At 71.9% G+C, this 445,984-nt stretch carries 415 protein-coding genes, 4 tRNA genes, 1 rRNA gene, 6 pseudogenes and 1 riboswitch (1 of these 427 only partly in view); of the genes and pseudogenes, 237 read left to right on the top strand and 189 right to left on the bottom strand.

Annotated elements, in window-relative coordinates; genetic code table 11:
- Positions 1-91, top strand: a 5S ribosomal RNA gene (gene rrf / locus ACIP4Y_RS20405); the annotation flags it as partial.
- An 80-nt stretch (positions 92-171) separates the two neighbouring features.
- The gene (locus ACIP4Y_RS20400; protein WP_401395173.1) at positions 172-738 is read left to right on the top strand and encodes a GNAT family N-acetyltransferase; all 567 of its coding nucleotides are present in this window, start codon (positions 172-174) and stop codon (positions 736-738) included.
- Here ACIP4Y_RS20400 and ACIP4Y_RS20395 read toward each other — a convergent pair.
- The 8 genes and pseudogenes from ACIP4Y_RS20395 to ACIP4Y_RS20360 form a co-directional block, all read right to left on the bottom strand.
- Positions 735-2,249 carry a type IV secretory system conjugative DNA transfer family protein gene (locus ACIP4Y_RS20395; RefSeq protein WP_401395170.1) on the bottom strand — a complete coding sequence of 505 codons (1,515 nt, stop codon included), beginning with the start codon at positions 2,247-2,249 and terminating at the stop codon, positions 735-737. The genes ACIP4Y_RS20400 and ACIP4Y_RS20395 overlap by 4 nt on opposite strands.
- A 47-nt stretch (positions 2,250-2,296) precedes the next feature.
- Positions 2,297-3,709, bottom strand: a complete 1,413-nt coding sequence (locus ACIP4Y_RS20390; RefSeq protein ID WP_358648173.1) for an ATP-binding protein — start codon at positions 3,707-3,709, stop codon at positions 2,297-2,299.
- Between the two features lie 12 nt (positions 3,710-3,721).
- Positions 3,722-5,278, bottom strand: coding sequence for an SCO6880 family protein (locus ACIP4Y_RS20385; protein ID WP_358648174.1), 1,557 nt, complete (start codon positions 5,276-5,278; stop codon positions 3,722-3,724).
- Positions 5,275-6,600: a hypothetical protein gene (locus ACIP4Y_RS20380; RefSeq protein ID WP_401395165.1), complete on the bottom strand. Its 1,326-nt coding sequence runs from the start codon at positions 6,598-6,600 to the stop codon at positions 5,275-5,277. Before ACIP4Y_RS20380 ends, ACIP4Y_RS20385 begins: the two co-directional genes overlap by 4 nt.
- On the bottom strand, positions 6,590-7,417 hold the full coding sequence (locus ACIP4Y_RS20375) for a hypothetical protein (protein WP_401395162.1): 828 nt from the start codon (positions 7,415-7,417) through the stop codon (positions 6,590-6,592). The genes ACIP4Y_RS20380 and ACIP4Y_RS20375 overlap by 11 nt, the downstream gene beginning before the upstream one ends.
- Before the next feature lie 142 nt (positions 7,418-7,559).
- Positions 7,560-7,868: a hypothetical protein gene (locus ACIP4Y_RS20370; RefSeq protein WP_014673544.1), complete on the bottom strand. Its 309-nt coding sequence runs from the start codon at positions 7,866-7,868 to the stop codon at positions 7,560-7,562.
- A gap of 346 nt (positions 7,869-8,214) precedes the next feature.
- A pseudogene (locus ACIP4Y_RS20365) lies at positions 8,215-9,532 on the bottom strand (peptidase S8).
- Positions 9,533-9,786: 254 nt separating this feature from the next.
- Positions 9,787-10,392, bottom strand: coding sequence for a TetR/AcrR family transcriptional regulator (locus ACIP4Y_RS20360; RefSeq protein ID WP_401395159.1), 606 nt, complete (start codon positions 10,390-10,392; stop codon positions 9,787-9,789).
- Positions 10,393-10,445: 53 nt separating this feature from the next.
- Here ACIP4Y_RS20360 and ACIP4Y_RS20355 point away from each other — a divergent pair, with 53 nt between their 5' ends.
- The 6 genes and pseudogenes from ACIP4Y_RS20355 to ACIP4Y_RS20330 all read left to right on the top strand — a co-directional run bounded on the left by ACIP4Y_RS20355 (position 10,446) and on the right by ACIP4Y_RS20330 (position 15,159).
- Entirely contained in the window at positions 10,446-11,372 is a 927-nt protein-coding gene (locus tag ACIP4Y_RS20355) for an oxidoreductase (RefSeq protein ID WP_401395156.1), read from the top strand.
- 336 nt (positions 11,373-11,708) lie between these two features.
- Positions 11,709-11,963, top strand: a pseudogene (locus ACIP4Y_RS20350) (SDR family NAD(P)-dependent oxidoreductase); the annotation flags it as partial.
- A gap of 118 nt (positions 11,964-12,081) precedes the next feature.
- Positions 12,082-12,234: an SDR family oxidoreductase gene (locus ACIP4Y_RS20345; RefSeq protein ID WP_401395153.1), complete on the top strand. Its 153-nt coding sequence runs from the start codon at positions 12,082-12,084 to the stop codon at positions 12,232-12,234.
- A 138-nt stretch (positions 12,235-12,372) separates the two neighbouring features.
- Positions 12,373-13,122: a trypsin-like serine peptidase gene (locus tag ACIP4Y_RS20340; protein WP_401395150.1), complete on the top strand. Its 750-nt coding sequence runs from the start codon at positions 12,373-12,375 to the stop codon at positions 13,120-13,122.
- A gap of 101 nt (positions 13,123-13,223) precedes the next feature.
- Positions 13,224-14,225 (top strand): bifunctional lytic transglycosylase/C40 family peptidase, encoded by a 1,002-nt coding sequence (locus ACIP4Y_RS20335; RefSeq protein ID WP_358640217.1) that lies wholly within the window; start codon positions 13,224-13,226, stop codon positions 14,223-14,225.
- 229 nt (positions 14,226-14,454) lie between these two features.
- Positions 14,455-15,159 (top strand): phosphatase PAP2 family protein, encoded by a 705-nt coding sequence (locus ACIP4Y_RS20330; protein WP_358640219.1) that lies wholly within the window; start codon positions 14,455-14,457, stop codon positions 15,157-15,159.
- A gap of 133 nt (positions 15,160-15,292) precedes the next feature.
- Here the strand turns inward: ACIP4Y_RS20330 and ACIP4Y_RS20325 are convergent, their stop codons facing one another.
- Entirely contained in the window at positions 15,293-16,858 is a 1,566-nt protein-coding gene (locus tag ACIP4Y_RS20325; RefSeq protein ID WP_401395146.1) for an FAD-binding oxidoreductase, read from the bottom strand.
- A 323-nt stretch (positions 16,859-17,181) separates the two neighbouring features.
- On the opposite strand from ACIP4Y_RS20325, the gene pstS reads away from it, so the two are divergent.
- From pstS to pstB, 4 genes are all read left to right on the top strand, one after another.
- A complete protein-coding gene (gene pstS, locus ACIP4Y_RS20320) occupies positions 17,182-18,306 on the top strand; it encodes a phosphate ABC transporter substrate-binding protein PstS (RefSeq protein ID WP_401395143.1) in 1,125 nt (374 codons plus the stop codon).
- Between the two features lie 115 nt (positions 18,307-18,421).
- Positions 18,422-19,426 (top strand): phosphate ABC transporter permease subunit PstC, encoded by a 1,005-nt coding sequence (gene pstC / locus ACIP4Y_RS20315; protein ID WP_358640225.1) that lies wholly within the window; start codon positions 18,422-18,424, stop codon positions 19,424-19,426.
- Complete coding sequence (gene pstA / locus ACIP4Y_RS20310; protein WP_401395139.1) at positions 19,423-20,484, top strand: phosphate ABC transporter permease PstA; 1,062 nt, start codon at positions 19,423-19,425, stop codon at positions 20,482-20,484. The genes pstC and pstA overlap by 4 nt, the downstream gene beginning before the upstream one ends.
- A 48-nt stretch (positions 20,485-20,532) precedes the next feature.
- Positions 20,533-21,309 carry a phosphate ABC transporter ATP-binding protein PstB gene (gene pstB, locus ACIP4Y_RS20305; RefSeq protein WP_401395136.1) on the top strand — a complete coding sequence of 259 codons (777 nt, stop codon included), beginning with the start codon at positions 20,533-20,535 and terminating at the stop codon, positions 21,307-21,309.
- 118 nt (positions 21,310-21,427) lie between these two features.
- Here pstB and ACIP4Y_RS20300 read toward each other — a convergent pair whose 3' ends face one another.
- Both ACIP4Y_RS20300 and ACIP4Y_RS20295 read right to left on the bottom strand, forming a co-directional pair.
- On the bottom strand, positions 21,428-22,426 hold the full coding sequence (locus ACIP4Y_RS20300; RefSeq protein WP_401395133.1) for an anion permease: 999 nt from the start codon (positions 22,424-22,426) through the stop codon (positions 21,428-21,430).
- A 7-nt stretch (positions 22,427-22,433) separates the two neighbouring features.
- Positions 22,434-23,054 (bottom strand): DUF47 family protein, encoded by a 621-nt coding sequence (locus tag ACIP4Y_RS20295; protein ID WP_358640232.1) that lies wholly within the window; start codon positions 23,052-23,054, stop codon positions 22,434-22,436.
- A 218-nt stretch (positions 23,055-23,272) separates the two neighbouring features.
- Between ACIP4Y_RS20295 and ACIP4Y_RS20290 the strand changes: the two genes are divergently transcribed.
- Positions 23,273-23,581 (top strand): metal-sensitive transcriptional regulator, encoded by a 309-nt coding sequence (locus ACIP4Y_RS20290; protein WP_401395129.1) that lies wholly within the window; start codon positions 23,273-23,275, stop codon positions 23,579-23,581.
- 15 nt (positions 23,582-23,596) lie between these two features.
- On the opposite strand, the gene ACIP4Y_RS20285 is transcribed toward ACIP4Y_RS20290, so the two are convergent.
- Complete coding sequence (locus tag ACIP4Y_RS20285; protein ID WP_199808307.1) at positions 23,597-23,758, bottom strand: hypothetical protein; 162 nt, start codon at positions 23,756-23,758, stop codon at positions 23,597-23,599.
- A 117-nt stretch (positions 23,759-23,875) separates the two neighbouring features.
- Complete coding sequence (locus ACIP4Y_RS20280) at positions 23,876-24,736, bottom strand: hypothetical protein (RefSeq protein WP_401395126.1); 861 nt, start codon at positions 24,734-24,736, stop codon at positions 23,876-23,878.
- A 142-nt stretch (positions 24,737-24,878) separates the two neighbouring features.
- Here ACIP4Y_RS20280 and ACIP4Y_RS20275 point away from each other — a divergent pair, with 142 nt between their 5' ends.
- Positions 24,879-25,064 carry a hypothetical protein gene (locus tag ACIP4Y_RS20275; RefSeq protein WP_401395123.1) on the top strand — a complete coding sequence of 62 codons (186 nt, stop codon included), beginning with the start codon at positions 24,879-24,881 and terminating at the stop codon, positions 25,062-25,064.
- Here ACIP4Y_RS20275 and ACIP4Y_RS20270 read toward each other — a convergent pair.
- From ACIP4Y_RS20270 to mshD, 8 genes are all read right to left on the bottom strand, one after another.
- Positions 25,061-25,510, bottom strand: a complete 450-nt coding sequence (locus ACIP4Y_RS20270; protein WP_401395120.1) for an NUDIX hydrolase — start codon at positions 25,508-25,510, stop codon at positions 25,061-25,063. The two genes, ACIP4Y_RS20275 and ACIP4Y_RS20270, sit on opposite strands and share 4 nt — an antisense overlap.
- 17 nt (positions 25,511-25,527) lie before the next feature.
- Positions 25,528-26,619: a CHAD domain-containing protein gene (locus tag ACIP4Y_RS20265; RefSeq protein ID WP_401395117.1), complete on the bottom strand. Its 1,092-nt coding sequence runs from the start codon at positions 26,617-26,619 to the stop codon at positions 25,528-25,530.
- Positions 26,600-28,984 carry an RNA degradosome polyphosphate kinase gene (locus tag ACIP4Y_RS20260; RefSeq protein ID WP_401395114.1) on the bottom strand — a complete coding sequence of 795 codons (2,385 nt, stop codon included), beginning with the start codon at positions 28,982-28,984 and terminating at the stop codon, positions 26,600-26,602. Before ACIP4Y_RS20260 ends, ACIP4Y_RS20265 begins: the two co-directional genes overlap by 20 nt.
- A gap of 454 nt (positions 28,985-29,438) precedes the next feature.
- A complete protein-coding gene (locus ACIP4Y_RS20255) occupies positions 29,439-30,191 on the bottom strand; it encodes a hypothetical protein (RefSeq protein WP_401395111.1) in 753 nt (250 codons plus the stop codon).
- On the bottom strand, positions 30,188-31,213 hold the full coding sequence (locus ACIP4Y_RS20250; protein ID WP_401395108.1) for an ABC transporter permease: 1,026 nt from the start codon (positions 31,211-31,213) through the stop codon (positions 30,188-30,190). The genes ACIP4Y_RS20255 and ACIP4Y_RS20250 overlap by 4 nt, the downstream gene beginning before the upstream one ends.
- Entirely contained in the window at positions 31,210-32,139 is a 930-nt protein-coding gene (locus ACIP4Y_RS20245) for an ABC transporter ATP-binding protein (RefSeq protein ID WP_401395105.1), read from the bottom strand. The genes ACIP4Y_RS20250 and ACIP4Y_RS20245 overlap by 4 nt, the downstream gene beginning before the upstream one ends.
- Entirely contained in the window at positions 32,136-32,522 is a 387-nt protein-coding gene (locus ACIP4Y_RS20240; protein WP_208032998.1) for a GntR family transcriptional regulator, read from the bottom strand. Before ACIP4Y_RS20240 ends, ACIP4Y_RS20245 begins: the two co-directional genes overlap by 4 nt.
- A 100-nt stretch (positions 32,523-32,622) precedes the next feature.
- Positions 32,623-33,549, bottom strand: coding sequence for a mycothiol synthase (gene mshD, locus ACIP4Y_RS20235; RefSeq protein ID WP_401395101.1), 927 nt, complete (start codon positions 33,547-33,549; stop codon positions 32,623-32,625).
- Between the two features lie 158 nt (positions 33,550-33,707).
- Here mshD and ACIP4Y_RS20230 point away from each other — a divergent pair, with 158 nt between their 5' ends.
- The gene (locus tag ACIP4Y_RS20230) at positions 33,708-35,492 is read left to right on the top strand and encodes a bifunctional metallophosphatase/5'-nucleotidase (protein WP_401395098.1); all 1,785 of its coding nucleotides are present in this window, start codon (positions 33,708-33,710) and stop codon (positions 35,490-35,492) included.
- 77 nt (positions 35,493-35,569) lie between these two features.
- Here the strand turns inward: ACIP4Y_RS20230 and ACIP4Y_RS20225 are convergent, their stop codons facing one another.
- Complete coding sequence (locus tag ACIP4Y_RS20225) at positions 35,570-37,636, bottom strand: pectinesterase family protein (RefSeq protein WP_401395095.1); 2,067 nt, start codon at positions 37,634-37,636, stop codon at positions 35,570-35,572.
- An 81-nt stretch (positions 37,637-37,717) separates the two neighbouring features.
- A complete protein-coding gene (locus ACIP4Y_RS20220; protein ID WP_401395092.1) occupies positions 37,718-38,584 on the bottom strand; it encodes an NmrA/HSCARG family protein in 867 nt (288 codons plus the stop codon).
- A gap of 108 nt (positions 38,585-38,692) precedes the next feature.
- On the opposite strand from ACIP4Y_RS20220, the gene ACIP4Y_RS20215 reads away from it, so the two are divergent.
- The gene (locus tag ACIP4Y_RS20215) at positions 38,693-39,172 is read left to right on the top strand and encodes a MarR family transcriptional regulator (RefSeq protein ID WP_358640257.1); all 480 of its coding nucleotides are present in this window, start codon (positions 38,693-38,695) and stop codon (positions 39,170-39,172) included.
- Between the two features lie 7 nt (positions 39,173-39,179).
- On the opposite strand, the gene ACIP4Y_RS20210 is transcribed toward ACIP4Y_RS20215, so the two are convergent.
- From ACIP4Y_RS20210 to ACIP4Y_RS20185, 6 genes are all read right to left on the bottom strand, one after another.
- Positions 39,180-40,700, bottom strand: a complete 1,521-nt coding sequence (locus tag ACIP4Y_RS20210; RefSeq protein ID WP_401395089.1) for a sensor histidine kinase — start codon at positions 40,698-40,700, stop codon at positions 39,180-39,182.
- A complete protein-coding gene (locus ACIP4Y_RS20205; protein ID WP_401395085.1) occupies positions 40,697-41,431 on the bottom strand; it encodes a response regulator transcription factor in 735 nt (244 codons plus the stop codon). The genes ACIP4Y_RS20210 and ACIP4Y_RS20205 overlap by 4 nt, the downstream gene beginning before the upstream one ends.
- 86 nt (positions 41,432-41,517) lie before the next feature.
- A complete protein-coding gene (locus ACIP4Y_RS20200) occupies positions 41,518-41,739 on the bottom strand; it encodes a hypothetical protein (RefSeq protein WP_358640263.1) in 222 nt (73 codons plus the stop codon).
- A 24-nt stretch (positions 41,740-41,763) separates the two neighbouring features.
- Positions 41,764-42,753 (bottom strand): S1C family serine protease, encoded by a 990-nt coding sequence (locus tag ACIP4Y_RS20195; RefSeq protein ID WP_401395082.1) that lies wholly within the window; start codon positions 42,751-42,753, stop codon positions 41,764-41,766.
- A 110-nt stretch (positions 42,754-42,863) separates the two neighbouring features.
- The gene (locus ACIP4Y_RS20190; RefSeq protein ID WP_358640267.1) at positions 42,864-43,886 is read right to left on the bottom strand and encodes a LacI family DNA-binding transcriptional regulator; all 1,023 of its coding nucleotides are present in this window, start codon (positions 43,884-43,886) and stop codon (positions 42,864-42,866) included.
- A 108-nt stretch (positions 43,887-43,994) separates the two neighbouring features.
- A complete protein-coding gene (locus ACIP4Y_RS20185) occupies positions 43,995-44,774 on the bottom strand; it encodes a winged-helix domain-containing protein (RefSeq protein WP_401395079.1) in 780 nt (259 codons plus the stop codon).
- A gap of 180 nt (positions 44,775-44,954) precedes the next feature.
- Here ACIP4Y_RS20185 and ACIP4Y_RS20180 point away from each other — a divergent pair, with 180 nt between their 5' ends.
- From ACIP4Y_RS20180 to ACIP4Y_RS20170, 3 genes are read left to right on the top strand one after another with little or no spacing between them, the layout of a single operon-like run.
- Positions 44,955-45,803: an alpha/beta hydrolase gene (locus tag ACIP4Y_RS20180; RefSeq protein ID WP_401395076.1), complete on the top strand. Its 849-nt coding sequence runs from the start codon at positions 44,955-44,957 to the stop codon at positions 45,801-45,803.
- 54 nt (positions 45,804-45,857) lie between these two features.
- Positions 45,858-46,112: a MoaD/ThiS family protein gene (locus ACIP4Y_RS20175; protein WP_358640272.1), complete on the top strand. Its 255-nt coding sequence runs from the start codon at positions 45,858-45,860 to the stop codon at positions 46,110-46,112.
- A 3-nt stretch (positions 46,113-46,115) separates the two neighbouring features.
- On the top strand, positions 46,116-47,249 hold the full coding sequence (locus ACIP4Y_RS20170) for a hypothetical protein (RefSeq protein WP_401395073.1): 1,134 nt from the start codon (positions 46,116-46,118) through the stop codon (positions 47,247-47,249).
- 117 nt (positions 47,250-47,366) lie between these two features.
- Here the strand turns inward: ACIP4Y_RS20170 and ACIP4Y_RS20165 are convergent, their stop codons facing one another.
- From ACIP4Y_RS20165 to ACIP4Y_RS20150, 4 genes are all read right to left on the bottom strand, one after another.
- Positions 47,367-47,654 (bottom strand): DUF1416 domain-containing protein, encoded by a 288-nt coding sequence (locus tag ACIP4Y_RS20165; RefSeq protein WP_358640276.1) that lies wholly within the window; start codon positions 47,652-47,654, stop codon positions 47,367-47,369.
- 32 nt (positions 47,655-47,686) lie between these two features.
- The gene (locus tag ACIP4Y_RS20160) at positions 47,687-48,532 is read right to left on the bottom strand and encodes a sulfurtransferase (protein ID WP_358640278.1); all 846 of its coding nucleotides are present in this window, start codon (positions 48,530-48,532) and stop codon (positions 47,687-47,689) included.
- 127 nt (positions 48,533-48,659) lie between these two features.
- Positions 48,660-48,740 carry an Ms5788A family Cys-rich leader peptide gene (locus ACIP4Y_RS20155; RefSeq protein ID WP_350751515.1) on the bottom strand — a complete coding sequence of 27 codons (81 nt, stop codon included), beginning with the start codon at positions 48,738-48,740 and terminating at the stop codon, positions 48,660-48,662.
- A gap of 197 nt (positions 48,741-48,937) precedes the next feature.
- Positions 48,938-49,675, bottom strand: a complete 738-nt coding sequence (locus tag ACIP4Y_RS20150; RefSeq protein ID WP_358640280.1) for a DUF2993 domain-containing protein — start codon at positions 49,673-49,675, stop codon at positions 48,938-48,940.
- 131 nt (positions 49,676-49,806) lie between these two features.
- Between ACIP4Y_RS20150 and ACIP4Y_RS20145 the strand changes: the two genes are divergently transcribed.
- On the top strand, positions 49,807-50,070 hold the full coding sequence (locus tag ACIP4Y_RS20145) for a DUF3099 domain-containing protein (RefSeq protein ID WP_401395069.1): 264 nt from the start codon (positions 49,807-49,809) through the stop codon (positions 50,068-50,070).
- Positions 50,071-50,118: 48 nt separating this feature from the next.
- Here ACIP4Y_RS20145 and ACIP4Y_RS20140 read toward each other — a convergent pair whose 3' ends face one another.
- Positions 50,119-50,481, bottom strand: a complete 363-nt coding sequence (locus ACIP4Y_RS20140; protein WP_401395066.1) for a DsrE family protein — start codon at positions 50,479-50,481, stop codon at positions 50,119-50,121.
- Positions 50,482-50,738: 257 nt separating this feature from the next.
- On the opposite strand from ACIP4Y_RS20140, the gene ACIP4Y_RS20135 reads away from it, so the two are divergent.
- From ACIP4Y_RS20135 to ACIP4Y_RS20125, 3 genes are read left to right on the top strand one after another with little or no spacing between them, the layout of a single operon-like run.
- Positions 50,739-51,314, top strand: a complete 576-nt coding sequence (locus ACIP4Y_RS20135) for an FABP family protein (protein WP_358640286.1) — start codon at positions 50,739-50,741, stop codon at positions 51,312-51,314.
- Positions 51,315-51,370: 56 nt separating this feature from the next.
- On the top strand, positions 51,371-51,808 hold the full coding sequence (locus ACIP4Y_RS20130) for a Fur family transcriptional regulator (RefSeq protein ID WP_053710135.1): 438 nt from the start codon (positions 51,371-51,373) through the stop codon (positions 51,806-51,808).
- Between the two features lie 9 nt (positions 51,809-51,817).
- Positions 51,818-52,783 carry a YgfZ/GcvT domain-containing protein gene (locus ACIP4Y_RS20125; protein ID WP_401395062.1) on the top strand — a complete coding sequence of 322 codons (966 nt, stop codon included), beginning with the start codon at positions 51,818-51,820 and terminating at the stop codon, positions 52,781-52,783.
- Positions 52,784-52,814: 31 nt separating this feature from the next.
- Here the strand turns inward: ACIP4Y_RS20125 and dtd are convergent, their stop codons facing one another.
- Complete coding sequence (dtd, locus tag ACIP4Y_RS20120) at positions 52,815-53,240, bottom strand: D-aminoacyl-tRNA deacylase (protein WP_401395059.1); 426 nt, start codon at positions 53,238-53,240, stop codon at positions 52,815-52,817.
- 159 nt (positions 53,241-53,399) lie between these two features.
- Between dtd and ACIP4Y_RS20115 the strand changes: the two genes are divergently transcribed.
- A complete protein-coding gene (locus ACIP4Y_RS20115) occupies positions 53,400-54,002 on the top strand; it encodes an aerial mycelium formation protein (protein ID WP_401395056.1) in 603 nt (200 codons plus the stop codon).
- A 346-nt stretch (positions 54,003-54,348) separates the two neighbouring features.
- Positions 54,349-55,257, top strand: coding sequence for a winged helix-turn-helix domain-containing protein (locus ACIP4Y_RS20110; RefSeq protein WP_401395053.1), 909 nt, complete (start codon positions 54,349-54,351; stop codon positions 55,255-55,257).
- Here the strand turns inward: ACIP4Y_RS20110 and ACIP4Y_RS20105 are convergent.
- The gene (locus ACIP4Y_RS20105; RefSeq protein ID WP_358640296.1) at positions 55,252-55,440 is read right to left on the bottom strand and encodes a hypothetical protein; all 189 of its coding nucleotides are present in this window, start codon (positions 55,438-55,440) and stop codon (positions 55,252-55,254) included. The genes ACIP4Y_RS20110 and ACIP4Y_RS20105 overlap by 6 nt on opposite strands.
- A gap of 130 nt (positions 55,441-55,570) precedes the next feature.
- Here ACIP4Y_RS20105 and ACIP4Y_RS20100 point away from each other — a divergent pair, with 130 nt between their 5' ends.
- From ACIP4Y_RS20100 to ACIP4Y_RS20080, 5 genes are all read left to right on the top strand, one after another.
- Positions 55,571-56,461 (top strand): winged helix-turn-helix domain-containing protein, encoded by an 891-nt coding sequence (locus ACIP4Y_RS20100; RefSeq protein ID WP_358640298.1) that lies wholly within the window; start codon positions 55,571-55,573, stop codon positions 56,459-56,461.
- Complete coding sequence (locus ACIP4Y_RS20095; protein ID WP_401395048.1) at positions 56,461-57,210, top strand: HAD family hydrolase; 750 nt, start codon at positions 56,461-56,463, stop codon at positions 57,208-57,210. Before ACIP4Y_RS20100 ends, ACIP4Y_RS20095 begins: the two co-directional genes overlap by 1 nt.
- A gap of 191 nt (positions 57,211-57,401) precedes the next feature.
- On the top strand, positions 57,402-59,591 hold the full coding sequence (locus ACIP4Y_RS20090; protein WP_401395045.1) for a phosphotransferase family protein: 2,190 nt from the start codon (positions 57,402-57,404) through the stop codon (positions 59,589-59,591).
- Between the two features lie 9 nt (positions 59,592-59,600).
- Positions 59,601-60,215, top strand: a complete 615-nt coding sequence (locus tag ACIP4Y_RS20085; protein ID WP_401395042.1) for a TetR family transcriptional regulator — start codon at positions 59,601-59,603, stop codon at positions 60,213-60,215.
- 50 nt (positions 60,216-60,265) lie between these two features.
- The gene (locus tag ACIP4Y_RS20080) at positions 60,266-62,296 is read left to right on the top strand and encodes a HelD family protein (RefSeq protein ID WP_401395039.1); all 2,031 of its coding nucleotides are present in this window, start codon (positions 60,266-60,268) and stop codon (positions 62,294-62,296) included.
- A 339-nt stretch (positions 62,297-62,635) separates the two neighbouring features.
- Here the strand turns inward: ACIP4Y_RS20080 and ACIP4Y_RS20075 are convergent, their stop codons facing one another.
- The gene (locus ACIP4Y_RS20075; protein ID WP_358640308.1) at positions 62,636-65,002 is read right to left on the bottom strand and encodes an excinuclease ABC subunit UvrA; all 2,367 of its coding nucleotides are present in this window, start codon (positions 65,000-65,002) and stop codon (positions 62,636-62,638) included.
- Between the two features lie 148 nt (positions 65,003-65,150).
- On the opposite strand from ACIP4Y_RS20075, the gene ACIP4Y_RS20070 reads away from it, so the two are divergent.
- The 3 genes from ACIP4Y_RS20070 (at position 65,151) to ACIP4Y_RS20060 (ending at position 66,751) form a co-directional block, all read left to right on the top strand.
- Positions 65,151-65,624, top strand: coding sequence for a helix-turn-helix domain-containing protein (locus ACIP4Y_RS20070; protein WP_401395035.1), 474 nt, complete (start codon positions 65,151-65,153; stop codon positions 65,622-65,624).
- An 80-nt stretch (positions 65,625-65,704) separates the two neighbouring features.
- Positions 65,705-66,298, top strand: coding sequence for a hypothetical protein (locus ACIP4Y_RS20065; RefSeq protein WP_401395032.1), 594 nt, complete (start codon positions 65,705-65,707; stop codon positions 66,296-66,298).
- Positions 66,299-66,406: 108 nt separating this feature from the next.
- Positions 66,407-66,751, top strand: a complete 345-nt coding sequence (locus ACIP4Y_RS20060) for a DUF2516 family protein (RefSeq protein ID WP_358640314.1) — start codon at positions 66,407-66,409, stop codon at positions 66,749-66,751.
- A 60-nt stretch (positions 66,752-66,811) separates the two neighbouring features.
- Here ACIP4Y_RS20060 and ACIP4Y_RS20055 read toward each other — a convergent pair whose 3' ends face one another.
- From ACIP4Y_RS20055 to ACIP4Y_RS20045, 3 genes are all read right to left on the bottom strand, one after another.
- Positions 66,812-68,113 carry a SpoIIE family protein phosphatase gene (locus ACIP4Y_RS20055; protein ID WP_358640316.1) on the bottom strand — a complete coding sequence of 434 codons (1,302 nt, stop codon included), beginning with the start codon at positions 68,111-68,113 and terminating at the stop codon, positions 66,812-66,814.
- Positions 68,114-68,447: 334 nt separating this feature from the next.
- Positions 68,448-69,551 (bottom strand): NlpC/P60 family protein, encoded by a 1,104-nt coding sequence (locus ACIP4Y_RS20050; RefSeq protein ID WP_401395029.1) that lies wholly within the window; start codon positions 69,549-69,551, stop codon positions 68,448-68,450.
- Between the two features lie 256 nt (positions 69,552-69,807).
- On the bottom strand, positions 69,808-70,590 hold the full coding sequence (locus tag ACIP4Y_RS20045) for a class I SAM-dependent methyltransferase (protein WP_401395026.1): 783 nt from the start codon (positions 70,588-70,590) through the stop codon (positions 69,808-69,810).
- A 253-nt stretch (positions 70,591-70,843) separates the two neighbouring features.
- On the opposite strand from ACIP4Y_RS20045, the gene mshA reads away from it, so the two are divergent.
- The gene (gene mshA / locus ACIP4Y_RS20040; RefSeq protein WP_401395023.1) at positions 70,844-72,181 is read left to right on the top strand and encodes a D-inositol-3-phosphate glycosyltransferase; all 1,338 of its coding nucleotides are present in this window, start codon (positions 70,844-70,846) and stop codon (positions 72,179-72,181) included.
- Entirely contained in the window at positions 72,174-72,689 is a 516-nt protein-coding gene (locus ACIP4Y_RS20035) for a YbjN domain-containing protein (RefSeq protein ID WP_401395020.1), read from the top strand. The genes mshA and ACIP4Y_RS20035 overlap by 8 nt, the downstream gene beginning before the upstream one ends.
- Here ACIP4Y_RS20035 and ACIP4Y_RS20030 read toward each other — a convergent pair.
- Positions 72,643-73,449 carry a helix-turn-helix domain-containing protein gene (locus ACIP4Y_RS20030; protein ID WP_401395017.1) on the bottom strand — a complete coding sequence of 269 codons (807 nt, stop codon included), beginning with the start codon at positions 73,447-73,449 and terminating at the stop codon, positions 72,643-72,645. The genes ACIP4Y_RS20035 and ACIP4Y_RS20030 overlap by 47 nt on opposite strands.
- Here ACIP4Y_RS20030 and ACIP4Y_RS20025 point away from each other — a divergent pair.
- Entirely contained in the window at positions 73,448-73,948 is a 501-nt protein-coding gene (locus ACIP4Y_RS20025; protein WP_401395014.1) for a DUF2000 family protein, read from the top strand. The genes ACIP4Y_RS20030 and ACIP4Y_RS20025 overlap by 2 nt on opposite strands.
- Before the next feature lie 17 nt (positions 73,949-73,965).
- Here ACIP4Y_RS20025 and ACIP4Y_RS20020 read toward each other — a convergent pair whose 3' ends face one another.
- Complete coding sequence (locus tag ACIP4Y_RS20020; RefSeq protein ID WP_401395012.1) at positions 73,966-74,439, bottom strand: carboxymuconolactone decarboxylase family protein; 474 nt, start codon at positions 74,437-74,439, stop codon at positions 73,966-73,968.
- 210 nt (positions 74,440-74,649) lie between these two features.
- On the opposite strand from ACIP4Y_RS20020, the gene ACIP4Y_RS20015 reads away from it, so the two are divergent.
- Complete coding sequence (locus tag ACIP4Y_RS20015; RefSeq protein ID WP_401395009.1) at positions 74,650-75,024, top strand: hypothetical protein; 375 nt, start codon at positions 74,650-74,652, stop codon at positions 75,022-75,024.
- A 14-nt stretch (positions 75,025-75,038) separates the two neighbouring features.
- On the opposite strand, the gene ACIP4Y_RS20010 is transcribed toward ACIP4Y_RS20015, so the two are convergent.
- Complete coding sequence (locus ACIP4Y_RS20010; RefSeq protein ID WP_401395007.1) at positions 75,039-75,503, bottom strand: hypothetical protein; 465 nt, start codon at positions 75,501-75,503, stop codon at positions 75,039-75,041.
- Between the two features lie 176 nt (positions 75,504-75,679).
- Here ACIP4Y_RS20010 and ACIP4Y_RS20005 point away from each other — a divergent pair.
- Together ACIP4Y_RS20005 and ACIP4Y_RS20000 are read left to right on the top strand one after the other, a co-directional pair.
- Positions 75,680-75,886, top strand: a pseudogene (locus ACIP4Y_RS20005) (maleylpyruvate isomerase N-terminal domain-containing protein); the annotation flags it as partial.
- Between the two features lie 23 nt (positions 75,887-75,909).
- Positions 75,910-76,227: a hypothetical protein gene (locus ACIP4Y_RS20000; RefSeq protein ID WP_401395004.1), complete on the top strand. Its 318-nt coding sequence runs from the start codon at positions 75,910-75,912 to the stop codon at positions 76,225-76,227.
- A gap of 103 nt (positions 76,228-76,330) precedes the next feature.
- Here ACIP4Y_RS20000 and ACIP4Y_RS19995 read toward each other — a convergent pair whose 3' ends face one another.
- Positions 76,331-76,504: a hypothetical protein gene (locus ACIP4Y_RS19995; RefSeq protein ID WP_401395001.1), complete on the bottom strand. Its 174-nt coding sequence runs from the start codon at positions 76,502-76,504 to the stop codon at positions 76,331-76,333.
- A 198-nt stretch (positions 76,505-76,702) separates the two neighbouring features.
- On the opposite strand from ACIP4Y_RS19995, the gene ACIP4Y_RS19990 reads away from it, so the two are divergent.
- The gene (locus tag ACIP4Y_RS19990) at positions 76,703-76,906 is read left to right on the top strand and encodes a hypothetical protein (RefSeq protein ID WP_401394998.1); all 204 of its coding nucleotides are present in this window, start codon (positions 76,703-76,705) and stop codon (positions 76,904-76,906) included.
- Positions 76,907-78,796: 1,890 nt separating this feature from the next.
- On the opposite strand, the gene ACIP4Y_RS19985 is transcribed toward ACIP4Y_RS19990, so the two are convergent.
- Positions 78,797-79,558: a phosphoglyceromutase gene (locus ACIP4Y_RS19985; RefSeq protein ID WP_401394995.1), complete on the bottom strand. Its 762-nt coding sequence runs from the start codon at positions 79,556-79,558 to the stop codon at positions 78,797-78,799.
- A gap of 217 nt (positions 79,559-79,775) precedes the next feature.
- Between ACIP4Y_RS19985 and ACIP4Y_RS19980 the strand changes: the two genes are divergently transcribed.
- The 3 genes from ACIP4Y_RS19980 to ACIP4Y_RS19970 all read left to right on the top strand — a co-directional run bounded on the left by ACIP4Y_RS19980 (position 79,776) and on the right by ACIP4Y_RS19970 (position 84,724).
- A complete protein-coding gene (locus tag ACIP4Y_RS19980; protein WP_401394992.1) occupies positions 79,776-81,443 on the top strand; it encodes a stealth family protein in 1,668 nt (555 codons plus the stop codon).
- A gap of 12 nt (positions 81,444-81,455) precedes the next feature.
- Complete coding sequence (locus ACIP4Y_RS19975; protein WP_401394989.1) at positions 81,456-83,387, top strand: stealth family protein; 1,932 nt, start codon at positions 81,456-81,458, stop codon at positions 83,385-83,387.
- Between the two features lie 77 nt (positions 83,388-83,464).
- Positions 83,465-84,724, top strand: coding sequence for an MDR family MFS transporter (locus ACIP4Y_RS19970; protein ID WP_401394987.1), 1,260 nt, complete (start codon positions 83,465-83,467; stop codon positions 84,722-84,724).
- A gap of 22 nt (positions 84,725-84,746) precedes the next feature.
- On the opposite strand, the gene ACIP4Y_RS19965 is transcribed toward ACIP4Y_RS19970, so the two are convergent.
- Entirely contained in the window at positions 84,747-84,956 is a 210-nt protein-coding gene (locus ACIP4Y_RS19965) for a hypothetical protein (protein ID WP_401394984.1), read from the bottom strand.
- Between the two features lie 142 nt (positions 84,957-85,098).
- Here ACIP4Y_RS19965 and ACIP4Y_RS19960 point away from each other — a divergent pair, with 142 nt between their 5' ends.
- Positions 85,099-85,914 (top strand): GAF and ANTAR domain-containing protein, encoded by an 816-nt coding sequence (locus ACIP4Y_RS19960; protein WP_401394981.1) that lies wholly within the window; start codon positions 85,099-85,101, stop codon positions 85,912-85,914.
- Positions 85,915-86,030: 116 nt separating this feature from the next.
- On the opposite strand, the gene ACIP4Y_RS19955 is transcribed toward ACIP4Y_RS19960, so the two are convergent.
- Both ACIP4Y_RS19955 and phoU read right to left on the bottom strand, forming a co-directional pair.
- Positions 86,031-86,279: an SCO4226 family nickel-binding protein gene (locus tag ACIP4Y_RS19955; protein ID WP_358640348.1), complete on the bottom strand. Its 249-nt coding sequence runs from the start codon at positions 86,277-86,279 to the stop codon at positions 86,031-86,033.
- 385 nt (positions 86,280-86,664) lie between these two features.
- Positions 86,665-87,354, bottom strand: coding sequence for a phosphate signaling complex protein PhoU (phoU, locus tag ACIP4Y_RS19950; RefSeq protein ID WP_358640350.1), 690 nt, complete (start codon positions 87,352-87,354; stop codon positions 86,665-86,667).
- Between the two features lie 180 nt (positions 87,355-87,534).
- Here phoU and ACIP4Y_RS19945 point away from each other — a divergent pair, with 180 nt between their 5' ends.
- A complete protein-coding gene (locus tag ACIP4Y_RS19945; RefSeq protein ID WP_401394977.1) occupies positions 87,535-88,782 on the top strand; it encodes a sensor histidine kinase in 1,248 nt (415 codons plus the stop codon).
- Complete coding sequence (locus tag ACIP4Y_RS19940) at positions 88,779-89,459, top strand: response regulator transcription factor (protein WP_030342036.1); 681 nt, start codon at positions 88,779-88,781, stop codon at positions 89,457-89,459. The genes ACIP4Y_RS19945 and ACIP4Y_RS19940 overlap by 4 nt, the downstream gene beginning before the upstream one ends.
- 78 nt (positions 89,460-89,537) lie before the next feature.
- Here ACIP4Y_RS19940 and ACIP4Y_RS19935 read toward each other — a convergent pair whose 3' ends face one another.
- On the bottom strand, positions 89,538-90,221 hold the full coding sequence (locus tag ACIP4Y_RS19935) for a DUF461 domain-containing protein (RefSeq protein WP_401394974.1): 684 nt from the start codon (positions 90,219-90,221) through the stop codon (positions 89,538-89,540).
- Positions 90,222-90,844: 623 nt separating this feature from the next.
- Between ACIP4Y_RS19935 and ACIP4Y_RS19930 the strand changes: the two genes are divergently transcribed.
- The 7 genes from ACIP4Y_RS19930 (at position 90,845) to ACIP4Y_RS19900 (ending at position 97,645) form a co-directional block, all read left to right on the top strand.
- Positions 90,845-91,327 (top strand): CarD family transcriptional regulator, encoded by a 483-nt coding sequence (locus tag ACIP4Y_RS19930; protein WP_003953493.1) that lies wholly within the window; start codon positions 90,845-90,847, stop codon positions 91,325-91,327.
- 278 nt (positions 91,328-91,605) lie between these two features.
- Entirely contained in the window at positions 91,606-92,358 is a 753-nt protein-coding gene (gene ispD / locus ACIP4Y_RS19925) for a 2-C-methyl-D-erythritol 4-phosphate cytidylyltransferase (protein WP_358640356.1), read from the top strand.
- On the top strand, positions 92,348-92,845 hold the full coding sequence (gene ispF / locus ACIP4Y_RS19920) for a 2-C-methyl-D-erythritol 2,4-cyclodiphosphate synthase (protein ID WP_358640358.1): 498 nt from the start codon (positions 92,348-92,350) through the stop codon (positions 92,843-92,845). Before ispD ends, ispF begins: the two co-directional genes overlap by 11 nt.
- A gap of 57 nt (positions 92,846-92,902) precedes the next feature.
- On the top strand, positions 92,903-93,307 hold the full coding sequence (locus ACIP4Y_RS19915) for a PPOX class F420-dependent oxidoreductase (protein ID WP_401394970.1): 405 nt from the start codon (positions 92,903-92,905) through the stop codon (positions 93,305-93,307).
- Positions 93,308-93,387: 80 nt separating this feature from the next.
- Positions 93,388-94,791 (top strand): cysteine--tRNA ligase, encoded by a 1,404-nt coding sequence (gene cysS / locus ACIP4Y_RS19910; RefSeq protein ID WP_401394967.1) that lies wholly within the window; start codon positions 93,388-93,390, stop codon positions 94,789-94,791.
- Positions 94,792-94,889: 98 nt separating this feature from the next.
- The gene (gene rlmB / locus ACIP4Y_RS19905) at positions 94,890-95,831 is read left to right on the top strand and encodes a 23S rRNA (guanosine(2251)-2'-O)-methyltransferase RlmB (protein WP_401394964.1); all 942 of its coding nucleotides are present in this window, start codon (positions 94,890-94,892) and stop codon (positions 95,829-95,831) included.
- 149 nt (positions 95,832-95,980) lie between these two features.
- Positions 95,981-97,645, top strand: a complete 1,665-nt coding sequence (locus tag ACIP4Y_RS19900; protein WP_401394961.1) for a DoxX family protein — start codon at positions 95,981-95,983, stop codon at positions 97,643-97,645.
- Positions 97,646-97,753: 108 nt separating this feature from the next.
- Here the strand turns inward: ACIP4Y_RS19900 and ACIP4Y_RS19895 are convergent, their stop codons facing one another.
- The 3 genes from ACIP4Y_RS19895 to ACIP4Y_RS19885 all read right to left on the bottom strand — a co-directional run bounded on the left by ACIP4Y_RS19895 (position 97,754) and on the right by ACIP4Y_RS19885 (position 100,370).
- The gene (locus tag ACIP4Y_RS19895) at positions 97,754-98,485 is read right to left on the bottom strand and encodes a nucleotidyltransferase family protein (RefSeq protein ID WP_358640368.1); all 732 of its coding nucleotides are present in this window, start codon (positions 98,483-98,485) and stop codon (positions 97,754-97,756) included.
- Between the two features lie 83 nt (positions 98,486-98,568).
- A complete protein-coding gene (locus ACIP4Y_RS19890) occupies positions 98,569-99,030 on the bottom strand; it encodes a hypothetical protein (protein WP_401394957.1) in 462 nt (153 codons plus the stop codon).
- Between the two features lie 203 nt (positions 99,031-99,233).
- Complete coding sequence (locus tag ACIP4Y_RS19885) at positions 99,234-100,370, bottom strand: ABC transporter ATP-binding protein (RefSeq protein ID WP_401394954.1); 1,137 nt, start codon at positions 100,368-100,370, stop codon at positions 99,234-99,236.
- Between the two features lie 207 nt (positions 100,371-100,577).
- Between ACIP4Y_RS19885 and ACIP4Y_RS19880 the strand changes: the two genes are divergently transcribed.
- A tRNA-Thr gene (locus ACIP4Y_RS19880) sits at positions 100,578-100,651 on the top strand.
- Between the two features lie 211 nt (positions 100,652-100,862).
- On the opposite strand, the gene ACIP4Y_RS19875 is transcribed toward ACIP4Y_RS19880, so the two are convergent.
- A complete protein-coding gene (locus tag ACIP4Y_RS19875; protein WP_401394951.1) occupies positions 100,863-101,174 on the bottom strand; it encodes a hypothetical protein in 312 nt (103 codons plus the stop codon).
- Between ACIP4Y_RS19875 and ACIP4Y_RS19870 the strand changes: the two genes are divergently transcribed.
- From ACIP4Y_RS19870 to ACIP4Y_RS19860, 3 genes are read left to right on the top strand one after another with little or no spacing between them, the layout of a single operon-like run.
- The gene (locus ACIP4Y_RS19870) at positions 101,173-101,826 is read left to right on the top strand and encodes a rhomboid-like protein (RefSeq protein WP_401394948.1); all 654 of its coding nucleotides are present in this window, start codon (positions 101,173-101,175) and stop codon (positions 101,824-101,826) included. The two genes, ACIP4Y_RS19875 and ACIP4Y_RS19870, sit on opposite strands and share 2 nt — an antisense overlap.
- A gap of 10 nt (positions 101,827-101,836) precedes the next feature.
- Positions 101,837-103,243: an NAD(P)/FAD-dependent oxidoreductase gene (locus ACIP4Y_RS19865; RefSeq protein ID WP_401394945.1), complete on the top strand. Its 1,407-nt coding sequence runs from the start codon at positions 101,837-101,839 to the stop codon at positions 103,241-103,243.
- Between the two features lie 32 nt (positions 103,244-103,275).
- The gene (locus tag ACIP4Y_RS19860) at positions 103,276-103,755 is read left to right on the top strand and encodes a GNAT family N-acetyltransferase (RefSeq protein WP_358640377.1); all 480 of its coding nucleotides are present in this window, start codon (positions 103,276-103,278) and stop codon (positions 103,753-103,755) included.
- A 420-nt stretch (positions 103,756-104,175) separates the two neighbouring features.
- On the opposite strand, the gene ACIP4Y_RS19855 is transcribed toward ACIP4Y_RS19860, so the two are convergent.
- Positions 104,176-105,147 (bottom strand): zinc-binding dehydrogenase, encoded by a 972-nt coding sequence (locus ACIP4Y_RS19855; protein WP_401394941.1) that lies wholly within the window; start codon positions 105,145-105,147, stop codon positions 104,176-104,178.
- A 43-nt stretch (positions 105,148-105,190) separates the two neighbouring features.
- The gene (locus ACIP4Y_RS19850) at positions 105,191-106,363 is read right to left on the bottom strand and encodes an FAD-dependent oxidoreductase (RefSeq protein WP_401394938.1); all 1,173 of its coding nucleotides are present in this window, start codon (positions 106,361-106,363) and stop codon (positions 105,191-105,193) included.
- A gap of 122 nt (positions 106,364-106,485) precedes the next feature.
- Here ACIP4Y_RS19850 and ACIP4Y_RS19845 point away from each other — a divergent pair, with 122 nt between their 5' ends.
- Together ACIP4Y_RS19845 and ACIP4Y_RS19840 are read left to right on the top strand one after the other, a co-directional pair.
- Positions 106,486-107,175, top strand: a complete 690-nt coding sequence (locus ACIP4Y_RS19845) for a pentapeptide repeat-containing protein (protein ID WP_401394935.1) — start codon at positions 106,486-106,488, stop codon at positions 107,173-107,175.
- Between the two features lie 360 nt (positions 107,176-107,535).
- Positions 107,536-109,092: a M4 family metallopeptidase gene (locus tag ACIP4Y_RS19840; protein ID WP_401395215.1), complete on the top strand. Its 1,557-nt coding sequence runs from the start codon at positions 107,536-107,538 to the stop codon at positions 109,090-109,092.
- Positions 109,093-109,132: 40 nt separating this feature from the next.
- On the opposite strand, the gene ACIP4Y_RS19835 is transcribed toward ACIP4Y_RS19840, so the two are convergent.
- Positions 109,133-110,530, bottom strand: a complete 1,398-nt coding sequence (locus tag ACIP4Y_RS19835) for a M1 family metallopeptidase (RefSeq protein WP_401394932.1) — start codon at positions 110,528-110,530, stop codon at positions 109,133-109,135.
- Positions 110,531-110,600: 70 nt separating this feature from the next.
- Here ACIP4Y_RS19835 and ACIP4Y_RS19830 point away from each other — a divergent pair, with 70 nt between their 5' ends.
- A complete protein-coding gene (locus tag ACIP4Y_RS19830; protein ID WP_358640387.1) occupies positions 110,601-111,101 on the top strand; it encodes a hypothetical protein in 501 nt (166 codons plus the stop codon).
- 64 nt (positions 111,102-111,165) lie between these two features.
- Here the strand turns inward: ACIP4Y_RS19830 and ACIP4Y_RS19825 are convergent, their stop codons facing one another.
- A complete protein-coding gene (locus ACIP4Y_RS19825; RefSeq protein ID WP_181805861.1) occupies positions 111,166-111,741 on the bottom strand; it encodes a TerD family protein in 576 nt (191 codons plus the stop codon).
- Between the two features lie 165 nt (positions 111,742-111,906).
- Here ACIP4Y_RS19825 and arfB point away from each other — a divergent pair, with 165 nt between their 5' ends.
- A complete protein-coding gene (gene arfB, locus ACIP4Y_RS19820; RefSeq protein WP_358640389.1) occupies positions 111,907-112,344 on the top strand; it encodes an alternative ribosome rescue aminoacyl-tRNA hydrolase ArfB in 438 nt (145 codons plus the stop codon).
- 82 nt (positions 112,345-112,426) lie between these two features.
- Positions 112,427-113,266 carry a sigma-70 family RNA polymerase sigma factor gene (locus ACIP4Y_RS19815; protein ID WP_401394926.1) on the top strand — a complete coding sequence of 280 codons (840 nt, stop codon included), beginning with the start codon at positions 112,427-112,429 and terminating at the stop codon, positions 113,264-113,266.
- 148 nt (positions 113,267-113,414) lie between these two features.
- Here the strand turns inward: ACIP4Y_RS19815 and ACIP4Y_RS19810 are convergent, their stop codons facing one another.
- The gene (locus ACIP4Y_RS19810; RefSeq protein WP_401394923.1) at positions 113,415-113,987 is read right to left on the bottom strand and encodes a flavin reductase family protein; all 573 of its coding nucleotides are present in this window, start codon (positions 113,985-113,987) and stop codon (positions 113,415-113,417) included.
- Between the two features lie 301 nt (positions 113,988-114,288).
- Here ACIP4Y_RS19810 and cdgB point away from each other — a divergent pair, with 301 nt between their 5' ends.
- Together cdgB and ACIP4Y_RS19800 are read left to right on the top strand one after the other, a co-directional pair.
- Positions 114,289-115,944 carry a diguanylate cyclase CdgB gene (gene cdgB / locus ACIP4Y_RS19805; RefSeq protein WP_358640395.1) on the top strand — a complete coding sequence of 552 codons (1,656 nt, stop codon included), beginning with the start codon at positions 114,289-114,291 and terminating at the stop codon, positions 115,942-115,944.
- 117 nt (positions 115,945-116,061) lie between these two features.
- The gene (locus tag ACIP4Y_RS19800) at positions 116,062-116,988 is read left to right on the top strand and encodes a CBM35 domain-containing protein (protein WP_401394919.1); all 927 of its coding nucleotides are present in this window, start codon (positions 116,062-116,064) and stop codon (positions 116,986-116,988) included.
- Between the two features lie 522 nt (positions 116,989-117,510).
- Here ACIP4Y_RS19800 and ACIP4Y_RS19795 read toward each other — a convergent pair.
- The 3 genes from ACIP4Y_RS19795 to ACIP4Y_RS19785 all read right to left on the bottom strand — a co-directional run bounded on the left by ACIP4Y_RS19795 (position 117,511) and on the right by ACIP4Y_RS19785 (position 120,661).
- Entirely contained in the window at positions 117,511-118,443 is a 933-nt protein-coding gene (locus ACIP4Y_RS19795) for a 1-phosphofructokinase family hexose kinase (protein WP_401394916.1), read from the bottom strand.
- A gap of 122 nt (positions 118,444-118,565) precedes the next feature.
- Positions 118,566-119,717 (bottom strand): N-acetylglucosamine-6-phosphate deacetylase, encoded by a 1,152-nt coding sequence (gene nagA / locus ACIP4Y_RS19790; protein WP_401394913.1) that lies wholly within the window; start codon positions 119,715-119,717, stop codon positions 118,566-118,568.
- Positions 119,717-120,661 (bottom strand): ROK family protein, encoded by a 945-nt coding sequence (locus ACIP4Y_RS19785; protein ID WP_358640450.1) that lies wholly within the window; start codon positions 120,659-120,661, stop codon positions 119,717-119,719. The genes nagA and ACIP4Y_RS19785 overlap by 1 nt, the downstream gene beginning before the upstream one ends.
- Before the next feature lie 142 nt (positions 120,662-120,803).
- Here ACIP4Y_RS19785 and ACIP4Y_RS19780 point away from each other — a divergent pair, with 142 nt between their 5' ends.
- The 3 genes from ACIP4Y_RS19780 to otsB are packed head-to-tail and all read left to right on the top strand — an operon-like array spanning position 120,804 to position 123,204.
- Positions 120,804-122,057: an extracellular solute-binding protein gene (locus ACIP4Y_RS19780; protein ID WP_401394910.1), complete on the top strand. Its 1,254-nt coding sequence runs from the start codon at positions 120,804-120,806 to the stop codon at positions 122,055-122,057.
- Positions 122,058-122,092: 35 nt separating this feature from the next.
- The gene (locus tag ACIP4Y_RS19775) at positions 122,093-122,317 is read left to right on the top strand and encodes a DUF3263 domain-containing protein (RefSeq protein WP_358640405.1); all 225 of its coding nucleotides are present in this window, start codon (positions 122,093-122,095) and stop codon (positions 122,315-122,317) included.
- A 53-nt stretch (positions 122,318-122,370) separates the two neighbouring features.
- Positions 122,371-123,204: a trehalose-phosphatase gene (otsB, locus tag ACIP4Y_RS19770; RefSeq protein ID WP_401394907.1), complete on the top strand. Its 834-nt coding sequence runs from the start codon at positions 122,371-122,373 to the stop codon at positions 123,202-123,204.
- On the opposite strand, the gene ACIP4Y_RS19765 is transcribed toward otsB, so the two are convergent.
- Together ACIP4Y_RS19765 and ACIP4Y_RS19760 are read right to left on the bottom strand one after the other, a co-directional pair.
- Positions 123,192-124,631, bottom strand: coding sequence for a trehalose-6-phosphate synthase (locus ACIP4Y_RS19765; protein WP_401394905.1), 1,440 nt, complete (start codon positions 124,629-124,631; stop codon positions 123,192-123,194). The genes otsB and ACIP4Y_RS19765 overlap by 13 nt on opposite strands.
- A gap of 85 nt (positions 124,632-124,716) precedes the next feature.
- On the bottom strand, positions 124,717-125,661 hold the full coding sequence (locus ACIP4Y_RS19760) for a glucosyl-3-phosphoglycerate synthase (RefSeq protein ID WP_401394902.1): 945 nt from the start codon (positions 125,659-125,661) through the stop codon (positions 124,717-124,719).
- Between the two features lie 155 nt (positions 125,662-125,816).
- Positions 125,817-125,958, top strand: a riboswitch (SAM riboswitch).
- Positions 125,959-125,975: 17 nt separating this feature from the next.
- Between ACIP4Y_RS19760 and thrC the strand changes: the two genes are divergently transcribed.
- From thrC to ACIP4Y_RS19735, 5 genes are all read left to right on the top strand, one after another.
- Positions 125,976-127,262, top strand: a complete 1,287-nt coding sequence (gene thrC, locus ACIP4Y_RS19755) for a threonine synthase (protein WP_401394899.1) — start codon at positions 125,976-125,978, stop codon at positions 127,260-127,262.
- Entirely contained in the window at positions 127,259-127,534 is a 276-nt protein-coding gene (locus tag ACIP4Y_RS19750; protein ID WP_208032903.1) for a ubiquitin-like small modifier protein 1, read from the top strand. The genes thrC and ACIP4Y_RS19750 overlap by 4 nt, the downstream gene beginning before the upstream one ends.
- Before the next feature lie 452 nt (positions 127,535-127,986).
- Positions 127,987-128,190 carry a cold-shock protein gene (locus ACIP4Y_RS19745; RefSeq protein WP_004986573.1) on the top strand — a complete coding sequence of 68 codons (204 nt, stop codon included), beginning with the start codon at positions 127,987-127,989 and terminating at the stop codon, positions 128,188-128,190.
- Positions 128,191-128,488: 298 nt separating this feature from the next.
- The gene (groL, locus tag ACIP4Y_RS19740; protein ID WP_358640420.1) at positions 128,489-130,111 is read left to right on the top strand and encodes a chaperonin GroEL; all 1,623 of its coding nucleotides are present in this window, start codon (positions 128,489-128,491) and stop codon (positions 130,109-130,111) included.
- Between the two features lie 234 nt (positions 130,112-130,345).
- Positions 130,346-131,473 (top strand): NADH:flavin oxidoreductase, encoded by a 1,128-nt coding sequence (locus tag ACIP4Y_RS19735; protein WP_401394895.1) that lies wholly within the window; start codon positions 130,346-130,348, stop codon positions 131,471-131,473.
- Positions 131,474-131,500: 27 nt separating this feature from the next.
- Here the strand turns inward: ACIP4Y_RS19735 and ACIP4Y_RS19730 are convergent, their stop codons facing one another.
- The 3 genes from ACIP4Y_RS19730 to ACIP4Y_RS19720 are packed head-to-tail and all read right to left on the bottom strand — an operon-like array spanning position 131,501 to position 133,994.
- Complete coding sequence (locus tag ACIP4Y_RS19730; protein WP_358640424.1) at positions 131,501-132,073, bottom strand: hypothetical protein; 573 nt, start codon at positions 132,071-132,073, stop codon at positions 131,501-131,503.
- A 46-nt stretch (positions 132,074-132,119) separates the two neighbouring features.
- Entirely contained in the window at positions 132,120-133,043 is a 924-nt protein-coding gene (murQ, locus tag ACIP4Y_RS19725; protein ID WP_401394891.1) for an N-acetylmuramic acid 6-phosphate etherase, read from the bottom strand.
- 45 nt (positions 133,044-133,088) lie between these two features.
- Positions 133,089-133,994, bottom strand: a complete 906-nt coding sequence (locus tag ACIP4Y_RS19720; RefSeq protein ID WP_358640428.1) for a MurR/RpiR family transcriptional regulator — start codon at positions 133,992-133,994, stop codon at positions 133,089-133,091.
- Positions 133,995-134,050: 56 nt separating this feature from the next.
- On the opposite strand from ACIP4Y_RS19720, the gene ACIP4Y_RS19715 reads away from it, so the two are divergent.
- On the top strand, positions 134,051-134,434 hold the full coding sequence (locus ACIP4Y_RS19715; protein WP_401394888.1) for a hypothetical protein: 384 nt from the start codon (positions 134,051-134,053) through the stop codon (positions 134,432-134,434).
- 7 nt (positions 134,435-134,441) lie between these two features.
- Complete coding sequence (locus ACIP4Y_RS19710) at positions 134,442-134,717, top strand: DUF4031 domain-containing protein (protein WP_358640432.1); 276 nt, start codon at positions 134,442-134,444, stop codon at positions 134,715-134,717.
- On the opposite strand, the gene ACIP4Y_RS19705 is transcribed toward ACIP4Y_RS19710, so the two are convergent.
- Positions 134,702-135,790 (bottom strand): GNAT family N-acetyltransferase, encoded by a 1,089-nt coding sequence (locus ACIP4Y_RS19705; protein ID WP_401395212.1) that lies wholly within the window; start codon positions 135,788-135,790, stop codon positions 134,702-134,704. The two genes, ACIP4Y_RS19710 and ACIP4Y_RS19705, sit on opposite strands and share 16 nt — an antisense overlap.
- A gap of 35 nt (positions 135,791-135,825) precedes the next feature.
- Positions 135,826-136,470: a hypothetical protein gene (locus ACIP4Y_RS19700; RefSeq protein ID WP_401394885.1), complete on the bottom strand. Its 645-nt coding sequence runs from the start codon at positions 136,468-136,470 to the stop codon at positions 135,826-135,828.
- A gap of 51 nt (positions 136,471-136,521) precedes the next feature.
- Here ACIP4Y_RS19700 and ACIP4Y_RS19695 point away from each other — a divergent pair, with 51 nt between their 5' ends.
- Positions 136,522-137,190 carry a maleylpyruvate isomerase family mycothiol-dependent enzyme gene (locus tag ACIP4Y_RS19695; protein WP_401394882.1) on the top strand — a complete coding sequence of 223 codons (669 nt, stop codon included), beginning with the start codon at positions 136,522-136,524 and terminating at the stop codon, positions 137,188-137,190.
- A 108-nt stretch (positions 137,191-137,298) separates the two neighbouring features.
- On the top strand, positions 137,299-137,997 hold the full coding sequence (locus tag ACIP4Y_RS19690) for a copper homeostasis protein CutC (RefSeq protein ID WP_401394879.1): 699 nt from the start codon (positions 137,299-137,301) through the stop codon (positions 137,995-137,997).
- On the opposite strand, the gene ACIP4Y_RS19685 is transcribed toward ACIP4Y_RS19690, so the two are convergent.
- Positions 137,994-138,704: a hypothetical protein gene (locus ACIP4Y_RS19685; protein ID WP_401394876.1), complete on the bottom strand. Its 711-nt coding sequence runs from the start codon at positions 138,702-138,704 to the stop codon at positions 137,994-137,996. The two genes, ACIP4Y_RS19690 and ACIP4Y_RS19685, sit on opposite strands and share 4 nt — an antisense overlap.
- Before the next feature lie 42 nt (positions 138,705-138,746).
- Entirely contained in the window at positions 138,747-140,801 is a 2,055-nt protein-coding gene (locus ACIP4Y_RS19680; RefSeq protein WP_401394874.1) for a HelD family protein, read from the bottom strand.
- A 165-nt stretch (positions 140,802-140,966) separates the two neighbouring features.
- Here ACIP4Y_RS19680 and ACIP4Y_RS19675 point away from each other — a divergent pair, with 165 nt between their 5' ends.
- The 3 genes from ACIP4Y_RS19675 to ACIP4Y_RS19665 are packed head-to-tail and all read left to right on the top strand — an operon-like array spanning position 140,967 to position 142,648.
- The gene (locus ACIP4Y_RS19675; protein WP_401394871.1) at positions 140,967-141,149 is read left to right on the top strand and encodes a hypothetical protein; all 183 of its coding nucleotides are present in this window, start codon (positions 140,967-140,969) and stop codon (positions 141,147-141,149) included.
- A 33-nt stretch (positions 141,150-141,182) separates the two neighbouring features.
- Positions 141,183-142,355, top strand: a complete 1,173-nt coding sequence (locus ACIP4Y_RS19670; RefSeq protein ID WP_401395209.1) for a glycosyltransferase 87 family protein — start codon at positions 141,183-141,185, stop codon at positions 142,353-142,355.
- Entirely contained in the window at positions 142,319-142,648 is a 330-nt protein-coding gene (locus ACIP4Y_RS19665) for a hypothetical protein (RefSeq protein WP_401394868.1), read from the top strand. Before ACIP4Y_RS19670 ends, ACIP4Y_RS19665 begins: the two co-directional genes overlap by 37 nt.
- Here ACIP4Y_RS19665 and ACIP4Y_RS19660 read toward each other — a convergent pair.
- Entirely contained in the window at positions 142,645-144,549 is a 1,905-nt protein-coding gene (locus ACIP4Y_RS19660; protein WP_401394865.1) for an NAD-binding lipoprotein, read from the bottom strand. The genes ACIP4Y_RS19665 and ACIP4Y_RS19660 overlap by 4 nt on opposite strands.
- Positions 144,550-144,780: 231 nt before the next feature.
- Here ACIP4Y_RS19660 and ACIP4Y_RS19655 point away from each other — a divergent pair, with 231 nt between their 5' ends.
- Positions 144,781-146,799, top strand: coding sequence for a flavin monoamine oxidase family protein (locus tag ACIP4Y_RS19655; protein ID WP_401394862.1), 2,019 nt, complete (start codon positions 144,781-144,783; stop codon positions 146,797-146,799).
- Positions 146,800-146,803: 4 nt separating this feature from the next.
- Here the strand turns inward: ACIP4Y_RS19655 and ACIP4Y_RS19650 are convergent, their stop codons facing one another.
- On the bottom strand, positions 146,804-148,447 hold the full coding sequence (locus ACIP4Y_RS19650; protein WP_401394859.1) for a DNA repair helicase XPB: 1,644 nt from the start codon (positions 148,445-148,447) through the stop codon (positions 146,804-146,806).
- Positions 148,448-148,621: 174 nt separating this feature from the next.
- On the opposite strand from ACIP4Y_RS19650, the gene ACIP4Y_RS19645 reads away from it, so the two are divergent.
- Complete coding sequence (locus ACIP4Y_RS19645) at positions 148,622-149,161, top strand: hypothetical protein (protein ID WP_401394857.1); 540 nt, start codon at positions 148,622-148,624, stop codon at positions 149,159-149,161.
- A 3-nt stretch (positions 149,162-149,164) separates the two neighbouring features.
- Here ACIP4Y_RS19645 and ACIP4Y_RS19640 read toward each other — a convergent pair whose 3' ends face one another.
- Positions 149,165-151,780 (bottom strand): helicase-associated domain-containing protein, encoded by a 2,616-nt coding sequence (locus ACIP4Y_RS19640; RefSeq protein ID WP_401394854.1) that lies wholly within the window; start codon positions 151,778-151,780, stop codon positions 149,165-149,167.
- Between the two features lie 96 nt (positions 151,781-151,876).
- Between ACIP4Y_RS19640 and ACIP4Y_RS19635 the strand changes: the two genes are divergently transcribed.
- Positions 151,877-152,860, top strand: a complete 984-nt coding sequence (locus ACIP4Y_RS19635; protein WP_401394852.1) for a hypothetical protein — start codon at positions 151,877-151,879, stop codon at positions 152,858-152,860.
- Here ACIP4Y_RS19635 and ACIP4Y_RS19630 read toward each other — a convergent pair.
- A complete protein-coding gene (locus ACIP4Y_RS19630) occupies positions 152,857-153,000 on the bottom strand; it encodes a hypothetical protein (RefSeq protein ID WP_401394849.1) in 144 nt (47 codons plus the stop codon). The two genes, ACIP4Y_RS19635 and ACIP4Y_RS19630, sit on opposite strands and share 4 nt — an antisense overlap.
- Here ACIP4Y_RS19630 and ACIP4Y_RS19625 point away from each other — a divergent pair.
- Positions 152,990-153,634, top strand: a complete 645-nt coding sequence (locus tag ACIP4Y_RS19625) for an HAD family hydrolase (protein WP_358647542.1) — start codon at positions 152,990-152,992, stop codon at positions 153,632-153,634. The genes ACIP4Y_RS19630 and ACIP4Y_RS19625 overlap by 11 nt on opposite strands.
- Here the strand turns inward: ACIP4Y_RS19625 and ACIP4Y_RS19620 are convergent.
- Positions 153,598-153,861, bottom strand: coding sequence for a hypothetical protein (locus tag ACIP4Y_RS19620; protein WP_401394845.1), 264 nt, complete (start codon positions 153,859-153,861; stop codon positions 153,598-153,600). The two genes, ACIP4Y_RS19625 and ACIP4Y_RS19620, sit on opposite strands and share 37 nt — an antisense overlap.
- A 175-nt stretch (positions 153,862-154,036) precedes the next feature.
- Between ACIP4Y_RS19620 and ACIP4Y_RS19615 the strand changes: the two genes are divergently transcribed.
- Positions 154,037-154,420: a cold-shock protein gene (locus tag ACIP4Y_RS19615; protein ID WP_358647546.1), complete on the top strand. Its 384-nt coding sequence runs from the start codon at positions 154,037-154,039 to the stop codon at positions 154,418-154,420.
- Positions 154,421-154,452: 32 nt separating this feature from the next.
- Here ACIP4Y_RS19615 and ACIP4Y_RS19610 read toward each other — a convergent pair whose 3' ends face one another.
- The 4 genes from ACIP4Y_RS19610 to ACIP4Y_RS19595 form a co-directional block, all read right to left on the bottom strand.
- A complete protein-coding gene (locus ACIP4Y_RS19610) occupies positions 154,453-155,310 on the bottom strand; it encodes a 1,4-dihydroxy-6-naphthoate synthase (RefSeq protein WP_401394841.1) in 858 nt (285 codons plus the stop codon).
- A complete protein-coding gene (locus ACIP4Y_RS19605; protein ID WP_401394838.1) occupies positions 155,300-156,046 on the bottom strand; it encodes a futalosine hydrolase in 747 nt (248 codons plus the stop codon). Before ACIP4Y_RS19605 ends, ACIP4Y_RS19610 begins: the two co-directional genes overlap by 11 nt.
- Positions 156,019-156,495 carry a DUF2771 domain-containing protein gene (locus ACIP4Y_RS19600; RefSeq protein ID WP_358647552.1) on the bottom strand — a complete coding sequence of 159 codons (477 nt, stop codon included), beginning with the start codon at positions 156,493-156,495 and terminating at the stop codon, positions 156,019-156,021. The genes ACIP4Y_RS19605 and ACIP4Y_RS19600 overlap by 28 nt, the downstream gene beginning before the upstream one ends.
- 62 nt (positions 156,496-156,557) lie before the next feature.
- On the bottom strand, positions 156,558-157,958 hold the full coding sequence (locus tag ACIP4Y_RS19595) for an MFS transporter (protein ID WP_401394835.1): 1,401 nt from the start codon (positions 157,956-157,958) through the stop codon (positions 156,558-156,560).
- A gap of 267 nt (positions 157,959-158,225) precedes the next feature.
- Between ACIP4Y_RS19595 and ACIP4Y_RS19590 the strand changes: the two genes are divergently transcribed.
- Positions 158,226-159,152, top strand: a complete 927-nt coding sequence (locus tag ACIP4Y_RS19590) for a DUF3027 domain-containing protein (protein WP_401394832.1) — start codon at positions 158,226-158,228, stop codon at positions 159,150-159,152.
- 122 nt (positions 159,153-159,274) lie between these two features.
- Here ACIP4Y_RS19590 and ACIP4Y_RS19585 read toward each other — a convergent pair.
- Positions 159,275-159,568: pseudogene (locus ACIP4Y_RS19585) on the bottom strand (ATP-binding protein); the annotation flags it as partial.
- Positions 159,569-159,681: 113 nt separating this feature from the next.
- Between ACIP4Y_RS19585 and ACIP4Y_RS19580 the strand changes: the two are divergent.
- Positions 159,682-160,527 carry a helix-turn-helix domain-containing protein gene (locus ACIP4Y_RS19580; RefSeq protein WP_401394829.1) on the top strand — a complete coding sequence of 282 codons (846 nt, stop codon included), beginning with the start codon at positions 159,682-159,684 and terminating at the stop codon, positions 160,525-160,527.
- The gene (locus ACIP4Y_RS19575) at positions 160,524-160,763 is read left to right on the top strand and encodes a DUF397 domain-containing protein (RefSeq protein WP_401394826.1); all 240 of its coding nucleotides are present in this window, start codon (positions 160,524-160,526) and stop codon (positions 160,761-160,763) included. The genes ACIP4Y_RS19580 and ACIP4Y_RS19575 overlap by 4 nt, the downstream gene beginning before the upstream one ends.
- A gap of 10 nt (positions 160,764-160,773) precedes the next feature.
- On the opposite strand, the gene ACIP4Y_RS19570 is transcribed toward ACIP4Y_RS19575, so the two are convergent.
- Complete coding sequence (locus tag ACIP4Y_RS19570) at positions 160,774-162,399, bottom strand: alkaline phosphatase D family protein (RefSeq protein ID WP_401394823.1); 1,626 nt, start codon at positions 162,397-162,399, stop codon at positions 160,774-160,776.
- 141 nt (positions 162,400-162,540) lie between these two features.
- On the opposite strand from ACIP4Y_RS19570, the gene ppk2 reads away from it, so the two are divergent.
- A complete protein-coding gene (ppk2, locus tag ACIP4Y_RS19565) occupies positions 162,541-163,560 on the top strand; it encodes a polyphosphate kinase 2 (protein ID WP_401394820.1) in 1,020 nt (339 codons plus the stop codon).
- Between the two features lie 15 nt (positions 163,561-163,575).
- Positions 163,576-164,538, top strand: a complete 963-nt coding sequence (locus ACIP4Y_RS19560) for a YihY/virulence factor BrkB family protein (protein ID WP_358647566.1) — start codon at positions 163,576-163,578, stop codon at positions 164,536-164,538.
- Between the two features lie 22 nt (positions 164,539-164,560).
- Here the strand turns inward: ACIP4Y_RS19560 and ACIP4Y_RS19555 are convergent, their stop codons facing one another.
- Positions 164,561-165,055 (bottom strand): hemerythrin domain-containing protein, encoded by a 495-nt coding sequence (locus tag ACIP4Y_RS19555; protein WP_401394816.1) that lies wholly within the window; start codon positions 165,053-165,055, stop codon positions 164,561-164,563.
- 134 nt (positions 165,056-165,189) lie between these two features.
- Between ACIP4Y_RS19555 and ACIP4Y_RS19550 the strand changes: the two genes are divergently transcribed.
- The 4 genes from ACIP4Y_RS19550 (at position 165,190) to ACIP4Y_RS19535 (ending at position 171,224) form a co-directional block, all read left to right on the top strand.
- Entirely contained in the window at positions 165,190-168,348 is a 3,159-nt protein-coding gene (locus ACIP4Y_RS19550; RefSeq protein ID WP_401394813.1) for a sacsin N-terminal ATP-binding-like domain-containing protein, read from the top strand.
- 111 nt (positions 168,349-168,459) lie between these two features.
- Complete coding sequence (locus tag ACIP4Y_RS19545; protein ID WP_401394810.1) at positions 168,460-169,242, top strand: calcium-binding protein; 783 nt, start codon at positions 168,460-168,462, stop codon at positions 169,240-169,242.
- Positions 169,243-169,283: 41 nt separating this feature from the next.
- Positions 169,284-170,177 (top strand): hypothetical protein, encoded by an 894-nt coding sequence (locus tag ACIP4Y_RS19540; protein ID WP_401394807.1) that lies wholly within the window; start codon positions 169,284-169,286, stop codon positions 170,175-170,177.
- A 213-nt stretch (positions 170,178-170,390) separates the two neighbouring features.
- On the top strand, positions 170,391-171,224 hold the full coding sequence (locus ACIP4Y_RS19535; protein WP_358639328.1) for a hypothetical protein: 834 nt from the start codon (positions 170,391-170,393) through the stop codon (positions 171,222-171,224).
- A 3-nt stretch (positions 171,225-171,227) separates the two neighbouring features.
- Here ACIP4Y_RS19535 and ACIP4Y_RS19530 read toward each other — a convergent pair whose 3' ends face one another.
- Positions 171,228-173,624, bottom strand: coding sequence for an HAD-IC family P-type ATPase (locus ACIP4Y_RS19530; RefSeq protein WP_401394803.1), 2,397 nt, complete (start codon positions 173,622-173,624; stop codon positions 171,228-171,230).
- Positions 173,625-173,705: 81 nt separating this feature from the next.
- Positions 173,706-173,972, bottom strand: a complete 267-nt coding sequence (locus ACIP4Y_RS19525) for a DUF2530 domain-containing protein (RefSeq protein WP_358639331.1) — start codon at positions 173,970-173,972, stop codon at positions 173,706-173,708.
- Between the two features lie 150 nt (positions 173,973-174,122).
- Between ACIP4Y_RS19525 and ACIP4Y_RS19520 the strand changes: the two genes are divergently transcribed.
- Positions 174,123-175,574, top strand: a complete 1,452-nt coding sequence (locus tag ACIP4Y_RS19520; protein WP_401394799.1) for an NCS2 family permease — start codon at positions 174,123-174,125, stop codon at positions 175,572-175,574.
- A 16-nt stretch (positions 175,575-175,590) separates the two neighbouring features.
- Here the strand turns inward: ACIP4Y_RS19520 and ACIP4Y_RS19515 are convergent, their stop codons facing one another.
- The gene (locus tag ACIP4Y_RS19515; RefSeq protein ID WP_189294974.1) at positions 175,591-175,773 is read right to left on the bottom strand and encodes a ribbon-helix-helix protein, CopG family; all 183 of its coding nucleotides are present in this window, start codon (positions 175,771-175,773) and stop codon (positions 175,591-175,593) included.
- Between the two features lie 155 nt (positions 175,774-175,928).
- Here ACIP4Y_RS19515 and ACIP4Y_RS19510 point away from each other — a divergent pair, with 155 nt between their 5' ends.
- Both ACIP4Y_RS19510 and ACIP4Y_RS19505 read left to right on the top strand, forming a co-directional pair.
- The gene (locus ACIP4Y_RS19510; protein WP_201833268.1) at positions 175,929-176,366 is read left to right on the top strand and encodes a MarR family winged helix-turn-helix transcriptional regulator; all 438 of its coding nucleotides are present in this window, start codon (positions 175,929-175,931) and stop codon (positions 176,364-176,366) included.
- A gap of 100 nt (positions 176,367-176,466) precedes the next feature.
- Complete coding sequence (locus ACIP4Y_RS19505) at positions 176,467-177,738, top strand: MFS transporter (RefSeq protein ID WP_401394794.1); 1,272 nt, start codon at positions 176,467-176,469, stop codon at positions 177,736-177,738.
- A 292-nt stretch (positions 177,739-178,030) separates the two neighbouring features.
- Here ACIP4Y_RS19505 and ACIP4Y_RS19500 read toward each other — a convergent pair whose 3' ends face one another.
- Positions 178,031-178,555: a GNAT family N-acetyltransferase gene (locus tag ACIP4Y_RS19500; RefSeq protein ID WP_401394791.1), complete on the bottom strand. Its 525-nt coding sequence runs from the start codon at positions 178,553-178,555 to the stop codon at positions 178,031-178,033.
- A gap of 39 nt (positions 178,556-178,594) precedes the next feature.
- On the opposite strand from ACIP4Y_RS19500, the gene thpR reads away from it, so the two are divergent.
- Positions 178,595-179,167 carry an RNA 2',3'-cyclic phosphodiesterase gene (gene thpR / locus ACIP4Y_RS19495; RefSeq protein WP_401394788.1) on the top strand — a complete coding sequence of 191 codons (573 nt, stop codon included), beginning with the start codon at positions 178,595-178,597 and terminating at the stop codon, positions 179,165-179,167.
- Positions 179,168-179,350: 183 nt separating this feature from the next.
- Here the strand turns inward: thpR and ACIP4Y_RS19490 are convergent, their stop codons facing one another.
- Both ACIP4Y_RS19490 and ACIP4Y_RS19485 read right to left on the bottom strand, forming a co-directional pair.
- A complete protein-coding gene (locus ACIP4Y_RS19490; RefSeq protein ID WP_401394785.1) occupies positions 179,351-180,346 on the bottom strand; it encodes an aldo/keto reductase in 996 nt (331 codons plus the stop codon).
- 82 nt (positions 180,347-180,428) lie between these two features.
- Positions 180,429-181,103 (bottom strand): GDSL-type esterase/lipase family protein, encoded by a 675-nt coding sequence (locus ACIP4Y_RS19485; RefSeq protein ID WP_401394783.1) that lies wholly within the window; start codon positions 181,101-181,103, stop codon positions 180,429-180,431.
- A 122-nt stretch (positions 181,104-181,225) separates the two neighbouring features.
- Here ACIP4Y_RS19485 and ACIP4Y_RS19480 point away from each other — a divergent pair, with 122 nt between their 5' ends.
- On the top strand, positions 181,226-182,203 hold the full coding sequence (locus tag ACIP4Y_RS19480; protein WP_401394780.1) for a WD40 repeat domain-containing protein: 978 nt from the start codon (positions 181,226-181,228) through the stop codon (positions 182,201-182,203).
- 165 nt (positions 182,204-182,368) lie between these two features.
- The gene (locus tag ACIP4Y_RS19475; protein ID WP_401394777.1) at positions 182,369-183,931 is read left to right on the top strand and encodes an alpha/beta fold hydrolase; all 1,563 of its coding nucleotides are present in this window, start codon (positions 182,369-182,371) and stop codon (positions 183,929-183,931) included.
- 25 nt (positions 183,932-183,956) lie between these two features.
- On the opposite strand, the gene ACIP4Y_RS19470 is transcribed toward ACIP4Y_RS19475, so the two are convergent.
- Positions 183,957-184,442: a hypothetical protein gene (locus ACIP4Y_RS19470; protein WP_401394774.1), complete on the bottom strand. Its 486-nt coding sequence runs from the start codon at positions 184,440-184,442 to the stop codon at positions 183,957-183,959.
- 79 nt (positions 184,443-184,521) lie between these two features.
- Entirely contained in the window at positions 184,522-184,755 is a 234-nt protein-coding gene (locus tag ACIP4Y_RS19465) for a DUF397 domain-containing protein (RefSeq protein WP_401394771.1), read from the bottom strand.
- Positions 184,756-184,950: 195 nt separating this feature from the next.
- On the opposite strand from ACIP4Y_RS19465, the pseudogene ACIP4Y_RS19460 reads away from it, so the two are divergent.
- The 3 genes and pseudogenes from ACIP4Y_RS19460 to ACIP4Y_RS19450 all read left to right on the top strand — a co-directional run bounded on the left by ACIP4Y_RS19460 (position 184,951) and on the right by ACIP4Y_RS19450 (position 187,103).
- Positions 184,951-185,717 (top strand): annotated as a pseudogene (locus ACIP4Y_RS19460) (DUF6879 family protein).
- 18 nt (positions 185,718-185,735) lie between these two features.
- On the top strand, positions 185,736-186,584 hold the full coding sequence (locus ACIP4Y_RS19455; protein ID WP_401394768.1) for a helix-turn-helix domain-containing protein: 849 nt from the start codon (positions 185,736-185,738) through the stop codon (positions 186,582-186,584).
- 162 nt (positions 186,585-186,746) lie between these two features.
- Complete coding sequence (locus ACIP4Y_RS19450) at positions 186,747-187,103, top strand: hypothetical protein (RefSeq protein ID WP_401394765.1); 357 nt, start codon at positions 186,747-186,749, stop codon at positions 187,101-187,103.
- A 78-nt stretch (positions 187,104-187,181) separates the two neighbouring features.
- Here ACIP4Y_RS19450 and serC read toward each other — a convergent pair whose 3' ends face one another.
- Positions 187,182-188,300, bottom strand: coding sequence for a phosphoserine transaminase (serC, locus tag ACIP4Y_RS19445; RefSeq protein WP_401394762.1), 1,119 nt, complete (start codon positions 188,298-188,300; stop codon positions 187,182-187,184).
- Positions 188,301-188,456: 156 nt separating this feature from the next.
- Here serC and ACIP4Y_RS19440 point away from each other — a divergent pair, with 156 nt between their 5' ends.
- The 14 genes from ACIP4Y_RS19440 (at position 188,457) to ACIP4Y_RS19375 (ending at position 208,023) form a co-directional block, all read left to right on the top strand.
- A complete protein-coding gene (locus ACIP4Y_RS19440; RefSeq protein WP_401394759.1) occupies positions 188,457-191,384 on the top strand; it encodes an FAD-binding and (Fe-S)-binding domain-containing protein in 2,928 nt (975 codons plus the stop codon).
- A 166-nt stretch (positions 191,385-191,550) separates the two neighbouring features.
- Positions 191,551-191,682 carry a hypothetical protein gene (locus ACIP4Y_RS19435; protein WP_401394757.1) on the top strand — a complete coding sequence of 44 codons (132 nt, stop codon included), beginning with the start codon at positions 191,551-191,553 and terminating at the stop codon, positions 191,680-191,682.
- Between the two features lie 86 nt (positions 191,683-191,768).
- Complete coding sequence (locus ACIP4Y_RS19430; protein ID WP_401394754.1) at positions 191,769-193,742, top strand: ABC transporter ATP-binding protein; 1,974 nt, start codon at positions 191,769-191,771, stop codon at positions 193,740-193,742.
- 113 nt (positions 193,743-193,855) lie between these two features.
- Positions 193,856-194,791, top strand: coding sequence for an EamA family transporter (locus ACIP4Y_RS19425; RefSeq protein WP_401394751.1), 936 nt, complete (start codon positions 193,856-193,858; stop codon positions 194,789-194,791).
- Positions 194,792-194,953: 162 nt separating this feature from the next.
- Positions 194,954-196,666, top strand: coding sequence for an NAD-dependent malic enzyme (locus tag ACIP4Y_RS19420; protein WP_401394748.1), 1,713 nt, complete (start codon positions 194,954-194,956; stop codon positions 196,664-196,666).
- 60 nt (positions 196,667-196,726) lie between these two features.
- Complete coding sequence (locus ACIP4Y_RS19415) at positions 196,727-197,521, top strand: TIGR03084 family metal-binding protein (protein ID WP_401394745.1); 795 nt, start codon at positions 196,727-196,729, stop codon at positions 197,519-197,521.
- Entirely contained in the window at positions 197,518-199,194 is a 1,677-nt protein-coding gene (locus ACIP4Y_RS19410) for an acyclic terpene utilization AtuA family protein (protein ID WP_401394742.1), read from the top strand. Before ACIP4Y_RS19415 ends, ACIP4Y_RS19410 begins: the two co-directional genes overlap by 4 nt.
- Positions 199,191-200,789: an acyl-CoA carboxylase subunit beta gene (locus ACIP4Y_RS19405; RefSeq protein ID WP_401394739.1), complete on the top strand. Its 1,599-nt coding sequence runs from the start codon at positions 199,191-199,193 to the stop codon at positions 200,787-200,789. The genes ACIP4Y_RS19410 and ACIP4Y_RS19405 overlap by 4 nt, the downstream gene beginning before the upstream one ends.
- Positions 200,790-200,797: 8 nt before the next feature.
- The gene (locus tag ACIP4Y_RS19400) at positions 200,798-202,639 is read left to right on the top strand and encodes a biotin carboxylase N-terminal domain-containing protein (RefSeq protein WP_401394736.1); all 1,842 of its coding nucleotides are present in this window, start codon (positions 200,798-200,800) and stop codon (positions 202,637-202,639) included.
- A gap of 54 nt (positions 202,640-202,693) precedes the next feature.
- Positions 202,694-203,854, top strand: a complete 1,161-nt coding sequence (locus ACIP4Y_RS19395) for an acyl-CoA dehydrogenase family protein (RefSeq protein WP_401394733.1) — start codon at positions 202,694-202,696, stop codon at positions 203,852-203,854.
- Between the two features lie 23 nt (positions 203,855-203,877).
- Positions 203,878-205,446, top strand: a complete 1,569-nt coding sequence (locus tag ACIP4Y_RS19390; protein ID WP_401394730.1) for a 4-coumarate--CoA ligase family protein — start codon at positions 203,878-203,880, stop codon at positions 205,444-205,446.
- Positions 205,443-206,189: an enoyl-CoA hydratase family protein gene (locus tag ACIP4Y_RS19385; protein WP_401394727.1), complete on the top strand. Its 747-nt coding sequence runs from the start codon at positions 205,443-205,445 to the stop codon at positions 206,187-206,189. The genes ACIP4Y_RS19390 and ACIP4Y_RS19385 overlap by 4 nt, the downstream gene beginning before the upstream one ends.
- The gene (locus tag ACIP4Y_RS19380) at positions 206,177-206,782 is read left to right on the top strand and encodes a TetR/AcrR family transcriptional regulator (RefSeq protein ID WP_358639388.1); all 606 of its coding nucleotides are present in this window, start codon (positions 206,177-206,179) and stop codon (positions 206,780-206,782) included. Before ACIP4Y_RS19385 ends, ACIP4Y_RS19380 begins: the two co-directional genes overlap by 13 nt.
- A 215-nt stretch (positions 206,783-206,997) precedes the next feature.
- A complete protein-coding gene (locus ACIP4Y_RS19375) occupies positions 206,998-208,023 on the top strand; it encodes an isopenicillin N synthase family dioxygenase (RefSeq protein WP_401394724.1) in 1,026 nt (341 codons plus the stop codon).
- A gap of 82 nt (positions 208,024-208,105) precedes the next feature.
- Here the strand turns inward: ACIP4Y_RS19375 and ACIP4Y_RS19370 are convergent, their stop codons facing one another.
- Positions 208,106-209,206, bottom strand: a complete 1,101-nt coding sequence (locus ACIP4Y_RS19370) for a citrate synthase 2 (protein ID WP_358639393.1) — start codon at positions 209,204-209,206, stop codon at positions 208,106-208,108.
- A 176-nt stretch (positions 209,207-209,382) separates the two neighbouring features.
- On the opposite strand from ACIP4Y_RS19370, the gene pdxH reads away from it, so the two are divergent.
- Positions 209,383-210,069, top strand: coding sequence for a pyridoxamine 5'-phosphate oxidase (gene pdxH / locus ACIP4Y_RS19365; RefSeq protein ID WP_401394721.1), 687 nt, complete (start codon positions 209,383-209,385; stop codon positions 210,067-210,069).
- A gap of 482 nt (positions 210,070-210,551) precedes the next feature.
- Positions 210,552-211,946: a PAS domain-containing protein gene (locus ACIP4Y_RS19360; RefSeq protein WP_401394718.1), complete on the top strand. Its 1,395-nt coding sequence runs from the start codon at positions 210,552-210,554 to the stop codon at positions 211,944-211,946.
- A gap of 20 nt (positions 211,947-211,966) precedes the next feature.
- On the opposite strand, the gene ACIP4Y_RS19355 is transcribed toward ACIP4Y_RS19360, so the two are convergent.
- The gene (locus tag ACIP4Y_RS19355; protein WP_401394716.1) at positions 211,967-212,722 is read right to left on the bottom strand and encodes an SIS domain-containing protein; all 756 of its coding nucleotides are present in this window, start codon (positions 212,720-212,722) and stop codon (positions 211,967-211,969) included.
- Between the two features lie 237 nt (positions 212,723-212,959).
- Between ACIP4Y_RS19355 and ACIP4Y_RS19350 the strand changes: the two genes are divergently transcribed.
- Positions 212,960-213,652, top strand: coding sequence for a metal-dependent transcriptional regulator (locus ACIP4Y_RS19350; protein ID WP_030341848.1), 693 nt, complete (start codon positions 212,960-212,962; stop codon positions 213,650-213,652).
- A gap of 277 nt (positions 213,653-213,929) precedes the next feature.
- Positions 213,930-214,814 (top strand): alpha/beta hydrolase, encoded by an 885-nt coding sequence (locus ACIP4Y_RS19345; RefSeq protein ID WP_358639402.1) that lies wholly within the window; start codon positions 213,930-213,932, stop codon positions 214,812-214,814.
- A gap of 118 nt (positions 214,815-214,932) precedes the next feature.
- Here ACIP4Y_RS19345 and ACIP4Y_RS19340 read toward each other — a convergent pair whose 3' ends face one another.
- Entirely contained in the window at positions 214,933-215,598 is a 666-nt protein-coding gene (locus ACIP4Y_RS19340) for a bifunctional DNA primase/polymerase (RefSeq protein ID WP_401394712.1), read from the bottom strand.
- Positions 215,599-215,893: 295 nt separating this feature from the next.
- Between ACIP4Y_RS19340 and ACIP4Y_RS19335 the strand changes: the two genes are divergently transcribed.
- On the top strand, positions 215,894-217,279 hold the full coding sequence (locus ACIP4Y_RS19335) for a transcriptional regulator (protein ID WP_401394709.1): 1,386 nt from the start codon (positions 215,894-215,896) through the stop codon (positions 217,277-217,279).
- Positions 217,280-217,478: 199 nt separating this feature from the next.
- Entirely contained in the window at positions 217,479-219,158 is a 1,680-nt protein-coding gene (locus ACIP4Y_RS19330; protein WP_401394706.1) for a hypothetical protein, read from the top strand.
- A 39-nt stretch (positions 219,159-219,197) separates the two neighbouring features.
- On the opposite strand, the gene ACIP4Y_RS19325 is transcribed toward ACIP4Y_RS19330, so the two are convergent.
- On the bottom strand, positions 219,198-220,517 hold the full coding sequence (locus ACIP4Y_RS19325) for an ABC transporter substrate-binding protein (protein WP_401394703.1): 1,320 nt from the start codon (positions 220,515-220,517) through the stop codon (positions 219,198-219,200).
- A 117-nt stretch (positions 220,518-220,634) separates the two neighbouring features.
- Here ACIP4Y_RS19325 and ACIP4Y_RS19320 point away from each other — a divergent pair, with 117 nt between their 5' ends.
- The gene (locus ACIP4Y_RS19320) at positions 220,635-221,135 is read left to right on the top strand and encodes a hypothetical protein (RefSeq protein ID WP_358639415.1); all 501 of its coding nucleotides are present in this window, start codon (positions 220,635-220,637) and stop codon (positions 221,133-221,135) included.
- A gap of 46 nt (positions 221,136-221,181) precedes the next feature.
- Positions 221,182-222,066, top strand: a complete 885-nt coding sequence (purU, locus tag ACIP4Y_RS19315; RefSeq protein WP_401394700.1) for a formyltetrahydrofolate deformylase — start codon at positions 221,182-221,184, stop codon at positions 222,064-222,066.
- Positions 222,067-222,150: 84 nt separating this feature from the next.
- Here the strand turns inward: purU and ACIP4Y_RS19310 are convergent, their stop codons facing one another.
- Positions 222,151-223,506: a zf-HC2 domain-containing protein gene (locus ACIP4Y_RS19310; protein WP_401394697.1), complete on the bottom strand. Its 1,356-nt coding sequence runs from the start codon at positions 223,504-223,506 to the stop codon at positions 222,151-222,153.
- Entirely contained in the window at positions 223,503-224,060 is a 558-nt protein-coding gene (locus tag ACIP4Y_RS19305) for a sigma-70 family RNA polymerase sigma factor (protein WP_358639422.1), read from the bottom strand. Before ACIP4Y_RS19305 ends, ACIP4Y_RS19310 begins: the two co-directional genes overlap by 4 nt.
- 335 nt (positions 224,061-224,395) lie before the next feature.
- Between ACIP4Y_RS19305 and ACIP4Y_RS19300 the strand changes: the two genes are divergently transcribed.
- Both ACIP4Y_RS19300 and ACIP4Y_RS19295 read left to right on the top strand, forming a co-directional pair.
- Positions 224,396-224,776, top strand: a complete 381-nt coding sequence (locus ACIP4Y_RS19300) for an STAS domain-containing protein (protein WP_358639425.1) — start codon at positions 224,396-224,398, stop codon at positions 224,774-224,776.
- Between the two features lie 148 nt (positions 224,777-224,924).
- Positions 224,925-225,437, top strand: coding sequence for an EF-hand domain-containing protein (locus tag ACIP4Y_RS19295; RefSeq protein ID WP_401394693.1), 513 nt, complete (start codon positions 224,925-224,927; stop codon positions 225,435-225,437).
- Here the strand turns inward: ACIP4Y_RS19295 and ACIP4Y_RS19290 are convergent.
- Positions 225,421-226,932, bottom strand: coding sequence for a class I adenylate-forming enzyme family protein (locus ACIP4Y_RS19290; RefSeq protein ID WP_401394690.1), 1,512 nt, complete (start codon positions 226,930-226,932; stop codon positions 225,421-225,423). The genes ACIP4Y_RS19295 and ACIP4Y_RS19290 overlap by 17 nt on opposite strands.
- A gap of 85 nt (positions 226,933-227,017) precedes the next feature.
- On the opposite strand from ACIP4Y_RS19290, the gene ACIP4Y_RS19285 reads away from it, so the two are divergent.
- The 4 genes from ACIP4Y_RS19285 to ACIP4Y_RS19270 all read left to right on the top strand — a co-directional run bounded on the left by ACIP4Y_RS19285 (position 227,018) and on the right by ACIP4Y_RS19270 (position 231,242).
- Positions 227,018-228,214, top strand: coding sequence for an amidohydrolase family protein (locus ACIP4Y_RS19285; protein ID WP_401394687.1), 1,197 nt, complete (start codon positions 227,018-227,020; stop codon positions 228,212-228,214).
- Positions 228,214-229,347: an acyl-CoA dehydrogenase family protein gene (locus tag ACIP4Y_RS19280; RefSeq protein ID WP_401394684.1), complete on the top strand. Its 1,134-nt coding sequence runs from the start codon at positions 228,214-228,216 to the stop codon at positions 229,345-229,347. Before ACIP4Y_RS19285 ends, ACIP4Y_RS19280 begins: the two co-directional genes overlap by 1 nt.
- 2 nt (positions 229,348-229,349) lie before the next feature.
- Positions 229,350-230,216, top strand: coding sequence for an acyl-CoA dehydrogenase family protein (locus ACIP4Y_RS19275; RefSeq protein WP_401394681.1), 867 nt, complete (start codon positions 229,350-229,352; stop codon positions 230,214-230,216).
- Positions 230,217-230,768: 552 nt separating this feature from the next.
- Entirely contained in the window at positions 230,769-231,242 is a 474-nt protein-coding gene (locus ACIP4Y_RS19270) for an ATP-binding protein (protein ID WP_401395206.1), read from the top strand.
- A 273-nt stretch (positions 231,243-231,515) separates the two neighbouring features.
- Here ACIP4Y_RS19270 and ACIP4Y_RS19265 read toward each other — a convergent pair whose 3' ends face one another.
- The gene (locus ACIP4Y_RS19265) at positions 231,516-232,442 is read right to left on the bottom strand and encodes a cyclase family protein (RefSeq protein ID WP_401394678.1); all 927 of its coding nucleotides are present in this window, start codon (positions 232,440-232,442) and stop codon (positions 231,516-231,518) included.
- A 102-nt stretch (positions 232,443-232,544) separates the two neighbouring features.
- Here ACIP4Y_RS19265 and ACIP4Y_RS19260 point away from each other — a divergent pair, with 102 nt between their 5' ends.
- The 4 genes from ACIP4Y_RS19260 to ACIP4Y_RS19245 all read left to right on the top strand — a co-directional run bounded on the left by ACIP4Y_RS19260 (position 232,545) and on the right by ACIP4Y_RS19245 (position 237,153).
- Positions 232,545-233,459, top strand: a complete 915-nt coding sequence (locus ACIP4Y_RS19260; RefSeq protein WP_401394675.1) for an SDR family NAD(P)-dependent oxidoreductase — start codon at positions 232,545-232,547, stop codon at positions 233,457-233,459.
- Positions 233,460-233,569: 110 nt separating this feature from the next.
- Positions 233,570-234,718: an acyl-CoA dehydrogenase family protein gene (locus ACIP4Y_RS19255; RefSeq protein ID WP_401394672.1), complete on the top strand. Its 1,149-nt coding sequence runs from the start codon at positions 233,570-233,572 to the stop codon at positions 234,716-234,718.
- The gene (locus tag ACIP4Y_RS19250; protein WP_401394669.1) at positions 234,718-235,767 is read left to right on the top strand and encodes an alcohol dehydrogenase catalytic domain-containing protein; all 1,050 of its coding nucleotides are present in this window, start codon (positions 234,718-234,720) and stop codon (positions 235,765-235,767) included. Before ACIP4Y_RS19255 ends, ACIP4Y_RS19250 begins: the two co-directional genes overlap by 1 nt.
- Positions 235,768-235,890: 123 nt before the next feature.
- A complete protein-coding gene (locus ACIP4Y_RS19245) occupies positions 235,891-237,153 on the top strand; it encodes an MFS transporter (protein WP_401394666.1) in 1,263 nt (420 codons plus the stop codon).
- On the opposite strand, the gene ACIP4Y_RS19240 is transcribed toward ACIP4Y_RS19245, so the two are convergent.
- Positions 237,058-238,080, bottom strand: a complete 1,023-nt coding sequence (locus ACIP4Y_RS19240) for a GlxA family transcriptional regulator (RefSeq protein ID WP_401394663.1) — start codon at positions 238,078-238,080, stop codon at positions 237,058-237,060. The two genes, ACIP4Y_RS19245 and ACIP4Y_RS19240, sit on opposite strands and share 96 nt — an antisense overlap.
- Positions 238,081-238,151: 71 nt before the next feature.
- Between ACIP4Y_RS19240 and ACIP4Y_RS19235 the strand changes: the two genes are divergently transcribed.
- Positions 238,152-239,459: an MFS transporter gene (locus ACIP4Y_RS19235; RefSeq protein ID WP_401394660.1), complete on the top strand. Its 1,308-nt coding sequence runs from the start codon at positions 238,152-238,154 to the stop codon at positions 239,457-239,459.
- Positions 239,460-239,561: 102 nt separating this feature from the next.
- Here ACIP4Y_RS19235 and ACIP4Y_RS19230 read toward each other — a convergent pair whose 3' ends face one another.
- From ACIP4Y_RS19230 to ACIP4Y_RS19215, 4 genes are all read right to left on the bottom strand, one after another.
- Positions 239,562-240,158, bottom strand: coding sequence for a flavin reductase family protein (locus ACIP4Y_RS19230; protein WP_401394657.1), 597 nt, complete (start codon positions 240,156-240,158; stop codon positions 239,562-239,564).
- A 50-nt stretch (positions 240,159-240,208) separates the two neighbouring features.
- A complete protein-coding gene (locus tag ACIP4Y_RS19225; protein ID WP_401394654.1) occupies positions 240,209-240,997 on the bottom strand; it encodes an enoyl-CoA hydratase/isomerase family protein in 789 nt (262 codons plus the stop codon).
- Positions 240,994-243,213: an acetate--CoA ligase family protein gene (locus ACIP4Y_RS19220; protein WP_401394651.1), complete on the bottom strand. Its 2,220-nt coding sequence runs from the start codon at positions 243,211-243,213 to the stop codon at positions 240,994-240,996. Before ACIP4Y_RS19220 ends, ACIP4Y_RS19225 begins: the two co-directional genes overlap by 4 nt.
- A 105-nt stretch (positions 243,214-243,318) precedes the next feature.
- Positions 243,319-244,506 (bottom strand): flavin-containing monooxygenase, encoded by a 1,188-nt coding sequence (locus tag ACIP4Y_RS19215; RefSeq protein ID WP_401394648.1) that lies wholly within the window; start codon positions 244,504-244,506, stop codon positions 243,319-243,321.
- A 154-nt stretch (positions 244,507-244,660) separates the two neighbouring features.
- Here ACIP4Y_RS19215 and ACIP4Y_RS19210 point away from each other — a divergent pair, with 154 nt between their 5' ends.
- Both ACIP4Y_RS19210 and ACIP4Y_RS19205 read left to right on the top strand, forming a co-directional pair.
- Positions 244,661-245,110: a DoxX family protein gene (locus ACIP4Y_RS19210; protein WP_401394645.1), complete on the top strand. Its 450-nt coding sequence runs from the start codon at positions 244,661-244,663 to the stop codon at positions 245,108-245,110.
- Positions 245,110-245,529 (top strand): Zn-ribbon domain-containing OB-fold protein, encoded by a 420-nt coding sequence (locus tag ACIP4Y_RS19205; protein WP_358639468.1) that lies wholly within the window; start codon positions 245,110-245,112, stop codon positions 245,527-245,529. Before ACIP4Y_RS19210 ends, ACIP4Y_RS19205 begins: the two co-directional genes overlap by 1 nt.
- Here ACIP4Y_RS19205 and ACIP4Y_RS19200 read toward each other — a convergent pair.
- The 3 genes from ACIP4Y_RS19200 to ACIP4Y_RS19190 form a co-directional block, all read right to left on the bottom strand.
- Positions 245,510-246,016 carry a carboxymuconolactone decarboxylase family protein gene (locus ACIP4Y_RS19200; RefSeq protein WP_401394642.1) on the bottom strand — a complete coding sequence of 169 codons (507 nt, stop codon included), beginning with the start codon at positions 246,014-246,016 and terminating at the stop codon, positions 245,510-245,512. The genes ACIP4Y_RS19205 and ACIP4Y_RS19200 overlap by 20 nt on opposite strands.
- A gap of 100 nt (positions 246,017-246,116) precedes the next feature.
- Entirely contained in the window at positions 246,117-246,785 is a 669-nt protein-coding gene (locus tag ACIP4Y_RS19195; RefSeq protein WP_401394639.1) for a pyridoxal 5'-phosphate synthase, read from the bottom strand.
- Positions 246,786-246,813: 28 nt separating this feature from the next.
- On the bottom strand, positions 246,814-247,986 hold the full coding sequence (locus ACIP4Y_RS19190) for a thiolase C-terminal domain-containing protein (protein WP_401394636.1): 1,173 nt from the start codon (positions 247,984-247,986) through the stop codon (positions 246,814-246,816).
- Positions 247,987-248,060: 74 nt separating this feature from the next.
- Between ACIP4Y_RS19190 and ACIP4Y_RS19185 the strand changes: the two genes are divergently transcribed.
- Positions 248,061-249,245, top strand: a complete 1,185-nt coding sequence (locus ACIP4Y_RS19185; RefSeq protein ID WP_401394633.1) for an acyl-CoA dehydrogenase family protein — start codon at positions 248,061-248,063, stop codon at positions 249,243-249,245.
- Positions 249,245-249,754: a nitroreductase/quinone reductase family protein gene (locus tag ACIP4Y_RS19180; RefSeq protein WP_401394631.1), complete on the top strand. Its 510-nt coding sequence runs from the start codon at positions 249,245-249,247 to the stop codon at positions 249,752-249,754. Before ACIP4Y_RS19185 ends, ACIP4Y_RS19180 begins: the two co-directional genes overlap by 1 nt.
- A 9-nt stretch (positions 249,755-249,763) precedes the next feature.
- Here ACIP4Y_RS19180 and ACIP4Y_RS19175 read toward each other — a convergent pair whose 3' ends face one another.
- Positions 249,764-250,147, bottom strand: coding sequence for a VOC family protein (locus ACIP4Y_RS19175; RefSeq protein ID WP_358639479.1), 384 nt, complete (start codon positions 250,145-250,147; stop codon positions 249,764-249,766).
- 86 nt (positions 250,148-250,233) lie between these two features.
- Positions 250,234-250,851, bottom strand: a complete 618-nt coding sequence (locus ACIP4Y_RS19170) for a LysE family translocator (RefSeq protein ID WP_401394626.1) — start codon at positions 250,849-250,851, stop codon at positions 250,234-250,236.
- An 82-nt stretch (positions 250,852-250,933) separates the two neighbouring features.
- On the opposite strand from ACIP4Y_RS19170, the gene ACIP4Y_RS19165 reads away from it, so the two are divergent.
- On the top strand, positions 250,934-251,386 hold the full coding sequence (locus tag ACIP4Y_RS19165; protein ID WP_401394623.1) for an Lrp/AsnC family transcriptional regulator: 453 nt from the start codon (positions 250,934-250,936) through the stop codon (positions 251,384-251,386).
- 76 nt (positions 251,387-251,462) lie between these two features.
- Here ACIP4Y_RS19165 and ACIP4Y_RS19160 read toward each other — a convergent pair whose 3' ends face one another.
- The gene (locus ACIP4Y_RS19160; protein ID WP_358639567.1) at positions 251,463-252,098 is read right to left on the bottom strand and encodes a TetR family transcriptional regulator; all 636 of its coding nucleotides are present in this window, start codon (positions 252,096-252,098) and stop codon (positions 251,463-251,465) included.
- A 134-nt stretch (positions 252,099-252,232) separates the two neighbouring features.
- Here ACIP4Y_RS19160 and ACIP4Y_RS19155 point away from each other — a divergent pair, with 134 nt between their 5' ends.
- The 3 genes from ACIP4Y_RS19155 to ACIP4Y_RS19145 all read left to right on the top strand — a co-directional run bounded on the left by ACIP4Y_RS19155 (position 252,233) and on the right by ACIP4Y_RS19145 (position 256,219).
- Positions 252,233-252,967, top strand: a complete 735-nt coding sequence (locus ACIP4Y_RS19155) for a VOC family protein (RefSeq protein ID WP_401394620.1) — start codon at positions 252,233-252,235, stop codon at positions 252,965-252,967.
- Positions 252,968-253,146: 179 nt separating this feature from the next.
- On the top strand, positions 253,147-255,507 hold the full coding sequence (locus ACIP4Y_RS19150) for a PQQ-binding-like beta-propeller repeat protein (RefSeq protein ID WP_401394617.1): 2,361 nt from the start codon (positions 253,147-253,149) through the stop codon (positions 255,505-255,507).
- Positions 255,508-255,631: 124 nt separating this feature from the next.
- Positions 255,632-256,219, top strand: coding sequence for a hypothetical protein (locus ACIP4Y_RS19145; RefSeq protein ID WP_401394614.1), 588 nt, complete (start codon positions 255,632-255,634; stop codon positions 256,217-256,219).
- 3 nt (positions 256,220-256,222) lie between these two features.
- Here the strand turns inward: ACIP4Y_RS19145 and ACIP4Y_RS19140 are convergent, their stop codons facing one another.
- Genes ACIP4Y_RS19140 through ACIP4Y_RS19130 form a run of 3 tightly spaced genes read right to left on the bottom strand, consistent with a single transcriptional unit; the run spans position 256,223 to position 258,557 of the window.
- Complete coding sequence (locus ACIP4Y_RS19140) at positions 256,223-256,996, bottom strand: enoyl-CoA hydratase/isomerase family protein (protein WP_401394611.1); 774 nt, start codon at positions 256,994-256,996, stop codon at positions 256,223-256,225.
- Positions 256,993-257,400 (bottom strand): Zn-ribbon domain-containing OB-fold protein, encoded by a 408-nt coding sequence (locus tag ACIP4Y_RS19135; protein ID WP_401394608.1) that lies wholly within the window; start codon positions 257,398-257,400, stop codon positions 256,993-256,995. The genes ACIP4Y_RS19140 and ACIP4Y_RS19135 overlap by 4 nt, the downstream gene beginning before the upstream one ends.
- Positions 257,401-257,402: 2 nt before the next feature.
- The gene (locus ACIP4Y_RS19130; RefSeq protein ID WP_358639494.1) at positions 257,403-258,557 is read right to left on the bottom strand and encodes a lipid-transfer protein; all 1,155 of its coding nucleotides are present in this window, start codon (positions 258,555-258,557) and stop codon (positions 257,403-257,405) included.
- Between the two features lie 83 nt (positions 258,558-258,640).
- On the opposite strand from ACIP4Y_RS19130, the gene ACIP4Y_RS19125 reads away from it, so the two are divergent.
- Positions 258,641-260,224 carry a FadD3 family acyl-CoA ligase gene (locus ACIP4Y_RS19125; RefSeq protein ID WP_401394605.1) on the top strand — a complete coding sequence of 528 codons (1,584 nt, stop codon included), beginning with the start codon at positions 258,641-258,643 and terminating at the stop codon, positions 260,222-260,224.
- 17 nt (positions 260,225-260,241) lie between these two features.
- On the opposite strand, the gene ACIP4Y_RS19120 is transcribed toward ACIP4Y_RS19125, so the two are convergent.
- Positions 260,242-260,481 (bottom strand): hypothetical protein, encoded by a 240-nt coding sequence (locus ACIP4Y_RS19120; protein WP_401394602.1) that lies wholly within the window; start codon positions 260,479-260,481, stop codon positions 260,242-260,244.
- 129 nt (positions 260,482-260,610) lie between these two features.
- Between ACIP4Y_RS19120 and ACIP4Y_RS19115 the strand changes: the two genes are divergently transcribed.
- Positions 260,611-260,736, top strand: a complete 126-nt coding sequence (locus tag ACIP4Y_RS19115; RefSeq protein WP_401394599.1) for a hypothetical protein — start codon at positions 260,611-260,613, stop codon at positions 260,734-260,736.
- Positions 260,737-260,860: 124 nt separating this feature from the next.
- Here ACIP4Y_RS19115 and ACIP4Y_RS19110 read toward each other — a convergent pair whose 3' ends face one another.
- Together ACIP4Y_RS19110 and ACIP4Y_RS19105 are read right to left on the bottom strand one after the other, a co-directional pair.
- Complete coding sequence (locus tag ACIP4Y_RS19110) at positions 260,861-261,049, bottom strand: sigma-like protein (RefSeq protein WP_401394596.1); 189 nt, start codon at positions 261,047-261,049, stop codon at positions 260,861-260,863.
- Positions 261,050-261,254: 205 nt separating this feature from the next.
- A complete protein-coding gene (locus ACIP4Y_RS19105) occupies positions 261,255-264,218 on the bottom strand; it encodes an AfsR/SARP family transcriptional regulator (protein ID WP_401394593.1) in 2,964 nt (987 codons plus the stop codon).
- Positions 264,219-264,408: 190 nt separating this feature from the next.
- Here ACIP4Y_RS19105 and ACIP4Y_RS19100 point away from each other — a divergent pair, with 190 nt between their 5' ends.
- From ACIP4Y_RS19100 to ACIP4Y_RS19075, 6 genes are all read left to right on the top strand, one after another.
- Positions 264,409-265,635, top strand: a complete 1,227-nt coding sequence (locus ACIP4Y_RS19100) for an amidohydrolase family protein (protein ID WP_401394590.1) — start codon at positions 264,409-264,411, stop codon at positions 265,633-265,635.
- A 5-nt stretch (positions 265,636-265,640) separates the two neighbouring features.
- Entirely contained in the window at positions 265,641-266,558 is a 918-nt protein-coding gene (locus ACIP4Y_RS19095) for a TIGR03619 family F420-dependent LLM class oxidoreductase (RefSeq protein ID WP_401395203.1), read from the top strand.
- Between the two features lie 9 nt (positions 266,559-266,567).
- Positions 266,568-267,338, top strand: coding sequence for an SDR family NAD(P)-dependent oxidoreductase (locus ACIP4Y_RS19090; protein WP_401394587.1), 771 nt, complete (start codon positions 266,568-266,570; stop codon positions 267,336-267,338).
- A 99-nt stretch (positions 267,339-267,437) separates the two neighbouring features.
- A complete protein-coding gene (locus ACIP4Y_RS19085) occupies positions 267,438-268,556 on the top strand; it encodes an LLM class flavin-dependent oxidoreductase (RefSeq protein WP_401394584.1) in 1,119 nt (372 codons plus the stop codon).
- A 13-nt stretch (positions 268,557-268,569) separates the two neighbouring features.
- Positions 268,570-270,300, top strand: a complete 1,731-nt coding sequence (locus ACIP4Y_RS19080; protein WP_401394581.1) for an amidohydrolase family protein — start codon at positions 268,570-268,572, stop codon at positions 270,298-270,300.
- A complete protein-coding gene (locus ACIP4Y_RS19075) occupies positions 270,297-271,748 on the top strand; it encodes an aldehyde dehydrogenase family protein (protein ID WP_401394578.1) in 1,452 nt (483 codons plus the stop codon). Before ACIP4Y_RS19080 ends, ACIP4Y_RS19075 begins: the two co-directional genes overlap by 4 nt.
- A gap of 12 nt (positions 271,749-271,760) precedes the next feature.
- Here ACIP4Y_RS19075 and ACIP4Y_RS19070 read toward each other — a convergent pair whose 3' ends face one another.
- Entirely contained in the window at positions 271,761-272,156 is a 396-nt protein-coding gene (locus tag ACIP4Y_RS19070; protein ID WP_401394575.1) for a nitroreductase/quinone reductase family protein, read from the bottom strand.
- A gap of 74 nt (positions 272,157-272,230) precedes the next feature.
- On the opposite strand from ACIP4Y_RS19070, the gene ACIP4Y_RS19065 reads away from it, so the two are divergent.
- Positions 272,231-272,416, top strand: a complete 186-nt coding sequence (locus ACIP4Y_RS19065; protein ID WP_401394572.1) for a hypothetical protein — start codon at positions 272,231-272,233, stop codon at positions 272,414-272,416.
- Here ACIP4Y_RS19065 and ACIP4Y_RS19060 read toward each other — a convergent pair.
- Positions 272,385-273,776 carry a CehA/McbA family metallohydrolase gene (locus ACIP4Y_RS19060; protein ID WP_401394569.1) on the bottom strand — a complete coding sequence of 464 codons (1,392 nt, stop codon included), beginning with the start codon at positions 273,774-273,776 and terminating at the stop codon, positions 272,385-272,387. The genes ACIP4Y_RS19065 and ACIP4Y_RS19060 overlap by 32 nt on opposite strands.
- 106 nt (positions 273,777-273,882) lie before the next feature.
- Between ACIP4Y_RS19060 and ACIP4Y_RS19055 the strand changes: the two genes are divergently transcribed.
- From ACIP4Y_RS19055 to ACIP4Y_RS19045, 3 genes are all read left to right on the top strand, one after another.
- On the top strand, positions 273,883-274,749 hold the full coding sequence (locus ACIP4Y_RS19055; RefSeq protein WP_401394566.1) for an LLM class F420-dependent oxidoreductase: 867 nt from the start codon (positions 273,883-273,885) through the stop codon (positions 274,747-274,749).
- A gap of 24 nt (positions 274,750-274,773) precedes the next feature.
- Positions 274,774-277,359 (top strand): bifunctional FO biosynthesis protein CofGH, encoded by a 2,586-nt coding sequence (locus ACIP4Y_RS19050; RefSeq protein WP_401394563.1) that lies wholly within the window; start codon positions 274,774-274,776, stop codon positions 277,357-277,359.
- Between the two features lie 95 nt (positions 277,360-277,454).
- Positions 277,455-278,018 carry a hypothetical protein gene (locus ACIP4Y_RS19045; protein WP_401394560.1) on the top strand — a complete coding sequence of 188 codons (564 nt, stop codon included), beginning with the start codon at positions 277,455-277,457 and terminating at the stop codon, positions 278,016-278,018.
- A 265-nt stretch (positions 278,019-278,283) separates the two neighbouring features.
- On the opposite strand, the gene ACIP4Y_RS19040 is transcribed toward ACIP4Y_RS19045, so the two are convergent.
- Positions 278,284-278,799, bottom strand: coding sequence for a DUF2165 domain-containing protein (locus ACIP4Y_RS19040; RefSeq protein WP_401394557.1), 516 nt, complete (start codon positions 278,797-278,799; stop codon positions 278,284-278,286).
- Positions 278,800-278,938: 139 nt separating this feature from the next.
- Here ACIP4Y_RS19040 and ACIP4Y_RS19035 point away from each other — a divergent pair, with 139 nt between their 5' ends.
- Together ACIP4Y_RS19035 and ACIP4Y_RS19030 are read left to right on the top strand one after the other, a co-directional pair.
- Positions 278,939-280,054, top strand: a complete 1,116-nt coding sequence (locus ACIP4Y_RS19035; protein ID WP_358639526.1) for an ADP-ribosylglycohydrolase family protein — start codon at positions 278,939-278,941, stop codon at positions 280,052-280,054.
- Between the two features lie 48 nt (positions 280,055-280,102).
- Positions 280,103-280,335: pseudogene (locus ACIP4Y_RS19030) on the top strand (ADP-ribosylglycohydrolase family protein); the annotation flags it as partial.
- A 6-nt stretch (positions 280,336-280,341) separates the two neighbouring features.
- Here ACIP4Y_RS19030 and ACIP4Y_RS19025 read toward each other — a convergent pair.
- Together ACIP4Y_RS19025 and ACIP4Y_RS19020 are read right to left on the bottom strand one after the other, a co-directional pair.
- On the bottom strand, positions 280,342-281,907 hold the full coding sequence (locus ACIP4Y_RS19025) for a sodium:solute symporter family protein (protein WP_401394553.1): 1,566 nt from the start codon (positions 281,905-281,907) through the stop codon (positions 280,342-280,344).
- A 127-nt stretch (positions 281,908-282,034) separates the two neighbouring features.
- Positions 282,035-282,823 carry an SDR family oxidoreductase gene (locus ACIP4Y_RS19020; protein WP_401394550.1) on the bottom strand — a complete coding sequence of 263 codons (789 nt, stop codon included), beginning with the start codon at positions 282,821-282,823 and terminating at the stop codon, positions 282,035-282,037.
- A 73-nt stretch (positions 282,824-282,896) separates the two neighbouring features.
- Here ACIP4Y_RS19020 and ACIP4Y_RS19015 point away from each other — a divergent pair, with 73 nt between their 5' ends.
- Positions 282,897-283,736, top strand: a complete 840-nt coding sequence (locus tag ACIP4Y_RS19015; RefSeq protein WP_401394547.1) for a hypothetical protein — start codon at positions 282,897-282,899, stop codon at positions 283,734-283,736.
- Between the two features lie 10 nt (positions 283,737-283,746).
- On the opposite strand, the gene ACIP4Y_RS19010 is transcribed toward ACIP4Y_RS19015, so the two are convergent.
- A complete protein-coding gene (locus ACIP4Y_RS19010) occupies positions 283,747-285,582 on the bottom strand; it encodes an MFS transporter (protein ID WP_401394544.1) in 1,836 nt (611 codons plus the stop codon).
- A 197-nt stretch (positions 285,583-285,779) separates the two neighbouring features.
- Positions 285,780-288,578, bottom strand: a complete 2,799-nt coding sequence (locus ACIP4Y_RS19005; RefSeq protein ID WP_401394541.1) for a D-alanyl-D-alanine carboxypeptidase — start codon at positions 288,576-288,578, stop codon at positions 285,780-285,782.
- Positions 288,579-288,878: 300 nt separating this feature from the next.
- On the opposite strand from ACIP4Y_RS19005, the gene ACIP4Y_RS19000 reads away from it, so the two are divergent.
- The 3 genes from ACIP4Y_RS19000 to ACIP4Y_RS18990 all read left to right on the top strand — a co-directional run bounded on the left by ACIP4Y_RS19000 (position 288,879) and on the right by ACIP4Y_RS18990 (position 291,095).
- Positions 288,879-289,634, top strand: a complete 756-nt coding sequence (locus tag ACIP4Y_RS19000) for a GPP34 family phosphoprotein (protein ID WP_358639538.1) — start codon at positions 288,879-288,881, stop codon at positions 289,632-289,634.
- 222 nt (positions 289,635-289,856) lie between these two features.
- Complete coding sequence (locus ACIP4Y_RS18995; protein WP_358639540.1) at positions 289,857-290,714, top strand: helix-turn-helix transcriptional regulator; 858 nt, start codon at positions 289,857-289,859, stop codon at positions 290,712-290,714.
- 189 nt (positions 290,715-290,903) lie between these two features.
- Complete coding sequence (locus ACIP4Y_RS18990; RefSeq protein WP_401394536.1) at positions 290,904-291,095, top strand: DUF397 domain-containing protein; 192 nt, start codon at positions 290,904-290,906, stop codon at positions 291,093-291,095.
- A 132-nt stretch (positions 291,096-291,227) separates the two neighbouring features.
- Here ACIP4Y_RS18990 and ACIP4Y_RS18985 read toward each other — a convergent pair whose 3' ends face one another.
- Both ACIP4Y_RS18985 and ACIP4Y_RS18980 read right to left on the bottom strand, forming a co-directional pair.
- A complete protein-coding gene (locus ACIP4Y_RS18985; protein ID WP_358639543.1) occupies positions 291,228-291,728 on the bottom strand; it encodes a glutathione peroxidase in 501 nt (166 codons plus the stop codon).
- Between the two features lie 9 nt (positions 291,729-291,737).
- Positions 291,738-292,724, bottom strand: a complete 987-nt coding sequence (locus ACIP4Y_RS18980) for an ArsR family transcriptional regulator (protein WP_401394532.1) — start codon at positions 292,722-292,724, stop codon at positions 291,738-291,740.
- Positions 292,725-292,830: 106 nt separating this feature from the next.
- Between ACIP4Y_RS18980 and ACIP4Y_RS18975 the strand changes: the two genes are divergently transcribed.
- On the top strand, positions 292,831-294,033 hold the full coding sequence (locus tag ACIP4Y_RS18975) for an MFS transporter (RefSeq protein WP_401394529.1): 1,203 nt from the start codon (positions 292,831-292,833) through the stop codon (positions 294,031-294,033).
- On the opposite strand, the gene ACIP4Y_RS18970 is transcribed toward ACIP4Y_RS18975, so the two are convergent.
- On the bottom strand, positions 293,966-294,805 hold the full coding sequence (locus ACIP4Y_RS18970; RefSeq protein WP_401394526.1) for a slipin family protein: 840 nt from the start codon (positions 294,803-294,805) through the stop codon (positions 293,966-293,968). The two genes, ACIP4Y_RS18975 and ACIP4Y_RS18970, sit on opposite strands and share 68 nt — an antisense overlap.
- 458 nt (positions 294,806-295,263) lie before the next feature.
- Between ACIP4Y_RS18970 and ACIP4Y_RS18965 the strand changes: the two genes are divergently transcribed.
- From ACIP4Y_RS18965 to ACIP4Y_RS18935, 7 genes are all read left to right on the top strand, one after another.
- Positions 295,264-295,878, top strand: a complete 615-nt coding sequence (locus tag ACIP4Y_RS18965; RefSeq protein WP_401394523.1) for a DUF1326 domain-containing protein — start codon at positions 295,264-295,266, stop codon at positions 295,876-295,878.
- On the top strand, positions 295,875-296,633 hold the full coding sequence (locus tag ACIP4Y_RS18960) for a DUF2182 domain-containing protein (protein ID WP_401394520.1): 759 nt from the start codon (positions 295,875-295,877) through the stop codon (positions 296,631-296,633). Before ACIP4Y_RS18965 ends, ACIP4Y_RS18960 begins: the two co-directional genes overlap by 4 nt.
- Positions 296,634-296,751: 118 nt before the next feature.
- The gene (locus ACIP4Y_RS18955; protein ID WP_401394517.1) at positions 296,752-297,300 is read left to right on the top strand and encodes a SigE family RNA polymerase sigma factor; all 549 of its coding nucleotides are present in this window, start codon (positions 296,752-296,754) and stop codon (positions 297,298-297,300) included.
- Positions 297,297-298,007 carry a SecDF P1 head subdomain-containing protein gene (locus ACIP4Y_RS18950; RefSeq protein WP_401394514.1) on the top strand — a complete coding sequence of 237 codons (711 nt, stop codon included), beginning with the start codon at positions 297,297-297,299 and terminating at the stop codon, positions 298,005-298,007. The genes ACIP4Y_RS18955 and ACIP4Y_RS18950 overlap by 4 nt, the downstream gene beginning before the upstream one ends.
- Positions 298,008-298,232: 225 nt before the next feature.
- Positions 298,233-298,655 (top strand): ATP-binding protein, encoded by a 423-nt coding sequence (locus ACIP4Y_RS18945; protein WP_401394511.1) that lies wholly within the window; start codon positions 298,233-298,235, stop codon positions 298,653-298,655.
- A 70-nt stretch (positions 298,656-298,725) separates the two neighbouring features.
- On the top strand, positions 298,726-298,899 hold the full coding sequence (locus ACIP4Y_RS18940) for a CsbD family protein (protein ID WP_401394508.1): 174 nt from the start codon (positions 298,726-298,728) through the stop codon (positions 298,897-298,899).
- A gap of 186 nt (positions 298,900-299,085) precedes the next feature.
- Entirely contained in the window at positions 299,086-299,382 is a 297-nt protein-coding gene (locus ACIP4Y_RS18935) for a GYD domain-containing protein (RefSeq protein WP_358639558.1), read from the top strand.
- A 340-nt stretch (positions 299,383-299,722) separates the two neighbouring features.
- Here the strand turns inward: ACIP4Y_RS18935 and ACIP4Y_RS18930 are convergent, their stop codons facing one another.
- On the bottom strand, positions 299,723-300,145 hold the full coding sequence (locus ACIP4Y_RS18930) for a hypothetical protein (RefSeq protein WP_401394504.1): 423 nt from the start codon (positions 300,143-300,145) through the stop codon (positions 299,723-299,725).
- Between the two features lie 204 nt (positions 300,146-300,349).
- Here ACIP4Y_RS18930 and ACIP4Y_RS18925 point away from each other — a divergent pair, with 204 nt between their 5' ends.
- Genes ACIP4Y_RS18925 through fmdA form a run of 3 tightly spaced genes read left to right on the top strand, consistent with a single transcriptional unit; the run spans position 300,350 to position 302,567 of the window.
- A complete protein-coding gene (locus ACIP4Y_RS18925) occupies positions 300,350-300,628 on the top strand; it encodes an FmdB family zinc ribbon protein (RefSeq protein WP_401394501.1) in 279 nt (92 codons plus the stop codon).
- A gap of 21 nt (positions 300,629-300,649) precedes the next feature.
- Complete coding sequence (locus ACIP4Y_RS18920; protein ID WP_401394498.1) at positions 300,650-301,288, top strand: AmiS/UreI family transporter; 639 nt, start codon at positions 300,650-300,652, stop codon at positions 301,286-301,288.
- A gap of 28 nt (positions 301,289-301,316) precedes the next feature.
- A complete protein-coding gene (gene fmdA, locus ACIP4Y_RS18915) occupies positions 301,317-302,567 on the top strand; it encodes a formamidase (RefSeq protein WP_401394495.1) in 1,251 nt (416 codons plus the stop codon).
- 149 nt (positions 302,568-302,716) lie between these two features.
- On the opposite strand, the gene ACIP4Y_RS18910 is transcribed toward fmdA, so the two are convergent.
- Positions 302,717-303,238 (bottom strand): hypothetical protein, encoded by a 522-nt coding sequence (locus tag ACIP4Y_RS18910; protein WP_401394492.1) that lies wholly within the window; start codon positions 303,236-303,238, stop codon positions 302,717-302,719.
- A 592-nt stretch (positions 303,239-303,830) separates the two neighbouring features.
- Between ACIP4Y_RS18910 and ACIP4Y_RS18905 the strand changes: the two genes are divergently transcribed.
- Entirely contained in the window at positions 303,831-305,504 is a 1,674-nt protein-coding gene (locus ACIP4Y_RS18905) for a DUF262 domain-containing protein (protein WP_401394489.1), read from the top strand.
- Positions 305,505-305,554: 50 nt separating this feature from the next.
- On the opposite strand, the gene ACIP4Y_RS18900 is transcribed toward ACIP4Y_RS18905, so the two are convergent.
- The 4 genes from ACIP4Y_RS18900 to ACIP4Y_RS18885 all read right to left on the bottom strand — a co-directional run bounded on the left by ACIP4Y_RS18900 (position 305,555) and on the right by ACIP4Y_RS18885 (position 309,389).
- A complete protein-coding gene (locus ACIP4Y_RS18900) occupies positions 305,555-306,958 on the bottom strand; it encodes a hypothetical protein (RefSeq protein WP_401394486.1) in 1,404 nt (467 codons plus the stop codon).
- Positions 306,959-307,100: 142 nt separating this feature from the next.
- On the bottom strand, positions 307,101-308,687 hold the full coding sequence (locus tag ACIP4Y_RS18895) for a protein kinase (protein ID WP_401394483.1): 1,587 nt from the start codon (positions 308,685-308,687) through the stop codon (positions 307,101-307,103).
- Between the two features lie 247 nt (positions 308,688-308,934).
- Positions 308,935-309,198: a hypothetical protein gene (locus ACIP4Y_RS18890; RefSeq protein ID WP_333763755.1), complete on the bottom strand. Its 264-nt coding sequence runs from the start codon at positions 309,196-309,198 to the stop codon at positions 308,935-308,937.
- Entirely contained in the window at positions 309,195-309,389 is a 195-nt protein-coding gene (locus ACIP4Y_RS18885) for a hypothetical protein (RefSeq protein WP_401394479.1), read from the bottom strand. Before ACIP4Y_RS18885 ends, ACIP4Y_RS18890 begins: the two co-directional genes overlap by 4 nt.
- A gap of 269 nt (positions 309,390-309,658) precedes the next feature.
- On the opposite strand from ACIP4Y_RS18885, the gene ACIP4Y_RS18880 reads away from it, so the two are divergent.
- Positions 309,659-309,922 (top strand): GntR family transcriptional regulator, encoded by a 264-nt coding sequence (locus ACIP4Y_RS18880; RefSeq protein WP_401394476.1) that lies wholly within the window; start codon positions 309,659-309,661, stop codon positions 309,920-309,922.
- A gap of 101 nt (positions 309,923-310,023) precedes the next feature.
- On the opposite strand, the gene ACIP4Y_RS18875 is transcribed toward ACIP4Y_RS18880, so the two are convergent.
- The 5 genes from ACIP4Y_RS18875 to ACIP4Y_RS18855 all read right to left on the bottom strand — a co-directional run bounded on the left by ACIP4Y_RS18875 (position 310,024) and on the right by ACIP4Y_RS18855 (position 319,675).
- Complete coding sequence (locus tag ACIP4Y_RS18875) at positions 310,024-310,692, bottom strand: hypothetical protein (RefSeq protein WP_401394473.1); 669 nt, start codon at positions 310,690-310,692, stop codon at positions 310,024-310,026.
- A gap of 111 nt (positions 310,693-310,803) precedes the next feature.
- Positions 310,804-314,001, bottom strand: coding sequence for a type I restriction endonuclease subunit R (locus ACIP4Y_RS18870; protein ID WP_401394470.1), 3,198 nt, complete (start codon positions 313,999-314,001; stop codon positions 310,804-310,806).
- A gap of 2 nt (positions 314,002-314,003) precedes the next feature.
- Positions 314,004-315,341 carry a restriction endonuclease subunit S gene (locus tag ACIP4Y_RS18865; RefSeq protein ID WP_401394467.1) on the bottom strand — a complete coding sequence of 446 codons (1,338 nt, stop codon included), beginning with the start codon at positions 315,339-315,341 and terminating at the stop codon, positions 314,004-314,006.
- A complete protein-coding gene (locus ACIP4Y_RS18860; protein WP_401394464.1) occupies positions 315,338-317,347 on the bottom strand; it encodes an N-6 DNA methylase in 2,010 nt (669 codons plus the stop codon). Before ACIP4Y_RS18860 ends, ACIP4Y_RS18865 begins: the two co-directional genes overlap by 4 nt.
- 90 nt (positions 317,348-317,437) lie before the next feature.
- Entirely contained in the window at positions 317,438-319,675 is a 2,238-nt protein-coding gene (locus tag ACIP4Y_RS18855) for an N-6 DNA methylase (protein ID WP_401394461.1), read from the bottom strand.
- Positions 319,676-320,016: 341 nt separating this feature from the next.
- Here ACIP4Y_RS18855 and ACIP4Y_RS18850 point away from each other — a divergent pair, with 341 nt between their 5' ends.
- From ACIP4Y_RS18850 to ACIP4Y_RS18840, 3 genes are all read left to right on the top strand, one after another.
- Positions 320,017-322,482: an AAA family ATPase gene (locus ACIP4Y_RS18850; protein WP_401394458.1), complete on the top strand. Its 2,466-nt coding sequence runs from the start codon at positions 320,017-320,019 to the stop codon at positions 322,480-322,482.
- Positions 322,482-322,850 carry a hypothetical protein gene (locus ACIP4Y_RS18845; protein ID WP_269653452.1) on the top strand — a complete coding sequence of 123 codons (369 nt, stop codon included), beginning with the start codon at positions 322,482-322,484 and terminating at the stop codon, positions 322,848-322,850. The genes ACIP4Y_RS18850 and ACIP4Y_RS18845 overlap by 1 nt, the downstream gene beginning before the upstream one ends.
- 100 nt (positions 322,851-322,950) lie before the next feature.
- On the top strand, positions 322,951-326,349 hold the full coding sequence (locus tag ACIP4Y_RS18840) for a HelD family protein (RefSeq protein WP_401394454.1): 3,399 nt from the start codon (positions 322,951-322,953) through the stop codon (positions 326,347-326,349).
- Positions 326,350-326,596: 247 nt separating this feature from the next.
- On the opposite strand, the gene ACIP4Y_RS18835 is transcribed toward ACIP4Y_RS18840, so the two are convergent.
- Positions 326,597-326,669 (bottom strand) — tRNA-Arg (locus ACIP4Y_RS18835).
- Positions 326,670-326,841: 172 nt separating this feature from the next.
- Positions 326,842-328,125: a M6 family metalloprotease domain-containing protein gene (locus ACIP4Y_RS18830; RefSeq protein WP_401394451.1), complete on the bottom strand. Its 1,284-nt coding sequence runs from the start codon at positions 328,123-328,125 to the stop codon at positions 326,842-326,844.
- A 348-nt stretch (positions 328,126-328,473) separates the two neighbouring features.
- Between ACIP4Y_RS18830 and ACIP4Y_RS18825 the strand changes: the two genes are divergently transcribed.
- Positions 328,474-329,112 carry a TetR/AcrR family transcriptional regulator gene (locus ACIP4Y_RS18825; RefSeq protein WP_401395200.1) on the top strand — a complete coding sequence of 213 codons (639 nt, stop codon included), beginning with the start codon at positions 328,474-328,476 and terminating at the stop codon, positions 329,110-329,112.
- A 139-nt stretch (positions 329,113-329,251) separates the two neighbouring features.
- Positions 329,252-330,790, top strand: coding sequence for an MFS transporter (locus ACIP4Y_RS18820; RefSeq protein WP_401394448.1), 1,539 nt, complete (start codon positions 329,252-329,254; stop codon positions 330,788-330,790).
- A gap of 31 nt (positions 330,791-330,821) precedes the next feature.
- On the opposite strand, the gene ACIP4Y_RS18815 is transcribed toward ACIP4Y_RS18820, so the two are convergent.
- Positions 330,822-331,334 (bottom strand): MarR family winged helix-turn-helix transcriptional regulator, encoded by a 513-nt coding sequence (locus tag ACIP4Y_RS18815; protein ID WP_401394445.1) that lies wholly within the window; start codon positions 331,332-331,334, stop codon positions 330,822-330,824.
- A gap of 129 nt (positions 331,335-331,463) precedes the next feature.
- On the opposite strand from ACIP4Y_RS18815, the gene ACIP4Y_RS18810 reads away from it, so the two are divergent.
- Entirely contained in the window at positions 331,464-332,255 is a 792-nt protein-coding gene (locus tag ACIP4Y_RS18810) for a dioxygenase (protein WP_401394442.1), read from the top strand.
- Between the two features lie 65 nt (positions 332,256-332,320).
- Here the strand turns inward: ACIP4Y_RS18810 and ACIP4Y_RS18805 are convergent, their stop codons facing one another.
- Positions 332,321-332,839: a GNAT family N-acetyltransferase gene (locus tag ACIP4Y_RS18805; RefSeq protein WP_401394439.1), complete on the bottom strand. Its 519-nt coding sequence runs from the start codon at positions 332,837-332,839 to the stop codon at positions 332,321-332,323.
- A 213-nt stretch (positions 332,840-333,052) separates the two neighbouring features.
- On the opposite strand from ACIP4Y_RS18805, the gene ACIP4Y_RS18800 reads away from it, so the two are divergent.
- Both ACIP4Y_RS18800 and ACIP4Y_RS18795 read left to right on the top strand, forming a co-directional pair.
- Positions 333,053-334,051, top strand: coding sequence for a sigma-70 family RNA polymerase sigma factor (locus ACIP4Y_RS18800; protein ID WP_358641655.1), 999 nt, complete (start codon positions 333,053-333,055; stop codon positions 334,049-334,051).
- A 567-nt stretch (positions 334,052-334,618) separates the two neighbouring features.
- Positions 334,619-335,209 carry a TetR/AcrR family transcriptional regulator gene (locus tag ACIP4Y_RS18795; RefSeq protein ID WP_401395197.1) on the top strand — a complete coding sequence of 197 codons (591 nt, stop codon included), beginning with the start codon at positions 334,619-334,621 and terminating at the stop codon, positions 335,207-335,209.
- Here ACIP4Y_RS18795 and ACIP4Y_RS18790 read toward each other — a convergent pair.
- Positions 335,168-336,166: a helix-turn-helix transcriptional regulator gene (locus ACIP4Y_RS18790; protein ID WP_401394435.1), complete on the bottom strand. Its 999-nt coding sequence runs from the start codon at positions 336,164-336,166 to the stop codon at positions 335,168-335,170. The two genes, ACIP4Y_RS18795 and ACIP4Y_RS18790, sit on opposite strands and share 42 nt — an antisense overlap.
- Before the next feature lie 41 nt (positions 336,167-336,207).
- Here ACIP4Y_RS18790 and ACIP4Y_RS18785 point away from each other — a divergent pair, with 41 nt between their 5' ends.
- The 5 genes from ACIP4Y_RS18785 to ACIP4Y_RS18765 all read left to right on the top strand — a co-directional run bounded on the left by ACIP4Y_RS18785 (position 336,208) and on the right by ACIP4Y_RS18765 (position 342,094).
- Entirely contained in the window at positions 336,208-337,737 is a 1,530-nt protein-coding gene (locus ACIP4Y_RS18785; protein WP_401394432.1) for an MFS transporter, read from the top strand.
- 209 nt (positions 337,738-337,946) lie between these two features.
- Positions 337,947-338,708, top strand: coding sequence for a DeoR/GlpR family DNA-binding transcription regulator (locus ACIP4Y_RS18780; protein WP_401394429.1), 762 nt, complete (start codon positions 337,947-337,949; stop codon positions 338,706-338,708).
- Positions 338,705-339,652, top strand: a complete 948-nt coding sequence (pfkB, locus tag ACIP4Y_RS18775) for a 1-phosphofructokinase (RefSeq protein WP_401394426.1) — start codon at positions 338,705-338,707, stop codon at positions 339,650-339,652. Before ACIP4Y_RS18780 ends, pfkB begins: the two co-directional genes overlap by 4 nt.
- Positions 339,649-339,792, top strand: a complete 144-nt coding sequence (locus ACIP4Y_RS18770; RefSeq protein WP_358641665.1) for a hypothetical protein — start codon at positions 339,649-339,651, stop codon at positions 339,790-339,792. Before pfkB ends, ACIP4Y_RS18770 begins: the two co-directional genes overlap by 4 nt.
- Positions 339,793-339,934: 142 nt before the next feature.
- On the top strand, positions 339,935-342,094 hold the full coding sequence (locus ACIP4Y_RS18765; protein WP_401394422.1) for a fructose-specific PTS transporter subunit EIIC: 2,160 nt from the start codon (positions 339,935-339,937) through the stop codon (positions 342,092-342,094).
- An 870-nt stretch (positions 342,095-342,964) separates the two neighbouring features.
- On the opposite strand, the gene ACIP4Y_RS18760 is transcribed toward ACIP4Y_RS18765, so the two are convergent.
- The 4 genes from ACIP4Y_RS18760 to ACIP4Y_RS18745 all read right to left on the bottom strand — a co-directional run bounded on the left by ACIP4Y_RS18760 (position 342,965) and on the right by ACIP4Y_RS18745 (position 347,531).
- The gene (locus ACIP4Y_RS18760) at positions 342,965-343,711 is read right to left on the bottom strand and encodes a DUF6227 family protein (RefSeq protein ID WP_358641669.1); all 747 of its coding nucleotides are present in this window, start codon (positions 343,709-343,711) and stop codon (positions 342,965-342,967) included.
- Positions 343,712-343,868: 157 nt separating this feature from the next.
- The gene (locus ACIP4Y_RS18755; protein WP_358641671.1) at positions 343,869-345,086 is read right to left on the bottom strand and encodes an Ig-like domain-containing protein; all 1,218 of its coding nucleotides are present in this window, start codon (positions 345,084-345,086) and stop codon (positions 343,869-343,871) included.
- A 142-nt stretch (positions 345,087-345,228) separates the two neighbouring features.
- On the bottom strand, positions 345,229-346,251 hold the full coding sequence (locus tag ACIP4Y_RS18750) for a P1 family peptidase (RefSeq protein WP_401394418.1): 1,023 nt from the start codon (positions 346,249-346,251) through the stop codon (positions 345,229-345,231).
- Between the two features lie 41 nt (positions 346,252-346,292).
- On the bottom strand, positions 346,293-347,531 hold the full coding sequence (locus ACIP4Y_RS18745) for a low temperature requirement protein A (RefSeq protein WP_401394415.1): 1,239 nt from the start codon (positions 347,529-347,531) through the stop codon (positions 346,293-346,295).
- A 122-nt stretch (positions 347,532-347,653) separates the two neighbouring features.
- On the opposite strand from ACIP4Y_RS18745, the gene ACIP4Y_RS18740 reads away from it, so the two are divergent.
- The gene (locus ACIP4Y_RS18740; RefSeq protein ID WP_189983513.1) at positions 347,654-347,830 is read left to right on the top strand and encodes a hypothetical protein; all 177 of its coding nucleotides are present in this window, start codon (positions 347,654-347,656) and stop codon (positions 347,828-347,830) included.
- A 19-nt stretch (positions 347,831-347,849) separates the two neighbouring features.
- On the opposite strand, the gene mscL is transcribed toward ACIP4Y_RS18740, so the two are convergent.
- From mscL to ACIP4Y_RS18710, 6 genes are all read right to left on the bottom strand, one after another.
- On the bottom strand, positions 347,850-348,326 hold the full coding sequence (gene mscL, locus ACIP4Y_RS18735) for a large conductance mechanosensitive channel protein MscL (RefSeq protein WP_401394411.1): 477 nt from the start codon (positions 348,324-348,326) through the stop codon (positions 347,850-347,852).
- 138 nt (positions 348,327-348,464) lie between these two features.
- Positions 348,465-349,040, bottom strand: a complete 576-nt coding sequence (locus ACIP4Y_RS18730; protein ID WP_401394408.1) for a hypothetical protein — start codon at positions 349,038-349,040, stop codon at positions 348,465-348,467.
- A gap of 142 nt (positions 349,041-349,182) precedes the next feature.
- Positions 349,183-350,016: an S-methyl-5'-thioadenosine phosphorylase gene (locus tag ACIP4Y_RS18725; RefSeq protein WP_401394405.1), complete on the bottom strand. Its 834-nt coding sequence runs from the start codon at positions 350,014-350,016 to the stop codon at positions 349,183-349,185.
- A 100-nt stretch (positions 350,017-350,116) separates the two neighbouring features.
- Positions 350,117-350,419, bottom strand: coding sequence for an FmdB family zinc ribbon protein (locus ACIP4Y_RS18720; protein ID WP_401394402.1), 303 nt, complete (start codon positions 350,417-350,419; stop codon positions 350,117-350,119).
- A 67-nt stretch (positions 350,420-350,486) separates the two neighbouring features.
- Entirely contained in the window at positions 350,487-351,785 is a 1,299-nt protein-coding gene (locus ACIP4Y_RS18715; RefSeq protein WP_358641685.1) for an MFS transporter, read from the bottom strand.
- Between the two features lie 277 nt (positions 351,786-352,062).
- On the bottom strand, positions 352,063-353,601 hold the full coding sequence (locus ACIP4Y_RS18710; RefSeq protein WP_401395194.1) for a potassium/proton antiporter: 1,539 nt from the start codon (positions 353,599-353,601) through the stop codon (positions 352,063-352,065).
- Between the two features lie 191 nt (positions 353,602-353,792).
- On the opposite strand from ACIP4Y_RS18710, the gene ACIP4Y_RS18705 reads away from it, so the two are divergent.
- Positions 353,793-356,669: a penicillin acylase family protein gene (locus tag ACIP4Y_RS18705; protein ID WP_401394398.1), complete on the top strand. Its 2,877-nt coding sequence runs from the start codon at positions 353,793-353,795 to the stop codon at positions 356,667-356,669.
- Between the two features lie 83 nt (positions 356,670-356,752).
- Here ACIP4Y_RS18705 and ACIP4Y_RS18700 read toward each other — a convergent pair whose 3' ends face one another.
- Positions 356,753-357,334 carry a 5-formyltetrahydrofolate cyclo-ligase gene (locus ACIP4Y_RS18700; protein WP_358641689.1) on the bottom strand — a complete coding sequence of 194 codons (582 nt, stop codon included), beginning with the start codon at positions 357,332-357,334 and terminating at the stop codon, positions 356,753-356,755.
- A 136-nt stretch (positions 357,335-357,470) separates the two neighbouring features.
- Here ACIP4Y_RS18700 and galU point away from each other — a divergent pair, with 136 nt between their 5' ends.
- From galU to ACIP4Y_RS18665, 7 genes are all read left to right on the top strand, one after another.
- Complete coding sequence (gene galU / locus ACIP4Y_RS18695; RefSeq protein WP_401394394.1) at positions 357,471-358,382, top strand: UTP--glucose-1-phosphate uridylyltransferase GalU; 912 nt, start codon at positions 357,471-357,473, stop codon at positions 358,380-358,382.
- Entirely contained in the window at positions 358,379-359,701 is a 1,323-nt protein-coding gene (gene glp, locus ACIP4Y_RS18690) for a gephyrin-like molybdotransferase Glp (RefSeq protein ID WP_401394391.1), read from the top strand. The genes galU and glp overlap by 4 nt, the downstream gene beginning before the upstream one ends.
- Positions 359,702-359,785: 84 nt before the next feature.
- Positions 359,786-360,298, top strand: coding sequence for a cyclic pyranopterin monophosphate synthase MoaC (moaC, locus tag ACIP4Y_RS18685; protein WP_358641695.1), 513 nt, complete (start codon positions 359,786-359,788; stop codon positions 360,296-360,298).
- Entirely contained in the window at positions 360,295-360,834 is a 540-nt protein-coding gene (locus tag ACIP4Y_RS18680) for a molybdenum cofactor biosynthesis protein B (protein WP_401394387.1), read from the top strand. Before moaC ends, ACIP4Y_RS18680 begins: the two co-directional genes overlap by 4 nt.
- A 20-nt stretch (positions 360,835-360,854) precedes the next feature.
- Positions 360,855-361,469 carry a GNAT family protein gene (locus ACIP4Y_RS18675; protein ID WP_358641699.1) on the top strand — a complete coding sequence of 205 codons (615 nt, stop codon included), beginning with the start codon at positions 360,855-360,857 and terminating at the stop codon, positions 361,467-361,469.
- 177 nt (positions 361,470-361,646) lie between these two features.
- Entirely contained in the window at positions 361,647-362,828 is a 1,182-nt protein-coding gene (gene glpR, locus ACIP4Y_RS18670) for a gephyrin-like molybdotransferase receptor GlpR (protein ID WP_401394383.1), read from the top strand.
- A 73-nt stretch (positions 362,829-362,901) separates the two neighbouring features.
- Positions 362,902-362,975: transfer RNA gene (locus ACIP4Y_RS18665), tRNA-Ala, on the top strand.
- 125 nt (positions 362,976-363,100) lie between these two features.
- Here the strand turns inward: ACIP4Y_RS18665 and ACIP4Y_RS18660 are convergent.
- Positions 363,101-363,577: a GNAT family N-acetyltransferase gene (locus tag ACIP4Y_RS18660; protein WP_401394380.1), complete on the bottom strand. Its 477-nt coding sequence runs from the start codon at positions 363,575-363,577 to the stop codon at positions 363,101-363,103.
- Between the two features lie 80 nt (positions 363,578-363,657).
- On the opposite strand from ACIP4Y_RS18660, the gene ACIP4Y_RS18655 reads away from it, so the two are divergent.
- Complete coding sequence (locus ACIP4Y_RS18655; RefSeq protein ID WP_401394377.1) at positions 363,658-364,461, top strand: exodeoxyribonuclease III; 804 nt, start codon at positions 363,658-363,660, stop codon at positions 364,459-364,461.
- A 46-nt stretch (positions 364,462-364,507) separates the two neighbouring features.
- Here ACIP4Y_RS18655 and ACIP4Y_RS18650 read toward each other — a convergent pair whose 3' ends face one another.
- Positions 364,508-365,173 (bottom strand): MerR family transcriptional regulator, encoded by a 666-nt coding sequence (locus ACIP4Y_RS18650; protein WP_401394374.1) that lies wholly within the window; start codon positions 365,171-365,173, stop codon positions 364,508-364,510.
- Between the two features lie 133 nt (positions 365,174-365,306).
- Between ACIP4Y_RS18650 and ACIP4Y_RS18645 the strand changes: the two genes are divergently transcribed.
- From ACIP4Y_RS18645 to ACIP4Y_RS18630, 4 genes are all read left to right on the top strand, one after another.
- Positions 365,307-366,815, top strand: coding sequence for a flavin-containing monooxygenase (locus ACIP4Y_RS18645; protein ID WP_401394371.1), 1,509 nt, complete (start codon positions 365,307-365,309; stop codon positions 366,813-366,815).
- The gene (locus ACIP4Y_RS18640) at positions 366,812-367,828 is read left to right on the top strand and encodes an alpha/beta fold hydrolase (RefSeq protein WP_401394368.1); all 1,017 of its coding nucleotides are present in this window, start codon (positions 366,812-366,814) and stop codon (positions 367,826-367,828) included. The genes ACIP4Y_RS18645 and ACIP4Y_RS18640 overlap by 4 nt, the downstream gene beginning before the upstream one ends.
- Positions 367,825-368,709, top strand: a complete 885-nt coding sequence (locus ACIP4Y_RS18635) for an SDR family oxidoreductase (protein WP_401394365.1) — start codon at positions 367,825-367,827, stop codon at positions 368,707-368,709. The genes ACIP4Y_RS18640 and ACIP4Y_RS18635 overlap by 4 nt, the downstream gene beginning before the upstream one ends.
- Before the next feature lie 88 nt (positions 368,710-368,797).
- A complete protein-coding gene (locus ACIP4Y_RS18630) occupies positions 368,798-369,052 on the top strand; it encodes a hypothetical protein (protein ID WP_401394362.1) in 255 nt (84 codons plus the stop codon).
- Between the two features lie 98 nt (positions 369,053-369,150).
- On the opposite strand, the gene ACIP4Y_RS18625 is transcribed toward ACIP4Y_RS18630, so the two are convergent.
- The gene (locus tag ACIP4Y_RS18625) at positions 369,151-372,435 is read right to left on the bottom strand and encodes a S41 family peptidase (RefSeq protein WP_401394359.1); all 3,285 of its coding nucleotides are present in this window, start codon (positions 372,433-372,435) and stop codon (positions 369,151-369,153) included.
- Positions 372,436-372,612: 177 nt separating this feature from the next.
- Here ACIP4Y_RS18625 and ACIP4Y_RS18620 point away from each other — a divergent pair, with 177 nt between their 5' ends.
- On the top strand, positions 372,613-373,215 hold the full coding sequence (locus tag ACIP4Y_RS18620) for a TetR/AcrR family transcriptional regulator (RefSeq protein WP_358641719.1): 603 nt from the start codon (positions 372,613-372,615) through the stop codon (positions 373,213-373,215).
- A gap of 107 nt (positions 373,216-373,322) precedes the next feature.
- Positions 373,323-375,527, top strand: coding sequence for an MMPL family transporter (locus ACIP4Y_RS18615; protein WP_401394354.1), 2,205 nt, complete (start codon positions 373,323-373,325; stop codon positions 375,525-375,527).
- Positions 375,528-375,609: 82 nt separating this feature from the next.
- Here ACIP4Y_RS18615 and ACIP4Y_RS18610 read toward each other — a convergent pair whose 3' ends face one another.
- The 3 genes from ACIP4Y_RS18610 to ACIP4Y_RS18600 are packed head-to-tail and all read right to left on the bottom strand — an operon-like array spanning position 375,610 to position 377,802.
- A complete protein-coding gene (locus ACIP4Y_RS18610; RefSeq protein WP_401394351.1) occupies positions 375,610-376,110 on the bottom strand; it encodes a hypothetical protein in 501 nt (166 codons plus the stop codon).
- Between the two features lie 4 nt (positions 376,111-376,114).
- On the bottom strand, positions 376,115-377,254 hold the full coding sequence (locus tag ACIP4Y_RS18605) for a hypothetical protein (protein ID WP_401394348.1): 1,140 nt from the start codon (positions 377,252-377,254) through the stop codon (positions 376,115-376,117).
- Positions 377,254-377,802 (bottom strand): hypothetical protein, encoded by a 549-nt coding sequence (locus tag ACIP4Y_RS18600; RefSeq protein ID WP_401394345.1) that lies wholly within the window; start codon positions 377,800-377,802, stop codon positions 377,254-377,256. The genes ACIP4Y_RS18605 and ACIP4Y_RS18600 overlap by 1 nt, the downstream gene beginning before the upstream one ends.
- A gap of 141 nt (positions 377,803-377,943) precedes the next feature.
- On the opposite strand from ACIP4Y_RS18600, the gene ACIP4Y_RS18595 reads away from it, so the two are divergent.
- The 3 genes from ACIP4Y_RS18595 (at position 377,944) to ACIP4Y_RS18585 (ending at position 379,648) form a co-directional block, all read left to right on the top strand.
- On the top strand, positions 377,944-378,459 hold the full coding sequence (locus tag ACIP4Y_RS18595; protein WP_401394342.1) for a YbaK/EbsC family protein: 516 nt from the start codon (positions 377,944-377,946) through the stop codon (positions 378,457-378,459).
- Positions 378,456-379,301, top strand: a complete 846-nt coding sequence (locus ACIP4Y_RS18590; RefSeq protein WP_401394339.1) for an EamA family transporter — start codon at positions 378,456-378,458, stop codon at positions 379,299-379,301. Before ACIP4Y_RS18595 ends, ACIP4Y_RS18590 begins: the two co-directional genes overlap by 4 nt.
- 71 nt (positions 379,302-379,372) lie before the next feature.
- The gene (locus ACIP4Y_RS18585) at positions 379,373-379,648 is read left to right on the top strand and encodes a DUF1876 domain-containing protein (protein ID WP_358641733.1); all 276 of its coding nucleotides are present in this window, start codon (positions 379,373-379,375) and stop codon (positions 379,646-379,648) included.
- A 34-nt stretch (positions 379,649-379,682) separates the two neighbouring features.
- On the opposite strand, the gene ACIP4Y_RS18580 is transcribed toward ACIP4Y_RS18585, so the two are convergent.
- The 6 genes from ACIP4Y_RS18580 to ACIP4Y_RS18555 all read right to left on the bottom strand — a co-directional run bounded on the left by ACIP4Y_RS18580 (position 379,683) and on the right by ACIP4Y_RS18555 (position 384,483).
- Positions 379,683-380,843 carry a serine hydrolase domain-containing protein gene (locus ACIP4Y_RS18580; RefSeq protein ID WP_401394336.1) on the bottom strand — a complete coding sequence of 387 codons (1,161 nt, stop codon included), beginning with the start codon at positions 380,841-380,843 and terminating at the stop codon, positions 379,683-379,685.
- Between the two features lie 73 nt (positions 380,844-380,916).
- On the bottom strand, positions 380,917-381,363 hold the full coding sequence (locus ACIP4Y_RS18575; protein WP_401394333.1) for an organic hydroperoxide resistance protein: 447 nt from the start codon (positions 381,361-381,363) through the stop codon (positions 380,917-380,919).
- A gap of 106 nt (positions 381,364-381,469) precedes the next feature.
- Positions 381,470-381,934, bottom strand: a complete 465-nt coding sequence (locus ACIP4Y_RS18570) for a MarR family transcriptional regulator (RefSeq protein ID WP_358641739.1) — start codon at positions 381,932-381,934, stop codon at positions 381,470-381,472.
- On the bottom strand, positions 381,931-382,689 hold the full coding sequence (locus ACIP4Y_RS18565) for an ABC transporter ATP-binding protein (RefSeq protein ID WP_358641741.1): 759 nt from the start codon (positions 382,687-382,689) through the stop codon (positions 381,931-381,933). The genes ACIP4Y_RS18570 and ACIP4Y_RS18565 overlap by 4 nt, the downstream gene beginning before the upstream one ends.
- Positions 382,677-383,438 (bottom strand): cobalt ECF transporter T component CbiQ, encoded by a 762-nt coding sequence (gene cbiQ, locus ACIP4Y_RS18560; protein ID WP_401394328.1) that lies wholly within the window; start codon positions 383,436-383,438, stop codon positions 382,677-382,679. Before cbiQ ends, ACIP4Y_RS18565 begins: the two co-directional genes overlap by 13 nt.
- 1 nt (position 383,439) lies before the next feature.
- Positions 383,440-384,483, bottom strand: a complete 1,044-nt coding sequence (locus tag ACIP4Y_RS18555) for an energy-coupling factor ABC transporter permease (RefSeq protein ID WP_401394325.1) — start codon at positions 384,481-384,483, stop codon at positions 383,440-383,442.
- Positions 384,484-384,632: 149 nt separating this feature from the next.
- Between ACIP4Y_RS18555 and ACIP4Y_RS18550 the strand changes: the two genes are divergently transcribed.
- Entirely contained in the window at positions 384,633-384,971 is a 339-nt protein-coding gene (locus tag ACIP4Y_RS18550; protein ID WP_358641744.1) for an SsgA family sporulation/cell division regulator, read from the top strand.
- Here ACIP4Y_RS18550 and ACIP4Y_RS18545 read toward each other — a convergent pair whose 3' ends face one another.
- On the bottom strand, positions 384,972-386,636 hold the full coding sequence (locus ACIP4Y_RS18545; RefSeq protein WP_401394322.1) for a penicillin-binding transpeptidase domain-containing protein: 1,665 nt from the start codon (positions 386,634-386,636) through the stop codon (positions 384,972-384,974).
- Between the two features lie 98 nt (positions 386,637-386,734).
- Positions 386,735-388,369 (bottom strand): penicillin-binding transpeptidase domain-containing protein, encoded by a 1,635-nt coding sequence (locus ACIP4Y_RS18540; RefSeq protein ID WP_401394319.1) that lies wholly within the window; start codon positions 388,367-388,369, stop codon positions 386,735-386,737.
- Between the two features lie 334 nt (positions 388,370-388,703).
- On the opposite strand from ACIP4Y_RS18540, the gene ACIP4Y_RS18535 reads away from it, so the two are divergent.
- Positions 388,704-389,636: an endopeptidase gene (locus tag ACIP4Y_RS18535; RefSeq protein WP_401394316.1), complete on the top strand. Its 933-nt coding sequence runs from the start codon at positions 388,704-388,706 to the stop codon at positions 389,634-389,636.
- A 1-nt stretch (position 389,637) separates the two neighbouring features.
- The gene (locus ACIP4Y_RS18530) at positions 389,638-389,913 is read left to right on the top strand and encodes a carboxypeptidase regulatory-like domain-containing protein (RefSeq protein WP_401394313.1); all 276 of its coding nucleotides are present in this window, start codon (positions 389,638-389,640) and stop codon (positions 389,911-389,913) included.
- 6 nt (positions 389,914-389,919) lie between these two features.
- On the opposite strand, the gene ACIP4Y_RS18525 is transcribed toward ACIP4Y_RS18530, so the two are convergent.
- On the bottom strand, positions 389,920-391,677 hold the full coding sequence (locus ACIP4Y_RS18525) for a dolichyl-phosphate-mannose--protein mannosyltransferase (protein ID WP_401394310.1): 1,758 nt from the start codon (positions 391,675-391,677) through the stop codon (positions 389,920-389,922).
- 127 nt (positions 391,678-391,804) lie between these two features.
- Between ACIP4Y_RS18525 and rsmI the strand changes: the two genes are divergently transcribed.
- From rsmI to ACIP4Y_RS18495, 6 genes are all read left to right on the top strand, one after another.
- Positions 391,805-392,656 carry a 16S rRNA (cytidine(1402)-2'-O)-methyltransferase gene (gene rsmI / locus ACIP4Y_RS18520; RefSeq protein WP_358641754.1) on the top strand — a complete coding sequence of 284 codons (852 nt, stop codon included), beginning with the start codon at positions 391,805-391,807 and terminating at the stop codon, positions 392,654-392,656.
- Positions 392,657-392,893: 237 nt separating this feature from the next.
- Positions 392,894-393,298, top strand: a complete 405-nt coding sequence (locus ACIP4Y_RS18515; protein WP_401394305.1) for a hypothetical protein — start codon at positions 392,894-392,896, stop codon at positions 393,296-393,298.
- Between the two features lie 47 nt (positions 393,299-393,345).
- A complete protein-coding gene (locus tag ACIP4Y_RS18510; RefSeq protein WP_401394303.1) occupies positions 393,346-394,245 on the top strand; it encodes a TatD family hydrolase in 900 nt (299 codons plus the stop codon).
- A gap of 114 nt (positions 394,246-394,359) precedes the next feature.
- A complete protein-coding gene (locus ACIP4Y_RS18505) occupies positions 394,360-395,724 on the top strand; it encodes a ubiquitin-like domain-containing protein (protein ID WP_401394300.1) in 1,365 nt (454 codons plus the stop codon).
- 114 nt (positions 395,725-395,838) lie between these two features.
- Positions 395,839-396,729 carry a 16S rRNA (adenine(1518)-N(6)/adenine(1519)-N(6))-dimethyltransferase RsmA gene (gene rsmA / locus ACIP4Y_RS18500; RefSeq protein WP_401394297.1) on the top strand — a complete coding sequence of 297 codons (891 nt, stop codon included), beginning with the start codon at positions 395,839-395,841 and terminating at the stop codon, positions 396,727-396,729.
- Positions 396,726-397,619, top strand: coding sequence for a 4-(cytidine 5'-diphospho)-2-C-methyl-D-erythritol kinase (locus ACIP4Y_RS18495; RefSeq protein ID WP_401394295.1), 894 nt, complete (start codon positions 396,726-396,728; stop codon positions 397,617-397,619). Before rsmA ends, ACIP4Y_RS18495 begins: the two co-directional genes overlap by 4 nt.
- A gap of 6 nt (positions 397,620-397,625) precedes the next feature.
- Here ACIP4Y_RS18495 and ACIP4Y_RS18490 read toward each other — a convergent pair whose 3' ends face one another.
- Positions 397,626-398,219: a Uma2 family endonuclease gene (locus ACIP4Y_RS18490; RefSeq protein WP_401395191.1), complete on the bottom strand. Its 594-nt coding sequence runs from the start codon at positions 398,217-398,219 to the stop codon at positions 397,626-397,628.
- 182 nt (positions 398,220-398,401) lie between these two features.
- Between ACIP4Y_RS18490 and ACIP4Y_RS18485 the strand changes: the two genes are divergently transcribed.
- The 4 genes from ACIP4Y_RS18485 (at position 398,402) to ACIP4Y_RS18470 (ending at position 404,961) form a co-directional block, all read left to right on the top strand.
- Entirely contained in the window at positions 398,402-400,210 is a 1,809-nt protein-coding gene (locus tag ACIP4Y_RS18485) for an ABC-F family ATP-binding cassette domain-containing protein (protein ID WP_401394292.1), read from the top strand.
- A 244-nt stretch (positions 400,211-400,454) separates the two neighbouring features.
- Positions 400,455-402,257 carry a PQQ-binding-like beta-propeller repeat protein gene (locus ACIP4Y_RS18480; RefSeq protein ID WP_401394290.1) on the top strand — a complete coding sequence of 601 codons (1,803 nt, stop codon included), beginning with the start codon at positions 400,455-400,457 and terminating at the stop codon, positions 402,255-402,257.
- Positions 402,258-402,330: 73 nt separating this feature from the next.
- A complete protein-coding gene (locus ACIP4Y_RS18475; RefSeq protein ID WP_401394287.1) occupies positions 402,331-404,118 on the top strand; it encodes a PQQ-binding-like beta-propeller repeat protein in 1,788 nt (595 codons plus the stop codon).
- Positions 404,119-404,277: 159 nt separating this feature from the next.
- Positions 404,278-404,961, top strand: coding sequence for a LuxR C-terminal-related transcriptional regulator (locus ACIP4Y_RS18470; protein WP_401394284.1), 684 nt, complete (start codon positions 404,278-404,280; stop codon positions 404,959-404,961).
- Positions 404,962-405,057: 96 nt separating this feature from the next.
- Here the strand turns inward: ACIP4Y_RS18470 and ACIP4Y_RS18465 are convergent, their stop codons facing one another.
- Together ACIP4Y_RS18465 and ACIP4Y_RS18460 are read right to left on the bottom strand one after the other, a co-directional pair.
- Positions 405,058-405,399 (bottom strand): hypothetical protein, encoded by a 342-nt coding sequence (locus ACIP4Y_RS18465; protein ID WP_358641775.1) that lies wholly within the window; start codon positions 405,397-405,399, stop codon positions 405,058-405,060.
- A gap of 21 nt (positions 405,400-405,420) precedes the next feature.
- Complete coding sequence (locus ACIP4Y_RS18460) at positions 405,421-407,112, bottom strand: sodium:solute symporter family protein (protein ID WP_401394281.1); 1,692 nt, start codon at positions 407,110-407,112, stop codon at positions 405,421-405,423.
- A 193-nt stretch (positions 407,113-407,305) separates the two neighbouring features.
- Here ACIP4Y_RS18460 and galT point away from each other — a divergent pair, with 193 nt between their 5' ends.
- The 6 genes from galT (at position 407,306) to ACIP4Y_RS18430 (ending at position 413,949) form a co-directional block, all read left to right on the top strand.
- A complete protein-coding gene (gene galT, locus ACIP4Y_RS18455; RefSeq protein WP_401394279.1) occupies positions 407,306-408,376 on the top strand; it encodes a galactose-1-phosphate uridylyltransferase in 1,071 nt (356 codons plus the stop codon).
- Positions 408,373-409,335 carry a UDP-glucose 4-epimerase GalE gene (gene galE / locus ACIP4Y_RS18450; protein ID WP_401394276.1) on the top strand — a complete coding sequence of 321 codons (963 nt, stop codon included), beginning with the start codon at positions 408,373-408,375 and terminating at the stop codon, positions 409,333-409,335. The genes galT and galE overlap by 4 nt, the downstream gene beginning before the upstream one ends.
- Entirely contained in the window at positions 409,335-410,498 is a 1,164-nt protein-coding gene (galK, locus tag ACIP4Y_RS18445) for a galactokinase (RefSeq protein ID WP_401394273.1), read from the top strand. Before galE ends, galK begins: the two co-directional genes overlap by 1 nt.
- A gap of 175 nt (positions 410,499-410,673) precedes the next feature.
- Entirely contained in the window at positions 410,674-411,120 is a 447-nt protein-coding gene (locus ACIP4Y_RS18440) for a hypothetical protein (RefSeq protein WP_401394270.1), read from the top strand.
- Between the two features lie 5 nt (positions 411,121-411,125).
- Positions 411,126-413,297: a hypothetical protein gene (locus ACIP4Y_RS18435; RefSeq protein WP_401394267.1), complete on the top strand. Its 2,172-nt coding sequence runs from the start codon at positions 411,126-411,128 to the stop codon at positions 413,295-413,297.
- 58 nt (positions 413,298-413,355) lie between these two features.
- Positions 413,356-413,949 (top strand): hypothetical protein, encoded by a 594-nt coding sequence (locus ACIP4Y_RS18430; protein WP_401394264.1) that lies wholly within the window; start codon positions 413,356-413,358, stop codon positions 413,947-413,949.
- Here the strand turns inward: ACIP4Y_RS18430 and ACIP4Y_RS18425 are convergent.
- Positions 413,934-414,209 carry a hypothetical protein gene (locus tag ACIP4Y_RS18425; protein ID WP_401394261.1) on the bottom strand — a complete coding sequence of 92 codons (276 nt, stop codon included), beginning with the start codon at positions 414,207-414,209 and terminating at the stop codon, positions 413,934-413,936. The two genes, ACIP4Y_RS18430 and ACIP4Y_RS18425, sit on opposite strands and share 16 nt — an antisense overlap.
- Before the next feature lie 158 nt (positions 414,210-414,367).
- Entirely contained in the window at positions 414,368-414,808 is a 441-nt protein-coding gene (locus tag ACIP4Y_RS18420; RefSeq protein ID WP_401394258.1) for a GNAT family N-acetyltransferase, read from the bottom strand.
- Positions 414,809-415,132: 324 nt separating this feature from the next.
- Between ACIP4Y_RS18420 and ACIP4Y_RS18415 the strand changes: the two genes are divergently transcribed.
- The gene (locus ACIP4Y_RS18415; RefSeq protein WP_358641786.1) at positions 415,133-415,900 is read left to right on the top strand and encodes a response regulator transcription factor; all 768 of its coding nucleotides are present in this window, start codon (positions 415,133-415,135) and stop codon (positions 415,898-415,900) included.
- Here ACIP4Y_RS18415 and tamR read toward each other — a convergent pair.
- On the bottom strand, positions 415,859-416,356 hold the full coding sequence (gene tamR / locus ACIP4Y_RS18410) for a MarR family transcriptional regulator TamR (protein WP_030341533.1): 498 nt from the start codon (positions 416,354-416,356) through the stop codon (positions 415,859-415,861). The genes ACIP4Y_RS18415 and tamR overlap by 42 nt on opposite strands.
- 87 nt (positions 416,357-416,443) lie before the next feature.
- On the opposite strand from tamR, the gene ACIP4Y_RS18405 reads away from it, so the two are divergent.
- The gene (locus ACIP4Y_RS18405; RefSeq protein WP_401394253.1) at positions 416,444-417,256 is read left to right on the top strand and encodes a trans-aconitate 2-methyltransferase; all 813 of its coding nucleotides are present in this window, start codon (positions 416,444-416,446) and stop codon (positions 417,254-417,256) included.
- 231 nt (positions 417,257-417,487) lie between these two features.
- On the opposite strand, the gene ACIP4Y_RS18400 is transcribed toward ACIP4Y_RS18405, so the two are convergent.
- Together ACIP4Y_RS18400 and ACIP4Y_RS18395 are read right to left on the bottom strand one after the other, a co-directional pair.
- Complete coding sequence (locus ACIP4Y_RS18400; RefSeq protein ID WP_401394250.1) at positions 417,488-418,165, bottom strand: TetR family transcriptional regulator; 678 nt, start codon at positions 418,163-418,165, stop codon at positions 417,488-417,490.
- The gene (locus ACIP4Y_RS18395) at positions 418,162-419,169 is read right to left on the bottom strand and encodes an acyl-CoA desaturase (RefSeq protein WP_401394247.1); all 1,008 of its coding nucleotides are present in this window, start codon (positions 419,167-419,169) and stop codon (positions 418,162-418,164) included. The genes ACIP4Y_RS18400 and ACIP4Y_RS18395 overlap by 4 nt, the downstream gene beginning before the upstream one ends.
- A 303-nt stretch (positions 419,170-419,472) precedes the next feature.
- Here ACIP4Y_RS18395 and ppc point away from each other — a divergent pair, with 303 nt between their 5' ends.
- The gene (ppc, locus tag ACIP4Y_RS18390; protein ID WP_401394244.1) at positions 419,473-422,205 is read left to right on the top strand and encodes a phosphoenolpyruvate carboxylase; all 2,733 of its coding nucleotides are present in this window, start codon (positions 419,473-419,475) and stop codon (positions 422,203-422,205) included.
- Positions 422,206-422,267: 62 nt separating this feature from the next.
- On the opposite strand, the gene ACIP4Y_RS18385 is transcribed toward ppc, so the two are convergent.
- The 7 genes from ACIP4Y_RS18385 to ACIP4Y_RS18355 form a co-directional block, all read right to left on the bottom strand.
- Positions 422,268-422,774 carry a hypothetical protein gene (locus tag ACIP4Y_RS18385; protein WP_401394241.1) on the bottom strand — a complete coding sequence of 169 codons (507 nt, stop codon included), beginning with the start codon at positions 422,772-422,774 and terminating at the stop codon, positions 422,268-422,270.
- 79 nt (positions 422,775-422,853) lie between these two features.
- Complete coding sequence (gene pth, locus ACIP4Y_RS18380) at positions 422,854-423,456, bottom strand: aminoacyl-tRNA hydrolase (protein WP_401394238.1); 603 nt, start codon at positions 423,454-423,456, stop codon at positions 422,854-422,856.
- Between the two features lie 75 nt (positions 423,457-423,531).
- Positions 423,532-424,122 (bottom strand): 50S ribosomal protein L25/general stress protein Ctc, encoded by a 591-nt coding sequence (locus ACIP4Y_RS18375; protein WP_358641801.1) that lies wholly within the window; start codon positions 424,120-424,122, stop codon positions 423,532-423,534.
- Between the two features lie 196 nt (positions 424,123-424,318).
- Entirely contained in the window at positions 424,319-425,299 is a 981-nt protein-coding gene (locus tag ACIP4Y_RS18370) for a ribose-phosphate diphosphokinase (RefSeq protein ID WP_358641803.1), read from the bottom strand.
- Between the two features lie 153 nt (positions 425,300-425,452).
- A complete protein-coding gene (gene glmU / locus ACIP4Y_RS18365) occupies positions 425,453-426,901 on the bottom strand; it encodes a bifunctional UDP-N-acetylglucosamine diphosphorylase/glucosamine-1-phosphate N-acetyltransferase GlmU (RefSeq protein ID WP_401394233.1) in 1,449 nt (482 codons plus the stop codon).
- 114 nt (positions 426,902-427,015) lie between these two features.
- A tRNA-Gln gene (locus ACIP4Y_RS18360) sits at positions 427,016-427,088 on the bottom strand.
- A gap of 8 nt (positions 427,089-427,096) precedes the next feature.
- Positions 427,097-427,978 (bottom strand): hypothetical protein, encoded by an 882-nt coding sequence (locus ACIP4Y_RS18355; RefSeq protein WP_401394230.1) that lies wholly within the window; start codon positions 427,976-427,978, stop codon positions 427,097-427,099.
- Between the two features lie 166 nt (positions 427,979-428,144).
- Here ACIP4Y_RS18355 and ACIP4Y_RS18350 point away from each other — a divergent pair, with 166 nt between their 5' ends.
- The gene (locus tag ACIP4Y_RS18350; RefSeq protein WP_358641809.1) at positions 428,145-429,458 is read left to right on the top strand and encodes a histidine kinase; all 1,314 of its coding nucleotides are present in this window, start codon (positions 428,145-428,147) and stop codon (positions 429,456-429,458) included.
- A gap of 25 nt (positions 429,459-429,483) precedes the next feature.
- Positions 429,484-430,368, top strand: coding sequence for a TIGR04222 domain-containing membrane protein (locus ACIP4Y_RS18345; protein WP_401394226.1), 885 nt, complete (start codon positions 429,484-429,486; stop codon positions 430,366-430,368).
- Between the two features lie 9 nt (positions 430,369-430,377).
- On the opposite strand, the gene ACIP4Y_RS18340 is transcribed toward ACIP4Y_RS18345, so the two are convergent.
- Both ACIP4Y_RS18340 and ACIP4Y_RS18335 read right to left on the bottom strand, forming a co-directional pair.
- On the bottom strand, positions 430,378-430,869 hold the full coding sequence (locus ACIP4Y_RS18340) for an SUKH-3 domain-containing protein (RefSeq protein WP_358641813.1): 492 nt from the start codon (positions 430,867-430,869) through the stop codon (positions 430,378-430,380).
- A gap of 47 nt (positions 430,870-430,916) precedes the next feature.
- The gene (locus ACIP4Y_RS18335) at positions 430,917-431,432 is read right to left on the bottom strand and encodes a YwqJ-related putative deaminase (RefSeq protein WP_401394223.1); all 516 of its coding nucleotides are present in this window, start codon (positions 431,430-431,432) and stop codon (positions 430,917-430,919) included.
- 264 nt (positions 431,433-431,696) lie between these two features.
- On the opposite strand from ACIP4Y_RS18335, the gene ACIP4Y_RS18330 reads away from it, so the two are divergent.
- The 3 genes from ACIP4Y_RS18330 (at position 431,697) to ACIP4Y_RS18320 (ending at position 436,626) form a co-directional block, all read left to right on the top strand.
- A complete protein-coding gene (locus tag ACIP4Y_RS18330) occupies positions 431,697-432,707 on the top strand; it encodes an SMI1/KNR4 family protein (RefSeq protein WP_401394220.1) in 1,011 nt (336 codons plus the stop codon).
- A 10-nt stretch (positions 432,708-432,717) separates the two neighbouring features.
- On the top strand, positions 432,718-435,546 hold the full coding sequence (locus ACIP4Y_RS18325) for an SUKH-4 family immunity protein (protein WP_401394217.1): 2,829 nt from the start codon (positions 432,718-432,720) through the stop codon (positions 435,544-435,546).
- A gap of 192 nt (positions 435,547-435,738) precedes the next feature.
- Positions 435,739-436,626: a cellulose-binding protein gene (locus tag ACIP4Y_RS18320; protein ID WP_358640642.1), complete on the top strand. Its 888-nt coding sequence runs from the start codon at positions 435,739-435,741 to the stop codon at positions 436,624-436,626.
- A 27-nt stretch (positions 436,627-436,653) separates the two neighbouring features.
- Here the strand turns inward: ACIP4Y_RS18320 and ACIP4Y_RS18315 are convergent, their stop codons facing one another.
- The 3 genes from ACIP4Y_RS18315 to ACIP4Y_RS18305 all read right to left on the bottom strand — a co-directional run bounded on the left by ACIP4Y_RS18315 (position 436,654) and on the right by ACIP4Y_RS18305 (position 440,389).
- Positions 436,654-438,288 carry a cation acetate symporter gene (locus ACIP4Y_RS18315; protein ID WP_401394214.1) on the bottom strand — a complete coding sequence of 545 codons (1,635 nt, stop codon included), beginning with the start codon at positions 438,286-438,288 and terminating at the stop codon, positions 436,654-436,656.
- A complete protein-coding gene (locus tag ACIP4Y_RS18310) occupies positions 438,285-438,701 on the bottom strand; it encodes a DUF485 domain-containing protein (protein WP_401394211.1) in 417 nt (138 codons plus the stop codon). Before ACIP4Y_RS18310 ends, ACIP4Y_RS18315 begins: the two co-directional genes overlap by 4 nt.
- Before the next feature lie 191 nt (positions 438,702-438,892).
- Positions 438,893-440,389, bottom strand: coding sequence for an MFS transporter (locus ACIP4Y_RS18305; protein WP_401394208.1), 1,497 nt, complete (start codon positions 440,387-440,389; stop codon positions 438,893-438,895).
- Positions 440,390-440,835: 446 nt separating this feature from the next.
- On the opposite strand from ACIP4Y_RS18305, the gene ACIP4Y_RS18300 reads away from it, so the two are divergent.
- Together ACIP4Y_RS18300 and ACIP4Y_RS18295 are read left to right on the top strand one after the other, a co-directional pair.
- Positions 440,836-441,624 carry an ABC transporter ATP-binding protein gene (locus ACIP4Y_RS18300; RefSeq protein ID WP_401394205.1) on the top strand — a complete coding sequence of 263 codons (789 nt, stop codon included), beginning with the start codon at positions 440,836-440,838 and terminating at the stop codon, positions 441,622-441,624.
- Complete coding sequence (locus tag ACIP4Y_RS18295; protein ID WP_401394202.1) at positions 441,621-444,206, top strand: ABC transporter permease; 2,586 nt, start codon at positions 441,621-441,623, stop codon at positions 444,204-444,206. Before ACIP4Y_RS18300 ends, ACIP4Y_RS18295 begins: the two co-directional genes overlap by 4 nt.
- A 104-nt stretch (positions 444,207-444,310) precedes the next feature.
- On the opposite strand, the gene ACIP4Y_RS18290 is transcribed toward ACIP4Y_RS18295, so the two are convergent.
- Entirely contained in the window at positions 444,311-444,868 is a 558-nt protein-coding gene (locus ACIP4Y_RS18290; protein WP_401394199.1) for a phospholipase A2, read from the bottom strand.
- Positions 444,869-445,264: 396 nt separating this feature from the next.
- Between ACIP4Y_RS18290 and ACIP4Y_RS18285 the strand changes: the two genes are divergently transcribed.
- Positions 445,265-445,501 carry a helix-turn-helix transcriptional regulator gene (locus ACIP4Y_RS18285; RefSeq protein WP_358640656.1) on the top strand — a complete coding sequence of 79 codons (237 nt, stop codon included), beginning with the start codon at positions 445,265-445,267 and terminating at the stop codon, positions 445,499-445,501.
- Between the two features lie 161 nt (positions 445,502-445,662).
- Positions 445,663-445,984, top strand: the start of a protein-coding gene (mfd, locus tag ACIP4Y_RS18280) for a transcription-repair coupling factor (protein ID WP_401394196.1). The gene runs 3,209 nt beyond the window's last position; only the first 322 of its 3,531 coding nucleotides appear in the window; its start codon is at positions 445,663-445,665; its stop codon lies beyond the right edge, outside the window.

Genomic DNA, 445,984 nt, shown 5'->3' with positions numbered 1-445,984 from the left:
GCCCGGTTACATTCCGAACCCGGAAGCTAAGCCTCACAGCGCCGATGGTACTGCAGGGGGGACCCTGTGGGAGAGTAGGACGCCGCCGAACAATTTTTGAGAAAACCCCCGCACTTCGGTGCGGGGGTTTTTCTGTTTTCACCGGTACAACGGCTGGTCTACGGTGGCCGCATGACCGTACCGACCAGGAACGACTACGTCGTTCGCGCCATACGTCCCGACGACTGGGAAAAGGTGAAGCAGCTGCGGCTCGACGCGCTGCGGGACCCGATCGCGCACCTCGCCTTCCTGGAGACCTACGAGGACGCGGCGGCCCGGCCGGACTCCTTCTGGCAGGACCGGGCCGTCGGCTCCGGCGAGGGGTCCACCACGTCCCTGCAGTTCATCGCCGAGGCGCCCGACGGGACCTGGGCCGGCTCGGTCACCGTACTCGTGGAGGAGGCCGGGACGAAGGACTGGGCCGGATACCCGGTCGACCGGCGGCAGGGGCACATGGTCGGGGTGTTCGTCCGGCCCGAGCACCGCGGGAACGGGCTCGTCGAGGCGCTGTTCGAGGCCGGCGTGGCCTGGGCCTGGGAGCAGCAGGCCGAGCGGGTACGGCTGTTCGTCCACGAGGAGAACGCGCGGGCGCAGGCGGCGTACCGGAAGCTCGGCTTCGGGCCGAGCGGGCGGATCGTGTCGTTCACGAAGGACGAGGCCGAGAACGAGCTGGAGTTCGTCCTGGAGCCGCCTGCCTAGACGGGGAGTTCCTGGTGCGGCCAGCGCGAGCGGGCCTGTTCGCGGGAGCGGAGCAGGGCGAGCGTCGGCAGGCCCCGGTCCGCTCCGGTGGCGAGCAGGGCCGGCAGCTCGGGGAACGGGGCCACGGCCGCGATGTCGTCCAGGACCAGGGTGAGTGGTGGGTCGAGCCGACCGGAGGATGACCGTTCGGCCATGCGCCGGCCGCGCTCGACCACGCTGGAGACGAGGGCCGTCAGGAGCGGCATGGCGCCCGGCTTGCTCCTCGGGTCCTCGATGGATTCACCGACCACATAGAGCGTGCCCCCTTCGTGCAGAAAGGAATCCAGGGCCAGCGCATCAGTTCGGTTCGGGGTACAGGCCTCGCGGATGTTGACCGTGGACAGGGCCGCCAGGGCCCTGCTGGTCAGCTCCTGGGCGATGTCACGGCGTTCGGGGTGCGCGGTGAGCGCCGCCTCCAGTTCGCCCGCCGCGCCGGGGGCCGCCTTCGGGTGGGTGCGGAGGGTGCGGACGGCGTCCTGCACCTGGGTGCCCTGGGACCAGCGGTGCACGTGGCGGATGGTGCGGTTCTCCAGGGCCGCGGCGTGCAGGTAGCTGCGGAGCAGGGTGGTCGCCGTGTCCGCCACCGCCTGGTCGATCTTGGCGGTGGGCTGTACGGGGGCGAGCAGAGCTGTCGCCCGGTGCAGGGCCGTCTGTTTGTCCTCGCAGCCGGCGGTGGGCGACCAGTGCAGGCGGGCCGGGGTGTCGCAGAGGTGTGCGGGGTCGTAGAGCAGGACGGGGCCGAGTTTGGCGCGGGTGTCCTTCGTCTCCGTCCACACGGTGGGGTTGGAGGTGACGAGGAGGACGGGGCCTTCCGCGTCGCGTACCGCCTGGGTGGCCGTCGCCTGGCGGCTTTCCCTCGGGGCGATGAGGAGCTTCTCCCAACCGCCCGGCCGTTCCTCGTCGGCCGGCCGGGGGGCCGGTGGCGGCGGCTCGGGCTCGCTGCGCGGCGCCGGGACCTCGTGCTGAGGCGCGGGAGCCACGGGCGTGGGCGGAGGACTCGGGACCGTGTGCGCGGAACCCGCCGCCTGCGCGGGCGCGGCACTCACCGCCTCCGGGGGCACGGCACCCGCCGTCCCCGCCTCCTTGGCCGCGGAGGCACTCCGCCGTGCCTTGCCCGCGCGCCATCGGGCCACCGTTCCCAGCACGAACATGACGAGGACGAACAGGATCATCAGCTGGCCGATGAAGAGGCCCCAGAACAGGCCCCAGCCGGACAGCTGGGCCGGTGGGGTGTCCGGCCAGGCGCCGGTCATGTCGTGCGGCCGGCCGATGAGGTGGCGCATGGCCAGGGGGGTGCGGGTGAAGGTGACGCCGGTGGGCCAGGCGCCCTGGGCGAACCAGGCGGCCAGCCCCGTGGCCGTCCACACCAGCACGGTCATGCCGAGGAGGAACGCGAGTATGCCGATCAGCAGGCCGTCGGGGATGCCGCCCTGGCCCTCCCGGCGACTGTCACGGCGGTCGTCCGGTCTCACCCTGTACTCCCCTACGTCCCCTACTGCCCCGACTGCCCCTGCTTCCCTTACGCCACCGTCGACTCGGAGTCGCCCACGTGCTGTTCCACGAAGGCCGCGGCCCGCTGTTCCGCCTCCAGTTCGGCGGCGCGCAGGGCGTCGTCGGCCGTGACGTCGCTGGACGACTCGGTCATCGCGCGGTCGGTGAAGACCAGTGGCCGTTCCGTCTCCGTGACCAGGTGTTTGACCACCTGGACGTTGCCGTTGACGTCCCAGACCGCGATGCCGGGGGTGAGGGTCGGGATGATCTCGACCGCCCAGCGCGGGAGGCCCAGGACCCGGCCGGTCGCCCTGGCCTCGTCGGCCTTCTGGGCGTAGATCGTCCTGGTCGACGCCATCTTCAGGATGGCCGCCGCCTCCTTCGCGGCGGCGCCGTCGACCACGTCGGACAGGTGGTGGACGACCGCGACGAAGGACAGGCCGAGCCGGCGCCCGAACTTCAGCAGCCGCTGGAACAGCTGGGCCACGAACGGGCTGTTGATGATGTGCCAGGCCTCCTCGACCAGGAAGATGCGCTTCTTCCGGTCGGGGCGGATCCAGGTGTGCTCCAGCCACACGCCGACGATCGCCATGAGGATCGGCATGGCGATGGAGTTGCGGTCGATGTGGGACAGGTCGAACACGATGAGCGGCGCGTCCAGGTCGATGCCGACGGTCGTCGGGCCGTCGAACATGCCCCTGAGGTCACCGTCGACCAGGCGGTCCAGGACCAGTGCCACATCGAGGCCCCAGGCGCGTACGTCGTCTATGGCGACGTTCATCGCCTCGGCCGACTCCGGCTCGGGGTGCCGTAGCTGCTCGACGATGTCGGTGAGGACCGGCTGGCGGTCGACGATCGTCTCGTTGACGTAGGAGTGCGCGACCTTCAGGGCGAAGCCGGAGCGCTCGTCCAGGCCGTGGCCCATCGCCACCTCGATGATCGTGCGCAGGAGCGCCAGCTGGCCCGTGGTGGTGATCGCCGGGTCCAGGGGGTTGAGCCGGATCCCGTGGTTCAGGGCGGCCGTCGGGTCGAGCCGGATGGGGGTTATCCCCAGCTCCTGCGCGATGAGGTTCCATTCGCCGACCCCGTCCTCGCCCTGGGCGTCCAGGACGACGACCTGGCGGTCCCTGAAGCGGAGCTGGCGCAGGACGTACGTCTTCTCCAGCGCCGACTTGCCGTTGCCGGACTCGCCGAGGACGAGCCAGTGCGGGGCCGGCAGCTGCTGGCCGTACAGCTGGAACGGGTCGTAGATGTAGCCCTTCCCGGAGTACACCTCGCGGCCGATGATGACGCCGGAGTCGCCGAGGCCGGGCGCGGCCGTGGGCAGGTAGACGGCCTGGGCCTGGCCCGTGGAGGTGCGCACCGGCAGCCGGGTCGTCTCCACCTTCCCGAAGAGGAAGGAGGTGAAGGCCTCGGTGAGGACGGACAGCGGATCCCGCATCGGCGACAGCCCCTACCTTCGGATGCCGGTGGCGAAGGGAAGTGTGTTCACGAAGGCGCGGTGGTGCTCTCGGTCGCACCACTCCAGCTTGAGGTACGACTTGCCGGCCGAGGCCCTTATCGTCCGCTTGTCGCGGGCGAGGGCCTCCGGGGAACGGGAGGAGACGGTGATGTAGCCGACCAGGTTGACGCCGGCGGCGCCGCTGGCGAGGTCCTCGCCGCGCTGGTCGAGGCGGTTGTGGGCGGCGATGTCCCGGGGGTCGACGGTCCGGTTCATCTTGGCGGCGCGGGACGCCTCGGCCTCGTCGTTGGTCTTCTCGGTCAGCATGCGTTCGATGGCGATCTCGGTGGGCTCGAGGTCCATGGTCACGGCGACCGTGCGGATGACGTCCGGGGTGTGGACGAGGAGCGGGGCGAGGAAGTTGACGCCGACGGGTGTCATCGGCCACTCCTTCACCCATGCGGTGGCGTGGCACCAGGGCGCGCGGGTGGAGGACTCCCGGGTCTTGGCCTGGAGGTAGGTGGGCTCCATGGCGTCCAGCTCGGCCGGCCAGGCGTTGCGCTGGGTCATCGCCTGGATGTGGTCGATGGGGTGGTCGGGGTCGTACATGGAGTGGATGAGGGAGGCCAGCCGTCCCTGGCCGAGCGGCTGCCGCACCCGGATGTCGGCCTCCTGGAGCCGCGAGCAGATGTCGGTCAGCTCGCGGGCCATGACGACGGCGAGGCCGGCGTCGCGGTCGACCTTGCCGCCGTGGGCGCGGGCTGCGCGGGCCATGGCGTGCGCCTCGGCGGCCAGTTCGCGGGTGTAGTGCATGCAGGCGACGAGGTAGGCGCGGTGCTGCTCGCTGCTGGTGGACACCATGGACTGCAGCTGGTCGTAGGACTGCTGGAGCCAGCCGGGGGCGCGGGTGTCGCCGCGCTGGGCGACGTCCTTGGCGTGCGCGTCCGGGTCGGCGGGCAGGGTCCGGGCGAGCATCTGCAGCCGGGTGACGAAGCCGTCTCCGTTGGCGACGTGCTTGAGTAGGGTGCCGAAGCGGTCGACCAGGGCTTCCTGGTCCTCGGAGTCGCGCAGGCCGACGCCGGGGCCCTCGATCTCGATGGCGGCGGTGACGGTCTTGCGGTCGGCGTGCAGGAGTACGGCGATCTCGTCGGGCCCGAAGGGTGCGGCGAGCCAGGTGATGCGGCCGATGCCGGGCGGCGGGCCGACCTCGATCTCCCGGCCGTCGAGCCGGGTCCCGGCCTCCATGGCGGTGGAGCGGTAGGCGGCGCCGCGCTTGACGGTGCGCTTGAAGGAGCGGTTGATCTCGAACCACTTGTAGAAGGTGCGGCGCTTGTACGGCACGTAGACGGCGGCGAGCGCGAGCAGCGGGAAGCCGGTCAGCAGCACGATGCGCAGGGCCAGGACCGGGACGAGGAGGCCGCACATCATGCCGAGGAACGCGCCGACGACGATCAGGGCGATCTCGCCGGACTCGCGGTTCCGGCCGATGATCGCGTTCGGCCGGGCGCGGCCGATGAGATACGTACGGCGGGGCGTGACCGGATGGGACAGGTGGGACTCGGTCGTCAACGCCCTTCACCTCCTGAGCGGTTGTTGCGGGTGTTGCTGGCGTGCGGGGTGTTGACCGGGCTGGACGCGCGGGGCGCGGGCGTGGCGGAGGGGACGGCTCCGCCGGTGCCCCCGGTCGGGGTACGGCTGCTGTGGGCGGCGACGCCGCCGGTGGCCGGGTGGGCCGGGCGGGGGGCGCTGCTGCTCGCTCCGCCGTTGTTGTCGGCGCGGGTGCTGTGGGTCTTGATGCCCTGGGCGACGAGGGTGGCGGGGGAGCTGATGACGGCGGCGGCCTTGCTCTCGGCGCCCTGCATGATGCGGTTGTTGCGGGAGCCGGCGATCTCGTCGCCGAAGCCGGGGACGAAGCGGTAGATCATCGCACTGGCGAAGATGGCGAGCAGGATGATGGCGAGGCCGGAGACGACGGCGGAGAAGGCGTCGGGGCCGTTGTCGCCGGAGAGGGCGCCGGCGAGGCCGAGCACGATCACGATGACCGGCTTCACGAGGATGACGGCGATCATGATGCCGGCCCAGCGGCGGACGTGGCCCCACAGGTTCTTGTCGACCAGGCCGGCGTAGACGACGGTGCCGAGGAGGGCGCCTACGTAGAGCAGGGCGGCGCGGATGACCAGCTCCAGCCAGAGGACGCCGGCGGCGAGGATGCTGACCAGGGACACGACGATCAGCATGATCGGGCCGCCGCCGATGTCGTTGCCCTTCTTCAGGGCGCCGGAGAAGGTGCCGAAGAAGGTGTCGGCCTGGTCGCCGGTGGCCTTCGCGAGGACGTCCGTGACGCCGTCCGTCGCCGAGACGACGGTGTACAGGATCAGGGGGGTGAAGGCGGAGGCCAGCACGGTGAGCCAGAGGAAGCCGACGGCTTCCGAGATGGCGGTGGTGAGGGGGACGCCGCGTACGGCTCGCTTGGCCACGGCCAGCAGCCACAGCAGCAGCGTGAGGATCGTGGAGGCGGCGAAGACGACGGCGTACTGCTTGAGAAACGCCTGATTGGTGAAGTCGACGCTGGCGGTCTCCTTCACGGCGTCACTGAGCTTCCCGATGGTCCACGACGCGGCGTCCGCACATCCCTTGGCGAGGGAGGAGAGGGGGTCGAGGGTCTCGGTGAGGGGGTTGGCGGGGGTTCCGCCGGAGGATCCACGGGAGGAGCCGCCCGACTCGCAGAACTTCCGGGCTGGAGGCGCGAGCAGGGAGCAGTCGGCGCTCTTGCTGGGCGACGGCGTGGGTGAGGGTGCCGCGATGGCTCGCGTGGCCAGGAGCATGGTGGCGGCCTGTACGGCGCCCACCAGGCCGGCAAGCTTGAGCACGCGCTGCGGGCTACCGGGCATACGTGAACCCTCCGAACTCCTTGACCGCCTTGCCGATCTCATCGGCGCCGGAGACGGGGTTGTCTCCGGTGATCGGGGTGGGGCCTGTCCTCTGGCTCGTCTCCAGCACCTTCCAGTCCCTGCCGTTCCACTTCAGTGTGAAGGTCACGGTGGACCAGCCGCTGGTCACAGGGTTGTTCGAGCTTTCACCTGCCAGGCCGAAGAGCGTGTTGCACCACACTTCCACGGTCGCGGTGTCATCGCTGTAGGACGTCGTCTTCGTGCCGGCCGGAAGTGTGCGGTCGACGAAGGTGGCGTCCTTGGGAACACTGCCATCGGGGTTGAGACCGATGTTCTTGAGGAAGTCCGCCGAGTAGTTGGCGTCAAACACCGACTGCAGCCGGCTTACGGCGCTCGGGTCGGCCACTGCCTCGATGAGGCTGTGCCTGTTGGCTGTGTCGACCATGCCGTCCGACCAGAGGACCACCGCGTAGTTCGCCGCTGCGCTCTGGGCTCCTTGGGCTGTGTGGGCGAAGCCCGAGGGGATGGTGCCGGTGGTGGTTTGTACCGGGCGGGTGCCTGAGGGAGCTGTGCTGGAGGCCTGAGGTCGGGAGTCCTTGGTGGTGGGGTTGTCCGCAGGCGCGTCGTCCCCCCTGTTAGCGAACGCGATGGCGGCGATGAGGAGGACTACTACGCCTACCACCGTGACCAGGCTGCGGGAGGAGGTGCGGTGGGGGCGGCGGGGGGCGCCGCCGTAGGGGTCGGGGTCGGGGAGGCGGGTTCGGGTGTGGCCCGTCTCGGGGTAGTCGGTGTAGGCCTGTTCGTCTCCGGGACTCATGCCGTCTGCGCTCCCTCACCCTCGTGGACATACGACGGTAGCCGTGCTGGTTCCCGCGGGGGCGCGGTGTGGTGACTCGACATCAGGGAGACGCAACCTCAGCCGGTGGGCACGACGGGTGGGTGGGGTGGAGGGGACGGGGCTATACCGCCATGCCGTACACGATGGTGAACAGCGTGCCGAGGGATCCGATGATGAACACCCCGGTGAGGCCGGCGATGATGAGGCCCTTGCCCTGTTCCGCGCTGAAGGTGTCCCGGAGGGCCGTGGCGCCGATGCGCTGCTTCGCCGCGCCCCACACCGCGATGCCGAGGCAGAGGAGGATGGCCACGGCCATGACCACCTCGATCATCACCTTGGCCTCGTTGCCCAGGCTGCCGAAGGGGCCCCAGTCCGGAGCGATCCCGCCGATGATGGTGTTGATGTCTCCCTTGTCGGCCGCAAAGAGCATGTAAGTCACCGCCCCTGGTGGGTAGTTCCGCGAGTGCCCCTGCGGTGTGCAGAGGTCAGGCCTCATTGTCGCCGACAACGCCGCCAACGTATGTCGACTTGACGTCATTGACTGGCGGGTTTCGTACGAATAGCCCGTACGGTCACTCTGTGTATCACGGCAGGTCACGCCGGGCAACGAGGTGCGACCGGAACCTGTGGTGTGGTTCGGTCGTTGACCTTCTTTACGACCCCGCGCGGTTTCTGACGGCTGGTCGGGTGAGACGTCGCGTCGATGTTCTCACGCAACGACGGGAAGACGGGCCGCGGCCGGGTGCCGTGGTCCGTCTTCCCGGGAGCGTGCGTGCTCAGCCGGTGAAGGCGTCCGTGCCTTCGGGGGTGCCCCAGCCGGTCGGGCCGTCGTAGCCGGACCTGGCCGTGCAGAGGTAGCCGGTGGAGCAGCTGCCGTTGCTGCCGCTGGTGACGTCGTTCAGGGCGGAGGTGCCGGCGGCCGCGTAGGGGAACGCGGCCGGGTGGCTGCCGCTGGACGGGGTGCCGGCCAGGGCGTAGACGCCGGCGATGATCGGGGCGGAGGCGCTGGTGCCGCCGAAGGTGTACCAGCCGGCGGTGACGCCGTAGGAGTCGTAGACGGAGACGCCGGTCGCCGGGTCGGCCACGGCGGAGACGTCCGAGATGGTGCGCTTGGCGCAGCCGGTGTCGGTCTGCCAGGCCGGCTTGGCGTCGTAGGCGGAGCAGCCGGAGCCGGTGCCCTCGGTGCTGGAGGTGTTCCAGACGGTCTCGGTCCAGCCGCGGCTGGTGGAGGAGGTCTTCAGGGCCGTGCCGCCGACCGCGGTGACGTACTTGGAGGCGGCCGGGTACTCGGCGCCGTAGCCCTCGTCGCCGGCGGAGACGGTGACGGCGACGCCGGGGTGGTTGAAGTACGAGGAGTCGTACGTGGTGTCGGAGGCGGACTCGGAGCCGCCGTAGCTGTTGGAGACGAAGCGGGCGCCGAGCTTGACGGCCTCGTTCACCGCGGTGCCCAGGTTGGTCATGCTCGCGGACTTGGCCTCGACCAGCAGGATGTTGCAGTGGGGGCAGACGGCGGAAGGCCATGTCCAGGTCGAGGGACTCCTCCTCGGCCCAGCCGCTGTCGGCGGTGGGGAGGGAGGTGGCGGAGCCGGTCTGGCCGACCTTCTTGAAGCAGCCGTTCGCGGTGGTGCAGGAGGGCAGGCCGTAGTACGAGCGGTACTTGGCCAGGTCGGCCGCGGCGTTGGGGTCGTCGTAGGCGTCGACGATGGCGATGGTTTCGCCGGAGCCGTTCGCGTCGGCGGCGGAGGCTAGGCCGTAGGCGTCCTGGAGGTCGGCGGGGCCGTAGCCGGTGGGACTGGCGGCGGCGGCCTTGGGGGTGACCCGGGCGGCCTTGCCGGTGCGCTGCGCCTGGGCCTTCTCGAAGGCGGTGACGCCGCCGGTGACGCGGAAGGAGTGGCAGGCCGGTTCACCCTTGTGCTGGGGGACGGCGCAGGGGGTGGCGGCCCAGGTCACCTTGGTGGGGGTGGATGTGGCGGCGTCCGCGTGGGCCGCGGTGCCCAGGCCGGGGAACAGGAGTGCGGCGGTGGCCGCGGCTGCCGAGCCGATCCGGCGCCATCTGCCGGACAGGGGGGAGGACGGTGAGTCCGTCGTACGCAAGGTGGAGCCTCCTGGAAGTGGTGGGGCAGAGGCCTGCGGGTGTGGGGCTCCACCGGCGGGGGCGGCGGCCCGCGACGACGATGACTTGTTGAGTACGCGACAACAAGGTGCTTTCGGGATTCTGACTTCCGCGTTACCGGAGCCGGTTGTGGCCATACCGGGCGATGGCAGGGGGATGGCTCTGTGCTGGGCGTTGCCTGACCCGGCGCACAGGGTGCGCACAGCAGCGCGCGGGGCCAGTGGGGGCGTACGGGTCAGCGCGGGCGCAGGCCGTGCAGCAGCAGGTGGACGTGTTCCTCCAGGCCGGCCAGGGCCTCGGCCGCGTCGAGCGCGCAGCCGGCGATCAGGGCGGCCAGGCCGTGCAGGCTCGCGGCGGCGACGGTGGTGATGCGCTCGGGGTCGCCCTGGACGATCTCGCCCCGCTCCTGGGCCTCCGCGACCAGCCGGGTGAAGGTGCCGAGGGAGCGGTCGACGGCCGCCGCGAGCTGGGCGGTCCGGTCGGGGTCGTGCTTGCGCGCGAACATCAGCTCGAGCAGTTCGGGGTTCTCGACCGCGAAGCCCAGGTAGGCGCGGGCGAGGGCCGTCATCCGCCGTTCCAGGGAGGGTTCCGCGCCGTCGGTGGCGGTGGCCAGGGCCTGGTTGAGGCGCTCGTACCCGTCCAGGGCCAGGGCGTCGAGCAGGGCCTGCTTGTCCTTGAAGTGCCGGCCCGGGGCGGCGTGGCTGACGCCGAGGTCCCGGGCGAGTTCGCGCAGCGAGAGCGCGCCGGTCCCCTTCTCGCGCAGAGTGCGCTCGGCGCTCCTGAGCAGGGCGGCGCGCAGGTCTCCGTGGTGGTAGGGGCGGCTCGTGGACATGCGCATCATCGTATCGCGATGTTGTCATTGACAGCATTGTTGGCGCTGCCTACATTGAGGTCATGACGGATACGACCGACACGCGCGGCAAGCGCGGCAAGTGGAACGCGGCCCGCCTCCCCGACCTGGCCGGCCGTACGGCCGTGATCACCGGCGCCAACAGCGGCATCGGCCTCGCCGCCGCCCGGGCGCTGGCCGGGGCCGGGGCGCACGTGGTGTTCGCGGTACGGGACCTCGCCCGGGGCGGCGCCGCCGCGGCGCGGGTGAACGGCAGCACCCAGGTGCGCCGGCTGGACCTGGCGGACCTCGACTCGGTGCGCGAGTTCGCCGCCGGCTGGGACCGCCCGCTGGACCTGCTGATCAACAACGCGGGCGTCATGATGCTGCCGGAGCAGCGCACCAAGCAGGGCTTCGAGATGCAGTTCGGCACCAACCACCTGGGGCACTTCGCGCTGACCAACCTGCTGCTGCCCCAGGTGACCGGCCGGGTGGTGACCGTGTCCTCCGGCGCGCACCGCTGGGCCGACAACGTGATCCACTTCGAGGACGTGAACCTGCGCGGGAACTACCGCCCCACCCGCGCCTACGCCCAGTCCAAGCTGGCGAACCTGCTGTTCACGCTGGAACTCCAGCGGCGCCTGACCGAGGCCGGCTCCGCCGTGCGGGCCCTGGCGGCCCACCCCGGCTGGACGGCCACCAACCTCCAGAGCCACACCGCGAACCCCCTGGTCAGGACATTCATGGCGGTCGGCAACAGGCTCCTCGCCCAGGACGAGGCGGCCGGCGCCCTGCCCACCCTCTACGCCGCCACCCAGGACCTGCCCGGCGCGGCCTACGTCGGCCCCGACGGCCCCGCCGAGATGCGCGGCGCCCCGACCCTGGTCGGCCGCAGCACCGCGGCGAGCGATCCGGCGGCGGCCCGGCGGCTGTGGACGCTGTCGGAGGAGCTGACGGGCGTGCGGTGGCCGCTGACGGCGACGGTACGGTGACGGAAGGGCCGCTTGCGGCGGCCCCGCGGAGGAGACGGCGGGCTCGGACGGCCCACCGATCCACCGACCGCACCGACCCGCGGAAGGCGAAGGGACGACCGGCACCGTTCCCGTGGGCTTCCGGCCGGCCGGCCGTACCGCTCTGGTGACCGGCTCGGTGCGGGGGCACGGTCTGGAGATGGCGCGCGGGCCGGGCGCGGCCGGGGCGCGCGTCGTACTGAACGGCCGTGATCCGGTCACGCTCGGGCAGACCGCGGCGCGGCTGCGGGGCGAGGGCGGCTACGACTCACGGCCGCCGCCTTCGACGTCACCGGCCGGGACGCGGCCGAGCAGGCGCTGGCGGGGCTGGACGGCGTCGACATCCTCGTCGACAGCGTCGCCCACCGCGACCGGCGGGGCCTGGCCGCGCTGACGCCGGAGGAGCCGGCCGCGCTGCTCGACACCCGTCTGACCTCGGCGTACGCCCTGAGTCAGCTGGTGGCGCGGGGGCCGGCCGCGCGCGGGGTCGCGGGCCGGATCGTCAACGTCTCCTCGCTGTTCGGCCGGCTGGGCCGTACCGGGGACGTCGGCTACGCCACCGCCAAGGCGGGCCTCGACGGGCTGACCCGGGCGCCGGCCGCGGACCTCGGCCCGAGCGGTACGACCGTCACTCGGTCGCGCCGGGCACCTTCGCCACCGAGGTGGCCGCGGAACGCTCCGCCGACCCGGAGTGGACGCGCTGGCTGCGCACCCGTACGGCCCGGGGCCGCTGGGCCGGCCCGAGGAGATCGCCGGCATCGTCGTCTTCCCGGCGAGCGACGCGGCCTCCTTCGTCACCGGGCAGACGATCGCGGTGGACGGCGGGATGACGACGACGTTTTGAGGGCCGCGGACCGGGCGCGGCCGGACCGGCTCCCGCACGTGTTTTCGACACTCCGGTGGCGGTGCGCCGGAGGTTCACAGGAAATTCTCAGCGAAGTCGGGGCAGGTTTCTCACCTTCCTGGGCAAGAGTGTGACCTGATGAAGCGCATCACACGCATCTCGGTCACCTCTGTGGTGGTGCTCGCGCTGACCTCGGCCTCCGTGGCTGCCGCGGACGACGGGCCGGGCCCGCTCGGGGTCACCGCGGACACCGTCGCGAGCCGGCAGAACGCGCGGGTGGGCGCGCTGTTCGGCGCGGACCGGGCCGGCCGGCTGTCCGGCGGCCACTTCTGCACCGCGTCGGTGGCGCACAGCCCGCGCGGCGATCTGATCGTCACCGCGGCGCACTGTGTGGACGGCGCCGACGGCGACCTGGTGTTCGTGCCGGGCTACCGGGACGGGCAGGCGCCGTACGGGGTGTGGAAGGTGACGCGGCGGTTCCTGCCGGACGGGTGGGCCAAGGGACAGGACGAGGACAGCGATGTCGCCTTCGCCACCGTCGCCGACCTCGGCGGCAGGCGGCTGGAGGACGTGGTCGGGGCCAACCGGTTCGCGACCGGGGTGGCCACCGGCGCCACCGCGGTCACCGTCACCGGCTATCCCGGCTCCCGGGAGACCCCCATCAGCTGCACCAACAAGCCGACGGCGCACAGCCGTACCCAACAGCGCATCGACTGCCCCGACTTCACCGGCGGCACCAGCGGCAGCCCCTGGGTCAACGGCGACGCGCAGATCGTCGGCGTCCTCGGCGGCCACGAGCAGGGCGGTGCCACGGCCGACACCTCGTACAGCGTGGTGCTGGGGCGCGAGGCGGCGGAGCTGTACCAGGACGCGATAGCCGGCCGCTGAGCGGGCTGAGGGAGCGTCACTCCGGTCTGTTCAACTGTGAAATGGCGCCACTTCGCGTCCAAATGGCCATGAACGGCGCCCGCGTGGGGGAAAGTTGAACCGTGCGGAAGGTATGGGTGATCGGTGGCGCGGCCGTCGCGCTCGGCATGGGCTTCGTCATGCTGCTCGTGGTCGGTGTCTACCTCGTGGCCGGGAACCTGCTCAACGGGGTGACGTCGGGGAGCCGCGGGCTGGCCAAGGGGGCAGTGCCGGCCGCCTACACGTCGCTGGTGCAGAAGTGGGGGAACCTGTGCCCGGCGCTCAGTCCCGCACTGCTCGCCGCCCAGCTCTACCAGGAGAGCGGGTGGAACCCGACCGTCGTCAGCCCGGCCGACGCGCGGGGCATCGCCCAGTTCATCCCGAGCACGTGGGCGACGCACGGCATCGACGGCAACGGCGACGGCAAGCGTGACATCTGGGATCCGAACGACGCGATCCCGTCGGCGGCTTCGTACGACTGCGAACTCGCGAAGTACGTGAAGGACGTGCCGGGCAACGTCTCGGACAACATGCTCGCCGCCTACAACGCGGGCGCCTACCGCGTGATCCGGGCCGGCGGGGTGCCGGCGATCAGCGAGACGCAGAACTACGTCCAGCGGATCCGCAGCCTGGAGAAGAGCTTCGCCGCGCCGGTCACCCGGATCGACCCCACCCGGCAGGCCGCCGGTGCCATCGCCTTCGCGCAGAGCCGGCTCGGCACGCCCTACCTGTGGGGCGGCGAGGGCACCGCCGAGCAGGGCGGGCGGTTCGACTGCTCGGGCCTGACCAAGGCGGCGTACGAGAAGGTCGGGATCGGCCTGCCGCGGGTGGCCAACGACCAGTACAACGCGGGGCCGCACCCCTCGCGGGACCAGCTGCTCCCCGGTGACCTGGTGTTCTTCTCCGACGATCTGACCGACTCCCGGGCCATCCGGCACGTCGGGATCTACGTCGGCGGCGGGTACATGATCGACGCCCCGCGCACGGGCGCCGTGATCCGGTTCGACCCGATCGACACCCCCGACTACTTCGGCGCAACCCGGGTAACCGAGGATGGCGCAAAAGCGCTCCCCACAAATGTGTGACAGTGTGTTAATCCACCCCCTGAGCTGCGGTAATGAGTCTCTCTTCGATAACGTCTGCGTGATCATTCAGTGGAGAGTGGAACGTATGGAAGGTGGTTGTGCGTTCCTGTTGACGTAGCCGAGCGGACGTCAGTGCGGCAGTGCAGCGGAAGCGGATCTACGAACCACGGGGGGCAGGCGCGACGCACACGAGGTGCGTCCGGGAAGACGACGAAGGGGCCGCAGCACCATGGCTGTACTCGCCGAATCCGGATCGAACCCCGACGTCGACCTGCTCTACGACATCAATGGCCTGGCCAAGGACGCACCGCACTGGTTCGACCGGGTCATGGAGTTCGTCGGTGAGTACGGACTGCTGCTCGCCATGGTCCTGCTGATCCTGTGGTGCTGGTGGTCGGTGCGGCGCCGGGGCGGGGAGGACGCGGCGCCCTCGGTGGCCGCGCTGGTGTGGGCGCCGCTCGCGGCCGGCCTCGCCGTCCTCGTGAACGTGCCGATACGCGGTTTCGTGGAGCGCCCCCGCCCCTTCGTGGACCACCAGGGCCTGGACGTCCTCGTCAGCGGCAAGACCGACTTCTCCTTCGTCAGCGACCACGCGACGATCACGATGGCGCTCGGCGTGGGGCTCTTCGTCGCCCACCGCCGCTTCGGCCTGGCCGGCATCGGCCTGGCCCTGCTGGAGGGCTTCTGCCGGGTCTACATGGGCGTGCACTACCCGACGGACGTCATCGGCGGCTTCGCGCTGGGCACGGCGGTCGTCCTGCTGCTGTCCCCGTTGGCCACGGCCCTGCTCACCCCGCTGATGCGGGCCGTGGAGCGCTCGCCGCGCGCCGGGTGGCTGGTGCGGCGCCGGCCGGCGGCGGACGCCGGCCGGGACGCCCTGCTGCCCGGCGCCCGGACGTCCCTGGAGACCGAGGAGCGCGACCTGGCGGCCTAGGGCCCGTCTTTCGCAGCCCGCACCGCCCTCGCGAAGTACGCCCTGCTCACGCTCGACGGCGCGCTGGCGGGACGCCGGCAGCGAGGGCTGCCCGGAGTGGGGCCGACGAGCAGCCGGCGGCGGCGCCTTCCTGCTACAGCCCCTGCGCGTAGGAGAAGAACCGCTGCGGGTCGTACTGCTGCTTCACCTTGCCCAGCCGGGCCGCCGCGTCCCCGTAGTACGCCTTCTTCCAGTCCTTCAGCGTCGGATCGGTGTAGTTCTGGTAGGCGGCGCCCGAGGCGTACGGCTTCATCGCGTTGTGGGCGGAGGTCAGCCAGGCCTGGGCCGTGCTGCCGGAGGACCCCGCGCCCCAGGAGGCGATGTACTGGGCCAGCATCCGCGAGCGGCGGTGGACGAAGGCCGTGGCGGTCGGCGAGACCCGGTTGACCGCGCCGCCGAGCGCGGTGAACGCGATGCTGCCCCCGCCGCCGCGCACCGAGCCGATCTGCTTCAGCACGGTCTGGATGCCGGCCGCGGACAGCGAGCGGTCGAAGAAGTCGGAGCGCGCCGCGTACGTCTCGCGGCCGAGCTTGCCCTGCGGGGAGCGGCCCGGGGTGGAGCCGGGCAGGTGGCACTGGGCGTCGGTGGAGAAGGAGGAGCAGCCGGCGTAGATCTCCATGGCCTGCTCGTAGCCCCGGCGGCGCAGGGTGACGGAGGCGGCGTCGGCACCGGCCCGGTGGGCCAGGCGGTCCACGGCGTTCTGCAGTTCGCCGTAGGTGCCCAGGGAGAAGCAGGCCACGGAGATGGTCGGGGTGCGGCCCGGGGAGCACGCCAGGTGCAGGGAGGACCAGATCTCGTCGGGCTGGCTCGGGCCCCACTCCTGCCAGGCCTTGAGCACCTTGGCGGCCTTGGACCAGGGCCAGGTCATGTAGGCGGTGACGGCCTGCGGTGCGGCGTGGGTCTTGAAGTGCAGCTCGGTGACGACACCGAAGTTGCCGTTCCCGGCGCCGCGCAGCGCCCAGAACAGGTCGGAGTGGTGGGTGGCGTCGGCGGTGACCTGGGTGCCGTTCGCGGTGATCAGGGTGGCCTGGGTGAGGCTGTCGCAGGTCAGGCCGTAGGCGCGGGAGGCGACGCCGTGGCCGCCGCCGAGCACCAGGCCGGAGACGCCGACGGTGGGGCAGGAGCCCGCCGGTATGGTCACGCCCTTCGCGGCCAGCGCGCGGTAGACGTCGATCAGCTTGGCGCCGGCGCCGACGACGGCCTGGCCGCCGCCGGCCCGGACCCGGTTGAGCTTGGACACGTCGACGATCAGCCGGTTGTCGCCGGAGGAGTAGCCGGCGTAGGAGTGGCCGCCGTTGCGGATCGACACCTTGAGGTGGTGGGCGTGGGCGTACGCCAGGGTCGTACGGATGTCGGCGGCGTGCGCCACATAGGCCACCGCGGCCGGTTTCAGTCCGTCGAAGCGCGTGTTGTACAGCTGGTGGGCGGTCTTCCAGGACGCGTCGCCGGGCCGCACCAGGGTGCCGTCGAGGTCACGGGCGAGGGCCGCCCAGTTCGCGGCGGCGCTCGCGCCGGTGGTCCGCAGGGCCGTGAGCGAGGAGGCGCGCGGCGTACCGGGGTGCGCTGCCGCGGGGGCGGACGAGCCGCCCGCACCGCACGCGGTCAGTGCGGTCGTCGCCAGGGCGGCCGCGCCGCCCGAGATGAACGTACGCCGTTCCATGTCCGTCGCCTTTCCTCGGCTGTCGTGGAACGAGACGACGCACCGCGGCGCGGGGTTCCCCCGGCCGGGTGATGAACGTCGAATACACGTGCGTGCAACCGGGTCGTCGGAACCTCCACGTGCTCTCCCCGTGAGCATTCCGTGACCTCACCGGGCTGACGGCAGGGGTTCACCCCCCGTTCACTTCCGGCCATCGGCGGCTTCACCTGTTCTGCCTAATTTCGGCCGTACCGGGTGCTGAGTGCGGCCTTGAAGGCGCTCAGGGCACCTCTACGACCTCGCGCGCCGCCGACAGCGGCGGCTCCTGGAAGGAACTCCCGAAAGTGAAGCTTCAGCGCAAGAACCGGCTGCGCGCCCTCTCTCTCGGTGCTGTCGCCGTCTCCGGCGCCCTGGCCCTGACGGCGTGCGGCTCCGACGACGACGGCAGCGGCTCGGGCAACCCGTCGACCGCCGCCAAGGCCGGCTCGATCAAGTGCGACGACGCCAAGGGTCAGCTGCTCGCAGACGGCTCCTCCGCGCAGAAGAACGCGATCGACGCCTGGGTGAAGAACTTCTCCCAGGCCTGCGGTGTGCAGATCAACTACAAGGGCGGCGGCTCCGGTGCCGGTGTCACCGCGTTCACGCAGGGCCAGGTCGCCTTCGCCGGTTCCGACTCCGCGCTGAAGCCCGAAGAGGTCACCGCCTCCAAGAGCGTCTGCAAGGGCGGTCAGGGCATCGACCTGCCGATGGTCGGCGGCCCGATCGCCCTCGGCTACAACGTCCCGGGCGTCGACAACCTGGTCCTGGACGCCCCGACCATCGCCAGGATCTTCGACAGCAAGATCACCAAGTGGAACGACCCGGCGATCGCCGCCCTGAACAAGGGCGTGAAGCTGCCCGACCTGAAGATCCAGGCGTTCCACCGCTCGGACGAGTCCGGCACCACGGACAACTTCACCAAGTACCTGATCGCCACCACCCCGGACAACTGGAAGTACTCCGGCGGCAAGGCCTGGCAGGCCAAGGGCGGCCAGTCCGCCCCGCAGTCCGCGGGTGTGGCCCAGCAGGTGAAGCAGACCTCCGGCGCCATCGGCTACTTCGAGCTGTCCTACGTCAAGGACGGCATCAAGTCCGTGTCCATCAACACGGGTGCCAGCAAGCCGGTCGCCCCCAGCTCCGAGAGCGCCACCGCCGACATCGCCGCCGCGCAGGTCGTCGGTACCGGCAAGGACCTCTCGCTGAAGCTCGACTACAAGACCAAGGCCGAGGGCGCCTACCCGATCACCCTGGTCACCTACGAGATCGTCTGCGACAAGGGCAACAAGGCCGACACCCTGCCCGCCACCAAGGCCTTCCTGCGCTACATCGCCGGCGAGGACGGCCAGAAGATCCTCCCGAGCATCGGCTACGCGCCGGTGCCCGACGAGATCATCGCCAAGGTCCGCACCACCGTCGAGGGCCTGAGCTGACCTGATCCGAGAGTGCGGCCCGGTGCCCGACCAGGGCCGGGCCGCACCGTCCGGTGCACCGCCGCCACGAGCCGGCGCCCCTTCGGAGGCACGGCTCCGCAGACCGGAGAACCCGATGGACATATCGACGACAACCGACGTACCTCCGCCCGCAGCCCAGCGCCCGGTCGCCGAGCAGAAGCGCGCGGCCCGTGGCGCCACCCGCCCCGGTGACCGCATCTTCCTCGGCCTGTCCCGCGGCTCCGGCATCCTGCTGCTGGTGATCATGGCCGCGATCGCGGTCTTCCTCACCTACCGTGCCTCCCTCGCGATCAGCAAGGACCACGGCAACTTCCTGACCACCTTCGAGTGGAACACCAACCTCCAGCCGGCGACCTTCGGCATCGCGGTGCTGGCCTTCGGCACGATCGTCTCCTCGGTCATCGCCATGGCGATCGCGGTCCCGGTCGCGGTCGCCATCGCGCTGTTCATCACGCACTACGCCCCGCGCCGCATGTCCGGCCCGGTCGCCTACGTGATCGACCTGCTCGCCGCCGTACCGTCCATCGTGTACGGCCTGTGGGGCGCCCTCGTGCTCGTCCCGCACATGAACGGCCTGTACGGCTGGCTCGACGACTTCTTCGGCTGGACCGGGATCTTCTCCTGGGAGCAGGGCGCGCCGCGTTCGATGCTCACCGTCGGCATCCTGCTCGCGATCATGATCCTGCCCATCATCACCAACGTGAGCCGCGAGGTCTTCCGCCAGGTCCCGCGGACGCACGAGGAGGCCGCCCTGGCCCTCGGCGCCACCCGCTGGGAGGTCGTCCGCATGGCCGTACTGCCCTTCGGCCGCTCCGGTGTGATCTCCGCCTCCATGCTCGGCCTCGGCCGCGCGCTCGGCGAGACGATGGCCGTGGCCACCGTGCTCTCCCCGTCCTTCGACATCCAGGCCAGCCTGCTCGACCCGGGCGGCGGCACCTTCGCCCAGAACATCGCCAGCAAGTTCAGCGAGGCGGACGAGTTCGGCCGGGACGCGCTCATCGCCTCCGGCCTCGTCCTGTTCGTCATCACCCTGCTGGTCAACGGCGCGGCCCGGCTGATCATCGCCCGCCGCGCGGAGTACTCGGGGGCCAACGCATGAGCACCGCAGCCGTCACCGACAAGCGGCCCAGCACGCTGCGCGCCGCCAGCCTGCCCAGGTGGACGCCCTGGGCCATCGCCGCGGGCTCCCTCGCCCTGGGCATCGGCATCAGCCTGGCCGCCGGCCTGGACAGCCGGATCCAGTGGGGTCTGATCGCCGCCGTCCTCTTCGTCCTCGGCACCTACGGCGTCGCCGCGCGCGTCGAGGGCCGCCGCCAGGCCAAGGACCGCGTCGCCACCAGCCTCGTCTGGGTCGCCTTCCTGATCGCCGTGGTGCCGCTGGTCTCCCTGATCTGGGTGACCGTCGCGCGCGGTGCCAAGGTGCTCGACGTCTACTTCCTGACCCACTCGATGGGCGTCGTCGCCGACACCGAGCCCGGCGGCGGCATCTACCACGCCATCATCGGGAGCCTGGAGCAGGTCGGCCTCGCCACCCTCATCGGCGCCCCGATCGGTGTGCTCACCGCGATCTACCTGGTCGAGTACGGCCGTGGCCGGCTAGCCAAGGCCGTCACGTTCTTCGTCGACGTCATGACGGGCATCCCGTCGATCGTCGCGGGCCTGTTCATCCTCAGCCTGATGCTCATCTTCGAGATGCAGCCGTTCGGCTTCGCCGGTTCGCTGGCCCTGGCCATCCTGATGATGCCGGTCGTCGTCCGCTCCACCGAGGAGATGCTCAAGCTCGTCCCGAACGAGCTGCGCGAGGCGTCCCTGGCGCTGGGCGTGCCGAAGTGGCGGACCATCCTCAAGGTGGTCCTGCCGACCTCCATCGGCGGCATCACCACCGGCGTCATGCTGGCGGTCGCCCGGATCGCCGGCGAGACCGCGCCGGTGCTGCTGCTGGTGTTCGGCAACCCGTTCATCAACAACAACCCCTTCGAGGGCGCGCAGGCCTCGCTGCCGCTGTACATCTACCAGCAGTTCGCCAACAGCGCGGGCTCCGGTGCGGCGTACGACCGCGCGTGGGCGGCGTCCCTGACGCTGATCGCCTTCGTGATGATCCTCAACCTGGTGGCCCGCGGGATCGCCCGCTGGAAGGCCCCGCAGACCGGTCGCTGAGCGCGGCCATCCAGCGACCGAGCTTGAAACCCTGGAAGTGAAGCAGACATGGCCAAGCGCATCGACGTAAGCGGGCTCACCGCCTACTACGGCTCCCACAAGGCGATCGAGGACATCTCGATGACCGTCGAACCGCGGTCGGTGACGGCGTTCATCGGCCCCTCCGGCTGCGGCAAGTCGACGTTCCTGCGCACCCTGAACCGTATGCACGAGGTCACGCCCGGTGGCCGCGTCGAGGGCAAGGTGCTGCTGGACGACGAGGACCTGTACGGCACCGGGGTCGACCCGGTGTCCGTCCGCCGCGAGGTGGGCATGGTCTTCCAGCGGCCGAACCCGTTCCCCACGATGTCGATCTTCGAGAACGTGGCGGCGGGGCTGCGCCTGAACGGCAGCTACCGCAAGAGCGAGCTCGAGGACATCGTCGAGAAGTCGCTCAAGGGCGCGAACCTCTGGAACGAGGTGAAGGACCGCCTGAACAAGCCGGGCTCCGGCCTGTCCGGCGGCCAGCAGCAGCGGCTGTGCATCGCCCGGGCGATCGCCGTCGAGCCGAACGTGCTGCTGATGGACGAGCCCTGCTCCGCCCTCGACCCGATCTCGACCCTCGCCATCGAGGACCTGATCGGTGAGCTGAAGGAGCGCTTCACGATCGTCATCGTGACGCACAACATGCAGCAGGCGGCGCGTGTCTCGGACCGTACGGCGTTCTTCAACCTGGCGGCGGTGGGACAGCCCGGCCGGCTGATCGAGATCGACGACACCGAGCGGATCTTCTCCAACCCGTCCGTCCAGGCCACGGAGGACTACATCTCCGGCCGCTTCGGCTGATCCCACGATCCCCTCGCGGTGCTGCATGGCGGTGCCACCGCGAGGACGCAAAGGGCCCGCCCCCGGCTCCCGGGGGCGGGCCCACTGCGTTCGCCCGAGGACGGCCGCGAGGTGGTGGCTACAGGGCCACCAGTTTGACCAGGCCGAAGGCCAGGGCGGCTACCAGGGCCGCTGCCGGCATGGTGATGAACCAGCCCAGGACGATGTTCTTGGCCACGCCCCAGCGGACGGCGTTGACGCGCTTGGTGGCGCCGACGCCCATGATGGCCGAGGTGATGACGTGGGTCGTGGAGATGGGGGCCTTGAAGAGGAACGCCGTGGTGAACATGATCGACGCGCCGGTGGTCTCGGCGGCGAAACCCTGCGGCGGATCCAGCTCGATGATCTTGCGGCCCAGGGTGCGCATGATGCGCCAGCCGCCGGCGTAGGTGCCGAGGGACAGCATCACCGCGCAGACGATCTTCACCCAGACCGGGATCGGGTCGCCGTACGTCTCATGGCCGGAAATCACCAGGGCCATGACGACGACACCCATCGTCTTCTGGGCGTCCTGGAGACCGTGGCCCAGCGCCATGCCGGCCGCCGAGACGGTCTGGGCGATGCGGAAACCGCGCTTGGCCTTGTGCGGGTTGGCCCGCCGGAAGAGCCACAGGATCGCCGTCATGACCAGGTAGCCGACGATCAGGCCCACCACCGGCGACACGAACATCGGGATGACGACCTTCTCGACGACCCCGTGCCAGATCACGGTCGTACCGCCCGCCAGCGCCGCGCCCACCATGCCGCCGAACAGGGCGTGCGAGGAGGACGACGGCAGGCCGAAGTACCAGGTGACCAGGTTCCAGACGATCGCGCCCACCAGGGCCGCGAAGAGGATCCCCATGCCGGTCGAGCCGCGGGGCGTCTCGATGAGGCCCTCGCTGACCGTCTTGGCGACCCCGGAGCCCAGGAAGGCACCGGCCAGGTTCATCACGGCGGCCATGGCGAGAGCCGCCCGCGGGGTCAGCGCCCGCGTCGACACCGACGTCGCGATCGCGTTCGCCGAGTCGTGGAAACCGTTCGTGTACGTGAAGAAGAGCGCGACCGCGACGGTCGCGATCAGGGCGAAGGTGTCCATCGACGCCTCAGGACTCCTTGACGGCGATGGTCTCCACCGTGTTCGCCACGTGCTCGAAAGCGTCCGCCGCCTCTTCCAGGACGTCCACGATCTGCTTGAGCTTCAGCACCTCGATCGCGTCGTACTTGCCGTTGAAGAGGTGGGCGAGCAGCTTGCGGTGGATCTGGTCGGCCTGGTTCTCCAGCCGGTTGACCTCGATCCAGTACTCGGTCAGGTTGGACATGGTGCGGAGGTTCGGCATGGCCTCCGCCGTCAGCTCGGCCGCCCGGGCCAGGACCTCGATCTGCTGCTCGACGCCCTTCGGCAGCTCCTCGACGTTGTAGAGGACGACGAGGTCGACGGCCTCCTCCATGAAGTCCATGATGTCGTCCAGGGAACCGGCGAGGGTGTAGATGTCCTCGCGGTCGAACGGCGTGATGAACGAGGAGTTCAGCTGGTGGAAGATCGCGTGCGTGGCGTCGTCACCTGCGTGTTCCGCGGCCCGCATACGCTCTGCGATCTCGGCTCGGGCGGAGGAGTCCGCCCCGAGCAGTTCCATCAGGAGTTTCGAGCCGGTGACGATGTTGTCCGCGGACGCGGCGAACATGTCGTAGAAGCTCGTCTCCCTGGGGGTCAGACGAAAGCGCACGTGGGGTCCTCGGGGTGCTTCGGTTTCGGTCAGGCTGATGCTAGGCGCATCATCCGGCCACGGCTATCGGGCCGCATCCCAGTGTCGCCCATCGGGCAGAGTGGTCGGCACGGGGGCGGCCGAAGGGCCCTCTACCCCGGAAAGTTCGTTACGATATACCCAGTAGGGGTATGTATCCCATTCTGTGTCCGGAGCTCGTCCCGAGACGGAGGCCCGCGATGACGACGACGACCGAGGCCGGCGCCACGCACGGCTACCACAAGCAGAAGGACGAGCACCTCAAGCGGCTGCGCCGGATCGAGGGGCAGATCCGCGGGCTGCAGCGGATGGTGGAGGAGGACACGTACTGCATCGACATACTCACGCAGGTCTCCGCGTCCACCAAGGCCCTGCAGTCCTTCGCGCTGCAACTGCTGGAGGAGCACCTGCGGCACTGCGTCGCGGAGGCGGCCCTCAAGGGCGGTGACGAGATCGACGCGAAGGTGGAGGAGGCCACGAAGGCGATCGGCCGCCTGCTGCGCAGCTGAGCCGTCCGATCCCGATCAGTCCGGATTTCGCTCCTCGGCCACGCGCAGCACCGCGTCGATGCTCTCCAGGCTGAGCCGGTCCTCGGCGGCCGAGGCCGCGATGATCAGCTCTCCGCACAGCTCGATCTCGGCGAGGGCCACGTGGTCCTGAACCGCCGTGCCGCCGACCGGAGCCACCCGCCTCACCTCTTCTCTGCCGTCACCGCTCCCTAGAGTAGGCAGCGGTCTACACACCGCGCATGGCACGGACGGGCTACTTACGGGGTGGCGTCCCGGACTAGTGACTGGCCGGTTTCAGGCCCCGCCGCCGGTGCCCTCCTCGGCGATCCGCCCCGCGTAGATCTCCGAGGAGGGCGGCAGCCGTACGTCGGCGGGGGCGCCGAAGTCGTACAGCAGCAGCGTCGAGGCGACCGCCACGGAGGTCTTCTCGCGGCCGTTGACGAAGCTGAAGCGCTGCCGCAGCTTGCGGATGCGGCCCTGGTCGTCCAGGTAGGCGTCGAACGGCACCTCGGCCGTGGCGAACCCTTTCGCCGCCGCGGCCAGGGCCGCACCGTCACCGGCGGCTGCGTACCGGGACGCGCGGCGCAGATCGGCCGTGCCCCGGTAGTGCCGTACCGCCGTGCCGGCGACCTCGGTGCGGCCCACGAAGGTGGCCTCCCGCGTCCCGCGCAGCACCTCGGCCGCCGCGTACGGGTCGGTCGCGCCGCCGGTGACCAGATTGCCGTCGGACAGCGTCGCGGTCTCCACCCGCACCCACTTGTCGGCGGGCACGCCCGCGCCCCGGTTCTTCATGAACAGGGCGCCCGGGGCGAGCAGTTCGGTGATGGGCCGGTGTTCGGCGGCGCCCGTGGGGTCCTCGGGGAGCATCACGGTCAGCCGGCCGAGGCGGCGCCGGTAGTCGTAGACGCCCTTGCCGCGGATGGTGACCCGGGTGCCCCCGGTGGCCATCTCCATCGAGGTGGCGGCCTTGGAACTGCCCGCGTCGCGCAGCGCGTCGGCGGCCCGGTGCAGGGCGCCGACGGGGTCGCCCGCGCCCTTGACGTCCTCGGCTGCGGCCCCGCTGCCGGAACAGCCCGTGGCGGTCGCCCCGAGGCCGAGGAGGATGCCCATCGCGACGGCCGTCCTGCCCGTGCGCCTGTGCTGCCGCCGATCCATCGCCTGCCTACCCCCAGCCGGTGTGCTCCGTCACGGCCCCCCTGTTGTCCGGTTAACGACGGGTAGGGGGTGCCGTCACGCGCCGCCGGGGCCCGCGGATCCGGGCGAATCCATTCCTCGCAGGCTGGGTACCGTGGTCGGCGTGGCAGTCACCGCAGTACCGGAGGACGGGCCGGAACGTGCCCGGTCGGGGCAGGAACACCTCACGACGACGAGTGAACAGGGCCGTTTCTGTGTGGCCCGGTGCAGTTGCGGCTGGCGCGGCCCCGCCCGCCGGGCCCGCAGCCAGGCCCGCACGGACGCGGAGGGGCACCGGGAGGGCCCCTAGGGCCTGTCGCCGTCCCGTGCCCCCGGCGGCCGCTGCAGGTGCTCAAGGGTCCGCAGGAGCGCGTCCACCAGGTCGCCGTCGCGGGGCTGGGTGAGCCGGGACCGGGCCGCGGCCGGGGAGAGCCACAGGATGCGGTCGACTTCGGAGTTCGGCGTGAAGTGGCCGGAAACCGCCTCCGCCGCCCAGTACCGCACCCGCTTGGGACGGCCGCCCGTCGAGTAGTGCACGGCCGGCAGCTCGCCGCCGGGCTCGGCGGTGTACCCGGTCTCCTCCGCGACCTCGCGCAGGGCACCGGCGAGCGGGTCCTCACCCCGCCCGAGCTTGCCCTTGGGGTGGGACCAGTCGTCGTACTTCGGCCGGTGGATCAGGCAGATCTCCAGGCCACCGGAGACCGGCGAGCGGCGCCACAGCACGCAGCCGGCCGCTTGGACCACGGTGTCGTCCACACCGCCTCCTCGTGGGTTCAGGGCGCGTTGACGGTCCGCTTCTGCCACGCCTGCTGGAACGCGAACCGGGCCGCCTCCACCTCGTGCCGCTGGTCGGCGTGGAGCACGCCGAGCGCGTAGGCCGTCGCCGGGGTGATCCGGGGGGTGCGGGCCGCCTGTGCCGCCGCCGCGGCCGCCTCCGAGGCGTCCCGGTGCCGGTTCAGCGCCTGGCCCGCCGTCAGCAGCCGTACGTCCGTGGCGGAGTGGGCGCCGAGCAGCACCTCGCGGGCGTACCGGTGCAGGCGCAGCAGCAGCCGTACCTGGTGCCACGGGCCGTCCTGGGGGTGCGGGGACGGGTCCGGGGACAGGCCGTGGACCAGGGCCTCGGCGTTGTAGGGGTGGCCGGCGGTGACCAGCGGGAGCGCGGCGACGGCGTCCGTGAGGCGCTCCTCGGCCGCGGCGGCCAGGGGGTGCAGGTCGGTGGCGGGGGCGGTGGGGGTGAGCGGGACCTCGCTGGCCAGTACGGCGACCTTGTCGGCCACGGCGTGGAAGCGGGAGGAGCCGAGGGCCTGGAGCGCCGTGGAGTGGGCCCTTGTCCGGGCCAGGGTGAGCTGGCGCTCCAGCAGGGCGCCTGCCTTCGCCGCGCCCACGGTGAGGTTGCCGCGCTCTGTCGTCGCCGTCGCGCCGGCCGGGCCACTGGTGGAGCCCGCTGCCGCCTTCCTCGGGACGGGTGCCGCCCCGGCGGCACGACCGCCCGCGGCCACGACGGCCTGCTCCGGGAAGGCGGCCGCACCCGACAGCCGGTGCAGCGCCAGCAACAGCCGTTCCAGACGCGCCTCGTACGCGTGCTCCAAGCCCAACGTGCCGGACAGCCAGGCCAGTTCCGGGCGGATCTCCTCGGACCAGTCGGGGTCGAGGAGGGGGCGGAAGGTGTGCAGGCTGCCGCTGATGCGGCGGGCCGAGCGGCGCAGCGCGCGGGCGGCGTCAGTGGATCCCTCCGCGCCGCCCTCCCGGTGCAGGCGCAGGGCGCGGAGGAACTCCGTGGCCCGGGTGCGCAGGTAGCCCGCGAGGGCGTCGCCGGTCACCGCCTCGGCCGTGGGGCCCTTCGGGTCAAGGTGTTGCTGTGCCACGCCGGCGCCTCCGGGCGTCTATGAGCATCTCCTGGACGTTGCGCAGGGGCTGGCCGTCCGTGTCGGTCGCGTGCCGTGTCCACTCGCCGTCCGGGCCGAGGTGCCAGGAGGCGGTGCTGTCGGACATGCCGGTGTCCAGCAGCCGGTTGAGGGCTGCGCGGTGGCCGGGGTCGACGACCCGGACCAGGGCCTCTATCCGGCGGTCGAGGTTGCGGTGCATCATGTCGGCGCTGCCGATCCACACCTCGGGTTCGCCGCCGTTGCCGAAGGCGAAGACCCGGGAGTGCTCCAGGAAGCGGCCGAGGATGGAGCGGACCCGGATGTTCTCCGACAGGCCCGTGACGCCCGGGCGGACGGCGCAGATGCCCCGCACCCAGATGTCGACCGGCACGCCCGCCTGGGAGGCCCGGTAGAGCGCGTCGACGACCGCCTCGTCCACCATCGAGTTGACCTTGATGCGGACGAAGGCCGGACGGCCCGCACGGTGGTGCTGGACCTCCTTGTCGATCCGCGCGACCAGGCCGTCGCGCAGGGACTTGGGGGCCACCAGCAGGCGGCGGTAGGTCTCGCGGCGCGAGTAGCCGGACAGCCGGTTGAACAGGTCGGACAGGTCCGCGCCGACCTGCGGGTCGGCGGTGAGCAGGCCGAGGTCCTCGTAGAGGCGGGCCGTCTTCGGGTGGTAGTTGCCGGTGCCGACGTGGCTGTAGCGGCGCAGGGTCTCGCCCTCCTGGCGGACCACCAGGGACAGCTTGCAGTGCGTCTTCAGGCCGACCAGGCCGTAGACGACGTGACAGCCGGCCTCCTCCAGTTTGCGCGCCCACTTGATGTTGGCGTGCTCGTCGAAGCGGGCCTTGATCTCGACCAGGACGAGGACCTGCTTGCCGGACTCGGCGGCGTCGATGAGTGCGTCGACTATGGGGGAGTCGCCGGAGGTGCGGTACAGGGTCTGCTTGATGGCGAGGACGTCGGGGTCGGCCGCCGCCTGCTCCAGGAAGGCCTGCACGGAGGTGGAGAAGCTGTCGTACGGGTGGTGCAGGAGCACGTCCCGGGCGCGCAGGGCCGCAAAGATGTCGGGCGGGGAGGCCGACTCGACCTCGGCGAGGTCGCGGTGGGTGCCGGCGACGAACTTCGGGTACTTCAGCTCCGGCCGGTCGAGGCTGTGGATGCGGAAGAGGCCGGTGAGGTCGAGCGGGCCGGGCAGCGGGTAGACCTCCGCCTCGGAGATCTTCAGCTCGCGGACCAGCAGGTCCAGCACCTCGCGGTCGATGGACTCCTCGACCTCCAGGCGCACGGGCGGTCCGAAGCGGCGCCGCATGAGTTCCTTCTCCAGGGCCTGCAGGAGGTTCTCGGCGTCGTCCTCCTCGACCTCCAGGTCCTCGTTGCGGGTGATCCGGAAGGCGTGGTGCTCCAGGATCTCCATGCCCGGGAACAGCTCTTCCAGGTGGTTGGGGGCGGCGATGACGTCCTCGATGGGGACGTAGCGGCCCGGGGAGGCCTCCAGGAAGCGGGTCAGCAGCGGCGGCACCTTCACCCGCGCGAAGTGCTTGTGGCCGCTGACCGGGTTCCGTACCACCACGGCCAGGTTCAGGGACAGGCCGGAGATGTACGGGAAGGGGTGCGCGGGGTCGACGGCCAGCGGGGTGAGGACCGGGAAGATCTGGTGCCGGAACAGCGTGAAGAGGCGGGCCTGCTCCTTCTCGGTCAGCTCCGACCAGCGGACCAGGTGGATGCCCTCGTCGGCGAGTGCGGGGGCGACGTCCTCGTGGTAGCAGGCCGCGTGCCGGGCCATCAGCTCGCGGGAGCGGGCCCAGATCATCTCCAGCACCTCGCGCGGCTGGAGGCCGGAGGCGGAGCGGGTGGCGACGCCGGTGGCGATGCGGCGCTTCAGGCCGGCCACCCGGACCATGAAGAACTCGTCCAGGTTGCTGGCGAAGATCGCGAGGAAGTTCGCGCGTTCCAGCAGCGGGGTGTTCGGGTCCTCGGCCAGCTCCAGGACGCGCTCGTTGAAGGCGAGCCAGCTGCGCTCCCGGTCGAGGAAGCGGCCCTGGGGCAGGGGGGCGCCTTCGGCCTGGGCCTCCTCGTACGCGTCGAGATCCGCGTCGATGTCGGGTTCCAGGTCGGACACGGCGGCGGCCACGGCGCGCTGGCGGTGCGCGGCGATGGAGCCGACGGAAGGCTGGGGGTGCTGGACGTCTGCCTGGACGTCTGCCTGGACGTCTTCCTGGGTGTCTTGCTGCCTCATGAACCCATTCTTCCGCGCGACGGGCGACACAGGCGCGTCGGATCGTGCGGGCGGGAGCGTCACGGCCCCGTTCCCCGCGGGCCCCTCGGGGGGCGGCGAAGGCTCTGGCACGGCGGGCTTCATTCGCCGAGCGTCGCAAGCCAGGCTGAATCAATGGTTACGGCGACATGACGTGCGGGATAGCGGGGGGCGGCCCGAAGGGGTCCCCGGCTGCGAAAACGCCGGTCCGGGCGGCCCGGCGGCCCGGCGGCGGGGTACGGCGTATGCCGCGGTGGCGGGGGCCAGGCCGGTGGTGGCCGGGGGCCGGTCGGTGGGGCGCGCAGGTGGAGCGTTGGCGCCGGGGTGGGGGCGTGAGGGGGTTTACCGGACCGGAGCTGGGTCCGGGCGGCCCGGCGGCGGGGTACGGCGTATGCCGCGGTGGCGGGGGCCAGGCCGGTGGTGGCCGGGGGCCGGTCGGTGGGGTGCGCCGTGGCGCCGGGGTGGCGGCGTGAAGGGGTTTACCGCTGCGGGAGACGCCGGTGCGGTACGTCCCTCCCCCCGTGGAGGGACGTACCGGACCGGAGCTGGGTCCGGGCGGTCAGGCGGCCCGGCGGTGGAGTACGGCGTACGTCGCGGCGGTGGCGGCCGCGGTGACGGCGAGGACGATGCCGGTGGCGGCCAGGTGCAGCGGCCAGAAGCCGGTCAGCGGGCCGCGCAGCGGCCGCCACAGCTCGCGCAGGTACAGCCGCAGGGCCAGGGTCGTGGCGCAGGCGGTGGCCAGCGCGGGGAGCGTACGGCGCAGGGCCAGGCCGGCAAGGGCGCCGAGGGCCAGCGCGCACAGCGCGAGCGCGGGCAGCAGCGGGCCGCGCGGGACGAAGACGCGGTCCCAGGTCCAGTCGGTGACCAGGACGTCCCGGTCGGCGGACCAGACGGTGCCGTAGGCCAGGGCGAGCACGGTGGTGCCGGCGAGCAGGGGCAGCGCGGCCGTGGTCAGCTTGGCGGTCAGCCAGCGGACCGGGGTGACGGCCTGGGTCCAGGCGAGGTGCGCGGTGCCGGACTCCAGTTCGCGGCCGATCAGCGCGGCACCGGCCCAGGCGGCCACCGCGCAGGGGGCGTAGGACAGGGCCTCGCCGAGGAAGTTCATGACGTTGTCGGTGTCGGTGAACGCGGTGTAGGTGCACCAGCCGCCCGGTCGCCGGCAGACGCGGTCCCGGGGAGCGGCGGAACGGTGGACCCAGAGCAGTGCGCCGGCCGCGAGGAGGACGAACGCGGTCCACAGGAGCAGGGCGGGGCGGTGCAGCCGCAGCAGGGTGCGGAGGGTGGCCGGGCGGGCGGGGGCGAGCGCGGTCATCCGGCGGCTCCCGCGGTCTTGCGGCGGGCCGGGGCGCCGGTGGTGCGCCGCCGTACCAGCAGGCAGGCCAGCACGGCCAACACGGCGGCGAGGGCGACGAGGACGCCGGTCGTGACCAGCTGGAGGGGCCAGCGGTGGGAGTAGGGGTGGTAGTCGATGTAGAAGCCGACGGTGCCCCGCTGGTCGTTGAGGGCCCGGCAGCCCGGGCTGAGGTCGGCGGTGCAGGAGGAGACGGGCTGGTGGGCGCCGGACGAGGTGACGATGCCCTCCTCGACCTTGATGCCCGAGTACGAGGGGAAGCCCCGGCGCCCGCTGACGCTGGTGGCGACCGGCCACAGGTGCGGCAGGGTCATGTGGACGGCGATCCACAGCACGGCCGTGGAGAGCGCGGAGACGCACAGCGCGACCAGCGAGCGGCCGGTGAGCAGCCCGACGAGGGCGCCGATGAGCAGGCCGGCCAGCGCGAGACCGGCGATCAGCGGGCCGCCCGCGTAGAAGGTGAGCACGTCCTCCCAGGGCTTGGCGGTGTCGATCCGGCCGTGCCCCGCCGACCAGGCCCTCTGGTGCAGCATCCCCAGCAGGCCGGTGCCGGCGGTGACCAGGACGGCCGGGACGGTGAGCCGGGCGGCGAGCCAGCGGAGCGGGGTGACGCCCTGGGTCCAGGCGAGCCGTGCCGTGCCCGTCTCCACCTCGCGGCCGGTCAGGGCGGCGCCCGCCCAGGCGGCGGCCAGGAACGGGATCGCGAGGAGGGCGTTGGTCGTGTACCGGTACACGTCCTTGTAGCGCAGGATCGCGTCCTGGTCGTACTGGCACGGGCGGCCGCGCGCGCAGGTGGCGTTGTAGTCCTGCCAGGCCGCCGCGGCGGCGTCGGTGAGCGGGCCCCACAGCCACAGCAGCGCGCCGGCCAGGCCGGCGACGAGGACGGCCCAGGCGTACAGGGCGGGGCGGTGCAGGCGCAGCACCCACCGGACCTGGCGCGGGGCGGGCGTCACCGGGGCGGGGGCGCTCAGGGCGGCGGTCACGCGACGTGCTCCTCGTTCTCGGCGGTCTCGGCGTTCGCGGCGGTCTCGGCGTTCTCGCCCGGGGTCAGCGCGGGCGCCCCGGGGTTGCGCAGGTGGGCGAGGACCAGTTCCTCCAGGGAGGGCGCGGCGGTGCGCCAGTCGTCGGTGAGCGGTCCGGCCGGGCGGATCAGCGCGGTGAGCTGGCGGCCGGTGACCCGGGCCTCGACCACGGTGTGCGCGTCCAGCCGGGCCGGTTCGCCGGCGCCGGTGACCCGCAGGTGGGCGGCGAGCAGGTCGTCGATCTCGCCGGCCAGCCGGATCCGGCCGTCGCCGACGAGCAGCAGGTGGTCGCAGGAGTCCTCCAGCTCGGCGACGACGTGCGAGGACATCACGATGGTGGTGCCGTACCGGGCGGCCTGCGCCATCAGCGTGCCCATCAGCTCGTGCCGGGCCAGCGGGTCGAGGTCGGCCATCGGCTCGTCCAGGAGCAGCAGGTCGGGCCGCTTGCCGAGGGCGAGGGCGAGCGCGACCCGGGTGCGCTGGCCGCCGGAGAGGGAGCGGACGCGGGCCTTGGGATCGAGGTCGCCGCCCGCGACGACCCGCTCGGCACCGGCCGCGTCCCAGTGCCCGGGGTTGAGGTCGGCGCCCATGCGCAGCGTCTCGGCGATGGTGAGCTGCGGGTACAGCGGCTTGTCCTGGGCGATGTAGCCGACCCGGGGGCGGGCGGCGGCCGGGGTGGTGCCGAGGACGGTCACGCTGCCCTCGGTGGGGGCGGTGAGCCCGGCGGCCAGGGCCAGCAGGGTGGACTTGCCGGCGCCGTTGGGGCCGACGACCGCGCACACGCGCCCGGTGGGCAGCCGGAACGAGCAGTCCCGCAGGGCCCAGCCGCCACGGAAGCCGAACCGTTTCCCCAGAGCCTCGGCCCTCAACGCCGTGTCGCTGCTCATGTCGGGTCTCCCTGGAAGTGCTTGTCGAGTACGGCAGTGAAGAGTGCGGCCACGTCCTCGCGCTCCAGGCCGGCGGCGCGGGCGCGGTCCGCCCAGGCCTCCAGCTCCGTGCGCAGCGGGGAGTCGGCGGGGGCGGTGCCCAGGGACCGCCGGACGAAGGTGCCGAGGCCGCGGCGGGCCTCCACCAGGCCCTCGCGTTCCAGTTCGCGGTACGCCTTCAGGACGGTGTTGGGGTTGATGGCGGTGGCCTCCACGACCTCGCGCGCGGTGGGCAGCCGGTCGCCCGGCCGCAGCAGGCCCATGCGCAGGGCCTGTTTCGTCTGCTGGACGATCTGCACGTAGGTGGCCACGCCGCTGTGCCGGTCGATGCGGTACTCGACCATCGGGTCCACCCTTTCACTAATTGAGTAGTGAAAGGGTGGTGCAAAAGAGGGGCGGCCGTCAAGGCGGCCGCCCCTCGCGCCCACTCGCCTGGGGGAGATGTCAGGTTTCGGTGCGGTACATCAGGTCCGTCTCGTGGACCGTGAAGCCCAGGCGCTCGTAGACGGACACCGCCGCCTTGTTGTCGGCGTCGACGTAGAGCATCGCGGTCGGCAGCTGCTGGGCGGCCAGGTGGCGCAGGCCGACGGTGGTGAGCGCCTTGCCGAGACCGCCGCCCTGCTCGCCGGGGCGCACCCCGAGGACGTACACCTCGCCGAGCCCCTCCTCGGCGTGCACCTTGGTCCAGTGGAAGCCGATCAGCTCCCCGCGCCGCTCGGCGAGGAAGAACCCGGCCGGGTCGAACCACGGCTGGGCCTTGCGGTCGTCCAGGTCGCGCTGGGTCAGCGAGCCCTGCTCGGGGTGGTGGGCGAAGGCGGCGGCGTTCACCGCGAGCCAGGCCGCGTCGTCCTTGCCGGGCACGAAGGCGCGTACCGTCACGCCCTCCGGCAGCGTCGGCTCGGGCAGCTCCAGGTCTGCCAACGGCCGCCGCATCTGGCGCAGTTCGCGGAACAGGGTCAGACCGAGCACCTGGGCGAGGTGCCGGGCGGCCGGGTGCCCGCCGTGCGCCCACACCCGCAGCCGCTTCCCGGAGGCGGCGAGCAGGGCCGCGCCGAGCGCCCGCCCGTGCCCGTGCCCGCGGTGCCCGGGGTGCACGACCAGCTCGGCGGCCGGCGCCTCCACCGGGTCGGTGTCCTCCAGCTGGGCGTAGCCGACGAGTTCGCCGTCGACAAACAGCAGCAGATGCGAGACGCCCTCGCGGGCTCCGCCGCGCAGCTGCAGCCGGCCCTGCTCGGACACCGGCTGCTGCCCGTCGACCCGGGCGGCCTCGCCGATCAGGCTCAGGACGGCCTCGGCCCGGTCCGGGGTGAGCGCCGAAGTGGTCTCGATGGAGCGGGCGGGGAAGCCCCGTACGGTGTCGTCGCTGCTCATGCGTACGAGAGTACGGGGCGGCCGGGGCGAAGTCCCGGCACACGGGCCGCAAGGAACCGGCAAAGGGAAACCAGGATGTAACCATGAACCCCCTGTCGTGCTACGCGCGTTGACTCTAGGCTGCGCGAGCCACCACAGCCGACCCACAGGGGGGTCCCATGCCAGCCGCGCCCCGGCGCACCAGACGTCGCACCCACGCCCTCCTCGCGAGCGCAGCCGGTCTCGCCACGGCGGCCGCGCTGACCGCCGCCCTCCCGGCGGACGCGCACGAGGCCCGGCACCGGCCGGGCCGCTACCAGGACGTCCAGCTGCTCTCCTTCAACGACCTGCACGGCAACCTGGAGCCCCCGTCCGGCTCCTCCGGCCGGGTCACCGAACTCCAGCCGGACGGCACGACGAAGACGATCGACGCGGGCGGTGTCGAGTACCTCGCGACCCACCTGCGCCAGGCCCGCCAGGGCCACCGGTACTCGATCACCGCGGCCGGCGGCGACCTGGTCGGCGCCTCCCCGCTGCTGTCGGGCCTGTTCCACGACGAGCCCACCGTCGAGGCGCTGAACAAGCTGGACCTGGACGTCACCTCGGTCGGCAACCACGAGTTCGACGAGGGCGCGAAGGAGCTGGCCCGCCTGCAGAACGGCGGCTGCCACCCGAAGGACGGCTGCTACACGGACCAGGAGTTCGAGGGCGCCGACTTCCCGTACCTGGCCGCGAACGTCCTGGACGACAAGACCGGCAAGCCGATCCTGAAGCCGTACTGGGTCTGGAAGAAGAAGGACGTCAAAATCGGCTTCATCGGGGTCACGCTGGAGGGCACCCCGGGCATCGTCTCCGCCGACGGCGTCAAGGGCCTGAGCTTCAAGGACGAGGCCGAGACCATCAACAAGTACGCCAAGGTGCTCCAGCGCCAGGGCGTGCAGTCCATCGTGGCCCTGATCCACGAGGGCGGCTACCCGGCCTCCGGCTCCTACAACTACGACTGCGACTCCCCGGGCGCCGGCAGCGGCATCTCCGGGCCGATCGTGGACATCGCCAAGAACGTGACCCCGGCGGTGGACGCCCTGGTCACCGGCCACACCCACCAGGCGTACGTCTGCACGATCCCCGACCCCTCGGGCCGCCCCCGCATGGTCACCTCGGCGTCCTCCTTCGGCCGCCTCTACACCGACACCACGCTGACGTACGACCGCCGCACCGGCGACATCGCGCGTACGGCGGTGCAGTCCGCGAACCACGTGGTCACCCGGGACGTCCCCAAGGCGCCGGACATGACCGACCTGATCTCGCGCTGGAACACCCTGGCCGCCCCGATCGGCAACCGCGCCATCGGCTACATCTCCGCCGACATCGGCAACACCGGCACCGAGTCCCCGATGGGTGACCTCATCGCCGACGCGCAGCTCGCCCACGGCCGCGAACTGGACCCGAGGACGAGCCTGGCCCTGATGAACCCCGGCGGGGTCCGCGCGGGCCTCACCTACGCGGCCAAGGGCGCCGAGGGCGACGGCGTGGTCACCTACGCCGAGGGCTTCACGGTGCAGCCGTTCGCCAACACCGTGAACCTCCAGGACTTCACCGGCGCCCAGCTGGTCCAGGTGCTCAAGGAGCAGGTGAGCGGCGCCAACGCGGCGGCCCCGAAGATCCTCCAGCCGTCCGCCGGGCTCACCTACACCCTGGACCTCACCAAGTCCGGCGCGGACCGCGTGGTCACCGACTCCATCCGCCTGAACGGCGCCCCGATCGACCCCGCGGCCACCTACCGCGTCGCCACCAACAGCTTCCTCGCGGGCGGCGGCGACGGCTTCCCGACCCTCGGTCAGGGCACGGGTGACCTGGTCGGCGCGGACGACCTGAGCGCCCTGGAGAAGTACCTGACGGCGAACTCGTCGGCCGCGTCGCCGATCGCACCGCCGAAGACCGACCGGATCACGGTCGTGCAGTAGCAAAGGCAGTAGCAAAGACGGGGGTGCGGGTACGAGGTGCTCGTAGCCGCACCCCCGTCCTGCGGAACCGGCTCTCCTCAGGACGCGGTGGGCTTCCAGTCGCCCAGCCAGTCGGCGATCTCCTGGTTCGCGGCCTGGGCGTCGGTCAGTTGGGGGCGGTCGGTGCTCGCCGCGCCGGCGCCCGCGCCGGTGTTCTTGTACTCGGCGAAGCGGTCGTCCTTCCAGGAGAAGCCGCTCATGTCGGTCCAGGGGGCCGACTTGATCGCGGCGCTCAGGGCGGTGTTGCGGACCGTGGTCTGCGGGTCGAGGGTGGCGTCGCCGCCGGCGTGCCAGGGCCGGCCCAGGTAGAAGCTGCGGTCGGAGACGCTGCCGGTCACGGACGAGTTGGCGATCAGGATGCCCTTGCGGCCGGCCGCGGTGCTGGGGGCCGTAACGTAGCCGGCGGAGCTGCCGTTCCAGCGCTTCTTCAGGGTGATGACCGACTTGTCGAGGACGGCGGTGGCCCGCCCGAAGACGAAGTCGACGTTCCCGGTGACGTAGGAGTTGGTCATGTAGACCCGGCCGAGCTTGTCCTTGGCTGCGGTGTCGAGGAGCAGTGTGTCCTGGTCGCCGCTGACGATGACCCCGTCCAGGAACACCTTGTCGGCGGCCGTGCGCAGGGCCACCGCCTGCTGGGCGATGTCCTGGTGGGCGCCCTCGTCGAAGTCGTTGGAGATGCTGAGGTTGCGGGCCTGGAAGTCGTCGGCCTCCACGGCGACGGTGGCGCTGCCTCCGGTGCCGTAGGTCCCCGAGCCGTCGGGCTTCTTCGTGCCGGCCGCGTTGTTGTAGACGATCACCGTGTCCTTGCGGCCGGCCCCCGTGCCCTGGATGGTGACGTGCGGCTTGTTCGCCGGGACCTTCACGGTCTCCCGGTACGTGCCCGGCTTCACGGCGATGACGACCCGGGAGGGGTTGTTCGCGGGGACGGCGTTCACGGCGGCCTGCACGGTCGTGTACTGCCCCGAGCCGTCCTTGGCGACGGTGAGGGTGGTGGCGGCGGCCTTGACGGTCGCGGTCGTGCCCAGCGAACCGCGCGGACCGGCACCGGACTTGACGACCGACGGCACGTCGGCGGTCTTGTCGAGGGTGTAGCCGTAGTAGCTCTTCGGGTCCCAGGCGGCGCCGGGGCCGCCGCTCTCGTTGCGGCCGGCGGTGCCGGAGAAGACGTTGCCGCGCTGCACGAGGGTGGCGGTGCTGTCCCTGATCGCCGGGTTGTTCAGGCCCTGGAACCAGGAGTTCTCCAGCAGCATGCTGGTCTTGCCGCGCGCGTAGTTGCCGTAGGAGGACGTGATCGCCGTACCCGGCTCGTCCTCCAGGTAGTTGTTGTACAGGTGCGCGTGGGCGACGTTGTCCGTGGACGGGTTGCGCTGCTCGGTCTCGCGGATCCAGTTGTGGTGGATCGTGAGGTCGGCGGTGGTGTTCTCGGTCCAGCCGATGCCGAACGCCTTGTTCTCCTGGCCGAGCCGGTTCCAGGAGACGGTCAGGTAGGTCGTGTCCTTGCGGCTGTCGATGAGCCCGTCGGCCATGTGCCGGATGTCGTTGTGGTCGATCCAGACGTGGTGGGCGCCGTCCATCTGGATGCCGTCGTAGTCGTGCTCCTTGTCGTTCCAGACGCCCTGGTACGCGTCCCGGATGGTGAGGTTCCGGATGATCACGTTGTGGACGCCCTGGCCGAGGAAGAAGCCACCGCCGACGATCTGCCCCGAGGTGCCGGAGCCGATGATGGTCTTGTCCGACCGGACCTTGATCTCCTTGCCGACGGGGTCCATCTTGATCGCCGCCGCGACGACGATGATGTACGGCTTCTCGGCGGTCGCGTACTTCTCCAGGTCGGCGAGCGTCTTCACGGTGACGATCTCGCCGCCCCGGCCGCCGTACGTGCCGTTCTGCCCGAGCGCGTTCACCGAGGCGAACCCGTCGGCGGTGGCCGTGGCCCAGGCCGGTACGGCGGCGGTGGCGGCGGAGGCCCGCGACTGGGCACCGGGGCCGAGGAGGCCGTAGCCGAGGGCACCGCCGGCGGCGAGCGCGAGCGGCAGCCCGACCGCGAGCGCGGTACGGCTCCTGCGGTGCCGGGCGCGGGAACTGCGGGGGACGTGGGGGGTCATGGCGACTCCAGTCGGTGTCCGGGTGGGGTGCTGGACGGGAGTCGCCGCGGGGCGCGGAAAGGTTGCCGCAATTGCCGGCGTCTACCGACCCAGCAGGGTCCGCCAGTCCTGGCCGTGCGCCCAGTCCGCGAAGGTGTGCCAGCCGACCTCGGGGTGGGCGCGGCGCAGGCCGGCCACGTCGACGTCGAGACCGGCGTCGGTGAAGTAGGCGAACATCGCCGCGAGGTCGGCCGAGTGGGTGCGGACCTGGGCGAGGGGCACCTCCTGGTGGGTGACCGGGCGGCCCAGGGCGGTGGTGAGGGCGGCCGCGATCTGCGCGGGGGTCAGCGCGTCGGAGGCGATGTCGATGCGGTGGCCCGCGAAGTCGTCCCGGCGTCCGAGGACCAGCGCGGCGAACCCGCCGATGTCGGCGGCGGGGATGAGCGTGAGCGGCCGGTCGGCCGGCATGGGCCAGGCGAAGACGCCGGTGCGCAGCCCGTCGAGGGTCCAGCCGCTCGCGTAGTTGTCCATGAACGCGGCCGGGGCGATCACCGTCCAGGGCAGGCCGGAGGCGCGCAGGTGCTGTTCGACCGCCCACTTGCTCTCGTAGTGCGGGATGCCGGTGCCGCGGTCGGCGTGGGCGGCGGAGGTGAGGACGACATGGCCGAGCCGGGCGCCGGCGGCTGCGTCCACGAGGGCCGTGCCCTGCCGGATCTCCGTGTCGGTGTCGGTGCCGAACGGGGTGGTCACCGCGAAGAGCGCGTCGGCGCCGGCCAGCGCGGCGTCCAGGGAGGCGGGGTCGTCGAAGTCGGCGGGGCGGACCTCGGCGCCGAGGGCGCGCAGGGCCGTGGCGGCGGGTGCGCCGGGGCGGCGGGTCAGGGCGCGGACGCGGTGGCCGGCGGCCAGGGCGGCGCGGACGGTGGCCCCGCCCTGGGCGCCGGTGGCGCCGGTGACGGCGATGGTGAGCATGGTTCTCCCCCGGGTCGATAGCATTGCTGTGTGACGCATTTGCTGCGCCACGCAGCAGATTAGCCGTAGTTAGCTGCGCCGCGCAGCGTTTTTCGGAGGAGCCCCGCCGTGACCGACCCCGACCGGACCCGCCTCTACGAGGAGCTGGCCCTGGAGTCCCGGCGCTACCTGGCCGGGTACGTCCTGTTCAACCAGGCCGTCGCCGACCACCTCGGGCTGCACCCGACCGACGTGCAGTGCCTGAGCCTGCTGACCGCCGAGCCGGAACCGCTCACCGTCCGGCAGATCGCCGACCGGACCGGCCTCACCACCGGCTCGGCCACCCGCCTCGTGGACCGCCTCGAACGCGGCGGCTACGTCGTCCGCACCCCCGACCGGCACGACCGCCGCCGTGTGCTGGTCACCCCGGTCCCCGAGCGCCTCGCCCGGGTCACCGCGCTGTGGGACGACCTCGGCCGGACCTGGCAGGCCCTGCTGGACGACCACAGCGAGGACGAGCTGAGGGCGATCACCCGGCACATGCGCCGGGCGCACGACCTCAGCCACACGCAGATCGAGCGCCTGCGCACCCTGCCCAAGCCGGACTAGCCCCGCCTCAGCCGGCCGGCGTCTCCGGCGTCTCGACCGGCTCCGGCGTCTCGACCGGCTCCGGCGTCTGCACCGGCTCCGGCGTCTCGGGCGGCGGGGTCGGTGCGCCCGGCAGCCGTACCGTCGCCACCGTGCCGCCGCCCTCCGCGCGGGCCAGCGCCACCGCCCCGCCCGCCTGCCGGACCGTACGGGCCACGATGGACAGGCCGAGGCCGGAACCCGGCAGGGCGCGGGCGCTGGGGGAGCGCCAGAAGCGGTCGAAGACGTGCGGGAGTTCGTCCTCGGCGATGCCGGGACCGTGGTCGCGGACCGTCAGCACACCGCCGCTCAGCCGCACCTCGACCGTGCCGCCCTCGGGGCTGAACTTCACCGCGTTGTCCAGGATGTTGACCACCGCCCGTTCCAGCGCGGAGGGCTCCGCCCGGACGAACCAGGGCTCCAGGTCCGCGGTGACCGACAGCTCCGGGCCGCGCAGCCGCGCCCGGCGCAGGGCCGCCTCGACGGTGTCCTGCAGGGAGACCACCTGGACCCGCTCACCGCGCTGCCCCTCGGAGCGGGACAGCTCCTGCAGGTCGCCGATCAGCGCGGCCAGCTCGGTCATCTGCGCCTTCACCGAGGCGAGCAGCGCCTTGCGGTCCTCCGGCGGGATCGGCCGGCCGGTCTCCTCGCTGCGGGTGAGGAGTTCGATGTTCGTCCTGAGCGAGGTCAGGGGCGTACGGAGTTCATGGCCGGCGTCCGCGATCAGCTGCTGCTGGAGGTCACGGGAGCTGGCCAGCGAGGCGGTCATCGAGTTGAACGACCGGGACAGCCGGGCCACCTCGTCCTCGCTGACGTCCTCGACGGGGATGCGGATGGTCAGGTCCTCGGTCCGGGCCACGTGCTCCACGGCCTCGGTCAGCTTGTCGACGGGCCGCAGCCCGGCCCGGGCGACCGCGAGGCCCGCGGCCCCGGCGCCGACGACACCGACGGCGGACACCAGGAGCAGGATCAGGGCGAGGTCGTTGAGGGTCTTCTGGGTGGTCTTCAGCGGTGCGGCGACGAGCACGCCGACGTTGGGTCCGCGCGCGCCCGTCACGGTCGCGGTGGGGCCGATGGGCTTGGTGAGCACCCGCAGCTCGTTGCCCTCGTCGTCCGTTCCGTTGCGGAAGTACAGGATGTTGTTGCTGGGGTCGAGGTCCTTGATCTCCGTCTTGTCGGCCTGGACGACCTTGATCTTGCCGGAGGCGCCCCCGAAGAGGCAGACCCTGCCGTCCTCCATGACCAACTGCGAGTACCGGTCCCGGAAGAAGCCGTTGGCCTGCGGTGTGTCCGTGCAGTGGGCGAGGTTGAACTGCAACTGGTCCATCTGCGTGCTGTTGCGCAGGGACTTCTGCAGATCCAGGTCGAGCTGGTTGTACAGCTTCCGCTCCACGATGAACCAGCAGGTCACCGAGACCGCCGCCACCGCGAACGCCACCGCCGCCGCGACCAGCATGGCCAGCCGTGCCCGCAGCGGCAGGGCCCGGTACCGGCGGGCCAGCCTGCTCACTCGGCGCCGCCCTGCCGCAGGACGTAGCCCACCCCGCGGACGGTGTGCACCAGGCGGGGCTCGCCGCCGGCCTCGGTCTTGCGGCGCAGGTACATCACGTAGACGTCGAGCGAGTTGGAGGAGGGCTCGAAGTCGAAGCCCCACACCGCCTTCAGGATCTGCTCACGGGTGAGCACCTGGCGCGGGTGTGCCATGAACATCTCCAGCAGGGTGAACTCGGTGCGGGTCAGCTCGACCGGCCGGCCGCCGCGCGTGACCTCCCGGGTCGCGAGGTCCATGCGCAGGTCGGCGAAGGTGAGTGCCTCGTCCTCCTGGGCCTGGACGGACACCGCCGCCGCGTACGAACTGCGGCGCAGCAGGGCCCGGATGCGGGCGAACAGCTCGTCCAGTTCGAAGGGCTTGACCAGGTAGTCGTCGGCACCCGCGTCCAGGCCGGTGACCCGGTCGCCGACCGTGTCGCGGGCGGTGAGCATCAGGATCGGGATGGTGTCGCCCGCACCCCGGATCCGGCGGGCCGCCGTCAGGCCGTCCATGCGCGGCATCTGGATGTCCAGCACGACCAGGTCCGGCTGGTAGGCCGTGGCCTTCTCCAGGGCGTCCGCGCCGTCGACGGCGACCGCGGTGTCGTACCCCTCGAAGGCGAGGCTGCGCTGGAGGGCCTCGCGCACGGCCGGCTCGTCGTCGACGATCAGGATGCGCTGGGGGTCGCGGTCGCCATCGGCGGGACTCATCGCTCGCGGTTCCTCGGGGTGCGGTGGACGGGATGGTCGGTGTCCCTCAGCCTCCCATGTCCGGGGGCCGGGGACACGCCCGCCGGTCAGGCGGCGACCGTGTTCAGACGGTGCAGCGGGACCTTGCGGCGGTGCGTGCGGGCGGCGGAGGTGCGCAGGCCCATCAGCTGGGGCACCGGCGTCACGGCCGCCACCTCGGGGGCGCGGGGGGCCGGAACGGGCACGTGCAGTTCGGACACGATGGACAGGGCCAGGGTGAGGCCGGCCGGACCGCGCTCGGCGAACTGGTGGGGAACGTGCTTGATCATGACCTGCTCCTTGCACTCGTGTTGCTAACTGTCCGAACCCGCCCGCAACTTGGCGAGGTCGGCCTTGACGGTGTCGATGGGGATCGCGAAGCCGAGGCCGATGCTGCCCGCGTCCGAGGACGAGGAGGCCTGCGAGCTGGAGTACATGGCGGAGTTGATGCCGATGACGTGACCGCTCGCGTCGATCAGGGCACCGCCGGAGTTGCCGGGGTTGAGGGACGCGTCGGTCTGGATGGCCTTGTAGGTGGTGGTCGACGAGCCGGTGTCGCCGTTGAACTCACGGCCGCCGAACTGGAACGGCCACTGCCCGTCGCCGCCCTGGCCCTGGCCCTGGTTCTCGTCGGTGGAGACGGTGACGTCCCGGTTCAGGGCGGAGACGATGCCGCTCGTGACCGTGCCGGTCAGGCCCTCGGGGGAGCCGATCGCGACGACCGTGTCGCCGACCTGGACGCCGCTGGAGTCGCCGAGCGCGGCCGGCTTCAGGCCGGAGGCGCCCCGCAGCCTGATCAGCGCCAGGTCCTTGGAGCTGTCGGTGCCGACCACCTGGGCGGAGTAGCTCTTGCCGTCGCTGGTGCGCACCTTGATCGAGGAGGCGCCGGAGACGACGTGGTTGTTGGTGACGATCTCACCGCCCGACGTGATGATCACACCGGAGCCGGTGGAGGAGCCGCCCGCGAGGGTCGCGTTGATCTCGACCACGCTGGGGCTGACCGCGGCGGCGATGGCGGCGACGTCGCCCCGCTTGCCGGCGGGCACCACGGTGGTGCTGCTGCCGGCGGTGGCGACCGTGTCCGTGCCGGTCAGCTCCTGGAAGGCGTAGGCGGTGCCGCCGCCGACCGCCGCTGCGACGATCGCGACCGTCGCGAGCAGGCCCAGCGGGCCCCGGGTCCGCTTCTTCCTGTGCGGAGCGGGTTCCGTGACCGGCTGGTACGGCGGCGGGGGCGGCCACTCGGGGTTCACGGGGGCGGCGGAGGAGGAGTACGGCTGCTCGTAGGTGCCCTGGCTCTCGGTCATGAGTAGAGAGTCCCCCGGGACCATGAGAGCTTCCTGAGGGCTCCCTGAGAAGCCCGGCAGAACCTCGTTTGCCCGATATAAAGACGCGCCCCGCCGGGGCGCGTCCGGGGTCAGTTACAGCCGCAGCTGGTGCGCACCACCAGCCGGGACGGGAACGTCTTCAGCCGCTCGCGCCGGGACCCGGCGACCCGCAGTCCGTCGTCCAGCACCAGGTCGACCGCCGCCCGGGCCATCGCCGAGCGGTCGGAGGCGACCGTGGTCAGCGGCGGGTCGGCGAGCGCGGCCTCCTTGATGTCGTCGAACCCGGCCACCGCGAGCTGCCCGGGCACGTCGATGCGCAGCTCGCGCGCGGCCCGCAGCAGGCCGATGGCCTGGTCGTCGGTGGAGCAGAAGATCGCGGGCGGCCGGCGGGGGCCGGACAGGACCTCCAGGGCCACGCGGTAGGCGTCGTACCGGTTGTACGGCGCCTCGAACAGCCGGTCCTCGGTGGACAGGCCCGCCTCGGCCATGGCCCGCTTCCAGCCCTCGACGTGGTCGGAGACCGGGTCGCCGACGGCCGGCGTCTGCGCCGTACCGCCCATACAGGCGACGTAGTCGTAGCCGTGCTCCAGCAGGTGGCGCACGGCGAGCTGGGCGCCGCCGAGGTCGTCGGTCACCACGGCGACGTCGTCGATGGCCTCGGGGCGCTCGTGCAGCAGCACCACCCGGGCGTCCCAGGCGTCGATCTCGGCGGCGGCGAGGTCGTTCAGGGCGTGGGAGACGAGGATCAGGCCCGAGACGCGCATGCCGAGGAAGGCGCGCAGATAGTGGACCTCGCGCTCGCCGATGTAGTCGGTGTTGCCGACCAGGACCATTTTCCCGCGCTCGGAGGCGGCCTGCTCGACCGCGTGCGCCATCTCGCCGAAGAAGGGCTGGCGGGCGTCGGGGATGATGAGGCCTATGAGGTCGGTGCGCCGGGAGGCCATCGCCTGGGCGACCCGGTCGGGCCGGTACCCCAGTTCCTTGATCGCCGCGAGGACACGCTCGCGCGTGGCCGGGGCGACCGGCCGGGGTCCGTTGTTGATGACATAACTGACGACGGCGGTGGAGGTACCAGCCAGCCGTGCCACGTCATCCCGAGTCACCTTGGCCACGCGCGGAGTCTACGCGGATTGACCAGCCCTGGGCAGGGCGTATCACATGGCGGCTGTGCGCGGACAATGCCCCGTCCGAGCGCCGCCCATGCGTCGGCTGTGTCCCGGTTACGCCTCGGCGTGCACCTCGGTGCCGTCCAGGACGGCGGTTGCGTCCGCATCCTCCGGCTTTGCCCGGCCGGCCTTGGCCTTGGCCTCCTCGGCGGAGCGGTCGGTCTTCTCGGGCGTAACGAATCGATAACCGACGTTCCGGACGGTTCCGATCAGCGACTCGTGCTCGGGACCGAGCTTGGCGCGCAGCCGTCGTACGTGCACGTCGACCGTACGGGTGCCGCCGAAGTAGTCGTAGCCCCACACCTCCTGCAGCAGCTGGGCGCGGGTGAAGACCCGGCCCGGGTGCTGGGCGAGGTATTTGAGCAGCTCGAACTCCTTGAAGGTCAGGTCCAGGACCCGTCCCTTGAGCTTCGCGCTGTACGTCGCCTCGTCCACCGACAGGTCACCGTTGCGGATCTCCATGGGCGAGTCGTCGTTGACGATCTGCTGGCGGCCCATGGCGAGCCGCAGCCGCGCCTCGACCTCGGCGGGTCCGGCGGTGTCCAGCAGCACGTCGTCGATGCCCCAGTCGGCGGTGACGGCGGCGAGGCCGCCCTCGGTGACGACGAGGAGCAGCGGACAGCCGGGGCCGGTGGAGCGCAGCAGCTGGCACAGGCTGCGGACCTGCGGAAGGTCGCGGCGGCCGTCGACGAGGATGACGTCGGCGCCGGGGGTGTCGACCAGGGCGGGCCCCTCCGCGGGGGCGACCCGCACGTTGTGCAGGAGCAGGCCGAGGGCCGGGAGCACCTCCGTCGACGGCTGGAGGGCGTTGGTCAGGAGCAGCAGAGAACTCATACGTCTGGTTCCTCCTCGGTCCCTGCGAGGACTGTGCGGACGGGTACTGCCCTGCGATCCCGAAGGCCCCGTACACCGGCGGTCACCTGTGGTTTCCCGCTTCGTATACAACGCGTCCGAAAGCACAAAAGGACCCGGGGGCTACGCTGCCCGAGTCCTCTGCCCAGCAGAATAGCCCACATGAGCAACCGTTCGGCAGGTCATGGGGCGCGTTCCACCGTTCGTCCGTATGGCGAGACAGGCAGACAGGGCCTTATCCGGACGTTTCTGCGCACGACCGACGGAATCGCGATCGATTCCGTATACGATCCCGGACCCGCCGTATACGAAGCACCTTCCGGCGCCTCCCGGCCACCCTCCCGTGACCTGGTGTTCGTGGTCGCCCACGGCTTCACCGGGGACGTGGACCGCCCGCACGTGCGCCGGGTGGCGGCCGTGCTGCGCGGCCGGGGCGCGGTCGTCACCTTCTCCTTCCGCGGCCACGGACGCTCCGGCGGCCGCTCGACGGTCGGCGACAAGGAGGTGCTGGACCTCGCCGCCGCCGTGGACTGGGCCCGCCGCCTCGGGCACGCGCGCGTGGTGACCGTCGGCTTCTCCATGGGCGGCTCGGTGGTCCTGCGGCACGCGGCCCTGTACGGCGGCACGGACGCCGTCGTCTCCGTCAGCGCACCCGCCCGCTGGTACTACCGGGGCACGGCCCCCATGCGCCGCCTGCACTGGCTGGTCACCCGCCCCGAGGGCCGCCTGGTCGGCCGCTACGGTCTGCGCACCCGCATCCACCACCGGGACTGGAACCCCGTCCCGCTGTCCCCGGTGCAGGCCGTCCCCCGGATCGCCCCGACGCCCCTGCTCATCGTGCACGGCGACCGCGACGGCTACTTCCCGCTCGACCATCCCCGGATGCTCGCCGAGGCGGCCGGCGACCACGCCGAACTCTGGGTCGAACCGGGCATGGGCCACGCCGAGAACGCCGCCGACGACGCCCTGATGGCCAGGATCGGGGACTGGGCGGTGTCGGCGGCGGGCTAGCCTGCCTCACACTGTCTTTAACGATTTCTTGTTTGCCGTCGATTGAGGATTCAGATGCCCAAGGTCACGGTGCGCTACTGGGCCGCCGCCAAGGCCGCGGCCGGGGTCGCCGAGGAGCCGCACGAGGCGGACACACTGGCCGACGCGCTGGCCGCCGTGCGCGCGCTCCACCCCGGTGAGCTGACGCGCGTGCTCCAGCGATGCTCCTTCCTCGTCGACGGTGACCCCGTCGGGACCCGCGCGCATGAGACGGTACGGCTGGCCGAGGGCGGCACGGTCGAGGTGCTCCCGCCGTTCGCAGGAGGGTGAGCGATGACCGACCAGCCGTACCAGGGCGGCCCCTACGAGGGCTACGACCCCTACCAGCAGCAGTGGCCCACACAGGATCCGCACCACGGCGGGCCCGGCCACGACCCGGAACCGACCCAGCAGTGGCAGGGCCAGACCTGGGAGACCCAGACCCACGCGCCGGTGCAGGCGGAGACGGCCTACCTGCCGGGGCAGCAACAGCAGCAGGGGCACCAGCACTACCAGCAGCAGTACCAGCAGCAGTACGAACAGCCGTACCAGCAGCCTCAGCAGCACGCGGACCCGTACGCGGGAGCGTACGCACCGGCTCCTGCTCCGGCGGCTGAACCGGCGGAGGGCGAGCCCTCCTACGGCCCCGCCACCGTCGCCGGCAACACCCGCATCACCGACGCCCAGCGGGCCCGCCTGGAGGGCCGCTCCCCGATCATCGAGCCCGGCATGCAGCCGGCGCTGCTCACCGCCGTCCTGGGCCTGCTGCTGGCCGCGACGGCCCCCATCGCCTCGTACGCCCTCGTCGTACCGCTCGTGCTGCTCCAGGCGGTGACGGCCGCGGGCTGGTTCCGGCTGAACGGCATGTGGCCCGCCCGGCAGGGCATCGCGCTGGCCTTCGCGGGCGCGCTCACGGCCGACGTGGCCGTCCTCGCGGCCGGCCGGGACCACACCCTCGTCGCCATCCTCGGACCGCTCGGCCTCTGGGTCCTGCTCTCCCTCGTCCTCCAGCTGCGCTCCCACGCCTCGCCGGACGAGCGGATGTACGGCCTGATGGCCACGGTCACCTCGGCGGCGCTCGCGGTCCTGGCCACGGGCTACCTGGCCGCCGACCCGCACGCGGTCTCGGTGGGCGCGGCGGCGGTGGCGGTCGCCGTCCTGGCCCGCGCCCTGCCCCTGCCCACCCCGGCCTCGGTCGTCGTCGCCCTGCTGGCGGCGGCGGGCGCGGGCATCGCGGCGGGCAGCATGACCGACTTCGGCACGAAGGGCGCGCTGCTGGGCGCCGCCGCCGGGGCGTGCGCCCTGATCGGCCACCGGGTCGCCGCCTACGACTACCCGTCCCGCTTCGTCCACTTCACCGCGGGCGTGGCCCTGCCGCTGTCGGCGGCGGCACCGGTGGTGTGGGTACTGGGGCGGGCGCTGGGCTAGGCGCGCCCGCGTCGAAGACGAGGGCAGCCGAGGAGAGCCGAAGGGCCGCACCCCCACTGGCGTCCAACCCAGGGGATGCGGCCCTCAGCCGTCACAGAGCCCGCGTCAAGGCCTCACTCAGACCGCGATGGCGACCTCCGCCAGGCCGCCCTTCTGGGCGACGACCGTGCGGTCGGCGGTCGCGCCGGGCACCAGCGCGCGCACCGTCCACGTGCCCTCGGCCGCGTAGAAGCGGAACTGACCGGTCGCGGAGGTGGGGACCTCCGCGGTGAACTCGCCGGTCGAGTCGAGCAGTCGGACGTAGCCGACCACCGGCTCGCCGTCGCGGGTCACCTGGCCCTGGATCGTGGTCTCACCGGGCTTGATCGTCGATGCGTCGGGGCCACCGGCCTTCGCTCCGCACATGTGCAACTCCTAGGGAAAAGGTCGGTCGGGACTTACTTGTTGGCGCCGAGCTCGATCGGCACGCCGACGAGGGAGCCGTACTCGGTCCAGGAGCCGTCGTAGTTCTTGACGTTCTCCACGCCGAGCAGCTCGTGCAGCACGAACCAGGTCAGGGCCGAGCGCTCACCGATGCGGCAGTAGGCGATCGTGTCCTTGGCGAGGTCGACGTTCTCCTCGGCGTAGAGCTCCTTCAGCTCCTCGTCCGACTTGAAGGTGCCGTCGTCGTTGGCGTTCTTCGACCACGGGATGTTGCGGGCGGTCGGGACGTGGCCCGGGCGCTGCGACTGCTCCTGCGGGAGGTGGGCCGGGGCGAGCAGCTTGCCGGAGAACTCGTCGGGCGAGCGGACGTCGACCAGGTTCTGCGAGCCGATCGCCTTGACGACGTCGTCGCGGAAGGCGCGGATCGACGTGTCCTGCGGCTTGGCCTGGTAGTCGGTCTTCGGGCGCTCCGGCACCTCGTCGCCGGCGACCAGCTCGCGGGCGTCCAGCTCCCACTTCTTGCGGCCGCCGTCGAGCAGCTTGACGTTCTCGTGGCCGTACAGCTTGAAGTACCAGTAGGCGTACGACGCGAACCAGTTGTTGTTGCCGCCGTAGAGGATCACCGTGTGGTCGTTGGCGATGCCCTTCTCCGACAGGAGCTTCTCGAAGCCCTCCTGGTCGATGAAGTCACGGCGGACCGGGTCCTGGAGGTCCTTGGTCCAGTCGATGCGGATCGCGTTCTTGATGTGGTTCTTCTCGTAGGCGGACGTGTCCTCGTCCACCTCGACGATGGCGATGGTCGGGTCGTCCAGGTGCTCCTGGAGCCAGTCGGCGTCGACCAGGACGTCGCTGCGGCTCATGCTCTTTCTCCTCCGGGGCAGTCGCGGCGGGGCGTGCGAGTAGAGAGGGGCGCGCACTCGGGGCTCGAGCGGCGCACGGATGCCCTGGCAGCAGGGCGGGGTGAGACGCGGGAGCCGGGGCTTCCGCTCAGAAGGGGCGACAGAGCATGGCGGCAACGCGGCACAGGTCCACTGCCCGCCGCTTCGTGAGATCCGCCTGTCGCTTCATGCGGTCGATCGTAGGGACGTCCGGGCGGGCATGTCACCGGTGTGTCACATGGCGAGATGCGATCGTCCGAATGGCGGAACAAGAAGAGCGCCCAGGGGGCCGGTGACGGCCTCCGGGCGCTCGCTCGGGTCATCGCATCTACGGTACGGACGTGATCGTCTCGCCAGTCGGACGATCGTCGTCCGCCAGCCGTGCTTCTACCCCGCCAGCCTGACGTCCGAACCCTTCACGCTGATGTCCACGCCGTCCTTCGCGGCCTGCACCTTGTCCAGCTTGATGCCGCCGGGCAGCTGGTCGATGGCCTGCTGGAAGTCGGTGATCTCGCGGATGCGGTCCTCGGCGATCGCGGCGGCGCCCAGCTTGGGCAGCGAGTCCGCGTGCACCTCGACCTTGTTGTTCACCACGCTCACCGAGCTGAGCACGGACACGGTCTGCTTGAGCCCGAGCGACGAGACGGTCCCCTCCACCGCGACCTTGATCTTCCCGTTGCCGCCGTCTGAGAGGCCGACGATCCGGGCGGTGACACCCGGCGCCACCTCGGTCGGCTCGGCCTTGGCGGTCTTCAGCAGCTCGGCGTAGGAGACCGTCGCGGTGCCGGTCGCGGTGGACGCGGTGGCGGAGCTGTAGTCGCCGGAGAACTCGACGCCCTTCATGTCGGCCTCCAGATCGTCGATCCGGATCGTCTGGCCGGCCTTGCCGGTGGCCGCCTGGTAGTCCTTGATGCTCACCTCGACGTCGTCCAGGGAGCCGCCCGCGACCTGGGTGAGGAACGGGAAGCCCTTGATGTCCACGTCCGGGGTCGAGGCCAGGTTCTCGTTGGCCTTCAGCTTGTCCGCGGCCTCGCCCTCGGCGAAGTGCACGGCGACCCGGTCCACGATCACGAAGAGGCCGCCCAGGATCACGACGATGATCAGGAGTATTCGCAGGGCGCGCATGTGGTTGGTTCCCCCGGTCGGCGACGGTGTTCGGAATCCGGTACGGATACGCCACGGTAACCCTGCCGGAGCCGGCCGGTGCGGATTTGTGGATCAGTTGTGACAGGGCTCGCCGGTCCTACCCTGGACTTGTGTACGCCCGGCGCCGGCACATCTACTTCGCCATGATGGGGACCTGCATCGGACTCTTCGTCCTGGCGTGGGCAGTCGTGCGCCTGTGGTCCGTGCCGGCGGCCGTCGGCATGTGCGTCGTGGCCATGGTCATCCCGCCGGTCGCCGCGATGATCGCCAACCGCCGGGGCCCGGACGACCGCTGGTGGGACGACCCCTCCGGCGACCCTGAGTCCGACGAGTGGTGGGACGAACTGGACGGCAGGAAACGCCCCCGGCCGTAGGGCCGACGAGACGACCGTGCCGCCCGAGACCCCGACGAGGGCCGGTACTCAGTAGACAAGGGCCTGGGTGTCGTCCGCCAGGGACTCCTGTACGAACACCTGCGCGCCCGCGATCCGGACGCCCTCGATGACGTCCTTCTCCGTGATCTCCCGGCGGGCGGCGCACTGGGTGCACAGCGTGATGCGCCCGCCGGCGAGGACGGACTCGAGGAGGTCGGGCAGCGGTGCGGCGTGCGGCAGCTCGAACTCGGCGGCCCGTCCCGGCAGCGCAAACCAGGACGACTCCCCGGTCAGCCACAGCGAGACCTCGACCCCGCTGGCCACGGCCACCGCGGCCACCGTGAACGCCTGCGAACACCGCTCAGGGGCATCCGCCCCGGCCGTCACCTTGATCACGAGCTTCTTCGCCATGCGGGAAGCGTAGTCCCCGGCGCCGCCGCCCCTCGCGAGGAGAGCCCCCGCCCTGGCACGGAGCGCCCGGTCCCGGCCGCGTAAGCTGGGCTGCGGCTCTGTCGTTCGCTCACCCTCGCTCAAGGAGCACCCGTGGAGATCTTCTTCGAAACCCTGCTGGTCCTGGTCTGCGTCGGCGTGCTCGCCTTCGCGTACCTGACCGTGAAGAAGCTGTACCAGGGCCAGCGCTGACCCACCCCTCAGGAAAGCTGTCGCTCATGATCGAGATCCCGTCCGACCTCCACAAGGACCTCGTCCCGCTCGCCTTTCTGCTCGGCAACTGGGCCGGCGCGGGCGTGCACGACTTCCCTGGCTCGGAGAAGTGCAACTTCGGGCAGGAGGTCAGTTTCACCCACGACGGCCGGGACTTCCTGGAGTACCACTCCCGCACCTGGGTGCTCGACAAGGACGGCAACAAGGTCCGCCCGCTGGAGTCGGAGTCCGGCTTCTGGCGGATCCACGCCGACCGCAAGGTCGAGGTGACGCTGACCCGCGACGACGGCGTCATCGAGATCTGGTACGGCGAGATGGCCGACAAGAAGCCGCAGATCGACCTGGTGACGGACGCCGTGGCCCGCATTCCCGGCGCGCGGCCGTACAGCGGCGGCAAGCGGCTGTACGGCTACGTGAAGAGCGACCTGATGTGGGTCGGCGAGAAGCAGACCCCCGAGGTCGCGCTGCGCCCCTACATGTCGGCCCAGCTGAAGAAGGTCGTCACCCCCGAGGACGTCGAGCGCTGGGCGAAGGCCCTCCCCGACGACCTCCCGGACGACGGCATCGCCTTCTTCAAGTAGGCCCCTCACCCGTTCTCCACATGGGTCCGCCGCCCGGTGGCTCTAGACTTTCCGGTGTGGTGAGCACCGATTGGAAGAGCGACCTCAGGCAGCGCGGCTATCGGCTGACGCCGCAGCGGCAGCTTGTCCTCGAAGCCGTGGACACCCTTGAGCACGCGACCCCCGACGACATCCTCGTGGAAGTGAGGAAGACGGCGTCGGGGGTCAACATTTCCACCGTCTACCGGACGCTGGAACTGCTGGAGGAGCTGGGCCTGGTCAGCCACGCCCACCTCGGGCACGGCGCCCCGACCTATCACCTCGCCGACCGCCACCACCATCTGCACCTGGTGTGCCGGGACTGCGAGAACGTGATCGAGGCGGACGTCGAGGTGGCCGCGGAGTTCACGGCGAAGCTGCGGCAGCAGTTCGGGTTCGACACCGACATGAAGCATTTCGCGATCTTCGGCCGGTGCCAGGACTGTTCCCTGAAGAGTTCAACTACCACGACGTAGGCTTGCGGTATGAAGAGCCCCCTGCTGTCCCTGCCCGGCGCCGTCCCCGCCGAGGGCGTGGACGAAGGCGTCGCCGCCCACTACGGCGACCTGTTCCGCGAGCAGCGCGCCCTCGCCGACGGCACCGGATTCGTCGACCTGTCCCACCGCGGTGTCCTCACCGTCACCGGGGACGACCGGCTGAGCTGGCTGCATCTCCTGCTCACCCAGCACGTCAGCGAACTGCCCGCGGGCGAGGCCACCGAGGCCCTGATCCTCTCCGCGCACGGACACATCGAGCACGCCCTGTACCTGGTGGACGACGGTACGACCGTCTGGGCGCACGTGGAGCCCGGCACCCAGGACGCGCTGCTCGCGTACCTGGAATCGATGAAGTTCTTCTACCGGGTCGAGGTCGCCGACCGCACCGGTGACTTCGCCGTGGTGCACCTGCCCGCCGGCTCCATCGCCGACGTCCCCGAAGGGGTCGTCGTCCGCGAGACGGCGTACGGCCGCGACCTGTTCCTGCCGCGCGAGCAGCTGGAGGAGTTCGCCGCCGGGCACGGGCCCGCCGCCGGGCTCCTCGCCTACGAGGCGCTGCGCGTCGAGCAGCACCGGCCCCGGCTCGGCTTCGAGACCGACCACCGCACCATCCCGCACGAGCTGGGCTGGATCGGCACGGCCGTACACCTCCAGAAGGGCTGCTACCGGGGGCAGGAGACCGTGGCCAGGGTGCAGAACCTGGGCAAGCCGCCGCGCCGGCTGGTCTTCCTGCACCTGGACGGCAGCGAGGTCCACCTGCCGGTGCCGGGCACCGAGATCCGCCTCGCCGACGAGGGCCCCGAGGGCCGCAAGATCGGCTTCGTGACGACGTCGGTACGGCACCACGAGCTGGGCCCGGTGGCCCTGGCCCTGGTGAAGCGGAACGTCCCGGTCGACGCGCGCCTCCTGGCCGGGGAGACGGCGGCGGCCCAGGAGACGGTGGTCGAGCCGTAGTCGTGGCCGTGGCCGTGCGGCCGCGGACGCCCTAGATCTCCAGCAGCACCGTGAACGGCCCGTCGTTCGTCAGTGACACCCTCATCTGCGCGCCGAAGCGGCCCGTCGCCACCGTCGCGCCCAGGGCGCGCAGCTGGGACACGACCTCGTCGACCAGGGGTTCGGCGACGTCGCCGGGGGCCGCCGCGTTCCAGGTGGGGCGGCGGCCCTTGCGGGCGTCGCCGTAGAGGGTGAACTGGCTGATCACGAGGAGCGGGGCGGCGATGTCGCTGCAGGACTTCTCGTCGTGCAGCATGCGGACCGTCCACAGCTTGCGGGCCAGCTGGGCCGCCTTCTCCTTGGTGTCCTCGTGGGTGACTCCGACCAGGACGCACAGGCCCTCGCCCTCGATCGTGCCCACCGTCTCGCCGTCCACGACGACGCTCGCGCCGTCCACTCTCTGCACCACCGCACGCATGCGGACCATCATGCCCGGTGCCTCGCACTCGCCCGCACGGGGTCCAATATGGATCTGTTACTTCCCATCTAGGGCCGTTCGGGGGCACTCGGTCACATTGCGGCCGGTTGGGGTGGCACGATGCTTGCACACGCCGGTCGAGGGGACGGTCACAAGCAGATGAGCACACCGAGTACCAGCGGGCGGCTGGGGACGCAGGGGACGTGCCGGCCGCCCGCGCAGCGCGCCGACGGCTCCGCGGACCCGGCGCCGCCCGCCGAGCCTCCCGAGCACGACCTGGCCCGGCTGAGCCTGCCCGAGCTGCGCGCGCTGCGCCGCGACGCCCAGCGGGACGAGGCGGACCTCAGCTATGTGCGGCGGCTGCTCCAGGGGCGGATCGACATCCTGCGCGCGGAGCTGGGCCGGCGCGGCCGGGCGTCCGTGCCGGCGCCGGCGGACGGCTCAGTGGTCGACCGGCTCCCGGAGATCCTGAAGGACGCCCCGGCCCGGCAGCGTTCCTCGGCCCGCCACGTCACGCTCGGCACCCCGCACAACGAGGAGTACCGGCGGCTGGCCGCCGAGATGCTCGGCGAGGTGGAGCTGTCCGACCTGACGGCCCGTACCGATCTGGAACTGAGCGCCGCGATGGGGCGGTTGGTGCGCTACGAGCAGCAGGTCTCGCGGTGCCGCCAGCGGTTGCAGCGGACGGCCGACGACTGCAGCGGGGAGATCGCGCGCCGGTACCGGGAGGGCGAGGCGCAGGTCGACGACCTGTTGATGTGACAGGGGCGGGCCCCGGGCACGTGAGAAGGCGCCGCCTCTTCGGAGGCGGCGCCCGGTCGTTCCCTTCCGCGTGCTGTTCATCCGTAGCGTGCTGTTCAGTTGTGGCTGTGCACTGTCGGTATTCAGATGTCGCTGTTCAGTTGTGACTGTGCGCTCCGGTGGCCGCCCCCTGTCCGGGCTCCCGGCTCCCCTCCGGAAGGGAACCCGGTCGGCCAACCACTGGGAAGCTCGACCATGTCGGCCAAGTTGGCTGCCAACTTCACTGTACTTATCTCCGGTGGGATGCGGCTTATAACCAGCTGCCGCGGAACTGCCGCAAGTTGGCGGGAAGTTGTAGTGTTTGTCCGTGGACCCGGAGCACGCCTCCGCCAGTGGGCGGACGAAGCCCCAGCGGCACCGTTCGTCCCACCGCGAGATCGCCGACGAACTCCGCAGCCGGATCAGGTCCGGTGTGCTGCGGCCGGGCGAGCGCATGCCCACCCAGGCCAAGCTGGCCCGCGAGTTCGGTGTCGAACGCGGCGCGGTGCGGCAGGCCTTGCGCATCCTGCAGTCGGAGCATCTGCTCACCGACGTTTCCAAGGGCAGCCCCGCCACCGTGGCCGCCGTACCGGGGGCCGCGCGTCCCCCGGCGGGACCCCCGGCGCCGCCGCAGCCCACCATGGTGGGCCTCGCCCCGCGCATCGCCGCCGCCTTCGCCGCTCCGCACGTGCGCATCGACGCGCTCTGCCTGACCTCCGTCTCGCTCACCCTGGCGGTCGGCGATCCGCTGCGGCAGATCCACGCGGGACGGCTGAAACCGGCCAAGATCGACGTCCGGCTGCTGCTGCCCAGCCGGGACATCGACCTCGCCTTCCCGACCCCGGTGGGCGCCGACGACGGCGGTCTGCTGCACCGGCGCTGGCTCTCCCAGCGCAACGCCCAGGGCCTGGTGCTGCGGCAGAACCTGCTGGCCCTGCGCACCACGCACGGCGTCGACGTCCAGGTCTCCTTCCGGGCGCTGCCCTTCACCCCGCCGGTGAAGCTGTACCTGCTCAACGGCTCCGAGGCGCTGTTCGCGTACTACACGCTGGGCCGCCGGGAGCGGGAGATCGGGCACGAGCACGTGGAGCTGTACGACGCCGACGGCACCCGGTCGATGCTGTTCGCCTTCGACGGGCGGGCCGGGCAGCGGGACGCGGCGTTCGTGGAGCAGTCCCGCCTGTGGTTCGACGCGCTGTGGGAGACGATCAGCTCGGACCTGGTGCTGACGCTATAGCGCGGGGCCGGCCAGGAGCACCGCCAGCAGGACCGCGCCGACGGAGCTGACGGCCGGGTTCCCGGCCTTGATGCCGACGGTCAGCAGGAGCAGCCCGACGATGCCGGCTGCTCCGAACCTCCACTCGACCAGCTGCTCGAAGCCGACGACGAAGAGGGCGGAGAGGAGCGCGAGGACAGGCATGGACGTTCCCCCTTTCGGTCTGCCAACTTGACCAAGTTGGCAACCAACTCTGGTTAAGTTGTGCCCACTTGGCCGACATCCACAAACAACTTCTCAACAACTCCCGGTAGATGGATCAGGGTTGTAGCGTTTGGTCGTGACCCAGGAGAACGTGGCACAGCCCGTGGCAGTGAACGGCAGCAGAAGGCTCACGCCCCAGCAGATCGCCGACACCCTGCGCCAACGCATCCGCACCGGTGTCCTCCGCGTCGGTGACCGGCTGCCCACCCAGGCCGAACTGGCCGAGGAGTTCGGCGTGGAGCGGGGCACCGTACGCCAGGCCCTGCGGGTGTTGCAGGAGGACGGCCTGCTCAGCAACGTCAGCAAGGGCAGCCCGCCCCGGGTCGCCGAGCCGGCCCCCGCGCGCGAGGAGCCGCAGCCGACCATGGTGGCCCTCGCCCCCCGGCTGATCCAGGCCTTCTCCGTGCCGCACGTGCGCATCGACGCCGTCTGCCTGACCGCGCAGAGCCTGATCCCGGCCCTCGGCGAGCCGCTGCGCCTGATCCACGACGGCCGGCTGCGGCCCGAGCGGATCGACGTCCGCATCCTGCTGCCGTCCCGGGACATCAACCTCGCCTTCCCGGTCTCGGTCGACGCCGGCAGCGACGACGACACCGTCCACCAGCGGTGGCTGGCGATGCGCAACGCCCAGGGGCAGGTGCTCCAGTACAACCTCCAGGCGTTGCGCGGCACCCACGACATCGACGTCCACGTCACCTTCCGGGCCCTGCCGTTCACCCCGCCGGCCAAGCTGTACCTGCTCAACGGCGCGGAGGCGCTGTACGCGTACTACATGATCACGCGCCGCGCGGAGCCCACCGAGAGCGGAACGCTGGAGATGTACGACACCCTCGGCTCCGAATCCCTGCTCTTCTCCTTCGAGGAGCGGGCCGGGCAGCGGGACGCGGCGTTCGTGGAGCAGTCGCAGATGTGGTTCGACGCCCTCTGGGAAACCATCACGACGGACCTGACACTCTCCTAGTGACTTCTGATGCGACTTCTGCTGCGACTTCTGATGCGGGCGAGAACGAAAAGCTTCGGGAACTGATCACACCCGCCCGGTTCGTGCTGTGGGACTTCGACGGACCGATCTGCCGGCTGTTCGCCCGGCACCGGGCCGAACGGGTGGCCGCCGACCTGGTGGACTGGCTGGAGCGGCAGGGCCTGCGCGGGCTGCTCACCGACACCGAACGGGAGACGCTGGACCCGCAGGTCGTCCTGCGCGCCGTGGGCCGCCGGCGACCGGGCAGCGACCTCGTCGCCGGCCTGGAGGAACGGCTCACCCAGGAGGAGCTGCGGGCCGCCGCCTCCGCGCTGCCGACCGCCTACGCCGACCCGCTCATCCGCACCTGGACCGCCGTCGGCGCCCGCCTGGCCGTCACCACCAACAACTCGCCCCGCGCCGCCCGCAGCTACCTCGAATCCCGCGGCACCGCCGACTGTTTCGCCCCTCACCTGTACGGCCGTACCGAGCAGCTGCACCACCTCAAGCCGGACCCGCACTGCCTCAACCGGGCCCTGAGCGCGATGGGCGCCGCCCCCGCCGCCGCCCTGATGATCGGCGACTCCCTCGCGGACCTGACGGCCGCCCGTGCGGCCGGGGTGCCCTTCCTGGGCTATGCGCGCAACGAGGGCAAGGAGAAGCACCTGCGCGCGGCCGGCGCCGGACACGTCGTACGGACCCTGGAGCCGCTGTTGCGGCTGCTCCGGAGGGGGCGTCCGGTCGGCTAGCATTCGCTCGTCCGAGTCATCGCTCGGAGCACGCGCATCTCTGTGACGCGTGCGTATCCCCGTGCGCAGGGAGCGGCGACGAGCCGTCCTCGGGCGCCCGCCCGGCACAGACGAGTGGCGGACCACCCGCGCGGCTGCTCGACTGGCCTCCCGACCCGTCCTTTTTCGCGCGATCGACCCCGGAGCGGCCAGTGGGCGCACCGCCTGTTCCCCGTGCCGCCCGGAGGGACGCCGTCGTCCGGGAGTTCGTGGCCCGTGCCGTCGTAGCGGGCCGGGCGAGCGGGGGTTTCCACCACCGCAACCACGTCGTGCCGCTCACCGAACCGCTGGCCGGGCTGCTGGGCCGGGAGCCGGGCACCCTGGTGACCGTGCGGGTGCCGCGCCCGGACGCGGTGCCGGTGGTGATCCGCACCTGGCCCAGCGAGCCGGAGATCCTGCGGGCGGTGCGCAGGGTGCTCCCGCAGGTGCCGGAGTGCCTGGCCGAGGGCCCCGGATACGCCGTCCACAGCTATGTGGACGGCGCCGTCCTGGCCGACGTCTGCGGTCCCGGCAAGCCGGTCGACGGGCCCCTGCTGAAGGACCTGGCGGAGCTGCTCGCCGCCATCGCCCAGGTGCGCGGCGGCGCCCTGCCGCCGCTGCCCGCCCACCGGCCCCGCAACCACACCGACTCCCAGGGCTTCCTGCGCACCCTGGCCCACCTCGCCGACCAGCAGATCCGGCGGCCCAACCGGCACCGCTACGGCGGCCTGTTCACCGCCCTCGGCGTGCCCGAGGACGCCCTGGCGCGGTTCGCCGACCGGGTCCCGGCGATGACCCGGCGGCCGTACGGGCTGCTCCACGGCGACCTGCACCGCGGCAACCTGGTCCTGCCGGCCGCCGGTACCGCGCCGCTGCACTGCGTGGACTGGGAACTGGCCGGGTACGGCGACCCGTTGCACGACCTCGCCGTCCACCTGGTGCGCATGCGCTACCCCGAGCACCAGCGGCGCGAGGTCGTCGACGCCTGGGCCGAGGCCGTCCAGCGGGTGCGGCCCGCCGCCACCGCCGGCCTGCACCGGGACCTCAGGCACTACCTCGCCTTCGAGCACGCCCGGTCCCTGTACGCCGACGTGGTCCGGGCCGCGCGCTCGCTGGAGGAGTCCTTCGGCCGGGAGCGCCTCCAGCAGGCCACGGCCACCGTCCGCGACGCCCTGCGCGCCGCCGCCGGGCCGCTGCAGCTGGGCCGGGTGCCCGCGCCGGACGAGATCGAGCGGATCCTGTTCCGGCGCGGGGCGTCGGGCAGTCCGCGCAAGCGGGTCATCGGCTGGAGACCGGACCGGCGCGTCCCCGAGCACCCCGACTTCCCCCGCTCCGCCGTCGCCGACGCGCTGTTCCTGGAGGGCGCCGCCCCGGCCGGCCGGGTGTTCAAGGGTGCCGCGCACCTGAACACGGTGCTCCGGGTGCCCGGCACCCCGTTCCCGGTCGTCGTCCGCCGCGAGGCGACCGTCGTCCTGCGGCGCGAGACCGGCTTCCTGAGCGAGCACGCCGTCCTGCGGGCGATCGAGCGGTCCGGGGTGCCGGTGGCGGCGCCCCGGGTGCTGGCGCTGGGGGAGAGCCACGCGACCGACCCCCGCCTGCGCTACCGCGGGGACCGCTTCGCCGTCCACACCTACGAGGGCACCGCCGACCTCGGCCGCCGCCCCGAGCACCCGGTCGACGGGCTCCGGCCGCACGAGGCCGACTGCCTGGTCGACCAGCTGGCCGCGCTGACCCTGGTCGACCACGCCCCGCTCGACCCGCTCGGCGGCCCGCCCGGCTTCTACGCCCGGCTCAGCGACCAGCTGGTGGCGCTGGTCGCCGGCCTGCCCAAGGAGTCCCAGCAGCTGGCCCGCTTCCTCGGGCTGCCCGACGCGCCCCGGCTGCGCGAGATCCTCGCCCGGCACCGGGTCACCCCCCGCGACCCCGCCCTGCTGCACGGCGACCTCAACCCGTGGAACCTGGTGCGCCGCGACGACGGCCCGCCGCTCACCCTGATCGACTGGGAGATGGCGCTGATCGGCGACCCGCTGTACGACCTGGTCCGGCACATGCACCTCACCCCGACCCGCCCGGAGATCCGGGACCGCATGTTCCGCCGCTGGGAGGCCCGGCTGGCCCCGCGCTTCACCCAGGGCTGGCAGCGGGACTGGCGGGTGTACCGCTGGACCGAGCTGGTCCGCTCGGCCTACGTCGACCTCGACCGCCTGGTCACCGGTACCGCCCTGGACGCGCCCAACGTGCGGCGCGCGGTGGAGTCGTACGCCATGACCCTGGCCGCCGCCACCGCCTCGCTGGGCCTGTCGTCCCGGCGGCGCGGCGGTCCGGACCTGGCCTGGCCGCCGGTGCCGGGCGGTGCTGCGTAGGCTCGCCCCATGGGTGAGATGGGCCTGCGCGAGCGCAAGAAGCAGCGGATGTACCAGGACGTGTCGGACACCGCCGTACGGCTGTTCCTGGAACGGGGCTTCGACGCGGTGTCCGTGGCGGAGGTCGCCGCCGCGGCCGGGATCTCCAAGCCGACCCTCTTCCGGTACTTCCCGGCCAAGGAGGACCTGGTCCTGCACCGGATCGCGGACCACGAGACGGAGGCCGCGCGGGTGGCGGCCGGTGCGGCCGACCCGGTGGACGCGCTGCGCCGGAACTTCCTCGCCGGCCTGGACCGGCGCGACCCGGTCACCGGCCTGAACGACCACCCGCAGGTGCTCGCCTTCCACCGGCTGCTCTACGGCACCCCGGCCCTGGTGGCGCGGGCGTACGCCCATGTGGAGCGGTCCGAGGCGGCGCTCGCCGAAGCACTCGGGGGCGGTCTGGAGGCGCGGCTGGCCGCCGGGCAGATCATCGCCGTCCAGCGGATCCTCGCCCAGGAGAACTGGCGGCGGATCGCGGCGGGCGAGCCCGTGGAGACCGTGGCGCCGGAGGCGGTACGGGCGGCCGAGCGGGCGTTCCGGCGGCTGGCGGAGGGACTGCCGGAGCTCCGGAGAGTTTTGTGAGACTCGGTTAAAAACTTAACTCGGTTACATATCTGCCGTACGCTGGCGGCATGACGTCACTCGACTCCGCCCTCAAGGACACCCTGCAGACCGAGCGCGCCTACCACGACACCTGCCGTACGGCCCTCGCCGCCATGGTCGAGGGCGCCGCCGAACAGGTCGTCATCGGCGAGGACGTCTCCGCCTCCGGAGCCGACGCCGAAGTCCTCGGCCACCGGCTGCGCAGCCAGGCCAAGGCCCTGCGCGAACTCCCGCCCGGCCCGCTGTTCTTCGGCCGGCTCGACTTCGCCGACGACGACCCCGCACACGGCGGCCAGAGCTACCACGTCGGCCGCGTGCGGATCACCGAGGACCCGGCCGCCCCGCCGCTCGTCGTCGACTGGCGGGCCCCCGTCTCCCGCGCCTTCTACCAGGCCGGCGCCCGCGACCCGCAGGGCGTGGCGGTCCGGCGCCGGTTCGGCTGGGCGCCCGGCGCAGGGGGCGACTCCGCCGGCCTCACCGGCCTGGAGGACGAGCACCTGGCCCGGGGCGAGTCCCGGACCAGCGACATCGTGGCCCGCGAGATCGAGCGGCCCCGCGTCGGACCCATGCGGGACATCGCCGCCACCATCCAGCCCGAGCAGGACGACCTCGTCCGGGCCGCCCTCGCCGACTCCGTGTGCGTGCAGGGCGCCCCCGGTACCGGCAAGACCGCCGTCGGCCTGCACCGGGCCGCCTACCTGCTCTACACCCACCCCAAGCGGCTCCAGCGCTCCGGTCTGCTGATCCTCGGCCCGAACCGCACCTTCCTCTCCTACATCGCCGAGGTGCTGCCCTCCCTCGGCGAGACCGGCGTCCGTCAGTCCACGCTGCTGGACGAGATCGCCCGCCACCCGGCCACCGGCACCGACCCGGTGCGGACCGCCGTGGTCAAACACGACCCGCGCATGGCCGAGGTGCTGCGCCGGGCGCTGTACGCGCGCGTGACCGCCGACGGCGTGACCGACCTCGCCGTACCCGACGGCTCCTACCGCTGGCGGGTGCCCGCCGGCGAACTCGCCGAGATCGTCGCGGAGGTACGCGCCGAGGAACCGCCGTACGCCGTCGGGCGCGAGCGGGTGCGCACCCGGGTGGTACGGCGGCTGCGTGACCGTGCCGAACGGCGCTCCGGGGTGCTGCCCGCCTCCTGGGTGCGCCGCGTCGAGCGCTGCCGGCCGCTCACCGAGCAGCTCGATGCCGTGTGGCCGAAGGTCCGGCCCGAGGAGATCCTCGCCGAACTCCTCACCGACGCCGACGCGTTGGCCCGATCGGCCGACGGCCTGCTGGACCCCGACGAGCAGGCGGCGCTGCTGTGGCCGCGCCCGCCGCGCTCCTACAAGTCGGCCCGCTGGTCACCCGCCGACCTGGTCCTGCTGGACGAACTCGCCGGGCTCGTCGAACACCCCGAGGGCTACGGCCACCTCGTCGTGGACGAGGCGCAGGACCTCTCGCCGATGGAGTGCCGGGCCATCGCCCGCCGGGCCGTGTTCGGCTCGCTGACCGTCCTCGGCGACCTCGCCCAGGGCACCACCCCGTGGGCCGCCCGCGACTGGTCCGTGCAGCTGCGCCACCTCGGCCGGCCGGAGGCGGCCGTGGTACCGCTGACCACCGGGTTCCGGGTGCCCGCGGCCGTCCTGGAGCTCGCCAACCGGCTGCTCGCCCGGCTCGACGTGGCCGTACCCGCCGCCACCTCCCTGCGCAGCGACGGCGAGTCGACCCTCCGGCCCACCGACGACCTGCTCGGCACCACCGTGACCGCCGCCCGCGAGGCCCTCGCCCGGGAGGGCTCCGTCGGCGTGGTCACGGCCGACGCGGACACCGACCGGGTCCGGGCGGCGCTCACCGACGCCGGCCTCGACCCGGCCGGCCCCGACGCACTCGGCGCCCGGCTGACCCTCGTCCCCGCGAGCGCGGTCAAGGGCCTGGAGTACGACCACGTCATCGCCGTGGAACCGGCCGCCGTGGCCGAGGCGGAGCCCCGCGGCGCGCACCGCCTGTACGTGGTGCTGACCCGCGCGGTGTCCCGCTTGGACGTGGTGCACACCCGGCCGCTGCCGTTCTGAAGCGTGACGCCTCCGGCGGGGGGCAGGCCGGCGTGCCGAAGGGGCAGGGAGCGGTGTCCGACGCGCGACTCCGCCGCGTGGGCGCGACCACCGGCCCCCGAAGGGGCGCGGGGAACTGCGCGACCAGCCCCCACACACCCGCACCCGGGCCCCTGCGGAGGCGTCACGCGCCGATGGCCCGCTGAAGGGGCGCGGGGAACTGCGCGACCAGCCCCCACGCACCCGCACCCGGGCCCCCTGCGGGAGGCGTCACGCGCCGATGGCCCCTGAAGGGGCGCGGGGAACTGCGCGACCAGCCCCCACGCACCCGCACCAGCGCACCCGCACCCGCCGGAGGCGTCACGCGCCGATGTACTCCGCAAGGTGTTCCCCGGTGACCGTCGACCGCCCAGCGACCAGCTCGGCCGGCGTGCCCTCGAAGACCACGCGGCCGCCGTCGTGGCCGGCGCCGGGGCCGAGGTCGATGATCCAGTCGGCGTGCGCCATGACCGCCTGGTGGTGCTCGATGACGATCACCGACTTGCCGGCGTCGACCAGCCGGTCGAGCAGGCCCAGCAACTGCTCGACGTCGGCGAGGTGCAGACCGGTGGTCGGCTCGTCCAGGACGTAGACGCCACCCTTGTCGGCCATGTGCGTGGCCAGCTTCAGCCGCTGCCGCTCACCGCCGGACAGCGTGGTGAGCGGCTGGCCGAGGGTGAGGTACCCGAGTCCGACGTCGGCCATGTTCCGCAGGATCCGGTGGGCGGCCGGCGTACGGGCCTCCCCGTCGCCGAAGAACGCCTCGGCCTCCGTCACCGGCATCGCCAGCACCTCGCTGATGTCCCGGCCGCCGAGCCGGTACTCCAGTACCGAGGAGTCGAACCGCCTGCCCTCGCAGTCCTCGCAGGTGGTGGCGACCCCGGCCATCATCGCCAGGTCGGTGTAGATGACCCCGGCGCCGTTGCAGGTGGGGCAGGCACCCTCGGAGTTGGCGCTGAACAGCGCCGGCTTCACGCCGTTGGCCTTGGCGAACGCCTTGCGGATCGGGTCGAGCAGCCCGGTGTACGTCGCCGGGTTGCTGCGCCGCGAGCCGCGGATCGGCGCCTGGTCGACCGAGACCACGCCCTCGCCGGCCGGGATCGACCCGTGCACCAGCGAGCTCTTGCCGGAGCCGGCGACCCCGGTGACGACCACCAGCACGCCGAGCGGGATGTCGACGTCGACGCCCTGGAGGTTGTGCGCCCGCGCATCGCGGATCTTCAGCGCGCCGGTGGGCTTGCGGACCGTCTCCTTCAGCGCCGCCCGGTCGTCCAGGTGCCGCCCGGTGAGCGTGCCGCTGGCCCGCAGCCCCTCGACGGTGCCCTCGAAGCAGACCGTGCCGCCCGCCGTACCGGCGCCCGGGCCGAGGTCCACCACGTGGTCGGCGATCGCGATGACCTCCGGCTTGTGCTCCACGACGAGCACCGTGTTGCCCTTGTCCCGCAGCCGCAGCAGCAGGCCGTTCATCCGCTGGATGTCGTGCGGGTGCAGGCCCGCCGTCGGCTCGTCGAAGACGTAGGTGACGTCGGTGAGCGAGGAACCGAGGTGGCGGATCATCTTGACGCGCTGCGCCTCACCGCCCGACAGCGTGCCCGCGGGCCGGTCCAGCGAGAGGTAGCCGAGCCCGATCTCCACGAACGAGTCGAGGCTCTGCTGCAGCGAGGTGAGCAGCGGCGCCACCGACGGCTCGTCGAGGGCGCGCACCCAGTCGGCCAGGTCCCTGATCTCCATCCGGCAGGCGTCCGCGATGGAGATGTCCCCGATCTTCGAGGTGCGGGCGTGCTCGGCGAGCCGGGTGCCGTCGCAGTCCGGGCAGGTGGCGAAGGTGACCGCACGCTCCACGAACGCCCGGATGTGCGGCTGCATCGCCTCCTTGTCCTTGGACAGCATCGACTTCTGGATGCGCGGGATCAGACCCTCGTAGGTCATGTTGATGCCCGCGATCTTCATCCGGGTCGGCTCGCGGTGCAGGAGGTCGTGCAGCTCCTTCTTCGTGAACGAGCGGATCGGCTTGTCCGGGTCGAAGAAGCCGGACTCCGCGTACAGCCGGGAGTTCCAGCCGCCACCGGTGTAGCCGGGGATGGTGAAGGCGCCCTCGTTGATCGACTTGCTGTCGTCGTAGAGCTGGGTCAGGTCGAGGTCGGAGACCGAGCCGCGGCCCTCGCAGCGCGGGCACATGCCGCCGACCTTGTTGAAGGTGACCTTCTCCGCCTTCTTGGCGCCGCGCTCGACCTTGATCGCACCGGACGCCGAGACCGAGGGCACGTTGAAGGCGAACGCCCCGGGCGGGCCGACGTAGGGCTTGCCGAGGCGGCTGAACAGGATCCGCAGCATCGCGTTGGCGTCGGTGGCGGTGCCCACCGTGGAGCGCGGGTCGGCGCCCATCCGCTGCTGGTCGACGCTGATCACGGTGGTCAGACCGTCGAGGACGTCGACCTCGGGCCGCGCCAGGTTCGGCATGAAGCCCTGGACGAATGCGCTGTACGTCTCGTTGATCAGCCGCTGCGACTCGGCGGCGATGGTGTCGAACACCAGCGAGCTCTTGCCCGAGCCGGAGACCCCGGTGAACACCGTCAGCCGGCGCTTGGGGATCTCGACGCTGACGTCCTTGAGGTTGTTCTCGCGTGCCCCGTGCACACGGATCAGGTCGTGACGGTCGGCGGCGTGCTGTGCGATGGCGTCGTCCATGCGGGTCACCGTAGCGGCGCTCCCGGCGCGGGCGCTTCTCCGTTCCTGACACTTCCCGCACCCTGTTACCGACGCTTCCCCGACCCTCGACACACTCTTGCAAGCAGGATGCTTGCAATTGTTAGCGCGGGTGGGGCATGGTGGAGGCATGGCATCGCTGAACGTCGGCAATCTCGGTGAGTACCTGCGCGAACAGCGGCGGAACGCCCAGCTGTCGCTGCGGCAGCTCGCCGACGCCGCCGGGGTGTCCAACCCGTACCTGAGCCAGATCGAGCGCGGGCTGCGCAAGCCCAGCGCGGAGGTGCTCCAGCAGGTCGCCAAGGCCCTGCGCATCTCCGCCGAGACGCTGTACGTCCGCGCCGGCATCCTCGACGCCGAGCGGGACCGGGACGACGTGGAGACCCGGGCGGTCATCCTCGCCGACCCGTCCCTCAACGAGCGGCAGAAGCAGGTGCTGCTCCAGATCTACGACTCCTTCCGCAAGGAGAACGGATTCCGGGGCGGCGCCGAGGACGGGGACGGGGCCGCGGACCAGGGGCCCGGCGACGGCGGCCCTGCGGCCGGCGCGGGCGATGCCGCAGGAAGTGACACGGACGCCGGTCCGCGGCGGACGGCCGGATAAGCCGGACCAGGGCTCCGGACGCCCGCCGCGGACCACACCAACCCAGCCGAACGCGAATCCGATCCGGGAGGACCCTCACCATGGCCATCACCGACGACCTGCGCAAGACCCTCAGCGACCCGACTCCGCTCTACTTCGCCGCCGGTACCGCCAACCTGGCGCTTCAGCAGGCCAAGAAGGTGCCGGCCCTGGTCGAGCAGCTGCGCGCCGAGGCGCCGGCCCGCATCGAGGCCGTGCGCAACACCGACCCCAAGGCCGTGCAGGAGAAGGCCACCGCCCGCGCCAAGGAGGCGCAGGAGACCCTCCAGGCCAAGGTCACCGGGTTCATCGGCACTCTCGACGTCGACCTGAAGAAGCTCGGCGAGACCGCCCAGGACCTCGCCCTGCGCAGTGTCGGCGTCGCCGCCGAGTACGCCGTCAAGGCCCGCGAGACCTACGAGCGGGTCGCCGAGCACGGCGAGCAGGCCGTGAAGACCTGGCGCGGCGAGGCCGCCGAGGAGATCGAGGAACTGGCGATCGCCGTCGAGGGCAAGCCCGAGCCGGTCCAGGCCAAGGACGACGAGCCGAAGCCGGCCGAGGCCGACGCCGGGCCCGCCGCAAAGCCCGCGGCGAAGAAGGCTCCGGCCCCGCGCAAGACCACCACCGTGAAGAAGACCGTCCCGCCGGCCAAGTGACCATGGCCGACGATACGGGTCCGGGCCGGGCACCTTTGGGGTGTCCGGCCCGTTCTATGGGTACGGTGGCGGCGTAGCAGGACCGGCAATCAACGGGCGGTGGACAGCATGCTGATGTTGGGCTTCGCGGGATTCATGGGCATCCTGAAGATCATTCTGATGGCCCTGGCCGCGTTCGGGCTGTTCGACGCCGCGTTCCGGCGCGAGGACGCCTTCCGCGCGGCCGACAAGCAGAACAAGGTCTTCTGGCTGATCATCCTCGGCATCGCGCTCGTGGTCAGCTACCTGTTCTCGCTCCTGTCGATCCTCCCCATCGCCGGCGCGGTCGCGAGCATCGTCTACATCGTCGACGTCCGCCCCGCCCTCCAGCAGGTGGGCGGCGGCCGCGGCTGGGGCCGCCGCCGGGGGAGCAGCAGCGACGGCCCGTACGGCCCGTACAACGGGGGTCGCTGACGCCCCCGAAGGGGCGCGGGGCTGTGTTCGGTACACCGAACCCCTACGGCGAGGTCCCGCTCACGCCGTCCGATCCAGCAGCACCACCGCGACGTCGTCGGTCAGCTCACCCCCGTTGAGGTCCCGCACCTCGCTCACCGCGGCCCGCAGCAGCTGCTCGCCCCGCAGCCCCTCGGAGAGCTGCCGGCGGATCATCTCCAGCATGCCGTCCTGACCGAGCCGCTCCCCGCCCTCACCGACGCGGCCCTCGATCAGGCCGTCGGTGTAGAGCATCAGGCTCCACTCGGCGCCCAGCTCCACCTGCATCCGCGGCCAGCGGGCGCCGGGCAGCAGCCCGAGCGCGGGGCCGTTGTTGTCGTACGGCAGCAGCCGCGCCGGGCGGCCCGGGCGGGCGATCAGCGGGGCCGGGTGGCCGGCCAGGCACAGGCCCGCCCGGCGGCCGTCGGGGGCGATGTCCACCGTGCACAGCGTCGCGAAGATCTCCTCGTCGGCCCGCTCGTGCTCCAGCACCTGCTGCATGGTGTTCAGCAGCTCGTCCCCGCACAGCCCGGCCAGGGTCAGCGCCCGCCAGGCGATGCGCAGCTCCACGCCGAGCGCGGCCTCGTCCGGGCCGTGCCCGCAGACGTCGCCGATCATGGCGTGCACGGTGCCGTCGGGGGTGCGGACGGCGTCGTAGAAGTCGCCGCCGAGCAGCGCCCGGGAGCGGCCCGGGCGGTAGCGCGCGGCGAAGCGCAGCGAGGAGCCCTCCAGCAGCGGGGTCGGCAGCAGGCCGCGCTCCAGGCGGCGGTTCTCCTGCGCGCGCAGCCTGCCCTCGGCGAGCCGGCGCTCGGCCGTGTCGGACCGCTTGCGCTCCACCGCGTACCGGATGGCACGGCTGAGCAGCCGGCCGTCCAGCTCGTCCCGGAAGAGGTAGTCCTGGGCGCCCACGCGCACGGCCTCGGCGCCGCGCTCGGCGTCGCCGGAGGCGGTCAGCGCGAGCACGGCGTGCCGGGGCGCGAGCTGGAGGACGTGCTTGAGCACGGCCAGCTCGTCGTCGGTGTCGCTGCCGCCCGGCGCCGGGAGCGCCAGGTCCAGCAGGATGCAGTGGACGTCGTCGGTGAGCAGCCGCTCGGCCTCGGTGAGGTTGCGGGCGGTGCGGACGCGGATCGGCTTGCCGGCCGAGTCCAGCAGGTCGGGCACGATCGGCGAGCCGGCCGGATCGTCCTCGATCAGCAGCAGGGTGAGAGTGGCGCCGGTGCCGTTCACGGGCGTGGCGTCGCGGTGGGCCTCTTCCTTGAGGGGGCCGCCGGCTGTGCGGGCGGCCTGCGCCTGACCACTCTCCACGGCCGGGATCGCTCTCTGCCGCGGTACGGGTACGGGCATCGTCTTGGGTTCCTTCCCTCCCCCCGAGGGCACGGCGGCGTCGAGGGGTCTCGACCCACCGACCGGGACCATAGCGGCTGTGGCCGCCCCGATGGAATGGTGTGAGCCGCGTCGCTCCGGGTCCCGCCGCTGTCATATGCCGCGTTTTGTACCGCAGTTGGACACGGTGACGGCCCGGGCGGGATGACGAAGCTCACGTCCTGCGTGCGTTTGGGCGGGGGTTGGCCGTGCGGTGGGTCACATGACGCACGTCACCGGGTCCACGGTGCGTCCCGCACCGGGCACATGGCACGTCCGGCACCGGCCGCGTGGCCGGCCGGCTGCCGTGGCGCGCTCACGCGTCCGGTCGTACGACGCCCAGGATCGGCATCGAGCCGGCGCCCGTTATCGTCACCGTGCGCCCGGGGCGCGGGGCGTGGATGATCGCGCCGTCGCCGATGTACATCCCGACATGGCTGGCGTCGGAGAAGTAGATGACGAGGTCGCCGGGGCGCATGTCCTTCACGTCGACGTGCTGGAGCTGCTTCCACTGCTCCTGCGAGGTGCGCGGGACGGGGTGCCCGGCCGCCGCCCAGGCCTGGGAGGTCAGGCCCGAGCAGTCGAAGGAGTCCGGCCCCTCGGCACCCCACACGTACGGCTTGCCGAGCTGCTGGGTGGCGTACTTCACGGCCTTCTCGCCCTGCGCGGAGGCCTTGCCGTGGACGTCCTCGAGGACGCCGGTGTCCAGCCAGGCGGTCTGCGCCTTGTTCGCGGCCTCCCGCTCCAGCTGGGCGAGCCGTTCCTTCTCCTTCTTCTCCAGCCGGGACTGGAGCTTCTCGGCCGCGTCGATCTGCTTCTCGATCTTCTTCTTGGCGGCGGCCTTGGCCTTGCGGTTGGCTTCCAGCTGCTGCCAGCGGTCGGAGGCGTCGTCGGCGTACTGCTGCAAGTCCCGCTGCGTGCGCGCCTTTTCCGCCATCAGCGTCTTCGCCGCCTGCTGGCCCTGGATCACCCGGCCGGCGCCGTCGAGGAACTGGCCCGGGTCGTCGCTCAGCAGGAACTGGACGCTGGAGGACAGGCCGCCGGTGCGGTACTGGTCGCGGGCCGCGGCGCCCGCCTGGTCCTTGAGCTTCTCCAGCTTCTGCCGGCCCTCGACGATCTTCTTCGCCAGCGCCACGATCTCGGCGGACTGCTTCTTCGCCTTCTCCTCCGCCGCGTTGTAGGCGTCGGTGGCCACGGCCGCGTCGTGGTAGAGCCGGTCGAGCTTTTCGCGGACCTCCTCAAGGTCCATGTCCGGCGCGGGAGTCGCCGCCGGTGCGGGTGTCGCCGTCGGCGTGGGGGCCGCCTTCTGCGTGGGGGCGGGCGCGACGGACGCGAACGCCGTGCCGGGCGCCGAAAGGACGGTCACCGCGCAGACCACGGTCAGGGCGGTCGTGAGCAGGCCGCGCTTGCCCGAACGCATACCTCTTCCCCCAAACTGATTTACCGTCAGTAACTTACGGTCGCCTGAGGGATCGTGCCACGGCCGCGCGCGATGCGACAGAGGTCGTCGGAAACCGGATTTCCCCCGCTCACCGCCGGATACGACGATCTCCTCGCCGGTGTGACGAACGACGCACGGGGATCGTTCCGTCTCCGGCGACCCGAACGGGTGAAGCGCGCAAGGGTGATGTGCGGACGGGCGGTGTCCGGGCCGGCAGTACCCGGCCGGGCGGGGGTCAGCTCCGACCCGGTCCGCCCTGGGGTGCCAACGCGCCCCAGGCCACCGTCACTTCGCCCTGCCGCCGGCGGGCCGGGGAGTCCGTCACCGGCCAGTCGGCCGTCAGGTCCCCTACCGCGCGCAGCCAGCGCTGCCGGGCGCCGTAGGCCGCGTACGGCGCGGCGGCGGCCCAGGCGCGGTCGAAGTCGCGGAGGAAGGCGTGCACCGGCTCGCCCGGGACATTGCGGTGGATCAGCGCCTTCGGCAGGCGTTCGGCGAGGTCGGAGGGGCGGTCCAGGGAGCCGAGCCGGGTGGCGAAGGTGACCGTGCGCGGGCCCTCGGGGCCGAGCGCCACCCACACGTGCCGCCGCCCGATCTCGTCACACGTGCCCTCGACCAGCAGCCCGTCCGGCGCGAGCCGCGCGCACAGCTGCCGCCACACCGCGGCCACCTCGTCCTCGTCGTACTGGCGCAGGACGTTCGCCGCGCGGATCAGCAGCGGCCGCTCGGGGACCGGCACCTCGAAGCCGCCGTGCCGGAAGACCAGGCCCTCTCGCTCGTACGGCCGGGCCGCGGCGACCCGGGCGGGCTCGATCTCGATACCGACCACGCGCGCGCGGGGCGCCGTCGCGCGGAGCCGGGTCAGCAGTTCCACGGCCGTCCAGGGTGCGGCGCCGTAGCCCAGGTCGACGGCCACCGGATCGCTCGCGCGCCGCAGCGCGGCGCCGTGCACGGCCGCGATCCAGCGGTCCATGCGGCGGAGCCGGTTGGGGTTGGTCGTCCCGCGCGTCACCGTGCCCACGACGGGGGTCCCCTTGCTCGAACGAAGCCGAGGGTGGGGGAGGGACATTGCGCGGGCTGCCATGCGTACGAGGGTAAGCGCCCCCCGGGGCACCCCGCCGACGCGATCCGTATTCGAACCGTTGAGCGATTGGGGGTAATGATTCGGCAAAGCCGCTTGTTCGGGAAATGACCGGGCACCCGCTCGCTGTTGGACCCCCTTGAGGGCGAGGTGGGCCCTCGGCAGGCACGCCCGCAGCAAGGAGGAACGCCACGTGAGCCAGTACGTCAGCAGGCTCGGGCGACGTTCCCCGTCGGCCGGCGCGCGGCTCCGGCTGCACCGCAGGCCCCGCCGGGTGGCCATGCTCTCCGTGCACACCTCCCCGCTCCACCAGCCCGGCACCGGCGACGCCGGCGGCATGAACGTCTACATCGTGGAACTGGCCCAGCGGCTGGCCGCGATCAACATCGAGGTGGAGATCTTCACCCGGGCCACGGCCGGCGGCCTGCCCGCCTCCGTGGAGCTGGCCCCCGGCGTCCTCGTCCGGCACGTCGACGCGGGCCCCTACGAGGGTCTGGCCAAGGAGGACCTCCCGGCCCAGCTGTGCGCCTTCACGCACGGCGTGATGCAGGCGTGGGCCGGCCACCGCCCCGGCCACTACGACCTCGTCCACTCGCACTACTGGCTCTCCGGCCACGTCGGCTGGCTCGCCGCCCAGCGCTGGGGCGTGCCCCTGGTGCACGCCATGCACACCATGGCCAAGGTCAAGAACGCCAACCTGGCCGACGGCGACACCCCCGAGCCCGCCGCCCGCGTCATCGGCGAGACCCAGATCGTGTCCGCCGCCGACCGGCTCATCGCCAACACCGCCGAGGAGGCCGGCGAGCTGGTACGGCACTACGCGGCCGAGCCCGCCAAGGTCGCCGTGGTCCACCCCGGCGTCAACCTCGACCGCTTCCGCACCGCCGACGGCCGGGCCGCCGCCCGCGCCCGTCTCGGCCTCCCGCAGGACGCCCTGATCCCGCTCTTCGCCGGCCGCATACAGCCCCTGAAGGCGCCGGACGTCCTCCTGCGTGCCGTGGCCGTCCTGCTGGACGAGCGCCCCGACCTGCGCTCCCGCATCCTCGTCCCGGTCGTCGGCGGCCCCAGCGGCAGCGGGCTCGCCAAGCCGGAAGGCCTGCAGAAGCTCGCGGCCCGGCTGGGCATAGCGGACGTCGTACGGTTCCGCCCGCCGGTCGGCCAGGAGCAGCTGGCGGACTGGTTCCGGGCCGCGTCCGTGCTGGTCATGCCGTCGTACAGCGAGTCCTTCGGCCTGGTCGCCGTGGAGGCGCAGGCGGCCGGCACCCCCGTCGTCGCGGCCTCCGTCGGCGGCCTGCCGGTCGCCGTGCGCGACGGCGAGACCGGCTTCCTCGTCGAGGGCCACAACCCGGCCGACTACGCGCGCGTCCTGCGCCGTTTCGCCGACCAGCCGGATCTTTCCCCGCGCATGGGCGAGGCCGCCGCCCGGCACGCCCAGTCCTTCGGCTGGGACACGGCCGCCGCCGCCACCGCCGACGTCTACACGGCCGCGACCCAGTCCCACCGCCGTCGCGTACGCTCCCATCATGGGTGACGTGGAGAAGGCCGGACAGGTCCTGGAGGGCGTCTTCAAGGACGCGGAGCTGGAGTGGGAGAACCCCGAGCCCGGTAACTACGTGGTCAAGCTCCCCGGCAGCCGGAAGCTGTCCACCACGGTGTCCTTCCTCGTCGGCCGCCACTCCCTGTCGCTGAACGCCTTCGTCATCCGTCACCCCGACGAGAACGAGACCGGCGTCCACCGCTGGCTGCTGGAGCGCAACCTCAAGCTCTACGGCGTGAGTTACGCCGTCGACCGCCTCGGCGACATCTACGTCACCTCACGGCTCCCCCTCGCCTGCGTCACCCCGGACGAGATCGACCGCCTCCTCGGCCAGGTCCTGGAAGCGGCCGACGGCGCCTTCAACACCCTCCTGGAACTGGGCTTCGCCTCCTCGATCCGCAAGGAGTACGCCTGGCGGGTCTCACGCGGCGAGTCCACGCGGAACCTGGAGGCGTTCATGCACCTGATCGACCGCCCGGCGGACGGTAGCGACCGGGGGTGACCCCGACCAGCTTCTTGAAGTGCCGGGTGAGATGGGCCTGGTCGTAGAACCCGGCCGCCGGGGCCACCTCGCCGGGCGGCAGCCCGTCGAGCAGCAGCCGCCGGGCCCGCCCGACCCGCCGGGACATCAGGTACTGGTGCGGGGCGATGCCGTACGCACCGCTGAACGCCCGGACGAGATGCGCCGGATGAGCATGCAGCAGCCGGCCGGCTTCCTCCAGCGAGACCCCCTCGACGACCCGCGCGTCCAGCAACTCGCGCAGCTCACGGGCGAGTACGGGATCCGCGAGCCGTCCCTGCCGGGGCCGCCGGCGCAGATGGTCCCGCAGTCGCTCCGCGACGAGGGCCAGCCTGCTCTCCGCCTCCAGCTCGTCGCCGGGCCGGGCGAGGGCGGAGTGCAACTGCCCGACGCGCCGCCGGAGTACGGGATCCCGCAGATCGGGGGAGTCCACGGCCGGCCCGATGAACTCCTCCGCGAGCCGGCTGCTGTCCAGGTAGACCACGCGCTTGCGGAAGCCCCCCGGCGTGGCCGGCGACCCGTTGTGCGGCACGTGCGGCGGCAGCAGCGACACGGTGTCGTGCGGGGTGCCGTGCTCGTGCCGGTCCAGGTCGTACCGCACGGCCCCGTCGTCCACGATCAGCAGCGTCCAGGCGTCGTGGACGTGCATCGGATAGGCGTACTCGGTGAAGCGGGCGTGGAAGACCTCGGTGACGCCCGGGACCCGGGGGCGCCACGCGGTGACTTCCTGCCCGGCGGCCATGCAAGGAACGTACAAGACGAGGCCGCGCTCCAGCGGCGAGTCTCACTCCATGAACACCGAACCGAACGCCGACCCCCGTCCCGCCCCCGTCCGCTTCGACACGAAGATCGCCGTGCTGCTGCGCGACGACCTGGAGACCTGGCAGCGGCTGAACGTCACCGCCTTCCTGGTCAGCGGCTTGGGCAGTGCGGTCCCCGAGGCGGTCGGCGCCCCGTACGAGGACGCGGACGGGGTGCCGTACCTGCCCATGTTCCGCCAGCCGGTACTGGTCTTCGAGGGCACCAAGGAGACCCTGAAGGCGGCCCACGGCAGGGCACTGGGCCGCGCCCTGCCCTGCGCGGTGTTCACGGCGGACCTGTTCGCCACGGGCCACGACCGCGACAACCGCGCTGCGGTCCGCGCCGTCCCGACGGCCGACCTGGACCTGGTGGGCCTGGCGGTGTACGGCCCCCGGAACGGCGTGGACAAGGTCCTGAAGGGCGCGAGGATGCACCCGTGACGGTGAGCCGCTGAGCCTCAGCCGAACATCCCGGGCACGTAGTCGCCGGCGGGCTGCTGGACGATGACGTTCGCGCGGTTGTAGGCGTTGATCAGCGCGATGAGGGCGATCAGGGCGGCGAGCTGGTCCTCGTCGTAGTGCTTGGCGGCGTTCGCCCAGACCTCGTCCGGGACCCCGCCGGCCGCGTCGGCGATCCGGGTCCCCTGCTCCGTCAGCTCCAGCGCGGCCCGCTCGGCGTCACTGAACACGGTGGCCTCCCGCCAGGCCGCGACCAGGTTCAGCCGGGTCTGCGTCTCCCCGTGGTGCAGGGCCTCCTTGGTGTGCATGTCCGTGCAGAACCCGCACCCGTTGATCTGACTGGCCCGGAGCTTCACCAGCTCCTGCGTGGCAGCGGGCAGCGTGGACTCCGCGATCACCTTCCCGGCGGCGTTGAAGTGCTTGAACAGCTTGCCGGCGACGGGGTTGGCGTGAAGGTTGAGCCGAGCGTCCATGGTGTGCTCCTGGGTGGTTGCGGCTGCTTGCACCTCATTGACGGAGGGGGCGGCGAGGATGTGACACCGCCGCATGTGAGCCGCGTCACTCCCGCTGCTGCATTGGCACCACGCCCGTCACCGGGACGTGGGACCAGCCCCCCGCCCGCCAGGACGGACGCCGGAGAGCGTGTGAGGCTCACGTCAGGCCCCACCTGCCAGGAGGACCCCTTGACGAACCGCACCGCACACCGCCTGCTCGGCGCCGCCGCGGCGCTGGCCGCAGGCGCCACAGCCCTGCTCGGCACCGGCGCCGGCACCGCCGCCGCATCCGGGAGGGCCCACTGCGACCGCGCCGAGCGCCCCATATGGAGCGAGGGCCCCAGCCGCAACGTCACCGCCCGCGGCTGCGACATCCCGGACCAGCGGCACCGCTGGTACCTCATCGACATCGACACCCTCGTCCAGCCCCGCCACAAGACCGACTACCTGGGCGAGTCCCTCGACGGCACCAGCACCCTCCACGACAGGACCATGCGATGCCTGGGCTACACGAGGGACGACCACGTGGTGAACTGGTTCGGCTGCGTACCGGACCTGACCTGACTGGTCCGGTGTTGTCACAGGTGTTGCCTGGCTGCTCTGACCAGTCGGCTGATGTCGTCACGGGTCCGTACCCTGGCGTCATCGAGTTCGTTTCTGCTGCCTGTCTTGGGCAGCGCCGTCACGTCTGCGAGCACGTCCTCCGCGGCCCCGCTCAACGCCTCGTCATCGGTGAGCATCTGGACCCGGAACAGCGCCTCTTGGGCGTGGAAGCGTAGGTCGTAGGCGCGGATCCGCACCATGTCGGGGTCCTCTGGTGGCGGCTGCTCGTGCTCGCAGAACCAGAGGTGGACCAGACAGCGGCGGTAGTTGACCAACGCGCCGGCGTAGGCGGAGTAGGCATCGAGTCGTTCCTGCCGGAGCTTCTCCCGGCGGGCGAACCGGTGGCCCCTGTCGGCGGTGCGCTGCTGGAACGCCAGGGTGATCCCCGAACCGAGCAGCGTTCCCAGGACGGCTATACCGCTGGCGATGATGGTCTCCACCCCACAAGCTGATCACGCGTTGTCCGTGCCTCGTCCACCAGTGCGGCGAGGTCGGCGGTGTCTTCGGATGGTGCGTACAAGCTGCCGGGGGAGCCTGACGTGGCGGCCGGCCCCTGCTGAGTGCCAAGCGTTCGACCGCCTTCCGCGCCGCGGTCGCCTCCGCGTCCGGCCTCGACGTGCAGGTGCCGACCTGCCCCGGGTGGACGCTGTTCGATCTGGTGCAGCATCTGGGCGGGGGGCAGCGCTACCGGGCCGGCAACGTCGCCGCAGGCCCCGCCGACACGCGCCCGCCGAAGCCGTCTCCGGAAGTGCCCCGGGAGCGCGAGGCCCTGCTGGCCTGGTCGGCCGAGTCGACGGAGCAGCTGCCCAGCTCACCCTGGGCAGCGCGCAGCCGCTGCCGGACGAGGTGGCTCTCGACGGCGTGGAGGAGTTCCTGTCCACCTGCTGCGCAACGACGAGTGCCAGGCCGCACAAGCCCGCTGCCCTCGACTTCCACGCCACCGAGGGCCGCTCGTGGCGCCTCACGCTCTCCGGCGACGGCGCACGGTCGACCCGTCTCACCACGGCTGCGGGCGAGGCCCCGGACGCGGCCGACGCCTCCGCCCGGGGCACGGCCGGCGACCTGGTCCTCGTTCTGTACGGCCGTATTCCGGTGGACTCCCTGACGCTCGACGGCGACCGAGTTCTCTTCGACCAGCTCCAGGGGTGGGAGCCGGAGGACTAGGACGCGGCCCGCAGCGGGCCCGGACCGCGAGCATGCCCCCGATCCGCGCCGTCAGCGCAACCCGGCCACCGCCGCTGGACCACCCTCGCAGGTGGTGACAGTTTCAGTGCTTGAAGGAGCCCTTGATCCCCTCTTTGGCGCCCCGCATCTTGCCCCGCGCCTCTAGGGCGGCACCCTTTACTGCGAGATCATTTTTGTGCACCGCGTGAGCCAGCGTCCGTACGGCCTTTCCGACAACCTGCTCGGCCTTTGCTTTGGCCTTCTCTCCGGCACTCATCTCAGTACCTCCACGCTCACTGGCCGAGTGCCCTCGAGGGAGGGGAGGCATGTCCACCCTGCGCCGGCACCATCCGGCCGGCGTGATCTCCTCCGACAGCACTGTCACCCGAATGGCTCAACATGACGTGCCACCCACATGGGTGAAGATCAGGCTGATTAGTGCCCCAACCGAGGCAATCCGTGAAAGGCGAACCAAATGCGCATTCGACGAATCCTCGCCGCCGTCATCGCCACGGCAGCCCTCGCCGGACTCGGCCTCACAGGCGCCGCCACAGCCGCCGCCGCACAGGGTGCGCCATCCGCCGTCACCCCTTCCGAGTGCAGGCAGGGCGGTGGAATGGCCGATCTGTCGGACAACACCTGCAAGGGCGGTACGCACGACGGAGAGCAGATCGACTAACCCGCACCAGGCGCCCCGCAGCCACGCGCCGCCGGGCGCTCCCGCGCGAGCGCAGCGAGCTGGTGTACGGCAGCCGAGAGCGGGTTTCCAGGGAGGTCCCGCACCGCCGAAATTCCCCTGCTCTGCGCTTTCGGTGCAGAGCAGGGGAATGATCACGCGAGCTACTTCTTCTTGCCCTGGGTCTTGCCGGGGATCTTGATGACCTGTGTTTTCCCTGTTCAGAGACGGCAGGCCCGTGCGCCTGGTGGTCGTCATTGGTCGGGCCACTGCTGAGCATCCTCGGATGGCCCAGGGACGGCCCAGCCGGGGGCCCTCAGACCTTGTCATCTCGCGTTGTGTCTTGGGTCCGAGAATCCAGCCTGGGACACCTGGCTTACCCAGGGCAGGGCGCATGGCCAAGGGGATCGGGCGAGCCGGTGCACGCGGGTCAGTACGTCGAGCGCTCTTCGAAGTGCACGCTTTCCAGCTGCGTTGGTGGGGTGCTGGACGGTGTGCAGAGAGGTTCACCGGCGTCTGTTGGGCGCTCGCCGCCAAGCTGGGATCGGCTCTCGGCGCTGGCTGAACGCTGGTGAACCGCGCTGAATGAGACCGAAACTGAGACGGTCCGTCCGGCGGTCGTTGTCAGTGGCCTCGCCTGGCTTCCTCACGGGAACGTGCCACCTACCCCGAAGCCGCTCAGTACGGCAGTGTGTCTCCGACTGTCTGCATTACTCACAAGGGGGATCGGCGTTGTGGGAGCAGTTGCCTGCTTTGGCCGGCGTAGTCGTAGGAGCCGTCGGCTCCTACGTGGCGGCCAGCCTCACGGAACGGAACCGGTGGCGACGGGCCAGAGCCGAACGCTGGGATCAGAAGAGGCTGGACACCTACGCATCCTATGCAAACACCTTGAAACATCAGATCAACATTGCGCAGCGCATAGGGGCAGCAAGGGGATTCCAGCACGCTGTGGACCCTCTGCATCCGGAACAGGGCCTCGCACAGCTTGCCGAGGCCGAGGCGCGGCGTGCAGCCGAGTGGGAATCCGTCCTGCTCGTAGGGGATGCCGAGACCATAGGGGCGGCTCGAAAGTGGCACGAGGCTGTGTGGAATGTCGAACTCTATGCTCGAGGCCTGAAGGACGACCTTGCCGGTTGGGAGAGAGCGGTTCGGCAGATGAGCCGAGCACGTGACGACTTCTACGCACTTGCACGCCGTGACCTGGGCATCTCGGGGCCGCCCCCACCGTCCGGCAACTGGCCCCGTGTCTGGCAGCAACAGGACGAGACGGGCTAGGAGTGCCCTGATGAGGGCACCAGGGCACTCACTTCGCGGCGGTGAGGCCTCCGGCCATCCGAGTGCCGGTTAGAAAGCACCACCAGTAGCCACCACGGCACGCGCGTCGCCCGATCACGCACGCGTATGCCTCGCTGCACCCCCACCGGCCTCAGCCACGCCACCGGCGCGGTCGACCAGAGCAATCTACGAGGGCCGGCGCGTGATAACGGCGTCTGAACCCTCAGCTTGGGAAGCTGCGATCATCTGGGGCCCCTTCGGGCGCTGTGGGCGAACGCGTGGAAAAGGGCTCCGCTTGGACGAGCGGCTGATCATAGGTTCTTAAGGGCAGAACATTGTGAACATGTGGAGCGTACTGGCGCCCTACATCTACCGGGAGCGCGAGCTGACGACGAAGGCAATGATCTACTTCGAGGATCTGGCCTACAGAGCCCAAGCAAGGCCACAAGCCAGGGTCCACGCTGAGCTACGTCTCCGGATCAGCCCCCCGCGACCGTCTTCCACTTCAGAGTGAGTTTGCGCGGCCCGCGGCACCGTACGGCCCAGAGACGGCCCCAGCGCAGCAGCAAGCCCCCTCCCAGCGAAGAAACCGCAGGCAGGGGGCTTACTGGTGGGCGCTTACTTCTTCTTGCCCTGGTTCTTGACCGCCTCGATCGCGGCCGCTGCCGCCTCCGGGTCGAGGTACTTGCCGCCCGGGGTCAGCGGCTTGAAGTCGGCGTCCAGCTCGTAGTAGAGGGGGATGCCGGTCGGGATGTTCAGGCCCGCGATGTCGGCGTCGGAGATGCCGTCCAGGTGCTTGACCAGGGCGCGCAGGCTGTTGCCGTGGGCGGCGACCAGGACCGTGCGGCCGGTCAGCAGGTCGGGGACGATCGCGTCGTACCAGTAGGGGAGCATCCGGATGACGACGTCCTTCAGGCACTCCGTGCGCGGGCGCAGCTCCGGCGGGATGGAGGCGTAGCGGGCGTCGTTCGCCTGGGAGAACTCGGAGTCGTCCGACAGCGGCGGGGGCGGGGTGTCGTACGAGCGGCGCCAGAGCATGAACTGCTCCTCGCCGAACTCGGCCAGCGTCGCCGCCTTGTCCTTGCCCTGGAGGGCGCCGTAGTGGCGCTCGTTCAGGCGCCACGAGCGGTGGACGGGGATCCAGTGGCGGTCCGCGGCCTCCAGGGCCAGCTGGGCCGTGCGGATCGCACGCTTCTGGAGGGACGTGTGGACCACGTCGGGCAGGAGATCGGCGTCCTTCAGGAGCTCGCCACCGCGGACTGCCTCCTTCTCGCCCTTCTCGTTGAGGTTGACGTCCACCCAGCCGGTGAACAGGTTCTTCGCGTTCCACTCGCTCTCGCCGTGGCGGAGGAGGATCAGCTTGTACGGTGCGTCGGCCATGGCCTCGAGCCTACCTAAGGGGGTTCCGGGACGGGACGCGCGCGGGCGCCCTGGCACGGCCGCCCATGGGCCGGCTTCGAGCGCGTTGCCCGGCTCGCTAAGTTTCGGTTAATTCTCGTACAACCATTCGCCACATTCGTGTGTCTGCTTATCGCAGGAAGTTGAGGGGTCAGGAAGAGGAGCACAGAACGTGACCGTGCGTTCCTTTGCGCGGCGGATGCGACCGCGAGTCGAGCGGAAGGCCGCCGAGCGGGTGTGGCAGCTCCGTACCATGCGACGGCGCCGCAAGGCCGCGGTCACCGATCCGGTGCTGCGCCCGGTCGCGGTGCGCGGCCAGCAGTTCTACGGCCGGGTCGTGGACCGGTTCAGCGCCGCCGAGGCGGCCGCCTCGAACCTGGATCTGGTGGTCGGCGCGCTGGAGCAGGAGGGGATCTCCTACTTCCTGGTGTCGTCCCGGGCCCGTTACACGGTCGGCGTGAACGCCGTGGACCGGGAGCGGCTGCTCACCGCGCTGGAGGCGCGGCACGCGGGGACGGCCGTGTTCATCGGCCGGCCGCTGCCCGGCGGCCAGCTCAAGAACCCGGCCCTGTTCCTGGACGGCGTCCTGCCCGCCGCCCTGCGCACCGCTCCCGTGCTGCGCGTCGGCGAGAACCACCTCGGCCCCGCCGGCCAGCTGCTCGCCGGGCCGGAGCTGGCCTGTGACGTGGAGTTCTGGGAGGACGGCGGGGAGCTGCTCGCCTCCGCCGACGGGCCCCGGCGGCTGGCCAAGGTGCAGCCGCAGGCGTCCGAGGACATCTTCGCCGAGTCGCTCGTCACGCCCCGTAACAACGGAATCACGGACGTGCTGCCGGTGAGCGAGCAGAAGCCGGTCACCGTGCGGGTCGGCGAGCGGGAGCTGCCGAGCTTCGCCCCGCTGACGCTGCCGACCGTGAACCAGGTGACCTTCCCGGTCGACGTCGTCTACACCTGGGTGGACGGCGAGGAGCCGGCGATGCGGGCCAAGCGGGCCCGGTACCAGGAGCACGGCATGGCCGAGATCCTGGACAAGGAGACCAACGCCTCCCGCTACACCAGCCACGACGAGCTGAAGTACTCGCTGCGTTCGCTCGCGATGTACGCCGACTTCATCCGGCACATCTACATCGTGACCGACGGCCAGAAGCCGCACTGGCTCGACGACACCGCCCCCGGGATCACGGTCGTCGACCACCGCGACATCTTCCCCGCGGACGTGCTGCCCGTCTTCAACTCGCACGCGATCGAGACCCGGCTGCACCACATACCGGGCCTGTCCGAGCACTACCTGTACTTCAACGACGACGTGTTCGTCGGCCGCCGGGTCACCCCGGAGCACTTCTTCTTCGGCAGCGGTCTGATGAAGATCCCGGTGTCGCCGCTGAAGATCGGCGTCGGCAAGCCGCACGCCGAGGAGACCGCCACCAACTCCGCCAGCAAGAACGTACGGCGGCTGCTGCTGGAGAAGTTCGGGCGGATGACCACGAACAACTTCATGCACACCCCGCTGCCGCAGCAGCGCGGCACCCTGCTGGCGCTGGAGGAGCTGTTCGCGGAGGACATCCGGCGCACCACCGCGTCCCGGTTCCGCTCGCCGCAGGACATCGCCATGACCGCGCCGCTGCTCTACCAGTACGCGCTGATGACCGGCCAGGGCGTGCCCGGCAAGTTCAGCTTCCGGTACGTGAACATCAGCCGGCCCGACGCCGAGCGCCGCCTGAACGACCTGCGCCGCAACCGCCGCTTCGACTTCTTCTGCCTGAACGACGTCGACGTGCCGCCGGAGGAGCGGGAGCAGGTCAGCGTGCGGATGCACGAGTTCCTGGAGAACTACTTCCCCTTCCCGAGCCCCTTCGAGAAGCAGAGCTGACGGGCGGCGGCCATGGCCATCGACCTCCGTGACCGTCTCGCGGCGCCGACGCCGGGACTGCGGGCCGTCCGGGACCTCCTGGTGCGCCTGCGGCTGTGGCTGTCGGCCCGCCTCTGGGCGCTGCGCGCCGCCCCGGCCCGCCGCCGGCTGCGCGCCGCCGTCCCGGGGCTGCGCCGGGTCGCCTGCGGACCGGTACGGCTGTACGGGCGTACGGTCGCCGGGTACACCGCGGCGGAGGCCGCCGCCGCCGACCTGGAGCAGGTGTGCGCCCTGCTGGAGTCGGCGGGCGTGCCGTACTTCCTGGTCCCCGCCGAGCAGGGGCCCGGGGTGCCGCGGCCGGTGGTCGGGGTGGCGGAGTCGTACCGCAGCGCGGTGCTCGCCCAGGCGGGGCGGCACTTCGCGCACAGTGCCGCGTACGTCGGTGCGGTGGGGCCGGACGGTGCGGTGACGAGCGCGGTGCTGTGGGCCGACGGCAGGCTGCCGCGGGCGCTGCGCGCGGCGCAGGTGCTGCGGGCCGGGCTGGTGCGGCTGGGGCCCGGCGGGCAGGTGCTCGGCGGGCTGGAGGCGGGCTGCGACATCGAGTTCTGGCGGTACGGGCGGGAGCTGGGCGCGGACCCGGCGCACCTGACCGTGCCGGGGACCCGGTTGCAGGACGACTTCGGTCCGGCGCTGGTCGCTCCACGCCGCAACGCCGTGTCCGAGGTGCTGCCGACGGATTCCTGGCAGCCGACCGCGGTCGCGGGGCGGGAGCCGGGTACGGCGGCGGAGCAGCCTCTGGTGGCGATGCCGGAGCAGCGTGCGGCGACGGGAGCGGGGCAGCAGCCGGTGCCGGCCGGGGGCGGTGGGGCGCGGCGGGCCGTGCCGACGTTCGCGGCCTTCGCCGAGCCGGGGATCGACCAGGTCTGCTTCCCCGTCGACGCCGTGTACACCTGGGTCGACGGGGACGACCCGGCGATGGCCGTGAAGCGCCGGGCCCACCAGGCGCTCTCCGACAACGTCATCGCCCCGCGCGAGACCGGCGCCTCCCGCTACACCAGCCACGACGAGCTGAAGTACGCGCTGCGGTCGCTGGAGATGTACGCCGGTTTCATCCGGAACGTCTATCTCGTGACCGACTCGCAGACACCGTCCTGGCTGGACCCGGAGGCGGCGGGCCTGACCGTGGTCGACCACCGGGACATCCTCCCGGCCGACGCGCTGCCCGTCTTCAACTCGCACGCGATAGAGAGCCGGCTGCACCACATCCCCGGCCTGTCGGAGCACTACCTCTACTTCAACGACGACGTCTTCATCAACCGGCCGGTGCGGGCCGAGAACTTCTTCCACGGCAACGGCATCGCCCGCATCCCGCTGTCCCCGCTCAAGCTCGGGGTCGGCGCCCCGCACCCGCTGGAGCCCGCGCCGAACTCGGCCGGGAAGAACGCCCGCGAGGTGATCCGGCGCTTCCACGGCAGGTACGTCACGCACAAGTCGCTGCACACCCCGCACCCCCAACTGCTGTCGGTCATGCGGGAGATGGAGAGCCTCGGCATCGAGGAGCTGGAGCGGACGTCGTACTCGCGCTTCCGGTCCACCTCCGACGTCGCCCCGGCGTCCACGCTGCACCACCACTGGGCGATCGCGACGGGCCGGGCGGTGCCGGCGGAGTACAGCTTCCGGTACGTCCAGCTGGGCACCCCGGACATGCGGCGCCGCCTGGCGCGCCTCGCGGCCGGTGAGGACGTGGACTTCTTCTGCCTCAACGACGTGGACACCGCCCCGGCGGACCGGGCGGCGGCGCAGACGGCCATCCGCGCCTTCCTGGAGCGGAAGTACCCGTTCCCGAGCCGCTTCGAGCGGGCGGCCCGGACCCCGTCGTACCCGGCCGCGGGACGGGAGGCCCCCGCGCGGCGCCGCCCGTCGCGCCGTACGTCCGCCCGCGGCCCGATGGACGCCGTCCGCTAATTGAGTGGTGCTGCCCAGACCCCCGTTTGTAAGTTGTGCTGTCGTTCAGAGCTGCTTACAAACGTGGGGGATCCGAGATGTCGCCAGCCCGTGTGAGACGTGCCGTCCGCGAATCCGTCTCCGGGTTGCCCCGCGCGTTCTGGTGGCTGTGGACCAGCACCCTCGTCAACCGGCTGGGCGCCTTCGTGGCCACGTTCATGGCGCTCTACCTGACGCTCGAGCGCGGGTACTCGGCCTCGTACGCCGGTCTCGTCGCCTCCCTGCACGGGCTCGGCGGGGTCGTCTCCTCGCTGGGCGGCGGGGTCATGGCCGACCGGCTCGGCAGGCGGCCCACGCTGCTCATCGCGCAGACCGCCACGGCCGCCTCCGTCGCGCTGCTCGGCTTCATGGCCGACCCGGTCGCCATCGCCTGCGTCGCCTTCCTCGTCGGCATGGCCTCCAACGCCTCCCGGCCGGCCGTGCAGGCGATGATGGCCGACATCGTCCGCCCCGAGGACCGGGTACGGGCCTTCTCCCTCAACTACTGGGCGATCAACCTCGGCTTCGCGGTCTCCTCCATGGCCGCCGGGTTCATCGCCGAGGTCAGCTATCGCGCCGGCTTCCTGATCGAGGCCGGGATGACCCTGGCCTGCGCGCTCGTCGTCTTCGCGAAGCTGCCCGAGTCGCGGCCCGCGCCCGCGGCCAAGCAGGCTCAGGCGGAGGTCGGCCTCGGCACGGTGCTGCGGGACGGGCGGTACATGGCCGTCGTCGGGCTGTCCTTCCTCGTCGCCCTGGTCTTCCAGCAGGGCTCGGTCGGACTGCCGGTGGCCATGGGGCGGGCCGGGTTCTCGCCCGCCGACTACGGCCTGGCCATCGCCGTCAACGGCATCCTGATCGTCGCCCTGCAGATCCCCGTCACCCGGTTCATCGAGCACCGCGACCCGCGCACCCTGCTGGTCGCCTCCTCGCTCCTCGCCGGGTACGGCTTCGGGCTCACCGCCTTCGCCGGCTCGGTCGGCGTCTTCATGCTCACCGTGTGCGTGTGGACCCTCGCCGAGATCGTGAGCGCCCCGACGCAGACGGGCCTGGTCGTCCGCCTCTCCCCGGTCCACGGCCGCGGCCGCTACCAGGGCATGTACACCCTCTCCTGGTCCGTCGCCGCGCTCGTCGCCCCGCTGATGTCGGGCGCGGTCATCGACCACCTCGGCGCGGGCTGGCTGTGGGGCATGTGCGCGGGCGTCGGGACGGCGGCGGGGCTCGGCTACGGCGTCCTCATGCGCCGCCTGCCCCAGGAGCAGCCGGCGCGGGGCCGTGCCGAGCCGGAGCCGGAGCAGGGGGCGGCGGTCCGGACGGCGTAGGCGGCCGTCGTCCGCGCCGTCGTCAGGAGAAGAAACCCGCCCAGTACTCGGCACGGCCGCACACGAAATCGTCCGGCCGTTCCTCCCGCAGCACCTCGTACCTGTCGCGGAAGGCCTTTAGGGCGTCATGGAGCGAGCAGCCGAGGTGCTCACGGAGGGCTTTGATGCCGAGGATGATCTGCGCGTTCAGGATCTGTTCGTCGGCGATGTCGACTGCGGCGCCATCGGTCATGGTGGTGATGGAAGGCGATCAGGGGGGTCTTCCGCAACGCGTTTTTCGCCGCCCGGTCCGCCGGTTACTTCCCTCGTCCTGGGAACCCGATATCAGGACATGAGTGGATCATTTGGTGGATAACTGTGCTGTGGCGGGAGTGATGAGCATGCCGCCCGAGAAGTACGGGCCGTCGGCCGGCGGTGGCGGGCCGCCCGAGGCCGAGGTACGGCTGCGGGTCCGCGAGATGCTGGACGCCGCCGCCCGGGGTACCGACGACCCACAGGCCGTACCCGGCGCGCTGTGCACCGCGTGCGTGCGGCTGCTGCCCGTCACCGGTTGCTCGGTGTCGATCTCCGGCGGCACCGGAATCCGCGTGACGTGGTGTGCCAGCGACCGGGTCGCCGCGCGGCTGGCGGAGTTGCAGTACACCCTGGGTGACGGCCCCTGCCAGGACGCGCTCGACCGGGGCGCCCCCATCCTCGCGGCCGACCTCACCCGGGGCCCCGACGCCGGCCGCTGGCCGATCTTCGCGCACGAGGCGGTGGCTCTCGGCGCCCGCGCGGTGTTCTCCCTGCCGCTCGGCGTCACCGGGGCCGCCATCGGCACGCTCGACCTCTACAGCGAGCAGGCGGGCGGGCTCGCCGCGCCCGATCTGCGGGTGGCGCTGTGGGTGCGGGACGCGGTCACCTTCGCCCTGATGAACCTCCGGGTCAGCGGCTGCGGCGGCCCGGACGAGGACACGGAGGACGCGGTGGCCTCCTGGGTGGCGGCCTCGGAGGCCGACCACACCGAGGTCTACCAGGCCGTCGGCATGGTGATGGTGCAACTGGACGTCGACCCCGAGCAGGCCCTGGACCGCCTGCGCGCCCGCGCCTACGCCGACGGCCGCACGGTCAGCCAGGTGGCCCGAGAGGTGCTGTCCCGCCGCCTGAACTTCCGCCCGGAGACATATGGCGGCGACCCCGCCTGGCCGTAGTCCCCGCCAGGACCCACGGCCGACCGCGGGGGCCTGGCCCCGGCTCGCCGCGCCGGTCCCGCCCCGCGGCCGAGCTGATCCCGCCTGCGCCGAGGCAGCCACTCCCCCTCTGGCCCTCACGCCTCCAGCGGTACCGGGTGTACCTCGTCCGCGCGGTGGCCGGCGCGTTCGTGGACGCGTTGGACCGCCTCGGCCGAGGGAGCGTCGGAGAGGCAGTAGACGGTGCCGGACTCCGGGTCCGCCCAGGCGTGTTCGAAGTGCACGGACTCGTCCTCCTCGAGGGCGAGGTCGGCCTGGTGCGCCTCCAGCAGCTGGTCGGCCGTGATGCCCTGCATGCCGCGGTGTACGTCCATGAACTTGGCCATGACCCACACCTCCTGTTCTCGCCGGTGCTTCCATGCTGCGCCCGGCGGACGGGAGGGGCATCCGGGACGGCGAAGGGCCGGTGTGAACCCCGTTCACACCGGCCCGGTGCCGTTCAGCCGCACTGGCACGGATTGCCCGACTGGCACCCGCAGCTGCATCCGGAGCCGCAGCCGCACGCGCCGAACAACGGAAGGCTCCTGATCTCGGCGGGCTGCTCGGTCTCGCGCTCCTGCGTGGGATCGGGCGTGATGCTGGGGGACTCGGCCATGGGACCCTCCTAGACCTTGGGCAGGGATGCCCTCGCCCATTCCATGCCCGTTCCGCCGGGCGCATCAACGGCGCACGGAGGCGTTCACGCGCCGGACCCGGCCCTCCCCGGAGGGGCTACGCGCCGTCGACGCCCGTCACCGGCTGGATGTCCTGCTGGAGCTCGTCCGCGTGCTCACCGGTGACCAGGTAGACGACCCGCTTGGCGACGGCCACGGCGTGGTCGGCGTACCGCTCGTAGTAGCGGCCCAGCAGGGTGACGTCCACGGCCGTCTCGATGCCGTGCTTCCAGCGGTCGTCGATCAGGTGCTGGAAGAGGGTGCGGTGCAGCAGGTCCATCTCGTCGTCGTCCTGCTCCAGCTGGAGCGCGAGATCGACGTCCTTGGTGATGATGACCTCGGCGGCCTTCGCCATCAGGCGCTGCGCGAGCTGGCCCATCTCCAGGATCGTGGCGTGCAGGTCGTTCGGCACCGCCCGGTTCGGGAAGCGCAGCCGCGCCAGCTTCGCCACGTGCTGGGCGAGGTCGCCGGAACGCTCCAGGTCGGCGGACATCCGCAGCGACGTGACGACGATCCGCAGGTCCGTGGCCACCGGCTGCTGCCGGGCCAGCAGTGCTATCGCTCGGGCCTCCAGGTCGTGCTGGAGCTGGTCGACCTTCTGGTCGGCCTCGATCACGCTCTCGGCCAGCTTCAGGTCGGCGTCCAGCATGGCGGTCGTGGCGCGCCCGATCGCCGAGCCGACCAGCCGGGCCATCTCCACCAGTCCGTCGCCGATCGAGTCCAGTTCCTCGTGGTACGCGTCCCGCATCAGGGTTCCCTCTCATTGGCGTGCTTGGTCCCCACGCTCCCACGTTCCGACCCGCACGCGTCTGTTTCCGCCACCCCAAATGAACCGGTACTGGCTGCAAGGTGAACTCTGGGCGACGAGTGTTCGAGGTCGGACCTCGACGGCTGTGGTCATGTCGTACCCCATGCCTAACCTGGAGACATGGACGTGAACGCGGCGGTCGCCGCAGCGGCAGCGATCGCCGGGGTGCTCACCGGTGTCATCGCCGTCCTGGCGTTCCGCTGGAGCGAACGCGACCAGAAGCGACCGACCAGGACTTCCTTGCACACTGATCCCGTACTCCCGCCCGGCGTGGACACCGTACTGTCGGTGCTGCGCTCCTCCGCCGTCGTCCTCGACGAAGCCGACGCCGTCGTCAAGGCCAGCTCCGCCGCGTACGCCCTCGGGCTGGTCCGCGGCGGCAAGCTCGCCGTCGAGCCCATGCTCCAGATGGCCCGGGACACCAGACGGGACGGGGAGATACGGCAGGTCGAGCTGGACCTGCCCCGGCGCGGCACCGGACGCGGCGAGGCGCTCGCCGTCTCCGCGCGCGTGGCCCCACTCGGCTCCCGCCTGGTCATGCTGCTGGTCGAGGACCTGACGGAGGCCCGCCGCATCGAGGCGGTACGACGCGACTTCGTGGCGAACGTCAGCCATGAGCTGAAGACGCCCGTCGGTGCTCTCTCCCTGCTGTCCGAGGCCGTCATGGACGCCTCCGACGACCCCGAGGCCGTACAGCGCTTCGCGGGCCGCATGCAGATCGAGGCGACCCGCCTGACCAACCTGGTCCAGGAGCTGATCGACCTCTCCCGGGTGCAGAACGACGACCCGCTGGAGGACGCCGAGCCGGTCCGGGTGGACGAGCTGGTCGCCGAGGCCATCGACCGCTGCCGGCACCAGGCGGGCACCAAGCAGATCACCATCGCCGCCGGAGGCGCGGCCGACCTGCACGTCTGGGGCAACCGGGGGCAGCTGGCCGCCGCCCTCGGCAACCTGGTCGAGAACGCCGTCAACTACTCCCCGGCCCGCACCCGCGTCGGCATAGCCGTCCGCCGGGTGGCCGCGGCGGGCGGTGACATGATCGAGCTGGCCGTGACCGACCAGGGCATCGGCATCTCGGACAAGGACAAGGAGCGCATCTTCGAGCGCTTCTACCGGGTCGATCCGGCCCGCTCGCGGGCCACCGGCGGCACCGGTCTGGGTCTCGCGATCGTCAAGCACGTGGTCGCCTCGCACGGCGGGGAGGTCACGGTCTGGAGCGCCGAAGGCCAGGGCTCCACCTTCACCCTCAGGCTGCCGGAGGCGGGCGCGGCCCGCGACCGCGCACAGCAGCACCCGGACCTCGAGGACGAGGCCGGCACCGATTCATCCCCGTACGAACCGCTTCCCGCCCCGGAGGTCCTTCCGTGACCCGAGTGCTCGTCGTCGAGGACGAGGAGTCCTTCTCCGACGCCCTGTCGTACATGCTCCGCAAGGAGGGCTTCGAGGTCGCCGTCGCGGCGACCGGCCCCGACGGCCTGGACGAGTTCGAGCGCAACGGCGCCGACCTGGTCCTCCTCGACCTGATGCTGCCGGGCCTGCCCGGCACGGAGGTCTGCCGCCAGCTGCGCGGCCGTTCCAACGTCCCCGTGATCATGGTGACGGCCAAGGACAGCGAGATCGACAAGGTCGTCGGTCTCGAGATAGGAGCCGACGACTACGTCACCAAGCCGTTCTCCTCGCGCGAGCTGGTCGCCCGCATCCGCGCGGTGCTGCGCCGGCGCGGCGAGCCGGAGGAGGTCACCCCGGCCGCACTGGAGGCGGGCCCGGTCCGCATGGACGTCGACCGGCACGTGGTCACCGTCGCCGGCTCCAAGGTCGACCTCCCGCTGAAGGAGTTCGACCTGCTGGAGATGCTGCTGCGCAACGCGGGCCGGGTGCTCACCCGCATGCAGCTCATCGACCGCGTCTGGGGCGCCGACTACGTGGGCGACACCAAAACTCTCGACGTCCACGTCAAGCGCCTGCGCGCCAAGATCGAGCCCGATCCCGGCGCGCCGCGTTATCTGGTGACGGTCCGGGGGCTGGGGTACAAGTTCGAGCCGTAGGCCGTACCGCGCGGACACGACCGAGGGCGGCACCCCGTGCGGGGTGCCGCCCTCGAGGCGTACGGCTTCTAGGGCCCGTCAGTGGCCGGCGGCCGACTGGGAGGCCGAGTCGCTCGGGGTGGCGGCCGACTGGGAGGCGGTGGCCGAGGGGCTCGTCTCGTGGCCCTTGTGCGGCTTGCCGCCGGCGGAGGCGCTGCCCGAGGGGGTGGCGCCCGGGGCGCCGCTGCCGGCGGAGGCCGAGGGCGACGGGATCTGGGTCGGGCCCCACTTGTCGAAGTAGCTGGTGGCCGGGACCACGAAGGCGCGCAGGCTCACCTTGCCGGCCTCGCTGAAGGTGAAGGTGATCTTCTGGGCGTTGCCGTCCTGGACGGCCTCGCGGCCGCTGGGCAGCGTCGCGGAGGCGTTGTCCTTGCCGCCGAGGACGAGCGAGCCGCCCGCCGGGACGGTCAGGCTCTGGCCCTTGGCCGGCTTCAGCTCGGCGGACGTGCCGCTGCCCTCCACGGTGACCGACTGGAGCGTCTGGTCGGTGCGGCCGCCGTTGAACAGGGTCGCGGAGATCACCGCCGGACCGGTCGCGTGCAGGTCGGGCTGGGTGATGACCAGGGCGTTCTGGATCTTGATGTCGCCCACGCTGGTCGCCGCGTTGTCCGGCTTGATCTCCAGGGTCTGCGAGTCGTTTCCGGCGCCGCAGGCGGCGAGCGAGGCGATCGAGAAGGCGATGGCGGAGGCGGCGAGGGCGCCGCGTCGAAGGCTGCTGCTCACGGCGGCGGCAACTCCTTGAACGCGCGGACGGCTCCCCTTATAAAGCCGCCCTAAGTGTCTGTCAGCGGCCTTAGGTTACCGAGCCGTTCCCAGGCGCTCGCACCCGACCCTCCCCGAGCCCCGGGCTTCCCTCCAGGTGGGGGTACCCCACGGGGGCCGAGTGACTCCGGGGTCACATTGCGGAGCCGCCTGTCCGTCATTCACATAACGCGACCGTGACCGCTCTCAACACGCCTCCGGAGCGCCTCGCAAAATTCCGTGGAGGAATGCGGGCTCTTCCCGATATTGATCACAGCGCACCCGCCCGGCGGTCGTTGATCAATTCTGGAATCGGCTCACATCCGACTCCGGTCACCGAACGGAGTAGCGGAAGTCGTACGCTTGAGACGGGACATATCGGGATGTTCCGCCACTTGGAACCGCCTCCGGAGGTGTGTAACGTACGCGTTTCACCCCACCCGGAGAGCCCCTCCGACCTGCGAATACCCACTTCCGCGGACTCCCCGCAGCACGTTCCGGTTGCTGTTGTCAAGCCCCGAGATATGCCCTGACCTGCGAAAACGCCATTCAGAAGACGCCGTATCCGTGTTACCCTGGATAGCCACGGAAGGGGTACCTGTCACATGACGTTCAAGGTTGGCGACACCGTGGTCTATCCCCATCACGGGGCCGCGCTGATCGAGGCCATCGAAACTCGTCAGATCAAAGGCGTGGACAAGACCTACTTGGTGCTGAAGGTCGCCCAGGGTGACCTCACGGTGCGTGTGCCAGCGGACAATGCGGAGTTCGTCGGCGTGCGTGATGTGGTCGGTCAGGACGGGCTCGACCGGGTCTTCGAGGTGCTGCGTGCACCGTACGCCGAGGAGCCCACGAACTGGTCCCGTCGCTACAAGGCAAACCTGGAGAAGCTCGCCTCCGGCGATGTCATCAAGGTCGCGGAGGTCGTGCGCGACCTGTGGCGCCGCGAGCGCGAGCGCGGACTGTCCGCCGGTGAGAAGCGCATGCTCGCCAAGGCCCGCCAGATCCTGGTGAGCGAGCTGGCTCTCGCGGAGAACACGAACGAGGACAAGGCCGAGGCCCTGCTCGACGAGGTGCTCGCCTCCTGACGCGCAGCGGCAGCGAACCTTCGCTTCCGGCACGCTCAGCACAGTGAAATGCCGCGGTGCCCGATGACACTGATCCTGTCGCCGGGCGCTGCGGCATGTTCGTCCCCGCAGCGGGTGCTCTTCGGGGAAGCCTGCGGAAAGCCCCCCGATACTTGAGATGCCGGGCCCGGGCGGATGGCTCGACCAGGGTCACGGAAAGGGTCCGGTCAAGGCGTCGCGCCCGGCACTCCTCCAGGCCATACCCACGTAGGTCGAGCACACAAACCTGACAGGATCCGATGTCTGACGAATCACGTCCTACGCCCGCGCAGACCCCCGTCGCCGCCGTGATTCCCGCCGCCGGCCGGGGCGTGCGGCTGGGTCCGGGCGCCCCCAAGGCACTCCGCGCGCTGAACGGCACGCCCATGCTGATCCACGCGATCCGCGCCCTCGCCGCGTCCCGGCACGTCTCGCTGGTGATCGTCGTGGCCCCGCCGGAGGGCGCCGCCGACGTCAAGTCGCTGCTCGACGCGCACGCGCTGCCCGAGCGGACCGACTTCCTGGTCGTCCCCGGCGGGGAGTCCCGCCAGGAGTCGGTCCGGCTCGGCCTGGAGGCGCTGCCGCCGAAGTACGGGATCGTGCTGGTCCACGACGCGGCCCGGCCCCTCGTCCCCGTCGACACGGTCGACACGGTCATCGAGGCCGTACGCGACGGCGCCCCCGCCGTGGTGCCCGCGCTGCCGCTGGCCGACACGGTCAAGGAGGTCGCGCCCGCGGCCGTGGCCGGCGACCCCGAGCCGGTCGTCGCCACTCCCGAGCGGTCCCGGCTGCGTGCCGTGCAGACCCCGCAGGGCTTCGACCGGGCGACCCTGGTCCGCGCCCACGAGAGCGTCACCGAGAACGTCACCGACGACGCGAGCATGGCGGAGCAGCTGGGGGTGCCGGTCGTGGCCGTCCCCGGCCACGAGGAGGCCTTCAAGGTCACCCGCCCCCTGGACCTGGTCCTCGCCGAGGCGGTGCTGGCGCGCAGGAGGCTCAACGATGGCTTCTGAGGCGGGCCTTGTACTGCCGCAGGTCGGGATCGGCACCGACATCCACGCCTTCGAGGAGGGCCGCGAGCTGTGGTGCGCGGGCCTGAAGTGGGAGGGCGAGGGGCCCGGTCTGGCCGGGCACTCGGACGCCGACGTGGTCGCGCACGCCGCCTGCAACGCCCTCTTCTCCGCCGCCGGACTCGGTGACCTCGGACAGCACTTCGGCACGGGCCGCCCCGAGTGGTCGGGAGCCTCCGGGACCACCCTGCTCACCGAGGCGGCCCGGATCGTCCGTGCGGCGGGCTTCACCATCGGCAACGTCGCCGTCCAGGTGATCGGCCCCCGCCCGAAGATCGGCAAGCGGCGGGACGAGGCCCAGAAGATCCTGTCCGAGGCGGCCGGCGCGCCCGTCTCCGTCTCGGGCGCCACGACGGACGGCCTCGGCTTCCCGGGCCGCGAGGAGGGGCTGATGGCGGTGGCGACGGCACTCGTGGTGCGGGTGAGCTGACGGCGTGCGAGGGTACCCACACGACCACCAGTGATCCCGGGACTCCGGAGGGTACCCATGTCCGCCGTACTGTCCGACCGCCTGAAGTCCGTGCTCGACGGCAAGGTGTTCATCGTCGTCGGCACCGTCCAGCCCGACGGCAGCCCGCAGCTGTCCCCGGTCTGGGTGATGCGCGACGGCGACGACCTCCTCTTCTCCACCACGGTCGACCGCCGCAAGTACCTCAACCTGGACCGCGACCCCCGGGTGACCGTCGCCGTCCTCAACCCCGACGAGCCGTACGAGTACGCCGAGATCCGTGGCACCGCCGAACTGACGACGGACGGCGGCCCGGAACTCATCGACCGACTCAGCCGCAAGTACACCGGCAAGGACTACGCGGACTTCAACCCCGCGTCGGCCCAGGACGCCCAGCGGGTGGTGGTCCGGATCCGGCCGCGGAAGGTGGTCGGGAGGCTGTGAGGGCGGGACCTCGTCCTTGAGGGGGCGGGTTGGCGGTGGGAAGGGGCGTGGCACTGCCCGGGGCCCACTACTCTGGAGTGGTGACGATTCGCCTGTACGACACCAGCGCCCGGCAGATCCGTGACTTCACCCCGCTCAAGCCGGGCTGTGTCTCGATCTACCTGTGTGGCGCCACCGTGCAGGCCGCCCCTCACATCGGGCACATCCGGTCGGGCCTGAACTTCGACATCATGCGCCGCTGGTTCGAGTACCGCGGCTACCAGGTGACGTTCATCCGCAACGTCACCGACATCGACGACAAGATCATCGCCAAGAGCCACGAGCAGAACCGCCCGTGGTGGTCGATCGGGTACGACAACGAGCGCGCCTTCAACGAGGGCTACGCCGCCCTCGGCTGCCTCCCGCCGACGTACGAGCCCCGCGCCACCGGCCACATCACCGAGATGGTCGAGATGATGCAGGGCCTCATCGAGCGCGGGCACGCCTACGAGGCCGACGGGAACGTCTACTTCGACGTACGGTCCTTCCCGCGCTACCTCGAACTGTCCCGGCAGGAGCTGGACAACCTGCTCCAGCCGTCCGGCGAGGGCGAGACCGGCAAGCGGGACCCGCGGGACTTCGCCATGTGGAAGTCGGCCAAGCCGGGCGAGCCGACCTGGCCGACCCCCTGGGGACCGGGGCGCCCCGGCTGGCACCTGGAGTGCTCCGCCATGGCGCACAAGTACCTGGGCACCGCCTTCGACATCCACGGCGGCGGACTCGACCTGATCTTCCCGCACCACGAGAACGAGATCGCCCAGGCCAAGGCCTACGGCGACGACTTCGCCCAGTACTGGGTGCACAACGCGTGGGTCACCATGGCCGGCGACAAGATGTCCAAGTCGCTCGGCAACAGCGTGCTGGTCAGCGAGATGGTCAAGCAGTGGCGCCCGATCGTCCTGCGCTACTACCTGGGCACCCCGCACTACCGCTCGATGATCGAGTACAGCGAGGAGTCCCTGCGCGAGGCCGAGTCCGCGTTCGCGCGGATCGAGGGCTTCGTCCAGCGGGTCACCGAGCTGGCCGGGAAGACCGTCGATCCGGCCGCCGAGGTCCCGCCCGCCTTCGCCGAGGCGATGGACGACGACCTGGGCGTCCCGCAGGCCCTCGCCGTCGTGCACACCACCGTCCGGCAGGGCAACAGCGCGCTGGCCGCCGACGACAAGGAAGCCGCCGTCGCCCGGCTCGCCGAGGTACGGGCCATGCTCGGCGTCCTCGGCCTCGACCCGCTCGACCCGCACTGGGCCGGCGACTCCGGCGACCGGAGCGAGGACCTGAACGGCGTGGTCGACAGCCTCGTACGCCTCGTCCTCGACCAGCGCGAGTCCGCTCGGGCCCGCAAGGACTGGGCCACCGCGGACGCCATCCGCGACCAGCTCAAGCAGTCCGGGCTGGCCATCGAGGACGGCCCGCAGGGCCCGCGCTGGAGCCTCGGACCCCGCTGATCCCTTTTCGACCCGGTGATCGATTGTGCCGCCCGGCCCCCCGGGCGGCACACTGCATAGACGTACGTATCCGCACGCTTCACGAAGACAGGTAGGTCATGGCCGCGAACAACCGTCGCATGTCCGGCAAGAAGGGCGCGCAGGTCGGCAGTGGCGGCCAGCGGCGCAAGGGGCTCGAGGGCCGGGGGCCGACCCCGCCGGCCGAGATGCGCAAGGGCCACAAGAAGAACCGCATCGCCAACGCGAAGGCGAAGCAGGCCGTGCGCCGTCCCGTGGCCCGGGGCCGCGGCGGCAAGTCCGCCTCCGAGCTGGTCGTCGGCCGCAACCCGGTCGTCGAGGCGCTCCGCGAGGGCGTGCCCGCCTCGACGCTCTACGTCCAGCAGTTCATCGACAACGACGAGCGCGTCCGCGAGGCCCTCCAGCTCGCCGCCGAGCGCGGCGGCATCAACCTGATGGAGGCCCCGCGCCCCGAGCTGGACCGCATGACCAACGGCCTGAACCACCAGGGCCTGGTCCTCCAGGTCCCGCCGTACGAGTACGCGCACCCGGAGGACCTGCTCGACGCCGCCGCCGACGAGGGCCAGGACCCGCTGGTCGTCGCCCTGGACGGGGTCACCGACCCGCGCAACCTCGGCGCCGTCGTCCGCTCGGTCTCCGCGTTCGGCGGCCACGGCGTGGTCGTACCCGAGCGCCGCTCGGCCGGCATGACCGCCGGCGCCTGGAAGACCTCCGCCGGTACGGCCGCCCGGACGCCGGTCGCCCGGGCCACCAACCTCACCCGCGCCCTGGAGGCCTACAAGAAGGCCGGCCTCACCGTGGTCGGCCTGGCGGCGGACGGCGAGGTGGAGCTCGGCGACCTGGAGGCCCTGGCGGGGCCGGTCGTCATCGTCGTCGGCAGCGAGGGCAAGGGTCTGTCCCGCCTGGTCGGCGAGACCTGCGACTACCGCGTGCGCATCCCGATGCCGGGCGGCGCGGAGTCGCTCAACGCCGGTGTGGCCGCGGGCGTCGTGCTGTACGAGGCCGCGCGCCGACGCAGCTGACCGAGGGCCCGGACGGGTTGAACACCCGTCCGGAACTTCACCCTTGCGGGGTAATTCGCGCGTCCATATGGCGTTCGAGGCCGCTTTGACGGGGTCCGGACACATCCGCCCGGTCAAAGCAGTGTCCTAACGCCACGTCACTCGGTTAGATGAGTGTGGACACCAGAACACCCCGCACACCCACGGGGGACCGCTCGTCGGGATTCGACGACGCTCCCGCGCTGAGCATGGTGAAGGTGCCGAGCGATCCGGCGCAGGTCATCGTCAATCACGCCAGCTTCCGCGTGCAGCTGGGCGCGTCGGCCAAGCGCACCCAATCCCCGCGGATCGCCCGGCATCTGAACGCCGGCCAGGACCCCGCCCGGATGCCCGTCGTGGGCACGGCGGGCCGGCCCGGCGCCACCGGCCGCCGCCGCCCCGTCGTGTGGAGCGGCAGGTCCGCCCCCGACGACACCGGCGCCCACCGGCTCCTCCAGGCCGTGCGGGGCAGCAGCGTCCGCCACGCCGACGAGCCCGAGGCCGGCGCCACCCAGGTCATCCCGCGCGTCCAGACCGGCTACGCCGACACCTACGACCGACTCGACCAGACCGTCGAGACCCCCGTCGTCGGCCACCAGCGCACCGCCCCCGACGCCGACGGCACCCGCCTCCTGCCCCACATGCGCACGGTCACCGGCGCCTACGACTACGACGCCGAGCCCTACGCCGAAGCCGACCACGAGCCGTACGACAGCTACGCCGAACCGCCCGGCCCCGGCCCCGACGGCCCGCGCACCGCCCGGCGCCAGGGCGACGATCCGGCCCGGCACGCCTACTACCCCGGCCGCCGGCTCAACCTCGGCGTCGTCATCCTCCCGCTGCGCATCTTCCTCGGCTTCATCTCCATCTACGCCGGTATGGGCAAGCTGTGCGACCCCGTCTACTTCGACGGCGGCAAGCGCGGCTCCATGGTCAAGTGGCTCAACACCCTGCACCCGTGGGACGTGGCCGAGCCGCTGCGCCAGTTCGCCCTGCACCACCCGGTCGGCTCCGGCCTGGTCATCGCTTTCCTCCAGGTCGTCGTCGGCGTCCTGACCATCCTGGGCTGCTGGCAGCGCGTCACCGCGGTCGTCGGCGCCCTGCTCTCCGCCGCGCTGATCGTCACCGTCAGCTGGAAGACCGTCCCGGCCTACGACGCCCCGGACATCATCTACCTCGCCGCCTGGTCCCCGCTGATCATCGCCGGCGCCCCCGTCTACTCCGTGGACGGCCGCCTCGCGGGCAGCGCCTGGCGCCGGCTCGGCCCCCGCGCCGACATCTGGGAGCTGCGCCGTTTCGTCCTGCGCCGCGGCGCGCTGGTCACGGCCGTCACGGTCGGCCTGACCCTGCTGATCGGCTCCCTGCTGGGCGGCGCGGTCCGCGACTCCAGTCGCGTGGTCGTCCCCGGCCCCGGCGAGGCACCCCGCAACCACCTCCCCGGCTCCCCGCTCCCGCAGGAGCCCGGTGAGCGGCACGAGAAGACCCCGGAGGTCTCCAGCTCCCCGACGGGCAGCGCCACGGCCGGCGCGAGCCCCTCCGGGACCGCGACGACCCCGGGCGCGAGCCGCAGCACCGCCGGCGCCACCACCACGACCCCCACCCAGACCCAGGGCAGCACGGGTCAGCTCCCGCCCCGCCGGACCTCCCCGACGGGCGGCGCACCGAGCACGACGGCCGGCCCGACGAGCACCGGCGGCAGCAGCACCGGCGGCTCGACCACCGGCGGCGGCACGTCCTCGGGCGGCAGCAGCACGGCCACGGGCCAGCCGGGCCTGGTGGGCGGCCTGCTGGGCTGACGGAGCACCAGCCCGACAACGGCAGACAACGGCAGAGGGCCCCGTACCGAGAAAGGTACGGGGCCCTTTTCCATGCGGGGACCACCGCCCCGAAGCCCGACGCGGGGGTTACCGCCCCAGGGCCGCCAGTTCCTTGGCCGCCTCCGTCAGATCCTTCGCGGTGTCGATGGCCCGCCAATAAGCGCCCTGCGGAATGGGGAAGCCGGCCAGTTTCTTCTCCCGGGCCAGCCGGGGAAACGTGGTCCGCTCGTGATCCCCCCGCTCGGGCAGCAGGGAAGCGAACTCCGGCGAGAACACATACACACCGGCATTGATCTCGAACGTCGACGGCGGCGCTTCGATGAAGTCGGTGATGTGCCCGAACCCGTCGGTCTTCACGGCGCCCCACGGAATGCGCGGCCGGGCCAGCGCCAGCGTGGCCACCGCGTCCCGCTCGGTGTGGAAGTCGGCCATGTCCCGCAGCGAGAAGCGCGTCCAGATGTCCCCGTTGGTGGCGTACCAGGGCCGGTCGGGGTGCGGCAGACGCGCCGCGGCGTACCGCAGACCGCCTCCGCGGCCGAGGGGCTCGGTCTCCACGACGGTGGTGACGGAGAGGGGCAGGTCGGCCGAGTCCAGCCACTTCTGCAGGACGTCGGCGAGGTGGCCGCAGGAGACCACCACGTCCGTCACGCCTTCCTCGGCGAGCCAGGTGAGCTGGTGGCCGATGATCGGAGTGCCCGTACCGGGGATCTCGACCATCGGTTTGGGCCGGTCGTCGGTGTACGGACGCAGCCGTGAGCCCTGGCCACCGGCCAGGACCACGGCTTGAGTGGGGCGCGACGCGGCGTTCGGATGGGTCATGACCGCACTGTACGTGGCGCCCCATGGCCGTGCGGAGACGGCAACGCGCTCCTTGGGGAGCCGTTACCGAGTTCGCACCGAACTCAGCTGTGCGCGGCCAGGACGCCCGAGGCGAAGGCCGTGTCGCACACCGGGCGGGCGTACGACTGGGCGCGCGAGGCGCCGTAGATGCGCACCGCGGCCTGGCCGAGGGTGCGGGCGATGGAGGAGCAGTGCCGGGCCAGCGAGGGGTGGCCGTTGACGGCCTCCTGGAGGTGGGTGAGGACCACCCCCGGGTTCTTGTTCTGCAGCTCGGTCATCAGCTGGTCGCGGAGCACGTCCTGCGGGGCGCGGGTGACCTTCTTGGCGGAGATCTCCGCCGCCGAGACGTCGGAGGCGGCCAGCACCGAGCTGGAGGGACTCCCCGTCCAGTTGACCCGGGTGACCGCGAGGGTCCCGGAGAGCACCAGGACGACGGGCAGGACGAGGGCGAGAGTGCGGCCGATCCGGCGGGCAGGGCCGCCCCGGTGGCCGCTTCGCGTCTGAGGGGTGGTGGAGTGCTTCACGCGTGTGAGGGTAGCGCCCGGTAATGACGCGAAGACATTCAGTCACTCTTATGGGGGATGAGAACCCGCCTCTTTCTGGGTAATGGGTTGACGTTCGCGCCCCGGAGTGATCGCTGCGCCGGGGTGTCTGCGCCGATTGTGCGGGCCCCACGGGAAGGGCCCCGCACGCCGAGCGCGCGGGGCCCTTCCCATGCCGTGGGATGTCAGTCGGTCAGCCGCTCGCCGGTGGAGGTCGAGAAGACGTGGATCTCGCCCGGCCGTGGCACGACGTGCAGCGTGGAGCCCTTCTCCGGCACCTGACGGCCGTTGACGCGGACCACCAGGTCCTTCACCTCACCGCCGACCTCGGCGGTGCCGTAGACGTAGCCGTCGGCACCCAGCTCCTCGACGACGTTCACGGAGACGGCGAGACCGGCCGGCGCGTCCGCGGCGTCCTTGGACAGGGAGGCGGCGACGGAGCCGTTGTGCTCGACCACGTCGAAGTGCTCGGGACGGACGCCGACGGTCACCGTGCGGTCACCCTTGTCGGCGGCGGCCTTCAGGGCCTCCCGGTTGACGGGGACGACGCTGTTGCCGAACTTCACGCCGCCGTCGGTGATCGGCACCTCGACCAGGTTCATGGCGGGGGAGCCGATGAAGCCGGCGACGAAGAGGTTCGCGGGCTTGTCGTACATGTTCCGCGGCGAGTCCACCTGCTGGAGGATGCCGTCCTTGAGCACGGCCACCCGGTCGCCCATCGTCATGGCCTCGACCTGGTCGTGGGTGACGTAGACGGTGGTGATGCCGAGGCGGCGCTGCAGCGACGCGATCTGCGTACGGGTCGAGACACGGAGCTTGGCGTCCAGGTTGGACAGCGGCTCGTCCATGAGGAAGACCTGCGGCTCACGCACGATCGCGCGGCCCATGGCGACACGCTGGCGCTGACCGCCGGAGAGCGCCTTCGGCTTGCGGTCCAGGTACTCGGTGAGGTCGAGGATCTTCGCGGCCTCCTCGACCTTCTGCCGGATCTCCGCCTTGTTGACGCCGGCGATCTTGAGCGCGAAGCCCATGTTGTCGGCGACCGTCATGTGCGGGTAGAGGGCGTAGTTCTGGAACACCATGGCGATGTCCCGGTCCTTGGGCGGCAGGTGCGTGACGTCGCGGTCACCGATGCGGATGGCGCCGCCGTTGACGTCCTCCAGACCCGCGAGCATCCGCAGGGAGGTGGACTTTCCGCAGCCGGACGGGCCGACCAGGACGAGGAACTCGCCGTCCGCGATGTCGATCTCGAGGGCGTCGACGGCGGGCTTGGTGGAACCCGGGTAGATCCGGGTCGCCTTGTCGAACGTGACAGTGGCCATGGTGAATGGGCCCCCTTCTACCGGCAGGAACGTGCCGGACGATCCGTTGTAGGAAGGTGGTTGGTGTAGTCCACCGGGGTGAACTGGGTCAGGACGGTACCTGGCGTTCACCGGCTCTGTCAGTACTTCGACCCCGGTGAACTTCGCGGAAATTTTCGACGGGGCGGCCCCGAGTCCTGGGTACACTGCACGAGCACCCAGGTGCACGCCTCCTTAGCTCAGCTGGTCAGAGCGCCGCTCTTGTAAAGCGAAGGTCGTCGGTTCGAATCCGACAGGGGGCTCGTGCGGCCCAGGTGGGACTCGGTTCCACCTGGGCTTTCTCATGCCAGGACGTCGGCCGGGTGGCAGCGGTCGGCGAGGGCGGGCCGGAGTTCGACGGTCCGGCGGACCCGGGGTCCGGGATGCGCGTCAGCGCCCGGGGGTCTGTTCCGGCGTGGCCTCGGCGACGATGTCGCCCGGGCGGCGCAGCCCGGGCGGGGCCGGGAAGGGACGTCAGGCGGGCCGGCAGCCGGGCGATGACCAGGACGGCCTCGCGGGTGTCGGCGCGGTGGGCCGGCATCCGGGACTCGCCCCGGCGCTCCAGGAGCATGGCGCCGGTGTCGGGGTGGTCGTCCAGGAGCCGTACCGCCTCCTCTGCCCGTCGAGCGTGAGCCGCCGGCGGTGCAGGAAGTCCGCCGCGAGGTCCGGCAGCCCGGCGATGAACGCCCGGCCCGCCGCGCCGTTGTCCCTCTCCTGCGCCTCGGCCGGCGCACCGGGGATGTCGATCACGGAGCGGACGATACCGACGTGCGTGAATCGGCTCATGCGAATTCTCCGGGGCCTGAGCGGGGTGTGGGCCTATGTCCGCAGTGCTCCCGGCACGTACGTGTGGCTGGGCATCCTGTTCGTCACGACCGTCGCGCTGCACCACATGTCGCCGGAGTTCGAGGCGCACTTCCTGCGGCGGCGGTCCACGAACATCCACGAGCTGTCCCGCAATCCGGTGCGGGTGCTGGTGGCCAGCGCGATGTGGATCGAGAGCGGGCACTGGGTGCCGTACGCCTTCCTGTACACGGTGTTCCACGCGCCGGCCGAGCGCTGGCTGGGCACGGCCCGCTGGCTGGCGGTGTGCGCGCCGGCGCACGTGCTGGCCTCGCTGATCAGCGAGGGGGCGCTGCTGGAGGCGATCCGCCGGGGCGTGGCCCCGCACTCGGCGGTGAACACCCTGGACATCGGGGTGAGTTACGCGCTGGCCGGGGTGATGGCGGTGCTGGTCTACCGGATCGCGGCGCCCTGGCGGTACGCGTACCTGGCGGCGCTGCTGGTCGTGTTCGGGCTGCCGCTGGCCGCCGGGCCGACCTTCACCGACTTCGGTCACGTCGTCGCCGTACTGATCGGTCTCGCCTGCTATCCGCTGGTCAGGGGCCGCGGAAAAGCATGGAATCCGAAGGAGACACTGGCCGGGCTCAGGGGTTAACGTCCCGGCCATGAGCAGCTCGGCGAGCAGTGTCGTGAACGGTGGCATCTCCTTCTGGTACGCGGACGACGGTCTTCCGGCGGTGCGGGAGCCGCTGTCCGGGGACGCGTCCGCCGACGTGGTGATCGTGGGCGGCGGGTACACGGGCCTGTGGACGGCGTACTACCTGAAGAAGGCCGTCCCCTTCCTGCGGATCACCGTGCTGGAGCAGAAGTTCTGCGGGTACGGCGCCTCGGGCCGCAACGGCGGCTGGCTGTACAACGGGATCGCGGGCCGCGACCGGTACGCGAAGCTGCACGGCCACGAGGCCGCCGTACGGCTCCAGCGGGCGATGAACGACACCGTGGCCGAGGTGGTCGCGGTCGCCGAGGCGGAGGGCATCGACGCCGACGTGCACCGGGGCGGCGTCCTGGAGGTGGCGACGACTCCGGCGCAGCTGGCCCGGCTGAAGGCGTTCCACCAGCACGAGCTGTCGTACGGCGAGAAGGACCGGGAGCTGTACGGCGCCCGGGAGACCGCCGAGCGGATCCGGATCGCGGACGCGGTCGGCTCGACCTGGACCCCGCACGGGGCTCGGCTGCACCCGGTCAGGCTGGTCAAGGGGCTCGCGGCGGCCGTGGAGGCGCTCGGCGTCACGATCCACGAGTCGACGCCGGTGACGGAGATCCGCCCCAAGCACGCGGTCACCCCCTACGGCACGGTCCGCGCGCCCTACGTCCTCCGTTGCACCGAGGGCTTCACCGCCTCCCTCAAGGGGCAGCGGCGGACCTGGCTGCCGATGAACTCCTCGATGATCGCGACCGAGCCGCTGACCGAGGAGCAGTGGGCGGCGATCGGCTGGACGGGCCGGGAGACCCTCGGCGACATGGCGCACGCCTACATGTACGCCCAGCGCACGGCGGACGGCCGGATCGCGCTGGGCGGGCGCGGGGTGCCGTACCGCTTCGGTTCGCGCACCGACAACGACGGCCGGACGCAGGCGGCGACCGTCGAGGACCTGCGCGAGATCCTGGCCCGCTTCTTCCCGTCCCTGGCCGGGGTGCGGATCGCGCACGCCTGGTCGGGGGTGCTCGGCGTGCCGCGCGACTGGTGCGCCACGGTGACGCTCGACCGCTCCACGGGGCTCGGCTGGGCCGGCGGCTACGTCGGCTCCGGTGTGGCCACCGCCAACCTGGCCGCCCGCACCCTGCGGGACCTGGTCCAGCGGGACTCCGGGCAGGGCGGCCGGACGGAGCTGACGGACCTGCCCTGGGTGGACCACAAGGTCCGCAAGTGGGAGCCGGAGCCCTTCCGCTGGCTGGGCGTCCAGGGCATGTACGCCACCTATCGCGCCGCCGACCAGCGCGAACGCCTCCGCCCCGGCGCGGAGTCCTCGCGGCTGGCGAAGGTGGCCGACCGGGTGGCGGGACGGCACTGAGGCCCGGGCCGCGGGCCGGTTACCCTCGCCGCATGATTCGTACCGCGACCCCTGACGACGTCCCCGTCATCCACGCGCTGATCCGTGAGCTGGCCGAGTACGAGAAGGCGGCCGAGGAGGCCCGGGCGAGCGAGGAGCAGGTGCGGGAGGCGCTGTTCGGGGAGCGGCCGGCCGCGTTCGCGCACCTGGCGGTGGACGAGGAGAGCGGGGAGCCGGTCGGGTTCGCGCTGTGGTTCCTCAGCTTCTCCACCTGGCGCGGGGTGCACGGCATCTACCTGGAGGACCTGTACGTCCGGCCCGAGGCGCGCGGCGGCGGACACGGGCGGGCGCTGCTGGCCGAGCTGGCGCGGATCTGCGGGGAGCGGGGGTACGAGCGGCTGGAGTGGTCGGTGCTGAACTGGAACCGGCCGGCGATCGGCTTCTACGAGGCGCTCGGCGCCCGCCCGCAGGACGAGTGGACGGTGTACCGGCTCACGGACGACGCGCTGGCGGCGCTGGGCTCCGCCGGCTGACTCCCCACCGGTGGTGGCGGCGGTCCGGCGGCCACGGGTCGCCGGCGGCCGGCCGCGCAGTTCCCCGCGCCCCTTGCGGGCGAGCCGCGGCGTGCTTGGGGGCGGGGGTCGGTACGCGGCCTGGCCGTCCGGTGCGAGCGACGAGCACGTGCCCGGATGCGACGACGACGGGCCGCGCTCCCCACACGCCCCGGCCGGTGGCCGTCCAGCGCCCGGTGTGCGGCGGCGGCCTGCGCGAGCGGGAAGCGGGTGACGGCCGGGCGCAGGTGGCCCTGGGCGGCCTCGGCGAGGGCGCGCAGTTCCAGGGCGCGCAGGCCGCCGAGGTCGGTACGCGGCCTGGCCGTCCGGTGCGAGCGACGAGCACGTGCCCGGATGCGACGACGACGGGCCGCGCTCCCCGCACGCCCCGGCCGGTGGCCCTCACGGTTCCAGTACCACCTTGCCGATCGTGCCCCGCCCCTCCAGCGCCCGGTGTGCGGCGGCGGCCTGCGCGAGCGGGAAGCGGGTGACGGCCGGGCGCAGGCGGCCCTGGGCGGCCTCGGCGAGGGCGCGCAGTTCCAGGGCGCGCAGGCCGCCGGCCTTCTGCAGCATCGCCGGGCCGAGCACCGACTCCGAGAGGCCCTCGACGACGTACCCCTGGCCGTCGGCGATCCCCTCCGCCGACCAGCCGAAGACCAGGTGCCGGCCGCCGGGCCCGAGCAGGGCGACGGCCTCCCGGGCGACCCGGCCGCCCACGCCGTCGTAGACCAGGGTGGCGGCCCGGCCGCCCAGGTGGGCGCGGACCTCGGCGGGCCAGTCGGGGTCGGTGTAGTCGACGGCGAGGTCGGCGCCGTTCGCGCGTACCCGGGCGGTCTTCTCCGGGCCGCCCGCGAGACCGATCACGCTGGCTCCGGCGTTCCCGGCGTGCTGGACGAGCAGGGTGCCGACGCCGCCGGCCGCGGCCGGTACGACCACCACGTCGTCCGGTCCCGGCTCGGCGAACTGCGCGATGCCCAGCGCCGTACGGCCCGTGCCGATCATGGCGACGGCGGCGGCGGGGTCCAGGTTTTCCGGGATGTCGTGCACACGCTCGACCTCGGTGACGGCGAGTTCGGCGTACCCGCCGGGTGCGAAGCCCAGGTGGGCCACCACCCGTCGGCCGAGCCACCGCCCGTCGACGCCGTCGCCGAGCGCGTCCACGACGCCCGCGACCTCGCGGCCGGGCACGGTCGGCAGGGCGGGCCGCTCGGGCAGCGGGCCGCGGTGGCCCTCCCGCAGGGCCGTGTCGAGCAGGTGCACCCCGGCCGCGGCGACCGCGATCCGCACCTGGCCGGGGCCCGGGACCGGGTCCGGCACCTCCTCGTAGGTCAGGTTCTCGGCCGGGCCGAAGGCGTGCAGACGAACGGCGTGCATGGGACCCCCCAGGGAGACGGCGTGGTGTCCCCACCCTCCGACCTCAAGCGCGCTTGAGGTCAAGGGCGGGCCGGCCGAGGATCAGGGACACCGCCGTCACCGCGCTGTTGAAGGACACCTCCGACAGCACGCCCGGGGCCGCGACCTGGTCGCCCACGAGGTACACCCCGTCGCCGCGGTCCACGGCGGGCCGGTCCCGCCAGGTGCGGCCCGGCAGGTCCACGGCTCCCGTACGGCCGTCCGCCACGGCCTCCCGCCGCCAGGTCACCCGCTCCCGCCACCCGCGGAACCCCAGGTCGAGCAGGTGCTCGGCGCGGGCCAGCGCGTCGGCCCGGCGCTCGCCGGGCCCCACCGGGAACTGCCCCTGCAGCAACTGCTCCCCGGCCGGTGCGAGGGACGGGTCCTGTGCCGTGAACCGCTCGATCCAGCCCGGCGCGTCCAGGTCGGAGACGGCGAAGGCGTCCCCGCGCCGGGTGCGCACGGCGAGGTCGAGGAGGACGGTACGGCCGCTCGGCCACTCCAGCGAGTCGTCGCGGAGCAGCCGCCGGGCGGCGGGCAGGGCGGTGGCGACGACGACCGGGGTGTCCCGCGGCAGCTCGTCCACCCGGGATCCCGTCTCGATCCGCACACCCATGTTCCAGGCCCGGGCGGCCATCCGGTCGACCACCGCGCCCCAGCCGCCGCGCGGATAGTGCGCCTCCGGAGGGAGCTTGGTGGCCCGGCGCAGGCGCTCCTGTACGAAGGCCGCGGACAGGCTGCCCGGGTCGTGGTGGAAGAGGGCGACGGCCGCGTAGTGGGCGGCGGCCCGGGCGCCCTCTTCGCCGGCGATCCCGGCCGCCCAGTCGAGGAAGCCGGCGTCGACGGGGGCCGGGCCGATCCGCCGCCGGAGCAGCTTGAGCATGGGGAAGGGCGGGGTGCGGCGCAGCACGCCGTGGTGGTGCAGCCGCAGCCGGGCGGCCTCCAGGGGCGGCAGGGGGGCGAGGGGGCCGAGCAGGTCCCGCTGCCTGAGCCAGGTCCAGTGCGGGCCGCCGCAGTAGAAGGCGTGCGGGCCCTCGTTGGTCCGGTACGGTTCCGCCGCCGTCCGGGCCCGCCCGCCGAGGGTGTGGTGGGCCTCGTGCACGGTGACCTTGGAGCCGGCCTCGGCTGCGGTGATCGCGGCGGTGAGTCCGGCGAAGCCGCCGCCGATGACGGTGATGTGGTGCGCGGGCTTGGGCATGGCTCTCCCTGAGGTCGGTCCACCTGCTGCGGGAGTACGACGGCCGGCGCTCCGCCGTATGTGACATCCCGGTGTTTTCCCAGGCCAGGCCGATTGTCAGTGGAGGGGTGCAGCATGGGCGCATGGTGAGGCGAGCGACGGGAAGCCGGCCGGCGGGCCGGGGGGCGGTGCGGGGCGTACGGCGGCCGGAGGTGCGGCTGCCGCCGCTGGAGCCGTGGGCCGAGGGGGAGTTGGAGCCGGACGGCGACTATGACGGGCTGGAGTTCCGGGAGCTGGACCTGGGCGGGCAGGACGGGGCGGGGGCCCGGTTCATGGACTGCGCGCTGACGGGCTGCGCGCTGGACGGGACGGCGCTGGGCCGGGCCCGGGTGCTGGACTCGGTGCTGACCGGGCTGCGGGGGGTGGGCACGCAGTTCGCCGAGTCCACGTTCCGCGATGTGGAGCTGGTCGACGCGCGGCTGGGCGGCACGCAGATGCACGGCGCGGTGCTGGAGCGGGTCGTGATCCGCGGCGGCAAGATCGACTGTCTGAACCTCCGCGAGGCCCGCCTCAAGGACGTCGTCTTCGACTCCTGCGTCCTGGTCGAGCCGGACTTCGCGGGTGCGCACCTGGAGCGGGTGGAGTTCACCGGCTGTGTCCTGAAGGAGGCCGACTTCGGCGGCGCGACCCTGACGGACGTGGACCTGCGCGGGGCCGCTCCGCTGGAGATCACCCGGGGTCTGGACCGGCTCTCCGGCGCGGTGATCAGCACCGCGCAGCTGCTGGATCTGGCGCCGGTGCTGGCGGCGGCGATGGGCATCCGGGTCGAGTAGCGGGTGCGGTCCCGGGGATCGGACCGCCCTCGGGGCGGGGTGTGACGTTCCACGCCCCGACTGCGCTTCAAGAGAAGGGAGTTGAGGCTCGGTCTCGCGTCCGCATAACGGATTTCGCAGCACGGCTTTCGGATACGAACACGTAAAGTCTTGACGGCACTCTGTCAAACCGAGGGTGTCCGGTGTCACTCTCTCCTCGCCCGCCGCAACTCTGTGCATCCCCTGTGACCCACCTGTGTCTCCACCCCATGAGACCAGTCAGAAGGAGATCGAGTGAGACAGCAGCCCCACGTCACCGGCGCCTCCCGTACTCCCCGCAAGACCGCCGTGCGCGCCGGCGCGCTGGTCGGCTCCGCGGCGATGGTCGTCCTCGCGCTGCAGAGCGGCGCCGCGACGGCCGTCCCCGCCCCGCACCCCGCGGGCGCCGAGGCGGTCGGCCTGAGCGCCCCGGCCCGGGCCGCCGCGCTGAAGTCGGCCCAGGAGTACGCCGGTGCCGCGGCCCGCGACCTCGGGCTCGGTGCCAAGGAGAAGCTGGTCGTCCGGGACGTGCTCAAGGACGCGGACGGCACCGTCCACACCCGGTACGAGCGCACCTACGCCGGTCTGCCCGTGCTCGGCGGCGACCTCGTCACCCACGTCGCGAAGAACGGCTCGCTCAAGGGCGTCAGCAAGGCGACCACGGCCCGGATATCCGTGCCGAGCACGTCGGCCGCCCTGTCCCCGGCGAGCGCCGAGAAGACCGCCGTCCAGGCCGCCGGCACCGCGAAGGCCACCGCCACCACCGCCCGCAAGGTCGTCTGGGCCGCCGGCGGCAAGCCGGTCCTCGCCTACGAGTCGGTCGTCAAGGGCCGCCAGCACGACGGCACGCCGAGCGAACTGCACGTCATCACCGACGCGCGCACCGGCAAGCAGCTGCACTCCTTCGAGGCGATCGACACCGGCACGGGCACCAGCCGGTACAGCGGCACCGTCCCGCTCGGCACCACCGCCGCCGCCGGGGGTTACGACCTGACCGACGGCGCGCGCGGCGGCCACAGGACCTACGACCTGAACGGCGGCACCAACGGCACCGGCACCCTCTTCCACGACGCCGACGACGTCTGGGGCGACGGCACCGTGACCAACCGCCAGACCGCCGCCGTCGACGCCGCCTACGGCGCCGCCGTCACCTGGGACTTCTACAAGGCCGCGTTCAACCGCAACGGCATCGCGGGCGACGGCAAGGCCGCCTACTCCCGCGTCCACTACGGCAACGCCTACGTCAACGCCTTCTGGAACGACAGCTGCTTCTGCATGACGTACGGCGACGGCGCGAACAACGCCGACCCGCTGACCTCCCTCGACGTCGCCGGCCACGAGATGAGCCACGGCCTGACCGCGGCCACCGCCGGCCTGAAGTACAGCCGCGAGTCGGGCGGCCTGAACGAGGCCACCTCCGACATCTTCGGCACCTCCGTGGAGTTCTTCGCGAACAACTCCACCGACACCGGCGACTACCTCATCGGCGAGAAGATCGACATCAACGGCGACGGCACCCCGCTGCGCTACATGGACAAGCCCAGCAGGGACGGTGCCTCCGCCGACTACTGGTCGCGCACCGTCGGCCGCCTGGACGTGCACTACTCGTCCGGTGTCGCCAACCACTTCTTCTACCTGCTGTCCGAGGGCAGCGGCGCGAAGACGGTCAACGGGGTGTCGTACAACTCCCCGACCTACGACGGCTCCACGGTCACCGGCATCGGCCGGGACAAGGCGGCCCAGATCTGGTACAAGGCGCTGACCACGTACTTCACCTCGTCCACCGACTACGCGGGCGCCCGCACCGGCACCCTCCAGGCGGCGGCCGACCTGTACGGCTCGGGCAGCGCGGAGTACAAGGCGGTGGCGGCGGCCTGGACGGCCGTGAACGTCAAGTAACCCCGTCCGTACGGCAGCACCCCGGCCGGGCCGCCCGTCGTCACGGGTGGTCCGGCCGGCCGTCCCCGTACAGCCAGTCCTTCCAGATCCCGGCGAAGTCCTTCCCGGGGGCCTTCCCCTCCACGTACTTGGTAAAGTCGGCGGTGCTCGCGGTGCCGTGGCGGTGCGCGGCGGCCCAGCCCTGGATGATGTCGTAGAAGGTGTCGTCGCCGACCTTCTGCCGGATCTTGTGCAGGACCATCGCGCCGCGGTCGTAGACGGGGGTGTCGGAGATGTGCGCGGCGCCGGACGGTGTCGCCGGCGGGAACGCCCAGATCTCCTCGTGGTCGCCCTCGTAGAGGCGGGTGAAGGTCTGCTGGGCGGTGGGCCCGCCGTGGTCCTCCTTGTACAGCCACTCCGCGTACTGCGCGAAGCCCTCGTTCAGCCACATGTCCCGCCACGACCGGGGGGTGACCGAGTCGCCGTACCACTGGTGGGCGAGTTCGTGCACCAGGAGCGAGGTGTCGAGCTGGTCGGCGGGGAAGACGGGACGGTTCTGGGTCTCCAGGGCGTAGCCGGCGTCGCCGGGGCGGTCGACGATCGCACCGGCCGAGGAGAACGGGTACGGCCCGAAGTTGGTCTCCGCCCAGTCGAGTATCTCGGGGATCTTCGCGAGCACCTCGGCGCTCTCCTCGGCCTCGGCGGGGTCGACGGCGGTGAGGACGGGCAGGTGGTGCGGGCCGGAAGTGCGGTTGATCTTGTAGTGGCCGATGGCGACGGCGGCCACGTAGCTCGCCATGGGCTCGGCGGTGTGCCAGTGGTAGGCGGTACGGCCGCCCCGCGTGCGCTGGTCCGCCAACTCCCCGTTGGAGACGGCCTGGAGACCCTTCGGGACGGTGACCGTGATGTCGTAGGACGCCTTGTCGGAGGGGTGGTGGTTGCCGGGGAACCAGGCCATGGAGCCGACCGGTTCGCCGAGCGCCAGGGCGCCGTCGGCGGTGGGCAGCCAGCCCTCCTCGGAGTAGCCGTCGGGGTCGGTGAGGGTGCGCGGGGTGCCCGAGTAGCGGACGGTCGCGCGGAACGTCTCGCCCTCGCTCAGGTCGTCGTGCGGGCGGACGGTGAGTTCCTGTCCGGCGCGGCTCCAGCGGGCGTCCTTGCCCTCGACGTCGACCGAGTCGACGTGCAGCCCGGCGAGGTCGAGGTCGAAGGCCGACAGGTCCCGGGTGGCCCGGGCGGTGACGACGGCCGTGCCGGTGAGCCGGCGGGTGGCCGGGGTGTAGTCCAGGGTCAGGTCGTAGTGCCCGACGTCGTAGCCGCCGTTTCCGGATTTCGGGAAGTACGGGTCGCGTACGCCGGAGCCGCCCGGGGTGCCCCGCACCCCGCCGTCGCACGCGGTGCCCGTGAGGGCGAGGGCGAGCAGGACGGCGAGCGCCGGGACCAGGCGTACGGATCGGGACATGTCAGTGATCTTAGGCGGGCGGGGTGCACCGCAGACAGGGTCGCCGGACCGGCGTGACACCATCTCCCCCGTGCTCGACATCGGCTACGCCCTCTCCAACCGCTTCCCGGATCCGCCGCAGACCGACTACCGCCGCGCGGACGTCCACGCGCTGCGCCACGACCTGTTCTGCGGCGACGTCTATCTCGCGGACACCGAGACCGACCGGGAACTGTCCACAGCCTGGGGATGGGTGCCGGTGCTGGACTTCGCGTGGGCGCTGTGCGACATCGCGGAACGGCTGGACCGGGACCCGATGGGCTCCCGCGCGGCCCGGCCGCAGCGCGCCGAGCTGGACTTCACCGAGTCCACCGACCGGATGCTCTTCGAGCGCCGGTTCGGCTGGGTCGACATCACCGCCGACTGGATGCCGGCCGAGGAGTCCCCGCTGACCTTCTCCCACACCGAGCTGCGCCGCGAGGCCCGCGACTTCCTGCACGACCTGCTCGCGGACCTCGCCGACCTGCACGAGGACCTGGCGGAGAACCCGGCCGTCTGGACCCTTCAGGCCCGCTTCCCGCGGGTGCCGTAGCCCCGCCCGTGGAGGAAGGTCCCCCCGGCGGGCGCCGGGGGGACCTGCACGCCCGTTCCGGTGCTCAGACGTTGACGCCGAAGTCCTGGGCGATGCCGACCAGGCCCGAGGCGTAGCCCTGGCCCACCGCGCGGAACTTCCACTCCGCGCCGTTGCGGTACAGCTCGCCGAAGACCATGGCCGTCTCGGTGGCCGCGTCCTCCGACAGGTCGTAGCGCGCGATCTCGGCGCCGCCGGCCTGGTTGACGATGCGGATGTAGGCGTTGCGGACCTGGCCGAAGTTCTGGCCGCGGTTCTCGGCGTCGTAGATGGAGACCGGGAAGACGATCTTGTCGATGTCGGCCGGCAGCGCGGCCAGGTTGACGTTGATCGCCTCGTCGTCGCCGGCGCCCTCGCCCGTGCGGTTGTCGCCCGTGTGGACGATCGTGTTGTCCGGGGTCTGCTTGTTGTTGAAGAAGACGAAGTGGGCGTCCGAGTAGACCTTGCCCTGACCGTTCACCGCGATGGCGGAGGCGTCCAGGTCGAAGTCCGTGCCGGTGGTGGTGCGGACGTCCCAGCCGAGGCCCACGGTGACGGCGGTCAGGCCCGGAGCCTCCTTGGTGAGCGAGACGTTGCCACCCTTGGACAGGCTTACAGCCATGTTGGGAGTCCCTTCCTTAGATACCCATGCAATCAGTGCACTCTGTGCCGACGAAGCTACCGTCACCGGGGACAACGTCGAGGGGGGTCCCCGGGGTTCCGGATCCCTTTACCTTTTTTACCGAACCGGAAATCCAGGTGACGTGCGCCGGGCCGGGCCGGGAACATGGAGGGCATGTCCGGGCCCTACTTCATCCGTGGCTCCGTCTCGCTTCCCGAGGCCGAGCTGATGTGGCGTTTCTCCAGGTCGTCCGGGCCCGGCGGACAGCACGTCAACACCAGCGACTCACAGGTCGAGCTGCGCTTCGACCTCGCCCGCACCGAGGCACTGCCCCCGGTGTGGAAGGAGCGGGCGCTGCGGCGGCTGGCCGGCCGCCTCGTCGACGGGGTGGTGTCCGTACGGGCCTCGGAGCACCGCTCCCAGTGGCGCAACCGCGAGGCCGCCGCCGTACGCCTCGCCGCGCTCCTCGCGGAGGCCAGCGCGCCGCCGCCGAAGCCCCGCAAGCCGACCCGCATCCCGCGCGGCATCAACGAACGCCGGCTGCGGGAGAAGAAGCAGCGCGCGGAGACCAAGCGCGGCCGCTCGGGGCGGGACTGGGGTTAGCCGGGACCCTGTCACATCTGCCCGGCTCCGGTCGTCAAGGAGTGCAGCAGCGCGGACGACGACGGAGAGGCCGGAGCCACCCATGACCGACAACGACTTTCTCGCCGAGCGGTTCGAGTCCCACCGGGGGCATCTGCGGGCCGTCGCCTACCGGATGCTCGGCTCCGCCGCCGAGGCCGAGGACGCCGTCCAGGAGGCGTGGTTCCGGCTGAGCCGGTCCGACACGCGGGAGGTGGAGAACCTCGGCGGCTGGCTGACCACCGTCGTCGGCCGGGTCTGCCTCGACATGCTGCGTTCGCGCCGCACCCGGGGCGAGGAGCCCCTGGACAGCTGGCGGCCGGCGCCGTCCGCCGAGCCGGACCCCGCGCAGGACGCCCTGCTCGCCGACTCGGTCGGGCTCGCCCTCCTCGTCGTCCTGGACACGCTCTCGCCGGCCGAGCGGCTGGCCTTCGTGCTGCACGACCTGTTCGGGGTGCCCTTCGAGGAGATCGGCGGCATCCTCGGGCGCAACGCGGCCGCGGCGCGGCAGCTCGCCAGCCGGGCCCGGCGCCGGGTGCGGGGCGTGGAGGCGCCGGAGGCCGACCTGGCCCGGCAGCGGGAGGTGGTCGACGCTTTCCTGGCCGCCGCGCGGAACGGCGACTTCGACGGGCTGCTCGCGGTGCTCGACCCCGACGTGGTGGCCCGCACGGAGGCCGGCGTGAACAGCGGAGCGGCCCGGGTCGCCGCCGGCGCGGCGAGCTTCGCCCACCTGGCCCGGGTGGCGCGTCCGGTCCTGGTCGACGGCGCGACCGGGCTCGCGGTGTTCGCCGACGGCCGCCCGGAGCGGGTCCTGGCCTTCACCTTCGTCGCCGACCGCATCACGGTGATCGACATCGTCACCGACCCGTTTCGCCTGGCGGAACTGACCGTGGAGGAGGTCTAGAACCGCCCTGCCGACACGGCCCGGCCCTGCCGGCCGCTCGGCCGGGGCGACGGCGGGTGCGGTCGGGGCGGACGCCGATGCCGGCGGCGGTCCCGGGATCCGGCGGCGTTCCGGGCGGCGCACACCGCCCGGCCGGGGAGTTCCGGGCTCAGTCCAGCCTGCGGTACCGGCCGCGGAAGTACAGCAGTGGGCCCCCCTCGGCGCTCGGCACGTGGGCGGTGAGGACGCGGCCGATGACCAGGGTGTGGTCGCCGGCGGTCACCCGCTGCTCGGTGCGGCACTCCAGGGTGGCCAGCGCGCCGCCCACGAGCGGGGCGCCGGTGGCCTCGCCGCGGACGTAGGGGATGTCCTCGAAAAGCAGCCGGTCGCTGATGCGGCCCTTCATGGCGAACCGGCCCGCGATGTGCCGCTGGCTCTCGGCGAGGACCGACACCGCCCACAGCGGCTGCTCGTCGAGCAGGTCGTCCATGCGGGCGCCCGTGCGCAGGCTGACCAGGACCAGCGGCGGGTCGAGGGAGACCGACATGAAGGCGGTGGCGGTCATGCCGACGTCCTCCACGCCCGGCGCCTCGGGGTCGTCCGGGTCCAGCGGCGGTTCCTGCGCGGTGACCAGGACCACGCCCGCGGCCAGCCGGGACATCGCGGCCCGGAACTCGTCGTTGCTCACCCCCTCAGCATGCCCGGGAGGCAGGGGGGTGGTGGGGGAGGGAGTCTTCAGCACGCCGGAAACGCTAGTCTCCGCCGCGCGGGGGCCGCATCGGCCCTCCGCCCGAGCCGGGTCCTAGGACCAGCGGCGCACGCGTGCGCCCTCAGCCGTGCACTATGTGTGCACGTCCGCACGCCACGTGTTCAGGAATCGCACAGGCAAAACGCAGAAACTCCACTCAATTGTTCACGTTCTCCTGTGACTTGAGTCACAAGGGGCAGGAATTGTTGACCCTGTGTACCGAGTGGGCAGCGCGCTGTGATTCAGTGGCGGGACAACCCTTCATTCGCTGCGAGGCCTCGGGGGGAGGGAGAGCATGGAGACCGAGTCGGAGCCCTACGTCCGTCTTGCGTCCCTGCGACAGCTGCACCAGGTCATGGCCGACATGAACACGGCACGCAGCCTGGCGGACACTCTGCAGACGGTCGCCGACGGCGCCGTGCAGGCCCTCGGCTACGAGATGGCGGCCGTCAACCTGGTCCGCCAGGACGGCGATCTCGTGGTCGCCGCCTTCTCCGGCAACTCCGCCGCGGAGGCCCTGATCACCGGCCGGGTCGGCTCCCGCGAGTCCTGGGACCGCCGGCTGAACATGGGCGAACGCTGGGGCGACCTCGTCTTCATACCGCACACCGAGGGCTGGGTCCTCGACGACGACGACGTCCCCCAGTGGTACACCGAGGGGCCCGCCCCCCGCTTCGAGGACGAGTGGCACCCCTCCGACCGGCTCTTCGCGCCGATGTACACGCCCGGCGTGCAGGGCGGCAACTGCGGCGAGCTGCTCGGCGTCATATCCGTCGACCGGCCGCGCAACGGCCGCCGCCCCGGCGCCTGGGGCCGCGAGGCCCTCCAGATGTACGCCTTCCAGGCCGCCATCGCGATCAGCAACGCCCGCCTGCGCGCCAACATGCAGCGCGCCCTCGTCCGCCTGGAGCGCGAGCAGCAGGCCCTGCGCGCCAGCGAGGAATCCTTCCGGCAGGCCTTCGAGTACGCCCCCTCCGGCATGGCCATCGCCGAGATGGGCGGCGACCAGCACGGCCGCATCCTGCGCACCAACGACGCCCTGTGCCGGCTGCTCGGCCGCCCCGCCTCCGCGATGCGCCGCTACTCCTTCGCCGACCTCGTCCACCCCGAGGACGTCGGCACCCTGCTGCGCACCTCGGCGGAGGGCGGCCGCGCGGAACTGCGCCTGGGCCGCCGTGACGGCACGTACGTCTGGGTGTCCCTGCGCAACAGCGTCGTCGCGGACGCCGCCGACGGCCCCCGTTTCCTGCTCACCCACGTCGAGGACATAGAGGAGCGCAAGCGGCGCGAGCTGCAGCTCGCCCACCGCGCCTCCCACGACTCGCTGACCGGCCTGCCCAACTCCGCCGAGCTGCGCTCGCGCCTGTCGGCCCGGCTCTGTCAGCGCCCCGCGCACGCCGGCGCCCTCGACTCCCTGGACGCGGCCTACGGCCACCCCGCCTTCGACCTCCCCGCCGGCCACGGCTTCGACTTCGCGCCGGGCACGGACGGCTTCGACGCCTACGACCACCATGTGCACACCGTCGCCCCCGAGGAGGGCCGCGACGACGGCACCAAGGGCCTCGCGGTGCTCTTCTGCGACCTCGACGGCTTCAAGTCGATCAACGACCGGTTCGGGCACAACGCGGGCGACGCCGTCCTCATCGAGGTCGCCCGGCGGCTGAGCAACGGCGTCCGGGACGGCGACACGGTCGCCCGGCTCGGCGGCGACGAGTTCGTGATCCTCGCCGACGGCCTCGGCCGGGCCGACGCCCAGGACCTCGCCGTACGGCTGCGCAACGAGATCATCCAGCCGATCCGCGCCGAGGGCCGGGCGGTCCGGGTGGGCGCGAGCTTCGGCATCGGCTGGGCCCACTGCGGCATGACGGCGGACGAAGTGCTGAAGTCCGCTGACGAGCGGATGTACGTAGAGAAACGATCTCGTCCCAAACAGCACCGCCGTGCCGGATAATCCGCAGGTCAGCGAGGTGAAGCGGTCCGAGCCCCCCGTTTGGGCCAGGGAGAACGGGTAGGCTCGCCATTCCAACCCGTACCGCATCCGCCCGCACCTGTTGAGGAGTACCAAGGGATGACGCCCGGCGACAACGGCGCGAGCACGCCCGAGGACGACGACCCGTTCGGCTACCTGTACGCAGACGGCCAGGCCAGGGGAGCCCAGCCGCCGTCCGGCGGTTACGGCTACCCGAACTCGGTCAGCAGAGTGCGTACGGTCGGCGAGCGTTCCTACGGCGCACAGCAGCCGCCGCAGGCCGCATACGGCCAGGGCGTCCCCCAGCAGGGTGCCTACGGCCAGCCGAACGCCCACTACCAGGCCCCCGAGACGCTGCCCGGCGGCGCCCCGGCCGGCCGCCGGACCGCGCCGCCCGCGCCCGGCCGCCGCGGCCCCAACACCAAGGGCCTGCTGATCGGTGCGATCGCGGTGGTCGCCGCGGTCGTCATCGGCATCGGCATCGCGATGATCAACGGCAACACGGACGACGACAAGTCCGGCAACCAGGCCGGGACGACTCCGACCCAGTCCCAGACCAGCAGCCCGAGCCCCTCGGGCAGCGGCTCCGCGGCGCCGGGTGAGCTGCCGAAGTCCGACGCGAGCGCCCTCCAACTGGCAGGCGGCGCGACCAAGGCCACGGACGTACCGGGCGCGAAGGCGGCCGGCGGCACCTATGTGGGCGGCCTGAACACGGTGGGCGCCTCGGTGACCTGGACCGTGAACATCCCCGAGGAGGGCGCGTACACCCTCCTCGCGCGGTACAACAACCCTGGTGAGGACCAGTCGATGACCCTGACCGTCAATGGTCAGAAGTACGGCAGCGGCTTCAACTTCGCCAACTGGACGCACTTGTCCGACCCGGCGAAGGCGTGGACCGAGAGCTACGCCTACCCGACCCTGAACAGGGGCTCCAACACGCTCTCGCTCTCTTGCCAGCCCGGTGACAAGTGCGACGTCCTCTTGGACCAGCTCTGGCTGAAGAAGGGCAAGGTCGGCCGGGGCTGAGGGGCTGCTCCACCCCTGGCACGCAGCCATACGGCTTCAGCGGTGGCCGCCGGAAGAATGAGTGCCAACGGCCACCGGGGTGTCTTAACCTATGCGGCCCACGTCAACGCACATGGCGGCCACCCATCCGGTTTTCCGACCCCACCTCACCTTGAACCAGTCGTTGTCATGGGGACCGCCCGACCAGCAGGTGTACGAACCCCCGTTGTTCTCGCGAGTGCAGGGGGCATCATGGGTGGTGCACGGAACGTTCACGCTCGGATCGCTGATGACGGTGATCACCGATGCGGAAGTGCTCGGCTTGGTTCGAATGGTGAAGGAGTGTCCCTGCTTCATTGAGACACCTCCTTGCTCGGCTGATGCAGGAGTGCCCAGCGAGATTACGAGTCCCAGTGAGGCCACAGAAAGCGGTAAGAGTCGCTTGATGGTCGCCTGATTGAGCATGACTTCCCCCAGCGTGTTGTAGATCTTGGTCGCTGGCAGCCTACACTCGGCGAGCTGAGTGCTATGGGTGGTTTTGCGTCAAGTCAGGCTCCACTCCTCACCGGTTACCGACACCCGTCCCCGTAGCTCCTCGTACATGGAGGGGTCGAACTCGCCCGCCGCGGGCGCCCGTACCGTCGCCGCCGACAGGGCGACCGCGCGGGTGAGGCGGTCCGGCCAGGGCAGGTGCTCCACGAGCCCCGACAGCAGGCCGGCCACCGCCGAGTCGCCGGCGCCGGTGGGGTTGCCCAGCTCATGGACGGGTGGGACCGCGTGCCAGTGGCCCTCGGGGGTGGCGGCGAGGAGGCCGGCCGGGCCGAGGGAGGCGACGACCGCGTGGGCGCCGCGCCGGCGGGCGTCCTGGGTGGCGCGCAACGGCTCGTGCGAGCCGGTGAGTTCGGCCAGTTCGTCGGCGTTCGGCTTGATGATGTCCGGGCGGGCGGCGACCCCGCGGCGCAGCGGCTCACCGCTGGTGTCCAGCAGCACCGGGACGCCGGCCGTGCGGGCCGTGCGGACCAGGTTGGCGTACGCCCCCACCGGCACCCCCGGCGGCAGGCTGCCGCACAGCGCCACCGCCGAGGCGCCGGCCAGCAGTTCCTCGTACCGGTCCAGGAAGGCGCCCCACTCGCCCGGCGTGATCTGCGGGCCGGGCTCGTTCAGCTGGGTGGTGTCGCCGGTCAGCTCGTCCACGACTGCGATGGTGCGCCGGGTCGCTCCGGATATCGCCACCAGCGCGTCCACCGGTCCGGGCGCGCCCGCGAGCGCCTCCCGCAGCACCTGGCCGGTCGGTCCGCCCGCGAACCCCGTGAGCGTCACCGCGTGCCCGAGGGCGGCGAGCACCCGGGCCACGTTCACGCCCTTGCCGCCGGGCCGCTCGGCGACCTCGGAGACGCGGTGCGAGGCGTGCGGGCGCAGTGACCGTACGCGATAGGTGATGTCGAGAGCGGTGTTCAGCGTGACCGTGAGGATCACCCGGGCCGACCTCCCTCGAAGTCCATGCGCCTGTCTCGGTTTCCGGGGCCTCGATCATGCCAAAGAGACGGCGGCCGGCCCAGTGCGCGGGTCGGCCACCGCCTCCTGGACAGCGGTACGGATCAGGGCAGTTGGGGTGCTACCACCCATTCACCCTGCCGCATCACGCCCTTCAGTGCGAAGTCCGCGTCCAGCAGGACCAGGTCGGCGTCCTTGCCGGGCTCCAGGGAGCCGATGCGGTCGGAGAGGCCCAGCAGGCGGGCCGGGTTGGCGGACAGGGCGGTCACGGTGTCCTCCACCGACAGCTTGTCGACGGTCACCGCCCGCCGGAACGCGCGGTCCAGGGTGAGCGTGGAGCCCGCGATCGAACCGCCTTCCACCAGCCGGGCCACGCCCTCGCTCACCTCGACCTCCAGCGGGCCGAGCATGTAACGGCCGTCACCGGTGCCGGCCGCGTCCATCGCGTCGGTGATGAACGCCACCCGCTCCGCGCCCGCGTGACGGAACGCCAGCTCCAGCGCGGCCGGGTGCAGATGGACGCCGTCGTTGATCAGCTCGACCGTGACCCGCTCGTCCTCCAGCAGGGCGGCGATCGGGCCGGGCGCGCGGTGGTTCAGGGCGGGCATGGCGTTGAAGAGGTGGGTGGCGACCGTGGCGCCCGCGTCGATCGCCTCGGCCGTCTGCTCGTAGCTGGCGTCCGTGTGCCCGATCGCCGCGATGACGCCGTGCTCGGCGAGCAGCCGTACGGAGTCGAGGCCGCCCGGCAGTTCGGCGGCGAGGGTGACCATCCTGGCCTTGCCGCGGGCCGCGTCGATCAGCTTGCGGACCTCGGCCGGGTCCGGGTCGCGCAGCAGCCCCTCGGAGTGCGCGCCCTTGCGGCACGGGGAGATGAACGGCCCCTCGAAGTGGATGCCGGCGATCTCCCCCTGCTCGGCCAGCTCGCTCAGCAGGCCGGCCTGGCGGACCAGCAGGTCCATCTCGTCGGTGACGGTGGAGGCGACGAGGGTGGTGGTGCCGTGGGCGCGGTGCGTGCGGATGGCCGTGAGGATGTCGTCCGGCGTGCCGGAGAAGGAGGCTCCGCCTCCGCCGTGGTTGTGGATGTCCACGAAGCCGGGCACCAGCCAGTGGCCGGTGACGTCGACGACCTGGGAGCCGGCCGGTGCGGTCGCGGCGATGCGCTTGCCGTCCACGACCACTTGGCCGTTCTGCACCGTTCCGGTGGGGAGCACCACGTTCGCGCCGGTGAGCAGCAGGGTTTCCCGCTCGGTTGCCATCAGGTGCTTACCTCCGGAGTCGTTGAAGTGGCTGTCAGCAGGTCCTGCGCGAGCAGCCCCGCACCCAGGCAACCGGCCGTGTCACCCAGCGCCGCCGGGACGATCGTGGGCAGTTTCTGGAAGGTGACCCGTTGCCGGACGGCGTCCCGCAGGGGTCGGAACAACACTTCCCCCGCCTCGGCCAGCCCGCCACCGATGATCAGCGTGCGGGGGTCCAGCAGGGTGAGGGCGGTGACCAGTCCGTCGGAGAGTGCGTCGACCGCCTCCTGCCAGACCCGGACGGCGTTCGGGTCGCCGGACGCGACGGCCTTCGCGCAGTCCGCGGCGTCCGCGTCCGGGTCGCCGCAGGCCGCGGCCCAGGCCTCGGTGACGGCGGCGGCGGAGGCGTACCGCTCCAGACAGCCGCGCTGCCCGCACGGGCAGGGGGCTCCGCCGGGCCGTACGACGATGTGGCCGATCTCGCCCGCGAAGCCGTGCGCGCCGGACTCCACCCGCCCGTCGATGCCGATGGCGCCGGCGATCCCGGTGCCCAGCGGCACGAACAGGAACCGGTCCGCGCCGCGGCCCGCGCCGATCCGGCCCTCGGCGAGGCCGCCGGTGCGGACGTCGTGGCCGAGGGCGACGGGCACCCCGAGCCGCTCGGCGAGCAGGGCCCGCAGGGGTACGTCCCGCCAGCCGAGGTTGGCCGCGTAGACGGCGGTGCCGGTCTGCTCGTCGACGATGCCGGGGACCGCGACGCCGGCCGCGCCGGCGGGCTCGCCGTACCGCTCGACGCCGTGCGCGCGCAGCTCGGCGGCGAAGTCGAGGATGCCCGCGAGCACGGCTTCGGGGCCGCGCTCGCGGCCGGTGGCGCGGCGGGCGCGGTGGAGCAGCGCGCCGTCGTCGCCGACGAGGGCGGCCTTCATCCCGGTACCGCCCACGTCGAGGGCGATGACATGTCTCACCACGGGGACTAGTGTGACCCTCCCACCCGCGAGAGGTCTAGTCCACTCACGTGGTGTAGACCTTATGTGTCCATATGTTGAACGGTCAGACAGCAGGGTTGGGGCTTTGAGGGTGCGTCGGGTTACGGCAGGAACGATCGCGGTGGTGTCCGCACTGGGCATGACGGCGGTTCTCGGCGGCTGCGGGAGTACGGGCTCCTCCGACGTCACCCTCAGACTCGTCGCCGCCGACTACGGCGACTCCGCCGCCAACAGCTCCAAGAAGTACTGGGACGCCCTGGTCAAGGAGTACGAGAAGCAGCACTCCGGGGTGAAGATCGAGGTCAGCGTCTACTCCTGGAACGACGTCGACCGCAAGGTCAAGGAGATGGCCGACGCCGGCCACGCCCCCGACCTGGCCCAGATCGGCGCCTACGCCGACTACGCCGCCGCGGGCAAGCTCTACCCGGCCTCGGACCTGCTCTCCATCCGCACCCAGGCCGACTTCCTCTCCCAGCTCGCCGACGCCGGCGAGTGGAAGCACACGCAGTACGGCATCCCGTTCGCCGCGTCCACCCGCGTGCTCTTCTACAACAAGACCCTGTTCGCCAAGGCCAACCTCACGCCGCCCACCACCTGGGCCGAGCTGGCCGCCGACGCCAAGGCGCTCAAGGCGCAGGGCGTGAAGTACCCGTACGCGCTGCCGCTCGGGCCCGAGGAGGCCCAGGCCGAGACCATGCAGTGGCTGCTGAGCGGCGGCAACGGCGGCAGCGGCTACACCGACGACGTCGGCACCTACACCATCGACTCCGCCGCGAACGTCGACACCTTCACCTGGCTCAAGGACGAGCTGGTCGGCAAGGACCTGACCGGCCCGGTCGCGCCCGGCAAGCTCAACCGCGCGGACGCGTTCGCCGCGTTCGCCGACGGCCAGGTCGGGATGCTCAACGGGCACCCGACGCTGATCCAGCAGGCCGAGAAGAAGGGCGTGAAGTTCGGCATGGTGCCGATGCCGGGGCGCACCGGCAAGGCCAGGGCCTCCATGGGCGTCGCCGACTGGATGATGGCCTTCAAGCAGAACGGGCACGCCGACCAGATCGGCGACTTCCTCGACTTCGTCTACAGCGAGAAGAACGTCCTCGACTTCTCCCGGACGTACGGGCTGCTGCCGGTCACCGGGTCCGCCTCCAACACCATGGCGGCCTCGGACGCGCCCACCGACAAGGCCCTGCGCCCCTTCCTGGAGCAGCTGCCCACCTCCGAGCTGTACCCCGTGGGCAAGACCTCCTGGGCGACGGTCAGCGCGGCCGTGAAGCAGAACATCGGCCAGGCCGTCGCCCCCGGCGGCAGCCCCGCCGGCGTCCTGACCCGCCTGCAGTCCACGGCCACGGCGGCCGACAGCAGCAACGCGAACTGAGCCCGTTGTCCGTGCCCGCCGCTACCGTGGCGGGCATGGAACTGGGCACCCGAGAGAAAGCCATCCTCGCCCTGGAGCGCCGTGCCTTCCCCGGCCCCGGCGCGAAGGAGCGAGCGATACGCGAGGAACTCGACCTCTCCCCGGTCCGCTATTACCAGCTCCTCAACGCCCTGCTGGACGACGAGCGGGCCCTGGCCCACGACCCGGTCACGATCAACCGCCTGCGCCGGGTACGGGAGGCGCGCCGCGCGGAGCGCTGAGCCGGTGGGGGCCGCCCAGGCGTGAGGGGGCCCGGGCCGGATACTGTCGCGGTATGGATCCTCTGCCCACCCCGCAGACCCAGCCCGGCCGGGACGGCCTCGCCGCCCTGCTCGCGCAGCCCCGCACCGCGCTGATCGGCCTGGACTTCGACGGCACGCTGGCCCCCATCGTCGCCGACCCCGAGCAGGCCCGCGCCCACCCCGACGCCGTACCCGCCCTGGCCGCGCTCGCCCCGCAGGTGGCCTCCGTCGCCGTGATCACCGGCCGCCCGCCCGAGGTCGCGGTCCGCTACGGCGGCTTCGCCGGCGTCCCCGGCCTGGAGCACCTCACCGTCCTGGGCCACTACGGCGCCGAACGCTGGGACGCGGCCACCGGCACGGTCACCGCCCCGCCCCCGCACCCCGGCGTGGCCGCCGTCCGCACCGAGCTGCCCCGCCTGCTGGAGCGCGCCGGCGCCGGCGAGGGCACCTGGATCGAGGAGAAGGGCCGGGCCCTCGCGGTGCACACCCGCCGCGCCGCCGACCCGCAGGCCGCGTTCGAGTCCCTGCGCGGCCCCCTCGCCGACCTCGCCACCCGGCACGGCCTGATCGTCGAACCCGGCCGTCTGGTCCTGGAACTCCGCCCCCCGGGCATGGACAAGGGCGTGGCCCTCCTGGACCACGCCCGCGCCATCGGCGCCGGATGCGTCGTCTACGCCGGCGACGACCTCGGCGACCTCCCCGCCTTCGCCGCCGTCGACAAGCTCCGCACCGACGGCACGCCCGGCCTGCTGATCTGCAGCGGCAGCACCGAGGTCAGCGAACTGGCGGAACGCGCCGACCTGGTGGTGAACGGCCCGGAGGGAGTCGTGGACCTCCTCAGGACGCTCGCCGCTCAGCTCGGCTGACCGGTCAGCGCGCTCAGCTGGTCCAGGAACCACCGGGTCGGCGGCAGCGCGGTCGCGGCGGCGGCCAGCCGCTCCGAGCGTTCCGTCCGCTCCGCCTCCGGCAGGGTCAGCGCCTCGTGCAGGGCCCGGGCCGTGCCCGCGATGTCGTACGGGTTCACCACGAACGCGTCCTCGCCCAGCTCCTCGTACGCCCCGGCCTCGCGCGACAGCACCAGCGCGCAGCCGTGGTCGGAGACGACCGGGACCTCCTTGGCGACGAGGTTCATGCCGTCCCGGATGGGGTTCACGAGGGCCACGTCCGCCAGCCGGTACGCGGCCAGGGAGCGCGCGAAGTCGTCCTTCACGTGCAGCACGACGGGGGTCCAGCCCGCCGTGCCGTACCGCTCGTTGATCTCCTCCGCGACCCGCTGGACCTCGGCCGTGTACTCCCGGTACACGGCGAGGTCCTGCCGGGACGGGTAGGCGAACGCCACGTGGACGACCTTCTCCCGCCACTCGGGGTGGTCCTCCAGCAGCTGCTCGTACGCCAGCAGCCCGCGCACGATGTTCTTGGACAGCTCGGTGCGGTCCACCCGGACGATCGTCTTCCGGTCCGGTCCGATCTCCTCGCGCAGCGCCGCCATCCGCTCGTCCACGTCCGGCTCGTGCGCCCGCTTGCGCAGGAAGTCCGCGTCCGCGCCCAGTCCGTGCACCCCGATCCGGGTGCCGGACGGGATGCCGGGCCCGAGCACCGCGTGACAGCAGTCGGTGAACGCGTCCGCCCACCGCCGGGTGAGGAACGCCGCCCGGTCCGCGCCCAGGATGCCGCCGAGCAGCTCGGCCGCGATGTCGTCGGGAAGCAGCCGGAAGTAGTCCGGCGGCGCCCACGGGGTGTGCGAGAAGTGGCCGATGCGCAGGTCGGGACGGAGCTGGCGGAGCATGCGGGGGGCGAGGGCCAGGTGGTAGTCCTGGATCAGCACCGCCGCGCCCTCGGCCGCCTCCTCGGCCAGCGCCTCGGCGAACGCCCGGTTGTAGGCCTCGTACGACCCCCAGTGCCGCCGGAACTCGGCGCCGAAGACCGGCTCCAGCGGGGTCTGGTACAGCATGTGGTGGACGAACCAGAGCACCGAGTTGGCGATGTCGTTGTACGCCTCGGCGTGCACGCTCGCGTCGATGTCGAGCATCCGCACCCGCTGCCCGCCGGTCTCCTCGGCCGGCAGCAGCCCGCCGTCCGCGCGCCGCACGGCCGCCCGGTCGCCGTCGCCGAGCGCGGCGCACACCCACACCGAGCCCGCGTCCGAGCCGATGGCGGACAGTCCCGAGACCAGCCCGCCGCCGCCCCGTCTGGCGTGCAGCGAGCCGTCCTCGCCCACCTGGTAGGAGACCGGGCCGCGATTGGACGCGACCAGCACCTGAGCCTTTTCAGCAGCAGCACGCGTGGAAGCCATACGCCTCAACCTAGCCCGGCCCGGAAACGCTCAAACGTACGCTCCGCCCGGCGAGGGCCGGGGCGGGTGACCGTATACGCAGGGTTCACGCCACCTTCCGCTCGGCGTACTCCGCGATCTCCACCATGGGGGGCCGTTCCTCGGTGTCCACCGAGTAGGTGCGCGGCTCGAATCCGTCCTCGCCCCGTTCGAACTGCGTGAGCGAGGGCCGGACGAGGTGCCCGCGCGCGAGCCGCAGCTGAGCCGTGCGGTAGATCGCCGCCGCCATCCGGCCGAGGGCCTGCCCGTCCTGGTGCCGGTGCTTGCGCACCCCCAGGTCGACCTGGGCCAGTGCGTCCAGGCCGACCAGGTGCAGCGCGTCGACCAGCATGCCCAGCTCCACGCCGTAGCCCACGGGGAACGGCAGCTGCTCCAGCAGGGAGCGGCGGGCCGCGTACTCGCCGCCCAGCGGCTGCACGAACCCCGCCAGCTGCGGCCAGTGCATGTTCAGCAGCGGACGGGCCATGAGTTCGGTGACCCGGCCGCCCTGCCCGGAGGCGCCGGCGAGCGGGCGGTCGTACATGCCCTTGACCAGGTCGACGCCCGGTTCGGTGAGCAGCGGGCCGACGAGCCCGGTGACGAAGTCGGAGGAGAACTCCTTCAGATCCGCGTCGATGAAGCAGACGATGTCCCCGCCGGTCACCAGCAGCGAGCGCCACAGCACCTCGCCCTTGCCGGGGACGGCGGGGAGGCGGGGCAGGATGTCGTCGCGGTGGACGACCCGGGCGCCCGCGCGCGCTGCGACCTGGGAGGTGCGGTCGGTGGAGCCGGAGTCGACGACCACGACCTCGTCCACGAGCGGCACCTGTTCCACGAGGTCGTGCCGGATGACCGCGACGATGTCGCCGACCGTCTCCTCCTCGTTGAGCGCGGGCAGGACGACGCTGATCGTCCGGCCCGTGCGCTGCTTGGCGGCCAGGACCTGGTGCAGCGGTCGGTCGGCCACGGACCAGGAGCGGGTGCTCAGCCAGCGCTCGACTTCTTCCAGCACGGTCTGCGGCTCCTCACTGTCACGACCACACGTCACCGTGTGATCCATCTCGCGGTTCGGACGACTATCTCAACTGTCCTGGCCTTCGGTTACAGTCTTGAACAACGCCGGTGACCATCGCATGTCGGGGGTCACGAGCGTCCAAAACCGAATACCGCTCATCCAGAGGGGCAGAGGGACACGGCCCGATGAAGCCCCGGCAACCCTCCAGTCGGCTCTCGTCTCGTAGCGAGGCTCCCGGCTAGGGAAGGTGCCAAATCCGTCTCACGGCGAGATGCGTCGTGAGGAAGATGAGGAGAAAGGGCCTCGCCTCCATGGCTGTGCAGACAGTTGCCACCTCCAGCGAAACCACCGTCGACCTCGGCCCCGCCGCCGCCCTGAGCTGTCGCGAGTGCGGTCACCGCGTCCCGCTCGGTCCGGTCTTCGCCTGTGAGGAGTGCTTCGGCCCGCTCGAGATCGCCTACGACTTCTCCGCCTACGACACCGAGGACCTGCGTCGGCGGATCGAGGCCGGCCCCGCGAACATCTGGCGGTACGCGCCGCTGCTGCCCGTCCCGGCGGACGTCACCGGCAAGCCCAACCTCAACCCCGGCTGGACCAAGCTCGTCCAGGCCGACAACCTGGCGCGCGAGCTGGGCGTCGACGCCGGCAAGCTCTTCGTGAAGGACGACTCCGGGAACCCGACCCACTCCTTCAAGGACCGGGTCGTCGCCCAGGCCCTGGAGGCCGCCCGCGCCTTCGGCTTCACCACGCTCTCCTGCTCCTCCACCGGCAACCTGGCCGGCGCCGTCGGCGCCGCCGCCGCCCGGGCCGGCTTCCGCTCCTGCGTGTTCATCCCGCACGACCTGGAGCAGGGCAAGGTCGTCATGGCCGCGGTCTACGGCGGAGAGCTCGTCGGTATCGAGGGCAACTACGACGACGTGAACCGCTTCTGCTCGGAGCTGATCGGCGACCCGGCCGGCGAGGGCTGGGGCTTCGTCAACGTGAACCTGCGGCCGTACTACGCGGAGGGCTCCAAGACCCTGGCGTACGAGATCTGCGAGCAGCTCGGCTGGCGGCTGCCCGACCAGATCGTGGTTCCGATCGCCTCCGGCTCCCAGCTCACGAAGATCGACAAGGGCCTCCAGGAGCTGATCAAGTTGGGGCTGGTCGAGGACAAGCCGTACAAGATCTTCGGTGCACAGGCCGAGGGCTGCTCGCCGGTGTCCACCGCCTTCAAGGCCGGCCACGACGTGGTCCGCCCGCAGAAGCCGAACACCATCGCCAAGTCCCTGGCCATCGGCAACCCGGCGGACGGGCCGTACGTCCTGGACATCGCGCGCCGCACCGGCGGTGCCGTGGAGGACGTGACGGACGCGGAGGTCGTGGACTCGATCAAGCTGCTCGCCCGCACGGAGGGCATCTTCGCGGAGACCGCCGGCGGGGTGACCGTGGGTGTGACGCGGAAGCTGATCGAGAGCGGTCGGCTGGACCCGGCCCTCACGACCGTCGTGCTCAACACCGGTGACGGCCTCAAGACCCTGGACGCGGTGGCCGGGACCGGCCTCACCGCCACCATCCGCCCGACCCTGGACTCCTTCCGAGAGGCTGGCCTCGCATGAGCGTGACCGTTCGCATCCCCACCATCCTGCGCACCTACACCGGTGGGCAGGCCGAGGTCGCCGCCGAGGGCGCGACGCTCGGCGAGGTCATCGCCGATCTGGAGAAGAACCACACCGGGATCGCCGCCCGGGTCCTGGACGACCAGGGCAAGCTGCGCCGGTTCGTCAACGTGTACGTCAACGACGACGACGTCCGCTTCGAGCAGGGCCTGGACACGGCGACCCCCGACGGCGCCGGTGTCTCCATCATCCCGGCCGTGGCAGGCGGCTGACCGGCCCTTCGACAGGCCCGCACATTACCTTCGGTAACGGCGGTTACCGATTGTTCATCGGATTGCCCCCTCCGTAAGAGAAGCGGAGGGGGCAATTCTGTGTGATTGAGCGCGGTAGAGTTGGGGAACACGGCCCCGGTCTTCGGGTCGAAGGCCCTGGAATCATGCCGGGCGACCCGACAAGAAGTAGCCAAAGTGTGTGGGTTGTCTGTGGCTTTTGCGGCTTTTATGGGGCCCGACTTGCCCTGAATCCGGGCGAATTCTCACTATATTCCGGACCGTCCGCGTCCAGAATTCTCGTCCGATTGACCTGTTGCAGACGGCAGTTGGACAGATACATTCAGCCGCGGTCGACGCGTTCCGGCGCACGCCCCCGGCCAATGGGGGGCGAGGTCTGACCCGGGTCCGCGAAGTGTGGATCTGTGCAAGGGCCAGTAATAGGGGAGTTAGGCATGGCTCAGGGCACCGTCAAGTGGTTCAACGCGGAGAAGGGGTACGGCTTCATCGCGGTCGACGGTGGTGCGGACGTCTTCGTCCACTACAGCGCGATTCAGATGGACGGCTACCGCACCCTGGAAGAGGGCCAGCGGGTCGAGTTCGAGATCTCGCAGGGCCAGAAGGGCCCGCAGGCCGACATGGTTCGCGTCACCGCCTGAACGTTTCTTGTCCGAAGGGCCCGCACCTCCCAGGGGGTGCGGGCCCTTCGCCGTGCCCTGGTTCCGCTGTTCGCGTGCGGCTGACGGGGGCGCCGTACCGGTGCAGGCGCTTGCACTCGACCATGCCGAGTGCTAATCATTGCGTTAGCACTCTGAAGGTGAGAGTGACAGTGAAGGACCGGGTCGGTGAGGCCCGCAGGCTGGGTGGGGCAAGGAACCACGAGGCCGGCGAGCCGTCCGTCGCGGGCGCGGGCGCGGTCCGAAGGAATCACCCCCAGTCCTGGAGGGACCACTTCACATGGCCAAGATCATCGCGTTCGACGAGGAGGCGCGGCGCGGCCTCGAGCGCGGCATGAACCAGCTCGCGGACGCCGTGAAGGTGACGCTCGGCCCCAAGGGCCGCAACGTCGTCCTCGAGAAGAAGTGGGGCGCCCCCACGATCACCAACGATGGTGTCTCCATCGCCAAGGAGATCGAGCTCGAGGACCCGTACGAGAAGATCGGCGCCGAGCTGGTCAAGGAAGTCGCCAAGAAGACGGACGACGTCGCCGGTGACGGTACGACCACCGCGACCGTGCTCGCCCAGGCCCTGGTCAAGGAAGGCCTGCGCAACGTCGCCGCCGGTGCCAACCCGATGGCTCTGAAGCGCGGTATCGAGAAGGCCGTCGAGGCCGTCTCCGCCGCCCTGCTGGAGCAGGCGAAGGACGTCGAGACCAAGGAGCAGATCGCCTCCACCGCGTCCATCTCCGCCGCCGACACCCAGATCGGCGAGCTCATCGCCGAGGCCATGGACAAGGTCGGCAAGGAAGGCGTCATCACCGTCGAGGAGAGCAACACCTTCGGCCTGGAGCTCGAGCTCACCGAGGGCATGCGCTTCGACAAGGGCTACATCTCCGCCTACTTCGCGACCGACATGGAGCGCATGGAGGCGGTGCTCGAGGACCCGTACATCCTCATCGCCAACTCCAAGATCTCCTCGGTCAAGGACCTGCTCCCGCTGCTGGAGAAGGTCATGCAGTCGGGCAAGCCGCTGCTGATCATCGCCGAGGACGTCGAGGGCGAGGCCCTGTCGACCCTGGTCGTCAACAAGATCCGCGGCACCTTCAAGTCCGTCGCCGTCAAGGCCCCGGGCTTCGGCGACCGCCGCAAGGCCATGCTCGGCGACATCGCCATCCTCACCGGCGGCGAGGTCATCTCCGAGGAGGTCGGCCTCAAGCTGGAGAACGCGACCCTGGACCTCCTGGGCCGCGCCCGCAAGGTCGTCATCACCAAGGACGAGACCACCATCGTCGACGGTGCCGGTTCCTCCGACCAGGTCAACGGCCGGGTGAACCAGATCCGCGCCGAGATCGAGAACAGCGACTCCGACTACGACCGCGAGAAGCTCCAGGAGCGCCTGGCGAAGCTCGCGGGCGGCGTGGCCGTCATCAAGGCCGGTGCCGCCACCGAGGTCGAGCTCAAGGAGCGCAAGCACCGCATCGAGGACGCCGTCCGCAACGCGAAGGCCGCCGTCGAGGAGGGCATCGTCGCCGGTGGTGGCGTGGCCCTGCTGCAGGCCTCCCAGGTCTTCGAGAAGCTGGAGCTCGAGGGTGACGAGGCGACCGGCGCCAACGCCGTGCGCATCGCGCTCGAGGCCCCGCTGAAGCAGATCGCCGTCAACGCCGGCCTCGAGGGCGGTGTCGTGGTGGAGAAGGTGCGCAACCTGACCCCGGGCCACGGCCTGAACGCCGCGACCGGCGAGTACGTCGACCTGGTCGCCGAGGGCATCATCGACCCGGCGAAGGTGACCCGCTCTGCCCTGCAGAACGCCGCCTCCATCGCCGCGCTGTTCCTCACCACCGAGGCCGTCATCGCCGACAAGCCGGAGAAGGCCGCCGCGCCGGCCGGCGGCGGCATGCCGGGCGGTGACATGGACTTCTGATCGGCCTGAGGGTTGATCGACTGTCCTTGATCCGAGGGCGGTGCCCCCAGCTTCGGCTGGGGGCACCGCCCTCGGTCGTTCGCGGGGGCGGGGAGGGTGTCCGGTATCACGCGGGGAGTCGGGGGCCGGAGCGGAACACGGGCCGGCGGGCGGTGTTTACTTAAGGTGCTGCAACGATGCGTATGCACATACCAGCTGGTAACCCAGGCCCCCGCCTCACGAGGAGTCCCCCACGTGACCGACACGACCACCCCCGCCTCCCGCGCCGCCCGCGTCCTGTCCCGGCCGATCACGCTGAACGGCCTCACCGTGCCGAACCGGATCGTGATGGCGCCGATGACCCGCATGTTCTCCCCGGGCGGCATCCCCGGCGAGAACGTGCGCTCGTACTACGCCCGCCGTGCCGCCGCCGGTGTCGGCCTCATCGTCACCGAGGGCACCTACGTCGGCCACGAGTCGGCCGGCCAGAGCGACCGCGTCCCGCGGTTCCACGGCGAGGAGCAGCTGGCGGGCTGGGCCAAGGTCGCCGAGGACGTGCACGCGGCCGGCGGCCGGATCGTCCCGCAGCTGTGGCACATCGGCATGGTCCGCAAGCAGGGTGACGCCCCCTTCCCGGACGCCCCCGCCGTCGGCCCCTCCGGCCTGGAGACCGCCGGTGCCGAGCCCACCGGCAAGGCGATGACCCAGCAGGACGTGGACGACGTCATCGCCGCGTTCGCCGAGGCCGCTGCCGCCGCCGAGCGGATCGGCTTCGACGGCGTCGAGATCCACGGCGCCCACGGCTATCTCCTCGACCAGTTCCTGTGGGCCGGCACCAACCGCCGTACGGACGCCTACGGCGGCGACCTGGTGGCCCGTACCAAGTTCGCCGCCGAGATCGTCGCCGCCGTGCGGGAGGCGGTGTCGCCCGAGTTCCCGATCCTGTTCCGCTACTCGCAGTGGAAGCAGCAGGACTACACCGCCCGGCTCGCCGAGACCCCGGAGGAGCTGGAGGCCCTCCTCACCCCGCTCGCCGCGGCCGGTGTCGACGTCTTCCACGCCTCCACCCGCCGCTACTGGCTGCCCGAGTTCGACGGCTCCGACCTGAACCTGGCCGGCTGGACGAAGAAGCTCACCGGCAAGCCGGTCATCACCGTCGGCTCGGTCGGCCTCGACGGCGACTTCGTCAACGCGTTCCAGGGCGAGGGCTCCCCGGTCAAGGGCATCGACAACCTCCTGGACCGCCTGGAGTCCGACGAGTTCGACATGGTGGCCATCGGCCGCGCGCTGCTCCAGGACCCCGAGTGGGCGGCCAAGGTCCTCGCCGACCGCGTCGACGAGCTGGCGCCGTACGACGCGGCGGCCGTGAAGACCCTGAGCTGACCCGCCCTCAGCGGGTGCCCGGGGCCGTCAGAGATTGCCCATGGGCTCGATGTCGACCCGTATCGGCGTCCCCCACACCCGCAGCACCTCGTAGTCGGTGAACTCGTGCACGAGCCGGTAGGCCATCGCGGGCCGCGACCCGCGCCGCTGGGCCGCGAGATAGGCCTCCGCCTCGTGCCGGTCCCGCCTCGGTGTGCCGCAGAGCTGCCACTCCTGCCCGTTCCACAGCTCGGGCAGCCACCGCTGCTGCGGCTGCGGGCGGTCGCCGCGCACCCCGTACCGGGAGGGGGCGGTGCGGGCCGGCTCGCCCGGCCGGGGCCTGCTGCCCTGGAACTCCGACCGGCGGGCGGCCCGGCGCCGGGTCTCGCACAGCAGGCACAGGTCGGGCGCGCTCTCGTCCACCGGGCCCTGCGGGTGCTCGGGGCACCGGGTGGCGGGCGCGCCGGTGGCGACGGTGTCGTCCAGCAGGTCCAGGGCCCGCCGCAGATCGTCCCTGATCTCGTGCAGCCGGGCGTCCGGCGTGTCGCCGGTCAGGGCCTCCCCGTGCTCCCCGAGCAGCCGGAGAGCCCGTCCGAGGGCGGTGAGCTGGGCGTGATTCATATCGGTGGGTGCCTCCTCCCCTCCATGGTGCCTGGCCCGGCGCGGGTCAGCGGGGGGCGTCGGTCAGCGCGGCCCGCAGGTGGCCGCCGGACTCCTCCAGGAGGCGGGCGGCGGTCGGGCCGTCGACGCCGGCGAGCAGGACGAGGATCGCGTGCTTCACCTCGCCGCCGGTCTCGGTGAGGGCCTTCTCGATCTCGGCGTCGTCCGCGCCCGTGGCCAGGGAGACGATCCGGTGCGAGCGGGCGCGGAGCTTGTCGTTGGAGGCGCGCACGTCGACCATCAGGTTCCCGTACGTCTTGCCGAGCCGGATCATCGTGATCGTCGACAGCATGTTCAGCACCAGCTTCTGGGCCGTGCCCGCCTTCAGCCGGGTGGAGCCGGTGATCAGCTCCGGGCCCACGACGACTTCGATGCCGTGCTCGGCGGCAGCGGCCAGCGCGCTGTGCTCGTTGCAGGACAGGCCCACGGTCAGCGCGCCGAGCGCCCGGGCGTGCTCGACGGCCCCGACCGCGTAGGGCGTACGACCGGACGCGGAGACGCCGACCACGCTGTCGTCCGGGGTGAGCTTGAGCGCGTCCAGGTCCCGGCGGGCCAGCTCCCCGGAGTCCTCGGCGCCTTCCACGGAGGTGACCATGGCCGCGGGGCCGCCCGCGATCAGCCCGACGACCTGGTCGGGGTCGGTGCTGAAGGTGGGCGGGCACTCGGAGGCGTCCAGGACGCCCAGCCGGCCGGCGGTGCCCGCGCCGGCGTAGACGAGCCGTCCGCCGCGGCTCATGCGCTCGGCCACGGCGTCGATGGCGGCGGCGATCCGCGGCAACTGCCGGGCCACGGCGCCGGGTACGCCCGCGTCCTCGCCGTTCATCAGCCGGGCGATGTCGAGGGTGGGCAGCCGATCGATCTCGGCCAGCTCGGGCCGGAAGGCTTCCGTGGTCAGGGAAGCCAGCTGGGTGCGCAGGTCATGAGAGGTCATGGGGGGTGGCCTTCTCCAGTACGGGGACGTGCTTTTCCCTACGGTCTATCGCGAAGCGCTCCGGTGCCGGTGGGCCAGCGCCTCGTACGACGCGGCGAGCGCCGGCGCCGCGGTCTCGTACGTCCGCTGCGCCACCCCCACGAACAGGCAGTCCACCACCAGCAGCTGACTGGTCCGGGAGGACATCGCGGCGGGCCGCAGCTCGGTCTCCCGCGAGGTGGACGTGGTCAGCACGAGGTCGGCGTACTGGGTGACCGCGGAGTCGGGCCTTCCGGTGATGGCCACCGTCGTCGCCCCGTGCTCGAAGGCGACCCGGAGCGGCTCGATGACGTCCCCCGTGGACCCGGAGTGCGTGATCGCGATCGCCACGTCACCCGAACGGAGCTGCACGGCGTTGGTCACCGCGAGGTGCGGGTCGCTGTGCGCGTGGGCTATGAGCCCTATGCGCAGCAGCTTCTGGGTGAGGTCCTGGGCGACGAGCCCGGAGGCTCCTATGCCGTACACATCGGTGCGGCGGGCGCTCGCGAGCGCGGTGACGGCCGCGCCGAGCTGGGCGGTGTCGAGTCCGGCGGCGGTGTCGGCGAGGGTCTGCTGCTCCTCGTAGGCCAGCTTGGCGACGACGTCGGCGATGGGGTCGTCCACCGCGATGTCCGTGGTGATCGCGGGTGCGCGGCCGGACTGCTGCTGGGCGGCGAGTCCGGCGAGGGCGAGCCGCAGATCGCGGTAGCCCGGGTAGCCGAGCAGCCGGGCGGTGCGCACGACCGTCGCCTCGCTGGTGCCGGTGAGTTCGGCGAGGCCGGTGACCGTGAGGGCGGCGCAGCCGGCCGGGTCGCCGGCGACGGCCTCGGCGACGCGCTGCATGGACCGGGTCATGGACGGGGCGAGCGTGCGCACCTTGGCGGCGAGGGAGCCGACCGGACTGCCGAAACTTTCCTTCACGTCCTGGGTCACGCATGAAAGATATTTTCGGTTCGGTGTCGCGGTCAAGAGTGCGCACAATGGGGTGCATGGACCCCATCAGCCCCCTGGAGCAGGCGTTGCACGCGGCCCGCGCCCTGGTACTCGCGGACCTGGTCGCCAGGCAGGTCGCGGAGGCGGACGTCGTCTCCCTGGTGGAGGAGTCCATCGCCCAGCGGCGCTGGTGGGTCGAGCAGTGGCCGGACGGCGCGGCCTTCGTCGCCGGGCTGGTCGCCCAGGACGTGCAGGACGCGCTGCTGGAGCGGTACGGCCGCTGGCCGCTGTGCCCGGTGTGCGGTTCCGGCGACCCGCACGCGCTGGACGTGGAGCCGGAACTGGGCCCCGACCCGCACTGGGTGTGCCACAAGGCCGGCGTGAAGGTCGCCTCGGTGGGCTCCCTCGGCTCGGCCACCGGCGGGATGACGTCCTCGTGAGGCGCCGGTGACCGTCTACATCGACCCGCCCACCTGGCCCGGCCACGGGCGTCTGTGGTCGCACCTGGTGAGCGACGTGTCGTACGACGAACTGCACCTGTTCGCCGCCGGGTTGGGCGTGCCCCGGCGGGCCTTCGACGGCGACCACTACGACATCCCGTCCCACCGGTACGCGGACGTGGTGGCGGCGGGGGCGGTGGAAATCAGCAGCCGCGAGGTGGTGCGGCTGCTGAGGGCCGCCGGACTGCGCCGGCCCAAGGGCCTGGCTCAGCGGCGCAGGTAGAGCAGGAGCCCGGTGTCCGTGTCGTGGTCGTCCTGCGCGGTGCGCTCCTCCTCGACCGTGGCCCGGGTGAAGCCCGCGCGGGCCACCACGCGCTGGGAGGGCAGGTTGTCCGGTTCGACCGTGGCGATCACCGTGTCGACGTCGTCGCGGGCCAGGGCCCACTCGGTCAGGGCGCGCAGTGCCTCGGTCGCGTAGCCGTGGCCGCGGGCGCCGGTGACGAGGTCGTAGCCGATCTCCACCCGCTGCTCCTCGTCCGGGGCGCCGTGGAAGCCGATGCCGCCGACCGCCCGGCCGTCCTCGGGCCGTACGAGGGCGAAGACGCCGAACTCGGGGCGGTGCACGCCGGCTTCGTACGCCTTCACCAGGTACGTGCAGGCCTCCCGGGTGCCCTCGTACGGGCCGTCGTCCAGCCAGTCGAAGCCGCCGTTGCCGCCGAGGGCCAGATCGCGGGCGGCGGCCGGGCGGATGCCGGTGAGGGTGATGCGGTCGGAGGGGATGACCAGGTTGTTGTACCAGGTCCAGTCGGTGACCGGGGCGCGGCCGGGCAGCTCGCCGCGGCCGGTCGCCCACAGCAGGGTCGGCCAGGGCTCGGGGCCGGGCTGGATGTGCGGGAAGAGCCAGGTGAGGACGGATTCGGCGAGGTCGGCGGGGGGCTCGTAGGGGAGGCCGAGGCCGCGGGCGATGTCGTGGGTGTGCAGCAGGGCCTCGGCGACGCCCATCGCGGCGAAGCCCTCGCGGTCGGCGCCGCCGAAGGGGGCGGGGTGGAAGGCGCGCACGCCCGGCGGTGCGGTGCGGACCGCGGCGGCGAGCAGGGCGCCGGTCGCCTCGATCACCTGGAGCAGTCCGGCGTTGTCGGTGCCTTCGGGGAGGGTGATGTCCAGCGGGAGGCGGTGCTGGGCGCGGCCGGCGAGCCGGCTGGCGTAGGCGGCGAAGTCCTCGGCGATGTGGAACGCGGTGGTGCGGCAAGTCCACTCCATTCCGGCCGCGTTCACCGCCTCCCAGTCGCGGTCCGCCGCCGTGCGCAGAGCCGCCGTGCAGCTCGCGACGGCCGCCTCCACCTGGTCCCCGCTCATCGTCCGCATGCGGGCACAGTACGGCGGCGGTGCCCTCAGGTCGACAGCATTTCCAGCTCGCCCGTGAGGTTGTAGCGCGCGGTGGCCTCCCAGTGCTCCCGGCCGTAGGGGGTGCGGAACAGGCGGGGCAGGTCCAGCAGTTGGCGCAGGACCGCCGAACGGCCCTGGCGGAAGGCTTCGCTGGGCACGAAGTGGTACTCCTCGCGGACCTCGGCGGTGTAGGCGGCGTACGCCGACGGGGGCGCGGCCAGGACGGCGAGGTCGGCGTCGCACAGCACCTGGCCGTCGCGGTCGTCGTCGGCCGGGTCGTGGGTGACGGTGAGCCTCACCAGCCGGGCCACCTCGGCCGTCGTCGCGTCCGGCACCCCGGCCTCCGGCAGGGCGCGCTCGGCCAGCCGCGCGGACCGCTCCTCGTTCTCGGACCGCTCGGGGTGGTAGACGGCGTCGTGGAACCAGGCGGCCAGGCGGACCACGTCCGCGTCGGCCGCGTACTCCTCCAGGGTGTCGACGTGGTCGAGTACGGCGGTCAGGTGGGCCACCGTGTGGTACCGGCGCTGCGGCTCCTGCCAGCGGGCGAGGAGGTTGTCGGCGTAGGGGGCGGGGTCGGGGCCGCCGCCCGGGCCGCGGGCTGCTTCCAGGGCGCGGGCGAAGCGGAGGCGCAGGGCGTCGAGGTCGGCCATGCCCCCATTCTTCCGTGACGCCGGGACGGCGGGGCACCTAGCTTGGCTCCTATGACTGACATCGTGGATGTGCGTGACCCCGAACTGCCCGGGCGGCTGCTGGTCATGGAGCGGGATGCCCTCGTGCCGCTGCTGCGGTCCCGGCCGGACGCCGACTTCGCGCTGCCGACGGCCGCGTGTCCGGGGTGGACGGTGCGGGACGTGCTGGCGCACTGTTCCGCCGCGCTGATGCGGGTGGTGGAGAACCGTTTCGAGAAGGGGGTGTTCTCGCCGGAGTCGAACGACCGGGACATCGCCGAGCGGGCCGAGTGGACGAACGCGCAGGTCGTGGACGAGCTGGAGCGCGGGATGACCGAGGCCGGGCCGGTGATCGCCCGCTGGGACGGGCGTCTCGACGTGCTCGCCCTGGGGGAGTGGGTGCACGCCGGGGACGTGCGCGAGGTCTTCGGTGAGCCGGGGGCGTACGCGGGCGCGGGGCTGCCGGACGCGCTGACCCTGCTGGCGCGGGTCACCCGGGAGAAGGAGCACGTGCCGCTGCACGCCGACCTCGACGACGTGGACGAGCCGCTGCGGTTCGGTGCGCGGGTCGCGGACAGTCCGCCGGCCCGGTACATCGGCGACGCCGCCACGCTGGTCCGGCTGTACGCGGGGCGGCCGGTGACGGGGGCCGCCTACGAGCTGGCGGGGGCCGGTGAGGCGGAGCTGAACATCTTCGGCTGAGTGGGGCGCTGTGGCGCTCCGGTACCGGCGTACTCTTGAATTGGACTAGACCTGTAGAGCCGTAGTCCTGTCCTGTGTTCGCCTGTAGACGCCGATGAATGGGGTGCCATGAGCAAGCGTGCAGTCCTGGAGGTGATCGCTCTCGACGTCGAGGACGCGGTCGCCGCCCAGGCCGGAGGCGCGGACCGGCTGGAGCTGGTCACCGAGATGGCGGCCGACGGGCTCACCCCCGCGCCCGCCGTCGTCGCCGCGATCCGCGCCGCCGTCGACATCGACCTGCGCGTGATGCTCCGCCTCGCGGACGGCTTCGCGGCCGGTGACGTGGACCGGCTGGTCGGCGTGGCCGGCGAGCTGCGGCAGGCCGGCGCCGACCAGTTCGTGCTCGGGTTCCTCGCCGCGGACGGCGGTGTCGACCTGGCCGCCGTGGAGCGGGTCGCCGAGGCGCTCGCCGGCTGCCGGTGGACCTTCCACCGGGCGATCGACCGGGCCGCCGACCGCGACGCCCTGCGCAAACAGCTCGCCGACCTGCCCGGCCTGGACACCTACCTCACCGCAGGCTCCGCCTCGGGCGTGGACGACGGCCTGCCCACGCTGCTCGCCGAGGCGGCCCGCGAAGGCGAGCCCGGGTACGAGCAGCAGATCCTGGTCGGCGGCGGACTCCGCCTCGACCACGTGCCCCGGCTCCGGGCCGCCGGCATCCACGCCTTCCACATCGGCGGCGCGGCCCGCCCCGCCGGCTGGCAGGGCCCGGTCTCGGCGGACGCGGTCGCCGAGTGGCGTACGACGCTGGACGGTGCCGCCGGCTAGTTCCTCACCGGGTGCAGGCACAGCGAGAGGTCGCCGTTCCTGCTGTACTCCGGGTACGCGTAGTAGTCGCCGGGCCCGCAGGAGGGGTCGTCCGGCCAGTAGACGCGGAACTCCGCGTCCGGTGAGCCGCAGTCCGCGGGGCGCAGATCCTGCTCGGGCCAGTCCGCGACGTTGCGCGCGCACGAGCCGGGCGTCAGGGTCGGGTGCCCACTCCCGCGGGAGTCGACCGCCATGCCGATGACGAAGAGCACGGGAACGGCGAGGACCAGCCCGGCGAGGGCGAGCAGCGGGACGAGCGCGACCAGGCCCGCAGGTCGCCTCAGCAGCGGGCGGCCGGGGTCCAGCGGCGGGCGCCACGCGGCCGTGGCCGGCGGCGGGAGCTTGCGGATGCGGGACAGCTCACCGAGGTTGAGCAGCAGGACGAACGGGGTGATGAGCATCGACAGCGGACCCCACCATCCCTGGACGAGGGTGTCCGCCTGCATCTTCCGGGCGACGGCCAGCCCGCAGGTGCGGCACAGCACGCCCTGGCGCCGCAGGAACCGCATGACCACCACCATCCCCTGATGCCCGCGCACCGTCACCGGCGCGGCGGGCATCGCCCCGCACACCTCGCACCCGGGGCCGGGCGGCTGCTGGTACGGGTACGGCCCCGGCTGCTGCTGCTGCGGGTACGGGTACTGGTGCGGCGGGTATGGCGTGCTCAACGGCGGCCTTTCCACGGGGACCTGACGGAACGGCACAGCACCCTACTCGGCGAGCTGCGGCGGCAGGGGTGCCGTGTGCGTCACGATCAGGCCCGACACCGCTCGGGTCAGGGTGACGTACAGCCGGCGCAGGCCCGTGCGTTCGTCCGGTTCGCCGTCCACCACCGCCTGCGGCTCGTCGAGGACCACGTAGTCGTACTCCAGGCCCTTGGCGAGGGAGGCCGGGACCAGGGTCAGGCGGGTCTCGCGGGTGGTCTCCTCGCCGGGGGCCAGACAGGGGATGCCGGCCGCCGTGAGGGCCTCGGCGAGGGCGGGCACGCGGGCGTCGGCGGCGATCAGGCCGGTCGAGCCCTCGTTGCGCAGCAGCTCCGCGCACGCGGCGACGACGTCGGCCGTCCCGGTGGCCGTACGGACCTCGAAGAAGCCGGGGTTCTCCCGGACCGAGGCGACCGGGGCGAGGCCGGGTGCGATGTGCGGCAGCAGCCGGGAGGCGTACGCGATGACGTCCGTGGGGACGCGGAACCCGGCCGTCAGCTCCTCGACGACCCCCTCCCGCTTGCCGAGGTGGGTCAGCGCCTCGTCCCAGCTCCGGGTCGCCCACGGGGTCGTGCCCTGCGCGAGGTCGCCCAGGACGGTCGCGCTGGCGGTGGTGCAGCGGCGGCCGACGGCCCGGTACTGCATGGGGGAGAGGTCCTGCGCCTCGTCCAGCACGACGTGGCCCAGCGAGTGCGTGCGCTGGATCAGGTCGGCCGCCTCGTCGATCAGCACGGCGTCCGCCGCCGACCACTTGGCCGACTTCACACTGCGCACCGGCTTGGCCCACAGGATCGTCTTCTGCTCGTCCTCGTCCAGGAGCCCGTCCGCGTGCGCGGCGAGGAACTCCCCGTCGGTCAGCAGCCGCAGCACCAGCTTGGCCGGGTCGACGGCCGGCCAGACCGCCTTCACGGCCGCCTTCACGGCGCTGTTGCGGGCCACCGCGTCCTGCACCCGGTCGTCCGGGGCCTCCCCGGCCCGCTCCATCTGGACCAGCACCGCGTGGGCGATGCGCTGCGGCAGGGCCTCGCGGGCGGCGCCGTAGCGGATGTCCCGGGTCAGCAACTCCCGGACGATCTCCTCCAGTTCGTACGCCGGCACCCGCCAGCGCCGGGAGCCGCGCACGACCACGACCGGCTCGCCGGGCATGCTCACGTGGGAGTACAGGGCCCGCCTGAGGACCTCGGCCATCCGGGCGTCGCCCTTGACGATCGCGGCGGCTGCCTCGTCCGTGCCGCGCACCTCGACCTGCGCGACCAGGTCGTCCACGGTGGCCTGCTGCACGCTCAGCTCGCCGAGCGCGGGCAGCACCTGCTCGATGTAGTGCAGGAACGACCGGTTCGGCCCGATGACCAGGGTGCCGGTGCGGGCCAGCCGCTCCCGGTGGGCGTAGAGGAGGTACGCGACCCGGTGCAGGCCGACGGCGGTCTTCCCGGTGCCGGGGCCGCCCTGCACGCAGACCGTGCCGCCGAGCCCGCTGCGGACGATCTCGTCCTGCTCGGGCTGGATGGTGGCGACGATGTCCCGCATCGGGCCGACGCGCGGCCGTTCGATCTCCTGCTGGAGCAGCTTGCTGGTCGTCGCCGCCTCGGCCGGGTCGGACAGGTGCTCGTCCTCGTACGCCGTGAGGTCGCCGCCGGTGTAGCCGAAGCGGCGGCGCAGCGCGATGTCCATCGGGTCCTTCTTGGAAGCCCGGTAGAACGGCTGCGAGACCGGCGCACGCCAGTCGATGACCATGGGGTCGCCGTCCGCGTCGTGGACGTGCCGCCGCCCGATGTAGAACCGCTCCCCTTCGGCCCCCTCGGCCTGCTGCGCGCCCGGCGCGTGCAGGTAGTCGAGCCGGCCGAAGAACAGCGGGGTGTCGCTCAGGTCGGCCAGTGCCTTGATGCGCTCGTCGATCTGGCGGGCGAGCACCTCGGCGTTGACCCAGTTCGCGGTGACGTCCCTGATGTCCAGGGCTTCCACGTCCTCCCGCATGGCGCGCAGGGCGGCACGGGAGGCGGCGAGGTGGGAGCGCTCTCGGGCGAGCGGGTCGTCGAGCGGGGCGTGGGCGGGCGTGGACAAGGGGGTGCCTCCGGTGGGCCTGCTGCGTGGGCGACGACGATGCCGTCCGGTTTCCGGCCGGACGGCGGCACTCCGTGAGGGAGGCGGGCAAGGGCGGAGATTTTAGAGGGGGCCGCGGCACCGGTCCAATGGATTTCCGCCCCGGAGCGGTTCCACCATGGAGACATGAGCGCAGCAGCCATCACCCCGGCGCCGTTGCGGCCACCCTCCGGCGCCACCGCCGTCGAGGGCACCCATCACCACCGCCTGGGCAATGCCCTGCGGGCCGTGAAGGTGTTCGCGGAGGCGGCCTTCCGCGTCCTGATCCTCGGTGAGTACGGCGAGGAAGCGGGCATACGTCGTAAGTAGCGACATAGGGTCACGTGCGTGCGCAAACGGACGGTGACGCCCTGCCTGCCTGCCCTGCTCCTGCTCGCCCTCTCCCTCGCCTCGTTCGCCGCGCTGTGTGCCCTGCGCGGCGCACCCATGGCCGATCTCCTCGTCTACCGGGCCGAGGGCGCGGCCGTCGCCCACGGCACCGACCTGTACGGCTTCACCGTCACCCGGTGGCGGCTCCCGGCGACCTACCCGCCCTTCGCGGCGGTCCTGTTCGTCCCGGCGGCCTGGCTCCCCGTACCGGCCCTGAAGGCGGCCGTCCTGGCGGGCAACGTCCTCCTGCTCGCCACGTTCGTCGCCCTCTCCGCCCGCATGGTGTCCCGCCGGCTGCCTCCGGCCCTGCTCTGCACGGCCACCGCCCTCGCCCTCTGGCTCGAACCGGTCTTCCAGACGCTCCTGTACGGCCAGATCAACCTGGCCGTCACCTGCCTGACCCTGTGGGACCTGACCCGGCCCCCGGGCGCCCGCGCCAGGGGCCTCGCCCTCGGCATCGCGGCCGGCATCAAGCTCACGCCGGCCGTGTTCGTGGTCTATCTGCTCCTGCGGGGCCGGAACCGGCAGGCGGCGACGGCAGCGGCGGCCTGTGCGGGGTCGGCCGCGCTCGGTGCCGTCCTGCTCCCGTCGGCGAGCGCCGACTTCTGGACCCGGCGGCTGTGGGAGACCGGCCGGGTGGGCAAGGCGTGGATCGTGGACAACCAGTCCCTGCGGGGGCTGGTCGCGCGGATCCTGGGCGACCCCGCGCCCGGCCTCGCCTGGGCGCTGCCGGCGGCGGCGGTCACGGTGGCGGGCCTGGTGCTGGCGGCCCGCGCCCGGCGGGACAGCCACGGCGTCCTGCTGACCGCGTTCACCGCCCTGCTGGTCTGCCCGATCAGCTGGACCCACCACTGGGTGTGGTGCGTGCCGCTGCTCGCCGTGCTGCTGGCGGAGGGGTGCACCCGTACGGCCGCACTGGTGGCCCTCGTCTTCACCGCCCGGACGATGTGGCTGGTGCCCCACGAGGGGGACCTGGACCTGGAACTTCCGTGGTGGCAGCAGCCGTTGGCAGCCGCTTACCCGGTCCTGGTGCTCGGGCTGCTCATCTCGTATGACAGCATGATCAGCCGTTGTCCAACCCTTTCGACCGAGCAAACGGGGACATTGACATGGCTTTCACGAAGCTTCCGCTCCGCAAGGCGGTGAGCGGTCTGACCGCCGCCACCGCCCTCGCCCTCGGCGCCACCCTCATGACCGCTCCCGGCGCCTCGGCCGTCGGCTCCTCCGCCTGCACCAAGAACATCAAGGACCGGACCCTTCAGGTCGTGCAGTGGGACCACGCCGACATGTACACCAGCCCCAGCTTCAAGTCCAAGGTGAAGAAGTCCGTCTTCGCGGGCAGCAGCGTGCGCGTCTACTGCACCGCGAAGGGCGGCGACTGGTACTACGGCAAGTCCGGCAAGACCAAGGGCTGGATGGAGTACCACGCGTTCTTCTAGGCCGGACCCCGGCCGTCGCCGGCGATGACGACGACCTCGTCACCGGTGGTCCAGCGCCGGCGGCCGGACTTGGGCGGGTTGACCCGCAGCCCGTAGCCGGGGGCGCGGCCGGCCTCGGTGTGGCTGCGGTACCCGATGGCGCACTCGCCCCGGTCGCGGGCCGCGGCGACGACCGTGGCGAAGGACGCCTCGTGGCCGGTCAGGACGTAGTCGGCGGCCGGCCGCAGATGGATCTGGGTGCCACCGGCCGAGAACAGCTCGTCGAACACCGCCGCCAAGTGCCGGTTCTGGGAGATCTGCGCCATCAGCAGTCCGATGAGCTTGCCGCTGATGATCACGTCGGCTCCGGGGCCGAGCGGTGCGAGGGGCCGGTTGCCGTCGTCGGTCAGTTCGGTGACCACCGGCAGCTCCCGGCCGGTCCGCTGCTCGAGGTGGCGCAGCACGAGCAGGGTGACGAGCGTGCGGGTGTCCGGCTCCTCCGGGGCCTCACCGGGCCGTGGCTCCCGACCGAGCACGATGACGCTGTCGTAGGAGGCGAGGTCCAGGTCGGACAGGGTCTCCGGCCGGGTGGTGTCGCCCCTGCGGGGCACGCAGGTCCACTCGGCGCCGCCGGCGTCGCAGGCGGCTCGCACCGTGGCCTCGTCCTCGTCCGACACCACGTCGGCGACGGATCCCGGGGGTGCGTTGCGGCCCCATTCCCGCAGCACGAGCGGCGCCCGGCGATTCCAGCCCAGCAACAGCACGCGCTCCGGCCGCGTGTCCGGCGGCCGGGGGCTCGCCATGAGCTGCTCCTCGACGAACCGCGCGCAGTCGGCGAGCTCCGCGGTGTCGTCGTCGGCGGCGATGACGACGAGCTGGTCGTCCGGCTCGATCACCGTCCGCGGGGGCGGGTTCAGCCACGGCACACCGGCACGGATCAGCCCGACCGCGCTCGCGTTGCCGTAGGCCAGCAGCGCGTCACCGAAGTCCCGGCCGACCAGCGACGGGTGTGAGGCCGGGTAGAACTCGTCCCCGGCGAAGTCGAGCAGCTCGCGGTGGACGAGGGAAAGGCCCGGGCGGCGCGCCGCCTGGGCGATGAGCCGGGCGGTGACCGTGTCGCTCTCCACGACGACCCCGCGGGATCCCGCGGCCAGGCGGGCCGCGAGCAGGTAGCGGCTGTCCCGGACCGCGGCCACGACGGGCGCGGTGGCTTCGTCCCCGGATGCCGTCGCCCGCAGGGCCAGCAGGGCCTTGACCACGTCCGCGTCGCTGCGCGACTCGTCGGGCGGGAGCACGATCACCGAGTCGGCCGTGGCCGGACTGGTCAGGGCCAGGACGGCCGGATCCGCCGACGGACCGCTGCGGCAGATCAGCCGGGTCCGGCCGGTGGGGCCCACCTTGCTGTACAGGGCCTCCTCCATGGCCGTCTTGTCCCGGTCGGCCAGGACCGCCACGGCCGAACCCCGCTGGTTGGCGCCCGCCGCGACCAGCTCGCTCACCACCGTGAACACCTGCTCCGACCAGCCCAGCACCACCACGTGGCCGCGCTCCACCAGCGTGGAGCGGCCGCGCCGCAGGGCGATGAGCCGCTCGGTCAGCCCGGTCGTGATGAGACCGACGAGGGTCGAGACGTACACCAGGGCGACCAGGGCCAGCAGCACCGACAGCACCACCCGCACCGGGGTACCGGTGGTGCCGCCCAGCCGCAGCGTCTCCCCGGTCAGGCGCCAGACCGCCGCCAGTCTCCCGGTGAGGGTGGCGGGGGCGTGCCCGCTCGTCCACACCAGCACCGCGCTCGCGGGTACGACGACGGCCAGGCAGACCGCCACCAGCCAGCCCACCAGGGCCGAGGTCCCGCGCGCCAGGGTCGTGTCGAACCAGTACCGCGCTCGGGCACCCGCCCCGGGACCCCGCTGTTCCACCGTGTTCCCCCTCCGCACGCAGGCCTGTAGGGGGCAGTGTCCTGACCCGGCGCCCCGCGCCGCGCGGCACGGCGCACGATTCATCCCTTCGCCGTAACCGGATGCAGGGAACCGCCCCGTCGTGCCCCCGCGCACCCGGGCCCTACGGGTTTGGACTGCGGCCTTCCCTCGTCCGTGGCAATCCGCCGCAACCCGGCGCGCACCGGCTCGGGGTGCCAGTAGAAGTTCGCCATGACCGAAGATCACCAGGCGGACGCCGGCAACGGCTGCCTCACCAGGCGTACGCTCACGACCGCCGCGGGCACGACCGCCGTGGCCACCCTCCTCAGCGCGGGCAGCGCGGCGGCCCTGCCCGCCCAGGCGCCTCCTCGGACTCCCGCCCCGGCGGCCCCCGCCAGGCCGCGCGGCGCGGACTTCGACCGCTGCCTCGCCGTCGCCCGGGCCCTGCTGGTCGTCGATTCCGGCGACCGGCACCTCGTCCCCGGCTACCAGCGCGTGCTCAGGGACGGTCTCCCGCGAGCGCGGGCGGGCGGGCCCAAGAGCGTCCTCGTCGTCGGGGCGGGCCCGGCCGGCCTCGTCACGGCATGGCTGCTGCGGCGGGCCGGACACCGTGTGACCGTCCTGGAGGCCAACGGCAACCGGGCGGGCGGGCGCATCAAGACGTTCCGCCGCGGCGGCCACGAGAAGGCGGCGCAGCCCTTCGCCGACCCCCGCCAGTACGCCGAGGCCGGTGCGATGCGGCTGCCCGGCAGCCATCCGCTGGTGATGGATCTCATCGACCAACTGGGCCTGCGGAAACGGCCGTTCCACTACGTCGACGTCGACGCGGAGGGACGCCCCGCCGCCCACACCTGGATCCACGTCAACGGCGTCCGCATGCGACGCGCCGACTACGCCCGCGCGCCCCGGCGTATCAACCGCTCCTTCGGCGTCCCGCGCGCCCACTGGGACACGCCGGCCGCGGCCATCCTGCGCTCGGTGCTCGATCCGGTGCGCGACGAGTTCAGCACGGTCGGTCCCGACGGCAAGCGGATCGACAAGCCGCTGCCCGAGCGGGTCCGCGGCTGGGCCAGGGTGATCCAGCGCTTCGGCGACTGGTCGATGTTCCGCTTCCTGACCGAGCACGCGGGCCTGGACGAGCGGACGGTCGACCTCATCGGCACCATCGAGAACCTCACTTCACGGCTGCCCCTGTCCTTCGTCCACAGCTTCATCGGCTCCTCCCTGATCAGCCCGGACACCGCGTTCTGGGAGCTGGAGGGCGGCACGGCCGTCCTGCCGGACGCCCTGCTGGCCAGGGTCCGCGACGCCGTGCGGTTCGACCGGCGGGTCACGCGGATCGAGTACTACGACCCCGACCGCGCCGGCGGAGACACGCAGCACGTCCACGCCAAGGGGCCCCGGGTGTGGGTGGACACCGTCTCTGAGGGGCGCGCGGGCCCGGTCGTGCGGGAGCAGTTCACCGCCGACGCGGCCGTGGTGACCGTGCCCTTCTCCGGCCTGCGCCATGTGCAGGTCAGCCCGCCGATGTCGTACGCCAAACGGCGGGCGATCACCGAACTGCACTACGACTGCGCGACCAAGGTGCTGCTGGAGTTCAGCCGCCGCTGGTGGGAGTTCGACGAGTCCGACTGGAAGCGGGAGCTGCACCGCATCGACCCCGGTCTCTACGACGCCTACCGCACCGGACGGACCCCCGACGACGGCCGCCTGCTCGGCGCCCACCCGTCCGTGCCGCCCGGCCACATCACCCCCGCCCAGCGCATCCACTACGCCGCCAACCGTGCCGTCGCCCGCGACCAGCCGGAAGCGGCCGGCGTCATCGGCGGCGGCTCGGTGTCGGACAACGCCAACCGCTTCATGTACCACCCGTCCCACCCGGTCCCGGGCAGCCCGGGCGGGGTGGTCCTGGCCTCCTACAGCTGGGCGGACGACGCCCTGCGCTGGGACTCCCTCGACGACGACGCCCGCTATCCGCACGCCCTGTGCGGCCTGCAGGAGGTCTACGGCCGGCGGATCGAGGTCTTCTACACCGGCGCCGGCCGCACCCAGAGCTGGCTGCGCGACCCCTACGCCTACGGCGAGGCGTCCGTCCTCCTGCCCGGCCAGCACACGGAACTGCTCCCGTCCATTCCGACGCCCGAGGGGCCCCTGCACTTCGCGGGCGACCACACCTCCGTCAAACCGGCGTGGATCGAGGGCGCGCTGGAGTCCGCCGTGCGCGCCGCCCTGGAGGTCCACACGGCGTGACGAACTAGCTGTCGGCCAGGATCTCGTCCGCGTCCACGATCCGGTAGGCGTACCCCTGCTCGGCCAGGAAGCGCTGCCGGTGGGCGGCGAAGTCCTGGTCGATGGTGTCGCGGGCGACGACCGAGTAGAAGTGGGCCTGGTGGCCGTCGGCCTTGGGGCGCAGTACCCGGCCGAGCCGCTGGGCCTCCTCCTGCCGGGAGCCGAAGGTGCCGGAGACCTGGACGGCGACCGTGGCCTCGGGCAGGTCGATGGAGAAGTTGGCGACCTTCGACACCACCAGCACGCTGATCTCGCCCTCGCGGAACGCGTCGAAGAGCTTCTCGCGCTGCGCGTTGGAGGTCTCGCCCTTGATCACCGGGGCGTTCAGGTGCTCGCCCAGCTCGTCCAGCTGGTCGATGTACTGGCCGATGACGAGGATCTGCTGCCCGGCGAACCGGCGGACGATCGCCTCGGTGACCTTGCGCTTGGTCTCGGTGGTCGCGCAGAACCGGTACTTCTCCTCCGTCTCGGCGGTGGCGTACGCCAGCCGCTCGGAGTCGGTGAGGTTGACCCGGACCTCGACGCAGTCGGCCGGCGCGATGTAGCCCTGCGCCTCGATCTCCTTCCACGGCGCGTCGAACCGCTTGGGCCCGATGAGGGAGAACACGTCCGACTCCCGGCCGTCCTCGCGCACGAGGGTGGCCGTGAGCCCCAGCCGGCGCCGCGCCTGGAGGTCGGCGGTGAACTTGAACACCGGCGCGGGCAGCAGGTGCACCTCGTCGTAGAGGATCAGCCCCCAGTCCCGGGAGTCGAACAGCTCCAGGTGCGGGTAGACGCCCTTCCGCTTGGTCGTCAGCACCTGGTAGGTGGCGATGGTGACCGGGCGGATCTCCTTCTTCGTGCCGCTGTACTCGCCGATCTCGTCCTCGGTCAGCGAGGTCCGCTTCACCAGCTCGTGCTTCCACTGCCGGGCGGAGACGGTGTTGGTGACCAGGATCAGCGTGGTCGATTTCGCCTGGGCCATGGCCCCGGCCCCGACCAGCGTCTTCCCGGCGCCGCAGGGCAGCACGACGACCCCGCTGCCGCCGTGCCAGAAGTTCTCCACGGCCTGCTTCTGGTACGGGCGCAGCGCCCAGCCGTCCTCCAGCAGCTCGATCGGGTGCGCCTCACCGTCGACGTACCCGGCGAGGTCCTCGGCCGGCCAGCCCAGCTTGAGCAGCGTCTGCTTGATCTGGCCCCGCTCGGAGGGGTGCACGGCCACGGTGTCCGGGTCGATCCGGGTACCGACCAGCGGGGCGATGCGCTTGGACTTCAGGACCTCCTCCAGCACCGGCCGGTCGGTGGTGGTGAGGACGAGTCCGTGCGCGGGGTGCTTGGACAGGGTGAGGCGGCCGTAGCGGTCCATCGTCTCGGCGATGTCCACGAGCAGCGCGTGCGGCACGGGGTAGCGGCTGTACTGGACGAGGGCGTCCACGACCTGCTCGGCGTCGTGCCCGGCGGCGCGCGCGTTCCACAGGCCGAGCGGGGTGACACGGTAGGTGTGGATGTGCTCGGGTGCCCGCTCCAGTTCGGCGAAGGGCGCGATGGCCCGCCGGCAGTCGTCGGCCCGCTCGTGGTCGACTTCGAGGAGCAGGGTCTTGTCGGACTGGACGATCAGCGGACCATTCACGCGCGGCACACCCTTCCATAACGGCCAAACGTCCAGTGTGCCTCATGCGGCCGGAGCGCTCCACGGCCGCAAGATCGACGGCGGCACCGGACGCCGTGTGCAACCCCCTCGCCCCGCCGCGAGTCCTCACACACGGGAGGCGGCGCGGGCGCGCGGCCGGGTGAGGAGTTCAGGATGTCGGCACGCAGATGGGCCGTCGGCACCGGAGCCGTGGTGGTACTGGCGGCCACCGGCACCTGGGCGATGCGGCCGGGGGCCGTCGACACACGGCTGTGGGACGAGGTGCGGCCGGTCATCGAGGCCCGGCTCGCGGCGGAGAGCCACGGCACCGGCTACGGCGAGGACGTGCCGGGGCTGCAGGCGCGCTGGTTCTGCCGGGCCGAGGCGCTCGACCTGGCGGAGCGCGGCGACGAGGTGCGCGCGGGCCTCGACACGCTGTGCCTGGAGTACGGGGTGCGCGGCGGCGGCCTGGTGGAGTGCGGCGGCGGACGGGGCCCGCAGGTGGTGCGGCTGGAGCGGGACCCGCACGGCGGTTACCGGGTGGTCTCGCGCGAGGCGCCGCCGGACGGCGCCGGGAACGGGGACTGGACCCAGGCCCACTTCGGCTTCTTCGCCCGTGCCGCCCTGGACGACACGATGTCGTCCGACCCGCTGCAGAGCGCGGCCCGCGCCCACTTCGGCCTGCCCGCGGACGCGCCGGTCGGCGACTGCTGAAACTCAGTCGTCCGCCAGCTCCGCGACCCCGGTGATCCGGTGCAGCGGGTAGGTGCGCACCTCGTCCGCCGTGTGGTCGTACCCCGTCACGAAGCCGCCCTCCACCCGGATCGGGGCGATGACCCGCTGGCTGGCGGCGCCGTCGGCGTTGACGTAGCCGATCCACACCGAGTCGCCGGTCAGGACGGCGGCCTGCATGGTGGCCAGGGTGTCGGCGGCGGAGGTGCGGGGCAGCTCGCCGCCCGTCAGGGGCTCGCCGACGGCCTTGCGCGGGGCGGTGGCGGCCAGGTCACCGGCCCGGATCGCGCGGATCGCCGCCGCGAGCAGCGTGGTGTCGGGCGGCGGCGGGCCGTCCGGCACCGGCTCGGGCGCGGTGCGCGGCGGGGTGCGGTGGGCGTGCGCCCGGGTGATCAGGACATCGCCCTCGGCGGACTCGGCGGCGGGCGCGTACCCCATCGCACGCAGCCCCTCCAGCAGCGTCGCCGGGTCGGACTGCGTGGCCAGCACGGTCGGCGCGAGGCGGCGCAGGCGCAGGGCGGCGGCCCGCTTGTCCGCGAGGATCTCGTTCAGCAGCGCGTCGTCGTCGCACCGGACGTACGCCGAGGCCGCGCCGACCCGCAGGTGGCCGTGCCGGCGGGCCACGTCGTCGATCAGGTAGGCGAGCGGCTGCGGCACCGGGGTGCGGGAGTGCTCGGCGAGGAAGGCGTGCAGGTCGGCGGCGGTCCGGCCGGCGTCCAGGGCGCGGCGGACGGAGGCCGGCGTGAACCGGTACACGGTCGCGCCGCCCTTGGACTCCACGTCCGCGAGCACCCCGAGCACGTCCGCGAGCGGTCGCCGCAGCGGACCGGGCGCCACCGCCGTCAGGTCGGCCTGGAGCAGGACGTGGTCCAGCGGCTCCGGCAGCAGCGGGGCGAGCAGCCGGGCCGCGGCGGCGCCCGCGACGGCCTGGTCGGCCGGGGAGAGGGGTCCGAGCCGGTCGGACGAACGGTGATGGTGCACCGGAAGTTTGTCCCCGGGCCCGGCGGGCTCGGACAGGCCGGCTGCCGGGGTGCCCGGAGCGGGTGCGCCGCCTGCGGGTTCGGTGGCACGGGCAGCGGGGTCACCGGCGTTCCCGGCCGGCCCCCCGGCCGGTGGCGCGCCCAGCAGCGCGCGGCCGTGCGCCGACAGGGCGCCCCGCCCGGTCACGCCCAGCAGCTCCGCCTCCGACAGCGTCCAGCGGGCGAGCCGGGTGCGCAGGTCGTCCTCGCCGCTGTCGTTCCGGGCACCGCGCAGCGGGCGCTCCCAGCGCAGCCGGGCCAGCACCGACTCGGTGTCCGGGGCCGCGCCCCGCGGCAGTCCGGCGAGCAGGGACAGCACCCGGTGCCGTACCTCCGGCGCGGCGGACCGGTCGAGGCCCGGGCCGAGCGCCGACAGGGTCCGGTCCTTCGCGTCCCGCCCGCCGACCAGCCCCGGCGTCCGGGTGGCCGTCAGCCACGCCTGGGCGATCCGGGCCCAGCGCTCGGCCGGGGGCTGCTCCAGCCACTCGTCGTAGGCCGGGGTGGCCGCGTACCGCTCGTCGGCCTCGCCGTCGGAGGCGATCAGACCGGCCGCGTAGGCCAGCTCGGTCCAGAAGGCGGCGACCGGCTCGGACACGTCCAGCGCCACGGCGGTCCGCTTCAGGTCGCGGACGCTCAGCCCGCCCGCCCGCAGCACGGCCGGGCCGCCCTCGTCCCAGTCCTTCAGCAGCTCCTCCACGGTGGCCAGCGCGGTGTACGCCTGCCCGGCCGCGGTGGCGTCCACCACCTGGGGGCTGTGCGTCGCGGCCGGCGCCACGGCGGGCGGCAGCGGCTCCGGCACCCGGTGGGCGCGGCCCTCCCGCAGGTGCAGGGCGACCTCGCGGGGCAGGACGACCGTCCCGGGCGCGGTCGGCAGCAGCAGGCCGCGGTCCAGCAGCCAGCGCAGATGCGCCGCCGGATCCGCCGTGACCTGCCCGTACGGCGGCCCCCACGCCAGCCGGGACAGCACCTCGCGCGCCGCCTCCGGGGCCCCGGCGAGCAGCTTCGCCATCTTCTTGCGGTGGGTGAACAGCCCGGTCAGCGCGGTCACGGCGGACACCGAGTCGTGCGTCGACGGCAGCCCGGCCGCCGTCACGATCTCCTGTATCCGCCCCGGCGACATGCCCGAGGTGGCCTCCTGCACGGTCGGCCCGAGACCGGTCGGCGACGGGTGCTGCGGGGAGGGCGCGAGCAGCTCGCGGGCGGTCCGCACCAGCCGCAGCCGGTCGTCCCCGCCCCACACCAGCGCCTGTTCGCGCAGGGTGCCGAGGGCCCGCGGCAGCGCGCCGGCCACCGTCTCGTGCCCGGCGTCCCCCGCCATCAGCCCGAGCAGCGTGTCGTACGACGCCGGGTCCGGGGCCACGGCCAGCGCCTCCGCCGTCTGCAACGCGAACCGGTCCAGCCGCTCCAGCGCGCGCAGCACCGAGGCTCGGGTGCCGGCGCGGGTGGCGAGCTGGGTGAGATCGGTGGGGACGGGGGTGATGAGGTCGGGGCGGCTGCGCAGCAGCGCGGCCAGGGACGTGTCGTCCCGCGCGCGGAGCGCCTCCGCGAGGGACCGAGGGGCTGAGTGGGCCTCGGGGCTCATCCGGCCAACGTTAGCGGACTTCCCCGTGCCGGGGGCGTCCGCGGGAAGCGGTACCGTCCTCACCGGGTATCAGTCGGCGCACCCCGGAGGGGTTCCGTGGGGATCGAGAGCGACCAGGTCGTCTACGAGTATCTGAGCCGGGTCGGGGACATCGCTCAGCAGCGGCAGCTGCCGTCCGCGACACGGATGCGGCTCGTGTCGGAACTGCGCAACGAGATCGACCGGCACCGGGCGCAGACGACGGTGGACTCGCCCGCCGCCGTCCGCCGCATCCTGGACCGCCTGGGCACCCCGGACGAGGTGGTCTCCGCGGCCGGCGGCACCGGCGGCGGCCCGCAGCCGCCCCCCGCCGCCGTACCGGCGCAGCCGTCCTCCCGGGAGCGTGCGCCGGAGCCGGCGGAGCGGCAGCGGCCCAAGGGGCTGCGCCGGGTCGTACCGCGCCCGCGCCCCGCCGAGCCCGGGCCGCCCGCCCCGCGCGACACCGCGGCCCCGCCGCACCTCGCCCCCGCCCACGAACTCGGGGACGGCACGGCACCGCCCGACTGGTGGCGGACCGGCAGCCCCCTGGGCGACACCGACCCGGTGCCGGGGTTCGTCGGCGGTGTGGAGATCCCGGAACTGCTCAAGCGCCCCCCGCAGGCGGCTCCCGCCGAGAAGACCGAGGCTGCGGTGGAGCCCGCCGCGCCCGCGCCGGAAGCCGCGCCCGCCCGGCGCCGCCGCCTGCTGCCCGCCCCCGCCACCGGCTGGTCCAACCCCCTGCTGCTGCTGGCCGCCGGCGCTTTGGTCGCCGGGGCCGTGCTCGGCAACTGGTTCGCGCTGCTCCTGGGCTGGGCGATCGCCTACGGCTCGCGTCGGCTGACGGCCGCGGAGACCAAGTGGGCGGTGATGGTCCTGCCGGGCACGGCGGTCGCGGCCGGTCTGGTGTGGCTGTGGGGCCGCAGTGAGGGCCGCTGGGGTGAACCGATCGCCCGGGGCCACATGAACGACGCGGTCGGCGAGACCTGGCCGTGGGTGGTCAGGGGAGCAGCGGTCGCCTCGGCCCTGTTCCTCCTCTGGCGCTCCCAGAGAAAGGCCGGCTAGTCGCCGCGGGGGTCACGGCCGTGGTCCGGCTGCGGGCGCGACCAGCCGACCAGCACCCGCACCCGGCACACCACAGCCGCCCCCACGGCGCAGTCCCGCCCGGCCGAACCGCCGGAGGTACCCGGCACAATGTCCCGCATGGCCTCCTCGCTGACCGTCGGGTTCGACCTCGACATGACCCTCATCGACTCCCGGCCGGGCATCCGTGCGTGCTACACGGCGCTGGCCGAGCGGACGGGTACGTTCATCGACGCCGACCTGGCGGTGACCCGGCTGGGCCCCCCGCTCGCGGAGGAGCTGATCAACTGGTTCCCGGCCGAGGACGTGCCGGCGATGGCCGATCTGTACCGGCAGATGTACCCCTCGATAGCCATCGCCGCGACGCCCGCGATGGCCGGCGCCCGGGAGGCGATCGACGCGGTGCGGGCGGCCGGCGGCCGGACGATGGTGGTGACGGCGAAGTACGAGCCGAACGCCAAGCTGCACCTGGAACACCTCGGCATCGAGCCGGACGTGGTCGTCGGCGACCTGTGGGCCGAGCAGAAGGCGGCGGCGCTGCGCGAGTACGGCGCCGGCGTGTACGTCGGCGATCACGTCGGGGACGTCCGCGGAGCCCGCGCGGCAGGTGCGTTTTCGGTCGCCGTGGCGACCGGCCCGTGCCCGGCCGACGAGCTGCGGGAGGCCGGCGCGGACGTCGTGCTGGGCGCCCTGTCCGACTTCCCCGAGTGGCTCACCGGCTACCGGGAGGCGCCCGGCGCCGCCTTCCTCGCCTGACGCCGTGCGGCGGCGACGGACCGCAGGACACCGGCGCCGGCCACCAGGAATCCGACGGCCATGAGCATGCTCAGACCGAACATGTAGGTCGGAAAAGGCTTCGCTCCGAGGAACAGCGGGGCCACCGTGACGAGGGTGGCCACGGCACCGATGAAGAACACGACGGCACCGGCGCGGATCAGTCGGTCACCGGGCGCGGCGGAATTCGTTTGGGTTTTGTCACGCACCGGACCAGGGTAGTTCCCTGCGCGAGAGAACAACCGGGGGACGTCTTGTCACCCGCCCGAAGACCATTAGCCTTGGTAGCGCTTGGTAGCGGCGGGTCATGGTCGACCCGCTCTAGTGCTATCAAGAGCCGTTTCCGAAGTAGTTTTCCCAACGAGTACGAGGACGAGGACAGACGTGCCTACCGGCAAGGTCAAGTGGTTCAACAGCGAGAAGGGCTTCGGCTTTCTCTCCCGCGACGACGGCGGTGACGTCTTCGTCCATTCCTCGGTTCTCCCCGCCGGAGTCGATTCGCTCAAGCCGGGACAGCGCGTGGAGTTCGGTGTCGTCGCCGGTCAGCGCGGTGACCAGGCCCTTTCGGTGATCGTGCTCGACCCGACCCCGTCGGTCGCCGCCGCCACCCGCAAGAAGCCGGACGAGCTGGCCTCGATCGTGCAGGATTTGACGACCCTTCTCGAGAACATCACGCCGATGCTGGAGAAGGGCCGTTACCCGGAGAAGGCGTCCGGCAAGAAGATCGCCGGCCTGCTCCGCGCGGTCGCCGACCAACTGGACGTATAGAACCGCCGGACGTCCGAAACCGGCGGAACCCGTCAGGGAAACGCGAGCGCATCCGGGCCGAGGGGCGGTACGAGCCCCTCGGCCGCCGCACGGGTGAGCAGCCCGCGTACGGCCGCGTAGCCGTCCTCGCCGAGGTCGGCGGTGAACTCGTTGACGTACAGCCCGATGTGCTGGTCGGCGACGGCCGGGTCCATCTCCTGGGCGTGCGCCATGACGTACGGTCGGGAGACCTCCGGATCGTCCCAGGCGGCCCGTACGGAGGCCCGGACGGACTCGGCGAGCCGGCCGAGCGTCTCGGCGCCCAGCGACCGCTTGGCGATGATCGCGCCCAGCGGGATCGGCAGCCCGGTGGTCAGCTCCCAGTGCTCGCCCATGTCGGCGAGCTTGTGCAGACCGTAGTTCTGGTAGGTGAACCGGGCCTCGTGGATGACCAGGCCCGCGTCCACCTTGCCGTCCCGCACGGCCGGCATGATCTCGTGGAACGGCATGACCACGATCTCGCCGACCCCGCCCGGAAGCGTGTCGGCGGCCCACAGGCGGAACAGCAGGTAGGCGGTCGACTTCTCGCTCGGCACCGCGACCGTACGGCCCGTCAGATCGACCCCGGCCTCCCGGGTCAGCACCAGCGGCCCGCAGCCCCGCCCCAGCGCCCCGCCGCACGGCAGCAGCGCGTACGCGTCGAGGACGTACGGCAGGACGGCGTACGACACCTTCAGCACGTCCGACTCGCCGCGCTCCGCCATGCCGTTGGTGATGTCGATGTCGGCGAAGGTCACGTCCAGCGCGGGGGCGCCGGGGACGCGGCCGTGCGCGAGGGCGTCGAAGACGAAGGTGTCGTTCGGGCAGGGGGAGTAGACGATCCGCAGGGACTGCTGCTGCTCACTGGTCATGCGTGTTCCAACTCTCCCATGCGGGCGCGAGCTTCCCGAAGCCTTCGGTGAGGGCGGCGAGGGCGTCCCCGATGCGCCAGGCGGCGCGGTCCCGGGGGCCCACCGGGTTGGAGACCGCGCGGATCTCCAGCACGGGCACACCGTGCGCGGCGGCCGCCTCCGCCACCCCGAAACCCTCCATGCCCTCGGCGAGCGCGCCCGGGTGCCGGGCGCGCAGGGCGGCGGCGCGGGCGGCGGTGCCGGTCACCGTGGAGACGGTCAGGATCGTGCCGGTACGGGCGCCGGTGGCCTCGGACACGACTCGTACGAGTGATTCCGGCGGACGGTGGGTGACGGTCCCGAAGCCGAGTTCGGTGACCGGGAGGAAGCCGTCGGCGGTCTCCGCGCCCAGGTCGGCCGCGGTGATCGCGTCGGCGACGACGAGGGAGCCGACGGGCGCCTCCGGCAGGAAGCCGCCGCCGATCCCGGCCGAGACGACCAGGCGGTAGGGGCGGCCGGCCAGCGCGGCGGCGGTGAGGGCGCCGGCGGTGGTGGCGGCGGCGAGCGCCGGGCCGACACCGGCGGCGAGCAGGTCGAGGCCCGCGGCCGTACGGCGCAGGGACCCGCCCGGCAGCCGTGTCTCCTCGGCGGCCGGGGGCAGCGCCCCTGCCACCGCGTCCCGTTCGACGGGGACCGCGGTGGCGACGAGGACCGGGAAGGAGATCGTGCTCAGGCCTTCTTCAGCTTGAAGGTCCACAGGCCCTTCCTGGACTTGTCCTCGCCCATCTGGACCGCGAGCGTGTTGGTCTCGCCCTGCGTGCCGTACTGGGCGGCGAAGAACACGCTGCTCGGGATCGTGCGGTACGACAGATTGCTGATGTCGCCGGCCGGGCGGCCGTTGATCAGCAGGATCCAGCCCGCGTCGGCGATCTTGGGGTCGACGCCGATGCGGACGGTCTGGTCCTGGCCGACCTTGATCGACTTGGCGTCGCGGGCCTTCTTGGAGCACTTCTTGAGCGACTCGGCGTCCAGCGGCTTGCCGTCGTTGTAGCAGAGGGCCTCGGAATTGACCGAGTCCCGGCCGACGGTGATCGTCGCGACGGGTGTCGGCTTGTCACAGGCCGACAGGACGAGCAGTCCGGCGGAAACGGCACCGGCAACGGCGACGGCGCGGCGGCGTCGCACAACGGATTGCAGCGTGGTCATGCCCGAAGGCTATCGGGCCCCCGCAGCCGTCCGCCCACGTGGGGTGCGGCGTGCCCGGTTCGTTACGCCACCTGCGGCCGGGCCCGGCCGCCCTGCCGGGCGGAGGCGAGCAGGCCCTTCAGCGTGCCCAGCCAGCCGACGGCCACGAACGCGGCGCCGACCATCAGTCCGACCGTGCCGTTGAGCGGCATCACGATGCCGACCGCGCCGCCGAACACCCACGCCATCTGCAACAGCGTCTCCGAGCGGGCGAACGCCGAGGTGCGCACCAGTTCCGGCACGTCCCGCTGGATCAGCGCGTCCAGCGCCAGCTTGGCCAGCGCCTGCGCGAACCCGGCGACCGCGGCCAGACAGGCCACCAGGAACGCGCCGAAGAACACGGCGGCCACGATCGCGGCACCCAGGACGACCGCGACGACGGCCACGATGATGATCTCCGGGGCGCGGGACCGCAGCCAGGCCCCCACCGCCGTGCCCAGGGCGTTGCCGGCGCCTGCCGAGACGCCCACTATCCCGAGCGACACCGCCGCGCTCTCCCCGGTCAGCGGGTGCTCGCGCAGCAGGAAGGCGAGGAAGAAGATCAGGAAGCCGGACAGGCAGCGCAGGGCGGCGTTGGCGCCGAGCGCGTGTGTGACGGCCGGCCCGACCGTCCGCAGCCCCGGCCGTTTCCCCTGCCCCCGGTGCGGCCCGCGCAGATGCTGCTCGTCGGCCGCGAGCAGCGCGATGCCCTCGCCCTTCGCCGAGTCCACCGTGGGCGGCAGGGTGAACGACAGAAACGTACCGGCAGCGAAGATCACGAAGGCGCCGTACAGCGGCCAGGGATCGCCGAGCGCGTGCAGCCCCGCCCCGACCGGCGCGGCGGCACCGGTGGCCAGCAGCCCGGCGAGCGTGACCCGGGAGTTGGCCTTCACCAGCGAGAACCCCGGCGGCAGCAACCGCGGTACGACGGCACTGCGCACCACGCCGTACGCCTTCGACGCCACCAGCACGCCCAGCGCGGCCGGATACAGCTCCAGGCTGCCGCTCGCCACCGCCCCCGAGATGACCAGCGCGAGCAGCGCCCGCGCCAGCATCGCCCCGGCCATCGCGGCCCGCCGCCCGTGCGGCAGCCGGTCCAGCAGGGGGCCGATGACGGGGGCGAGGACGGCGAACGGGGCCATCGTGATGGCGAGGTACAGGGCGACCCGCCCGCGCGCCTCGTCCGTCGGCACCGAGAAGAACACCGTGGACGCCAGCGCCACCGTGACCATGACGTCCCCGGCGCCGTTCACCGCGTGCAGCTCGATCAGCTTGCCCAGGCCCGACTCTCCCGCGCCGTGCGCGTGCGTCACCCTGCGGATGCCCCGCGCCGCGCCCGTGACCGGACGCTGCAGGGCACGGCCGACCGCGCGGACGGCACCGCCCACCCGGCCCGAACCGCCGCCCCGACCACTCGCCCTGTCCGCGGCTGCCACGACGTTCATAGTGCCCCGAGATGCCGCCGGATAGTGCGGACACGGCCCGCGTGGCGGCGTACGGCCCCGGTCGGCCCAGGCAGGGGGGCGGGTGGGAAAATCCACGAATCCTGTCCGGTGTAGCGTGCCTATCTCAGCCATAACGCAGAATGGATGGCAGAGGTGCGCCCAGGCGCGCGGATGCAGACGTCGATGCGGTCCCCAGGTCCGCTCCGTCGGCGAAACCGCCGGAGGCAGCCGCACTCGACGAGACGGCGTAGGAGAGAAGCGATACCTGTGAGCGCAGCGACCACGCGAAGCCGCACCCCCGACCGCTTGTGCGCCGAGGCCGTCGACCTCGCCCGCGCCGCCGCCGAGGAGGCCGCCGCCCCCGGCGTGGTCGGCGAGCACGCCGGCGTGGTTTCCGAGGGCGACCGCGTGGTCACGCACTTCTTCGAGTGCAAGGAACCGGGCTACCGGGGCTGGCGCTGGGCGGTGACGGTGGCCCGAGCATCCCGCGCCAAGATCGTCACCCTGGACGAGGTCGTGCTGCTGCCCGGCCCCGACGCCCTGCTCGCCCCCGAGTGGGTCCCGTGGAGCGAGCGCCTGCGCCCCGGCGACCTCGGTCCGGGCGACCTGCTCCCCACCGACCAGGACGACCTGCGCCTGGAACCCGGCTACACGGGCGAGGAGGAGCCGCCGCCGAACTCGCTGGTCTCCGAGGAGATGCGGGAACTGGCGGAGGCCGAGGACGCCGACGTCACCCCGGGCGCGCCCGCCGTCCAGCCGACGATCCCCTCGCGCGGCTCCATCGCGTCCGTGGCCGAGGAGCTGGGTCTGCGCCGCGCGCGCGTCCTGTCCCGCTACGGCCTGCACACCGCCGCGGACCGCTGGGAGGAGGCCTTCGGCCCCAAGACCGCGATGGCCCAGGCGGCCCCCGCCTCCTGTGTGAGCTGCGGCTTCCTCGCCCGCATCGGCGGCTCCCTCGGCCAGGCCTTCGGCGTCTGCGCCAACGAGTTCTCGCCGGCGGACGGCCGCGTGGTCTCGCTGGCCTACGGCTGCGGCGGCCACTCGGAGGCGGCGGTCATGCCCAAGCCCCCGCAGCCCGCCCCGCCCGTCATCGACGAGACTCGCGTCGACCCCTTCCCGCTCCGCCCGGCCCGCGACTCGGGCTCGGTCCCCGAGACCGGCGACGACGAGACCGCGGAACTCGGCCACTCCTGAGCCTTCACGCGCACCTCGGCCCACACCGTCTTGCGCGGTGAGGGCCCGGGCGCCGTACCCCAGCGCTCCGCCAGGGCGTCCACGAGCAGCAGCCCCCGCCCGCCGTCGGCGTCCGGCGCGGGCTGGAGAGCCTGCGGAATGCGGTCACCGCGCGTGTCGGTCACCTCGATACGGAGCGTGTCACCGACCGCGTACATCATCAGCCGGAAGTCCCGCCCGGCCACGCGGCCGTGCGTGGCCGCGTTCGCCGCCAGCTCGGCCACGATCAGCTCCGCCGGTTCCAGCGGGAGTCCCCAGGAGCGGAGTTGCTCCCTGGCGAGCAGCCGGGCCAGCCGGGCGCCTCGGGGTGTGGGGGAGAGGCGGACCGCGAGGTGCGGGATGGGGGTGGAGATGTGGGTGGAGATTTCCTGGTTCACATCACCCAGAGTGGCGGTGGCTGCTACCTGTGGATAGTGACGGAGGGGTTGCGTAGGGTCACTGTCCGTCGCTTGTCCTGTGGTGTCCGGACCTGTCGACAAGGGGATGCGGTGTGAGTGAGGAAGAGGAGCCGGGGTGGGAGGTCGAACCCGATGACGAGTGGGGCGTGGCCGTCATCGCCACGGTGGGCCGCCAGCTGAGGCTGCGCCGCGAGGCGTTGGGCATGCGCGCGGCCGAGTTCGCCAGCACGGTCGGGTACAGCGAGGACATGGTCTACAAGATCGAGTCCGGCAAGCGGATCCCGAGACCGGAGTACCTCGACAAGGCGGACAAGATCCTCGACGCGGGCGGGTTGCTGTCCGCGATGAAGGAGGACGTGGAGAAGGTCCGGTATCCGAAGAAGGTTCGGGCGCTGGCGGAGGTGGAGGCCAAGGCGGTCGAGCTAGGGGTGTACGTCTGCAGCAGCATCCATGGTCTGTTGCAGACACCGGAGCACGCACGGGCGCTGCTGCAGTCCTGGCAGCCCGCCTACGCGCCGAAGGATCTGGAACGCAGGGTGGCTGCCCGCATGGCTCGACAGTCGATCTTCGAGCGGACGCCCGCTCCCTCCCTGAGTTTCGTCCTGGAAGAGGCGACTCTGCGCCGCAAGGTTGGGGGCACAATGGTGCGGCAACAGCAGTTCGAACGCCTGCTGGAGATTGGGCGGTTGAGCAACGTCACGCTCCAGGTCATGCCGTTGGACAGCCCGCCGCATCCCGGCATGAGTGGAAGGATCGAGTTGCTCAAGTTCGAGGACGGCACGGCTGTCGGCCGTTCCGATGGTGCATTCAACGGCCGCACGGTCTCCAACCTCCGGGATCTACGCGTCCTTGAGCTGCGGTATGGCACCATCCGGGCGCAGGCTCTTCGCCCCGAAGAGTCGCTGGCCCTCGTTGAGCACCTGCTGGGAGAGACATGATCCGCTGGTTCAAGAGCAGCTACAGCGACGGCCCCGACGGCGACTCTTGCGTGGAAGTGGGCCTGAACTGGTTCAAGAGCAGCTACAGCAGCAGCAGCGAAGGCGACTCGTGCATCGAGGTGGCCCCCACCCCTTCCACCATCCACATCCGTGACTCCAAGCAGGACAACGGCCCCCTCCTCGCCGTCGCCCCCTCCACCTGGACGGAGTTCGTCTCCTACGCCGCCCGGGGCTGAACGCGTTGAACTAGTCGGTGAGGCTCGCCTCGTGGACCGTGTGCAGCCTCGCCTCCTTGCCGGTGCGTTCCAGGCGCAGGTGGGCCGAGCGGCCGTTCAGCGTCAGGGTCATGAGCTGGTTGCCGAACCACGGCCCGCCCCGCTTGCGCCACCGCACCGGCGGCTTGGGGCTGCGGCCGTGCCGGGCGAGCAGGCGGCCCAGGAAGCGGGCCGGCGCGCTCCAGCCGACGCGGAAGCCGATCCGCATCGCCAGCGGCACGGAGTTGTGCACGGGTGAGCAGGTGAGCTGGACGACGGGGATGCCGACGTCGCCGGACCGCCAGGTCGCCTCCGCTATGTAGCCGTGGTGCACGTCCCCGGACAGCACGCACACGCTCGCCGGGGCGCCCGGCGCCGCCGCGGCCTCGGCGATGAGGCCGGCGAGGTCGGCGAAGGAGCGGGGGAAGGCCGCCCAGTGCTCCAGGTCGGCCCCGCGGCGCAGCCACTCGCCGAAGCGGGCCCAGCGGTCGCCGCGTTCCCCGGCGCACAGGGCGGCGTCCCAGCCCTCGGTGTCGTGCACCAGGTGCGGCAGCAGCCAGGGCAGGGAGGTGCCGATCAGGAGGTGGTCGTAGGCCCCCTCGTCGCCCAGGACCTGCTTGCGCAGCCAGTCGGCCTCGCCCGCGTCGAGCATGGCGCGCCGGCCCTCCTCCAGGACCCGCGCGGCCCGGGAGTCGACCATCACCACCCGGACCCGGCCGAAGTCGCGCCGGTAGCTGAAGCGGACCGTTGCTGAGTCGGCGTCGGCCTGTTCGGCGAGGGCGCGGAGCGCGGGCGTGCCGTCGGGCGTGGCGCGTACGGCGGCCCAGGTGGCGTCGTCGGCCAGTTCGGCGGGGGAGAGGTTGCCCAGGTGCTGGTGGACCCAGTAGGACATCAGGCCGCTCAGCAGCCGCTCCTGCCACCAGTCCGTGGTGCGCATGTCGGCGAGCCAGGCGGCGGAGGTGTTCCAGTCGTCCACGATGTCGTGGTCGTCGAAGATCATGAAACTGGGCACGGTGGACAGCAGCCAGCGGACCTCCGGGTCGAGCCAGGATTCGTAGTAGAGGTGGCAGTACTCCTCGTAGTCGGTGACCTGGGCGCCGGGCGGCTGGTCGAGGTCGCGGCGGGCCGCCAGCCGGCGCCGGGTCTCCTCGGAGGTCTCGTCGGCGTAGACCTGGTCGCCCAGGAGCAGCAGGACGTCGGGGCGCTCGGCGCCGGGGTCGGCCGCCAGGCGGGTGGCCAGGGTGTCGAGGGCGTCGGGGCCGACCGGGTCCTTGCCGTCCGCCGGGGGCGCGGCCCAGCGGCACGACCCGAAGGTGACGCGGACGGCGTCGCCGGTGCCCGGGGTGCGGATGACGGAGGGCGGGAAGCGGGAGTCGGGCAGGGGCCACACCGGGGTGTCGTCCAGGAACACCTCGTAGGAGGGTGAGGTGCCCGCTTCCAGGCCGGTCACCGTGACGAGCGCGTAGTGGTGCCCGGCCACCTGGAAGGTGCCGGCCGTGCCGGCCGCGCCGTCGGAGCAGCGCACCTCGACCGTGCAGGGCCGGCTCGTCTCGACCCACACGGTCGCGCAGGAGCCGTCGGTGTACCTCAGCAGCGGTCCCAGGCGCAGTTCGGGCATGTGATCGCCTTCCTGTCTCGCACGGTACGGAGGAACGACCCCAGCGACGGTACAGGCGTCTGGGACCCGGCTGCGCGGGCACGTGTGAGGAGACCGGGGTGCGCCCGGCCCCGGCGAGAGGCGAGGCGGAGAGGCGGTGGCGTGGCCGAGCACGAGCAGGCGACGGAGACGGGGGAGACCCGCGGCACGGTGCGCGAGGACGACCTGCTGCGGGGGTTCGAGGTGGACGACCGGCAGCCGGAGCGGCCGGTGCTGCTGGATGCCGACGGCCGGCCGGTCGCCACCTGGCGGGAGAACCACCCCTACGACCACCGGATCGGCCGGCGCGAGTACGAGCGGACCAAGCGGATCCTGCAGATCGAGCTGCTCAAGCTGCAGCGCTGGGTGAAGGAGACGGGGCAGCGGATCGTCGTGGTGTGCGAGGGGCGGGACGCGGCCGGCAAGGGCGGCACCATAAAGCGGTTCACCGAGCGGCTGAACCCCCGCGGGGCCCGCGTCGTGGCGCTGGACAAGCCGACCGAGCGGGAGGCCGGGCAGTGGTACTTCCAGCGGTACGTGACGCACCTGCCGGCCCGCGGGGAGATGGTCTTCTTCGACCGGTCCTGGTACAACCGGGCCGGAGTCGAGCGGGTCATGGGGTTCTGCTCGGAAGAAGATCACCGGCAGTTCCTGCGGCAGGCGCCGCTGTTCGAGCGGCTGCTCACCGACGACGGCATCCTGCTGGTGAAGTTCTGGTTCTCGGTGTCCCGCGCCGAGCAGCGGACCCGGTTCGCGATCCGCCAGGTCGACCCGGTGCGCCGCTGGAAGCTCTCCCCCACCGACCTGGACTCCCTCGACCGCTGGGACGACTACACCGCGGCCAAGGTCGACATGTTCCGGGCGACCGACACCGCGCACGCGCCCTGGACGGTCGTGAAGAACAACGACAAGCGGCGGGGCCGCCTGGAGGCGATGCGCAGTCTGCTGGACCGTTTCGACTACCCGGCCAAGGACCGCGAGGCGGTCGGCACCCCCGACCCGCTGATCGTCGGTGCGGCGGACACCCTGCTCGAACCGGGTGAGGAACCCACGGACCTGTCGCCGACCCCGCTGGCCGGACCGGGCGGCGGACCCGGCAACCACCCGGACCCCGCGGTGCCGGCCGGCCGCGGCCCCAGGTGAGGAGGGGCACGGACCATGGGCACGGTGGTGCACGTCCCGCAGACCCGGGACATGATCGGCGACGAGCTCTCCGGCGACGAGGCCTTCACCGCGCTGCGGCGCTACGGGGGCCTGCGACTGCTGATCGACGCCTTCTCCCGGTTCCGCTACGCCGACGGCTTCACCAACGCCCGCGCCCTCGGCTTCCAGATCGTGCTGGGCATGGTGCCGTTCACCATCGCGCTCGTCGGCCTGGCCACGGCCGCGCACACGGAGAGCGTGGGGCGGATCATCGAGCTGACCCTGGGCCGGATCGTGCCGGGCGCCAGCGCCGACGTGATCCGGGAGGCGCTGCGCGGCACCCGCCGCACCGCCGGCTCCGACGCCTGGAGCACCCTCGCGCTGGGCCTGGGCCTGGTCTTCTCCGTCCTCAACCTGGCCTCGGCGATGGGCCAGGTGGAGCGGGGCGCCAACCGGATCTACGGCATCGAACGGGACCGGCCCTTCCCGCGGAAGTACGGCAGGGCCGTGCTGCTCGCCTTCGCCGCCGGGGTGCCCATGGTCCTGGGGTTCCTGGTCCTGGTCGCCGGCGAGGCCATGACCGCCGCGACGACCGAGGCCCTGGGCACCCCCCGGCCGCCGGCGTGGTGGGGCGCCCTGGAGGTGCCCGTGGGAACGGCCCTCGCCTGGATCGCCTCCGCCGTCATCTTCCGCTGGTCGCCGCGCCGGGACCAGCCCGGATACACCTGGCTGGCGTTCGGTTCCGCCGTCCACCTGGTGCTGTGGGTCACCGCGACCTGGCTGCTGACGCTCTACGTCTCCCGCAGCGGCTCCTTCGGCGCCGTGTACGGGCCGCTCACGGCCTTCGTGGCCCTGCTGCTCTGGGCCAACCTGACCGGGGTGGCCCTCTTCCTGGGCATCGCGTTCGCCGCGCAGCTGGAGGCGGCCCGGGCCGGACTGGGCCGTGCCGTGCAGCCGGACCCCGGGCCGGGCCCGTGAGAGCCCGGCACCGGTGCGCGGGTCAGGACGACTCCACGATGCGGCGGACGTTCTCGAGGGAGCCGCAGCCGGACTTCAGCTGACGCTCACGCTCCTCCCGGAACGCCGCGCCCAGCTCCTCGCGCCGCTGCATCGCCACGTTCTCGCGGGCACCGTTGAGGATGGTGCGCTCCTCCTCGTCGGCGTGGTGGGTGACGGCCTCCACCAGCGCCTCCAGCTTCTCGTCCCACTCCTCGGAGCCGACCTCCTCCACCTGGAGGAGTTCCAGGAGGGCCTTGTTGCCCTCGTCGTGCTCGTGCTCGCCGTGCTCGACCTCTTCGTCCTCGATGTTCTTGTACCGCTTGAGGGCGGGATACACCTTGGCCTCCTCGGCCAGCGCGTGCGCGATCAGCAGATCGGCGAACTCCTCCAGCGCGGCGGTCCGGTCCTCTTCCACGCTGCGCATCAGCCGGAACAGGTCCTCCATACGCCGGTGGTCCTGGAGGATCAGCTCGACTACGTCCTGTGTCTCGGGCATGGGAGGGCACCACTTTCGTGCGACGGCACCTTCGTGCCAACGGATGGTCACTACCGCATACCCTCCCCGTCCGCGTTGATTGCTTCCCGGCTCCGCGCTGTACCTTCGGTCTCACGTCGTAGAGGAGAGTCAACGTGAGCAAGTTCGTGCGGCCGGCGGCCGAGGGCGCCGACCCCTTCGGCACCGCCCGTCTGCGTCGCGGGGTGCTCGACGCCTGGGCGACCAGCCCCGCCCGTTTCCGGGAGGACGCCAACGCCGAGGAGGACCTGGTGCTCGGCGGGTACCGGGACCGGCTCGTCGTGGAGCTGGCCCAGAACGCCGCCGACGCCGCCGCCCGCGCCCGCGTGCCGGGCCGCCTGCGGCTCACCCTCCGCGACGGCGTCCTCGTGGCCGCGAACACCGGCGCCCCGCTCGACGCGGCCGGTGTCGAGTCGCTGTCCACGCTGCGGGCCTCCGCCAAGCGGGACGCCGAGGCGACCCACAGCGCCGTCGGCCGGTTCGGCGTCGGCTTCGCCGCCGTCCTCGCCGTGACCGAGGAACCGGCGATCGTGGGGCGGCACGGGGGTGTGCGCTGGTCGCTGGCCGAGGCCCGGGAACTGGCCTCCGACGTGGCCCGGCACAGCCCGGGGCTGGGGGACGAGGTGCGGCGCCGGGACGGGCACGTGCCCCTGCTCCGGTTGCCGTTCGCCGCCGAGGGCACCGCCCCGGAGCCGTACGACACCGCCGTCATCCTGCCGCTGCGCGACGCCGCCGCCGCCGATCTCGCCGAGCGGCTGCTCGCCGGCGTCGACGACGCCCTGCTGCTCGCCCTGCCGGGGCTGGCGGAGGTCGTCGTGGAGATCGACGGCGAGGCCCCCCGCACGCTCAGCCGGCGTACCGACGGTGCCTTCACGGTCGTGGAGGACTCCCGCGACGGCATCACCAACTGGCGTACCGCGTCCGCCCACGGGCCGCTCACCCCCGACCTCCTAGCCGACCGCCCCGTCGAGGAGCGACTGCGCCCGCACTGGTCGGTGACCTGGGCCGTCCCCGTCGACGCCTACGGCGCCCCGGCCCGCCCCCGTACCACCCCGGTCCTGCACGCCCCCACCCCGAGCGACGAACCGCTCGGCGTGCCCGCGCTGCTCATCGCCTCGTTCCCGCTGGACACCACCCGCCGGCACGCGGCCCCCGGCCCGCTCACCGACTTCCTGGTGCAGCGCGCGGCCGACGCCTACGCCGAACTGCTCGCCGCCTGGCGGCCGGTGGGCGAGGGGATCATCGACCTCGTGCCCGGGCCGCTGGGCAAGGCGGAGCTGGACGGTGCCCTGCGGCAGGCCGTGCTGGAGCGGCTGCCGCGCACCGCCTTCCTGCCGCCGGCCGTCGAGGGCAAGGGCGACGACGAGCTGCCGGAGGCCCTGCGGCCCCGGGACGCCGAGGTCGTGGAGGGCGCCGGGGCCGGCACCGTGCGGGTGCTCGCCGAGGTGCTGCCCACCCTGCTCCCGGCCGGGCTGGAGCGGCGTGTGGAGCTGCGCACCCTCGGGGTCGCCCGGCTGCCCCTCGCCGACGCCGTCGACCGGCTCGCCGGGCTGGAGAAGGAGCCGGAGTGGTGGTGGCGGCTGTACGACAGCCTCGCCGGGGTCGATCCGGAGCGGTTGTCCGGGCTGCCCGTGCCGCTCGCTGGGGGCACCTCCCAGGCTTTCGGCTCTGGGGGAGGCCGGACCACCATCGGGCCCCGGCAGGTGCTGCTGCCCGCGCCGGACGCCGCCCGCATCGACCCGGACCTGCTGGGCCGGCTCGGGCTGAAGGTGGCCCACGCGGACGCCGCGCACCCGCTGCTGGAGAAGCTCGGCGCGCTGCCCGCGACCCCGCGCGCGGTGCTGACGACCCCGCAGGTGCGGGCCGCCGTGGCGAACTCGCTGGAGGACGACGGCGGCCTCGCCTGGGAGGAGGACGCGCCGGACGCCGAGGAACTGGCCGACACGGTGCTCGGGCTCGTACGGGACGCCGGCCTGGAGCCGGGGGAGGAGCCCTGGCTGGGCGCGCTCGCGCTGCCCGACGAGGACGGGGAACTCGCCCCCGCCGGTGAGCTGGTGTTCCCCGGCAGCCCCTTCGCCCGGGTCATCCGGGAGGGTGAACTCGCCGCCGTGGACGCCGAGCTGGCGGAGAAGTGGGGCGAGCAGCCGCTCGCCGCGTGCGGGGTGCTCGCCGACTTCGCGCTGGTCCGCGCCACCGACGTCGTCCTCGACCCGGACGAGCTGGAGCCCCGGGACGGCGACTACGCCGAACCCGACGACGCCGGCCTGCTGGACGCCGTCGACGTGTGGTGCGAGGACATCCTCGACCGGTTCCCGGACAGCCCGGTGCCGCCGGTCGCCACCGAACTCGTCGCCGTCCGCGACCTGGACCTGGTGGACGACGACCACTGGCCCGAGGCGCTCGCCCTGCTGGCCCGGCCGCCGCTGCGCGACGCCCTCACCCAGCCCGTGCGGATCCTGCTCCCGGACGGCACCCACGAGGTCGTACGGCCGTACACCGCGTGGTGGCTGCGCGGGCACCCGGTGCTCGACGGGCGGCGCCCGGCCGGGCTGCTCGCCGCCGGCGGCGACCCGCTGCTGCGCGGCCTGTACGACGAGGCCGACGCCACCGGGTTCGAGGACGAGCAGGTGCTGCGGGCGCTCGGTGTGCGTACCTCGGTCGGCGCGCTGCTGGACGAGCCCGGCGGGGCCGCCGAGCTGCTGGACCGTCTCGCCGACCCCGACCGCCCGGTGACGTCCGCCCAACTGCACGGGCTGTACAGCGCGTTGGCGGAACTGGATCCCGAGCAGGTGACCCTGCCGGACGAGCTGCGGGCCGTGGTCGACGGACGCGTGGAGGTGGTGGACGCGGGAGCGGCGGTCGTGGTCGACTCGCCGGATCTGCTGCCGTTCACCTCCGGTGTGCCGCTGCTGCCGGTCCGGCCCGCGCGGGCCGCCGAGCTGGCCGAGCTGTTCCAGGTGCGGCGGCTGAGCGAGTCCGTCACCGGCGAGGTGCACTCCGAGGGGACCGAGCACGACGTACCGGACGCGGTGCGGGTGCTGCTCGGACCGCGGACGCCGCAGACGTACGTCGAGCACGAGGAACTGGTCGTGGACGGCGTGGAGATCGACTGGCGGCTGACCGACGACGGGGTGCTGCACGCGGCCACCCTGGAGGGGGTCGCCGCCGGGCTGGCCTGGGCGGCGGGGCAGTGGCCGCGCCGGTTCGAGGTGGCCGCCCTGCTGGAGGACCCGTCGCGGACGGAGGAGCTGGCCCGGGACCGCTGGTTCGACTGAGGTGACGTTCCGTACGGCCGGAGAAAAAGTGAAGATCTCGTACAACCTCTGGTGCGTGGTGTTGATCTGATCATGCGGTAACCAGCTTCATGATCACGGGGAGACACACTCATGCGTATGCGAGCCGCAGGCACGGCCGTCCTCGGCGCCCTGGCGCTGTCCGTTCTGGCCGTTCCGGCCGCGCACGCGGCGGACGCCCACCGCGGCGACACGAAGATCTCGAACGTCGTGGTCAACGGCGGCAAGCCCGTCGTGGTCGGCGCGACCGGGAGCAAGACCATCACGGTCTCCTTCACCGCCACCGACGACTCCGGCATCTCCTGGGCCCAGGCGATCCTTTACCACGGCAAGGACATCGAGCACTCCGACAGCGGTGCCGTCGCCAACACCGCCGACAAGCGCTCCGTCTGCACCAAGGTCAGCGCCACCGAGGCGAACTGCAAGGCGACGTACACGCTGGCGGCCCGGAAGAACCTCATCAACGAGGTGGCCGGCAGCTGGAAGGTCTGGGCGATCGCCCAGGGCGAGGACAGCAACTACGTCAAGAAGGAGAACGCCAAGACCTTCCAGGCGCAGCGGCTGGCCAAGCTGACGGCCGACGCCTCTCCCGAGCCGGTGGCGAAGGGTAAGACCCTCACCGTCACGGGCGGGCTGACCCGCGCCAACTGGAACGGCGGCACGTACTCCGGCTACACCGGACAGTCCGTCAAGCTTCAGTTCCGCAAGAGCGGCTCGAACACCTACACCACGCTGAAGACCGTCAAGACGGACTCCAAGGGCCGCCTCAAGACCACGGTCAAGGCCACCGCCGACGGCTACTACCGCTTCTCCTTCGCGGGCACCTCGACCACCTCCGCGGTCAGCGCCGCCGGTGACTACGTCGACGTGAAGTAGGCGGCAGCAACTCCGGCACCACCACCATTCAAGGACACCACATGCGTCTTCGTGCCACCGTGGCCGCCGCCTCCGGCGCCCTGGCCCTCTCCGCCTTCGTCGTGCCGGCCGCGCAGGCCGCCGACGGCGGTGCGTCCGCCCACCCCGCGGACCTCGCCAAGGTCCTCGTGCAGCACGCCGCGTCCGGCAAGGCCGGCGTCGCCGCCTCCCCGGCGGAGGGCGACCTGGACGTCACCTTCTCCAACTTCAAGATCGCCAAGGCGATCAAGGTCGGGACCACCTACAAGGTCTCCGTCCCGGTCAGCTACACCCTGACCCACGGCGCCGACGTCGACATCGAGGCGGACGGCTTCCTCAGCGTTCCGCTCATCTACCACGGCTCGTCCGTCACCCCGGACAACGCCGCCGGCGGCGACGAGCCCGGCAGCTGCGTGGCCACCTCGGCCACGACCGCCAGCTGCAAGGGCACGATCGTCCTCGACCCGCGGGAGACCGACGCGGACATGAGGCTGCGCAACGCGCAGGCCGGGACCTGGCACGGTGCGGGCGTCGCGCTCGACATGGACTCCGAGAAGGAGGTCGTGCAGGTCGACGGCCTCGGCACCACGCTGGTCCAGCGCAACTCCACGCTGACGGTCAACGCCGCCCCGGAGCCGGTGAGGAAGGGCAAGACCCTCACCGTCACGGGCAAGCTCTCCCGCGCCAACTGGGAGGACCACAAGTACCACGGCTACACCGGCCAGTCCGTGAAGCTCCAGTTCCGCAAGAAGGGCTCCAGCACCTACACCACGCTGAAGACCGTCAAGTCGGACTCCACGGGCGCCCTGAAGACGACGACCAAGGCCACGGTCGACGGCTACTACCGCTTCTCCTTCGCGGGCACCACGACCACCCCGGCGGTCAGCGCCGCCGGTGACTTCGTCGACGTGAAGTAAGCAGCCGTGCAGTAAGCAGCACCGGGCCGGCCCCGGGAGCGCATTCCGCTCCCGGGGCCGGAACGTTTCTTCCCACGTGTGCCATGCACGGGTAATCGTCGGCCAAAATCCGGCCGGGAAGTGGTCTTGCGGTACAACCTTCCGTGTGCCTCGCGGATCTGATCACGTGAGTCGACCGACTCCACGATCACTTCTCCCTCCAGGGGAACGCACATGCGCATACGTGCCACCGTGGCCGCCGTCTCCGGCGCCCTGGCCCTCTCCGCCCTCGCAGTCCCGGCCGCACACGCCACCGGCGACTCGGGCACCCCGTACACGCTGAACGTCAGCTTCTCGAACGTCACGATCGCCAAGGCGATCAAGGTCGGCACCACCAACGAGGTCAGCGTCAGCTACTCGTACACGCTGACGCACGGTGCCGACGTGAACATCGCCGCCGCCGACTTCTACAGCGACGCCTTCCTCTACAAGGGCTCGTACGACGACTCGGCCGCCGAGCTGTACGGCGACAACCCGGCGACCTGCACCGCCACCTCGGCGACCACGGCCACCTGCAAGGGCACCGTCGACATCTACCCGGCCGACGGGGACCTGAAGAACGCCTGGGCCGGTTCCTGGGGCGTGGCCGCCGAGGCGGTCGCCTTCAACGGCCAGAACCAGGACAACCCCGCCGACATGAGCAAGGTCGGCTACAAGGACCAGAGCGGCCTCGGCAGCACCCTGGTGCAGCGCTACTCCAAGCTCACGGTCAACGCCGGCCCCGAGCCGGTCGGCAAGGGCAGGACCCTCACGGTGACCGGCAAGCTGACCCGCGCCAACTGGGAGGACCACCAGTACCACGGCTACGCGAGCCAGCCGGTCAAGCTCCAGTTCCGCAAGGCGGGCACGAGCACCTACACCACCGTCAAGACGGTGAACACCGACACGTACGGCAACCTGAAGACCACCACCACCGCGAACTACGACGGCTACTGGCGCTTCTCCTTCGCGGGCACCTCGACCACCCCGGCGGTCAGCGCCGCGGGTGACTACGTCGACGTGCAGTAGGGCCTAGACCGGGAAGCGGCGGTCGACCCACCTCCACAGGTACTCCAGGACGGCCGCCGCCGCCACCGCCACGCCGACCGCCGTCCACGGCATCGCGACCCCCACCAGCCGCAGGGCGAAGAAGCCCTGCAGGGCGGGGATCACGAGGACGAGCAGGAAGGCCACGGCCATCGCGGCCACCAGGGCCACCCGCCACCAGGTGTAGGGGCGGGCGATGATCGCCAGCACCCACATGGAGATCAGGAACAGGGTCAGGGTGGCCGCGCTCGTCTCCGCCTCCAGTGCACCGGGACCGGTGTAGTGGTGGCGGGCGAGCAGATACGTGACGAAGGTCGCGAGGCCCGCCAGCACGCCCCCGGGGAGCGAGTACCGCATCACCCGGCGGACGAAGTGCGGTCTGGCCCGCTCCGTGTTCGGCGCGAGAGCCAGGAAGAAGGCCGGGACGCCGATCGTGAGGGTGGAGAGCATGGTCAGGTGCCGGGGCAGGAAGGGGTACTCCACCTGCCAGCACACCACCAGCACCGCCAGCAGCACCGAGTACACCGTCTTCACCAGGAACAGCGTCGCCACCCGCGTGATGTTGCCGATCACCCGGCGGCCCTCGGCGACCACCGAGGGCAACGCCGCGAAGCTGTTGTCCAGCAGCACGATCTGCGCCACCGCCCGGGTGGCCTCCGAACCGGAGCCCATGGCGACGCCGATGTCCGCGTCCTTCAGGGCGAGGACGTCGTTCACCCCGTCCCCGGTCATCGCGACCGTGTGCCCGCGCGACTGGAGCGCGCCGACCATGTCCCGCTTCTGCTGCGGGGTGACCCGCCCGAAGACGGTGCCCCCGTCGAGGGCCCGCGCCAGCGCCGGCCCGTCGGCGGGCAGCCGCCGCGCGTCCACCGCCGTACCGTCCAGGCCCAGCTTCCCGGCGACCGTGCCGACCGACACCGCGTTGTCACCGGAGATGACCTTGGCCCGGACGTCCTCCTCGGCGAAGTAGCGCAGGGTGTCGGAGGCGTCGGGCCGCAGCCGCTGCTCCAGGACGACCAGGGCGGTGGGGCGGGCGCCCCGGGCCGGCTCGGAGTCGTCCAGGTCGCGGTGCGCGCGGGCCAGCAGCAGCACGCGCAGCCCCTGCTCGTTCAGCTGCTCGGTCTCGGCCAGGGCGGGGTCGCCGGGGGCGAGCAGGACGTCGGGGGCGCCCAGCAGCCAGGTGCTGGTCTCGCCGTCGCCCTCGCTGAACGCGGCCCCGCTGTAACCGCGGGCGGAGGAGAACGGGAGCGACTCGACGCAGCGCCAGTCCTCGCTGTCCGGATAGGCGTCGATGATCGCCTGGAGGGAGGCGTTGGGGCGCGGGTCGGACTCGCCGAGCGCGCCGAGCACCTTGCGGAGGTACGACTCGTCGGCCCCGTCCAGCGGCCGCAGCTCGCTGACGTCCATGCCGCCCTCGGTCAGCGTGCCGGTCTTGTCCAGGCAGACGGTGTCGACGCGGGCCAGGCCCTCGATGGCGGGCAGCTCCTGCACCAGGCACTGCTTGCGGCCGAGCCGGATGACACCGACCGCGAAGGCGACGGAGGTGAGCAGCACCAGCCCCTCGGGGACCATCGGCACGATCCCGCCGACCGTGCGGGCCACGGCGTCCTTCAGGTCGTCGTTCTTGACGACGAGCTGGGTGATGACGAGTCCGACGGCCGCCGGGACCATCATCCAGGTGACGTACTTGAGGATGGCGGAGATGCCGGTGCGCAGCTCGGAGTGGACGAGCGTGAAGCGGGAGGCCTCCTCGGCGAGCCGGGCGGCGTAGGCCTCGCGGCCGACCTTGGTGGCCGTGAAGGCGCCGCCGCCCGCGACCACGAAGCTGCCGGACATCACCTGGTCGCCGGGGCGTTTGACGACGGGGTCGGCCTCGCCGGTGAGCAGCGACTCGTCGATCTCCAGCCCGTCCGCCTCCGCGCACACCCCGTCGACGACGATCCTGTCCCCGGACCCGATCTCCAGGAGGTCGTCCAGGACGATCTCATGGGTGGCCACCTCGGTCGCCACCCCGTCCCGGCGGACCGTCGGCCGGGCCTCCCCGATCACCGCGAGCGCGTCCAGGGTCTGTTTGGCCCGCCACTCCTGGACGATGCCGATACCGGTGTTGGCGAGGATCACGAAACCGAAGAGGCTGTCCTGGACCGGTGCGACGAACAGCATGACCAGCCAGAGCACGCCGATGACCGCGTTGAACCGGGTGAAGACGTTCGCCCGGACGATCTGCGCCAGCGACCGGCTGCTGCGCACGGGCACGTCGTTGACCTGGCCGCGCGAGCGCCGCTCCGCCACTTCCGCGCCGGTCAGCCCCAACGGCCGGCTCACCGGCAGGGCCACGGGGTGGACGGGGTCCAGTTCGGCGCCCGCCTCTCTATGGCTCATGCAGTCGACGTTACGTGCGATTCCGCCCACCCGCCCACCCGCCCACCGGCTCGCCCGGCGACAGCGCGCGTTCGGGGGCGGCTATTCGGCCGGTGTCGCCTTCACAGCCGCCGACCGCTTGATCGCCGCGTCCCGCTTGCGCACGTACCAGACGCCGATCAGCCCCAGCCCGCCCCCGGCCAGGCACGTCCACAGCCACCACAGATGTCCGTGGTCCTCGAACCAGCCGTAGAAGGGGAGCTGGACCAGGAAGAGGACGAACCACACGATCGTGCCGCCGGTGATCGTGGCGACCACGGGCCCCTCCAGGGGCTCCGGCGCCTCGTGCTTGGGGGTCCACTTAGCCATGGGCACAGCTTATGTGCCGCCGCTGTCTACGCGCGGAGATAGCGATCTCCGCCTCATACCTTCATACTGAAACCGTTTGTCTTTGACCGCTTCTGATCGTAGGAAACTCCAACGGGGCTCGGGGGAACCTCGCTGGGGATGAGGTCCTCCATGCCCACCTCGGCTCCCGCCAAGGTCCCCACCCCCGAAAAGCCGGGGGGCGCGCCGGGTTACGGCGCCCTCGACCGCTTCTTCAAGATCTCCGAGCGCGGCAGCAGCATCGCCCGTGAGGTCCGCGGAGGTTTCGCCACCTTCTTCGCGATGGCGTACATCATCGTGCTGAACCCGATCATCCTCGGCAGCGCGAAGGACATGTACGGGCACCACCTGGACAACGGCCAGCTGGTGACGGCCACCGCGCTGACGGCCGCCTTCAGCACGCTGCTGATGGGTGTCATCGGCAACGTGCCGATCGCGCTCGCCGCCGGCCTCGGTGTGAACTCCGTCGTCGCGCTCCAGCTCGCGCCGCGCATGTCCTGGCCGGACGCCATGGGCATGGTCGTCCTCGCCGGTTTCGTGGTCATGCTGCTGGTCGCCACCGGCCTGCGCGAGCGCGTGATGAACGCCGTGCCGTTCGGCCTGCGCAAGGCGATCTCGATCGGTATCGGCCTGTTCATCATGCTGATCGGCCTGGTCGACTCCGGCTTCGTCACCCGGATGCCGGACGCCGCCCAGACCACCGTCCCGGTCCAGCTGGGCACCGGCGGTCACCTCACCGGCTGGCCGGTGCTGATCTTCATCCTCGGCGCGCTGCTCACCTTCGCCCTGATCGTCCGCAAGGTGCCGGGCGCGATCCTCATCTCCATCGTCGGCATGACCGTCCTCGCCGTGATCATCAACGCGGTCGCGACGATCCCCTCCTGGGGCCTGACCGTCCCGAAGTGGCCGGGCAACCCGGTCGCCAGCCCCGACTTCGGCCTGGTCGGCCAGGTCAGCCTGTTCGGCGGCTTCTCCAAGGTCGGCGTGCTGACCGGCATCCTGTTCGTCTTCACCGTTCTGCTGTCGTGCTTCTTCGACGCGATGGGCACGATCATGGGCATCAGCGACGAGGCCAAGCTGACCGACGCCGAGGGCTACATGCCGGGCATCAACAAGGTCCTCTTCGTCGACGGCCTCGCGGTCGCGGCGGGCGGTGCCAGCTCCTCCTCGGCCACCACCGCCTTCGTGGAGTCCACGGCCGGCGTCGGCGAGGGCGCCCGGACCGGCCTCGCGAACGTCGTCACCGGCGGCCTCTTCGCCGTGGCGCTGTTCCTCACCCCGGTCGCCACGATGGTCCCGTCCCAGGCGGCCACCCCGGCGCTGGTCGCGGTCGGCTTCCTGATCCTGTCGAACTCCGTCAAGGAGATCGACTGGGCGGACTACACCATCGCGGTCCCGGCCTTCGTGACGATGCTGATGATGCCGTTCACCTACTCGATCACGAACGGCATCGGCATGGGCTTCATCACCTTCACGCTGCTGCGCCTGGCCGCCGGCCGGGGCCGGGAGATCCCGGTGCCGATGTACGTGGTCTCGGCCGTCTTCGCCTTCTACTACCTGATGCCGGCCCTGGGCCTCACCTGAGCCCGCGCGGGAGCCGTCAGGTGACCCCGTAGAACCTCTCCGTCTCCTCGACGGCGGTCTGGAACCGCTGGTCGAAGTCATCCCGAATGAGCGTCCGGACGACATAGTCCTGGACGCTCATTCCTCTTTTCGCCGCGTGGTGCCGGAGCCGCTCGAGCAGCTCCCCGTCTATCCGCAGGCTGAGCACACTGGTCCCCATGCGTACGAGGGTCGCCACAGCAGGCCGTCCGATGCGTCACTTTCCGGAACCGGCTCACTCATACGGGTGATCGGAAGGTTCAGTGGCGGGGGTCACGGGCAACGCGGGCGCGCGCGACTGGTCTTTAGCGAGAGTAATGAGTTACGCTAAAGAACATGCCGGACCTTTCCCATGGCGACGACGCTGCCGCCGTGAACGCCCTCCGCTCCGCCGTGATGCGGCTGTCCCGTCGGCTCAAGCACCAGCGGGTCGACGAGTCGCTGAGCCCCACCGAGATGTCGGTGCTCGGCACCCTCGCCCGCTGCGGCAGCGCCACCCCGGGCGAACTCGCCCGCAAGGAGCACGTCCAGCCGCCGTCGATGACCCGCATCGTCGCGCTGCTCGAAGCCAAGGGCCTGGTCCGGCTGGAGCCGCACCCCGAGGACCGGCGCCAGAAGGTCGTCACCCAGACCGAGCAGGCCGAGGCCATGCTGGAGGAGAGCCGCCGCAAGCGGAACGCCTTCCTGGCCGGCCTGGTCGAGGGCCTCGACGAGGACGAGTGGGCCGCCCTGCGCGCCGCCGCCCCCGTACTGGAGAAGCTCGCACACCTGTAAGCACCACCGAAGGAGGCGAACCCTTTTGAGTACGGGACCCGGAACACCTTCCGCCCCCGCACCGACCACTATCACCCCTGCTGTTTCCCGCAGGTCCTCGATGTTCAGCTCGCTGAAGATCCGGAACTACCGCCTCTTCTTCCTCGGCCAGGTCGTCAGCAACACGGGGACCTGGATGCAGCGCATCGCACAGGACTGGCTGGTCCTCAGCCTCACGGGTTCCTCCGCGGCCGTCGGCATCACGACGGCCCTGCAGTTCCTGCCGATGCTGCTGTTCGGCCTGTACGGCGGCGTCCTCGTGGACCGCCTGCCCAAGCGGCCCACCCTGCTGGTCACCCAGGCCTCGATGGCCGTCACCGGCCTCGCGCTCGCCGCGCTGACCCTCTCCGGCCAGGTCCAGGTCTGGCACGTCTACGTCGCCGCGTTCGCCGTCGGCCTCGCCACGGTGGTCGACAACCCGGCCCGGCAGTCCTTCGTCTCCGAGATGGTCGGCCCCGAGCAGCTGCAGAACGCGGTCAGCCTGAACTCGGCGAACTTCCAGTCGGCCCGGCTGGTCGGCCCCGCCGTCGCCGGCCTCATGATCACCGGGGTGGGCACCGGCTGGGCGTTCCTCGCGAACGGCCTGTCCTTCGCCGCGCCGATCACCGGCCTGCTGCTGATGCGCGCCCGCGAGCTGCACGTGGCCGAGCGCGCGCCGCGCGGCAAGGGCCAGCTGCGGGAGGGCCTGCGCTATGTCGCGAAGCGGCCGGAGCTGATCTGGCCGATCGTCCTGGTCGGCTTCATCGGCACCTTCGGCTTCAACTTCCCGGTGTGGCTGTCCGCCTACGCCGACGACGTCTTCGACGCCGGTGCCGGCACCTACAGCCTCTTCAACACCCTGATGGCCGTCGGCTCCCTGGTCGGCGCCCTGCTGGCCGCCCGGCGCGGCACGGCCCGGCTGCGCGTCCTGATCGCCGCCGCGCTGGCCTTCGGCGCGCTGGAGACCGTGGCCGCGGCGGCACCCTCGTACTGGTTGTTCGCGCTGCTCATGATCCCGATCGGGGTCTTCGGCCTGACGGTCAACGTCACCGCGAACACGGCCGTGCAGATGGCCACCGACCCGGCCATGCGCGGCCGGGTGATGGCCCTGTTCATGATGGTGTTCATGGGCGGTACGCCGCTGGGCGCGCCCGTGGTCGGCTGGGTCACCGACACCTACGGCGCCCGGGTCGGCTTCGCGGCCGGCGGTGTGGTGTCGGCCGCGGCGGCCGCCGCGATCGGCCTGGTCCTGGCCCGTGTCGGCGGTCTGCGTCTGTCGGTGGGCTGGTACCACGGTCACCCGCGGGTGCGCTTCGTGCCGCGCGAGCGGGAACGGCTGGCGACGGCCGCGTAGGGGTCACGGCGGGGCTGGAGGGTGTCTGGTCGGCCGCCGCGATCCCGTGTCGGCGGTTTGCGTCTGTCGGTGGGCTGGTACCAGGGCCACCCGCGGGTGCGCTTCGTGCCGCGCGAGCGGGAACGGCTGGCGACGGCCGCGTAGGCGTCACGGCCGGGCTGGAGGGTGTCTGGTCGGCCGCCGCGATCCCGTGTCGGCGGTCTGCGTCTGTCGGTGGGCTGGTACCACGGTCACCCGCGGGTGCGCTTCGTGCCGCGCGAGCGGACGGCCGCGCAGGTGCCCCGGAGGGGGCCTAGGCGACCCGCCGGGCCAGCACCTGCCCCGGCCAGTCGTTCGGGCCGTGGGTGTAGGTGTGCGTCGGGGTGAAGCCGTTGGCCTCGTAGTAGGCGACGAGCCTGCGGTCGCCGCCCGCGTAGCAGTCCACGCGCAGCAGCCCCACGCCGGCCCGCCGGGTCACCTCGGCGGCGTGCGCGAGCAGGGCGCTGCCCGCGCCCTGCCCCTTGAAGCGGCGGTCGGAGGCGAGCCAGTGGATGTACCGCTCGGGCTCGCCGGGCGGCGGCAGGTAGGACAGGTAGGAGCCGGGCGCGTCGGTGAGGGTGAGGGTGGCCGCCGGGACGCCGTCCACCTCGGCGATGTACGTCGTGCCCTCGTCCATGGCCCGCACGACCGCCTGCACCGTCTTCTCGTGCTGCGACAGCGGCTCGGTGCCCCACTGCACGGTCCGTCCCTGTGAGACCAGCCACTCCACACTGCTGTCGAGCATGCCGAGTATCGCCGGCAGGTCGTCCGGGCCGCCTTCTCGAATGGTGATCGCCATGGCCCCATCATCCCGCCCGGGGTCTGGGATCGTGAGGCCATGAGACTCTTCGCCGCCGTACTGCCCCCCGAGGACATCGTCGACGAACTCGCCGCCGAGGTGGCCCGGTTGCGGCAGCTGCCGGACGCCGGCCGGCTGCGCTGGACCGACCGCCCCGGCTGGCACTTCACCCTCGCCTTCTACGGCGAGGTCCCCGACGGCGTCGTACCCGCCCTCTCGGACCGGCTGGCCCGCGCGGCCCACCGGTCGGCGCCGTTCTCCCTCGCCGTGGCCGGCGGCGGCCAGTTCGGCCGGGGCCGCGCCCTGTGGACGGGCGCCCGAGGCGATGTGGAGGAGCTGCGGCTGCTGGCCGACCGGGCCGAGGCGGCGGCGCGCAAGGCGGGCGTGGAGATGGGGGAGCACCGGCGGTACAAGGCCCATCTGACGCTGGCCCGCAGCCGGGACACGGTCGATGTACGGCCGTACGTGCGGCTGCTCGCGGAGTTCGCCGGGCGGAGCTGGACCGTGGCCGACGTGGCGCTGGTGCGCAGCCGGCTGCCGACGTCCGGGGTGCCGGGGGAGCAGCCGCGGTACGAGGTGGTCGAGCGCTGGGCTCTCGGCGGGGCCGGTTAGTCTCGCATACGTGGACCCGAAAACCCGGAACCGGATCATGGCCGGTGCGCTTGTGTTGATGTTCGTGGTGGTGGCCTTGGCGTCGGCGGTGCGTTAGCGGTCGGTACGCGCGCCCAGGGGGGGGCGGAGCCGCATGTCGAATGCAGCCCCGCCGCCCCTTCGGGCGCCGGCCCTTCCCTGCGGTTACCAGGCGAAGGCCTCCGGGGACGGGCCCGGGCCCGGGAAGATCTCGTCCAGGCTCTTCAGCAGTTCCTCGCCCAGGTCCAGCTCCACCGCCCTGAGCGCCGACTCCAGCTGTCCGGCGGTGCGCGGGCCGACGATCGGGCCGGTCACGCCGGGGCGGGTGAGCAGCCAGGCCAGGGCCACCTCGCCGGGCTCCAGGCCGTGCTTGTCGAGCAGGTCCTCGTAGGCCTGGATCTGCGCGCGGGCCGACGGGTCGTTGAGCGTGTCGGCGGCCCGGCCGGAGGCGCGGCGGCCGCCCTGGACCTCCTTCTTGATGATCCCGCCCAGCAGCCCGCCGTGCAGCGGCGACCACGGGATGACACCGAGGCCGTAGTCCTGCGCGGCCGGGATGACCTCCATCTCGGCGCGGCGCTCGGCGAGGTTGTACAGGCACTGCTCGCTGACCAGGCCGAGGGTGCGGCCGCGGCGGGCGGCGATCTCGTTGGCGTGGGCGATCTTGTAGCCGGGGAAGTTGCTGGAGCCGGCGTAGAGGATCTTGCCCTGCTGGACGAGGACGTCGATCGCCTGCCAGATCTCCTCGAACGGGGTGTTCCGGTCGATGTGGTGGAACTGGTAGAGGTCGATGTAGTCGGTCTGCAGCCGCTTCAGGCTGGCGTCCACCGCGCGCCGGATGTTCAGCGCGGAGAGCTTGTCGTGGTTGGGCCAGACGGTCGCGCCGTCCGCGTCCATGTTGCCGTACACCTTGGTGGCGATGACGGTCTTCTCGCGCCGCCCGCCGCCCTTGGCGAACCAGTTGCCGATGATCGACTCGGTTCGGCCCTTGTTCTCGCCCCAGCCGTAGACGTTGGCGGTGTCGAAGAAGTTGATGCCCGCGTCCAGCGCCGCGTCCATGATGGCGTGGCTGTCGGCTTCGTCGGTCTGCGGACCGAAGTTCATCGTGCCGAGGACGAGTCGGCCGACCTTGAGTCCCGTGCGTCCGAGCTGCGTGTACTCCATGGTCCACCAGCCAACGACTTCGAGTGCGCTCTATGCAAGGGGGTTGCTCTGCAAGGGCCGCCGGAATCCGGTCGAACCGAGATCAGGCCGGGTACGCCGCTCCGACCCCCCACGCCTCCCGCATCGCCCCCGCGAACGCCTCGGCGATCCGGTGCTCCCCGCGTCCGTTGGGATGCGTGCCGTCGTAGGTGTCGGTGTGGATGTCGTACCCCTCCGGCGGCGAGGCGAGCAGGACCGCCGAGCGCGGCTCGTCCACGTCGGCGACCGTCTTGGCGAGCAGCACGTTGAACCGGTCCACCTGCTCGGCGAAGAGCGGGTCAGCCGCCGCCCGGATGTTCGGGATGACCGGCAGCAGCACCATCCGGATGCGCGGGTCCGCCTCGCGCGCGCCCGCGACGAAGGCCCGTACGTTCTCCGCCGTCTGCTCGGCGTTCGTGTAGAAGCCCAGGTCGATCAGGCCGAGGGAGACCAGCAGGACGTCGGGGCGGTGGACGCGGACCGCCTCGCCGATCAGCGGGGCCATGTGCAGCCAGCCCTCGCCCCAGCCCGCGAGGTGGGCGCGCGGGAAGTCGGGGTCGGCGTACGCGAGGGACGTCGGGGCGTCGGCCTGCGGGTCGTACAGCGTCTCGCGCGGGCCGACGAAGGTGAACGGGTCGCCGTACGCCACGCGCAGGTACTGCCACAGCCGGTAACGCCACGTGTGGTCGCCCGCGCTCCCGATCGTCATGGAGTCGCCCACGGGCATGAACCTAAGCATTCGCTCATCATGGACGATCTCGGTGACGCATGGGATTCGTGGTGGTTGTGAGGCGGACCACGTCCACCCGGTCCCGGCGGCCATGCCCCCTGAACCGCCGCCGGGAATGGCAGGCTTGGGGCATGCGTCGATCGTTCGCCGTTCTCGCCGGGGTGCTGCTCGCCGGTGCCTGTGCGCTGCCCGCCTCCGCCGCCGACGGAACCGCCGAGGGGACGGGGGATGAGGGGTTCACCCTCAAGGACCCGCGGATCACCGAGTCCAGCGGGCTCGCCGCCTCACGGCTGCACCCCGGCGTCTACTGGACGCACAACGACAGCGACGACGGGCCGTACCTCTACGCCGTGGACAGCGCCACGGGGAAGACCGTCGCCCGCGTCACCCTGCGCGGCATCGGCTCCCCGCGGGACGTCGAGGCCATCTCCATCGGGCCGCACAACGAGATCTACGTCGGCGACATCGGCGACAACTTCGGCGGCAAGTGGCCGTACGTGTGGATCTACCGGCTGCCCGAGCCGAAGAAGCTGACCGACCAGACCGTCACGGCCACGCAGTACGTCGTGAAGTACTCCGACGGGCCGCGCGATGCCGAGTCGCTGCTCGTCCACCCCAGGACCGGGCGCGTCTACATCATCGACAAGAAGGAGGACGGCGGGCACCTGTACGAAGGCCCGGCCACCCTGTCCACCTCGGGTGCGAACGTCTTCGAGCCCGTCGCGGCCGTCGACCTCTGGGCCACCGACGCCGCCTTCTCCCCGGACGGCCGGCACCTCGCCGTACGCGGCTACTTCGGCGGCATCTCCTACGACTGGAACGGCGGCCGCATCAAGCGCAAGGGGCGTCTGGACGTCCCGCTGCAGGGCCAGGGCGAGTCCGTGTCGTACTCCGCCGACGGCAGCAAACTGATGTACGGCAGCGAGGGCGCGGACAGTGCCGTACAGGCCGTGGACGCCCCCGACCGGCCCGCCGCGAAGTCGCCCTCCGGGGACGGGGGTTCGGGCACTTCGACCGACAAGGCCGGCACCGGCCTCAAGGTCGGCGCCGTGATCGTCGCGGTCGGCGTGGCGGCCCTGTTCGGTCTGCGCCGCTTGCGGCGCGGCTGAACCGGGGGGCGGGAGGGAAAACAGCCCGTTCGGGTTCTCCTCCGCAAGTCCCTTTCTGTGTACACCGATAGGTGGACCAAGACCGGCCCGCAGGTGGATTCGTACGCCCCCCTGGCCACGAAATCGTCTTTCCGTCCCTTAAGTTGACGGAAAGGAACGTCCATCGTGCGGATAGGACGCTTGGCGCCCTTGCTCGCCGCGGGGGTCACGGCGACCCTCGTCCCCGCTCTCGCCCCGGCGCAGGCTTCTGCGGCGGAACCGCTGGGGAAGTTCGCGACACAGAAGCCCGCTTGGCACAGATGCGACGCGTCGCAGCCCGCCGCGTTCCAGTGCGCCACGATCAAGGTGCCGCTCGACTACAGCCGCCCCGACGGCAAGACGATCAAGCTGGCCGTCTCCCGGCTGAAGACCAGCGTCCCCGGCAAGCGGCACGGCGCACTCCTCTTCAACCCCGGCGGCCCGGGCGGCGAGGGCCTGGACATGCCGGCCATGATGAAGGACGTGCTGCCCAAGAAGGTCCGCGAGCAGTACGACCTCATCGGCTTCGACCCGCGCGGCGTGGGCCGGAGCACCCCGGTGACCTGCGGCCTCACGGGAGCCGAGCAGAACAGCGAGCACCCCTACAAGGCGGAGACGTTCAGCCGCGACGTCAAGTGGGCCCGGACGGTCGCCGACAAGTGCCGCGCCAAGGGCGGCGACAAGCTTCCGTACATCACCACCCGCAACACCGCCCGCGACATGGACGTCATCCGCGCGGTCCTGGGCGAGAAGAAGCTCTCCTACCTGGGGTACTCCTACGGTACGTACCTCGGCGCCGTCTACGCGCAGATGTTCCCCCAGCGCACCGACCGCTTCGTGCTGGACAGCTCCGTCGACCCGGCCCGGATCTGGCGCGGCATGATCCAGATTTGGGCGTCGGGCACCGAGCCGGCGTTCACCCGCTGGACGAAGTGGACCGCGCAGCACCACCGCACCTACAAGCTCGGCACCACCCCGGCCCAGGTGCGCAAGACGTTCTGGGACCTGGTCGCCCGGGCCGACCGCACCCCCATCGACAACGGCGGCCAGAAGTTCACCGGTGACGACATCCGCGCCGGCCTGCGCCCCGTGTTCTTCTCCCCCAAGTACGCGGCCGAGGTGGTGGTCGAGCTCAAGAAGGCCGCGGCCGGCCACGGTTCCTCCCGCCACTCCCTGCTGCCGCCCGGCGTCCGGCAGGCACCCCTCTGGGCTTCCGCCAAGGCGGGGTCCGGGGTTGCGCAGCCTCCGGCGGACAACGGCTCCGCCGCCTTCTGGTCGGTGCTCTGCGGTGACACAGCGGCCTGGTCGCACGATCCGGAGCAGTACCGGCGGGACGCGATCCGGGACAAGGCCAAGTACCCGCTCTACGGCGACTTCGGCTCCAACATCACGCCCTGCGCGTTCTGGGACAAGCCGGCCGAGCCCGTCACCAAGGTCGACAACAAGGTCCGCCTGCTGACCGTCCAGAACCAGTGGGACTCCCAGACGCCCCTGGCCAGCGGCCTCGGCATGCACCGGGCCCTGCGCGGCTCCCGCATGGTGTACGTCAAGGGCGGCGAGGGCCACGGTGTCTACGGCGGTGACCCGCGCTCCTGCGCCGACAGCAAGGTCAACGCCTACCTGAGCACCGGCAAGCTCCCGACGACAGACGTCACCTGCAAGCCGTCAGGCAGGCAGGGGCTCGGCGTGAAGCCACCGTTCGTCCAGTGACACCCGAAGGGCGCCCGGCGATCAATCACCGGGCGCCCTTTCCGTTACCCAACGGGCACGGGAGCGTGGGGAACTGGCGGTTGGGTGAGCACGTCACCAGCGCCAAGGAGAGGTACGAGGGACGTTCGAGGTAGAACCCGAGCGAGACGTCACCCCCCGATCCCAGCCGCTCGGCGGCGGAGGTGACGAGGGCGCTCAGCCGGGTGCCGTGGCGCTGTGCCTCGGACGCGAACCGGGGCGCGTACTCGGCCAGACGCTCATGGAGCCACGCCGCCGCCGCTTTCGGGTCCGCCCATGTGCCACGGACCAGGGACGGGGGCTTGACGAGCCAGTAGGCCGTTTCGAGCGGCGGCAGCTCCGACTTGGGGAACTCCGCAGTCACTTCCCGGTACCGCAGGACCAGTTCCGGCCTGCTCTCCGCCGGGGGCGGCTGGGGATGGGGCGGGCGCCGCAGGGCTTCCTCGTCGAAGCGGGCCTTGGGGCCGGCCCAGAGGTAGGCGTGGTGGTGCACGGACGCGTCCAGTTCGCCGGGGTGGACCGGACCCGGCCAGGTGAGTGCCTGACCGGGACCAGCGGGGGGAGGGGCCGGCTCAGACGGGCAGCCCGAACCGCGCCGGGTCGATCCCGGCGACGGCCAGCTCCTCCGTGCTGAACCGCAGCGGCTCCATGTCGGGCCGCTTGCTGTCACCGAGGGCCCAGGCGTCCTGCCCGATCCGGGCGAGGATGAGGCACGACTCGCCATCCGGGTGGGTGTTGCCCCCGCACGCCGTCACGAACGAGACGCCGCTGAGGTCGAGGGCGTACAGGTCGTTTCCGTTCACCATGGGTGGCACCTTCCTGCTCCGCTGCGGGAGCCGAGTGGGTGTGGATTCGAGAGGTGACCGTAGGGCGGGGGGCCGGAGCAAGTACGCGAATATTCTTGGTTATTCTCGCGCGGTCACTCTAGATGCATGGACTTTCACTCAGAGGCACCGACATGCTGGGGACCAACATCGTCAACACCCAGGGGGTGGTTGGGCATGGCGCGTCGGTTGCGGTTCAACGGGACGGGGAGTGACGGCGACGGTTGCCCGTCTGTGCATGAGGACTTGGACAGTGGGGAGGTGATCGTGCACGGGCCGCCGCTCACGGACCCGGAGGACGTCGCACAGCTCCAGCACCTGTCGCAGGGTGAAGTCGCCGTGGTGGTACCACGGGACCTGTTGGTCGACTGGACCCCGAAGGAACGGGCCCGACAGGTACGGACGATCGACCTGGACGAGTTCAGCGCTCTGTTCGGTAAGTTCGAGCACACCGCCTGGCGCCTGGAGACGCGACGGCGGTACGCGAGCGACGAGGCGAATGATCGCTGGGAGCAGTTCATCGAGACCGGGAGCGTCACCGAGGACTGGTCTGAGGGCACGCCGACCAGTGCATTCCGCACGCTGATCCGAACCCAGACGGCGCAGGGAAAGCGTGTCGAACGGGTGCGGATCGTGGACCAGCCGCCCACCACCGGCCAGCGCTACCTCTTGGAGGCGCCAGGTGGAACATCGAATCCGGCGAGGACATCCGCAACCTCTGGCGCGCCGACGCCGAACGACTGCGCCTCCCCGCCGAGGACTTCTGGCTGTTCGACAGCCGTCTCATCGCCCTCCTGCGGTTCGATGACGACGACCAGCTCACACACGTGGACCTGATCACCGAGCCCGCCGAGGTGGTGCGCTGCTGCATGGTGAGGGATGCTGCTTGGCACCACGCCGTAGCGTGGAAGCAGTTCAAGGCGGAGATGCACAGCGACGCGTAGGGGCCAGAGCGGGTACCGGTGAGCACGGACTATCAGAGGGCGCGTGAGGAACTGGGCCGGAGGCTCAGGGAGTTGCGCTTGGACGGCCCTGAAGGCCGACTCACCGGTGTCCAGCTCGCACAGCGGCTGGGATGGCGACAGTCCAAGGTCAGCAAGCTGGAGAACGGCAGGCAGACCCCCACGGACGATGACCTGCGGGCTTGGACCGAGGCTGTCGGGCAGCCTGCCGTGTTCACGGAACTACGCTCACGCCTGAAAGGCTTCGAGAGCCACGTTCGTTCGTGGCGTCGTCAGCTCGCGGCAGGGCACGCTCCCGTCCAGGAAACCTGGAACACCCTCGTGTCCAACAGCGCGACACAGCACGCACTCAGCACCGCTGCTATCAGCGGCATGCTTCAGACGGCTGACTACGCCCGGCACGTCTTCGAGCGGCACGCCACACTTCGGCAGTCACCAAGGGACACTGATGCCGCAGTGCGAGCCCGCCTGAAGCGGCAGGAGTGGCTGTACCGGCCGGGCAAACGACTGAACGTGCTCATGCCTGAAAGCGTGCTGTGGGGTCGGATCTGCCCACCGGACATACTGGCGGCCCAACTCGACCGCTTGCTGGGCGTGGTGGGTATGGACACCGTCAACCTAGGCATCCTGCCGTTGGACGGTGCGCTGCCGTTGACGGTGGGCAACTCGTTCAATGTGCTGGACGAGCGCCTGGTCGTGGTCGAGGACTGGCACGCCGAACTGTGGCTGGACGATGCCGAAACGATCGCTCTCTACCGCCGCGTCTGGGACACCTTCGCCGAGTCGGCCGTCTACGGCGCCGAGGCCCAGCAGGTGATCGCCCGAGTCCGCCGCAGCATCAAGGTCTGAGGACGTACGGCCGTACGACGTCGTCGGCGGTCTCCCGCAGGGGAGCCGTCGGCCGGGGCGGAGCCTGCCAGCACTCCTCGTCGCGGGGAAACGGCAGCCAGCGGCCGGCGGCACGGCAGCGTTTGAACCAAGGATCCGGGCATCCTGGCGATACTGGATGCGGTGGCGCCGGTGTTGGGGCCCGACGCGAAGTGGGCGGAATACATCGAGGTCGGCCTGGACGAGGGGCCGGCCCGCGATCACTGGAGGAAACTGATGGCCGTGTACACCCCGAACTTCCCCGGCTTCGGCAGCGTGATGGAGGAGGCGTGGATCCAGGTCCACTCCGACGGTGAGGCGAAGGGCAAGGCCGAGGGCAAGGCCGAGGACATCCTGCGGGTTCTGGAGGTGCGGGGCATCGAGGTCGCCGACTCCGTCCGGGAGCGGGTCATGGCCTGCGCCGACCTGGAGGTGCTGGGGACCTGGTTCGACCGCTCCCTGACCGTGGAGACCGCTGGGGAACTGTTCGCTGGGGAGTGAGCCGTCGGACTGCACGCGAAGGGCGCCCGGTGTTCGTCACCGGGCGCCTTCGTCGTCGTACTCGGAGTGCTCGAGAAGTCAGAGCTTCTCGATGACGTAGTCCACGCACTTGGTCAGCGCCTCGACGTCCGCCGGGTCGATCGCCGGGAACATGGCGATGCGCAGCTGGTTGCGGCCCAGCTTGCGGTACGGCTCGGTGTCCACGATGCCGTTGGCGCGCAGCACCTTCGCGACGGCGGCGGCGTCGATCTCGTCGGAGAAGTCGATCGTGCCGATGACCTGCGAGCGCTTGGCCGGGTCCGAGACGAACGGCGTGGCGTACTTTGACTCCTCCGCCCAGGTGTACAGGCGGGTCGAGGAGTCCTTGGTGCGGGCCGTGGACCAGGCGAGGCCGCCCTGGCCGTTGAGCCACTCCAGCTGCTCGTTGAGGAGGAAGAGGGTGGCGAGGGCCGGGGTGTTGTACGTCTGGTTCTTGCGGGAGTTGTCGATCGCCGTGGGGAGCGAGAAGAACTCCGGGACGTGCCGGCCGGAGGCGTGGATCCGCTCGGCACGCTCGATCGCGGCCGGGGAGAAGACGCCGATCCACAGGCCGCCGTCGGAGGCGAAGGACTTCTGCGGGGCGAAGTAGTAGACGTCGGTCTCGGCGATGTCGACCGGGAGGCCGCCCGCGCCGGAGGTGGCGTCCACGAGGACGAGCGCGCCCTCGTCGGCGCCGGCCACGCGCTTGATCGGCATGGCGACACCGGTGGAGGTCTCGTTGTGGGTGAAGGCGTAGACGTCGACGCCGGCCTCGGCCCGCGGCTCCGGGTGGGTGCCGGGGTCGGAGGCGATGACGGTGGGCTCGGCCAGCCAGGGCGCCAGCTTGGCGGCCTTGGCGAACTTCGAGGAGAACTCGCCGAAGTTCAGGTGCTGCGACTTGCTCTCGATCAGGCCGTGCGTGGCGATGTCCCAGAAGGCGGTGGAGCCGCCGTTGCCGAGGACGACCTCGTAGCCCTCCGGGAGGGAGAACAGCTGGGAGATGCCCTCGCGGACCTTGCCGACCAGGTTCTTCACCGGCGCCTGCCGGTGGGAGGTGCCCAGCAGGGAGGTACCGGTGGCGGCGAGGGCGTCCAGCGCCTCGGTGCGCACCTTGGAGGGGCCAGCGCCGAAACGTCCGTCGGCGGGCTTGATGTCAGCGGGAATCTGGATGTCGGCCACGGGACGAGGTTAGCCGGTGGCGCAAAGCGAGGTGGAGACGTGTCCGTTCGATGAGACGAGGTCGCCGGGACGTGGACTTGTGAGGTTGTACGACGATAGGAGCGGGGTTGTGGATAAGTCTCGGTGACTGTCCGTGATCGGATGCATCCTGGACGCATGACGGATCACTTGGGTCTCGAAGCGGAGCTGCGCGCGGCCGTGCGGGGCGAGGTCGGCTTCGACGCCACCACCCGGGCGCTGGTCACCATGGACGCCTCCAACTACCGGCGTGTCCCGCTGGGCGTCGTGGCCCCCCGGGACGCCGACGACGTGGCCGCCGTGCTGGAGGTGTGCCGGGCGCGCGGGGTGCCGGTGGTGGCGCGCGGCGGCGGCACGTCGATCGCCGGACAGGCGACCGGCACCGGCGTGGTGCTGGACTTCACCCGGCACATGACCGGCCTGCTGGAGCTGGACCCGGGCAGCAGGACGGCCGTCGTCCAGCCGGGGCTCGTCCTCGACCGCCTCCAGGAGACCGCCGCCCCGCACGGCCTCCGCTTCGGCCCCGACCCCTCCACGCACAGCAGGTGCACGCTCGGCGGCATGATCGGCAACAACTCCTGCGGCTCCCACTCGGTCGCCTGGGGGACCACCGCGGACAGCGTGCGCGAGCTGTCGGTCGTCACCGCGCGCGGGCAGCGGCTGAGGCTCGGGCCGGGCTGGGCCGGTGCCCCGGCCGGGCTGCGCGAGCTGGCCGAGGGCGAACTGGCCCGGCTGCGCACGGGTTTCCCGGACCTGCCCCGCCGCATCTCCGGGTACGCGCTGGATGCACTGCTGCCCGAGAGGGGCGCGGACGTCGCCCGCTCCTTCTGCGGCTCCGAGGGCACCCTCGGCATCCTCACCGAGGCCGTGGTCCGCCTGGTCGAGGCACCCCGCGCGCGTGCCCTGGCCGTGCTGGCGTACGCCGACGAGGGCGCGGCCGCCGAGGCCGCCGCCGGCCTGCTGCCGCTGCGGCCGCTGACGGTGGAGGGCATGGCCGCCGACCTGGTGCCGGCCGGGTCCGGGCTGCCCGAGGGAGGCGCCTGGCTGTTCGTGGAGACCGGCGGGGACACGGCGGCCGAGGCCCGCGCGCGGGCCGAGGAGATCGTGCGCGCCGCCGACGTCGTGGCCGCGCTGGTCGTCACCGAACCGGCGGCCCAGCGGGTCCTGTGGCGGATCCGCGAGGACGCGGCCGGCACGGCCACCCGGATGCCGGACGGCACGGAGGCCTGGCCCGGCTGGGAGGACTGCGCGGTACCGCCCGCCCGGCTCGGCGCCTACCTGCGCGACTTCCGCGCCCTGCTGTCGGCCCACGGCCTGCGCGGCGCGCCGTACGGCCACTTCGGCGACGGCTGCATCCACGTCCGCATCGACTTCGACCTGCTCACCGAGGCAGGCGTCGGCCGCTTCCGCCGCTTCTCCGAGGAACTGGCCGACCTGGTCGTGGCGCACGGCGGCTCCCTGTCCGGGGAGCACGGCGACGGCCAGGCCCGCGCGGAACTGCTGCCGCGGATGTACGGCGAGGAGACGGTCCGGCTCTTCGAACGCGCCAAGGCCGTCTGGGACCCGGACGACCTGCTCAACCCCGGCATGCTGGTCCGCCCGGCGCGGCTGGACGAGAACCTCCGCTTCTCCGTCCTGCCGAGCCGCCCGGTCGACGTGGCCTTCGGCTACCCGGCCGACGGCGGCGACTTCGCCGCGGCCGTCCGCCGCTGCGTCGGCGTCGCCAAGTGCCGTACGACCACGGCGGCCGGCCCCGCCGTGATGTGCCCCTCCTTCCGCGCCACCGGCGACGAACAGCACTCCACCCGCGGCCGGGCCCGGCTGCTGCACGAGATGCTCGCGGGCGAAGTGATCACCGACGGCTGGCACTCCACGGAGGTCCGGGACGCCCTCGACCTCTGCCTGTCCTGCAAGGGCTGCCGCTCGGACTGCCCGGTCGGCGTCGACATGGCCACGTACAAGGCGGAGTTCCTCCACCACCACTACGCCGACCGCCCCCGCCCCGCCGCCCACCACAGCATGGGCCGGCTCCCGGAGTGGCTGCACTGGACCGCCCGCACGCGCACGGCCGCGCTGCTCAACGCCCTGGCGTCGACGGGCCCGCTGGCCCGCCTCGGCAAACACCTGGCCGGGATCACACCGGAACGACAGCTCCCACGCCTGGCGACACAGACGTTCACCGCGTGGTGGCGCGGGCGGAAACCCAGCAGCGGCGCGGGGGGCCGGCCCACTTCGGAGGCGGTGGGCGCGGGGGAGGTCCCCGTCCAGGACGCCGGGAACCTGGTCGTCCTCTGGCCGGACACCTTCACCGAGCACCTGGCACCGTCCGTCGGACAGGCCGCCGTTCGCGTGCTGGAGGCGGCCGGGCTGCGGGTGGCCCTGCCGCCTGCCCGGGTGCCGGGCCGCGGGGCGATCGGGGACGGCAGGACCAGGACGGCGACCGCGCTGCTCACGGCCCGCCGGGCCCGGGTCTGCTGCGGGCTGACCTACATCTCCACCGGCCAGCTGGACCGCGCCCGTACGGTCCTGCGCCGCACCCTGGACCTGATGGAACCGGTGCTGCGGGCCCGGGTCCCGGTCGTCGTCCTGGAACCGAGCTGTGCCGCGGCCCTCCGCAGCGACCTCCCGGAACTCCTGCCCGACGACCCGCGAGCCGCCCGACTGTCCGCCGCGGTGCTCACCTTCGCCGAAACGCTGGAGCGCCACGCCCCGCACTGGACCCCGCCCGCCGTCGACCGCCCGGTGGCCGGCCAGACCCACTGCCACCAGCACGCGGTGCTCGGCGACACCCCGGACCGCCGGCTACGCGCCGCCGCCGGCCTCACCGGCGAGCTGAGCGGAGGCTGCTGCGGCCTGGCGGGGAACTTCGGCTTCGAGAAGGGCCACTTCGAGGTCTCCCGGGCCTGCGCGGAGCAGCAGCTCCTGCCCGCGGTCCGCCGGGCACCCGACGGCACGGTGATCCTCGCGGACGGCTTCTCCTGCCGTACCCAGCTCGACCAGCTCGCCGGGGTCCGGGCCCGCCACCTGGCAGAGGTACTGGCACAGGCCCTGGACGCGTCGTCATAGGGGAATTCTCAGGTTCGGACGGGTCTCTCAGGAACCCCAAAGGTATTCACAGCACCCCCTTGCCAAAGGTACCGTTCCGGCTCCCGATCGGCGTGTAACTTCTTCGGTGTCGGGTTCCGGACGCGGAATTCCGCACCACAAGAACAGTGCGACATTAGGAGTCGGAATGAGCTTCAAGAAGCTTGCCCCGCTGCCCCCCAAGCCCAAGACGAAGCAGCTCCCCCCGCCGCCGAAGCCGAAGCCGAAGAAGCACGGCCCGAAGCCGCTGCCCAAGCCGCTGCCCGGCCGGGACCAGTGATCCGAGGCTGAACCGAAAGGGGTCGATGGTGCACCGTCGACCCCTTTTCCTCTTCCTGTGGGCAGGTGATTCGGAAAGGATTCCTGATGGCTGACGAGGGTGAAGAATTCGAGTCCGAAACACCCACCATTCCCGCCCGGACGGCGTTCCGCCGTTTCTGGCCGCTGACAAAGGGGCTCAGAAAATGGCTGCTGGTCGTCTGGCTGTGCACGGTGCTCGCCGCGCTCGCCGAGACCGAGGCCATCCTGCTGTTCAGCGAGCTGACCGACCACGCCCTGCAGAAGGGATCGCCGGCCGCGTTCTGGAGCCCCGCCGTGAAGTGGCTGGGCATCGCGGTGGCCGGCGCGCTCGTCGCGTACGCGGGCAACTCGCTGGCCGCGTGGGCCACCGAGCGGTTCGTGATGCGGCTGCGCGAGCACGTCTTCGACCACGTCCAGCAACTGCCCCCGCACTTCTTCCAGCGCCACCGCCAGGGCGACCTGCTCTCCCGGCTGACCAGCGACGTCGAAGCGATCGAGACCATGGTCGTATCCGGGCTGGTCGGCGCCGCCTCGGCGGCCTTCTCCGCCCTCTTCTACGCCGTCGCCGCGTTCTGGCTGCGCTGGGACCTGGCCGCCGCGACCTTCGTCCTCGCCCCCCTGTTCTGGCTGGCCGCCCGCCGTTTCTCCGGCTCCATCAAGGACGTCTCCCGCGAGGGCCGGGTCGCCGACGGCGCGATCACCTCCGTGGTGGAGGAGTCCCTCGGCAACATCGTGCTCACCCAGGCCTACGGCCGCCGGGACGCCGAGCGCCGCCGGCTGCACGAGGAGGCGAACGCCTGGTTCCGCGCCTCCGTCCGCTCCACCCGCCTGAACGAGGCCTACGAGCAGCTCGTCCAGGTCATCGAGACGGTCTGCGTGCTCGCCGTGATCGGCATCGGCACCTGGGAGATCTCCACCGGCCGGATGACCCTCGGCCAGCTCCTCGCCTTCGCCGCCTTCCTCGGCTACCTCTACCCACCCGTCCGCGGCCTCGCCCAGCTCGGCCTCACGGTCACCGCGGCCACGGCGGGCGCCGAGCGGCTCATCGAGATCCTCGACGTACGGCCGTCGGTCACCGACCCCCGGCGGGGCGCGGCGGTGGGCCGCCCGGACGGCACGGTGGAGGTGCGGGACGTCTGTTTCCGCTATCCCGGCGCCGACCGGACCGCCCTCGACGGCCTCTCCTTCGCCGTCCGCCCCGGCGAGCTGGTGATCATCACGGGCCCGAGCGGCGCGGGCAAGTCCACGGTGTCCAAGCTGCTGCTGCGCTTCTACGACCCGGATTCCGGGGACGTCCTCCTGGACGGCGTACCTCTGCGGGACTTCCCGCTGGCCCGGCTGCGTGAGTACGTCACCCTGCTCCCGCAGGAAACCCTGGTGCTGCACGACACCGTGCGCGCCAACATAGCCTGCGGCCGGCCCGGCGCCAGCGAGCAGGCGATCGAGGAGGCGGCCAAGGCGGCCGACGCCCACGACTTCATCTGCAGGCTGCCCGACGGTTACGACACCCGGGTCGACCCCCACTCGGCGCGGCTCTCCGGCGGCCAGCTCCAGCGCCTGGCCATCGCCCGCGCCCTCCTGCGCGACGCACCCGTCCTGGTCCTGGACGAGCCGACGACGGGCCTGGACGCGATGGCCGCCCGCCGCGTGGTCAAACCGCTGCGCCGTCTGATGGCCGGCCGGACGACGATCATGATCACGCACGACCTGAACCTCGCCCCCGACGCCGACCGCATCATCGTCGTGGACCGGGGCCGCATCGCGGAGACCGGCCGCCACGAGGAACTCCTCGCCCGGGGCGGTGCCTACGCCCGGTTGCACCGCTCGCAGAACAGCACGGTCCTCGACACCGGCGAGCTGCGCATGCCGCTGTGGGAGGAACGACAGCCACCGGCACCGGCACCCGCACCGGCGTACGAGTACGGGCAGGGGTACGGGCAAGGCCAGGAGTACGGACACGGGCTCGGGGGGCACGTGCCCTCGGTACTGCCGGACGGCCGTCCCCTGTTCCGGAACGAGGAGGCCTGGCCGGGCAGGTGAGCCCGGCATCCGGGACAGTCTCAAAAAGGGTTCACGCACCTGTCGAAGTCCATTACCCTGGACCTGGTAGTACATCGCGATGCACGAACCCGATCAAGCCACCAGGACCGCCCGTGACCGCCGCACCCAGCACCACATCGCCGTCCCGAGCCACCTCCGCCCCCGCCGGCGGAAAAGGCGGCCTCGGCTCGCTCGGACCGGTCGGGCTGGTGCTGGCCGGCGGCATCTCGGTGCAGTTCGGCGGCGCCCTGGCGGTCACCCTGATGCCCCGGGCCGGTGCGCTGGGGGTGGTGACCCTGCGCCTCGTCGCGGCGGCGATCGTCCTCCTGCTGTTCTGCCGGCCCGGGCTGCGCGGCCACTCCCGCACCGACTGGGGCACGGTGGTCGTCTTCGGTATCACCATGGGCGCGATGAACGGCCTGTTCTACGAGGCGGTGGCCCGCATCCCGCTGGGCCCGGCGGTCACCCTGGAGGTCCTGGGCCCGCTGACGCTCTCCGTCCTGGCCTCCCGCCGCGCGATCAACGCGCTGTGGGCCGGCCTGGCCCTCGCGGGCGTGTTCCTGCTCGGCGGCGGAGGCTTCGGCAACCTGGATCCGACAGGTGTCGCCCTCGCCCTGGGCGCCGGCGCCATGTGGGCGGCCTACATCATCTTCAGCGCCCGTACGGGCCGCCGCTTCCCGCAGGCCGACGGCCTGGCGCTGGCCATGGCCGTCGCCGCCCTCCTCTTCCTCCCCATCGGCATCGCCGACGCGGGCACCCGCCTGCTCGACCCCACCACCGCCGCCCTCGGCTCGGCGGTGGCCCTGCTCTCCTCGGTCCTGCCGTACACCCTCGAAATGCTGGCCCTGCGCCGCCTGCCGGCCTCCACCTTCGCCATCCTCATGAGCCTGGAACCCGCCCTCGCGGCCACGGCCGGCTTCCTCATCCTCGGCCAGTCCCTGTCCGCGACCGAGGCCGCCGCGATCGCCCTGGTCATCGCGGCGAGCATCGGCGCGGTACGGACCCAGGTGGGCCGGGGCAAGACCGCCGCAGCCCCCGTCAGCCCTTGACCGACTCCCCGCACGAGGAGACGTAGCCGCCTCCGGACGCTCCGGCGGCGACGCGCCAGGGCCCCGTGCACGGCTTCAGGCACCCACCGCCTCCCCTTACCGCGGGATGCAGTCGGAGCCGGGTTTGTGGAAACCCGGTCTGTCGACGGAAAGGCGGATCTCATGACCGATGCTCGTGACACCACCCCCAAGCCGCTGAAGATCACCACGCGCGGGCGGGCCGTGCTCGCCGACCCCCGGACCAACCGGGGCACGGCCTTCACCGAGGAGGAGCGGCGGGCCCTCGACCTCGTCGGGCTCGTTCCGCCCCGCGTGCTCACACAGGACGAGCAGGCCGAACGCGCCTACGGCCAGTTCCGGGAGCAGCCGAGCGACCTGGCCAAGAGCGTCCATCTGACCGCCCTGCACGACCGCAACGAGGCGCTGTTCTACCGGCTGGTCGGCGACCACCTCGAAGAGATGCTGCCCATCGTGTACACCCCCACCGTGGGCACGGCGATCCGCCGCTACAGCACGGAGTACCGCCGCCCGCGCGGCGTCTACCTCTCCGTGGACGCCCCCGACGACATCGAGCGCTCGCTGCGCGCGAGCGGCCTGGGCGCCGACGACGTCGACCTGATCGTGGCCACCGACGGCGAGGGCATCCTCGGGATCGGCGACTGGGGCGTGGGCGGTATCGACATCGCGGTCGGCAAGCTGGCCGTCTACACGGCCGCCGCCGGCATCGACCCGGGCCGCACCCTGCCCGTCATGCTCGACGTCGGCACCAACCGCAAGGAACTCCTCGACAACCCCCTCTACCTCGGCAACCGGCACCCGCGCGCCGACCGCGACGCCTACGACGCCTTCATCGACGCCTACGTCGCCGCCGCCACCCGGCTCTTCCCGAACGCCCTGCTGCACTGGGAGGACTTCGGCACCGCCAACGCCCGCCGCATCCTCGACCGCTACCGCGACCGGGTGTGCACCTTCAACGACGACATCCAGGGCACCGGCGCCGTCAACCTCGCCGCCGTCCTGTCCGGCGTCCGCGCCACCGGCACGCCCCTGCCCGAGCACCGGATCGTCGTCTTCGGTGCGGGCACCGCCGGGATCGGCGTGGCCGACCAGCTGCGCGACGCCCTGATCGCCGAGGGCCTGTCCGAGGACGAGGCGCTCGCCCGCTTCTGGTGCGTCGACCGGTACGGCCTGCTCACCGCCGACCAGGGCGACCGGCTCCGCGACGTCCAGAAGCCGTACGCCCGCCCGGCCGACGAGGTCGACGGCTGGCGCCGGGACGAGAGCCTGCCCGGCATCCCGCTGGACGAGGTGGTCCGCCGGGTCCGCCCGACCATCCTGATCGGCACCTCCGGCCAGGGCGGCGCGTTCACCGAGGACCTCGTCCGTGCCATGGCCGAGCACACCGAGCGGCCGATCATCCTGCCCATGTCCAACCCGACCGACCTCGCCGAGGCCACCCCCGCCGACCTGCTCGACTGGACCGACGGCAAGGCACTGGTCGCCACCGGCAGCCCGTTCGCGCCGGTCGAGCGGGACGGTACGACGTACGAGATCGGGCAGGCCAACAACGCGCTGGTCTTCCCCGGCCTCGGCCTGGGCGCGATCGTCGCCCGTGCCTCCCGGGTCACCGACCGCATGCTGCGCGCGGCGGCCGACGCGGTGGCCCGCCGCACCGGTGACACGGAGGTCGCGCGCGCCGACGCGCCGGTCCTCCCGCCGATCCGCGACCTGCGCGTCACCTCGGAGGCGGTCGCCGTGGCCGTGGCCCGCGCGGCGGTGGACGAGGGTGTCGCCCGGGCGGCCCCGGACGACATCGAGGCGGCGGTGCGGGCGGCCCGGTGGGAGCCGGTGTACCCGCCTGTGGAAGCGGTGTGACGGTCCGGAAATTATGCAAGCACGCTTGATTGTTTCTGGCGCCGCTGCCATGCTCCCCCCATGGCCGACCCGACGCCCGTCATCGACGACCTGCGTGCCGAGAGCGAGGAACTCGACCTGCTCGTGGCCGAGTTGCCCCCGGACCGGTGGACCCTGCCCACCCCGGCGCCCGGCTGGACCGTCGCCCACCAGATCGCGCACCTCGCCTGGACCGACCGCTCGGCCCTGCTCGCCGTCACCGACGCCGTTGCCTTCCAGGCGCTGGTGGAGAAGGCGCTCGCCGCCCCCGGCTCGTTCGTGGACGAGGGGGCGGAGGAGGGCGCCGCCCTCCCGCCCGCCGACCTGCTGGCGTCCTGGCGCGCCGGGCGCGCCGCCCTGGACGAGGCCCTGCGCGGCGCACCGCCCGGTGCCCGCTTCCCCTGGTACGGCCCGCCCATGTCCGCCGCCTCCATGGCCACCGCCCGCCTTATGGAGACCTGGGCCCACGCCCTGGACGTCGCCGACGCCCTGGGTGTGGTGCGCCCACCCACCGACCGCCTCCGGCATGTGGCCCGGCTCGGGGTGCGGACCCGTGACTTCGCCTTCGGCGTGCACGGACTCACCCCGCCGGCCGAGGAGTTCCGGGTGGAACTCGCCGCGCCGTCCGGCGAGGTGTGGGCGTACGGCCCGGAGGACGCCCCGCAACGCGTCACCGGCCCCGCCCTCGACTTCTGCCTCCTGGTCACCCAGCGCGCCCACCGCGGCGACCTCGCCCTGACGGCCGTGGGCCCGGACGCCGACCGCTGGCTCGGCATCGCCCAGGCCTTCGCGGGCCCGCCCGGCACCGGCCGCCCGCCGCGGGAGGCCGGCCGGTGAGGCCGCTGCGCATCGGCAACTTCTCCGGCTTCTACGGCGACCGTTCCGACGCCCTGCGCGAGATGCTCACCGGCGGCGAGGTGGACGTCCTCACCGGTGACTACCTCGCCGAACTCACCATGCTCATCCTCGGCCGCGACCGGCTGAAGGACCCGTCCGCCGGGTACGCCCGCACCTTCCTGCGCCAACTGGAGGACTGCCTCGGCCTGGCCCGGGAGCGCGGGGTGCGGATCGTCACCAACGCGGGCGGCCTCAACCCGGCCGGACTCGCCGAGCGGATCCGGGAGTCGGCGGACCGGCTCGGGATCCCGGTGCGGGTCGCGCACGTCGAGGGCGACGATCTGGCCGCCGCCCGTCCCGGCACCCTCGCCGCCCACGCCTACCTCGGCGGGTTCGGCATCGCCGCGTGCCTGCGGGCCGGCGCCGATGTGGTGATCACCGGCCGGGTGACCGACGCGGCCCTGGTCACCGGGCCCGCCGCAGCGCACTTCGGCTGGACGCCCACGGAGTACGACCGGCTCGCCGGTGCCGTCGTCGCCGGGCACGTGCTGGAGTGCGGGACCCAGGCGACCGGCGGGAACTACGCGTTCTTCGGCGAGGGGGACGTACGCCGTCCCGGCTTCCCGCTCGCCGAGATCCACGCCGACGGCAGCAGCGTGGTCACCAAGCACCCCGGCACCGGCGGCTTCGTGGACACGGGCACGGTCACCGCCCAGCTGCTGTACGAGACCGGCGGCGCCCGGTACGCCGGACCCGACGTCACCGCCCGGCTGGACACCGTACGGCTGCGCCGGGACGGGCCGGACCGGGTGCGGATCGAGGGGGTACGCGGGGAGGCGCCGCCGCCCGCCCTCAAGGTCGGGCTCAACCGGCTCGGCGGCTTCCGCAACGAGGTCGTCTTCGTCCTCACCGGACTCGACATCGAGGCCAAGGCGGCCCTGGTGCGCGAGCAGCTCGACGGCCACCTCGCCAAGTCGCCGCCGCAGGAGGTCCGGTGGGAGCTGGTGCGGACCGACCGGGCCGACGCGGACACCGAGGAGACGGCCAGCGCACTGCTGCGGCTCGTCGTCCGCGACCCGGACCAGCAGGTCGTGGGGCGCGCGCTGAGCGGGGCCGCCGTGGAACTGGCACTCGCCAGCTACCCGGGCTTCCATGTGCTTTCCCCACCGGGAAAGGGCGCCCCCTATGGGGTGTTCGAGGATGTGTACGTGCCCCATGGGGACGTGAACCATAGGGCCGTCCTCCACGACGGACGCCGTATTACTGTGCCGGCGCCCCAGGAGACGCGGTCCCTGGACGCCGTACCGCCTCCGCCCCTCCCGGAACCCCTCCCGCCCGGCCCGACCCGGCGGGCGCCCCTCGGGCTGGTCGCCGGGGCGCGCAGCGGGGACAAGGGCGGCAACGCCAACGTCGGGGTGTGGGCGCGGTCGGACGAGGCCTGGCGGTGGCTCGCGCACACGCTGACCACCGAGAGGTTCCGGCAGCTGCTGCCCGAGACCCGTGAGCTGCCCGTCACCCGCCACCCGCTGCCGAACCTGCGCGCCCTCAACTTCGTCGTCGAGGGCATCCTCGGCGCCGGCGTCGCCGCGCAGGCCCGCTTCGACCCGCAGGCCAAGGCCCTCGGCGAATGGCTGCGCTCCCGCCACCTGGACATCCCGGAGACCCTGCTGTGACGGTTCTGCAGACCGCTCTCGACCCCACCGGCCCCGACTACCAGGCCCACCGCGCGGCCATGCTCGCCAAGCTCGCCGAGCTGGAGGCCGAACACGCCAAGGCGCTCGCGGGCGGCGGCGAGAAGTACGTCGCCCGGCACCGGGGGCGCGGCAAACTGCTCGCCCGCGAGCGCATCGAGCTGCTGCTGGACCCCGACACCCCGTTCCTGGAGCTGTCCCCGCTGGCCGCCTGGGGCAGCGACTACCCCGTCGGCGCCTCTCTCGTCACCGGGATCGGCATGGTCGAGGGCGTGGAGTGCCTGATCACCGCCAACGACCCGACCGTACGCGGCGGCGCCAGCAACCCCTGGAGCCTGAAGAAGGCCCTGCGCGCCAACGACATCGCGCTCGCCAACCGGCTGCCCTGCATCAGCCTGGTGGAGTCGGGAGGCGCCGATCTGCCCTCCCAGAAGGAGATCTTCATCCCCGGCGGCGCCATCTTCCGCGATCTGACCCGGCTCTCCGCCGCCGGCATCCCGACGATCGCCGTCGTCTTCGGCAACTCCACCGCCGGCGGCGCCTACATCCCCGGCATGTCCGACCACGTGATCATGGTCAAGGAGCGGGCGAAGGTGTTCCTCGGCGGACCGCCGCTGGTGAAGATGGCCACCGGCGAGGACAGCGACGACGAGTCCCTCGGCGGCGCCGAGATGCACGCGCGCGTGTCCGGCCTCGCCGACTACTTCGCCGTGGACGAGCCCGACGCGCTGCGCCGGGCCCGCCGCGTCGTGGCCCGCCTCAACCACCGCAAGGCCCACCCGGACCCCGGCCCGGCCGAGCCGCCCCGGTACGACCCGGAGGAGCTGCTCGGCATCGTCCCGGGCGACCTGAAGATCCCGTTCGACCCGCGCGAAGTCATCGCCCGGATCGTGGACGGCTCCGACTTCGACGAGTTCAAACCGCTGTACGGCACGAGCCTGGTGACCGGCTGGGCCGCCCTGCACGGCTACCCGGTCGGGGTGCTGGCCAACGCCCAAGGGGTCCTCTTCAGCGCGGAGTCGCAGAAGGCCGCCCAGTTCATCCAGCTCGCCAACCAGCGCGACATCCCGCTGCTCTTCCTGCACAACACCACCGGCTACATGGTCGGCAAGGAGTACGAGCAGGGCGGGATCATCAAACACGGCGCGATGATGATCAACGCGGTCAGCAACAGCCGGGTGCCGCACCTGTCGGTCCTCATGGGTGCGTCGTACGGCGCCGGGCACTACGGCATGTGCGGCCGGGCCTACGACCCCCGCTTCCTGTTCGCCTGGCCCAGCGCCAAGTCCGCCGTCATGGGCCCGCAGCAGCTCGCCGGCGTGCTGTCGATCGTCGCCCGGCAGTCGGCGGCGGCGAAGGGACAGCCGTACGACGAGGACGCGGACGCGGCCCTGCGCGCCATGGTGGAGCAGCAGATCGAGTCCGAGTCGCTGCCCATGTTCCTGTCCGGGCGGCTGTACGACGACGGCGTCATCGACCCGCGCGACACCCGCACCGTCCTCGGCCTGTGCCTCTCCGCCCTGCACACCGCGCCCTACGAGGGCGCGCGCGGCGGCTTCGGCGTCTTCCGGATGTGAGGGATCACATGATTTCCAGTGTGCTCGTCGCCAACCGGGGCGAGATCGCCTGCCGCATCTTCCGCACCTGCGCCGACCTCGGCATCCGCACGGTCGCCGTGCACTCCGACGCCGACGAGAACGCGCTCCACGCGCGCGTGGCCGACACGGCGGTACGGCTGCCGGGCGCGGCACCCGCCGAGACCTACCTGCGCGGCGACCTGATCGTGAAGGCGGCCCTCGCCGCCGGCGCCGACGCCGTGCACCCCGGGTACGGCTTCCTCTCCGAGAACCCCGGTTTCGCCCGCGCCGTCCTCGACGCCGGCCTGGTCTGGATCGGGCCGCCCCCGCAGGCCATCGAGGCCATGGCGTCCAAGACCCGCGCCAAGCAACTGCTCGGCATCGAGCCCCTGCACGAGGTGACCGAGGCCGACCTGCCCGTGCTGGTGAAGGCGGCGGCGGGCGGCGGCGGGCGCGGGATGCGGATCGTGCGCCGCCTGGAGGAGCTGCCGGCCGCGCTGGAGGGCGCGCGCGCCGAGGCCGCGAGCGCCTTCGGCGACGGCGAGGTGTTCGTGGAGCCCTACCTCGAACACGGCCGCCATGTGGAGGTGCAGATCCTCGCCGACACCCACGGCACCGTCTGGCCGCTCGGCACCCGCGACTGCTCCCTCCAGCGCCGCCACCAGAAGGTGATCGAGGAGGCGCCGGCGCCCGGACTCACCCCGGCGCTCGCGGACGAGCTGCGCACGCTGGCCGTACGCGCCGCCCGCGCCGTCTCCTACACCGGCGCCGGCACCGTCGAGTTCCTGGTCGCCGACGGCCGTGCCCACTTCCTGGAGATGAACACCCGCCTCCAGGTGGAACACCCCGTCACCGAGGCCGTGTTCGGCCTCGACCTGGTCGCGGAACAGATCCGGATCGCCGAGGGCCACGCCCTGGGGACCGAACCCCCACACGCGCGGGGCCACGCGATCGAGGCCCGCCTCTACGCCGAGGACCCCGCCCGCGACTGGGCCCCCCAGACCGGCACCCTGCACCGCCTCGCCGTACCGGCCGGGGTCCGCCTGGACACCGGCTACACCGACGGCGACACCATCGGCGTCCACTACGACCCGATGCTCGCCAAGGTCGTCGCGCACGCCCCCACGCGCGCGGAGGCGGTCCGCAGGCTCGCCGGCGCCCTGGAGTCCGCAGCGATCCACGGCCCGGTCACCAACCGGGACCTGCTGGTGCGCTCCCTGCGGCACGCGGAGTTCACGGCCGCCCGCATGGACACCGGCTTCTACGACCGCCACCTCGGCGAACTCACCGAGCCCGCCGCCGACCCCCACGCACCGCTGGCCGCCGCCCTCGCCGACGCCCACGGCCGCTCCCGCTTCGGCGGCTGGCGCAACGTTCCCGCACAGCCGCAGGTGAAGCGGTACGAGATGGCGGGGGAGGAGCACGAGGTCCGCTACCGGCACACGCGCGACGGCCTCGCGGCGGACGGGGTCCGGATCGTCCACGCCGACGCGCGTCTCGTCGTCCTCGAAGTCGACGGCGTGCAGCGCAAGTTCGAGGTGGCCCGGTACGGCGACCAGGTCCACGTGGGCGCCACCCGCCTCACCGCCCTGCCTCGCTTCCCCGACCCGACGTCCCAGCTCGCTCCCGGTTCGCTGGTGGCCCCGATGCCGGGCACGGTGGTCAAGATCGCCGAGGGTCTGACGGAAGGGGCAGCGGTTCAGGCGGGTCAGGGACTCATCTGGCTGGAGGCGATGAAGATGCAGCACCAGATCTCGGCCCCGGCCAGCGGAATCCTCACCGCCCTGCACGCCGAGCCGGGCCGGCAGGTGGAGCCGGGCATGTTGCTGGCGGTGGTGCGAACACCCTAGGGCGCGGGGAACTGCGCGCCCAGCCACGGATCACCCGCAGCCCGAAGGAGTCCGATGACCACCCACACCGAAAACGAAGAACACAAGGCCCTGCGGTCCGCAGTGGCCGCCCTCGGCAAGCGCTACGGCCGCGACTACCTCACCCGCACCGTCGCCGAGGGCAAGCCCCCCACCGAGCTCTGGAGCGAGGCGGGAAAACTCGGCTACCTCGGCGTCAACCTCCCCGAGCAGTACGGAGGAGGCGGCGGCGGTATCGCCGAACTGTCCATCGTCCTCGAAGAGCTGGGCGCCGCAGGCTCCCCCCTCCTGATGCTTGTCGTCTCACCGGCGATCTGCGGCACAGTGATCGCCCGCTTCGGCACCGAGGACCAGAAAACCCGTTGGCTGCCCGCGCTGGCGGACGGCACCCGCCTCATGGCCTTCGGCATCACCGAACCCGACGCCGGCTCCAACAGCCACCGCATCACCACCACGGCCCGCCGGGACGGCACCGACTGGCTGCTCACCGGCCGCAAGGTGTTCATCTCCGGGGTCGACATGGCCGACGCCGTCCTGATCGTCGGCCGTACCGAAGACGCCCGCACCGGCAGCCTCAAGCCCTGCCTGTTCATCGTGCCGACGGACGCCGAAGGCTTCCAGAAGCGGCCCATCGACATGGAACTGAGCGCCGCGGAGAAACAGTTCGAGCTGGTCCTGGACGACGTACGGCTGCCCGCCGACGCGCTCGTCGGCGACGAGGACGCGGGGCTCCTCCAGCTCTTCGCGGGGCTCAACCCCGAGCGGATCATGACCGCCGCGTTCGCCATCGGCATGGGCCGCTACGCGCTCGCCAAGGCCGTCGAGTACGCCCGCGACCGCACGGTGTGGAAGGCCCCCATCGGCGCCCACCAGGCCATCGCGCACCCCCTCGCGCAGGCCCACATCGACCTGGAACTGGCCCGGCTGATGACGCGGAAAGCGGCACACCTCTACGACTCCGGCGACGACATCGGCGCGGGCGAGGCCGCCAACATGGCCAAGTACGCGGCCGCGGAGGCCTGCGTGAAGGCCGTCGACCAGGCCGTGCACACCCTCGGCGGCAACGGGCTCACCCGGGAATTCGGGCTCGCCTCGCTGATAACGGCCGCACGCGTGGCTCGTATTGCTCCGGTGAGCCGGGAGATGATTCTCAACTACGTCTCCCACCAGACCCTGGGCCTGCCCAAGTCCTACTGAGGCGGCCCCTGCGAGGAGGAACCGTGTTCCGCAGCGAGTACGCAGACGTTCCGCCCGTAGAACTCCCCATCCACGAGGCCGTCCTGGGCCACGCCGCCGCCTTCGGCGACCGGCCCGCCCTCATCGACGGCACGGACGGCACCACCCTCACGTACGAGCAGGTGGACCGGTTCCACCGGCGCCTGGCCGCCGCCCTCGCCGACACCGGCGTCCGCAAGGGCGACGTCCTCGCCCTGCACAGCCCCAACACGATCACCTTCCCGACCGCCTTCTACGCGGCCACGCGCGCGGGTGCCGCCGTCACCACCGTGCACCCGCTCGCCACCGCCGAGGAGTTCGCCAAGCAGCTCGGCGACAGCGGCGCGCGCTGGATCGTCACCGTCTCCCCGCTGCTGGAGACCGCCCGCCGGGCCGCCGAGATCGCGGGCGGCGTACGGGAGATCCTCGTGTGCGACAGCGCGTCCGGCCACCGCTCGCTGATCGACCTGCTCGCCACCACCGCCCCCGAACCCGAGGCCGGCATCGACCCGGCGGAGGACATCGCCGCACTGCCGTACTCCTCCGGCACCACCGGCACCCCCAAGGGCGTCATGCTCACCCACCGGCAGATCGCCACCAACCTCGCCCAACTGGAACCCGCCGTCCCCGCCGGACCCGGCGACCGCATCCTCGCCGTCCTGCCCTTCTTCCACATCTACGGCCTCACCGCCCTGATGAACGCACCGCTGCGCAAGGGCGCCACCGTCGTCGTCCTGCCGCGTTTCGACCTGGAGACCTTCCTCGCCGCGATCGAGAAGCACCGCATCACCGGCCTGTACGTCGCCCCGCCGATCGTCCTCGCCCTCGCCAAGCACCCGGCGGTCAGCCGCTACGACCTCTCCTCCCTGCAGTACGTCGTCAGCGCCGCCGCCCCGCTGGACGCCCGCCTGGCCCTCGCCTGCGCCGAACGCCTCGGCCTGCCCCCGATCGGCCAGGCCTACGGCATGACGGAACTGTCCCCCGGCACCCACGTCGTCCCCCTGGACCGCCTCCGCGAGGCCCCCGCCGGCACGGTCGGCCGCCTCATCGCCGGCACCGAGATGCGGATCGTCTCCCTGGACGACCCCGGCAAGGACCTCGGCACCGGCGAACCCGGCGAGATCCTCATCCGCGGCCCCCAGGTGATGAAGGGCTACCTCGGCCGCCCCGACGCCACCGCCGCCCTGATCGACACCGACGGCTGGCTGCACACCGGGGACGTCGGACACGTCGACGCGGACGGCTGGCTCTTCGTCGTCGACCGCGTGAAGGAACTGATCAAGTACAAGGGCTTCCAGGTGGCCCCCGCCGAACTGGAGGCCCTCCTGCTCACCCACCCCGGCATCGCCGACGCCGCCGTCATCGGCGCCCGCAACGACGACGGCAACGAGATCCCGCACGCCTTCGTCGTCCGCCACCCCACCGCCGGCGACCTCACCGAGAACGACATCCTGCTGTACGTCGCCGAACGCGTCGCCCCCTACAAACGCGTCCGCCGGATCACCTTCATCGACACCGTCCCACGCGCCGCCTCCGGCAAGATCCTCCGCCGGCAGCTCAGGGAGCACACATGACCGACCCGACCCGGCTGATCGGCCGCACGCGCGCGCGTGCCGTCACCACCCTCAGCCTCGACGCCACCGGCACCCGCAACGCCCTGTCCGCGGCACTCGTCACCGCACTCGCCGACGCCCTCACCGACTGCGGCAAGGACCCGGACGTACGCGCCGTGGTCCTCACCCACACCGGTACGACGTTCTGCGCCGGCGCGGACCTGCGCGACCCACCCGACCCCGACGCCCTGGTGGCCCTGCTTCGCCAGATCGTCGAGCTGCCCAAGCCCGTCGTCGCCCGGGTCACCGGCCACGTCCGCGCCGGCGGGCTCGGCCTGCTCGCCGCCTGCGACATCGCCGCCGCCTCCGCCGACGCCAGCTTCGCCTTCACCGAGGTACGCATCGGCGTCGCCCCCGCCGTGATCTCCCTGCCGGTGATCCCGCGCGCCGACCCCCGCGCCCTGGCCCGCTACTACCTCACCGGCGAACGCTTCGGCCCCGCCGAGGCCGTACGCCTGGGCCTGCTGACGGCGACCGCGGACGACGTCGACACCGCCCTCGCCCCCGTCCTGGACGGCCTGCGCCGCTCCGCCCCCCAGGCCCTGGCCGAGACGAAACGGCTGCTCACGACTAGGGTGCTGGAGACATTCGACCGGGACGCGGCCGAGCTGACCGCGCTCTCGGCCCGGCTGTTCGCCTCCCCCCAGGCCCGGGAGGGGATGACGGCCTTCCTGGAAAGACGTGATGCGGCATGGGTGGTGTGAGTACGACCGAACGCGAGCGCGTTCCCAAGCAGGACCGCAGCCGGGCCACCCGGCAGCGGCTCCTGGAGGCCGCCGTGGCCTGCCTCGCCGAGCACGGCTGGGCAGGCTCCACGGTCGCCGTCGTCGCCGAACGCGCCGGCGTCTCCCGCGGCGCCGCCCAGCACCACTTCCCGACCCGGGAAGACCTCTTCACCGCCGCAGTCGAGTACGTCTCCGAGGAACGCTCCCTCGCCCTGCGCGCCCTCTTCCCCGACGGCCCCGCCGACCGCCGGGCCGTCGTCGCGGCCCTGGTCGACCTCTACACCGGCCCCCTCTTCCGCGCCGCCCTGCACCTGTGGGTCGCCGCCTCCGACGAGGACCAGCTGCGCCCGCGCGTGACCGAGCTGGAGGCCCGCGTCGGCCGCGAGACCCACCGCATCGCCGTCGAACTCCTCGGCGCCGACGAGTCCCGCCCCGGCGTCCGCGAAACCGTCCAGGGCCTGCTCGACATGGCCCGCGGCCTGGGCCTCGCCAACCTGCTCACCGACGACACCGCCCGCCGCGAACGGGTCGTCGCCCAGTGGGCGGCTCTGCTGGACGACACCCTGGGCTGAGGGAGCAACCACCGGGGGCGCGTTACCCTTGGCCCATGCTTCCGATGCTCGTCCGCCGCCGCCACGTGGACTACGTGCGCGTCACGAGCATGGGCTGTCGGCGCGTCGACGCCTGAACCAGCCCCCTGTCTCTCCCTTTTCTTCCTTTTCCGGCACCCGGGGGCCGCTCACACCCTCGGCGGCCACCCGTGCCCCGTACACCCTGCGGACGCACCATGACCACGCACACAGCGACGTCGTACCACCAGCTCCCGATCATCGACCTGTCGGCGGCCGACCGCGGCCCCCAGGCCCGCGCCCTCCTCCACGCCCAACTGCACAGCGCCGCCCACGACGTCGGCTTCTTCCAGCTCGTCGGACACGGCGTGACCCCGGCCGAGACCGACGCCCTGCTCACCGCCATGCGCGCCTTCTTCGCCCTCCCCGAGGCCGACCGGCTCGCCCTCGACAACATCGGCTCTCCGCACTTCCGCGGCTACACCCGCACCGGCGACGAGCGCACCGGCGGCGCCCGCGACTGGCGCGACCAGCTCGACATCGGCGCCGAACGCCCCGCCCGGACCCCCGGCCCCGGGGAGCCCCCGTACTGGTGGCTGCAGGGCCCCAACCAGTGGCCGGCCGCCCTCCCCGAACTCCGCACGGCCGCCCTTGCCTGGATCGACCGGCTGAGCGAGGTCGCCCACCGCCTCCTGCACGAACTGCTCACCGCCATCGGCGCCCCGGCCGACTTCTACGACCCGATCTTCGGCCCCCACGCTCACCCGCACCTCAAGCTCGTCCGCTACCCCGGCAGCGCGGACGACGGCACCGGCCAGGGCGTCGGCGCCCACAAGGACTACGGCTTCCTGACCCTGCTCCTGCAGGACACGGTCGGCGGCCTCCAGGTCCAGCGCGAGGACGGCCGCTTCCATGACGTACCGCCCATCGAAGGTGCGTTCGTCGTCAACCTCGGCGAACTCCTGGAGGTGGCGACCAACGGCTACCTGCTCGCCACCAACCACCGCGTGGTCAGCCCACCCGGCGCGACGGAACGTTTCTCGGTCCCGTTCTTCTACAACCCCCGCCTGGACGCCAAGGTCACCCCGCTCCCCTTCCCCCACGCGTCGACGGCCCCCGGCATAACGACGGACCCGACGAACCCCCTGTACGCCGAGTACGGCTACAACGAACTCAAGGGCAAGCTCAGGGCCCACCCGCTGGTGGCGGAGCGCCACCACAGGAGCCTTCTGACACCCGCGTGAGCAGTCGGCCTCAGGGGCGCGGGGAAACCGCGCGACAAGCCACCACCGGCCCGCAGTCGCCCGCGCTCCTGAGCCACCCCTCTCAGTGGGCGGTCTCCCCGTACCCCTCGATGTCCTGAGGCCGCCGCGGACCCGGCCCCACATACCGCGCGGACGGCCGCACCAGCCGCCCCGTCCGCTTCTGCTCGAGAATGTGCGCCGACCACCCAGCGGTACGCGCACACGTGAACATCGACGTGAACATGTGCGCCGGCACCTCGGCGAAGTCGAGCACGATCGCCGCCCAGAACTCCACGTTCGTGGCCAGCACCCGGTCCGGCCGCCGATTGTGCAGCTCCTCCAGCGCGGCCTTCTCCAGCGCCTCGGCCACCTCGAACCGCGGAGCACCCAGCTCCCGCGCCGTACGCCGCAGCACCCGCGCCCGCGGGTCCTCCGCCCGGTACACCCGGTGCCCGAAGCCCATCAGCCGCTCACCGCGGTCCAGGGCCTGCTTGACGTACGCCTCCGCGTCCCCCGTGCGCTCGATCTCCTCGATCATCCCGAGCACCCGCGACGGCGCACCGCCGTGCAGCGGCCCGGACATCGCGCCCACCGCACCGGACAGCGCGGCGGCGACGTCCGCACCCGTGGAGGCGATGACCCGCGCGGTGAACGTGGAGGCGTTCATGCCGTGCTCGGCGGCGGAGGTCCAGTAGGCGTCCACGGCCGCGACGTGCTTGGGATCCGGCTCCCCGCGCCACCGGATCATGAACCGCTCCACCACCGAGTTCGCCCTGTCGATCTCCCGCTGCGGCACCATCGGCAGCCCCTGCCCGCGCGCGGACTGGGCGACGTACGACAGGGCCATGACGGCGGCGCGCGCCAGGTCCTCGCGGGCCTGCCGCTCGTCGATGTCGAGCAGCGGACGCAGCCCCCAGACGGGGGCGAGCATGGCGAGCGCCGACTGCACGTCCACGCGGATGTCACCGGAGTGCACGGGGATCGGGAACGGCTCGGCGGGCGGCAGTCCGGGGTTGAAGGCGCCGTCGACCAGCAGCCCCCACACGTTCCCGAACGAGACGTGACCGACCAGGTCCTCGATGTCGACGCCCCGGTAGCGCAGGGCGCCGCCCTCCTTGTCCGGTTCGGCGATCTCCGTCTCGAACGCGACGACTCCTTCGAGCCCGGGTACGAAATCGGACATCAGGCGGCTCCTCGTGATGTGTGGGCGGCGGTCACCCCGGTGATGCCCCGATCTGCCGGTGGTCACCCGTGGTCAACCCAACCGCAAAGGGAGCAGAACGATAACTCCCGGTGCCATGCTTGGGGAGACCACACGACACCCGGTGCCATACCCGTTCGATACGGCAAGATGACCGCGTGACCGACCGCGACCCGCTTCTGGATCCCGTCCTCGATCCCGCCGCCATGCGCAAGCAGTACCGGGCCGACGGCCTCGCCGAAGAGGACCTCGCCACCCACCCCATGGACCAGTTCGCCCGCTGGTTCGAGGATGCCGCCCGGGCGGCCCTGCACGGCACGCTCTACGAACCCAACGCGATGGTCGTCTCCACGGCGGACGCGACGGGCCGCCCCAGCTCCCGCACCGTGCTGATGAAGCAGTACGACACCGAGGGCTTCGTCTTCTTCACCAACTACGACTCCCGCAAGGGCCGCGACCTCGCGGAGAACCCGCACGTGTCGCTGCTCTTCCCGTGGCACCCGCTGGCCCGCCAGGTCATCGTCACCGGCACCGCCCGGCGCACCGGCCGCGACGAGACCGCCGCCTACTTCCGCACCCGCCCGCACGGCTCCCAGCTGGGCGCCTGGGCCAGCGCCCAGTCCACGGTGATCGCCTCCCGCAGCGAACTCGACACGGCCTACGCCGAACTCGCCGCCCGCTACCCCGAGGACGAACAGGTCCCCGTCCCGCCGCACTGGGGCGGCTTCCGCATCGCCCCGGAGACGATCGAGTTCTGGCAGGGCCGCCAGAACCGCCTCCACGACCGCCTGCGCTACGTCGCCCAGCCCCACGGCACCTGGCAGGTCGAACGCCTCAGCCCCTGACCGGAACGGCCCCGTACAACGCAGACGACCCGCGGGCTGGGTTCCTCAAGGAGGAGCCGGCCGGACGTACCGGCAGCCCGCGGGTCGGGTGACTGCTTGGGATTGGGCCGGCTGCGTGTTTCTCACACGCTGGTCCGGCACCGCACTGGGTGTGGTGGCGGGCCGCTAGCCCGCAGCCACCTCGCGCGTCCGGGTTTCACTCATGTACCCGATCACCTCCTCTCTGCGATACCTGAACCTTAGGCAGTCGGCGGGAGCCGCTCAACTGTTTTTTCGGCGACGTCGACGCGGTGGGTTCGCAGGGTTGCGGCGGCGCGGGTGGTCGAGACGCGTGAGCTGCGGCTCTTGGCGGGCGGGGACGGACATTGATGCCGGGAATCTTGCGGGAACAGTATGTGGGGTGCGTCACGTTCCAGTTGAATAAGGGCCAGTGAGCGAACCGAGCGCCGTGCGGGCGCGGACGCAGCTTCCAGGGGGTCCAGGTGAGTGCTTCGCGGTGGAGTGGGACCACGGACGAGCTGGGGCCGGACGAGCCCGGTGAGTCCGGCGGATCCGATCTGCTCGCCGCGCTGCTGGACGGCATGGACGCGGCCCTGTGCGCCTTCGACGCCGACGGGGTCGTGACCCACTGGAACCGGGAGGCGGAGCGGATCCTGGGATGGACGGCCGCCGAGGCCGTCGGGCGGCACGGGTTCGCCGGCTGGGCGGTGCGCAGCGCCGACGCCGAGGACGTGCAGGCCCGCCTGATGTCGGCGATGCACGCGCCGGGCCGGCAGGTGCACGAGTTCGCGCTGGTCACCAAGGACGGCGGGCGGGTGCTCGTACGGACCCAGTCGGCCGCCGTACGGGGGCCCGACGGGAAGCCCGCCGGGGTGTACTGCGCGTTCAGCGAGGTGCACGCGCAGATCGATCTCGAGCGGTCGATCGCGCTGAGCGAGGCGCTGTTCGAGGACGCGTCCTGGGGCGTCGTCCTGGTCGACGCCGACCTGCGGCCCGCCGTGGTGAACGCGCACGCGGCCCGGGCGCTGGGGCTGGGCCGTACGTCCGTGCTGGGGCGTCCGCTGGGCGAGCTGCTCGCCCAGGGCGTGGAGGAGCTGGAGGCCGCGCTGACCCACGTCCTCGCCGAGGGCGCGCCGCCCGCGCCCGCCGAGATGTGGGTGACCGTGCGCAGCCCGGAGGGCGAACGGCGGCGCTGCTGGCGCAGCGGGTTCCTGCGGCTGGCGTCGCCGCTCGCGGAGGAGCCGGTGCCGCTCGGGGTGGGCTGGCTGTTCGAGGACGTCACCGAGGCCAAGCACAGTGAGCAGGAGGCGGCCCTGCTGCGGTTCCGGACGAACCAGTTGCACCGCGCGGCCCGGGCCGCGGCCGAATGCGAGGACCCGGCGGAGGCGGCCACCGTCCACCTGGACTTCGCCCTCGCCGGTTTCGCCGACCACGCCCTCGTCGACCGGGTGGCGGGCGGTTCGCGTGCGGAGGGCGAGGGCACCTCGGGCCCGGTCCGGCTGGTCCGGCTCGCCGCCACGCCCGCGGGGACACCGGGGCCGAGCCTGCTCACGGGCGCGGCCGGGCTGCCCGTGCGCTACCCGGAGGGCCATCCGGCGGTGCGGTGCGTGGAGCGGGCCGGGACGGTGCGCGCGGACGCAGGGCCGGTGTCGGCCGAGCGGGGGCGGGAGTGGGCGCTGGAGCGGCAGTGGCCCGCCGACGCCGTGCACGCGCTGTGCGCGGTGCTGCGCAGCCGGGGGCGCACGCTGGGTGTGGTGACCTTCCTGCGCACCGCCGGCCGCAGCCGCTTCGAGCGTTCCGACACGGCCTACGCCGAGGACGTGGCCGTACGGATCGCGACGACGCTGGACCTGGCGGAGGCGGTGCGGGACCGGTAGCGCCCCGGTGCGCGTGTGCGTCAGTGGCGGTAGAAGATCCGGTCGCCGTACTCGGTCATCACCCGGCCGTTCCACTCGTGGCCGCCGTCGACGTTGCCGGAGCGCAGCAGCGGGGGTTCGATGCCGCGGTCGGCGAGGGTGGCGGCGGTGGTCGCCACGACGGCCTGCATCAGGGCGGTGGTGACCACCGTGGAGGCGGGGGCGAACGGCGCCGGGATGGTGTCGAGGGTGAGTTCCGCGTCGCCGACGGCGATCTTCGAGTCGAGGACGATGTCGCAGTGGTCCTTGAGGAAGGTGCCGGAGCTGTGCCGGGACTTCGTCTCCTCGGCGTACGCCACCGAGGTGACGCCGATGACCTTCACGCCGAGGGCGCGGGCGCCCCGGGCCATCTCCACGGGCAGGGCGTTGCGGCCGGAGAGCGAGATGATCACGAGGGCGTCGCCGGCGCGGACCGGGGAGGTGTCCAGGACGGCGCTCGCGAGGCCGTCGACGCGTTCGAGGGCGGAGCCGAGGGTGGCGGGGGTGACGTCGACGCCGACGACGCCGGGTACGGCGAGCAGGTTCATCAGCGCGAGGCCGCCCGCGCGGTAGACGACGTCCTGGGCGGCCAGCGAGGAGTGCCCGGCGCCGAAGGCGAACAGGCGGCCGCCGGCCCCGACGGTGTCGGCGAGCAGGGTGCCGGCCGCGGTGATCGCTTCGGCCTCCTCGTCGCGGACCCGTTGCAGCAGGCCGATGGCGGCGTCGAAGAACAGGTCGGCAGGCGTGCCGTCGCTCATGCGGTGCCCCTTCGCAGCGTCTGTGTCGCGGATCACCGTGCGGTCTGGACCATCGCGGTGTCAATACGGCCGGAGCGCGACGGGCCCCCTGCGCCCCCGCAGCCGGAAACGGTCCCGCACCCCTCGCTGAGGGCCCCGTTTCCCCGGTACCGCCCGCTTGTCAGCGGGATCCGGCAGAATTGATGCCAGGGCCAGCGCACGCGGCCGGCGGCCGGCAGAGGTAATCGAGGGGCACGTATGTCCGGACTGATCGACACCACGGAGATGTATCTCCGCACCATCCTCGAACTCGAAGAGGAAGGCGTCGTGCCCATGCGCGCCCGCATCGCGGAGCGGCTGGACCAGAGTGGGCCGACGGTGAGCCAGACGGTGGCGCGGATGGAGCGCGACGGCCTGGTCTCCGTGGCCAGTGACCGGCACCTGGAGCTGACCGACGAGGGCCGCCGGCTGGCGACGCGCGTGATGCGCAAGCACCGCCTGGCCGAGTGTCTGCTCGTGGACGTGATCGGGCTGGAGTGGGAGCAGGTGCACGCGGAGGCGTGCCGCTGGGAGCACGTGATGAGCGAGGCCGTCGAGCGTCGTGTGCTGGAGCTGCTGCGGCACCCCACCGAGTCGCCGTACGGCAACCCGATCCCGGGCCTGGAAGAGCTGGGCGAGAAGGACGGGGCGGACCCGTTCCTGGACGAGAGCATGGTGTCGCTGGCCGACCTGGACCCGGGTTCGGACGGCAAGACGGTCGTCGTCCGCCGTATCGGCGAGCCGATCCAGACGGACGCACAGCTGATGTACACGCTGCGGCGGGCGGGCGTGCAGCCCGGTTCCGTGGTGAGCGTGACGGAGTCGCCCGGTGGCGTGCTGGTGGGCAGCGGCGGCGAGGCGGCCGAGCTGGAGGCGGACATCGCCTCCCATGTGTTCGTCGCCAAGCGCTGACAAGGAGAGGGCCCCGGCGCTGAGCGGCGCCGGGGCCTGTCCTCCCCTGTGCTGACCCGGAGCCCCGAGCTCTCAGGGTCATCCCCTCGGACCGGCTTTTCCCCGAGCGGTCCGCCCTCCTGCCAGAAAGATCCCCTCGGCTGAGGCGATCATTCCTGGAGAGGTGTCACTCGAATGAGGGGTGTTGTCCGCGGAGACAGAATTTTCGAATGGGTTTTCGATAGCCTGAAGCAGCTGGGACGACGAGGCAGGCGGAGCACTGGGGGGTGCCAGGCCGATGGCACGGCGTATCGATGTGACGGGAGCGGGCGGGGTGCGCCTGGCCGCCTGGGAGTTCGCCGACCCTCCGAAACCGGAGGCGGAGCCGGACGGTGCGGCCGGGGCGGAGTCCGGCGCTCCGGGGGTGCTGTTACTCCACGGCCTGATGGGCCGCGCCTCCCACTGGGCGTCCACCGCCCGCTGGCTCGCCGGCCGCCACCGGGCCGTGGCGCTCGACCAGCGCGGCCACGGCCGGAGCGACAAGCCCCCCGAGGCCGCCTACACCCGCGAGGCCTACGTCGAGGACGCCGAGGCCGCCGTGGAACAGCTCGGCCTCGCCCCCGTCGTCCTCATCGGCCACGCCATGGGCGCGCTGACCGCCTGGCAGCTCGCCGCCAAGCGCCCCGAGCTGGTCCGCGGCCTGATCATCTGCGACATGCGGGCCTCCGCGCTGGGCGCGGCCTCGCAGCGCGAGTGGGCCGACTGGTTCCGGTCCTGGCCCGTCCCGTTCGCCAGCCTCGCCGACGTCCGCAAGTGGTTCGGCGAGGACGACCCCTGGGTGGAGCGGCCCAGCCCCGCGCGCGGCGCGTTCTACGCCGAGGTGATGCACGAGTGCGAGGACGGCTGGCGGCCGGTCTTCGAGCCCCAGCACATGCTCAGCTCCCGCGAGACGTGGGTCTACGACGCCCACTGGGAGGAACTGACCCAGGTGCGGTGCCCGACCCTGGTGGTGCGTGGCGTGGACGGCGAGCTGGGCCGGGCGGAGGCCCAGGAAATGGTGCGGGTGCTGCCGCGCGGGGAGTACGCGGAGGTGCCGGACGCGGGGCATCTCGCCCACTACGACCTGCCGGGGGCTTGGCGGGGTGCCGTCTCGCCGTTCCTCGATGCGTTGCTCGGGGATTGATCGCCTGCTCGTCTGCCGGGTTCCGTCTCGTTCGCGGGTGCGGGGAACTGCGCGACCAGCCACGACGAACCGGTGGTCGCCGACGAGACGGAACCCGGCAGAGGAGTGGGCGAACCAGCTACCGATCCCTCCCGCACGCATAGGCCAGCGGCGAGATCAGCTCCTCCGCGTCCGGCAGCCACCGATTCGCGGGCGTGGGCCGGCGGGCCCACTGCACGGCCCCCCGCGACCCGAACCGCGTAGGCGGCGCAGCCACGTACGCGCCCTCGCCCAGGGCCACCAGATCCAGTGACGACAGCGACCACCCGATCTTGCGCACCAGCTCCGGCACCTTCGCGGTGGCGCCGGGCAGGACGAAGAAGTGCATCCGCCGGTCGGGGGCCAGCGTGACCGGCCCGAGCGTCAGCTCCATCCGCTCCATCCGGGCGAGCGCCAGGAACCCCGCGCTCTCCGGGACGGACAGCGCGTCGAAGGTCCGCCCGGTCGGCAGCAGGATCGACGCCGTCGGCTGCTTCTGCCACATCCGGCGCGCGACGGTCGCACTGCCGGTCGCCTGGGTCGCCCAGTCGGGGCGCACGGGGTGCGCACCCGGCGCAGGGCAGGAGGCGTCGCCGCACGAGCAGCGCTGCATCCCGTCGACGGCTTCCAGCCAGGTGCCCGGGAACACGTCCCAGTGCCGCTCCTCGGCGTACCGTACGGCGGTCTCCAGCAGCGATTCCCCGCGCTGCTGCGGAATGTGACCGGCAATCTGACTGTCCTGGGCGCCCGCGATCGTCTCTTCCACGCTCCACTCAACTCCCGCGCCCACCTGGAGTTACGGCTGTACCGCGCGCGGGGGAGGAGCATCGATTCGGCAGTCGGGGCGCATGGGTGCACGTCCGGGGGCGCGCGGGAGGAGACGGGGCGTGAGGCGGGTAGCCAGGGGTGGGGTGGCACCCGCTGTTACCCCGGCAAACCGCACATGTCGCGCATTGACGGTATGTCAGCGGGGCAGTGATCTTCCCGAACGGATCGTCTCGGCCGGATCCCCCCGACCGGAAATTCACGCTCCAGGGGATCGCAACGCAGGGGGTAAGCACATGGCCGCAAGGCCTCTCGTGGCGAGGCAGCCGAACGAACGGCTGCAGGCACTCATCCAGGAAGCGGGGTGCTCGAACGCCGGGCTGGCCCGGCGGGTCAACATGTGCGGCGCCGAGCACGGTCTCGACCTGCGCTACGACAAGACTTCCGTGGCCCGCTGGCTCCGCGGCCAGCAGCCACGGGGCCGGGCCCCGGCGATCATCGCCGAGGCGCTCGGGCGCAAGCTCGGCCGTACGGTCACCATCGACGAGATCGGCATGGCCAACGGCAAGAACCTCGCCTCGGGCGTGGGCCTCCAGTTCTCGCCGACGGTACTGGGGGCCATCGAGCAGGTCTGCGAGCTGTGGCGCAGCGACGTGGGACGCCGGGACTTCCTGTCCGGTTCCTCCGTCGCCGCCTCCGCGCTGGTCGAGCCCAGCCGCGACTGGCTGATCTCGGCTCCGGACGCCCAGGTGGCCCGGCAGGCGGGCCCGCGCGTGGGCCAGTCCGACGTGGCCGCCGTACGGTCCATGACCCAGGCGCTGGTGGACCTCGACCACCAGTACGGCAGCGGGCATGTGCGCCCGGTCGTCGTGCACTACCTCAACAGTGTCGTCTCCGGGCTGCTCGCGGGGTCGTACCGGGAGGCGGTGGGCCGTGAACTCTTCGCGGCGGTCGCCCGGTTGACGGAGCTGGCGGGGTACATGGCCGTCGACACCGGCCAACCGGGCCTCGCCCAGCGGTACTACATCCAGTCGCTGCGGCTCGCGCAGGCCGCCGGGGACCGCGGTTACGGCGGCTATGTCCTCGCCGCCTCCATGAGCCATCTCGCCGCGCAGCTCGGGAACCCGCGGGAAATCGCCCAGTTGGCGCGGGCGGCGCAGGAGGGGGCGCGCGGGCATGTGACCCCGCGCGTGGAGGCGATGTTCCACGCCGCCGAGGCGCGCGGGCACGCCCTGCTCGGCGATGTGCGCACCGCCCAGGCGGCCGGCGGGCGGGCGGCCGACGCGATGGAACGGGCGGACGGCGCCGCCGGGAACGACCCGGTGTGGATCAGGCACTTCGACGAGGCCTACCTGGCCGACGAGCTGGCGCACTGCCACCGCGATCTCGGACAGGCCGAGCAGGCGGCGCGGTACGCCGAGGAGGCGCTGGCCGGGCACCCCGAGTCCCGGGCCCGCCGGCGCGCCATCGGCTATGTGCTGCTCGCCACGGCCCAGGTGCAGCAGCGGGAGGTCGAGCAGGCCTGCAACACCGGTATGAAGGCGGTGGAGTTGCTGGAGACGCTCCGCTCCAACCGGGGTGCCGAGTACCTGGACGACCTCCAGCAGCGCCTGGAGCCCTTCCGGGACGAGGCGGTGGTGCGGGAGTTCGGCGCGCGCCTCGATCTCCAGCAGGCCGCGTGAACACCGGCCCCGCGGGGGCGTGAACGGGAAGCAAACGGCACCCGGGGTGCGCCGGGTGCCATGAACAGCGCAACGCGGGGCGGTTTTGTTACTGCTGTCACAGGGAAGGAGGTCGCGTTCGAGCTGCGTGGCACGCGGCTCGGGGGACCCGGTAGCGTGAGCCGACGATTCACAAGGTCCCCCATTAGTAGGAGTCCCGGTGACGCAGAGTGGACAGGGCGAGGAGCCCTCGGCGCGGCCCGCGCGCGAAGGCATCGTGCTGCCTTCCGACGGAGGCGAGCCCCTGCTGCCGGGCATGACCGCGACGCCCGCCCCCGCCACCCCGGCCGGCGGGCAGGCCTGGGGCGGTTCCTGGGGCCCCGGGCGGCAGACGCCCCAGCAGGGCCAGGACCATGACCAGGGCCAGGACCAGGGCTGGGCCCCGGCCCCGCAGTGGGGCGGCCAGGAGCAGCCCCCGCCCGCCGCGAACCCCGGCCCGCTGCCCCCGGAGGGCGCCCCGGCCCCGGCATACGGCGGCCAGGCACCGGCCTACGGCGGCCAGGAGGGCCCGTACGGCGGCTACGGCGCCGCTCAGCAGCCGGGCTTCGGCGCGCCCGACGCCTACCACCAGCACCAGCAGCAGGCGCCGCAGCACCAGCAGCCGTACCCGGGAGCGCAGCCCGCGCCCGCCGCGCCGCTGCCCCCCGCCTACCCGGGCGCGGGGGCCCCGCTGCCCCCGACGGCGGACGGCGCGACCCAGTACCTCCCCCCGGTCCCCGCCGGCCCCGCGGACGAGGGCGCCACCCAGTACATCCCGCCCGTGCAGGCCGCGCCGGCCGACGGCGCCACCCAGTACCTCCCGCCGGTTCCGGCCGGCCCCGGCGGCGAGGCGGCCACCCAGTACATACCGCCCGTCGCGGCCGGTGCCCTGCCGCCGGAGTCGGGCGGCGAGGAGACGCGGTACCTCGGCCAGGTGCCCCGACAGGCCGCGCCCGCGCCCTCCGACGCGGAGGCCACGCAGTACATCCCGCCCTACGCCGCCCAGACCCAGACCCAGCCCCAGGTCCAGGGGGCCGACCGGCAGCCGCCCGCCGAGTTCGACAACCTCTTCCGCGGCGGCCCGGGGGGCGACGGCCCGGCCGGGTCCACCCAGCAGCTCCCGCGCGTGCAGCAGCCGGACGCCTACCCAGGTCCGGCGCAGGCGTCGTACCGCCCGGCGCAGTCGTCGTACGACGCGGGCCCGGACGACGACGACGGCGGGCGGCGCGGTGGCCGGTCCCGGGTGCCGCTGCTCGCGGCGATCGGCGTGGGCATCGTCGTGCTGGGCGTGGGCGCCGGCGCGCTGCTGAGCGGCGGGGGCGACAAGGACAAGGGCGGTGCCGACAAGACGGTCGCCGCCGCGTCGCCGGCCACCACCGAGGGCTCCGCCTCGCCCGCCGTCGACCCGGCCCGGCAGCAGGCGGTCGAGCTGGACAAGCTGCTCGCGGACAGTGGCAGCAGCCGGTCCTCGGTGATCCAGGCCGTCGCCGACGTCAAGCAGTGCGACAACCTCGACCAGGCCGCCACCAACCTGCGGGACGCGGCCGGGCAGCGGGGCGAGCTGGTCACCCGGCTCGGCAAGCTGTCCGTCGACAAGCTGCCGGGCAACGCCGAACTGACGGCCGCGCTGACCAAGGCCTGGCAGGCGTCCGCCGCGGCCGACAACCACTACGCGGCCTGGGCCGACCAGGCCAAGAACCGCAAGGTCTGCCGCAAGGGGCACGCCCGCACCACCGGGGAGACCCAGGCCGGCAACCGGGAGAGCGGCACCGCCAGCGCGCAGAAGACGAAGGCGGCGGCGCTGTGGAACACGATCGCGCAGAAGTACGGCCTGACCCGGCGCCAGCCCACCCAGCTCTGACCGGCCGGCCGGCGCGGACGGCCCCGCCCGCGGGGTCCGTCACGGCACGTCCGCGTGTTCCAGGGTCGAGGTCATGTCGGCGATCCCGCCGGCGCCGCCGATGCCCTTGCGGGCCGCGACCAGCTTGCCGTCCCGCACCACCTGGAGCGTGACGTCGGCGTTGACCAGCCGCGGGAAGCCGACGGCGGCGAGCCTGCCCTCGTAGGGCCAGTGCAGGGTCGGGGTGAGCCCGCCGGTGGAGACCCGCAGGCCGTCGTTGAGGGTGCGGCGCACGGTGTCGGCGCTCACCTCCCCGTCGCCGATCCTCTCCAGGACGGCCCTGAGCACGGTGTAGGCGATCCACGTGGTCTGCACGCCGGCGTCCGCCGGGTCGATGCGGTTGTCGCCGAAGGCCTCCTCGTTGATCACCTTCTTCATCGGGTCCCAGCGCGGGTCGGAGACGACCGGGTACCAGCCGGTGATGTACGCCCCCTCGTACGGTCCCGTCGCCCCGCCCGTGGCGTTGATCACGGTCTGGTCGACGCTGCCGAGCACGGTCGCCGTGCGCACGTCCGGGAAGTTCGCCCGGGCGCGCCGGAAGGAGTCCATGAAGGTGTCCGTGCGGTCCCCGAGCGCGGGCACCACGCAGCCCTTCCTGGTCACGTCCTTGGTGGCGTACCGCAGCGCCTGCTCGGCCTGGCCGCCGTACTCGGTGGCGTCCTCCGCGGCGAGCTGGTCGCCGGCGTCCCGGTGCCCGCCCGCCTCCAGCCCCGAGTCGAGCATCGCGGGCAGCTGGTCGCCGGCGATGCTGTCCGGGCGGACCAGGGCGACGTGGCCGCACTCGGCGGCGAGGGCCTTGCCGAGGCCGGCCAGCAGGGCGGGCTGGCCGCCGTTGACCGGGTAGGACATGGCGCCCGTGAACTCGTCGTTCGTGACGCCGTAGCCGCCGATGTAGGGGATGCCGGCGCCTTCCAGCGGGGCGAGGTAGGAGTCGCCGAACTGGCTGTAGGAGCCGACGACCGCGACCACGTTCTCGGCCGCCGCGCGCCGGGCGCACTTGGCGGCGCCCACGCCGTCGTTGTGGTCGTTGCAGGTCAGCACCTCGAGCCTGCGGCCGTTGATGCCGCCGTGGGAGTTGACCCACTTCGCGTAAGCGCGGGCCATCGCGGGCATGCCCGGTTTGTTGGTCGCGTCGGTGTCCTGCGGCGCCCAGGTCATCACCTTGACCGGGTCATCCCCGGAGCCCCCCGTGGCACCGGGGATGACCCCGCATGCGGCGGTGAGCGACGCACAGAGGGCCGCCGCGGCGAGGGCGGTGGCTCTGACGGGGCGGGGAAGGGCGGGGAGGGGGGTACTGCGCGTGCGTCGCCTGCCGGTCATGAACACGCACGATTCCCTCACAGCACTAACCTGGGAGTGACCGTCGGTCAACGAAAGGTGACGCGCAGGTGAATTGCAGGGGCATGTGAGGCTTGTGGGACGGGGAACGTACGATCGATGACCGTGCAAGGTTCGGAGAACACTTCCCGTCGCGGCCGTCGCTCCTCCACCATGGGCGGCATGCCCTTGAACGACATGCCGTGGTGGCGGTGGCGCAGCAACGTGCGCTCGGCGCTGCACATGCTCTCCGACCCGGTGTTCCAGCGGGACGTCTGGCTGGCCGGCGTGGACGGCTACGGCGACGTCACGGACGCCGTGTACCGGCTGGTGGAGGACACCTGGCTGGACAACTGGTCGGCCGAGAAGTACGTCGGCACCATATTCCGGGACTCGCAGGAGGCGGCGCTCGTCGACACCGCCGTGCTGCGGGTGCTGCGGATCATGCACCAGGTCGGCCCGGACGCGCCGGTCGCCGTGTACATGGAGCACCCCGGCTGGCCGGACGCGGTGCGGGCGGCGCGGGACGCGCACGTGCGCATGTCGGTGAGCGACGGGGAGGACCCGGACGCGCCGCCGAAGAGCCTGGAGGTGCTGCGGATCCTCACGAGGTCCGCGTAGCGGACGGCGGCCCGCGCAGGGGGGCCGGTGTGGGATTCTGTAGTGCATGACCGATCAGTCCGCCCCTTCCGCCGCCGCGCCGGCCGACCAGTACGTCCTCACGCTGTCCTGCCCGGACAAGCAGGGCATCGTGCACGCCGTGTCCAGCTATCTGTTCATGACCGGCTGCAACATCGAGGACAGCCAGCAGTTCGGCGACCACGACACGGGACTGTTCTTCATGCGCGTCCACTTCTCGGCCGAGGCGCCGGTGACGGTGGACAAGCTGCGGGCGAGCTTCGCCGCGATCGGTGACACCTTCCACATGGACTGGCAGATCCACCGGGCCGACCAGAAGATGCGCATCCTGCTCATGGTCAGCAAGTTCGGGCACTGCCTGAACGACCTGCTGTTCCGGGCGCGGATCGGCGCGCTGCCGGTGGAGATCGTGGCCGTGGTCTCCAACCACACCGACTTCGAGGAGCTGGTGGGCTCCTACAACATCCCCTTCCACCACATTCCGGTGACGAAGGACACCAAGTCGGAGTCCGAGGCCAAGCTGCTGGAGATCGTGCGCGAGGAGAAGGTCGAGCTGGTCGTCCTCGCCCGCTACATGCAGGTGCTCTCGGACGACCTGTGCAAGCAGCTGAGCGGCCGGATCATCAACATCCACCACTCGTTCCTGCCGAGCTTCAAGGGCGCGAAGCCGTACCACCAGGCGCATGCGCGGGGTGTGAAGCTGATCGGGGCGACGGCGCACTACGTCACCGCGGACCTCGACGAGGGACCGATCATCGAGCAGGAGGTCGAGCGGGTCGGGCACGGTGTGACGCCGGACCAGCTGGTGGCCATCGGGCGCGACGTGGAGTGCCAGGCCCTGGCGCGGGCGGTGAAGTGGCATGCGGAGCGGCGCATTCTGCTGAATGGCCGACGCACGGTGGTGTTCGCCTAGGAGCCGGGGGCGCCCGCGGGTGCGTGGGGGGCGTTCGCGCAGCTCCCCGCCCCCTTACCGGGCGCCTGCCGCACCCCTCGCCGCTCACATCCGGCTGAGCGAAGCCACCGCGAGCAGCACGTCCCTGATCGCCTCCCGGTCGCCGACCTGACCGGCCGCCGCTTCCGCCGGAGGCACGTGGCCCGCCGCCAGCCGGCAGAACTCCACGCCGTCCAGGGCGACATGGGCCACCTCCAGGTCCGCGGAGCCGCGGGCCGCCGGTGAGTCCAGGGGGATCAGCCACTCGCCCCCGCCCGAGCCCTCGATCTCCAGGCGCAGGCTGCGGCCGGGCGCGCCGGCCGGGACCAGGTGCGGGGTGAGGCGGCCCGGCGCGGACAGGCCCGCGCGGCGGCGCCCGGCCAGTACCGTCGGCAGCACCCGTGCCGCGAGGTCGATCATCCGGTTCAGGTGCCGCGGCGCCGGCGGCTCGTACGGGTAGTCCACCGCCTCCGCGATGTCCTCGGCGTGCACCCAGCACTCGAAGGCGCGGTCCAGCATGGCGTCGTGCAGCGGCAGCGCGAAGTCGCCGTACGACACCTCGAGTCCGCCCGCGTGGCCACCCGTGAAGGACACCGTGCGTACCAGGCCGTGGCTCTGCTCCCGCCACGGCCCCCGCACCGAACGCGTCGGCGGGAAGTGCGAGGCCCGCCAGTACGCCTCCGTCCGCCCGGCCGGTCCGGCGGCACCCTGTTCCGCCGCGCCGGCGACCTCGGCCAGCGGATCCTCCAGGCCGAGCGCCGTGGCGACCATCCCGTCCACCGACAGCAGGTGCGCGATCACCCCGGCGACGGTCGTACGACGGCTCGTCGGCGCGTCCGCCTCGAACCAGCGCAGCCGCACCGGCGCATGCCACTCCGCGTCCCCGAAGTCCTGGAGCAACGCGTCCAGTCGCGCGGTCTCCGCGTCGTAGGGGGCCGCCCAGTCGGGCACCGGGATGCGCGGCGGCCGGCGGTTCAGGCAGCTCTCCAGGACGCGGGTGCGCAGCCCGGGGTCCAGGTCCAGGCTCTCCGGCTGGTGCAGCAGGCCGACGGCCTCGCGCAGCCGGCGGGCCTCGTCGGCGCAGCTGCCGCAGCTGCCCAGGTGGTGTTCGACGGCCGCCGTCTCCGCCGCCGAGCAGGCGGCCAGCGCCCAGGCACCGAGCAGCGACTTCAGGACGTCGTGCGAGAGGTCGAGCGGCACGGGTGCGAGGTCCCCCAGGTCGGCGAGGTCGGGCAGCGGGAGCCCGCTGTCCTCCACGGATGCGCGAGGCGTGGGTATACGCGGGGCCGGTGCCGGGCCGGGCCCGCCGGCACCGCGCGGGACGTCCCCCGCACCACCGCCGTGCCCGCCTGCCCCACGGCCGCCGTGCCTGCCGTGTTCGCCGTGCTCGTCGTGTGAGTCGAACCGGTCCGCCCCGTTCACACCGCACCCCGGTATCCCGGCGGTGTGCCGGTGTCGTGGGCGGTGGACAGGAGTTGGAGGCCGAGACGGAGCCGGCGGCGGGCCTCGTCCTCGGTGACGCCGAGGTCGGCCGCGGTCTGGCGGTAGTCACGGCGCTGGAAGTAGGCCAGGTCCAGGGCGGCGCGCAGCGGGGCCGGCATGGAGTGGACGATGTAGTCGGCGCGGGCGGCGACGGAGGCGCGGCGGACCGTGCTCTCCCGCTCCTCGCGCCGCGGCTGCTCCCGCTCCTCCCGGTCCCGCAGCCGCTGCACGGCGACCCGGTGGGTGACGGCGGCGACCCAGGAGCGCAGCGTGCCCTGCTTGGGGTCGTAGATCTCGGGGTGCTCCCAGACGTGGGCGAAGACCTCGCGGGTGACGGCGTCGGCGGCCTGCTCGTCGCCGAGGACGCGGTGGGCGAGGCTGTGCACCAGGGAGGCGAAGCGGTCGTACAGCTCGCCGAGGGCGGCTGCCTCACCGCGGGCGAGCCGCTGCTGCATCTTGCGGTCCCAGCGGGGCGGTACGTCCTTCCTGGCCATGCGGTCCCCTCCCCTCACCGTGTCCGGCCCGTCCAGCCTGTCGGTCCTGCCCTCTCGAATGTAGTCGGCACGTCTGACAGTGCACGCCCCTTTGTGTCAATGCGCGCCCCTGGAAGGGCCGCAGGTGATAGTGCCCTCTTCACACAACCTTCACACCGGACGCGTACATCCCTGATCGAACAGGATCGATAGTGACCGAAACAAGCCCCTTGACGATCACGTGCCGTTTGCCGCATCAAGTTTCAGGGAACGGCCGCTGGGCAGCCGCGCGGAAAGAAACGTAGGAACTGCTTCCGTTTCCGGGCGGTTCCGGGAGATCCGGCGAGCGGAGGGGCATGGCCGTGGCATTCAACGTGACCGGCGTCGAACGGGGCGAGTGGGCCGTGCTCCGGGTGTCCGGGGAACTCGACCTGATGACCTCGCCGGTGCTGCGCCAACGGGTGCACGACGTCGTCGCGGAGGGGCACCACAGCCTCGTCGTGGACCTCTCCGACGTGTTCTTCTGCGACTCCAGCGGGGTCGGCGTCCTCATCGCCGCCCGCCGGCTGATCCGCTCCTGCCAGGGCCGGCTGCGGCTGATCCTGCCGGACCGGGGCGCCGACGACGGCTCGCACGTCAACCGCGTCCTCGGCGCGCTCGGCGTCCGCCGCCTCTTCGACGTCCGCCCCGATGTGGAGTCCGCCGTCGCCGAGGACGCGGACCCGCTGTCGGCCTGAGCACGTTCCCCGGCCCGCCGCCACAGGGTTGTCCCGGAATTCCCCCGGTTTTGGCACAATCGCCGCTTCGCCGACACTTCACCGCCCCCCGCGACGTACGCTCCCACCCGGATCAACCCCCACGTCAACGTAAGGCGGCCCGAAAGACATGGTCAGCACCGAGTACGAGCGCAGGATCGCCGCCCGGTTCGCCACCTTCGACCAGGACGGCAACGGCTACATCGACCGCGAGGACTTCAGCGCCGCGGCCAAGGCCCTGCTCGCCGAGTTCGCCGTGCCCGCCCGCTCCGACAAGGGGCAGGCGCTCTACGCCGGCGCGGAGGCGTTCTGGCAGGGCATGGCCGGCATCGCCGACCGGGACGGCGACCAGCGCATCACCCGCGAGGAGTTCGTCACCGGCGCGGTCAAGCGGCTGCGCGACAACCCCGGCCGTTTCGCCGAGATCGCCCGCCCGTTCCTGCACGCCGCCCTCGCCGTGGCCGACACGGACGCCGACGGCAGCGTCACGGTCACCGACACCGCCCGCGTCCTCCAAGTGCTCCACGTACCGGCCGACACCGCACGGGCAGTGGCCACCACCCTCGACACGGACACCGACGGACACATCACCGAGACCGACCTCGTACCGGCGTTCGCGCGCTATTTCACCGTCCCCGAGTAGCCGAGAACCGCTCCCGCAGCCTGTACTTCAGTACCTTCCGCAGGGTCTCGTTCCGCGGCAGGGCCTCCAGTACCTCCAGCCGTTCCGGCAGTTTGTGCACGGACAGGCCCTGGGTGCGGAGGAACGACACGATGTCCGGCAAGGTCAACACGGGTGTGCCCGGGGGCTGTTCGAGTACTGCGCAGACCAGTTCGCCGCGGTCGGGGTCCGGGAGGCCGATGACGGCCGCGTCGGCGATCGCCGGGTGCGTGGCGAGCAGGTCCTCGATCTCCTTGGCGGAGACGTTCTCGCCCTTGCGGATGATCACGTCCTTGAGGCGGCCGGTGAGCACCAGGTGTCCGGACGGGGTGAGGTGCCCGAGGTCGCCGGTGCGCAGGAAGCCGTCGGCGTCGAAGGCCGCGGCCGTCTGGGCGGGGTCCAGGTAGCCCTGGCAGACGGCCTCCCCGCGCAGCCGTACCTCGCCGTCGACGATCCGGATCTCCATGCCCTCCGGGGGCCGCCCCTCGGTCGTCGCCAGGTTCTCGGGCGTGTCCTCGGGGTCCCCCATCGTGATCATCGGGACCTCGGTCATGCCGTAGCCGTGGGTGAGCTGGACGCCCATCTCGCGGACCACGGCGTGGTACAGCCCGGGCGGCTTGGGGGCGCCGCCGCCCGCGAGGAGCCGCAGGGAGGGGATCACCCTCTCGCCCGGCCGCTTGCGCTGCTCGGCCAGGAACATCGAGTAGAAGGCCGTGGAGCCGCCGGCCACCGTCACCCCGTGCCGCCGGTACTCCGCCAGCGCGTCCGGCAGCGCGAAGTGCTCGAACAGCACCGCCGGGAAGCCGTACAGCAGGAGCATCACCGTGTAGTCGGGGCCGGCTATGTGGGCGTACGGGAAGGCCATGGAGCCGACGTCGGCCGCCGACAGGCGCAGGGCGTGGGCCAGGCAGGAGCCACCCGCGATCAGCGAGCGGTCCGTGTGCAGCACGCCCTTGGGGTCGGAGGTGGTGCCCGAGGTCCAGTAGATCCAGCGGACCGAGGTGCCCTCCGCGGGCGGCGGGGGCAGGACGGACGGGTCGCCGTCGGGGAGGGTGCCGTACGCCTCGAAGACGCCCTTGGCGCCGAGGCGGCGCGCCATCCCGGTGTGGTCGTGGCCGCGCCAGACGCCCGGTACGGCGAAGAACTCCGCCTTCGACTCGCGCAGCGCGAAACCGACCTCCCGGTCCCGGTAGAAGGGGATCACCGGGGACTGCACGGCGCCCAGGCGGGCCAGCGCGAAGGACAGCAGGGCGGTCTCGATGCGGGTGGGCAGCTGCCAGGCGACCACCGTGCCGGGGCGTACGCCCATGCCGTACAGGCCCGCCGCGGCCCGCTCGGCGCCCTCCCGCAGGCCCCCGAAGGTGAGCGTCCGGCCGCCCTGGAGCAGCACCGGAAGGTCGGGGGTGAGCCGGGCCCGCCGGTCGACCAGCTCCCACAGTGTGCGGGCGGAACTCAGGGTGTGCGGGGTCTCGTTCACGCGTGCCCCCTGCTTGGCTGACGACTCGTCAGCTGTCATGCTATCTGACGGACCATCAGATAAGTACCGTCCGGCGGAGGGGACCATGGCGACCGAACTGCCCCGCATCATCAGTGTCGACGACCACGTGATCGAGCCCGCCCACCTCTTCGAGACGTGGCTGCCCGCCAAGTACCGCGACCGGGGGCCCCGGCCGCTGACCGCCGGGATCGGCGAACTGGCCTACGTCGGCGGGAAGTACCAGATCACCATGGACCCGCAGGGTCAGCCCACCGACTGGTGGATCTACGAGGACCTGAAGTTCCCGTACAAACGGAACATCGCCGCCGTCGGCTTCGACCGGGACGAGATGACCCTGGAGGGGATCACGCGGGAGCAGATGCGCCCCGGGTGCTGGGACCCGGCCGAGCGCCTCAAGGACATGGACCTCAACCACGTCGAGGCCTCCCTCTGCTTCCCGACCTTCCCGCGCTTCTGCGGGCAGACCTTCGCCGAGGCCCACGACAAGGAGGTGGCCCTCGCCTGCGTCCGCGCCTACAACGACTGGATGGTGGAGGAGTGGTGCGGGGACAGCGGCGGCCGGCTGATCCCGCTGTGCCTGATCCCGCTGTGGGACGTGGAGCTGGCCGTCGCCGAGATCCGGCGCAACGCCGCGCGCGGGGTGCGGGCCGTCACCTTCTCCGAGATCCCCACCCACCTCGGGCTGCCCTCCATCCACTCCGGCTACTGGGACCCGTTCTTCGCCGTCTGCCAGGAGACCGGCACGGTCGTCAACATGCACATCGGCAGCAGCTCCCAGATGCCCGCCGCCTCCCCCGACGCACCGCCCGCCGTCCAGGCGTCCCTGAGCTTCAACAACGCCATGGCCTCGATGATGGACTACCTCTTCAGCGGGGTCCTGGTGCGCTTCCCGCGGCTCGGACTCGCCTACTCCGAAGGCCAGATGGGCTGGATCCCGTACGCCCTGGAACGCGCCGACGACGTGTGGGAGGAGCACCGCGCCTGGGGCGGGGTCAGGGACCTGATCCCCGAGCCGCCGTCGACGTACTACTACCGGCAGATCTACTGCTGCTTCTTCCGCGACAAGCACGGCATCGCCTCGCTGGACGTGGTGGGCCGTGACAACGCCACCTTCGAGACCGACTACCCGCACGTCGACTCGACCTTCCCGCACACCAAGGAGGTCGCCCTCGACCATGTGAAGGGCCTCGACGACGAGACCGTGTACAAGCTGATGCGGGGCAACGCCATCCGCATGCTCGGCCTGGACCTGGACCGCTAGTGGACCTCTCCTGCACACCCGAGGAGGAGGAGTTCCGGATCCGGCTGCGGGAGTGGCTCGGCACGGTGCTGCCCACCCTGCCGGCCAGGCCGTCCCCGGACGACTGGCCCGGCCGCCGCGCCTACGACCTCGGCTGGCAGCGGATGCTGTACGACGCCGGGTACGCCGACGTGCACTGGGACGCCTCCCCGACGCTCCGGCTGATCTTCCTGGAGGAGACCGAGAAGGCGGGCGCGCCCTATGTGGGCGCCAACTTCGTCGGACTGCTGCACGCCGGACCGACGATCGCCGCCGAGGGCACCGCCGAGCAGCGGGCGCGCTGGCTGCCGCCGATCCTGCGCGGCGAGCAGGTGTGGTGCCAGGGGTTCAGCGAACCGGACGCCGGGTCCGACCTCGCGTCGCTGCGCACGCGCGCGCGGAGGGACGGCGACTGCTACGTGGTGACCGGCTCCAAGATCTGGACCTCGCACGCCGAAGTCGCCGACTGGTGCGAGCTGCTGGTCCGTACCGACCCCGCCGCACCCCGGCACCGGGGCATCACCTGGCTGGCCCTGCCGATGGACGCCGAGGGCGTCACCGTACGGCCGCTGCGCACGCTCGCCGGGCCGGCGGAGTTCGCCGAGGTGTTCCTGGACGAGGTGCGGGTGCCGGTCGCCAACCGGGTGGGGGAGGAGAACGACGGCTGGCGCGTCACCATGGTCACCCTCTCCTTCGAACGCGGCACCGCCTTCGTCGGCGAGGTCGTCGCCTGCCGCCGCGTCCTCGCCGAACTCGCCCGCACGGCACGCGACAACGGGTGCTGGGACGATCCCGCGCTGCGCCGCCGGCTGGGCCGGCTCGACGCGGAGTTCCGGGCGCTGTGGCGGCTGACCCAGTGGAACGTGAGCGCGGCGGAGGCGAGCGGCGGGGTGCCGGGCGTGGGCGGCTCGGTGTTCAAGCTCCGCTACTCGCACGCCCGGCAGGAGCTGTACGACACAGCCGCCGAGGTGCTCGGCCCGGACTGCCTGGACCTGGACCGCCCCTGGGTGCTCGACCGGCTGTCCTCGCTGTCGTACACGATCGCCGCCGGCACCTCGCAGATCCAGCGCACCATCGTGGCCGAGCGGATCCTCGGCCTGCCCAGGGGGAGGTGACCGTGCGCTTCCTACTCACCGACGACCAGGAAGCCCTGCGGGCGGGCATGCGGGAGCTGCTGGGGCGGTGCTTCGGGCGGGAGGCGCTGCGCGCGGCCGTCGACGCGCCCGGCCGGCTCGACCGGGCGCTGTGGCGGACCCTCGGCGAGGCCGGGTTCTTCGCCCTGCGGCTGCCCGAGACGGACGGCGGGGTCGGGCTGGGGCTGCCCGAGGCGGTGCTGGTCTTCGAGGAGGCGGGCCGGGCGCTGCTGCCCGGGCCGCTGGTGGCCACGCACCTCGCGGCCGCGAGCGTGCCCGGCGCGGCACGCGGCGAGACGGTCGTGGCCGCCATCGACGGGGAGCTGGCGGAGTGGCTGGACGCGGCCGACGTCGTACGCGGGGACGTCACCGGTGCGGTACCGCTGCGGTCGGTGGATCCGCTCACCCCGTTGCACCGGGTGCCCGTCGCCGGCCCGCCGGACCCCGTCGCCGTCCTCCTCACCGCCGCCGAACAGCTGGGCACGGCCGGACGGGTGTGCGAGCTGGCCGTGGAACACGCCCGGCGGCGCGAGCAGTTCGGGCGGCCGATCGGCGCCTTCCAGGCCGTCCAGCACCTGTGCGCCGACCTGCTGGTGCGGGCCGAGACCGCCCGGGTCGCCGTCTACGCCGCCGCCGTCACCGCCGACCCCGCCGACATCGCCGCCGCCCGGCTGCTCGCCGACGAGGCCGCCGTGCAGGGGGCGCGCGACTGCCTCCAGGTGCACGGCGGCATGGGTTTCACCTGGGAAGCCGACGTGCATCTGCACCTGAAACGGGCCTGGGTGCGGGCCCGGCGCGCCGGGGGGAGCACACAGGGTGCGGAGCTGCTCGCCGCCGCGCTGGCGGGCTGAACCGCCGACGACGTCCCGGGCCGCGGCACCCGGGAAGCCATGGCCCACGATGTCGCGGATCGTGGCGTACCGGAATCACGGAGCGTTGATACCGGGTTGTGTCCTGCTCGAGACTCGTCACGGCCCGCAGTCGGGGGGTGCTCGGGTACCTTGTGTGGGATGCGAGTGGCTGTGCGTACGAGCCGTGCCGGCGGTCCCCCTGGGACGGTGCCGGGCCGCGCGGTGCGCGCCGCTGCTCGCGGGGCGGTCGCGGTCGTGGCCGCCGCTTGTTCGACTCCCCGGCACGAGCGTCGCACAGTATGCCTCACGCGTACTCCTTCGCGCGGGAATATGCCCGAAGCGCTTGTTGGGGTGACTGTACGTCAACCATGCTGTCTCGCAAGGGAGTCACAGTCCGTGACCCCTGCTCTGGCCGTTGTTCTGGCCATGCAGAAAATGGCTACGATCGTGGCCCTCGTCGTGATCGTCGCCACGGCTGACGCCGTGGCACGCGGTCGGCGTGGGGTCATGTGTCCGCCGGTTCGGATGGTGTGAGCGGTGCAGGTGCTTCAAGTGCAGCTGGAGATCCGGCCCGACCCCGCGGAGGTGGGGCGAGCCAGGAGATGGGCCCGCTCGCGGCTCGCCGGATCGGGGATAACGGCCGACGAGCCGCTGGCCGAGACCCTGATCCTGCTCGTCTCCGAGCTGGTGACCAACGCCGTGGTGCACACCGGCCGGCCGGCCGTGCTGCGGCTGTGCCTGCCGGCCCCGGCCGCCGAGGAGTGCGCGTCGGCCACGGTCCGGGTCGAGGTCGCGGACCGCAGCTCACGCGCCCCCGTGCCCCGTTGCGCCGGCGGTGACGCCACCGGCGGGCGGGGCCTGGCCCTCGTGGACTGCCTGGCCGACCGCTGGGGCTGGAGCCCCGACGGCGCCGGCAAGAGCATCTGGTGCGAGCTGGACCGCTGTTCACCGCCCCGGGAGAGCGCGGCGATGGCGTACGGAGGCGGTCTGTCCGCGTACGAGGGTCTCGCCTTCGAAGCGGTGTAGTCGCCCGGAATGGTGATGCGCCGGGGTGTGCAACCGTGCGCGGGCCCCGCGAGCATGGTGTCGCAACACATCCCCGTACCGGCGTTGACGTCTTCTGGGTGGCTGATCAGGCTTGGGGGCGACGATTCGCCGCGAGGGGACGGCGAGGGCCGCCCGGGGGTTCGGTGGTCCTCGTCGAGGGTGGGTCGCAGCGGGTGGCGGCGCGCACGTGTGTGACGGTGGGGGGAGGCGCGCCGCCAGCCGCGACCGTGCAGTCGTAGTCGCCGTTGCGCTTCAGAGGATCGCCACCGGTGCCACCGGTGTGCCCGTCGCGCCCACGAACGGCTCGGGCATCGCCGACAGCAGGAACGTGTACCGTCCCGTTTCTCCACAGGCTGTGGACAACTCTTCGAGATTCCAGTTCTGGCCCTGCAGCATCCCCATCTCCACCAGATGCAGGGCGTGCACGGGCAGCCACAGATTCTCGATCTCGGGCGGAAATATCTCAAAAGTGAGCGTGTCGTTCGCGACCGCCGCCACATCACGCGCGTGGAACCACTCGGGGCAGCGCACCGACAGCCCCGGCGACGGATAGCCGTACCCGTGCTTGTCCCCGGCCAGATAGACCTGCACTTGTCCGGTCCGTACCAGCACGATGTCACCGGCACGCACGCGCGTACCGGCGAACTCCTCGGCCGCCTCCAGATCCTCCGGCGTCACCGCGTGACCGCCCGCCAGCCGGTCCACCCCGCGCGCGCCTGCCACGTCCAGCAGCATCCCGCGCGAGACGAGGTGGCGCACCTTGTCGATGCCGCCGAACTCCGCGCCGCCGTGCGCGGTGACCGTGTGCGCCGGGCGGCCGTTGTAGAGCTTCCCGGAGTGCGAGACATGGGGCAGCGCGTCCCAGTGGGTCCCGGCCTGCAGGCCCATGGTGACCGCGTCGTCGCTGCACGCCACCGTGCCCGGCCCGAACAGCTCCTGGTTGAGCTGCACCATCGCGTGCAGCGGATTGACCCGGCCCGGAATCATCCCCGTCTGCACGCCGTCCTGCCGGAGGGGGAGCGCGAGCGGGACACGGCGGCCGGTGCGCACCTCGGCGGCGGCCTCCCGCACCACCTCGTCCGTGACCAGGTTCAGGGTGCCGATCTCGTCGTCGGCGCCCCAGCGCCCCCAGTTGTTCACGCGCCCCGCGATCTCGCGGAACTCCGCCGCCAGTGCCATCCGGTGCCTCCCCGGGGCTTGTGCCCGCGCGCATGGCGGGCCATAAAATCTAACGGACCGTCAATCTAACGATCCGTCAGAATTCGCGGGAAGGGGCCGGGCGTGGGGAACTTCTTGGCAGGCAAGGTCATCGCCGTGACGGGTGCCGGGCGTGGCATCGGACGGGCGGTGGCCCTGGCGGCGGCGGCCGAAGGGGCGAAGGTCGTCGTCAACGACTACGGCGTGGCGGTGGACGGCGCCTCGCCCACCAGCGAGGTCGCCGAGGCCGTCGTCAAGGAGATCGAGGCGGCCGGCGGGGAGGCCGTCGCGGTCGCCGACGACATCTCCACCATGGCGGGCGGGCAGCGGGTCGTGGACACGGCGGTGCAGGTCTACGGCCGGATCGACGGGGCCGTGTGCGTGGCGGGCATCCTGCGCGAACGCATGCTGTTCAACATGACCGAGGAGGAGTGGGACCCGGTCGTCGCCACCCACTTGAAGGGCACGTTCACCGTGTTCCGTGCGGCCTCGGCCGTCATGCGCGGGCAACGGTCCGGCACCCTCATCGGCTTCACCAGCGGCAACCACCAGGGCTCCGTCTCGCAGGCCAACTACAGCGCGGCCAAGGGCGGGATCATCTCGCTGGTCCGCAGCGCGGCCCTGGGGCTGCACAAGTACGGGGTGACCGCGAACGCGGTGGCACCGGTGGCCCGTACCCGGATGTCGGCGAACGTGCCGATGGAACTGGCGGAGATCGGCGAGCCGGAGGACGTGGCCGCGCTGGTGGTGTACCTGCTGTCCGAGCGGGCCGCCGCGCAGGGCATCACCGGGCAGGTGTACACGATCGCCGGGCCGAAGATCGCGGTGTGGGCGCAGCCGAGGGAACTCCGCTCCGTTTACGCCGCGGGGTCCTGCTGGACGCCGGAGCGGATCGCCGAGGTTCTGCCGGGGTCGGTGGGGGTGGACCCGATGCGGATGCTCTCCGAGCTGGCGGGGATGGAAGAGGCCGCGCGGCGTGGAGGCCGGCCGAACGCCTGAGAGTCCGGGGCGCGTTGCGTTGGGTGCGGCTGCGGATGCGTTGTGGCTGGTCGCGCAGTTCCCCGCGCCCCTGGGGTGGTTGCCCTGGCCGGCACTGAGAGGAGAACGACGTGGACTTCGGATTCACTGCCGAGGACGAGGACTTCCGTGCCGAAGTCCGCGCGTGGCTGGGTGAGCGCGTCGACGCCTCGATGGAGAGGCGCGCCTGGGAGCGGGCGCTCGGTGCCGCCGGGTGGATCGGGCTCGGGTGGCCGGAGTCGGGGTACGGCAACCGCACCGCCACCCTCACCCAGCAGGTCGTCTGGGCCGAGGAGTACTCCCGGTCGGGGGCGCCCCCGCGCTCCGGGCACATCGGGGAGAACCTGCTGGCGCCCACCCTCCTCGCCCACGGCAGCGAGGAGCAGAAGAGCCGGTTCCTGCCGCCGATCGCCGCCGGCGAGGAGCTGTGGTGCCAGGGCTACAGCGAACCCGGTGCCGGGTCCGATCTGGCCGGGGTGCGGACGGTGGCGGTGCGGGAGGGGGACCACTACCGGATCAGTGGGCAGAAGATCTGGACCTCGCTCGCCCATGAGGCCGACTGGTGCTTCGTGCTGGCCCGGACGGACCCGGACGCGCGGCGGCACCACGGGCTGAGCCTCCTGCTCGTGCCGATGGACCAGCCCGGCCGGATCGAGGTCCGGCCCATCCGGCAGCTGACCGGGACGAGCGAGTTCAACGAGGTCTTCTTCGACGGGGCACGCGCGCGCGTGGAGCACGTCGTCGGCGGCGAGGGCAACGGCTGGCGGGTGGCGATGAGCCTGCTGGGCTTCGAGCGCGGGGTGTCGACGCTGGCCCAGCAGATCGGCTTCGCCCGGGAGCTGGCGGAGGTCCTGGACGCCGCCGTGGCGACCGGGGCCGTGGACGACCCGGTGCTGCGCGCCCGGCTGGTGCGGCAGTGGGCCGAGCTGCGGGTCATGCGCTGGAACGCCCTGCGCACCCTCGGCGGCCCGGCCGGCCCGGGCGCGCCCAGCGTGGCCAAGCTGCTGTGGGCCGCCTGGCACCAGCGGCTGGGCGAGCTGGCGGTCGAGGTCCGGGGCGCGGCGGCGGCCGTGGGGCCCGCGGACTGGTCACCCGGGTCGCCGTACCCGCTCGACCCGGCCCAGCACCTGTTCCTGTTCTCCCGGGCCGACACCATCTACGGCGGCTCGGACCAGATCCAGCGCACGATCATCGCCGAGCGCGTGCTCGGTCTGCCGGCCGAGCCGAAGGGGGCCGTGTGATGCGGGGTGTGGTGTTCGACGGCGGACAGGTCCGGGTGGTCGACGACCTGGCGGTACGGGAGCCCGGGCCGGGCGAGGTACTGGTCGCGATCGCGGCGGCCGGGCTGTGCCACAGCGACCTGTCGGTGGTGGACGGCACCATCCCGTTCCCGGTACCGGTGGTGCTCGGCCATGAGGGCGCCGGGGTCGTGGAGGCCGTGGGCGTGGGCGTCACCCATGTCGCACCCGGTGACCACGTCGCCCTGTCCACGCTCGCCAACTGCGGTACCTGCGCGGAGTGCGACCGGGGACGGCCGACCATGTGCCGGCAGGCGATCGGGCGCCCGGGGAAGCCGTTCACGCGGGGCGTGGAGCCGGTGTACCAGTTCGCCGCGAACTCGGCCTTCGCGGAACGCACGGTCGTCAAGGCCGTGCAGGCGGTACGGATCCCCGAGGACATCCCGCTGTCGTCCGCCGCGCTGATCGGGTGCGGAGTGCTCACCGGGGTCGGCGCGGTGCTGAACCGGGCCCGGGTGGACCGCGGGGACAGTGTGGTCGTCATCGGCACGGGCGGGATCGGGCTGAACGTCCTCCAGGGCGCGCGGCTGGTGGGTGCCCTCCGCATCGTGGCCGTGGACGCCAACCCGGCCAAGGAGGAGGCGGCCCGGCAGTTCGGCGCCACCGACTTCCTGACGTCGGCGGAGGGGGTGCGGGACCTGCTGCCGACGGGGGCCGACCATGTCTTCGAGTGCGTGGGCCGGGTGGAGCTGATCCGCCGGGCCGTCGACCTGCTGGACCGGCGCGGCCAGGCGATCCTGCTCGGCGTGCCCCCGGCCACGGCCGAGGCCTCCTTCCTGGTCTCCTCCCTCTACCTGGACAAGTCGATCCTCGGCTGCCGCTACGGCTCCTCGCGCCCCCAGCGGGACATCGCCCTGTACGCCGAGCTGTACCGCCAAGGGCGCCTGCTCCTGGACGAGTTGGTGACCGCTGCCTACCCGGTGGAGGACTTCGACAAGGCCCGGGCGGAGGCGGAGGCGGGACGGGTGGCGCGGGCGGTGCTCACCTTCTGAGCCACCGTCAGCCGAGCGGATCCCGACCGTTCCGAGCCTCCGTCAGGCGGGGTGGCCGGAAGTTGTCCACAGGCTCGGGACATCGGGTCGGCGGTTGTCGGTGCCGCCCCCTACCGTCGAGGCATGAGCTACCGCGATGTCGTTTCCCGGCGGGTCCTGACCTGGGCCCTGGTGGCCGTCGGCGCCCGGATGCCGGTGGCCATGGCCCCGCTCGCCCTGGTCTTCCTGGTCCGCGAGCGCCCGGGCGGCTACTCCCTGGGCGCGGCCCTGGCCGCCGCCTACGTCATCGGTGAGATCCTCGGCGCTCCCGTGCTCGGCATGCGCCTGGACTCCCGGAGAGCCCGGCCGCACCTGGCCGCCGGACTCGCCGCGGGTGCCGCCGGCTTCGCGGGCCTCGGCGCGTTCCCCGGCGCGCCCGGCGCGATACTCGCCGCGTTCGCGTTCCTCGCCGGGGCGGGTCCCGCCGCGGCGCCCGGCGGGCTGCGTGCGCTGCTCACCTCCCTGGTCCCGGGGCATGCGGCGGCCCAGGCGCTGTCCGTGGAGTCGATGCTCACGTTCGGCGTCTGGGCGGTCTCCCCGGCCACCGTCACCGGCCTCGCCCTCGGTGCCGGCCCCCGCTTTCCGCTGCTGCTCGAAGCCGCCCTGATGGCCGCGTCCGTCGTGGGCCTGTGGCTCCTGCCGGCCGGCTGGGCGGCGGACGAGCAGGGCCAGCGGGACGGGAAGGACGCGTCCAGGCTGCGCGTGCTGGCCCGGGCCTGGCCGGTGTACGTCACGGGCGCGGCCAGCCTGTCCCTGCTGGCCCTCGCCGAACTCGTGCTGCCCGCCCTGCTCGAACAGCGCGGCATCGGGGTCGGCTGGGCGGGCCCGCTGCTGACGGTGATGTCGGTGGCCTCCGCCGCCGGCGCCTTCCTGTACGGCCTGCGGTCCTGGCCGGGGCGGCTCAGGACTCGCAGCGTGGTCCTGATGGCGGGGATGTCCGCAGCGGTGGCCGCGCTCGCCCTGATACCCGGCGCGCCGGGCATCGCGGCGGCGCTGGGCGTGGCCGGGCTGCTCCAGTCCGGTGCGATGCTCACCCGCAACCTGTCCCTGCGCGAGGTGCTCCCGCCGGGAGCGCTGGCCGCCGGTTACTCGGTCATGTACGCGGCCGTCGGCGCCGGTTACGCGGCCACCGGCTCCCTCGCCGGCGCCCTGCTGCCGCTCGCCGCGCCCTCGACGGCGATCCTCGCCGGGGTGGCCCTGACCCTGCTGCTGACGGCGGTCGGCTGGTGGGGCGAGATACGCCTGGCCCGGTCAGCGCGGGGTGCCGGCGCCACCGTGCCGCTCGGCGCCGCCGGTGCGGAAGGTGCGCCGGTAGGCGGTGGGCGTGACCCCGAGCGCCGCCTGTAGGTGCTGGCGCATCGACTGGGCCGTGCCGAAGCCCGACTCCCGGGCCACCTGGTCCATCGACAGGTCGGTGGTCTCCAGCAGGTGCCGGGCGCGCTCCACGCGCTGCTGGGTGAGCCACTGGCCGGGGCTGACGCCGACCTCCTCGCGGAAGCGGCGGGTGAAGGTGCGTACCGACATGGCCTCCCGCTCGGCCAGGTCGCGCAGCTGGATCGGCTCGTGCAGCCGGCCCAGTGCCCAGGCCCGGGCGGCGGTCGTCGTGGCCAGCTGGGGGTCGGGGACCGGACGGTGGATGAACTGGGCCTGGCCGCCGTCGCGGTGGGGCGGTACGACCGTGCGGCGGGCCACGTCGTTGGCGACGGCCGTGCCGAAGTCGCGGCGGACCATGTGCAGGCACAGGTCGATCCCGGCGGCCACGCCGGCCGAGGTCAGCACGTCACCGTCGTCGATGAACAGCACGTCCGGGTCCACCCGGATCTTCGGGAACATCCGCTGGAAGCGTTCGGCGTCGGCCCAGTGCGTGGTCGCCGGGCGGCCGTCCAGGCGGCCGGCGGCGGCGAGCACGTAGACGCCGGTGCAGATGGAGGCGAGCCGGGTGCCGGGGCGGATGCGGGCGAGGGCGGCGGCCAGGTCGTCGGTGAGCCGGCCCTCGTCGTAGAGCGGGCCGAGCTCGTACGACGCCGGGACGATCACCGTGTCGGCGGTGGCCAGCGTCTCGGGGCCGTGGGCGACGTGCACGGCGAAGTCGGCGTCCGTCTCGACCGGGCCGGGCGGCCGTACCGAGCAGGTCACGACCTCGTACAGGTGCTGGCCCCGCGCGTCCCGGGGGCGGCCGAAGATCCGGTGCGGGATGCCCAGTTCGAAGGGCAGCAGGCCGTCCAGGGCGAGGACGGCGACCCGGTGCGGCCGGAATTCCCCTGTGGTGGTCATGGCCCGATCGTAGCGAAGGCTGTCCCCCGGGCCACTCGATGCGCGGGCACAGGTACCCGAGGCTGGATGACGTGACTCAGACAAGACCCGCCGCCGTCCCCGCCCAGGCCCCGCCCGGCCGGCGCCACCGCGTGCACCGCGCCTGGTTCGTCGCCGCCGTCACGTTCGTCACGATCACCGGCGCGGCGGCCTTCCGCTCCCTGCCCGGCCTGCTCATCGACCCGCTGCACCAGGAGTTCGGCTGGTCGCGCGGCACGATCGGCGCGGCCGTCTCCGTCAACCTGGCGCTGTACGGCCTCACCGCGCCGTTCGCCGCCGCGCTGATGGACCGCTTCGGCATCCGCCGCGTGGTCGCCGCCGCGCTCACCGTGATCGCGATCGGCTCGGGCCTGACCGTGTGGATGACGGCGGCCTGGCAGCTGCTGCTCTGCTGGGGTCTGCTGGTGGGACTCGGCACCGGTTCCATGGCGCTGGCCTTCGCCGCGACGGTCACCAACCGCTGGTTCACCGAGCGGCGCGGCCTGGTCAGCGGCATCCTCACCGCGGCCTCCGCCTCCGGCCAGCTGGTCTTCCTGCCGCTGCTGTCCTGGATCGTCGAGCGCCACGACTGGCGGCCCGCCGCGGTCACGGTCGCCCTGGCCGCGTTCGCCGTGGTCCCCTTCGTCTGGCTGCTGCTGCGCGACCACCCGGCCGACGTGGGCGTGGCGCCGTACGGCGCACGTGAGTTCGTCCCCAAGCCGGCGCCCGTCACCGGCGCCGCCCGCCGCACGCTCGGCGTGCTGTCCTCGGCCGTCCGCACGGGCACCTTCTGGCTGCTCGCCGGTACCTTCGCGATCTGCGGTGCGTCCACCAACGGCCTGGTCCAGACCCACTTCGTGCCCGCCGAGCACGACCACGGGATGCCCGTGACGACGGCGGCCTCGCTGCTGGCGGTGATCGGCGTGTTCGACGTCGTCGGCACGATCGCCTCCGGCTGGTTCACCGACCGCTTCGAACCGCGCCGCCTGCTCGCCGTCTACTACGCCCTGCGCGGCCTGTCCCTGCTCTTCCTGCCGATGCTGCTGGGCCCCGCCGTCCACCCGCCGATGCTCTTCTTCATCGTGTTCTACGGCCTGGACTGGGTGGCCACCGTCCCGCCCACGCTGGCCCTGTGCCGCGAGCAGTTCGGCGAGGACAGCGCCATCGTCTTCGGCTGGGTGCTCGCCTCGCACCAGATCGGCGCGGCCCTCGTCGCCTACCTCGGCGGAGCCGCCCGGGACGTCTTCGGCTCCTACGACGTCGTCTGGTACGCCTCCGGCACGCTGTGCGCGGCGGCGGCCCTGATGGCGCTGGTCATCCGGCGCGGCACGCCGGCCGCCCCCGCCCTCGCCGTGTCCTGAACACACGCCCTGGGAAAGGGATCACCCCGAGGAGCACACGGGACCACACCCTGCGCCGCGCCCCCGTCCCCGTGGCGGCCGGCCCGGCGCTGACCGGCGGACTCAGTGGTCCCGGAGCCGCGCGAACCGCCCCCGGTGGAAGAGCAGCGGTTCCGTCGTACCGTCCGCACCGAGGGCGGCCACCCGTCCCACGACGATGAGGTGGTCGCCCCCGGTGTGCACGGCGTGGACGGCGCAGTCGATCCAGGCGGCGGCACCGGCGAGCCGCGGGGACCCGGAGACGGGCGCGGGGTCGTACGCCACCCCCGCGAACTTGTCCGCGCCGCTCACCGCGAAGGCCCGGCACAGCTCGTCCTGGCCGGCGCTCAGCACGTTGACGCAGAAGACACCGGCACGGGCGATGCGCGGCCAGGTCGTGGAGGTCCGGCCCACCAGGAAGCACACGAGGGGCGGTTCGAGGGAGAGGGAGGAGAAGGACTGGCAGGCGAACCCGGCGGGCCCGTCCGCGCCCTCGGCACCGGGCGCGGTGATCACGGTGACCCCGGTGGCGAAGCTCCCGAGCACCCGCCGGAACTCCCCCTGTCCCACGGGCGCCGGCTCGTCCTCCCGGACGCACCGCAACTCCGGCCGCGGCAGCGCCTCGACGGGCCTGGCCCTCAGATACCGGACGGCGGCGGCCGCCGCCCCTGCGTGTCCCATCACGAGTCCATTGAAACTGACGCCATGTCAGATAGGAAGCCCTGCGGGTGTCACCGCCCCCGGAACTCCGCGTCCCGGCGCTCCGTGAAGGCCCGCAGGCCCTCCCCGGCGTCCGCCGTCGTCATGTTGATCTCCTGGGCCCAGGACTCCGCCGCGAGGGCGGAGGCGCGGTCGGTGTCCAGGGAGGTGTTCACGAGGTGTTTGGCCAGGGCCAGGGCCCGCGTCGGGCCGGCCGACAGACGGGTCGCCCACTCATGGGCCGCTTTCGGCAGGTCGGCGTCCGGCACGACCCGGTTGACCAGGCCCAGGCGGTGCGCCTCCGGTGCCGGGACCGCGTCGCCGAAGAACATCAGCTCCTTCGTCCGCTGCGGGCCGATCAGCCGGGGCAGGAGGTAGGCGCCGGCCGCGTCGGGGACCAGGCCGCGGCGGACGAACACCTCGATGAAGCGCGCCGACTCGGCGGCCAGCACCAGGTCGCAGGCGAAGGCCAGATGCGCGCCGAGGCCGGCCGCCGTGCCGTTCACCGCGGCCAGGACCGGCTTCTCGCAGTCCAGCACGGCGCAGATCAGCCGCTGCGCGCCCAGCCGCAGCACCCGCGCCACATCGCCCGGGACCCGGTCGCCGGAGCCGGCCCCGCCCCGCAGGTCCGCTCCCGCGCAGAAGCCCCGGCCGGTGCCCGTGAGGACCACCGCCCGGACGTCCGGGGCCGCGGAGGCCTCCGCCAGCAGGTCGACGAGGCGGTCGCGCAGGGCCGGGGTGAGGGCGTTCAGGGCCTCCGGCCGGTTCAGGGTGAGGTACGAGACGTGGTCGCGGATCTCGTGGCGTACGGCCTCGCTCATCGGCACACCACCAGTGCGTCCAGCGCCACCGCGCCCTGCCCCCGGGGCAGCACCATCAGCGGGTTGACGTCCAGCTCCGCGATCGAGTCACCGAGTTCCAGCGCCATGCGCTGGACCCGGAGAATCACCTCCACCAGCGCCTCCGCGTCGGCCGGCGGCCGGCCGCGGACGCCGGACAGCAGGGCCCGGCCGCGGAGTTCGCCGAGCATGGCGCGGGCCTGGTCCTCGCCGAAGGGCGGCACGCGGACCACCGCGTCGCGCAGCACCTCCACCAGGATCCCGCCGAGCCCGACCGTCACCGTCGGCCCGAAGAGGTCGTCGTGGGTGACGCCGACCATCATCTCGACACCCTGCTCGACCATCTGGCACACCAGGACCCCGTCCAGCCCGACACCCTCGTAGCGGGCGATGTCGGTCAGTTCGCGGTACGCGTCGCGGACCTGGCTCGCCGAGGTCAGGCCGATCTTCACCAGGCCCAGTTCGGTCTTGTGGGCGATCTGCGCGCCGGACGCCTTCATCACCACCGGGTAGCCCACCTGCCCGGCCGCCCGTACGGCCGCCGCCGCGCTGGTCACCAGCTGCTCGCGCGGCACCCGGATGCCGTACGCCCGCAGCAGCTGCTTGGCCGCGTGCTCGCTCAGCTGCCGGCCGGGCTGCATCAGCGCCTCGGCCTTGCGGGAGGAGGGGGACGGGGTGCGCGGGGCCTCGTCGAAGGGGGAGCGGTAGCCGCTCACGAAGCGGTGGTGGTCCAGCCAGGCGCGGACCGCGGTGAGGCAGTTGCCCACCGTGCGGAAGGTGGCCACGCGCGACGAGCCGAGCAGCACCTCCCGGTACGCCGCCTCCGTGCCCACCGGCGAGCCCCACACCACGCACACCAGCTTGTCCGTCTCCTCGGCGGCGTCCACCAGGTCGCGTACGAGCTTGTCGCTCAGCGGCGGGAAGGGGCCGGTCACCGGGCAGATCAGGACGCCGACCGCGGGATCGGCGAGGAGCGCGTCGATGATCTTCCGGCCGCGCCGGTCGCCGACCGGATGGCCGCCGTTGTCCACCGGGTTGGCCACGTGCAGATACTCCGGTATCCACTGGTGCAGTTCGGCCTGCTTCTCCGGGGACAGCCGCGGCAGCCGCAGCCCCGCCCCGGCGGCCAGGTCGGCGACGTGCGCGCCGGTGCCGCCCGAGATGGAGTAGACGACCACGCCGTCGGCCAGGGGCGCCCTCGCCCGCGCCAGCAGGGCCGCGGTGTCCTGGAGTTCGTCCAGGGTGTCGACGCGGATCACGCCGTACTGCCGCATGGCCGCGTCCACCACGTCGTCCGCGCCGGTGAGCTTGCCGGTGTGGGAGGCGGCCGTCCGGGCACCGGTCTCGGTGCGGCCCACCTTCACGGCGACCACCGGAACCCTGCGGCGGGCGGCCCGGTCGGCGGCCAGCAGGAAGGCGCGCCCGTCCTTGAGCCCCTCCACGTAGCAGGCGATCGCGCCGACCTCGGGCTGCTCGGCGAACCAGGAGAGGAAGTCGGCGGTCTCCAGGTCGGCCTCGTTGCCGGTGGGCGCCCAGTGCGAGAGCCGGACGCCGAGTTCCTGCAGGGCGAAGACGGGTCGGCCCTGGTGCCCGGACTGGGTGATCAGCGCGATGGCCGGCCCGGACAGGTCCTCCCGGAACCGTTCGAAGGCGTTGAGGTTGGTGTTCGGGCCGAGCAGCCGCAGCCCCGAGCGCCCTGCGGCCTCGGCCAGCCGCTCCTGTGCCTCGGCGCCCGCCTCCCCGGTCTCCGCGAACCCCGAGGCGAAGGCGACCGCGAACTTCACCTTCGCCTCGGCGAGTTCCTCGATCAGCGGGAGCGGGTCGGCCACCAGCAGGACGGCCAGGTCGACCTCTTCGGGCAGCTCGGCGACCGAGGACGCGCAGGGCAGCCCGAAGACCGACGGCCGGGTCGGGTGCACCGGATGCACCCGCGCCCCGACTCGCCCGGCCCAGTCCAGCAGCTGCCGGGTGATCCCGGTGTTCGGCCGGCCCTCGGCGTCCGACGCGCCGATCACGGCGACCGACTCCGGCCGGAAGAAGCGGGTCAGGTCCGGTACGTCCGCGTGGAGCGGGCGCCCGCTGACATCGAGGTCCGCCACCCGGTCGTGGACGGCGGGGCCGGGCCGCTGCTCGCCGCAGGCGATGGCCCGGGCCCGGCGGGAGTCGGTGGTGAGGGTGCCGTGGGTCGATCCAAGCATCGTTCCGCCCGCCTCCTGTGAGACAGCCATGACGGCCAGTTGTAACTGACGCTCTGTCAGGTTACTGAACTGACTGACCGTCAGGAACAAGTCGGAACGGCAAAGTTACCGATGGGTGGGAAATCCCTTGGCGACGGCCCGCGCGATCTTCCGCGCGTCGATCGCCAGCTCCCGCAGCATCCCGCTGATGGGATTCGTGAACCCGGTGAAGTACAGGCCGGGCGCCTGCGCGGGCGCCCGGCCGCCGTGCACCACCGGCCGGCCGCGCCCGTCCAGCACCCCGAGGTGCCCCACGAGCCCCTCCAGCGCCCGTACGTACCCGGTTGCCGCGATCACCGCGTCGGGCGCGATCCGGCTGCCGTCGGCGAGGACCACCTTGCCGTCCTCGAACGCCTCCACGGCGGCCACGATCTCCACCTTCCCCTTGCGCACGGCGTCGATCAGGCCGACGTCCTGGACCGGGATCGCGCCCTGCCGCACCCTGCTGTACAGGCCGGTGTCCGGGCGCGGCAGCCCGTGCGCGGACAGGTCCGGGGTGCTGAGCCGCCCCACCGGCCCGGCGAGCCGGTCCACGAGCCGCACCGGCAGCCGCCGGACCAGCACACCGGTGTACTGGGCGGCCCAGCCGAGGGTCGACCGGCGCAGGATGTGCGGCGGGGTGCGCACCGCCAGCCGTACCCGCGCGGCCCCGCCCTCCACCAGGTCCACGGCGATCTCCGCGCCCGTGTTGCCGATCCCGACGACGAGCACGTCACGGCCCCGGTACGGCTCGGCGTCGCGGTAGCCGCCGGCGTGCAGCAGCTCGCCGTCGTACTCCTCCCGGCCCGGCCAGTCGGGCAGCCGGGGGGTGTGGTTGAAGCCGGTGGCGACGACCACCGCGCTGCCGGTCAGCTCCCGGCCGCCGGAGGCGTGCAGCAGCCAGCCGGTGCCGTCCCCGGTCCGCTCGACGCGGTGGACCTCCACGCCGGTGACGATCTCCAGCGCGTGGTGCTCGGCGTACTTCTCCAGGTAGCGCACCACGTTGTCCCGGGACACCCAGCGGCCGAACGTCCGGGGCATGCCGAGGCCGGGCAGCGCGGACAGCCGCCGGGTGGTGTGCAGGTGCAGCCGGTCGTAGTGCCGCCGCCAGGAGGCGCCGACCCGGTCGGACTTCTCCAGGACCACGGCCCGTACGCCCCGCGCCCGCAGCGCGTACGCGGCGGCGAGACCGCCCGGGCCGGCGCCGATGACGTAGACCGGGCGGTCGGCGGGGGTCGGCGACAGGTGGACGGGCGAGGGACGGGAGACGGCCATGAGCGGGAGCGTAATCACACACCCGGTTGATGGGTCTCGGTCAAGACCGGAATTGGTTGCGGATTGATCACGTCCTGCGGGTCGAACGCCGGCGAGGCGCCGCTCGCCGTCTGCGCGGTGGGCATCCGCTGCTATCTGACGTACCGTCAGATCCATGGATTCGATATGGCTCGACGGCGCGCAATGGCTGGCGGTGCTGCGGATCGGCCTGGGCCTGTGGTGGCTGGAGAGCTGGCGGCACAAGGACAAGAAGGCCTGGTTCGAGCAGGGCAGCGGCATCGCCTGGGCGGCGGACGTGGCGGCGAAACACCGGTGGACCCCGGTCCGGGCGGGCTTCGACACGGTGGTCGCACCCCGCCCGAGGCTGATGGCGTACGTGGTCGCCTATGCCGAACTGTCCCTGGGCCTCGGCCTGGTCGCCGGCTTCCTGACGCCGGCCGCGCTGATCGGCGGCCTGCTCCTCAACGCGGTCTACTTCGTCCTCATGATCCACGACTGGGCGGAGCAGGGCCAGAACTCGATGATGGCCCTGATCTCCCTGACCGGCCTCTTCGGCATGTCCTGGCAGACGTGGTCGCTGGACGCGGCGCTGGGGTGGTTCTGATGGACGGCCCGCGCCACGACGTCCCCGAGACCGACGCCCTCACCCGTCCCTACTGGGAGGCGGCCGCCCGGGGCCGGCTGCTGATCCGCCGCTGCACGGCCTGCGGCCGGGCCCACCACTACCCCCGGGAGTTCTGCCCGCACTGCTGGAGCGAGGAGGTGGCCTGGGAGGAGGCGAGCGGCCGGGCCGTGCTCTACACGTGGTCCGCGGTCCACCACAACGACCTCCCCCCGTTCGCCGGCCGCGTCCCCTACCTGGCCGCGGTGGTCGACCTTGCCGAGGGCCCCCGGATGATGACGGAACTGGTGGACTGCCCGGCGGACACCGTGCGCGCCGGGATGCCGCTGGAGGTGGCGTTCCGGGACGGGATCCCGGTGTTCCGGGCGGGCCCGGGCGCCCTCAGCTCCACGGCTCGGTGAACGAGCGGCCCGGCACCGGCTTGGCGATGAGCGCGACCGGGACGAAGAAGTTGACCTGGCCGATCGCGAACATCAGCGTGGCCAGCGCCTTGCCCTCGTAGTGCTCGGCCGCCTGCGCGTACAGCTCGTCGGAGACCCGCTCGCCGCCCGCGGACGGCTGGAGCACGGCCTCCGCCAGGGCCAGCGCGGCCCGCTCGGCGGCCGTGAAGTACGGCGAGTCCCACCAGGACGCCACCGAGGTGATCCGCTCCTCCGACTCCCCGGCCTTGCGCAGGAAGCCCGTGTGCAGGACGGTCAGGTAGGTGCTGCCGACGATCTGCCCGGCCCGCAGCTGGACCAGGCTGATCGTGGAGCGCGGCACCGAACCGTTGCCGGTGAGCCGGAAAAGGGCCGCCGACACCTCGGCCAGCTCGGGCACGAGCTGTGCGGGGTCCTCGGGCATCCGGGGTGCCATCGGGACCTCGGCTGTGATCGAACGCTTCTCCATCGCCGTCTCCTCGGGGCTCGTGATGCGCTGTCACTGCCCCTGACGGACGGCGCGGGAGAAGTGTGACCGGCGAAGAAGATTCATGCGGGGAGAAATGCTTCTACGGCCACAGCAGCGTCCTGCTCCAGCCGAACCCGGTGCTGCGGTACTCCAGGCGTACGTGCCGCCGCTGCGGGTCCCCCTGGAAGAACTCCACGGTATCCGGGCGCAGCCGGTACAGCGTCCAGGTCGGCGACGGCTCCTCGGGATGGGCCCGGGCCCGCTCCCAGGCCGCCTCCGAGGCCCGCCGCAGCTCCGCCACCGAGGACAGCTCATCGCTCTGCCGGCCGGTCAGCGCGGCGGCCAGAGCGCCCGTGGACCGTGCGTGCAGGTCGGCCTGGCTCTCCTCGGCCGGCGCCGAGGTGACCGGCCCCCGGACCCGCACCTGGCGGCCCAGCACCGGCCAGTAGAAGGCGAGGGCCGCGTACGGCCGGGCGTTCAGCGCGCGGCCCTTGCGGCTCGTGGCGTGCGTGGCGAAGGACCAGCCGTCCGGGTCGGCGCCGTGCAGCATCACGATCCGGACGTCCGGCCTGCCCTCCTCGTCCGCGGTCGCCAGCGACATGGTGTGCGGCTCCGGCTGCCCCGCGGCCACCGCCTCCGCGAACCAGCTCGTGAACAGGGCCAGCGGGGTGGGAGGAGCCGTATCGGGGTCGAAGGGCGGCAGCCGGGTCACCTCGGGGTCCCAGACCCGCTGCGAGCGAAGCAGTTCGTGCAGATCGTGCTGTTCCATGGGGCGAGTATCACCGCTGGCCCCCGGCTCAGTCCTTCCCCAGCACCACCGTCCCCGAGGAGCAGAACCACCCCCCGGTACCGGACGCCACCCCCAGCCGGGGCAGTCCGCCGTCCCGGCGCCGGACTTGGCGCTCCCCGGCCTCCCCGCGCAGCTGCCGGACCGCCTCCACCAGCAGGAACAGCCCCCGCATCCCCGGGTGCTGCGCCGACAGCCCGCCCCCGTCCGTGTTCACCGGCAGCTCCCCGCCCCGCACCAGCAGCCGGCCCTTCTCCACGAAGGCCCCGCCCTCGCCCTTGGCGCAGAAGCCCAGGTCCTCCAGGGTCACCAGGGTCATGTAGGTGAAGGCGTCGTAGATCTCCGCGAAGTCGACGTCCGCCGGGCCCACCCCCGCCCGGGCGAAGGCCAGCCGCCCGCTCACCGCCGCAGGGGAGACCGTAAAGTCCGGCCACTCGGACATCGCGGCGTGGGAGACGTGCTCGCCGGTGCCGAGGATCCAGACGGGGGCCGTACGGCAGTCCCGTACGTACTCCTCGGCCGCCAGCAGGACCGCGGCGCCGCCGTCCGAGCGCAGACAGCAGTGCAGCCTGGTGAAGGGGTCCGCGATCACCGGTCCGGACAGCACGTCGTCGACGGTGAGCGGGTCGCGGAACATCGCCTCCGGGTTCAGGGCCGCGTTCGCCCGCGCCTGGACCGCCACCTGCGCCAGCTGCTCGATCGTCGTGCCGTACTCGATCATGTGCCGGCGGGCCGCCATCGCGTACTTGGCGATCAGCGTGTGGCCGTACGGCACCTCGAACTGGAGGGGGCCGCGGGCGCCGAAGGACAGGGTGCCCGTGCGGCGGCCCGCCCTGATGTCCGCCCGGGCCGTGGAGCCGTACACCAGCAGCACCGCGTTCGCGTGGCCCGCCGCGATCGCGTCCGCCGCGTGCGCCGCCATGACCTCCCAGGTCGAGCCGCCGACCGAGGTGGAGTCCACCCAGGTGGGGCGCAGGCCCAGGTACTCGGCGACCTCCGCCGGTGCCAGCGTGCCGAGGCCCGCCGAGGCGAAGCCGTCGACCACGGTACGGTCCAGACCCGCGTCGGCGAGCGCCCTGCGGGCGGCCTGGGCGTGCAGGGCGTACGCCGTCGCGTCGGCCACCCGCCCGCAGTCGGACAGCGCCACGCCGACCACGGCGGCCTTCCTGGTCCCGCGCTTCATGAGAGGGCTCCTCCCTCTGGGCATCTGCTTCCGGCCTCCCTAATATGACGCTCCGTCAGATATGGAGGAAGGCCATGGACACGCACCTCACCGCCGAGCAGGACGAGATCCGCCGGACCCTGCGCGAGGTGCTGCACAAACGCTGCGGCCCGGCGGAGCTGCGGGCCGCCGTCGACACCCCCGCCGGGTACGACCCCCTGCTGTGGACGGCCCTCGCCGGCCGGCTCGGCCTGCCCGGCCTCGCCCTGCCCGAGCGGTACGGCGGTGTCGGCTGCTCGGCCACCGAGCTGGCCCTCGCCTGCGAGGAGACCGGACGCGCCCTGGCCCCGTCCCCGCTGCTCGCCACCTCCGTGCTCACCGCCCCGCTGGTCCTCGCCCTCGGCACCGAGGCCCAGCGCGCCGAGCTGCTGCCGCGCATCGCCGCCGGGTCGCTCACCGCCGCCCTCGCCGTCTGCGGGCCCGCGCTCACCACCGCCCTCGCCCTGACCGGCGCGAACGCCGGATACCGCGCCGGCGGCGGGCGGGCCGGCGGGGTGCAGGCCCGGCACGCGGAGGGCGGCTGGCGGCTGTACGGCGAGGTCGCGCAGGTGCTGGACGGGCACAGCGCGGGGCTGCTGCTCGTCGCCGCGCACACCGGGGGGTTCGCCCGGTCGCGGACCCTGCTGTTCCTCGTGGCGGGGGACGCGCCGGGGCTGGTACGGGCCCGGCAGTCCCCGCTGGACGCCACCCGGCCCCAGGGACGCGTGCAACTGCGGGACGTGCGCGCCGAGGTGCTCGGGTGGCCGGACACGGACGTGCTGCCCGCCCTCGCCGGGGCCGGGGACGCCGTCGCCGCCGTGCTCGCCGCCGAGGCCGTCGGAGCGGCCGACCGGGTGCTGGAGCGGACCGTGGAGTACGCCGGGCAGCGCAGGCAGTTCGGCCGGCCCATCGGCTCCTTCCAGGCCGTGAAGCACCGGCTGGCGGACGTGTACGTGGCGGTGCAGGCGGCGCGGTCGGCCGCGTACTACGCCGCCTGGGCGGCCGGACGCGGGGAAGGGGCCGGCACCCTGGCGCTCGCCCAGGCGCTGGAGGCGCTGCGGCGCGCCGCCGCCGAGGGCATCCAGCTGCACGGCGGGATCGGCTTCACCTGGGAGCACGACGCCCACCTGTACTTCAAGCGGGCGGCCGGCGACGAGCTGCTGTTCGGCCCGGTGCACCGGCTGCGCGACCGGGCCGCCGGGGCGGCGGGGCTGTTCACGGGCGGGGAGGTGGCCGTCTGATGGGCGGTGCCGGAGCGGCGCGCGGCGCCGGGCTGCTGCGTCTCGTGCAGAAGGTCTCCTCGACCCGGGCGTTCGCCAAGGCCGCCCCGCACGTCATCCCGGCCCTCGACCGGGCCGTGCACCGGCTCACCCGGGGCAGGGTGCTGCCGAGCGCCCGGCTGCTGCCCGGCGTGATCCTCACCTCCACCGGCGCCCGCAGCGGCCGGCCCCGCCGGACCCCGCTGGCCTGCATGCCGGAGCAGGACGGCAGCGGCTGGATCCTGGTCGGCTCCAACTTCGGGCGCCCGGGCCATCCCGCCTGGACCCACAACCTCCTCGCCCACCCGCACGCCTCCATCAGCCGGCAAGGAGAGGACATCCCCGTCACCGCCCGCCTCCTCACCGGCGAGGAACGGGCCGCCGTCTGGCGGGCACTGCTGGCGTTCTGGCCGCCGTACGCCGTGTACCAGGGGCGGGTGGAGCGGGAGATCAGGGTCTTCCGGCTGACCCGCGCGCCCGAGGGCTCCTAGGGCCCGGGCTCAGAGGGGCTTCAGCCGGCTGCGCAGGAGGCAGAACTCGTTGCCCTCCGGGTCGGCCAGGACGTGCCAGCTCTCGGTGCCGGTCTGGCCGACGTCGGCGGGCCGGGCGCCGAGGGCGAGCAGCCGCTCCAGCTCGGCGTCCTGGTCGCGGTCGGTGGCGTTGACGTCGATGTGCAGGGGGAGCTTCCCGGCCCGCGGGGCGCTGCCGGGGCTGAGGACGAGGATGGGCTGCGGGCCGCCGAAGCCGGCGTCGGGCGGCCCGATCGCGATGCTTCCGTCAGCTTCCCGCTCGAGTTCGACGTAGCCGAGGACCTCGCTCCAGAACGCGGCGAGCCGTTCGGGGTCGGCGCAGTCGAGGACCAGCTCACTGATGCGGCATGCCATGCCCGCCAGTCTACGGAGCCGGCCGGGGCGCCGCCCCGGACCAACCCGCGCCCGACGAGGCGCTGTTGGCGTCCTCGCCAGCCGCCTCAGAGCGTCGCCAGCCGTTCCGCCAGCAGCAGCGCGCCGATCCCGAGCATCGCCGCGCCCGAGGTGCGGGTCACCGCGCGGGCCGCTGCCGGGCGGGCGGTGAGGAGGACGCGGGCGAGGGCGCCGACGGTGAGGTAGACGGCCGCGCAGCACGCCATGTGGAGCAGGCCGAGGGCCGCGGTCTGGGCGGGGACGGGGAGGTGGGCGCCGGTGAGGGTGAGGAACTGGGGGAGCACCGAGAGGTAGAGCAGCAGGCCCTTGGGGTTCAGGCCGCTGATCGTGGCGCCGCGCAGGAAGAGCCGGCCGTCGGGCGTCGCCGCGCTGTCCGCGTCCGGGACGGCCGGGCGGCGCAGCACGCCCCAGCCCAGCCACAGCAGGTAGCCCGCGCCCGCCACCGTCAGGGCCGTCAGCAGCCGGGGCGAGCCCGCCACCAGCACGGCCAGGCCCGCCGTCGCCAGGGCCGTGTGCAGGGCGTAGCCGCAGACCAGGCCCGCCACCGCGCGCGCCGCCGAGCCGCCGCGCAGGGCGGTCGCGATGACGTACGCCCAGTCGGCGCCCGGTACGCACACCAGCAGCAGGTCGACGACGAGGAAGGAGAAGAGCAGTCCCGAGTCCATACCGGGGACATTAGGCGCGAATGGCCCGAAAGTGTTCCCGAAGTTTGCCCATGATCGCGTAGTCTGGGCAAATATCTTCTTCATGGACGACGTGGACCGGAAAATCCTTGCCGAGCTCCAGCAGGACGGGCGGCTGACCGTGACCGAGCTGGCCGCCCGGGTGCGGCTGAGCGTCTCGCCCTGCCACCGGCGGCTGCGCGAGCTGGAGCGCTCCGGCGCCATCCAGGGCTACCGCGCGGTGGTGGACCCGGCCGCGCTCGGCCTGAACTTCGAGGCACTGGTCTTCGTGTCCATGCGCCAGGAGGACCGGGACACGGTCGCGGAGTTCGAGCGGGCGGTCGGCGAGCTGGAGCATGTGCTGGACGCCCAGCGGCTGTTCGGCGAGCCGGACTACCTGCTCCGGGTGGCCACCGCCGACCTGGTCGCCTTCCAGCGGCTCTACGACGAGCGGCTGGCGACCCTGCCGGGGGTGCAGCGACTGACGTCGACCCTGGTGATGAAGCACGTGGTGCGGGACCGCCCGCTGCCCGCGTAGCACGGCAGGCGGCAGCTCACCTCGGTGAACTGCCGCCTGCCAGACAGGACTCGGGTGCAGGAGGAAAAGGCGGGGCCTACTTGCTCGGCTTCTTTCCGGTCACGCCCAGGTGCACCAACAGCGCGAGGTTCGGCTTGAGTTCGGCCTGCTTCACACCCCAGGAGGTGAAGCCCTTCTGGTGGGCCGCCACCGCCGCGAGCATCGCGACCAGCGAACCGGCCACCGCGGCCGGGTTCACGTCCTTGTCGACCCGGCCCTTGGACTGGAGTTCCGTGATGGAGTCCGCGAGGGAGTTGTTGACCGAGTTCAGGATCTTCATGCGGATCTTGTAGAACCGTTTGTCCCCCTCGGCCGCGCCGAGGTCCACCACGCGCAGGATCGCATCGTTCTTGCGCCAGAACTCCAGGAACCCGTCCACGAGTTCCTGCGCGGTGGCCCAGCCGGACTTGCCGGCCCAACTGCGCCCCTGGAGCAGTTCGGTCAACCCGGCACCCTCGGCCGCCATCTGCTCCGCGATCTCCAGGACGGCGCCCTCGACGTCGGGGAAGTACTGGTAGAAGGTCGCGGGTGAAGTGCCCGCCTTCCGGGCGACATCGATGACCTTGACGTCCCGGTAGGGGGAGGAGCTGAGCATCTCGCTGAGGCAGTCGAGCAGCTTCTGCCGGGTCGCCTGCCCACGCCGGCCGGCCACGCGGCCGTCGACGGTACGCACTTGTCCTGTCATGTCGTCAGCTTACCGAGGGGTGATCGGAGCGCGATTCGGCCGACTGCAAATGGGGTGCACGGGGCTTTCGGGGATGGTGTGCCTGGTCTGCGGGGTGCGCGCGGCCCGGTTACTTTGACGGCATGGCCGAAAACAGGGCATCCGCGAACGAAGAGACATACGGGGAGGGCGTCCCCTGCTGGGTGGACGCCCAGCTGCCCGACGTCGAGGCGGGCAAGCGGTTCTACGGTGAGCTTTTCGGGTGGACCTTCGAGGCGGCGTACGGCTCCTCGGTGTGGGCCCGGCTGGACGGCGACCTCGTCGCCTCGCTGGCGCCCAAGACGGACGGCCGTATGCCCACCGTCTGGACGGTGTCCTTCGCGACCTCCGACGCCGCCGCCCTCGGCCGGCGGATCACGGCGGCCGGCGGGCAGGTGGTCATGGCCCCGTTCCCGGTCGGCGACCTCGGCACCGCGGCCCTGGCCGCCGACCCCGAGGGCGCGGTTTTCGGCCTGTGGCAGCCCCGCACCCACACCGGCTTCGGGCGGCGGCGCGAGCCGGGCACCTTCGTCTGGGCCGAGCTGTACGCCCGGGACACCGCCGCCGCCAACGCCTTCTACGGCGGCCTCTTCCACGACGCCCTGTTCGGCGCCGACGCCGAGCCCGACTTCGGCCGCGCGGACGTCACCGACGTCTTCCCGGCCGAGATGCCCCCGCACTTCCTCGTCCACTTCCGGGTCACGGACCTGACGGACGCGCTGGAGGCCGTACAGCGGCTCGGCGGGCGCGTCCAGGCGCCACCCTTCGAGACGTCGTACGGACGAGTGGCCGTCGTCACCGACAATCAGGGGGCATCGTTCGCACTGCTGCAGCGCTGACGGGTCCGCTTTGGGTCAATACAGCATGAGACACCCCGATTGTCACCGGGTTCGCAACCAGCCGCCCGGCCAGGAAGAATCGGGGTGCGTGCCGCCATGGCGGTGCGGTGGTGAGACGCTGCACTTCGGTCGCGTACCTATGGAGAGTGGCGCGGCTCGTACGGGGAGGTGGCAGGCAAGTGGTGGATCAGCTGACGCAGCACGATCCGCGGCGGATCGGGCCGTTCGAGGTGCTGGGCCGGCTGGGGGCCGGCGGCATGGGGCTGGTCTATCTCGCGCGCTCGGCGTCCGGCCGGCGCGTGGCGATCAAGACGGTGCGCACCGAGCTGGCCGAGGACCAGCTCTTCCGCGTCCGCTTCACCCGCGAGGTGGAGGCGGCCCGCGCGGTCTCCGGCTTCTACACCGCGGCCGTGGTCGACGCCGACCCGCGCGCCGCCGTGCCCTGGCTGGCCACCGCCTACGTCCCCGCGCCCTCGCTGGAAGAGATAGTGAACGAGTGCGGGCCGCTCCCGGCCCAGGCCGTGCGCTGGCTCGCGGCGGGTGTCGCGGAGGCCCTCCAGTCCATCCACGGCGCCGGGCTGGTCCACCGCGACCTCAAGCCCTCCAACGTGCTCGTGGTCGAGGACGGCCCGCGGGTGATCGACTTCGGCATCGCCTCCGGTGTCTCGAACACCCGCCTGACGATGACGAACGTCGCCGTCGGCACCCCCGCCTACATGTCCCCCGAGCAGGCCAAGGACTCCCGCAGCGTCACCGGCGCCAGCGACGTCTTCTCCCTCGGCTCCACCCTCGTCTTCGCGGCCACCGGCCACCCGCCCTTCCACGGCGCCAACCCGGTCGAGACCGTCTTCATGCTGCTGCGCGAGGGCCCGGACCTCACCGGCCTGCCCGACGAGCTGCGCCCGCTGATCGAGGCGTGCATGCAGATGGAGGCGACCGGCCGCCCCACCCCGGCCGACCTCCAGGCCCAGCTCGCCCCGCACCTGTTCGGCTCCGGCTCCGACGACAGCGGCACCGCCTCCGCCTGGCTGCCCGAGAAGGCGGTCGCCCTCATCGAGGCCCGCCGCGGCGGACGCCCCCCAGCCAAGCCCGCCCCGGCGCCGACCGGCGGCCCGCGCAGCGGCGACCGGCAGGCCGCCGTCCCCCCGCCGCCGCCGTACGACCCCCCGGTCCCGGCCCCCGCGCCCGTGCCCGTCCCGGTCGGCGCCCCCGACACCGGCCCGGTGCGGCTGGCCGGCGCCAAGGTGCCCATCGGCCCGGGCCCCCGGGTCGCCGACGCCCGCGCCGCCGCCGTCAAGGCGCCCCCGCCCGAGGCCGGCCTGGTGGCCGGCTGGTCGCGGCCCCGCCCCGGCGTGGCCGGCGCCGACCCCGCCGTACCGCCCGTACCGCCGGCGCCCCCGGAGGCGGCGAGCGGCTGGCGCCCCTGGCGGTTCCGCATGTCCAACGACGTGTGGGGCACCCCGTCCGTCGACGGGGACCTGGTCTACGTCACCTCCTTCGAGGTGCACGCCCTGGACGTGGGTACCGGCCGCCGCCGCTTCAAGACCCGGGACGTCGCCTGGTCCATGGCGGTGGCGGACGGCCGTATCCACGCCTCCGACGGCCCCACCCTGTTCGCCCTGGACGCCCGCGAGGGAACCGATCTGTGGCGGCTGTCCACGGACGCCTGGGTGTACTCCCTCAAAGCCGACCGCGGCACGGTCGTCACCGGCACCCGCGGCGGCGGCGTGCAGGCCTGGGAGGCCACGGGCGGGCAGAAGCTGTGGGAGATCACCGGCTGCCAGACCGACTTCGAGTCCCCGGAGGCCGGCCCGGTCGTGCACGACGGCACGGTGTACGTCTGGCAGGACGCCCGGCTGCGCGCCCTGGAGGCCCGCACCGGCGAGGAGCGCTGGTCGTACCCCATCGGTGACGCGGCCTCCTGCGGCGGTGTCCCGGTGCGGCTCGCCCCGGCGCCCGACGGGCACGTCTACGTCTCCGCCGGCACCCGCGTGCTCGCCGTCGAGGCGGCCAGCGGCAGGGTCCGCTGGCACTTCGAGGCCCCGGCGGTCTTCCTGAGCCCGCCCGCCTTCGCCCCGGGCCCGGCCGTCACCGGCGGCGGTGTCTACCTCGCCGACTACCTCGGCACGGTCTACGCCCTCGACGCCGCCGACGGCCGCGACCGCTGGCGCATCGCCACCGAGGCCCGCGCCTCCATCGAGCCGGTCCTGGTGGCCGCCGGGCACGTGCACGTCGGCAGCGGCAAGGGCCTGTACACCCTGGACGCGGTCACCGGCACCCCCAAGTGGCGCTTCCAGGCGGGCGGTGACGTCGTGGGCGCGCCCGCGGTGGCGGAGGGCCGCATCCACTTCGGCTCCACCGACCATCTCCTCTACACCCTGAAGGCCGACGACGGCCGGCTGCGCTGGAAGCTCGCCACCGGCGGCGAGATCACCGGCTCCCCGGTGGTCAAGGACGGCGTGGTGTACGCGTGCAGCAAGGACCGGTGCGTGTACGCGCTGGACGCGGAGAAGGGCACCGGGACCGCGCGGACCGCGTGAGCCGCGCGACGGCCGTCGTACCGGGTCTGCACGGAAGGGCTCCAGACGGCGGCCGTCCACGGCTGACGCTACCCCCGGCGCCCGGCGGCCGCCAGGCGATGCGCCCGGCGGCTAGGGTGCTGCCATGCACATGCCTGCACGGACGCGCGCGCTCAGGTTCACGGCCGTACTGACCCTGGTGGTGCTCAGCCTGACCGGCTTCTCGTCCGGGCGGCACCACGGCAGCCGGGGGAGCGGCGGCGGGGGCGGGTGCAGCAGCTCGCACCAGGACCACGACAGTTCGTCGTCCACCTCGGGCGGCGGGTCGTACGGCTCCTCGGGCGGCTCCTCGTACGGCTCGGACGACGACTACGGCAGCACCGGCGGCACGGGCGGCGGCTCCTACCGGCGCTCCCACCGGTCCACCTCCACACCCTCCGGCAGCGGCAGCAGCGCCCCGCTGAAGGACGGGACGGCCCGGCTGGTCGGCTGCGCGACCGCCAAGAAGCCGTACGCCACGGTCGAGGTCACCAACCCCAACGGCCGCAAGGCCGCCTTCACCGTCGAGGTGCTCTTCCTGCCGGAGAGCCCGCCCGCCATCGACTCGGGCCGCACGGAGGTCTCCGTACCCGCCCGCGGCACGAAGACGGTCCGGGTCCCCTTCACGCAGAAGGCCCACCTCGACCTGCTCGACCACTGCGAGGTGGACGAGACGGCGCCGCTCGCGCACTGACCGCTAGCGCACCCGGAACTCCCGGCGGCGGGCGGCGAACAGCTCCGCCTGCCGCCCGGCCGGCAGACTGCCCAGCGTGATCAGGTGCGGCGCCTGCGCGAACGCCTGCGCCCGCGCCGCCTCCTTCGCCGCCCACAGCGCCCGCACCGTCCCCTGCACCGCCTCCGGCGGGTACCCGGCGACGACCCCGGCGCAGCGCACGGCGGCCTCCACCGCCCGCCCCTCCTCGGCGATCTCGGACACGAGTCCCACCTCGTACGCCCGCCGCGCCGACATCCGCTCGGCCGTGCCCATGAGCATCATCCGCGCGGCCTCCCCGAACGGCATCCGCTGGGCCATCAGCACGGACTCGTAGGCGCTGACCATGCCGTACGTCGTGTGCGGGTCGAAGAACACGGCCGTGGGATCCGCGACGACGAACTCGGCCTCGCCCAGCAGATAGAAGGCCCCGCCGCACGCCATCCCGCGCACCGCGGCGATCACCGGCTTCCACAGGCCGTTCGCCTTCGGCCCGATGCCCAGCAGCGGATCGTCCTGCATGTACGGCGACGAGGGCTGCGGAACGACGGCGTCCCGGTCGATGCCCGTACAGAACGCCCGCTCCCCGCTCCCGGTGAGCACGACGGCTCGTACGGCGTCATCGAACCGCAACTCCCGCCAGACCTCCGACAGTTCCCGGACCATGGTGAGGTCGACGGCGTTGAGCCGCCCGGGCCGGTCCAGGGTGACGACGGCGACGCCGGTGTCCTCGCCGACGTCGAGGCGGACGGTGTTCACGCCGGCACCCACTGCGGCAGCCCGCCGGAGAAGACCGCGCGCACCCGGGCGCCGATCCTCAGCCGCGCCGGGTCGAGGGAGTTCAGCGGCGCCCCGGCGTGCGTGACCACGTTCCCCACGAGCCGTATCCGCGGGGCCTCCTCCAGCTCCACGACGACCACGTTGTACGGTGCCTGCTCCGCGTAGCCGGGCAGCAGCGGCGGATGCGGCACGACGTACGACCACACCCGCCCGCGCCCCGACACCGGCCGCCACTCGCTCGCGAACGACTGGCAGTGCGGGCAGCAGGGCCGGGGCGGGAAGCGGAGTTCACCGCAGTCGCCGCACGCCTGGACGCGCAGCTCGCCGCGGGCCGCGTACTCCCAGAAGGGCGCGCCGTCGGTGTCGGTGACGGGAGTCAGCATGATCAGCTCCTGAGGAGAAGGGCGGAGGTGGGCACACCCTCGCCGGCCGTGACGAGACAGGCGGCGGCGCCGGGCACCTGGGCGGTACTGGTGCCGCGCAGCTGCTTCACCCCTTCGTTGATCAGGTTGAAGCCGTGCACGTAGGCCTCGCTCAGCCCGCCCCCGCCGGTGTTGACCGGCAGCCGCCCGCCCGTCTCCAGGGCACCCTGTTCGGTGAAGGCACCGCCCTCGCCGCGCGCGCAGAAGCCGTAGCCCTCCAGGGACAGCGGGATCAGCGCGGTGAACGCGTCGTAGATCTGCGCGACGTCGATGTCCTCCGGCGTGAGGTCGGCGTGCTTCCACAGGTGCCGGGCGGCGGTCCAGGCGGGGCCGGTGAGCGGGTCGTCGTTCCAGTAGTTGACCATGCCGTGGTGCTGGGCGGGCAGCCCCTGCGCGGCGGCGTGGACGTACACGGGCCGCTGCCGGCAGTCCCGGGCGCGCTCCTTGCCCACCACCACACAGGCGAGGGCGCCGTCCGTCTCCAGGCAGTTGTCGTACAGGCACAGCGGCTCGCTGATCCAGCGGGAGGTCATGTACATCTCGCGGGTCAGCGGCCGTTCGTACATCACGGCGGCCGGGTTCTGGTTGGCCCGGTTGCGGCAGGCCAGCGCGACGTTGAACAGGTGGTCCCGGGTGACGCCGTACTCGTGCATGTACCGCCGGGCCAGCATGGCGATCTCGTCGGCGGGCCGGAGCAGCCCGAAGGGCCGGGTCCACTGCCCCGGAGTCGGCAGCTGCACGGCCGTACTGGTCCACGGCCGGGGCCCGCTCCCTCTCTTCCTCGACCGCCACGCCACCCCCACCGTGGCCTGCCCGGAGGCGATGGCGGCGGCGAGGTGCGCGACGGTCGCACAGGAACCGCCGCCCCCGTACCCCACCTTGCTGAAGAAGGTCAGGTCCCCGAACCCGACGGCCTTCGCCAGCTCCACCTCGTCGGTCTCCTCCATGGTGTAGGAGGCGAGCGCGTCCACCTCGCCGGGCGCGATACCCGCGTCGTCGAGCGCGGCGAGCACGGCCCGGCAGGCGAGCGTCCTCTCGTCCTCGGCCAAGTGCCGGGCGAACGCGGTCTGCCCGATCCCGACGATGGCGGTGGCGTCCTTGAGTCCTGCTCCTGCCATGTGCGGCCCCCTCTCCTGACAGCCCGTCAGATTACCGCTAATCTGACGGACAGTCAGCTACCTGTGTGGGGGGAGGCCGGTCCGTGACGGCGTCGTGGGAGACCATCCCGGAACTGGTGCGGTGGGCGGCCGGGCGGTACGCGGACACCGAGGCCGTGGCCGACGGCCGTACGCGGATCAGCTACGCCGAACTGGGCGCCCGGATCGAGCGGGCGGCCGCGGCCTGCCTGGCCTGCGGGGTGGAGGTGGGCGACCGGGTGGCCGTCTGGGCCCCCAACACCCTGGAGTGGATCGTCGCGTCCCTCGGCGCGGTCTCGGCGGGCGCGGTCCTGGTACCGCTGAACACCCGCTTCAAGGGCGCGGAGGCGGCGGACGTCCTGCGCCGCAGCGGCGCCAGGCTGCTGTTCGTGACGGGGACGTTCCTGGGCACGTCGTACGTGGCGTCACTGAGACGGGCGGCAGGCGCCGGGGCACCGGCCGAGGGGTGCCCGCTCCCCGCCCTGCCGGCCCTGAACCGGGTGGTGGTCCTCTCGGACGACGCACCGCCCGACTTCGAGACGTGGAAGAACTTCCTGGCGGCGGGCGAGGGGGTGCCGGGGCCGGACGTGCGGGCCCGCGGACGCGAGCTCACCGGCTCCGCCCTCTCGGACATCGTCTTCACGTCCGGCACTACGGGCCGCCCCAAGGGCGCGGTGATCACGCACGGCCAGACCCTGCGCGCCTACGAGACCTGGGCGGACCTGGCCGGCCTGCGCCGCTCCGACCGCTACCTGATCGTCAACCCCTTCTTCCACACCTTCGGTTACAAGGCCGGGGTGCTCGCCTGCCTGATGCGCGGGGCGACGATGATCCCGCAGCCGGTGTTCAACGTGGACACCGCCCTGGCCAACATCGCGGCGGAACGGATCTCGGTCCTCCCGGGCCCGCCGACCCTGCACCAGCAACTCCTGGACCACCCCGCCCGGCACGCCCACGACCTGTCGACCCTCCGCCTGGTGGTGACGGGCGCGGCGGTGGTCCCCCTCCGCCTGGTGGAACGCCTGCGCGAGGAACTCGGCGTCGGCACGGTCCTGACGGCCTACGGCCTCTCGGAGGCGACCGGCATCGTCACCATGTGCCGCCGCGGCGACGACCCGACGCTGATCGCCTCCACGTCCGGCCGCGCGATCCCCGGCACGGAGGTGAGAGTGGCCGGGCCTTCCGGCACCCCCGGGGAGGTACTGGTCCGGGGCTTCAACGTCATGCGGGGCTACTACGAGGACCCCGAGGCCACCGCCGAGGCGATCACCGCGGACGGCTGGCTGCGCACGGGTGACGTGGGCGTCCTGGACGAGGCGGGCAACCTGCGCATCACGGACCGCCTGAAGGACATGTTCATCGTCGGCGGCTTCAACGCGTACCCGGCGGAGATAGAGCAACTGCTCGCCCTCCACCCCGATGTGACCGACGCCGCGGTGATCGGCGTACCGGATGCCCGCCTGGGCGAGGTCGCCAGGGCATACGTCGTCCGCCGCCCCGGCTCCCACCTGACCTCGGACGACCTGATCGCCTGGTCCCGCCGCGAGATGGCGAACTACAAGGTGCCGCGGTCGGTGCAGTTCGTACGGTCACTTCCACGCAATGCGAGCGGGAAGGTGGTCAAAGGGGAGCTGAGGGGGCGGGGTTGATGCGACCGGCCCGACGGTCACCGGCAATCGCCGGTCAGGGAAACCAGCGTGGCCCTGATCTCCGCGACCGTGTACGCAGGCCGCCGGAAAACGTCCTCGGCGCTGAAGCGGAGGAGGCTGCGGATCTCGGGGCAGCGGAGGAGCTGGTCGAAACGGTAGACGTCCTGACGGCGGGCTTCACGGGTGCCGTGGTAGCCGTACCCCTCGCCGGTGGGCCTGGTCGCGCTCGGCAACTGCAACACGGCGACGGCGCGCAAACTGGCGAGGGTGCTGCGGGGTGAGGGACTCACACAAAGCCGGCCGCCGCTGTCCGCGTACGGGTGGCCCGGACGGGTGGTGGGCGCATTCGCGTCGAGGTCACCGACAAGGAGGCGAAAGCCCTCCCCGTGCTCGTGCCTGCCTCGGACGACGATGAGACGGGCCGGGGCCTCGCCCTGATCGACGCGGTGACCGTTGGGTGGGGCGTGGAGCAGGGGGTGGAGAAGACCGTGTGGTGCGAGTTGGAGGGGTGACACGACAAGGGGCCGAGCTTCCGCCCGGCCCCTCGTTGGTGCTGCCGCATTTCCCGGACACGCCTCGGCCGCGGCGGCTCCCCCTCCGCGCCGCCGCGGCCGATCCCCGTCGGGATGAAGGTCGTTACTTGCTGCCGAGATCCAAGGCCGGCGGGACGGGCGCGTGCTGGTCCAGCGTGGTGATCTCCTCGGCCGCGGTGGGCGGGGCAGGGGCGTGCTGGTCCAGCGTGGTGATCTCCTCGACCGCCTTGGGCGGGGCGGGAGCGTGCTGGTCCAGCGTGGTGATCTCCTCGGCCTTCTTGGCTTCGGTCATGGCGGGACTCCCCGGTAGATAAAAGACGCACTGCGGTGGAAGCACCCGTTCGGCAACTCCCCCGAGGGCTGCCGAACGGGCGTTCCAGAGGCCTCAGAGTAAGCCGTGAGGCCCTGGAGATCCGTCTGCCCCCCGACGGCGACGGATCGTGAGATCAGCGTCGCAGTGCCCCATAAACGTTCGATGAACGACAGGGTGACGGGCTTCAGGCTGCGGCGATTGGGGAGAGGAGGCTGCGGACCTCGCCTGCTTCGGCAGAGCCCGTCGCTTCATAGATCCTGAGAGCATCCAACCAGCAAGCACGTGCTCGATCCGGTTGGCCCAGCGCTCCCAGCGCCTTGCCCAGGAGGGTCAAGGTATTGGCGCGCATCCAGTCGCCACCGATGCATCCGATCGCCAGTGCCTGTTCGGCGTGCTGGGCGGCCTGGGCCGGGCGGCGAGCCGAGAGGTGGACCTGGGCGATGCGGAAGTGGGTAGTGCCTTCCCAGAGGCGCTGTCGGCTTTCGGTGAAGATCTGAAGCGCCCTGTCCAGTTGCTCAAGAGCCTCTGGCAGCCTGCCGGCCTGCGTGAGGACGATCCCTGAGGCGTAGCGCGCGTTCGCCAGGCGTACGGACATGCCCAGCTCGTCGTAGATCCTGATTCCTCGTTCGGCCAGCTCGATGGCCTGGGAGCTGCGGCCCATCGACGCCAGGGTGCGTGAGAGGTTGCAGACCGCGCTTGCTTCGCCGGGTTTGTTCTCATCGGCCTGGAAGGCCTGTATCGCCCTGAGGAGATAGCGCTCGGCATCGGCGTACATGGACCGGCAGATGGCGATGATGCCGAGCTGGTTGGGTGCAGCACTGCTCGTCCAGGGGTCGACGGCGGCCTCATTGAGAGAATCAGCGCGCTTGGCTTCCCGCTCGGCCGCCTCAAATCGCCCTGACTGACTGAGTACTTGCGCCAGTGTTATGCGCGCGCGCATCTCGGCGTGCCGATCTCGCTCGGCTGCTGCGGACTCACACGCGGCCATGGCTGTCGTCTCGTATCGGCGCGAGCCGGCCCCTGATTCCGCCAGATCTATCGTGACCAGGAGGAGGTCCACAGCCCGACGCAGTGTGGTGGGCCGCAGCGATTGCTGGACGCAGGCGAGAAGCGGCTCCGCCTCCGCGTGCAGCCAGTCCGTTGCCTTCGCGGCATCGGGGAACGGTTGCCCCTCGTACCGGCTCTGCTCAAGATGCGCGACCGTCCGGTCTCCCGGCCGCTCGATTGCATAGACCCCGGCCGCCGTAGCCAGATAGAAGTCCAGCAACCGGGACATGGCCGCCTCCCGTTCGCTGGGCGGCCGCTCGTCCCTCTCCGCGCAGGCCCGGGCGTAGAGCCGCACCAGGTCATGGAACCGGTACCGCCCCGGCGCCGCCGACTCCAGCAGCGACGTGTCCACCAGGGACTCCAGCAGGTCCTCCGTCTCCTCCGCGGGGAGGTCCAGGACCGCGGCCGCAGCTGCGAGGGAGATGTCCGGGCCGTCTGCCAGGCCCAGGAGGCGGAATGCGCGGGCCTGGGGTGGTTCCAGTTGGCCGTAGCCCAGTTCGAAGGTGGCCTTGACCGCCAGGTCGCCGGCCTGGAGTTCGTCCAGGCGCCGGCGTCCGTCGGCGAGCTTGGCGGCCAGGACCGACACCGTCCAGGTGCGGCGGGCCGCCAGGCGGGAGGCGGCGATGCGGATGGCCAGGGGGAGGAAGCCGCAGGCGGCGACGACGTCCAGGGCCGCCTCCCGTTCCGCGGCCACCCGTTCCTCGCCCACGATCCTGGTGAACAGCGCCAGGGCCTCGTCGGGGGACATGACGTCGAGGTCGACCAGGTGGGCGCCGGCGAGGTCGAGCATGCGGACGCGGGAGGTGACCAGGGCGGCGCAGCCCTCCGTGCCGGGGAGCAGCGGTCGTACCTGGGCCGCGTCCTTCGCGTTGTCCAGCAGGACCAGGACCCGGCGGCCGTCGAGGACGGAGCGGTAGAGGGCCGAGCGTTCCTCCAGGGAGTCGGGGATGGCCGTGTCGGGCGTGCCCAGGGCCCGCAGGAAGGAGCCCAGGACCGTTTCCGGTTCCGCCGGGCGGGGGCCGGCGCCCTGGAGGTCCACGTACAGCTGGCCGTCGGGGAAGGCGCCCCTCGCCCGGTGGGCCACGTGCACCGCCAGGGTGGTCTTGCCCACGCCGCCGATGCCGGCCAGGGCCGAGACCGCCATCACCCGGCCCTCCGCCTCGGACGCCGAGGACAGCACCTCGGTCAGTTCCGACACGAAGGCGGAACGGCCGGTGAAGTCGGGGACGGAGGCCGGGAGCTGGGCCGGGCGGACCGGGGCCGCCGTCGGCTCCGCCATGGGGGACGAGGGCTCCGCCAGGCTCGGGTCCGCCTGGAGGATGCGCTGCTGGAGTTCGCTCAGGCCGGGGCGCGGGTCCACGCCCAGTTCCTCCGCGAGCAGGCGGCGGGTGTCCGCGTACACCGCCAGGGCCTCCGCCTGACGGCCGCTGCGGTAGAGCGCCAGCATCAGCAGTTCGCGCAGGCGTTCCCGGAGGGGGTGCGCCGCCGTCAGGGCGGTCAGTTCGGAGACCGCCTCGGCGTGGCCGCCCTGTTCGAGGTCCAGGTCGAGCCGGGTTTCCAGGAGGCCGAGGCGCCACTCCTCCAGGCGGGCCCGCTGGGCCTCGGCGTAGGGGCCGGGGACGCCGGCCAGGGGCTCGCCGTCCCAGAGCGCCAGGGCCTGGTTCAGCAGGGACCGGGCCCGGCCCAGGTCACCGGTTCCGCGTGCCTTCTCCGCCTCGGCCGCCAGGTCCTGCGCGACCGCGAGGTCCAGGGCGCCCTCGCCCAGGCCGCGGACGGCGTAGCCGCCGGACTCGCTGACCAGGACGCCGGGGTCGAGGATCTTGCGGAGCCGGGAGGCGTAGGTGCGGACCGCCGCCAGGGCCTGGGACGGCGGCTCGGACCCCCACAGCGCGTCGATCAGCTCGGCCGCCGTGGCCGTACGGCCCTCCCGCAGCAGCAGTGCGGCCAGCAGGGCGCGCTGCTGGGGGGAGCCCGTGGGGAGCGCCTCCTCGCCGCGCCGGGCCCGCACCGGACCGAGCACGCCGAAGCGCAGCGGGCCGGGCTCCGCGACGGGCCCGGACCCGGCACGCCGCTGCTCGGGTACTCGCGGCCCACCGTCCATGCGTTCGCCCCCCTCGGCATCACGAACAACCCCGTCAGTTTGCCTTGTAACGGGCGGTTGCGTCAGCCGTGGGAGACGCCGATCACAGAGGGCCACACCTGGGTGCACAGAGCCCTCACAACCTCTCCGCATGCCGGCCGTCGGACACCGGTAGCTGACGCACCGTCAGATCGGCGCTACCGTGCACGGTATGGAGACCACACAGTTCCCGCTGATCATCTCCGTCGACGACCACACCGTTGAGCCCGCCGGCGTGTGGCAGGACCGCCTGCCGAGGAGGTACCGGGACGTCGGGCCCCGGATCGTGCGCGCCCCGCTGAAGGAGATGACCTTCCTGGGCGGGCGGTTCAAGCCCGTCATGGGCACCCCGGGCGGCGACGAGGGCCCGCTCGGCGACTGGTGGGTCTACGAGGACCTGCACCGGCCGCTCACCCGCCTCGACACCGCCGTCGGGTACGCCAGGGACGAGGTCAGGCTCGAAGTGATCACGTACGAGCAGATGCGGCCGGGGTCGTACGACGTGTCCGCCCGGCTCGCCGACATGGACGTCAACCACGTCCAGTCCGCCGTCTGCTTCCCCACCTTTCCCCGCTTCTGCGGGCAGACCTTCACCGAGGCCGCCGACAAGGAGCTGGCCCTGCTGTGCGTGCGCGCCTACAACGACTGGATGGTGGAGGAGTGGTGCGGGCCCGAGGCGCACGGGCGGCTGATACCGCTCACGCTCATACCCCTGTGGGACGCCGAGCTGGCCGCGCAGGAGGTGCGGCGCAACGCCGGACGCGGCGTCCGGGCCGTCGCCTTCTCCGAGATACCCCCGCACCTGGGCCTGCCGTCCGTGCACACCGACGACTGGGACCCCTTCCTCGCCGCCTGCGACGAGACCGGCACCGTCGTCGCCATGCACATCGGCTCGTCCAGCCGGATGCCCTCCACCTCCGCCGACGCCCCGCCCGCCGTCGGCTCCACGATCACCTTCGCCAACTGCTGCTTCTCGATGGTCGACTGGCTGATGAGCGGCAAGTTCGAGCGTTTCCCGAACCTGAAGGTCATGTACGCGGAGGGGCAGATCGGGTGGATCCCGTACATCCTTGAGCGCGCGGACGTGGTGTGGGAGGAGAACCGCGGGTGGGGCGGGGTCGCCGACAAGGTGCACCGGCCGCCGTCCGAGCTGTTCGCCGAGCACGTCCACGGCTGCTTCTTCGACGACGCCTTCGGGCTCAGGAACCTGGACGCCATCGGGGTCGGCAACGTCCTGTACGAGACGGACTACCCGCACTCCGACTCCACCTGGCCCACGTCCCGCGAGGTCGGCGAGGCCCAGATGGGGCACCTGCCGGCCGACGTGGTCGAGCGGATCGTCCGGGGCAACGCCATCGAGCTGCTGGGGCTCACCCCGGAAGGACTGTGGCGGGCGTGAGTGCCCTGGCGTACGGCATCCAGCTGCCCGTCCAGTCGCAGAGCACCCTGTACACGGAGGAGTGGGAGGCCGGGGGCGGGCCGGAGGACCTGGTCGCCGTCGCTCGGGCGGCCGACGCGGCGGGGTTCGCGTACGTCGCCTGCTGCGACCACGTCGCCATCCCGCGCCGCCTCGCACCGGCCATGAGCACCGTCTGGTACGACCCCGTGGCCACCCTCGCCCACCTCGCCGCCGTCACCGAGCGGGTACGGCTGCTCAGCCACGTGGCCGTCGTCGGGCTCCGGCACCCGCTCCTGACCGCCAAGCAGTACGCCACCCTCGACCACCTCTCCGGCGGGCGGCTGGTCCTCGGGGTCGGGGCCGGGCACGTGCGGGAGGAGTTCGAGGTCCTCCAGGTGGACTTCGAGCGGCGCGGGGCCGTGCTGGACGAGGCGATGGACGCGCTGCGCGCCGCCCTGGGGCCCGACGAGTTCCCCGAGCACCACGGCAAGCACTACGACTTCGCCGACCTGGGACAGCGGCCGCGACCGGGCCAGCCGCACGTCCCGCTCTGGGTCGGCGGCTCCTCGCCGGCCGCCGTCCGCCGGGCCGCGCTGAAGGGCGACGGCTGGCTGCCGCAGGGGGACCCGCGCGACCGGCTGCCGGAGCGGATCGCCCGGATCCGGCGGCTGCGCGAGGAGGGCGGGCTCGACGGGGCGTACACCGTCGGCGCCCTCACCGAGCCGCTGTACGTCGGCCGGCCCGGCTGGGACGTCGGGCGGCGCACGATCGCCGGGGCGCCGGAGGAGATCGCCGCGTCGCTGCGGGCGTACCGCGCGATGGGCGTGGACCAGGTCCAGGTGCGGTTCCGCAGCCGGAGCCGGGCCGAACTCATCGAGCAGATCCGCTTGTTCGGGGCAGAGGTCGCGCCCCGGCTGGACTGAGGAGACGGTATGGGCAAGCTGGACGGGCGGGTCGTCCTCGTCACCGGGGCGGCGCGCGGACAGGGCGAGCAGGAGGCGCGGCTGTTCCGGGCGGAGGGCGCGCGGGTGGTCGTCGCCGATGTGCTGGACGACCGGGGGGAGGCGCTCGCCCAGGAGATAGGGGCGCTGTACGTCCACCTGGACGTGGGCACGGAGGAGGGCTGGCGGGAGGCCGTCGGGATCGTCAAGGAGGCGTACGGGCGGATCGACGGGCTGGTCAACAACGCGGGCATCCTGCGCTTCAACGCCCTGGTGGACACCCCGCTGGACGAGTTCATGCAGGTCGTGCAGGTCAACCAGGTCGGCTGCTTCCTGGGGATGAAGGCGGTGGCGCCGGAGATGGCCGACGGGGGCACGATCGTGAACACCGCCTCCTACACGGCCCTGACCGGCATGGCGGCGGTGGGCACGTACGCCGCCACCAAGCACGCGGTGCTCGGGCTGACCCGGGTGGCCGCGCTGGAGCTGGCGGGCCGGCGGATCCGGGTCAACGCCATCTGCCCGGGGGCCATCGACACCGCGATGTCGAACCCGGCCCGGCTGGACCCGGACGCCGACCCCGAGGAGATGAGCCGGGCCCTGGACGAGCTGTACCGCAAGCTCGTGCCGCTCGGCCGGGTCGGACAGCCGGAGGAGGTGGCCCGGCTCGCCCTCTTCCTCACCTCGGACGACTCCTCGTACATCACCGGGCAGCCGTTCGTGATCGACGGCGGCTGGCTGGCGGGCGTGTCCATCATCTGACTGACCGTCAGCTATTGACGGTCGTCCTGGCCGGTGCGACAGTCGGCCGACAGGCAGGAACTGACGACTCGTCAGATACGTTGAGGACGGTGAACCGCCGTGGAATTCGGGCTCTTCGTACAGGGATACGTGGGCAAGCGCGCCGAGACCGACCCGCTGGCCGAGCACAAGGCGCTGATGGAGGAGACCGAGTACGTCATCCAGGCGGACAAGTCCGGCTTCAAGTACGCCTGGGCCTCCGAGCACCACTTCCTGGAGGAGTACTCGCACCTGTCCGCGAACGACGTGTTCCTGGGCTACCTGGCGCACGCCACCGAGCGCATCCACCTCGGCTCCGGGATCTTCAACCCGCTCGCCCCGGTCAACCATCCGGTGAAGGTCGCCGAGAAGGTCGCCATGCTGGACCACCTCAGCGAGGGCCGCTTCGAGTTCGGCAGCGGGCGCGGGGCCGGTTCGCACGAGATCCTCGGGTTCATTCCGGGGGTGACCGACATGAACCACACCAAGGAGATCTGGGAAGAGACCATCGCCGAGTTCCCCAAGATGTGGCTCCAGGACGAGTACGCCGGCTTCCAGGGCAAGCACTGGCAGCTGCCGCCGCGCAAGGTCCTGCCGAAGCCGTACGGCGCCTCGCACCCGGCGATGTGGTACGCGGCCGGGTCCCCGCCGTCGTACGCCATGGCCGCGAAGAAGGGGCTCGGGGTGCTCGGTTTCAGCATCCAGAAGGTCTCCGACATGGAGTGGGTGCTGGAGCAGTACAAGACGGCGATCGTGAACGCGGAGCCGGTGGGGGACTTCGTCAACGACAACGTGATGGTCACGACGACCGCCATCTGCGCGCCCACCCACGCGGAGGCGATCGAGATCGCCGTGAACGGCGGCCTGCACTACCTCCCCTCGCTCGTCTTCCGGTACCACGACACCTTCCCGCGCCCCGAGGGCTTCCCGGAGTGGCCCGAGACGCTGCCCCCGTACACGCCGGAGTTCGTGGAGCTGCTGATCGAGGAGGAGCTGCTGATCTGCGGGGATCCGGACGAGGTGCTGCGCCAGTGCAAGCGGTGGGAGCAGGCCGGGGCCGACCAGCTGAGCTTCGGGTTGCCGGTGGGCGTGCCGAAGGAGGAGACGCTGCAGACGATCCGGCTCATCGGTGAGCAGGTGATTCCGAAGATCGACACGGATCCGGTGCACCGGACGTCCCGGTTCCGGCAGGCTGTGTAAGGGGGTTCCCGGCATGTTGGACCACCTCGTCAAGGGCGCCACCGTCGTGGACGGCACCGGTGCGCCCGCCTGCACCGCCGACGTCGGCATCCGTGACGGTCGTATCGCCGCCGTCGGAAAGATCACGGACGCGGCCCGGACCACCGAGGACGCCGCCGGTCTCGTCCTCGCCCCCGGCTTCGTCGACCCCCACACCCACTACGACGCCCAGCTCTTCTGGGACCCCTACGCCACGCCCTCCCTCAACCACGGGGTGACCACCGTGGCCGCCGGGAACTGCGGTTTCACCCTGGCCCCGCTGCACCCGGACCGCCCCGAGGACGCCGACTACACCCGGCGGATGATGTCCAAGGTGGAGGGGATGTCCCTGGTGGCGCTGGAGGAGGGGGCGCCCTGGAGCTGGCATGCGTTCGGGGAGTATCTGGACGCCCTGGAGGGGCGGATCGCCGTGAACGCCGGGTTCATGGTGGGGCACTGTGCGCTGCGGCGGTACGTGATGGGGCCGGAGGCGATCGGCGGACAGCCGACGGCCGGCCAACTCGACGCGATGCTGCGGCTGTTGCACGAGGCCATGGACGCCGGTGCCTGGGGGCTGTCCACCACGCAGTCCGGTACGCACTCCGACGGCGACGGGCAGCCGGTCGCCTCCCGGCACGCGGAGCCGGCGGAGCTGCTGGCCCTCTCCCGTGCCGTCGGCGAGCACGAGGGCACGCAGATCGAGGCGATCGTCGCCGGCTGCCTGGACCAGTTCAGCGACGACGAGATCGATCTGCTGGTGGAGATGAGCGCGGCGGCCGGACGGCCGCTGAACTGGAACGTGCTCACCATCGACGCGGCCGTACCGGAACGGGTGCCGCGGCAGCTGAGCGCGAGCGAGCGCGCCCGGAAGGCCGGCGGGCGGGTGGTGGCGCTCACCATGCCGATCCTGACCCCGATGAACATGTCGCTGGGCACCTTCTGCGCCCTCAACCTCATCCCGGGGTGGGGGCCGGTCCTGGGGCTGCCCGTGCCCGAGCGCATCGCCCGGCTGCGGGACCCGGCGGTCCGGGAGGAGATGCTGCGTCGGGCCCGGTCGAAGGAGGCCGGCGTGTTCCGGCGGCTCACGGACTTCGGCCGGTACGTCATCGGGGACACCTACAGCGAGGCCAACCGGGGCCTCACCGGACGGGTCGTGCGGGACATCGCCGCGGAGCGCGGGCAGGACCCGTTCGCCTGCCTGGTGGAGATCTGCGCCCAGGACGGGCTGCGGACCGTGCTGTGGCCCATGCCGAGCGACAACGACCCGGCCTCCTGGGCGCTGCGCGCCGAGACCTGGCAGCACGAGGACGTCCTGCTCGGCGGCTCGGACGCGGGCGCCCACCTGGACCGGATGTGCGGGGCGCCGTACACCACCCGGTTCCTCGGGGACTGCCTGCGCGGCCGGAAGCTGGTCGGCCTGGAGCAGGCGGTCAAGATGCTGACCGACGACCCGGCGCGGCTGTTCGGGCTGCGGGAGCGGGGACGGGTGGCGGAGGGCTGGCACGCCGACCTGGTGCTGTTCGACCCGGAGCGGATCGACGCGGGCCGGGCCCGGCTGGTGCACGACCTGCCGGGGGACAGTCCCCGGCTGGACTCCCGGGCGCTCGGGGTGCGGGCCGTGTGGGTCAACGGGGTGGAGGCGATCCGGGACGACGTGGTGACCGGTGCCGTACCGGGCAAGGTGCTGCGGTCCGGGCGGGACACGCGGACGGTGAGTACGCGGTGAGCGAGGGGCAGCCGTTGTTCGTCGGCGGACAGTGGGTGGCCCCGGACGGCGGGCACTACCCGGTGACCGACCCGGCCACCGAGGAGACCGTCGGCTGGGCGCCGGAGGCCTCGCCGGAGCAGGCGCGGCAGGCCTGCGCGGCGGCCCGGGAGGCGTTCGGGGCGTGGTCGCGGACCCGGCCGGAGGAGCGGGCGGCGGTGCTCGGGCGGGCCTCGGAGATCATCCGGGAAAGGCTGGTGCCCTACGCCGACCTGGCCCGGGCCGAGACCGGCGCGACCACCGGGACGGCCCGCGCGATGCAGGTCGGGGTGGCCGCGGCCCGCTTCCGCCGGTACGCGGGCGTGGAGCCCGCCGAGTGGGCGGTCGCCCCGCAGATCAACGAGGCCGGCCCGATGGGCAGGGCCGCCGTGCTGGGGGCACTGGCGGTACGGCAGCCCGTCGGGGTCGTCACCTGTGTGACCTCCTACAACAACCCGTGGGCCAACCCGGCCGGCAAGATCGCCCCGGCGCTGGCCATGGGCAACACGGTGGTGGTGAAACCCGCCCCGCAGGATCCGCTGTCCGTGTACCGGATGGCCCAGGCGCTGGAGGCGGCCGGGGCGCCGCCGGGCGTGGTGAACGTCGTCTCCGGGCGGGACGTGTCGGTGGGCGAGGCCGTCGTGGCCTCCGGTGACGTCGACATGGTGAGCTTCACCGGGTCCACGGCCGTCGGGCGCCGCATCGCCGAGGTGTGCGGGCGGGACATGAAACGCCAGCTGATGGAGCTGGGCGGCAAGGGGGCCGCGCTCGTCTTCGACGACGCCGACCTCGCCTCGGCCGTCGCCGGCATCGGCACCACCTTCTCCTTCTACAGCGGACAGATCTGCACGGCACCGACCCGGGTGCTGGCCCAGCGCGGGGTGTACGAGCGGCTGGTGGAGCAACTCGCGGAGTATGCACGCCGGTTGAAGGTGGGGGACCCGCGGGAGCCGGACACGGTGGTCGGGCCGGTGATCTCCGCCGAGCACCGGGCGCGGGTGGAGTCGTACGTCGAACTCGGCCGGAAGGAAGGCGCCGTGGTCGTGGCGGGCGGTGAACGGCCGCCGCCGGAGCGGGGGTTCTTCGTCGCACCCACCCTGCTCGCCGACGGCACGAACGACATGCGGGTGGCCCGGGAGGAGATCTTCGGTCCGGTGGTGACGGTGATCCCGTTCGCGGACGAGGACGAGGGGGTGGCCCTCGCCAACGACTCCGACTACGGGCTCATCGACTACGTCTGGTCCGGTGACGTGGCCCGGGCCTTCCGGGTGGCGCGGCGGCTGCGGGCCGGGGGTGTGGGCGTCAACACGGTCGGCCGCAACATGGAGGCCCCGTTCGGCGGGTTCAAGAAGAGCGGGGTCGGCCGGGACGTGGGGTCGTACGCCCTGCACGCGTACAGCGAGGTGCAGGCGATCGTGTGGCCGGGGTGAACCGTCACCCCCTCACCCCTCCAGATCGACGCGCACCGTCAGCAGGCCGGTGCCGAACGCCCGTACCGCGAGGCTGTTGAACCGGGGCAGGCTGCGCAGGCGGGCCACGGGGTCGTCGTCGGGCAGGAGATGGGCGGTGCCGCGGTGCCAGCGCCCCGCGATGCGGACGCGCACCCGTGGGTCGGCCTGGATGTTGCGGACGTACTGGGACCGGTAGCCGAACTCCGAGACGAGCCAGAAGGAGTCACCGAGCCGGCGTCCGCCCACCGGGGTCGTCCGGGGCAGGCCGGAGGTGCGGCCGGTCGTCTCCAGGAGGGTCTGGAACGGCAGTCGCCGGTTGACCGGGTTGGCGAGGTGGCGCTGGAAGCGGGTCATGATGCGCTGCTTGCGGTCGCTGCTGCCTGACATGCCTCGGGTGCTCCTGCTCTCCTCGACGGACGGCGTCCGGACGTACACCTGTCGGGGATTCTGGCACTTCCCGGATGTCCGAGGAGGGCTACGAGCAGCTGCGCCGGCTGTACGGCTCCATCGACCGGGACGACGGCACCCTCTCCGTCTGCGGCCGGATCGCCCTGGAGTACGGCCTGCGCTGCGACGCCATGCGGCGCGAAGGGGCCGAGTGGGCGGCGCGGCGGATCACGGAGCCCCGAGGAAGACCGGATTGGTGAACGCGGCCATCGCCCCCGGCACCGGCCCCAGCGCCGTCTCGTGGCGCACCTCGGCCCGGACGTAGGCGGCACGGGCCGGGGTCGTCCGCCACTGCACGGTCCCCGTACCGGACACCGGCAGCGGCCCGCCGGTGAACAGCACGCCCTGGTCGGTGACGAACCGGACCGAGCAGCGTGGCACACCGGACGCCTCCAGCCGGACCGTCACCGGGGTGTCCTGCCCGGCCGTCAACCGCTCCCCGAGACCGGCCTGTTCACCCCCCTCGGCCGTCACGGTGAACGCCAGCGACACCTGCCGCGACTCGGCCACGTACGACCGTCCGGCCCGCAGCCCGTCCTGGATCGCCTCCCTGGTCAGCGCGTCGGCGAGGACGACGGTCTGGGGCAGCCCGACCACGTCCGGATCGCGGTGGGCGTCGCTGTTGCCCATCGCCGGCAGCCACCCCCGCCCGCCCCGCACGGCCGCCGCCAGCCGCGCGTCCCAGGCCGCCAGCGCCATCTCGTCGTCCGGCGTCCAGGCCCCGTTCCACACCTCCACGGCGTCCGCCTCCGCGAACCCGAACCGCCAGCCGCAGCCCACGCAGTCGGCGTGCGGATGGGCCGGTACGACCAGACCGCCGGCCCGGCGGACCTCCCGCGCGAAGCGGGTCCAGCGGCCGTCCCGCGCCCGGTAGCGCCAGTCGACGAAGGTGCCCGGCTCGGTGCCGAGCGCCAGGACGTGCCCGTTGCGCGTGGTGATCTCCTCACCGAGCAGCACCAGCAGGTCGTCACCGGCCGCGTCGGCCCAGTGGGCGTGCGAGGCGTTCGTGTTGTGGTCGGAACTGTTGACGAAGTCCAGCCCGGCCGCACGGGCCAGCGCCGCGATCTCCCCCGGGGTGCGGCGCCCGTCGGAGTGCCAGGAGTGCAGATGGCAGTCGCCCCGGTACCAGTCCCGGCCCCGCCCCCGGGCCCGCTCCGGCGGATACACCGCCTGGGGCGTCTGCCCGGCCGCCCCTTCCGTCAGCGTGACGGTCACCTCGTACGCCAGCCCCTGCGGCGCCACGGTGTAGGGGCCGAGGGCGACGTACCAGGTGCCGGGCGTCAGCGGCCCCGGAAGATACCCCGGCGTGGCCCCGTCGGCCCGCACGAAGAACTCGCTCCGCGCACCCCCCGACCACCCCCGGAACCCCCGCCCGCCCAGCTCGGTCCCGCGCGCGTCGAACAGCCCGATGTCGAGGGCGTTGCCGGGGGTGCCGGGCGGGACGGAGGGTTTGCCGTAGGTGTAGGAGACCCGCAACTCGCCGGTGCCGGGCGGAACGTCGAAGGGGAGGTACACGAAGTCGGGCGAGCCGGGTGCGATGGTGCCGCGCAACGTCGTCACACCGCCAACGTAAGCCCGCCTCAGGGCTGCGGGGAACTGCGCTACAAGCCATGACGGCCCCGCACGTACCCCCTGACGAGCAACCAACCAGTCGGTACGATGCCCCATGCGTATCTCCGTCACGATCTTCCTGACCGACGAGACGATCACCCCCACACACCTGGCCCGCGAACTGGAACAACGCGGCTTCTGCGGCCTCTACCTCCCGGAACACACGCACATCCCGGTGGAACGCACGACCCCCTACCCCGCCGGCGGTGACCTGCCCCCCGAGTACGGCCGCACCCTCGACCCCTTCATCGCCCTCGCCCAGGCCGCCGCCGTGACCCGGCGTCTGGCGCTCGGCACCGGAATCACCCTGGTCGCCCAGCACGACCCCATCGACCTCGCCAAGCAGATCGCCACGCTGGACCACCTCTCCGGCGGCCGTTTCACCCTCGGCCTCGGCTACGGCTGGAACGTGGAGGAGGCCGCCGACCACGGCGTGACCTGGCGGACCCGGCGCGAACTGGTCCGGGACCGGATGGCGCTGATGCGCGCGCTGTGGAGCGAGGAGCCGACGGAGTACACCGGGGAGTTCGGCAGCGTCCGGGCCAGCCTCGCCCACCCCAAGCCCGTGCAGAAGCCGCGCGGCCGGGTCGTCGGCCCCCGCACGCTCGTCGGCGGGGCCGCGGGGCCCAAGCTGTTCGCGCACATCGCCGAGTTCGCCGACGGCTGGCTGCCGATCGGCGGCCGCGGGCTCACCGAGGCGCTGCCCGCGCTGCGCTCGGTGTGGGCGGACGCGGGCCGCGACCCGGCCGCCCTCCAGGTCGTCCCGTACGCCGTCCAGCCCACTCCCGGCAAGCTCGCCCACTACGCCGAACTGGGCGTCGAGGAGGTCGTGGTGCAGCTGCCGCCGGCCGGCGAGACGGAGGTGCTGCGTGCCCTCGACAGCTATGCCGCCCTGCTGCCGGGCGGTACCGCGCAAGGGTGATCAACGCGAACGTATGCTCAGAGAATGACGACTTCCGCGACCTCCGGAACGGGCCCGACCGAGAACTCCATGCGTCGCGCCCTCAAACGCGCTCGGGACGGCGTCACCCTCGATGTCACCGAGGCGGCGGTGCTCCTCCGGGCACGCGGTGAGGACCTGACCGACCTCGCCGCCTCCGCCGCCCGGGTGCGGGACGCGGGCCTGGAGGCGGCGGGCAGGCCCGGCGTCATCACGTACTCGAAGAGCGTCTTCATCCCCCTGACCCGGCTGTGCCGGGACAAGTGCCACTACTGCACCTTCGCCACCGTGCCCGGCAAGCTGCGGCGCGCCGGCCACGGGATGTTCCTGTCCCCCGACGAGGTGCTGGACATCGCCCGCAAGGGTGCCGCCCTCGGCTGCAAGGAAGCCCTGATCACCCTCGGCGACAAGCCGGAGGACCGCTGGCCGGAGGCGCGCGAGTGGCTCGACGCGCACGGCTACGACGACACCATCGCCTACGTCCGCGCCATCTCCATCCGCATCCTGGAGGAGACGGGCCTGCTGCCCCACCTCAACCCGGGCGTCATGACGTGGACGGACTTCCAGCGGCTGAAGCCGGTCGCGCCGAGCATGGGCATGATGCTGGAGACGACCGCGGAGCGGCTGTGGTCGGAGCCCGGCGGCCCGCACCACGGCTCCCCGGACAAGGAACCGGCCGTACGGCTGCGGGTGCTGGAGGACGCCGGCCGCTCCTCCGTGCCGTTCACCTCCGGCCTGCTCATCGGCATCGGCGAGACGTACGAGGAACGCGCGGAGTCGCTGTTCGCACTCCGAAAGATCTCCCGGGCCTACCATGGCATCCAGGAGCTGATCATCCAGAACTTCCGCGCCAAGCCGGACACGGCGATGCGCGGCATGCCGGACGCCGAACTGGACGACCTGGTCGCCACGGTGGCCGTCGCCCGGCACATCATGGGCCCGTCGGCCTGCCTCCAGGCCCCGCCGAACCTGGTCGACGCCGAGTACGAGCGGCTGATCGGCGCCGGCATCGACGACTGGGGCGGGGTCTCCCCGCTGACCATCGACCACGTCAACCCCGAGCGCCCCTGGCCGCAGATCGAGGAACTCACCGAACGGTCCCACGCGGCCGGCTTCGAACTGCGCGAACGCCTCTGCGTGTACCCGGAGTTCGTGCGCCGGGGCGAGCCCTGGCTGGACCCGCGGCTGCGCCCGCACGTGTCGGCCCTGGCCGACCCGGAGACGGGCCTCGCCCGTGCGGACGCGGTCGTGGCGGGCCTGCCCTGGCAGGAGCCGGAGGAGGTGTTCACCGCCACCGGCCGCACCGACCTGCACACCTCCATCGACACCGAGGGCCGTACGGGCGACCGGCGCGCCGACTTCGACGAGGTGTACGGCGACTGGGAGGCCCTGCGCGAGGCGGCGGCCCCCGGGATGGCCCCGGAGCGCATCGACGCCGACGTCCGCGAGGCGCTGCGCACGGCGGCCGGCGACCCGACCCGGCTGACCGACGCCGAGGCCCTCGCCCTGCTGCACGCGGACGGGCCGGCGCTGGACGCGCTGTGCCGGGTCGCGGACGACGTCCGCAGGTCGGCGGTCGGCGACGACGTGACGTACATCGTCACCCGGAACATCAACTTCACCAACGTCTGCTACACCGGCTGCCGGTTCTGCGCCTTCGCGCAGCGCCGCACGGACGCCGACGCGTACACGCTCTCCCTGGAGCAGGTGGCGGACCGCGCGCAGCAGGCGTGGGACGTGGGCGCGGTCGAGGTGTGCATGCAGGGCGGCATCCACCCGGACCTGCCGGGGACGGCGTACTTCGACATCGCGAAGGCGGTGAAGGAACGCGTCCCGGGCATGCATGTGCACGCCTTCTCCCCGATGGAGGTGGTGAACGGCGCGACCAGGACCGGGATGTCGATCCGGGAGTGGCTGACCGCCGCCAAGGAGGCGGGCCTGGACTCCATCCCCGGTACGGCGGCGGAGATCCTGGACGACGAGGTCCGCTGGGTGCTGACCAAGGGAAAGCTGCCCACGGCCACCTGGATCGAGGTGGTCACGACCGCGCACGAGCTGGGCATCCGCTCGTCGTCCACGATGATGTACGGACACGTGGACCAGCCCCGGCACTGGCTCGGCCACCTGCGCACGCTGGCCCGGATCCAGCGGGACACGGGCGGCTTCACCGAGTTCGTGACGCTGCCGTTCATCCACACGAACGCGCCGGTGTACCTGGCCGGGATCGCCCGCCCGGGACCGACCCTGCGGGACAACCGGGCGGTGACGGCGATGGCCCGCCTGCTCCTCCACCCCTGGATCCCCAACATCCAGACGAGCTGGGTCAAACTGGGCACCGAGGGGGCGGCGGAGATGCTCCGCTCCGGCGCGAACGACCTGGGCGGGACGCTCATGGAGGAGACGATCTCCCGCATGGCGGGCTCCTCCTACGGCTCGTACAAGTCGGTCCGCGACCTGATCGCGGTGGCGGAGGCGGCCGGCCGGCCCGCGAAGCCGCGCACCACGCTGTACGGCGAGGTCCCCGAGGAGCGGCAGCGGGCGGCCGAGGCGTCCGACGGTCACCTGCCGGAACTGCTGCCGGTCCTGGACTGAGCCTTCTCCCCGGACCGAGCCATCTCCGCGAACTGAGTACGATGATCCGACCCCTGTGCTGAGAAGGGGGACCCGTACCGGAGGAGATGCGTCCCGTGGCTGCCCGACTGCCCTCGTGGGCCTGGGTCACCGGTCTGACGGCGGGGGCGACCGCGGTCGTCGTCGCCCTCGCCGTACAGGCGAACCACGGGCCGCATCCCACGGCCGCCGTGGCCAGGCCCGGCGCGTCGGCGTCCGCGAGCCCGCACGCGACGCTGAGCCCGAGAGCGCCGTCCGCGCCCGCCCTGCCGGACCGGTCCGGCGAGGGCCGGCGGATCGTGTACTCGCTCGCGGAGAAGCGGGTCTGGCTGGTCGACGCGACCGGCAGGGCGACCCGCACGTTCACGGTGTGGCCGGGCACGGTCAGCCCGCAGCCCGGCCGCTACTCGATCACCCTGCGCACCCAGTCCCTCAAGGGCTCGGACGGCGTGGAGATCGAGCACGTCATGTACTTCACCAAGGTGGACGGCGTGAACGTGGCCTTCTCCAACGCCCTGGACGGCGCCTCGCCCCCGCCCGCCAACGGCCAGAAGCTGGGCGGCATCCGCCTCCACAAGGAGGACGGGGCCGCGCTGTGGGCCTTCGGCGACCAGGGCACCCGGGTCGCGGTCGTCGACTAGCCGATTCCCGCGTTCGTGTCGGACCCGCCGGACCGCGCCTGCGCCACGGGCACCCACGTGAAGACGGGGGTGGCGACCGCCGCCGGCCCGGGAAGCATCGTCGCGACGAGCCCCGCCCGCTGCCCCCGGCCGCCCGCGTCGGCCGGCGGACCGCACTGCGCCCCGGCCGCACCGCCGCTCCGCTCCGGCGCCCGGGACCGATGCCCCGGACGGCGCGCGCCCAGCGGAGCCCGGGGCCGCCGCGCGGCCCGGGGGATGCCGCCGGTCACGAGCCGTCGCTGCGCCCGTACCGGCCGGACGGCAGCAGGTTGACGATCAGCGCGACCCCGCTCAGCAGGAACACCCGGGTCGCCGCGTCCAGCCCGTTCCAGGTCTTCGACTGCCACATCGCGAACCACTCGCCGCCGATCGCGATGAACCCGGCACCGAAGAGCAGCAGCAGCATCAGCAGCCCGTACGTCGACCAGCGCCGGGCCAGGTCGTCCCGGCCCCGCGCCCAGAGGAAGGTCCCCCAGACCAGCACCGCCGCCGCCACGCTCTCCCACACGATGATGAGGACGTACGCCGTGTCCTCCAGGGCCGTACTGGTCACGGCCCGCCACATCAGGTCGTCGTCCCTGAACGTCGTGTCCATCGCCAGCACATGCCGGACGAACTGCTGATTGGTCCCGAAGTCGGTGATGTTCCCGAGCGCGACCAGGGCGATGTAGAGCGCGAGTATGCCGGTGAGCACTCCGGCGGCGAGCCTGAGCCCGGTGGGGCGTGTGGGGGTGGTGGTCATGGCTGGATTCTCCCCGACGAACACCGGCTTCTCCCACGGGCATTGAGCCAGAATCCGGCCGGGCACGACTGAACGGGCCGTTCCCGGTCGATTACAGTGCTGGGCGTCGTACAGGCGGACGGTGCCGTGGGGAGGTCTGGTGGGCGTGACATCCGGTGCCGTCTGGGGCCGTGCCGAGCAGCAGGACTTCCGCAGCCGGGTGCGCGGCACACTGCTCGGGGCCGCGGTCGGCGACGCCCTCGGCGGGCCGGCCGATCCGCTGTCCCTGGAGGAGATCCGGGCCGCGTACGGCGGCGAGGGGCTGCTCGACCTGGCCTTCGGGCACGGGCGGCGCGGCACGGTCACCCATCACACCCAGCTGACCCTGTTCACCGTCGACGGGCTGATACGCGCCCAGGTGCGCCGCGACACCGGCGCCTGGCATCCGCCGACCGATCTGCACCGGGCCTATCTGCGCTGGGCGGCCACCCAGCGGGACTGGGGGCCCGACGAACGCCGCAAGGACGACGGCTGGCTGGCCCGCGAGGAGTGGCTGTACGCCCGCCGGGACCCGACCCGCGCGCTGCTCATCGGGTTCGGCGACGAGACCATGGGCACGCTGGAGTCCCCGAAGAACCCGGGGGAGCTGGGGCCGGAGGCGGTCGCCCGCTCGGCACCCTTCGGCCTTCTCGTCGGCTGGGAACCCCAGCTGGTCGTCCAACTGGCCGTGGAGTGCGCGGCCCAGACCCACGGCCACCCCATCGCCTACCTGTCGGCGGGCGCGTACGCCGTCATCGTGCACGCGCTGGCCCGCGGCGACAGCCTGGACGGCGCCGTGCAGCGGGCCCTCGCCCTGCTCGCCGCCCGCCCCGGCCACCAGCCCGTCTCCGACGCCCTCCAGCACGCCCTCGGCGCCGTACGGCAGGGCATGCCCACCCCGGCCCGGGTGGAGGAGCTGGCCGGCGACGGTACGGCGGACGGGCTGCTGGCCGCGTCCGTGTACTGCGCGCTGGTCGGGGAGGACGTACGGCACGGGCTGTGTCTGGCGGTGAACCAGAGCGGCCCCTCCGCGGCCGCGGGCGCTCTCGCCGGTGGCCTCCTCGGCGCGCTGCACGGCGAAACGGCCCTTCCGCCGGCCTGGCTGGCCGAACTGGAGGGCCGCCCCACGATCCTGGAACTCGCCGACGACTTCGCCATGGAGATGACCCAGGGCCCCGCACTGCACGGCCCGGCGGGCTCCTCCCCGGGCTGGCTGGCGAGGTACCCGCGGGCTTGACGGTGCCTACGGCGCCCCCACCACATCGTCCCCGGCACCCGCCCGCACCGGCACGGGCTGTGTCTGGCGGTGAACCAGAGCGGTCCCTCCGCCGCCGCGGGCGCCCTCGCCGGCGGCCTCCTCGGCGCGCTGCACGGCCGGCCTGGCTGGCCGAACTGGAGGGCCGCCCCACGATCCTGGAACTCGCCGACGACTTCGCCATGGAGATGACCCAGGGCCCCGCACTGCACGGCCCGGCGGGCTCCTCCCCGGGCTGGCTGGCGAGGTACCCGCGGGCTTGACGGTGCCTACGGCGCCCCCACCACATCGTCCCCGGCACCCGCCCGCACCGGCACAGCCAGCGCAGCGCCCTCGTCGCCGTCGGTGTTGACCTTCTCGATGATCACCAGACGCTCGGGCGTGTCCTCCGGCTTCAAGAAGCCGATGACGATGTACAGCACCAGGGAGACCGCGAGCGGCACCGAGACCTGGTACTGGAGCGGGACACCGCCGTCGATCTGCCAGCTGATCGGGTAGTTGACCAGCCAGAAGGCGAGCAGACCCAGTCCCCAGCTGACGAGCGCGGCCGTCGGGCCGGAGCGGCGGAACGGGCGGAGCAGACCGAGCATCATCGGGATCGCCATCGGACCCATCAGACCGGCGACCCACTTGATGACGACCGTGATGATGTCCTTGAACGCGGGGGAGTTGACCTGCGTCGCGGCCGCCATCGACAGGCCGAGGAAGACCACCGTGGCGACGCGCGCCGCGATCAGCCCCGTCCGGGTGCTCCACGCCCGCGCCCGCGCCGAGAGCACCGGCGCGCAGTCCCGGGTGAAGACGGCCGCGATGGCGTTCGCGTCGGACGAGCACATGGCCATGGTGTGCGAGAAGAAGCCGACGATGACCAGGCCCAGCAGGCCGTGCGGCAGCAGCTGTTCGGTCATCAGGGCGTAGGAGTCGGAGCCGTCCGGCTTCTGCGCCTTCACCAGCAGCGGAGACATCCACATCGGGAAGAACAGGACCACCGGCCAGACCAGCCAGAGGATCGCGGACAGCCGGGCCGAGCGCTCGGCCTGGCGGGCGCTGCCGGTGGCCATGTAGCGCTGGGCCTGGTTGAGCATGCCGCCGTTGTACTCGAAGAGCTTGATGAACAGGAACGCCAGCAGGAACACGGTGCTGTACGGGCCGACCAGCGGTTTGCCGTGGCCGTGCAGCGCGGGCTCGTCCCAGGCGCCGAGGAAGCCGATGTTCTTGTCGTTCAGCTTCATCACGACCGCGATGAACATCGAGATGCCGGCCAGCAACTGGATGACGAACTGGCCGAGTTCGGTCAGCGCGTCCGCCCACAGGCCGCCGATCGTGCAGTACACGGCCGTGATCGCGCCGGTGATGAGGATGCCCTGGTTCAGCGAGATCCCGGTGAACACCGACAACAGGGTGGCGATCGCGGCCCACTTGGCGCCCACGTCCACGATCTTCAGCAGCATGCCCGACCAGGCGAGCGCCTGCTGGGTGGGCAGGTTGTAACGGTTCTTGAGGTACTCCAGCGGGGAGGCCACATGGAGCCGGGAGCGCAGTCGGTTGATGCGCGGCGCGAACAGCTTCGACCCGATGGCGATGCCGAGCGCGATGGGGAAGGACCAGGTGATGAAGGAGGTGACGCCGTAGGTGTAGGCGATGCCCGCGTACCCGGTGAACATCACGGCGCTGTAGCCCGACATGTGGTGCGAGATGCCGGAGAGCCACCAGGGCATCTTGCCGCCGGCCGTGAAGAAGTCGGAGACGTTGTCCACGCGCTTGTGCGACCAGACGCCGATCGCGACCATCACACCGAAGTAGCCGATGAGCACGGCCCAGTCGAGACTGTTCATGTGCCCGATCGTGGGTGCGAGCACATGAACACGACAAGCAAGAGGAAGGTCAAGTCGGAGTAAAATTGTTCCGCTAATTGACTCCCGTTCACTCATATGAACGACGCGACGACCGTCCGGTCCCTCGTCAACGCATCAGCTCACCCGCGTTGACCAGCAACGACTGCCCGGTGACGGCCCGCGCCCGGTCCGAGGCGAGGAACACCGCCGCGTCCGCCACATCCCCGTCGGTGGCCAGTTCAGGCAACGCCATCCGCTCGGTCAGGCGCGCCAGCACCTCGTCCTCCGGCACACCCTCCGTGTGCGCGGTGAACCGGACGTACGCCTGCACCGGCGGCCCCCACATCCAGCCCGGCAGTACAGAGTTGACCCGGATCCGGTCCGGACCCAGCTCCCGCGCCAGCGAGTACATCGCACTGGTCAGCGCCCCCTTCGAGGCGGCGTACGCGGCCTGCCTCACCTGCGAGGGCGCGGCCACGGCCGACTGCGTCCCGATGAACACCACCGACCCGCCCCCGCGCGCCCGCAGCGCCGGCAGACAGGCCCGGGTCATCCGCAGCGTTCCCAGCAGGTTCACGTCGACGACCGACTGCCAGGTCGCGAAGTCCGCGTCCTCCAGCCCGCCGAAGTACGAGTCCCAGGCGGCCACGTGCACCACCGCGTCGATCCCGCCGAACCGCTCCCGCGCCAGTCCCGCCAGCGCCTCGCACTGCCCCTCGTCGGTGATGTCGGTCGCCCGGTACGCCGTGCGCGCGCCGTCCGGATCGATCACGGCCGCGCTCTTGGCCAGGTTCGCCTCGGTGCGCGCCCCCAGCACCGCGTTCCCGCCGTCCCGTACGACGGCCGCCGCGACCTGGTGGCCGAGCCCGGCCCCGACACCCGAGACGACGACGGTCTTGCCCGCGAGCAGGGACATGGCCCCTCCTTCGGTATGGCGCTTCATCTGACGGGGCGTCAGAGTATGGGCGACCGCAGGAAAGGGGAACCGCATGAGCGACGAGACCCGCAGCGAGCGGTACGCCGAACTGGCCGCCGTCGGCCCGTACGGCGTCCGCCCCGGCCATGCCCTGATCACCCTGGTCGAGCCGCACCCCGGCCACGAGTACGCCTACAACCGCTGGTACGAGGACGACCACTACTACGCCGGCGCGATGGCCATGCCCTGGATGTACGCGGGCCGCCGCTGGGTGGCGACCCGGGAGCTGCAGCTCCTGCGCTACCCGGAGAAGTCGGCGGTCGCCCGGCCGGTCACCGCCGGCTGCTACCTCTCCACCTACTGGATCACCGCCGGCCGCTACGACGACCACATGAAGTGGACGGTCGCCATCAACAAGCGCCTCAACCGGGACGCCCGCGTCCACCACGGCCGCACCCACGTCTTCACCGCCTTCCAGGACCACGAGACGACGGTGTACCGGGACGGCGCCGCCGGGCCCCGGGACGTCCACGCCCTCGACCACCCCTACGCCGGCCTGGTGCTGGAGGTCGTCGACACCGACTCGGCCGGGCAGCGCACCGAACTGCTCCGGTGGCTGCGCGACCGCCACCTCCCGCGCCGCCTCGCCGGATCCCCGTGCGCCCTGGTCACCGTGTTCCGGCCGACCCCGCTGCCGGGCGACCGCATGACCTACGTCAAGCAGGTCGAGGGCGTGGACAGCCGGCTGACCCTGCTGTGGTTCCTGGAACGGGATCCGCGGGAGTGCTGGGAGGAGCACTTCCGGGGCCTGGACGAGGAGGTGGCCGAGTCCGGTCTGGGCAGGGTGGAACTGGCGGCACCGTTCATCCCGACGGTTCCGGGCACGGACCGGTACGTGGCCGAACTGAGGTGAGCGCAGGCACTCACTTCAGCTCGTCGGGGCACGGAGTACCGCGCGGCAGCTGGTACGGCGCGGCCAACCGGTACGTCCCGGCCTTCGGCGCCAGCAGCACCGTCCACCGGTCCCCGTTCGAGTCCTCCGGCGTCTGCGTCAGACACCCGTCGACGTTCCGGTACGTCTTCGGCGTACCGGACGACGGCTGCGGCGGCTTCACACTCTTGCCGTGCTCGTCGACGACGCTCAGCCAGGGCGAGTACGGGATCCGGATCAGGATCCGCCCCGCCTTGCGCACCCGCAGGATCATCTCGCCCTGCTCGGCCCGGTCCACCACCGCGTTCGGCTCGGCCAGCGGCGTCGGATCGGTCACCTTGAACAGCTGCCAGTTGGCGTCGCCCCAGACCTGCTTCAGATACGGCATCCCGCGCTGCAGCAGCGCCCGCTCCCGCTCGCCGCCGTCCCCGTCCGGGTTGTCCTTGGGCAGCACCACGTAGTGCACGGCCCACCGCTGGAGCCACTCGTGGTAGTTCGCCGAGTTGAGCGTGTCGTCGTAGAAGAGCGGATTGCGCTCCATGTCGGCCTGCCGGTTCCAGCCGCGGGCCAGGTTGAAGTCCGGCGCCAGCGCGGAGGCCTCCCGGTGGGAGCGGGCCGGGACCACCTCGACCCTGCCCTTCTCCGCGCCCTGCTTCTGGAGCTGGTTGATCAGCGGCGCCAGCTCACGGGCCCAGGACGCGGCCGGGGTGGTGTGGATGATGTCGTCCACCGACTTGAAGCCGATCCAGCCGGCGAAGCCGAGCAGGGCCAGCACCGTCACGTACCACTTGCGGGTCTTTCGCACCGTGTACGGCAGGATCGCGACCAGCGTCGCACCCGCGAACAGCATCGGCAGCCGCGAGATGTTGGACCCGATCTGCGAGCTGATCAGCCACACCAGGACGACGGCGAGGCTGTAGACGCCGGCCGTCAGCCGGACCGTCACCCACTCCTTCGGCGCCAGGAACAGGCAGAACAGCCCGTACAGCAGCGGCATGACCACCGAGCCGAAACCCATCGGCTGGGTACCGGAGAACGGGAACAGCCAGGCCGACACCGCGACCACCGCCGTCGGCGCCAGGCCCAGCGCCCACGCGCCCGGCCGCCGCTTCTGCAGGAACAGCGCGACCGCGACCAGGCCCACGAACAGCCCCGCGACCGGCGAGGCCATCGTGGCGAGCGCGGCCAGCGGGGCGGCGGTCAGGGCCTTCGCCCAGCGTTTGTACCGCCACCGGTACGGCCAGCAGAACACCGCCGCGACCGCGCCGAGCGCGAACATCGTGCCGAGCCCGAAGGTCACCCGGCCGGAGATCGCGTTGGCCAGGAACGCGGCGACCCCGCCGAGCGAGGCCCACAGCGGGTTCTTCACCGCCCGGCTGCGGATCAGGACCAGCGTCAGCAGGCCGGCCGACACCGTCCCGGCGATCATCATCGTCGTACGGACGCCGAGGACCGACATCAGGTACGGCGACACCACGCTGTAGGACACCGGGTGCATGCCCCCGTACCAGGCGAGGTTGTACGCCGAGTCCGGGTGCCGGCCGACGAACTCCGCCCACGCGTCCTGCGCCGCGAGATCACCGCCGCTGTTCGCGAACGTGAAGAACCAGATGATGTGCAGCACGCCGGCGAGCACCGTGACCGACAGCACGGGATGCCGGAGCATCCGCTGCCGGAGGGGCTCGAGCGCGGCGAGCAGACGCGCGCGTGCGCCGGGGCGTACCTCCGGGGTACGGCTGTCCGCGTCAGTCGTGGACAGCCGTATTCGCGGGCCCACTCCCGGGCCCGGGTCTGCGTTGTCGGCGCGTGTCGGCTCCGCTGTGGCCACCTGAAGGCACTCCCCGTATCCCGTCTTCTGTTCTCGGCCGCGTCCCTCGGTGGTCCGGCCGCTTCCCTTCCGGTCCGCGGCCCTGTCCCGGGACCGGCGACCTGCCCCGATTCGTGACGCTAGCACGCACCCCGCCCCGGGGCCCCCGGGTGGGGGCTCCCCAGGGCGGGGTGCGCGGCGGGCCGGGGCGGGGGCGGTCAGCCCAGCCGGGTGAGCTTGGCGCCGAAACCGGGCTCGGCCAGATCCTTCTGCAGGGCCACCGGAACCTTCACCGCGCCGGACGTACCGTCACCCACCGTGAGCGTGCCGACCCGGGTGCCGGCCTTCGCGGTGTGCGGCACGGTCCCCGGGGTGAAGGACAGCCGCACCTTCATACCGGCCCAGCCGGCCGCCGTGACGTCCTGCGTGACCACGACCGGGGTGTGGCCGCCGAGCCGGTCGTCCACATAGCCGACCACGTCGCCCTTCTTCAGGATCTTCGACGTGGTCAGCGCGTCCTGGGCGGCGAGCAGCGCGGTCTTGCTGACCGCGTTGACCGTCTCCAGGATCTTCGGCTTGTGCTGGCCGAGGATCGCGCCCACCAGGGTGACCGTCCGGCCGCCGACCTGCTTGCGCGAGGCGAAGAGCAGATTGCCGCCGGCCGCGGTGGTGCTGCCGGTCTTGATGCCGATCGCGCCCATGCGGTACGGCAGCTCGTTGTAGTTGGGCCAGAAGTGGCCGGAGGGGTCCGTCCAGCTGGCCGCGCTGCTGATCGCGACCAGCGCGGGGACCTTCACGAACGCGCGGCCGAGCTTCACCTGGTCCTCGGCCGTGGAGACGGTGGTCTCCTTCAGGCCCGAGGGGTCGGTGTACGTCGTGTCCGTCATCCCCAGTTCCCTGGCGGTGGCGTTCATCTCCTTCACGAACGCCGCCTCCGAGCCCGCGTCCCAGCGCGCGAGCAGCCGGGCGATGTTGTTGGCGGAGGGGATCATGACGGCGGACAGCGCCTGCTTCTCGGTGAGGTAGTCGCCGGCCTTCACGGTGTTGAGGGTGGACTCGCCGGCCTTGTCGTAGCCGCCCTCCTTCTCGGCCTTCGCGTCCACCTTGATCTTCGGGCCCTCCTGGCCCGGCTTCAGCGGGTGGTGCTTGAGGATGATGTACGCGGTCATGGTCTTGGCGACCGAGCCGATCGCCACCGGGGTCTGCTTGCCGAAGTGGCCCATCGTGCCGACGCCGTCCGCGTCGATCCAGCCCTGGCCCTCGCCGGGCCACGGCAGGGTCGTGCGTCCGCCGTCGAACGTGTAGGTCTCCTCGCCGGTGAGCGCGAGGGTGGGGGACGGCAGGGGGCGCACGGCCTGTACGACCGCGAAGACGACCGCCAGGAGCAGGACCAGCGGGGTCCAGATCTTGACCCTCCGCACGAGCGTGCGGACCGGGGTCTCCGGGGGCGGCGGCGTGTTCGTCAGCTCCGCCAGCAGGTCCAGCGGGGGCTTGGGCGGGAGCGGCTGCTGCGTGGTGCGCTCGGGGCCGACCTGGGGGACGGGGGTGGTGGCGTCGGGGGCCGCCGGCTGAGGCTTGGCCGGCTTTCGCAGGTCGTCCCTCAACGCGACGAACTTGCTGGTGCGTTCGGCGTCGGACTCCGGCGCCTTCGGCTGGCCGCCGAGCTTCAGCATGGTCGTCGGCTGATCGACCTCGGCCTTCTTGGGCCGGGGCGCCTTGAACACAGCGGTCGGCTGATCGACGGGGGGCTTCGCCGCCGCGTCGGCCTTCGCCTCGGCTGCGGGGGTTGCCTGCGCCGCGTCGGCCTTCGCCTCGGCTGCGGGGGTTGCCTGCGCCGCGTCGGCCTTCGCCTCGGCTGCGGGGGTTGCCTGCGCCGCGTCGGCCTTCGCCTCGGCTCCGCCATCGGCGTCCGTGTTCCCACCCGCACCACCCGTGCGGCTCTCGTCGTCGTCCGCGGGTGGCCCCTGTGGGGCGTCCCCGTCGTCGGCGTCCTCGGGCCCGTCCCCGACCTCCACCGCCTCGACTACGCCCTCGCCACCAGCGCCGCCCGCGTCGCCCTCGGCGTCTGCGACATCCTCGGCGCCAGCACCGGCCTTGCTGCCTGCGACAGCCTTGGTGTCCGCGTCGGCCTTGTCCCCGGCGCCGGCCTCGTCGCCCGGGAGGGCCTTGCTGTCCGCGGCACGCTTGGCATCCACGTCGGCCTTGGCTCCAGCGGGGGCCTTGTCGCCCGGGAGGGCCTTGCTGCCCGCGTCGGCCTTGGCGTCCGCGGCATCCTCGGTGCCAGTAGCGGCCTTGCTGTCTGAGACAGCCTTTATGTCCGCGTCGGGCTTGGCTCCAGCGCGGGTCTTGCCAGCCGCGGCAGCCTCGTCGCCGGTGCCGGCCTCGTCGCCCGCGTCGGCCTTGGTGTCCGCGTCGGCCTTGGCTCCAGCGGGGGTCTTGCCAGCCGCGGCAGCCTCGTCGCCGGTGCCGGCCTCGTCGCCCGCGTCGGCCTCGTCGCCCGCGTCGGCCTCGTCGCCCGTGTCGGCCTTGGTGTCCGCGTCGGGCTTGGCCCCAGCGTGGCCCTTGCCGTCCGCGGCAGCCTTGGCGCCGGCCTTGCCACCCGCAACGCCGGCGCGCGCATCGGCCTTGTCGGCCTTCGCGTCCGCGTCGGTCCCGTTCTTCGCGGTGGCGTCCGCCTTCGCCTGGCCCTCGGCGTCCGCTTCCGTCTGCGCGTCAGACGCCCCCTCGGACTCGGCCTTTGCTTTCGCGTCGGACGGCGTCTCCGCCTCGGCCCGCGCGTCAGATGAACCCTCTGCCTCCGCCTCAGCCTTCTCCTGGGACGGAATCCCCGCACCGCTGCCCGTCTCAGACGACTCCTCAGGCTCGGTCTCCGAGGCGGGCGACTTTGCGGTCGTGTCGGGGTGGGGAGCGCGTACCCAGGAGGACACCGCTTCGTGCAGGGCGGTGTCGGGTCGTACCGTGAGGATCTTCGTCGCCGTGTCCCTGCTCCCACCCGCGGAATCCTTTTCGCGGGACACGGCCAGACGCGGATCGCGCGCCTCGGGAACCGAATCCGCGCTCCCCGACGTCGGTTCCGCCGACGACTCGCGCTGCTTCGACCTGTCGGGGGACTCGCCCGCCACCGATGCCTCCTCATGCGCCGCGCGCTCACCCGCGCGCCCTGTCCGAACCATGTACCAGTGTCCTGTGTGAGGGCCTGGCCCCTGCGGTAGACGAGAACGACATACCTGCCGGTTCCCTCACGAACCGGTCACGCACCCTCGACAGACCAATGTGAGAGGGGTCACCCTGTCATTCATCCACGCGGGGAGGCATGGATGGGCAGGAGCCGCAGAACACTTCCGGAGGAGCTTCTGCTGCTGGCACTGGACCCGGCCACGGGTACCACTGCACAGCCGCAGTCGCTCGACCTCGGTCTGGCCGGTGCACAGCTAGTGGAGCTGGCGCTGGCCGGACGGATAGCCCCAGACGGGGATCGTATCGCCGTGGTGGTACCACGGCCGACAGGAGATCCGACTCTGGACTGCGCATTGGAGTTGCTGCGAAGGCGTGGCGCTCCCGTGCGTGCCGTCCACTGGATCGGCGGGCCCCGACTCGGGCTGCGCCAGACCTACCTCTCGCATCTGGAGCGGTGCGGCATGGTCGCCGCCGTGCCGGGTCAGATGTGCGGGGTGTTGCCGACGACTCGCTACCAGGCGACGGACAACGACATCAGCCGGGAGATCCGTGCCCGGCTGGACTCCGCGATCCGCACCGGCGTACCGCCGGACCCGCGGACCGCGGCGCTCGCCGCCCTGGCGCACGCCGTCGGACTCGGCAAGCACCTGTATCCGGGGAACGAGGGACGCTCGTCCCGCTCCCGGCTGCGTGACCTGATCCGGCACGACCCCATGGGCGGGCTGGTCGCCCACGCCGTGATGGACGTGCAGAACGGTGCGGCCGCCCAGCCGCGCCGGGGCCCGGCCTCGGGCGGCCGTCCGGCCGCGCCCGGCGCCAGGCCCGCGCCGGAACCCGCACGCGGGGTTCCGATGCAGCCGCACCGCGGGTCCATGGCACGCGCCGTGGCCCACTGAGCCGCCGTCCCGGTCCCCACAGACCCGGTTCGGGAGCCGCTGGTCCGAGCGGGGCGGCGAGACCCTCGTGGTCTCGCCGCCCCGCTCGACTGCGCCCAGGAGTTCGAGGCGGCGCCGCATATCCCTCGTTTCCCAGCGGTAGAAAGCACCTTGGTGGCAGTCTGCTCAACAGCAGATACGCAAAGTGTTAAGTACAGGCAGGCAGCCGGAGGTGCACGTCCCGTGGCGTCCAATGTCAATCCCACCGTCAGGCGGCGCCGGCTGGGCCAGGAGCTGCGCAGGCTTCGTGAGCTCAAGGGCATGACGGCCGAAGAGGTGGCGGAGCGGCTGCTGGTGTCGCAGTCGAAGATCAGCAGGCTGGAGAACGGCCGCAGGAGCATCAGCCAGCGCGATGTGCGCGACCTGTGCGGGGTGTACGAGGTCGAGGACCAGCGGATCGTCGACTCGCTGATGGAGATGGCCCGGGACTCCAGACAGCAGGGGTGGTGGCACACCTTCGGGGACATCCCGTACAGCGTGTACATCGGGCTGGAGACGGACGCGGAGTCGCTGCGGGTGTACGAACCCCAGCTGGTGACCGGCCTGTTGCAGACCCGCGCCTACGCCGAGGCCCTGGTGCAGGGCGCGTTGCCGGAGACGTCGACGGCCGAGATCGAGAAGCGGGTCCAGGTGCGGATGCGCCGACAGGAACGTATCACCGCCGAGAACAACCCGCTCCGGCTGTGGGTGGTGCTGGACGAGGCGGCCCTGCGCCGGCTCGTGGGCAGCAAGCTGGTGATGCGGGAACAGCTGGAGCACCTGATCGAGATGTCCCAGCTGCCGCACGTCACCGTGCAGGTGCTGCCGTTCGAGGTGGGCGCGCACCCGGGGCTCAACGGCCAGTACGCGATCCTGGAGTTCGCCGACGCGGCCGACTCCAGCGTGGTGTACCTGGAGGGCGTCACCAGCGACCTGTACCTGGAGAAGGCGCAGGACGTGCAGAAGTACGCCGTGATGTACGAGCACCTGCGGGCACAGTCCCTCAATGTGGAAGCGTCCCGGCAATTCATCGCGGATGTGGCGAAAGTGTACGCCGACTGAGCCGGTGTCACGCGGGGCGCGGGATCGTACACCGTCGATCGGCTCCAGTGGAAGGCTCACCTGGAATATGCCATCCGGTCGAGTGAACGACTGCTCCGGCAGAAGCAGTTGCCCGGTAGCGTCGATCACGCCAATCAGACGACATGGTTGGCGTGAACCGCACTACCGCAACTCGCAACAGGAGTGGACATGGCACTGATTCAGGGCGCTTCGGAGACGTGGATGAAGTCCTCCTATTCCGCGGGCAACGGCGCTTGCGTCGAGGTCAAGTCGCCCACCGCCGCCGAACTCGCCGTCCGCGACTCCAAGACCCCCGAGGGTCCCGTCCTGGCCTTCCCCACCGACGCGTGGAACGCCTTCGTGTCCTCGGTCAAGGCGTGAGGGGTTCTCCCTGACCCTGGCCCGGACGACAACTGCACAAGCACCACCAGGAGAGCCCTCTCGACCAGTCGCCGTCCTTGCCGAGAGGGCTCACCGCCTGGTCCGGGACCAGGAGGAAGCGGTAGGCGGGGCTCAGCCCAGCTGGGCCTCGATCGCGGAGACCACCTCGGCCGACTCCGGCTCGGTCTGCGGCGCGAACCGCGCGACGACCCGGCCGTCCCGCCCGATCAGGAACTTCTCGAAGTTCCAGCGGATGTCCCCGCTGTGGCCCTCGGCGTCCGCGAACCCGACGAGCCGCTCGTACAGCGGATGCCGGCCCTCCCCGTTCACCTCCACCTTCTCGGTCAGCGGGAAGCTCACGCCGTACGTCGCCGAGCAGAACTCCGCGATCTCCTCGGCGGTGCCGGGCTCCTGCCCGAGGAACTGGTTGCAGGGCACGCCCAGCACGGTGAAGCCCTGTCCGGCGTACCGCTCCTGGAGCTTCTCCAGCCCGGAGTACTGCGGGGTCAGGCCGCACTTGGAGGCCACGTTCACGATGAGCACGGCCTTGCCCGCGTACTGCGGCAGGTTGGCGGAGCCGCCGGTGAGCGCTCCGATCTCGACATCCAGCACGTTGTGGTCAGTAGTCGTCATGCCCGGATGCTAGCCCCGCCGGGCCACGGCCCCCCGCCCGGCCTCGACCAACACGTCACCGGCCGCCGTCCGCGCGTACAGCACCGACCGCCCGGCCCGCCGCCGCTCCACCAGCCCCGCCTCCCGCAGCACCTTCAGATGCCGCCCGACCGAGCCGAGGCCCTGCCCGGTGACGGCGGTCAGCTGGCTGGTGCTCATGGGGGAGCCGAGCAGCACGAGCACCCCGGCCCGGGCCGCGCCGAGCAGCGCGCCCAGGCCCGCGGGCACCGCACGCCCGCCGTCCCCGGCCAGGACGCCGGTGCAGGGATAGACCACGGCGTACCGCTCCCCCTCCTCCCAGGACACCCAGCCCGTGTGCTGCGCGGTCACCGGCACGAACACCAGCTCGGCGCCGGAGATCTCGCGCGGCGGGTACTCGTGCAGATTGATCTGGAACCGGTTCTCCCCCAGCCACCGGGTGCCGCCCGGCCGCAGTGAGTCCAGCACGCTCGCCCAGCCGCCCTGGCTCACCCGCGCGGTCCGTGCGACCACGTCCGCCTCCAGCACCCGCCGGCGCCGCTCCCAGGACGGTCGTACGGTCTCCCGCCACACCCACTCCAGCAACCCCGCCGCCCGCTCCGGCAGGTCGTCCCGGTCCAGCTCGGCCGGGAGCGGCCCGGCGAGGGAGAGCCGCAGATGGGCGTGGGCAGCGCCGGGATCGGCCGCGCGCACCCGGGCCACCTCCTCGGCGAAGCTCTCCCCGGCGCGGGGCGCGGGGGTGAGGAAGTCGGCGATCCACTCCCGGCCCAGCCCCGCCCGCACCAGCCGGGCCGTCAGGGGGTCGGCCGCGAGCCGGGCCCGGTAGCCGGGCAGGTGGCTGCCCAGCCAGGCGTGCTCACCGGGATGCGACCCCTGCCCGGCGTGCAGCAGCTTCAGGCAGGCGAAGGTCTCGGCGAGCGGCGAGATGACGAACCGGCTGCGCGCCAGGGTGTCCGCGTTGAGCTGCCACCACCCCATGCGACCCCCTCCTGTACGGCCCGTACGGCCCGAACCGCCTGTACGACCTTTCGCGCGGTGGCGAAACAATAACGAGCCGTCCGCGGCCCCGCCGAGACTCCGCAGCATGCCCAGCTACCGATCCCTGTTCCGCACCCCGGAGTTCACCCCGCTCCTCCTCGGCGCGGCCGCGAAGACCGCGGCCCAGACCGTCGGCGGCCTCGCCCTCGGCACCCTCGTGTTCCGGGCGACCGGCTCCCCGCTCCTGTCGGCGCTGAGCATGTTCGGCTCGTCGCTCGCCCAGGTGCTGGGCGCCACCTTCCTGCTGTCCGGCGCCGACCGGCTGCCCCCGCGTACGGCCCTCACCGCGATCGCGCTGGTCTTCGCGGCCGGTACGGCGGTGCAGGCGCTGCCCGGCCTGCCGACCGGCGCGCTCCTCACCCTCGTGGCCCTGCTGGGCCTGGCCGCCTCGCTCGGCGGCGGGATCCGCTGGGGGCTGCTCAACGAGATCCTCCCCAAGGACGGCTATCTGCCGGGGCGTTCGCTGTTCAACATGATGAGCGGGCTGATGCAGGTCGCCGGTTTCGCCGCCGGCGGCGCCCTGCTCGCCGCGCTCTCCCCGCGCACCTGCCTGCTGCTGGCGGCGGCCCTGTACCTGGCGGCCGCGCTCGTCCTGCGGCTCGGCCTGACCGCCCGGCCGCCCCGCGCCGCCGGCCGGCCCTCGCCCTCGGCGACCTGGCGCACCAACGCCGAGCTGTGGTCGTCCCGGCCGCGCCGCCTGACCTATCTGGGCCTGTGGCTGCCCAACGGCATGGTCGTCGGCTGTGAATCGCTGTACGTGTCGTACGCCCCGCACGCGGCCGGCACCCTGTTCGCCTGCGCGGCGCTCGGCATGTTCGCCGGGGACGTGACGGTCGGCCGTCTGCTCCCCGTCGCCGTCCGCACCCGCCTGGCCACCCCGCTGCTGCTCCTGCTGGCGACGCCGTACCTGCTGTTCGCCGCGCACCCGCCGGTGCCGGTGGCCGCGGTCTGTGTGACCCTGGCCTCCGCCGGCTTCGGGGCGAGCCTGGTGCAGCAGGAGCGGCTGATGCGCCTGACCCCCGACGCCATGGCCGGCCAGGCCCTCGGCCTGCACGCGGCCGGCACGCTGACCCTGCAGGGCGTCAGCGCGACGGCGGCGGGGACCCTGGCCCAGCTCGCCTCGCCCGCCGCGGCGATGACCGCGATGGCGGCGGGCTCGGTCTGCGTGACCCTGGCGCTGGCTACGGCTGCTCGACGGGCTCCGGTCCCGTCTTCGGCCGAGCCGGCGCCGGACCGGACTCCGTCGTGACCTCGGCGTCGATCTTCTTCACAGCCCGGTCGAAGTACCGCAGCAGCTCCACCGGGAACGGCATGACGAGCGTCGAGTTCTTCTCGGCGGCCACCTCGACCACGGTCTGCAGCAGGCGCAGCTGCATGGCCTCCGGGGTGTCCGCCATGATCCGGGAGGCGTTGGCGAGCTGCTGCGCGGCCTGGAACTCGCCGTCCGCGGTGATGACCCGGGCCCGCCGCTCCCGCTCGGCCTCGGCCTGCCGCGACATCGACCGCTTCAGCGACTCGGGCAGCTGGACGTCCTTGATCTCCACCCGGTCGATGTGCACGCCCCACCCGGCGGCCGGGCTGTCGATCATCAGGGCCAGGCCCTCGTGCAGCCGCTCCCGGTCGCTCAGCAGATCGTCCAGGTCGCTCTTGCCGATGATGGACCGCAGGGAGGACTGGGCGACCTGGCCGACGGCGAAGACGTAGTCCTGCACCTCGATGGCCGCGCGCACCGGGTCGGTGACCCGGAAGTAGACGACGGCGTCCACCTTCACCGAGACGTTGTCCCGGGTGATGCCCTCCTGGGTGGGCACCGGCATGGTCGCCACCTGCACGTTCACCTTGCGCATCCGGTCGGCGAACGGGATGAGGAAGGTGACGCCCGGCTGCCGGTAGCTGGGCAGCGCCTTGCCCCACCGGAACACCACCCCGCGCTCCACCTGGTTGACGACCCGCATCCCGCTCTTCAGCACGAGCAGCAGGAGGACGGCGACGACCACCACTGCGACGACGGTGCCTTCCATGGCACTCCCCTTCTCCGACACGATCCGGACAACGGGGAGGACACGGGGAGGAGGTAGTGCGGATCCGGCCCCGGCGTCAGGGAAGCGTAAAGAAACGGCGGGCTGCCGGGGGCGGCCAGGCCGGCTTCGGCACCGCGGCTGGGCCGGCCGGATGCGGGGACGGCGGTGCCCCGGCGTCCGGACGCGCGCCTGGGGCCCGGGCGGGCGTCCGGGGCGCGCATGCCGGGGGGCGGCCGTCCACGCGGGGCCGGAATGGAATCGGGTCCCTGGAATCCGGGATGGCTGACCAGACCGGTGAACGGAAGCTGCCCGGCATCGGCGGGTACCGCCAACGGTGGCGGATCTGCGCGACGGGAGCCGTCGGGAATAGCCTGGAGAAGAGCGGCACCGGGACGGAGCGGGCCCTCCCGATGCATTCCCCTCACCGAGGGGGACGTGGAAGAGGGAGGCGATGAGCCGTGCCCTGGAATCTGAACGGCACGTACCTGGAGAGCTGCAACTGCGACGTGGTGTGCCCTTGCACCACCTCGGGCCTCACCGCACCGGCCGACCACGAGCGCTGCCAGGTGACCTTCGCGTTCCACGTGGACAGCGGGAACGTGGACGGCACGGACGTCTCCGACCGCAACGTCGCCGTCTTCATCGATGCGCCCCGGGTGATGGCCGAGGGCGGCTGGCAGGTGGCGCTGTACCTCGACGCTTCGGCCGACGACGGCCAGGCGGATGCGCTGGGCAAGGTCTTCTCCGGCCAGGCCGGCGGGCCGATGGCGGCGCTCACCCCGCTCATCGGCGAGGTCCTCGGCGTGGAGCGCGTTCCCATCGGCTACCGTGACGACGGCCGCCGCCACTCCGTGCGGGTGGGCGGCGCCATCGACATCGAGATCGAGGACCAGGTTGCCCCGCAGTTCGGCGAGGACGGTCCGGTCATGGGACTGACCGGCATCTTCCACCCGGTGAACAGCACGCTGACCATCGCCCGGTCGACCCGGGCGACGGGCGACGGCGTGCACGGCCGGTCCTGGGACTACTCCGGCGGCAACGGACACTCGGCGCCCTTCACGTGGTCCGCGTGACCGGTTGGCTGGTCACCGTCCGCCGCAGGGCAGGCCCCGCCGGGCTGCTGCTGGTCGCGGCGTCTGCCGCCTGGGTCTGGGCGGTGACACGCTGGGGCGGCATGCAGGCGATGCCGGGCACCATGGGCCTGCGCCTGCCCGCTTTCCTGGCCATGTGGACACTGATGACGGCGGCGATGATGCTGCCCGCCACGGCGCCCGTCGCCGCGCTGTACGCACGCACCATCACCGCGCACCGGGCACCGCACATGGTCGTTTTCACGATCGCCTACCTGGTTGTCTGGGGTGCGGCCGGGCTGCCGGCGTACGGGCTGGCCGCCGGCCTGGGCAGGGCGGCGAACCTCCCGGCGGCAGCGGGGACCGCAGTGGCCGCCGCCGTGTTCGCGACCAGCGGCGTCTACCAGCTCATGCCCCTCAAGGACCGCTGCCTGGCGAGGTGCCGCTCGCCGATCGGGCTGATGCTGCGCTACGCCTCGTACCCGGGGCTCTCCCGCGATCTGCGTGCCGGAGCCCACCACGGGGCCTTCTGCCTGGGCTGCTGTGGGTCGCTGATGGTGCTGCTGGCGGCGTTCGGTGTGATGAATCTGTGGGCCATGGTGGTTCTGACCGCCGTGATCACCGCCGAGAAGCTCGTACCGGCCGGCCGCCTGGTGGCCCGCACCGTGGGAATCACCTCGATCGCCCTGGCCGTCGCCGTCTTCTGGTTCCCGGAGCTGGCCCCGGGCCTCACCGGCGGCGGTACGACCGGGATGTGAGGCGGGCCGGGACCCTTCTCTCCGCGCGGCGTGCTCGGCATGGTCGGGAAAGTCCGGCCGGCCGGGCAGTAGAACCCCCTCCCGCACCCGTCCTTACAGGGGAACGAGGGAGGGCACATTGAACGCCGACGAGGAACGCCAGTTCCGCGAGTTCGTGGCGGCGCGGTCGAGATCGCTGCTGCACACGGCCTACCTGCTGACCGGAGACTGGGAGCAGGGCCGGGACCTGCTCCAGACCGCGCTTGCCTCCACCGCTCGGCGTTGGTCGAAGCTGCGCGACCGGGAGCAACCGGAGATCTATGTGCGCCGGGCTCTCTACCACGCCCAGGTGGACCGCTTCCGGCTCCTCAGCTGGGGGCGGGAGACGGTCACGGACACCCTGCCCGACCAGCCCTCCGGGCAGGCCGCCGACTGGGCCGACACCGTGGTCCAGCGGCAGGACATCATGTCCGCGCTGCGGCGGCTGCCCAAGCGCCAGCGTGCGGTGATCGTGCTGCGTTACTTCGAGGACCGGCCGGACAACGAGATCGCCGCGATCCTGGGCGTCGCCCAGGGGACGGTCCGCAGCCAGACCCACAAGGCCCTCGCCTCTCTTCGCACCACCCTGGCCGAGGCAGGGCCGTCGGCCTCCTCCTCCACTGCCTCCGGAAGGGGCGTCACCGCATGAACGGCTCGACCGAACACCCGCAGCACGAGACGTCGCTGCACGATGCCTTGCAGGCCCATGTCCGAGAGAGCGGCAGTGACCCCGTCGGCGCCTATCTGGTCGGCCTGGCCGATGACGCGTTGCGGGTCGCCCGGCGGCGGCAGCGGCTGGCCCGCGCCGGGGTCGGCGTCGTCGCCGCCGCGGCGGTCGCCGCCGCCTGGGTAGCCGTCGCGGGCGGCGCGACCCCGGGCGCGCACGTGGTCCAACCCGCCGCAGGGGGCGGTACCGGGAAGGCGGCCCCGGTCTCCCTCCTGCCGGTCACCTCGGCCATGGAGCACGCGTGCACCCATGGCAACGGCGGCTACACCGTGCACGCGACGGCGACCCAACCGGCGTTCTGCGTCCACGCCGACCGGGCCAGGGGCATGACCGACGTCCGTGTCACCTCCGCGAAGGCCGAGAAGAGCACCATCGACGGCACCTGGCAGGTCGAGGTGACCCTCGGCCCCGCCGACCGGTCCCGTTTCGCCGCCCTCACCGGCTCCATCGCGGCGGCCCCGGCCCCGCGCAACGAAGTCGCCATCGTCATCGACGGCAAGCTCTGGGGCAGACCCTCCGTGACCTCCTCGATCACCGGCGGCCGTTTCGAAATCGTCGGGGCCTACGTCGGGGACCTCACCGGCACCACCGCCCACGACCTCGCCGACCGGCTGGACCCCGCCGGGTGAGGAGGAGCGAGGGCCGCTGGGCCGGCGTCTGCGTGACGCGCCCGATCAGCCCTGCCGCCTGGGTACAGGTGAACCACCCCGCTGCCGCGCCCGGCACCGCCGCCCCGAGCACGGCTCCTCCGCATGCCGCCGAGTTCTCCTCCACGGGAAGCATCCGCGGGAATTGGGCCTGCGTATCCGGGGCACACGGGACAGGCATCCGGCTGGTCGGTGAAGGAGGAAGCAGTGGGAGAGGACTCGTCGCTCAAAGCTGTGGGTTGGGCGCGCTCGCTGCCGGCGAGCCGGGGGGTGAAGGAGGCCAGGGACTGGACTCGTGACCACCTGGCCTCGCTCGGGTGGCTGCGCACAGCCCCGGACCTGGTGGACTCGGTGCTGTTGACCGTGTCCGAGCTGGTCACCAACGCTCACAAGCATGCCCGCAGCACGGCGCAGTTGATCCTGCTGTGGGATGAGCAGTGCCTGCATGTGACCGTTCATGACGCCTCTCCCGAGCTGCCCGAGCAGCGCCGTCCCGATGCCGGTGCCCTGGGAGGTCGCGGTCTGATGCTGGTCGACGCCCTCGCCGACGCCTGGGAGGCCCACCGTTGTCCGCACGGCAAGGATGTCATCGCCTGCTTCCAGCCGCCCTCGCCCCCGACCGCCACGTAGAGCAGTTTGTGCAGGGGATGTGGGGGCACGAGCGCTTCACCGCTACAGAAGCTACGAGGAGGCGTGTTCCATGACTGCCGGTGAGAAGGCCAAGGCGAAGACCGAGCAGGCGGAAGGCAAGGCCAAGGAGGCTTTGGGAAACGCCGTCGGGAACGAGCGCATGGCCGCGGAGGGGCAGGCCGAGAAGAGTGCGGGTGACGCGCGGCAGGCCAAGGAAAAGGCCAAGGACGCCTTCAAGCACTGACACCGCTGCCCTGGCGTGAGGGAAGGGGCTGTCCCGGGTGAGCCGGGACGGCCCCTTCTTCCTGTGTCCCCGGGCACCGGCGCCAACCCGGTCGTATGGCTCGTTCGGGTGCGCAACTCATGCAGGTTCCAGCCCAGGTGTCCAGGCTGGGCCTCAGGATGAGTCTTCTCGTGAAGGTGGCACAACATGCCGACGTACGTCGCCTTGCTGAGCTGGACCGATCAAGGGGTCCGAAACTACAAGGACACCGCGAAGCGCGCCGAGACGTTCGGTTCAGCGGTACAGAAGCTTGGGGCGAAGCTCCTGAGTGTCTACTGGACCATCGGTCCGTACGACCTCGTGGCCATCATCGAAGCGCCTGACGACGAAACCGCCACCGCGGCACTCCTGCAGCTCGGTGGCGTGGGCAACGTCCGTTCCACGACCCTGCGGGCCTTCAGCCGAGAGGAGATGGAACGCATCATCGCCAAGACGGCGGGCTGACGGCAGCGACGAAGAAGCCCCACATCGGCACCTTTCGCCTGGCGCATCGCGTCTCGTCGCGCGGCTCAAGTGGTCGGTGGAGTCTTCGCGGGCGAGCCAAGTTCCATCGAGCGCGATCAGTAGCCGTTGTCACGCAGTTCCACACCCGCGCGAAGGCGGGGGAGGGGCGACCCCCGCTTTAGGAGTTCGGCCGAATCCCGCGAAGATCAGCTGCCCCGGTCGTAGCTGAGGTCACCGCTTGCTCGTCGCTGCACGTCTCGGCTGTACGGCCCGGGGCCGGCGGGGACTACTCAGGACGCCGATCGCGCGCCACGCTCGTACGGCCACCCGTGGCGCCTCTTCAGAGCTTCCCGCCGATCTCGCACGCGCGGCACGGGGGCTGGCCGCAGGTGCACTGCATGAGGGCGTCGATGACCCCGCGGTCGTGGTAGAGGCACTCGTCTTTGCAGGTGTGCCGCGGAATGAACCCCGCGGGGATCTCGCCGGGCCACGGCTCGTGGCCGTCCCTGCAGCGGGCGAACCGCTCGGGATCGGTGGAGTGCAGGTCGTGCATCTTCGACCGCGCCTCGTCCTCCAGATGCCGCACGCGCTCCGCCAGGCTCTTGAGCTCGGCGGCGATGCCGGCGTAGTGGTCGGTGCCGGTCCTCACGTGTGCGGCCCGCAGCGCCATCGCGGCGTTGCCGAGAAACCTGCTCGCGTCCTGGAGGTCGGTCACGTGATGCATCTGAATGCCGTTCACGCCACGGACCCACACAGCGTCCATGCTGCTCACTGATCTACCTCCGGGAAGGAAACATCTTATTTAAGGACATTAAAGACCCGGGTTGCGCCAGTCCAGGGCTTGGAGGGTGAGTCGGCTCACAGGAAGTGTGGGTGAGATGGATCTTCCTCCGTTCATCATCCACTTGACACGGAGATTTACGAGACGTCTCCTGGAAAGGACAAAGGAACGCGTCGGAGGCTGCTGATGGCAACCTACGAATATCGATGCATCCGCTGCGGAACCTTCGATGTGAAGTTGCCGATCGGCACGGCACCCAAGTCCTCGGGCTGTCCCGTTTGCGGAGGCGCCGCACGGCGTGTGTATTCGGCCCCCTCTCTCGCACGAACCTCGAACGCGGTCGCCGCCGTCCATGCCCGCGAGGAGCAGTCCCGTGAGGCCCCGGAGGTGGTCTCCGAAGTGCCGCCCGGCAGGAGAGTGCGCAGGCCACCGCACCCCGCGCTCTCCAAGTTGCCCCGTCCCTGAAGGACTTGGGAGGTGCGTCCTGTGGCGAACGTGGGACTGCTCTTCGTCGGTGCGGTGCTCTTCCTGAACGGACTGCTCCTCCTCAAAAAGGTCGATCCCCGCTCGGCAGCGGTTTTCAACCTTTTCGTCGGTTCACTCCAGGTGCTGACGCCGACGTACCTCATCTTCGCCGCCGACAACGACCCCAAGAAGATTTTGGCGGCGTCCGGGATTTATCTCTTCGGATTCACCTACCTCTACGTGGGAATCTGTCTCCTGGTCGGCATCGAAACCGATGGTGTCGGCTATTACTCGCTCTTTGTGGCAGTCGCCGCCCTGGGGTACTCGTTCGTCAATTTCCACCTGGCCAAGGACAACCCGTTCGGGGTGATCTGGCTCTACTGGGCGTTCCTGTGGTTCCTGTTCTTCCTGCTGCTCGGCCTCAAGTTGGACAGGCTCGGCAGCTACGTCGGCTGGGTCACGGCGATCGAGGGCTGGGTCACCGGCGTGATCCCCGCCGCTCTGCTGCTCTCCGGCTACTGGAAACACCCCGACGAGACCGCCATCGCACTGGGCGTCTTCGCCGTCGTCGTCTTTGCGGCGCTGTGGCCGCTCACCCGCGCATCGCGGCAACCGGCGCCCGCCACCACGACGCCGGCCGGCCCGGGTGCATCCGTGTGACCGATTCAGAAGGACCAAGGAAGCCGTCATGCCCGAAGTCAAGTTCACAGTGGACCAGAGCAAGTCCATGCGCGATCAGGCCGTCCCGGGACACAACAGGTGGCATCCGGATGTTCCGGTCGCCGCCATGGTCCATCCGGGGGACGAGTTCCGCCTCGAATGCCGCGAATGGACCGACGCGCAGATAGGCAACAACGATTCCGCCAACGACGTACGCGATGTCGACCTGAAGGCCACGCACATGTTGAGCGGGCCGATAGGCGTCGAAGGCGCGGAGCCGGGCGACCTGCTCGTCGTGGACATCCTCGACCTGGGGCCCGTACCGCAGCAGGTCGGGGCCGCACCCGGTCAGGGCTGGGGATACACCGGCGTCTTCGCCAAGGCCAACGGCGGAGGATTCCTGACCGACTACTTCCCGGACGCCTACAAGGCGATCTGGGACTTCCACGGTCAGCAGGCGGTGTCCAGGCACCTGCCCGGTGTCCGCTTCACCGGCATCACCCACCCCGGTCTCTTCGGCACCGCCCCCTCCGCGGACCTGCTGGCGAGCTGGAACAGGCGCGAGCAGGCGCTGATCGACACCGACCCCGACCGGATCCCGCCGCTGGGGCTCGCGCCCGATGCCGACGGGGGACTCGCGGGAAAGGCAACCGGATCGGATGCCCAGCGCATCCTCGAGGAAGGAGCACGCACCGTTCCCGCACGGGAGAACGGCGGCAACCACGACATCAAGAACTTCACGCGCGGCGCCCGGGTCTTCTACCCCGTGCACGTCAACGACGCCAAGCTGTCGGGCGGTGACCTGCACTTCAGCCAGGGAGACGGGGAGATCACCTTCTGCGGCGCCATCGAGATGGGCGGCTACATCGACTTCCACGTCGACCTGATCAAGGGCGGCATGGAGAAGTACGGCATCAGCACCAACCCCGTCTTCATGCCGGGCAATGTCGAGCCGCGGTACTCGGAGTTCATGTCCTTCATCGGGATCTCCGTGGACCACGACACCAACACCAACTACTACATGGACGCGACGGTTGCCTTCCGCCGCGCCTGCCTCAACGCCATCGAGTACCTGAAGAGGTTCGGCTACTCCGGAGAGCAGGCCTACCTGATCCTCGGCGCGGCCCCCATCGAGGGACGCATCAGCGGGATCGTGGACATTCCCAACGCCTGCTGCTCGCTGTATCTCCCCACCGCCATCTTCGATTTCGACGTCCGGCCCACCACCGCCGGCCCCACGACGGCCGACCGCGGCCAGTGCGCGGTCTCCACTGCCTGACTGGACGCCGACGCCTGGCCGGACACCGGCCGCAGGAGTTCAGCGGCTGGTGGCTCGCTCAGACTGGCGAGGCAAACGGGGGAGGAGCGGATCCAGGGAAGGCGCTCGGTCCTGAGGGTCCGAGGCATCACTGCCGTCAAACCCTGCCGTCAAAGGCCCCGGACCATGATCGGTCCGGGGCCTTTTCCCTGGTGCCCCCGGCACATGAGTTCTCTGGGCGGCTCACCGGAGGCGAACAAGTCATTGAGGGCGAGGTTGACCTCGCGGTCAACGAAGAAGCTGCGCCACAACTCCTGGATGCGGTTGTCGCGCATGTTGTGCTTGCTGGGCAAGGACAACAGCCCGAAGGCAGCGTCGACGTCGTCAGCGATCCGCACGGTGCGGAAGAGCTTGTGCTCGACCGGAACCGGAGCATGAGCGTTGTACACGCGCCATTCCGCCCCGTTGGTCAGCGCAACCCATTCCACACCTGCGACTGCTGCGTAGCTGATCGTCTGGTTCGCCCAGCGCGGGTCGTCGAGATTCTCCCCGATCGCCTTCGCCTCGATGAACAGCCGGGGCATGCGCATGAGGATCAGTGCGTAGTTGACGGGGTTGTCGGTCGTCCGCCGTCGGTACTCGCGGTGCACCTCCTCGGGGTCCAGCACGTCCCAGCCCAGGGCGGCGATCACTGGTTCGATGAGGCCGGCTTTCGTGTTCTGCTCACCCAGCCGGCGTCCGAGGCTGCGCTAACGGACCAGCCGATCAACGCACTGCTTCAGTGTGTCCAAGAGGTCGTCCATGCGCTGCTCCCCGTCCTCACGCCCATGCAACACCTTCGGCAGCCTAGTGCTGTGACCGGCAAGGTTCACGGGCCTGGCGTCGTCACCCGGCCCAGTTTGGCGCGGCAGTGCGCGACCTGAACACGGCAGAAGCGCCCCTTTTCGCTGGTGGGCCCGGCGGTGCGGGGAAAGTGTCGGCGAGCGTCGACCTGAGCGTCAGCCGTCCCATTCGGCCATGCGCCTGTGACCCGTACTGGGCCTGAGCCACGCCCCTCCTCACGGTCGTTCCCCTCGGCGGCCATGTCCATCATCTCCTCACATAGGGAGCTTGGGCGGATCTCGGACCGGCTGACGTAGTCGCACGTGTGTGACAGTTAGGTAGTCGAGCCTCAGCCCTTGCGGTGTCCGTGACGGCACTGTGCCCAGGACAGGACCCACAAGCATCATTTGGCTTTGTGGGATTCTTAGGACACGGTGTCAGTGGCCCGTACATCCTTGGACCATGCAGCAACTAGAGGCGCAGGAAGTCTCCCTGCACAAGGTCTTCAGCAGCGACTACGACTTCCGGATCCCGGACTACCAGCGGCCCTACGCCTGGGACGTCGAGCAGGCCGTTCAGCTGCTCACCGACTTGGAGGAGTCGCTGGACAGGGGGACGGACGAGCCGTACTTCCTCGGCTCCATCGTCCTTGTCAAGGCCAAGGGCAACGCGCCCGCTGAGGTTATTGACGGCCAGCAGCGCCTCACCACCCTGACCATCCTGCTCGCCCTCCTTCGCGACCTGACGGAGGACCCCGACCTCCGCAGCGATCTCGACAAACTGGTCACGGAGCCCGGCAACAAGGTCCGCCGGCTCGATCCCAAGCCCAGGCTCACCCTGCGATTCCGCGACGCCGGCTTCTTCCAGAAGTACGTCCAGACAAAGGGAGCCACCGAGGCACTGCGGGTCCTGAAGGAGGAGACGCTGCCGACGGACGCGCAGAAGGCCGTTCTGCGCAACGCCAGGGCGCTGCACGCGATTCTCACCGACTGGTCGGAGGATCGACGGCTGGATCTCGTGCAGATGCTGGGCGAGCACACCTTCCTGGTCGTCGTCAGCACCCCCGATCTGGACAGCGCGCACCGCATCTTCAGCGTGATGAATTCCCGGGGCATGGACCTCTCGCCCACGGACATCTTCAAGTCGCACATCATCGGTGCTCTGGACGAGAAGGCCTCGGAGGAGTGCGCACGCAAGTGGGAAGACGCGGAGGAGGCTCTGGGGCGAGATGACTTCGCCGACCTCTTCCTTCACCTGCGCATGGTGTTTGCCATGAAGCGGGCGGAGCGGGAACTGCTCAAAGAGTTTCCCGAGCAGGTGCTCAGCCACTATCTGCCCGGCAAGGCCGAGTCGTTCGTCAATGATGTCGTCGTGCCGTACGCGGACGCCTACGTGCAGATCCGTGACGCCAGCTACGCGGCGGTCTCCGGAGCAGAGCAGGTCAACGCCTGGTTCAAACGCCTCCAGCAGATCGACAACAACGACTGGCGACCCGCGGCTCTGTGGGCGCTGCGTAACCATGGTGACGACCCCGCCTGGCTCGACAGATTCTTCGGCGCACTGGAGCGGCTGGCGGCCAGCATGTTCATCCGCCGCGTCTACACCACTCCCCGCGTCACCCGCTACGCGGACCTCCTGCGCGAACTCAACGCCGGCAACGGCATGGACGCGACGTCCTTCGCCTTGACGGACACGGAGAAGGCCGAGACGCTCTCGCGCCTGGACGGCGACATATACCTCGTCACCAAGACCCGTAAGTACGTCCTGCTGCGCCTGGACGAGATGCTGGCCGGGAAGCCCGGAGTCTCGTACGACCACACTCTGATCACCGTCGAGCACGTGCTGCCGCAGAACCCAAAACAGGGATCGCAGTGGCTGCGGAACTTCACCGACGAGCAGCGCATTCAGTGGACGCACCGGCTGGGCAACCTCGTCCTGCTCAACCGGACGAAGAACGCCTACGCCCAGAACTACGACTTCACGGAAAAGAAGGCCAAGTACTTCACCGGCAGGCATGGCGTCTCCACGTTCGCCCTGACCAGCCAGGTGCTGCAGCACCAGGAGTGGGTGCCGAAACTGCTGCAGAAGCGGCAGCAGCGGCTCGTGGGGCTGCTGGCCGACGAGTGGGATCTGTAAGGAGTTAGGGACAGCAGCCTGCGGGGCCCACGAGTCGTGCGGCTGCACGCTCACCCGGGAGGCTCGGCGCGGGAGATGGCGGACAAGCCGGCGATTAGCTGGGCGGACCAGTGGGGGTGCGCGTTCAGGTCGTCGGGGAAGTGTATGAACATCTGCTTGTCTTGGACGAGCAGGCGCCCGGAGAAGCACGTCGCTGACGCGACACTGTTTTGTAGGACCGTCAGCTCCCAGTCAATGAGCTCGGGAGTGTCTCCAGCGGACCTGCACAGTGCAAACTGGCTCTCAGGCGTTGCCTTGAAGGCGAAGTATCCATCCTCTGCCGTGGAGCGGAAGAGACTCTCCTGCTTCGGCCGGGGATCAACTCCGCGTATCAGCAGCGGATGCCAGTCTGCGTCGGGGCCTGCCGAGGAGAGGTCTGCGGCCAGGCGCTTGCGAAGCTCCTGGTGGCGGAACGCGATGTCCACCAGTAGTTCGACAGCGTCGTCCGCCACCCGGCGGGCGTCCGGCCAACCACTTTCCCACTGGTCGCGAAGCGCGGCATCGACCCAGGACTGAAGCAGGCCGTCCAGCGGTCCGGCAGGGTAGTTGCGTTCCGCTTCCTGCACGGCAAGGCGGACGACACCGGGAACATTGTCGGTGCGCTCCTTCTCCTGCTGCCACTCGAATGCGTATGGGTCGGTCACCTCCAGGTGCGCGTTCTCCATCTCCAGCAGCCTGGCGAGCAGCTTCCTGCGTCCGTAAGCGCCCACGGGTGCATCTCGTAGCGCGTCCGCCACCGCGTCGTCAGCGGACCATGCGTCCTCGTCGAGTAGCCACGCTGCCGCTTTCAGGCGCACCTCGGCCGGCTGATCCTGGTCGGCTGCGACCCAGCGGGCGATGCTGTAGGCGTGCTCATCGTCGGCGTCGCCGGTTCCGGTGGCGAAGTTCGCGATGTTGATGTCCGGAGCGAGGGTCTTGACGGCCTCGTATCCTTCTCGCCCCTCCTCGTTGATCAGCTCACCGATGGCCGGCCAGCGGAGGTCGTCCTGCAGGTTTGAGGACGCGACGAGGTGCCGGAGAGCGGCGAGGTGTTCCTGCCGTCGTTCGTCCTCGGTCAGCTTCCGCTGCGCGGGAGCTGCGTACTGGTTCGACTCCCAGTAAACCCGCTGCATCTCACGCCAGGGGTTTGAGGTATTGATGACCCACCATGCCGCGGTCGCTGCGCTTCTGCCTTTGCTCAGCAGATGGTCGAGTGCGTCTGCGCGGTATTCGAGGTTGTCCACGGTGCCGAGGTCGGTGTCTGCGATCAAAGCCAGAAGCGCGGGGATTCCGCGGTCAGGATCCGTGTCAGCCAGTTTTGCCGCGTCCCGGACGCGTTGCGCGTCCTCGTCTTCTTCCTCGTCTTCTTCCTCCCAGTCCCATTCCTCCTCCGCGAGGTCGTCATCCCGGTTGTCGTCTCGTGCGACATCCGACACGGCTGGTCCTTTCGGTGAAGTGGTGCGAACCGCTCATCGTGGCGGATGAGGCACGCCAGGAGCTGTGTTACCGGTGCGGTGCGGCTTCGAACCCGTCGCGAGCAGCATGGTTCTGGCCGGTGCCGCTTCTGGAGAAGGCGGGTCAGGAAGGCGGACCGTCGAGGCCGAGGCGGATTACGGCGAGTGCCTCGGCGATCTCGACGGTCATCTCGTCGGCGGGTCCGAACACCATGCACATGTCCTGGTGGAGGGGTTCGAGGACCTGCCGGGCTTCGACGGCCCGGCCCTGGGCGAGCAGCAGCATCCCGATGTTGTGCCGTAGCTCCACGGCTTCCTCGCTCACGTCGCTGTCGACGGCCCGCACGACGTTCAGGACGCCCTGGAGCGCGGCGAGCGCGTCGGTGACCTGACCGAGTTCGGCGCGGCACCGGGCCGCCTGGGCGCGGCAGGCGCGGGCCTGCTCGCCGGTGGGTCCGGCGATGCGGGCGTACGCGTCGGCGAGGGCGTCGAACTCGGGCAGTGCGGCCCGGTAGTCGCCGCCGAGGAGGCGGATCGCCGCACGCTGGCGGCGCAGCGCCAGGACCTGCTTGCTCTCGGAGCCGAGGGCGAGGGCCGCGGGTTCGATGACCTCGCCGAGCACCTCGGCGGCCTGCGCGAACCGCTCCTCCTCCAGCAGGGCGTCGGAGTGGGCGTACGCCTCCTTGATGTCCTCGCGCAGCCGGGCGGGGACGGGCACCGGCTGAACCCCCGGCAGGACGGCTGTCGGCGTCGAACCACCGGGTGCGGAGGCCTGGGCGCGGGCGCGGGGCGCGAAAGGGCGACGGAACACGCCCGTCGGATCGGGTGCGCCGGCCGGCCCGGCATCGGCCGTGCCGGGTTCTCCGCCCGGCGGCGGGAGGAACGGCAGCAGCCGCGCGTACACCTCCTGCGTGTCGGTGGGCCGCGCCTCGGGCGCCTTGCGCAGCAGGTGCAGGACCAGCTCCTCCAGCGCCTCGGGGACGTCGGGCCGTAGCTGTCGCAGCGGGGTGGGGGCGGCGTTGACGTGCTGGTACATCAGCAGGTACTCGCTCTCCGCCTCGAACACGAGCCGCCCGCTGAGGAGTTCGTGCAGCACACAGCCGAGCGCGTACAGGTCGGTCTGCGGGGCGATGCGTCCGCCGCGGACCTGCTCGGGCGACATGTACTGGTGGGTGCCGATGGGGCTGCCGGTGGCGGTCAGCTTGGTGACGTCGGTCCGCAGGATCGCCGCGATGCCGAAGTCGAGGACCTTCACCGTGCCGTCGCGGGCGACGAGGATGTTGCCCGGTTTGAGGTCCCGGTGGATCACCGGTACGTCGTGCGCGTACGACAGCACGGTCGCGATCTGCGCGGCGACGGCGGCGGCCCAGCTGACCGGCAGGGGCCGGCCGGGGTCGAGGTAGGCGGAGAGCGGTACGCCGTCGACGAGTTCCATCACCAGGAACAGCCGCTCGTACGACGCGTCGAGCACCGCGTCGTACACCTGCGGCACGCCGGGGTGCTGGATGCGCGCGGTGATGCGGGCCTCGCGACGGAAGCGCTTGGCGAACTCCTCGGCCAGCTGCGGGGAGGTGACCGAGGCCTGCCGGATGAGTTTCACGGCGACGGGCCGGTCGAGCACGGCGTCGTAGCCGCGCCACACGTCGCCCATGCCGCCGTGGCTCAGCTCCTCCAGGAGTTCGTAACGGTCGGAGATCGCCTCCTGCGGCACCTTGCCCCCGGTGTGCGTGATGAACAGTCACGGTCAGGGGTCAAGTGTGACCGCTGCGTCAGGATGCCGTCCAGGGTTCGCGGTGGAACACATGGACCCGGCGGTGGACGACGGGCAGGAGGGTGCGGCGGCCGCCCTCCCGCCGCAGGAACAGCCCCGTGCTGCGGTCGGTGGATGGTGGGTGCCCAGGAGGAATCCCGGGCACCCTCGGCACCACCGGCCCTGCGGCCGAACTGCTGCTACACCGTCACTCCCTGTCCGCCGCCATGATGCCGACGCATTCTTCGAGCGCGGCGTGCAACGGCGTTACGAAGGCGGCGAGCTCGGCGTCCGACGCCTTCCCCACCTCCAGCACCGCGCCGACGACCGTCACCAGGACAGCGGCGGCCTTCAGCGCGTGCGCGTCGGCCAGCTCCTCAAGACGGCCGCCGGGGTGCGTGACCGCCAAGGCCTCCTTGCCAGTGGCCGGGTCGAGGCCGAGACTGCGCAGACGCGGCGTACTCGTGCTCATACGGCGACCTCCCACGGAACCGGAACGTAGTCCTGCCCCAGCGTCGCCAGGACCGCCGCCCGGCGCCGCTCGCGCTGAAGGCGGCGCCGGTCATGTTCGTCCCGCTCGCGTTCCCATTCGACGAGGTACGGGCGGACCAGGGGCATGCCGTCGGCGGTGATGACGTCCGCCGGGTGCGGACACGTGATCACGGGTGGGGGTTCCGGAGTGGGCGGACAGGGGGTGAGGGGCAGTGGTGGTGGGGTTGCTGCGGAGCGGTGGGTACCGCGGGCGGGCAGGAAGAGGGTCAGAATCGCGGCCACTAGGCTGCGCATAGGTCGACTCCCAACAGTCGGCTGAGGCCCCGGTAGGGAAGTAGCCGCTTCCCGTCGGGGCCGCTCTGTGTTGAGCACCACGGTAGCGCGGATAACCGCAGATAACCACGGATGCGCGGAATGTCGTGGTCACCCACGCTGTTGTCATGGAGCTTGACCGCACACGCCCCCTGTGGCGGCAGATCGCAGCGGAGATCATCCGGCGCATCAAGGACGGCACGTACCCGCCGGGAAGCCGCGTGCCCTCCACTCTGGAAATCGCCCAGGAGTTCAGCGTAGTGAACGCGACAGCGGCGAAGGCGATGCGGCATGTACGGGAGCAGGGGTGGACGCGGGGCGAGGTCGGGCTGGGGACTTTCGTCGCCGACCCCCTGCCGCCCTCCCCCGAAACTCCCGCCCCCTCCGCATAGCCAAGCTCGGTCGCGTTCAGTTGCCCGGTGTGCCTTTCGTCGGCCACTCGTGGGCGAGGTTCTCCGTCTGAGTCGGCGGTCGCGGACCTGAGGCGGCGCTGCTACTTCACATCTTTGGCCAGGACGGCGACGGCAACCCTGCCGACCACCCTCGTCAGTACGTAGTTGGTCGAGCTGCTGAAGGCGACGCCCACGCCGGCCGGAATCGCCTTGGCCATCGCCTTCTGGGTGAAGGTGATGGACACCCGCTTGAACAACTGCTTGATCGTGACCAGGGCGGGCCCTTTGAGGTACTGGTAGACCAGCTTCTCGGCGATCTTCTGTACCGCCGCCTTGCCGCCCTTCGACGCCATCTGTTCCGCCGAGCCCGCCAGGGCGATGGTGAAGGCGAGGTGCTTCTTGTCCTCGGTGCTCAGCTCGGTCTCGAACACCTCGACCAGGCACATGCACATGTCGACCTGGAGCTTGAGCGCCAAGGCGACGTCGGTGGCACCACCGCCCAGGACCGCGACCGCGGTCCCGACCCCCGGAATCACGCTCGGGGCGGCGGTGGCGGCCCCAGCGACTGCCGACATCTTGGAATACCGGCCTATGATCTTGGCCGCGATCCGGCGCTTGTCCTCCAGGCTCTCGGGCCTCCGCTCGTTCTTGTCCTCGAAGGACACGCGGTAACCGTCCACGACCTTGGCGGCCGCCGCCGGTGTCATGACGATGGTCTCGACGGCCTTCTGAAGCCGAGACCCTTCGGGCTCGTCCGACGTGTTGCTCATGTACCCCTCCCCATTTGTTGCACCTCATGGCGAGGGCAACCCGTACTTACGGCCGTGCTGGTGACGTTCTCGAAGGACGCCCCGGCCGGCCACACGGCCGGGGCGTACGCATCAGACGTCGTCGTCCAGGCCCTCCTCGCGGCGGATCATCCGCCAGGCCGCCTTGCGGGCGCTGCGGTCCAGGCTGGACTTGAAGCCCTTGTCGGGACCGAAGTACTGACGGCCCATGCCCGCGATGGTGTCGATGTGGTCGGCCATCTTGTCCGCGAAGACGTTGTCGAAGACGAGGCCGAAGTTCTCCTCGTCGTTGACGACGGCAGCCGCCCGCACCTTCGGGTCGGCCTTGGCCTCCTCGAACGGGCGGATGACGTCCTGCTCGGTGAACTCGGTGCCGAACCGTTCGTTGAACTTCTCGATCAACTCGGAGAGCAGCGACTTCTCCGCCTCCTTCGCGCCGCCCGAGCCGTCGCCGAAGCCCGGCATCGTCGCCGGCCCCTCGGGAGTGAGGGAGACGTCGTACTCCCCGGTCTTCTCCACCCGTAGATGGCTGAGGTCGACCTCGCCTATGTCCACCCCGCCGTCCGCGCGGCGCGGCAGCCGGTTGAGGAGGTAGCGGCCGTAGAGGTGCAGCCGTTCCAGCTCGGCGTCCCGGTAGGGGACGATCTGCGCGAGGAAGCCGTACTTCCTGACGTAGTCGTTGAGGTCAGCGCGGAAGCCCTCCGCCGTCTCCTGGTCGTCCTCGTCCTCGCTTTCGAGCAGAGCGGTGAAGCGGGCGACGGCGGGGGAGAGCAGCCGGTACAGCTCGGCGTGCAGCTTTTCCCACTTTGACTGCGAGCCCGCCGCCTTCTCCTTGGCGGCGAAATAAGCGGCGGCGAACTCGTCCATCTCCTGCCCGGACAGGATCGCCGCCTGCATGACCCGGCTCTGCGCGGTGTAGAGCAGGTTGGGGTCGGAGGGGAGGGTGTTCGCCTCCTCGAAGTACGGCCTGAAGGATTCCTGTATGTCCTCGGCGTCGTTGACGAAGTCGAGGACCGCCAGGTCGGCCTGAGTCTTGCGCTCGGCGGTTCGGTTCAGCCGGGACAGCGTCTGCACGGCGGAGATGCCGGTCAGTGTCTTGTTGACGTACATCGTCGTGAGGAGCGGCTGGTCGAAGCCGGTCTGGTACTTCTCCGCCACGACCAGGATCTTGTACTCGCGCTGGCCCGGACCGCCGGCTCGGGCGGCCTTGTCGTCGGCGCGCGTGTACGCGAACGCCTTCGGCAGCGCGCTCTCCGACAGCCCGCCGTTCTCCCTCGTCTCGGTGGTCTCCTCACCGTCGATGGTGAGCGAGCCCGAGAAGGCGACGAGGACACCCAGGTCGGGGTACTTGGTGTCGTAGTCCCGGTCCTTGATGTAGCTCTTGATCGCGCGCGCCATCTGCACGGCGGACTGTCGCGATGCGGTCACCACCATCGCCTTGGCCCGCCCGCCGAGCCGGCCCCGGCTGTGCGTCACGAAGTGCTCCACGATCACCTGGGCGTGCTGGGCGACCGTCGAGTCATGGGTGAGCGCGTACCGGGCGAGCAGGGAGTTCGCCTTCGACGGGTCGACCTCCCGCTCGTCGGGGTTCTGGTTCACCAGCTTCCAGTACGTGTTGTACGTGACGTAGTTGCGCAGCGGGTCGAGGATGAAGCCCTCCTCGATCGCCTGCCGCATGGAGTACGTGTGGAAGGGCCGGTAGGCCGCCTTGCCGTCGATGTCCTGGAGCGTGCCGAAGAGTTCGAGGGTCTTGGCCTTCGGTGTGGCGGTGAACGCGAAGTAGGAGAGGTTCGCGGCGCGGGAACGCTGCTCGGCCCTCTTCTTGAGCTGCTCGTCCAGGGTGGCGTCCTCGGCCTTGACCGTGGTCGCGCCCGCGTCGTCCGAGTCGGAGTCCAGGCCGAGGTCGCGCAGGGCGGCCCGTACGTCCTTGGCGGCGTCGCCGGACTGCGAGGAGTGCGCCTCGTCCACGATGATCGCGAAGTGGCTGCCCCGGATCTCGGTGGGATTGCGCTCGATGTACGAGATCAGCGCCGGGAACGAGTGCAGGGTGACCGTGACGATCTTCCCGGTGTCGCGGGAGAGGGCCTTGGCGAGCTGCTCGCCCTTCGCCCCGTGCTTCTCGTCGATCTTCACGACGAGGCCCGCGGTCTGCTCGAAGTTGCCGACCGTTTCCCGGAGTTGCGCGTCCAGGTTGCGGCGGTCGGTGATGACGATGACCTTGTCGAAGACCGGCACGCCAGGCTTGAGGCCCTTGGCGACGGCCTCGGCGTCGAGTTCGCGCGGATCGGTGGGGGTGTGCAGGTCGCTGAGGCGGTGCGCGAGCCAGCCGATGGTGTTCGACTTGCCCGAGCCGGCGGAGGCCATGACCAGGTAGTCGTGCCCCGCGCCGTGGGTGGAGGCGTGCGCGGTGAGCTTCTTGACCACGTCCCACTGGTGGAACCTGGGGAAGATCATCGTCTTGGTGGTGCCGCCGCCGGGCGTCTTGCTCTTGTGCAGGTGAACGAACCGCTGGAGCAGGTCCAGCCAGTTGTCCGGCTGCCAGACCTGCTCCCAGAGGTAGGAGGTCGCGTACGTGCCGTAGGCGGTGGGGGCCGGGTTGCCCGCGCCGCCCGGCTGGCCGGGGCCGTTGGAGCCGGTGTTAAAGGGGAGGAAGCGGGTGTTCTTGCCCTTGAGCTGGGTGGCGACGAAGACCAGGTCCGGGTCGACGGCGAAGTTCGCGACGACCCGGCGCGTGAAGATCAGCTCGGTGGGGTCGCGGTCCGTGCGGTACTGCTCCTTGGCCTGCTCCACGCCTTGCTTGGTCAGCGGGTTCTTCAACTCGGCCGTGGCGATGGGGATTCCGTTGAGGAAGAGGGCGAGGTCGAGCCGGTTGCCCCAGTCGGCCTGCTTCGTTGCGTACTCGAGTTCGCGGACGACGGTGAGGCGGTTGGCCCGGTAGCCGTCGAGCACGGAGTCGTGGGCGACGAGGTTCGGCTTGAAGTACGCGACGCGGAGGAGGACGCCCCGGTCCTTGACGCCGTTGCGGAGCACGTCGAGGAGGCCGTTGGTGGCGATGGCCTGGTCTAGGCGCGTGGCGAACCCGCGCTGTGCCTCGTTCGGGTCGCCGCCGTAGACGGTGAGCAGTTCGTTCCACTCGTCGGGCTGGGTCTCGCCGATGAAGGTGAAGAGTTCGTTGGTGTCCAGACCGAGATCGGCCTGGTAGTCCTGTGGGCGAGCTTCGCGCCAGCCACGCTCGACCATGGCGGCGACGATGGCGTCACCGAAGGCGGACTCCGTGTGGATGGGGCTCATGGCTACGCGGTGACTCCGTCCGTTACGTTGCGCCCGCTGGCGGTTGAGACGTCGAACTGGCCGGTTACGGCGGCGGTGATGAGGGCTTGGCGGCGTTCCGTCAGCAGTTCGACCTGGCGCCGAACCTTGTCGGTGAGATTGTCGATGCGCGAGTTCTGGCGGCGGATGGCCTCGACAATTTCGCTCTGCTCGTCCAATGGCGGCAGAGGGATACGCAACATCTGCAGATCCGGCACGTAGATCGTCTTGTGCGTGGAGCCCATCGCCAGCCGACCCAGCAGATCCGGACGCATGGCGCGGAGGCACCAAAGTAGGTAGTACGGGTTCAAAAGGGGACCGCAAGTCCAAGTGACGAAGTCCTGGCTCGTAGCCATGTCCGAGGCCATCACCCCCGAGTAACCAGCGGAAGCCGTCCGACAGAGGAAGACAGTGCCCTTTGGATGCAGCTCGGCAGCGGAGTTGGCGAGTCCCAACTCGCTGATTTTCTCGCGTGTCTCGTGGAGGTCTTCGAGGCGATCGTCCCGTACCTGCTTCACCTCGCCCGTCGTGACCCAGGGGATGGTGCAGTCCACCCACCACTCTGGATGAGACCGGCTGGGTGTATGTCCGCTGCCCATGCGGGCCATGAGCCCGACGCGCACTTCTTGCCATGACTCCGGGATCGACTCCAGCCAGGCAAGCGTGGACCTACGGCGCCCGGTATGTTCGCTGCCCGACACGGCAGCTACCACTCCCGCCGTCCGACGCTCGGCCAGACGGTCCAATAGGCGCTGTTCTGCGTCAACGAGGCCGTCGATGCGGGCGGTCTCGGCGTCGAGGAAGTCGGCGATGCGGCGCTGCTCCTCCAATGGGGGTAGCGGAACCCTGAGCTGCTCAATATCCGGCATGTAGATGGTTTTATGCGTCGAGCCCGTGGCGACGCGCATCAAGTCCGGAGCCATGCCTCTGAGCGCGTGCAGCAAGAACCTTGGCTCCAAGCGTGGACCGCAAGTCCAGGTTGCGAAGTCCTGACTTGTTGCCATATCGGTTTCCATGATGGCTGAAAATCCGACTGAGGCCGTACGGGAAAGGATGACGGTTCCTGCCGGATGTTTAACAGCAGCAGAGTGGGCGAGGCCAAGCGGGCTGACCTTTTCCTTGGTTTCAGAGATGACGCTGATGTTCCCGCTTCTGAGTTGCCAAACATCAGCCAAGGTGATCCAGGGCACCGTGCAGTTTTCCCAGTATTCAGGAACACTTCGACTGGGCGTGTGACCAGATCCGAGACGAGCGACAAGGCGGATTGGAGCTGTCGGCCAACGGGATTGTGCGAGCCACGGCGCAATGTTCGTGGCCGTCATGCCGTCACCTCACCCAACAGCGCCTGAATCTCCGCCTCCAGAGCCTTCAACTCCGCGTCGATCTCCGCAAGCGGCTTCGGCGGCTTGTACACGTAGAAGTGCCGCGTGAACGGGATCTCGTAACCGATCTTCGTCTTCGAGTGGTCGATCCACGCGTCCGGCACGTGCGGCAGCACCTCCCGCTTGAGGTACTCCTCGACGTCCTCGCCGAGCGGAACGTTCTCGTAGTCCCGCAGGTCAGCGTCCGGCTCCGGCGCGCCCTTGACCATCTGGACTTCGCCCTCCGGGTCCCGGACCCCAACCGCCTCCCGTACCGCCTTCGCGAACGGTGCTCCCGACGGCCACGTCAGGCCGGCCGCGACCACCGCGTCCTTGAGCGCGATGAACGCATCGGACTTCGTCGACCAGGACGAGCCGAGCAGCGTACGCACCGCCGCGACGAACTCCTCGCTCCGCTCCAGCCTCGCCACCGGCTTGGCCTCCGCCAGCGCCGCCAGCGTCTCCTCCGTCACCTCGAAGCGGAGCTTCAACGGCCGCTCCACGGTGATGCGCTGGTACCCGAAGTCCTCGTTCCAGAAGACCTTCACCTTGCCGTGCAGCGGGTGCTCTGCGTCCCCCGCGACCTGCAGCGCCTCCGCGTACAGCCGCGTGATGTCGCCGATGTGGTCGGGGCGGCCGTTCGTTCCGTCGCCCAGCTCCTTGCGCTTGTCGCCGAGCGACTTGCGCATCTTCACCCACTGGTCGCGTGCGTCGAGCAGGACGACCTTGCCCTTGTGGTCCTTGTCCTTACGGTTCGTCAGAATCCAGAAGTACGTGGAGATGCCCGTGTTGTAGAAGAGCTGGTCGGGGAGGGCGACGATCGCCTCCAGCCAGTCGTTCTCCAGGATCCAGCGGCGGATGTTGGACTCGCCGGACTCGGCCGCGCCCGTGAACAGCGGGGAGCCGTTGAAGACGATGGCGATGCGTGAGCCGCCCCCGCCGTTCACGTCCACCGGCTTCATCTTCGAGATCATGTGCTGGAGGAAGAGCAGCGAGCCGTCGTTGATGCGCGGCAGACCCGCGCCGAAGCGGCCGGCGTCGCCGAGCGACTTGTGCTCGTACTCGACCTCCTCCTTGACCTTCTTCCACTCCACGCCGAACGGCGGGTTGGCCAGGATGTAGTCGAACTTCCGGCGGGCGTGGCCGTCGTCGGAGAAGGAGTTGCCGAAGCGGATGTTCTCCGGGTCCTGACCCTTGATCATGAGGTCGGACCGGCAGATCGCCCAGGACTCGGGGTTGAGCTCCTGCCCGTACACCTCCACCGTCGCGCCCGGGTTGAGGGCCTTGATGCGGTCGTCGGCGGCGCTGAGCATGCCGCCCGTGCCGCAGGCCGGGTCCATGACCGTGCGGACGACACCCGGCACGGTGAGGGCGTCCGCGTCGGGCGCCACCAGCAGGTTCACCATGAGCTTGATGACCTCGCGCGGGGTGAAGTGCTCACCCGCGGTCTCGTTCGACTGCTCGGCGAAGCGGCGGATCAGTTCCTCGAAGATGTAGCCCATGTTGTGGTTGGGCACGACGTCGGGGTGCAGGTCGAGGTCGGTGAACCTGCCGATGACCTGGTAGAGCAGGTTCGCGCCGTCCAGCTTCCTGACCTGCTGGTTGAACTCGTACTTGTCGAGGACCTCGCGGGCGTTGTCGGAGAAGGCGCCGACGTAGATCTGCAAATTCTTCGCCGCGTTCTGCGGGTCGGCCGCGATCTTCCGCAGCGTGAGGTCGCTCTTGTTGTAGAAGGAATGGCCCGAGGCCCTGCGCAGGAAGTGGCCGGTGTCGATGTCCTGGCCCGCGAACCTGGCGACGGTCTCGACGACCTTGTCGCGCGTCGGCTCCAGGACGCACTCCAGGCGGCGCAGCACGGTGAACGGCAGGATGACCTTGCCGTAGTCGGACTGCTTGTAGTCGCCGCGCAGGAGATCGGCGACGGACCAGGCGTGGTTCGCCAACTCCGTGTGCTTGCTGCTGTTCAAGAGGTCCCGGCTTCCTTCCGAAGAGCGCCGTCCGGGCGGGGGACGGCAGGGATCCAGTGTGGTCGTACGCGGTGGGACGCGTGGGGCGTTTCAGACAGAACGGCTGTCCGGGGCACCCGACGTATCCGGGCTGCCCGGGGTGTCCGGTGGCAGGAGTACGCCGGCGGTGAGGCCGGTCGTCAGGGTGGCCGCGGTGTCGGCGGCGAGGGCGGCGGTTCGGCGGACGGCCGCGCGCAGCTCGTACACGCGGCGGAACGCCTCCCCGTAGCGCCGCTGTTCCTCCAGCGGCAGCAGCGGTACGCGCAGGCGGCCCGGTGTGACGTGCACGAGGGTGGAGCCGGTGGACGCGGAGGCGATGTTGTCGTCGGCGCCGAGGAACCCGGCCAGGAACCACGGGTCGAGGCGGGCCGGGTCGGGGCGCAGGAGATGTATGTGCTGACCCAGCAGGGCTCCGGCGTCCCGGTCGTCCGCGACCCGGGTCATCGCGGACTCCTTGCCGCTGCCCGCGACGGCCCGTACCAGGACGTCCCCGGCGGCGACGGGCTGCGCGGCGTCGGCGTGGAGGTCCATGGCCCCGCCGGACGGGGGGTTCCCGGTGGAGACGTCCTGGGCGGTGAGGACCGGCCGGTCCACGGCGGGGGCGGCGGAGCCTTTGGAGCCGCGGGTGCCGGGCGTCGCCGCCCGCAGCACGGTCAGGGCGCCGCCGCGCGCCAGGTCGGAGACGGTCGCCGTACGCCACTCGCGGGCCGAGGCTCCGGACGGCTGCCAGCCGCCGGACGCGGAGGCGGACGCCAGGGCGGCGACCTGCTCGGCCAGTTGGTCGTGCAGGTCGTGGACGCGCCGTGTCAGGGCGGCCGGGTCGATGTCGGCCGCGGTCGCCCGGACATGGCGGGCCGGGGTGACGTCGACGACGTCGTCGAGGAGGTCGACGAGCGGCACCGCGCGGGCGACGCCGGGCTCGTCGGCGTAGGCGTCGGGGGCGGTGGTGAACGCGGCCCACTGGCCGAGGACCCGCTCCGACAGCCCCTCCCAGTCGAAGGTGGCGCCGGAGGCCGAAGAGGTGGGGGCGGAGGCGGCGGAAGCGGAAGGGCCGGACCGGCGGGAGCGCGAGCCGCCGCGGGAGCCGGCACCCGCCGTCGCCGTACCGGTCGCGGGCGACGTGCCCGTGGCACCGTCCCGCTGCTCGCCCTCCCCGTCGACGAACAGCACTGTCGTACGGTCCGTGCCGCCCGGCTCGGGGCGCTGGAACACCCAGATCTGCAAGCCGATGTGGAGCGGATACGCGGCACGCGCCGGAAGCGAGACGACAGCACGCAGGGCCCCGCCGCGGATGAGTTCCGCGCGGACGCGGCGGCCGGAGGAGCGGAAGGCCAGCGCGGGCGGCAGCAGCATGACCGCGTGGCCGCCGGGCTCCAGGTGTGCGAGGGCGTGCTGCACCCACGCCAGTTCGGACTCGAAGCGCGGCGGGACCCCGTACGCCCACCTCGGGTCGTAGGCCAGCTCGTCGTGACCCCAGTCGCGGTCGGCGAACGGCGGGTTGCACAGGACGGCGTCCACGGTGAGGTCGGGGAAGGCGTCGGCGCGCAGGCTGTCGCCCACGCGGACCGCCGTCTCGGCCTCGGGTGCGGCGATCAGCAGCCGGACCGCGGTGCGTTGGCCCTGGACGGGGAGCGAGTCCTGCCCGAACAGCTCCTGTGCGCCCTGCCGTGCGGCTGCGGCGAGGAGCGTTCCGCTGCCGCAGGCGGGGTCGAGGACGCGGGACGCGCCGGCGGGCAGGAGCCGTGCCATGAGCCGGGCCAGGCCCTCCGGGGTCTGGTAGACGCCGGAGGCGGCGCCCTCGTCCAGTTCGCGTTCGGCGAGGATGTCGAGGGCGGCCTGGGCCCCCGCCTCACGAACGCAACCCAGCAGGGCGCGGACCGCGCCCGCGTCGTCCGGGCCGTAGCGGACCGGCTCGGCTTCCGGCACGGCGGCGGGTAGCTCTTCCGCGGTCTTGTCCGCCTGGGCGATCAGCTGGTCGTCGGGCAGGGCGGCGAGTTCGGCCAGTGCCTCCGGGGTACGGCGGGACGCGGCGGCCACCAGCGGGAAGAGTCGCGCGGCCACCCCCGAGCCGGGCCCCAGCAGCCGTAGTGCCGTACGCAGCTCCTCGGTCGGCGAGGAGGCGGAGGTGTGACCGCGACCACGCAGCCAGGCCTGGACGGCCGACAGGTCGTAGAGCGGGCTGGATTCCGTGCCTGCGCTGGGTGCCGGGAAATCGTCGTGGCGGCGGCGCCAGTTGCTGACGGTGGCGCGTGTGACCCCAGCGATGCGGGAGATCTCGGCGGCTGTCACGTGTGCGGAGGGCGCCGGTCGGGCTGGTGGCTGTTGGGGCATGGCGTGGGGTTCCGCACCTCTCGGGCCTGTCGGGTAGGGACGGTTAACACATTACAACAGCCGTCAAGAACGTCAAGCCGTTTGACGGTGCTTTCAGCGTTGTGCTTATCTGGTCACGCTTACGAAGGGAAGCATGCGCCGTGCCTCCGCAACCGCACCGTGAAGCGTCCTGACGTACCGCGCCAGGCATCCGATCTCTTCCGGTCCCTTTTCGTCGCAACGCCATACCTCGGGGCCGTCCACTCCGCGTCCATTCCGCACCGCAGTCGCCACCCACCGCACACACGGGAGGAACCCGTATGACCGTGACGGAACAGCCCCGGCAGAACGCACACCACCCCACCGGCCCCGCCCGTCCGGCCTCGTCCGACCAGCCCGTGCCCGTGGCCGATCTGGTGGAGGCCCGCCTGGCGGAGGAGGCGCTCACCGAGCCCGTGAAGGTGCTCCTGAGGGAGGCCCTGGGCAACGGCGAGCCCCGGGGAACCTCCTATGTCGGCCGGATCTACCTCGAATCCGTCGCCGTCGCCCGGTTCCGTGGCATCGGACCGCGCGCCTGGCTCAAGCTCAGCCCCAGACCCGGCGTGAACCTGGTCGTGGGTCGCAACGGCTCCGGCAAGTCCAGCATCGCCGAGGGCATCGAGACAGCCTTCACCGGCGTGAACATGCGATGGCAGGGGCAGCACGCGATGCGCAGCAGCAACTGGCGCAACCTCCACGACACCGACGGCAGGCCGGAGATCGAGGTCAAGCTCGCCATCGAGGGCGACACCGGCCGCAGCACCCTCACCCGCACCTGGGAGGGCGACGACTTCGACGCCTCCCGGGCCGAGCTCAAGCGCCCCGGACACGGCCGCGCCCCCCTCAGCCAGGCGGACTGGACGCAGGCCCTGCGGGACTTCCGGCCCTTCCTGTCGTACGTCGATCTCGACCGCATGATCAGTGGCAAGCCCTCCGAGATGTACGACGCCATCGCCACCATCCTCGGCCTGGGGCAGGTCAGCGCCGCCGACGGCCGGCTCCGCCAGGAGGCCAAGGCGCTCGAAGACGCGGACAAGGCGGCGAAGGCGGAGCTGCCGGGCCTCAAGGAGGCGCTGTACGAGCTGGAGGACGACGACCGCGCGGTCCAGGCACTCGTCGCCGTCGACACGGCGGGAACCCCCGACTTCGCGACCGTCGAAGCCCTGGTCGCCGGTCTGCCCACCGACGCGGACGATGGCCTGCTCGCCGGACTGCGCACCGAGGCCGAGGTGCAGGGACCCGAGATGGCGCAGGTCCACGCCGCCCTGGACCGTCTGCGCAATGCCCTCGCCGATATCGAGGACCTGCGCGGCACCGGCGCCGAGGACGCCCTGCGGCGTGCGGAACTCCTCGAACGGGCTGTGGCGCACCACGACCGTCACCCTGATGTTGCCGCCTGCCCCGTGTGCGGGACCGACGGGATGCTGGACGCGGCATGGGCCGCGGACGCCATCGCCCAGATCGCCGCACTGCGGCAGGAGGCGGAGGCAGCAGCGGGCGCGCGCAGCGAACTCCGGTCGGCCGCGCGGGCCGTGCAGGACCTCGTCCACACGCCCCGACAGATCCCCGCCGCCCTGGCCGACCCGTGGCGCGCCTGGACCGCCTGCCGGACGATCAGTGATCCCGGCGAGCTCGCCCAGCGCGCCCACGAGGCCGCCGCGACCCTGGCCGATGCCTGCGCCGCGGTCAAGGAGAACGCCGTCAGGGAGCTGGAGAAGCGGGACGAACGCTGGCGCGGGCTCGTCACCCGCCTGGCGGGCTGGGCGGAGAGGGCCCGTGCCGTGGAGGCGAACAAGCCCCGGCTGCGGGACATCAGGAAGGCGAGCGCCTGGATCAAGGCGCTGGCCGCCGAGTTGCGGGAACAGCGGATGGAAGGCTTCGCCGACCAGTCGCAGCGCATCTGGGAGCGGCTCCGCCAGGAGAGCAACATCGATCTCAAGGCGGTGAGCCTGAAGGGCAGCGAGAAGGCCACTGTCCGCAAGCTCGTCATGGATGTCACCGTCGACGGGCAGGAGGCCTCGGCTCTCAGCGTCATGAGCCAGGGCGAGCAGCACTCCCTCGCGCTGTCCCTGTTCCTGCCTCGGGCCGTCACCGCCGACAGCCCGTTCGGCTTCATCGTCATCGACGACCCCGTGCAGTCCATGGACCCCGCCAAGGTCAACGGACTCGCCCAGGTCCTGCACGAGCTCGGCGAGCACCGGCAGGTCGTCGTGTTCACCCACGACACCCGGCTCCAGCGGGCGTTCACCAGCCAGGGTCTGCCCGTGACGGTGTTCGAGGTCGAGCGGGCCGAGTCGTCCAAGGTGAAGGTGAAGCCGGTGACCGACCCGGTACGGCAGGCACTCGACGACGCGCGGGCCCTCGCCAGTACCGGTGACCTGCCGTCGGCGGCACGGACCCACGTGCTGCCCAGCCTGTGCCGTATCGCCCTGGAGAACGCCTTCCTCGAAGCCGCCTGGATCCGGCATCACCGCTCCGGCGCGCCCGAGGACAAGCTGCAGACCGCCGTCGGCAGCGCCGACAAGCTCATGAAGGTCGCGGCACTGGCCCTGTTCGGCGACGCCGGCCGGACCGGCGACGTCTACCGGGAACTGCGCACCCTTTGCGGACCGCGTGCGGTGGACCTCCTCAAGGAGTGCCAGAACGGCGCCCACGCCACGGGAGCGCAGATCGCCGACCCCCACCGCTTCGTGGACGACATCGAGATCATGGCGCAGAAGGTGCGCAAGCCGGGGGTGACTGCGTGATGAGCACTCCCACCACCTCGGTCGAGGAGCTCCTGCTGACGGCAGATCAGCTGCTTGCCGCCCGTACGGGCGCCACGGCCGCCGGCAGGCACCGCGGAGCCTCCCTCGCTCTGCGGACCGCCCTGGAGCTCTCCATCGACCGCGTGCTCGACGCCGCGGTGCCAGGGCTCGCCGACACCACGATGCGGGCCAAGATGCTGTGCCTCCACTGCTACACCGCGGCGGAGACCGCTCGCCGCACCAACGCCGTCTGGTCGCATCTCTGCCTGGGATGCCACTACCACCAGTATGAGATCGGCCCCACCCACGACCAGGTTCGCGCCTGGCGGACGGAGGTCGGCGAGCTGGTCGGGACGTTGACCATCTGACTGCTTGTTACCAGCAGGTCTCTGATAGTTATTTCGACGGGGCCGGGCGTATGCCCGTCGCAGCGTCCTCCGGGGTGCTGCAAGGGGAGGGGACATGTACATGGGCACCACCACGCGCGACGAGATCATCGCCGTCGAGCAGAAGGCGGTGGACCGCGCCTACGACTGCTATGCCGCACGGCTGGCCGAAATGACCGGGGGCTCGGTCGCCATGGCCTCCGCCAGCGGCAAGGACAGCGTCGCCAACCGGATCGTGGCCGAGGAGCGGGCCGCGGCATACGACGGACTCGGCAACGAGTCGCTGGTCATCGGCCGCGTCGACGCACCGGACGAGGACGAGCCCGGCAGGGGGCCCAAGACCTGGTACGTCGGCCGACGTGCCGTTTCCGACGTCCGTACCCGCGACACCGTCGTCGTACTGTGGACCAGTCGGCTGGCCAAGAAGTGGTTCGAGGCGCTGCCCGATGCCCCGGGCGAGGTGCTCCTGCGGCGGCGACTGCGCTGTGTACAGCGTGTCGTCGAGGACTACTTCGACGAGATCACTGCCGCCGCCCCCGTCCCGCAGCCACGGCCGGCGACAGACGACGCCCAGCGGGAGGCACAGCCCACGGAGCAGGCCACCGTCACGCAGAAGGAGGGAGCATCGAGCCCGCCCGTCCCAACGCCCGCCGACATCGTCCGCCTCCAGCGCCAGAAGCCGCTGCAACCCGACGACTTCCTCCTCCGCGAGCTTCAGCGCTCTCGCCGCGGCAGCATGCGGGACATCGTCGAGACCATCCGCCGCGACCAGATGGCCCTGGTCACCGGCTCGCCCTCCGACATCCTCGTAATCCAGGGCGGCCCGGGTACCGGCAAGTCGGCGGTCGGCCTGCACCGCGTGACCTGGCTCGTCAACAACGGGCACTTCAAAGCCCAGGACGTCCTCGTCGTCGGCCCCCATCAGCGGTTCCTGGAGTACGTGAGCCAGGTGCTGCCCACGCTCGGCACCCGGAACGTCAACGCCGTGCAGGTGACGCGCCTGTGGGACGGCGAGATCCTCGGCACCGACACCCCCACGGCGCGGATGGTGAAGTCCGATGAACGCATGGCGGCCGTCCTGCGGCGGCGCGTCGAGATCGAGTGCCGTCCCGAGGCCGTCGACGAGGTCACCACTACTGCCTCTTACGAGGGGGCCAAGCCTGAGCTCACCGTCACCGTCGGCAGCACGACCCTGCGCGTCCCGCGCTCCGAAATGCTTTCCCTCCTCGAAGACGTGCGCCAAGGCGACGGCTCCTACCGTGAGCGGCGCGACCGCTTCCGCGGGCTGCTCGTCGACCGCCTGCTGCGGGAACTCGTCGCCGTCGCCCCTCGCCGCAGCCGCGACGACACGATCCGCCGCGACCTGGAACGCAACCGTCAGGTGGAGCGCCTCATCGAACGTGTCTGGCCTTCGCCCGGCGCCAGGGAAGCCCTCCGCACCCTCTACGACTCCGAAGACCTCCTGCGCACCTGCGCCGAGGGCATTCTCGACGCCTCAGAGCAGGCCGCTCTGCGCCGTCCTCGGGCCGACACGGCCGACGCCGATCCCTGGACGCTCGACGACCGGGTCTGCCTCGAAGAACTGCGGTATCTCATCACCGGGGAGACCCCGCAGCGGTACGGGCACATCGTGGTCGACGAGGCACAGGACCTGACACCCATGCAGGCCCGCTCCCTGCGCCGGCGCTCCGCCGCGCAGGGCTCCATGACCATCCTCGGCGACCTCGCCCAGGCCACCGGCCCCCACACCCACACCGACTGGGACCGCCTCGGCACCCTCCTGTCCGACCACGGCGACTGGCGCGTGGCCGAGCTGAACACCAGCTACCGCGTGCCCGCCGAAATCATGGAGTTCGTCGCCCCGCTGGCCCGTACCGTCGCCCCCACGCTGTCGTACCCGCAGGCCGTGCGTGCGGCGGGAGAGGACGCCGTACGCACGGTCGCGACGGAGCCGTGGAAGCTCCTCGACGACACCGTGGCGGAAGCCACCCGCCTCATCGGCACCAGCGACGGACAGACCCTGCGCTCCGTAGCGGTCATCGTCCCCGACGACTCCGGCTGGCTCGACGAGATCAGTCGTCACCTGGACCTGGCCGACGGCATCACCGAGCAGGGGCGCGAGGCGGTGTCCGTGCTGGCCGCCGCCCAGGCCAAGGGCATGGAGTACGACCACGTCCTCGTCGTCGAACCCGCCACCATCGCCGACCGGGGCCCGGCCGGCCTGCGCCAGCTGTATGTCGCGCTCACCCGCAGCACCCAGAGCTTGACCGTCCTGCACACGTCCCCGCTCCCGGAGGCCCTCACGAACACCGACGGCAGCTATACCGAACCAGCACCTGCCGAAGGCGAACCAGGCATGGCAGACGCTGACGTCCCCGACATCGGTACGGACGTCCGAGTCCGCGTGACCGGCCGGGCACCCGGTGGCCGGTACAGGGTCAAGGCCCTGTCTCTCGCGATCGACGTCCCTCTGGTCCTGACCGTCCGCCACGGCTCGGTGCCCCCGCGTCCCGGCGCGGTACTGGACTGCTGGGTGTTCGCTCACGAGACGAACCACTGCCTGCTCACCGCGGACCAGCGTGGCCGCCAGCCCATCTCCCCCACCATGGTGGATCGCTATGTGGCGGCGCTCAGCGTCTTCGACGACCTGACCAACGGTGACGGAACCATTCCGGAGAACGCCCGTGATCGTTTGTCCGAGCTCAAGGGCATGGCCAACCGCGTCCTCCGCCGTGACCAGGCGGACTGGGTGGACGTGCGTCGCGTGCTCGGATCCCCGGACAAGCACCGCCTCAGCCTCCTGCGCGACCTGGCGGCGCACACCAACCGCATGCTCAAGGACAACAACCTGGACCTGAACCGACTCCAGGCGGACCTGGCGCGCGCCGACTGGGCCCAGGCCCTGAACGCGGCCCGAGAAGCGCTCCAGCACCGCCGGGCCGCCCCGGGCGAACCGGAAACCGAGAGTGCGCCCGCCTCCGTCGAACAGACGTCCGAGCAGAAGGAAGTAGAGCCTGTGACCTCCGAAGGCATGCCCGCCACGCCAGCGCCCGCCACGCCCGCAAAGGGACTTCTGCACTTGCTGGAGACCACGGCGGCCGCCGACCGCACGTGCAAGAAGCACGAGGCGGTGCGCCATGCTCTCAAGGCGGCTCTGCTCTGGGCGGACCTGGAGCCGACCGACTCCTCGGTCATCGATGTCAGCCGCACCGCGGAAGACGGCCACTTCCTCTACGAGGTCCTCGGTGCCGGCCACTCCACCTACGCCGACCTCCGCTCGGGAGCCACCCGCCTCCTGGAGATCAACCACACCCTGCCCGCTCCTGCCGACCGCCTTTACCTGGTGCTCTCCGAACCGCCCGCCGAGGACTGGTCGGCCGACACCGTGTTCGGTGTCTTCGGGGTTCAGGTTCTGTGGCGCACCTCCGACAGTTGGGGCGGCCACGACGTGGAAACCGCCCTGGGCTCCGGAGAGGCGTAACCACTTTGGACAGAAGCGCGATTCTTCCGTGCCCGCTCGTGGCTCCTTGGGTGCCCGAAGCGGAGCCAGAGCCCGATGGCCCGGAGAAGTCCGGGCCGGAGTCCGTGCCGGATGATGCTTATCCGCTGGAGAGATTTCGGGGATCAACTCTCCGCCCGCTCACGCAAACGGCCCCGGACGAGGAGTCCGAGGCCGAGCAGGAGCCCTCCCTGGGGGAGAAGTCCTAGGTCAGAGCGGTAACGCGTTGTGCCCCCGGCAGGATTCGAACCTGCGACACCCGCTTTAGGAGAGCGGTGCTCTATCCCCTGAGCTACGAAGGCGTGGGTGGGCGTCCTGGTGGGCGCTCGGTCCACAGGGTACCGGATCAGGGTGGGGCGGGGTGGAGGGAATGGGGCGAGGTCGGGGGGTGGGAGTGTGGAGGTCCTGCTTGATGAGGTCGGCCGTCGAGCGCAGGGCGGGGAGGAGGGCCTGGCCGCGCCTACGAATCCCCCCTCACGCCCGGCTGATCCGCACCCGGCAATTTCCCTCCTCGTCCATGCTCACCACCTGTACCGCGATGCCGTGCCGCGGATCCTTGAAGCTCTCGCCGGGTGTGAACGGGGCGTCGGAGAGTTCGGCGTGAATGTTGGGGCTGCGGGTGCAGCCGCCGCTGTTGCGGTGGCTGTCGTAGACGGTGACCGGGCCGCGGCCGGTGTCGACGGTGGTGTCGACCTTGTAGATGAGGAGGCCAGGGCGGCACACCGTCTCGTCGTTGCCGCCCTGCGCGCGGACCTCCAGTGCGTAGGTGGTGCGCGCGGTGACCGGCACCAGGACCAGCTTGCCGCCGCCGGCCTTGTACAGCGGTGAGAGGCTGTACTCGACGCTGCCCCGTGCCGCCGCGCAGCCGACCTGGCCGCCGTCCAGCCAGCCCAGCTTCCACTTGTGCCAGCCGAGCAGGTCGTTGTTGGCGCCCCAGTCCTCGCTCATGATGTCCCAGTGCCCGACCGCGCCCCCGCCCTCCTGGGTGTACAGGTCGGGCAGGCCGAAGGTGTGGCCGTTCTCGTGGGGCAGCACCCGGTAGCCGGTGCGGGAGTAGGAGCCGGAGCCGTCGTCCTGGCGGGAGTAGACGAAGGAGGCGTTGGCTATGCGGACGCCGTCGGCGACCGGGGCGTCGTCGTTGCCGGCGAAGGTCACGGACAGCACGGTGTCCAGGGCGGAGGGGCCGGCGTTCGGGGTGACGAGTACGTTCAGCAGGTCGTAGTCGCGGAAGTTCACCTTCGGGTCGGCGGCGGCCACTATGTCCTGGACCAGGGTCCGGTAGCCGGGGTCGAAGGGGGCACCGCGCTCTATGCCGTAGGACCGGAAACCTTTCGGCATGCGCAGCCAGGCGGTCAACGGGGTCAAGGGGCGGTAGTCGAGCCGGCCGTACGACGCGGTGCGGAACCACTCCTGGGTCTGCGGGAAGAACTCGTGGAAGCGGTCCATCGCGTTGCCCTGGCCGGGCGCGTCGGGGAAGTCGACCATCAGGGTCAGGGCGCGGACGGTGCCCGTGGAGCGGGAGTAGCCGGACGGGGTGGGCAGGCCCTCGGTCATCTGCACGTCCGGGCCGCCACGGATCATGCAGGGTACGAGCGCGGAGGAGCCGGCCAGGTTGACGGGTCCGGCGGTGGTGGGGAGCGCCCTGGGGTTCCCGGTCCCGGCCGAGGTGCTGACCGCGAGGGTCAGTGCGGTCACCACGGACAGGCCGGCGAACCGGCGCCGGCGTATGCGGCGGCGAGGCGGCGGCTGCGGCTGCATGCAGGGACCTTTCGCGCCACGGCAGCCGCCGGTCTCCGGCTGCACCCTTGCGCTCACCCTGTGTCGGGGCCGCGGCGGGCGCGCGCTGGAGAAGACCGATCGTGGGAAGGCGGCGCCGCGCCGGGGTGAATTCCGGCGGCTGCTGATTGTGTCCCAGGTCACAGGCATTTGTGCGATGGCCGGGAAATAACCGGGGACGGTTTCCCCGTTTAGCCCTGTGTCCGAGCGAAACGGGGACCGGCTCCCCGGATCGCCTTCGACGCCGACCGAGTGGGACGGGGGCCATCTCGTAGCACCGCGTCGGACCCGTAGCACCCCATCGACTTGAAGGAGTACGCCGTGCCCGCCATGACCGCCCCCGCACCGCGCAAGGCGCCCCGGCCGCGCGCCGACGCCCTGCGCAACCGGGAGCGGATCGTCACCGCCGCCCGGGAGATGTTCGTCGAGCACGGCCCCGACGTGCCGCTGGACGAGATCGCCCGCCGGGCCGGTGTCGGCAACGCCACGGTGTACCGCAACTTCCCCGACCGCGATGCGCTCGTCCGCGAGGTCGTCTGCTCCGTCATGGACCGCACGGCCGAGGCGGCCGAGCAGGCCCTCGCGGAGACCGGGGACGCGTTCGCCGCCCTGGAGCGCTTCGTGCACACCGCCGCCGACGAGCGGATCAGCGCGCTGTGTCCCATGGTGTCCAGCACCTTCGACAAGCACCACCCCGACCTGGAAGCCGCCAGCAAGCGCGTCGAGCAGCTCGTCGAGGAGGTCATGGGCCGGGCGAAGGCGGCCGGGCAGCTCCGGCCGGACGTCGGCGTCGGCGACCTGATGATCGTCGTGGCGCAGCTGAGCCGGCCCCCGGCCGGTACGGACTGCGTGCGCGGCGACCGCTTCGTCCACCGCCATCTGCAGCTGCTCCTCGACGGTCTGCGGGCCCCGGCCCGTTCCGCCCTGCCGGGCCGGGCCGTCGGCCTCAGGGAGCTGCGCCCCTCCTGACCGATCAGTTCCGCTCCCGGCCCGAGTCCACCTCCCGGCACGGCAGCCCTCCGGCCGCCGTGCTCCTCTTCACCTTTCCGCCTTACTCCGTTTTCTCATTATTTTTCGCCGCACCTTCCGTCACGAAGTGGGTATCTCCATGTCCGAAACAGCCCTCAAGGCTCCCGGCGCCACCGCCCCGAGCGGTGACGCCAACCGCTGGAAAGCGCTCGTCTTCATCGCGCTCGCCCAGCTGATGGTCGTCCTCGACGCCACCATCGTGAACATCGCCCTGCCCTCCGCCCAGACGGACCTCGGCATATCCGACGGCAACCGGCAGTGGGTCGTCACGGCCTACGCCCTCGCCTTCGGCGGTCTGCTGCTCTTCGGCGGCCGGATCGCCGACCTGTGGGGCCGCAAGCGCGCCTTCGTGCTCGGTCTGGGCGGCTTCGCCGCGGCCTCCGCGCTCGGCGGTGCCGCCACCACCGGCGCGATGATGTTCGGCGCCCGCGCCCTCCAGGGCGTCTTCGGCGCGCTGCTCGCCCCGGCCGCGCTGTCCCTGCTCGCGGTGATGTTCACCGACGCCAAGGAGCGCGCCAAGGCGTTCGGCATCTACGGCGCGATCGCGGGCGGCGGCGGTGCCGTCGGCCTGATCCTCGGCGGCTTCCTGACCGAGTACCTGGACTGGCGCTGGACCTTCTTCGTGAACGTGCCGTTCGCCGTGGTCGCCGCGGCCGGCGCCTACTTCGTCATCCGTGAGCCGGAGGGCGGCCGCAACCGCAACCCGCTCGACATCCCGGGCGTCCTGCTGTCCACGCTCGGCCTGGTCGCGCTGGTCTACGGCTTCACCCGCGCCGAGTCCGACGGCTGGGGCGACGCGGTGACCGTGTCGATGTTCGTCGCGTCCGTGGTGCTGCTGCTCGCCTTCGTGATCGTGGAGTCCAAGGTCAAGGCCCCGCTGCTGCCGCTGCGCGTGGTGACCGACCGCAACCGCGGCGGTATCTACCTCTCGCTGGGCCTCGCGATCATCGGCATGTTCGGCCTGTTCCTCTTCCTGACCTACTACCTGCAGGTCGTCAAGGGCTACTCGCCGGTCAAGACCGGCTTCGCCTTCCTGCCGATGGTGGCCGGCATGATCACCGGCTCCACCCAGATCGGCACCCGGCTGATGACCCGCGTCCCGGCCCGCCTGCTGATGGGCCCCGGCTTCCTGGTCGCCGGCCTCGGCATGCTGCTGCTGACCCAGCTGGAGATCGACTCCTCGTACGCCGCCCTGCTGCTGCCCGCGATGGTGCTGCTCGGCCTCGGCATGGGTACGGCGTTCATGCCGGCGATGTCCCTGGCCACCCAGGGCGTCGAGCCCCGGGACGCCGGTGTCGCCTCCGCGATGGTCAACACCTCGCAGCAGGTGGGCGGCGCGATCGGCACCGCCCTGCTGAACACCATCGCCGCCTCGGCGACCACCTCGTACGTCAAGGACCACATCGCCGGTGCCACCGCCAAGCCGCAGCAGCAGCTGGTGCAGCTCCAGGGCATGGTGCACGGCTACAGCGCCGCGATCTGGTTCGCCGTCGGCATCCTGGCGGCCGCCGCCCTGATCGCCTTCACCTTCGTCAACGCCGGCCGTCCCGGTTCCACCCCGGTGGCCTCGGGCGAGGGCGTCGAGGACGAGGTGCCGGTGCCGGTGGTGGCCCACTGACGGGCCATGCGGCGAGCGGCCGTACGGTGATTTAGCGGAGCCAGGGGAGGTCCGCACCCGCTTCGTTGGGCTGGAGGCCCTCGGCGACGATCTGCATGATCTCGCCGAGGGCCTTCTGCTGTTCGGGGCCGAGCCGGTCGAACAGCGCCTGCCGTACGGCGGTCACATGGCCGGGTGCGGTGCGCCGCAGCACCTCGTAGCCCTCGTCGGTGAGGACGGCGAACTGGCCGCGCTTGTCGGAGGGGCAGTCCTCGCGGCGCACCCAGCCGTTCTTCTCCAGCCGGGCGATCGCGTGCGAGAGCCGGGAGCGGGTGATCTTCGCCTGCATCGCCAGCTCGGTCATCCGCAGCCGGCGGCGGGGCGCCTCGGCGAGGCCGACGAGGAGGCCGTAGTAGATGTGCGGCATGCCCGCGTCGCGCTGCAGCTGCCGGTCGAGGTGGTCCTCCAGGAGGGTGGTGGCGTGCAGGTAGGCGCGCCAGATGCGCTGTTCCTCGTCGGTGAGCCAGCGGTGCCGTGCGGCGGCGGTGTCCGGTGCCGTGTTCATGCGTTCCACTGTACGAGCCGTCTCCTTGAAACTTGAACAAGTCAGGCGTAGAGTCCGAGCAGGAGCTTGAGAGTTAAAGCATTTGGCTCGACAGCAGTCCCAGCGTCTGGATCACCGGGAGCCGCCGCCATGTCCGCCACCGCTCAGGAGCGCATGCCCGCCCTGTACCTCAGCCACGGCGCCCCGCCGCTCGCCGACGACCCGGTCTGGCCCGGCCAGCTCGCCGCCTGGTCCGCCGGCCTGCCCCGCCCCGAGGCGATCCTCATGGTCTCCGCCCACTGGGAGGAGGCCCCGCTCGCCCTCGGCGCGGTCGAGACCGTCCCGCTCGTCTACGACTTCTGGGGCTTCCCCCAGCACTACTACCAGGTCCGGTACCCCGCCCCCGGCGCACCCGCACTCGCCGAGGCCGTCCGCAAGCTGCTGCGGGCCCCCGGCATCCCCGTCCAGGACATCCCCGACCGGGGCCTCGACCACGGCGCCTACGTCCCCCTCGTCGAGATGTTCCCGGCCGCCGACATCCCCGTCCTGCAGATCTCCATGCCCACCCTCGACCCGGTGCGCCTGATGGACATCGGCCGCAAGCTCGCCCCCCTGCGCGACGAGGGCGTGCTGATCGTCGGCTCCGGCTTCTTCACCCACAACCTCGCGGCCCTGCGCCACGCCGGCCGGGGCGTGCCGAGCTGGTCCTCCGAGTTCGACGACTGGGGCCGGCGCGCCCTGGAGGCCCGCGACTGGGACGCCCTGCTCGACTTCCTGGAGAAGGCCCCGGCCGGCCGGTACGCCCACCCGCGCACCGAACACTTCGCCCCGCTCTTCGTCACCATGGGCGCGGCGGAGGCCGGCGGCGAGCTGGACGCGCAGAAGTCGGTGATCGACGGGTTCTGGATGGGAATGGCGAAGCGGTCCGTGCAGTTCGGATAAGAGTCCGGAGGTTGCAGTCCGGATAAGGGCCCGGAGGGCTGCAGTCCGGATAAGGGCCCAGAGGGCTACAGCCGCTTCTCGTACCAGGCCACGTCCCAGTAGCGGCCGAACTTGCGGCCCACCTCGTGGTACGTGCCGACGTACCGGAAACCGAAGCGCGCGTGCAGCCGCTCGGACGCCTCGTTCGGCTGCGCGATGCCTGCGTAGGCGCGGTGTACGTCCTCCCCGGCCAGGGCGTCGAACAGGGCGCCGTAGAGCAGGGTGCCGATCCCGCGCCGGCCGGCGCCCGGGGCGACGTACACCGAGGTCTCCACGGAGGTCAGGTACGCCGGCTTCGGCCGGTAAGGGCTGGATGTGGCGTACCCAAGAATCTGCTGTGAGTCCGCGTCCGTGGCAACCATCAGCCGGTGGGGGCCGTCTTCCGGGTGGGAGAGCAGCCAAGGGCGGCGCTCTCCCGGAGAGAAGATCGCGGTATCGAATGTGATGGCCGTCTCACGTATGTAGTGGTTGTAGATCGCCGTGAGGGCGTCGAGGTCCCCCTCGATCCCGGGCCTGACCTGCACCTCGACATGTTCCGACGGCATCTCGCCTCCCTGCGCGGCGGAACAGGGTACTGCATGATCAGAAAAATCGGGGGGCGGGTTGGGAATTCTGTCCGGATTCCAGTCGTTGTTTCCCACGGATGCAGGGCACTCGGAGACAGTCTCGGAGCGAGTGAGTGAGTCCGGAGACGGTCCTCCTCAGTGCCGGGCGTTCACCAGGACCACCCGCCAGCCCACCATCGCAAGGGAGCACGCATGGCAACCCGCGCCGTCGCCCGTCGTCAGTCCGCCACCGGCGAGACGGCCGACTCGGCAAGCAGTGTTCGCGCTCATGGCGGCGAGATCGCAGACCGCGACCTGGTCGGCATGTACCTCGACGAGATCGCGCGTACGCCGCTGCTCGACGCCGCAAAGGAGGTCGAGCTGTCCCAGACCATCGAGGCGGGTGTGTTCGCGCAACAGGTCCTCGACGGCGAGGAGGAGTCCAGGTCGGACGCCACCCGCGAGGAACTCGAGGCCCTGGTCGCCGCCGGTGAGCGCGCCAAGGACGTCTTCATCCGCTCCAACCTCCGCCTGGTCGTCGCGGTCGCCCGGCGCTACCCGCGCAGCGGGCTGCCCCTGCTCGACCTGATCCAGGAGGGCAACGCCGGTCTGGTGCGCGCCGTCGAGAAGTTCGACTACCGCAAGGGCTTCAAGTTCTCGACGTACGCCACCTGGTGGATCCGGCAGGCCATCACCCGCTCCATCGCCGACCAGTCCCGCACGATCCGGCTCCCCGTCCACCTGGTGGAGGAGCTGGGCCGCATCCGCCGCGTGCAGCGCGAGTTCAACCGCGAGAACGGCCGCGACCCGGAGCCCGCGGAGATCGCCGCGGAGCTGGGTTCGACACCGGAGCGCGTCATCGACGTCCTCGACTGGGCCCGCGACCCGGTCTCGCTGAACATGTCGGTGGACGACGAGGGCGAGACCCAGTTCGGCGACCTGCTGGAGGACACCTCGGCGGTGAGCCCCGAGCAGTCCGTCCTGACCCTGCTGCGCAGCGAGGAACTGGACGACCTGATCGGCCGCCTGGACCAGCGCACGGCCTCCATCATCAAGATGCGCTACGGCATCGAGGACGGCCGCGAGCGCACCCTGACCGAGGTCGGCAAGGAGCACGGACTCACCCGTGAGCGGATCCGGCAGATCGAGAAGCACGCCCTGCTGGAGCTGAAGAAGCTGGCCCGGAGCACCGGGTTCGACGCGGCGGCGTGACGCGGGGGGCCCGGGGTACGGCGACGGCCGTGAGGGCCCCTGGCGTACCCGGCGTACGGCGCACTGCCCGGCGCGCACCGGGGCGAAAGACGGCGCAAACATGGCGTGGTCCCGTCGCTTCAACCCCTGGGCCGGAGGGAAAAACCCTTCCGGGCCCAGTGGGCCCGGGCACCGCACTCCCCACGCACACCGCACCCCCGGCCACTACCTGGCCGGCCCCACGTGAACCACGTCCCGACGCACACCCCCCCCGGCGCCGGGACCATCCGAGCCGGGCTTCGGCGCCTACCCCCCCCAGGCGCCGGAGCCCGGCCTCTTCTTGCTTCTTCGTGCGGTGAGGGGCGTCTTCCGGCCCCGCCGGGCGCGGGCAGGGGCGCCGCTGTGCGTGCCCGAACACTGGAATGGCGGCCCACCCCGTACCTGAACCCCGGGGTGGACCACCGGATGGCAGATTCTGCCACACGGGCATAGCCTGCCGGGGTGAGCACCACCCCCAGCGCCGCCCACCAGCCGTTTTCCGCCTCCGCGCCGATGTCCCTCACCGAACGCCGGAAGGCCGAGACCCGGATGGAGATCGCCCGGGCGGCGGCCGCCCTCTTCGTGCAGCAGGGCCTGCGGGCGACCCGCGCCGAGGACATCGCCCAGGCCGCGGGCATCGCACCGCGCACCTTCTACCGCTACTTCGCCAGCAAGGAAGAGGCGGTGGCCCCGCTCTACGCGGCCGGCGCCCAGCGCTGGACCGAGGCGGTCCGTGCGGCCCCGGCCCACCTGTCCCTCCCGCAGGCACTGGAACACGCCGCCCGCCACACCCTCACCCCCGGCATCGGCGTCTCGGCCGCGTCCTGGGAGTGGCTGCGCACCCTCATCCGCCTGGCCCGCAGCAGCCCGGCCCTGGGCAAGGTCTGGGCGGAGGTGTGCCAGGCCTCGGAGGCGGCGCTGGCGGAGATCCTGGTGGCACGGGTGCCGGGCAGACAGGCCGACGAGGCGGACCTCCGCTTCGCCGCAGCCGTGGCCGGCGCCGCCGTCCGCGTGGCCGTGGAGTCCTGGGCCACCACGACCACCCCGCCCACCGGCCCCGGCAGCCCGGCGGCCCTCGCCCTCCGCAACCTGCGGGCGCTACGGGACTTCGGGTGGGGTGGCGTCGGGGTCGGGGAGTGAGGCGGCTCTGGTCAACCGCGCCCCCAACTCCCTTACCGACTCCGCCAGTTCCGCCGGGCCCCGGACCGAGAACTCGAACCCCGTCATCGCCAGTCGTACCGCCAGCCACTCCACGGGGTCGCCGGTGGTGCCCTGGAGGAGGGACCCGCCGTTGCCGTCGTCCTCGGGTGTTCCGAGCCACTTGGGTGTCCGTGCGCAGACCTGTTCCGCCGGCGCGGCGAACCGCACCTCGAACGCGTACGTCTCCTGCCGGCGGTGGATCGACTGCCGCAGGTACTCGGCGGCGCTCCCCGTCGGCAACTCCCGTGGCGCGAACCGGACTCCGGTCGCGAACGGTTCGCTCACCCGGTCGACCCGGAAGGTGCGCCAGTCGGCGCGGTCCAGGTCGTACGCGACCAGGTACCAGCGCCGCCCCGTCGACACCAGCCGGTGCGGCTCGGTCAGCCGGCGGGACGCGCTGCCGTCCTTGTCGCGGTAGGCGAACCGCAGCCGCTCGTGTCCCGCCACCGTCGACGCCATCACGGTAAGCGTCTCCGGCGCGATGCTCGGCCCGTCCCCGCTGGTGAGCGGCGTGGTCGCGGCCTGCAGCGTGGACACGCGGTGGCGCAGCCGGGAGGGCAGCACCTGTTCCAGCTTGGCCAGCGCCCGGACGGACGCCTCCTCCACCCCTTCCACGGCGTGCCCGGCACCGGCCCGCAGTCCCACCGCGATCGCGACGGCCTCCTCGTCGTCCAGCACCAGCGGCGGCATCGCCTTGCCGGCCACCAGCCGGTACCCGCCGTCCGCGCCCTTCGTCGCCTGCACCGGATAGCCCAGCTCCCGCAGTCGGTCGACGTCCCGCCGCACGGTACGCCGGGACACCCCGAGCCGGTCGGCGAGTTCACCGCCGGGCCACTCGCGGGGCGTCTGGAGGAGGGAGAGGAGCTGGAGCAGCCGGGCTGGAGTGTCCGTCGTCATGGAGACGAGCATGCCGCAGATATAGGACACGATCTGACCTAATGGGGTCCTACGTTTCTTCCATGACCCCGAACGACAGCACCCTCGCTCCCCCGGCGCCCGACCGCGCCCGCTGGCTGGCCCTGGCCATCGTCATGACCGCGGCCTTCATGGACCTGGTGGACGTCACGATCGTCAACATCGCGATCCCGTCCATCAAGCAGAGCGCCCACGCCTCGGTCAGCCAGATCCAGTGGATAACCGCCGGCTACGCCCTCGCTTTCGCCGCCGGTCTGATCACCGGTGGCCGGCTCGGCGACATCCACGGCCGCAAGCGGCTGTTCCTCCTCGGCATCGGCGGCTTCACCTTCGCCTCCGCCCTGTGCGGCTTCGCCGCGAACCCGGAGATGCTGGTCGCCTCCCGCCTCCTGCAGGGCGGTATGGCCGCGCTGATGGTGCCTCAGGTGCTGTCCATCGTGCACGCCACCTTCCCGGCCCACGAACGCGGCAAGGTCTTCGGTCTGTTCGGCGCGATCGTCGGCCTCGGCGCGGTCTCCGGCCCGCTGCTGGGCGCCCTGCTGACGGAGTGGAACCTGTTCGGCCTCGAATGGCGGCCCATCTTCCTCATCAACCTCCCCGTGGGTGTCCTCGCCTGGCTGCTGGGCCGTCGCTTCATCACCGAGTCGAAGGCCCCCAGGGCGATGAAGCTGGACCTCGTCGGCGTCGCCCTGGTGACGCTGGGCCTGCTGATGCTGCTCTACCCGCTCACCCGCGGCCGCGAGCTGGGCTGGCCGCTGTGGGGGTACGGCTGCATGGCCGGCTCGCTCGTCGTCTTCGCGGCGCTGGTGTCGTACGAAAAACGGAAGGCGGCCAAGGACGGTTCCCCGCTCGTCGAGCTGTCCCTCTTCCGGGTGAAGAGCTTCGCCGCGGGCATCGCCGTACAGACCGTCTTCGGTGTCGCGCTCGGCATCTTCTTCCTGGTCTGGACGCTGTACATGCAGATCGGCCTGGGCTGGAGCCCGCTGCGGGCCGGGCTGACCGGGGTGCCGTTCTCGCTCGCGGTGTCCACGGCGGCCGGGCTTTCGGTGCAGCAGCTGGTCCCGCGGTTCGGCCGGAAGGTGCTGCAGGCGGGCGCGCTGGTGATGGGCGCGGGCGTGCTGCTCTACCTGGGGGAGGCCCGCCACTACGGCCTCGCCATCGCCTCCTGGCAGATGGCCCTGCCGCTGGTCGTGATGGGTGTCGGCATGGGTCTGATCGTCGCCCCGCTGACCGACGCGGTGCTCTCGGAGGTGCCGCGAGAGCACGCCGGTTCCGCGTCCGGGCTGATCAACACCGTGCAGCAGATGGGCAACGCGCTGGGGCTGGGACTGGTGTCGGTGGTCTTCTTCGGGGAGATCGGCGACCGGCTGACCCAGGCGCAGGTCGGTCCGGCGTTCGTGCACGCCTTCCAGCACGCGCTGTGGTGGGTCGCCGGGATCATGGGCGCGATCTTCCTGCTGATGTCCGCCCTGCCGAAGCGTCCGGCCCAGCACGTGGAGGGTGCGGAGCAGGAGGCGCCGGCGGCGCCGAAGGAGCCCGCGCTGGTGCCCTGACCAGGGACGACGAGGGGCCCGGTACCGGTGCGGTACCGGGCCCTTCTGCTGCCCGGACAGCACCGGACGTCCGTTCCTGCCCGGAGGGGGCCCGAATCTGTTTACTTTCCGGATATCCGGGCGTAGCCTGCCGGTGAAACCACACGTTCGGGCATCAACCCGGAAGTGATCGGACATCGGGTCGACCATCGAGGCGGAGGCGAACGGACATGTACGCACCGGAGCGGCAGCAGGAGATCCTCCGGCTCGCCCGTGACGGCGGCCGGGTGGACGTGCTGTCGCTGGCCGAGGAGTTCCAGGTCACCGCGGAGACGATCCGCCGCGATCTGAAGGCCCTCGACCGCGCCGGTCTCGTCCGCCGGGTGCACGGCGGTGCCATTCCGGTGGGCCGCCTGGACTTCGAGCCGGACCTCACCGAGCGCGAGTCCACCGCCGCCGACGAGAAGGACCGCATCGCCAAGTCCGCCCTCACCGAGCTGCCGGCCGAGGGCACGATGATCCTCGACGCCGGTACGACGGTCGCCCGCGTGGCCGGCGCCATCCCGCTGGAGGCGCGGCTCACCGTCGTCACGCACTCCCTGCCGATCGCCGCCCGCCTCGCCGACCACCCGGGCATCCAGCTCCACCTGGTCGGGGGGCGCGTACGGCACCGTACGCGCGCCGCCGTGGACGCCTGGGCGCTGCGCGCGTACGGCGAGATCCGCGCCGACGTGCTGTTCGTAGCCGCCAACGGATTCTCCGCCGAGCACGGTCTGACCACTCCCGACCTCGCCGAGGCCGCGGTCAAGCGGGCCGCCGTCGCCGCCGCCCGCCGCGTGGTGCTGCTGGCCGACTCCTCCAAGCACGGCCAGGAACACTTCGCCCGCTTCGGCGACCTGAGCGATGTGGACCTGCTGATCACCGACAGCGGGCTGAGCCCGGAAGACGCCGCCGCCATCGAGCGCGGTGGCACGGAAGTAGTGCGCGCATGATCCTCACCGTCACCCCCAACCCCTCCCTCGACCGCACCTACGAGGTCCAGGCCCTCAAGCGCGGCGAGGTCATCCGCGCCGAGACCGAGCGCATGGACCCCGGTGGCAAGGGCGTGAACGTCTCGCGCGCGGTCGCCGCCGCCGGCCGGCGCACGGTCGCCGTCCTGCCCCTGGGCGGTGCGCCGGGCGCACTCGTCGCCGACCTGCTCGACGCGCAGGGCATCGAGGTCGCCCCGGTCCCGGTGGCCGGCGCCACCCGCTCCAACATCGCGCTCGCGGAGGCCGACGGGGTGCTCACCAAGATCAACGCGCCGGGCCCGGAGCTGTCGGAGGCCGAACAGGAACTCCTCCTGGACACCGTCCGCTCGCACTCCGGCGCCGCCGACTGGATCGCGTGCTGCGGCAGCCTGCCCCGGGGCCTCGCCCCCTCCTGGTACGCCGACGTCGTCACGCGGGCGCACGCCGGGGGCGCGCGCATCGCGCTGGACACCTCGGGGCGCGCGCTCCTGGAGGCGCTGCGGGCGCGGCCCGACGTGGTGAAGCCGAACGCCGAAGAGCTCGCGGAAGCCGTCGGGCGCCCCCTGGCGACCGTGGGCGACGCGCTCAAGGCGGCCGAGGAGGTGCGCGCGATGGGCGCGGGCGCCGTGCTCGCGAGCCTGGGCGCCGACGGCCAGCTCCTGGTGTCGGACACCGGCGCCTGGTTCGGCAGCGCGCGGGTGTCCGCCGTCCGCAGCAACGTCGGTGCCGGCGACGCCTCGCTGGCCGGCTTCCTCATCGCCGGCGGCACCGGCCCCGAGGCGCTCGTCTCCGCCGTCGCCCACGGCGCCGCCGCCGTGCAGCTCCCCGGCAGCGTGATGCCGACCCCCGCCGACCTGGATCCGGCGGCGGTGACGGTCACGGCCGACATCCCCCTGGACCGCGAACTGACGGAGCCGGTGTCATGACCCCGATCGCGTACGCCGGCACCCGCCCCGGCTTCCGCCGGCTCGGCGGACGTGCCGGGACCGCCCAGCCGGACGCGCCCACCCGACCGGCCACGGAGCGGCGAGGCTCCCCGTTACTCGCCGCCGCCCCGGAGCGGTAGGCCACCCGAGCCGCCGTGCCGTCCCGCGGAGGCGGGGCTTCCCCGGCCCCGCCCCCCGCACCACCCCGTCCCCCCACCGCATCCCCGTCCCCACTTCCGCCCTCCCCACTCCCCGGGCGGTACGCGTGCATAGGAGCCCGCGATGAGCGAAATGATCACCGCGGACCTGGTCGATCTCGACCTGTCCGCCGACACCAAGGAAGCGGCGGCCCGTGCCCTCGCCGAGCGCATGGTGGCCCAGGGCCGGGTGACCGACCTGGAGGGCTTCCTCGCCGACGTCGCCGCCCGCGAGGCCCAGATGCCGACCGGGCTCGACGGCGGCATCGGCATCCCGCACTGCCGCAGCGCCCATGTCACCGAGCCGACCCTCGGCTTCGGCCGCAGCGCCGCAGGCATCGACTTCGGCGCCGCGGACGGCCCGGCCGACCTGATCTTCCTGATCGCGGCCCCCGCCGGCGCCGACGACGCGCACCTCACGATCCTCTCCTCCCTCGCCCGCCAGCTGATGAACAGCGAGTTCACGGACGCGCTGCGGTCGGTGCGGGACGCGGCGACGGCGGCGGCGCTGATCCGCGGGGACGAGGTGCCGTCGGAGGGCGGCGCGCAGGACGCTGCGAGCGCTGCCGAGGGCGCCGCGGGCGCTGCTCCGGGCGCCGTGGGCGCCTCCGAGGACACCGCTGCGGCGCCGGTGGCGGCCTCCGCCGGCGCCGCAGCGGGCAGCACGGCCCCGGCGCCGGGTGCGGCCGTCACGGACGGATCCGCCCCGGCGCCGGGCGCCTCGGCCGCCCCCGGCGAGACCCCGTTCCGCATCGTCGCCGTCACGTCCTGCCCGACCGGCATCGCCCACACCTACATGGCGGCCGAGTCGCTGGAGAGCGCCGGCCGTGAGGCGGGCGTCGAGCTGGTCGTGGAGACGCAGGGCTCGGCCGGCTTCACCCGGCTGGACCCGGCGGTCATCGCGGCGGCGGACGCCGTGATCTTCGCGCACGACGTTCCCGTACGCGACAAGGACCGCTTCGCGGGCAAGCCGACCGTCGACGTGGGCGTGAAGGCGGGCATCAACCGCCCGGCCGCACTCATCGCGGAGGTCCGCGAGAAGGCGGCGCGCGGCGAGGCGAGCGCGCCGGCGCACGGGGCCGCCACGCCGGTCGAGCGCGCGGGCGACTCCACCGAGGGCTACGGCACCAAGCTCCGCAAGTGGCTGATGTCCGGCGTCAGCTACATGGTCCCGTTCGTCGCCGCGGGCGGTCTGCTCATCGCGCTGGGCTTCGCGATCGGCGGCTACAAGATCAACAAGGCGCCGTCGGTGATGGACCACTTCCTGTGGACCCAGGCCGACAGCTGGGGCGCCCTGCTGTTCCAGATCGGCGGCGTGGCCTTCGGCTTCCTCGTCCCGGTCCTCGCCGGCTACATCGCCTACGGGATGGCGGACCGGCCGGGACTGGTCCCCGGCTTCGTGGGCGGCGCGATCTCGCTCACCATCAACGCGGGCTTCCTCGGCGGTCTGGCGGCCGGTCTGATCGCCGGTGGCGTGGTGATGTCGATCCAGCGGGTGCACATCCCCGCGGCGTTGCGCGGCATCATGCCCGTGGTGGTGATCCCGCTGATCTCCTCGGCGATCGTCGGATTCCTGATGTTCGTCGTGATCGGCAAGCCCATCGCCGGCGCCCAGAAGGGCCTGACCGACTGGCTGAACGGCCTCACCGGCACCAACGCCATCCTGCTCGGCGCGCTGCTCGGCCTGATGATGTGCTTCGACCTGGGCGGCCCGGTCAACAAGGTCGCCTACACCTTCGCCACCGCCGGCATCGCGGTCTCCAACCCCAGCGACTCCGCGATGAAGATCATGGCCGCGGTGATGGCGGCCGGCATGGTCCCGCCGCTGGCGATGGCCCTGGCCACCACCGTGCGCGGCAAGCTGTTCACCCCGACCGAGCGCGAGAACGGCAAGGCCGCCTGGGTCCTTGGCGCGTCCTTCATCTCCGAGGGCGCGATCCCGTTCGCGGCGGCCGACCCGCTGCGGGTCATCCCGTCCTCCATGGTGGGCGGCGCGCTCACCGGCACCCTGTCGATGGGCTTCGGCGCCACCCTGCGCGCCCCGCACGGCGGCATCTTCGTGGTCCCGCTGATCGGCAACCCGTTCCTGTACCTGGTGGCCATCGCGGCCGGCGTCTGCGTCACCACGGCCCTGGTGGTCCTCCTCAAGGGCATGCGCAAGCCGGCCCCCGAGTCCACGGCCACCGACCCGGCCGCCCAGCAGGCCCCCACACCGAAGGAGACCAAGCAGCCGGTGGCGGCCTGACCACCACGGCACCACCCACGACACCTGCGCGGCACGGCCCGGGACTCCGCCCCGGGACCGTGCCGCGCCGCGCGTACGGGCGCTACCCGTGCCGGGCTGCAAGCACGACCGGGTTCTGCTGCCGGGCCGCGGGTACGGCCGGTTCTCCTGCCTGCCGCTGGGGCGGGCGGTTCCCCTGCGTGGCTGCGCGTGCGGCCAGTCTTCCTGCCAGCCGCGGGCACGGCCGGTGCTCCAGCCTGGGCCACGGGTACGGCCGTCACGCTGCCGGGCCGCGGGTACGGCCGCTACGGCTGCCGGGCCGCCCGTAACGGGCGATACCCGTGCCGGGCTGCCCGTGCGGCCGGTTCTCCTGCAGGGCTGCGCGTGCGGTCGTTTCTCCTGCCGGACCGCGCGCACGGCCCCTACCCCTGCCGGGCTGCGGGTACGCCCGCTTCGGTTGCCGGGCCGCGCGTGCGTCTGCTACCCCGGCCCGGCCGCGGATGCGGGCGGGTTCTGCTGCCGGGCGCGCGTGTGGTCGGTTCTCCTGCCTGCCGCAGGGGCGGGCGGTTCCCCTGCGTGGTTGCGCGTGCGGCCAGTCTTCCTGCCAGCCGCGGGCACGGCCGGTGCTCCAGCCTGGCCGCGGGCACGGCCGGTGCTCCAGCCTGGCCGCGGGTACGGCCGCTACGCCTGCCGGGCTGCGGGTACGCCTGCTACTCCTGCCGGGTCGCGCGTGCGGTCGGTTCTCCTGCCGGGCTGCGGGTACGCCTGCTACTCCTGCCGGGTCGCGCGTGCGGTCGGTTCTCCTGCCGGGCGGCGGGTACGCCTGCTACCCCTGCCGGGCTGCGCGTGCGGTCGGTGCTCCTGCCGGGGCGCGCGCACGCCTGCCACCCCTCACCCCTGGCGGGCCGCGCGGCGTTCCATTGCGTCGCGGGCCGCTTCCTCCGACATGTAGACCTCGCACATGTGCCGCCCGTCCGGCGTCGCCGTGTGCTCGACCTCCCACAGGGAGAGCTCGGTGCCGTCCGGCAGCAGGAAGGCGTGTTCGTACAGCGCGTAGCTCAGCCCCGTGCGGCCGGCCCGCCCGGGGCGGCCGAACGCCTGGGTGATCTCGTGCGCGGTCGCCGTCGCCAGCAGTGCCGCCGTCTCCGGGCCGGGCCGGTCGGGGTTCTCCGCGCGGCGCAGCAGCCGGCGCGCGTGGTCCGCCGAGTCGTCGGTGGCGTACATGTGCCGTGGCTCGGGGATCGCCCACAGCCGCATCAGCGACGGCAGCTCGAAGTCCTGCGTCTCCGGCGGCATCCCGAGCCGCGCCGTGGCGGTCTGCAGCTCCTCCTCGTCGACGTACACCTCGTGCTCGGGGGCGCTGCCGGGCGTCGGGTTGTGCACCAGCTCCCACAGCGTGACCGCCGAACCGTCGGCGAGCAGCCAGGTGTGCCGGTACGTCTCCCGGTGCAGCCCCGCGCTGTGGTAAGCGGAGTGCAGCGAGCTGTCGTGCGCCAGCGCGCAGTCGAGGCGCCTTATCACCTCGTCGGGCAGCTCGAACGAGTTCAGGGCACGGCCGAGGAGTCGCGCGAGATGCTCCTCAGGAGACTCGGGCGACTCGGCTGGTTCGTACGCTGCGGTCTCGTACGGAACGCTCAAGGCATCTCCCGGCGTTGCTGCATGTCACCTTGTGGGTGCATACCGTAGCCCCTCGGTCGGACATCATGTCCGGGAACCGAGAAAACGTACGCCGGGAAAACGCACGGGCCGCGCGAGAAGTTCCCGCGCGGCCCGTCAGGTTGTCAAAACCCGCCGCTCAGGCGGCACTTCCCGCGGTCCAGGCGCTCCACGACATGTTCCAGCCGTTGAGCCCGTTGTCGGGGGAGACGGTGGTGTCGGGGGAGTTCTTCACGACCACGACGTCCCCGACGAGCGAGTTGTCGAAGAACCACTTGGCCTGCGTGTCGCCCTGCGCCCCCTGCACGTCCGCGAGGCCGACGCAGCCGTGGCTGGTGCCCTCGCGCCCGAACGGCGGGTTGCCCCGGTTGTACCAGTAGTTGCCGTGGATGAACGTCCCCGACGTGGTCAGCCGCATCGCGTGCGGCACGTCCGGGATGTCGTACTCCCCGCCGAAGCCGACCGTCGAGCCGTTCATGCGGGTCTGCACGAACTTCTCGGAGATCACCATCTGCCCGTTGTACGTCGTGTGCTGCGGGCTGCCCGCCGAGATCGGCACCGTCTTGAAGGTCTTGCCGTCCCGTACGACCGTCATGGTCTGCGTGTGGACGTCGACCGTGGAGACCTGCGACCGCCCGATGGTGAAGGAGACGGTCTTCTTCTGCACCCCGTAGACGCCCTTCGCGCCCTGGACCCCGTCCAGGTCGATGTTCAGCGTGACCTTGGAGCCGGCCTTCCAGTACTCCTGCGGCCGGAAGTCGAGCCGGCGGTCCCCGAACCAGTGGCCGGCCACCTGCTGGCCGCTGGTGGAGTTGACCGTGATGTGGGACTGCACGGCCTTCTTGTCGGTGATGGACTTGTCGAAGGTGAACGACACCGGCATGCCGACACCGACCGTCGAGCCGTTGTCGGGCGTGTAGGTGCCGATGAAGCTGTTCGACGAGCTGACGGTGGTGAAGATGGCGTTGGCCGCCGCGGTCCGGCCGTCGGCGTCCTTCGCGGTCGCGGCTATCTGGTACTTCGTCCCGCGCTCCAGCTGGGCCTTGGGCTTCCAGCTGCGGCCGTCCGCCGATATCGCTCCCGGCACGGTCTGCCCCGACCCCGCCACGGTCATCTTCACGTCCGTCAGCCTGCCGTCGCTGACCTTCACCCCGGTGGCGTTGATGGACGCCCCGGTCGAACCGTCCTTGGCCGAGATCGCGATCTTCGCCGTCGACGTCTTGGGGGAGTCCTTGCCGCCCTTGCCGTCGTCGGTCGCGTTGGCGCTGCCGCCGCAGGCGGTCAGGGTGAGGGCGCCGACCATCAGGGCGGCACAGGCCCCCAGTGCGCGCCGCGCTGCAATGTCCGGCGTTGTCACGGGCTGCTCCCAGTTCGTGTGATGTGCGTGATCCGTTCCAGTGCGTGGAGAAAGAGGGCGCCGGAGCCGGGGAAGGTTCCCTGCGGCGCCCATGAACGCCATCACGTGACAGAACCGCGACAATCCAGGGCTCAACCCGGCCCTAGCGGCCGTACAACTCCCCGTACGACGGCCACACTCCGCCGGGACCGTCCACCGACTCGGCCGCGCGTACGGCGCGTACGATCGCGCGCGTCACGAGGTCCGCGCCGGCGGCCAGGATGTCGTTGAGCGCCAACGGGTGCGCGCCGAGCGGCCGGGCGCCGGTCGCGAGGGCGAACACCGTGTCGCCGTCGTGCAGCAGGTGCACCGGCCGGACGGCGCGCGCGATGCCGTCGTGCGCCGTGCCCGCGAGCTTCTGCGCCTGCGCCTTGGTGAGGTCCGCGTCCGTCGCGATTACCGCCAGCGTCGTGTTGAGCGGCGCCGGGGCGTTGACGGCGCCGGCCTCGTCCAGGCGCCGGCGCGCGGCTTCGTGCACGCGCCCCTCCGGATACTCGGCCCGCCCCTGGAACAACTCCCCGTACAGCACCCCCGTTTCCGGATCCATCACCGACCCGGCCGCGTTCGCGACCACCAGCGCCGCCACCGTGATCCCCGAGGCGAGCACCGTACTGGCGCTGCCCACCCCGCCCTTGAGCCGCCCTGCGACGGCGCCCGTGCCGGCGCCGACGCACCCCTCGGGCACCCGCGCGCCGGGTGCGGCCGCCGCCGCGGCCTCCACCGCCGCGCGTCCCGTCGCCGCGTCGGGACGGGCCCGGAAGTCGCCACCGCGCCCCAGGTCGAAGACGCACGCGGCCGGCACCACGGGCACGACATGCGCCGGATCCGTCCCCACCGGCACCCCGCGCCCCTGTTCCTCCAGCCAGGCCATCACCCCGGACGCCGCGTCGAGCCCGTACGCGCTGCCTCCGGTCAGCACGACCGCGTCGACCTTCTGCACCACGTTGCGCGGGTCGAGCGCGTCGGTCTCCTTGGTGCCGGGGCCGCCGCCGCGCACGTCCACGGCGGCGACGGCGCCGCCCTCGGGCGCGAGGACGACCGTGGTACCGGTGAGCCAGCCGTCGCCGCCGCGGGTGGCGTGCCCCACCCGCAGCCCGGCGACATCCGTCAATGCGTCAGCTGTCATGGACGCCAGTCTGGCCCAGCCGGCGCGCCCTTCCGAAGGACTCAGCCGGCCGAGGCGGTGGCGCCCGGCTCGCGGTTCCGGGCGGCCCTGTGCGCGGTCAGGGCGACGCCGGTGGCCACCGCGGCCGCGGAGACCAGCCCCGCCGCGAGCACCGCCCACGCGCGCAGGAAGGTGCAGCAGATCACCAGCAGAGCCGTGACCGGCAGCACCAGCTGCTGGGCGAGGCCCACCTTGAAGTGGCGGGAGTGCAGCGCCCACACGGTCAGCAGATACAGGGCCGTCGGCAGGGTGACCGCGGCCGAGGCGGACAGGGCGGAGATGTGCGCCTTGCCGACCGCCTGCTCCACGGCCACCTCCAGGCCCGCGCCGATCGCCGCCGTCGAGGCGAAGACCAGATAGTGGCCGTAGCCCCAGACGAACGCCCGCCGGCTGGAGCGCAGGTGACCGTGGATCGGCACCACGAAGTAGATCCACCACGCGGAGAACACGATCAGCAGCCCGCCCCCCGCGATGGGCAGCAGCTCGCCCAGCGCGTCGTGCTCGTCCACGCCCGACTTCACGGCCACCGTGGCCGCGGCGATCGTCTCGCCGAGGACGATGATCGTGAACAGTCCGTACCGTTCGGCGATGTGATGCGGATGCCAGGAGGTCTCCTGGGCCTTCTCCGCGTACAGCGGCACGCACAGTTCCGCGACCGCCATCACCAGGAACACCCACGGCCGGGCCGGCTCCGGCAGCAGCACCAGCCCCGACCAGCCGACCTGGCACGACAGCACGCCGTACGCGTACCGCAGAGCCGCGGTCCGCTCCCCGTCCGTGGCCGAGCGCGCGGCTCTCAGCCACTGCCAGGCCATCGCCAGCCGCATGATCAGATAGCCGAGCCAGACCAGCAGGAAGTCGTGGTGCGCGGCGGCCCGGGAGATGCCGGCGGCCAGGACCAGGACACCGGCGATCTGGATCAGGGTGACGACCCGGTACAGCGCGTCGTCGTTGTCGTACGCCGAGGCGAACCAGCTGAAGTTCATCCACGCCCACCAGATGGCGAAGAACGCCATCGCGTAGTCGAGGATCCCCTCGCCCGCGTGCCCTGCCGCGACGGCGTGCACCAGTTGCACCCCTGCCTGCGCGATCGCCACGACGAAGCACAGATCGAAGAAGAGCTCCAGCGGAGAGGCGACGCGGTGCGCCTCGTCGCGCCCGCGCGCGGTGAGCCGTCGCAGGGGGCCGGAGGGCCCTGGTGCGCCCGAGGGGGCGGGCGCCGGGGCGGAACTCGACGTCATGGTCCCAGCACAGCAGAAAACCCCCGCGAAATCTTGTGAAGGCATTCACGAGCGGGCCGGGCTCGTCAGGTCTGGCGAAAACCCCAGGCGGGGCGGCCCGGCGGGCGCCGTACCCTTAAGGCATGAGCAGCGCCCCCGAGCCCGAGCCCCGCGATCCGAAGCCCGCGCTGGTCTTCGACGACCCGCTGGACCAGCAGTCCTCGGACGACACCGACCGCGGGTGGGGCGACCGCCCGGACGGCGACAGCGCCGCCGACCTCAGGCGCTTCCTCGACGAGAAGCCGCCCCACCACCTCTGAGCAACCCGCGGGAGTGCCGCTAGCGTTCGCCGTGCCCCGGCCCGCGCTGGGCGACCAGCGCGTCGCGGATCTCCTTGAGCACCTCCAGCTCGGACACCTCGATGACCTCCTTCGTGCCCTCCCGCGCCGCCTTCCGGGCGGCCTGCCGGGCCAGGTACTTCGACATCGGCAGGACCATCAGGAAGTACACGACCGCCGCGGTGATCACGAACGTGAGGGTGGCGCCCAGGACGGAGCCCCACAGGATCGGCACCCCGCTCTTGACCGTGCCGTCCGCGCCGACCTTGCACGGGTCCTTCAGACACGAGCTGTAGTTGTCGAGGCTCTGCGTTCCGATCGCGCCGACCACCGGGTTGATGATCCCCTTCACCACCGCGTTGACGATGTTCGTGAAGGCCGCGCCGATGACCACCGCGACTGCCAGATCGACGACGTTGCCGCGCATCAGGAAGGCCTTGAAGCCGTGCCAGACGCTCGGTTCCTTCTTCGCGCTCACCTAGGGGACTCTCCTCGCGTGCACAGGGTGTGGAACGAAACGCTCCGCAACCTATGGCACGGCGCGGCAGGCCTGTCCAGTCCCGCAGCACCATCGTGGGACTCGACAGCAAGCCGCCGGCAGCGCGTACGAGCCGGTTCAGCACAGCGTCACCGCCAGGCGCGCGGTGGCGCTCGCGCCGACCAGCCGTGCCGCCGTGGCACGCGGCACCGTCAGCACGACCAGCGCGCCGCTCTCGGCCGCGCCGTCCAGCGGCTCGGGCACCTTCGTCACCCGTACCCCGCGCGCGAGCACCCGGACGCCGCCTGCGGCCGACGGGTCCGCCGCGGCGATCACGTCGACGCGGTCTCCGGGCCGGAGCAGCCGCACCGTGGCGGCGTCGGCGATCCGCACCGGCGCCGTCACCACCTCGGCCACCGGGTGCCGGCGTACGGGGTCCGCGGTCCGGTGGGCCCGGGTCCGCTCCGCGCCCTGCGGTTGCGTCCCGGTCCGGGGGCCCGCGGCCACGAGCGCCGCCGCGGTCACCGCGAGACCGGCCGCGACGGCCCGCCGGCGATGCCGCACCAGCCGCTGCAGCACATACCGCCCGCCGCGCACCCGCACCGGATCGAACGGGGGCACCTCACAGGTCGGCGGCGCGTCCGTGCCCAGCGGGCGCGGTAGCCGGAGGGGAGGCAGCGAGGAGGGGTTCGGGGGCGAGGAGGGCGAGGGCATGGGGATCACCGCCTGTGGCGAGGAGTTCGGCTTGCGGTCCCACGATGAGGCCCCGCGCCGGATCCCGCCGGGGCCGGTGGATCACCGGCCGGTTGTGGACAACTCACCCACCCGAACGAGGAGTTCCGCTCACCCCGCCGCCCTACGGCAGCACGAACCCCGGATCCATCCCCCCGAGCGCGTTCACGCACAGGCAGTCCCGCGCCCCGGTCTCCGGCAGTGCCGCCACCGCGTCGAACAGGACGCCGCGCAGCCGGTCCACGTTGGCCGCGAACACCCGCAGCACCTCCTCATGGGAGACGCCCTCCCCGGTCTCGGCGCCCGCGTCGAGGTCGGTGACCAGGGTCAGCGAGGTGTAGCACAGCTCCAGTTCCCGGGCGAGCGCGGCCTCGGGGTGGCCGGTCATGCCCACCACCGACCAGCCCTGCGCCTGGTGCCACAACGATTCGGCGCGCGTGGAGAACCGCGGCCCCTCGACCACGACCAACGTGCCGCCGTCCACCGGTTCCCAGTCCCGGCCGCGGGCCGCCTTCAGCGCGGCGGCCCGCGCGGTGGGGCAGTAGGGGTCGGCCATGGACACGTGCACGACGTTCGGCACGGTGCCGTCGGGCAGCGGCAGCCCGTCGAAGTAGGTCTGCGCCCTGGACTTCGTACGGTCCACCATCTGGTCCGGCACGAGCAGGGTGCCCGGTCCGTACTCGGGGCGCAGCCCGCCCACCGCGCACGGACCGAGGACCTGCCGGACGCCGACGGAGCGCAGGGCCCACAGGTTGGCGCGGTAGTTGATGCGGTGCGGCGGCAGGTGGTGGCCACGGCCGTGCCGGGGCAGGAAGGCGACCCGCCGGCCGGCGATCTCGCCGAGGAACAGGGAGTCGCTGGGCGCTCCGTAGGGGGTGTCCACCTGGATCTCGGTCACGTCGTCCAGGAAGGAGTAGAAACCCGAACCGCCGATTACGCCGATCTCTGCGTTCGCCATGACCAGCACACTAGCGGGCCGCGAAACCGCGGGGGAGACGGTGCCGGGGAACGCCGAAGACCCTGCCGTCGCGGGGACGGCAGGGCCTGGGTGAGAGTTCTCAGGCGGCCGAGCTGCTGGTGGAGCTCGACGAGGACGAGGACGAGGTCGAGGACGTCGAGGAGGACGTCTTCGAGTCGGACGACGAGCCGGCCGGCTTCGACGCCGGGGTGCTGCTCGACGTGGAGCCGCGCGAGTCGTTGCGGTAGAAACCGGAGCCCTTGAAGACGATGCCGACCGCGGAGAACACCTTCTTCAGGCGGCCCTTGCAGCTGGGGCACTCCGTCAGGGCGTCGTCGGTGAACTTCTGCACCGCCTCAAGGCCCTCGCCGCACTCGGTGCACTGGTACTGGTAGGTCGGCACTGTCTTCCTCCTGGCACTCTCACTCGATGAGTGCTAACGACGATCCATAGTGACGTATTCCTGGGAATCAGTCCACCGTGACGGGCACGCGGTGACCGACGCCACGCGCGACCGTGCGGTTCGGCTGCCGCGGGACCAGCCGGGAGCGCAGCGTCACCAGGGTGGCCAGCGCCAGTACGGTGCCGGCCATCGGCACCAGGAATCCGGCGCCGTCCCACAGCCGGTCCTCCAGCTGTCCGGCGACCGTGACGGCGGCCGCCTGGCCGAGCGCGACGGCACCGGTCAGCCAGGTGAAGGCCTCGGTGCGGGCCCCGGCCGGGACCAGGCTCTCGACCAGCGTGTAGCCCGTGATCAGCGACGGCGCGATGCACATGCCGACCAGCAGGCCGAGCGCGGCCAGCAGCAGCACCGAGTGCGCCGTCCACAGGGCGGACGCCGCCAGCGCGAGCGCCGTGTAGCCGATCACCAGACGCTGCTGGGGAGCCGCCTTCCAGGCGATCGCGCCGCAGACGATGCCGGACAGCATGTTGCCGGCGGCGAAGACGCCGTACAGGACGCCGTTCAGGCCGGGCTCGCCGATCGACTCGGTGAAGGCCGCGAGCGACACCTGCATGCCGCCGAAGACGGAGCCGATGCCGAGGAAGGTCACGACCAGCACGCGCACGCCCGGGACGCGCAGGGCGGAAGCGTGCTGCACGCGCGCGTGCCCGCTCTCTGCGGACACCGACGGCTGCGTGCTCTTCTGCGCGGCGAACAGCAGACCGCCGACGAGGGTCAGCGCGGCCTCGGTGACCAGGCCCGCCGACGGCGTCACGGTGGTGCACAGCGCGGTCGCCAGCAGCGGGCCGAAGACGAAGGTCAGCTCGTCGGTGACGGACTCGAAGGCAGCCGCGGTGGTCATCAGGGGTGAGCCCTGCAGCTTCACGCCCCAGCGGGCCCGCACCATGGGGCCGACCTGCGGCACCGAGGCGCCGGTCGGGACGGCCGCCAGGAACAGCGCCCACAGGGGCGCGTGGGCCAGCGCGAGCGCCGTCAGGGACAGGCCGGAGACGGTGTGCACCAGGACGCCGGGGAGCAGGACGGCACGCTGGCCGTAGCGGTCGGCGAGGCGGCCGCTGTAGGGCGCGAACAGCGCCATGGAGACACCGGTGGCGGCAGCGGCGGCGCCCGCGGCGCCGTACGAGCCGGTGGTGTGCTGGACGAGCAGCACGATGGAGATGGTGAGCATCGCGAACGGCTGGCGCGCCGCGAAGCCGGGCAGCAGGAACGTCCAGGCGCCGCGGGTGCGCAGCAGCTGTCCGTATCCGGGGCGGGAGGACGCCGGCGAGGTCTTCTCCGGTTCGGTGGTGGTGACCGTGGATCCCACGGCCCGTGCCTTTCTGCCGCCTGGTAGCGCGGGCCCCGTGCGGGCCGGGCGCCGAGAGCTGTCCTCTTGCGCGGACTGCGGTAGATGCCGGCGCCCACTGAGGTGTGGGGGGGACCCGGCCGCCATACGGTCGCGCCAGCTCTGCGTCAGGCAGAGTTGGTTCGATCAGGGTGCGCCTTCATCGTACAGGGATCACTGCTTGCGCGGCTGTGAAAACGAGCACCATGAGCGCGGCCACCTGGGATTTCACGGGGTGTGAACGGTACGAAATGCCCTCTTAACGCGCACTGCCGGCTCCGTCGGTGCCCAGCCAGCCCGCCAGCTTGCCGCCGTGGCCGACCGCGCGCAGGCGCCGTTCCGCCGCGTCGCGGACCGGGTCGGTGGCGACGACCAGCAGCTCGTCGCCGCGCCGCAGCACCGTCGTGGGCATCGGCACGAACGATTTTCCTTCGCGTACGACCAGGGTGACGGCCGCGCCGGGCGGCAGCCGCAGCTCGCTGATTTCCACTCCGTGCATCCGTGAGCCCTCGGGGACGGAGACGGACAGCAGGTGCCCGCGCAGCCGCTCCAGGGGTGCCGATTCGATGCCGAGGTCGGAGGCCTCGCCCTGCTCGCCCAGGCGCAGGGTGCGGGCCAGCCAGGGCAGGGTCGGCCCCTGGACCAGGGTGTAGACGACGACCAGGACGAAGACGATGTTGAAGATGCGGCGGCTGCCGGCCACGCCGTTCACCATCGGGATGGTCGCCAGGATGATCGGCACGGCGCCGCGCAGCCCGGCCCACGACATCAGGATCTGCTCCGGCCGCGGCACCCGGAACGGGGCCAGGCTGACCACCACGCTCAGCGGGCGGGCCACCATGGTCAGCACCAGCCCGATGACCAGCGCGGGCACGACGTCGTCACCCAGCTCGTGCGGGGTGACCAGCAGGCCGAGGACGACGAACATGCCGATCTGCGCGATCCAGCCGAGCCCCTCGGCGAAGCCGCGGGTGGCGGGCCAGTGGGGCAGCCGCGCGTTGCCGAGCACCATCGAGGCCAGGTAGACGGCGAGGAAGCCGCTGCCGTGCCCCAGGGCGCCGGCGGCGTAGGCGGTGACGGCGATCGCCATCACGGCGATCGGGTAGAGGCCGGAGGCGGGCAGGGCCACGTGCCGCAGCCCCCAGGAGCCGAACCAGCCCACCGCGATGCCTATGGCCGCGCCGATGGCCAGCTCCAGGGCTATCTCGCCGAGCAGGACGTACCAGTGCTCGATCGGGCCGGCCGTGGAGAAGGCGACGACCAGGATGACCACCGGGGCGTCGTTGAAGCCGGACTCGGCCTCCAGGGTGCCCGTCACGCGCGCGGGGAGGGGAATTCTCCGGAGCACCGAGAAGACCGCCGCCGCGTCCGTCGACGACACCACCGCGCCGATGATCAGCGCCTGCCGCCACTCCAGTCCGACCAGGTAGTGCGCGCCCGCCGCGGTGACCCCCACGCTGATCGCGACGCCCGCCGTCGCCAGCACGGAGGCGGACGACAGGACCGGCCGGATCTCCTTCCACTTCGTGCCCAGGCCGCCCTCGGCGAGGATCACGACCAGGGCCGCGTATCCCATGACCTGGGTCACTGCGGCGCTGTTGAAGTGGATGCCCCCGATGCCGTCCTGGCCCATGAGGACGCCGATCCCCAGGTACACGAGCAGGCTGGGGAGCCCGCTGCGCGAGGAGATCCGGACGGCCGCGACGGCGACGAGCAGGACGACGGAGCAGACGAGCAGGAGCTGGTTGAGGTGGTGAACAGTCAGCGGGCGTTCCTCCTCCGAGATCGGGCGAGGGATCTCCGGTTACTTCGTTAGCTTACCTAACTCTTGACGCATTCTTGACGTTCACGAGGCAAGATCGAACGCTCGTGCGCGCTGGTTCCCGACTCCGCGTCAAGCGGGAGAGGGCCCTGCGCCTATGGTTGCTCCAGCGCTCATTCAAAGTCACAGCCCGACCTGCCGCTCGCGTTAGGACAGCAAGGACAGCGATGCCCCCCAACACCACCGCCACAACGGGTGACACCGCCACCACGGGTGCCACGTCCGTCACGTCCGGCAGGAAGAAGGGGCGCAGAGCCCGACTGATCGTGCTCGTGCTGGTCCTGGCCATCATCGGAGGCGTCGCCTACGGCGCGTACTGGTCGATCAGCACGGTCCGCGCCTCCTTCCCGCAGACCACGGGTTCGATCAAGCTCGACGGCCTGTCCGGACCGGTCGACGTCAAGCGGGACGGCTACGGCATTCCGCAGATCTACGCCTCCTCGGACGAGGACCTGTTCATGGCGCAGGGCTTCGTCCAGGCGCAGGACCGGTTCTACGAGATGGACGTGCGCCGGCACATGACCTCCGGGCGCCTGTCGGAGATGTTCGGCAAGGGCCAGGTCGAGAACGACGCGTTCCTGCGCACCCTCGGCTGGGACCGGATCGCCCGGCAGGAGTACGACACCAAGCTGTCGGCCGCCACCAAGAAGTACCTCCAGGCCTACGCCAAGGGAGTCAACGCCTACCTCCAGGGCAAGGACGGCGAGGACATCTCCCTGGAGTACGCGGCCCTGGGCTTCAGCAACGACTACAAGCCGGAGAAGTGGACCCCGGTCGACTCCATCGCCTGGCTGAAGGCGATGGCCTGGGACCTGCGCGGCAACATGCAGGACGAGATCGACCGCGCCCTGATGACCAGCCGCCTCGGCCCGCAGCAGATCCAGGACCTGTACCCGGCGTACCCCTACGGCCGCAACAAGCCGATCGTCCAGGAGGGTCGGTACGACGATGTGACCAAGGCGTTCCAGCAGAGCGGCGCCACGGGCTCCGCCCAGGGGACGACGGGCGGCACCCAGGGCACGGCCGGCGCCACGGGCACGGCCGGCACCACGGGCACCCAGGGCACGACCGGCGGCGCCACGGGCTCCTCTCAGGGCACCACCGGCACGACCGGCTCCTCCACCTCGGCCGGGACGGGGTCGGGCCTCACGAGCCAGCTGGGCGGCCTCTACCACGTCCTGGACGACCTCCCCACGGCCGTCGGCGTGAACGGCCAGGGCATCGGCTCCAACTCCTGGGTGGTCGCCGGGAAGTACACCGTCAAGGGCAAGCCGTTGCTGGCCAACGACCCGCACCTGTCGGCGTCCCTGCCGTCCGTCTGGTACCAGATGGGCCTGCACTGCCGGACCGTCTCCGGCAAGTGCCAGTACGACGTCAGCGGCTACACGTTTGCCGGCATGCCCGGTGTGATCATCGGCCACAACGCCAGGATCGCCTGGGGCATGACCAACTCCGGGGTCGACGTCACCGACCTCTACCTGGAGAAGGTGAGCGCCAACGGCTACCTGTACGACGGCAAGATCCGGCCGTTCAAGACCCGCGAGGAGACCATCAAGGTCGCCGGGGGCACGGCCAAGACGATCGTCGTCCGCCAGACCCAGGACGGGATGCCGCTGCTGTCCGACCGTGACGACGAACTCGTCCAGGTCGGCAAGAGGGCGACCGTGACCACCGCCGCGCCCGACCGGGGCGACGGCTACGGCATCGCCCTGCGCTGGACCGCGCTCGACCCGGGCTCCTCCATGGACGCCGTGTTCGCCCTGGACAAGGCCGGGGACTGGAAGGACTTCCGCGCCGCCGCGGCCCTGTTCGACGTGCCGTCGCAGAACCTGATCTACGCCAGCACGGACAACCACATCGGCTACACCCTGCCCGGCCGGATCCCCACGCGCTCCGCCAAGGACGACGGCTCCGTCCCGGCGCCGGGCTGGGACTCGAAGTACCGCTGGACGGGCTTCATCAAGCAGGACGAGCTGCCCTACGAGTTCGACCCCGAGCGCGGCTACATCGTCACCGCCAACCAGGCCGTGGTCGACCCCGAGAAGTACCCGTACACGCTGACCACCGACTGGGGCTACGGCACCCGCAGCCAGCGCATCTCCGACCTGATCGAGTCCAAGATCAAGGACGGCGGGAAGATCTCCACCGACGACATGCGGCAGATGCAGCTGGACAACAGCAGCGAGATCGCCAAGCTCCTGGTGCCCAAGCTGCTGAAGATCAACCTCGACGACCCGGACGTCCGCGAGGCGCAGAAGCTGCTGGAGGGCTGGGACTACACCCAGGACGCCGACTCCGCGGCCGCCGCGTACTTCAACGCCGTCTGGCGCAACATCCTCAAGCTCGCCTTCGGCAACAAGCTGCCCAAGGAGGTGCGCGTCAAGGGACAGTGCCTGTGGGTCGACAAGATCGACAGCACCGGCCCGGTGGACGACGACACCAAGGTGCGCGAATGCGGCCAGCGCGACGCCGACCAGGCGCAGCCGGACGGCGGCGACCGCTGGTTCGAGGTCGTGCGCACCCTGATGGACAAGCCGGACAGCGAGTGGTGGAAGACGCCCAAGTCGGGCACCCGGCCGGGCGCCGAGAACCGTGACCAGCTCTTCGCCCGGGCCATGATCGATGCCCGCTGGGAGCTGACCGCCAAGCTCGGCAAGGACATCGACACCTGGAGCTGGGGCCGCCTGCACCGGCTGTTCCTGAAGAACCAGACGCTCGGCACCGAGGGCCCGAAGGTCCTGCAGTACATCCTGAACCGCGGCCCCTGGAAGCTGAGCGGCGGTGAGGCCACGGTGAACGCGAGCGGCTGGAACGCCGCCGGCGGCTACAACGTCGTCTGGGTGCCGTCCATGCGGATGGTCGTCAACCTCGCCGACCTCGACAAGTCCAAGTGGATCAACCTGACCGGCGCCTCCGGGCACGCCTTCAGCGCGCACTACACCGACCAGACGGGCAAGTGGGCCAAGGGCGAGCTGCTGCCCTGGTCGTTCTCGGCCAAGGCGGTGGACGGGAGCACGAGCGACACGCTCGTCCTCAAACCGTGACCCGGTGACGCCACAGCACTGAAAGCGGCCCTCCACGCGCGCGTGGAGGGCCGTTTTCCCGTTCCGGCGGCCGGTGATCCGGGTCAGCCGCTCGCGAAGCGGCGCACCCCCGACGGCGTCACCACCGCGTGCACCGGCTTGTCGTGCGCCTCCGCCGGGACCCGCGCGACGACCTCCGTGTCGTACAGCAGCACCACGAGCCGGGGGCGGGCGCCCGCGCGCTCCAGCCGGGCCAGCACCCGGTCGTACGACCCTCCGCCGCGCCCCAGGCGCATCCCGCGCGCGTCCACCGCGAGCCCGGGCAGCAGGACGATGTCCGCGGCCGTCACGGCGTCCGGGCCGAGCCGTGCCCCGGAGGGCTCGAACAGCGCCATCCGCCCGCCGTGCCGCACCCGCGCGAGCGAGTCGGGGCCGGCGTACTCGCCCCAGTCCAGATCGTTGTCGGGCAGCAGCGCCGGGAGCAGGACGCGCACGCCCCGCGCGCGCAGCGCGTCCAGCAGTGCGAGCGTGCCGGGCTCGCTCCCCACGGAGACGTACGCCGCCACCGTGCGCCCGTGCGCCAGCTCGGGCAGCTCCAGGGCGCGCTCCGCCAGCGCGCGGCCCGCCTCCCGGACGTCGTCCGCCGTCAACCTGTTCCTCACCGCGAGGAGCTCTCGCCGCAACATCCGCTTGTCAGGCTCGCCCGTACATCCGACGTGTTCCACCGGTGGTTCGCGCACCCTTCTCTTCATGCGGGTCATACAAGGGTCAAGCAGTCGGAGCCCCAGATTCCCTACAAAGGCACCGGATATGGTTGCGGGCATGACTCAGTCCCACCCCAGGATCAGCAAGGCTGTCATCCCCGCAGCCGGCCTCGGCACCCGGTTCCTGCCGGCTACCAAAGCCACTCCCAAGGAGATGCTGCCGGTTGTCGACAAGCCGGCGATCCAGTATGTGGTCGAGGAGGCCGTGTCGGCGGGGCTCGACGACGTCCTCATGATCACCGGGCGTAACAAGCGCCCCCTCGAGGATCACTTCGACCGCAATTACGAGCTGGAATCGGCGCTCGAGAAGAAGGGCGACGCCGAACGGCTCGCGAAGGTGCAGGAGTCCAGCGACCTGGCCACCATGCACTACGTGCGCCAGGGTGACCCCAGGGGCCTCGGCCACGCCGTCCTGTGCGCCGCTCCGCACGTCGGCCACGAGCCCTTCGCCGTCCTCCTGGGCGACGACCTGATCGACCCGCGCGACCCCCTGCTGCAGCGCATGATCGACGTCCAGGAGCAGCACGGCGGCAGTGTGATCGCCCTCATGGAGGTCGCGCCCGAGCAGATCCACCTCTACGGCTGCGCGGCCGTGGAGGCCACCGCCGACGGTGATGTCGTGAAGGTCACCGGGCTGGTCGAGAAGCCCGACCCGGTGGACGCCCCGTCGAACTACGCGATCATCGGGCGGTACGTCCTCGACCCGCACATCTTCGACATACTGCGCAAGACCGAGCCCGGCCGCGGCGGCGAGATCCAGCTCACCGACGCCCTCCAGCAGCTCGCGCAGGACGAGAAGGTCGGCGGTCCGGTGCACGGCGTCGTCTTCAAGGGCCGCCGTTACGACACCGGGGACCGTGGCGACTTCCTGCGTGCCATTGTCAGACTCGCGTGCGAACGTGAGGACCTGGGCCCGGAGTTCCGGACCTGGCTTCGCAGTTACGTAGCCGAGGAGATGCAGCAGTCTTGAGCAGCGCCGCGACCCGCCCCGCCGGCCCGGACGACCTGTGGTCGGTGGACGAGCACCTGGAGGACATCCTCTCGACCGTCCGCCCCCTCGAACCCATCGAGCTGCAACTGCTCGACGCCCAGGGCTGCGTCCTGGTCGACGACGTCACGGTGCCGGTCTCCCTGCCGCCGTTCGACAACAGCTCCATGGACGGGTACGCGGTGCGGGTCGCGGACGTAGCCGGCGCCAGCGAGGAGTTTCCGGCCGCCCTCGAGGTCGTCGGGGACGTCGCGGCCGGCGCGGCCGACCCGGTCCGGGTCGGCCCGGGACAGGCCGCGCGCATCATGACCGGCGCCCCGCTGCCGCCCGGCGCCGAGGCCGTCGTCCCCGTCGAGTGGACCGACGGCGGGCTCGGCGAGGGCCCCGTCAGCGGCATGCCGGCGCGCAGCCTGGCCCCCGAGGGCGCCGAAGGGCACGTGCACGTGTACCGGCCCGCAGAGGCACGCGCGCACGTGCGGGCCAAGGGCAGCGACGTGAAGGCCGGCGACCTGGCCCTGGCGGCCGGGGCGATCCTCGGCCCGCCGCAGATCGCCCTGCTCGCCGCGATCGGCCGCGGCACGGTCCGCGTGCGCCCGCGCCCGCGCGTGGTCGTGCTCTCCACCGGCAGCGAACTCGTCCAGCCCGGAGAGCAGCTGACCACCGGCCGGATCTACGACTCCAACAGCTTCGCCCTGACCGCCGCCGCGCGGGACGCGGGCGCCATCGCCTACCGGGTGGGCGCCGTCGCCGACGACGCCGAGACCCTCCGCTCCACCATCGAGGACCAGCTCATCCGCGCGGACCTGCTGGTGACCACGGGCGGGGTGAGCGTCGGGGCGTACGACGTGGTCAAGGAGGCGCTGTCGTACGCGGGCGACGCGGACGAGGCCGGCAGCGGCGTCGACTTCCGCAAGCTCGCCATGCAGCCCGGCAAGCCGCAGGGCTTCGGCTCCATCGGCCCCGACCACACCCCGCTGCTGGCCCTGCCCGGCAACCCGGTGTCCTCGTACGTCTCCTTCGAACTGTTCGTCCGCCCCGCCATCCGCGCCCTGATGGGTCTCACCGATCTGCACCGGCCCCGCGCGCGGGCCGCCCTGAAGGCGGACGCGGCACTGCGCTCGCCCAAGGGCCGCCGCCAGTTCCTGCGCGGGACGTACGCCGACGGGAAGGTGACCCCCGTGGGCGGCGCCGGTTCCCACTTGATCGCGGCACTGGCGCAGGCCGACGCGCTGATCGTCGTCCCGGAGGACGTGGAGTCCGTCGAGCCCGGCAGCGAGGTGGAGGTGGTCCTGCTCGGCTGACCCGTCCCGGTTGGCGGTACCGTGTCGCGCACAGCAGGCCCGCGCTCCGCACCGCGCCGGGCCCGGACCGGGAGCGCCACAGCCATGACAGTGCCTTCCCGGGGGGAGACCCCCGGACCCCCTGCGCAGGACCGACTGACGCACATCGACGACGCGGGTGCGGCCCGCATGGTCGACGTATCGGGGAAGGACGTGACCGCGCGCACCGCCCGTGCCAGCGGCCGGGTCCTCGTCTCACCCCGCGTGGTCGAGCTGCTGCGCGGCGAGGGGATGCCCAAGGGCGACGCCCTGGCCACCGCGCGCATCGCCGGGATCATGGGGGCCAAGCGCACCCCGGACCTGATCCCGCTGTGCCACCCGTTGTCGGTGTCCGGTGTGACACTGGACCTGTCGGTCGCGGACGACGCCGTGGAGATCCGGGCCACCGTGAAGACCACGGACCGCACGGGCGTCGAGATGGAGGCCCTCACCGCGGTGACGGTCGCCGCGCTCACCGTGATCGACATGGTCAAGGCGGTCGACAAGGGGGCGGTCATCACGGACGTACGGGTGGAGGAGAAGACGGGCGGCAAGTCGGGCGACTGGAGCCGGGCATGACTTTCGACGACGGCATCGGGGGCGCTCTGCGGGCGCCGTACGCCGCGCTGGTCGTCACCGCCTCCAACCGGGCCGCTGCCGGGGTCTACGAGGACAAGGGCGGCCCGCTGATCGTGAAGGGCCTGCAGGACCTCGGGTTCGCCGTGGACGGCCCGCAGGTGGTGCCCGACGGGGATCCGGTGGAAGCGGCGCTGCGGGCGGCCGTGACGGCCGCGTACGACGTCGTCGTCACCACCGGCGGCACCGGCCTGTCGCCCACCGACCGCACGCCCGAGGCGACCCGCGCGGTGATCGAGTACGAGGTGCCGGGCATCGCGGAGGCCATCCGCGCGTACGGCCGGGACAAGGTGCCGACCGCCGCGCTGTCCCGGGGCCTGGCCGGGGTGGCCGCTGGCACGCTGATCGTCAATCTGCCCGGGTCGACCGGCGGGGTGCGCGACGGGCTCGCCGTACTGGAGCCCCTGCTGGTCCACGCCGTCGACCAGATCCGCGGCGGTGACCACCCCAGACCGGGCAGCGGCGGGGGTGCGAGCTGAACACCCCTTCCTGGCCCGTCGTGCTGGCGGACGGCGACGTCGTCCTCCGGCCGATAAAGCTGCGCGACCAGCGGGCCTGGCGCGAGGTGAACCGGCGCAACCGCGACTGGCTGCGCCCCTGGGAGGCGACCATTCCGCCGCCCACCCCGAGCGGGCCGATCGTGCACCGGCCGACCTACCGCCAGATGGTCCGGCACCTGCGCGCCGAGGCGAACGCGGGCCGGATGCTGCCGTTCGTCATCGAGTACCAGGGGCGCCTGGTCGGGCAGTTGACGGTCGCCGGGATCACCTGGGGCTCGATGTGCTCCGGTCACGTCGGCTACTGGGTGGACGAGGCGGTGGCCGGGCGCGGGGTGATGCCGACGGCCGTCGCGCTCGTGGTGGACCACTGTTTCCGTACCGTCGGTCTGCACCGCGTCGAGGTGTGCATTCGCCCCGAGAACCGGCCGAGCCGGCGGGTCGTGGAGAAACTCGGATTCCGCGAGGAGGGCCTCCGGCCGCGTTATCTGCACATCGACGGGGCCTGGCGGGACCATCTCGTCTTCGCGCTCACCGCCGAAGAGGTGCCGGACGGGTTGCTCGCGCGATGGAAGCGGGCCCGCTCTCAAGGGGCCCAGCGCACCGAGCGCCAGTAAATTGAATACATGTTCGAAATTGATCGGCTGTTGACCAACTCGGGGCGCTGAATTCTCGCTCAGGGTGGTCCCCTGATCGCATCGGTCGCAAAAAATGCTGGAAATATCAGCCAGATCGTGCGACACACCGGCCCAATTGGCGGATGGCCTCACGCAAATCCCTCTACCGTGTGAGGCGTGAGCAGCAGCGGCCTCATCTACGCAGTCATTGTCGGGGCCTGGGCCGCCTACTTGGTGCCGATGTGGCTCCGTAGGCAGGACGAGCTGAACGAGGCCCGTCCGACGGAACGCTTCAGCACCGCCATCCGGCTGCTGTCGGGACGGGCGGGTATGGAGCGCCGGTACGCCAGGGACCTGCAGGCACGCTCCACCCAGGAGGGGGAGGCGGAAACCGGCGGTCCGGACGCCGCCACCGACTCGGTGGACGTCCGTGCCTTCGCCATGCCTCCGACGCGCCGTCAGGTCACCGTGGAGGCCGGGCCCGAGGCGCCGGGCAGCGCGGAGCCGGCGCGCGACCAGGCCGCCGAACCGGCGCCCGAAGCGGCCCCCGTGCACGCCTCGGGGTCCGTGCCCGCGCAGAGGCAGACGGCGTCGGCGCAGGCAGCCGCGGCGCGTGCTCGGCGCTCGAAGGTGCTCGCGCGCCGTCGGCGCACCACCGTGGTCCTCTTCCTCGCCTTCACGCTCGGCGCGATCGTGGCCGCCGTCGGCGGACTCGCCTTCCTGTGGGCGCCCGCCGTGCCCGCCGTCACGCTGAGCGCGTACATCGCCTACCTGCGGGCGCAGGAACGCCGCCGCTTCGCCTACCAGATGGACCGCCGGCATGCCGAGGCCGCCGCCCAGCGCCTGCGCGAACGCCAGCCGCACCGGCGCGCGCCCCTCGACACGGGCGCCGGGGCGGACGAGACGGAGCAGGGCGCGGACACCGGCGCGGACACCGGCCTCTCCACGCTCGCCGCCGACCGGCGCGCCCTCGTGGAGCAGACCGACCACGCCGAGTGGGTCGACCAGCAGCGCGAGCGGCAGCGGCGGCCCGGGCACGGCGACAGCTGGGACCCGGTGCCGGTGCCCCTGCCGACGTACGTCACCGCACCGGTCGCCCCGCGCGCCACCTCCGACGTGGACCTGGGCGCGCCCGGCACCTGGAGTTCGGCGCGGTCCAGCGCGGTGGCGCCCGAGCAGGACGCCGACGCCCAGGAGGGCGCGGCCGGGGAACCGGCGCCCGCAGCCGGGGACCGGCCCGCGGGCGGTCACGGCGACGCACGACGCGCGGCCTCCGCACGGCGGGCGCGGGAACGCGGACGCACGCCCCTCTTCGACCAGTACGAGGACGGCGACCGGCCCCGCGCGGCCAACGAGTGACCCCCGTCCTGACCAGTCAGGGAGCGGATTTCCGAGCACCCCGATCGGGATGCTAAAGTTTCACTCGTTGCAAGGGCCTGTGGCGCAGTCCGGTAGCGCACCTCGTTCGCATCGAGGGGGCCAGGGGTTCAAATCCCCTCAGGTCCACGCAGCTCAAAGCCCCGGTCGGGATCTCCCGGCCGGGGCTTTGACGACTTGTATGGACTGACCGTCACCGTCCCCGTCGACAGGTCGACTCGAGTTCCTTGTAGGCGATGGGGACGGTCCGGGCGTCAGAGCCGCTTGGCGTAGCAGAGGCTCTCCTCGTGGTGGCGGTAGTAGCCGAACTTCGTGCACGGCTCGTAGCCGCTGGAGGCGTACAGGGCTATGGCTTCCGGCTGCTTGGTGCCCGTCTCCAGGACCATGCGGACCCGGCCGGCCGCGCGCGCGTCCTCCTCCAGGGCCGCGAGGATGCGGCGGGCCAGGCCCCGGCCGCGCATCTGCTCGACGACGAACATCCGCTTCAGCTCGGCGTCGCCGTCCTCGTTGCCCTCCTCGTTGCGGTCCTGGCTGCGCCAGCCGCCGGTGGCCACCGGACGGTCGTACTCGTCGTACGCGATCAGGTACACGCCCCGGGGCGGGTCGAAGTCGGCGGCGTCGAGGGCCGTGGCGTCGCCCCCGTCGCCGTAGCGCAGGTGGTATTCGGCCTGGACCTCGTCGTTGAGCTTCATGGCGTCGGGGTGATCGAAGCGAACGCGGCGAATAATCATGCTGGGTATCGTACTTCTATGCAGGCGGCGGGGGTCCTGGGTTTTGCGGACCCCGACCAGTGTGCCGGTATCGTGCCCGGGTGCTGACTGTGACCTCGGTGAACGTGAACGGACTGCGGGCTGCCGCGAAGAAGGGCTTCGTGGAGTGGCTCGCCGGAACCGAGGCGGACGTCGTCTGCCTGCAGGAGGTGCGCGCCGAGCCGCACCAGCTGCCCGACGGGGTCCGGCAGCCCGACGGCTGGCACGTCGTGCACGCCCCGGCCGCCGCCAAGGGCCGCGCGGGCGTCTCCCTCTACACGCGCCGCGAGCCCGACCGCGTCCGCGTCGGCTTCGGCTCGTCCGAGTTCGACGGCAGCGGCCGCTACGTCGAGGCCGACCTGCCCGGCCTCACCGTGGCCTCCCTCTACCTGCCCTCCGGCGAGGTCGGCACCGAGCGGCAGGACGAGAAGATCCGCTTCATGGGCGAGTTCCTCGCCCACCTGAAGGAACTGCGCGAGCGGGCCGCCGCCGACGGGCGCGAGGTCCTCGTGTGCGGCGACTGGAACATCGCCCACCGGCAGGCCGACCTCAAGAACTGGCGCGGCAACACCAAGAACTCCGGCTTCCTGCCCGAGGAGCGCAACTGGCTCGACCGCGTCCTCTCCGCGCAGGACGGCGCCTACGTCGACGTCGTCCGCGCCCTCCACCCGGACACCGAGGGCCCGTACACCTGGTGGTCCTACCGGGGGCGGGCTTTCGACAACGATTCAGGCTGGCGCATCGACTACCACGTGGCCACGGCCGGGCTGGCCGGCAAGGCGGTCAAGGGGTACGTCGAGCGTGCCGCCACGCATGCCGAGCGGTGGTCGGACCACGCGCCGGTGACCGTCGTCTACGACCTGTAGTCGCGCCCGGTCGCGCACGGTCGCGGCTCGGTCTACCCCGTCCCGCTCAGTCCCGCTTGTTCAGGCGCCGGTCCAGGGCCAAGGAGAGTTCTGCTTCCACGACGCTGCGGGCGAGGGGGCGCAGGCGGCGTAGGTCTTCCTCCGGGGCGTGGCGGAGGATCAGGGTGGTGAAGAGGTCGGCCAGGGCGTCGGCGTGTTCGCGGACGCGGGCGCCGGCTGCCAGGACCTCGGCGAGCGGTATGCCCTCGCGGACCAGGGCGGAGGAGACGTCCAGCAGGCGCCGGCTGATGTGGACGATCTCGTCGCCGTCGGTGCCGAGGTAGCCCAGTTCCATGGCGGCGGCGAGGTTCTCGGGGGTGACCTCGCCCTCGAAGCGGGCGGCGAGTTCCTCGGGGGTGAGTCGGACCGGCTCCTCCTCGGTGGGGGTGCCGACGCCGAGCAGGTCGGCGACGTCCCGGCCCTGGTCGAGGGCCTCGGCGAGTTCCGCTATGCCGTTCAGGGTGTGGCCGCGCTCCAGCAGGGCGGCGACGGTGCGCAGCCGGGCCAGGTGGTGGTCGTCGTACCAGGCGATGCGGCCCTCGCGGCGGGGTGGCGGGAGCAGCTTGCGTTCGCGGTAGAAGCGCAGGGTGCGCACGGTGATGCCGGCCAGCCGGGCCAGTTCCTCCGTGCGGTACTCGCGGGGGCCTTCCTGGGGTGCTGCGTCCTCTGCCACGCCCGCAGCCTATGGCGTACCGGGGGTAACTTTCCTTCCTCCGCCCCCTACCGCTCAGTACGGAGCTGCCCTACAGTCCCATTGCGCCAGTAATCACTGGCAGGGTTCCTAGGTGATGCGTGGAGGCTTCGGGATGGCCGAGCACGAGCATGTACGGGTGGCGGTGATCGGATCCGGGTTCGGCGGCCTGGGGGCCGCCGTGCGGCTGCGCCGCGAGGGAATCACCGACTTCGTCGTCCTGGAGCGGGCCGACAGCGTCGGCGGCACCTGGCGCGACAACAGTTACCCCGGGTGCGCCTGCGACGTGCCCTCGCACCTGTACTCCTTCTCCTTCGCGCCCAACCCCGAGTGGCCGCGCACCTTCTCCGGGCAGCGCCACATCCGCGCCTACCTGGAGCACGTCACCGACCTCTTCGGACTGCGCCCGCACCTCCGCCTCGGCTCCGAGGTCAAGCTGATGACCTGGGACAGCGAGAACCTGCGGTGGAACATCGAGACCACGCGCGGGGCGCTGTCGGCCGATGTCGTGGTCTCCGCCACGGGGCCGCTGTCCGACCCGAAGATCCCCGAGATCCCGGGCCTCGCGTCGTTCCCGGGCAAGGTGTTCCACTCCGCCCGCTGGGACCACGACTACGACCTGCGCGGCAAGCGGGTCGCCATGGTCGGCACCGGCGCCTCCGCGATCCAGATCGTGCCGGCCATCCAGCCGCAGGTCGGCCGGCTCACCCTCTTCCAGCGCACCCCGCCCTGGGTGATGCCCCGCGTCGACCGCGCGATCAGCGGTGCCGAACGCTGGCTGCACCGGCGGCTGCCCGTCACCGCCCAGGCCCGGCGCGGCCTGCTGTGGGGCATCCGGGAACTGCAGGTGCAGGCGTTCACCAAGCGCCCGGACGAACTCGGCATGGTCGAGCAGCTCGCCAAGCGGAACATGGCCCGCGCGGTCAAGGACCCGGCCCTGCGCGCCAAGCTCACCCCGGACTACCGCATCGGCTGCAAGCGGATCCTGCTGTCCAGCACGTACTACCCGGCGCTGACCAGGCCCAATGTGGACGTCGTGGCCAGCGGGCTGAGCGAGATCCGCGGGTCGACGGTCGTCGCGGCCGACGGCACCGAAGCCGAGGTGGACGCGATCATCTTCGGTACGGGCTTCCACGTCACGGACATGCCCATCGCCGAGCGGGTGGTCGGCGCGGAGGGCATCACGCTCGCCGAGTCCTGGAAGAACGGCATGCAGGCGCTGCGCGGTGCTGCGGCGGCCGGGTTCCCGAACTGGATGACGATCATCGGGCCCAACACCGGCCTCGGGAACTCCTCGATGATTCTCATGATCGAGTCCCAGCTGAACTACATGGCCGATTATCTGCGGCACCTGAACGTCCTCGGCGGCCGTACGGCCCTCGATGCCCGGCCCGCGGCCGTCGAGGACTGGAACCACCGGGTCCAGGAGCGGATGAAGCGCACCGTGTGGAACACCGGCGGCTGCACCAGCTGGTACCTGGACGCGAGCGGTCGCAACACCACCATCTGGCCCGGCACGACGACCGAGTTCCGGCGTGCGACCCGGCGCGTGGACCTGGCGGAGTACGAGGTGATCCGCAAGCCGGCGGTGGTCTCCGGGCGCAGGAGCGAGGCCGCCGCATGAGCCCCGCCGTCTCCGTCACCAGCGGCCCCTACGCCCCGCCCGTCCCGGCCCGCACCCTCACCGCCGTCTCCGCCGACGGCGCGCGGCTGCACGTCGAGGTGCACGGCCCCGAGGACGCGCCCCCGGTGGTCCTCGCCCACGGCTGGACCTGCTCCACTGCCTTCTGGGCGGCACAGATACGGGACCTGGCGACCGACCACCGGGTGATCGCCTACGACCAGAGGGGGCACGGGCGCAGTCCCGCGAGCCCCGCGTGCACGACCGGGGCGCTGGCGGACGATCTCGAAGCGGTGCTCGCGGAGACGCTCGCGCCCGGGGAGAAGGCGCTCGTCGTCGGCCACTCCATGGGTGGCATGACGGTCATGGCCGCGTCCGGGCGGCCCCGCTTCCGGGAGCACGCCGCCGCCGTCCTGCTGTGCAGCACGGGCAGTTCGCGGCTGGTCGCGGAGGCGCTCGTGGTGCCGTTGCGCGCCGGGCGCGTCCGCACCTGGCTCACCGGGCGCGTCCTCGGCTCGCGCGCTCCGCTCGGGCCGGTCACGCCGGTGGCGAAGAGCATCCTCAAGTACGCGACGATGGGCGCCGGTTCAGCCCCGCACATGGTGGAGGCGTGCGCGCGGATCGTGCACGCCTGTCCGCGCGCCGTGCGCCACGCCTGGTCGGCTGTCCTCTCGGCGCTCGATCTCGAGCACGGGGTGCGGGAGCTGAGGGTGCCGACCGCGGTGGTGCAGGGCACGGACGACCGGCTCACACCCCCGGTGCACGCCCGGGCGCTGGTCGCCGCGCTGCCGAACTGCGTCGGGCTGACCGAGCTGCCCGGCGTCGGCCACATGACCCCGATCGAGGCGCCGGAGCCGGTGACCGGCCGGATCCGGGACCTCGTCGGCACGTACGTCACGGGGGCCGCCCCCGAGCAGGGATCCATCCCCGCGCAGACCAAGCACATCCAGCGGGCCGAGCAGACCGAGCAGACCGAGCAGACCGAGCAGGTCTGGCAGATCAAGGAGGGCGCATGAGCAGGGTCAGCCTCGAAGGGCAGGTCGCGGTCGTCACCGGGGCGGCGCGCGGTGTCGGGGAGCTGCTGGCGCGCAAGCTCTCCGCGCGCGGCGCGAAGGTCGCGCTGGTCGGACTGGAGGAGGAGGCGCTCAAGGAGGTCTCCTCGCGCCTGCACAGCGACAGCGCCCACTGGTACGCCGACGTCACCGACCACGAGGCGATGAGCAGGGTCGCGCAGGAGGTGAAGGCACGGTTCGGGAAGGTCGACATCGTGGTCGCCAACGCCGGTGTGGCGACCGGCGGTCCGTTCGTCGAGTCCGATCCGCAGGCCTGGCGGCGGGTGATCGAGGTGAACCTGATCGGTTCGGCGGTGACCGCGCGCGCGTTCCTGCCGGTGCTGGTCGAAAGCCGCGGCTATCTGCTCCAGGTCGCCTCGCTCGCCGCGATCACGCCGGCGCCGATGATGACGGCGTACTGCGCGTCCAAGTCGGGCGTGGAGGCGTACGCGCACAGTCTGCGCGCCGAGGTCGGCTACCAGGGCGTGCGTGTCGGCGTGGCGTACCTGTCCTGGACGGACACCGACATGGTGCGCGGCGCCGACCAGGACGACGTCATGCGGGAGCTGCGGCAGCGGCTGACGTGGCCGGCGAACAAGACGTACCCGCTGGGCCCGACGGTGGACCGGCTGGTCGCCGGGATCGAGCGGCGCTCGGCGCATGTGTACGGGCAGTGGTGGCTGCGCGGCATGCAGGGGGTGCGCGGATATCTGCCGGCGCTCATCGGGGCGGTCGGGCAGCGGGAGATGAAGCGGTTCGCGCCGCGTCTGCAGGGGATGCGCTCAGGGCTCGTCGGCGCAGGTGGGGCGGCCGACGAGGCGGCGCGGACTACGTTCCGTAACTGATCGACATGCAGGGCGTGTTCGCCCGTGTGAATCTGGTCGAGGCCCCACAGAGGGGCCGGACCCCCACTCATCACGGGAGTGAACCCACATGGGTATGAAGGACCAGTTCCAGGAAAAGTCGCGCCAGGCCAAGGAGAAGATGGACCAGGGCCGCGAGAGGGCCGGGCAGCGCGGTCAGCAGGGCCGCCAGGGCCAGCAGGGCCAGCAGGGCCGCCAGGGCCAGCAGGGCCAGCAGGGCCGTCAGGGCCAGCAGCCGCCTGAGCGGGGCGGCCAGAACTACCGTGACATCGAGGACACGGAGCAGCAGGTCGAGGACCGGTTCGACCGGGACTACGACGCGTAGCCGCTGCGCTCGGCTTTGGCCGGTTGACGTGGGGTGCCCCCTGTCTTTGGGGGTGCCCTGCGTTTTTCCCGCGCCCCTTCATGTACTGGCGCCTGCTTTCAGGTTGCCCTGGGGGGCAGCTTCGGGCGGGATCTGTCGGGGGTGTCGCTGAGGTCCGGGGGGATCGCCGCCGGGTTGGAGTCCAGGAGTTCCAGGGCGAGTTCCACCGCGTCGGCCAGCTGGGCGTGACGTCCCTCTGCCCAGTCGAGGGGGGTGCGTACGATCTCCAGGTCGGGGGTGACGCCGTGGTTCTCCACGGACCAGCCGTAGGCGTCGAACCAGGCCGCGTTCATCGGGACGGTGATGACCGTGCCGTCGCCGAGGCGGTGCCGGCCGGTCATGCCGACGACTCCGCCCCAGGTGCGCTGGCCGACGACCGGGCCGAGCTTCAGCAGCTTGAAGGCCGCCGTGATCATGTCGCCGTCGGACGAGGTCGCCTCGTCGGCCAGGGCCACCACCGGGCCGCGCGGGGCGTTGGAGGTGTACGACACCGGTTGCGCGTCCCGGGTCAGGTCCCAGCCCAGGATCGTCCGGGTCAGCTTCTCGATGACGAGTTCGCTGATGTGCCCGCCCGCGTTGCCGCGCACGTCCACGATCAGCGCGGGCCGGGACACCTCCATGCGCAGGTCGCGGTTGAACTGGGCCCAGCCGGAGCCGCCCATGTCGGGGATGTGCAGGTAGCCGCACTTGCCGCCGCTCAGCTCACGGACGACCTCCCGGCGCTTGGCCACCCAGTCCTGGTAGCGCAGCGGCCGTTCGTCGATGAGCGGGACGACGGCGACCCGGCGGGCGTGCCCGGTCTCGCCCTCACCGGGCAGGAAGGTCAGCTCCACGGTCGTACCGCCCGAGCCGGCGAGCAGCGGGTACGGGCCGGTGACCGGGTCGACCGGGCGGCCGTCGACGTGGGTGAGGACGGCGCCCTCGCGGATGCCCGTGCCGGCCAGCGGTGAGCGGGCCTTGGAGTCGGAGGAGTCGCCGGGCAGGATCCGTTTGACCACCCAGCGGCCGTCGCGGCGCACGAAGTTGGCGCCGAGGAGGCCCTGCCAGCGTTGGTAATGAGGTGGGCCCTCGTTGCGGCGGGCGGCGGTGACATAGGCGTGGGAGGTGCCCAGCTCGCCGAGGACCTCGCGGAGCAGGTCGGCGAACTCGTCGGGGGACGCGACCCGTTCGACCAGGGGCCGGTACTGGTCGAGCACCGCGTCCCAGTCGATGCCGCACATGCCGGGGTCCCAGAAGTAGGCGCGGATCAACCGCCCCGCCTCGGCGTACGCCTGGCGCCACTCGGCGGGCGGGTCGGTCTCGTGCAGGATGCGGCGTACGTCGATCCAGACGGTCGAGTCGGCGTCGCCGACCTCGGTCGACGGCACCGCCCGCAGGTCGCCCTCGTCCACGACGACCAGCCGGGTGCCGTCGCCGCTCACCGAGAACCAGTCCAGGTGGTCGACCAGTTCGGCCTTCTTCGCCTTGGTGAGGTTGAAGTACTCCAGGGTCGGGCGGCCGCTGATGTCGGCCGGATTGGCGAAGGTCTCGCCGAGCGCGCCGGAGATCGGCCAGCGCAGCCAGACCAGGCCGCCGCCCGCGACCGGGTACAGCGCCGAGTACTTGGAGGCGATGACCGGGAACGGCGTCACCCGGTTCGCCAGGCCCTCCACCTCGACCGTCACCGCGCCGGCCTCGCCGGTCTCCTCGTCCTCCAGCGGGTCGAGCCCGCCGGCGGCCGGGCGGCCCTCGGGGTTGAGGGCGAAGGGGGAGGGGGTGGCCGAGGAGAGCGGGACCAGGTAGGGGCGGCAGCCGAGCGGGAAGGACAGGTCGCCCGTGTGCACGTCGTAGACCGGGTCGAAGCCGCGCCAGGAGAGGAAGGCGAGGTAGCGGCCGTCGCGGGTGAAGACCGGGTTCTCGTCCTCGAAGCGGCCGTTCGTCACGTCCACGATCAGCCGGTCCTTGATGCGGGCCAGCTTGATCTGGCGCAGGGTGCGGCCGATGCCGGGGTGGGACCAGGCGAGCCAGGAGCCGTCGGGGGAGAAGGCGAGGTCGCGGACCGGGCCGTTGACGGACCGGATCAGCTCGGTGACCTCCCCGCGCCGGCCGGCGGCACCGGGCTCCGTCTCCTCTGCCTCCTCACCTTCCTCACTCTCCTCCGTGACGTCGATCAGCAGCAGCCGGCCGTCGTGGGAGGCGACGGCGAGACGTTCGCCCTGCGGGTCGGAGGCCAGCTCCAGGACCCTGCCCAGGTCGCCGGAGGCCGGGCGGCTGGGGGCGCGGGCGCCGGTGGCGCGGGGGAGGTGGGCGATCTCGACGGCGTCCTCGCCCTCGGCGTCCGTGACGTAGGCGACCTGTCCGGTGGAGCCCAGCATCTCCGGCAGCCGCACCCGGACGCCGGGCGTCTCGGTGATCGTACGGGCCGGGCCGTCGCGGTGGGTGAGCCAGTACAGGCTGCCGCGGACGACGACCGCGCTGGCCCGGCCGGTCTCGTCCACGGAGATGCCGTCGATGTTCTGCGCGGCCGGCACCTGGTAGGGGCGGCGGCCGGTGCGCGGGCCGGCGAGCCGGATGTCGAGCTTGCGCGGGGCGCCGGCCGGGGAGAAGTCGTCCACCAGCCACAGGTCGCCCGCGCACTGGTAGACCACCCGGTCGCCGTCGCTGGAGGCGTGCCGGGCGTAGAAGGCGTCGTGGTCGGTGTGGCGGCGCAGGTCGGTGCCGTCGTAGGCGCAGGAGTAGAGGTTGCCGACGCCCTCGTGGTCGGAGAGGAAGGCGATCCGGCCGGCGACGAACAGGGGGCAGGCCAGGTGGCCGTCGAGGTCGGGCAGGAGGCGCTGCCCGTGCAGCCACAGGCGGCCCATGGCGCCGCCGCGGTACCGCTTCCACGAGGCCGGTTCGTGCGGCGGGGTGCCGGTGAGCAGGAGGGTCTTGCGCTCGCCGTCGATCTCGGCGACCTGGATGTCGGTGACCGGGCCCCAGGGCAGCCGTCCGCCCGGGTCGCCGTCGGCGGGGACCTTGTAGGCCCAGGTGAAGTGGGAGAAGGGCTGGCCGTGCGAGGCGACGGCCAGGATGTCGCTCTCCGGGGTCCAGCCGCAGACCTGGGTGTCGGCGCTGCCCCAGTACGTCAGCTGCCGCGCCGGGCCGCCGTCGACGTCGGCGAGGTGGATCTCGGGGACGAGGCTGCGCCAGCTCGTGTAGGCGATGCGGCGGCCGTCGGGGGCGAAGCGGGGGTGGCCGGCCTTGGTGCGGTCGGCGGTGAGCCGCCAGGCACGGCCGGGGGCGTCGAGGGGAGCCAGCCAGAGGTCGTCCTCGGCGACGAAGCACAGGAGGTCACCGCTGAGGTGGGGAAGGCGCAGATAGCTCACCTCCCCATGCTTTTCCGGTCAAAGGGCCGCAGCAACTCGTGGCGTCTTCCGGCGTCTTCTTACGGGGCCTTCACCTTCGTGACCCACCACACGTACGAAACGGTTTCGTTTCGCATGGCCTCGGGGTATCTTCTGTGATGTACGAAGACGACGAGCCGGAGCGGGAAGGTGACTGGCATGACCGAAGCCACTGCCACGGCACGGCGCAGCCGGATCACGCCCGAGCGCGAGGCCGAGCTGTACGAAGCCGTGCTCGACCTGCTCCGTGAGGTCGGCTACGACGCCCTGACCATGGACGCCGTGGCCGCCCGCACCCGGTCCAGCAAGGCCACGCTCTACCGCCAGTGGGGCGGCAAGGCCGAACTGGTCGCCAAGGCCGTGCGGCACACCAAGCCGGGCCGGGTCGCCGACGTCGACACCGGCTCGCTCAAGGGAGATCTGCACGCGCTCACGCTGCGTGCGGACGACTGCGAGATGGAGCAGAGCTCCGCGCTGATGCGGGGCCTGGCCATGGCGGTGCACGGCAACCCGGACCTGCTCAAGGCGTTCCGGGAGCACCTCGTCGAGCCGGAGATGGCGGAGTTCCGCCGCGTGCTGCAACGCGCGGTCGACCGGGGCGAGGTCCGTGCGGACAACCCGGCGATCGGGTTCGTGATGCACATGATGATCGGCGCGTTCGCCGCCCGCACCATGATCGACGAGCAGCCGCCGACGCAGGACTTCCTCCTTTCGTACATCGACGCCGTGGTCCTCCCCGCCCTCGGCGTCCCCACCTCCTGATCCACGCTCTTCCCCAGCAAGCCCACCACCTGACGTCACCGCTCACGTCGTCGGGCTGATCATCCCTGCCCAGCTGAACCCAACGACCTGACCGGGAGTACGCCTCCGTGGCCACGTTCCTCTACAAACTCGGCCGCCTCGCCTTCCGGCGACGGCACTTCGTCGCCCTCATATGGGTCGCGCTGCTCACCCTCGCCGGGGTGGGCGCCGCCTCCGCGCCGGCCGCCGGCAACACGTCCTTCTCCATCCCCGGCACCGAGGCCCAGAAGGCCTTCGACCTGCTGGAACAGCGCTTCCCCGGGATGAGCGCCGACGGCGCCACCGCCCGGGTCGTCTTCAAGGCCCCGAAGGGCGAGAAGATGACGGACGCCGTCAACAAGGCGACCGTCGAGAAGACCGTCAAGGAACTGGGAAGCGGCTCCGAGGTCGCCTCGGTCGCCGACCCCTACACCGGGCACGCCGTCAGCAAGAACGGCGCCATCGCCTACGCCTCGGTGAAGTACGAGGTCTCCGGCATGGAGCTGGAGGACTCCTCCCGGGACGCCCTGAAGGAGGCCGCGCAGCACGCGCGGGACGCCGGGCTGACCGTCGAGGTCGGCGGTGACGCGCTGAACGCGACACCCGAGACCGGCTCCAGCGAGATCATCGGCATCGCGGTCGCCGCGGTCGTCCTGGTCATCACCTTCGGCTCACTGCTCGCGGCCGGATTCCCGCTGCTCACCGCCATCATCGGGGTCGGCATCGGCGTCTCCACGATCACCGCGCTGGCCAACGCGCTGGACCTGGGCTCCACCACCTCCACCCTCGCCTCGATGATCGGCCTCGCCGTCGGCATCGACTACGCCCTGTTCATCGTCTCCCGCTACCGCGCGGAACTCGCCGAGGGCCGCGGGCGCGAGGACGCCGCCGGCCGCGCGGTCGGCACGGCGGGCTCGGCGGTGGTCTTCGCCGGCCTGACCGTCGTCATCGCCCTGGTCGGCCTGTCCGTCGTCAACATCCCGATGCTGACGAAGATGGGCATCGCGGCCGCGGGCACGGTCGCCATCGCCGTCCTCATCGCCCTGACCCTGATCCCGGCGCTGCTCGGCTACGCCGGCCGCAAGGTCAAGCCGGCCGGCGAGAAGAGCAAGCTGCTCGGCGGCGGCCGTACCCCGAAGAACCCCGGCCGCCCCAACATGGGCACCCGCTGGGCCAGCTTCGTCGTCCGCCGCCCGGTCGCCGTCCTCCTGCTCGGCGTGGTCGGCCTCGGCGCGGCGGCGATCCCGGCCGCCTCCCTGGAGCTGGGCCTGCCCGACGACGGCTCCCAGCCCGTCTCCACCACCCAGCGCCGCGCCTACGACCTCCTGTCCGAGGGCTTCGGACCCGGCTTCAACGGCCCCCTGATGGTCGTCGTCGACGCCAAGGGCAGCGCCGACCCCAAGGCCGCGTTCACCAAGGTCGGCGACGAGATCAAGGGCCTGAAGAACGTCGTCACCGTCACCCCGGCCGCGCCCAACAAGGCCGGCGACACCGCGACGATCACCGTCGTGCCGGGGTCCAAGCCGTCCTCGGCGACCACCGAGGACCTGGTGCACGCCATCCGCGACAAGGGCGCGGACATCGCCCGGGACACCGACTCCACGGTCCTGGTCACCGGCTCCACGGCGATGAACATCGACGTCTCGCAGAAGCTGAACGACGCGCTCCTGCCGTACCTCGCCCTCGTGGTCGGCCTGGCCTTCCTGCTGCTGATCGTGGTCTTCCGCTCGGTGCTGGTCCCGCTGAAGGCGGCCCTCGGCTTCCTGCTGTCGGTGATGGCCGCGCTCGGCGCCGTCGTCGCGGTCTTCCAGTGGGGCTGGCTGTCCGGCCTGATGAACGTCGAGCAGACCGGCCCGGTCATGTCGATGATGCCGATCTTCATGGTGGGTGTCGTCTTCGGCCTCGCGATGGACTACGAGGTGTTCCTCGTGACCCGAATGCGGGAGGCCTACGTCCACGGCGAGAAGCCGAGCCAGGCGGTGGTGACCGGCTTCAAGTACGGCGCCCGGGTCGTCACCGCCGCCGCCGTCATCATGATCGCCGTCTTCTCCGGCTTCATGGGCTCCAGCGAGGCGATGGTCAAGATGATCGGCTTCGGCCTCGCGATCGCCGTCTTCTTCGACGCGTTCCTCGTCCGCATGGCCATCGTCCCGGCGGTCCTCGCGCTGCTCGGCAAGCGGGCCTGGTGGCTGCCGAAGTGGCTGGACCGCGCGCTGCCCAACGTCGACGTCGAGGGCGAGGGCCTGCGTGCCGCCGCCGACCCCGACGAGGAGAAGGAACTGGTACGCGCCTGACGTAGCGCGTCCGGCAGAGAGCGGCCGGTGAGGGTGCCCGTGGGGACGGGGCTGCACCCTCACCGGCTTTCTGCGCGCGCCGTCAGGTGGGCCGCAGGCGGAACTTCGGGCACACGTCCGGGTCGTCGTCCTCGTAGAGGTACACCCGCTCGCCGTCCTCGGCGATCGACAGGCTGTCGAGGGTGTCGTCCTGCAGGAACCGCTCCGGTTCGGTGAAGGACAGGTGGACCTGTCCGTACGCGTCGGAGCCGGTTCCTCCCACCACGTCCCAGGTGCCGGACCCGTCGAAGGTGTCGCCGAGTTCGCTCTTGTACCAGCTGCCGGTCGGCCAGTGGCGCACGGTGACCGTCCCGCCGGTGCCCTTGTCCGACGCCTTCAGGGTGATCGTCACGCCCTTGGCGTCGGCTTCCCCCACGTAGGTGCCTTCCAGTTCCCCCGGGGTCGCGGAGGTGGCCTGCTTGCCCATGCAGGCCTCGACGGCGGTGGACGCGGACGAGCAGGCGGCCAGGGGGGACAGCAGTCCCAGCACAGCGGCGGCCGTCACCAGGCGCGGACGCTTGCCCGCCGGCAGAACTCGGGACACGGGTCTACTTTCCCTTCGCCGGAATGCGTTCGGTCCAGACGATCTTCTGGTCCACGGAAGAGAAGACGCCCTCGTCACGGTTGAACTTCTCCAGCCAGTCGTAATAGCCGACGTAGTGCAGGAACGACTCGTTGCTGGTGTTGTTGTGGAGGGTGTACTCGACCACCAGCGACCCGTCGGAGTCCTGGCCCTTGACCTTGTAGTGCAGGTTGTACGAACCGGTGAATGCCTCACCGAGATGGTCCTCGTCCCCGGTGACGATCGCGGGCAGGTCCGTGGTGACGAGCTTCTTCAGCGCGCCCAGCTTGCCGCTCTCCGAGATCGAGTACGACACGTTGCCCTCGGGCTGCCCGTCGCCGCGGAACTGGGACAGCGTGTCCAGCCGTAGCTGCCTCATGCTCTCGCTCGACCGGATCAGCTCGGTCATCTCGTCGCCGCTGTAGTAGTCCCGGTGCCGGGCGCCGTCGCCGGTCACCCAGTCCCAGCCGAGCGAGTAAGGGTCGTCCGAACTGAGCCCCGGGTGGGGGTCCTTGTCCTGCAGGGCGAGGTCGAGCGCGTTGTACTCGTCCTCGCCGATCTTCTTGGTGGAGTCGATGTCCGTGAACCGCGGATCGCCGTTGAACCACTGGCCCAGACCGATGTCCGACATCAGGCTGAAGGCGAGGTTGCGGTCGGCGGTGACGCCGCGCTTGAGGATCTGCGCGATCTCGTGGTCCGCCGCCGCGATGGTCTTGCGCTCGTCGTCCGTGAGCTCGGCCTTGCAGACGCCATCGACGATGTCCTTGGCCAGGGTGCCGTTCGCGTTGATGTACAGGCCCTTCTCCGTGGCCCGGCGGACGGCGTCCTTGAGATCCTTCTGGGCCGACTTCAGATCGCCCACCGCGTCCTCGACGACGCGCCGCGCCGAGTCCGCCACCTTCGAGGCGTTCTCCAGCTGGCGCTGGATGTCGTCGATCATCTTCCAGGCGTACGGGGCGGCGGCCCCTTCCCAGTAGCCCTTGTCGCGCAGTGGGCCGAGGACCTCGTCGTGCATGCGCTTGCCGAGACCCTTGATGTCGCGGTGGATGCCCTCCCAGCGGTCCGCCAGGTCGTCCAGGGCCGACAGGTCGGCGGCCAGCAGCGTCCGGTAGAAGGTGTCGGCCATCAGTAGCCCTCCAGCGCCGACCGGACCCGCACCTGGCCGGCCGTCTGCCCCACGGCGACGTCGGTCTTGGTGTAGGTGCCGTCGCTCGACCGCAGGCTCTCGGAGATGTGGGCCAGCCACGCCGTGACCGTGCCCGCCTGCCGTTCCCACTGGCGGTGGGCGAGCCGTACGGCGCGGGCCGACTCGAATCCCTCCAGCGCCCGCACGGCCGCCAGCGCCGGCTCCTCCAGCGAGGCGGCCGGCTTGTAGAAGGCGTCGTAGATGTCGTCCACCTGGCCGGCGGCCTTCTTGAGGATGCCCGGCGCGATCTTCAGGTCGGCCTTCGAACCGCCGGGGGGCGCCGGTGGCCGGAGGAGTCCGGGCGGGTCGGGACGGAGCTGCGGCCGGTCCAGCGGGTCGGCCGTACTGGCGGCGGGCGGGGCCGTGTAGTGCCCTTCGAAGCCCGGCAGGATGCCGTGCCGCTCGATCTCGTCCGGGGACAGCGGCAGTTTCGACTGCCCGGGCTCCGGAAGCTTGTCGTCCCCTTGTGTGTCTTTGCGTTCGCTCACGAGTGATCCCCCGAAGTGTGCTCTTGCGCAGTCAGGTAATCATGCCGGTGGCGGAAGATCACATCCGGATCCGGCGCAGCCGCGAAGCGACGGACGAAATCCCCGTGAGCGCGGCTCGGGCCATGCCGTACCGTGCCGACCATGACGACGACAGCCGCCACCGACGCCGAAGAGTTCGGGGCCCATCCCCGGTTCGCCGAAGCGCTGCGGGCGCTCGGGCTGGAGGACGTCCTCGCCCGCACCCGGAGGTTCCCGGAGGCGACCCGGACCGCGGCCGAGGCCGCCGCCGCGATCGGGTGCGAACTGAGCCAGATCTGCAAGTCGCTGGTCTTCGCCGCCGACGGGGTCCCGGTGCTGGTCCTCATGGACGGCGCCTCCCGGGTGGACGTCGAGCGGGTACGGCAGGAACTGGGCGCCCGGAAGGTCACCCGGGCCGACGCCGGCGTGGTCCGCGAGGCCACCGGGTACGCCATCGGCGGCGTACCGCCCTTGGGGCACCGCACGCGCACCCGTGTCCTCGCCGACCGCTCGCTGCTCGCGCACGACGTGGTGTGGGCGGCGGCCGGCACGCCCAGCACCGTCTTCCCGATCGGGCCGGAGGAACTCGTCGCCCACGCGGGCGCGACGCTGGTGGACGTGCGCGAGCAGCCCGCGTGACGCCCCTGGTCGCGGCGGCGGTGCTGCTCGCCGCCGTCACCCACGCCAGCTGGAACGCCATCGCGCACCGCATCACCGACAAACTCGTCGGCTTCGCGCTGATCTCCGGCGGCGGGCTGCTGATCGGGCTCGCGATCACACCGTTCACGGCGCTCCCGGCCGGGCCCGCCTGGCCGTACCTGTGCGCCTCGGCGGCCGTGCACATCGCCTACTACGCCCTGCTGATGACCTCGTTCCGGCTGGGCGACTTCGGGCAGGCGTACCCCATCGCGCGCGGCAGCGCCCCGCTCGTCGTCACGCTGCTCGCCGCCGTCTTCGCGCACGAGGTGCCCGGCGCCTGGGCGAGCGCCGGCATCGCCGTGTCCTGCCTGGGCCTGACCGGCGTCAGCCTCTGGGGGCTGCGCGGGAAGCGGCCGGACTGGGCGGCGATCGGCGCGGCCCTGGCGACCGGTGTGACCATCGCCGTGTACACCGTCATCGACGGCCTGGGCGTACGGGCCTCGGGCACGTCCGTCGGGTACATCGCCTGGCTCATGGTGCTCCAGGGCTCGGTGCTGCCCGCGTTCCTGTACGCACGCGCGCGTGCCGGCACGGTACGGCTGCTGCGGCCGTACGCCGCCCTCGGCCTCCTCGGCGCCGCCCTGTCCGTCACCGCCTACGCCCTGGTGCTGTGGGCCCAGACCCGTGCCGCGCTCGCACCCATCGCCGCCCTGCGCGAGTCGTCCGTCATCGTCGGCGCGGCCATCGGTGCCCTGTTCTTCAAGGAACGCTTCGGCGCACCGCGGATCGCGGCAGCCGCCCTGGTGGTCCTGGGCATCGGGCTGATGCTGCGCGCCGGTTAGCGCGGCGCCGACATGACGGGCCGGGGCGGCGGGCGCACCCTGGAAACAGCGAGATCTGGGAGGTGGCCGTCATGATGCACACCACTGTCGGATGGCATGTCGAGCTGGAGTTCATGGAGGACGATCAGCACACGCGCGCGGTGGCGCTGGTGCGCTTGCCCGACGGCTCCGAGGTGCGGGCCCACGGCCGCGCCAGCCGGCACCGCATCGACGCGAACCAGCCCCGGGTCGGCGAGGAGATCGCGGGCGCCCGCGCCCTGAACGAACTGGCCATGCAGCTGCTGACCAAGGCCCACGAGGAGATCGACGCGGCGTCCGGGCGGACCTCGCACCCGATCCACGTCTGACCCGGACCCGGCGTGCGCCCAGGGCGCCCGCGGATCAGGCGAGCGCCGTGCGGACCGCCCGCACCAGCGCCTGGGCCCTCGGGTCCGCCGTGACGCTCTGCCGGAAGCCGTTGGTGACGTAGCCGAAGGCGATGCCCGACTCCGGGTCGGCGAAGGCGAGGGCGCCGCCGCGCCCGGGGTGGCCGAAGGAGCCGGGGGAGAGCAGCGGGGACGCGGCGCCGTGCAGCATGTACCCGAGGCCGAACCGGGTGCCCACCACCAGTACCCGGTCCGGCCCGGCGGACTGTTCGGCGCGGGCCAGCTCCACGGTTTCCGGGGTGAACAGCCGGGTGCCGCCGTCCACGTCGCCGATGAGCGAGGCGTAGAAGCGGGCCAGTCCGTCGGCCGTGGCGATGCCGTTGGAGGCGGGCAGGGCGGCGGCGCGGTAGGCGGGGTCGTTCTCGTCGGGGAGCGGGGTGATGGCGGCGAAGGCGCGCCGGGTCAGGGACTCCGGGTCGGCGTAGGCCTCGGCGACCGCGCGCTTCGGGCGGGTCTTCAGGCCGCCCGCGCTCTCCGGGGCGTCCACCGGGCCGACGCGGCCCACGCGGGCGTGTTGCGCCTGCGGCAGGCCGAGCCACAGGTCCGCGCCGGCCGGCCCGGCGATCTCGTCCGCGATCCACTCGCCGACCGGGCGGCCGGTGAGCCGGCGCAGCAGTTCGCCGGTGAGCCAGCTGTAGGTCTGGGCGTGGTAGCCGTGGTCCGTGCCCGGCTCCCACACCGGGGCCTGCCCGGCGACGGCCGCGGCACCCAGGTCGGGGTCGGCGGCCTCGGAGGGGGTCAGCGGGCGGTCCAGCACGGGGACGCCCGCGCGGTGCGCGAGCAGGTGCCGTACGCGCGTGTGCTCCTTGCCGGCCGCCTTGTACTCCGGCCAGTACGTGCCGACCGGGGCGTCCAGGTCCAGCTCGCCGCGCTGGTGCAGGAGCAGCAGCCCGGCGGCGGCGACGCCCTTGGTGGCGGAGCGCACGATCTGCGCGGTGCCGCGCTGCCAGGGGGCCGTACCGTCCACGTCCGCGGTGCCGGCCCACAGGTCCACGACCCGGTGTCCGTCGCGGTAGACGGCGACGGCCGCGCCGCGCTCGCCGAGCAGCGCGAAGTTCGCGGCGAACGCCTCCCTGACCGGCTCGAAGCCCTCGGCCACAGTGCCGTTCACGTCCACGCCCGCCGTCCCTTCCGATTGCCTGTGACAGTGGGTGCAACGCGGGTCGCGCGCCTGCGATTCCTCGGTGGGATCAGCCCAACAGAATCGTTACGTCGATGTTGCCGCGGGTCGCGTTCGAGTACGGGCACACCTCGTGCGCCGCGTCCACCAGCCGGGCCCCCACCTCGGGGTCCAGGACCGGCAGGGAGACGCTCAGGGCGACCGCGAGGCCGTAGCCGCGGTGCTTGTTCGGGCCGATGCCGACCTTCGCGGCCACGGTGGAGCCGGTCAGATCGTAGCCCTCGCGGTTGCCGACCAGGATCAGCGCGTTGTGGAAGCAGGAGCTGTAGCCGGCCGCGAAGAGCTGCTCCGGGTTGGTGCCGTTGCCGTGTCCGCCCAGCTCCGGGGGCATCGCGACTTGCAGCTCGATCCGGCCGTCCTGGCTGGTGACATAGCCGTCCCGGCCGCCGTGGGCGGTGGCCTCGGCGACGTACATGATCTTCGTCGGACGCGTGTCGACAGCGGTTGCCTCGGTCATGGCCGGCCTCCCCCGGAACAAGTGGCGCACAAATACATCGTGCACAAGGTACTTGCCGGTAGGTCGGTGTGGGACGCAGGGGGTGGCAACCAGGGGTAACCGGGGCTCAGTACCGGTCGGCCGCCTCGTCGGCGCGCTCGGTCAGCTTCCACAGCTCCTCGCGGAGCCGGGTGATCTCCTGCGCGCCGAGCCCCGTCGTCGTGAGCAGGGCGCCGGGCACGCGCGCCGCGCGCTCCCTCAGTTCCTCGCCGCGCCCGGTGCACGCCACGAGCACCGAGCGCTCGTCACCCGGCGCGCGCTCCCTGCGCACCAGCCCCGCCGCCTCCAGCCGCTTCAGCAACGGCGAGACCGTGCCGTAGTCCAGCCGCAGGGCCCGCCCCAGCTCCTTCACGGTGGTCTCCCCGCGCTCCCACAGCACCAGCAGCACCAGGTACTGCGGGTAGGTGAGCCCGAGGTCGTCCAGCAGCGGGCGGTACGCGGCGGTCACGGCGCGCTGCGCCGCGTACAGCGCGAAGCACAGCTGGTCGTCCAGCAGCAGCGAGCCCTCGGCGGCGGCGTCCTCGTTCGTCACGCGCCCATTGTCACGGACTTCGGGTCGAAGCCGAACGGCAGCTCCAGCCGGTGCGCCCGCATCAGCTCCTCGTCGGACAGCAGCGCGGCCGTCGGGCCGTCCGCCGCGATCACCCCGTCGCTCAGGATCAGCGAGCGCGGGCACAGCTCCAGGGCGTACGGCAGGTCGTGCGTGACCATGAGGACCGTGACGTCCAGGGAGCGCAGGATGTCGGCGAGCTCCCGGCGGGAGGCCGGGTCCAGGTTGGAGGACGGCTCGTCCAGGACCAGGATCTCCGGCTCCATGGCGAGCACGGTGGCCACCGCGACCCGGCGGCGCTGCCCGAAGGACAGGTGGTGCGGCGGCCGGTCGGCGAAGTCCTGCATCCCGACCCGCTCCAGCGCGGTGCGCACCCGCTCCTCCAGCGCGGCCCCCCGGATCCCGGCGGCGGCCGGCCCGAACGCCACGTCCTCGCGCACGGTCGGCATGAACAGCTGGTCGTCCGGGTCCTGGAAGACGATGCCGACCTTCTGCCGGATCGCGGCCATGTGCTGCTTGCCGACCGGCAGCCCGGCCACGGTCACCGTGCCGGTGCCGCCGCCCAGGATGCCGTTGAGGTGCAGCACCAGGGTCGTCTTGCCGGCGCCGTTGGGGCCGAGCAGGGCGACCCGTTCGCCGCGCGCGAGGGAGAAGTCCACGCCGAACAGGGCCTGGTGGCCGTCGGGGTAGGCGAAGGCGAGGCCGGAGACCTCCAGAGAAGCTGTCACAGCATCCATCCCAGCAGACAGACGACGAGGGCGGCGCAGGGGAGGGTGAGGGCGTAGGACCACTGCGCGCGCGACGCGGTCACCTCGTCGATGACCGGCATCGCGCCGGCGTACCCCCGGCTCACCATGGCCAGGTGCACGCGCTCCCCGCGCTCGTAGGAGCGGATGAACAGCGCACCGGCGGACTTGGCGAGCACGCCCCAGTGCCGCACGCCCTTCGCCTCGAAGCCGCGCGACTCCCGGGCGATCCGCATCCGGCGCATCTCGTCGGTGATGACGTCGCCGTAGCGGATCATGAAGGACGCGATCTGCACGAGCAGCGGCGGCAGCTTGAGCCGCTGGAGCCCGAGCAGCAGTTCGCGCAGCTCGGTGGTGGCGGCCAGCAGCACGGAGGCGGCGACGCCGAGGGTGCCCTTGGCGAGCACGTTCCAGGCGCCCCACAGGCCGTTCACGCTCAGCGAGAGCCCCAGGACGTGCACCCGCTCGCCCTCCGCCACGAACGGCATGAGCACCGCGAACGTCACGAACGGCACCTCGATCAGCAGCCGCCTGAGCAGGAAACCGGCGGGCACGCGCGCGTGGTACGCGACGGACGCGAGCAGCACGGCGTACACCGCGAACGCCCACATCGCCTCGCGCGGGGTCGACACCACGACCACCACGAACAGGAAGACCGCGGCGAGCTTGGTGTGCGGCGGCAGGCCGTGCACGGGCGAGTGCCCGTGCCGGTAGAGCCGGTGCGCGTGTCCCGCTCCCACCTCAGATCCCGGTGCTCACGGGGGAGACGTCGTCGCTGCGCCGCCGGCGCAGGGCCCAGAACACCGCGCTGCCCGCGACGATCGTGACACCGACGCCGATCACACCGGCGAGGCCGCCGGACAGCCGGGCGTCGGCGATGTCCCTCACGCCGTAGTCGGCCAGCGGCGAGTCGGCCGTGGCGTGCTTCTCCGCCTTCTTGTCGATGCCCTTGTCGTGGGCGACCTTCTCCAGGCCGTCGGGGTTGGCCGAGGCGTAGAAGCTGACGAAGCCGGCGAGGACCAGGGAGGTGACGAGGCCGGTGACCCACAGCGTGCGCCGCGAGGTGCGCGCCGCCACGGGCGCCGTGGGCGCGGGCGCGTCCACCAGTTCGCCGTTCACCCGCAGCCGGAGCCGCTGCTGCAGCCCGCGCGCGCCGTGCACCAGGTCCGGGCGTACGGCGATGACGGCGCCGACCGTGAGCGCGGTGATGACCGCCTCTCCGATGCCGATCAGCAGGTGCACGCCGATCATCGCGGTGGCGACCTTGCCGATGGAGACGTCGGTGGTGCCGCCGACCGCGTAGATCAGGGTGAACGCGACCGCGGCGGCCGGCACGGACACCAGCGCGGCGACGAAGGAGGCGACGGTCACCGTGCGCCGCTTGCGGGGCAGCACGGCGAGCAGGCCGCGGAAGACGGCGTAGGAGACGACCGTCGTGACGATCGCCATGTCGGTGATGTTCACGCCGAGCGCGGTCAGCCCGCCGTCGGCGAACAGAACGCCCTGCATGAGCAGCACGACCGACACGCACAGGACGGCTGTGTAGGGGCCGACGAGTATCGCGGCGAGGGCCCCGCCGAGGAGGTGGCCGCTGGTCCCGGCCGCGACCGGGAAGTTGAGCATCTGTACGGCGAAGATGAACGCCGCCACCAGACCGGCCAGCGGGGCCGTGCGCTCGTCGAGTTCGCGGCGGGCGCCGCGCAGGCTCACCGCGAGGGCGCCGGCGGCGACCACTGCGGTGACGGCGGAGGTAGGGGCGTCGATGAATCCGTCAGGTACATGCACCAGATGATTTTAGGCCCTTGTTGCGAACCCTTTGCAAGAGAGACGACGTCTCGTCTCTCACCGGGGCGCGAACCGGAAAGTGTGCGACTCTTGATGGAAAGCGGATGCACAGCTTTCGCATAGGTCACAGTGCGTGAGAGGGCGGTCCGATGTCTGTAGTCGAGCAGTACGCGCGCGCTCACATCGTCACGGACGAGGACGACCCGGGGGCCGTGCCCGTCGTGCTCCGGTACGACCCCGACGCCGATCCCCGGTCGGTCCGTGTGGGCCTGCCCGGACCGCACGAGTGGACCTTCTCCCGCGCGCTCCTCGAACGGGGACTGCGGTCGCCGGCCGAGAGCGGCGACGTCCGGGTGTGGCCCTGCGGCCGGGTCCAGGCCGTGGTCGAGTTCCACACCGACCACGGCGTCGAAGTGGTGCAGTTCGAGTCGAAGACGCTGCTCCGCTTCCTCCGCCGGACGTACACCGCCGAACCCGTACGGAGCTGATCAGCCCCCGAGCTTGAGCAGCTTCGCCACGATCGGTCCGGCCGTGTCGCCGCCGTGCCCGCCCGCCTGGACCACGCCGGCGGCGGCCAGGTCACCCCGGTAGGCGGTGAACCAGCCGTTCGGCTTCTTCTGCCCGTCGACCTCCGCCGAGCCGGTCTTCGCGCCGTAGTCCGGGCCGAGCCCCGACATCGCCTCGGCGGCGGTGCCGTACGCGGCCGTGTACCGCATCAGCTCGCGCAGCTGGGACAGCGTCTTGGCCGACAGGCCGCGGGAGGCCGTGGCCAGCGTGCGGTGGTCCACGGACGGCGACACCAGGTACGGCTGGTGGAAGGTGCCCGACTTCACGGTCGCCGCCACCGAGGCCATGTTCAGCGGGTTCATGCGCACCCCGCCCTGCCCGATCAGCGAGGCCGCCATCTGCGCCGCCGACTGCACCGGCACCGAGCCGTCGAAGGTGGGCACCCCGATCGCCCAGTTGTTCATCGACAGCCCGAAGACCTGCTGGGCCTGCTTGGTCAGGTCGTCGTTCTCCAGCTTCTTCGCCTGGCTGATGAACGCCGTGTTGCAGGACCGGGCGAAGCTCGCCTTGAAGGTGCCGCCCTTGATCTCGAAGTCGTCGTCGTTGTGGAACTTCCAGCCGCCGTAGGTGACCGTCTTCGGGCAGGGGTGCTTTCTGTCCGCCGAGGCCAGCCCCTTGTCGATCAGCAGCGAGGACGTGATGATCTTCATGGTGGAGCCGGGCGCGAGGGATCCCTGAAAGGCGGTGTTGAAGCCGTGCCCGCTGTTGGCGACCGCGAGGATCTCCCCGGTCGAGGGCCGCAGGGCGACCACCGAGGCCCGCGCGCGCCCCGCGACCTGCTGCTCGGCGGCGGCCTGGAGGGCGGGGCTGAGCGTCGTCTTCACGGTGCCCGGGGTGCCCTCGCTCAGCTCCGCCAGCGTCTTGTCGGACAGCTTGGCGGCCTTGGCCGCCTTGCCGCGCACCACGCGCAGCTCGATGCCCGCCGTGCCCCCCGCCTTCTTGCCGTACTTCTCCCGCAGCCCGTCCAGCACCGTGCCCAGCGACGGGTACTTGGCGGCCGTGATCTCGCCGCCGTCGCGGTCCAGCGCCTTGACCGGCGGGGTGCCGGACTCGCCGGTCACGAGCGTGTCGCCGTCCCTGAGGTCGGGGTGGACCACGGCGGAGTGCCAGTCGACCAGCGGTCTGCCGTCGCTCGCGCGGCGCACCACGGTGAGCGAACTGCCGTAGGACAGCGGCTTGCTGAGCTTGCGGTAGGCCACCGTCGCCTTCACCGTGAACGGCACCTCGGTGCCCTTCGCCGCCCCCGGGGTGAGCGTGACGTCCTTCAGGTGGGCGTCCTTGGAGTAGCCGGTGAGCAGCTTGCCGGCGGCGGCCGGGTCGTCGGTGGCGGCCGCCGCCCGGGTGACCCTGCCCTGCTGCCAGGCGGTGAGGAAACGGGCGGAGGCCGTGCGGATCTCGGCCGCGGTGAGCGGGCCGGACGGGACGGCCTTGTGGTCGGCCGTGGCACCGGTCCGCTCGTCGGCCGCGGCCCCGCCGTACAGGGCGTAGACGCCGAGCCCGGCACCGCCGACCACCACGGCGATCATTCCGCCGAGTACGGCGGGCCGGGTCTTGCGCCGCTCGGCGACGCGCCTTCTTCTGCCCACAGCCTCAGTTCCTCCGCACCTTTCCCCAGGGTCCCCGTACGCCCTCACACTCCCCAACGACGGCATTCACCTTAAAGTCCCCGCCTTCACGGGTGATCTCAGCCGGCGTTCCGTAGCACGCTTGCGACAATCGGCCCGGCCGCGTCGACGCCGTGACCGCCGTCCTGGACCATCGCCGCCGCCGCCACATCGCCCCGGTAACCGGTGAACCAGCTGTCCGACCTGGCCTCACCGTCGACCTCGGCCGACCCGGTCTTCGCGCCGACGTCGCCGCTCATCCCGGACATCACGCCCGCCGCGGTGCCGCTGCGCGCGGTGCGGTTCATCAGGGCGCGCAGCTGCTGGACCGTGCCGGACGACAGCCCGCGCGCGCGTGCCGGTTCCCGGCCGTCCAGCTTCAGCGGCACGATCAGGGGCTGGCGGAAGGTGCCGGTCTTCGCGGTCGCGGTGACGGACGCCATGTTCAGCGGGCTCATCTGCACCTGGCCCTGGCCGATCAGGTTGGCCGCGGTGTCCGGGCCGCCGGAGGCGGGCACCCGGCCGTCGAACGTCGGCACGCCGACCTGCCAGTTGTTGCGTCCGAGCCCGAACCGCTCCTCGGCCTCCCGCGTGAGGGAGTCGACCTTCACCTCGTCCGCGAACTTCACGAACGCCGTGTTGCAGGAGCGGGCGAAGCTGTCGGCGAGGGTGGCGTGCTCGTCCGGCGCCAGGCCCTTGAGGTTCTGGAAGGTCTGGCTCTGCCAGACGGCCGACGGCGGGCAGGGCGCCGGTCCGCCGGCCGTGGTCAGGCCGTTGTCGATGAGGGTCGCCGCACTGATGATCTTCATGGTGGAGCCGGGGGCGCGTTCGCCGAGGAGGGCCGCGTCGAAGCCGTCGTTGCGGTTGTTGGCGACGGCCAGGATCTCGCCGGTGCTCGGCTTGACCGCCACGACGGAGGAATCGGGGTACTTCTCCACGGCCTTCTCGGCCGCCGCCTGGGCACTCGTGCCGAGCGTCGTGGGGAGCTTGCCGGGCTTGCCCTTGGCGAGGGTCAGCAGCGGGGTGTCCGCGGCCTGGCTGCCGTCGGCGGCCGCCTGATGGCGGATCACGAGTTCCACGCCGGGCCGGCCGCCGGTCTTGTCGCCGTACCGCTTGCGCAGCTCGTCCAGGATCGGGCCGAGGGAGGGGTACTTCACCCGGGTGAGCACCTTGCCGTCGCGGTCGACGGCCTGGATCTCCGGGGCGGCCGACTTGCCGGTGCTGAGCGTGTCCCCCTTGCGCAGGCGCGGGTGGACGACGGAGGGTTGCCAGTCGACCAGCGCGCGGTGCGAGGTCTCGCCGCGGACGACGGTCAGCGTGCTGCGGTACGACAGCGGGCGGGACACGCCGTCGTACGACACCGTCGCCCGGACCGTGAACGGCACCGTGTCGCCGGTGGCCCGGCCCGGCGTGATCCGCACCTTCCCGATGTGCGCGTCACCGGAGTAGGCCCTCAGCAACTGCTGGGCCGACTCGGGGAAGTTGGTGTACGAGGCCGCGGCCGCCGCGTCGCCCTTCTGCCAGGCGGCGAAGAAGGCGCCGGTCGCCTCTTTCACCTCGGAACTGCTGGGCGGGCCGGTCCGCACGGGCGCCGCTCCTCCCGTGCCGCCGTCGCCGTTCAGCGCGGACGCGATGGTGTAGAAGCCGTAACCGGCCCCGCCCAGCAGCGTGACGCACACTCCGCCTATGACGCCCGCCTTGACCCCCTTGCGCATGGCGCGGATCCCCCTCCGTCTCCGACCTGTTGAACGCGTTCAAAACAGGTGTCCTGAGGCACTGTAAGCGGTTGCGTCGCTTGCTTGTGAACGGAGTTGCCGATTGTTGTCCGAAAGGAGATGTTCCGAGCCTGGGTGGTCGAGGAGCAAGTGGCTGCACCGCTGGTGCGGCATCACCCGGACGGACGTATCGTGGCTAAGGGGACGTCAAGTGGCGGTTTTATCAAGCTGTCCCACTCCGTTCTATTTCCTCTTCAACAGTCCATCCTTGGACGTTTCGGCTGGCGATCGCCGGTTGATCGCGGTGCCGGCCTCTGCAGGAAGGCCTTGAGCCATGACACGCGATCAGCACACCTCTGTCTCCAACCAGCCCGCGGAACAGCTCGCCCTGGCCGCGGAGCAGGCGATCTTCCAGCCCCCGTCGGAGGGCGTGGCGGGCACCGCGGCGCCGGCAGGCGCCAACGGACTGGAACAGGTCGAGGGGTATGTGCGTCCGGAGTACGACCGGATGCCGACCGAGCTGTGGACCCCGCCGACCGCGGAACTGCCCGACATCGGCGTGGCATCGTTCGGGCCGCCCCCGCCGGTGGCCGAGACCGTTCACGGACCGGACGACAGAGTCCAGATCATGAACACGGCCGACTACCCCTGGCGGGCGAACGCGTCGCTGCGCATCACCGCGGCGAACGGCGACCCGTACATCGCAACCGCCTGGTTCATCGGGCCGCACACGCTCGCGACCGCCGGCCACGTGGTGTTCATCAACCACCCCGGTCACCCCGACCACGGCTGGGTCCAGAGCATCCAGGTCATGCCCGGCCGCAACGGCACGACCCTGCCCTTCGGCGCCGTCACCAGCACCAACTTCCGCTCGGTGAAGGGCTGGACCGAGTCGGGCGGCGACGAGAACTACGACTACGGCGCGATCATCATCCCCACCGAACTGGGCTCCACCACCGGCTGGTTCGGGTTCGGAGCGTGGCCGGACGCCGATCTGCTCAAGACCACCGGCAACATCTCCGGCTACCCGGGCGACAAGCCACCGGGCACCCAGTGGTACGACGCGCGAGGCATCAGTTCGGTCAACCCGTTGAAGGTGTACTACGACATCGACACCGCAGGCGGGCAGAGCGGCAGCGCCGTGTTCAGCATCGTCAACGGCAACCGCTACGGCATCGCCGTGCACGCCTACGGTGGGGCGACCGTCAACTCCGGGACGAGGATCACCCAGCCTGTCTATGACAACCTGGTCGCCTGGAAGGCCTGAGGTGCCGCCCAGCGGTCACTCCGTCCACCTGATCACCGGGGTCGTGGAGGACACGACGACGGGCAGGCCCGTCCCGGAGGCCAGTGTGTACCTCACCGCCGGCCCGGAGCCCCGCCCCGACATCGCCGCGCTCTCCCGGGCCGACGGCAGCTTCACCCTCTCCGTGCGGGGGGAAGGCGTCTACGCCGTCCAGTGCCGCACACCGGACGACCGGACCGCCGAGGCCACGGTCACCGCGGGCGGCGACAGCCCGGCGCGCGTGCGCCTGCGGGTGTGACACGCGCTACACCCAGGTGTCCAGCCACATCCGCGAGCGCCACGAGTCGATCGGGATCGCCTGGCCCGTGTACAGCGGCCAGAAGTAGATGAAGTTCCAGCTGATCAACAGGACCAGGACGCCCGCTGCCGATGCGCCGATCACGCGGCGGGTGTCGGTGGAACCCGGTGGGCCCACGATCGCGCCGATCATCATCGCCACCGCCAGGCACAGGAACGGCAGGAAGACGACCGCGTAGAAGAGGAAGATCGTCCGCTCCTGGTACAGGAACCACGGCAGATAGCCCGCCGCGATGCCGCAGGCGATGGCGCCGGCCCGCCAGTCCCGGCGGAACGCCCAGCGCCACAGCACGTACAGGATCGCGAAACAGGCCGCCCACCACAGCAGCGGGGTGCCGATCGCCAGCACCTCCCGGGCGCACTTCTCGCCCGCGTCCGCCGGGCAGCCGTCGGCGCCGGGGGAGGGGGACTCGTAGAAGTACGACACCGGGCGGCCCAGCACGATCCAGCTCCACGGGTTGGACTGGTACGTGTGCGGCTGGTCGAGGTGGACGTGGAACTTGTACACCTCGTGCTCGTAGTGCCACAGGCTGCGCAGCCAGTCCGGCAGGAACGCCCAGGTGCCGCCCTTGCCGTCGGCGGCCGCCCAGTTGCGGTAGTAGCCGCCCCTGCCGTTGGCCGGGGAGAGGATCCAGCCGGTCCAGGAGGCCACGTAGACCACCAGCGCCACCGGAACCGTCGCCACGAAGGCGAGCCCGGTGTCGTACTTGAGGGCTGCGGCGTACGGGTGACGGGCGCCGGCCACCTTGCGCGTGCCGACGTCCCACAGGACCGTCATCACACAGAACGCGGCCAGGACGTACAGGCCGTTCCACTTCGTGCCCACGGCCAGGCCCAGCATCACCCCGGCCGTCCAGCGCCACGGACGCCACCCGAACCGGAAGCCGTCCGCGACCTGCGCGTCCGGCCGTACCCGCCCGTCCGCCGCGACCGGCAGCGCGGCGGCCAGTCTCTCCCGCGCCCGGTCCCGGTCCACGACCAGACAACCGAACGCGGCCACCACGAAGAACATCAGCACGCCGTCGAGCAGCGAGGTCCGGCTCATCACGAAGTGCAGGCCGTCCACCGCCATCAGCGCGCCCGCCAGGCAGCCCAGGAACGTCGAGCGGAAGATCCGGCGGCCGATCCGGCACAGCAGCAGCACGCTCAGCGTGCCGAGCAGGGCCGTCATGAACCGCCAGCCGAACGGGTCGAACCCGAAGACCAGCTCCCCGAGCCCGATGACGTACTTGCCGACCGGCGGGTGCACCACGTACGCCGGGTCCGTCGGGACCCCCAGGTGGCCGCCCTGCTGGAGCACCAGGTCGTTGGCGTTCTTGCCGTACTGGTCCCAGCTGACCTCGAAACCGCGGTGGACGAGCGCCCACGCGTCCTTGGCGTAGTACGTCTCGTCGAATATCACCGCGCGCGGGCTGCCCAGGTTCCAGAACCGCATGACGCCCGCCATCAGCGTCACCAGCAGCGGCCCGCCCCAGCCCGACCAGCGGGTGAGCCGCTCGGCGAGGACCGGCGACACACCGAACACCCGCCACAGCCGGGGGCTCGGCTCCGCGTACGGCGGCACCAGCCGGTCGCGTACGTCGCCCGAGGGCGCGTCCGCGGCGGGCGCGTACCCGAATCGGCGCAGCCGCTGCTGCCACGACGGCCGCTGGTCGTGGGGTGCCTGCCCCTGCCGGAGGTCCATGGAGGACGCGGTACTGGTCACCGCGCCATCGTAAAGACCCGGCCTGTGCGAGTCCCGTGCATGTGCGGTACCGGTCGGGACACGGTCCGTTTCCCCCCAGGACGCGGGCCCCCGGAACCGGCCCCGGAACTCCTGGGAGGATGGGGGCGTGACTGGAACCCTTGTCCTGGCAGGTACCCCCATCGGCGACATCGCGGACGCGCCGCCCCGGCTCGCCGAGGAGCTGGCCGGCGCCGACGTCGTCGCCGCCGAGGACACCCGGCGGCTGCGCCGGCTCACCCAGGCGCTCGGCGTCACCCCGAAGGGCCGCGTGCTGTCGTACTTCGAGGGCAACGAGTCCGCCCGGACGCCGGAACTGGTCCAGGAACTGCTCGGCGGCGCGCGCGTGCTGCTGGTGACCGACGCCGGGATGCCGTCGGTCTCCGACCCGGGCTACCGGCTGGTCGCGGCGGCCGTCGAACAGGACATCCGGGTCACCGCCGTCCCCGGGCCGTCCGCCGTGCTCACCGCGCTCGCCCTGTCCGGGCTGCCCGTCGACCGGTTCTGCTTCGAGGGCTTCCTGCCCCGCAAGGCCGGCGAACGGCTGTCCCGGCTGCGCGAGGTCGCGGCCGAGCGGCGCACCCTCGTCTACTTCGAGGCACCGCACCGGCTCGACGACACCCTCGCCGCGATGGCCGAGGTCTTCGGCGCGGACCGGCGGGCCGCCGTCTGCCGCGAGCTGACCAAGACGTACGAGGAGGTGCGGCGCGGTCCGCTCGCCGAGCTGGCGCGGTGGGCCGCCGAGGGCGTGCGCGGGGAGATCACCGTCGTGGTCGAGGGCGCGCCCGAGCCCGGGCCCGAGGAGCTGGACGCCGCGGAACTGGTGCGCCGGGTACGGGTGCGCGAGGAGGCGGGCGAGCGCCGCAAGGAGGCCATCGCGGCGGTGGCGACGGAGGCCGGATTGCCGAAAAGGGTCGTGTTCGACGCCGTGGTCGCCGCCAAGAAGGCAGATCCGAGCTAGGGGGCGCATCAGGCCCCTGAGCAGGGATCTTCTCGGGTGAGCGCGCGCCCCATGGGCGGGCAAAGGGCTGGCGTCGATGGCAAAGCTCAGGCGTCTCGTTCGCGTCCCTTTGGCAAGCGATGTCCAAATCGCCTCCAACACTCGACAGGCCTGATGCGCTCGCCCCGGCCGAGGCGTCCACTGGTCGAAGGGACGCACCCGTCCATCAGGGACGCACCCGTGCATCAGGGAGCTGGCATGAGTGACACAGCTGGACAGACCGGTCTCCGCGGTACGGCCACGGCCGTCGTTCACGAGTCCTATTCGTTCGCCTGCATGCGCTGCGGGCACGGCTGGGAGCAGGCGTACGAGATAGAGCACCACACGGACGCCGAGGGCCGGGAGTTCGTGCTGTACGTGGCCGACGGCCAGGTCGTGCCGTCGCCGCTCAGCCGGCCGTGCTGCCACAACTGTGACGGTCACGTCGTGCGGATCATGCGCGCGGGCCAGGTCTCCTCCGTGCGCGGCGCGGCCGGGCGGCAGCAGCACCGGGTGCCGGCGGCGGGCCCGGTGCAGGCACCGCAGGTGCCGGGGCCCGCCAAGGAGCCGCACCACTGGCACCTGTCCGACCTGCTGCACCCGTTCCAGCGCAGGGCGAGCTGAGCGGATCAGCGGCCGCCCGGGGCATGCCCCTTTCGTAGGATCGGGGCATGCCTTCGAACGCCGGCCACAGCTCCGCAGACGACGACAAGAGGGCGGCCCCGCCGCTCCCGGCACCGCTGCAGGTGCCCGTCGCCGACTCGCACACCCACCTCGACATGCAGTCCGGCACGGTCGAGGAGGGCCTGGCGAAGGCCGCCTCGGTGGGGGTCACGACCGTCGTCCAGGTCGGCTGCGACATCAAGGGCTCGCAGTGGGCCGCCGAAACCGCCGCCGCCCACGCGAACGTGCACGCCGCCGTCGCCCTCCACCCCAACGAGGCCCCGCGCATCGTGCACGGCGACCCCGACGGCTGGTCCCGGCAGGGCGCCCGCCCGGCGGGCGGCGACGCGGCCCTGGACGAGGCCCTCGCCGAGATCGACCGGCTCGCCGCGCTGCCGCAGGTCAAGGGCGTCGGCGAGACCGGCCTGGACTACTTCCGCACCGGTCCCGAGGGCAAGGCCGCCCAGGAGCGCTCCTTTCGCGCCCACATCGAGATCGCCAAGCGGCACGGCAAGGCGCTCGTCATCCACGACCGCGACGCCCACGCCGACGTGCTGCGGATCCTGAAGGAGGAGGGCGCGCCCGAACGCACCGTCTTCCACTGCTACTCCGGCGACGCCGAGATGGCCGGGATCTGCGCCCGCGAGGGCTACTTCATGTCCTTCGCCGGGAACGTCACCTTCAAGAACGCCCAGCACCTGCGGGACGCCCTCGCCGTCGCCCCGCCGGAACTGGTCCTGGTGGAGACCGACGCGCCCTTCCTGACCCCCGCGCCGTACCGCGGACGGCCCAACGCCCCGTACCTCGTCCCGGTCACGGTCCGCGCGATGGCGGCCGTGCGCGGGGCCGACGAGGACACGCTGGCGACGGCCCTGGCCGCGAACACCGCCCGCGCCTTCGATTACTGAGTGCTCGTTCGAGGCGCAACAGTAAGTAGTCGAGTCGCTTTGGAGAGTGACCGGCGCTCCGCTAGGTTCTGGGGGCCCGATCCGGACCCCTCTGGCCCCCTGGAGCGTGTCGGCGTGAGCACGTCGCAGTACGAGACGTACGACCCCTACGGCCCTGAGGCCTCCGTCCACACCGCGGAGACCCTGCCGTACGGCCTGTCCAAGGACACCTACCGGCCCGCCTACGAGGCGGAGGCCTACTTCGTCACGGAGCCGGTCCCGCCGGTCCCGCCGCTGCCCCGGCAGACGACCGGTGCGCCCGGGACGGTGATCGCCGAGCCGGGCCCGCCCGCGGCGGGCGGCGGACGGGCCGCGCGCCGGCGCCGGGCGCGCTCCGCCGAGCGGCCGGAGTCGACCATGCGCCGTCTGCTGCCGCAGGCACTCGTCGTGGCCTTCCTGGCCGGCGGCACCACCGCCTTCGTCGCCAAGGACAAGGCCGTCGAGCTGAGCGTCGACGGCAGGCAGCGCACCCTGCACACCTTCGCCGACGACGTGAGCGAGCTGCTCGCCGAGGAGGACGTACGGGTCGGGGCGCACGACATGATCGCGCCCGCCCCCGGTGCGGCGCTCGCCAGCGGCGACGAGGTCGCGGTGCGGTACGGCCGTCCCGTCCGGCTCACCCTGGACGGCCGGCGGCGCGAGGTGTGGACGACGGCGCACACGGTGGAGGGTGCGCTGGACCAGCTCGGGGTGCGGGCCGAGGGCGCGTACCTCTCGACATCGCGCTCCCAGCCCATCGGACGCGCCGGGCTCGCGCTCGACGTGCGCACCGAGCGCGCGGTCACGGTCCTCGCCGACGGCCGGACCCGCACCGTCCGCACCAACGCGGCCACCGTCCGCGAGGCGGTCGAGGAGGCCGGGATCACCCTGCGCGGCCAGGACACCACCTCCGTCCCGCTCGACAGCTTCCCGCGCGACGGGCAGACGGTGACCGTCCTGCGGGTGACCGGCTCCCGGGAGGTCCGCGAGGAGCAGATTCCCTTCCAGGTCCAGCGGACCGAGGACCCCTCGCTGTTCAAGGGCACCGAGGTCGTCGCCCAGCCCGGGCAGCCCGGGCTCCGGCGCACCACCTATCTCCTGCGCACCGTCAACGGCGTCCGGCAGAAGCCGCGCCGGGAGCGGACCGAGGTGGTGCGCACACCCCGCACGCAGGTGGTGAGGGTCGGCACCAAACCGCGGCCCACCGTCCTGGACGGCACCGAGGACCTGAACTGGCGGGCGCTCGCCGCCTGCGAGTCCGGCGGCCGTCCGCACGCGGTCGACCCCTCCGGCACGTACGGCGGCCTCTACCAGTTCGACAACCGCACCTGGCACGCCCTCGGCGGCAAGGGCCGCCCCCAGGACGCCTCCGCGGAGGAACAGACCTACCGCGCGAAGAAGCTGTACATCCGCCGGGGGGCGAGCCCGTGGCCGCATTGCGGGAAGCTCCTGCACAAGTGACCTCCGGCGGTGGCGCGCGGCTGCGGGCCCGTGGGGCCGGTCGCGCGGTTCCCCGCGCCCTGGCCGACGGCCACCTGGCGAGCCGGCCCCCCGGACCCCCGTACCCTTGTCCCCGTGAGCAGCCCCACCCCCGACGCCCTCCTCGGTCCGGCCGACATCCGCGAGCTCGCGGCAGCGCTCGGTGTCCGTCCCACGAAGCAGCGCGGCCAGAACTTCGTGATCGACGCCAACACGGTCCGCCGGATCGTCCGCACCGCCGACGTCCGCCCCGACGACGTGGTCGTGGAGGTCGGTCCGGGACTCGGCTCGCTCACCCTCGCGCTGCTGGAGGTCGCCGACCGGGTCACCGCCGTCGAGATCGACGACGTACTGGCCGGCGCGCTGCCCGCGACCATCGCCGCCCGCATGCCCGAGCGCGCCGACCGGTTCGCGCTGGTCCACTCGGACGCCATGCACGTCGGCGAGCTGCCGGGCCCCGCCCCGACGGCCCTGGTGGCGAACCTGCCGTACAACGTCGCGGTACCCGTGCTGCTGCACATGCTCGACACCTTCCCGAGCATCGAGCGCACCCTCGTCATGGTGCAGTCCGAGGTCGCCGACCGGCTCGCCGCCGCGCCCGGCAACAAGGTGTACGGCGTGCCGTCCGTGAAGGCCAACTGGTACGCCGAGGTGAAGCGGGCCGGGGCCATCGGCCGCAACGTCTTCTGGCCCGCCCCGAACGTCGACAGCGGGCTGGTCTCCCTGGTCCGGCGGGCCGAGCCGCTCGAGACGACGGCCTCGAAGAAGGAGGTCTTCGCGGTCGTCGACGCGGCCTTCGCGCAGCGCCGCAAGACCCTGCGGGCCGCGCTCGCCGGCTGGGCCGGGTCGGCCGCCGCCGCCGAGGCCGCCCTGGTCGCGGCCGGGGTCTCGCCGCAGGCGCGCGGCGAGTCGCTGACGGTGGAGGAGTTCGCGCGGATCGCGGAACACAAGAACGCCGTCACCGGACACGAGGAGAGCGGCACGTGAGCGTCACGGTCCGTGTCCCGGCCAAGGTCAACGTCCAGCTCGCGGTCGGCGCCGCCCGCGCGGACGGCTTCCACGACCTCGCCAACGTCTTCCTCGCCGTCGGCCTGTACGACGAGGTCACGGTGACCCCCGCGGACGAACTGCGGATCACCTGCGAGGGCCCGGACGCCGGCCAGGTCCCCCTGGACCGCACCAACCTCGCCGCGCGCGCCGCGATCGCCCTCGCCGGCCGCCGGGGCATCGAACCGAACGTCCACCTGCACATCGCCAAGGACATCCCGGTCGCCGGCGGCATGGCGGGCGGCAGCGCGGACGGCGCGGGCGCGCTGCTCGCCTGCGACCGGCTGTGGGGCACGGGTGCCTCGCGCGCCGAGCTGCTCGCGATCTGCGCCGAGCTGGGCAGTGACGTGCCGTTCAGCCTGGTCGGCGGGGCGGCCCTCGGTGTCGGGCGGGGCGAGCAGCTGACCGCCCTGGAGGTCGGCGGCACCTTCCACTGGGTGTTCGCGATGGCCGAGCGGGGGCTGTCGACGCCGGCGGTGTTCCGCGAGTTCGACCGGATGGCGGAGGGACGGCAGATCCCCGAGCCGGTGGCTTCGGCGGAGCTGGTGGAGGCGCTGGCGAAGGGGGACGCCGAGGCGCTGGCCGCCGCCGTCTCCAATGATCTCCAGCCGGCCGCCTTGTCCCTCTTCCCGGAGCTGGCGGACACGCTGGAGTCGGGGCGCGGGGCGGGTGCGCTCGCCGCGCTGGTCTCGGGGTCCGGGCCCACGACGGCGTTCCTCGCGCGGGATGCCGAGGCGGCGGAGAAGGTGGCCGAGGTTCTGCGGGCGTCGGGGACGTGCAGGACGGTGCGGACTGCGGTGGGGCCGGTGGCGGGGGCGACGGTGGTCTGAGCAGGTTCAGTACTGGTTGAAGGTGGTCAGGTCGATGACGATGTCGTAGGGAGCGCTCACCTTGACGTGGTCGTGATAGATGCCCGTCAACGCGTAGGTACCGGTGGCTTCGCCGCGTTCGTACACCTGGACGACAGGGTGGTCATCCTGGCCCGCCATGTCGACCAGCCAGAAGTGGGGAATGCCGGCTGCGGCGTACTTGTGCGGTTTGGTGTCGCGGTCGCGAGCCTCGGAGTCCGGTGAGATCACCTCGACGGCGAGATGGACGTCGGCCGCTTCGAAACGGGTCTGGCGCGGGCCGGTCACGGCGTCGGCGCGGACCACGGAGATGTCCGGCTCGGGACCGTTACGCCGGTCCAACACCACCGTCATCTCGCACACGACCTTCAAGTCGGACGGCACGGTGCTGCGCAGCCCGTTCGCCAGCAGGTGGATCGCGGCGAAGTGGAAGTAGCGCTGCGGGCTCACGAAAACCAGGCTCCCGTCGATCAGCTCGGTGTGCGGCGGGAGATCCGGCAGCGTGAACAGGTCGTCCACGGTGTAGCCGTCCAGGGGGGGCACCGGCCACTGATGACGGTGCTCTGCGGGCTCGGCGGTCATGGTTCCTCCCATGGACGGGATCCTGCGGCCTGCCTTCCCACCGTAGCGGCCCTTTCCCGATCACGTCATCACAAATAGTGACATCCCCCTCGCGCGCCGCCCTCACCCCCGCAGGGCCTACGCTAGAAGGTCGATCCCGCGGCGGAGCCGCACACGGACACAGCCCCGCGCACAGGAGTGAAATGGCCGTCAACCTGGTCAATGTCGAGAACGTCAGCAAGGTGTACGGCACCCGTGCCCTGCTGGACGGCGTCTCGCTCGGTGTGCAGGAAGGGGACCGGATCGGGGTCGTCGGGCGCAACGGCGACGGCAAGACCACTCTGATCCGGATGCTCGCCAAGCTGGAGGAGGCCGACACCGGCCGGGTCACGCACTCCGGCGGGCTGCGGATCGGCGTGCTCACGCAGCACGACTCCCTCGACCCCGCCGCCACCGTCCGCCACGAGGTCATCGGTGACATGGCCGACCACGAGTGGGCCGGCAACGCCAAGGTCAGGGATGTCCTGACCGGGCTGTTCGGCGGGCTGGACCTGGCGGGCTTCCCGAAGGGTCTCGACACCGTCATCGGGCCGCTCTCCGGCGGTGAGCGGCGCCGCATCGCGCTGGCCAAGCTGCTCATCGAGGAGCAGGACCTGATCGTCCTGGACGAGCCCACCAACCACCTCGACGTGGAGGGCATCGCCTGGCTCGCGAAGCACCTGCAGAACCGGCGCTCGGCGCTGGTCTGCGTGACGCACGACCGGTGGTTCCTGGACCAGGTCTGCACCCGCATGTGGGACGTGCAGCGCGGCGACGTGTACGAGTACGAGGGCGGCTACTCCGACTACGTCTTCGCGCGCGCGGAGCGGGAGCGGATCGCCGCGACCGAGGAGGCCAAGCGGCAGAACCTCGTCAGGAAGGAGCTGGCGTGGCTGCGGCGGGGCGCCCCCGCCCGTACGTCCAAGCCGCGCTTCCGTGTGGAGGCCGCCAACGAGCTGATCGCGGACGTGCCGCCGCCCCGGGACAGCAGCGAGCTGATGAAGTTCGCCTCCTCCCGGCTCGGCAAGACCGTCTTCGACCTGGAGGACGTCACCGTGCAGGCCGGGCCGAAGGTGCTGCTCAAGCACGTCACCTGGCAGCTGGGCCCCGGTGACCGGATCGGCCTCGTCGGCGTGAACGGCGCCGGCAAGACCTCGCTGCTGCGGGCCATGGCCGCCGCGGCGCGTACGGAGGGCGAGGAGCAGCCCGCCGGCGGGCGCATCGCCGTCGGCCGGACCGTCAAGCTCGCCTACCTCTCCCAGGAGGTCGCCGAACTCGACCCCGCCTGGCGGGTGCTGGAGGCCGTGCAGCAGGTCCGGGAGCGCGTCGACCTCGGCAAGGGGCGCGAGATGACCGCCGGGCAGCTGTGCGAGACGTTCGGCTTCAACAAGGAGAAGCAGTGGACGCCGGTCGGGGACCTCTCCGGCGGTGAGCGGCGGCGGCTGCAGCTGCTGCGCCTGCTCATGGACGAGCCGAACGTCCTCTTCCTGGACGAGCCCACCAACGACCTCGACATCGAGACCCTGAACCAGCTGGAGGACGTCCTCGACGGCTGGCCCGGCTCGATGATCGTCATCTCCCACGACCGGTTCTTCGTGGAGCGCACCACGGACCGCGTCTTCGCCCTCCTCGGCGACGGCACCCTGCGGATGCTGCCGCGCGGTATCGACGAGTACCTGGAGCGGCGGCAGCGGATGGAGGAGGCGGTCGCCGCGGAGAGTGCCGCCGCGGCACCCAAGCCGGTCACCGCGGAGAAGAGCGCTGCCGACCAGCGCGCCGCCAAGAAGGAACTGCAGAAGATCGAGCGTCAGTTGGACAGGATCTCCGAGAAGGAGTCCAGGCTGCACGCGCAGATGGCCGACAACGCCACCGACTTCGCCAAGGTGGCCGAGCTGGACGCCCAGTTGAGGGACCTCGCCGGGGAGCGCGAGGAACTCGAGCTGCGCTGGCTGGAACTGGCGGAGGACGCCTGAGCCCGCACGTCTCCGACTTCGCGGCACGAAGGGGGCGCGTGCGTTGCGTGAAGGGGGCGTGAAGGCGCATAACAACGGCGTCACGGGCCGGTCCGCCCTTGGGAACAGGGGAGGACGCGGCCCCGTGCGCTGTCCGCGCCGGGTGATAGAAAGAGCCGTCTGAGAACTGTCTGTAAGCGACCTTGGGGCCGTCACGAACCTCGGGGCGTGGCTAAAAATCAGTGAACGAGGGGGAAGAGCGCTGATGACTCAGCCGCCCGACCAGCCGCCGCAGGGCGGGTTCGGACCGCCGCAGGACCAGCCACCGCAGGGCGGCGGTTTCGGCCCCGCCCCGCAGCCGCCGCAGGGCGGTTTCGGTGCCGCGCCCCAGACCCCGCCGGCGCAGGGCGGTTTCGGCGCGCCCCCGCAGCCGCCCGCGGGCCCCCCGCAGCAGCCCCAGCCGGGCTACGGTTATCCCCAACAGCCCGCGCAGCCCGGCCCGTACGGCGCCGCCTCGGGCCCCTACGGCTACCCGCAGCAACCCCCGCAGCAGCAGGGCCCGTACGGCGCCCCGCAGCCCGGCTACGGCCACCCGCAGCAGCCGCCGTACCCGGGCATGCCCGGCGCCGCACCCGGTGGTCCCTTCGCCGGCAAGCCGGCCTCCCGCAAGAAGACGGCGCTGATCGTCGGCGGCGCGGTGGCCGCGCTGCTGGTCGTCGGCGGCACGGTGTTCGCGGTCACCGGCGGAGGCGACGGCGGCGGCAGGAAGAAGCCGGTCGCCCAGCAGAGCGACGACCCCAAGCACTCCGCCACCGCCTCGCCGACCACCTCCGGCGACGACCCGGAGCACCTCAACGAGGGCCGCCGGGCCGGGGACGCGAAGGTGCTCTGGTACAAGCCGGCGCCCGACGCCCCGGCCTCCGGCGCCGACGCGCCCGGCATGTGGTTCAGCGGCGACACGGCGGTGAAGGCGGCGTACAAGCAGGTCTTCGCCTTCGGTGCCGCCGACGGCAGCACCGCCTGGGGGCCGGTCGACTTCCCGCAGAAGATCTGCGCGGTCACCCAGCAGAAGTCCGCCGACGACAAGATCGTCGTGGCGTACCTGAACGGCGGCGGCGACCGCGCCAAGTGCAACCAGCTCCAGCAGCTGGACCTGCGCACCGGCGAGAAGGGCTGGAGCGCCGAGGTCGCCGACGGCGGACTGTTCGACAGCGCGCTCAACGTCGAACTGACGGTCAGCGGCAAGACGTTGATGGTGGGCCGTTCCCAGTCGGGCACGGCGTACGACATCGACAGCGGCAAGAAGCTGTACGACAAGAAGAAGTACGGCGCGGCCTGCTTCCCGGCCGCCTACGCGGGCGGCACCGGCCGGCTGATCCAGGTGGCCTCCTGCGGCGCCGGCACCGGCAAGGAGCACGAGGAGATCCAGGAACTCGACCCGGCCACCGGCAAGGTGCGCTGGACCCAGCCGGTCAAGAAGGGCTGGGAGGTGACCCGGACCTACTCGGTCGACCCGCTCGTGGTCTACCTGACCAACCGGGACAAGAAGGTCTGGAACATCTCCACCTTCACCAAGAACGGCAAGTTCCGCTCGGAGGTCAAGGTCGACGAGAAGTTCGCCCCCCGCTGCGGATGGGCGGTCCTGGAGCGCGAGTTGCAGGGCTGCCAGGGCGTCGCGGTCGACGCGAACATGCTCTACCTGCCGACCGACGCCACCGGCAGCGCCAACGAGATCGTCGCCATCAGCCTCTCCGACGGCAAGGCGAAGTGGCGGGTGAAGTCCCCGGCCGACGAGCCGATGTCCCCGGTGAAGGTCGAGGGCGGCAAGCTCGTCGCGTACGTGCAGCCGTCGTACGACACCGGCGGCCAGGTCGTGTCGGTCCCGGTCACCGGCTCGTCCCACCCGACGACCAGGCTGCTGCAGAACCCGCAGGGCGCCGCCGAGGCCGAGAACACCTTCTACGACGGCGTCGTCGACTGGACCGGCGGGCGGCTCTTCGTCTCCGCGGGCCGGCTGTCCGGCGACGACGACGCCAAGGAGAAGCTCCTGATGGCCTTCGGCAACTGAGCCGGCCGCAGCCCGCCCCTGCCCGAGTCCCCTTCGCCGTACGGCCTTCCCGCGTCACCGAGGTATCCGCGCCATGACCCAGCCGCCCCCGCCCCCGCCGAACCAGCCGCCGCAGCCGCCGCAACCGGGCTACGGCTACCCGCCGGTCCCGCCCCCGCAGCCACCGGCCCAGCCGCCGCAGCCGCCGGCCCAGCCGCCGCAGCCCGGGTACGGCCGGCCCGGCGCGCAGCAGAACCCGTACGGCCAGCCGCCGGCCCACCCCGCCCCGCAGCCCCCCGGCTACGGCGCCCCGCCGCACAACCCCTACACCCAGCCCACGCAGCCGATGCACGGCGCGCAGCCCGGTTACGGCTACCCGGGCCAGGGGCAGCCGCCGACCGTGCCGATGCAGCCCCAGCCGGGAGCGGGCGGCGGGCGGAACAACACCGCGCTGCTCATCGTCGTCGCGGCGGTCGTCGCCATCGCGCTGATCGTCGGCGGCGGCATCTGGTACGCCAAGTCCTCCGGGAACGACGACCCGCAGCACACCACCGCCTCCTCCGGCGGCGGCACCGGCGGCTCGAACGGCAAGGGCTCCGGTGGCACGACCGGCGGAGGCGGCAAGGAGAAGGTGCCGTCCGATGCGGCCGCCAAGGTGCTCTTCGAGGTGCCGCTGCCCAAGGCGGACGACACGGTCAGCACCATGGGCTCCTGGCTGACGGACACGGTGTACGCCAAGAGCGGTATCGCGGAGATCGTCGGCTACGACCCGGCCAAGGGCACCGAGCTGTGGACGCTCAAGCTGCCCGGCCCGGTCTGCGCGACCAGCAGCCATGTCGACGAGGACGGCCGCACGGCGGTCGCCTTCCAGCCGAAGATGCCGGCGAAGGGCTCCTCCGCGGGCTGCAGCCAGATCTCCGCCGTCGACCTCACCTCCGGCAAGCGGCTGTGGACGAAGTCGATCAAGTCCGGTGACTACCCGGTCACCTTCTCGAACGTGACCGTCGCCCAGCACACCGTCGCGGTCGGCGGCGGTGAGGGCGGCGCTGCGTTCGACATCGAGTCCGGCAAGACGCTGTGGCAGCCCAAGCCGGACGACACCTGCCACGACGAGGGGTACGGCGGCGGCACCCGGCTGGTCGCGGTGCGCAAGTGCGGCACCTACGACGAGCCGCAGCTGCACATCCAGACCGTCGACCCGGCCAGCGGGAAGGTGAACTCCGAGTACAAGATGCCGGACGGCATCGACTACGCCTCCGTCGTCTCCACCGACCCGCTGGTGGTCGCGGCCGACGTCGGCCAGAGCGCGGGCGACGGCAGCGGCGTCTCGGACTACTTCTCCATCGACGGCAGGACCGGCACGCTGCTCGCCCGCATCCCCGCACCCGGAGACACCTACGCGGGCCGCTGCGACGGCATCACCCGGGTCGAGGACTGCAAGCAGGTCGTGGCGGGCAACGGCAGGCTGTACCTGGCGACCGAGGCGCACGACGGCAAGGGCGACTTCAGCAAGACCAACGAGATCGTCGCCTTCGACCTGAAGACCGGCAAGCCGACCGGCCAGCGCGCCGAGGCCGGCGACGGCTACACCTTCTCCCCGCTGCGCATCGACGGCGGCAACCTCCTCGCCTACAAGGCGCCGCCGTACAACAAGGGCGGCCAGGTCGTCAGCATCGACGGCGGTTCGTTCAAGGCGGACAAGCTGCTGGAGAACCCCGCCACGAAGAGCGTGCGGGACTCGGAGGCCAACCTGCTGCCCGAGTACGCGGAGCTGCGCTTCGGCCAGGGCCGGCTGTACATGTCCGCCGTGTGGGCCAAGGAGCGGGACATGTCGTCGTTCAGCAAGGAGTACCTCGTGATGGCGTTCGGTACGGACGGCTGACACCGCGGTCTCGCCCGAATGGGTGACTTGCCGAGAAGTGCCCCGGATTTCATCGATCCGGGGCACTTCTCATGGAGAGGGGCAGCGCGACGTCGAACAAGCGTGTAGCTTCCGGGGGCATGAAGGGCGGGGGTGCCGGGGGGACTGGGGGGTTGGTCTATGGGAGTGCGGCTCCTGGTCGTCGACGACCATCGGCTGCTCGCGGAGGCGCTGGCGTCGGCGCTCAAGCTGCGCGGGCACCGGGTGGTCGCGGCGGCGGCGCCGGCCGCGGGCGCGGCGGATCTGGTGATCGCGCGGGCGCCCGAGGTGTGCCTGCTGGGTACGGCGGCGCCGGCCGAGCCGGGGGTCTTCGACCCGGTGGTGAAGATCAAGCGGGAGCGCCCGCAGGTGGCGGTGCTGGTGCTCGGCCCGGTGCCGTCGCCGCGCGGGATCGCGGCGGCCTTCGCCGCGGGGGCGTCGGGGTACGTGCGGCACGACGAGCGGATCGAAGGGGTCGAGCGGGCCATCATGAAGGCCCGGGCGGGGGAGGCCGCGGTGGCTCCGCTGCTGCTCCAGGGCGCGTTCAGCGAGCTGCTGAACCCGGCGGCGCAGCCCGACGACGAGGCGCAGCGGCTGCTGGAGATGCTGACACCGCGTGAGGTGGAGGTGCTGGTCCGGGTCGCCGACGGCGAGGACACCCGGCGGATCGCGGCGGGCATGGGCATCGCCCCGAGCACCGCGCGCACCCATGTCCAACGGGTGCTGATGAAACTGGGCGTGGGGTCCCGGCTGGAAGCGGCGGCGCTGGCAGCACGAACAGGCTTGCTGGACCGCGCGGGGCCTTTGCACTCCGGCCCGGAGTAGCGCCCCGGAGGGGCGCGGGGAACTGCACGACCAGCCCCCCGCGCACCCGCAGCCGGTGTACGGCCCGCAGCGCAACCGCGGGCCCCTACTCCTGGGCTACTCCGCCCGCTCCTCCGGCAGACCCTCCGGAGGAAGCGGCGGGGGCGTGGGCCGCAGCTTCAGCCAGGCCAGGAAGAAGATGCCCAGGAGCAGCATGCCGATCCCGGTCCACAGGTTGATGTTGACGCCCTCGGCCTTGTCGATCGCGGCCTGGGAGTCGGTGATACCGGTGATCGTGACGATGACGCCGTAGACCACGAAGAGTCCGCCGATGATGCGGCGCAGGTCGAAGATGCGGGCCGCGGTCGCGGACTGGGTCTCCAGCTCGGAGACCTCCCGCTGGACGTCTTGCTCGGTGTAGTGCAGCGGACGGCGCGGCTGCTCAGGATGCTCGGTCATGGTTTCCTCGATCCTCCCGCGTCAGAACGAGAACGGGATGTAGCAGGCGGCGGCCAGCACGACCGCACCCCAGCCCAGCAGGGCCGGCTTGCGGTACCAGGCGTCGTCGCCTTCGGCGGGCGGTTCGGACATGCCGGGGGAGCGGGTGCCGTAGACCAGGCCCTGCAGCTCTTCCGCCGGCTTCGGCTTGGTGAACAGGGACACCGCGACCATCACGACCGCACCGGCGACGAAGCCCGCGATCGCGGAGACGAAGTTGGCGCCCTGGTCGGAGGGGATCGAGATGATGCCCTTCTTGTAGAGCACGAAGTAGTTGACCATCGCGGTGACGGTGCCCGCGAGCAGACCCCAGAAGCCGGACTTGGCGGACGCGCGCTTCCAGAACATGCCGACGATGAAGACGACGAACATCGGCACGTTGAAGAAGGAGAACAGCGTCTGGAGGTAGCTCATGATGTTCGAGAACGAGGACGCCAGGAACGCCGTGCCGACGGAGGCGCAGACGCCGATCGCGGTGATCAGGCGGCCGAAGCGCACGTAGTAGGCGTCCTCGCGGCCGCGCACCACGTACTTGGCCCAGATGTCGTTGGTGAACACGGTGTTGAACGACGACACGTTCGCCGCCATGCCCGCCATGAAGGCCGCCAGCAGACCGGTGACGGCGATGCCGAGCACACCGTTGGGCAGCAGCTCCTGCATCAGGAAGGGGATGGCGTCGTTGTACTGGTAGCCGGAGCCGGCGGTGCCGAACTTCGGGATCAGCGCGGCGGCGACCAGGCCCGGGATCATCACCAGGAAGACGATGAAGATCTTCGGGTAGGCGGCGATCAGCGGGGTCCGCTGGCCGGCGGAGAGGTTCTTCGCGGACAGGGCGCGCTGCACCTCGGCGAAGTTCGTGGTCCAGTAGCCGAAGGAGAGCACGAAGCCGAGGCCGAGGACGATGGTGAGCCAGTTGGCGCCGAGCGGGTTGGTGTGCCCGATGCCGGTGCCGCCCCAGGCCGTGGTGAAGTCGGCGCCGTGGGTCGCGGTGAGCTTGTCGGTCAGCCCGCCCCAGCCGCCGACCTTCTTCAGGCCGAGGATCGTAATCGGGATGAGCGCGGCCAGGATCACGAAGAACTGGAGCACCTCGTTGTAGATCGCCGAGGACAGGCCGCCCAGGGTGATGTACGCGAGCACGAAGGCGCCGGCGACGACGATGGCGACCCACTGCGGCCAGCCGAGCAGGGCCTCGACGACGATCGCGAGGGCGTAGAGGTTGACGCCCGCGATCAGGATGGCGGCGAACGCGAACAGGATCGAACTGAGCAGGTGGGCGGCCCGGTCGAAGCGCAGCAGCAGAAACTCGGGGACCGAGCGGACCTTGCTGCCGTAGTAGAAGGGCATCATCACCAGGCCGAGGAAGACCATGGCGGGGATGGCGCCGATCCAGTACCAGTGGACGGTGTAGGCGCCGTACTGGGCGCTGTTGGCGGCCATGCCGAGGATCTCGGTGGCCGCCAGGTTCGCCGAGATGAAGGCGAGGCCGGTGATCCACGCGGGCAGCGAGCGTCCGGAGAGGAAGAAGTCGAGGCTGGTCTTCACGGAGCGCCGGGCGGCGAAGCCGATGCCGAGGACGACGACGAAGTAGATCACCAGGATCGTGTAGTCCAGCCAGTTGGTGGGGAGTCGTAGCTCCGCCGCCAGATGGGTGGGGGCGTATGTGGGGGTTTGCATGAGAACTCGCTTCGTTGCGCGAACTGATCCAGAGCGGAACCTACGCCGCCGTGTTCGTTATTTGAACACTCCGACTGGTGTTCTTTGTTTGATTGTGATCGACGGAGGGGTGGTGAAGTGTGGTCTGTTATGTTTGATTGTGTTGAGTGATTGGGTGCGGACACACCCGTAGGGCCCGAACAAGGAGTCCGGCGTGAAGAAGACCTCGACCCGGCTGGCCGACGGTCGTGAGCTGATCTACTACGACCTCCGGGACGACACGGTCCGCGACGCGGCCGACCGGCGCCCGCTGGACCGTACGGTCACCACGTCCGAGATCCGCCGCGACCCGCTGCTCGGCGACTCCGTCGCCGTCGCCTCGCACCGCCAGGGCCGCACCTACCACCCGCCGGCCGACGAATGCCCCCTGTGCCCGACGCACGGCGACCGGCTGAGCGAGATCCCGGACTCCTCCTACGACGTCGTGGTCTTCGAGAACCGGTTCCCCTCCCTCGCCGGCGACTCCGGCCGCTGCGAGGTGGTCTGCTTCACCTCCGATCACGACGCCTCCTTCGCCGACCTCTCCGAGGAGCAGGCGCGGCTGGTGCTGGACGCGTGGACCGACCGAACGTCGGAGCTGTCGCATCTGCCCTCCGTCGAGCAGGTGTTCTGTTTCGAGAACCGCGGTGCCGAGATCGGTGTGACCCTCGGCCACCCGCACGGACAGATCTACGCCTACCCCTTCACCACCCCGCGCACCGCGCTGATGCTCCGCTCGCTCGCCGCCCACAAGGAGGCCACCGGCGGGGAGAACCTGTTCGACGCCGTCCTGGAGCGGGAACTCGCCGGCGAGCGGGTCGTCCTTGAGGGTGAACACTGGGCGGCCTTCGTGCCGTACGCGGCGCACTGGCCGTACGAGGTCCACCTGTACCCGAAGCGCCGCGTGCCCGACCTGCTCGCGCTCGACGAGGCGGCCCGCACAGAATTTCCCCAGGTCTATCTGGAACTCTTGAGGCGCTTCGACCGGATCTTCGGCGAGGGTGAGCCGCCGACGCCGTACATCGCGGCCTGGCACCAGGCCCCGTTCGGCTCGATGGAGGAATTCGACGGTGGCACAGCCGTGACGCGCGACGACTTCGCGCTCCACCTCGAGCTTTTCACCATCCGCCGCACTTCCGGCAAGCTGAAGTTTCTCGCGGGTTCCGAGTCCGGCATGAACGTGTTCATCAACGACGTGCCGCCGGAGCGCGCGGCCGAGCGACTGCGAGAGGTAGCGAGTTCATGAAGTACCTGGTGACGGGTGGCGCGGGATACGTCGGGAGTGTCGTGGCCCAGCACCTGCTGGAGGCCGGCCACGAGGTGACCGTCCTCGACAACCTCTCCACCGGCTTCCGCGCGGGCGTCCCGGCCGGCGCGGCCTTCGTCGAGGGCGACATCCGCGACGCCGCCAAGTGGCTCGACCCCTCCTTCGACGGCGTGCTGCACTTCGCCGCGTTCTCGCAGGTCGGCGAGTCGGTGGTGAAGCCGGAGAAGTACTGGGAGAACAACGTCGGCGGCAGCATGGCGCTGCTCGCCGCGATGCGCGAGGCCGACGTCCGCACGCTGGTGTTCTCCTCCACCGCGGCCACCTACGGCGAGCCGGAGCAGACCCCGATCCGGGAGACCGCCCCGACGCGGCCCACCAGCCCCTACGGCGCCTCCAAGCTCGCCGTGGACCACATGATCACCAGCGAGGCGGTCGCCCACGGCCTGGCCGCGGTGTCCCTGCGCTACTTCAACGTGGCGGGCGCGTACGGCGCGTACGGCGAGCGGCACGACCCCGAGTCGCACCTGATCCCGCTGGTCCTCCAGGTCGCCCAGGGCCGCCGTGAGGCCATCTCGGTCTACGGCGACGACTACCCGACCCCCGACGGCACCTGCGTCCGCGACTACATCCACGTCGCCGACCTGGCCGACGCCCACCTGCTGGCCCTGACGGCCGCGCGGCCGGGGGAGCACCTGATCTGCAACCTCGGCAACGGCAACGGCTTCTCCGTCCGCCAGGTCATCGAGACCGTCCGCGCGGTCACCGGCCACCCGATCCCCGAGGTGGCCGCCCCGCGCCGGGGCGGCGACCCCGCCGTCCTGGTCGCGTCCGCGGACACCGCCCGCGAGAAACTGGGCTGGAACCCGACCCGCGCGGATCTCGCGGGCATCGTCGCGGACGCGTGGGAGTTCGCGCAGAGCATCACGAGGGAGCAGTAGTGGGGGCACAGCAGGTCGCCGAGCGCTTCGCCGAGCTGTACGGGGCGGAGCCGGAGGGCGTGTGGGCGGCACCGGGCCGGGTCAACCTGATCGGCGAGCACACCGACTACAACGACGGCTTCGTCATGCCGTTCGCGCTGCCGCACCAGGCGATCGCGGCGGTCTCCCGCCGCACCGACGGGGTCCTGCGGCTGCACTCGGCGGACATCGAGGGCGGGGCCGCGCGGATCACGGAGCTGCGGCTGGACGCCCTCGCCCCGGAGAGCGACCGGGAGTGGACGGCGTACCCGGCGGGCGTGGTCTGGGCCCTGCGCGAGGCGGGCCACGCGATCACCGGCGCCGACATCCACCTCGCCTCCACGGTCCCGACGGGCGCGGGCCTGTCCTCGTCCGCGGCGCTGGAGGTCGTGGTCGCCCTGGCGCTCAACGACCTGTACGACCTCGGTCTGCAGCGCTGGAAGCTGGCCCGCCTGTGCCAGCGCGCCGAGAACGTCTACGTCGGCGCCCCGACCGGCATCATGGACCAGACGGCGTCGGCCTGCTGCGAGCCGGGGCACGCGCTCTTCCTCGACACCCGCGACCTCTCCCAGCAGCAGATCCCCTTCGACCTCGCGGCCGAGGGCCTGCGCCTGCTGGTCGTGGACACCCAGGTCAAGCACGCCCACAGCGGCGGCGAGTACGGCAAGCGCCGGGCCGGCTGCGAGAAGGGTGCGGCCCTGCTCGGCGTCGACGCCCTGCGGGACATCCCGTACGACGGCCTGGACGCGGCCCTGGCCCGCCTCGGCGACGAGGAGGAGGTCGTCCGCCTGGTCCGCCACGTGGTCACGGAGGACGCACGGGTCGAACGCACCGTCGCCCTCCTTCGTGCCGGCGACACCCGCGCGATCGGCCCGGTCCTCACCGAGGGCCACGCCTCCCTCCGCGACGACTTCCGCATCTCCTGCCCGGAACTGGACCTGGTCGTCGAAACCGCCCTCGCGCACGGCGCCCTGGGCGCCCGCATGACCGGCGGCGGCTTCGGCGGCTCGGCCGTCGTCCTGACCGAGGCCACCGAGGTCGACACCCTCACCAAGACCATCGAGGAGGCCTTCGCGGCGGCGGCCTTCAAGGCACCGCGGGTCTTCGAGGCGGTACCGGCGGCAGGCGCACGCCGACTGAGCTGACGCCCACCGGCCCGCCCGGCCCCGTAACGCGCCCCCGCGTACGGGGCCGTCCCCGTCGGATCGCTGCTCGCGCAGGAGGCTCCCTGCCCGGCAACGGAGTTGGGATGCCAGTAATCTGCATGCCTGTCACAGCCGTATCCGGTGGCGCACCAGGAGAGACGGGGGAAGGCCACATATGGCATGGGAGGAGTGGGACCAGCTGAAGGCCCAGGCGGCGACTCGGCATTCCACACACGTGCAGCTCAACCAGTACCCCGCCGACCAGGGCGGGGGCGATTCCCGGGGAGACCTTGTCGTAGGTCACAAGGATCTCGAGGAGGTCGGCAAGGCGGCCCATCAGCTTTTCGACCACTTCACGACCTACAGCGGGCACGCGCGCGCGGCCTCTGAGGCGGCGGCGGGCGGACTCAAGGGTGAGGGTTTCGCCCTTGGAGACGCGCTGGAGCATGTGACGCAACGCTGGAGCGAGCAGACGAAGACCCTTCTGGACGCCTGCGCCCACATCTCCAACCATCTGCGCTGCACAAAGAACCAGCACGACGCCGACGACTCCTACATCGCTGGCGCGGTCAGCAGCATCTCCACACTCGACGAGGGCTTCGACGACCGGAAGGGCCACTGACGCCGATGGACCTCGACGCACTGCGCCACGGCAACTTCTCCAAGCACGGTGAAGCTGTCTCCGACTGGGAGCAGATGACGAAGAAACTCGCCGACCTGAAGAAGGACGCCGAGGACAACCTCAAGGCGAAGGCCGACAAAGCCACGTGGGCGGGCCTCAACGCGACCGTCAGCAGGGAGTTCATCGCCAAGACCGCCGCCGAGTTCGCCGATGCACACACGCAGGCCGACTCCATCACCAAGATCCTCAGTGACACGCGCGACGAACTCATCAGCTTCCGCGCCCAGCTCAACGATGCGATCAAGCGGGCCAACGAGAAGAACCTGACTGTGATCGACAACCATGACGGCACGTTCTCCGTCATGGGGAACACCCGTCCCGACTGGGCGTCCGACCCCAGCGGGAACACCGGCGCGACGGACCAGAAGGTGGTCGATGCCTTCTGCAGCGAGATCCAGGGCATCCTGAGCAAGGCGACGGAGAGCGACAAGAGTGCGGCCAAGGTGCTCAAGCTCCTCGTGAACCAGGCCAAGTACGGCTTTTCGGACGCCTCCTACGAGGACCGGGACGGGGCGGTTGAGGCCGTTGCGGCGGCGGAAAAGCTCGCGACGATGGCCAAGCATCCGGACGAGATGTCTCTCGACGACATCGCCGCCTTCAACCGCGAGATGGCGAAGTACCACGACGACCCCATGTTCGCGGAACAGTTCGCGACCCGCCTGGGGGCCAAGGGAACGCTCCAGTTCTGGGCCGAGATGGCCTATTCCCACGCCGGCGCCAGGGGCTCGGAACTCCAGGCTATGAAGGACCTGCAGTCCAACCTGAGCCTCACCCTGGCCACGGCGACCTTCTCGGACACGGACGCGATGCGGGGGTGGAAGAAGGACGTTCTCGACGAGGCCACCACCAACTTCCGCGACCCCAAGTCGCCCAGCCCGATCGGCGCACTCGGCTATCAGGTCATCAGTAGCCTCCTGCGCGACGGCCAGTACGACACCGAGTTCCTCGACGACTACCGCAAAGACCTCTTCAAGGCGGACAAGGGAGCGGGGGACTCGAACACCGACGACCGGTGGGTCAAGGGATACAACGGCCTGGACCTGGTCTTCGGCGACGGCAACGGCCGGGACCCGCTGGAGGGACTGTTCGACGGCCTCTCCCGCAACCCCGAGGCGGCCGAGCACGCCTTCGAGTCCAAGTCGGACCTGGACCACATGCTCGGCACAACCAAATACACGGACCGGGGAGAGTCCCTCGGACGAGCCCTGGAGAGCGCGGTCACCGGAGTCGCCAACGGCGACACGTCCTCCGCAGCTCCGCCGCACAGCGCGGCCCAGGTCAAGATCATGGCGAACATCATGCAGGCGGTGGCCGATCCCAACGGTGGCGCGAACCTGGTGTCCAAGGGCCTAGGCGAGAGTTTTGGCGACATGGCGGCCGCGTATATGCCGGAGATCAGCTGTGCCATCAAGGGACCGGGAAGCGAAACCGTCTTCCTCACGAACAGTGAGTCCCCGAGGGGTCTCAATCTCACGGATGTCACGCGTTTCCTGTCAGCAACCGCCGCAGATCCCGCCGGCCGTGCCGGGATCGTCTATGGAGAGAGTATCTACACCGGGAGTCTCTTGCAGCAGCACCTGTCGAACCCCGGCCTGTTCGACGGCGACCAAAAACAGGTTCTCAACGATATCGGCAGGAACGCCGGGATCATCGAGGGGATCGTCGGGCATTCCGCGGCGAATTCAGAAATCGGCAAGGCGATCAGCGGCGAAACGGAGTACAACGAGGCGCTCAAGGCCAAGGGGGACTTCGCCAAGACCTGGGTATCGATCGGCTTGACCGGCCTCAAGATCCCGGCGGAGTACGGTGGCGATGTCATGGGTTCCGTGATCGGAGGCGGAGCCGGAGCCGTTGCCGGTGCTGCCGTCGACCGTCTGCTCGAGGGTCAGCAGATGAAGGGTGCCGAGGACCAGGGGCTGTACTACTCCAGCAAGGACCTGTTCGCGATGCGGGACTCGGTCAGCCAGCAGACGATCTGGTCGGTGGACGACGCCCTGGCGCGCAACCACGTGCACTTGCCCAAGGACGAGATCGACGACTCGGTGGGGCAAGCCGTCAACGACGGCTGGAAGGACGCCGACTACTACCTGAACCGCTCGAAGGTGAAGTATGGCTGAGACAGGTTCTGGCCGTGTGCGGAGGACCCACTCGATAAGGGCGTTTTTCATTGTCACGGTGATCCTCGTTCTGGTGTGCGGCGGACTCTTTCTGTTCTTCGTGAAAGGGCTGTACCTGCTCCCGGACAAGGTGTGCGAGGCTTCCGTTCAGCGGGATCTTGTCATTCGCACCCTGCCGCAGGCGCGCGCAGCGGACGAATGGGCAGACCACAAAGGCAGCGGGCAGAACTTCATGTTCGACTGCCGTGTCTCCACCAGCGGTCACTCGATTCTGTCGGGAGGAGTGAGTCTGCGGGAGTCGTCGAAGGCTGACTGGGCGGCAGGCTATGGCAGTTCCGCGGGCACCGCTGTGGTGCAAACCTCCGCGGGCCGCGTAGCAGGGCTGGCGCAGGTCGACACCGATCACGGCGTCGCTTCCGTCTACGTACCGTGCGTGTCGAAGGATGCGAAGGCAGGGCGGGGCGATGCGGCAGGGCCCCGTGCTCTGGTGGCGGAGGCCAGTGTGACCGGGAAGAGCAGGGTCTCGGGCGCGGCTCTGCGTCAGGCCCTGACCGACTTCGCCTATCAACTCATCCGTCACGCCTATGCGCTGGCGGAGTGCAAGGGGCCGGGTGACTTCCCCGGGCAACTGCCGCGCTACGGGGACCGCTGATGGACGACGACGGGATCCGCGCGCCCTTCGACGGCCGGGGGCACGGCGAGGGGGTCCGGGGGCCGTGACGGCTCGGGCCGAGACAGATCGCGCATGCGCACTGGTACCGGCTGGTCGCCAGCGAGGAGTCGCGCGGTGCCGGCCTCGCGTTCGGGTACCGCGGCCCGCTCGGCGGGCGGCTGCTCTTCCGGCGCGACGACGACCCCCGGGCCGAGCGGACCGTCGAGCGGCTGCGGGCGGGCGGCCCTGTGCTCGCGCACGGCGAACTCCCGCCGCAGGCCCCCGGCCCCGCCTCCCCCTCGACTCCGCGGCCCCCGGCGGAACCTCAGCCGCCGCCGCCCGCACCGTCGGGTCCGGCCGGCCCCGGCTCCCGTCCCGGCCGCCTTGCCCGCCCCCGCCGCGGGGGAGTGCGCCTGAGTCAGCCCAGCCGCTTGGTCAGCGTGTACTCCGTGACGCCGGGCGGGTAGTCCGGGACCACCCCCACCACCTGGTAGCCCTGCTTCCGGTAGAAGTCCGGGGCCTGGAAGTCCCAGGTCTCCAGGCGGGACGCCGTGCAGCCGCGGGCGGTGGCGAGGCGCTCGGCCTCGCCGAGGAGGCGCGAGCCGAGGCCCGTACCGCGGTGGCGGGGGTCGACCCACAGGTAGGTGATGTGCAGCCAGGTCGTCCAGGTGTGGCCGACCAGACCGCCCGCCAGGCCGTCGGCGGTGTCCAGCGCCCAGACGTGGAGGGGGACCTCGCGTTCGCCGGGCGTGCCGCGCAGCGCGGCGAGGACCGAGGACGCGGCCGTGTTGGTGTCCCGCAGCCGCGAACGGAGCAGATCCCGTCGGGCTTTGTCGACTTCCGCCTCAATACGAAACATGCGGCACACCATAAACGCGCCGGACGGCCAGTTCTGCAAATCTCCTTCCGCTGCGTGCTCCCATCCGTACTCTGAGGAACAGCACCGGTGGGGGCCGGTGCCGCTCAGGGGGCGAGACAGGCGGGTACGACACCCGCGGTGGGGGTAGCAGTGTCCGCAACGGCGGCGGCCGTGCGGCGCGCTTCCCTGTCCGCGGGTGCCGTACCCGCGGACGGTCGTCGTTCTCCGGATCCATTTCCGGGCGTTTTTCCGGACCTGCCTATTCCGGAGCTTTCCGGACCTTGGTATCCCCTGCTCCACGCGGAGCCTGGGGAAGGGGGTTTCGTGGTTCGTATCCGAGTCCTGGTCGTGGACGACCACCGCATCTTCGCCGAGTCGCTCGCCGCGGCCCTGGCCGCCGAGCCCGACGTCGACGTCTCCGCCGCCGGCAGCGGCCCGGCCGCGCTGCGCTGCCTGGAGCGCGCCGCCGCGGAGGGCCGTCGCTACGACGTGCTCCTGGTCGACGCCGACCTGGGCGGCACCCTGCCCGGCGTCCGCCCGGCCGTACCGGTGCAGGAGGGCGACGAGGAGGAGCTGGTCGACGGGATCTCCCTCGTCACCGGGGTCCGCGCCGCCCAGCCCGCCGTGCGGATCGTCGTCCTCGCCGAGAAGGACGACCCGCGCCGTGCGGCCCTCGCGCTGCAGGCCGGGGCATGCGGCTGGGTCGCCAAGGACTGCTCGCTGTCCCGGCTGCTGACGGTGATCCGGGGGGTACTGCGCGACGAGACCCATCTGCCGCCCGCGCTGCTCACCGGCGTGCTGAAGGAGCTGACGGCGGCGCGCAGGCACCGCACCGAGAGCGAGCGGCTGGTGGAGTCCCTCACCCCGAGGGAGCGGGAGGTGCTGCGCTGCATGGTCGCCGGGCTCGGCCGCAAGGCCGTCGCCGAGCGGCTGTTCCTGTCCCCGCACACGGTCCGCACCCATATGCAGAACGTCCTCGGCAAACTGGGCGTCCACTCCACGCTGGCCGCCGTCGCGCTGGCCCGGCGGGCCGGGGTGGGTCCGGTGGACCTAGCCGGGGATGTTGTCGAACGGGGCGGTCAGCTGGCGTAGCAGGCCGGCCAGTTCGCCGCGCTGGGCGCGGGACAGCTCACCGAGGATGGCCCGCTCCTGCTCCAGCAGGCCGGCCAGCGCCTGGTCCGCGCGATCCCGGCCCTCGTCGGTCAGCCGGACCAGCACACCGCGCCGGTCGCTCGGGTCGGGCAGCCGCTCCACCAGGCCCTTCTTGGCCAGCCGGTCGATGCGGTTGGTCATCGTGCCCGAGGTGACCAGGGTCTGGGTCAGCAACTGGCCGGGGGAGAGCTGGTACGGCGTGCCCGCGCGCCGCAGCGCGGTCAGCACATCGAACTCCCAGGGCTCCAGCTGGTGCTCGGAGAAGGCGAGCCGGCGGGCGCGGTCCAGGTGCCGGGCGAGTCGGCTCACCCGGCTGAGCACTTCCAGCGGCTCCACGTCGAGGTCCGGACGCTCCCGGCGCCACGCTGCGACCAGCCGATCGACCTCGTCCTCCATGGAGATCAGTGTAGTGGTTGTGTCGACATGAAGTCTCTTGATGTCAAGCCTCTTGACGTCGAGAGAAGCCTTGGGGAGAGTGAGGCCATGACGACGCCCACCTGGGACCCCGCCCAGTACCTCCGCCACGCCGGGCACCGGGCCCGGCCCTTCGCCGACCTCCTCGCCCGCGTCCCCGGGCTGCCCGGCGACCGGCCCCGCATCGCCGACCTCGGCTGCGGGCCCGGCAACGTCACCGCCCTGCTCGCCGACCGCTGGCCCACCGCCCGGATCACCGGCTACGACAACTCGCCCGAGATGCTCGACAAGGCACACGTCGACCACGAGGGACCGACGGCCGGCGGCGGCCGCCTCGACTTCGCCCCCGCCGACGCCCGCACCTGGACGCCCGCCGAGCCGTACGACCTGATCGTCTCCAACGCCACCCTGCAGTGGGTGCCGGGCCACGCCGACCGGTTCCCCGACTGGATCGCGGGCCTGCGCCCCGGCGGCACCCTCGCCTTCCAGGTACCGGACAACATCGACGCCCCGCTGCACGCCCTCATGCGCGACCTCGCCGACACCCCCCGCTGGCGCGACCGCCTCGCCGGCGTCCTGCGCCGCACGGACTCCGTGCACACCCCCGGCACCTACCTGGACCGCCTTGCCCGCCTGGGCTGCACGGCCGACGTGTGGCAGACGACGTACTTCCACGTCCTGACCGGCCCGGACCCGGTGCTCGACTGGGTCAAGGGCACCGGCCTGCGGCCCGCCCTGACCGCCCTAGCCGGCGACCCCGAGGCCCGCGACGCGTTCCTCACCGAGTACCGCGACCTGCTCCGCGAGGCGTACCCGAGCGCACCGTACGGCACGGTCCTGCCGTTCCGCAGACTGTTCGCCGTGGCCGTGAAGGAGGCCTGAGCTGGGCGCCTGCCACGCCGGTGTCCCCGGCATGACCGAGATCCTGGAACCGCCGGCGCCCGCCGCGCGCGGCGGCTCCTGGTGCGAGGCGGCCTTCGTCCGGCTCCACCCGGGGATCCGGAAAGCCCGCCCGGGGCCGCGGGCGCGGGACACCGAGGCCTACGCGGCCCGGCCCGCCGCCCTCGGTGCACCCGTCACCGGGGAGTTCCTGAAGCCGGCCGGCCAGGGCGCTCAGCTCTTGCGGTGCCCTATCAGCCGCGGTTTCTGCTCCAGTCCGTCCAGGCCGTGCCACGCCAGGTTCACCAGATGGGCCGCCACCTCCGCCTTCTTCGGGCGGCGCACGTCCAGCCACCACTGGCCGGTCAGGGCGACCATGCCGACCAGCGCCTGGGCGTAGAGGGGGGCCAGCTTCGGGTCGAAGCCGCGGCTCTTGAACTCGCGGCCCAGGATGTCCTCCACCTGCGTGGCGATGTCCGAGATCAGCGAGGCGAAGGATCCCGTGGACTGCGGGATGGGGGAGTCACGGACCAGGATCCGGAAGCCGTCCGTGTACTCCTCGATGTAGTCCAGCAGCGCGAACGCCGCCTGTTCGCACAGTTCGCGGGGGTGCCCGGCGGTCAGCGAACTGGTCACCATGTCCAGCAGGCGCCGCATCTCGCGGTCCACCACCACCGCGTACAGCCCCTCCTTGCCGCCGAAGTGCTCGTACACCACCGGCTTGGACACCCCGGCCTTCGCCGCGATCTCCTCCACCGAAGTGCCCTCGAAGCCCTTCGCCGCGAAGAGGGTGCGACCGATCTCCAGCAACTGCTGGCGGCGCTCGGCACCGGTCATACGGGTCCGGCGGGCCCGCCGCTGCTTGTCGTTGCCTGGATTGCTGCTGGGATCGGTCGCCACGGCGTCAATCATGCCGCCTCGGCAGGCTCCTTCCGCCGCCGGGAACCGCCTTCCCCGGTGTTACGGCGCGAATCGATACGCGAGCGTGACGGCCAGCGCACGTCGTACGCCCAGCCGAGCAGCTCGAACCAGCGGATGAACCGGGCGGAGGAGTCGATCTGTCCGCGCATCACACCGTGCCGCGCCGAGGTCGGGTCGGCGTGGTGCAGGTTGTGCCAGGACTCACCGCAGGACAGGACCGCCAGCCACCACACGTTGCCCGAGCGGTCCCGCGACTTGAACGGCCGCTTGCCCACCGCGTGACAGATCGAGTTGATCGACCACGTCACATGGTGCAGCAGCGCCACCCGGACGAGTGAACCCCAGAAGAACGCGGTGAACGCGCCCCACCAGGACATCGTCACCAGACCGCCGATCAGCGGCGGCAGCCCCAGCGACAGGGCCGTCCACAGGACGAACTGGCGGGAGATCGCCCGGATCGTCCTGTCCTTGATCAGGTCCGGCGCGTACTTGTCCTGCGGGGTCTGCTCCTCGTCGAACATCCAGCCGATGTGGGCCCACCACAGCCCCTTCATCAGCGCCGGAAGCGTCTCACCGAACCGCCAGGGGGAATGCGGGTCGCCCTCGGCGTCGGAGAACTTGTGGTGCTTGCGGTGGTCGGCCACCCAGCGCACCAGCGGGCCCTCGACCGCCATCGAACCCATGATCGCCAGCGCGATCCTGAGGGGCCGCTTGGCCTTGAACGAGCCGTGGGTGAAATACCGGTGAAAACCGATGGTGATGCCGTGGCACCCGAGGAAGTAGAAGAAGACCAGCAGGCCCAGATCGAGCCAGCTCACCCCCCAGCCCCAGGCCAGCGGCACGGCCGCCACGAGTGCCACGAAGGGCACGACGATGAACAGGAGCAGCGTGATCTGTTCGATCGAACGCTTCTGCTCGCCGCCCAGTGTGGCGGAGGGAGGGGGTGTGTCGGTGGCCTTACGGGCTTCTTCGATCACATCGGAACTTGAGGTCATGCGCGTCCCCTGTGGGGTCGAGGGTCGAGACAGATGCCGGGCCACCGGGACCGAGCGGGACTCGACGGTGCTTCCCTACGGTTCCGTAACCTACGGCATCGTAAGTATGGCAGCGCCATGTGCGGCGGCAAGAGCCCCAGAGCCTGCGCGTCCACATGGCCACCTATCCTTGGAGTCGGTCGGACAGCGCGGTCCGCTGAAGTTTCCTTCCCGGACGCACCGGCCCGTATGCGGCACCTCGCCGCCTGGCAGCCGGCCGGGTTCCCTCCCAGACGAGCTTCAACACTGCAAGGAGCCGCACCTGTGAGCAGTGCCGACGACCAGACCACCACGACCAGCAGCGAGCTGCGCGCCGATATCCGCCGGCTGGGCGATCTCCTGGGGGAGACCCTCGTCCGGCAGGAAGGGCCCGAGCTCCTCGAACTGGTCGAGAAGGTTCGCCGCCTCACGCGCGAGGACGGCGAGGCCGCCGCCGAGCTGCTGCGCGGCACAGAACTGGAGACCGCGGCCAAGCTGGTCCGCGCCTTCTCCACCTACTTCCACCTTGCCAACATCACCGAACAGGTGCACCGCGGACGCGAGCTGCGCGCCCGGCGCGCCGCCGAGGGCGGCCTGCTCTCCCGCACCGCCGACCGGCTCAAGGACGCCGACCCCGAGCACCTGCGGCAGACCGTCCGGCACCTGAACGTCCGCCCGGTCTTCACCGCACACCCCACCGAGGCCGCCCGCCGGTCGGTCCTCAACAAGCTCCGGCGCATCGCCGCGCTCCTGGACACCCCCGTCCTCGACTCCGACCGCCGCCGCCACGACGTCCGCCTCGCCGAGAACATCGACCTCGTCTGGCAGACCGACGAGCTGCGCGTCGTACGGCCCGAACCCGCCGACGAGGCCCGCAACGCCATCTACTACCTGGACGAACTGCACGCCGACGCGGTCGGCGACGTCCTGGAGGACCTGACGGCGGAACTGGAGCGGGTCGGCGTCAAGCTGCCCGACGACACCCGCCCGCTGACCTTCGGCACCTGGATCGGCGGCGACCGCGACGGCAACCCCAACGTCACCCCCCAGGTCACCTGGGACGTCCTGATCCTCCAGCACGAGCACGGCATCAACGACGCCCTGCAGACGATCGACGAGCTGCGCGGACTGCTCTCCAACTCCATCCGCTACGCCGGAGCCACCGAGGAGCTGCTCGACTCCCTCAAGGCCGACCTGGAGCTGCTCCCCGAGATCAGCCCCCGCTACAAGCGCCTCAACGCAGAGGAGCCCTACCGGCTCAAGGCCACCTGCATCCGGCAGAAGCTGGAGAACACCAAGCAGCGCCTCGCCAAGGGCACCCCGCACGAGGCGGGCCGCGACTACCTCGGCACCGGCGAACTGCTCGCGGACCTGAGGATCATCCAGACCTCCCTGCGCGAGCACCGCGGCGGCCTGTTCGCCGACGGCCGCCTCACCCGCACCATCCGCACCCTGGCCGCCTTCGGCCTCCAGCTCGCCACCATGGACGTCCGCGAACACGCCGACGCCCACCACCACGCCCTCGGTCAGCTCTTCGACCGCCTCGGCGAGGAATCCTGGCGCTACGCCGACATGCCCCGCGAGTACCGGGCCAAGCTCCTCGCCAAGGAGCTGCGCTCCAGAAGGCCGCTGGCCCCCACCCCGGCCCCCGTCGACGCCGCCGGACAGAAGACCCTCGGCGTCTTCGAGACCGTCAGGAAGGCCCTGGAGGTCTTCGGACCCGAGGTCATCGAGTCCTACATCATCTCCATGTGCCAGGGCGCCGACGACGTCTTCGCCGCCGCCGTCCTCGCCCGCGAGGCCGGCCTCCTCGACCTGCACGCCGGCTGGGCCAAGATCGGCATCGTCCCCCTCCTGGAGACCACGGACGAGCTGAAGGCCGCCGACACCATCCTGGAGGACATGCTCTCCGACCCGTCCTACCGGCGCCTGGTGGCGCTGCGCGGCGACGTCCAGGAGGTCATGCTCGGCTACTCCGACTCCTCCAAGTTCGGCGGCATCACCACCAGCCAGTGGGAGATCCACCGCGCCCAGCGCCGGCTGCGCGACGTCGCCCACCGCTACGGCGTCCGGCTGCGCCTGTTCCACGGCCGCGGCGGCACCGTCGGCCGCGGCGGCGGCCCCTCCCACGACGCCATCCTCGCCCAGCCCTGGGGCACCCTCGAAGGCGAGATCAAGGTCACCGAGCAGGGCGAGGTCATCTCCGACAAGTACCTCATCCCCTCCCTGGCCCGGGAGAACCTGGAACTGACCGTCGCGGCCACCCTCCAGGCCTCAGCCCTGCACACCGCCCCCCGCCAGTCCGACGAGGCCCTCGCCCGCTGGGACGCGGCCATGGACGTCGTCTCCGACGCCGCCCACGCCGCCTACCGCCGCCTGGTCGAGGACCCCGACCTGCCGGCGTACTTCCTCGCCTCCACGCCCGTCGACCAGCTCGCCGACCTGCACCTGGGCTCGCGGCCCTCCCGCCGCCCCGGCTCGGGCGTCTCGCTCGACGGTCTGCGCGCCATCCCGTGGGTGTTCGGCTGGACCCAGTCCCGGCAGATCGTGCCCGGCTGGTTCGGCGTCGGCTCCGGCCTCAAGGCGCTGCGGGAAACCGGACTGGACACCGTGCTCGGCGAGATGCACGAACAGTGGCACTTCTTCCGCAACTTCATCTCCAACGTCGAGATGACCCTCGCCAAGACGGACCTGCGGATCGCCCAGCACTACGTCGACACCCTCGTCCCCGACCAGCTCAAGCACGTCTTCGACACCATCAAGGCCGAACACGAGCTGACCGTCCGCGAGGTCCTGCGCATCACCGGCGAGGACGAACTCCTCGACGCCCAGCCGGTCCTCAAGCAGACCTTCGCCATCCGCGACGCCTACCTGGACCCGATCTCCTACCTCCAGGTCGCCCTGCTCAAGCGGCAGCGCGACGCCGCGGCGGCCGGCGTCAGCCCCGACCCGCTGCTCTCCCGCGCCCTGCTCCTCACCGTCAACGGTGTGGCGGCAGGCCTGCGCAACACCGGCTGACCCGCCGGAACGAACGGTGCCCCCGGGGTCGTACGACCCCGGGGGCACCGTTCGTTCCCACGTCACTGCAACGCCACGAACACCGCCGTCAGCAACCCCGCACCGGCGAGCCCCAGCACCCACGCCGGCCGCACCAGCCGCATCCCGCCCGCGACCACCACCGCGGCCAGCAGCAGCGCCCCGCCCAGCGGCACCCACGCGTACAGGACCCCCGCCGGACCGGACCGCACCGCCTCCCCGCTGCCGGGCTTCAGCACCACGTCGTACGTCGTCCCCGAACGCACCGCGACGGACTGCTCGATCTCCACCCGCGCACGGGAACCCGCCCCCGCCGACGCCGGCGTGAACGGACCGGTGCACACACCCTCCGCGCACCGGGTCACCCGGACCGTGCCCCGCTCGCGCCCCTTGGGCAGCATCACGTGCTGCGCGGTCCCCCAGGAACCCCACACACCGGCGAACAGGATCAGCGCGGCGAGCGCACCCATCGTCGCGACCCGCCCGAGCCGCAACGCGGACACGGACGCCTGACGAGCAGTACGGGCTGTGGCAGGCATGGCCGGGATCATTGGCCATACCCCTACGGCCGGTCAACTCGCGTGAGCGACCTGGGCGGACAAGTCAGCAGTTGTACGACACCCCGGACCCTCAGGAGTTGTACGCGCTCTGCGCCCGCTCCAGCCCCTCCGTCACCAGGGACTCCACCGCGTCCGCCGCACGGTCCACGAACCAGTCCAGCTCCTTGCGCTCCGCCGAGGAGAAGTCCTTCAGCACGAAGTCCGCCACCTGCATCCGACCCGGCGGCCGGCCGATCCCGCACCGCACCCGGTGGTAGTCGGGCCCCATCGCCTTCGTCATCGACTTCAGACCGTTGTGCCCGTTGTCACCGCCGCCCAGTTTCAGCCGCAGCGTCCCGTAGTCGATGTCCAGCTCGTCGTGGACCGCCACGATGTTGCCCACCGGCACCTTGTAGAAGTCCCTGAGCGCGTTCACCGGACCACCGGACAGGTTCATGTACGACATCGGCTTCGCCAGGATCACCCGGCGACTGCCCGGCCCCGCCGGACCGATCCGCCCCTCCAGCACCTGCGCCTGCGCCTTGCCCGCCCGCTTGAACTTCCCCCCGATCCGCTCCGCGAGCAGGTCGGCCACCATGAAACCGACGTTGTGCCGGTTCATGGCGTACTCCGGCCCGGGGTTGCCGAGCCCGACGATCAGCCAGGGATCACTGGCGGGGGTGGTCACGTCCATGTCTCCTTGATACGCGCCAGCCGCCGCTCCCCGAGAGGGAAGCAGCGGCTGACCAGTTGACGACGACGGCGAGGATCAGGCCTCGGCGGCCTCACCCTCGGCGGCCTCACCCTCGGTCTCCTCGGCCTGCGCGGCCAGGACCTGCAGGACGACCGCGTCCTCGTCGACGGCCAGCGTGGTGCCGGACGGGAGCGGGATGTCCTTGGCGAGGATGGAGGCACCGGCCTCCAGGCCCTCGACGGAGACGGTGACCGACTCGGGGATGTGCGTGGCCTCGGTCTCCACCGGCAGCGCGTTCAGAACGTGCTCCAGCAGGTTGCCGCCCGGCGCCAGCTCGCCCTCGGTGTGGACGAAGATCTCGACCGTGACCTTCTCGCCCCGCTTGACCAGCTGCAGGTCGACGTGCTCCAGGAAGCCCTTCAGCGGGTCGCGCTGCACGGCCTTCGGGATCGCCAGCTCGTTGGTCTTGCCGTCGATGTCCAGGGAGATCAGGACGTTCGGCGTACGCAGCGCCAGCAGCAGGTCGTGGCCCGGCAGGCTCAGGTGCAGCGGGTCGGAGCCGTGGCCGTACAGAACGACCGGCACCTTGTTGTCACGGCGGATACGGCGCGCGGCACCCTTGCCGAACTCGGTGCGCGTCTCGGCGCTGAGCTTCACCTCGGACATATGGATCACTCCTCGTAGAACTCGGAACGGACGTGGTCACCCGGCCACGAACGGCCTGCTACGAAGAGCGCGTCGATAACGGACCGCCGTACACGAGTACGGCCTCCCTCGCCGAGCAACTGCAGCAGTCTACTCGGAGGGGGAGGCCGTACCCAAAACGATCACCTCAGGGGTGCAGCAGGGGGGTGCAGAAACCTCACTGCTCGTCGAAGAGGCTGGTCACCGAACCATCCTCGAACACCTCACGCGCCGCGCTCGCGATCGTCGGAGCGATCGACAGCACCGTGATCTTGTCCAGATCCCGGCCCAGCTCCGACGGCGTCGGCAGCGTGTTCGTGAACACGAACTCGCTCACCCGCGAGTTCTTCAGCCGATCGGCAGCCGGACCCGACAGCACACCGTGCGTCGCCGTCACGATGACGTCCTCCGCACCGTGCGCGAACAGCGCGTCCGCAGCCGCACAGATCGTGCCACCCGTGTCGATCATGTCGTCGACCAGGACACACACACGGCCCTTGACCTCGCCCACGACCTCGTGGACCGTCACCTGGTTCGCCACGTCCTTGTCACGCCGCTTGTGCACGATCGCCAGCGGCGCACCGAGCCGGTCGCACCACCGGTCCGCCACCCGCACCCGGCCCGCGTCCGGCGACACCACCGTCAGCTTCTCCCGGTCCACCTTCTTGCCCACGTAGTCCGCCAGCAGCGGCAGCGCGAACAGGTGGTCCACCGGCCCGTCGAAGAAACCCTGGATCTGATCCGTGTGCAGGTCCACGGTCAGGATGCGGTCCGCACCCGCCGTCTTCATCAGATCCGCGATCAGACGCGCCGAAATCGGTTCACGACCCCGGTGCTTCTTGTCCTGCCGCGCATAACCGTAGAACGGCACGATCACCGTGATGGAACGAGCCGACGCGCGCTTCAGCGCGTCGATCATGATCAGCTGCTCCATGATCCACTTGTTGATCGGAGCCGTGTGGCTCTGGATCAGAAAGCAGTCCGCACCACGAGCCGACTCCTGGTAACGGACGTAGATCTCACCGTTGGCGAAGTCGAAGGCCTTCGTCGGGACGACCCCGACACCCAGCTGCTGGGCGACCTCCTCGGCAAGCTCGGGGTGGGCGCGGCCGGAGAAGAACATCATCTTCTTCTCGCCGGTCGTCTTGATCCCGGTCACAGCACAGTCTCCTCAGAGGTTGTCTCAGCCAGCCGGCTGCTCGGCGACCTCTCGGCTGGGCGTGAGAGGCCGTATCAGCTGGTAAGGGTGCGGGTGCACACGTGCGGATGTGCACTTATCACGGTACGCCGTGTTTGGCGCACCCGTTTCCGGTCAGTCCTCGCTCTCACCCTGCCGGGACGCCGCCTCGGCCGCCCTCGCCGCCGCGCTCCCCGGACGCTTCCGAGCCACCCAACCCTCGATATTCCGCTGCTGACCACGGGCCACGGCCAGCGAACCGGGCGGCACATCCTTCGTGATCACCGACCCGGCGGCGGTGTAGGCACCGTCCCCGACCGTGACAGGAGCCACAAACATGTTGTCCGAACCGGTCCGGCAGTGCGACCCGATCGTCGTGTGGTGCTTGTCCTGGCCGTCGTAGTTCACGAACACACTCGCCGCGCCGATGTTCGTGTACTCACCGATCGTCGCGTCCCCGACATACGACAGGTGCGGCACCTTCGTACCCTCCCCGATGGAGGAGTTCTTCGTCTCGACATACGTGCCGATCTTCCCCTTGGCACCGAGACGGGTCCCGGGCCGCAGATACGCGTACGGTCCCACGCTCGCCCGCTCGCCCACCACAGCCCCGTCGGCCACCGTGTTGTCCACCCGCGCCCCCGGACCCACCTGCGTGTCCTTCAGCCGGCAGTTCGGCCCCACCTCGGCACCCTCGCCGAGATGCGTCGCCCCCAGGAGCTGCGTGCCCGGATGCACCACGGCATCCCGCTCGAACGTGACCGTCACATCGACCCAGGTCGTCGCCGGATCCACGACCGTCACCCCGTCGAGCATCGCCTGCGTCAGCAACCGGTCGTTCAGCGTGCGCCGGGCCTCCGCCAGCTGCACCCGGTTGTTGATCCCCGCGATCTCCCGGTGGTCACCGGCCACCGAGGCCCCCACCCGGTGCCCGGCCTCCCGCAGGATCCCCAGCACGTCCGTCAGGTACTCCTCGCCCTGACTGTTGTCCGTCCGCACCTTCTTCAGCGCGTCCGCCAGCAACGGCCCGTCGAAGGCGAAGACACCGCTGTTGATCTCCCGGATCGCCCGCTGCGCCTCGGTCGCGTCCTTGTGCTCCACGATCGCGGTGACGGCACCCGTCGCCTCGTCCCGCACGATCCGGCCGTAACCGGTCGCGTCCGGTACCTCGGCGGTGAGCACGGTCACGGCGTTGCCGTCGGCGCTGTGCGTCTCGGCGAGCCGCTTGAGCGTGTCGCCGGTGAGCAGCGGGGTGTCCCCGCACACCACCACGACGGTCCCCTCGACGGACCCGCCCAGCTCCTCCAGACCCATCCGTACGGCGTGCCCGGTCCCGTTCTGCTCCGCCTGCACGGCGGTCCTGGTGGCCGGGTCGATCTCGGCGAGGTGGGCGCCGACCTGCTCACGGGCGTGACCGACCACGACGACCAGGTGCTGCGGGTCCAACTCACGGGCGGCGGCCAGCACATGGCCGACCAGGGAACGGCCGCAGATCTGATGCAGGACCTTCGGTGTGGCCGACTTCATACGGGTGCCCTCACCCGCTGCGAGAACGACGACGGCGGCCGGGCGGATGGCGCTCACGGGGTTGCCCTTCGGCTCTGGATGGGTGGGGGTGACAGCCGCAGGATACCGGGGCGCTTTGGGGCGGACATGAGTGCGGGCCCTGACGGTGGTGTCAGGGCCCGAACCGAGCAGCTCCGCCAGCTGGATTCGAACCAGCACTACAGGGCTTCAAAGGCCCGCGGGCTACCAGTTACCCCATGGCGGATGGCTGCGTCAGACCTTACCTGAGGAGAGGGGTGCCGTGATCCCTGAGGCCGCGTCCACCATGCCCGTCCACCAGCCCTCAATGCGACGGTACAACTCCGCTCCTCGGAGGACGGTGACCACGAGACAGCCCCGGTAGTCGGCGCCCACATTCTTGCGAACGGTCTTCGGGTTGTGCTTCTTGATGGTCGTCCGCTGGAAGGCGGAGGCGTCGACATTCACGAGGTCGGCCCAGTAGCGCTTGGCTGTCTCGATGTCACCCGTTGCGTGGATCATCAGGCGATATCGGAGACGCTCGCGCTCCACCTCAAGCAGGTCCAGCCAGGCGAGGTAGATCCGGATTACACCAGGGTCGCTGTTGACGAACTGCACATTCTCGCGTCGAGCGTACGGTTTGTCCTTGGCGCCCTCAGCCCAGTAGAGCGCGACCCCGGACATGAACAGCTCACGGGCGCTCATGACGCCGATCTCGCTCGCAGCGGCCGCCTTCGTCTTCTGGCGCTCCTCGTCCCGCACCGCCAGCTCGTGCTCCCAGCGCTTCCGGGCCGCGAGCTTTGCCTGCTCTGAGGGGTCCCGCCGCTCCGGCCGAGGCAGATCGCGCACCCACAGTGAGATCGAACTTTTCGAGCAGCCCAGCTCCACCTGGATCTGGTCGTAGGTCCAGCCCCGGAGCCGTAGCTCCCGCGCCCGCTCCCGGAGGTCGTCCTTGGCGTTGGGGCGCTTCGTCCACTCCGGCGGCGGCTCGCCCTCCAGGAGTCGGTTGAGGAGGTCGTTGTTGTCGACGTGCAGCCGGTCGCGGATCTGGCGTCGGCTCAGCCCCGCCCGCCGGAGCGCCAGCGCCTGCTCCCTGAGCCCCTCGAAGTCGGCGTACTTGCCTGGTGAATGTGCCATACGCATACCGTCCGGACGGAATGTTGGATTCCGGGGTGGAACGGGGGAGGTTCACCAGTTCGAGGGATAGCGGGTGGTTTCGAGGCTGTTCGGTTACCGAGTGTGGCGTGCGGGGGCAGGCGAAAGTCACCGGAAAAGCCGCACCCGTCGCCCGTAGGCTGGAGGCATGACCACGACGGGGGAAGACCACGAGAGGGCGTTGACCGGCCCTTGGTGGTGGGTGAGGCGGCGCAGTGCGGTGTTCGACGGGAGCCTCGCGCTGGTGTCGGCGGTGGAGTGCGCGGCGGAGGGCATTCCGTTCGCCCGGGAGGCGGGGATCCCGGTGTCGGTCGGGATCGTGTTCGGTCTGATCGCCGGTTCGGTGCTGTTGGTGCGCCGGAAGTGGCCGATCGCCGTGGTGCTGGTGGCGATCGCGATCACGCCGGCCGAGATGGGCTTCCTGATGGGGGTCGTCGGCCTGTACACGCTGGCCGCGTGTGAGCTGCCGCGGCGGGTCATCGGGGTGTTGTCGGGGATGTCGCTGCTGGGCACGGCGGTGGTGACGTTCGTGCGGGTGCGCCAGGACATGGCGCGCGGTGATCTGACGCTGGGTGACTGGTTCGTTCCGTTCGCGGCGGTGACGACGGCGCTGGGGCTGACGGCTCCGCCGGTGCTGCTGGGTCTGTATGTGGGGGCGCGGCGGCGGTTGATGGAGAGCTTGCGGGAGCGGGCGGACAGTCTGGAGCGGGAGCTTCAGTTGCTCGCGGAGCGGGCGGAGGAGCGGGCCGAGTGGGCGCGCAACGAGGAGCGGACGCGGATCGCGCGGGAGATGCATGACGTGGTCGCGCATCGGGTGAGCCTGATGGTGGTGCATGCGGCGGCGTTGCAGGCGGTGGCGCGGAAGGATCCCGAGAAGGCGGTGCGGAACGCGGCCCTGGTGGGGGACATGGGGCGGCAGGCGCTGACCGAGTTGCGGGAGATGCTCGGGGTGTTGCGGGCGGGGGAGGGTGCGAACCGGCGGGCTGCTTCGGCACCGTTGGCGGCCGTCGGGGAGGCGGCTGTCGCGGCGGCTTCGCGGGTGGCCGAGGCGGAGGGGACGGCGGAGGGTCCCTGTCTGTCGGAGCTGGACGAGTTGATCGGGCAGTCGATGGCCGCGGGGATGGCGGTGGATCTGTCGGTCGAGGGGGAGGCGCGGTCGTACGCGGCGGAGGTGGAGCAGACGGCGTACCGGGTGGTGCAGGAGGCGTTGACGAACGTCCACAAGCACGCGGCGGGGGCGAAGACGTATGTGCGGTTGGCCCACCGGGTGTCGGAGATCGCGATGCAGGTGGAGAACGAGCCGCCGCCGGAGCCGGCCTCGGCGTCGGCGGCCGGGTTGCCGTCGGGCGGGAACGGTCTGGTGGGGATGCGGGAGCGGGTCCTGGCGCTGGGCGGTGTGTTCGTGTCGGGTCCGACGGATGCCGGGGGTTTCCGGGTGTCGGCGGTGATCCCGGCGGCGTAGGGGGTGACCTTGGCGCGGCGGGGGCATGAAAGGGGCGGATCGCCGGGTTTTCGTGGCCGCGTTGGAGGGGGCAGCCGTGGCGTGGGGGGTTCTGCTCGGTGTCTGCTGTGCGGTGACGGGGGTCGCCGCCTGGTTTTTCCGCTTGGCGTACCGGCGCTGTGTCGACGCGCCGGCGGGTCGGCGCCCGGAGGGTGCGGAGCTGAGTGTGTACGAGGTGGCGTTCCTGTCCGACCGGGGCAGGGGGGTCGCGTTGACGGCCATGGCGTCGATGCTGCTGGGCGGGCGGCTGTCGGTGCGGGACGGCGTGCTCAGGATCAGTGATCCGGTGCCTCGGGACGAGGTGGAGGCGGCGGTGATCCGGGTGGTCGGGCTGCGGCCGCGGCGGCGGATGTGGCGGCGGATGGACCGGTTGGCGAGGCGTCCGGCGATCGATGCGGTCGGTGACCGTCTGGCGGAGCAGGGGCTGGTCGAGGGCGGTCCGTCGCGGAGGCGGGCGTTCGACGTGGCCGACGGCGGGTTGTGGGTGGCCCACTGGGTGTCGGGTCTGCTGGGGGTGGCGGCGGTTGCCGTCGCGCTGGCGCAGGACGGGCCGGTGTGGGTGGTACTGGCGGTGGTGGTGGCGGTGATGGTCGCCGGTGCGCGCGCTCATCGCCATGAGAGCGTGGGGTCCGGGTGGGTCACGGAGGCGGGGCGTGCGGCGCTTGCCGCGCACGAGGCCCGGTTGCCCGAGGGGGTGTGGGCGCCGGCGGGGAACGACGGGCTGCGCGGCGAGGACGCCGTGGATCTGGGGAGGGCCGCTCGTGGCTGGACGTACCCGAGGCTGGGGCCTCTCAAGGACGCCACGACGTGGCCTGACACCGGGCCCTCGGACCTGGGTTTCGACGATTCTCCGGGGCTGGGCGGGCTGTAGGGGCCGGTGTCAGCCGGCGGTGAGGCGTACCGGTGGGATGCCGGTGATCAGGGTGGCCAGGGCGTGGTCGATGTCGGGGCCGAGGTACCAGTCGCCGGTGTGGTCGATGGTGTAGACGCGGCCTTCGGCGTCGACGGCCAGGAGGGCGGCGGTGTCGGTCTCCTCGCCGAGGGGGCACAGTTCGGTGCCGAGGGCGCGGCCGAGGTCGCCGAGGGTGCGGGCGAGGTGGAGGCCGTGCAGGGGGTCGAGATGCAGGGTGGCCGGGGCGATCTGGCGGCCGGGGCCGGTGGGGGTGATGGTGAGGCCGCCGAATTCGGCCCAGGCCTCGACGGCGGCGGGGAACACGGTGTGCCGGTGTCCGGCGGGTGAGGTGTGTTCGCGCAGGGCGTCGGCCCAGATCTCGGCTTGCTTTATGTCCCAGCGTCCGGGTTGCCAGCCGGCGGCGCGCAGGGCGGCGTCGACGGGTACGGGGAAGCGCGTGGTGGTGCGGTCGGGGTGCATCTGCCCTTCGTTCGTCGAGCTCGGCGGGTGGTTCGGGGGGCGCGGGGTCAGGCGTCGGGTGTGGCGGGGTCGACGATGCGGACGCCGAAGTGGGCGCTGAGGGCGGTGCAGGCGCGGCAGGGGGTGGCGAAGCTGCCGTGGAGGGGGTCGCCGTCCTCGCGTATGCGGCGGGCGGTGAGTTTGGCGTGTTTGAGGGCTTTGCGGGCTTCGCCGTTGGTCATGGGTCTGCGGGCGGCGCGCTTGCTGCGGGCGGCGTCGGCGGCGGCGAGGTGCCGGGAGATGAGGATGGTCTCGGCGCAGCGGCCGGTGAAGCGGTCGCGTTGGGCGCTGGTGAGGGTGTCGAGGAAGTCCTGGACGAGGGGGTGCAGGGCGGGGGGCTGGTCGCTGCGGGCGGCGGTGCCGGTGAGGGTGGCGCCGCGGACGGAGAGGGCGGCGGCGACGGCGGGCAGGATGCCGTCGCGGCGGTGGCGGAGGGTGGGGGCGGGGGGTGTGTCGGTGCCGCTCCAGCCGATGCGAGGGTCGCCGGCCCGCACGTCGCTGCCTCCGGTCTGCAAGGCGTTCATGGTCGTTCTTCCCTCCCCGGGCATCACCCCGAAGGACACAGGGTGCCAAATGCCGTGGCTGGTGCGGAAGCTGGGGCGGGGTGAGACGCCTGTGCGGGGGCGTGCCGTGACGGTGGGGTGACGGCTGGTCACGGGGGTGGCGGTGGGGCGGCCGGTGGGGATGTGGCGGGCCGGTGACCGGGGTTCGCGTACCGCATAGGCTGTCGCCATCCGCGATCGACACCGCCGTTCAGGCCAGAGACAACGCCGCAGGGGGCAACCGCCATGACGACAGGTCGGCTCGGGCAGCAAGCCGCGCCGCCGAACGCGGCCTACGCCGGGCAGGTCGTGCACTTTCCGGATCCGGTCCGGGCGGCACGTCACCCGAGAGGGGTACGGGTCGATGAGCATGGTTATCCGGATTTCTCGCCGTACGCGCGCGTGGCGGTGGAGATCGCCGAGCCGCCGGAGGGTTTCGGGGTCGACGAGCTGCGGCTGACGGACTATGTGTCGGCGAACGCGGCGCTGGCGGCGACGGGGCACGAGTGGTGGGACACGGTGCCGAAGGTGGCGACGCCGCACGGCTGGACGTGGCATCACGTGGCGGGTACGCGGCGGCTGGAGCTGATTCCGGTCGAGGTGAAGGCGTTGCTGCGGCACCACGGCGGGGTGGCGACGACGCCGGTGGACCACGGCAAGCGGGGGACGCGGCCGTTGCAGGAGTCGCGGCCGGCGCACTTCGGGCTGCCGAAGTCGGGGGTGGCGGTGACGGAGGCACAGGTGCAGGGGGTCGAGGAGGACCTCGGTTACCGGCTGCCGGGCGCGTTCCGTTCGTTCCTGAAGGCGGCGGGTGGCTGTGCGCCGGTGGGTACGGCGCTGGACGCCGAGCTGGGGCTGCTGCTGGACCAGCCGTTCTTCACGGTGCGGGACGAGGCCGCGGTCAACGACCTGGTGTATGTGAACAAGTGCCTGCGGGACCATCTGACGAAGGATTACCTCGCTGTGTCCTTCGTGCAGGGCGGGCTGCTCGCGGTGAAGGTGAAGGGTGAGCGGACCGGTTCGGTGTGGTTCTGCGCGTACGACGATGTGCGGGACGTGGATCCGTCGTGGTCGCCGGCGGAACGGGTGGAGCGTCTGCTGCTGCCGTGCGGGGACGACTTCGACGTGTTCCTGTCCCGGCTGGCCGGCAGTCCGCCGGAGTTGGAGACGGTGGCCCATCTGATGGTGGACGGCGGTTTCGCCCGTGTCGTCCCGGTGTCTTCCGGCTCGGCGTCTTCCGGCCCGGTGGGGGAGTGAGCTGCGAGCGATGGTGACGTACGCGCAGGCGCAGGAGCGCGCCGAGGAGTGGATCAACGGCGACGTGCCCGCGTACCAGCACCGTGAGGTGCGGGTGCGGGAGTTCGAGCTGGGGTTCGTGGTGTGGGGCGAGGACCGGGCGGAGGGCCCGCGTTCCGACGCGGGCGGCCAGCGGCTGGTCATCGCCCGGGACAGCGGGGAGGCGACGCTGTGGCCGGCGCTGCCGGTGGGCGAGGTGATCCGCCGGTACGAGGAGGAGTACGGCCGTGCGGAGGAGCCGCAGGACGCGGTGCCGGCGCCTGCGGCCGCGCGACTGGATCTGAACCAGACGTCGTTCCTGCTGACTCCTCCGGAGTGGCTGCAGGAGGCGGCGGACAAGCTGGGTGTGGGGGAGCGGCGGTCCGGTGCGGTTCCCGATGAGGGGACGGCCCCCTCGGAGGGGGGCGGGCCGGCCGAGACGCAGGCCGGGGTGCCGGCGGGGGCGTCTGCCGTGGCGGACGTGCCGGCGGGGGCCACGCCGTGGGCCGGTACCGACACGAACGCGGAAACCGGCGACGAGGACCGTTCCGTACCGCTGCCGGCGACGGTGTTCGCGCCGCCGCTGAGCGACGCGGACGACGCGGCGCCGCGTCCGCAGGCGGTGGCGCCGGACGCGCCGACGGCGCTGATGTCGGGCGGCAGCCAGCTGCCGCCGACGGCGGTCGCGCCGGCACTCGAAGTGCCGGGCGCCGGCCAGGGGGGTACGCCCCCGCCGCCATCGGGTACGCCGGCCTACGGCCATCCGCAGCCGCCGGCCGCCCCGGGCACCCCGCCGCAGGGCGTGCCGCCGTACGGCTATCCGCAGGGTGCTGCCGGGTACGGCTACCCGCAGGCGCCGGGCGGTGCGCCGCAGTCTCCGGCGGGACCGGGTGCGCCCGGTCGGCGGCTCGCGCCGAACGCCGGGGACATCGCGGACGCGGCGACGAGCAAGGCCGCGCCGCCGCCGAAGAAGGCGCGCGGCGGAGTGGGAGTGGGCGCGCCGCCTCCACCGCCGGGCGCCCCCGGCGCGCCGGGCGCACGCCCGGGGACCGTGGGCGGGTACGTGCCCACGCAACTCGTCTCGGCCCTCGGCCCGGAGGGTCCCGAGGGTCAGGGCGGCCCGGAGGGAACGCAGGCCCCGGGCAGCACGCCACCGGGCAACGTGCACCACGCGGCCACGGTGCTGGCCGACCCGAGCCGGCTGGGCGGGGGTCCGGCCCAGGGGCCGGGCACTCCGGGTACGCCGCCCCCGGCGCCGGGCGCACCGCAGCCTCCGGGTGCTCCGGGTGCTCCGGGGATGCCGGGTGGGCCGGGTACGCCGCCCCCGGCGCCGGGCGCGCCGCAGCCTCCGGGTGCTCCGGGGATGCCGAACCCGCCCGGCGCTCCCGCGGCCCCGGGCATGCCGCCGGTGCCCGGAGGACCACAGCCTCCGGGTGCTCCGGGTGTCCCGGGCATGCCGTCCGCGCCGGGCGGTACGCAGCCTCCGGGTGCTCCGGGTATGCCGAACCCTCCGGGGGCCCCCGCGGCCCCGGGTGGCCCGGGCATGCCGCCGGTGCCGGGTGCGGCGCAGCCTCCGGGTGCCCCCGGCAGCCCTGGCGCACCGCAAGCGCCCGGCGCTCCGCTGCCTCCGCATGCCCCCGGGGCCCCGGCCGGTCCGGGCGCGCCGCAGCCTCCCGCCGGCCCCCACTCCCCGCACGGCGCCGTGCACCACGCCGAGACCGTGCTGGCCGCTCCTCCGGTCGGCGGACCGGGCGCGCCTCCGCCGCCGCCCGCTCCCGGCACGCTCGGGGTGCCCGGCGCACCCGGTGTGCCGCCGGCGGGGGCGTACGGGTATCCGCAGCAGGGGCAGCCGACCGTCGGGCCGGGGTATCAGGCCGTACTGCGTTATCGCGCGCAGGATGGCTCCGAGCAGCAGGTGATCCGGCGTTCGGCGCCGGGCACCCCGCACCCGGAGTGGCAGATCTTCCACGAGCTGCGGGCCATGAACGTGCCGCCGGACCAGGTGCTGGAGCTGCACACGGAGCTGGAGTCGTGCGCGCTGCCGGGCGCCTACTGCGCGCGGATGATCCGCGAGCAGTGGCCGCAGGCGCGGATCACGTCCATCGCGCCGTACGGCACGGACCACGCGAGCCGGCAGCAGGGCATGCAGCAGTTGCTGGCGCACCAGGGTGAGCTGCACCAGGTGGCGGACGGTCCCGCGCGGCCGGCGCCGGTGCGCGCGCCGCTGCCGCCGGTGCAGGCCGCGCCGCCGGTGCCGCCGGAGGGCATCGCGCAGGAGCTGGCCGCGGCGTTCGGCCCGGGCGTCTTCCGGTTCGAGCAGCAGGCGGTGTCCCGGCAGGGCGTGCCGCCGATCGTGGCGCACACCCTGGTCGTGGCGGGGCTGCCGCTGGACATGGGCCCGTTCTTCTGGGCGCAGGCGCAGCCGGGCCGCCCGGTGCCGACGCTCGCGGAGCTGGCGGCGGAGCGCGGGGTGCAGCCGGCGGCGGACGCGGGGTCGTACCTCGTGATGGGCAGCGACTTCGGCAAGGCGATCTGTGTGCAGTACGGGACGGCGAACATCGTGGCCGTGCCGGTGGAGGCCGGGCCGGGCGGTGCGCCGGTGCCGCCGCAGTTCGTGAACTCCGGGCTGCCGGAGTTCGCGCGGTGCCTGGCGCTGCTGGGCCGGATGTGGCGCCTGAGGTACGGCCTGAACCAGGAGCAGGCGGGCCGTTGGACCGTCGACTTCCAGGCGCAGCTGGCCGCCCTGGACCCGGCGGCGCTCGGTTCGCCGGAGAGCTGGTGGTCGGTGCTGCTGGAGCAGATGTGGGACGGGCTGCTGTAGCCCGCTCGGTGCCCGCCGGCCGGGTGTGACCCCTTCGGGCCCTTCACGCGCGCGCGTGAAGGGCCCGACGCGTTGCCGGGGAGGGCCGTGACGTGACTGCGGAGTGTCGCGTTATGCACCTTTAGGCCTGATCCATAAAGATATGCGCGAAATCATCCTGTCGTGCAGGTCCGGTGGAGAGGGGTCCCCAGGGTGAGCAGCGCATCGATGCCGCCGCAGGGCTTCATGACCGTCCGCGGGCGTGGCTACCGCCCCGAGCAGGTCCACGCGTACCTGGAGGCGCTGTCCGACGACCGGGACGCCGCCTGGGAGCGGGCCGCCCGGCTGACGGTGCTCGCCAAGGACATGGAGGCGGAGGTCGTGCAGTTGCGCGAGGCCGTCGCGCAGCTCGCGCCGCAGACGTACGAGGCGCTCGGGGACCGCGCGCGGCGCGTGTACCGGCTCGTGCTGGAGGAGGCGGCGGACCTGCGGGAACGGACGAAGCGCGCGGCCGAGGAGCAGGTCGCGCAGGCCGAGGCGCACGCCGGGCGGGTAGCCCGGGAGGCCCAGGAAGCGGCGGACGCGCTCCGCGCGGAGGCCGACGAGCACGCCCGTCAGCGGCTCCTCGCCGCGCAGGCAGAGGCCGAAGAGATCCGCGTCGGTGCCCGGCACGCGGTGAAGGCGGGGCGCGCCGAGACGCTCGCGGTCCTGCGCGAGACGCGCCGGCGCACCGTCGGCCTGCTCGCCGAGCACTCCCGGGAGCAGGCCGAACGCTGGACCGAGGCCGAACGCGCGGAGGCCGAGCAACTGGCCGCGCTGGACGCCCGGTACGCCGAACGGGTCAGCCGGGCCGAGGCCGCGCTGGCCGAGGCGGGGCGAGCCGTCGGGGAGGCCGAGGAGTACGCGCGCCGCTCCCAGGAGGAGGCACGCGCGCGTGCCGCCGACATCCTCGCCGAAGCCCATGCGCGCGAGGAGCACATCGCCCAGGAGACGGAACGGGTGCTGCGCGAGCACGGCGAGGTCTGGGACGACATGCAGGCGCACATGGACTCCGTACGCGACCGGCTCATCTCCCTGACCGGCAGAGTGGCCAGGGAGTGAGGCCGGCGTGGCCGGCCGGACGCCGGGTCAGTTCCCCTCGCGCACCGCGCCCGCCAGGATCCGTCCCTCCACCGCCTCGTACTGGCGCCGCTGCCGCTCCGCGTTCGCGCGGCCCGACAGCACCGTGCCCAGCCAGCCGAAGAAGAAGCCGGCCGGGATGGAGACGATGCCGGTGGTGGTGAACGGGAACCAGTTGAAGTCGGCGTGCGGGAACGCCGACACGGGCGACCCGGAGACGAGCTTGGTGCCCGGCATCAGCAGCAGCACGGTCAGCGAGCCCCCGATCAGCGTGCCCATCAGGCCGCTGCGGGTGTAGCGGCGCCAGAACAGGCCGTAGACCAGGGCGGGGGCGAGGGCGGAGGCGCCCAGGCAGAACGAGAGCGTGACCAGGGGCTGCAGGCTGTGGTGCTGCACCAGGGTGGCCAGCAGGATCGCCGGCACCCCTATGGCGAGCGCCGAGACGCGGGCCAGGGTCATCTCGCGGCGGGCCGGCATCTCCTGCACCCGGGCCGCGAACACGTCGTGGGCGAGGGAGTTGGCGCACGCGAGGATCATCCCGGCCACCGAGGCGAGCAGGGTCAGGAAGATCGCGGTGGTGACCAGGGTGAACAGGAAGGTCTCCGCCGTCGTCACGTCGGTGCCGAGCACCGCGCGCGAGCCCAGCAGATACGCCGTGTTGCCCTGCGGGTCGGCCGCCGCGACCGTCGTACGCCCCAGCAGGGCCGTGGCGCCGAACCCGACCACGGTGATGACGAGGACGAACAGGGCGACCAGGGACACCGCCCAGGACATCGAGCGGCGCACCTGGCGGGCGCTGGAGGCGGTGTACATGCGCATGGTGATGTGCGGCAGGCAGGCGCCGCCGAGTACGACGGTCAGCTCCGAGGCGATCATGTCGACGCGGGAGCCGGGTGTGGTGCCGAACTGCAGCCCGGAGCGGAGGAAGGCCGGGCCGGCGCCGCTTCGCCGGGCGGCGGAGGTGAACAGGGCGCCGGGGTCCCAGTCGAAGCGGTGCAGGACCAGGGCGGCGATCAGGGCGCCGGAGCCCATCAGCATCACGATCTTGAGGATCTGGATGAGCGCGGTGCCCTTCATGCCGCCGATCGCCGCGTAGGCGATCATGAGGGCGCCGAGTCCCACGACGCACCCGGTCTTCAGGGACTCGCCCGTGAAGCCCAGGAGGAAGGCCACCAGCTGTCCGGTCCCGGCCAGCTGGACCAGCATCAGCGGCAGCAGCGCGGCGATGGTCACCGCGCACGCCGTGATGCGCACACAGCGGCCCGGCAGCCGGCGGGCGAGCGCGTCGCCCATGGTGAACCGGCCGGCGTTGCGCAGCGGTTCGGCCAGCAGGAACATCAGCAGCATCAGCGACAGCGCCGTGCTGAGGGCGAGGACGACACCGTCGTACCCGCACAGGGCGATGACTCCGCCGGTGCCGAGGACGGTGGCGGCGGAGATGTAGTCGCCGGCGATGGCGAGGCCGTTGCGCAGCGGGGACAGGGAGCCGTAACCGGTGTAGAACTCGTCGAGGTCGTCCCGGTCGGGGCCGGTCATCACGCACAGCAGCAGGGTGACGGTGGCGGCGGTGGTGAAGGCGACCAGGGACATGGTCTGGGCGGAGGAGCTGAATCCGGTGGATCCCGGGCCGCCGGCGCCGCTCATCGTGCCGCTCCTCGCCGCGCGTCCAGCTCGGCGTGCCTGCGGATGCGCTCGGCGAGCGGGTCGACGTACCGGCGCGCGGTGTGCTCGTACAGCGCTATCGCCAGCCAGGTGACCGGGAGCTGGACGAGGGCGAGCAGCAGGCCGGCGGGGATGCCGTCGGCGACGGTGCTCGTCATGACGCCGGGCGCGTACGCGGACAGGACGAGGAACAGCGTGAAGTAGCCGAGCGCGGTGAGCGTGGCGGTGCGCCGCTGCCACCGGTAGGCGCTGCGCAGCACCCGGAGATCGCTGTGGTGGCCGAGCGGTTCGCGCTCCGGCCGGCGGACCGGTGGGACCGGCTCGGGGGGCTGCCAGGGGTAGGTCGGGTACGACGGTTGTGAGGGGTGCGGCGGGTGCGGCGGGTCGTAGGACATCCCGGGGCTCCTTGCGTGGCTCGGGTCCGTGGCGGCGGACCGCAGGGAGGTGGGGGAGCTGGGCCACGCACGCTACTCGCGGAGCCGGGGCCGCGCGGCGTTTTCACCGAACTGGCCGGTCGGTATGCGCTTTCCCCGCAAAAGCCGCTCCCACCTGGGGTGTTACCCGCGTTAACCTCTCGGGTGCCCGCTCACTCCTGGAGCACCGGGAACCGGCGAGGGGCCACCAGGAGCAGTACCACGAACGCCAGGGCCGCCGCGCCGGCCGCACCGAGGTAGACCGCGTGGACCGCGTCGGCGATCGCCCGCCGGGTCGCCCCCGGGACCGTGCCGGCGTCCAGGGCGCGCGTGATCGAGTCCAGGTCGCCGGTCCCGCCCAGCCGCGCGGCCAGCACGCCGTTGGCGACGGCGCCGAACAGCGACGCGCCGAGGGTCTGGCCGGTCTGCCGGCAGAACAGCACCGACGCGGTCGTGGTCCCCCGCTCCGACCAGCCCACGGTCGACTGCACCCCGACGATCAGCGGCAGCTGGAACAGCCCCAGCGCCCCGCCCAGCAGCAGCATCAGCAGCGTCGGCTGCCACCAGGACCCGGGGTAGGGCAGGAACGGGAACGCGCACAGGATCAGCGCCGCCAGGCCGATGCCGAGCAGCGCGGTGTCCCGGAAGCCGATCCGCCGGTAGACGTGCTGGCTGAACGCGGCCGTCACCGGCCAGCTGAGCGTCCACACCGACAGCACGAACCCGGCGGCCACCGGCGCCAGTCCGAGCACCGACTGCGCGTACGTCGGCAGGAACACCGCCGGCGCCACCATCAGCAGCCCCAGCGCGCCCAGGGACAGATTGACGGCCGCGATCGTCCGGCGCCGCCACACCCACCCGGGGATGATCGGCTCCGCGGCCCGCCGCTCCACCGCCACCACCACCCCGGCCAGCGCCAGGCCCGTACCGAGAAGCGTCAGCGACGGCGCCGACAGCCACGGCCACGCGACGCCGCCCTGCACCAGCGCGGTCAGCAGCACCCCGCCGCACGCGAACACCGCGAGCGCGCCGGCCCAGTCCACGCGCGCGGGGCGCGCCTGCTCCCGCTGCGGCTCGTGCAGATGACGGACGATCAGCCACAGGGCGGCCGTGCCGATCGGCAGGTTGATCAGGAAGATCCAGCGCCAGTCGGCGTACGCGGCGAGCACACCGCCGAGCCCGGGACCGGCCACCGCGGACACCGCCCACACCGTGGACAGCTTGGACTGGATCCTCGGGCGCTCCGCCAGCGGATACAGATCGGCGGCCAGCGTCTGCACCGTGCCCTGCAACGCCCCGCCGCCCAGGCCCTGCAGGATCCGGAACGCGATCAGCGCCCCCATGTTCCAGGCCACCGCGCACAGCAGCGACCCCAGCAGGAACACGGCCGCGCCCACCACCAGCACCGGCTTGCGGCCGAAGGTGTCGGACAGCTTGCCGTAGACGGGGAGCGTGACGGTGACGGCGAGCAGATAGCCGGAGAACAGCCACGAGAAGACGGAGAACCCGCCGAGGTCGCCGACGATCTGCGGTACGGCCGTGGAGACCACGGTGGAGTCGAGCGCCGCCAGGGCCATCGACAGCATGAGCGCGGCGACCACCGCGCCCCGCCGCCCGGTGCCCTGACGCCGGCCGGCTCCGCCGCGTATCGCCGGTGTCGTACTCCCCACCGCACACCCCTCCCGTGCTTCCCGCCGGAAGCCACCCCGGTGGCCCCTGCACCTATGTCCGGGACGACAGCTTCCCACGGGGCGGCCGGCTTGACCCTGACGCGGCGGAAGGGTGGAGGCTTTCCGCACCGAGGGGTGGAGACGGCGCCGGGGAACGGCTCCACCCGGCGGTGGAGCCCCCTAGGGGTTCCTCCGTACTACGGCCCGGGGAGGGTTCGTCCCAACGGAGGACGAGCCCGGCCGGGCGCGCTCCTTAACCTGGCTTCACGCCGCTGGGGGGTGGCGGACCGCACCGGCGGGGGTGGGGTTTTCCCCCCGGAAAGACGGGGCTCCGCACCAGCGCGCGACGCCCTCGCCGACCGCGAGACTCATCGACGTAACCCAGGACGACGCCCGGACCGCCGGGACATCGACCACGACCTGTCAACCGACATAGGAGACATACCGTGACATCGGCTGTGACCATTCCCAGGCACGGGGGCACTGGAGGGACTACGGCCGTTGCCGCGCGGGCGCGGCAGGTCGTGAAGGCGTACGGATCCGGCGAGACCCGAGTCGTCGCCCTGGACCACGTGGACGTGGACATCGCCCGCGGACAGTTCACCGCGATCATGGGCCCCTCCGGGTCCGGCAAGTCCACCCTGATGCACTGCCTCGCCGGCCTCGACACGGTGACGAGCGGTCACATCCACCTCGCCGAGACCGAGATCACCGGCCTGAAGGACAAGAAGCTCACCCAGCTGCGCCGGGACCGCATCGGCTTCATCTTCCAGGCGTTCAACCTGCTGCCGACGCTGAACGCGCTGGAGAACATCACGCTGCCCATGGACATCGCGGGGCGCAAGCCCGACCGGGCCTGGCTGGACCGCGTGGTGGAGACCGTCGGGCTCGCCGGGCGCCTCAAGCACCGCCCCACCCAGCTCTCCGGCGGCCAGCAGCAGCGCGTCGCCGTGGCCCGCGCTCTCGCCGCCCGCCCGGAGATCATCTTCGGGGACGAGCCGACCGGAAACCTCGACTCGCGCGCGGGCGCCGAAGTCCTCGGCTTCCTGCGCCGCTCGGTGGACGAACTCGGCCAGACCATCGTCATGGTCACCCACGACCCGGTGGCCGCCTCCTACGCCGACCGCGTGCTCTACCTCGCCGACGGCCGGATCGTCGACGAGATGTACCAGCCGACGGCCGAACAGGTCCTGGACCGGATGAAGGACTTCGACGCCCGGGGGCGTACGTCATGACCGTCCTGAAGACCTCGATGCGCAACTTCCTCGCGCACAAGGGCCGCATGGCGCTGTCGGCGGTCGCGGTCCTGCTGTCCGTGGCGTTCGTGTGCGGCACGCTCGTGTTCACCGACACCATGAACACCACCTTCGACAAGCTGTTCCAGGCCACCTCCTCGGACGTGCAGGTCAGCGCCAAGGGCTCCTCCGACACCGGGCAGACCACCTCCCGCACCGGCAAGCCCCCGGTCATGCCGGCCTCCGTCCTCGGTGAGGTCCGCAAGGCCGACGGCGTGCGCTCGGCCGAGGGCACGGTCTTCTCCACCTCGGTGACCGTGGTCGACGCCGACAAGGACAAGCTGTCGCCCAGCAGCGGCGCGCCCACCATCGTCGGCAGCTGGAACGGCAACGACGCCCGCACCATGGAGATCACCTCCGGTACGGCGCCCAAGGGACCGGACCAGGTGATGGTCGACGCCGACACCGCCGACAAGCACGGCCTGGAGCTCGGCGACGAGATCGGCGTCATCACGGCCGTCGGCACGCACCACGCGCGCGTGTCCGGCATCGCCGCCTTCAAGGTCACCAACCCCGGCGCGGCCATCTTCTACCTGGACACCAGGACCGCCCAGCAGACCCTCGTCGGCCGGACCGGTGTGTATACCAACGTCAACGTCACCGCCGCCACGGGCGTGAGCGACGCACGGCTGAAGAAGAACGTCGTCTCCGTCCTCGGGCACGACTACAAGGTGCAGACCGCCAAGGAGGTCGCCGACGCCAACCAGAAGAACGTCCAGAGCTTCCTGAACGTCATGAAGTACGCGATGCTCGGCTTCGCCGGGATCGCCTTCCTGGTCGGCATCTTCCTGATCATCAACACCTTCTCCATGCTGGTCGCCCAGCGCACCCGCGAGATCGGCCTGATGCGTGCCATCGGCTCCTCCCGCACGCAGGTCAACCGGTCCGTGCTGGTCGAGGCGCTGCTGCTCGGCGTGCTCGGCTCCGTGCTCGGTGTCGGCGCGGGCGTCGGCATCGCCGTCGGCCTGATGAAGCTCATGGGCCAGATGGGCATGCACCTGTCCACCGACGACCTGACCGTCGCCTGGACCACCCCGGCGATCGGCCTGCTGCTCGGCGTGATCGTCACCGTCCTCGCCGCCTACCTGCCCGCCCGGCGCGCCGGCAAGGTCTCCCCGATGGCCGCCCTGCGCGACGCCGGCGCCCCGGCCGACGCCAAGGCCGGCGCCGTCCGGGCCGGCCTCGGCCTGCTCCTCACCGCCGCCGGCGGCTGGAGCCTGTACGTCGCCGCCACCGCCGACCAGGCCAAGACCGGATCGGGCTGGCTGGGCCTCGGCGTCGTGCTCACCCTCATCGGCTTCGTCGTCATCGGCCCGCTGCTGGCCGGCGGCCTGGTCCGCGTCCTCGGCGCGGTCCTGCTGCGGATCTTCGGGCCGGTCGGACGGATGGCCGAGCGCAACGCGCTGCGCAACCCGCGCCGCACCGGAGCCACCGGCGCCGCCCTGATGATCGGCCTCGCCCTGGTGGCCTGCCTGTCGGTGGTCGGCTCCTCCATGGTGGCCTCCGCCACCGAACAGCTGGACAGGACCGTGGGGGCGGACTTCATCATCCGCAGCGATCAGGAAGACGGGCTCGTCGCCCGGCAGGCGGTGCAGGCCGTCAAGGACACCCCGGGCCTGCAGCGGGTCACCGAGTACAAGTGGACGGAGGCCGCCCTCACCACCCCGGACGGCAAGCGGCTGCCGAACACCGCGATCATGGCCGTCGACCCGACCTATGCCACCGACGTCCGGACCGAGACCGTGGCCGGCGAGGTGAAGGACGCCTACCGGATCGACTCGATGTCGGTGCCCGAGAAGTTCGCGAAGGACCACGGCATCCGGCTCGGTTCCACGATCGCCGTCGCCTACGAGGACGGCCGCGCCGCCCGCCTGACGGTCCGGGCGATCACCCGCAGCGACACCCTCATCGACTCGGGTGCGATGTACACCTCCGTCGACACGCTCGCGAAGTACGTTCCCGCCGGCAGGATGCCGCTCGACGAGATGGTCCTGGCCACCGCCGAGGACGGACAGCAGGCCGCCGCCTACAAGGCGCTCAAGGCCGCGCTGCACGATGACTTCCCGCAGCTGACCGTGCGCGACCAGACCGACTACAAGCAGGACCTGAAGGACCAGATCGGCCAGCTGCTCAACATGATCTACGGCCTGCTGGCACTCGCGATCATCGTCGCGATCCTCGGTGTGGTGAACACTCTGGCTCTGTCGGTGGTCGAGCGGACCCGGGAGATCGGCCTCATGCGGGCCATCGGCCTCTCCCGCCGCCAGCTGCGCCGCATGATCCGCCTGGAGTCCGTGGTGATCGCCGTCTTCGGCGCGCTGCTCGGCCTGGGCCTCGGCATGGGCTGGGGCGCGACCGCCCAGAAGCTCCTCGCCCTGGAGGGCCTGAAGATCCTGGAGATCCCGTGGCCGACGATCTCCGGTGTCTTCGTCGGCTCGGCCTTCGTGGGCCTGTTCGCGGCCCTGGTGCCGGCGTTCCGGGCGGCGCGGATGAACGTGCTGAACGCCATCGCCACCGACTAGGCACCCGGGCCGGGCGGTCCGGTCCGGACGCCGGGAGAGCCGGACGGCGGGGCGCGGAGTCACTCTCCGCGCCCCGCCGTCCTTGTGCGGTGGATGCCGGTGGATCAGCCGGCGGCGCTGACCGCGCCGTAGTACTTCTCCGCGGTCTTGCGGCAGGCCGCCCTCAGCCGCTTGCGCTCCGAGGCCGGCAGGGGGTCCGCCCACGGCTTGTAGTCGCACGCGGTGTACAGGTCCCTCAGGAGGGCCTTGTCGACGCGCTTCTTGTGGCCGTTCTTCTTGAAGTAGTAGTTGCCGATGAGGCCCTTGTAGTTGCGATAGCCGAAGTCGTGCCGCCAGCACGCCATCTTGAAGTTGTAGCCACCGGGCAGGGTGTCCGGGGAGTTGGTGCAGTAATCGGTATTCCAGTTGAACTTGTACTTCTCGATCGCCTGCTTGTGGGCCATGTGCTGGTTCATGGCGTCGAGCCACCTGCCCGTCGAGGCGTTGGAATCCTCGGTGAGATTCTTCAGCTTGGAGAGCTTCTGCGCCTTCGTCAGTGAGGCGGTCACCGAAGCGGAAACGGATCCGCCGGGCGCGGAATCCGCCAGTGCGGGCGTGGCCCCGACGGCGAGAACGGCACCCGAAAGGGCGATAGCGGACAGTGTGGTGCGCAACTTGGTCAAGGCTGCTTTCCTTTCCCGTGGAGGACGGCGGTGAGCATGGCATGGCCGTACGGGGCGGGCAATCGCCTTTCTGCCGGGTGCGGGGGCAGAAGAAATCGGAATGTATAGCTCCAACAGTCTGACCTCGTCTTACAGGTGCCGGTTAGCCGCTATACCACTCTCGCTATACGTCGTGGACGGGGTGATTCCGGATGTTGTCGGCGGCGGCTGACCAAGCTCAGATCTTGCTCAAACAGAAGCCGTGCAAGGCCGGTTCGCGGCTAGCCTTTGCAAGGACATCTGGGCCGATATGCATCGGCATCGAGCGATCCGGGAGTCAAGGTGCAGCCTCATCGACGGGGGATGAGTCGGACGTGTGCCGAGCGCGGGGAAATTCCCGCCGAAAAGCTGGAGCAAGTGGTGGGGCGAGCCGTCCGTGAATGCCGCGGCAGAACAGGAATGACCCAGACACGGCTGGCGGAACTCTCCGGCCTGACCCAGGCGGCGATCTCCCGGCTGGAACACGGGAAATGCATGCCGACTTTCGCCTTACTGGAACGGATCGCCGGGGCCTTCGGCTCGGCTTTGCTCGTCTCGGTCGAACCGGGACGCGGTGTGACGGTCGCCTTCCCGGGCAGCGGCGAAGCGGCCTGACGGCAACACGGGGGCGACTCGGCGGCGCGGAGGGCACCCGGGACCCCGGTCGATGTCCTCCGCGCGCCGCGCCGCCGCCGTCGGCGTCGTAGGCTGGGCAGCCCCGGCCCGTGAGACGTGTCGGGCTGTCTGCGTTGCCCCTGCCCGGATGGAAGCCCCTCATGAGCCTGCACGGTCTGCTCGACGCCGTAGTCAAGGACCCCGCCCTCGCGGAAGCGATTCAGGCGGCGGCGGACGGCAACCGCCCGCACGTCGACCTCGTCGGCCCCCCGGCGGCCCGCCCCTTCGCGGTCGCCGCCCTGGCCCGCGAGGCCGGCCGCCCGGTGCTCGCGGTCACGGCGACGGGCCGCGAGGCCGAGGACCTGGCGGCAGCCCTGCGCTCCCTCCTCCCCCCGGAGGGCGTCGTGGAGTACCCCTCCTGGGAGACCCTCCCGCACGAGCGGCTCAGCCCGCGCAGCGACACCGTCGGCCGCCGCCTCGCCG

Origin of the sequence: Streptomyces sp. NPDC088810 (assembly GCF_044750305.1) — a bacterium.
In the GTDB taxonomy this organism is placed as follows: Bacteria; Actinomycetota; Actinomycetes; order Streptomycetales; family Streptomycetaceae; genus Streptomyces.
The sequence above is the reverse complement of the archived record's forward strand: the minus strand, read 5'-3'. Positions and strand labels throughout refer to the sequence as shown.

Coding starts and splice junctions, on each gene's coding strand:
- ACIP4Y_RS19395 (WP_401394733.1), top strand. CDS start 202,694: ATGACCACCCACACCGAAAACGAAGAACACAAGGCCCTGCGGTCCGCA.
- ACIP4Y_RS19205 (WP_358639468.1), top strand. CDS start 245,110: ATGGACGGCCCGCGCCACGACGTCCCCGAGACCGACGCCCTCACCCGT.
- ACIP4Y_RS19175 (WP_358639479.1), bottom strand. CDS start 250,147: ATGGCATGCCGCATCAGTGAGCTGGTCCTCGACTGCGCCGACCCCGAA.
- ACIP4Y_RS19520 (WP_401394799.1), top strand. CDS start 174,123: ATGCCCACCTCGGCTCCCGCCAAGGTCCCCACCCCCGAAAAGCCGGGG.
- ACIP4Y_RS20205 (WP_401395085.1), bottom strand. CDS start 41,431: ATGAGTCCCGCCGATGGCGACCGCGACCCCCAGCGCATCCTGATCGTC.
- ACIP4Y_RS18975 (WP_401394529.1), top strand. CDS start 292,831: ATGCCCAGCTACCGATCCCTGTTCCGCACCCCGGAGTTCACCCCGCTC.
- ACIP4Y_RS18830 (WP_401394451.1), bottom strand. CDS start 328,125: ATGCAGCCGCAGCCGCCGCCTCGCCGCCGCATACGCCGGCGCCGGTTC.
- ACIP4Y_RS19345 (WP_358639402.1), top strand. CDS start 213,930: ATGGCACGGCGTATCGATGTGACGGGAGCGGGCGGGGTGCGCCTGGCC.
- ACIP4Y_RS20070 (WP_401395035.1), top strand. CDS start 65,151: ATGGCATCGCTGAACGTCGGCAATCTCGGTGAGTACCTGCGCGAACAG.
- ACIP4Y_RS18350 (WP_358641809.1), top strand. CDS start 428,145: ATGACCACGACGGGGGAAGACCACGAGAGGGCGTTGACCGGCCCTTGG.
- ACIP4Y_RS19110 (WP_401394596.1), bottom strand. CDS start 261,049: ATGACCGAAGCCAAGAAGGCCGAGGAGATCACCACGCTGGACCAGCAC.
- ACIP4Y_RS19225 (WP_401394654.1), bottom strand. CDS start 240,997: ATGAGCGAGGCCGTACGCCACGAGATCCGCGACCACGTCTCGTACCTC.
- ACIP4Y_RS18540 (WP_401394319.1), bottom strand. CDS start 388,369: ATGCGCAAGGGGGTCAAGGCGGGCGTCATAGGCGGAGTGTGCGTCACG.
- ACIP4Y_RS18850 (WP_401394458.1), top strand. CDS start 320,017: ATGACCGTGACGGAACAGCCCCGGCAGAACGCACACCACCCCACCGGC.
- ACIP4Y_RS19745 (WP_004986573.1), top strand. CDS start 127,987: ATGGCTCAGGGCACCGTCAAGTGGTTCAACGCGGAGAAGGGGTACGGC.
- ACIP4Y_RS19210 (WP_401394645.1), top strand. CDS start 244,661: ATGGATTCGATATGGCTCGACGGCGCGCAATGGCTGGCGGTGCTGCGG.
- ACIP4Y_RS18680 (WP_401394387.1), top strand. CDS start 360,295: ATGACTTTCGACGACGGCATCGGGGGCGCTCTGCGGGCGCCGTACGCC.
- ACIP4Y_RS20115 (WP_401395056.1), top strand. CDS start 53,400: ATGAGCACACCGAGTACCAGCGGGCGGCTGGGGACGCAGGGGACGTGC.
- ACIP4Y_RS18460 (WP_401394281.1), bottom strand. CDS start 407,112: ATGCAAACCCCCACATACGCCCCCACCCATCTGGCGGCGGAGCTACGA.
- ACIP4Y_RS19975 (WP_401394989.1), top strand. CDS start 81,456: ATGGCCATCGACCTCCGTGACCGTCTCGCGGCGCCGACGCCGGGACTG.
- ACIP4Y_RS20375 (WP_401395162.1), bottom strand. CDS start 7,417: ATGAGTCCCGGAGACGAACAGGCCTACACCGACTACCCCGAGACGGGC.
- ACIP4Y_RS19240 (WP_401394663.1), bottom strand. CDS start 238,080: ATGACCACCACAGGGGAATTCCGGCCGCACCGGGTCGCCGTCCTCGCC.
- ACIP4Y_RS20140 (WP_401395066.1), bottom strand. CDS start 50,481: ATGGCGAAGAAGCTCGTGATCAAGGTGACGGCCGGGGCGGATGCCCCT.
- arfB (WP_358640389.1), top strand. CDS start 111,907: ATGGAGGGCATGTCCGGGCCCTACTTCATCCGTGGCTCCGTCTCGCTT.
- ACIP4Y_RS18325 (WP_401394217.1), top strand. CDS start 432,718: ATGGTGACGTACGCGCAGGCGCAGGAGCGCGCCGAGGAGTGGATCAAC.
- ACIP4Y_RS19105 (WP_401394593.1), bottom strand. CDS start 264,218: ATGGACGGTGGGCCGCGAGTACCCGAGCAGCGGCGTGCCGGGTCCGGG.
- ACIP4Y_RS18340 (WP_358641813.1), bottom strand. CDS start 430,869: ATGCACCCCGACCGCACCACCACGCGCTTCCCCGTACCCGTCGACGCC.
- ACIP4Y_RS19875 (WP_401394951.1), bottom strand. CDS start 101,174: ATGAGCCGATTCACGCACGTCGGTATCGTCCGCTCCGTGATCGACATC.
- ACIP4Y_RS19965 (WP_401394984.1), bottom strand. CDS start 84,956: ATGACCGATGGCGCCGCAGTCGACATCGCCGACGAACAGATCCTGAAC.
- ACIP4Y_RS19640 (WP_401394854.1), bottom strand. CDS start 151,780: ATGAGCCCCGAGGCCCACTCAGCCCCTCGGTCCCTCGCGGAGGCGCTC.
- ACIP4Y_RS20165 (WP_358640276.1), bottom strand. CDS start 47,654: ATGTGCGGAGCGAAGGCCGGTGGCCCCGACGCATCGACGATCAAGCCC.
- ACIP4Y_RS18905 (WP_401394489.1), top strand. CDS start 303,831: ATGCAGCAACTAGAGGCGCAGGAAGTCTCCCTGCACAAGGTCTTCAGC.
- ACIP4Y_RS19595 (WP_401394835.1), bottom strand. CDS start 157,958: ATGAACGTCGTGGCAGCCGCGGACAGGGCGAGTGGTCGGGGCGGCGGT.
- ACIP4Y_RS19540 (WP_401394807.1), top strand. CDS start 169,284: ATGCGTCTTCGTGCCACCGTGGCCGCCGCCTCCGGCGCCCTGGCCCTC.
- ACIP4Y_RS20290 (WP_401395129.1), top strand. CDS start 23,273: ATGACGACGACGACCGAGGCCGGCGCCACGCACGGCTACCACAAGCAG.
- ACIP4Y_RS19370 (WP_358639393.1), bottom strand. CDS start 209,206: ATGTCCGATTTCGTACCCGGGCTCGAAGGAGTCGTCGCGTTCGAGACG.
- otsB (WP_401394907.1), top strand. CDS start 122,371: ATGGATCCTCTGCCCACCCCGCAGACCCAGCCCGGCCGGGACGGCCTC.
- ACIP4Y_RS18740 (WP_189983513.1), top strand. CDS start 347,654: ATGAGCAGCGCCCCCGAGCCCGAGCCCCGCGATCCGAAGCCCGCGCTG.
- ACIP4Y_RS19765 (WP_401394905.1), bottom strand. CDS start 124,631: ATGGCTTCCACGCGTGCTGCTGCTGAAAAGGCTCAGGTGCTGGTCGCG.
- ACIP4Y_RS19100 (WP_401394590.1), top strand. CDS start 264,409: ATGGAGACCACACAGTTCCCGCTGATCATCTCCGTCGACGACCACACC.
- ACIP4Y_RS18810 (WP_401394442.1), top strand. CDS start 331,464: ATGTCCGCCACCGCTCAGGAGCGCATGCCCGCCCTGTACCTCAGCCAC.
- ACIP4Y_RS19960 (WP_401394981.1), top strand. CDS start 85,099: ATGAGCATGCCGCCCGAGAAGTACGGGCCGTCGGCCGGCGGTGGCGGG.
- ACIP4Y_RS20060 (WP_358640314.1), top strand. CDS start 66,407: ATGCTGATGTTGGGCTTCGCGGGATTCATGGGCATCCTGAAGATCATT.
- ACIP4Y_RS19625 (WP_358647542.1), top strand. CDS start 152,990: ATGTCCCGCATGGCCTCCTCGCTGACCGTCGGGTTCGACCTCGACATG.
- ACIP4Y_RS19055 (WP_401394566.1), top strand. CDS start 273,883: ATGCGTATCTCCGTCACGATCTTCCTGACCGACGAGACGATCACCCCC.
- ACIP4Y_RS18315 (WP_401394214.1), bottom strand. CDS start 438,288: ATGAGCGGCGCCGGCGGCCCGGGATCCACCGGATTCAGCTCCTCCGCC.
- moaC (WP_358641695.1), top strand. CDS start 359,786: ATGACAGTGCCTTCCCGGGGGGAGACCCCCGGACCCCCTGCGCAGGAC.
- ACIP4Y_RS20125 (WP_401395062.1), top strand. CDS start 51,818: ATGAAGAGCCCCCTGCTGTCCCTGCCCGGCGCCGTCCCCGCCGAGGGC.
- ACIP4Y_RS19665 (WP_401394868.1), top strand. CDS start 142,319: ATGGCTTTCACGAAGCTTCCGCTCCGCAAGGCGGTGAGCGGTCTGACC.
- ACIP4Y_RS19215 (WP_401394648.1), bottom strand. CDS start 244,506: ATGGCCGTCTCCCGTCCCTCGCCCGTCCACCTGTCGCCGACCCCCGCC.
- ACIP4Y_RS20075 (WP_358640308.1), bottom strand. CDS start 65,002: ATGGACGACGCCATCGCACAGCACGCCGCCGACCGTCACGACCTGATC.
- ACIP4Y_RS19840 (WP_401395215.1), top strand. CDS start 107,536: ATGGTCGTCCTCGCGCTGCAGAGCGGCGCCGCGACGGCCGTCCCCGCC.
- ACIP4Y_RS19860 (WP_358640377.1), top strand. CDS start 103,276: ATGATTCGTACCGCGACCCCTGACGACGTCCCCGTCATCCACGCGCTG.
- ACIP4Y_RS19775 (WP_358640405.1), top strand. CDS start 122,093: ATGGAACTGGGCACCCGAGAGAAAGCCATCCTCGCCCTGGAGCGCCGT.
- ACIP4Y_RS18310 (WP_401394211.1), bottom strand. CDS start 438,701: ATGTCCTACGACCCGCCGCACCCGCCGCACCCCTCACAACCGTCGTAC.
- ACIP4Y_RS18750 (WP_401394418.1), bottom strand. CDS start 346,251: ATGACAGCTGACGCATTGACGGATGTCGCCGGGCTGCGGGTGGGGCAC.
- ACIP4Y_RS18595 (WP_401394342.1), top strand. CDS start 377,944: ATGACGACGACAGCCGCCACCGACGCCGAAGAGTTCGGGGCCCATCCC.
- ACIP4Y_RS19700 (WP_401394885.1), bottom strand. CDS start 136,470: ATGGCCGACCTCGACGCCCTGCGCCTCCGCTTCGCCCGCGCCCTGGAA.
- nagA (WP_401394913.1), bottom strand. CDS start 119,717: ATGGCAACCGAGCGGGAAACCCTGCTGCTCACCGGCGCGAACGTGGTG.
- ACIP4Y_RS20325 (WP_401395146.1), bottom strand. CDS start 16,858: ATGGAACGGCGTACGTTCATCTCGGGCGGCGCGGCCGCCCTGGCGACG.
- ACIP4Y_RS20030 (WP_401395017.1), bottom strand. CDS start 73,449: ATGGCCGCCGGGCAGGAAGTCACCGCGTGGCGCCCCCGGGTCCCGGGC.
- ACIP4Y_RS19970 (WP_401394987.1), top strand. CDS start 83,465: ATGTCGCCAGCCCGTGTGAGACGTGCCGTCCGCGAATCCGTCTCCGGG.
- ispF (WP_358640358.1), top strand. CDS start 92,348: ATGGCTTCTGAGGCGGGCCTTGTACTGCCGCAGGTCGGGATCGGCACC.
- ACIP4Y_RS20195 (WP_401395082.1), bottom strand. CDS start 42,753: ATGACCGAGAGCCAGGGCACCTACGAGCAGCCGTACTCCTCCTCCGCC.
- ACIP4Y_RS19145 (WP_401394614.1), top strand. CDS start 255,632: ATGCACATGCCTGCACGGACGCGCGCGCTCAGGTTCACGGCCGTACTG.
- ACIP4Y_RS19440 (WP_401394759.1), top strand. CDS start 188,457: ATGACGGATCACTTGGGTCTCGAAGCGGAGCTGCGCGCGGCCGTGCGG.
- ACIP4Y_RS19500 (WP_401394791.1), bottom strand. CDS start 178,555: ATGGCGATCACCATTCGAGAAGGCGGCCCGGACGACCTGCCGGCGATA.
- ACIP4Y_RS18815 (WP_401394445.1), bottom strand. CDS start 331,334: ATGAACACGGCACCGGACACCGCCGCCGCACGGCACCGCTGGCTCACC.
- ACIP4Y_RS18800 (WP_358641655.1), top strand. CDS start 333,053: ATGGCAACCCGCGCCGTCGCCCGTCGTCAGTCCGCCACCGGCGAGACG.
- ACIP4Y_RS18480 (WP_401394290.1), top strand. CDS start 400,455: ATGACTCAGCCGCCCGACCAGCCGCCGCAGGGCGGGTTCGGACCGCCG.
- ACIP4Y_RS20185 (WP_401395079.1), bottom strand. CDS start 44,774: ATGAGTTCTCTGCTGCTCCTGACCAACGCCCTCCAGCCGTCGACGGAG.
- ACIP4Y_RS18470 (WP_401394284.1), top strand. CDS start 404,278: ATGGGAGTGCGGCTCCTGGTCGTCGACGACCATCGGCTGCTCGCGGAG.
- ACIP4Y_RS19490 (WP_401394785.1), bottom strand. CDS start 180,346: ATGGAGTACACGCAGCTCGGACGCACGGGACTCAAGGTCGGCCGACTC.
- ACIP4Y_RS19050 (WP_401394563.1), top strand. CDS start 274,774: ATGACGACTTCCGCGACCTCCGGAACGGGCCCGACCGAGAACTCCATG.
- ACIP4Y_RS18355 (WP_401394230.1), bottom strand. CDS start 427,978: ATGGCACATTCACCAGGCAAGTACGCCGACTTCGAGGGGCTCAGGGAG.
- ACIP4Y_RS18795 (WP_401395197.1), top strand. CDS start 334,619: ATGGAGATCGCCCGGGCGGCGGCCGCCCTCTTCGTGCAGCAGGGCCTG.
- ACIP4Y_RS20360 (WP_401395159.1), bottom strand. CDS start 10,392: ATGATGCGCATGTCCACGAGCCGCCCCTACCACCACGGAGACCTGCGC.
- ACIP4Y_RS19245 (WP_401394666.1), top strand. CDS start 235,891: ATGAGCTACCGCGATGTCGTTTCCCGGCGGGTCCTGACCTGGGCCCTG.
- groL (WP_358640420.1), top strand. CDS start 128,489: ATGGCCAAGATCATCGCGTTCGACGAGGAGGCGCGGCGCGGCCTCGAG.
- ACIP4Y_RS18875 (WP_401394473.1), bottom strand. CDS start 310,692: ATGAGCAACACGTCGGACGAGCCCGAAGGGTCTCGGCTTCAGAAGGCC.
- ACIP4Y_RS19170 (WP_401394626.1), bottom strand. CDS start 250,851: ATGGACTCGGGACTGCTCTTCTCCTTCCTCGTCGTCGACCTGCTGCTG.
- ACIP4Y_RS18880 (WP_401394476.1), top strand. CDS start 309,659: ATGGAGCTTGACCGCACACGCCCCCTGTGGCGGCAGATCGCAGCGGAG.
- pth (WP_401394238.1), bottom strand. CDS start 423,456: ATGGACGTGACCACCCCCGCCAGTGATCCCTGGCTGATCGTCGGGCTC.
- ACIP4Y_RS19435 (WP_401394757.1), top strand. CDS start 191,551: ATGAGCTTCAAGAAGCTTGCCCCGCTGCCCCCCAAGCCCAAGACGAAG.
- ACIP4Y_RS19730 (WP_358640424.1), bottom strand. CDS start 132,073: ATGAATCACGCCCAGCTCACCGCCCTCGGACGGGCTCTCCGGCTGCTC.
- ACIP4Y_RS19645 (WP_401394857.1), top strand. CDS start 148,622: ATGTCGGCACGCAGATGGGCCGTCGGCACCGGAGCCGTGGTGGTACTG.
- ACIP4Y_RS19505 (WP_401394794.1), top strand. CDS start 176,467: ATGTTCAGCTCGCTGAAGATCCGGAACTACCGCCTCTTCTTCCTCGGC.
- ACIP4Y_RS19545 (WP_401394810.1), top strand. CDS start 168,460: ATGCGTATGCGAGCCGCAGGCACGGCCGTCCTCGGCGCCCTGGCGCTG.
- ACIP4Y_RS18400 (WP_401394250.1), bottom strand. CDS start 418,165: ATGATTGACGCCGTGGCGACCGATCCCAGCAGCAATCCAGGCAACGAC.
- ACIP4Y_RS18950 (WP_401394514.1), top strand. CDS start 297,297: ATGAACGGCTCGACCGAACACCCGCAGCACGAGACGTCGCTGCACGAT.
- ACIP4Y_RS19885 (WP_401394954.1), bottom strand. CDS start 100,370: ATGGCCACTGTCACGTTCGACAAGGCGACCCGGATCTACCCGGGTTCC.
- ACIP4Y_RS18990 (WP_401394536.1), top strand. CDS start 290,904: ATGGCACTGATTCAGGGCGCTTCGGAGACGTGGATGAAGTCCTCCTAT.
- ACIP4Y_RS19135 (WP_401394608.1), bottom strand. CDS start 257,400: ATGCTGACTCCCGTCACCGACACCGACGGCGCGCCCTTCTGGGAGTAC.
- ACIP4Y_RS18780 (WP_401394429.1), top strand. CDS start 337,947: ATGTACGCACCGGAGCGGCAGCAGGAGATCCTCCGGCTCGCCCGTGAC.
- tamR (WP_030341533.1), bottom strand. CDS start 416,356: ATGGAGGACGAGGTCGATCGGCTGGTCGCAGCGTGGCGCCGGGAGCGT.
- ACIP4Y_RS18435 (WP_401394267.1), top strand. CDS start 411,126: ATGGACCTCGACGCACTGCGCCACGGCAACTTCTCCAAGCACGGTGAA.
- ACIP4Y_RS19900 (WP_401394961.1), top strand. CDS start 95,981: ATGAGTGTGGACACCAGAACACCCCGCACACCCACGGGGGACCGCTCG.
- ACIP4Y_RS20085 (WP_401395042.1), top strand. CDS start 59,601: ATGGGTGAGATGGGCCTGCGCGAGCGCAAGAAGCAGCGGATGTACCAG.
- ACIP4Y_RS20220 (WP_401395092.1), bottom strand. CDS start 38,584: ATGCTCACCATCGCCGTCACCGGCGCCACCGGCGCCCAGGGCGGGGCC.
- ACIP4Y_RS19420 (WP_401394748.1), top strand. CDS start 194,954: ATGACCGATGCTCGTGACACCACCCCCAAGCCGCTGAAGATCACCACG.
- ACIP4Y_RS18535 (WP_401394316.1), top strand. CDS start 388,704: ATGACACGCGATCAGCACACCTCTGTCTCCAACCAGCCCGCGGAACAG.
- cdgB (WP_358640395.1), top strand. CDS start 114,289: ATGGAGACCGAGTCGGAGCCCTACGTCCGTCTTGCGTCCCTGCGACAG.
- thrC (WP_401394899.1), top strand. CDS start 125,976: ATGGCTGTGCAGACAGTTGCCACCTCCAGCGAAACCACCGTCGACCTC.
- ACIP4Y_RS20135 (WP_358640286.1), top strand. CDS start 50,739: ATGATCGAGATCCCGTCCGACCTCCACAAGGACCTCGTCCCGCTCGCC.
- ACIP4Y_RS19630 (WP_401394849.1), bottom strand. CDS start 153,000: ATGCGGGACATTGTGCCGGGTACCTCCGGCGGTTCGGCCGGGCGGGAC.
- ACIP4Y_RS18645 (WP_401394371.1), top strand. CDS start 365,307: ATGGCCGAGCACGAGCATGTACGGGTGGCGGTGATCGGATCCGGGTTC.
- ACIP4Y_RS19305 (WP_358639422.1), bottom strand. CDS start 224,060: ATGGCCAGGAAGGACGTACCGCCCCGCTGGGACCGCAAGATGCAGCAG.
- ACIP4Y_RS18420 (WP_401394258.1), bottom strand. CDS start 414,808: ATGTTTCGTATTGAGGCGGAAGTCGACAAAGCCCGACGGGATCTGCTC.
- ACIP4Y_RS19230 (WP_401394657.1), bottom strand. CDS start 240,158: ATGGGACACGCAGGGGCGGCGGCCGCCGCCGTCCGGTATCTGAGGGCC.
- ACIP4Y_RS18660 (WP_401394380.1), bottom strand. CDS start 363,577: ATGATTATTCGCCGCGTTCGCTTCGATCACCCCGACGCCATGAAGCTC.
- ACIP4Y_RS18970 (WP_401394526.1), bottom strand. CDS start 294,805: ATGGAAGGCACCGTCGTCGCAGTGGTGGTCGTCGCCGTCCTCCTGCTG.
- ACIP4Y_RS19220 (WP_401394651.1), bottom strand. CDS start 243,213: ATGCTTGGATCGACCCACGGCACCCTCACCACCGACTCCCGCCGGGCC.
- ACIP4Y_RS19015 (WP_401394547.1), top strand. CDS start 282,897: ATGAGCGACGAGACCCGCAGCGAGCGGTACGCCGAACTGGCCGCCGTC.
- ACIP4Y_RS19800 (WP_401394919.1), top strand. CDS start 116,062: ATGACGCCCGGCGACAACGGCGCGAGCACGCCCGAGGACGACGACCCG.
- ACIP4Y_RS20330 (WP_358640219.1), top strand. CDS start 14,455: ATGGCTGTACTCGCCGAATCCGGATCGAACCCCGACGTCGACCTGCTC.
- ACIP4Y_RS19985 (WP_401394995.1), bottom strand. CDS start 79,558: ATGGCCGACGCACCGTACAAGCTGATCCTCCTCCGCCACGGCGAGAGC.
- ACIP4Y_RS19835 (WP_401394932.1), bottom strand. CDS start 110,530: ATGTCCCGATCCGTACGCCTGGTCCCGGCGCTCGCCGTCCTGCTCGCC.
- ACIP4Y_RS19895 (WP_358640368.1), bottom strand. CDS start 98,485: ATGACCCATCCGAACGCCGCGTCGCGCCCCACTCAAGCCGTGGTCCTG.
- ACIP4Y_RS19915 (WP_401394970.1), top strand. CDS start 92,903: ATGTCCGCCGTACTGTCCGACCGCCTGAAGTCCGTGCTCGACGGCAAG.
- ACIP4Y_RS20380 (WP_401395165.1), bottom strand. CDS start 6,600: ATGCCCGGTAGCCCGCAGCGCGTGCTCAAGCTTGCCGGCCTGGTGGGC.
- ACIP4Y_RS19655 (WP_401394862.1), top strand. CDS start 144,781: ATGACCGAAGATCACCAGGCGGACGCCGGCAACGGCTGCCTCACCAGG.
- pstB (WP_401395136.1), top strand. CDS start 20,533: ATGGCCAAGCGCATCGACGTAAGCGGGCTCACCGCCTACTACGGCTCC.
- ACIP4Y_RS20300 (WP_401395133.1), bottom strand. CDS start 22,426: ATGGACACCTTCGCCCTGATCGCGACCGTCGCGGTCGCGCTCTTCTTC.
- ACIP4Y_RS18825 (WP_401395200.1), top strand. CDS start 328,474: ATGACCGCCCCCGCACCGCGCAAGGCGCCCCGGCCGCGCGCCGACGCC.
- ACIP4Y_RS18730 (WP_401394408.1), bottom strand. CDS start 349,040: ATGCCCTCGCCCTCCTCGCCCCCGAACCCCTCCTCGCTGCCTCCCCTC.
- ACIP4Y_RS20080 (WP_401395039.1), top strand. CDS start 60,266: ATGACGTCACTCGACTCCGCCCTCAAGGACACCCTGCAGACCGAGCGC.
- ACIP4Y_RS19250 (WP_401394669.1), top strand. CDS start 234,718: ATGCGGGGTGTGGTGTTCGACGGCGGACAGGTCCGGGTGGTCGACGAC.
- ACIP4Y_RS19675 (WP_401394871.1), top strand. CDS start 140,967: ATGAGCGCAGCAGCCATCACCCCGGCGCCGTTGCGGCCACCCTCCGGC.
- ACIP4Y_RS20255 (WP_401395111.1), bottom strand. CDS start 30,191: ATGACCGCGCTCGCCCCCGCCCGCCCGGCCACCCTCCGCACCCTGCTG.
- ACIP4Y_RS19200 (WP_401394642.1), bottom strand. CDS start 246,016: ATGGAGAAGCGTTCGATCACAGCCGAGGTCCCGATGGCACCCCGGATG.
- galE (WP_401394276.1), top strand. CDS start 408,373: ATGAAGTACCTGGTGACGGGTGGCGCGGGATACGTCGGGAGTGTCGTG.
- ACIP4Y_RS18550 (WP_358641744.1), top strand. CDS start 384,633: ATGTCTGTAGTCGAGCAGTACGCGCGCGCTCACATCGTCACGGACGAG.
- ACIP4Y_RS19070 (WP_401394575.1), bottom strand. CDS start 272,156: ATGTCAGGCAGCAGCGACCGCAAGCAGCGCATCATGACCCGCTTCCAG.
- ACIP4Y_RS19165 (WP_401394623.1), top strand. CDS start 250,934: ATGGACGACGTGGACCGGAAAATCCTTGCCGAGCTCCAGCAGGACGGG.
- ACIP4Y_RS19690 (WP_401394879.1), top strand. CDS start 137,299: ATGAGCAAGCGTGCAGTCCTGGAGGTGATCGCTCTCGACGTCGAGGAC.
- ACIP4Y_RS19325 (WP_401394703.1), bottom strand. CDS start 220,517: ATGACCGGCAGGCGACGCACGCGCAGTACCCCCCTCCCCGCCCTTCCC.
- ACIP4Y_RS19350 (WP_030341848.1), top strand. CDS start 212,960: ATGTCCGGACTGATCGACACCACGGAGATGTATCTCCGCACCATCCTC.
- ACIP4Y_RS19400 (WP_401394736.1), top strand. CDS start 200,798: ATGATTTCCAGTGTGCTCGTCGCCAACCGGGGCGAGATCGCCTGCCGC.
- ACIP4Y_RS19845 (WP_401394935.1), top strand. CDS start 106,486: ATGGTGAGGCGAGCGACGGGAAGCCGGCCGGCGGGCCGGGGGGCGGTG.
- ACIP4Y_RS18485 (WP_401394292.1), top strand. CDS start 398,402: ATGGCCGTCAACCTGGTCAATGTCGAGAACGTCAGCAAGGTGTACGGC.
- ACIP4Y_RS19955 (WP_358640348.1), bottom strand. CDS start 86,279: ATGGCCAAGTTCATGGACGTACACCGCGGCATGCAGGGCATCACGGCC.
- ACIP4Y_RS20355 (WP_401395156.1), top strand. CDS start 10,446: ATGACGGATACGACCGACACGCGCGGCAAGCGCGGCAAGTGGAACGCG.
- ACIP4Y_RS18930 (WP_401394504.1), bottom strand. CDS start 300,145: ATGGACGCTGTGTGGGTCCGTGGCGTGAACGGCATTCAGATGCATCAC.
- ACIP4Y_RS20170 (WP_401395073.1), top strand. CDS start 46,116: ATGACCGACCAGCCGTACCAGGGCGGCCCCTACGAGGGCTACGACCCC.
- ACIP4Y_RS18640 (WP_401394368.1), top strand. CDS start 366,812: ATGAGCCCCGCCGTCTCCGTCACCAGCGGCCCCTACGCCCCGCCCGTC.
- purU (WP_401394700.1), top strand. CDS start 221,182: ATGACCGATCAGTCCGCCCCTTCCGCCGCCGCGCCGGCCGACCAGTAC.
- ACIP4Y_RS19695 (WP_401394882.1), top strand. CDS start 136,522: ATGACTGACATCGTGGATGTGCGTGACCCCGAACTGCCCGGGCGGCTG.
- ACIP4Y_RS19465 (WP_401394771.1), bottom strand. CDS start 184,755: ATGGTGAACGGAAACGACCTGTACGCCCTCGACCTCAGCGGCGTCTCG.
- ACIP4Y_RS19080 (WP_401394581.1), top strand. CDS start 268,570: ATGTTGGACCACCTCGTCAAGGGCGCCACCGTCGTGGACGGCACCGGT.
- ACIP4Y_RS19570 (WP_401394823.1), bottom strand. CDS start 162,399: ATGCCCGAACTGCGCCTGGGACCGCTGCTGAGGTACACCGACGGCTCC.
- ACIP4Y_RS19430 (WP_401394754.1), top strand. CDS start 191,769: ATGGCTGACGAGGGTGAAGAATTCGAGTCCGAAACACCCACCATTCCC.
- ACIP4Y_RS18375 (WP_358641801.1), bottom strand. CDS start 424,122: ATGTCCGAGGTGAAGCTCAGCGCCGAGACGCGCACCGAGTTCGGCAAG.
- ACIP4Y_RS20390 (WP_358648173.1), bottom strand. CDS start 3,709: ATGCGGGATCCGCTGTCCGTCCTCACCGAGGCCTTCACCTCCTTCCTC.
- ACIP4Y_RS19025 (WP_401394553.1), bottom strand. CDS start 281,907: ATGAACAGTCTCGACTGGGCCGTGCTCATCGGCTACTTCGGTGTGATG.
- ACIP4Y_RS19610 (WP_401394841.1), bottom strand. CDS start 155,310: ATGACCAGTGAGCAGCAGCAGTCCCTGCGGATCGTCTACTCCCCCTGC.
- ACIP4Y_RS19155 (WP_401394620.1), top strand. CDS start 252,233: ATGGCCGAAAACAGGGCATCCGCGAACGAAGAGACATACGGGGAGGGC.
- ACIP4Y_RS18805 (WP_401394439.1), bottom strand. CDS start 332,839: ATGCCGTCGGAACATGTCGAGGTGCAGGTCAGGCCCGGGATCGAGGGG.
- ACIP4Y_RS20160 (WP_358640278.1), bottom strand. CDS start 48,532: ATGAGCCGCAGCGACGTCCTGGTCGACGCCGACTGGCTCCAGGAGCAC.
- ACIP4Y_RS19295 (WP_401394693.1), top strand. CDS start 224,925: ATGGTCAGCACCGAGTACGAGCGCAGGATCGCCGCCCGGTTCGCCACC.
- ACIP4Y_RS18630 (WP_401394362.1), top strand. CDS start 368,798: ATGGGTATGAAGGACCAGTTCCAGGAAAAGTCGCGCCAGGCCAAGGAG.
- ACIP4Y_RS19285 (WP_401394687.1), top strand. CDS start 227,018: ATGGCGACCGAACTGCCCCGCATCATCAGTGTCGACGACCACGTGATC.
- mshD (WP_401395101.1), bottom strand. CDS start 33,549: ATGAGCAGCGACGACACCGTACGGGGCTTCCCCGCCCGCTCCATCGAG.
- ACIP4Y_RS20175 (WP_358640272.1), top strand. CDS start 45,858: ATGCCCAAGGTCACGGTGCGCTACTGGGCCGCCGCCAAGGCCGCGGCC.
- ACIP4Y_RS20150 (WP_358640280.1), bottom strand. CDS start 49,675: ATGCGCGCCCTGCGAATACTCCTGATCATCGTCGTGATCCTGGGCGGC.
- ACIP4Y_RS18700 (WP_358641689.1), bottom strand. CDS start 357,334: ATGTTGCGGCGAGAGCTCCTCGCGGTGAGGAACAGGTTGACGGCGGAC.
- pstC (WP_358640225.1), top strand. CDS start 18,422: ATGGACATATCGACGACAACCGACGTACCTCCGCCCGCAGCCCAGCGC.
- ACIP4Y_RS18985 (WP_358639543.1), bottom strand. CDS start 291,728: ATGACGACTACTGACCACAACGTGCTGGATGTCGAGATCGGAGCGCTC.
- ACIP4Y_RS20055 (WP_358640316.1), bottom strand. CDS start 68,113: ATGCCCGTACCCGTACCGCGGCAGAGAGCGATCCCGGCCGTGGAGAGT.
- ACIP4Y_RS20065 (WP_401395032.1), top strand. CDS start 65,705: ATGGCCATCACCGACGACCTGCGCAAGACCCTCAGCGACCCGACTCCG.
- dtd (WP_401395059.1), bottom strand. CDS start 53,240: ATGCGTGCGGTGGTGCAGAGAGTGGACGGCGCGAGCGTCGTCGTGGAC.
- ACIP4Y_RS19815 (WP_401394926.1), top strand. CDS start 112,427: ATGACCGACAACGACTTTCTCGCCGAGCGGTTCGAGTCCCACCGGGGG.
- ACIP4Y_RS19855 (WP_401394941.1), bottom strand. CDS start 105,147: ATGCACGCCGTTCGTCTGCACGCCTTCGGCCCGGCCGAGAACCTGACC.
- ACIP4Y_RS19980 (WP_401394992.1), top strand. CDS start 79,776: ATGCGACCGCGAGTCGAGCGGAAGGCCGCCGAGCGGGTGTGGCAGCTC.
- pfkB (WP_401394426.1), top strand. CDS start 338,705: ATGATCCTCACCGTCACCCCCAACCCCTCCCTCGACCGCACCTACGAG.
- ACIP4Y_RS19930 (WP_003953493.1), top strand. CDS start 90,845: ATGACGTTCAAGGTTGGCGACACCGTGGTCTATCCCCATCACGGGGCC.
- ACIP4Y_RS20260 (WP_401395114.1), bottom strand. CDS start 28,984: ATGAAGCCCGCCGTGCCAGAGCCTTCGCCGCCCCCCGAGGGGCCCGCG.
- ACIP4Y_RS20340 (WP_401395150.1), top strand. CDS start 12,373: ATGAAGCGCATCACACGCATCTCGGTCACCTCTGTGGTGGTGCTCGCG.
- ACIP4Y_RS18790 (WP_401394435.1), bottom strand. CDS start 336,166: ATGACGACGGACACTCCAGCCCGGCTGCTCCAGCTCCTCTCCCTCCTC.
- ACIP4Y_RS19995 (WP_401395001.1), bottom strand. CDS start 76,504: ATGAGTGCCGGAGAGAAGGCCAAAGCAAAGGCCGAGCAGGTTGTCGGA.
- ACIP4Y_RS19190 (WP_401394636.1), bottom strand. CDS start 247,986: ATGAAGCGCGGGACCAGGAAGGCCGCCGTGGTCGGCGTGGCGCTGTCC.
- ACIP4Y_RS19715 (WP_401394888.1), top strand. CDS start 134,051: ATGGACCCCATCAGCCCCCTGGAGCAGGCGTTGCACGCGGCCCGCGCC.
- ACIP4Y_RS18345 (WP_401394226.1), top strand. CDS start 429,484: ATGAAAGGGGCGGATCGCCGGGTTTTCGTGGCCGCGTTGGAGGGGGCA.
- ACIP4Y_RS18870 (WP_401394470.1), bottom strand. CDS start 314,001: ATGAGCCCCATCCACACGGAGTCCGCCTTCGGTGACGCCATCGTCGCC.
- ACIP4Y_RS19510 (WP_201833268.1), top strand. CDS start 175,929: ATGCCGGACCTTTCCCATGGCGACGACGCTGCCGCCGTGAACGCCCTC.
- ACIP4Y_RS18785 (WP_401394432.1), top strand. CDS start 336,208: ATGGGGTCCTACGTTTCTTCCATGACCCCGAACGACAGCACCCTCGCT.
- ACIP4Y_RS19530 (WP_401394803.1), bottom strand. CDS start 173,624: ATGAGCCATAGAGAGGCGGGCGCCGAACTGGACCCCGTCCACCCCGTG.
- ACIP4Y_RS18490 (WP_401395191.1), bottom strand. CDS start 398,219: ATGACCGCCGAGCCCGCAGAGCACCGTCATCAGTGGCCGGTGCCCCCC.
- ACIP4Y_RS18745 (WP_401394415.1), bottom strand. CDS start 347,531: ATGACGTCGAGTTCCGCCCCGGCGCCCGCCCCCTCGGGCGCACCAGGG.
- phoU (WP_358640350.1), bottom strand. CDS start 87,354: ATGCGGGACGCGTACCACGAGGAACTGGACTCGATCGGCGACGGACTG.
- ACIP4Y_RS19265 (WP_401394678.1), bottom strand. CDS start 232,442: ATGGCACTGGCGGCGGAGTTCCGCGAGATCGCGGGGCGCGTGAACAAC.
- ACIP4Y_RS18395 (WP_401394247.1), bottom strand. CDS start 419,169: ATGACCTCAAGTTCCGATGTGATCGAAGAAGCCCGTAAGGCCACCGAC.
- ACIP4Y_RS19535 (WP_358639328.1), top strand. CDS start 170,391: ATGCGCATACGTGCCACCGTGGCCGCCGTCTCCGGCGCCCTGGCCCTC.
- ACIP4Y_RS18585 (WP_358641733.1), top strand. CDS start 379,373: ATGATGCACACCACTGTCGGATGGCATGTCGAGCTGGAGTTCATGGAG.
- ACIP4Y_RS19320 (WP_358639415.1), top strand. CDS start 220,635: ATGACCGTGCAAGGTTCGGAGAACACTTCCCGTCGCGGCCGTCGCTCC.
- ACIP4Y_RS19865 (WP_401394945.1), top strand. CDS start 101,837: ATGAGCAGCTCGGCGAGCAGTGTCGTGAACGGTGGCATCTCCTTCTGG.
- ACIP4Y_RS19555 (WP_401394816.1), bottom strand. CDS start 165,055: ATGCCCGAGACACAGGACGTAGTCGAGCTGATCCTCCAGGACCACCGG.
- ACIP4Y_RS19485 (WP_401394783.1), bottom strand. CDS start 181,103: ATGCTTAGGTTCATGCCCGTGGGCGACTCCATGACGATCGGGAGCGCG.
- ACIP4Y_RS20230 (WP_401395098.1), top strand. CDS start 33,708: ATGCCAGCCGCGCCCCGGCGCACCAGACGTCGCACCCACGCCCTCCTC.
- ACIP4Y_RS19515 (WP_189294974.1), bottom strand. CDS start 175,773: ATGGGGACCAGTGTGCTCAGCCTGCGGATAGACGGGGAGCTGCTCGAG.
- pstA (WP_401395139.1), top strand. CDS start 19,423: ATGAGCACCGCAGCCGTCACCGACAAGCGGCCCAGCACGCTGCGCGCC.
- ACIP4Y_RS18295 (WP_401394202.1), top strand. CDS start 441,621: ATGACCGTCCTGAAGACCTCGATGCGCAACTTCCTCGCGCACAAGGGC.
- ACIP4Y_RS18515 (WP_401394305.1), top strand. CDS start 392,894: ATGAGTGACACAGCTGGACAGACCGGTCTCCGCGGTACGGCCACGGCC.
- ACIP4Y_RS18385 (WP_401394241.1), bottom strand. CDS start 422,774: ATGATCCCGGCCATGCCTGCCACAGCCCGTACTGCTCGTCAGGCGTCC.
- ACIP4Y_RS19375 (WP_401394724.1), top strand. CDS start 206,998: ATGACCACGCACACAGCGACGTCGTACCACCAGCTCCCGATCATCGAC.
- ACIP4Y_RS18465 (WP_358641775.1), bottom strand. CDS start 405,399: ATGACCGAGCATCCTGAGCAGCCGCGCCGTCCGCTGCACTACACCGAG.
- ACIP4Y_RS18845 (WP_269653452.1), top strand. CDS start 322,482: ATGAGCACTCCCACCACCTCGGTCGAGGAGCTCCTGCTGACGGCAGAT.
- ACIP4Y_RS20200 (WP_358640263.1), bottom strand. CDS start 41,739: ATGATCAAGCACGTTCCCCACCAGTTCGCCGAGCGCGGTCCGGCCGGC.
- ACIP4Y_RS19480 (WP_401394780.1), top strand. CDS start 181,226: ATGCGTCGATCGTTCGCCGTTCTCGCCGGGGTGCTGCTCGCCGGTGCC.
- rlmB (WP_401394964.1), top strand. CDS start 94,890: ATGGCCGCGAACAACCGTCGCATGTCCGGCAAGAAGGGCGCGCAGGTC.
- ACIP4Y_RS18935 (WP_358639558.1), top strand. CDS start 299,086: ATGCCGACGTACGTCGCCTTGCTGAGCTGGACCGATCAAGGGGTCCGA.
- ACIP4Y_RS18335 (WP_401394223.1), bottom strand. CDS start 431,432: ATGAACGCCTTGCAGACCGGAGGCAGCGACGTGCGGGCCGGCGACCCT.
- ACIP4Y_RS19850 (WP_401394938.1), bottom strand. CDS start 106,363: ATGCCCAAGCCCGCGCACCACATCACCGTCATCGGCGGCGGCTTCGCC.
- ACIP4Y_RS18980 (WP_401394532.1), bottom strand. CDS start 292,724: ATGGGGTGGTGGCAGCTCAACGCGGACACCCTGGCGCGCAGCCGGTTC.
- fmdA (WP_401394495.1), top strand. CDS start 301,317: ATGCCCGAAGTCAAGTTCACAGTGGACCAGAGCAAGTCCATGCGCGAT.
- ispD (WP_358640356.1), top strand. CDS start 91,606: ATGTCTGACGAATCACGTCCTACGCCCGCGCAGACCCCCGTCGCCGCC.
- ACIP4Y_RS20240 (WP_208032998.1), bottom strand. CDS start 32,522: ATGGTCGAGTACCGCATCGACCGGCACAGCGGCGTGGCCACCTACGTG.
- ACIP4Y_RS20050 (WP_401395029.1), bottom strand. CDS start 69,551: ATGCGTTCGGGCAAGCGCGGCCTGCTCACGACCGCCCTGACCGTGGTC.
- ACIP4Y_RS19600 (WP_358647552.1), bottom strand. CDS start 156,495: ATGACCACGCTGCAATCCGTTGTGCGACGCCGCCGCGCCGTCGCCGTT.
- ACIP4Y_RS18890 (WP_333763755.1), bottom strand. CDS start 309,198: ATGAGCACGAGTACGCCGCGTCTGCGCAGTCTCGGCCTCGACCCGGCC.
- ACIP4Y_RS18605 (WP_401394348.1), bottom strand. CDS start 377,254: ATGGCCGACACCTTCTACCGGACGCTGCTGGCCGCCGACCTGTCGGCC.
- murQ (WP_401394891.1), bottom strand. CDS start 133,043: ATGACCTCTCATGACCTGCGCACCCAGCTGGCTTCCCTGACCACGGAA.
- ACIP4Y_RS18330 (WP_401394220.1), top strand. CDS start 431,697: ATGACGACAGGTCGGCTCGGGCAGCAAGCCGCGCCGCCGAACGCGGCC.
- ACIP4Y_RS19385 (WP_401394727.1), top strand. CDS start 205,443: ATGACCGACCCGACCCGGCTGATCGGCCGCACGCGCGCGCGTGCCGTC.
- ACIP4Y_RS19355 (WP_401394716.1), bottom strand. CDS start 212,722: ATGAGCGACGGCACGCCTGCCGACCTGTTCTTCGACGCCGCCATCGGC.
- thpR (WP_401394788.1), top strand. CDS start 178,595: ATGAGACTCTTCGCCGCCGTACTGCCCCCCGAGGACATCGTCGACGAA.
- ACIP4Y_RS18940 (WP_401394508.1), top strand. CDS start 298,726: ATGACTGCCGGTGAGAAGGCCAAGGCGAAGACCGAGCAGGCGGAAGGC.
- ACIP4Y_RS19575 (WP_401394826.1), top strand. CDS start 160,524: ATGATCCGCTGGTTCAAGAGCAGCTACAGCGACGGCCCCGACGGCGAC.
- ACIP4Y_RS18635 (WP_401394365.1), top strand. CDS start 367,825: ATGAGCAGGGTCAGCCTCGAAGGGCAGGTCGCGGTCGTCACCGGGGCG.
- ACIP4Y_RS20155 (WP_350751515.1), bottom strand. CDS start 48,740: ATGAAGCGACAGGCGGATCTCACGAAGCGGCGGGCAGTGGACCTGTGC.
- ACIP4Y_RS18620 (WP_358641719.1), top strand. CDS start 372,613: ATGACCGAAGCCACTGCCACGGCACGGCGCAGCCGGATCACGCCCGAG.
- ACIP4Y_RS19415 (WP_401394745.1), top strand. CDS start 196,727: ATGGCCGACCCGACGCCCGTCATCGACGACCTGCGTGCCGAGAGCGAG.
- ACIP4Y_RS19335 (WP_401394709.1), top strand. CDS start 215,894: ATGGCCGCAAGGCCTCTCGTGGCGAGGCAGCCGAACGAACGGCTGCAG.
- ACIP4Y_RS20370 (WP_014673544.1), bottom strand. CDS start 7,868: ATGCTCTTTGCGGCCGACAAGGGAGACATCAACACCATCATCGGCGGG.
- ACIP4Y_RS20245 (WP_401395105.1), bottom strand. CDS start 32,139: ATGAGCAGCGACACGGCGTTGAGGGCCGAGGCTCTGGGGAAACGGTTC.
- ACIP4Y_RS18565 (WP_358641741.1), bottom strand. CDS start 382,689: ATGGATGCTGTGACAGCTTCTCTGGAGGTCTCCGGCCTCGCCTTCGCC.
- ACIP4Y_RS19380 (WP_358639388.1), top strand. CDS start 206,177: ATGGGTGGTGTGAGTACGACCGAACGCGAGCGCGTTCCCAAGCAGGAC.
- ACIP4Y_RS18440 (WP_401394270.1), top strand. CDS start 410,674: ATGGCATGGGAGGAGTGGGACCAGCTGAAGGCCCAGGCGGCGACTCGG.
- ACIP4Y_RS19750 (WP_208032903.1), top strand. CDS start 127,259: ATGAGCGTGACCGTTCGCATCCCCACCATCCTGCGCACCTACACCGGT.
- ACIP4Y_RS18705 (WP_401394398.1), top strand. CDS start 353,793: ATGCCCCCCAACACCACCGCCACAACGGGTGACACCGCCACCACGGGT.
- ACIP4Y_RS18405 (WP_401394253.1), top strand. CDS start 416,444: ATGACGACGCCCACCTGGGACCCCGCCCAGTACCTCCGCCACGCCGGG.
- ACIP4Y_RS19065 (WP_401394572.1), top strand. CDS start 272,231: ATGTCCGAGGAGGGCTACGAGCAGCTGCGCCGGCTGTACGGCTCCATC.
- ACIP4Y_RS19945 (WP_401394977.1), top strand. CDS start 87,535: ATGGACGTGAACGCGGCGGTCGCCGCAGCGGCAGCGATCGCCGGGGTG.
- ACIP4Y_RS18820 (WP_401394448.1), top strand. CDS start 329,252: ATGTCCGAAACAGCCCTCAAGGCTCCCGGCGCCACCGCCCCGAGCGGT.
- ACIP4Y_RS20400 (WP_401395173.1), top strand. CDS start 172: ATGACCGTACCGACCAGGAACGACTACGTCGTTCGCGCCATACGTCCC.
- ACIP4Y_RS20280 (WP_401395126.1), bottom strand. CDS start 24,736: ATGGATCGGCGGCAGCACAGGCGCACGGGCAGGACGGCCGTCGCGATG.
- ACIP4Y_RS19525 (WP_358639331.1), bottom strand. CDS start 173,972: ATGGCTAAGTGGACCCCCAAGCACGAGGCGCCGGAGCCCCTGGAGGGG.
- galU (WP_401394394.1), top strand. CDS start 357,471: ATGACTCAGTCCCACCCCAGGATCAGCAAGGCTGTCATCCCCGCAGCC.
- ACIP4Y_RS19020 (WP_401394550.1), bottom strand. CDS start 282,823: ATGTCCCTGCTCGCGGGCAAGACCGTCGTCGTCTCGGGTGTCGGGGCC.
- ACIP4Y_RS20105 (WP_358640296.1), bottom strand. CDS start 55,440: ATGCCTGTCCTCGCGCTCCTCTCCGCCCTCTTCGTCGTCGGCTTCGAG.
- ACIP4Y_RS19090 (WP_401394587.1), top strand. CDS start 266,568: ATGGGCAAGCTGGACGGGCGGGTCGTCCTCGTCACCGGGGCGGCGCGC.
- ACIP4Y_RS20180 (WP_401395076.1), top strand. CDS start 44,955: ATGAGCAACCGTTCGGCAGGTCATGGGGCGCGTTCCACCGTTCGTCCG.
- ACIP4Y_RS19825 (WP_181805861.1), bottom strand. CDS start 111,741: ATGGCTGTAAGCCTGTCCAAGGGTGGCAACGTCTCGCTCACCAAGGAG.
- ACIP4Y_RS19185 (WP_401394633.1), top strand. CDS start 248,061: ATGGACACGCACCTCACCGCCGAGCAGGACGAGATCCGCCGGACCCTG.
- ACIP4Y_RS19300 (WP_358639425.1), top strand. CDS start 224,396: ATGGCCGTGGCATTCAACGTGACCGGCGTCGAACGGGGCGAGTGGGCC.
- ACIP4Y_RS18725 (WP_401394405.1), bottom strand. CDS start 350,016: ATGGCGAACGCAGAGATCGGCGTAATCGGCGGTTCGGGTTTCTACTCC.
- ACIP4Y_RS18865 (WP_401394467.1), bottom strand. CDS start 315,341: ATGACGGCCACGAACATTGCGCCGTGGCTCGCACAATCCCGTTGGCCG.
- ACIP4Y_RS20035 (WP_401395020.1), top strand. CDS start 72,174: ATGGGTGACGTGGAGAAGGCCGGACAGGTCCTGGAGGGCGTCTTCAAG.
- ACIP4Y_RS18510 (WP_401394303.1), top strand. CDS start 393,346: ATGCCTTCGAACGCCGGCCACAGCTCCGCAGACGACGACAAGAGGGCG.
- ACIP4Y_RS18575 (WP_401394333.1), bottom strand. CDS start 381,363: ATGACCGAGGCAACCGCTGTCGACACGCGTCCGACGAAGATCATGTAC.
- ACIP4Y_RS19195 (WP_401394639.1), bottom strand. CDS start 246,785: ATGGAACAGCACGATCTGCACGAACTGCTTCGCTCGCAGCGGGTCTGG.
- ACIP4Y_RS20025 (WP_401395014.1), top strand. CDS start 73,448: ATGCAAGGAACGTACAAGACGAGGCCGCGCTCCAGCGGCGAGTCTCAC.
- ACIP4Y_RS19000 (WP_358639538.1), top strand. CDS start 288,879: ATGGGCAGGAGCCGCAGAACACTTCCGGAGGAGCTTCTGCTGCTGGCA.
- ACIP4Y_RS18840 (WP_401394454.1), top strand. CDS start 322,951: ATGGGCACCACCACGCGCGACGAGATCATCGCCGTCGAGCAGAAGGCG.
- ACIP4Y_RS19990 (WP_401394998.1), top strand. CDS start 76,703: ATGCGCATTCGACGAATCCTCGCCGCCGTCATCGCCACGGCAGCCCTC.
- ACIP4Y_RS18770 (WP_358641665.1), top strand. CDS start 339,649: ATGACCCCGATCGCGTACGCCGGCACCCGCCCCGGCTTCCGCCGGCTC.
- ACIP4Y_RS20020 (WP_401395012.1), bottom strand. CDS start 74,439: ATGGACGCTCGGCTCAACCTTCACGCCAACCCCGTCGCCGGCAAGCTG.
- ACIP4Y_RS18475 (WP_401394287.1), top strand. CDS start 402,331: ATGACCCAGCCGCCCCCGCCCCCGCCGAACCAGCCGCCGCAGCCGCCG.
- ACIP4Y_RS20225 (WP_401395095.1), bottom strand. CDS start 37,636: ATGACCCCCCACGTCCCCCGCAGTTCCCGCGCCCGGCACCGCAGGAGC.
- ACIP4Y_RS18765 (WP_401394422.1), top strand. CDS start 339,935: ATGAGCGAAATGATCACCGCGGACCTGGTCGATCTCGACCTGTCCGCC.
- ACIP4Y_RS19130 (WP_358639494.1), bottom strand. CDS start 258,557: ATGGCAGGAGCAGGACTCAAGGACGCCACCGCCATCGTCGGGATCGGG.
- ACIP4Y_RS19705 (WP_401395212.1), bottom strand. CDS start 135,790: ATGAGCGGGGACCAGGTGGAGGCGGCCGTCGCGAGCTGCACGGCGGCT.
- ACIP4Y_RS18925 (WP_401394501.1), top strand. CDS start 300,350: ATGGCAACCTACGAATATCGATGCATCCGCTGCGGAACCTTCGATGTG.
- ACIP4Y_RS19560 (WP_358647566.1), top strand. CDS start 163,576: ATGGGCACGGTGGTGCACGTCCCGCAGACCCGGGACATGATCGGCGAC.
- ACIP4Y_RS19180 (WP_401394631.1), top strand. CDS start 249,245: ATGGGCGGTGCCGGAGCGGCGCGCGGCGCCGGGCTGCTGCGTCTCGTG.
- ACIP4Y_RS19040 (WP_401394557.1), bottom strand. CDS start 278,799: ATGACCACCACCCCCACACGCCCCACCGGGCTCAGGCTCGCCGCCGGA.
- ACIP4Y_RS19870 (WP_401394948.1), top strand. CDS start 101,173: ATGCGAATTCTCCGGGGCCTGAGCGGGGTGTGGGCCTATGTCCGCAGT.